The sequence below is a fragment of the Dehalobacter sp. TBBPA1 genome (genome assembly GCF_040931655.1).
Classification (GTDB): Bacteria; Bacillota; Desulfitobacteriia; order Desulfitobacteriales; family Syntrophobotulaceae; genus Dehalobacter; species Dehalobacter restrictus.
The window spans coordinates 1169111-1630483 of sequence record NZ_CP162385.1; the positions used below are offsets into that span (position 1 = coordinate 1169111).

Annotated in this window: 416 protein-coding genes, 5 tRNA genes, 1 other RNA gene, 1 pseudogene and 4 riboswitches (2 of these 427 only partly in view); of the genes and pseudogenes, 309 read left to right on the forward strand and 114 right to left on the reverse strand. The window is 44.3% G+C overall.

Going from position 1 to position 461373, the window contains the following annotated elements; translation table 11 throughout:
* The 3 genes in view from der to AB3489_RS05850 are tightly spaced (at most 36 nt apart) and all read left to right on the forward strand, a layout consistent with a single transcriptional unit that may run on beyond the window.
* Positions 1-228, forward strand: the 3' portion of a protein-coding gene (der, locus tag AB3489_RS05840) for a ribosome biogenesis GTPase Der (protein WP_368294308.1). Its footprint begins 1104 nt before the window's first position; 228 of the gene's 1332 nt are visible here — the last part of the coding sequence; its start codon lies beyond the left edge, outside the window; its stop codon occupies positions 226-228.
* A gap of 36 nt (positions 229-264) precedes the next feature.
* Entirely contained in the window at positions 265-858 is a 594-nt protein-coding gene (gene plsY, locus AB3489_RS05845) for a glycerol-3-phosphate 1-O-acyltransferase PlsY (protein WP_368294309.1), read from the forward strand.
* Positions 859-865: 7 nt separating this feature from the next.
* Complete coding sequence (locus AB3489_RS05850) at positions 866-1876, forward strand: NAD(P)H-dependent glycerol-3-phosphate dehydrogenase (RefSeq protein ID WP_368294310.1); 1011 nt, start codon at positions 866-868, stop codon at positions 1874-1876.
* Positions 1877-1990: 114 nt separating this feature from the next.
* Here AB3489_RS05850 and AB3489_RS05855 read toward each other — a convergent pair whose 3' ends face one another.
* The gene (locus AB3489_RS05855) at positions 1991-2170 is read right to left on the reverse strand and encodes a hypothetical protein (protein ID WP_019226349.1); all 180 of its coding nucleotides are present in this window, start codon (positions 2168-2170) and stop codon (positions 1991-1993) included.
* Positions 2171-2422: 252 nt separating this feature from the next.
* Here AB3489_RS05855 and spoIVA point away from each other — a divergent pair, with 252 nt between their 5' ends.
* The 14 genes from spoIVA (at position 2423) to tatA (ending at position 15185) form a co-directional block, all read left to right on the forward strand.
* On the forward strand, positions 2423-3904 hold the full coding sequence (gene spoIVA / locus AB3489_RS05860) for a stage IV sporulation protein A (protein ID WP_015043050.1): 1482 nt from the start codon (positions 2423-2425) through the stop codon (positions 3902-3904).
* 155 nt (positions 3905-4059) lie between these two features.
* Entirely contained in the window at positions 4060-4506 is a 447-nt protein-coding gene (locus AB3489_RS05865; RefSeq protein ID WP_019226351.1) for an ACT domain-containing protein, read from the forward strand.
* A 97-nt stretch (positions 4507-4603) separates the two neighbouring features.
* Positions 4604-4680 (forward strand) — tRNA-Pro (locus AB3489_RS05870).
* 741 nt (positions 4681-5421) lie between these two features.
* A complete protein-coding gene (locus AB3489_RS05875; protein ID WP_368294311.1) occupies positions 5422-5553 on the forward strand; it encodes a hypothetical protein in 132 nt (43 codons plus the stop codon).
* A gap of 233 nt (positions 5554-5786) precedes the next feature.
* On the forward strand, positions 5787-6137 hold the full coding sequence (locus AB3489_RS05880; protein ID WP_368294312.1) for a toprim domain-containing protein: 351 nt from the start codon (positions 5787-5789) through the stop codon (positions 6135-6137).
* A gap of 340 nt (positions 6138-6477) precedes the next feature.
* Positions 6478-7275 carry an electron transfer flavoprotein subunit beta gene (locus AB3489_RS05885; RefSeq protein ID WP_368294313.1) on the forward strand — a complete coding sequence of 266 codons (798 nt, stop codon included), beginning with the start codon at positions 6478-6480 and terminating at the stop codon, positions 7273-7275.
* Positions 7276-7289: 14 nt separating this feature from the next.
* Entirely contained in the window at positions 7290-8486 is a 1197-nt protein-coding gene (locus AB3489_RS05890) for an FAD-binding protein (protein ID WP_368294314.1), read from the forward strand.
* Between the two features lie 47 nt (positions 8487-8533).
* Positions 8534-10606: a heterodisulfide reductase-related iron-sulfur binding cluster gene (locus tag AB3489_RS05895; RefSeq protein WP_368294315.1), complete on the forward strand. Its 2073-nt coding sequence runs from the start codon at positions 8534-8536 to the stop codon at positions 10604-10606.
* A 201-nt stretch (positions 10607-10807) separates the two neighbouring features.
* Positions 10808-11566 (forward strand): polyprenyl synthetase family protein, encoded by a 759-nt coding sequence (locus tag AB3489_RS05900; RefSeq protein WP_019226357.1) that lies wholly within the window; start codon positions 10808-10810, stop codon positions 11564-11566.
* 196 nt (positions 11567-11762) lie between these two features.
* On the forward strand, positions 11763-12548 hold the full coding sequence (tatC, locus tag AB3489_RS05905; protein WP_019226358.1) for a twin-arginine translocase subunit TatC: 786 nt from the start codon (positions 11763-11765) through the stop codon (positions 12546-12548).
* Complete coding sequence (locus tag AB3489_RS05910; protein ID WP_019226359.1) at positions 12545-12883, forward strand: twin-arginine translocase TatA/TatE family subunit; 339 nt, start codon at positions 12545-12547, stop codon at positions 12881-12883. The genes tatC and AB3489_RS05910 overlap by 4 nt, the downstream gene beginning before the upstream one ends.
* Positions 12884-12886: 3 nt before the next feature.
* Positions 12887-13855: a polyprenyl synthetase family protein gene (locus AB3489_RS05915; protein ID WP_019226360.1), complete on the forward strand. Its 969-nt coding sequence runs from the start codon at positions 12887-12889 to the stop codon at positions 13853-13855.
* Between the two features lie 266 nt (positions 13856-14121).
* Complete coding sequence (locus tag AB3489_RS05920) at positions 14122-14913, forward strand: peptidase (protein WP_368294316.1); 792 nt, start codon at positions 14122-14124, stop codon at positions 14911-14913.
* Positions 14914-14981: 68 nt separating this feature from the next.
* Positions 14982-15185, forward strand: a complete 204-nt coding sequence (gene tatA / locus AB3489_RS05925; RefSeq protein ID WP_019226362.1) for a twin-arginine translocase TatA/TatE family subunit — start codon at positions 14982-14984, stop codon at positions 15183-15185.
* A gap of 101 nt (positions 15186-15286) precedes the next feature.
* Here tatA and AB3489_RS05930 read toward each other — a convergent pair whose 3' ends face one another.
* The 4 genes from AB3489_RS05930 to AB3489_RS05945 form a co-directional block, all read right to left on the reverse strand.
* Positions 15287-15712 carry a CBS domain-containing protein gene (locus AB3489_RS05930; protein ID WP_021315704.1) on the reverse strand — a complete coding sequence of 142 codons (426 nt, stop codon included), beginning with the start codon at positions 15710-15712 and terminating at the stop codon, positions 15287-15289.
* A 210-nt stretch (positions 15713-15922) separates the two neighbouring features.
* On the reverse strand, positions 15923-16060 hold the full coding sequence (locus AB3489_RS05935; RefSeq protein ID WP_019226364.1) for a hypothetical protein: 138 nt from the start codon (positions 16058-16060) through the stop codon (positions 15923-15925).
* Between the two features lie 49 nt (positions 16061-16109).
* Complete coding sequence (locus tag AB3489_RS05940) at positions 16110-16250, reverse strand: hypothetical protein (protein WP_015043034.1); 141 nt, start codon at positions 16248-16250, stop codon at positions 16110-16112.
* A gap of 286 nt (positions 16251-16536) precedes the next feature.
* Complete coding sequence (locus AB3489_RS05945; protein WP_368294317.1) at positions 16537-17073, reverse strand: epoxyqueuosine reductase QueH; 537 nt, start codon at positions 17071-17073, stop codon at positions 16537-16539.
* A 175-nt stretch (positions 17074-17248) separates the two neighbouring features.
* Here AB3489_RS05945 and safA point away from each other — a divergent pair, with 175 nt between their 5' ends.
* Both safA and AB3489_RS05955 read left to right on the forward strand, forming a co-directional pair.
* Positions 17249-17851 (forward strand): SafA/ExsA family spore coat assembly protein, encoded by a 603-nt coding sequence (gene safA, locus AB3489_RS05950; protein ID WP_368294594.1) that lies wholly within the window; start codon positions 17249-17251, stop codon positions 17849-17851.
* A gap of 121 nt (positions 17852-17972) precedes the next feature.
* On the forward strand, positions 17973-19067 hold the full coding sequence (locus tag AB3489_RS05955) for an acyltransferase family protein (protein WP_368294318.1): 1095 nt from the start codon (positions 17973-17975) through the stop codon (positions 19065-19067).
* Between the two features lie 28 nt (positions 19068-19095).
* Here the strand turns inward: AB3489_RS05955 and AB3489_RS05960 are convergent, their stop codons facing one another.
* On the reverse strand, positions 19096-19674 hold the full coding sequence (locus tag AB3489_RS05960) for a flavodoxin family protein (protein ID WP_368294319.1): 579 nt from the start codon (positions 19672-19674) through the stop codon (positions 19096-19098).
* 216 nt (positions 19675-19890) lie between these two features.
* On the opposite strand from AB3489_RS05960, the gene cax reads away from it, so the two are divergent.
* From cax to AB3489_RS05980, 4 genes are all read left to right on the forward strand, one after another.
* Entirely contained in the window at positions 19891-21069 is a 1179-nt protein-coding gene (cax, locus tag AB3489_RS05965) for a calcium/proton exchanger (protein ID WP_368294320.1), read from the forward strand.
* Positions 21070-21528: 459 nt separating this feature from the next.
* Complete coding sequence (locus tag AB3489_RS05970) at positions 21529-22104, forward strand: hypothetical protein (RefSeq protein ID WP_368294321.1); 576 nt, start codon at positions 21529-21531, stop codon at positions 22102-22104.
* Positions 22105-22145: 41 nt separating this feature from the next.
* Positions 22146-23315 carry a glycerate kinase gene (locus AB3489_RS05975; protein ID WP_368294322.1) on the forward strand — a complete coding sequence of 390 codons (1170 nt, stop codon included), beginning with the start codon at positions 22146-22148 and terminating at the stop codon, positions 23313-23315.
* Positions 23316-23342: 27 nt separating this feature from the next.
* Positions 23343-24314, forward strand: a complete 972-nt coding sequence (locus AB3489_RS05980) for a D-2-hydroxyacid dehydrogenase (protein WP_368294323.1) — start codon at positions 23343-23345, stop codon at positions 24312-24314.
* A gap of 553 nt (positions 24315-24867) precedes the next feature.
* On the opposite strand, the gene AB3489_RS05985 is transcribed toward AB3489_RS05980, so the two are convergent.
* Both AB3489_RS05985 and AB3489_RS05990 read right to left on the reverse strand, forming a co-directional pair.
* Positions 24868-24954 (reverse strand) — tRNA-Leu (locus AB3489_RS05985).
* A gap of 478 nt (positions 24955-25432) precedes the next feature.
* Positions 25433-25579: a hypothetical protein gene (locus AB3489_RS05990; RefSeq protein WP_019226506.1), complete on the reverse strand. Its 147-nt coding sequence runs from the start codon at positions 25577-25579 to the stop codon at positions 25433-25435.
* Between the two features lie 673 nt (positions 25580-26252).
* Here AB3489_RS05990 and lepB (AB3489_RS05995) point away from each other — a divergent pair.
* The 3 genes from lepB (AB3489_RS05995) to AB3489_RS06005 all read left to right on the forward strand — a co-directional run bounded on the left by lepB (AB3489_RS05995) (position 26253) and on the right by AB3489_RS06005 (position 29470).
* Positions 26253-26801 carry a signal peptidase I gene (gene lepB / locus AB3489_RS05995; protein WP_368294324.1) on the forward strand — a complete coding sequence of 183 codons (549 nt, stop codon included), beginning with the start codon at positions 26253-26255 and terminating at the stop codon, positions 26799-26801.
* 57 nt (positions 26802-26858) lie between these two features.
* Entirely contained in the window at positions 26859-28205 is a 1347-nt protein-coding gene (locus AB3489_RS06000; protein WP_368294325.1) for a DNA recombination protein RmuC, read from the forward strand.
* Between the two features lie 176 nt (positions 28206-28381).
* Positions 28382-29470, forward strand: a complete 1089-nt coding sequence (locus AB3489_RS06005; protein ID WP_368294326.1) for a hypothetical protein — start codon at positions 28382-28384, stop codon at positions 29468-29470.
* Positions 29471-29568: 98 nt separating this feature from the next.
* Here the strand turns inward: AB3489_RS06005 and AB3489_RS06010 are convergent, their stop codons facing one another.
* Together AB3489_RS06010 and AB3489_RS06015 are read right to left on the reverse strand one after the other, a co-directional pair.
* Positions 29569-30933, reverse strand: coding sequence for a VWA domain-containing protein (locus AB3489_RS06010; protein WP_368294327.1), 1365 nt, complete (start codon positions 30931-30933; stop codon positions 29569-29571).
* The gene (locus AB3489_RS06015) at positions 30914-31792 is read right to left on the reverse strand and encodes an AAA family ATPase (protein ID WP_368294595.1); all 879 of its coding nucleotides are present in this window, start codon (positions 31790-31792) and stop codon (positions 30914-30916) included. The genes AB3489_RS06010 and AB3489_RS06015 overlap by 20 nt, the downstream gene beginning before the upstream one ends.
* 164 nt (positions 31793-31956) lie before the next feature.
* Here AB3489_RS06015 and AB3489_RS06020 point away from each other — a divergent pair, with 164 nt between their 5' ends.
* Positions 31957-32457 (forward strand): DUF1003 domain-containing protein, encoded by a 501-nt coding sequence (locus AB3489_RS06020; protein ID WP_368294328.1) that lies wholly within the window; start codon positions 31957-31959, stop codon positions 32455-32457.
* A 54-nt stretch (positions 32458-32511) separates the two neighbouring features.
* Here AB3489_RS06020 and AB3489_RS06025 read toward each other — a convergent pair whose 3' ends face one another.
* Positions 32512-33408, reverse strand: coding sequence for an RluA family pseudouridine synthase (locus AB3489_RS06025; protein WP_368294329.1), 897 nt, complete (start codon positions 33406-33408; stop codon positions 32512-32514).
* A 212-nt stretch (positions 33409-33620) separates the two neighbouring features.
* Here AB3489_RS06025 and AB3489_RS06030 point away from each other — a divergent pair, with 212 nt between their 5' ends.
* The 4 genes from AB3489_RS06030 (at position 33621) to AB3489_RS06045 (ending at position 38355) form a co-directional block, all read left to right on the forward strand.
* Positions 33621-34736, forward strand: a complete 1116-nt coding sequence (locus AB3489_RS06030; protein WP_368294330.1) for an aminopeptidase — start codon at positions 33621-33623, stop codon at positions 34734-34736.
* Between the two features lie 283 nt (positions 34737-35019).
* A complete protein-coding gene (locus AB3489_RS06035) occupies positions 35020-35958 on the forward strand; it encodes a D-2-hydroxyacid dehydrogenase (protein WP_368294331.1) in 939 nt (312 codons plus the stop codon).
* A 95-nt stretch (positions 35959-36053) separates the two neighbouring features.
* Complete coding sequence (locus AB3489_RS06040) at positions 36054-37637, forward strand: CCA tRNA nucleotidyltransferase (protein ID WP_368294332.1); 1584 nt, start codon at positions 36054-36056, stop codon at positions 37635-37637.
* 55 nt (positions 37638-37692) lie between these two features.
* Positions 37693-38355 carry a flavin reductase gene (locus AB3489_RS06045; RefSeq protein ID WP_368294333.1) on the forward strand — a complete coding sequence of 221 codons (663 nt, stop codon included), beginning with the start codon at positions 37693-37695 and terminating at the stop codon, positions 38353-38355.
* A 535-nt stretch (positions 38356-38890) separates the two neighbouring features.
* Here the strand turns inward: AB3489_RS06045 and AB3489_RS06050 are convergent.
* Together AB3489_RS06050 and AB3489_RS06055 are read right to left on the reverse strand one after the other, a co-directional pair.
* A complete protein-coding gene (locus AB3489_RS06050) occupies positions 38891-40054 on the reverse strand; it encodes an aminotransferase class I/II-fold pyridoxal phosphate-dependent enzyme (RefSeq protein ID WP_019226493.1) in 1164 nt (387 codons plus the stop codon).
* Entirely contained in the window at positions 40051-40548 is a 498-nt protein-coding gene (locus AB3489_RS06055) for an Lrp/AsnC family transcriptional regulator (protein WP_015043009.1), read from the reverse strand. The genes AB3489_RS06050 and AB3489_RS06055 overlap by 4 nt, the downstream gene beginning before the upstream one ends.
* Positions 40549-40840: 292 nt before the next feature.
* On the opposite strand from AB3489_RS06055, the gene AB3489_RS06060 reads away from it, so the two are divergent.
* The 6 genes from AB3489_RS06060 to AB3489_RS06085 all read left to right on the forward strand — a co-directional run bounded on the left by AB3489_RS06060 (position 40841) and on the right by AB3489_RS06085 (position 44070).
* Positions 40841-41278, forward strand: coding sequence for a DUF3788 domain-containing protein (locus AB3489_RS06060; RefSeq protein WP_368294334.1), 438 nt, complete (start codon positions 40841-40843; stop codon positions 41276-41278).
* A gap of 172 nt (positions 41279-41450) precedes the next feature.
* Positions 41451-41651 carry a helix-turn-helix transcriptional regulator gene (locus AB3489_RS06065; RefSeq protein ID WP_019226490.1) on the forward strand — a complete coding sequence of 67 codons (201 nt, stop codon included), beginning with the start codon at positions 41451-41453 and terminating at the stop codon, positions 41649-41651.
* Positions 41652-41653: 2 nt separating this feature from the next.
* Positions 41654-42085, forward strand: coding sequence for a hypothetical protein (locus AB3489_RS06070; RefSeq protein WP_368294335.1), 432 nt, complete (start codon positions 41654-41656; stop codon positions 42083-42085).
* Between the two features lie 76 nt (positions 42086-42161).
* Entirely contained in the window at positions 42162-43103 is a 942-nt protein-coding gene (locus AB3489_RS06075; protein WP_368294336.1) for a ComEC/Rec2 family competence protein, read from the forward strand.
* A 42-nt stretch (positions 43104-43145) separates the two neighbouring features.
* A complete protein-coding gene (locus AB3489_RS06080) occupies positions 43146-43355 on the forward strand; it encodes a DUF3006 domain-containing protein (protein ID WP_368294337.1) in 210 nt (69 codons plus the stop codon).
* Positions 43356-43494: 139 nt separating this feature from the next.
* A complete protein-coding gene (locus AB3489_RS06085) occupies positions 43495-44070 on the forward strand; it encodes an HD domain-containing protein (RefSeq protein ID WP_019226486.1) in 576 nt (191 codons plus the stop codon).
* A gap of 229 nt (positions 44071-44299) precedes the next feature.
* Here AB3489_RS06085 and AB3489_RS06090 read toward each other — a convergent pair whose 3' ends face one another.
* Positions 44300-46222, reverse strand: a complete 1923-nt coding sequence (locus AB3489_RS06090) for an aconitate hydratase (protein ID WP_368294338.1) — start codon at positions 46220-46222, stop codon at positions 44300-44302.
* A gap of 229 nt (positions 46223-46451) precedes the next feature.
* Here AB3489_RS06090 and AB3489_RS06095 point away from each other — a divergent pair, with 229 nt between their 5' ends.
* From AB3489_RS06095 to AB3489_RS06155, 13 genes are all read left to right on the forward strand, one after another.
* Positions 46452-46928: a tRNA (cytidine(34)-2'-O)-methyltransferase gene (locus AB3489_RS06095; RefSeq protein WP_368294596.1), complete on the forward strand. Its 477-nt coding sequence runs from the start codon at positions 46452-46454 to the stop codon at positions 46926-46928.
* A gap of 107 nt (positions 46929-47035) precedes the next feature.
* Entirely contained in the window at positions 47036-48211 is a 1176-nt protein-coding gene (locus AB3489_RS06100) for a glycosyltransferase family 4 protein (RefSeq protein ID WP_368294339.1), read from the forward strand.
* Entirely contained in the window at positions 48208-48903 is a 696-nt protein-coding gene (locus AB3489_RS06105; RefSeq protein ID WP_368294340.1) for a metal-dependent hydrolase, read from the forward strand. The genes AB3489_RS06100 and AB3489_RS06105 overlap by 4 nt, the downstream gene beginning before the upstream one ends.
* Before the next feature lie 190 nt (positions 48904-49093).
* The gene (locus AB3489_RS06110) at positions 49094-49228 is read left to right on the forward strand and encodes a hypothetical protein (protein WP_015042999.1); all 135 of its coding nucleotides are present in this window, start codon (positions 49094-49096) and stop codon (positions 49226-49228) included.
* 16 nt (positions 49229-49244) lie between these two features.
* The gene (locus AB3489_RS06115; protein WP_368294341.1) at positions 49245-49463 is read left to right on the forward strand and encodes a small, acid-soluble spore protein, alpha/beta type; all 219 of its coding nucleotides are present in this window, start codon (positions 49245-49247) and stop codon (positions 49461-49463) included.
* Positions 49464-49543: 80 nt separating this feature from the next.
* The gene (locus AB3489_RS06120; protein ID WP_368294342.1) at positions 49544-50851 is read left to right on the forward strand and encodes a DRTGG domain-containing protein; all 1308 of its coding nucleotides are present in this window, start codon (positions 49544-49546) and stop codon (positions 50849-50851) included.
* Positions 50852-50854: 3 nt separating this feature from the next.
* Positions 50855-54268, forward strand: coding sequence for a DNA polymerase III subunit alpha (locus AB3489_RS06125; RefSeq protein WP_368294343.1), 3414 nt, complete (start codon positions 50855-50857; stop codon positions 54266-54268).
* Between the two features lie 98 nt (positions 54269-54366).
* Positions 54367-54852, forward strand: coding sequence for a pantetheine-phosphate adenylyltransferase (gene coaD, locus AB3489_RS06130; protein ID WP_368294344.1), 486 nt, complete (start codon positions 54367-54369; stop codon positions 54850-54852).
* A 21-nt stretch (positions 54853-54873) separates the two neighbouring features.
* Positions 54874-55071 carry a DUF2007 domain-containing protein gene (locus tag AB3489_RS06135; RefSeq protein ID WP_368294345.1) on the forward strand — a complete coding sequence of 66 codons (198 nt, stop codon included), beginning with the start codon at positions 54874-54876 and terminating at the stop codon, positions 55069-55071.
* Positions 55072-55181: 110 nt separating this feature from the next.
* A tRNA-Leu gene (locus AB3489_RS06140) sits at positions 55182-55268 on the forward strand.
* A gap of 267 nt (positions 55269-55535) precedes the next feature.
* Positions 55536-56606 (forward strand): type I restriction endonuclease, encoded by a 1071-nt coding sequence (locus tag AB3489_RS06145; RefSeq protein WP_368294346.1) that lies wholly within the window; start codon positions 55536-55538, stop codon positions 56604-56606.
* Between the two features lie 308 nt (positions 56607-56914).
* The gene (locus tag AB3489_RS06150; protein WP_368294347.1) at positions 56915-57091 is read left to right on the forward strand and encodes a hypothetical protein; all 177 of its coding nucleotides are present in this window, start codon (positions 56915-56917) and stop codon (positions 57089-57091) included.
* Positions 57092-57388 (forward strand): type II toxin-antitoxin system RelE/ParE family toxin, encoded by a 297-nt coding sequence (locus AB3489_RS06155; RefSeq protein WP_019226474.1) that lies wholly within the window; start codon positions 57092-57094, stop codon positions 57386-57388.
* Between the two features lie 302 nt (positions 57389-57690).
* On the opposite strand, the gene AB3489_RS06160 is transcribed toward AB3489_RS06155, so the two are convergent.
* Entirely contained in the window at positions 57691-57840 is a 150-nt protein-coding gene (locus AB3489_RS06160) for a small, acid-soluble spore protein, alpha/beta type (RefSeq protein WP_368294348.1), read from the reverse strand.
* A 318-nt stretch (positions 57841-58158) separates the two neighbouring features.
* Here AB3489_RS06160 and AB3489_RS06165 point away from each other — a divergent pair, with 318 nt between their 5' ends.
* The 16 genes from AB3489_RS06165 (at position 58159) to AB3489_RS06240 (ending at position 73650) form a co-directional block, all read left to right on the forward strand.
* Entirely contained in the window at positions 58159-58461 is a 303-nt protein-coding gene (locus tag AB3489_RS06165; protein ID WP_019226472.1) for a hypothetical protein, read from the forward strand.
* A 246-nt stretch (positions 58462-58707) separates the two neighbouring features.
* Entirely contained in the window at positions 58708-59133 is a 426-nt protein-coding gene (locus AB3489_RS06170) for a hypothetical protein (RefSeq protein ID WP_368294349.1), read from the forward strand.
* A 131-nt stretch (positions 59134-59264) separates the two neighbouring features.
* On the forward strand, positions 59265-59930 hold the full coding sequence (locus AB3489_RS06175) for a hypothetical protein (protein ID WP_368294350.1): 666 nt from the start codon (positions 59265-59267) through the stop codon (positions 59928-59930).
* Entirely contained in the window at positions 59918-60142 is a 225-nt protein-coding gene (locus AB3489_RS06180; protein ID WP_368294351.1) for a ferredoxin family protein, read from the forward strand. The genes AB3489_RS06175 and AB3489_RS06180 overlap by 13 nt, the downstream gene beginning before the upstream one ends.
* Before the next feature lie 5 nt (positions 60143-60147).
* Complete coding sequence (vorB, locus tag AB3489_RS06185; RefSeq protein ID WP_368294352.1) at positions 60148-61212, forward strand: 3-methyl-2-oxobutanoate dehydrogenase subunit VorB; 1065 nt, start codon at positions 60148-60150, stop codon at positions 61210-61212.
* Positions 61213-61214: 2 nt separating this feature from the next.
* Positions 61215-61958 carry a thiamine pyrophosphate-dependent enzyme gene (locus AB3489_RS06190; RefSeq protein WP_368294353.1) on the forward strand — a complete coding sequence of 248 codons (744 nt, stop codon included), beginning with the start codon at positions 61215-61217 and terminating at the stop codon, positions 61956-61958.
* Positions 61958-62497, forward strand: a complete 540-nt coding sequence (locus AB3489_RS06195) for a 2-oxoacid:acceptor oxidoreductase family protein (protein ID WP_368294354.1) — start codon at positions 61958-61960, stop codon at positions 62495-62497. Before AB3489_RS06190 ends, AB3489_RS06195 begins: the two co-directional genes overlap by 1 nt.
* Before the next feature lie 279 nt (positions 62498-62776).
* The gene (locus AB3489_RS06200) at positions 62777-63328 is read left to right on the forward strand and encodes a helix-turn-helix domain-containing protein (protein ID WP_019226465.1); all 552 of its coding nucleotides are present in this window, start codon (positions 62777-62779) and stop codon (positions 63326-63328) included.
* 14 nt (positions 63329-63342) lie between these two features.
* On the forward strand, positions 63343-65031 hold the full coding sequence (locus AB3489_RS06205; protein ID WP_368294355.1) for an AMP-binding protein: 1689 nt from the start codon (positions 63343-63345) through the stop codon (positions 65029-65031).
* A gap of 242 nt (positions 65032-65273) precedes the next feature.
* Positions 65274-65759, forward strand: a complete 486-nt coding sequence (locus AB3489_RS06210) for a polymer-forming cytoskeletal protein (protein ID WP_368294356.1) — start codon at positions 65274-65276, stop codon at positions 65757-65759.
* A gap of 302 nt (positions 65760-66061) precedes the next feature.
* Positions 66062-68722 carry a DNA polymerase I gene (gene polA, locus AB3489_RS06215; protein WP_368294597.1) on the forward strand — a complete coding sequence of 887 codons (2661 nt, stop codon included), beginning with the start codon at positions 66062-66064 and terminating at the stop codon, positions 68720-68722.
* A 12-nt stretch (positions 68723-68734) separates the two neighbouring features.
* Positions 68735-69556, forward strand: a complete 822-nt coding sequence (gene mutM, locus AB3489_RS06220) for a DNA-formamidopyrimidine glycosylase (protein ID WP_368294357.1) — start codon at positions 68735-68737, stop codon at positions 69554-69556.
* Between the two features lie 74 nt (positions 69557-69630).
* Positions 69631-71505 carry an ABC-F family ATP-binding cassette domain-containing protein gene (locus AB3489_RS06225; RefSeq protein ID WP_368294358.1) on the forward strand — a complete coding sequence of 625 codons (1875 nt, stop codon included), beginning with the start codon at positions 69631-69633 and terminating at the stop codon, positions 71503-71505.
* Between the two features lie 107 nt (positions 71506-71612).
* Positions 71613-72275 (forward strand): sporulation membrane protein YtaF, encoded by a 663-nt coding sequence (ytaF, locus tag AB3489_RS06230; RefSeq protein ID WP_368294359.1) that lies wholly within the window; start codon positions 71613-71615, stop codon positions 72273-72275.
* An 8-nt stretch (positions 72276-72283) separates the two neighbouring features.
* A complete protein-coding gene (coaE, locus tag AB3489_RS06235; RefSeq protein WP_368294360.1) occupies positions 72284-72868 on the forward strand; it encodes a dephospho-CoA kinase in 585 nt (194 codons plus the stop codon).
* Positions 72869-73065: 197 nt separating this feature from the next.
* Positions 73066-73650, forward strand: coding sequence for a lytic transglycosylase domain-containing protein (locus AB3489_RS06240; RefSeq protein ID WP_019226457.1), 585 nt, complete (start codon positions 73066-73068; stop codon positions 73648-73650).
* Here AB3489_RS06240 and AB3489_RS06245 read toward each other — a convergent pair.
* From AB3489_RS06245 to AB3489_RS06255, 3 genes are all read right to left on the reverse strand, one after another.
* On the reverse strand, positions 73622-75172 hold the full coding sequence (locus AB3489_RS06245) for a transcriptional regulator (protein WP_368294361.1): 1551 nt from the start codon (positions 75170-75172) through the stop codon (positions 73622-73624). The two genes, AB3489_RS06240 and AB3489_RS06245, sit on opposite strands and share 29 nt — an antisense overlap.
* Before the next feature lie 251 nt (positions 75173-75423).
* Entirely contained in the window at positions 75424-76323 is a 900-nt protein-coding gene (gene thrB / locus AB3489_RS06250) for a homoserine kinase (protein WP_368294362.1), read from the reverse strand.
* Between the two features lie 265 nt (positions 76324-76588).
* Entirely contained in the window at positions 76589-77884 is a 1296-nt protein-coding gene (locus AB3489_RS06255) for a homoserine dehydrogenase (RefSeq protein WP_368294363.1), read from the reverse strand.
* A gap of 381 nt (positions 77885-78265) precedes the next feature.
* Here AB3489_RS06255 and ilvE point away from each other — a divergent pair, with 381 nt between their 5' ends.
* From ilvE to AB3489_RS06320, 13 genes are all read left to right on the forward strand, one after another.
* Entirely contained in the window at positions 78266-79132 is an 867-nt protein-coding gene (gene ilvE, locus AB3489_RS06260; RefSeq protein WP_368294364.1) for a branched-chain-amino-acid transaminase, read from the forward strand.
* A 137-nt stretch (positions 79133-79269) separates the two neighbouring features.
* Positions 79270-80967, forward strand: a complete 1698-nt coding sequence (ilvD, locus tag AB3489_RS06265) for a dihydroxy-acid dehydratase (protein WP_368294365.1) — start codon at positions 79270-79272, stop codon at positions 80965-80967.
* A gap of 4 nt (positions 80968-80971) precedes the next feature.
* The gene (ilvB, locus tag AB3489_RS06270; protein WP_368294366.1) at positions 80972-82723 is read left to right on the forward strand and encodes a biosynthetic-type acetolactate synthase large subunit; all 1752 of its coding nucleotides are present in this window, start codon (positions 80972-80974) and stop codon (positions 82721-82723) included.
* The gene (gene ilvN, locus AB3489_RS06275) at positions 82723-83202 is read left to right on the forward strand and encodes an acetolactate synthase small subunit (RefSeq protein ID WP_019226843.1); all 480 of its coding nucleotides are present in this window, start codon (positions 82723-82725) and stop codon (positions 83200-83202) included. Before ilvB (AB3489_RS06270) ends, ilvN (AB3489_RS06275) begins: the two co-directional genes overlap by 1 nt.
* 75 nt (positions 83203-83277) lie before the next feature.
* Entirely contained in the window at positions 83278-84273 is a 996-nt protein-coding gene (gene ilvC, locus AB3489_RS06280; protein ID WP_368294367.1) for a ketol-acid reductoisomerase, read from the forward strand.
* A 411-nt stretch (positions 84274-84684) separates the two neighbouring features.
* Positions 84685-86220 carry a 2-isopropylmalate synthase gene (locus tag AB3489_RS06285; RefSeq protein ID WP_368294598.1) on the forward strand — a complete coding sequence of 512 codons (1536 nt, stop codon included), beginning with the start codon at positions 84685-84687 and terminating at the stop codon, positions 86218-86220.
* A 126-nt stretch (positions 86221-86346) separates the two neighbouring features.
* Positions 86347-87621, forward strand: coding sequence for a 3-isopropylmalate dehydratase large subunit (leuC, locus tag AB3489_RS06290; protein WP_368294368.1), 1275 nt, complete (start codon positions 86347-86349; stop codon positions 87619-87621).
* Positions 87614-88102, forward strand: coding sequence for a 3-isopropylmalate dehydratase small subunit (locus AB3489_RS06295; RefSeq protein ID WP_368294369.1), 489 nt, complete (start codon positions 87614-87616; stop codon positions 88100-88102). The genes leuC and AB3489_RS06295 overlap by 8 nt, the downstream gene beginning before the upstream one ends.
* Positions 88095-89153 (forward strand): 3-isopropylmalate dehydrogenase, encoded by a 1059-nt coding sequence (gene leuB, locus AB3489_RS06300; protein WP_368294370.1) that lies wholly within the window; start codon positions 88095-88097, stop codon positions 89151-89153. Before AB3489_RS06295 ends, leuB begins: the two co-directional genes overlap by 8 nt.
* 652 nt (positions 89154-89805) lie before the next feature.
* Positions 89806-90324: an isoprenylcysteine carboxylmethyltransferase family protein gene (locus tag AB3489_RS06305; RefSeq protein WP_368294371.1), complete on the forward strand. Its 519-nt coding sequence runs from the start codon at positions 89806-89808 to the stop codon at positions 90322-90324.
* A 314-nt stretch (positions 90325-90638) separates the two neighbouring features.
* Complete coding sequence (locus AB3489_RS06310; RefSeq protein ID WP_368294372.1) at positions 90639-90839, forward strand: phage integrase N-terminal SAM-like domain-containing protein; 201 nt, start codon at positions 90639-90641, stop codon at positions 90837-90839.
* 192 nt (positions 90840-91031) lie between these two features.
* Positions 91032-91196, forward strand: coding sequence for a hypothetical protein (locus tag AB3489_RS06315; RefSeq protein WP_368294373.1), 165 nt, complete (start codon positions 91032-91034; stop codon positions 91194-91196).
* A 438-nt stretch (positions 91197-91634) separates the two neighbouring features.
* Complete coding sequence (locus AB3489_RS06320) at positions 91635-92222, forward strand: sugar O-acetyltransferase (RefSeq protein WP_368293884.1); 588 nt, start codon at positions 91635-91637, stop codon at positions 92220-92222.
* 604 nt (positions 92223-92826) lie between these two features.
* Here the strand turns inward: AB3489_RS06320 and AB3489_RS06325 are convergent.
* Together AB3489_RS06325 and AB3489_RS06330 are read right to left on the reverse strand one after the other, a co-directional pair.
* Positions 92827-93447 carry an anti-sigma factor gene (locus tag AB3489_RS06325; protein ID WP_368294374.1) on the reverse strand — a complete coding sequence of 207 codons (621 nt, stop codon included), beginning with the start codon at positions 93445-93447 and terminating at the stop codon, positions 92827-92829.
* On the reverse strand, positions 93448-93927 hold the full coding sequence (locus AB3489_RS06330; protein ID WP_368294375.1) for an RNA polymerase sigma factor: 480 nt from the start codon (positions 93925-93927) through the stop codon (positions 93448-93450).
* A gap of 448 nt (positions 93928-94375) precedes the next feature.
* On the opposite strand from AB3489_RS06330, the gene AB3489_RS06335 reads away from it, so the two are divergent.
* The 6 genes from AB3489_RS06335 (at position 94376) to AB3489_RS06360 (ending at position 97879) form a co-directional block, all read left to right on the forward strand.
* Positions 94376-94696 carry a hypothetical protein gene (locus AB3489_RS06335; RefSeq protein WP_368294376.1) on the forward strand — a complete coding sequence of 107 codons (321 nt, stop codon included), beginning with the start codon at positions 94376-94378 and terminating at the stop codon, positions 94694-94696.
* A gap of 584 nt (positions 94697-95280) precedes the next feature.
* Positions 95281-95997 (forward strand): hypothetical protein, encoded by a 717-nt coding sequence (locus tag AB3489_RS06340; RefSeq protein WP_368294377.1) that lies wholly within the window; start codon positions 95281-95283, stop codon positions 95995-95997.
* Positions 95998-96149: 152 nt separating this feature from the next.
* The gene (locus AB3489_RS06345) at positions 96150-96425 is read left to right on the forward strand and encodes an AbrB/MazE/SpoVT family DNA-binding domain-containing protein (RefSeq protein ID WP_019225914.1); all 276 of its coding nucleotides are present in this window, start codon (positions 96150-96152) and stop codon (positions 96423-96425) included.
* A complete protein-coding gene (locus AB3489_RS06350; protein WP_368294378.1) occupies positions 96409-96588 on the forward strand; it encodes a PIN domain-containing protein in 180 nt (59 codons plus the stop codon). Before AB3489_RS06345 ends, AB3489_RS06350 begins: the two co-directional genes overlap by 17 nt.
* Before the next feature lie 92 nt (positions 96589-96680).
* Positions 96681-97004 carry a DUF2867 domain-containing protein gene (locus AB3489_RS06355; RefSeq protein ID WP_368294379.1) on the forward strand — a complete coding sequence of 108 codons (324 nt, stop codon included), beginning with the start codon at positions 96681-96683 and terminating at the stop codon, positions 97002-97004.
* Between the two features lie 155 nt (positions 97005-97159).
* Entirely contained in the window at positions 97160-97879 is a 720-nt protein-coding gene (locus AB3489_RS06360; protein ID WP_368294380.1) for a DUF169 domain-containing protein, read from the forward strand.
* A gap of 139 nt (positions 97880-98018) precedes the next feature.
* Here AB3489_RS06360 and AB3489_RS06365 read toward each other — a convergent pair whose 3' ends face one another.
* On the reverse strand, positions 98019-98582 hold the full coding sequence (locus AB3489_RS06365; RefSeq protein ID WP_019225917.1) for a DUF4352 domain-containing protein: 564 nt from the start codon (positions 98580-98582) through the stop codon (positions 98019-98021).
* Positions 98583-98782: 200 nt separating this feature from the next.
* Between AB3489_RS06365 and AB3489_RS06370 the strand changes: the two genes are divergently transcribed.
* The 42 genes from AB3489_RS06370 to trxA all read left to right on the forward strand — a co-directional run bounded on the left by AB3489_RS06370 (position 98783) and on the right by trxA (position 150078).
* Positions 98783-99187 carry a hypothetical protein gene (locus AB3489_RS06370; protein WP_368294381.1) on the forward strand — a complete coding sequence of 135 codons (405 nt, stop codon included), beginning with the start codon at positions 98783-98785 and terminating at the stop codon, positions 99185-99187.
* A 58-nt stretch (positions 99188-99245) separates the two neighbouring features.
* The gene (arr, locus tag AB3489_RS06375; protein ID WP_368294382.1) at positions 99246-99680 is read left to right on the forward strand and encodes an NAD(+)--rifampin ADP-ribosyltransferase; all 435 of its coding nucleotides are present in this window, start codon (positions 99246-99248) and stop codon (positions 99678-99680) included.
* 780 nt (positions 99681-100460) lie between these two features.
* Complete coding sequence (locus tag AB3489_RS06380) at positions 100461-101312, forward strand: undecaprenyl-diphosphate phosphatase (protein WP_368294383.1); 852 nt, start codon at positions 100461-100463, stop codon at positions 101310-101312.
* A gap of 495 nt (positions 101313-101807) precedes the next feature.
* The gene (gene proC, locus AB3489_RS06385; RefSeq protein WP_368294384.1) at positions 101808-102635 is read left to right on the forward strand and encodes a pyrroline-5-carboxylate reductase; all 828 of its coding nucleotides are present in this window, start codon (positions 101808-101810) and stop codon (positions 102633-102635) included.
* A complete protein-coding gene (proB, locus tag AB3489_RS06390; RefSeq protein ID WP_368294385.1) occupies positions 102636-103751 on the forward strand; it encodes a glutamate 5-kinase in 1116 nt (371 codons plus the stop codon).
* A gap of 135 nt (positions 103752-103886) precedes the next feature.
* Complete coding sequence (locus tag AB3489_RS06395) at positions 103887-105140, forward strand: glutamate-5-semialdehyde dehydrogenase (protein WP_368294386.1); 1254 nt, start codon at positions 103887-103889, stop codon at positions 105138-105140.
* 544 nt (positions 105141-105684) lie between these two features.
* Positions 105685-106194: an NADH-quinone oxidoreductase subunit NuoE gene (gene nuoE / locus AB3489_RS06400; RefSeq protein ID WP_368294387.1), complete on the forward strand. Its 510-nt coding sequence runs from the start codon at positions 105685-105687 to the stop codon at positions 106192-106194.
* A gap of 27 nt (positions 106195-106221) precedes the next feature.
* The gene (gene nuoF / locus AB3489_RS06405) at positions 106222-109308 is read left to right on the forward strand and encodes an NADH-quinone oxidoreductase subunit NuoF (RefSeq protein WP_368294388.1); all 3087 of its coding nucleotides are present in this window, start codon (positions 106222-106224) and stop codon (positions 109306-109308) included.
* Positions 109309-109317: 9 nt separating this feature from the next.
* Positions 109318-111105, forward strand: coding sequence for an NADH-dependent [FeFe] hydrogenase, group A6 (locus tag AB3489_RS06410; protein ID WP_368294389.1), 1788 nt, complete (start codon positions 109318-109320; stop codon positions 111103-111105).
* 233 nt (positions 111106-111338) lie between these two features.
* Positions 111339-112175 (forward strand): ABC transporter permease, encoded by an 837-nt coding sequence (locus AB3489_RS06415; RefSeq protein WP_368294599.1) that lies wholly within the window; start codon positions 111339-111341, stop codon positions 112173-112175.
* Entirely contained in the window at positions 112172-112915 is a 744-nt protein-coding gene (locus AB3489_RS06420) for an ABC transporter ATP-binding protein (protein ID WP_368294390.1), read from the forward strand. Before AB3489_RS06415 ends, AB3489_RS06420 begins: the two co-directional genes overlap by 4 nt.
* A gap of 20 nt (positions 112916-112935) precedes the next feature.
* Positions 112936-113928, forward strand: coding sequence for an ABC transporter substrate-binding protein (locus tag AB3489_RS06425; protein WP_368294391.1), 993 nt, complete (start codon positions 112936-112938; stop codon positions 113926-113928).
* Positions 113929-113990: 62 nt separating this feature from the next.
* Positions 113991-116483, forward strand: coding sequence for a carbamoyltransferase HypF (gene hypF, locus AB3489_RS06430; RefSeq protein ID WP_368294392.1), 2493 nt, complete (start codon positions 113991-113993; stop codon positions 116481-116483).
* Positions 116484-116784: 301 nt separating this feature from the next.
* Complete coding sequence (gene fdnG, locus AB3489_RS06435; protein ID WP_368294393.1) at positions 116785-119832, forward strand: formate dehydrogenase-N subunit alpha; 3048 nt, start codon at positions 116785-116787, stop codon at positions 119830-119832.
* Between the two features lie 2 nt (positions 119833-119834).
* Entirely contained in the window at positions 119835-120650 is an 816-nt protein-coding gene (locus AB3489_RS06440) for a 4Fe-4S dicluster domain-containing protein (protein WP_368294394.1), read from the forward strand.
* Positions 120650-121330, forward strand: a complete 681-nt coding sequence (locus AB3489_RS06445) for a formate dehydrogenase subunit gamma (RefSeq protein WP_368294395.1) — start codon at positions 120650-120652, stop codon at positions 121328-121330. Before AB3489_RS06440 ends, AB3489_RS06445 begins: the two co-directional genes overlap by 1 nt.
* 58 nt (positions 121331-121388) lie before the next feature.
* Entirely contained in the window at positions 121389-122132 is a 744-nt protein-coding gene (gene fdhE, locus AB3489_RS06450; RefSeq protein ID WP_368294396.1) for a formate dehydrogenase accessory protein FdhE, read from the forward strand.
* Between the two features lie 130 nt (positions 122133-122262).
* On the forward strand, positions 122263-123018 hold the full coding sequence (locus tag AB3489_RS06455; protein WP_019225936.1) for a YebC/PmpR family DNA-binding transcriptional regulator: 756 nt from the start codon (positions 122263-122265) through the stop codon (positions 123016-123018).
* Between the two features lie 116 nt (positions 123019-123134).
* Complete coding sequence (ruvC, locus tag AB3489_RS06460) at positions 123135-123632, forward strand: crossover junction endodeoxyribonuclease RuvC (protein WP_368294397.1); 498 nt, start codon at positions 123135-123137, stop codon at positions 123630-123632.
* A complete protein-coding gene (gene ruvA / locus AB3489_RS06465) occupies positions 123629-124228 on the forward strand; it encodes a Holliday junction branch migration protein RuvA (RefSeq protein WP_368294398.1) in 600 nt (199 codons plus the stop codon). The genes ruvC and ruvA overlap by 4 nt, the downstream gene beginning before the upstream one ends.
* Before the next feature lie 482 nt (positions 124229-124710).
* Positions 124711-125742 (forward strand): Holliday junction branch migration DNA helicase RuvB, encoded by a 1032-nt coding sequence (ruvB, locus tag AB3489_RS06470; protein ID WP_368294399.1) that lies wholly within the window; start codon positions 124711-124713, stop codon positions 125740-125742.
* A gap of 149 nt (positions 125743-125891) precedes the next feature.
* Positions 125892-127250, forward strand: a complete 1359-nt coding sequence (locus AB3489_RS06475; protein ID WP_368294400.1) for a SpoIID/LytB domain-containing protein — start codon at positions 125892-125894, stop codon at positions 127248-127250.
* Positions 127251-127256: 6 nt separating this feature from the next.
* The gene (queA, locus tag AB3489_RS06480) at positions 127257-128297 is read left to right on the forward strand and encodes a tRNA preQ1(34) S-adenosylmethionine ribosyltransferase-isomerase QueA (RefSeq protein ID WP_368294401.1); all 1041 of its coding nucleotides are present in this window, start codon (positions 127257-127259) and stop codon (positions 128295-128297) included.
* Between the two features lie 92 nt (positions 128298-128389).
* Complete coding sequence (tgt, locus tag AB3489_RS06485; RefSeq protein ID WP_368294402.1) at positions 128390-129511, forward strand: tRNA guanosine(34) transglycosylase Tgt; 1122 nt, start codon at positions 128390-128392, stop codon at positions 129509-129511.
* Positions 129512-129696: 185 nt separating this feature from the next.
* Positions 129697-130062, forward strand: a complete 366-nt coding sequence (yajC, locus tag AB3489_RS06490; protein ID WP_019225943.1) for a preprotein translocase subunit YajC — start codon at positions 129697-129699, stop codon at positions 130060-130062.
* A gap of 193 nt (positions 130063-130255) precedes the next feature.
* Entirely contained in the window at positions 130256-131497 is a 1242-nt protein-coding gene (gene secD, locus AB3489_RS06495) for a protein translocase subunit SecD (protein WP_019225944.1), read from the forward strand.
* Positions 131498-132496, forward strand: coding sequence for a protein translocase subunit SecF (secF, locus tag AB3489_RS06500; RefSeq protein ID WP_368294403.1), 999 nt, complete (start codon positions 131498-131500; stop codon positions 132494-132496).
* Between the two features lie 293 nt (positions 132497-132789).
* Positions 132790-133521: an MBL fold metallo-hydrolase gene (locus AB3489_RS06505; RefSeq protein ID WP_019225946.1), complete on the forward strand. Its 732-nt coding sequence runs from the start codon at positions 132790-132792 to the stop codon at positions 133519-133521.
* Between the two features lie 150 nt (positions 133522-133671).
* The gene (gene ilvB, locus AB3489_RS06510) at positions 133672-135363 is read left to right on the forward strand and encodes a biosynthetic-type acetolactate synthase large subunit (RefSeq protein ID WP_368294404.1); all 1692 of its coding nucleotides are present in this window, start codon (positions 133672-133674) and stop codon (positions 135361-135363) included.
* Positions 135364-135365: 2 nt separating this feature from the next.
* The gene (gene ilvN / locus AB3489_RS06515) at positions 135366-135863 is read left to right on the forward strand and encodes an acetolactate synthase small subunit (protein WP_019225948.1); all 498 of its coding nucleotides are present in this window, start codon (positions 135366-135368) and stop codon (positions 135861-135863) included.
* Positions 135864-136041: 178 nt separating this feature from the next.
* Positions 136042-137913 (forward strand): DUF4153 domain-containing protein, encoded by a 1872-nt coding sequence (locus AB3489_RS06520; RefSeq protein WP_368294405.1) that lies wholly within the window; start codon positions 136042-136044, stop codon positions 137911-137913.
* A 180-nt stretch (positions 137914-138093) separates the two neighbouring features.
* On the forward strand, positions 138094-138534 hold the full coding sequence (locus AB3489_RS06525) for a hypothetical protein (RefSeq protein WP_019225950.1): 441 nt from the start codon (positions 138094-138096) through the stop codon (positions 138532-138534).
* A 34-nt stretch (positions 138535-138568) separates the two neighbouring features.
* Positions 138569-138916 (forward strand): lipopolysaccharide assembly LapA domain-containing protein, encoded by a 348-nt coding sequence (locus tag AB3489_RS06530; RefSeq protein ID WP_019225951.1) that lies wholly within the window; start codon positions 138569-138571, stop codon positions 138914-138916.
* Between the two features lie 9 nt (positions 138917-138925).
* A complete protein-coding gene (gene recJ / locus AB3489_RS06535; RefSeq protein ID WP_368294406.1) occupies positions 138926-140983 on the forward strand; it encodes a single-stranded-DNA-specific exonuclease RecJ in 2058 nt (685 codons plus the stop codon).
* A 17-nt stretch (positions 140984-141000) separates the two neighbouring features.
* A complete protein-coding gene (locus tag AB3489_RS06540) occupies positions 141001-143169 on the forward strand; it encodes a bifunctional (p)ppGpp synthetase/guanosine-3',5'-bis(diphosphate) 3'-pyrophosphohydrolase (protein WP_368294407.1) in 2169 nt (722 codons plus the stop codon).
* Entirely contained in the window at positions 143169-143618 is a 450-nt protein-coding gene (gene dtd / locus AB3489_RS06545; protein WP_019225954.1) for a D-aminoacyl-tRNA deacylase, read from the forward strand. The genes AB3489_RS06540 and dtd overlap by 1 nt, the downstream gene beginning before the upstream one ends.
* 96 nt (positions 143619-143714) lie before the next feature.
* Entirely contained in the window at positions 143715-144344 is a 630-nt protein-coding gene (locus tag AB3489_RS06550; RefSeq protein WP_019225955.1) for an MBL fold metallo-hydrolase, read from the forward strand.
* On the forward strand, positions 144344-145972 hold the full coding sequence (gene hemZ, locus AB3489_RS06555; protein WP_368294408.1) for a coproporphyrinogen dehydrogenase HemZ: 1629 nt from the start codon (positions 144344-144346) through the stop codon (positions 145970-145972). The genes AB3489_RS06550 and hemZ overlap by 1 nt, the downstream gene beginning before the upstream one ends.
* A 120-nt stretch (positions 145973-146092) precedes the next feature.
* The gene (gene hisS, locus AB3489_RS06560; RefSeq protein WP_368294409.1) at positions 146093-147364 is read left to right on the forward strand and encodes a histidine--tRNA ligase; all 1272 of its coding nucleotides are present in this window, start codon (positions 146093-146095) and stop codon (positions 147362-147364) included.
* 4 nt (positions 147365-147368) lie between these two features.
* Positions 147369-149156 carry an aspartate--tRNA ligase gene (gene aspS / locus AB3489_RS06565; RefSeq protein WP_368294410.1) on the forward strand — a complete coding sequence of 596 codons (1788 nt, stop codon included), beginning with the start codon at positions 147369-147371 and terminating at the stop codon, positions 149154-149156.
* Positions 149157-149413: 257 nt separating this feature from the next.
* Complete coding sequence (locus tag AB3489_RS06570; RefSeq protein WP_019225960.1) at positions 149414-149689, forward strand: metal-sensitive transcriptional regulator; 276 nt, start codon at positions 149414-149416, stop codon at positions 149687-149689.
* Between the two features lie 59 nt (positions 149690-149748).
* On the forward strand, positions 149749-150078 hold the full coding sequence (gene trxA, locus AB3489_RS06575) for a thioredoxin (RefSeq protein WP_368294411.1): 330 nt from the start codon (positions 149749-149751) through the stop codon (positions 150076-150078).
* Between the two features lie 356 nt (positions 150079-150434).
* Here trxA and AB3489_RS06580 read toward each other — a convergent pair whose 3' ends face one another.
* Together AB3489_RS06580 and AB3489_RS06585 are read right to left on the reverse strand one after the other, a co-directional pair.
* The gene (locus AB3489_RS06580) at positions 150435-150947 is read right to left on the reverse strand and encodes a flavin reductase family protein (protein WP_368294412.1); all 513 of its coding nucleotides are present in this window, start codon (positions 150945-150947) and stop codon (positions 150435-150437) included.
* A gap of 249 nt (positions 150948-151196) precedes the next feature.
* On the reverse strand, positions 151197-151478 hold the full coding sequence (locus tag AB3489_RS06585) for a hypothetical protein (RefSeq protein ID WP_368294413.1): 282 nt from the start codon (positions 151476-151478) through the stop codon (positions 151197-151199).
* Between the two features lie 74 nt (positions 151479-151552).
* On the opposite strand from AB3489_RS06585, the gene AB3489_RS06590 reads away from it, so the two are divergent.
* Together AB3489_RS06590 and AB3489_RS06595 are read left to right on the forward strand one after the other, a co-directional pair.
* Entirely contained in the window at positions 151553-152983 is a 1431-nt protein-coding gene (locus AB3489_RS06590) for a hypothetical protein (RefSeq protein WP_368294414.1), read from the forward strand.
* A complete protein-coding gene (locus AB3489_RS06595) occupies positions 152980-153282 on the forward strand; it encodes an EscU/YscU/HrcU family type III secretion system export apparatus switch protein (protein WP_368294415.1) in 303 nt (100 codons plus the stop codon). Before AB3489_RS06590 ends, AB3489_RS06595 begins: the two co-directional genes overlap by 4 nt.
* Here the strand turns inward: AB3489_RS06595 and AB3489_RS06600 are convergent.
* Entirely contained in the window at positions 153279-153593 is a 315-nt protein-coding gene (locus AB3489_RS06600; RefSeq protein WP_019225966.1) for a hypothetical protein, read from the reverse strand. The two genes, AB3489_RS06595 and AB3489_RS06600, sit on opposite strands and share 4 nt — an antisense overlap.
* A gap of 281 nt (positions 153594-153874) precedes the next feature.
* Between AB3489_RS06600 and AB3489_RS06605 the strand changes: the two genes are divergently transcribed.
* The 6 genes from AB3489_RS06605 (at position 153875) to tmk (ending at position 159592) form a co-directional block, all read left to right on the forward strand.
* Entirely contained in the window at positions 153875-156445 is a 2571-nt protein-coding gene (locus tag AB3489_RS06605; RefSeq protein ID WP_368294416.1) for an ATP-dependent DNA helicase, read from the forward strand.
* An 82-nt stretch (positions 156446-156527) separates the two neighbouring features.
* On the forward strand, positions 156528-156881 hold the full coding sequence (locus AB3489_RS06610; protein ID WP_025205794.1) for a hypothetical protein: 354 nt from the start codon (positions 156528-156530) through the stop codon (positions 156879-156881).
* 193 nt (positions 156882-157074) lie between these two features.
* A complete protein-coding gene (locus AB3489_RS06615; protein ID WP_368294417.1) occupies positions 157075-157494 on the forward strand; it encodes a hypothetical protein in 420 nt (139 codons plus the stop codon).
* Positions 157495-157577: 83 nt separating this feature from the next.
* Positions 157578-157766 carry a ferredoxin gene (locus tag AB3489_RS06620; RefSeq protein WP_019225970.1) on the forward strand — a complete coding sequence of 63 codons (189 nt, stop codon included), beginning with the start codon at positions 157578-157580 and terminating at the stop codon, positions 157764-157766.
* A gap of 290 nt (positions 157767-158056) precedes the next feature.
* Complete coding sequence (spo0A, locus tag AB3489_RS06625) at positions 158057-158851, forward strand: sporulation transcription factor Spo0A (protein WP_368294418.1); 795 nt, start codon at positions 158057-158059, stop codon at positions 158849-158851.
* 93 nt (positions 158852-158944) lie between these two features.
* On the forward strand, positions 158945-159592 hold the full coding sequence (tmk, locus tag AB3489_RS06630; protein WP_019225972.1) for a dTMP kinase: 648 nt from the start codon (positions 158945-158947) through the stop codon (positions 159590-159592).
* 106 nt (positions 159593-159698) lie between these two features.
* Here tmk and AB3489_RS06635 read toward each other — a convergent pair whose 3' ends face one another.
* Both AB3489_RS06635 and AB3489_RS06640 read right to left on the reverse strand, forming a co-directional pair.
* Complete coding sequence (locus tag AB3489_RS06635; RefSeq protein ID WP_368294419.1) at positions 159699-160235, reverse strand: hypothetical protein; 537 nt, start codon at positions 160233-160235, stop codon at positions 159699-159701.
* A gap of 132 nt (positions 160236-160367) precedes the next feature.
* Positions 160368-160443: transfer RNA gene (locus tag AB3489_RS06640), tRNA-Arg, on the reverse strand.
* A gap of 131 nt (positions 160444-160574) precedes the next feature.
* On the opposite strand from AB3489_RS06640, the gene AB3489_RS06645 reads away from it, so the two are divergent.
* On the forward strand, positions 160575-161432 hold the full coding sequence (locus AB3489_RS06645) for a YitT family protein (protein ID WP_368294420.1): 858 nt from the start codon (positions 160575-160577) through the stop codon (positions 161430-161432).
* Positions 161433-161706: 274 nt separating this feature from the next.
* On the opposite strand, the gene pdaB is transcribed toward AB3489_RS06645, so the two are convergent.
* Both pdaB and AB3489_RS06655 read right to left on the reverse strand, forming a co-directional pair.
* Positions 161707-162471 carry a polysaccharide deacetylase family sporulation protein PdaB gene (gene pdaB / locus AB3489_RS06650; RefSeq protein ID WP_368294421.1) on the reverse strand — a complete coding sequence of 255 codons (765 nt, stop codon included), beginning with the start codon at positions 162469-162471 and terminating at the stop codon, positions 161707-161709.
* A gap of 141 nt (positions 162472-162612) precedes the next feature.
* Positions 162613-162864 carry a hypothetical protein gene (locus AB3489_RS06655; RefSeq protein WP_019225976.1) on the reverse strand — a complete coding sequence of 84 codons (252 nt, stop codon included), beginning with the start codon at positions 162862-162864 and terminating at the stop codon, positions 162613-162615.
* Between the two features lie 193 nt (positions 162865-163057).
* Between AB3489_RS06655 and AB3489_RS06660 the strand changes: the two genes are divergently transcribed.
* The 6 genes from AB3489_RS06660 to AB3489_RS06685 all read left to right on the forward strand — a co-directional run bounded on the left by AB3489_RS06660 (position 163058) and on the right by AB3489_RS06685 (position 170708).
* Positions 163058-164338 carry a tetratricopeptide repeat protein gene (locus AB3489_RS06660; protein ID WP_368294422.1) on the forward strand — a complete coding sequence of 427 codons (1281 nt, stop codon included), beginning with the start codon at positions 163058-163060 and terminating at the stop codon, positions 164336-164338.
* Between the two features lie 118 nt (positions 164339-164456).
* Positions 164457-164990, forward strand: a complete 534-nt coding sequence (locus AB3489_RS06665; RefSeq protein ID WP_368294423.1) for a hypothetical protein — start codon at positions 164457-164459, stop codon at positions 164988-164990.
* Between the two features lie 78 nt (positions 164991-165068).
* Positions 165069-166397, forward strand: coding sequence for a type I glutamate--ammonia ligase (gene glnA, locus AB3489_RS06670; RefSeq protein ID WP_368294424.1), 1329 nt, complete (start codon positions 165069-165071; stop codon positions 166395-166397).
* Between the two features lie 206 nt (positions 166398-166603).
* Entirely contained in the window at positions 166604-167578 is a 975-nt protein-coding gene (locus AB3489_RS06675; RefSeq protein WP_019225980.1) for a DnaA/Hda family protein, read from the forward strand.
* Positions 167565-168533 carry a 6-phosphofructokinase gene (gene pfkA, locus AB3489_RS06680; RefSeq protein WP_368294425.1) on the forward strand — a complete coding sequence of 323 codons (969 nt, stop codon included), beginning with the start codon at positions 167565-167567 and terminating at the stop codon, positions 168531-168533. The genes AB3489_RS06675 and pfkA overlap by 14 nt, the downstream gene beginning before the upstream one ends.
* Positions 168534-168566: 33 nt before the next feature.
* Positions 168567-170708, forward strand: coding sequence for a cell division FtsA domain-containing protein (locus tag AB3489_RS06685; protein ID WP_368294426.1), 2142 nt, complete (start codon positions 168567-168569; stop codon positions 170706-170708).
* A 182-nt stretch (positions 170709-170890) separates the two neighbouring features.
* Here the strand turns inward: AB3489_RS06685 and AB3489_RS06690 are convergent, their stop codons facing one another.
* Positions 170891-171259, reverse strand: coding sequence for a TIGR04086 family membrane protein (locus tag AB3489_RS06690; RefSeq protein ID WP_368294427.1), 369 nt, complete (start codon positions 171257-171259; stop codon positions 170891-170893).
* Between the two features lie 117 nt (positions 171260-171376).
* Here AB3489_RS06690 and panB point away from each other — a divergent pair, with 117 nt between their 5' ends.
* From panB to AB3489_RS06710, 4 genes are all read left to right on the forward strand, one after another.
* Complete coding sequence (panB, locus tag AB3489_RS06695; RefSeq protein ID WP_368294428.1) at positions 171377-172201, forward strand: 3-methyl-2-oxobutanoate hydroxymethyltransferase; 825 nt, start codon at positions 171377-171379, stop codon at positions 172199-172201.
* Positions 172202-172364: 163 nt separating this feature from the next.
* A complete protein-coding gene (locus tag AB3489_RS06700; protein ID WP_368294429.1) occupies positions 172365-172799 on the forward strand; it encodes a hypothetical protein in 435 nt (144 codons plus the stop codon).
* A 67-nt stretch (positions 172800-172866) separates the two neighbouring features.
* A non-coding RNA gene (gene ssrS, locus AB3489_RS06705) (6S RNA) lies at positions 172867-173034 on the forward strand.
* Between the two features lie 60 nt (positions 173035-173094).
* Entirely contained in the window at positions 173095-175170 is a 2076-nt protein-coding gene (locus AB3489_RS06710) for an LTA synthase family protein (RefSeq protein WP_368294430.1), read from the forward strand.
* Positions 175171-175560: 390 nt separating this feature from the next.
* Here the strand turns inward: AB3489_RS06710 and AB3489_RS06715 are convergent, their stop codons facing one another.
* Positions 175561-176595 carry a phosphatidylserine/phosphatidylglycerophosphate/cardiolipin synthase family protein gene (locus AB3489_RS06715; protein ID WP_368294431.1) on the reverse strand — a complete coding sequence of 345 codons (1035 nt, stop codon included), beginning with the start codon at positions 176593-176595 and terminating at the stop codon, positions 175561-175563.
* Between the two features lie 300 nt (positions 176596-176895).
* On the opposite strand from AB3489_RS06715, the gene AB3489_RS06720 reads away from it, so the two are divergent.
* The 7 genes from AB3489_RS06720 (at position 176896) to AB3489_RS06750 (ending at position 182724) form a co-directional block, all read left to right on the forward strand.
* A complete protein-coding gene (locus AB3489_RS06720) occupies positions 176896-178044 on the forward strand; it encodes a tetratricopeptide repeat protein (RefSeq protein WP_368294432.1) in 1149 nt (382 codons plus the stop codon).
* A 170-nt stretch (positions 178045-178214) separates the two neighbouring features.
* Positions 178215-178988 carry a methyltransferase domain-containing protein gene (locus tag AB3489_RS06725; RefSeq protein WP_368294433.1) on the forward strand — a complete coding sequence of 258 codons (774 nt, stop codon included), beginning with the start codon at positions 178215-178217 and terminating at the stop codon, positions 178986-178988.
* A 233-nt stretch (positions 178989-179221) separates the two neighbouring features.
* Entirely contained in the window at positions 179222-179722 is a 501-nt protein-coding gene (locus AB3489_RS06730; protein WP_015042873.1) for a cation:proton antiporter regulatory subunit, read from the forward strand.
* Positions 179722-180939, forward strand: a complete 1218-nt coding sequence (locus AB3489_RS06735; protein WP_368294434.1) for a cation:proton antiporter — start codon at positions 179722-179724, stop codon at positions 180937-180939. The genes AB3489_RS06730 and AB3489_RS06735 overlap by 1 nt, the downstream gene beginning before the upstream one ends.
* Positions 180940-181092: 153 nt before the next feature.
* On the forward strand, positions 181093-181665 hold the full coding sequence (gene folE, locus AB3489_RS06740) for a GTP cyclohydrolase I FolE (protein WP_019226266.1): 573 nt from the start codon (positions 181093-181095) through the stop codon (positions 181663-181665).
* Positions 181666-181703: 38 nt separating this feature from the next.
* Positions 181704-182459 (forward strand): 5'/3'-nucleotidase SurE, encoded by a 756-nt coding sequence (gene surE / locus AB3489_RS06745; protein WP_368294435.1) that lies wholly within the window; start codon positions 181704-181706, stop codon positions 182457-182459.
* Positions 182460-182472: 13 nt separating this feature from the next.
* Complete coding sequence (locus AB3489_RS06750) at positions 182473-182724, forward strand: hypothetical protein (protein ID WP_015042869.1); 252 nt, start codon at positions 182473-182475, stop codon at positions 182722-182724.
* A gap of 33 nt (positions 182725-182757) precedes the next feature.
* Here the strand turns inward: AB3489_RS06750 and AB3489_RS06755 are convergent, their stop codons facing one another.
* Positions 182758-184311: an oligosaccharide flippase family protein gene (locus AB3489_RS06755; RefSeq protein ID WP_368294436.1), complete on the reverse strand. Its 1554-nt coding sequence runs from the start codon at positions 184309-184311 to the stop codon at positions 182758-182760.
* Positions 184312-184553: 242 nt separating this feature from the next.
* Between AB3489_RS06755 and AB3489_RS06760 the strand changes: the two genes are divergently transcribed.
* From AB3489_RS06760 to AB3489_RS06795, 8 genes are all read left to right on the forward strand, one after another.
* Positions 184554-186533 (forward strand): elongation factor G, encoded by a 1980-nt coding sequence (locus tag AB3489_RS06760; protein WP_368294437.1) that lies wholly within the window; start codon positions 184554-184556, stop codon positions 186531-186533.
* Between the two features lie 229 nt (positions 186534-186762).
* A complete protein-coding gene (locus AB3489_RS06765; protein ID WP_368294438.1) occupies positions 186763-187881 on the forward strand; it encodes a helix-turn-helix domain-containing protein in 1119 nt (372 codons plus the stop codon).
* Entirely contained in the window at positions 187881-188081 is a 201-nt protein-coding gene (locus tag AB3489_RS06770) for a PLDc N-terminal domain-containing protein (RefSeq protein ID WP_020490812.1), read from the forward strand. Before AB3489_RS06765 ends, AB3489_RS06770 begins: the two co-directional genes overlap by 1 nt.
* Positions 188081-188998, forward strand: a complete 918-nt coding sequence (locus AB3489_RS06775; RefSeq protein ID WP_368294439.1) for an ATP-binding cassette domain-containing protein — start codon at positions 188081-188083, stop codon at positions 188996-188998. The genes AB3489_RS06770 and AB3489_RS06775 overlap by 1 nt, the downstream gene beginning before the upstream one ends.
* Entirely contained in the window at positions 188995-189759 is a 765-nt protein-coding gene (locus AB3489_RS06780; protein ID WP_368294440.1) for an ABC transporter permease, read from the forward strand. The genes AB3489_RS06775 and AB3489_RS06780 overlap by 4 nt, the downstream gene beginning before the upstream one ends.
* A gap of 205 nt (positions 189760-189964) precedes the next feature.
* Entirely contained in the window at positions 189965-190678 is a 714-nt protein-coding gene (locus AB3489_RS06785; RefSeq protein WP_368294441.1) for an SDR family NAD(P)-dependent oxidoreductase, read from the forward strand.
* 360 nt (positions 190679-191038) lie between these two features.
* Positions 191039-191950, forward strand: a complete 912-nt coding sequence (locus AB3489_RS06790) for a DUF1566 domain-containing protein (RefSeq protein WP_368294442.1) — start codon at positions 191039-191041, stop codon at positions 191948-191950.
* Between the two features lie 5 nt (positions 191951-191955).
* Positions 191956-192216 (forward strand): hypothetical protein, encoded by a 261-nt coding sequence (locus AB3489_RS06795; protein WP_368294443.1) that lies wholly within the window; start codon positions 191956-191958, stop codon positions 192214-192216.
* Between the two features lie 170 nt (positions 192217-192386).
* Here the strand turns inward: AB3489_RS06795 and AB3489_RS06800 are convergent, their stop codons facing one another.
* Positions 192387-192686, reverse strand: coding sequence for a hypothetical protein (locus AB3489_RS06800; protein ID WP_019226277.1), 300 nt, complete (start codon positions 192684-192686; stop codon positions 192387-192389).
* Complete coding sequence (locus tag AB3489_RS06805; protein ID WP_368294444.1) at positions 192679-192906, reverse strand: helix-turn-helix transcriptional regulator; 228 nt, start codon at positions 192904-192906, stop codon at positions 192679-192681. The genes AB3489_RS06800 and AB3489_RS06805 overlap by 8 nt, the downstream gene beginning before the upstream one ends.
* A gap of 501 nt (positions 192907-193407) precedes the next feature.
* Between AB3489_RS06805 and AB3489_RS06810 the strand changes: the two genes are divergently transcribed.
* The 19 genes from AB3489_RS06810 (at position 193408) to AB3489_RS06900 (ending at position 211586) form a co-directional block, all read left to right on the forward strand.
* Entirely contained in the window at positions 193408-194085 is a 678-nt protein-coding gene (locus AB3489_RS06810; RefSeq protein WP_368294445.1) for a response regulator transcription factor, read from the forward strand.
* Between the two features lies 1 nt (position 194086).
* The gene (locus AB3489_RS06815) at positions 194087-195004 is read left to right on the forward strand and encodes a sensor histidine kinase (RefSeq protein ID WP_368294446.1); all 918 of its coding nucleotides are present in this window, start codon (positions 194087-194089) and stop codon (positions 195002-195004) included.
* Positions 195005-195113: 109 nt separating this feature from the next.
* On the forward strand, positions 195114-195791 hold the full coding sequence (locus AB3489_RS06820) for an ABC transporter ATP-binding protein (RefSeq protein ID WP_015042856.1): 678 nt from the start codon (positions 195114-195116) through the stop codon (positions 195789-195791).
* A complete protein-coding gene (locus AB3489_RS06825; RefSeq protein WP_368294447.1) occupies positions 195788-198328 on the forward strand; it encodes an ABC transporter permease in 2541 nt (846 codons plus the stop codon). The genes AB3489_RS06820 and AB3489_RS06825 overlap by 4 nt, the downstream gene beginning before the upstream one ends.
* 98 nt (positions 198329-198426) lie before the next feature.
* Entirely contained in the window at positions 198427-199596 is a 1170-nt protein-coding gene (locus tag AB3489_RS06830; RefSeq protein ID WP_368294448.1) for a pyridoxal phosphate-dependent aminotransferase, read from the forward strand.
* Between the two features lie 428 nt (positions 199597-200024).
* The gene (locus AB3489_RS06835; RefSeq protein ID WP_368294449.1) at positions 200025-201917 is read left to right on the forward strand and encodes an NADH-quinone oxidoreductase subunit L; all 1893 of its coding nucleotides are present in this window, start codon (positions 200025-200027) and stop codon (positions 201915-201917) included.
* Complete coding sequence (locus AB3489_RS06840; protein ID WP_368294450.1) at positions 201914-202771, forward strand: respiratory chain complex I subunit 1 family protein; 858 nt, start codon at positions 201914-201916, stop codon at positions 202769-202771. The genes AB3489_RS06835 and AB3489_RS06840 overlap by 4 nt, the downstream gene beginning before the upstream one ends.
* Positions 202772-202801: 30 nt before the next feature.
* Positions 202802-203239 (forward strand): NADH-quinone oxidoreductase subunit B family protein, encoded by a 438-nt coding sequence (locus AB3489_RS06845; RefSeq protein ID WP_019226285.1) that lies wholly within the window; start codon positions 202802-202804, stop codon positions 203237-203239.
* Positions 203240-203602, forward strand: a complete 363-nt coding sequence (locus AB3489_RS06850) for an NADH-quinone oxidoreductase subunit C (RefSeq protein ID WP_368294451.1) — start codon at positions 203240-203242, stop codon at positions 203600-203602.
* A gap of 15 nt (positions 203603-203617) precedes the next feature.
* A complete protein-coding gene (locus AB3489_RS06855; protein WP_368294452.1) occupies positions 203618-204697 on the forward strand; it encodes a nickel-dependent hydrogenase large subunit in 1080 nt (359 codons plus the stop codon).
* A gap of 10 nt (positions 204698-204707) precedes the next feature.
* On the forward strand, positions 204708-205130 hold the full coding sequence (locus tag AB3489_RS06860; RefSeq protein WP_368294453.1) for a 4Fe-4S binding protein: 423 nt from the start codon (positions 204708-204710) through the stop codon (positions 205128-205130).
* Positions 205123-205470, forward strand: coding sequence for a hydrogenase maturation nickel metallochaperone HypA (gene hypA / locus AB3489_RS06865; protein ID WP_368294454.1), 348 nt, complete (start codon positions 205123-205125; stop codon positions 205468-205470). The genes AB3489_RS06860 and hypA overlap by 8 nt, the downstream gene beginning before the upstream one ends.
* Positions 205471-205485: 15 nt before the next feature.
* Positions 205486-206136: a hydrogenase nickel incorporation protein HypB gene (hypB, locus tag AB3489_RS06870; protein WP_368294455.1), complete on the forward strand. Its 651-nt coding sequence runs from the start codon at positions 205486-205488 to the stop codon at positions 206134-206136.
* A 140-nt stretch (positions 206137-206276) separates the two neighbouring features.
* Positions 206277-206501 (forward strand): HypC/HybG/HupF family hydrogenase formation chaperone, encoded by a 225-nt coding sequence (locus AB3489_RS06875; RefSeq protein WP_015042845.1) that lies wholly within the window; start codon positions 206277-206279, stop codon positions 206499-206501.
* Positions 206491-207537, forward strand: coding sequence for a hydrogenase formation protein HypD (hypD, locus tag AB3489_RS06880; protein ID WP_368294456.1), 1047 nt, complete (start codon positions 206491-206493; stop codon positions 207535-207537). Before AB3489_RS06875 ends, hypD begins: the two co-directional genes overlap by 11 nt.
* 159 nt (positions 207538-207696) lie before the next feature.
* Complete coding sequence (gene hypE, locus AB3489_RS06885) at positions 207697-208686, forward strand: hydrogenase expression/formation protein HypE (RefSeq protein WP_368294457.1); 990 nt, start codon at positions 207697-207699, stop codon at positions 208684-208686.
* A complete protein-coding gene (locus tag AB3489_RS06890; RefSeq protein WP_368294600.1) occupies positions 208658-210586 on the forward strand; it encodes an LTA synthase family protein in 1929 nt (642 codons plus the stop codon). Before hypE ends, AB3489_RS06890 begins: the two co-directional genes overlap by 29 nt.
* A gap of 96 nt (positions 210587-210682) precedes the next feature.
* On the forward strand, positions 210683-211225 hold the full coding sequence (locus AB3489_RS06895; protein ID WP_368294458.1) for a nitroreductase family protein: 543 nt from the start codon (positions 210683-210685) through the stop codon (positions 211223-211225).
* A 46-nt stretch (positions 211226-211271) separates the two neighbouring features.
* The gene (locus tag AB3489_RS06900) at positions 211272-211586 is read left to right on the forward strand and encodes a zf-TFIIB domain-containing protein (protein ID WP_019226295.1); all 315 of its coding nucleotides are present in this window, start codon (positions 211272-211274) and stop codon (positions 211584-211586) included.
* 723 nt (positions 211587-212309) lie between these two features.
* Here AB3489_RS06900 and AB3489_RS06905 read toward each other — a convergent pair.
* The gene (locus AB3489_RS06905; protein WP_368294459.1) at positions 212310-213683 is read right to left on the reverse strand and encodes a DUF6179 domain-containing protein; all 1374 of its coding nucleotides are present in this window, start codon (positions 213681-213683) and stop codon (positions 212310-212312) included.
* Positions 213677-214171 carry a DUF6323 family protein gene (locus tag AB3489_RS06910; RefSeq protein ID WP_368294460.1) on the reverse strand — a complete coding sequence of 165 codons (495 nt, stop codon included), beginning with the start codon at positions 214169-214171 and terminating at the stop codon, positions 213677-213679. The genes AB3489_RS06905 and AB3489_RS06910 overlap by 7 nt, the downstream gene beginning before the upstream one ends.
* A 176-nt stretch (positions 214172-214347) precedes the next feature.
* On the opposite strand from AB3489_RS06910, the gene AB3489_RS06915 reads away from it, so the two are divergent.
* Positions 214348-214821, forward strand: coding sequence for a methylated DNA-protein cysteine methyltransferase (locus AB3489_RS06915; protein WP_368294461.1), 474 nt, complete (start codon positions 214348-214350; stop codon positions 214819-214821).
* A gap of 77 nt (positions 214822-214898) precedes the next feature.
* Here the strand turns inward: AB3489_RS06915 and AB3489_RS06920 are convergent, their stop codons facing one another.
* Positions 214899-215411: a DoxX family membrane protein gene (locus tag AB3489_RS06920; protein WP_019226299.1), complete on the reverse strand. Its 513-nt coding sequence runs from the start codon at positions 215409-215411 to the stop codon at positions 214899-214901.
* 231 nt (positions 215412-215642) lie between these two features.
* Between AB3489_RS06920 and AB3489_RS06925 the strand changes: the two genes are divergently transcribed.
* Entirely contained in the window at positions 215643-215897 is a 255-nt protein-coding gene (locus AB3489_RS06925; RefSeq protein ID WP_368294601.1) for a hypothetical protein, read from the forward strand.
* A 299-nt stretch (positions 215898-216196) separates the two neighbouring features.
* Here the strand turns inward: AB3489_RS06925 and AB3489_RS06930 are convergent, their stop codons facing one another.
* The 5 genes from AB3489_RS06930 to AB3489_RS06950 form a co-directional block, all read right to left on the reverse strand.
* Positions 216197-216754: a hypothetical protein gene (locus tag AB3489_RS06930; RefSeq protein ID WP_368294462.1), complete on the reverse strand. Its 558-nt coding sequence runs from the start codon at positions 216752-216754 to the stop codon at positions 216197-216199.
* Between the two features lie 23 nt (positions 216755-216777).
* The gene (locus tag AB3489_RS06935) at positions 216778-217620 is read right to left on the reverse strand and encodes a hypothetical protein (protein WP_368294463.1); all 843 of its coding nucleotides are present in this window, start codon (positions 217618-217620) and stop codon (positions 216778-216780) included.
* 234 nt (positions 217621-217854) lie between these two features.
* Entirely contained in the window at positions 217855-218295 is a 441-nt protein-coding gene (locus AB3489_RS06940; protein ID WP_368294464.1) for a hypothetical protein, read from the reverse strand.
* 22 nt (positions 218296-218317) lie between these two features.
* Entirely contained in the window at positions 218318-218605 is a 288-nt protein-coding gene (locus AB3489_RS06945) for a helix-turn-helix transcriptional regulator (RefSeq protein ID WP_368294465.1), read from the reverse strand.
* A gap of 424 nt (positions 218606-219029) precedes the next feature.
* Positions 219030-219103 (reverse strand) — tRNA-Trp (locus AB3489_RS06950).
* A 220-nt stretch (positions 219104-219323) separates the two neighbouring features.
* Between AB3489_RS06950 and AB3489_RS06955 the strand changes: the two genes are divergently transcribed.
* From AB3489_RS06955 to AB3489_RS06970, 4 genes are all read left to right on the forward strand, one after another.
* Complete coding sequence (locus AB3489_RS06955; RefSeq protein WP_368294466.1) at positions 219324-220157, forward strand: PHP domain-containing protein; 834 nt, start codon at positions 219324-219326, stop codon at positions 220155-220157.
* Positions 220158-220194: 37 nt separating this feature from the next.
* Entirely contained in the window at positions 220195-222498 is a 2304-nt protein-coding gene (locus AB3489_RS06960; RefSeq protein WP_368294467.1) for a DNA translocase FtsK, read from the forward strand.
* A gap of 378 nt (positions 222499-222876) precedes the next feature.
* The gene (locus tag AB3489_RS06965; RefSeq protein WP_368294468.1) at positions 222877-231522 is read left to right on the forward strand and encodes a glucoamylase family protein; all 8646 of its coding nucleotides are present in this window, start codon (positions 222877-222879) and stop codon (positions 231520-231522) included.
* Between the two features lie 115 nt (positions 231523-231637).
* Positions 231638-232441 carry a TIGR00266 family protein gene (locus AB3489_RS06970; protein WP_019226304.1) on the forward strand — a complete coding sequence of 268 codons (804 nt, stop codon included), beginning with the start codon at positions 231638-231640 and terminating at the stop codon, positions 232439-232441.
* A gap of 148 nt (positions 232442-232589) precedes the next feature.
* Here AB3489_RS06970 and AB3489_RS06975 read toward each other — a convergent pair whose 3' ends face one another.
* Entirely contained in the window at positions 232590-233432 is an 843-nt protein-coding gene (locus AB3489_RS06975; protein WP_368294469.1) for a prohibitin family protein, read from the reverse strand.
* 233 nt (positions 233433-233665) lie between these two features.
* Between AB3489_RS06975 and AB3489_RS06980 the strand changes: the two genes are divergently transcribed.
* The 7 genes and pseudogenes from AB3489_RS06980 to AB3489_RS07010 all read left to right on the forward strand — a co-directional run bounded on the left by AB3489_RS06980 (position 233666) and on the right by AB3489_RS07010 (position 238957).
* Entirely contained in the window at positions 233666-234652 is a 987-nt protein-coding gene (locus AB3489_RS06980) for a (Fe-S)-binding protein (RefSeq protein WP_368294470.1), read from the forward strand.
* The gene (locus tag AB3489_RS06985; RefSeq protein WP_368294471.1) at positions 234652-235857 is read left to right on the forward strand and encodes an LUD domain-containing protein; all 1206 of its coding nucleotides are present in this window, start codon (positions 234652-234654) and stop codon (positions 235855-235857) included. The genes AB3489_RS06980 and AB3489_RS06985 overlap by 1 nt, the downstream gene beginning before the upstream one ends.
* 363 nt (positions 235858-236220) lie before the next feature.
* The gene (locus AB3489_RS06990; RefSeq protein ID WP_368294472.1) at positions 236221-237105 is read left to right on the forward strand and encodes an ion transporter; all 885 of its coding nucleotides are present in this window, start codon (positions 236221-236223) and stop codon (positions 237103-237105) included.
* Between the two features lie 295 nt (positions 237106-237400).
* Positions 237401-237781 carry a hypothetical protein gene (locus tag AB3489_RS06995; protein ID WP_368294473.1) on the forward strand — a complete coding sequence of 127 codons (381 nt, stop codon included), beginning with the start codon at positions 237401-237403 and terminating at the stop codon, positions 237779-237781.
* Between the two features lie 12 nt (positions 237782-237793).
* Positions 237794-237952, forward strand: a pseudogene (locus AB3489_RS07000) (RHS repeat-associated core domain-containing protein); the annotation flags it as partial.
* A 317-nt stretch (positions 237953-238269) separates the two neighbouring features.
* The gene (locus tag AB3489_RS07005) at positions 238270-238533 is read left to right on the forward strand and encodes an AbrB/MazE/SpoVT family DNA-binding domain-containing protein (RefSeq protein ID WP_368294474.1); all 264 of its coding nucleotides are present in this window, start codon (positions 238270-238272) and stop codon (positions 238531-238533) included.
* Positions 238517-238957 (forward strand): putative toxin-antitoxin system toxin component, PIN family, encoded by a 441-nt coding sequence (locus AB3489_RS07010; protein ID WP_368294475.1) that lies wholly within the window; start codon positions 238517-238519, stop codon positions 238955-238957. The genes AB3489_RS07005 and AB3489_RS07010 overlap by 17 nt, the downstream gene beginning before the upstream one ends.
* Positions 238958-239379: 422 nt before the next feature.
* Here the strand turns inward: AB3489_RS07010 and AB3489_RS07015 are convergent, their stop codons facing one another.
* The 3 genes from AB3489_RS07015 to AB3489_RS07025 form a co-directional block, all read right to left on the reverse strand.
* Positions 239380-240936: an ABC-F family ATP-binding cassette domain-containing protein gene (locus AB3489_RS07015; RefSeq protein WP_368294476.1), complete on the reverse strand. Its 1557-nt coding sequence runs from the start codon at positions 240934-240936 to the stop codon at positions 239380-239382.
* A gap of 261 nt (positions 240937-241197) precedes the next feature.
* On the reverse strand, positions 241198-241977 hold the full coding sequence (locus AB3489_RS07020; protein ID WP_368294478.1) for an ABC transporter permease: 780 nt from the start codon (positions 241975-241977) through the stop codon (positions 241198-241200).
* Between the two features lie 19 nt (positions 241978-241996).
* Complete coding sequence (locus AB3489_RS07025; protein WP_368294479.1) at positions 241997-242983, reverse strand: ABC transporter ATP-binding protein; 987 nt, start codon at positions 242981-242983, stop codon at positions 241997-241999.
* Positions 242984-243134: 151 nt separating this feature from the next.
* A riboswitch (cobalamin riboswitch) is annotated at positions 243135-243311 on the forward strand.
* Positions 243312-243460: 149 nt separating this feature from the next.
* Between AB3489_RS07025 and AB3489_RS07030 the strand changes: the two genes are divergently transcribed.
* The 21 genes from AB3489_RS07030 (at position 243461) to AB3489_RS07130 (ending at position 265800) form a co-directional block, all read left to right on the forward strand.
* Positions 243461-244831 carry a cobyrinate a,c-diamide synthase gene (locus AB3489_RS07030; RefSeq protein ID WP_368294602.1) on the forward strand — a complete coding sequence of 457 codons (1371 nt, stop codon included), beginning with the start codon at positions 243461-243463 and terminating at the stop codon, positions 244829-244831.
* A gap of 106 nt (positions 244832-244937) precedes the next feature.
* Complete coding sequence (locus AB3489_RS07035; RefSeq protein ID WP_368294480.1) at positions 244938-245492, forward strand: bifunctional adenosylcobinamide kinase/adenosylcobinamide-phosphate guanylyltransferase; 555 nt, start codon at positions 244938-244940, stop codon at positions 245490-245492.
* Positions 245476-246249 carry an adenosylcobinamide-GDP ribazoletransferase gene (cobS, locus tag AB3489_RS07040; protein ID WP_368294481.1) on the forward strand — a complete coding sequence of 258 codons (774 nt, stop codon included), beginning with the start codon at positions 245476-245478 and terminating at the stop codon, positions 246247-246249. The genes AB3489_RS07035 and cobS overlap by 17 nt, the downstream gene beginning before the upstream one ends.
* Positions 246246-246641 carry a hypothetical protein gene (locus AB3489_RS07045; protein ID WP_019226061.1) on the forward strand — a complete coding sequence of 132 codons (396 nt, stop codon included), beginning with the start codon at positions 246246-246248 and terminating at the stop codon, positions 246639-246641. The genes cobS and AB3489_RS07045 overlap by 4 nt, the downstream gene beginning before the upstream one ends.
* A complete protein-coding gene (locus AB3489_RS07050; RefSeq protein WP_368294482.1) occupies positions 246634-247236 on the forward strand; it encodes a histidine phosphatase family protein in 603 nt (200 codons plus the stop codon). Before AB3489_RS07045 ends, AB3489_RS07050 begins: the two co-directional genes overlap by 8 nt.
* An 81-nt stretch (positions 247237-247317) precedes the next feature.
* The gene (gene cbiB, locus AB3489_RS07055; protein WP_368294483.1) at positions 247318-248283 is read left to right on the forward strand and encodes an adenosylcobinamide-phosphate synthase CbiB; all 966 of its coding nucleotides are present in this window, start codon (positions 247318-247320) and stop codon (positions 248281-248283) included.
* A 737-nt stretch (positions 248284-249020) separates the two neighbouring features.
* Positions 249021-250106, forward strand: coding sequence for a threonine-phosphate decarboxylase CobD (cobD, locus tag AB3489_RS07060; protein ID WP_368294484.1), 1086 nt, complete (start codon positions 249021-249023; stop codon positions 250104-250106).
* On the forward strand, positions 250081-251202 hold the full coding sequence (locus AB3489_RS07065) for an alkaline phosphatase family protein (protein WP_368294485.1): 1122 nt from the start codon (positions 250081-250083) through the stop codon (positions 251200-251202). The genes cobD and AB3489_RS07065 overlap by 26 nt, the downstream gene beginning before the upstream one ends.
* Before the next feature lie 37 nt (positions 251203-251239).
* Positions 251240-252751 (forward strand): cobyric acid synthase, encoded by a 1512-nt coding sequence (locus AB3489_RS07070; RefSeq protein ID WP_368294486.1) that lies wholly within the window; start codon positions 251240-251242, stop codon positions 252749-252751.
* On the forward strand, positions 252752-253282 hold the full coding sequence (locus tag AB3489_RS07075; RefSeq protein ID WP_368294487.1) for a cob(I)yrinic acid a,c-diamide adenosyltransferase: 531 nt from the start codon (positions 252752-252754) through the stop codon (positions 253280-253282). It begins immediately after the preceding gene.
* Positions 253283-253401: 119 nt separating this feature from the next.
* A complete protein-coding gene (locus AB3489_RS07080; protein ID WP_368294488.1) occupies positions 253402-253689 on the forward strand; it encodes a hypothetical protein in 288 nt (95 codons plus the stop codon).
* A gap of 341 nt (positions 253690-254030) precedes the next feature.
* Positions 254031-254951 (forward strand): ferric reductase-like transmembrane domain-containing protein, encoded by a 921-nt coding sequence (locus AB3489_RS07085; protein WP_368294489.1) that lies wholly within the window; start codon positions 254031-254033, stop codon positions 254949-254951.
* A 259-nt stretch (positions 254952-255210) separates the two neighbouring features.
* Positions 255211-255891 (forward strand): helix-turn-helix domain-containing protein, encoded by a 681-nt coding sequence (locus AB3489_RS07090; RefSeq protein WP_287896137.1) that lies wholly within the window; start codon positions 255211-255213, stop codon positions 255889-255891.
* Positions 255892-255926: 35 nt separating this feature from the next.
* Entirely contained in the window at positions 255927-256778 is an 852-nt protein-coding gene (locus AB3489_RS07095) for an IS3 family transposase (RefSeq protein WP_287896169.1), read from the forward strand.
* A gap of 322 nt (positions 256779-257100) precedes the next feature.
* On the forward strand, positions 257101-257679 hold the full coding sequence (locus tag AB3489_RS07100; RefSeq protein WP_015042807.1) for a TetR/AcrR family transcriptional regulator: 579 nt from the start codon (positions 257101-257103) through the stop codon (positions 257677-257679).
* Positions 257680-257706: 27 nt separating this feature from the next.
* Entirely contained in the window at positions 257707-259800 is a 2094-nt protein-coding gene (locus tag AB3489_RS07105; RefSeq protein ID WP_368294490.1) for an RND family transporter, read from the forward strand.
* Positions 259797-261365 (forward strand): hypothetical protein, encoded by a 1569-nt coding sequence (locus AB3489_RS07110; RefSeq protein WP_368294491.1) that lies wholly within the window; start codon positions 259797-259799, stop codon positions 261363-261365. The genes AB3489_RS07105 and AB3489_RS07110 overlap by 4 nt, the downstream gene beginning before the upstream one ends.
* A gap of 148 nt (positions 261366-261513) precedes the next feature.
* Positions 261514-262392, forward strand: a complete 879-nt coding sequence (gene hslO / locus AB3489_RS07115) for an Hsp33 family molecular chaperone HslO (protein WP_368294492.1) — start codon at positions 261514-261516, stop codon at positions 262390-262392.
* Between the two features lie 18 nt (positions 262393-262410).
* Positions 262411-263163: an SDR family NAD(P)-dependent oxidoreductase gene (locus AB3489_RS07120; protein WP_368294493.1), complete on the forward strand. Its 753-nt coding sequence runs from the start codon at positions 262411-262413 to the stop codon at positions 263161-263163.
* 250 nt (positions 263164-263413) lie between these two features.
* Entirely contained in the window at positions 263414-263839 is a 426-nt protein-coding gene (locus AB3489_RS07125) for a MarR family winged helix-turn-helix transcriptional regulator (RefSeq protein ID WP_287896170.1), read from the forward strand.
* A 35-nt stretch (positions 263840-263874) separates the two neighbouring features.
* Positions 263875-265800 (forward strand): MFS transporter, encoded by a 1926-nt coding sequence (locus AB3489_RS07130; protein WP_368294494.1) that lies wholly within the window; start codon positions 263875-263877, stop codon positions 265798-265800.
* Between the two features lie 571 nt (positions 265801-266371).
* Here the strand turns inward: AB3489_RS07130 and AB3489_RS07135 are convergent.
* Positions 266372-266857 (reverse strand): rubrerythrin family protein, encoded by a 486-nt coding sequence (locus tag AB3489_RS07135; RefSeq protein ID WP_368294495.1) that lies wholly within the window; start codon positions 266855-266857, stop codon positions 266372-266374.
* A 153-nt stretch (positions 266858-267010) separates the two neighbouring features.
* Between AB3489_RS07135 and AB3489_RS07140 the strand changes: the two genes are divergently transcribed.
* Together AB3489_RS07140 and AB3489_RS07145 are read left to right on the forward strand one after the other, a co-directional pair.
* Positions 267011-267775: a MerR family transcriptional regulator gene (locus tag AB3489_RS07140; protein ID WP_368294496.1), complete on the forward strand. Its 765-nt coding sequence runs from the start codon at positions 267011-267013 to the stop codon at positions 267773-267775.
* A 91-nt stretch (positions 267776-267866) separates the two neighbouring features.
* Positions 267867-268982, forward strand: coding sequence for a DUF6765 family protein (locus AB3489_RS07145; protein WP_368294497.1), 1116 nt, complete (start codon positions 267867-267869; stop codon positions 268980-268982).
* Positions 268983-269064: 82 nt separating this feature from the next.
* Here AB3489_RS07145 and AB3489_RS07150 read toward each other — a convergent pair whose 3' ends face one another.
* From AB3489_RS07150 to AB3489_RS07180, 7 genes are all read right to left on the reverse strand, one after another.
* Positions 269065-270036: a DUF4474 domain-containing protein gene (locus AB3489_RS07150; RefSeq protein ID WP_368294498.1), complete on the reverse strand. Its 972-nt coding sequence runs from the start codon at positions 270034-270036 to the stop codon at positions 269065-269067.
* Positions 270037-270157: 121 nt separating this feature from the next.
* Positions 270158-271207, reverse strand: coding sequence for a DUF4474 domain-containing protein (locus tag AB3489_RS07155; RefSeq protein WP_368294499.1), 1050 nt, complete (start codon positions 271205-271207; stop codon positions 270158-270160).
* Between the two features lie 88 nt (positions 271208-271295).
* Positions 271296-271823: a hypothetical protein gene (locus tag AB3489_RS07160; protein ID WP_368294500.1), complete on the reverse strand. Its 528-nt coding sequence runs from the start codon at positions 271821-271823 to the stop codon at positions 271296-271298.
* Between the two features lie 162 nt (positions 271824-271985).
* The gene (locus AB3489_RS07165; RefSeq protein WP_368294501.1) at positions 271986-273743 is read right to left on the reverse strand and encodes an ABC transporter ATP-binding protein; all 1758 of its coding nucleotides are present in this window, start codon (positions 273741-273743) and stop codon (positions 271986-271988) included.
* A 201-nt stretch (positions 273744-273944) separates the two neighbouring features.
* Positions 273945-274424, reverse strand: a complete 480-nt coding sequence (locus tag AB3489_RS07170) for a DUF456 domain-containing protein (protein ID WP_019226085.1) — start codon at positions 274422-274424, stop codon at positions 273945-273947.
* A 221-nt stretch (positions 274425-274645) separates the two neighbouring features.
* Entirely contained in the window at positions 274646-275842 is a 1197-nt protein-coding gene (locus tag AB3489_RS07175; protein ID WP_368294502.1) for a C40 family peptidase, read from the reverse strand.
* Positions 275843-275845: 3 nt separating this feature from the next.
* Positions 275846-275980, reverse strand: a riboswitch (cyclic di-AMP (ydaO/yuaA leader).
* A 203-nt stretch (positions 275981-276183) separates the two neighbouring features.
* Positions 276184-277554, reverse strand: coding sequence for a TrpB-like pyridoxal phosphate-dependent enzyme (locus AB3489_RS07180; protein ID WP_368294603.1), 1371 nt, complete (start codon positions 277552-277554; stop codon positions 276184-276186).
* A 503-nt stretch (positions 277555-278057) separates the two neighbouring features.
* On the opposite strand from AB3489_RS07180, the gene AB3489_RS07185 reads away from it, so the two are divergent.
* From AB3489_RS07185 to AB3489_RS07195, 3 genes are all read left to right on the forward strand, one after another.
* The gene (locus AB3489_RS07185) at positions 278058-279242 is read left to right on the forward strand and encodes a M24 family metallopeptidase (protein WP_368294503.1); all 1185 of its coding nucleotides are present in this window, start codon (positions 278058-278060) and stop codon (positions 279240-279242) included.
* A gap of 22 nt (positions 279243-279264) precedes the next feature.
* Entirely contained in the window at positions 279265-279891 is a 627-nt protein-coding gene (locus AB3489_RS07190) for a carbonic anhydrase (protein ID WP_287896156.1), read from the forward strand.
* A 166-nt stretch (positions 279892-280057) separates the two neighbouring features.
* The gene (locus AB3489_RS07195) at positions 280058-280894 is read left to right on the forward strand and encodes a S1 RNA-binding domain-containing protein (RefSeq protein WP_368294504.1); all 837 of its coding nucleotides are present in this window, start codon (positions 280058-280060) and stop codon (positions 280892-280894) included.
* Here AB3489_RS07195 and AB3489_RS07200 read toward each other — a convergent pair.
* Entirely contained in the window at positions 280863-281576 is a 714-nt protein-coding gene (locus AB3489_RS07200; RefSeq protein WP_368294505.1) for a uracil-DNA glycosylase, read from the reverse strand. The two genes, AB3489_RS07195 and AB3489_RS07200, sit on opposite strands and share 32 nt — an antisense overlap.
* A 208-nt stretch (positions 281577-281784) precedes the next feature.
* Between AB3489_RS07200 and AB3489_RS07205 the strand changes: the two genes are divergently transcribed.
* On the forward strand, positions 281785-282969 hold the full coding sequence (locus AB3489_RS07205) for a PLP-dependent aminotransferase family protein (RefSeq protein WP_368294506.1): 1185 nt from the start codon (positions 281785-281787) through the stop codon (positions 282967-282969).
* 11 nt (positions 282970-282980) lie between these two features.
* Here the strand turns inward: AB3489_RS07205 and AB3489_RS07210 are convergent, their stop codons facing one another.
* From AB3489_RS07210 to AB3489_RS07225, 4 genes are all read right to left on the reverse strand, one after another.
* Positions 282981-284210 (reverse strand): Ger(x)C family spore germination protein, encoded by a 1230-nt coding sequence (locus AB3489_RS07210; protein WP_368294507.1) that lies wholly within the window; start codon positions 284208-284210, stop codon positions 282981-282983.
* Positions 284207-285301 (reverse strand): endospore germination permease, encoded by a 1095-nt coding sequence (locus tag AB3489_RS07215; protein ID WP_368294604.1) that lies wholly within the window; start codon positions 285299-285301, stop codon positions 284207-284209. Before AB3489_RS07215 ends, AB3489_RS07210 begins: the two co-directional genes overlap by 4 nt.
* Positions 285298-286908: a spore germination protein gene (locus AB3489_RS07220; protein ID WP_368294508.1), complete on the reverse strand. Its 1611-nt coding sequence runs from the start codon at positions 286906-286908 to the stop codon at positions 285298-285300. The genes AB3489_RS07215 and AB3489_RS07220 overlap by 4 nt, the downstream gene beginning before the upstream one ends.
* Before the next feature lie 86 nt (positions 286909-286994).
* Positions 286995-288173, reverse strand: coding sequence for a Ger(x)C family spore germination protein (locus AB3489_RS07225; protein WP_368294605.1), 1179 nt, complete (start codon positions 288171-288173; stop codon positions 286995-286997).
* A 207-nt stretch (positions 288174-288380) separates the two neighbouring features.
* Here AB3489_RS07225 and AB3489_RS07230 point away from each other — a divergent pair, with 207 nt between their 5' ends.
* The 18 genes from AB3489_RS07230 to AB3489_RS07315 all read left to right on the forward strand — a co-directional run bounded on the left by AB3489_RS07230 (position 288381) and on the right by AB3489_RS07315 (position 311742).
* Positions 288381-288938, forward strand: coding sequence for a TetR/AcrR family transcriptional regulator (locus AB3489_RS07230; RefSeq protein ID WP_368294509.1), 558 nt, complete (start codon positions 288381-288383; stop codon positions 288936-288938).
* Between the two features lie 33 nt (positions 288939-288971).
* On the forward strand, positions 288972-291023 hold the full coding sequence (locus AB3489_RS07235) for a proton-conducting transporter membrane subunit (RefSeq protein WP_368294510.1): 2052 nt from the start codon (positions 288972-288974) through the stop codon (positions 291021-291023).
* Positions 291024-291063: 40 nt separating this feature from the next.
* Positions 291064-292059, forward strand: coding sequence for a respiratory chain complex I subunit 1 family protein (locus AB3489_RS07240; protein WP_368294511.1), 996 nt, complete (start codon positions 291064-291066; stop codon positions 292057-292059).
* The gene (locus AB3489_RS07245) at positions 292052-292711 is read left to right on the forward strand and encodes an NADH-quinone oxidoreductase subunit K (protein WP_368294512.1); all 660 of its coding nucleotides are present in this window, start codon (positions 292052-292054) and stop codon (positions 292709-292711) included. Before AB3489_RS07240 ends, AB3489_RS07245 begins: the two co-directional genes overlap by 8 nt.
* Positions 292712-292722: 11 nt before the next feature.
* On the forward strand, positions 292723-294207 hold the full coding sequence (locus AB3489_RS07250; protein WP_368294513.1) for a hydrogenase 4 subunit F: 1485 nt from the start codon (positions 292723-292725) through the stop codon (positions 294205-294207).
* Positions 294208-294385: 178 nt separating this feature from the next.
* Positions 294386-296059 (forward strand): NADH-quinone oxidoreductase subunit C, encoded by a 1674-nt coding sequence (locus AB3489_RS07255; protein WP_368294514.1) that lies wholly within the window; start codon positions 294386-294388, stop codon positions 296057-296059.
* A gap of 432 nt (positions 296060-296491) precedes the next feature.
* On the forward strand, positions 296492-297307 hold the full coding sequence (gene nuoB, locus AB3489_RS07260) for an NADH-quinone oxidoreductase subunit NuoB (protein WP_368294515.1): 816 nt from the start codon (positions 296492-296494) through the stop codon (positions 297305-297307).
* A gap of 184 nt (positions 297308-297491) precedes the next feature.
* On the forward strand, positions 297492-298319 hold the full coding sequence (locus AB3489_RS07265) for a carbon-nitrogen hydrolase family protein (protein ID WP_368294516.1): 828 nt from the start codon (positions 297492-297494) through the stop codon (positions 298317-298319).
* Positions 298320-298365: 46 nt separating this feature from the next.
* A complete protein-coding gene (locus tag AB3489_RS07270; protein ID WP_368294517.1) occupies positions 298366-299409 on the forward strand; it encodes a DMT family transporter in 1044 nt (347 codons plus the stop codon).
* Positions 299410-299535: 126 nt separating this feature from the next.
* Positions 299536-300096 (forward strand): PadR family transcriptional regulator, encoded by a 561-nt coding sequence (locus tag AB3489_RS07275; RefSeq protein WP_368294518.1) that lies wholly within the window; start codon positions 299536-299538, stop codon positions 300094-300096.
* 45 nt (positions 300097-300141) lie between these two features.
* A complete protein-coding gene (locus tag AB3489_RS07280; RefSeq protein ID WP_368294519.1) occupies positions 300142-300987 on the forward strand; it encodes an alpha/beta fold hydrolase in 846 nt (281 codons plus the stop codon).
* A 113-nt stretch (positions 300988-301100) separates the two neighbouring features.
* Positions 301101-302981 carry an ABC-F family ATP-binding cassette domain-containing protein gene (locus tag AB3489_RS07285; protein WP_368294520.1) on the forward strand — a complete coding sequence of 627 codons (1881 nt, stop codon included), beginning with the start codon at positions 301101-301103 and terminating at the stop codon, positions 302979-302981.
* Positions 302982-303072: 91 nt separating this feature from the next.
* A complete protein-coding gene (locus AB3489_RS07290) occupies positions 303073-304692 on the forward strand; it encodes an ABC-F family ATP-binding cassette domain-containing protein (RefSeq protein WP_368294522.1) in 1620 nt (539 codons plus the stop codon).
* A gap of 782 nt (positions 304693-305474) precedes the next feature.
* On the forward strand, positions 305475-306005 hold the full coding sequence (locus tag AB3489_RS07295; protein WP_368294523.1) for a sigma-70 family RNA polymerase sigma factor: 531 nt from the start codon (positions 305475-305477) through the stop codon (positions 306003-306005).
* On the forward strand, positions 305980-307362 hold the full coding sequence (locus AB3489_RS07300) for a hypothetical protein (protein ID WP_368294524.1): 1383 nt from the start codon (positions 305980-305982) through the stop codon (positions 307360-307362). Before AB3489_RS07295 ends, AB3489_RS07300 begins: the two co-directional genes overlap by 26 nt.
* 388 nt (positions 307363-307750) lie before the next feature.
* Entirely contained in the window at positions 307751-309733 is a 1983-nt protein-coding gene (locus AB3489_RS07305) for a DUF1430 domain-containing protein (RefSeq protein WP_368294525.1), read from the forward strand.
* The gene (locus tag AB3489_RS07310; protein WP_368294526.1) at positions 309730-310338 is read left to right on the forward strand and encodes an ATP-binding cassette domain-containing protein; all 609 of its coding nucleotides are present in this window, start codon (positions 309730-309732) and stop codon (positions 310336-310338) included. Before AB3489_RS07305 ends, AB3489_RS07310 begins: the two co-directional genes overlap by 4 nt.
* Positions 310339-310674: 336 nt before the next feature.
* On the forward strand, positions 310675-311742 hold the full coding sequence (locus AB3489_RS07315; protein WP_368294527.1) for a hypothetical protein: 1068 nt from the start codon (positions 310675-310677) through the stop codon (positions 311740-311742).
* A gap of 69 nt (positions 311743-311811) precedes the next feature.
* Here AB3489_RS07315 and AB3489_RS07320 read toward each other — a convergent pair whose 3' ends face one another.
* Both AB3489_RS07320 and AB3489_RS07325 read right to left on the reverse strand, forming a co-directional pair.
* Positions 311812-315504 (reverse strand): Ig-like domain-containing protein, encoded by a 3693-nt coding sequence (locus tag AB3489_RS07320; RefSeq protein ID WP_368294528.1) that lies wholly within the window; start codon positions 315502-315504, stop codon positions 311812-311814.
* Between the two features lie 621 nt (positions 315505-316125).
* Positions 316126-316317 (reverse strand): hypothetical protein, encoded by a 192-nt coding sequence (locus AB3489_RS07325; RefSeq protein ID WP_368294529.1) that lies wholly within the window; start codon positions 316315-316317, stop codon positions 316126-316128.
* Between AB3489_RS07325 and AB3489_RS07330 the strand changes: the two genes are divergently transcribed.
* Positions 316317-316541: a sigma factor-like helix-turn-helix DNA-binding protein gene (locus AB3489_RS07330; RefSeq protein WP_368294530.1), complete on the forward strand. Its 225-nt coding sequence runs from the start codon at positions 316317-316319 to the stop codon at positions 316539-316541. The genes AB3489_RS07325 and AB3489_RS07330 overlap by 1 nt on opposite strands.
* A 62-nt stretch (positions 316542-316603) precedes the next feature.
* A complete protein-coding gene (locus AB3489_RS07335; protein WP_368294531.1) occupies positions 316604-316939 on the forward strand; it encodes a holin family protein in 336 nt (111 codons plus the stop codon).
* A gap of 37 nt (positions 316940-316976) precedes the next feature.
* Here the strand turns inward: AB3489_RS07335 and AB3489_RS07340 are convergent, their stop codons facing one another.
* Entirely contained in the window at positions 316977-317186 is a 210-nt protein-coding gene (locus AB3489_RS07340; protein ID WP_368294532.1) for a hypothetical protein, read from the reverse strand.
* A gap of 337 nt (positions 317187-317523) precedes the next feature.
* Here AB3489_RS07340 and AB3489_RS07345 point away from each other — a divergent pair, with 337 nt between their 5' ends.
* The 4 genes from AB3489_RS07345 to AB3489_RS07360 all read left to right on the forward strand — a co-directional run bounded on the left by AB3489_RS07345 (position 317524) and on the right by AB3489_RS07360 (position 320312).
* The gene (locus tag AB3489_RS07345; RefSeq protein ID WP_368294533.1) at positions 317524-317961 is read left to right on the forward strand and encodes a hypothetical protein; all 438 of its coding nucleotides are present in this window, start codon (positions 317524-317526) and stop codon (positions 317959-317961) included.
* 19 nt (positions 317962-317980) lie between these two features.
* The gene (locus tag AB3489_RS07350) at positions 317981-318442 is read left to right on the forward strand and encodes a hypothetical protein (protein ID WP_368294534.1); all 462 of its coding nucleotides are present in this window, start codon (positions 317981-317983) and stop codon (positions 318440-318442) included.
* A gap of 131 nt (positions 318443-318573) precedes the next feature.
* Entirely contained in the window at positions 318574-319290 is a 717-nt protein-coding gene (locus AB3489_RS07355) for a cell wall-binding repeat-containing protein (protein WP_368294535.1), read from the forward strand.
* Positions 319281-320312 carry a DUF5050 domain-containing protein gene (locus tag AB3489_RS07360; protein ID WP_368294536.1) on the forward strand — a complete coding sequence of 344 codons (1032 nt, stop codon included), beginning with the start codon at positions 319281-319283 and terminating at the stop codon, positions 320310-320312. Before AB3489_RS07355 ends, AB3489_RS07360 begins: the two co-directional genes overlap by 10 nt.
* Before the next feature lie 418 nt (positions 320313-320730).
* On the opposite strand, the gene AB3489_RS07365 is transcribed toward AB3489_RS07360, so the two are convergent.
* Together AB3489_RS07365 and AB3489_RS07370 are read right to left on the reverse strand one after the other, a co-directional pair.
* A complete protein-coding gene (locus AB3489_RS07365; protein WP_368294537.1) occupies positions 320731-321198 on the reverse strand; it encodes a hypothetical protein in 468 nt (155 codons plus the stop codon).
* Between the two features lie 82 nt (positions 321199-321280).
* Complete coding sequence (locus AB3489_RS07370) at positions 321281-322717, reverse strand: PepSY domain-containing protein (protein WP_368294538.1); 1437 nt, start codon at positions 322715-322717, stop codon at positions 321281-321283.
* Between the two features lie 1117 nt (positions 322718-323834).
* On the opposite strand from AB3489_RS07370, the gene AB3489_RS07375 reads away from it, so the two are divergent.
* The 9 genes from AB3489_RS07375 to AB3489_RS07415 all read left to right on the forward strand — a co-directional run bounded on the left by AB3489_RS07375 (position 323835) and on the right by AB3489_RS07415 (position 337441).
* Complete coding sequence (locus tag AB3489_RS07375; protein WP_368294539.1) at positions 323835-324389, forward strand: RNA polymerase sigma factor; 555 nt, start codon at positions 323835-323837, stop codon at positions 324387-324389.
* A 1-nt stretch (position 324390) separates the two neighbouring features.
* On the forward strand, positions 324391-324948 hold the full coding sequence (locus tag AB3489_RS07380; RefSeq protein WP_368294540.1) for a hypothetical protein: 558 nt from the start codon (positions 324391-324393) through the stop codon (positions 324946-324948).
* The gene (locus AB3489_RS07385; protein WP_368294541.1) at positions 324945-325154 is read left to right on the forward strand and encodes a DUF4367 domain-containing protein; all 210 of its coding nucleotides are present in this window, start codon (positions 324945-324947) and stop codon (positions 325152-325154) included. The genes AB3489_RS07380 and AB3489_RS07385 overlap by 4 nt, the downstream gene beginning before the upstream one ends.
* A 79-nt stretch (positions 325155-325233) precedes the next feature.
* Entirely contained in the window at positions 325234-325674 is a 441-nt protein-coding gene (locus AB3489_RS07390) for a hypothetical protein (RefSeq protein ID WP_368294542.1), read from the forward strand.
* A gap of 699 nt (positions 325675-326373) precedes the next feature.
* Entirely contained in the window at positions 326374-332394 is a 6021-nt protein-coding gene (locus AB3489_RS07395) for a right-handed parallel beta-helix repeat-containing protein (RefSeq protein ID WP_368294543.1), read from the forward strand.
* A complete protein-coding gene (locus AB3489_RS07400) occupies positions 332391-332651 on the forward strand; it encodes a hypothetical protein (protein WP_368294544.1) in 261 nt (86 codons plus the stop codon). The genes AB3489_RS07395 and AB3489_RS07400 overlap by 4 nt, the downstream gene beginning before the upstream one ends.
* 609 nt (positions 332652-333260) lie before the next feature.
* Entirely contained in the window at positions 333261-336290 is a 3030-nt protein-coding gene (locus AB3489_RS07405; RefSeq protein ID WP_368294545.1) for a metallophosphoesterase, read from the forward strand.
* 282 nt (positions 336291-336572) lie between these two features.
* Positions 336573-336902: a hypothetical protein gene (locus tag AB3489_RS07410; RefSeq protein WP_368294546.1), complete on the forward strand. Its 330-nt coding sequence runs from the start codon at positions 336573-336575 to the stop codon at positions 336900-336902.
* The gene (locus AB3489_RS07415; RefSeq protein WP_368294547.1) at positions 336902-337441 is read left to right on the forward strand and encodes a hypothetical protein; all 540 of its coding nucleotides are present in this window, start codon (positions 336902-336904) and stop codon (positions 337439-337441) included. Before AB3489_RS07410 ends, AB3489_RS07415 begins: the two co-directional genes overlap by 1 nt.
* Positions 337442-337898: 457 nt before the next feature.
* Here AB3489_RS07415 and AB3489_RS07420 read toward each other — a convergent pair whose 3' ends face one another.
* Entirely contained in the window at positions 337899-339143 is a 1245-nt protein-coding gene (locus AB3489_RS07420) for an IS256 family transposase (protein WP_368292328.1), read from the reverse strand.
* Between the two features lie 85 nt (positions 339144-339228).
* The gene (locus AB3489_RS07425; protein ID WP_368292329.1) at positions 339229-340719 is read right to left on the reverse strand and encodes a PucR family transcriptional regulator; all 1491 of its coding nucleotides are present in this window, start codon (positions 340717-340719) and stop codon (positions 339229-339231) included.
* A gap of 291 nt (positions 340720-341010) precedes the next feature.
* Here AB3489_RS07425 and AB3489_RS07430 point away from each other — a divergent pair, with 291 nt between their 5' ends.
* The 6 genes from AB3489_RS07430 to AB3489_RS07455 all read left to right on the forward strand — a co-directional run bounded on the left by AB3489_RS07430 (position 341011) and on the right by AB3489_RS07455 (position 346608).
* Positions 341011-342012, forward strand: coding sequence for a uroporphyrinogen decarboxylase family protein (locus AB3489_RS07430; protein ID WP_368292331.1), 1002 nt, complete (start codon positions 341011-341013; stop codon positions 342010-342012).
* Positions 342013-342074: 62 nt separating this feature from the next.
* Positions 342075-342878: a methyltetrahydrofolate cobalamin methyltransferase gene (locus AB3489_RS07435; protein ID WP_368292332.1), complete on the forward strand. Its 804-nt coding sequence runs from the start codon at positions 342075-342077 to the stop codon at positions 342876-342878.
* Between the two features lie 72 nt (positions 342879-342950).
* Complete coding sequence (locus AB3489_RS07440; RefSeq protein WP_368292333.1) at positions 342951-343586, forward strand: corrinoid protein; 636 nt, start codon at positions 342951-342953, stop codon at positions 343584-343586.
* 512 nt (positions 343587-344098) lie between these two features.
* Positions 344099-344956 carry a SatD family protein gene (locus tag AB3489_RS07445; protein ID WP_368292335.1) on the forward strand — a complete coding sequence of 286 codons (858 nt, stop codon included), beginning with the start codon at positions 344099-344101 and terminating at the stop codon, positions 344954-344956.
* A gap of 3 nt (positions 344957-344959) precedes the next feature.
* Complete coding sequence (locus AB3489_RS07450; protein WP_368292336.1) at positions 344960-345721, forward strand: DUF3307 domain-containing protein; 762 nt, start codon at positions 344960-344962, stop codon at positions 345719-345721.
* A gap of 83 nt (positions 345722-345804) precedes the next feature.
* Entirely contained in the window at positions 345805-346608 is an 804-nt protein-coding gene (locus AB3489_RS07455) for an RNA-binding protein (protein WP_368292338.1), read from the forward strand.
* 29 nt (positions 346609-346637) lie between these two features.
* On the opposite strand, the gene AB3489_RS07460 is transcribed toward AB3489_RS07455, so the two are convergent.
* Both AB3489_RS07460 and AB3489_RS07465 read right to left on the reverse strand, forming a co-directional pair.
* Positions 346638-347297 carry a hypothetical protein gene (locus AB3489_RS07460; RefSeq protein WP_368292340.1) on the reverse strand — a complete coding sequence of 220 codons (660 nt, stop codon included), beginning with the start codon at positions 347295-347297 and terminating at the stop codon, positions 346638-346640.
* A 219-nt stretch (positions 347298-347516) separates the two neighbouring features.
* Positions 347517-348194: a C40 family peptidase gene (locus tag AB3489_RS07465; RefSeq protein WP_368292342.1), complete on the reverse strand. Its 678-nt coding sequence runs from the start codon at positions 348192-348194 to the stop codon at positions 347517-347519.
* Between the two features lie 252 nt (positions 348195-348446).
* Between AB3489_RS07465 and AB3489_RS07470 the strand changes: the two genes are divergently transcribed.
* The 15 genes from AB3489_RS07470 (at position 348447) to AB3489_RS07540 (ending at position 367081) form a co-directional block, all read left to right on the forward strand.
* Positions 348447-349400: a lysophospholipase gene (locus tag AB3489_RS07470; RefSeq protein WP_368292344.1), complete on the forward strand. Its 954-nt coding sequence runs from the start codon at positions 348447-348449 to the stop codon at positions 349398-349400.
* Positions 349401-349482: 82 nt separating this feature from the next.
* Positions 349483-351453 carry a bifunctional UDP-sugar hydrolase/5'-nucleotidase gene (locus AB3489_RS07475; RefSeq protein WP_368292346.1) on the forward strand — a complete coding sequence of 657 codons (1971 nt, stop codon included), beginning with the start codon at positions 349483-349485 and terminating at the stop codon, positions 351451-351453.
* Between the two features lie 260 nt (positions 351454-351713).
* Positions 351714-352868, forward strand: a complete 1155-nt coding sequence (locus AB3489_RS07480) for an exonuclease SbcCD subunit D (RefSeq protein ID WP_368292348.1) — start codon at positions 351714-351716, stop codon at positions 352866-352868.
* On the forward strand, positions 352858-355143 hold the full coding sequence (locus AB3489_RS07485; RefSeq protein ID WP_368292349.1) for a hypothetical protein: 2286 nt from the start codon (positions 352858-352860) through the stop codon (positions 355141-355143). Before AB3489_RS07480 ends, AB3489_RS07485 begins: the two co-directional genes overlap by 11 nt.
* A gap of 93 nt (positions 355144-355236) precedes the next feature.
* The gene (mutY, locus tag AB3489_RS07490; RefSeq protein ID WP_368292350.1) at positions 355237-356337 is read left to right on the forward strand and encodes an A/G-specific adenine glycosylase; all 1101 of its coding nucleotides are present in this window, start codon (positions 355237-355239) and stop codon (positions 356335-356337) included.
* Positions 356338-356479: 142 nt separating this feature from the next.
* On the forward strand, positions 356480-357418 hold the full coding sequence (locus AB3489_RS07495) for an AEC family transporter (RefSeq protein WP_368292352.1): 939 nt from the start codon (positions 356480-356482) through the stop codon (positions 357416-357418).
* 398 nt (positions 357419-357816) lie between these two features.
* Entirely contained in the window at positions 357817-358539 is a 723-nt protein-coding gene (locus tag AB3489_RS07500) for a PilZ domain-containing protein (protein ID WP_368292354.1), read from the forward strand.
* Positions 358532-359080 carry a helix-turn-helix domain-containing protein gene (locus AB3489_RS07505; protein WP_019226736.1) on the forward strand — a complete coding sequence of 183 codons (549 nt, stop codon included), beginning with the start codon at positions 358532-358534 and terminating at the stop codon, positions 359078-359080. Before AB3489_RS07500 ends, AB3489_RS07505 begins: the two co-directional genes overlap by 8 nt.
* A 13-nt stretch (positions 359081-359093) precedes the next feature.
* Complete coding sequence (locus tag AB3489_RS07510) at positions 359094-360776, forward strand: AMP-binding protein (RefSeq protein WP_368292355.1); 1683 nt, start codon at positions 359094-359096, stop codon at positions 360774-360776.
* Positions 360777-360960: 184 nt separating this feature from the next.
* Entirely contained in the window at positions 360961-361992 is a 1032-nt protein-coding gene (locus AB3489_RS07515) for an agmatine/peptidylarginine deiminase (protein WP_368292356.1), read from the forward strand.
* 226 nt (positions 361993-362218) lie between these two features.
* A complete protein-coding gene (gene aguB, locus AB3489_RS07520; protein ID WP_368292358.1) occupies positions 362219-363100 on the forward strand; it encodes an N-carbamoylputrescine amidase in 882 nt (293 codons plus the stop codon).
* A 78-nt stretch (positions 363101-363178) separates the two neighbouring features.
* The gene (locus AB3489_RS07525) at positions 363179-363673 is read left to right on the forward strand and encodes a DUF5668 domain-containing protein (protein ID WP_019226740.1); all 495 of its coding nucleotides are present in this window, start codon (positions 363179-363181) and stop codon (positions 363671-363673) included.
* A 172-nt stretch (positions 363674-363845) separates the two neighbouring features.
* Positions 363846-363931, forward strand: a riboswitch (cyclic di-GMP riboswitch).
* A gap of 60 nt (positions 363932-363991) precedes the next feature.
* Positions 363992-365665, forward strand: coding sequence for a diguanylate cyclase (locus AB3489_RS07530; RefSeq protein WP_019226741.1), 1674 nt, complete (start codon positions 363992-363994; stop codon positions 365663-365665).
* A gap of 102 nt (positions 365666-365767) precedes the next feature.
* Positions 365768-366088: a heavy metal-binding domain-containing protein gene (locus tag AB3489_RS07535; protein ID WP_368292360.1), complete on the forward strand. Its 321-nt coding sequence runs from the start codon at positions 365768-365770 to the stop codon at positions 366086-366088.
* Between the two features lie 312 nt (positions 366089-366400).
* A complete protein-coding gene (locus AB3489_RS07540) occupies positions 366401-367081 on the forward strand; it encodes an alpha/beta hydrolase (protein WP_368292361.1) in 681 nt (226 codons plus the stop codon).
* A 13-nt stretch (positions 367082-367094) separates the two neighbouring features.
* Here the strand turns inward: AB3489_RS07540 and AB3489_RS07545 are convergent, their stop codons facing one another.
* Positions 367095-367547, reverse strand: a complete 453-nt coding sequence (locus AB3489_RS07545) for a hypothetical protein (RefSeq protein WP_368292363.1) — start codon at positions 367545-367547, stop codon at positions 367095-367097.
* A gap of 336 nt (positions 367548-367883) precedes the next feature.
* On the opposite strand from AB3489_RS07545, the gene AB3489_RS07550 reads away from it, so the two are divergent.
* Genes AB3489_RS07550 through AB3489_RS07565 form a run of 4 tightly spaced genes read left to right on the forward strand, consistent with a single transcriptional unit; the run spans position 367884 to position 372061 of the window.
* A complete protein-coding gene (locus AB3489_RS07550) occupies positions 367884-368078 on the forward strand; it encodes a hypothetical protein (protein ID WP_368292365.1) in 195 nt (64 codons plus the stop codon).
* 6 nt (positions 368079-368084) lie between these two features.
* Positions 368085-369032 (forward strand): polyprenyl synthetase family protein, encoded by a 948-nt coding sequence (locus AB3489_RS07555; RefSeq protein ID WP_368292367.1) that lies wholly within the window; start codon positions 368085-368087, stop codon positions 369030-369032.
* Positions 369022-371376, forward strand: coding sequence for an ATP-binding protein (locus AB3489_RS07560; RefSeq protein WP_368292368.1), 2355 nt, complete (start codon positions 369022-369024; stop codon positions 371374-371376). The genes AB3489_RS07555 and AB3489_RS07560 overlap by 11 nt, the downstream gene beginning before the upstream one ends.
* Positions 371377-371410: 34 nt before the next feature.
* Positions 371411-372061, forward strand: coding sequence for a response regulator (locus AB3489_RS07565; RefSeq protein WP_368292370.1), 651 nt, complete (start codon positions 371411-371413; stop codon positions 372059-372061).
* Here AB3489_RS07565 and AB3489_RS07570 read toward each other — a convergent pair.
* Positions 371991-373535, reverse strand: coding sequence for an MBL fold metallo-hydrolase (locus AB3489_RS07570; RefSeq protein ID WP_368292372.1), 1545 nt, complete (start codon positions 373533-373535; stop codon positions 371991-371993). The genes AB3489_RS07565 and AB3489_RS07570 overlap by 71 nt on opposite strands.
* Before the next feature lie 235 nt (positions 373536-373770).
* Here AB3489_RS07570 and AB3489_RS07575 point away from each other — a divergent pair, with 235 nt between their 5' ends.
* The 3 genes from AB3489_RS07575 to AB3489_RS07585 all read left to right on the forward strand — a co-directional run bounded on the left by AB3489_RS07575 (position 373771) and on the right by AB3489_RS07585 (position 378879).
* A complete protein-coding gene (locus tag AB3489_RS07575; RefSeq protein ID WP_368292374.1) occupies positions 373771-374874 on the forward strand; it encodes a PEGA domain-containing protein in 1104 nt (367 codons plus the stop codon).
* Between the two features lie 187 nt (positions 374875-375061).
* A complete protein-coding gene (locus tag AB3489_RS07580; protein WP_368292376.1) occupies positions 375062-377005 on the forward strand; it encodes a cell wall-binding repeat-containing protein in 1944 nt (647 codons plus the stop codon).
* An 80-nt stretch (positions 377006-377085) separates the two neighbouring features.
* Positions 377086-378879, forward strand: a complete 1794-nt coding sequence (locus tag AB3489_RS07585; RefSeq protein ID WP_368292377.1) for an ABC transporter ATP-binding protein — start codon at positions 377086-377088, stop codon at positions 378877-378879.
* A gap of 208 nt (positions 378880-379087) precedes the next feature.
* Here AB3489_RS07585 and AB3489_RS07590 read toward each other — a convergent pair whose 3' ends face one another.
* Entirely contained in the window at positions 379088-379987 is a 900-nt protein-coding gene (locus tag AB3489_RS07590) for a PLP-dependent cysteine synthase family protein (RefSeq protein WP_015042730.1), read from the reverse strand.
* A gap of 305 nt (positions 379988-380292) precedes the next feature.
* Between AB3489_RS07590 and AB3489_RS07595 the strand changes: the two genes are divergently transcribed.
* The 6 genes from AB3489_RS07595 to ade all read left to right on the forward strand — a co-directional run bounded on the left by AB3489_RS07595 (position 380293) and on the right by ade (position 389411).
* Entirely contained in the window at positions 380293-381795 is a 1503-nt protein-coding gene (locus tag AB3489_RS07595) for an IMP dehydrogenase (protein ID WP_368294606.1), read from the forward strand.
* Between the two features lie 231 nt (positions 381796-382026).
* A complete protein-coding gene (iorA, locus tag AB3489_RS07600; RefSeq protein WP_368292379.1) occupies positions 382027-383964 on the forward strand; it encodes an indolepyruvate ferredoxin oxidoreductase subunit alpha in 1938 nt (645 codons plus the stop codon).
* Positions 383961-384557 carry an indolepyruvate oxidoreductase subunit beta gene (locus AB3489_RS07605; protein WP_368292381.1) on the forward strand — a complete coding sequence of 199 codons (597 nt, stop codon included), beginning with the start codon at positions 383961-383963 and terminating at the stop codon, positions 384555-384557. Before iorA ends, AB3489_RS07605 begins: the two co-directional genes overlap by 4 nt.
* Positions 384554-385792 (forward strand): phenylacetate--CoA ligase family protein, encoded by a 1239-nt coding sequence (locus tag AB3489_RS07610; protein WP_368292383.1) that lies wholly within the window; start codon positions 384554-384556, stop codon positions 385790-385792. The genes AB3489_RS07605 and AB3489_RS07610 overlap by 4 nt, the downstream gene beginning before the upstream one ends.
* A gap of 89 nt (positions 385793-385881) precedes the next feature.
* On the forward strand, positions 385882-387522 hold the full coding sequence (locus AB3489_RS07615) for a class I adenylate-forming enzyme family protein (RefSeq protein WP_368292384.1): 1641 nt from the start codon (positions 385882-385884) through the stop codon (positions 387520-387522).
* Between the two features lie 80 nt (positions 387523-387602).
* On the forward strand, positions 387603-389411 hold the full coding sequence (gene ade / locus AB3489_RS07620) for an adenine deaminase (protein WP_368292385.1): 1809 nt from the start codon (positions 387603-387605) through the stop codon (positions 389409-389411).
* On the opposite strand, the gene AB3489_RS07625 is transcribed toward ade, so the two are convergent.
* A complete protein-coding gene (locus AB3489_RS07625) occupies positions 389388-389855 on the reverse strand; it encodes an HDOD domain-containing protein (RefSeq protein WP_368292386.1) in 468 nt (155 codons plus the stop codon). The genes ade and AB3489_RS07625 overlap by 24 nt on opposite strands.
* A 206-nt stretch (positions 389856-390061) precedes the next feature.
* Between AB3489_RS07625 and AB3489_RS07630 the strand changes: the two genes are divergently transcribed.
* The 3 genes from AB3489_RS07630 (at position 390062) to AB3489_RS07640 (ending at position 393135) form a co-directional block, all read left to right on the forward strand.
* The gene (locus tag AB3489_RS07630) at positions 390062-390292 is read left to right on the forward strand and encodes a hypothetical protein (RefSeq protein WP_368292387.1); all 231 of its coding nucleotides are present in this window, start codon (positions 390062-390064) and stop codon (positions 390290-390292) included.
* Positions 390293-390642: 350 nt separating this feature from the next.
* The gene (locus AB3489_RS07635) at positions 390643-392088 is read left to right on the forward strand and encodes a DEAD/DEAH box helicase (protein WP_368292389.1); all 1446 of its coding nucleotides are present in this window, start codon (positions 390643-390645) and stop codon (positions 392086-392088) included.
* 141 nt (positions 392089-392229) lie between these two features.
* Positions 392230-393135, forward strand: coding sequence for a chemotaxis protein (locus AB3489_RS07640; protein ID WP_019225410.1), 906 nt, complete (start codon positions 392230-392232; stop codon positions 393133-393135).
* 134 nt (positions 393136-393269) lie between these two features.
* On the opposite strand, the gene AB3489_RS07645 is transcribed toward AB3489_RS07640, so the two are convergent.
* Together AB3489_RS07645 and AB3489_RS07650 are read right to left on the reverse strand one after the other, a co-directional pair.
* Positions 393270-393635, reverse strand: a complete 366-nt coding sequence (locus AB3489_RS07645; RefSeq protein WP_368292391.1) for a GerW family sporulation protein — start codon at positions 393633-393635, stop codon at positions 393270-393272.
* Complete coding sequence (locus AB3489_RS07650; protein WP_368292393.1) at positions 393625-394401, reverse strand: hypothetical protein; 777 nt, start codon at positions 394399-394401, stop codon at positions 393625-393627. The genes AB3489_RS07645 and AB3489_RS07650 overlap by 11 nt, the downstream gene beginning before the upstream one ends.
* A 195-nt stretch (positions 394402-394596) precedes the next feature.
* On the opposite strand from AB3489_RS07650, the gene AB3489_RS07655 reads away from it, so the two are divergent.
* The 3 genes from AB3489_RS07655 to AB3489_RS07665 all read left to right on the forward strand — a co-directional run bounded on the left by AB3489_RS07655 (position 394597) and on the right by AB3489_RS07665 (position 400012).
* Complete coding sequence (locus AB3489_RS07655; protein WP_368292395.1) at positions 394597-396975, forward strand: DNA topoisomerase 3; 2379 nt, start codon at positions 394597-394599, stop codon at positions 396973-396975.
* 78 nt (positions 396976-397053) lie between these two features.
* Complete coding sequence (locus AB3489_RS07660; RefSeq protein ID WP_368292397.1) at positions 397054-399120, forward strand: DNA topoisomerase III; 2067 nt, start codon at positions 397054-397056, stop codon at positions 399118-399120.
* A gap of 31 nt (positions 399121-399151) precedes the next feature.
* Complete coding sequence (locus AB3489_RS07665; protein WP_368292399.1) at positions 399152-400012, forward strand: NYN domain-containing protein; 861 nt, start codon at positions 399152-399154, stop codon at positions 400010-400012.
* Here AB3489_RS07665 and AB3489_RS07670 read toward each other — a convergent pair.
* The 3 genes from AB3489_RS07670 to motA form a co-directional block, all read right to left on the reverse strand.
* Positions 400009-401559, reverse strand: a complete 1551-nt coding sequence (locus AB3489_RS07670; RefSeq protein ID WP_368294607.1) for a diguanylate cyclase — start codon at positions 401557-401559, stop codon at positions 400009-400011. The two genes, AB3489_RS07665 and AB3489_RS07670, sit on opposite strands and share 4 nt — an antisense overlap.
* A gap of 169 nt (positions 401560-401728) precedes the next feature.
* Positions 401729-402457 carry a flagellar motor protein MotB gene (locus AB3489_RS07675; RefSeq protein ID WP_368292400.1) on the reverse strand — a complete coding sequence of 243 codons (729 nt, stop codon included), beginning with the start codon at positions 402455-402457 and terminating at the stop codon, positions 401729-401731.
* A 2-nt stretch (positions 402458-402459) separates the two neighbouring features.
* Positions 402460-403260, reverse strand: coding sequence for a flagellar motor stator protein MotA (gene motA / locus AB3489_RS07680; RefSeq protein ID WP_025205682.1), 801 nt, complete (start codon positions 403258-403260; stop codon positions 402460-402462).
* Between the two features lie 316 nt (positions 403261-403576).
* Between motA and AB3489_RS07685 the strand changes: the two genes are divergently transcribed.
* Positions 403577-404065 carry a hypothetical protein gene (locus AB3489_RS07685; protein ID WP_368292402.1) on the forward strand — a complete coding sequence of 163 codons (489 nt, stop codon included), beginning with the start codon at positions 403577-403579 and terminating at the stop codon, positions 404063-404065.
* A 221-nt stretch (positions 404066-404286) separates the two neighbouring features.
* The gene (locus AB3489_RS07690) at positions 404287-404739 is read left to right on the forward strand and encodes an accessory gene regulator B family protein (RefSeq protein ID WP_368292404.1); all 453 of its coding nucleotides are present in this window, start codon (positions 404287-404289) and stop codon (positions 404737-404739) included.
* 94 nt (positions 404740-404833) lie between these two features.
* Here the strand turns inward: AB3489_RS07690 and cobT are convergent, their stop codons facing one another.
* Complete coding sequence (gene cobT / locus AB3489_RS07695; protein ID WP_368292406.1) at positions 404834-405952, reverse strand: nicotinate-nucleotide--dimethylbenzimidazole phosphoribosyltransferase; 1119 nt, start codon at positions 405950-405952, stop codon at positions 404834-404836.
* Between the two features lie 103 nt (positions 405953-406055).
* A riboswitch (cobalamin riboswitch) is annotated at positions 406056-406232 on the reverse strand.
* A 161-nt stretch (positions 406233-406393) separates the two neighbouring features.
* Between cobT and AB3489_RS07700 the strand changes: the two genes are divergently transcribed.
* The 3 genes from AB3489_RS07700 to AB3489_RS07710 all read left to right on the forward strand — a co-directional run bounded on the left by AB3489_RS07700 (position 406394) and on the right by AB3489_RS07710 (position 408674).
* Positions 406394-407347: a tetrahydromethanopterin S-methyltransferase subunit H gene (locus tag AB3489_RS07700; RefSeq protein WP_368292408.1), complete on the forward strand. Its 954-nt coding sequence runs from the start codon at positions 406394-406396 to the stop codon at positions 407345-407347.
* Between the two features lie 174 nt (positions 407348-407521).
* Complete coding sequence (locus AB3489_RS07705; protein ID WP_368292410.1) at positions 407522-408484, forward strand: hypothetical protein; 963 nt, start codon at positions 407522-407524, stop codon at positions 408482-408484.
* A gap of 16 nt (positions 408485-408500) precedes the next feature.
* Complete coding sequence (locus AB3489_RS07710; protein WP_368292411.1) at positions 408501-408674, forward strand: hypothetical protein; 174 nt, start codon at positions 408501-408503, stop codon at positions 408672-408674.
* A 5-nt stretch (positions 408675-408679) separates the two neighbouring features.
* On the opposite strand, the gene AB3489_RS07715 is transcribed toward AB3489_RS07710, so the two are convergent.
* A complete protein-coding gene (locus AB3489_RS07715) occupies positions 408680-410170 on the reverse strand; it encodes an FMN-binding glutamate synthase family protein (protein WP_368292412.1) in 1491 nt (496 codons plus the stop codon).
* 358 nt (positions 410171-410528) lie between these two features.
* Between AB3489_RS07715 and AB3489_RS07720 the strand changes: the two genes are divergently transcribed.
* Positions 410529-410834, forward strand: a complete 306-nt coding sequence (locus tag AB3489_RS07720) for a hypothetical protein (RefSeq protein ID WP_368292414.1) — start codon at positions 410529-410531, stop codon at positions 410832-410834.
* A gap of 52 nt (positions 410835-410886) precedes the next feature.
* Here AB3489_RS07720 and AB3489_RS07725 read toward each other — a convergent pair whose 3' ends face one another.
* On the reverse strand, positions 410887-411084 hold the full coding sequence (locus tag AB3489_RS07725; RefSeq protein ID WP_019225393.1) for a cold-shock protein: 198 nt from the start codon (positions 411082-411084) through the stop codon (positions 410887-410889).
* Between the two features lie 111 nt (positions 411085-411195).
* Here AB3489_RS07725 and truA point away from each other — a divergent pair, with 111 nt between their 5' ends.
* The 4 genes from truA to AB3489_RS07745 all read left to right on the forward strand — a co-directional run bounded on the left by truA (position 411196) and on the right by AB3489_RS07745 (position 414957).
* Complete coding sequence (gene truA / locus AB3489_RS07730) at positions 411196-411930, forward strand: tRNA pseudouridine(38-40) synthase TruA (protein ID WP_025205677.1); 735 nt, start codon at positions 411196-411198, stop codon at positions 411928-411930.
* A 295-nt stretch (positions 411931-412225) separates the two neighbouring features.
* Positions 412226-413116, forward strand: a complete 891-nt coding sequence (locus tag AB3489_RS07735; RefSeq protein ID WP_368292416.1) for an efflux RND transporter periplasmic adaptor subunit — start codon at positions 412226-412228, stop codon at positions 413114-413116.
* A complete protein-coding gene (locus AB3489_RS07740) occupies positions 413100-413783 on the forward strand; it encodes an ABC transporter ATP-binding protein (RefSeq protein WP_368292417.1) in 684 nt (227 codons plus the stop codon). The genes AB3489_RS07735 and AB3489_RS07740 overlap by 17 nt, the downstream gene beginning before the upstream one ends.
* Before the next feature lies 1 nt (position 413784).
* The gene (locus AB3489_RS07745) at positions 413785-414957 is read left to right on the forward strand and encodes an ABC transporter permease (protein WP_368292419.1); all 1173 of its coding nucleotides are present in this window, start codon (positions 413785-413787) and stop codon (positions 414955-414957) included.
* Here AB3489_RS07745 and AB3489_RS07750 read toward each other — a convergent pair whose 3' ends face one another.
* On the reverse strand, positions 414958-415890 hold the full coding sequence (locus AB3489_RS07750; RefSeq protein WP_368292421.1) for an arginine deiminase family protein: 933 nt from the start codon (positions 415888-415890) through the stop codon (positions 414958-414960).
* Positions 415891-416063: 173 nt separating this feature from the next.
* Here AB3489_RS07750 and AB3489_RS07755 point away from each other — a divergent pair, with 173 nt between their 5' ends.
* On the forward strand, positions 416064-416921 hold the full coding sequence (locus AB3489_RS07755; RefSeq protein WP_368292423.1) for a DegV family protein: 858 nt from the start codon (positions 416064-416066) through the stop codon (positions 416919-416921).
* A 41-nt stretch (positions 416922-416962) separates the two neighbouring features.
* On the opposite strand, the gene AB3489_RS07760 is transcribed toward AB3489_RS07755, so the two are convergent.
* Positions 416963-417109 (reverse strand): hypothetical protein, encoded by a 147-nt coding sequence (locus AB3489_RS07760; RefSeq protein WP_167539426.1) that lies wholly within the window; start codon positions 417107-417109, stop codon positions 416963-416965.
* A gap of 361 nt (positions 417110-417470) precedes the next feature.
* On the opposite strand from AB3489_RS07760, the gene AB3489_RS07765 reads away from it, so the two are divergent.
* Entirely contained in the window at positions 417471-417611 is a 141-nt protein-coding gene (locus tag AB3489_RS07765; protein WP_368292425.1) for a restriction endonuclease, read from the forward strand.
* Positions 417612-418747: 1136 nt separating this feature from the next.
* On the opposite strand, the gene AB3489_RS07770 is transcribed toward AB3489_RS07765, so the two are convergent.
* Positions 418748-419548, reverse strand: a complete 801-nt coding sequence (locus AB3489_RS07770; RefSeq protein WP_368292427.1) for a M23 family metallopeptidase — start codon at positions 419546-419548, stop codon at positions 418748-418750.
* A gap of 135 nt (positions 419549-419683) precedes the next feature.
* A complete protein-coding gene (locus tag AB3489_RS07775; protein WP_368292428.1) occupies positions 419684-420001 on the reverse strand; it encodes a LysM peptidoglycan-binding domain-containing protein in 318 nt (105 codons plus the stop codon).
* A gap of 173 nt (positions 420002-420174) precedes the next feature.
* On the opposite strand from AB3489_RS07775, the gene lexA reads away from it, so the two are divergent.
* Positions 420175-420801 (forward strand): transcriptional repressor LexA, encoded by a 627-nt coding sequence (lexA, locus tag AB3489_RS07780; protein WP_025205666.1) that lies wholly within the window; start codon positions 420175-420177, stop codon positions 420799-420801.
* A 147-nt stretch (positions 420802-420948) separates the two neighbouring features.
* Here lexA and AB3489_RS07785 read toward each other — a convergent pair whose 3' ends face one another.
* The 16 genes from AB3489_RS07785 to AB3489_RS07860 form a co-directional block, all read right to left on the reverse strand.
* The gene (locus tag AB3489_RS07785) at positions 420949-422043 is read right to left on the reverse strand and encodes a D-alanine--D-alanine ligase family protein (protein ID WP_368292430.1); all 1095 of its coding nucleotides are present in this window, start codon (positions 422041-422043) and stop codon (positions 420949-420951) included.
* A 168-nt stretch (positions 422044-422211) separates the two neighbouring features.
* The gene (gene lepB, locus AB3489_RS07790) at positions 422212-422727 is read right to left on the reverse strand and encodes a signal peptidase I (RefSeq protein WP_368292431.1); all 516 of its coding nucleotides are present in this window, start codon (positions 422725-422727) and stop codon (positions 422212-422214) included.
* A gap of 62 nt (positions 422728-422789) precedes the next feature.
* A complete protein-coding gene (locus AB3489_RS07795) occupies positions 422790-424064 on the reverse strand; it encodes an aminotransferase class I/II-fold pyridoxal phosphate-dependent enzyme (protein ID WP_368292433.1) in 1275 nt (424 codons plus the stop codon).
* Positions 424065-424215: 151 nt separating this feature from the next.
* A complete protein-coding gene (arsB, locus tag AB3489_RS07800) occupies positions 424216-425301 on the reverse strand; it encodes an ACR3 family arsenite efflux transporter (RefSeq protein WP_368292434.1) in 1086 nt (361 codons plus the stop codon).
* Positions 425302-425380: 79 nt separating this feature from the next.
* The gene (locus AB3489_RS07805; RefSeq protein ID WP_368292436.1) at positions 425381-426283 is read right to left on the reverse strand and encodes an AAA family ATPase; all 903 of its coding nucleotides are present in this window, start codon (positions 426281-426283) and stop codon (positions 425381-425383) included.
* Between the two features lie 217 nt (positions 426284-426500).
* Complete coding sequence (gene hfq / locus AB3489_RS07810) at positions 426501-426746, reverse strand: RNA chaperone Hfq (protein ID WP_015045117.1); 246 nt, start codon at positions 426744-426746, stop codon at positions 426501-426503.
* A gap of 47 nt (positions 426747-426793) precedes the next feature.
* Positions 426794-427735, reverse strand: a complete 942-nt coding sequence (miaA, locus tag AB3489_RS07815) for a tRNA (adenosine(37)-N6)-dimethylallyltransferase MiaA (protein ID WP_368292437.1) — start codon at positions 427733-427735, stop codon at positions 426794-426796.
* Complete coding sequence (locus AB3489_RS07820) at positions 427732-428562, reverse strand: class I SAM-dependent methyltransferase (protein WP_368292439.1); 831 nt, start codon at positions 428560-428562, stop codon at positions 427732-427734. The genes miaA and AB3489_RS07820 overlap by 4 nt, the downstream gene beginning before the upstream one ends.
* Positions 428563-428599: 37 nt before the next feature.
* Positions 428600-430645 (reverse strand): DNA mismatch repair endonuclease MutL, encoded by a 2046-nt coding sequence (mutL, locus tag AB3489_RS07825; protein ID WP_368292441.1) that lies wholly within the window; start codon positions 430643-430645, stop codon positions 428600-428602.
* Entirely contained in the window at positions 430635-431966 is a 1332-nt protein-coding gene (locus tag AB3489_RS07830) for a histone deacetylase (RefSeq protein ID WP_368292443.1), read from the reverse strand. Before AB3489_RS07830 ends, mutL begins: the two co-directional genes overlap by 11 nt.
* Complete coding sequence (locus AB3489_RS07835) at positions 431963-433633, reverse strand: hydantoinase/oxoprolinase family protein (protein ID WP_368292445.1); 1671 nt, start codon at positions 433631-433633, stop codon at positions 431963-431965. The genes AB3489_RS07830 and AB3489_RS07835 overlap by 4 nt, the downstream gene beginning before the upstream one ends.
* Positions 433634-433911: 278 nt before the next feature.
* Complete coding sequence (mutS, locus tag AB3489_RS07840) at positions 433912-436431, reverse strand: DNA mismatch repair protein MutS (RefSeq protein WP_368294608.1); 2520 nt, start codon at positions 436429-436431, stop codon at positions 433912-433914.
* Between the two features lie 29 nt (positions 436432-436460).
* The gene (gene miaB / locus AB3489_RS07845; RefSeq protein WP_368292446.1) at positions 436461-437795 is read right to left on the reverse strand and encodes a tRNA (N6-isopentenyl adenosine(37)-C2)-methylthiotransferase MiaB; all 1335 of its coding nucleotides are present in this window, start codon (positions 437793-437795) and stop codon (positions 436461-436463) included.
* A gap of 19 nt (positions 437796-437814) precedes the next feature.
* Positions 437815-438672 (reverse strand): DegV family protein, encoded by an 858-nt coding sequence (locus AB3489_RS07850; protein WP_019225362.1) that lies wholly within the window; start codon positions 438670-438672, stop codon positions 437815-437817.
* Between the two features lie 175 nt (positions 438673-438847).
* Positions 438848-440383 carry a peptidoglycan DD-metalloendopeptidase family protein gene (locus AB3489_RS07855; protein ID WP_368292449.1) on the reverse strand — a complete coding sequence of 512 codons (1536 nt, stop codon included), beginning with the start codon at positions 440381-440383 and terminating at the stop codon, positions 438848-438850.
* A 125-nt stretch (positions 440384-440508) separates the two neighbouring features.
* Positions 440509-441594, reverse strand: a complete 1086-nt coding sequence (locus AB3489_RS07860; protein ID WP_368292451.1) for a MinD/ParA family protein — start codon at positions 441592-441594, stop codon at positions 440509-440511.
* A 181-nt stretch (positions 441595-441775) separates the two neighbouring features.
* Between AB3489_RS07860 and AB3489_RS07865 the strand changes: the two genes are divergently transcribed.
* Positions 441776-442153, forward strand: coding sequence for an HsmA family protein (locus AB3489_RS07865; protein WP_019225359.1), 378 nt, complete (start codon positions 441776-441778; stop codon positions 442151-442153).
* A gap of 12 nt (positions 442154-442165) precedes the next feature.
* On the opposite strand, the gene AB3489_RS07870 is transcribed toward AB3489_RS07865, so the two are convergent.
* From AB3489_RS07870 to trxB, 13 genes are all read right to left on the reverse strand, one after another.
* Positions 442166-442927: a DeoR/GlpR family DNA-binding transcription regulator gene (locus AB3489_RS07870; RefSeq protein WP_019225358.1), complete on the reverse strand. Its 762-nt coding sequence runs from the start codon at positions 442925-442927 to the stop codon at positions 442166-442168.
* 94 nt (positions 442928-443021) lie between these two features.
* Positions 443022-444749, reverse strand: coding sequence for a pyruvate kinase (gene pyk, locus AB3489_RS07875; RefSeq protein WP_368292453.1), 1728 nt, complete (start codon positions 444747-444749; stop codon positions 443022-443024).
* Between the two features lie 205 nt (positions 444750-444954).
* Positions 444955-445965: a type I glyceraldehyde-3-phosphate dehydrogenase gene (gap, locus tag AB3489_RS07880; RefSeq protein ID WP_368292455.1), complete on the reverse strand. Its 1011-nt coding sequence runs from the start codon at positions 445963-445965 to the stop codon at positions 444955-444957.
* 229 nt (positions 445966-446194) lie between these two features.
* Complete coding sequence (locus AB3489_RS07885; RefSeq protein WP_368292456.1) at positions 446195-446728, reverse strand: HD domain-containing protein; 534 nt, start codon at positions 446726-446728, stop codon at positions 446195-446197.
* Positions 446679-447404 carry a putative ABC transporter permease gene (locus AB3489_RS07890; RefSeq protein ID WP_368292457.1) on the reverse strand — a complete coding sequence of 242 codons (726 nt, stop codon included), beginning with the start codon at positions 447402-447404 and terminating at the stop codon, positions 446679-446681. The genes AB3489_RS07885 and AB3489_RS07890 overlap by 50 nt, the downstream gene beginning before the upstream one ends.
* Positions 447405-447483: 79 nt before the next feature.
* Entirely contained in the window at positions 447484-448233 is a 750-nt protein-coding gene (gene larB / locus AB3489_RS07895) for a nickel pincer cofactor biosynthesis protein LarB (RefSeq protein WP_368292459.1), read from the reverse strand.
* 17 nt (positions 448234-448250) lie between these two features.
* Entirely contained in the window at positions 448251-449255 is a 1005-nt protein-coding gene (locus AB3489_RS07900; RefSeq protein WP_368292460.1) for a M42 family metallopeptidase, read from the reverse strand.
* 162 nt (positions 449256-449417) lie between these two features.
* Positions 449418-450473 carry a M42 family metallopeptidase gene (locus AB3489_RS07905; RefSeq protein ID WP_368292462.1) on the reverse strand — a complete coding sequence of 352 codons (1056 nt, stop codon included), beginning with the start codon at positions 450471-450473 and terminating at the stop codon, positions 449418-449420.
* A gap of 1 nt (position 450474) precedes the next feature.
* Positions 450475-451533 carry a M42 family peptidase gene (locus AB3489_RS07910; RefSeq protein ID WP_368292464.1) on the reverse strand — a complete coding sequence of 353 codons (1059 nt, stop codon included), beginning with the start codon at positions 451531-451533 and terminating at the stop codon, positions 450475-450477.
* Between the two features lie 37 nt (positions 451534-451570).
* Entirely contained in the window at positions 451571-453598 is a 2028-nt protein-coding gene (locus AB3489_RS07915; RefSeq protein WP_368292466.1) for a penicillin-binding protein, read from the reverse strand.
* A 178-nt stretch (positions 453599-453776) separates the two neighbouring features.
* Positions 453777-454376 (reverse strand): rhomboid family intramembrane serine protease, encoded by a 600-nt coding sequence (locus tag AB3489_RS07920; RefSeq protein WP_368292467.1) that lies wholly within the window; start codon positions 454374-454376, stop codon positions 453777-453779.
* 165 nt (positions 454377-454541) lie between these two features.
* On the reverse strand, positions 454542-454967 hold the full coding sequence (locus tag AB3489_RS07925) for a LysM peptidoglycan-binding domain-containing protein (RefSeq protein WP_019225348.1): 426 nt from the start codon (positions 454965-454967) through the stop codon (positions 454542-454544).
* A gap of 89 nt (positions 454968-455056) precedes the next feature.
* The gene (gene trxB / locus AB3489_RS07930) at positions 455057-455971 is read right to left on the reverse strand and encodes a thioredoxin-disulfide reductase (protein WP_368292468.1); all 915 of its coding nucleotides are present in this window, start codon (positions 455969-455971) and stop codon (positions 455057-455059) included.
* A gap of 194 nt (positions 455972-456165) precedes the next feature.
* On the opposite strand from trxB, the gene AB3489_RS07935 reads away from it, so the two are divergent.
* Entirely contained in the window at positions 456166-459036 is a 2871-nt protein-coding gene (locus AB3489_RS07935) for a UPF0182 family protein (protein ID WP_368292470.1), read from the forward strand.
* A 28-nt stretch (positions 459037-459064) separates the two neighbouring features.
* Positions 459065-460297, forward strand: coding sequence for a mechanosensitive ion channel family protein (locus tag AB3489_RS07940; RefSeq protein ID WP_368292472.1), 1233 nt, complete (start codon positions 459065-459067; stop codon positions 460295-460297).
* 7 nt (positions 460298-460304) lie between these two features.
* Here AB3489_RS07940 and AB3489_RS07945 read toward each other — a convergent pair whose 3' ends face one another.
* Both AB3489_RS07945 and AB3489_RS07950 read right to left on the reverse strand, forming a co-directional pair.
* Complete coding sequence (locus AB3489_RS07945) at positions 460305-460709, reverse strand: ferritin family protein (protein ID WP_368292473.1); 405 nt, start codon at positions 460707-460709, stop codon at positions 460305-460307.
* A 112-nt stretch (positions 460710-460821) separates the two neighbouring features.
* Positions 460822-461373, reverse strand: the 3' portion of a protein-coding gene (locus tag AB3489_RS07950) for a hypothetical protein (RefSeq protein ID WP_368292475.1). Its footprint extends 147 nt past the window's final position; 552 of the gene's 699 nt are visible here — the last part of the coding sequence; its start codon lies off the right edge, out of view — the gene reads right to left on this strand; the stop codon is at positions 460822-460824.

The following is a 461373-nucleotide window of genomic DNA, read 5'->3' on the forward strand; positions in this document are numbered from 1 at the left end:
TGGGTGCATCTGAATCCACCGCCATCGGATAAAGGCGTACGGCTAAAGATTTTATATGCAACACAAAGCAGTGTTCAGCCCCCGACCTTTATATTCTTTGTGAATGATCCGGAGCTTGTTCACTTTTCGTATAAGCGCTATCTGGAAAATCAGCTGCGTAAGAACTTTGGCTTTGAAGGTTCGCCAATCAGAATGATCATGCGAAAAAGAGACGAAGAAAAACAATAATCTGCAAGTAAGAGAAATGAAGGAGAAAGTTTCATTATGTTTGCGTATCTGATTTTTTTGCTTGCTTATCTTCTGGGAGCACTACCATCTGCTTTTCTGGCAGGCAAGATCAAAAATATAGATGTTCGGAAGCATGGAAGTGGCAATATGGGAGCTACAAACACCTTCCGTGTTCTGGGTCCATTGTGGGGAATCGGCGTACTGGCTGCGGATGCGCTTAAAGGTGGCCTTGCAGCTTACCTTTGCTGGCTGGTCTTCGGCCCCTGGGGCGGCATTGCCGGTGGTCTGCTTGCGATGCTCGGACATAGCTTTAATCCGTATTTTGGCTTTAAACGAACCGGTAAAGGTGCTGCCTGCGGTTTGGGTGTCATTGTTGTTCTGGTGCCCAAGGTAACAATTGTTGCCCTGGTGGTTTTTATTCTGGTTGTGCTCGTAAGCAGGTACGTTTCGCTGGGATCAATCCTAGCCGCAGTTACCGTGATTATCATGGCTTTTGTTTTTCAGGAGCCGCTCGCGTATAAAGTACTGGCCTTGGTAGGCGCCTCAACAGTGATTTTCCTGCATCAGTCCAATATTAAAAGAATCCTTAACGGGACTGAAGCTAAGTTTGGTAAAAATAAAGGGGAGTGAAAACAAAGTGAAAAAAATTGCAGTGTTTGGTTCAGGGAGCTGGGGAACAGCAATTTCTCTTCTGCTGGTCAGGGCAGGACATAAGGTCTCCCTTATCGGGATTTTTTCAGATGAGATAGAGCTGATGAAACGAAAAAAGGAAAATATTCAGTATCTTCCGGGATGCTTTCTGCCGGACGAGATTACCCCGACGACGGACTTAAAAGAGATTGATGCTGAAGCCGTCTTCATCAGCGTACCTTCCCACGCGGTCAGAGAAAGCGCACGTCTGATCAAGCCATACTTAAGACCTGGCTGCATCATGATCAATACGGCCAAAGGACTCGAAGAGAACACAGGGTTAAGGCTTTCCCAGGTACTTGAGGAAGAACTGCCGGGTCATCCGATTGCGGTCTTATCCGGCCCGAGTCATGCGGAGGAAGTCGGCAGAGATGTTGTTACAGCCGTCGCCGTTGCCGCCAAGGATATCAAAGTGGCCGAAGCCGTTCAGGATCTGATCATGACTTCGAAATTCAGAGTGTACACAAATCTTGACATGATCGGTGTTGAGATGGGCGGGTCGCTCAAAAATATTGTTGCGCTTTGTACTGGTATCCTGGATGGGATGAACCCGAAAGACAATACCAAAGCAGCCTTAATGACCAGGGGCCTGGCTGAGATGACCCGACTCGGGGTGGCTATTGGCGGTCAGTCTGAGACTTTTTACGGTCTGGCCGGAATAGGGGATCTTATTGTGACTTGCACAAGCCTGCACAGCCGGAACCTGCGGGCAGGAAGGGCACTGGGCGCCGGTAAGCCGCTAGATGAAGTCCTGAGGGAAGTCGGCATGGTCGTGGAAGGCGTTCGCGCGACAAAAGTCGCCTTTGAGCTGAGTAAAAAATATGGTATTTCTATGCCGATCACCGAACAGGCCTACAAAGTACTATTTGAAGGACTTAGTCCGAGCGAAGCACTTGAGAACCTCATGATGAGAGGCAAAAAACATGAAACAGAGGATATGGGGATATTAGGGCGTTGAGTCTTGGGATATAGTCCTGAGATAAGCTTAGCATGCATTTAGAGTTGACAAGGTACTAGGCTGCTGACAAATTTGTTAGCAGCCTTTTGCTTTGCTTACTTCTTTTAGTTTGATTTAGTTTGCTTTGACGCGCCCTGAGATTTGATGCGGTTCATCCTCCCTGCTGTTCTTCACAATATATATTTCCAATGCCTTGTGACAAAGAAATCCGAGTTTGATACATAATACCAGGAAAAAGATCCCGAGCATAAGCATGATGATGGTTCCAATAATGATTAACAGTGACGAGATCATATTCAGCGCACCTCCGTTTTGTTGTGGATACTGTGTTCTTGCCTATATGTATTGCAAATAGCGGAAGATATTCTTGAGTCCTCAGAAAAAATGGATAAATAATTTAGACATAAATTCGTCATTTCTTCAATATAAATATAATGCTTGAGGTGCTAGTCCTGTTGTTAAGTGTGAGAAGACAAAACAAGCAAAAAAAGTAGATTTCAGGTCCTTGCTGGAAGGACAGCACACTAAAAGGGAGGGAAAAGATCTATGCAAAACTATGATATTTTCAGCGATATTGCTGAAAGGACAGGAGGGGATATTTATTTCGGTGTTGTCGGTCCCGTCAGGACTGGAAAATCTACATTTATTAAACGTTTTATGGAACTCCTGGTCTTGCCGAACATAGTCAATGTATTTGAGCGGGAAAGAGCACGGGATGAGCTTCCGCAAAGCGGCGCGGGCCGCCGAATCACAACGACGGAGCCCAAGTTTATTCCTTCTGAGGCGGTTGAAGTTGTTTTGAAGGATACGATTCACATGAATGTCAGAATGGTGGATTGTGTCGGATACGCTGTGAATGGTGCACTTGGTTATGAGGGGGAAGAAGATGAACCACGAATGGTTCATACCCCCTGGAATGACGAACCGATTCCTTTCGAGGAAGCGGCTGAAATAGGTACCCGCAAAGTGATTACCGACCATTCTACCTTGGGTATCGCCATCACGACAGACGGATCTATATCCGAAATTCCGAGAGAAAACTATCTTGAGGCGGAGCAGCGGGTCGTTTCCGAACTGAAGGAAATAGGCAAACCATTTATTCTACTGCTGAATACGACCAAACCCTACGCGGAAAGCACCATGGAGCTATGCCGCGGCCTGGAGCAGGAATACCAAGTGCCGGTCATTCCGGTAGACTGCATGGAAATGAACTTAAATGACATTTCTCAGATCCTTGAGGAAATTCTGTATGAGTTCCCTGTTGCCGAAGTCAATATTGAGCTCCCCAAATGGGTTGAAGAACTGGACCTTTCCCATCCGATCCGGGCCGAGTTTGAGAACGTCATTCAAAAATCGGTTGGGGATATCAAGCGGATCAGGGATATCGATCATGCCCTGGAGATATTGTCTGAATGTCCGCATTCCAAAGACATTATTCTGAAAGAGACCGATCTCGGAACGGGCCATGCCGAAATCGAGATCACCACCGAAAAAGATCTGTTTAAACAAGTCCTGGAACAGCTGACGGGAATTAATATTGAAGGCGATCATACTCTTTTAAGAATGATTTTGGATTATAGCAAAGCCAAAAAAGAATGGGATAAACTCTCGAAAGCTTTTGAAGAAGTCAAAACAAACGGCTATGGTGTTGTCACGCCGCAACTGGATGAAATGTTTCTGGAAGAGCCAGAACTGGTGAAATCCGGAGGTCATTTTGGAATCAAGCTTAAAGCAAGCGCACCGTCCCTGCATATTCTGAGGGCGGATGTCACGACGGAAATAACGCCGCTGATCGGGACAGAAAAGCAGGCCGAAGAACTGGTCAAGTATCTTCTGGAAGAATTTGAATCTGATCCGAAGAAATTATGGGGGTCCAATATTTTCGGTAAGTCCCTGCATGACTTGGTTAGGGAAGGAATTCAGAACAAGCTTTACAAGATGCCGGACAATGTCCAGATCAAACTGCAGGATACGCTGCAGCGTATCGTAAATGAAGGACACGGCGGTCTGATCTGCATCATTATTTAGAGGCGCATGAACAGATTTTATCTTCGTTTTTTTGAAAGAAAGGGAAAGCCCCACATTAGGCTTTCCCTTTCTTTAACTAATCTGGTTGTCAAAACCGTCAGAAAATGATTATAATAGATGAAAAAGCATGCTAAAAAAGTTGGGAGCTGAATTGTGTGAGCAAACAGAAAAAAGATTTTCTGTTGGTAAGCAAGGAGATTCTTCCTGAGGCGATTACGAAAACAGCTCAGGCTAAAGAACTTTTGGCGAAATTTGATGTGCTGACCGTGAATGAAGCCTGTGAGAGGGTCGAAATAAGCCGGAGCGCATTTTATAAATATAAAGACGGAGTTTTTCCGTTTTATGAAGCAAGTAAAGAGAAGATGATTACGCTGTCTTTGCTGCTGATGGACAAAGCAGGGATTTTGTCAAATGTTTTAAACTATGTAGCCTCCGTCTCCGGAAATATCATTACCATCAATCAGGGGATTCCGCTGCAGGGGATTGCCAATGTCTCCCTTTCAATCGAAACAGAAAAAATGGAAGAAACTGTGGAAAGCCTGGTGTCAAATCTGGGTGAGCTGGATGGTGTACGTAAAATCGAATTGATTGCTAAAAGTTGAAACGTACAATCAATGTCATTTGTTTTTTGCCGGATTTTGCTTGATTTTTTGACCTCGGTATGATAAATTGTATTAGTGTTTCGCAAGGGACAGATGTCGGGGCGTAGCTCAGCTTGGTAGAGCGCTACCTTGGGGTGGTAGAGGCCGCACGTTCAAGTCGTGTCGCTCCGACCAGTAATTCAAAATGAGAATGATATAAATAGCTTGAAGCCGTTGATAAAGACGAGATTGAGAAATACTTAGGAATTTTATAAATTGTAGGCTGAACAACAGCCGTAGTAAGAACCTATAGAAATAGCTAAGTATTTATAAGTAGTCGGTCAAGATTCGGTCAAAGTTAGTCAACAAAATAGTTAGAATGAGTTAAAGACATTTTATGATATAACAGATATTTATTAAACTACACATCAAAAAGGTCTGCCGATTGATATTGAGAGGCTAAAAAACAGGGTAAAAGAGCTTGAAAAGAAAGTATGTAAAAAAATACTTTCTTTTTCTTTTGGTGTAACAAAGAGGTGTCAGCAACACTAATCCTATTAAATTTGCCAGATGTATTGCCGAGTTAGAAAAAACTATGGTATTAAGACCCCAAATACGAATACGTAGTCATATTTGGGACAACCTTGTTGGAAGCTAACCATCAGAAATAGGAAGAGTTCTTGGATTAGTCTCCAAAAACTCTTGGATTTTACGTTTTGAAACTGTTGAAAACAATCCTTAACTTCAAGTTCTCGATACACCAATGTAAAGTTTTGTTCTGGGTTCAAGATAAAAAACAATCTACCAAGCAGAAGTTTGCGAAGAATTATTGTTTAGCCAGTGTCCCAGAAGACTCGGCAATTTGGGCATAGACGGGTTGTAGAAAGGACATACTACTTAGGGAGTGAGTAAAGCAAACGATGAAAGGAAGCAGGCATGGGAAAACATAAAAAAAATGCAAGAGCTAAATCCTCTTTAACGGTAAGCGATCCGCATTTTACAGAGTATGATGTTCAAAAGGAGCGTAATATCCAACAGACGCAAGCCGACAAGCCGAGCCATTGCTGAAACGAAGATATCGATCATAATCCGGGAAAACCCGGATTATTTATGTGTATGATTTATTAAGGACATTTTTTATGATTTCGTTGATTATTATTCATTGATGAGATTGATATATGACTTATAATAAGAGAAAAAGAAACATATAAAGCAGATCAAGAATACCGAATACCGAATACCGAATACCGAATACCGGACCGGATACCGGATAAGGGATAAGGGATAACAGCGAACAAATCTTGGATAAAAGAAGTGATGAAGTGAGTAAAGCCATTATTGTTGAGGGAAAGACGGACCGGAAGCAACTGCTGAAGGTACTGGATGAACCGGTTGAAATCATTTGTACGTATGGGACTATTAATCCGACGAGCCTCGAAATGCTCATTGACGAAGAAAAATATGATGAGATTTATGTGCTGGTCGATGCTGACGAGCCCGGGAATAAGCTCAGGCGGAGCATAAAAAATATTTATCCGAATGCCCGTCATCTGTATACCAGAAGAATGTACAGGGAGGTTGCATCAACTCCATTTGAAGAAATTTATGATATCTTAAAGAATGCTCACTTTAATGTGAAGGAAGTGCCTTAATAGGAAGGATATACCTTAAAGAATACCTTTATAAGAAGAATTCCAGTTTTGCAACAAAAAATATTCAAAATTTTCTTGTATTATTCGTCACTATTTGATATTATAGTGACAAGCTCGTACTTGTATATACCAATATAGTCATTTTAGGGATATTTTGGTTATAATATAAAATCAAAAGGATAAGGTAAAAAACCATTTGTGAATGATTTCACTAACTAAAAGTAAAACTGCTGCCAGACATAATACTGAATGTATGATAGTCAAAAGGGGGACAGGAGCACTATTTATATAAATACTCTCAGTTTTTTTGTATTAATGTAAAAAGCAACGCAAGGGGAGGATGAAGAAAGTGGAAATCGTTGTTTGTATTAAACAAGTACCTGATACTACCGAAGTAAAGATTGATCCGGTTAAAAACACGTTAATCCGTGACGGTGTTCCGAGTATCGTGAATCCGTTTGACGAATATGCGGCTGAAGCTGCTATCAAAATTAAAGAACAATACGGTGGTAAAGTAACCGTCCTAACCATGGGACCACCACAGGCCGTATCTGCGCTGCGCAAATGTCTGGCGATGGGCGCGGATGAAGCAGTGCTGATCAGTGACCGGGCGTTTGCAGGTGCCGACACCTGGGCCACTTCCTATTCGCTGGCCAGAGCCATTGAAAAGATTGGCAAACCGGATATCATTTTTTGCGGGAAAATGGCCATTGACGGAGATACCGCCCAGGTAGGGCCCGGTATTGCCGAGCATTTACATCTTCCCCAAACGACCTATGTTCAAAAAATCAGAGAAGTTCATAAGGATCATCTCGTGGTTGAACGCGCCTTTGAAGGCGGATTTGAAGTGATCAAGGTTCAATTGCCTGCGGTCATCGCAGTCGATAAAGCAATCGGTGAACCAAGGTATCCGAGTGTTAAAGGTTCGATCAAAGCCTCAAGAATGCCGGTATCAATCTGGTCTGCTGCGGATATTGACGCACCTGCCGAAAAGACCGGACTAAACGGCTCCTGCACCCAGGTTATGCAGATCTTCACGCCTGAAGTTAAAATTCAGAGTGAAATGCTTAAAGGTGAAACAGATGAACAATTATGCAATTTGCTGATTAAGAAGCTGCAGGCTGCTGAAATGGTATAAGGAGGAGCAGGAAAATGAGTGTAAAGATCCTAGAAAATCAATGTAATGGCTGCGGCGCTTGTGTTGATAGATGTCCTTTCGGCGCTATAGAGATCATAGATGGCATCGCAAAATTAAAGGATAATTGTACCGGCTGCGGAGCCTGCGGCAAAGCTTGCCCGAACAATGCCATAGAAGTTACCAAAAAAGCCAAAAAAGCTCCTAAAAACAACGATGAATACAAAGGTGTTTGGGTCTTCATCGAACAACGCACCGGCAAGATTGACACTGTAGCACTCGAGCTGCTTAGCGAAGGCCGCAAGTTGGCCGATGAGCTGAAGGTGGAGCTGGCCGGCGTGCTTCTTGGTGAAAATGTTGCCGATTTAGCGAAAGAGTGTTTTGCATACGGCGCTGAAAAAGTCTATCTGGTAGACGGCCCTGTATTTAAGGATTATCGTACCGATTCCTATACGGAAGCGATTGTTGAAATTATTAATCAATATAAACCGGAGATTCTGCTGTTTGGCGCGACCAATAACGGACGAGATTTTGCAGCACGTATTGCAGTCAGGATTACCACCGGCCTTACGGCGGACTGCACCGCTCTTTCCATTGATCCGGAAACGCGGCTTTTAAGACAGACCCGACCTGCATTTGGCGGCAATGTTATGGCGACCATTCTTTGCCCGAATCATCGTCCGCAGATGGCCACGGTCCGTCCGAAGGTCATGAAAATGGATGAGCCCGATTACAGCCGGACAGGTGAAGTTATCCGCTGTGAAAGCTCCGTCAAAGAAGCGGATATGACCACCAAGATTTTAGATATTATCCAAAGCATATCTCATACCGTCAATCTGCAGGATGCTGAGATTATTGTCTCCGGCGGCAGAGGCATAGGCGGTCCGGAAAATTACCGTTTGATTGAGGAACTGGCTGAAGCCCTTGGCGGCGTAGCCGGTGCATCCCGTGCAGCAGTTGACGCAGGATGGGTTCCGCATTACCGTCAGGTAGGACAGACCGGAAAAACAGTTTCCCCGAAACTTTATATTGCCTGTGGTATCTCAGGCGCTATTCAGCATCTTGCCGGAATGAATACCTCCGAAATCGTTGTTGCAATTAACAATGATCCCGAAGCTCCCATTTTCAACATCGCGACCTATGGTCTTGTTGGGGATCTTCATCAAATTGTGCCGATGCTGACCCAAAAGATCAAAACGTTAAAAATGGCGTAATGAACGATCTTTAATGATATGATGATCCGGCTGACGGATAAAATAGGATGAGTAGGAAAAGGAAGGTGTTAGGATTGCTTTCTTTAAAGCTGATTATATTTTTAGTACTGACAGGACTTGCAGTTTATGCATTTGTTCACGCCTTAAGTAAAAAAATCCGTATTTTGACCTTAGGTGCGAAAGAAAACAGGTTTGATAACCCGCGCAAACGTTTGAAGAATTTTATCGTAAACGTTTTATTGCAGGGCAAAATGCTCAAGGAATTTTACGGCTATATTCACTTGTTTATTTTCTGGGGATTCATATTCATTGCCTTAGGAGAAATCCCGTTTATGGTCGAAGGACTGTTCCCCTCAGTCCATGTTCCCTTGCTCGGAACGAGTCCCTACTTCTATCTAATTAAAGATATTCTGTCGACACTTGTATTTGTCGGTTTAATTATCGGTGTGATCAGAAGATGGATCGTTAAGCCCAAACGTCTCTACCGAACGCCGGAAGCCGCGATTATCGTGATTCTGATCTTCCTGGTTATTATCACCGAGTGGCTGACCAGTGGAGCCAAAGTTGTCTTAGATGCAAACTCTGCCTATAACCTGGCCTTCATCTATCATCTGTTTGCCGGACTGTACCAGGGCTACAGCGCTGAAACGCTCAGTGTCATTATTGAGATATGCTGGTGGACCCATGTGCTGATCATTCTCGGCTTCCTGGTCTATATCCCGAACTCCAAGCACATGCATTTGCTGGCCTCACCGTTCAATGGCTATTTTGCTACATTGAAACCTGCCGGCGGTCAGGTTCCGGCAATGGATCTGCTAGACGAAAAGGTTACGGAGTACGGTGTAGGAAGAATTGAAAACTTTACCTGGAAACAGCTGCTGGACTGCTTCTCGTGCGGAGAATGTGGCCGTTGTATGGATAACTGTCCGGCAAATATCTCCGGTAAACCGCTGAATCCGAAAAAACTCTTAAGCAGAGAGCTGAAGGATCATCTTTTGGAAAAAGGCGCTGAGATGACCAAGCTCGGTCTTAAATCCACAGCTCATTTAACAGATGAAGACTTCAGGAAGATTGCCAAGGAGGATCGTGAGTGTGCGGAAATACTTCAAAAGCATTTAATCGGCGATATCTTTACGCGCGATGAACTCTGGTCCTGTACGACCTGTTCAGCCTGCCAGACCTTATGCCCGGTATCGAATGAACATGTCAACAAAATCATTGATATGCGGCGGTATGAGGTGATGAATGAGAACAACTATGCACCTGAGCTGCAGCTCGCTTTCCGTAATGTTGAAAGCAAATACAATCCGTGGGGTGTCAGCTGGAGTGAGCGTGCTGGCTGGGCCAAAGACCTTGATATTCCGGTTATGAAAACGGCAGAAAATCCGGAGTATTTATTCTGGGTCGGCTGTGCCGGTTCTTTCGACAACCGCGCGAAGAAGGTTTCCGTAGCTACTGCCAAAATTCTTAAAGCTGCCGGCGTCAACTTTGCGATCCTTGGCAGAGAAGAGAAATGCTGCGGTGATTTTGCCCGCCGTGCCGGCAACGAATATCTCTTCCAGTTCATGGCCAAAGAAAATGTAGGCATCCTGAATAACTATGGCGTGAAGAAGATTATCACTACCTGTCCGCACTGCTTCAATACCCTGAAAAATGAGTATCCGGAACTTGGCGGCAATTATGAAGTGATTCATCATACCCAGTTCATTAACCAGCTTATCGGAGAAGGCAAGCTGAAACTGAATAAAGACGTTCGGCTGCCGGAACAAAGAATTGTATATCATGACTCCTGTTATCTCGGACGCTACCAGCAGGAATATGATGCACCAAGAGCACTCTTCAATAAGATTCCGGGGGTCCAGCTCGTCGAGATGGACCGCAACCATGACAAGAGCTTTTGTTGCGGTGCAGGTGGAGCCAGAATGTGGATGGAAGAAAATCTGGGTGACCGTATCAACAACCTAAGAGTAGAACAAGCACTATCCAAAGATCCTCAAGCCATTGGCGCCAACTGCCCATACTGCATTACGATGCTGGAAGACGGCGTCAAAGATAAGGCTAAGCCTGAGCGAAATGTTCACGTTGTCGATCCGGCCGAACTCATTGCAAAAATGATCTAACAAAAAAGATAGACCTTTGGCAGTCTCGGGATTGCTAAAGGTCTATTTACTTGATACAATACATACATTATGTATAGAATTATGTCGTTTCTTGAATAATAGACAGAAACGACAGGGCAGGATTTTTATTTTTAATCACGAATAATGTAAAATAACACAGAACTATGAGGAATACTTAGGATTTCTGGAGGGGAATCAAAGGTGATCGAAGTTTATAGCGTTGAATCGGAACTAAAAACAGTTGAAACAGAAATGAATAAAGAAATGCAGTTTAATTCATCAACGCTTGATGATCTGTTGAATCTGCCGATGAATAATCTGGACAGGTATATGAGTCCGGCCTTGGTTTTGTCTGTAAGCTGTATGACCGGAAAAATCAGCAAAACGATTCTTTCCCTTGCAACCGTTTTTCAATATGTTTTCTTGGCGCATCATATTCATAAACTGATTACCGATGAGGATATGTCCGAGCATTCCAGGCAGTTTCCTGTACTGACAGGGGATTTTATGTTTGGACAAACTCTGAAGAAGGTATGTCAGGAAGATATATTTCCATATGCCGGTCAGTTTGTCAAACTAATCAAGACAATCAATGAAGGCATCCTGATGCGCTGGCGGTATAAAAATAAGCGTATCCCTTTCCAGGAATATAACATGATCTTAGGCAATGAAAGAGCTTCTCTGACGGCGCTGGCTGTGAAACTCAGTGCTAAGCTTTCCGGGATTCCCCAAACTTATATCGATAAACTGGAGAACTTTGGGTACTGTATAGGGATGGCTTGGGCAGCTTCGGAAGAGCCAGCCTGTGCTTCAATATTACAGGAAAATCTCAGTAGAGCAGAAGAGAACCTGGCTCAAATCCGCGATTATTTACCGATCAAGCCTTTGCAGGAATTAATGGAATTTCTATACGCGGAAATCGAGCGAAACAAAAAAGCCGGTACAGGGGTCTTACAATAATAAATATCCTGCGTGAAGATCTTGGAGCTCTCAAGCCACTGAGAAACATTTCTACATATCAATCTCAGACCTGAGCTTTTTTTTGTCTGACACGAATAAGAAAGTTTTCTAGAACATAGAAAGTATATTTGGTATTCTTTAAATATCGTGATAGAATAATTAATGGCTCTTATTTAGCTGATGGAGGAGCGAAATAGTGCAACGCAGGAAAAAAAGAAACTTAGAAATGAGCCTTATGGGACATGTTAAAGAATTAAGAAAAGTACTTCTTATTTCTTTGTATGCGATTGCTATCGGAACGGTTATTGGGTATATTTTCAGCGACTATGTATACGGTTTTCTGGCAGAGCCTGTCACTGGGATGGCTGGAGTAAGTTTTATTACCACAACCCCGATGGAGCCGATTATGGTAAAGCTGCAAATATCGGTAGTAACCGGTATCATTATTGCCCTTCCAGTTGTGTTGTGGCAGATCTGGAGCTTTATACTTCCAGGTCTCAAAAAAAATGAACGTAAGTATCTTTACTATATCGTTGCGTCATCGTTTATTCTTTTTATTGCCGGCGCCGCTTTTGCCTACTATCTTGTTTTGCCGGTCTGTTTGAAGTTTCTGTTGCTTGCAGGAGGAGGAGCCGTAGATTCTACGCCTTTTGTGACCAAATCCTCTTATCTGAAATTTATTTTAACGTTTATGGGGACTTTCGGAGCAGTATTCCAACTGCCGGTTGTGCTGCTTTTCCTGATGAGAACCGGACATCTGTCTCCAAAAACGCTTGCCAAATTTCGCAAATGGGCTTTCTTTGCCATTATTATACTTACCGTAGTTGTATCCCCGACACCGGATCTCTTAACTCAGCTACTGATGGCAGGCCCAATATACATGCTTTATGAACTAAGTATATGGTTGGGCTATCTCATTACGAGAAAGAAAAAAGAACTTCAGCCTTCCGAAGCCGAAGAGGGAGGGGGACAGAACCAATGAGTATGACTGAAATTGCGCTGATATTGGTCATCGCTGTCATTCTATTTGGTCCGGATGATTTGCCCGTTGTGGCGAGGACTTTGGGCAAAATGATATTTAAGGTACGGAAATTCACCGATGAAGTCACCAGAGAATTTAAGAGTACACTTAGTGCTCCCAACGGTCTAATTGAAAATGCTCTTAAAGACTATCCTCCTAAAGACCATCCTCCTGAAGATAAACCGGCTCAGTCTAAAAAAATAGCGGAAGATGAAGAGCTTCTTTCCTATCAGGAAATTGAGGAATCGTCTCCCGATAAACAAGTGAATCAGAAAGACATGCAAGCGGGTGAATAATAGTTGAAACGTCAGAAATTATTTAGAGAAATCAATGCAGATCTGAAAAAAGTAGAAAAGGAACTTGATAAATTTCTTAATGTCGATGATCCTATGTTTTCGCAAACTTGTCTTTACCTTCTACAAGCTGGCGGAAAAAGGTTACGTCCGAGTTTTACGCTTCTTGCCGGAAAATTTTTTGACTACCGGTTTGAGAAGCTTCTTCCTGTTACAATGGCCGTGGAACTTATACATATGGCAACATTGATTCACGACGATGTCGTTGATGCATCCCTTACCCGCCGAGGACGTCCAACCCTGACCGCAGGCTGGGGAAATACCGTATCGATGGCAACAGGGGACTATCTGCTTGCGAAGGCCCTAGAACTGATTGTGAAGATCGATAATCCCGCGGTATCCAGCATCTTGGCTGATGTCTGTATTGAGATGTGTCAGGGGGAAATTCAGCAAATTAAGTCTTCCTATGATACAACGCAAACCTTGAAGCAGTATCTCTACCGTATTCAGCGAAAAACAGCACTGCTGATCGGTTTATGCTGCAAATTAGGCGCCAAGGTATCCAATGCCAATCCGAGGCAGATATGGCTGATGAGTAAATACGGCAATTACCTTGGTCTCGCGTTTCAAATTGTTGATGATATTCTTGATATAACTGCAAATCCCAAAGAATTGGGAAAACCGGTCGGAGGAGATATCCGCCAGGGGATCATTACCCTGCCGATGATTTTTGCATTGAAGGATTCTTCACAGAAAGAAAGATTAAAGGATCTTTTGGGGCGGAAGACGAAAACGGATGCTGAAGTAGCCGAGGCAATCCAGCTGATCATCCAGGCAGGCGGAATCGATAAATCAAGAAAAATTGTCGAGCAGTATATCGACAAAGCCAAAGCAAACCTCCAGGAACTTCCTGATGTTCCGGCCAAGGATGCTTTAATCGAGTTGGCTAATTACATGGGTGAGCGAAGTTACTAAGGTACGAAGTTGTGAAAAATCTGCTCACCTTCAGATGATAATTTTAGGACTCACAAGATCCTTAAAAATATCAAATTAAATTATAATAATATAATGATAGAGGCGCTGCAAAACGAAGAAGTTTACTGCAGCTCTTTTTTTGCTTCAAACTACATTAAGAGCCGCCGCAGCGGCTTTGGTTATTTTTTCAAGAGATACAAACACTCATTTGTATGGAAAAAAATACTATATTATACATGAATTACTAAGTGAGGAGCTGTGTATTTTTGAATGACCAAAGAAGGAAAGTGTTATTGGAAGAAATAGAAAAGATACGGCATTCCAAAGTTATTGTCTATTTTTCTTATACACCTCTCGACGATGGAATCCTGGTTCCGTTGTATCAAGAATTGAATAAAATTGGAAAAACCCAAAAAATTGACCTCTTCTTGCACAGCTATGGCGGCGCGGTTGATACACCATATAAGGTTGTCATGCTGATCAGGGAATTTTGTGAAGAGTTTTCAGTCATCGTTCCTTTTTCAGCGAAATCAGCAGCTTCAATGATTGTTCTGGGAGCGGATGAAGTTGTGATGGGCCCAATATCCGAGCTGGGACCGATAGATCCACTGGTCAAGCATCCATTGTATAAGGATTTCTGGATACCGGTGCAGGCCCTGCGCTGCTGCTTCGAATATATTGAAGAACTCATCGAAAACAACTCGAATACGGAGGTCTCTGAGATCATCGTCAATTCGGTTTTGAATAAACTTGATCCGTGGCTGATTGGGGATTATGAGAAAGCCTTAAAGGCTTCCAGACAATATGCCGAATCCCTGCTTTCCAAATATATGCTGAAAAATGATAAGGAAAAGGTGAAAGCGGTCACGCAAAACCTTACAAACGGTTATTTTTCGCACGGTTATCCGATAGGCCGGGCCGAAGCCAAAGAGATGGGCATTTGCGTAACTGAGGCTACAGGAGAACTGTGGGAATTAATCTGGGAATTATATCTTGTCTATCAAGCCATGTTTTCTGGCGAAAATGCTTGTAATTTTTCTCTTTCTACGATAGGATGATGTAGGGTAAAGAAATTGGTTTTTTGTAGAGTTCATGATATAGTAATATGAAAAGGAGGGTGACAGAAGTGCAACCTATTTTTGGAATGATTGCTCCCATGACATTAGTCATCGTTTTAGTCGTTGTGTTGATCATTTTTGGCCCGGGGAAACTTCCTGAATTGGGTAAAGCTATGGGCAAAGGCATTAAAGAGTTTAAGTCTGCGACCGATGATCTGGAAGACAGCGTCAAAGGAACCAAGGATTCGTCTGAAGAGAAGAAAGAAGGATAAGAGTCCATCTAACCATCATATGATCCATATAGAAATGTTTAGGACGTTACCGCGTTGCTATAGCTGGCAAGGAGCGGCAACGTCCTTAAATTATTCCTGAATTATATGATTCTAAGATTATTTTCATTTAGCAGCTTGGCACAATATTCGATAATTTCGCGGCGTCGGACGATCCCAATAAAAATTCCCTGATCGTCAATCACGGGAACAAAATTCTGCTGGATCGCCCTGGAAATAAGATCATTGATCTGAGCATTGATCGAAACGGCTGCATTCTGGGTGCGTTGTTCAATCTCATCAAGGTGTATTTTTTCCGTGTTGCTGAACGTCAGATCAGGGGTATTTTTCAGCTTCCAGAGGAGGTCGCCCTCTGTTACAGTTCCCGCGTAATGCCCTTTGGAATCCACCAAAGGGATTGCTGCATATCCGTGGTACTCCATACGCTCAAGCGCCTGACGCATCGTAGCATTTTTTTTAAGAAAGATAACATCTTTTTTCGGGATAAGAAAGAATGCAACATTCTTCATAGCAAAACCTCTGACACTTTTATTATGATGACCGTTTATTTAAATTATTCCATAGAAACTGCGGAATTCCTTCCCGGTTCCAAAAGCTTTTTGACGGTAGATTAAGTATCGCGGCTTAGGGGAACAAAGGGACGTATTATTTATTTCCAATCAAAAAGGGGGACAAAAGATACGTTCCTTTGTCCCTCTTTTATTAGTTTTGCCAATTTCTTAGAAGATTACACCCAGAGCAATAAGGATAAGAATCGCAATCGCGATAATACCTACACCTGCACCGCCATATATCGGAGCCACCGGGGCAACCGGAGCCACCGGGGCAGTTCTGCAGCAGCATCCATAATTATACATCTATTTTCACCTCTTTTACAGTCAGATCAAATAATAAGATTTTAGATCCTTAGAACAAAATACCCATCGCAATCAAGAGCAGAATAATCACTGTTACAATAGCAATTCCGCAGAAATTAGGCGTACAGCAACAACCACCAACTGCGCCTTCTGTAACAACACCACCGGCAACTGCACCTTCGTAAGCCATAATCGCAAGACACCCCCTGTATAATTGGTATGAATTGGTACTTGATGCAATATATGTAAAGGTACTTGCAATGGTGTATTTTCTAACAGTCAAAAATAATCGAATAAAATAATAGAAGCTCCCGCGTCCGGGAGCTTCTTGCGCAAAGTCCAAAGACAACTGCGGCTAGATTTTATACCTAGACATCAATTATCTAGAGACTCTTCAATAAAAAATTAACATGGAAAAGCTTTAAAGTCAACGATTATAAACAAAAATCTAGTAGTTAAGTTTTGGTTATTTTGATTCAACGAACGGAATAAACACAGCCGCAATATTTTTGCCGGTAGAAATTTTGGGATCGGGCGATCTCCATCGTCTTTTTATAGCCATCCTGTTTCTTGAAATTTCTGGCCAGGAATTTGAGGCAGTTTTCATCAGCAATCTTTTGACCTATCTCCAGAATGTGTTGGCTGCTTTTATGAGAGCTGATGGTCAGAGTGGTTGTAAAGATGCTAATATTATTTCTCGAAGCATACGCGGCCGTTTTTTGAAGTCTCAGAGCAAAACAGCGGTCACAGCGGAGTCCTTTCTCCGGTTCATTCTCCAAACCTTTCACTTGTGCCAGCCACTGCCGGGGGTCATAAGGATCCTCAATAAAAGATATGTTTTGGGCAGCGGCATATTTCTGCAGTTCACTACTCCGGAGCACGTATTCTTCCTCCGGATGAATGTTAGGATTGCAATAGTAGATGACCGGAGTAAAATCCGCAGAAAGCTGCTCCAGGACATAACCTGCACAGGTGGCGCAGCAGGCATGAATCAAGATCTTTTCTTTGGACATCGTTTCAACCTCCCAATCATGATGCTAAAACATATTTCTAGGGGAATAAGTCTTACTGGCAAAATTATAGGCCTGCTGCAGCCTGAATGCAAGATGGGAAAGTTGTTTAAAATAACTGTAGGACAATGAAGGAGGTAAATTTGATGAAAAAAATATAGTCAATCGGAATGTTATCATCCCTGTTCTAGGGTCGTTATTTTTGTTGTGTGGCCCTGGACAAGTCTTTGCTCAATCGACCCAGTATAGCGTTCAGGCCGGAGACAGTATGTGGAAAATTGCAGTACGGTATGAAATTGGATTAAGCGAATTAGCCCAGGCCAACCCGCAAATCCAAAATCTGAGACTGATCTACCCCGGACAGAAGGTTTTTATCCCGAATATTGACAGTATTAAAGCCCTGGAGACGGAAGTAATCCGGCTTGTCAATGTTGAACGGTCTAAAAAAGGATTGCAGCAACTGAAACAAAATTGGGAAGTATGCAGGGTCGCAAGATACAAATCACAAGATATGATCGACAAAGGATACTTTGCCCACGAGTCTCCGACCTACGGGTCTCCTTTTAAAATGATGGAGTCTTTTGGCATCAGATTTTCAGCTGCGGCGGAGAATATCGCTTATGGTCAGCAAACACCGCAGGAAGTCATGAACAGCTGGATGAATTCTGCCGGCCATCGCAGTAATATCCTAAGCCCGTCCTATCTGGAAATAGGTGTTGGAGCTGCGAAGGATAGTGAAGGCAATATTCACTGGACCCAAATGTTTATAAAGCCGCTGTAATAAGCATTGTCGGATATGTACTTTCTTAAAAATGCGGACATGGTAGCCTTTAATAAAATGCTGGTTCATCGTTTAGGACTGTGATAGACTAGTACTGTTGTTAGTCCCAGTTACATATCCGGTGACAAGGGACGATATTCAGCTGAAGGATGATTTGATGACAGTGCAGGGAATTACCGCGGAAAAAAATGATAACCGGATCATTTGGCTGGATGTGATGAAAGGAATCGGAATACTGAGCGTCGTCTGGGGACATGCCGGTCATCCGTATTCTTTTTTGATGTTCTTCTTTCATATGCCTTTGTTTTTCTTTATCAGCGGCTATCTGTATCGATCTGCCGGGGCTGGGACACCATTGCAATATCTCGTCCGGCGGTCAAAACAGCTTCTGGTTCCTTATGTATTCTATATAGTTCTGATTACGGTATTCCTGGCCGTTTTAAGTGCACTTAAAGGCCAATCGGCCGATATCAACTGGACAGCCTTGGTTCTGGGTGGAAGCAAGCTGGAAGGCGCTTACGGAACCTTCTGGTTTGTGACCTGCTTATTCTTTGTCCAGATATTCTTTGACTTCGTCATCCGGAAGATTCGTCCAAGGTGGCTTGTCGTGCTGGTGATTGCAGCATGTTTTGTTTTTGCCTTCTGGGAATCACGCTTTCACCAAGATTTCTTTGTTCCCTGGAATATGGATGTAGCCTTTTTTGGAATCGTTTTCTATGCGCTGGGTTTCCTTTTTAAACAAAAAAAATGGCTGGTAAATACCCAGCTAAACAAAATCATTCTTTTATTATCAGCAGTCTTTCTTGTCCTGTTCTTATACGCCTATTTTCAGGATTACCTGAGGTTTGGTCTGGACTTTAAGCACCGTCAGTATTACTTTTTCGGTACGAACATCCTTGTGCCGATGGCTGCAATTCTGTTGATCTCCGGCCTAAGCAGGAGGCTCGCCAATTGGACGTTTTGCAGAAGGGTATTAAGTTCCCTGGGCCAAAGCTCAATGGCAATCATGTTTCTTCATTTGTTTGTGAATTCAGTAATAGGTGGTTTTATTACGATTAGTCCTTGGCGTTTTCTTATTATCGGAATATTATTCCCTTGGCTGTGGTTTGAATTTGCTTCGCGGATACCTGGTCTGCGCTTTCTGGCCTTGGGAATAAATCCTAAAAGACCGGCCATTGGTATTGGAATCTCAGGCAAATTTGATAGAAGCATCTGAGAAACTGCAATAACATTGTTGTTTATGACTATTCCTGATTGATCTTCTTTAGAAGCCAGGCCATATTTTTGCCAAGTGTCTGAAATGTCCGGATGCCTTCCTCATCCTGCTGGACATCCCCAGGTTTATGGGCAAGTGTCATATTCCAGTAGCTGGAACCTACGGTGATCATTTCGGTGATGCCAAAGAATAGATTGATCGAAGAAAAAACGAAATTTGTACCGGCTCTCCGGGCAGCCACAACGGTGGCACCAACTTTTCTGGTCAATAAACGGCCATTGGCCCCGTTAACGATGCCGCAGCGGTCAATAAAGGCTTTGACTTCGGGGGTCATATTGCTGAAATAGCTTGGGGAACCGATCAGAATGCCGTCAGCTTCAAAGACTCTTTGTAGAATCGGATTCAATTCGTCGTCATGACCCGGGCAGCTCCTGTCTGCGCTTTGAGCGCATTTTCCGCAGACCTTACAGCCGAAAATCGGTTTTCCGCCTAATTGCAGCAGTTCGGTCTGAATGCCCTCCTTTTCTAATTCCTGAAGAACGATTTTAAGACTTTGAGCCGTATTTCCATTGGGTTTTGGGCTCCCATTAAGTGCAACAACCAACATGGCATGTTCCTCCTGATTTTGGGTGTTTTTTTGATTATTCAGATACTTTTTATGTAATATAATTGTAATGAATAATTCAAGATCAACAGTCGTGTTTCCTGCAGCGGATTTTAGAGACGATCAGTACCTGGGGGAAACCCGCTAAAGCTATAATGCTGATGGTAGCGGGGACATTAAGAATCTTTGTCTGACACTACTTTTGTTTAAGAATTGAAAATGTATCTCATTTTGTATATAATGGCAGTTAGCGCTTTGGGTCTTGTACAATCAAAACCGGCTGGAACTTATATTCGCGGAACTGCAGCCCGGAGGGACTATAATATTCTAGCATATTCGAAAGGAACGAAAAAAGTGAAGATTTTACGTTACATGCTCATATTTGTACCGATCACTTTTGTAGGTGAATTTCTGCACTGGACACCAACCCTGATGTTTGTCTTGACAGCACTCGCCATTATCCCTTTGGCTGCGCTGATGGGCGAAGCGACAGAGGAAATTTCCTTCTATTCAGGGCCCAAGATAGGCGGGTTTCTGAATGCAACGTTTGGCAATGCAACAGAACTGATTATTTCTTTCTTTGCGTTAAAAGCAGGCCTTTTTGAGGTTGTCAAAGCATCCATTGCCGGATCGGTCATCGGTAATATTTTACTCGTGCTGGGTGCCAGCATGCTCTTGGGCGGAATCAAATACAAGTCCCAGCATTTTAACCAAAAGGTTATTGACAACAGTGCCAGCATGCTGTTATTTGCAGTTATTGGTTTAACGATTCCGGCTATTTTCATGCATACTCTGGATCCGGCACTCCTGAGTACACGTTATGAGGGACTCAGTGTCATTGTCGCAGTCATCATGATTCTCATCTACATTTTGAGCTTAGTCTTTTCTTTTTACACACACAAAGATATTTATTCGGTCGACCACTCCCAGGAAAGCTCTCCAAAGTGGTCCATCAAAAAAGCAATTGCCGTTTTGGTCGGAGCCACTGTGCTGATCGGACTGGAGAGCGAGTTCCTGGTCAGTGCTGTTGAGCCAATGTCGGAAGCGATCGGGCTAAGCGAATTTTTCGTCGGTATTATCCTTATTCCGATCATTGGTAATGCTGCTGAACACAGCACGGCGATTGTCATGGCACTGAAAAATAAAATGGATGTCGCTGTTGAGATTGCAATCGGGTCAAGCCTGCAGATCATCTTGTTTGTTACGCCTGTATTGATTTTCCTGAGTTTGCTGTTTACACCGATGAGTATTGTTTTTAATGAATTTGAACTTGTAGCCCTTGTCTTTTCGGTTCTGATTGCCAACAGGGTAGCGACAGATGGCGAATCAAACTGGATGGAAGGGGTTCAGCTGCTAGCAGTATATTTGATTATTGCTGTGGCGTTCTTTGTTTTGTAGAATCCAGCTTCTTGATCTTATGGATTTAGTTTGCAGATTCTGTGGGGGTACGTAATGTGCCCTCATTTTTTGTGGGCTTATACTGCTTAAGTGCTTAAGTGCGTGCTAAAAGCCTTTTGGGCTTGTCTGCGTGCCACAATACCACTTTCGGCCGTTGCGTCCTCCTTGACGCAAAAGGCCGTGCTACGCAATCCTTGCTCCGCTTATCGTGGAACTGTGCCACGCAGACTAATTGACAGTTAATTGGGGCTTGTCTGCATGAAGAACTTGTACTCCATATATATTTTCACAATGAAATCTTGTGTCATCGTAAGAATAATTCAAAATTAAAAAATTCAGACATTGACAATAAGCGTTAACGAGTTAAAGGTGATTCGTATATTTCATCCTCGTCTGATATTGTATCAGGGAATAAAATAATGCTATGATAAAGCTGATTCCGGAAGGGGAGGGGTAGCTATGAAACGGTTTGGTTTCTATTTAATAATTTTGACTTTGGGACTGGGAATTTTGACGGCTGGCTGTGCAAACAACGATCAAATGAATGGTACGAATCAGGAAACAAACCAGACAGGTCAGACGAACGGCTCAAACGGATCAAACGAGGCAAACGAAGACAACAATCCGGTGATCTATCGGAACACGGTGTATGGCTTTGATTTTACGTTGCCGGACAGTTGGAAGGGCTACTCAATTGTAACTGAGCAATGGGAAGGTATTGCTGTGGATGGTCCGCAAAGCGGTCAAGTGATTGAAATGGGTCAGCTCATTCGGATTCGTCATCCACTATGGACTTCGGAGCAGCCTCGTCAGGATATTCCGATTATGATATTTACACTGGACCAATGGACAGACTTACTGAATGAAAAATTCAGTGTTGGTGCGGCACCAATGCCGCCAAGCGAGCTTGGCCGAAATTCCAGATATGTATTGGCGCTTCCTGCACGTTACAACTATGCTTTCCCCGAAGGATTTGAAGAAGTGGAGGATATTCTCGCAAACAGTCCTTTGGAAGCAGCTGAAAACTTTAAGTAGGGAATGGCGGATTTCTTGCTTGAATTTTTTGGGAGGGTATCATGAAAATTGTTGTCGCACCTGACTCTTATAAAGGCAGTATGAACGCGCTAAGTGCTGCCAGGGCAATCGAAAGAGGCATTCGGAACGTTGAACGGGATATTGCTGTAAAATTGATCCCGATGGCTGATGGCGGCGAAGGTACCGTAGAGGCGATGATTGCGGCTTTGGGTGGTGAGATCATACCTGCCAGGGTAAAAGGGCCTCTGGGTAAAACGACGGATGCTTTTTTTGGTTTGTTAGAAGACCAAACAACAGCTGTGATTGAACTGGCAGCGGCGGCAGGCTTAAATTTAATTCCTGCAAAGCTTAGAAACCCTCTGCTGACGACATCCTATGGTGTTGGAGAGCTAATAAAGCATGCCTTGGACACTGGAGCTAAAAAGTTAATTCTGGGTATCGGCGGGAGCGGCACGAATGACGGAGGAGCCGGAATGGCCACGGCCTTAGGGGTAAGACTCCTGGACCGGCATGGTCAGGAAATCCGTTTTGGAGGCGGCTATCTGACTGAAATAACGGATATAGATTTTTCTGGCTTTGACCCCAGACTGAACGATATGGAAATAATGGCTGCATGTGACGTGACCAATCCGCTATGCGGACCGCAGGGGGCCTCGGCAGTCTATGGCCCGCAAAAAGGAGCAACACCGAAGATGGTTGCCCTATTGGACAAGAATCTCCGGCATTATGCTGAAATCATTCAGAAAAGCACCGGCCTTCAGGTGCGGGATATGCCCGGTGCCGGAGCTGCAGGAGGCGTTGGAGCGGCTCTGATTGCTTTTCTGAAGGCGGATATGCAACCCGGTGCGCAGCTCATAATGAGGGCGGCAGATATGGACAAAGTTCTGACCGATGCGGATTTAGTCATAACAGGTGAGGGTTTGACCGATTACCAGACGCTCTTCGGCAAAGTGCCGCTGGCCGTAGCTGAAAAAGCTGTAAAACATCAAGTCCCAGTCGTCTGTTTGTCCGGCGGGCTGACGGAAGATGCCCAACAGCTTTACAAACATGGTTTTTCCGGTGTATTTAGCATTGCGGAAGGACCTGTTAGCCTAGCAGACGCAATCCTGAATGCGGAAGCGCTGCTGGAGAGGGCTGCTGAAAGGATCCTGCGTCTCTACCTGGCTGGACGATCATTCCAGCATGGAGGGTCATACTCAAAAGATCATTAACGCTCAAAATCGTATAGGGAGGACACTATGAAGATCGTCGTTTTGGATGGATATACGCTTAATCCCGGAGATATATCATGGAGCGGGCTGGAAAGGCTTGGGGAGCTTACCGTCTATGACCGCACCGCCTATCATGCCGGCAATGAAGATTTGATCATGGAAAGGATCGACAGGGCGGAGATTATCTTTACCAATAAAACACCTTTATCCAGAACAGTGCTGGATAACGCACCTGATTTAAAATTTATCGGGGTTCTCGCAACGGGCTATAATATTGTCGATGTTGAGGCAGCCAAAGAAAGAGGAATTGTCGTAACGAATATTCCGGCCTACGGGACGAATTTTGTCGCTCAGATGGCAATTGCGCTGCTACTTGAAATGTGCTGCCATGTCTGGCCGCACAGCGAATCGGTTCGGAGAGGAGAATGGTCCGGCAATCCGGACTGGTGTTACTGGAACTACCCGCTCATAGAACTGGCGGGAAAGACCATGGGAATCATCGGTCACGGCAGAATTGGCCAGGCAACTGGAAGAATAGCTCAGGCTTTGGGGATGAGGATCCTGGCTGTTGACAGTAATCCCGATCCGTCCTTGGAAAGCGCTGATATGAAATATGCCGATATGGATACACTACTTGCTGAATCCGACGCAATTATGCTGCACTGCCCGTTGTTTGAAAATACCAAAGGAATCATCAACAAGCAGAGTATTGCTAAAATGAAACCCGGTGTGATGATCGTAAACAATGCAAGAGGACCTTTAATCGTTGAGGAAGATTTAGCCGAGGCCCTGAACAGCGGAAAGGTTGCCGGAGCCGCGTTGGATGTTGTGTCGACAGAACCGATTCAAATGGATAATCCGCTGCTTCAGGCCAAAAACTGTATCATTACACCGCATATTTCCTGGGCCTCGCTGGAGGCAAGAATCCGGCTGATGGATCTGGCTGTGCGCAATCTGGAACAGTTTCTGGCAGGGTTTCCCGAAAATGTGGTCAGTTGAACCACATACAATTGAATCGTATAGTAACGATGTAAACTTTTTCTTTTCATTTTTCTGTTCCATTTTAACCCGGCTCTGGTCGGGTTGTTTTTATAACGTTTATAATAAGCAAAAAAGATTTAAAGAAAAAGATTTTACATTTTACTGGAAAATTAATGACAAACTTAATTAATTCCTTTATTATGTAAGATATGTAAAATATTCTATAGTTTAAGGTGGATACATACTTTGTCAACCTTACTTCCGGGCTAAGTAGCATTGAATACTATCCTGCCAGACTCGTATCCAATGTTCATTATTTAATTATCTTTTGGGTAGGCCTAATCTATGTTACAAGAATTATCGGATATGCAGCAAAAATAAATAAGGTACCAACTCCATGGTTTGTTAAAGCATTGAAAGGAATTGGTTCTAATAACGAAAAAGGGAAAAAGGGAAATAAAGAGTTATAATCTTTTTATAAATGGATATTTATTTTTTGGCAAATCAAAAAAACCACTAAAATAGTGGTTTTTTTAGTGCCCGCATGAATAGCGGATTTTTAGACGAATTTTGGTGCGGCCGAGAGGACTTGAACCTCCACGAGCGTAAGCCCACTAGTACCTGAAACTAGCGCGTCTGCCAGTTCCGCCACGGCCGCATCGACAGATTACATTATATTTGATGGTTCTATGCTTTGTCAACACAAAAGCGTAAAATACGTAATTGTTCGTTTTTCTGAAACCATTAGTTATAATTAAATCCCCCTGAGTGACTATTTTGTACTGAAAAGATGATTTAGCTTAATGTTAGTTATATCTTTTTATAGACCGAATAAGTGAATTAAGCATATAATGCATTACATATATTACCAACGGCTTAGAAAGGAGTGTTAAAAAATGTTTTTCTTTCCATTATTTGCTGGATTTGCGCTTGGAAGGTTATGGTCTCGTAACTACTATTGGTAAAATTTCTTATAAAGGGGCTAAGAGGTTAATTCCCTTAGCCATAAACATATAATGAATTAACCGTGAAACTTAATGGAACTTACGGTGCATATGGAGGTAGTTTTGCTATAACCAAAGAAAAGAGGGGCATTCAAACCCCACTTTTCTTATTTTATTAAAATTTTTTAGAATTTAGAAGATAACTCCTAAAGCAATTAAAATTAATATTGCAATGGCAATGATCCCGACTCCAGCTCCACCATAAATAGGAGCTACGGGAGCAACCGGAGCTACAGGTGCCATAGGTCTGCAACAACATCCACCGCCGTATCTAAACATAATATTCTCCTCCTTTCAAAATTGTTTTAAATTAGAAAACAATACCCAAAGCGATTAACAGAAGAATAATTACAACAATGATTGCAATACCACAACCACAACCACCGAGACCTCCTACTGCGCCCCCAACTACTCCATCATAAGCCATTTTTAAATGCCCCCTTTCCTCATAAAGAATAAACAGCTAGAGAATATAGCTCATAAGAATATCATAAGAACTTTATAGGCCAACCGATCTAATTTTATTTAGAGCCATTAACGTGTAAGTTAAATAAGTTATTCTCTAGTGTCCTTACACTATATGAGACACGACTAAGAAATGGTACTATATGGAAAAAAGGATAATAACTGCTAAAATGTTAGGGGCATATACGTTTGGAGTTTTACTAGGATTTTTATTAAGGAACTTAAATAGGCTGAGTAACTGGTATTAGTTTCTTTATCAATAAAAAAATGAATTTTTGATCATAGAAAACATGTGTATCGCGTGATGGGATAAAGCTTTTTTTCGAGCCTTGCTTTTCATTATGGTTTTTGTTATCCTTTTCCATTGGGGGCATTTTGTTTTTTTCAGATAGTAATAGGCAGGAATATATAGATTAATAGAGAAAGTAACTTAGGTTTGGGCTAACCTTTGAAATTTGAGATATTGAAGAAATGTGGAAGGTGATTTATGTTGAAGGGTTTTATGAAATCGTTGTTTGAATGGGTCGTCATCGTTGCAATTGCTTTTGTTCTCTCTTTGGTGATCCGAAATTATTTGATTGATACCCGAATCGTCCCGACCGGCTCGATGCTGCCTACGATTCAGCTTCAGGATCGTTTAATCGTGGATCGGTTCTTTTATAAATGCGGTGATATCAAGCGCGGAGATGTTATTGTTTTTGAAGCTCCCGAGTCTATGATGAAGGATGAGGATCTCGTCAAAAGAGTCATCGGCTTGCCCGGAGAAAAGCTTGAAGTCAAAAATGGAAAAGTCTATATTAATGACAAGGTTCTAGATGAGCCTTATGTTGAATATCCCGCTGATTATGAATATGGGCCTGAAAATGTGCCGGAGGATTCCTATTTCATGATGGGGGATAACCGTCCTGCCAGTTACGATAGCCATCGTTGGGGCGCCTTGCCCAAGGAGAAGATATTGGGAAGGGTCTGGATCAGGTACTGGCCTTTAGACAGTTTGGGACCCCTGACCAAATTGCCTGAAGATTATTTGAAGTAGGATCAAACCGCAAAAACGATAACGCCAATAATAATATGGATATGCGAGGGATGCCCGATGGATCCAGTCTTCCTTTATGTCATCAGCGCAGTCATGGTCGGGATCATTCTCGGATTTGGGACAGGATTCAGTATCCGTGGAGGCCAAGCCAGGGGACTACTGGAAAAAGCCCGGGCGCTTGAACAGGAGAATGAAAGGCTGCATGCGGAACTGAATCAGGAATATGAAAGAAGAATGCAAAATTCCGCTGTTATTTCTGAACTGCGTACCCGGCTTGAGATGGAGCAGACAGCGTATGAAGAGAAATTAACGCTTCTCAGTCATGCAAGGGAGGAGCTCAGTAATGGCTTCAGGGCCTTATCCGCTGAAGCACTTAAAAATAACAATCAGTCCTTTCTCGAATTGGCAAAAGTTGTGCTTGAGAAGACCCAGGTCCAGGCTTCGGCTGATCTGGAAAAAAGGCAGACTTCTATCGATGAACTCGTAAAGCCTTTGCGGGAGTCGCTTGACAAAGTTGATCTGAAGATTAATGAACTGGAACAAAAAAGAGCAGGGGCTTATGAAGGGCTGCTTAAGCAAGTCGAAAATATGGCGTTCGGTCAGGAAAAGCTACAGCGGGAGACCTTGAAGCTGACTTCTGCTTTGAAATCGCCGACTGTCAGAGGCCGCTGGGGAGAAATCCAGCTGCAGCGGGTTGTAGAACTGGCTGGCATGGTGGAGTACTGTGATTTTTACCAGCAGGAGGAAGTCAGCGGGGAGTCCGGCAGGCAGCGCCCGGATATGATTATTAGGCTTCCGGGGAATAAAACGATCGTCGTCGATTCCAAGGCTCCGCTCGCGGATTATCTCGAAGCTGTGGAAGCACTCGATGAAGACCAGAAGAGAACAAAGTTGTCGGGTCATGCCCGGCAGGTAAAAAATCATATTACCAAACTTGCCGCGAAATCTTACTGGAACCAGTTCGATTTTACGCCGGAATTTGTTGTCATGTTTCTGCCGGGTGAAACCTTTTTCAGTGCCGCGCTGCAGTCAGATCCGGAACTCATCGAATACGGCGCCGGGCAAAGGGTTATCCTGGCGACCCCGACAACGCTGATCGCGCTGCTTAAAGCCGTGGCTTACGGCTGGAGCCAGGAACAGATCAACGAAAATGCCCGCCATATCAGCGAGCTCGGTAAACAGCTCTATGACAGGATCAGCGTTTTGACCGAGCATTTGTTGGACATCCGCAAAGGACTCGCTCAGGCCACTCAGGCTTACAATCGGGCCGTTGGCTCCTATGAAAACCGGGTACTCGTGACCGCCAGGAAATTCAAAGAGCTCGGGGTTGCCGGAGATAATGAGATCGGTGAGATGGAGATCCTCGAGACCGGGCTTCGGGAGATTGCGGCAGGAGATAATTAATATTTTAGGAAAGTCTGAATGCCGGACTTCCCAGTCGAATGCTACGTGATTTAAAAAAGATGTATGATTGCATCTTTTTTTTGATTCCAAGCAAAGAAATGTCTTCATGGGTCTTAAGAAAACTAAAAATCTTTACGATAATAATAAGGAAGTCTAATATCCATGGAGGGATGAAGATGAAGGTTTTAAGTTCAGCTGTTGATCTTTATTCGGACTACAAGCTGAAACAGCAAAAGACCGTCAATGAAAGGCTGAAAGCCTGGGTTGACGGACAGGGCACGGATGCAAACGATGAAACAGAGCCAACTGCGGATTCGCTGACACTTTCGGGTGACGCTTTGGCTAAATTACAGGAGAATCCCGCAGTGAGCAGCTCAGAAACAACTGCTGAGTCAGAAGATGAATTTTTTGAACTCAGCCCTAGGGAGAAAGAAATTATCTCCCTGTTAGAAAAATTCCTTTCCAAACTGTCCGGGAAAAAGGTAACGATTGATGTACCGAACAAACTAACTCTTTCAGGTTCGGGTAACAGTGATTTTGGTCACCTAATGGCAGCAAAGAACGACGGCAACAATAATGGGAACGGCAGTCAGAAGGTTGGCTGGGGCGTTAATTACCACTATGAAGAGTCCTATACAGAAAAAGAATCCATGAACTTTTCAGCCCAGGGCACAATTCTTACCGAAGATGGCAGTGAAATAAAATTTAAGCTGAATATCGCTACAAGCCGCGAGTATACAGCCTATCAGCGTATCGATATCAAAGCTGGAGATGCTTTGATCGATCCGTTAGTGATTAATTACGGTGCAGGCGGCGCAAGCCTGTCAGGATTTAAAACGGATTTTGACCTTAATGCCGACGGAACGCAGGACACGATGTCTTTCCTGGCTGAAGGCAGCGGGTTCCTTGCTTTGGATGAGAACAGCGATGGAGTCATCAATGACGGCAGCGAGCTCTTTGGACCGACAAGCGGAGATGGTTTCGGGGAGTTAGCCGCGTATGATAACGATCAAAACGGCTGGATCGATGAAAACGATTCCATCTACAAAGAACTTAGCCTTTGGATTAAGGATGCCACCGGCAACGACCAGCTACTAGCCTTAAGTCAGGTTGGAATTGGCGCAATCTATTTAGGAAATGTCGATTCGCTATTTTCACTGAAAGATACGGATAATCATTTAGACGCTCAGATCAAGGAAACTGGCATATTTCTAAAAGAGAACGGAGAAGCAGGGACGGTCCAGCACGTAGACTTTGCGGTATAGCGAGAGGATAAGCTAATACAAAGGGACGAATTTTTTTATTCCCTCAATTAAATAATGGGGATAAAGATTCGTCCCTTTCATTTCGCGGTTGTCTTAATCTAAAGGGAGTTCAGAAATTGTTCCAGCTCTTCAATATTCGCTACAGAAAATGCACCGGTACAATACTCCTGGTATTTCCTCATCAGACAGTCGCCCTTGTCCCACTGGTCCTTGCTTAGGGGATTCAGCCAGTACAAGGCTGCGGCTTTTTCTTTGATCTGGGCCAGGACGTCGCTGCCGTCCAGCCTGTTCCGGTTGTTTTTGCCGTCCCCTAAAATCAGTACCGTGGTTTTCTTCGGCAGGAAAGGCAGATAGCGGTCGGCAAACTGCAGCAGCACACTACCATAATGGGAGTAGCCTGTGCGGTTATAGCCACTAACTTTGCGCAAATTGCTAAGTGAGCCTGTCCAGTCCTGCTCCTGGAAATAATCTGTCGCTTCCACGAGCTGATCGACGAACAGAAATGAGCGGACGTTGGCATAGCGCTGCTGCGTCGCAAAGACAAACATCAGCATGAAGTAAATAAATTTGCTAACGGAATTGGACATGTCACAGAGCAGCCAGAGGTCGGGTTTCGATTGTTTTCGCTGCATTTTTATCAGGTTCAGCGGGATTCCGCAGGTTTTCAGGGAATGTTTGATGCTACGATTCAGATTGATAGTGCCGCTTGGACCTACTTTGCGGCGCCTTCCTTTGCGGACGGCCAGTTTTCGGCCTATCTTCTGGATTTCCTGCGACATTTGAGTGATCTGCGCGTCGTCGCAGTCCAGAAACGAAACCGTTCGTGGATTTCGTTTTTTCATTTCCTGGATCAAATGCTCCGAACTCATATTTCTAGCCAGCTGGCGTTCAATTTCATCTTTGAGTAAATGGTTCCATTCTTCAAGGGCTGCCCGTGCCGCCTGGTATTCCGCTTCAGATAGTTCATTCTGTTGGTAAGCCTTTTCAATATGGCTGGCTGCTTCATTCCAACCACTCTGGGTCCGGAAAGCAGCCAGGCCTTTTTCGCGATCCTCGATGCTGAGTTCAAGATTCAGGTTCAAGCCCTGCAGGACAGCATAAATCAGATCGATTTCATTGTTCAGCACGGCCCCAATCAAGAGCTCTAGCGGGACAGTTTTGCCGGCACTTCCTCCGTGGCCTTCTTCCTGGGAAAAGCGGCCCCGGCTTTTTAGAATGCCCAGATGGTCCGACGACATTTCCAAATCAGGGCCAAAATATAACTCGATCAGCCATAAAGCATAATCAGGGCCCCAAGGAGATTTGATCAGCGTCGTATTAATGAGGTGATAAAAAGTATATTTATCCATTTTATCAAGATCGAGCATTTTCAGCAGCCGGATGCAGTCAGATATTTCACGTGAATTTACGTTAATGCCGGATTTTCTAAGCAGTCCGGCAATTTTAAGAATGAAGTATTCCATCAAACCAATCCTTTTGGTTCACTTTTTCCAGGACATGCTGGCAGTCATCCTGGTATTTGAAAAGGATGTTCAGCGCGCTGGAAGCGACTTCCGCCGTTAGTTCTTCGATCTGCAGCTGTTCCAGGATGTTGACCCAATCGATCACTTCGCTGATGCTGGGGTGTTTTTTGAGCTTCTCGAGCCGCAATTTGCGGATGAAAGTAACCGCCTGTTTACCAAGGCTCTCCTTTAGATTCGGGAAGTGGATCTGAAGAATCTCAAGTTCTCTCTGCTCGTTCGGGTAATCAAGATGAAGGTACAGACATCTTCTTCTTAGCGCCTGGCTTAAGTTTCGCGTGCTGTTGCTGGTCAGCAGGACAGAAGGGATGCTCACAGCGGAAATCGTTCCAATCTCCGGTATTGAAATTTGCCAGTCCGACAGAATCTCCAGCAGAAAGCTTTCAAATTCCTCGTCACTTTTATCGATTTCATCGATCAACAAAACGGAAGGGGTTTCGCCTGTTATGGCCTTCAACAGAGGCCTTTTCAGCAAAAACTCATTTGTATAAATATTCTCGCTCGTATCAGACCACGCGTTGGTTCCCGGTCCTTTCGTCTGAATATAGAGCAGCTGTTTCTGGTAGTCCCATTCATAAAGAGCTTTGCCTTCATCGATGCCTTCATAGCACTGGAGGCGGATCAATTCTCGATTGAGGTACTGGCACCAGGCCTTGGCAAGCTCAGTTTTTCCGCCTCCGGCCGGACCTTCAATTAACAAGGGTTTATTCAGCAGCAAGGAATATTGCAGGATCATGGCGGTACTGTCATCGGCTATGTAGCCGTGTTGGCGTAATCCTTGCTTGATTTCATCTGCATTCATGGTATCCAGTTCCTTTCTCACTTAATATTATCATTATAATTTGAGTGTGAATTTTAGCAATGACTTTTTTAGCAATGGCTTCGATCATAAAAACTTGTTTTGGCTTTAGAAATTGATTATGATAGGAAAAGAAGATTTACAGTGAACTTAGAGAGGGTGAATTCGTGGAAAACATTGAAAATAAAACCATTGAGGAACTTGCCGAAGCCCGTCATTCAAAAAATACCTTTAAAGTACATGAGGGAGGTCTTTCTTTTGGTGAAAGGCTGGCGGATAAGCTTGCAGACTTCGCAGGCAGCTGGACCTTTATCATTATTTTTATTTCTGTCCTTTTATCCTGGATCGTGCTAAATACCATACTTCTATTCGGTCATGCATTTGACCAGTACCCTTTTATTCTGTTAAATCTTGTGCTATCCTGTATCGCTGCAATGCAAGCGCCGGTTATTATGATGAGTCAAAACAGGCAGGAGAACAGGGACCGACTAAGAGCAGAGCATGATTATGAGGTTAACCTGAAATCGGAGATCCTGATTGAGGAAGTACTGAAACGTTTAGATGTAATTGAAAAAAGACAGGAAGACATACTTCTGATGTTACAGCGGAAGTCGGAAATCACACAAAAAAATCCTGAAAATGTATACGAAATAAATCATCAGATTTAGCTGTTCTTTTGATTCGGGAACGAATACCGCGCTGCCAAATGGCAAGGAGCGGTATTATTTTTTACTTTGGATAAGCATAGCGATATCCGCTGGCACCGGAGCCCGGATTTGAAGAGGCTGCATATTTAAGGGATGCGTGAAACCATAGCTATAACAGTGCAGGGCTTGCCTTTGCATATATTTCATACTGCCGCCATACAAATCATCTCCCAAAAGGGGATGGCCGGCGGCCTGGGCGTGCACTCTGATCTGGTGCGTCCGACCGGTGACCAGGGTGAATTCCATCAGGGTATAGCCCAGGTAATGCTGCAGCGTTCGAAACAGCGTCAGCGCCGACTGTCCGTCCCGATGAACTTCCCGGACAATCTTGCTGCCCGGTTTAAGCCGGATCGGGAGGGGCCATTCACCCTGTTCCAAAGGAAAATTCCCTTCCACAATACCGAGATATTTCTTTTCAACTTTGTTTCTGATAGCAAGGGCGGCCAACTGCTGGTGGGCATAGCGGGATTTGGCGATCAGCACAACGCCGGACGTATTGCGATCGATCCGCGAGACTGGCCGAAAAGGTCTGGTTTCACCTTTGCTTTCCCAGTAACCGACCACCGCATTGGCGAGCGTTCCGGTCCGATACCTCGAGTTGGGGTGGATGACTTGGCCGGGTGGTTTGTTGACCGCGAGGAAGATTTCGTCTTCAAAGAGAATCTCAATAGGCAGCGTTTCTCCGGAGACCGTTGCCGGCTCTTCTTCCAGGATATTCACGACAAGGATCTGTCCTGTTTTGCCGCGGGCAGTCAGATAGGTGAATTTGCCGTCAATCCAGACATTTTCGCCGACTTTCAGCTTTTGCAGCACCTTACGGGAAAAATGGAAGCGCCTTAGAAGTATGTCCTGGTATTTCCTGCCGTCATCTTCGGGCGTTAAAGTGTATGTGAATAATTTATTTGCATTCATGTTCTTCTCCTAATAGAATAAGCATTATCTGATAGACATATATTATGATTTAATAGAATAGTTTAGCAAGATGTTGCGTAAAGAAATAAAAAATATATTATAATAACTATAGTAAAAATTAACCAATATCGGTCAGTTTGATAAATCAAGCGGATTCCCGAGATTTATCCCTGAAGGCAAAACGAACAAGCAGAAAAGAGGTTAACTACAGCATGAATGATCAGAGAATAGACGTATTGGCCAAAAATTTAATCCATTATTCCATTGAGTTAAAGGAAGGCGAGCATATCCTGATTGAGCTATCGGGGCTGGAAATTCCTTTAGCCCGGGCGCTGGTCAGAGAGGCTTATGAAGCCGGCGCGCAGCCTTTTCTTAATATTACGCATCATACCCTGCAGCGTGAAATATTAAAAGGGCTTTCAGTCGAACAGGCTCAAAGCCAAGCAAAGTGGGAAGTCGCCAGAATGAAGGACATGCAGGCTTATATCGGAATACGCTCGGGAGAAAATATTAACGAGCTGGCCGATGTCCCTGCGGATAAAATGCAAATCTACATGAGCCATTACTCGAAACCACTCCATTCCGAGCAAAGAGTCAAGCATACCCGCTGGTGTGTACTTCGCTATCCGAATCCGTCGATGGCGCAGCTTGCTGAGATGAGCACGGAAGCTTTTGAAGATTTTTACTTTAAAGTCTGCAATTTGGATTATTCCAAAATGTCCAGAGCGATGGATCCACTGAAAGAACGGATGGAAAAGACAGACATCGTAAGGATTACAGGTCCCGGAACGGATCTTTCGTTTTCAATCAAGGGGCTGCCAGCGATCAAATGCGACGGTAAGATGAATATCCCCGACGGGGAGCTTTTCACAGCGCCGGTCCGAGATTCGGTCAACGGCATCATCACCTATAACACCCCGGCTGTTTATCAGGGATTTACGTATGAATCCATCGTACTGGAATTCAAAGACGGCAAAATTATCAAGGCTTCAGCCAACGATACCGAAAGAATTAATAAAATTCTCGATACCGATGAAGGTGCGAGGTATATCGGTGAGTTTTCGTTCGGCTTTAACCCGTACATTCAGAAGGCGATGAAAGATACATTGTTTGATGAGAAGATCGATGGAAGTTTTCATTTCACCCCAGGTTCGGCCTATGACGAATGCGACAATGGCAACCAGTCCGCGGTTCATTGGGATCTGGTATGCATCCAGAGACCGGAATACGGCGGCGGAGAGGTCTATTTTGACGGGGAACTGATCAGGAAAGACGGCAGGTTTATGCCAGCGGAGCTGCAGGTCCTGAATCCTGAAAACCTCAGATAATGTATCTAGTACAACATTCTTAAATTCTTTACTCAAGTAATTTCATACAATCCTGATTACCCCATAGTAGGTCTGGGTGCCACAAGCTCCGACATCAAGCGGAGCATGGATGTGAAGCGCGGCTGTTAGACGGCGACGGATGGCCTAATGTCGCGATGCCATGGATGGCAAAGAGCGACTCGCTATGGAGGGTGCTATTTGCCGAAAGCGGAATTGTGGCCCCCAGGCTCCCATTACAAAATACGAACCAACCATACAACAGGAGCAAGAGGAGAGAAAAGCAATGAAGATCCTGAGCAGTATAAAAATATCGGATGATCTTTTGGAAAGACTGCTGGCAATTCGACCGGGTACTCAGATCGTTCAGGTGAGGGACTTTACAGAGGCAGACCCGGAAGCGGATGTACTGCTTACGTATGGCTGGGATATCAAAGAGGATACCATTAATCTGTATCCGAATCTCAAATGGATTCAAACCTTAAGCGCAGGGGTCGATATGCTGCCTCTGAACAGGCTTGTTTCGAGAGGCGTCATGCTGACGAATGTCAAAGGCGCCCATAAGATCCAGATGGCCGAGCACGTCATCTGGAGTATCCTGATGCTCTTAAGACAGGGCAATACATTTGTATCACAGCAGGAACAGAAGATATTCAGCGCAAAACCGAAAATTTCCGAAATGTACGGCAAATCGGTCTGCATCGTGGGGGCAGGTACCATTGGCAAAGAGATTGCCAAGCGGTGCGGGGCTTTTGGGATGACGGTTTATGGCGTATCACTTCATGGCGGTCAGGACCAGGCTTTTGAAAAGATCGTGCCTCTGAAGGAAATGCCCGGGATTCTGGCGGTCAGTGATGTTGTCGTTGTTGTCCTGCCGCTGACACCGGAAACGAAGGAACTTGTCAATGCAGACTTTATCCATCAGATGAAGGACAGAGCATTATTCATCAATGTGGCCAGAGGACAAGTCGTTGACGAGGATGCCCTGATCGAAGCACTTAAAAGTAAAAAGATAGCCGCGGCGGCGCTTGACGTATTCAGGAAAGAGCCGCTGCCGGAAGACAGCCCGTTCTGGGAACTGGATAATGTCTTCCTTACGCCGCATATCGGCGGTAGGACGGTTCAAACCTCTGAACGCATGTGGGAAGTGTTCCAGACAAATCTGGCCAAATATCCTGACTCCGGTCAAATGATCAATATTGTAGACTATAGGGCAGGGTATTAAAAAAACACGTGCTTGTATATAGAACGCTTAACTAAGTAGGAGCTTAGAATATTGAAACGCGAGAAACAGGCATAAAAGAGATCCGGAGGAGTCCTATGAATGACTTCCAGAAAAATGTTATCGAACGATTGTCCCGCCATACCCGCATCTGGATTGTAGGAGGAGCGGTACGTAACCAAGTCCTGGGATTGGAGTCTCCGGACATGGATTTGGTTTGCGAGCTGAGCCCTGAAGAAGTCCAAGATATTCTCCGTGAGCAAGGCTTCTCCGTTCAGATCATTGGCAGGCATTTCTCGACAGCCAGCATTTTTACGGAAGGTTCCAAAGTGGATGTCGTGCAGGCCGAAGAACTAGAGAAAGATGCCCAGCGCCGGGACTTTACCATTAATGCGATTTATCAGGATCCGGTGTCGGGGGAACTTTATGATCCGATGGAAGGCAGAAAGGATCTGGAAGCCAAAATTCTTAGAGCCTGCGGTAAGCCTGATGAACGGTTCCGGGAAGATCCTGTCCGTATTTTAAGGATGGTCAAATTCGCGGTGAAGTTCTCGTTGGAAATCGATCCCGATACCTGGGAGCAGGCAACGGACCATCTTTCTTTTCTGAGCAGCACATCCCGGGAAAGAATTACGGCGGAACTTGCCGGGATTCTTGTTTTGGCCGAGGCTGAAAAGGCCGTGCGGATGTTGGACAGAATCGGCTACTGGGATATGTATTTACCTGAGTTGGCCAGGCTGAAGGGGCTTGAACAGAATCAGTACCATTCCCTGGATGTCTGGGAACATACCATGGCCGTATTTCGGAATACCCCTGAAGATCTTTATCTGCGTCTGGCAGGCCTGTTTCATGATTCCGGCAAGTGGGAAGTAGCTAGCCGGGAATGCCATGTATCCGGGACGCTAAAGTTTGCCGACCAGAACTACTTGCTTGAGGGATTTAAAATCGTCGGGACAAGAGGACCCCGGGAACTGGAATATAAGCTGAAGTCTTTCATTGGAAAAAAGATTCGGATCCTTGGAGCAAGACTGGACCAATACCCGGAAATTGTGCAGTTTAAAAAGGTCATAGACGGTGAACCGGCTAATTTTGGTCTTATCTACGTCGAAAACGGCAAACGACATTTCCTGATGCATGAAGCGGCAAGCGCCAGGCTTCTGGCCGATGTCCTCAAACGCTATACGTTTTCGATGTTTTTTGACGGGGTCGGCAAAAAACAGGAACAAAGGCTTATAAAACTTGTTGAGAATCATATGCAGGCAACACTCGTATTCATGCCGGAGTTCAGAGGAGAAATTGCCAAGCGGCCTTTCAAGAACAGAGTGGCGGAGCTCGTTTGGAAAGTCTGTTGGGACGGCAGAAACTTTGAATTAAAGAACATCCATGATTTCTTGATTTTATGGAAAGCAGATTATCAGGCCGGAAAACTTCATACCACTACTCAGAACAATATTTTTGAAAGAATTTTTGCCGAATTGATTGCGGTGGCTTTGTGGCAGAAAGAAAACCTGATGCAGCTTGACTGGAAACTATTCCGGCAGTATGCGATGCAGCAGGGATTAAGCGGCTCGAGTCTCGGGACCTTTAAGGATCTTGTCCGCAAAAGAGCCATGGAAGAGATGAAGCCGGAATTAAATCATGCTTTTCTAAAAAAAGTATATTGGGAGTTTAAAAATCTGTAAAAGCAAGTTATAATGATTATAAATAAATTATTGTTATAAAAGGGAGCGTGGAGATATGAAATGGCGCTGTGTTGTTTGCGGCTACATACATGAAGGAGATAATCCTCCGGAAACCTGTCCGGTCTGCGGTGTTGATTCCAGCAACTTTGTCAGGGTGGAGGAGGAACCGAAGCAGGACGAAAACAGCAAGGACGATTCCGTCAAGAATGCCGAAGCTGCCATGACGAGTCCTGCTCAGACCGGATTAAGTCCCGAGGAGAAGATTGTTAAAGCGGTACAGTCCATTTCCTACGGTTTGTTTATTATTACGGCGGCCGCTAACGGCAAAGACAACGGGCAGGCAGCCAATACCTGTTTCCAGATTACTTCCGATCCCGTGCAGATTGCGATTGGTATTAATAAGAAAAACTACACGCATGAACTGATCATGCAAAGCGGCAAGTTCGGCATATCCGTTCTGGACCAGAACGGACATGACCTCGTCAGAAGATTTGGCTACAGGTCAGGCAGGGAGTTCGATAAATTTGACGGAATCAAAGCGCACCGCGGATCGTCCGGCATTTTGCTGCTTGATGAAGTGCTGACCACCATGGAGGCAGAAGTCGCGGATTCGATGGATACCGGCACGCATACCTTGTTTTTGGGCAGAGTCACAGCAGCCGAAGTCCGTGGCAGCGGTGAGCCGATGACATATGCTTATTTCAGAAAGACGAAGTAAGGGTGCCGTCAAGCCTTCCGCTGTGATTCTTCGGTATGAGATAATTCCCGGATTCTAAGAAACCTTACACGCGTAAGGTTTCTTTTTGCAGGGAAATAATACTCCTTTAGGGGTGGCTGTTTTTGTAAAAAAAATAAATATCAAATAATTACTTTAAATGATATACAGTGAGACAAGACTATATCAGATTTTGTAAGCCTCCGTAATGGTGTAAGTGGGACTGCACCCCATTTGTTTTCAGTATACCATGCTGTCTAACAAATGGGGTACCAGTGCACAACAAGGGGAGGTTAACGTAAACCATGGAGGCCGGATTGTCAGAGAATTGGCAGAATAGTCTGAGTGTCACCAAAAGGATATCATTAAGGCCGTGTCTGAGGATATGATTAAAAATTGCCGTTTTAGAGATTTGACTACACTAGTGTAATTAATCTTAAAACAGCCGAATTTTTAAACAGAGGCTGAGATTGAAAAGAAACCTTACACGTGTAAGGTTTCTTCGATCAGCGAATCAAATAGGTAATGTCACTCTGGTTCAACTTATTCTTTTCTTAACAAACCGGGCCATTCTGGTTAAGGCTTCTTGCAGCTGCTGCGTTGAATACGCATAGGAACAGCGGACATGTCCTTCGCCGGCCGGGCCGAAAGCCGTACCCGGAACGACGGCGACTTTTTCTTCCTTCAGCAGCTGTTCAGCAAATTCTTCGGAGTTTAATCCGGTAGCTGTGATGTCGGGGAAGACATAGAAAGCGCCTAAGGGTTCAAAGCAGGTAAGGCCCATTTCTCTGAGACCGTGGACCATAATTCGGCGGCGGCGGTCATATTCCATCACCATTTCCTGTTTGGCCGTTTCTCCGGATTTCAGTCCTTCCAGTGCAGCAATCTGCGCCATAATCGGGGCGCACATAATTGTGTACTGATGGATTTTCAGCATGGCCTGGATCAGGTCAGGATGGCCGGCAACATAGCCGATCCGCCAGCCTGTCATCGCATAGGCCTTCGAGAAGCCACTGACATGAAGCGTGCGGTTCCACATGTACGGTAAAGTTGCAAAGGGTGTATGTTCTCCGCCGTAGTTAAGGTCCGAATAAATCTCATCGGAAATGATGATCAGATCGTTTTCAGACGCAAACCGGGCAATCGGCAGCAGCTCTTCTCTGGTCATGACTGCGCCGGTGGGGTTATTTGGATAAGACAGAACCAAAATCTTGCAGTTTGGTGTATAAGCCATCTGAAGGTCTTCAACCTGCAGACGAAAATCGTGTTCTGCGCTTGTTGTAACATAATGAACCTCTGCGCCGCTGATTTCTGCACAGGCGGCATAAGCCACAAAGGAAGGATCCGGAATCAGCACACCGTCGCCCGGCACGATCAAAGCGCGCATCGCCAGATCAATCGCCTCGCTGGCACCGACGGTGATAAGGATTTCCTGATCAGCATTATAATTTAAGCCTTGATGTTTGGCCATATATTTGGATAATTCTCTGCGAAGCTCGACCAGACCCGCGTTGCTGGTATACATAGTCTGACCCTGTTCAAGAGAAAAAATAGCGGCTTCTGTCATGACCCAAGGAGTCGCAAAATCCGGTTCTCCGACACCGAGGGAGATTACGCCTTCCACAGTGGCGGCCAGGTCAAAAAACTTTCGTATTCCTGATGGCTTCAGATTTAAAGCCAGTGGTGATAAGTATTGCTTCATGGCGTTATCATGAGACGCTGCGGTCTCTCTTCCTCTCCGTGAAATTCTATGCCATCCTGCTTATACCTGCGCAGAATAAAGCGAGTCGAAGTTGACTGAATCACATCCAGCGGGGATAGTTTATCGGAAACAAACTGGGCGATTTCATGCATATTATGGCCTTCGATAATTAAACACAGGTCAAAATCTCCCGACATCAGATAGACTGATTTGATCTCATTGAATTTTTGGAACCGCTGGGCAATTTTATCGTAGCCATTGCCGCGCTGGGGCAGGACTTTGACATCGATTAATGCAGTAACCCTGTCTTCTTCCAGCTGGTCGTAATTGATCAGTACACCGTATTTGGCAATGACCTTATCATCTTCCCACTGCTTGATCTTCTTTTTAATATAATCCGCTGTCAGGCCAGTCTGAACCGCTAAGTCTTCCGCAGTCAGACGGCAGTCCTGGGACAGGATATGAAGGAGGCGCCGATCATCTTCGGACAACATTCTCGAAAACTCCTTTCTGCGCTTCTGAATTGATATTATTAGATTATAATAGCATAAGAAGACAGCAGATAACAACCTCATCCTAATGATTTCCTAATTTTCTTACCTCTTTCTTGTAAGATATGTTAAAATATAGCTGTATTCCACGAGACAAATTATAGAGGTTGCACTTCGGACGACAATACACGAAGTTATGGAAGCAGACCAAGGGAATCTTATTGAGGTAGACTCAGCAACAAGAGGGAAAATTTGCCATATATAATTTCTGTCAGAGTTACAGGAGGGACTGCCAATGCAGTGGTGTGATCTGTTTAATGTAAATCACGAACCATCTTTTGAAGATATTAAGCAATTTATTGGTAAAGGTGAACCGCTTTGGTCGGAGCTGCTTTCCTATATTGAAAAAGCCTACCAGGTGAAGCCCAAAATGACTTATAGCAAATGTTCCGCCCAGCCAGGCTGGAATGTTAAATATCAAAAGGGCAGTAAATCGTTATGTACGCTTTATCCGATGGAGGGGTATTTTATTGCGCTAGTCGTAGTTGGAGCCAAAGAGGAAGAAGAGACAGAAATGGCGTTGGGTACATTTACGCCATTCGTGCAAGGCCTGTATCTCAAAACAGCTTTTTCCTGTGGCGGACGTTGGTTAATGATCAAAGTAGATGACAAGTTAGTCCTTGATGATGTAAAGAGCCTAATTGCCATAAGGGTAAAGCCCAAAAGGTGTTAGTGGAAGGGCATTAGGTCATTACCCGGGGTCAAATTGACTATATTATCCCATGTATTAATTTTTAACAGGTTTAGAGCACCTGTTATTTTTATGGAAAGTTAACTTTACATTCTATCGAGAATATGTTATATATATGGAAAGTAAACTTTCCATAAGCGTTAGGAGTGAGTCTATGAATAACAGATTAGAAGAAATACGCAGGCAGCGAGGAATAAAGCAGGAAGAGCTTGCCGCGGCTTTGGAAGTATCTCGACAAACCATAGGTTCACTTGAAAATGGACGGTATAATCCATCCATCATCTTAGCATTCAAAATTGCACGCTTCTTTGGGATGAATGTTGAAGAAATATTTATTTATGAGGGGGAAGAATAAATATGACAAAGAATATGAAAGCAATTGGCTTTTCCATTTTAGGAATATTATTAATCGTAATAGGGTTCGTTTTGATAAAGGCCATTCATGAACCACAAAGAAGTATGCAAGTCTTGCCATACATCTGTGTTGGTATTGGATGCGGACTATTTGGTCACCATTTAGGAAAAATCATTAGCAATATGGCGCTGAAAAATTATCCGGATGAGGTTAGGAAAATAGAAATTGAGCAAAATGATGAAAGAAATCTAACAATTACCAATAAGGCCAAAGCTAAGGCTTATGATAAAATGATCTATGTATATGGCGCGACAATCCTGGCATTTGGTTTAATGCAGATTGATTTGATGGCGATTATCATATTGGTTATTTCATATTTATTTGTAGTATTCTCAGGTATCTATTACAGATCAAAATATGAAAAAGAAATGTGAAACGATCATCATTGTATGAAAAGGGAGCTCAATGAAAAAGCAAAAAAGATTACTTCTAACGATTCTTTGTCTAACCGTGCTAGTTTTACTTGGTTACAGCTCACTGAACGGCAGCTCATCGGCTTTTACGGATCAGTCGCGGCAGACAGTGACTGTGGTCGAAGATCAAAAAGGTACGCTGCCGTCAAATCCGAATTCCTCCAATACCGGCTCAGGTGCGGATATTGCTTCAGTCTCAGGCACCCTTCAAGTCCATTTCATTGATGTCGGGCAGGCGGATTGTATTCTAATCAAAACCCCTTCGGGAAAAACCATGCTGATCGATGCAGGGAATAATGAAGATGCAGAAACGGTTACCTCGTACATAGAAAAACAAAAAATAAGTAAACTGGATATTGTCGTTGGCACCCATCCTCATGAGGACCATATTGGGGGTCTTGATGCCGTAATCGATAACTTTAAAATCGGGCAAGTCATCATGCCGGGCAAAACCCATACGACTAAAACGTTCAAGGATGTACTTAGCGCGGTGAAAAATAAAGGCCTCAAAATAACATCGGCGAAAACAGGTGTTAATCTGGACTTAGGGGACGGTGTGACTGCCGTTGTACTCGCTCCGAACGGTTCAGATTATGAAGATCTGAACAATTACAGCGCTGTGATCAGGATAGCATTCGGCAGCACTTCTTTTTTATTCACCGGTGATGCCGGAGAAGTGTCAGAGTCAGAAATGCTGCGGAATGTGAGCATGTATGCCCTGAAGTCGACAGTCCTAAAAGTTGGGCATCATGGCAGCGGCGATGCGACATCCGAGCCCTTTCTGGATCTGGTAGACCCCGAATATGCAATGATTTGCGTCGGGAAAGAAAATGATTATGATCATCCTGCACAGGAAACACTGGATAAGCTGAAGAATAAGGGAGTCAAGGTATTCAGGACAGACCTGGATGGGACGATTGTTGCGGTATCCGACGGATCAGAAGTGACATTTCATACGCTGGCGATTACATCAAAATAATGAGACTAATGGGTTTGATTATTCCAAAAAGGTGGCATCAAAATGAACGGTGTTATTGATCGTTTCGAAGGCAGCGTCGCCGTGGTGGAGTTTGACGGCAACAACAGAAAGAATATTAACCTCACTGATCTTCCTGCAGGGATTAAGGAAGGCGATGTCGTCGTGTTTAATGATGGTAAATGGCAGCTTGATCAGAATCAAACAGCCAGACTGAAAGCGGAAATTGATATACTGGCCCGTGATGTGTTTTGAGTAGTTGTCTGATCGTTGTCTAATCGTTGTCGGGATAATGGTAAAAAAACAGGAAATCCTACATTCTTGACTGGACAGGATTTCGAAAAAGCGTTAAATTGATAGTTGATTATTTTGGGGTTAACCTTTAGGAGGAAGAATGAACAAAGTATTCGCCGCAATAGACATCGCAGCAAATGCCCATAAGAGTCAGTTCAGGAAAGGGACCAATACGCCCTATATTACACACCCGTATGCAGTTGGGATGATCCTGCAGAAAGAAGGATGTGCGGAAGACATTGTTGTTGCTGGCATCCTGCATGATACCGTTGAGGATACCATCATTAATCTGGAATATCTCCGCAATAAATTTGGCAACAAGGTTGCCCTGATCGTAGAAGGGTGTTCAGAACCGGATAAATCACTGCCGTGGGAAGAACGCAAAGAACATACCATTGAATACCTGAAAACGGCGATACCGGTGATCAAGGCCGTAGCCTGCGCCGACAAGCTGCATAATGTTCTGACGATGCTGGAAGACTATCAAAAAGAAGGCGAGAAGCTTTGGACGCGGTTTAACCGGGGCAGAGAGAAGCAGGAATGGTATTACCGTAATCTCGTGCAAAGCTTTATGCATCCTCCGGTGGATGATGATTTTAAGAAGCTTTATCTTACATTTGCTAAAGCCGTCAGCGATCTTTTCGATCCCAAACCGGACAATATATCTTTTATTTGAACAAGATTAGTTTAAACAAGAAGAGTATCAAGAAAGAGTATTGGATCCAGATAAAAACCCGAAGTTCAAGGAGTTATGATTCCTTGGCCTTCGGGCTTTCTATCGCATGTAATAAGATCACAGTGTCATGGCTAATTTTCCCCCTGCTTTCTCTTCCTGAGCAGCATCTTTTGGCCATTCAAGGATTCAGAGCTCCACAAGCAGGAACACTTTTCTTAGACAAAAAAACTTATTTGCCGGCTTCTTTGGTATAGTTCAGTAAGCCTCCGGCTAGGATGATTCCAATCTGGCGTTCAGTCAGGTTATGGCTGACCCTGATGGAAGCATTTTTTCCGCTTAACAAGATATCAAATTCTTCGGAGTTTGATAGGGCTTCAGTCAGATTTGTAAAGATAAGCTTGCTGTCGTCCTTAATCAGGTCATAGTCACTCTCGTTGACAAAAGTAAGCGGCAGGATGCCAAAATTAATTAAATTAGCTTTATGAATCCGGGCAAAGCTCTTGGCCAGGACAACTCTGACGCCGAGGTACATCGGAACCAATGCGGCATGTTCGCGGCTGGAGCCCTGACCATAGTTCTGTCCGGCCACAATAATGCTTTGACCAAGCTGTCTGGCTCTAGCAGAGAATCCGGCATCAATCTTGCTATAAACATATTCGGAAAGAGCAGGAATATTGGATCTGAGCGGCAGTATTTTGGCGCCTGCAGGCATGATATCGTCTGTAGTAATATTGTCATTCAGCTTGATTACGACGGGAAGTTCCAGATCCGGCGTAAGCTTCGGAGCAATCGGCAGTGCTTTAATATTTGGACCGCGCACGATGGTGGTGTCCGGAGAACCAGGCGGAATAATAAGCGAATCATCGACCCGGAAATTTTCCGGCATGGGAATTTCAGCAGCAGGGCCCAGTGTGCGGGGATCGGTAAAGTAACCTGTCAGCGCACTGGCAGCAGCGACTTCCGGGCTGACCAGATATACGCCAGCGTCCGCAGTTCCGCTGCGCCCTTCAAAGTTGCGGTTAAAGGTCCTTAAGGAGACGGCGCCGGAAGAAGGGGACTGTCCCATGCCGATGCAGGGCCCACAGGCGGATTCCAATATTCTGGCTCCGGAATCAAGAAGATCGGTCAGCGCGCCGTTATTGGCCAGCATGGTCAGAACTTGACGGGAGCCGGGAGCGATCACCAGGCTGACGCTCGGATCGACCACTTTACCTTTTAAGATGGTAGCGGCAGTCATCAGGTCGCGGTAGGAAGAATTTGTACAGCTGCCGATCGCTACCTGGTTGACTTTGATATTCTTTAAAGAGCTTACAGCGGCGACGTTGTCAGGCATATGCGGCTGAGCTGCAAGCGGTTCCAAGGCAGAAAGGTCGATGCAGATTTCCTCATCGTATACCGCATCGGCGTCGGCTTCAAGCGGAATCCAGTCGTTTTCGCGGCCCTGGGCTTTCAGGAAGGTCCGGGTCTGTTCATCGCTCGGGAAGATGGAGGTCGTTGCACCGAGCTCGGCGCCCATGTTGGTGATGGTAGCTCTTTCGGGGACACTTAACGTAGAGACACCAGGACCGGCATATTCAAAGATCTTGCCGACACCGCCTTTGACGGACAGGCGGCGCAGGACTTCCAGAATGACATCTTTGGCGGACACCCACGGAGCTAATTTCCCGGTTAGATTGATTTTGACGACTTTCGGGTCAGGCAGATAGAATTCGCCGCCGCCCATGGCTACAGCAACATCGAGGCCGCCGGCGCCCATGGCCAGCATGCCAATTCCGCCGCCGGTAGGGGTGTGACTGTCCGAACCTAACAGGGTTTTACCAGGTTTTCCGAAACGCTCCAGATGGACCTGGTGGCAGATCCCGTTGCCGGGCCGCGAAAAATAAACACCAAAGCGGGAAGCGCAGCTTTGGAGAAAGGCGTGGTCGTCAGCATTTTCAAAACCGGTCTGCAGGGTGTTGTGATCGATGTAGCTGACGGATAATTCTGTTTTAACTCTTGGAATGCCAACGGCTTCAAACTGAAGATAAGCCATGGTTCCTGTGGCATCCTGAGTTAAAGTCTGATCTATCTTGATGCCGATTTCTCCTCCGGCCCCAAGTTCACCGGAGATGAGATGGGCGGATAATATTTTTTGTGTTAAATTTTGTTTCATATTTCTTACCCCTTTATTTAATTTATGATCCAACTTTATAATATAACAGAATGAGCCTGATTCATCCAGTATAACAAAAAAGTATACATAATATAGCAGATTTTTTTAAGGATATGGGTAGTTTTTTTGCGGTGTGAATATTTCAACGTTCATTTTTCGTTGTTTTCGGGTTATAATATAGCTGTTGTGTTTATTTAATTGGATTTAAGAGCAGTTTTTGGAGAAAATGATGATGACGGACAGCAGGTTAAACATTGTACTAGTTGAACCCGAGATACCTCCCAATACAGGAAATATTGCCAGATTGTGTGCAGCGGTTCAGGCCGACCTGCATTTAGTGAAGCCGCTCGGCTTCAGTATTGACGACAAGCATTTAAGAAGGGCAGGACTCGATTACTGGCATCTCTTAAAGGTACATGTTTATGAAAATTTTAACGAATTTGAAACCCAGAACGCTGAAGGTCAGTTTTTTCTGGCCACGACCAAAGCGTCTAAGTTTTATACAGATGTCGAGTTTCCAGACCGCTGCTATCTGCTTTTTGGACGGGAAACGAAGGGGCTGGCGCCGGAAATCCTACAGCGCTATCCTGACCGGCAGATCCGCCTGCCGATGAGAAAGGATGCGAGGTCCTTAAATCTGTCCAATTCAGTCGCGGTGATTGCGTATGAGGTTCTGCGTCAATGGGGCTTCCCAGGCCAGGTGTGACGGCCACGGATGGCCTAATGTCGCGGTGCCATGGATGGCAAGGAGCGACAAGGCCACGGATGGCCTAATGTCGCGGTGCCATTTAACTCACCATATCCGGAGGTAGTATGCTTTCTTATTTATCAACATTTTTACTGGCAGTCCTATTTGCTTTGATTTTAACACCCATCTCCATTATCCTGGCCAGAGAATGGGGTGTGATGGATTATCCGGGCGAGCGGAGAATACATAAGACCCCGATTCCGCGTCTCGGCGGCGCTGCGATTTATCTGGCTTTTTGGCTGGCTGTTTTTTTGACAGTAGCCGTGAATAAAATGCTGATCGGACTTTTCCTCGGCAGCACAATTATTTTTGTGGTCGGCATCTATGATGATGTAAAAGGAATGAGGCCTCTGGTCAAACTGCTCTGGCAGATCCTGGCCGCGGTGATTCTGATCTTTTTTGGTATGGCAGTCCCGCATATTACACTGCCTCTATATGGAGTCGTCCAACTAGGCTTGATCGGCAATATCTTTGCCGTGCTATGGATTGTCGGCCTGGTCAATGCTGTGAATATATCCGACGGTATGGATGGCCTTGCTTCGGGTATTTGCTTTATTGCGGCGATCACATTGTTCTGGTCAGCAACCATCCGTTCAGCCTATCCGGGGGCCGATCTTCTGATGCTGGCCCTGAGCGGCGTAACACTGGGCTTTTTGTTCTATAACTTTAATCCTGCTAAAATCATTATGGGTGATTCCGGGAGCATGTTTCTCGGCTATATGATCGGATCAGTCTCCATTTGGGGTTTGCTGAAAACCGCTACAGTACTCGGTTTGGTTTTCCCGTTGCTGGTGCTCGGCATGCCTTTGATGGACATGCTGTTTGCGATCATCCGGAGGAAGTGGAAAGGGCATTCGATCGTCCGGGCAGATAGGGGACACCTTCATCACCGTTTGCTCGATACTGGCCTGAACCAGCGCCAGGCAGTGTTTGTTCTATATGGAATCAGCCTTTGTTTCGGGCTGGCGGCAATTTTCTCCGCCTATGGACACTGGTACATCGCGGCGATTCTGGTGGTCATTGACCTCGGCATTATTTTGCGGATTATGTTCAGAAAGTTCCGCCTGCATAACTGGTACACGGTGACAAGACCGGCTTCTGCAGACATGGAAGATAAGAAGGAACTTAAGAAGGATGGCGAGGGAATGCAGCATAAAACGGAAGAGCAGAGTCAGGCAGAAACGCAGAATCCAGAAGGGCAGAATCAAGAAGAAAAGATCAAAATGAGGAATAAAGTATGAATATTATCTTTCACGGCCATGCCTGTTTTGAAATCCAGTCTGACGCAGGTCGGCTGATGATAGATCCATATTTGCGGAAGAATCCGAAAGCAAAGGTTAAGCCGGCTGATTTTAAAGCGCTCGATGCAATTCTGGTCACGCATGGTCATAGCGATCATTTGGGAGACGCAGTCGAACTGGCCAGGCTGACCGGGGCAGTCCTGATCTCTAATTTTGAACTATGCCGGTATGCGGAGACCTTTGGGGTGAGGATTCATCCGATGCATATCGGAGGCAAGCACATCTTTCCATTTGGAACTGTAAAGCTGACTCAGGCCGTTCATGGTTCCGGGATCGAGCAGGCTGATGGAACCTGTCTGTATGGTGGTTTGGCCTGCGGTTTTCTGCTTCAGCTCGAAGGCAAGCGGCTTTACCATGCCGGGGATACCGGTTTGTTCGGGGATATGAAGCTTATTGGCAGCCTGACAGAAATCGATCTGGCTATGCTGCCGATCGGGGATAATTTTGTGATGGGGCCGGAAGATGCGGCCGAAGCAGCTCAGATGCTCCAGGCCAAAGTCGTGATTCCGATGCATTACAATACATTTGAGGAAGAACAGCAGGATGCCAAGGCCTTTCTCGCGCTGCTAAGCAGAAAAGCACCGGAGAGCAAGGGAATGATTCTTGAGCCGGGACAGTATATGAAATTATAGAATCTAAAGGACATTAATGCAGTGCTAAACATATCAAGAAAGCTGGAAGACAAAGCAAATTTATGATATAAAAACCGATATTGATCATAAGATTAGACAAATAGATGTGTTTTAAAGAAAATCCTGTAACCCTTACAGGATATTTTTTGCTTTTCAGGGCAAAAATAGACTGTAAGGAGATGAAAACAGAATGAGAACCAAAGATTGCGCGAAAGAATGCATTTATGCTGTGGACGGCGTCTGCCGTCTGGAAAACAACCATGGGCTGAAAACCCCCGAATGCCCTAACCGGGACGGTTCACTGGCCGCAGTCTCCATACTCTGAATAGGAGCGTTAAAGCATGAGAGAAAACATCACCAAGAAAAACACAGGCAATACGAAAAAAAAGGATAACAGGAAGAAAAGACCAGATTTCATTGAGGAAATGAAAATGGAGATTGCTTCGGAACTTGGCATCATCCAGCAGGTCAAAAACGAGGGCTGGGATTCCCTGTCTCCGAGAATTTCCGGGAAAATAGGCGGAAAGCTGTCTCAGAGATTAAAACGGATTAATAAATAAAAACTACTATATAACAACAATTAGTTCAAAGCCTCACCATGTGATATAATTAATGAAAAAAACAGGTGAGGCGTTTTTATTTGACAAAGACAAAGCATCAGCAGATTCTTAATTTTATTGAGGATCTCGACATAGGGAGCAAGGTATCAGTCCGGTTTATTGCCAAAGAGCTTGATGTCAGCGAAGGGACTGCTTACCGCGCAATTAAAGAAGCGGAGAACAAAGGGTTTGTCCGTTCGATCCCGAAGGTTGGGACGCTGCGGATTGAAGGGGTCAAAGAAAAACAGATTGAAGATCTTACGCTTCAGGAAGTAGCCCAAATCGTGGAAGGGCTTGTTATCTGCGGAGAGAACAGGCTGACGGAATGTCCGAATAAGTTTATTATTGCGGCGATGGAACTGAAAGATTTAGCGCGTTATCTGGAAGAAGGCGCGCTTTGTATCGTCGGCAACAGGACAGATGCCCAGCTCCTTGCCTTGAAAAATAATGTTCCTTTGCTTATTTCCGGAGGCCCGGGACCTACGGAAGAGGTCGTGGCGCTGGCCAAGAGCCTGAATTCGGTGGTGATCATTTCCCCGTATGACACCTTCGTAGTTACGACGATGATCAACCGGGCGCTTTTTGACAGGCTCATCGGCAAGGAACTATTGCTCATTGAAGATATCATGGTCAAGGATGCGAAGGTTCTGGAAGACAGTGCTACGATCGGAGACTGGTATAAGCTTTCGCAAAAGACCGGACACAGCCGCTTCCCGGTCATCGATAACCAGCACAACCTGCTCGGCACTGTGACCGCGGTCGATGTCGCCGGCGAAGGCGTCGAGGTCAAGATCACCAAAGTCATGAACAGAAATCCACTGACCGTCGGAAGAGACGATCCGGTTACCCATATCTCCCGCAAAATGGTCTGGGAGGGCTGGGAGATTGCGCCCGTACTTGAAAACGGCAAGTTGATCGGAATCATAAGCTTGCAGGATGTACTCGAGGCTTTTCAGCAGATCCAAAAGCAGCCTCAGTTCGGCGAGACCGTAGATAATCTGGTTTTAAGCGGCTTTGGTTATGTGGAAGAGTCTGAATACCTGACCATTCGGGGCGAAATCACGCAGTTTATGGTAAATGAATTTGGTTCAGCCAGCTGCGGTGTTCTGGTAACCCTGATGAATACGGCGGGTTACATTGCGCTCCGAAAAAAATACCGCTTGGATGCGATCACGGAAAATTTCAGCTTTTATCAATTCCATCCGGTTCCGGCCGGAACAGTCGTCAGCATTTCGGCCAGACTGTTGCTAGTAACAAAAAAGAACTGCAATATTGAGATTGAAGTTTTCAATGATAACGGAGTCCTGGCTAAAGGGATGATGACAGCCCGGATGGGGGATAAAAGATAGGCTATGTTCACACATCTTCATGTTCATACCGAATACAGTCTTCTGGACGGCGCGGCCAGAATCAATGACCTTGTACATTCTGCTGCTGAGCTGGAAATGCCGGCGCTTGCGATCACCGATCACGGCGTGATGTACGGCGTGCTGGATTTTTATAAAGCCTGTGGCAAACAGGGAATCAAGCCTATCATCGGCTGTGAGATCTATATGGCTCCCGGAAAAAGAACGGAACGGGTCCTCGGCAAAGATGACAAGAACTATCATCTGGTTCTTCTTGCCGAAACGAACGAGGGCTATCAGAACCTGGTGAAAATTGTTTCGCAGGCCAACGTGGACGGTTTTTATTACAAACCTAGGGCCGACAAGGAGCTTTTACAGCAGCACAGTAAAGGTTTAATTGCATTGAGCGCCTGTCTGGGCGGGGAGATCCCGGAGTACCTGATGCAGGACAATCCGGCCAGAGCCAGAGCGGCCGCGATGGAGTATCTTGATATTTTCGGTCCGGAACACTTTTATCTGGAGTTGCAGGATCATGGCATCACCGATCAGAGAAAGGTCAACGCCGGCCTCTGGGACCTGCACCGGGAGACGCGGATTCCGCTGCTTGCGACCAACGATGTCCATTATATTCGGAAAGAAGATGCGTCGGTTCAGGATATCCTGCTGTGCATCCAGACCGGAAAGACGCTGGCTGACAGCTCCAGGATGAGCTTTGAGGGCAGGGAGTATTATCTGAAAAGCAAGCAGGAGATGAATTTGCTTTTTGGGGAGACGCCCGAGGTTTTACGCCAGACGAATGAGATTGCGGAGCGCTGCAACGTCAGCTTTTCGTTTGGCCAGCATTATCTGCCGGTCTACGAGGTTCCGGAAGGCTGCACCCTGGACGAGTACCTGCGGGAATTATGCTGGAAGGCGTTCCCGGTATTTTACTCGGAGGAAACGCCGGAACAGCGCGAGCGTCTGGAATATGAGCTTGGGATTATTACCCAGACTGGTTTTTCCGGGTATTTTTTAATTGTGTCCGATTTCTGCCGGTATGCCCGGGAGCATGATGTTGCGGTCGGTCCGGGGCGTGGTTCAGCAGCTGCGAGTATGGTTGCGTACTTGCTCGGCATCACCTCCGTGGAACCACTGCGCCATGATCTTCTTTTTGAACGTTTTTTAAATCCGGAAAGGATATCCATGCCGGATATTGATATCGACTTTGACCCGGAAGGCCGGGAAAAAGTCATCAAATATGTAACAGAAAAGTATGGGGAAGAGAAGGTTTGCCAGATCATTACGTTTGGTACCATGGGCGCCAAGGGCGTGCTGAGGGATGTCGGAAGAGTCCTGAATATACCGCTCAGCAAAGTCGATAAAGTCGCCAAAGCAGTGCCGTATGAATTGGGCATGACGCTGGAAAGAGCGCTGGCCGTTTCTCCTGAACTGCAGAAAATGGTTAGGGAAGAAGAGGAAATCAAAAAGTTGTATGAGATTTCCAAGTCCCTGGAGGGGATGCCGCGGCATGCTTCCACGCATGCTGCCGGCGTCGTGATTGCCAGGGACGAATTGACCAGTTACCTTCCACTTCAGAAAACCTCCGACGGGCTCTTGATGACGCAGTTTCCGATGAAAACGGTTGAGGAGATTGGACTGCTGAAGATGGATTTCCTGGGCCTGCGGAACCTGACGATCCTGACCAAAGCGCTTGCAAATATTGAACAGGCCCGCGATATCCGGCTTGACCTGAACCATTTGCCGCTCGACGACCAAGCGACGTATCAGCTGCTTTCCGAAGGGAACAGTACAGGTGTATTTCAGCTGGAAAGCGGTGGCATGCGGGCCATCTTAAAAGATTTGAAGCCCAATTGTTTTGAAGATATTATTGCGGTAAACGCGCTGTACCGGCCCGGTCCGATGGAACAGATTCCGGAGTTCGTGCGCCGGAAGCATGGCGGGCTGATCAAAGTCCTGCATTCAAAAATAGAAGAGATTTTAAGACCGACCTACGGGATTATCGTCTACCAGGAACAGGTCATGCAGATAGCTCAGAATCTTGGCGGATACTCTCTTGGACGAGCAGATCTTCTGCGCAGGGCCATGGGGAAAAAAGACAAGAAGATCATGGCCGAAGAAAAGCAGAACTTTATCTACGGCCTGCAAGACAGCGGCGGTGAATGGATTGTGCCGGGAGCGCTCCGTCTGGGTATAGGTGAAAAGGAAGCTGAAGAGATTTTTGATCTGATGGCCAAATTTGCCGAGTACGGATTCAATAAGGGGCATGCCACGGCTTATGCGATGATCTCATATCAGACAGCGTATCTGAAGGCGAATTATCCGCTCGAATACACTGCAGCGCTGCTGAGTTCCGTAATCGGCGCATCAGATAAAGTCACTTTTTACATTCAGGAAGCCAGGAGCAGCGGCATTGAGATTCTGCCGCCCGATGTCCAGTACAGTTACCGGGATTTTACCATAGAACACGGAGCGATACGTTTCGGGCTCGAGGCGATCCGCAATGTCGGGACACAGGTGGTTGACAGGATCATCGCCGAAAGAGCTAACGGCCCGTTTGCGTCGTTTTATGACTTTATTGTACGCATGGATGCTAAAGTTCTAAACAAACGAACCCTTGAAAGTCTGATTAAGGCCGGCGCGTTTCAGTCACTGTGCAGCCGCGCTCAGGCTATGAAAGTCCTGGATCAGGCCCTGGAGCTGGCCCAGAACCGGCAAAAGGACAACGAATCCGGCCAGATGTCTTTGTTTGATCTCGACCAGGACCTCGATGAAGGGTTGCGTATGCCTGAAATACCGGAATTCAGCGAGAGCGAGATCCTAAAGATGGAGAGGGAGTATATCGGTATTTATCTCACAGCCCATCCGCTTTATTCCGTGAATGACCTATTAAGGAAAATCACGAGTTCAGAAATTGCGGCCTGTCTCGAAAGTGCGGAAGAAAAAAAGGTCATTCTGGGTGGGATAATAAATTCTTATCGGCAAACAATAACGAAAAAAGGGGAAATGATGGCTACCTTCTTACTGGAGGATCTGACCGGAACGATTGAGGTTCTGGTATTCCCCAGATTGTTTCCGGAAGTTGTCAGGATGGACAACGACCATATTGTGGTTGTTCACGGTCGTTATTATGTGAATGAAGATGAAAAGAAAATATTTGCTGAAAAAGTTCTGCCGATCGAGGAATGCAGCGTCAAACCGGATAAATTGTTTCTGAAGATTCCAAGCAATCAGGATACGGAACTGACCGATAAGATCCTGGCAATCCTTGGGGCATTTCGCGGAACGCATCCTGTCTATTTCTTTTGCCAGGATAATAAGAAGACCTTTGAGATAAGTCCAAATTATTTTGTCAGGCCATCTGAAGAGCTTGACAGGGCGCTTATTGCGCTTTTGGGAAATGATCAGGTAAGATGGCAATAAAAATTTGTTGGAAGAGGCAGGATATTGTTACTTTGGGGCGAATCCCATAAATAGATTTTATGACGCTGAGATATTTTCTGAACTGAAGGAGATTTTTTGTGCGAACTGCGATATACCCGGGGACATTCGATCCAGTAACCAATGGGCACCTTGATATCCTGCATAGAGCTATTTACCTTTTTGACCGTGTCATTGTGGCGGTAGCTTCCGAAAGTAACAAACAGACGCTTTTTTCATTGGAAGAAAGGCAGAAACTGTTGAGATGCGAAACCAGCGATATGAAAAATGTTGAAGTCAAGTCTTTTGGCGGTCTGACTGTGGATTTTGCGCGTGAATGCGGAGCTGTTGCGCTGATCAGAGGCTTGCGGGCCATGACGGATTTCGAATACGAATTTCAGCTGGCTTTGATGAATAAAAAGCTGGCTCCTGACATCGAGACCGTCTTTTTAATGACAAAAAGCGAGTATTCGTTCATCAGTTCCAGCTCGATCAAATCGGCGGCAAGTCTGAAAGGAGATGTTTCAGGATTAGTTCCGCCAAATGTGGAGAAAGCAATGATTCAGAAGTATAATAAGATGGTCTAAATGCTTATTGGAGGATAGAATATGTGGACAGTCATTTATATAGCACCAAATAAAGCAGTCGCTGAAAAATATCAAAAAGCATTTGCAGACGAAGGTATTTTAGTCCAGCTAAAAGCAGTTGGTTCACAGGAATCCGTCGACGTAAGCGTCGAAATACTCGTGCCGGAGTCGGAGGCTGAGGAAGCCAACGAGATCCTGACCGGTATTATTCGTTCATAATCCAAGTTGTCTTTATGGGAGTAAAAAATAATATGAAAATGGCCGTAAAAAAAGTGGCAATGTACTTGCGTTTTTGACGCTGATATTATAAAATAGCAAAAGTAAGGCGTGCCGAAGTGGCGGAATTGGCAGACGCGTCGGTCTCAAAAACCGATATCTGTGAAGATGTGCCGGTTCGACCCCGGCCTTCGGCACCATGAAATTTAAAGGCTTTTGGGCCTTTTTATTTTTTGCCCAAATGTATTGAAATTTATATTTGTACAGATTTTTTTAGGCAGATAACACAAGAAGAGGGCGATATTATTTCATCCTCTTCTTTGCATTATTATTTGGACTTTTGATCATCCCTATTTAGATGGAAAATCAGTGTAAAAGAAGGATTTTAGTATATGACTGTAAAATATATGCTAAATTAGCAAAAGATTCTTGTTAATGTATAAAACAAGGTATATAGGAGGAAAATCATGGATTTTATTGATGAATTGAAACAGTTTGCTTTAAGAGTGGAAAATTTGAGGGAAAAAATCACCACTGAAGAGGCTACTAAAAATTCACTTATCCTTCCGTTCTTCCAAATGCTTGGATATGACATTTTTGATCCAAGTGAAGTTGTTCCGGAATTCACGGCTGACGTTGGTATCAAAAAAGGTGAAAAAGTTGACTATGCAATATTTCAGAACGGAACACCTATTATATTGGTTGAAGCAAAATGGTGCGGCGAAAAATTAGATAAGCATGGTTCTCAATTGTTTAGGTATTTTGGAACGACGAAAGCAAAATTTGGGATATTGACTAACGGGATCATTTATCAATTCTTCACTGATTTAGAGGAACCAAATAAAATGGATGAAAAGCCTTTTATGGAACTTAATTTATTAGATATCAAAGAAGCATTGGTTCCAGAAGTTAAAAAATTCCATAAATCTGCTTTGAATGTTGAATACGTTTTTAATACTGCATCTGAATTAAAATACACGAGTCTTATTAGGACATTATTATCTAAACAAAGGCAGGATCCAGATGAAAGTTTTGTAACATATATTCTTGGTGAAATATATGAGGGGAAACGAACAAAGGCAACTGTTGATAAATTTAAGGAAATAGTAAAAAAATCATACAACCAATTTCTAAATGAGATAGTTAATGATCGGCTAAAAGCTGCGATGGGTGATTCAGAAAAGGTTGAACAAGAACCACAGGAGGCAGTAACTACTGTACAGAAGGATCAGGAATTAAAAAATAAAATAGAGACAACACAAGAAGAGTTAGAATATTATTATGCAGTAAAAAGTGTTTTAAATCCGGCAGTTAATTCATCAAGGATATTCTTTAGAGATACCGAATCATATTTTGGTATTCTCTTGGATGATAACAAACTAAAGTGGATATGTAGATTAGGCTTAAATGCACAGCAGAAATATTTATACATTCCTGATGAGAATAAACACCCGATTCGAATTCAAATATCGGACGTTAATGATATCTATAACTATCAAACACAGCTGATTGAATCAGTAAAAAGATACCTATCGTAAGAGTATATATAGGAAGAGCATGATCAATCATGCTCAGATTACTGACGAACCCCATGATTAAAAATTAATGGGGTTCGTTTTTGTTTTATTTAAGCATACGAAAGAATATTCTTGTCAGAATAAAGTAAACACATTTAAAAGGCTCAGATTTTATTTCATGAGCCTTTACTATTTGTATAAATTAACATATATCATACATAATAGAATAATGTATTAAAGAAAAGTTTAATTAATTTGCTTGTATATATATGGAAAGTAGGTTAAAATAAATGTACAAGAAATATCGATTAGAACGGAGGGGAAGAGAGGTGGCGAGTGCAAAAACAGCAGTTCTTAATACGACAAAAAGATCTGGAAGATTTGATATTCTACGCGAATCACTATCTTTGTCCCTTGATAGAAAAACTGCAAGAGCTATACACAAGGCAAAGAAAGATGCGCAAAAAGAGGGGAATATGGTTCCTCTGCGCAGTTTGATAAAATAAATGTACGAAGTCGTACTTGTTAAGGATGTAGAAAAGTACCTGAAAAGTTGCCCCAGTAAAATGCGAGAGCGTTTTTTGAGGCAACTTTCTACTTTAGAGGAATCTCCAAGAACTCATGGTGACATGCTGGTTGGTGAATTTCATGGATTATACCGGATGAAACTTTTTTATAATGGGGTTCAGTATCGGGCGATTTATGATATTCAGGAAGAAAAAGTAAGAGTATTAGTGCTTTTTATTGGCAAGCGAGAACAGGTATATGAAAAAGCAAAACGAAAGAAAATTGCTAAAAAATAGTTAATGATATGGATAAAATAATAAATTTCTTGGACAGATTTCTATAGAAAAGCAAAAAAAGAGAGCCATAAACAGCCAAATGACTTTTAAAGAAATACAGCGTTATCAAGGACAACTTGGTAAAATTGCCTTGAACACACTCAAAAACCGATATCTGTGAGGATGTGCCGGTTCGACCCCGGCCTTCGGCACCAAGTAAACGCTTAAAATATAGAAGGCCTATGAACGGCGAAAGATATATGAACATCAAAGCCCCGAGGGAGTAAGATCCTTCGGGGCTTTCGCTGCCAAGACTGGATAATTTAGATTTTACCGTTAATGTATTCAAAGGTTTTCTTAACCATGTTACCTCCAACAGAGCCATTTTGTCTTGCGGAGGTGTCTGGACCTAAGTTAACATTAAGCTCGCTGGCAACGCTTTGTTTGTTAACCGGCAATTTATACTTAGCCATTAGATATTCCTCCTTTTTGTTTATTTATCTGTAGTATCTGCATATAGGAATAAAATACACAGGTAGTTTATTTTAATTCAGTAAGTTTTTAACATTTAGACCAGGGATTGTTCAAGGATTGTTCTCGGTCTGTTGTTTTGTTTTGGTTGCATCCCATGAGCGGGATTGCCAGAAAAGAAGCTTATTATTTTTGCAAGTCGTATATATAATGAATTGTATATACCTGTATAAAATAAGGATTTTAGCCAAATTTTGAGTTTTAGGGCAGGAAATGAAATCTTCATAGCGAAGTAATAAAACCGGAAAGGGGGGATTGAAATGGAAAATCAATTTGCTGAACTGTATCATGACTTTGAGATGTATCAACACTGCCAGCTTATCTTTTCAGAACAGGCTCCGGATGGCGTAAAAATCCAGCAAATCTCTTATGATACGTTTAAACCGATTAAAGATGATAACGGGATATTATACTTCCCAATGAACGAACTCGGTTTCGGGTATTTTATCACCAATAATTTTAATATTGTGAAAATGCCTTCCAAACAAAAAAAAGTAATGTATAGGATTGAAAAAGATGGAGAAGAATACTTTTCCATTTATTTATTTGGTCCAAAGAAGTAATTACGTGCCTTTCCGTAACCCTCACAATTACTTTAAGTTTTTTGAGTTCTATTGCCATAAAGAATTTAGAAAACTGCAAGTAAATTGGCAGGTTTTACATTGTTTCAGTGTAAAACGGTTACATACTAAAAGGTAGAACAAATTTGCAATCGACAATTTACGAATACGGGTGTTTATGATTCGGATCTGAATCACAAACACCCGTATTTGCTGTTCATCGGACAATGATGGATTGAGGGACGATGGATGTATTCAAATGGTTCTTATGGTATTCTTAACATAGATGTCGGTATAAGGTTAGAGAAGAAAGACGAAAAGGTTTCAAGCAGCGAAAGTACTGCCGGAGGTGGGAATTCAGCCGGTCAAAGCGGAAGCGGTTCTCAAATTAATTCTGAAGCGACAAAAGTGTTGCTGCGTACTGTTTACAGCCAGTTAGGGACCGTCTATGCAAATGTAAAAACAGCGCAGGAAAAGCAAATTGTCGGATCCATGATGACGGTTGTCAATAATCTGATCCAAAATCCTTCCTCGCCTTATCGCGATCAAGCCGGCAGGGTCATCGCAGAATACAACAAGCTTACCGCGGAAGAAAAAAGTGATCTAAAGCTTGCGATGCTGACCTATATGGACACCGATATCGCTTTGAAATTAAAGGAGTTATTCGGATTATAAAAAAACAACGATGCAAGCATTAAATAAGCTGGAAATTGAGTATTAAATATGTATTGAAGTTGATATCAAACGTGAATTTGTGGTATTATTAATTTTAATTGTCTTATCATCCTTACTTTAGGAGGTCTCGTGTGCAGAGTGCAAGGGTTACCATTTTTGCCGGTCACTATGGCAGCGGCAAGACGAGTATTGCTGTAAACTACGCCTTGTGGCTGAAAAAAAGTCATCAGAAAGTCACCATTGCCGATCTGGATATTGTTAACCCTTATTTCAGAACGAAAGATAGCGCGCAGATGCTGAAAAGGTCAGGGATTAAGCTGATCTCCTCGGATTATGCGAATTCGAATGTTGATATTCCTGCTGTTCCGGGAGAAATCAATGCGATATTTGACGAACGCGATGCCTATGCGGTGATTGACGTTGGCGGAGACGACAGAGGTGCCTATGCTCTCGGCCGCTATTACGAACAGCTCCACCGTACAGATGCTGCTGCCTACATTGTTGTAAATATGTACCGGCCTTTGAGCCGCGATGCCGAAGCGACGATTAACATTAAATACGAAATTGAAGCGGCAGCGCGAATCAAATTTTCCGGAATTATTAATAATTCCAACCTGGGTAATGCTACTACCGCCTCCGATGTCATGAATTCGCTTCCTTATGCAGAGCAAATCTCTGAAAGGACGGGACTGCCGGTTGTGATGACAACCGTGCAGAGAAGTCTGGCAGCGGAACTGGCAAGTAATATTCAAAATATATTTCCAATAGATTTGGAGGAGTATGAATGGCAAAAGTGACGAAACTAACAATCGAGGCAGACAGATGCAAAGGCTGCTCTCTTTGTGTAAACGCTTGTCCTAAGAAGTTGCTTAGACTTTCGCCCGAAATCCTTAACAGCAAAGGATTTCATGCTGCGGAAATGACCGATCAGCAAGCGTGCACTGCCTGTGGGTTCTGTGCGATTATGTGTCCCGATGTTTGTATTCAGATTGAAAAAGAGGTGAATTAAAGCAAATGGCGGAAAAAGTATTAATGAAGGGAAACGAAGCAATTGCCGAAGCAGCAATTATGGCCGGCTGCCGTCATTTCTTCGGATATCCGATAACGCCTCAGACTGAGGTTGCAGCGTATATGGCCAAACGTATGCCGAAAATCGGAGGAACCTATTTACAGGCGGAAAGTGAAATTGCGGCCATTAACATGGTTTACGGAGCATCCTCAGCGGGAGTCCGTGCGATGACATCTTCATCAAGCCCGGGAATTTCCCTGAAAAGCGAAGGCTTATCCTATATGGCAGGAAGCGATCTGCCTGCAGTGCTGGTCAACATTCAGCGCGGCGGTCCTGGACTTGGCGGAATCCGTCCGTCCCAGTCCGACTATTTCCAGGCAACACGTTCTTCCGGTCACGGAGACTTTCATATGATTGTGCTCGCACCGAATAACGTTCAGGAAATGTTCGACCTGACGGTAGAAGCTTTTGAACTGGCTGACCAGTACCGGATGACTGCAATGATCTTAGGCGACGGGATGCTCGGACAGGTGATGGAGCCTGTGGACATCAGCCGCGGTGAAGCGGCGTCAAACGTTACCAAGGATTGGGCGCTAACTGGAACAAAAGGTCAGAGAAAAAGAAATGTCATTAATTCGCTTTATCTCGAAGCCGAAGAGCTCGAAATGCTTAACCTGAAACGTTTTGAAAAATATGCGGATGTTGAGAAAATTGCCAGAACGGACAATTACCTGACCGAGGATGCGGAAGTAATTATCGTTGCTTATGGTATCTGCGCCAGAATAGCCCGAAATGCGATTAACGAAGCCCGTAAAAAAGGCATAAAAGCAGGGTTGATTCGTCCGGTTACTTTATGGCCGTTCCCGAAAAACCAGCTGAAAACCGCAGCGGAAAAAGCAAAGGCTTTTGTGGTGGTCGAAATGAGTATGGGTCAAATGATTCAGGATGTGGAGCTGAGCATCCGCTGCAGCCGCCCGGTGCATCTCTGCAGCCGTACCGGCGGGATGGTTCCGACTCCAGAAGCTGTCTTGGAAGCCATAGAAAACGCTGCGCAGGCGGAAAGGAGTTAATTATGGAAATCGTTTTTCAAAGACCGAAAGCACTTTCAGATGTATCCAGTCACTATTGCCCCGGCTGTACCCATGGGATTATTCACAGGCTGGTGGCAGAAGTTCTGGACGAACTTGATCTTACCGGAAAAACAGTCGGTGTCGCCCCTGTTGGCTGTGCTGTACTTGCTTATAACTATTTTGAATGTGATATGGCGCAGGCAGCGCACGGCCGGGCTCCGGCAGTTGCAACAGGCCTTAAGCGCGCCAATCCGTCCAATATCGTCTTTACGTACCAGGGTGATGGAGACCTTGCGGCCATTGGGACGGCTGAGACCATTCATGCAGCAGCCCGAGGTGAAAATATTACCATTATCTTCGTCAACAATGCCATTTATGGCATGACCGGCGGACAAATGGCCCCTACGACCATCCCTGGCCAGATCACCCAGACCTCTCCTTACGGGAGGGATCCGAAGTATGCAGGTTTCCCCCTGAAAGTCTGCGAAACGCTTTCCACGATTGACGGGACGGCCTATGCGGAGCGGGTGTCCGTAGACAGTGTAAAAAATGTGATCAACGCCAAGAAGGCGATCAAAAAGGCTTTCGAATATCAAATCGCCGGGAAAGGCTTTACGATCGTCGAGGTTCTGTCGACCTGCTCGACCAACTGGGGGCTAGAGCCTGTTGAAGCGCTCACCTGGCTGCGCGAGAACCTGATTCCTTACTACCCGCTGGGTGTCTATAAGGACAAGGAGGTTTTCTAATGAGCACGACACTTGAACTTATGATTGCAGGGTTTGGCGGACAGGGTGTGCTGTTTGCCGGCAAAATTCTCGTCTATGCCGGGCTGCTCACGGGCAAGGAAGTCAGCTGGCTTCCGTCCTATGGGCCGGAGATGCGCGGCGGCACAGCTAATATTAACGTGATTGTCAGCGATACGCCGATCGGATCACCGATTATCACCTATCCCGGGATGTTGGTTGCGATGAATCAGCCGTCCCTCGAAAAATTCGAAAGTGATGTCCAGCAAAACGGGACAATCATCGTTGATTCCTCCCTGATCCCGATTCAGGTACAGCGTTCCGATGTTCAGACCTTTTATATACCGGCCACGAAGTTGGCTGAAGATGCTGGTCTGAAAGGACTCGCAAATATGGTCATGGTTGGGAAGATTGCCAAAGAAGCCGGCATTTTTGATCTGGAGATGCTGAATAAAGCAGTATCCAAGTCGATTCCGGAGAGGAAGAAAGATCTTCTGGCATCCAATATCAAAGCGATAGAAATCGGGTATAAATTTAACTAAAGTCGTAGCGTCTTAACTTAAGTAGTAGCGTTTTGACTTAAGTATTTTAAAAAAGTCTTGTAAAAGTATTGCCGTATTGTATTACAGCATAGTATTATAATACTATTGAAACATAGTGTTATAGTATAGTAGTATGATTCGGCAATTATTTTAGTATAGCAGGAAGGCTCTAAACGCTTTCTGCTATACATAAGTGCAGCTAAGGCTGTAGCCTTAGCCAAGGCTTGGCTTCAGCCAAGTTTACTTAAAACAGGAAAATTATAAGGAGGTGCCATTAACTTGACTGATCAACTAAAGGATATGGGCGCACGTTTATTGATGCTGCGCGAGTCAACGGGCTTCACGCCGGAAAGGATTGCTGAGATACTCGATGTTCCGGTTGCGGATTATCTTCAATATGAAACAGGGGAAAAAGATTTTTCGTTTAGTTTTCTGTACAATGTTGCAGGTATTTTAGGGGTTGACGTACTGGATATCATCAGCGGTGAGTCACCGAAGCTATCCACCTGCTGCGTGGTCAGAGCCGGCGGCGGCTATGAGATCAACCGCCGAAAAGCTTACGATTACAAGCACCTGGCCTTCACCTTCCGCAATAAGAAAGCTGAACCGTTTATGGTGACAGTAGAACCGAACAATGCAATACCGGAACGTCATTCCCATGACGGGCAAGAATTCAATTACCTGGTTTCAGGATCCATGGACTTTTTTATCGGTGAGATGGTTTACGAACTCGGTGAGGGTGACAGCGTTTACTTCGATTCGTCCGTTCCCCACGCGATGAAGGCCCATGGCGATGCTCCGGCAAAATTCCTGGCCATCGTCATGAAATAAAGGAGGACGCGCACATGATCATGTATGAGAAGTATATTGGCAGGCACCGGGACGATTATGTCACACTGGAAGATTTATATAAGAATTTTAAGGTGACCTGTCCGGATGATTTTAACTTTGCCTACGATGTCCTTGATAAGCTGGCTGAGGAGAAACCCGATCAGCTGGCGATGCTTTGGGTAAGCAATAATGGTGAAGAAAAAAGAATTACGTTTGCTGAAATGAAACGCTGGTCTGATAAGACGGCGAATTATTTTAAGTCACTTGGCATTAAAAAAGGAGATCTTGTCCTACTGGTTTTAAAAAGGAGCTATTTATTCTGGTATGCGATGATGGCCCTGCATAAAATTGGCGCAGTGGCCGTTCAAGCAACGAACCTGCTGACGGCAAAAGATTATATCTATCGTTGCCAGGCGGCAGGTATCAAGATGGCCGTGATTACCGCAGACGGTGATTGTACCCGGCATTTTGACGAGGCTGCTCCAGAATGTAAAACGGTTCAGATGAAAGCGGTGACCAAACATAAGGATGCAGGAGAGGGCTGGCTTGATTTTGAAGCCGGGATTGAAGCTGCGTCTGACAAATGGGAACGCCCTACCGGCGAAGAAGCGACCAAAGCCACGGATATGCTGATTATGGCCTTTTCCTCCGGAACGACCGGCTATCCCAAGATGGTCTCGCATGATCATGCTTATCCCTTAGGACATATTATGACGGGCATTTTTTGGCACAGAGTAGAGCCTGGCGGCCTGCATTTCACAATTTCCGACACTGGCTGGCTGAAATCCCTCTGGGGCAAAATGTATGGCCAGTGGTTAGGTGAATCAGCGGTTTTTACTTATGACTTTGATACATTCAACGGTGCGGATATTTTGCAGAAACTGGAGAAATACCAGATAACCACTTTCTGTGCACCGCCGACCATGTACCGCTTTATGCTGCGGGAAGATGTCAAGAGCTACAATTTGTTGGCGCTGAAACACTGCTGCACCGCAGGAGAGGCCTTAAATCCGGAAGTGTTCAATCAATGGCGGCAGGCTACCGGATTGCGTATCTTTGAAGGCTTTGGGCAGTCGGAGACAACCGTCTGCTGCTCAATCCTGTACCCATGGGTGCAACCGCGACCCGGTTCGATGGGGATGCCTACACCGGGTTATCAGATGGTTGTTGCGGATGAAGACGGCAAAGAGGTTGACCCTGGTGTGACCGGGGAAATCTGCATCAAAGCTCCGGATTACGCGACCAAGACGAAAGGTCTTTTCATGGGCTATTACCGGGACAAAGTGAATACGCAGCGTTCCTGGCATGACGGCCTGTATCATACCGGCGATCTGGCCTACCGTGATGAGCTTGGTTTCCTGTGGTATATCGGCAGGAATGACGACATCATTAAATCATCCGGTTACCGCATTGGGCCTTTTGAAGTCGAGTCGGCGCTCGCAGAGCATCCTGCTGTTCTGGAATCAGCGGTAACAGGTGTTCCGGATCCTATCAGAGGATTTAATGTCAAGGCAACGATCGTACTGAACAAAGGTTACGAACCTTCGGAAGACATGATTAAGGAATTGCAGGATCATGTCAAAAAGGTAACCGCACCCTATAAATATCCGAGGGTAATTGAGTTTGTGACCGAGCTTCCCAAAACCATCAGCGGCAAAATCCGCAGGGTTGAAATCAGGGAAAAGGATTTGCGGTCCGAATAAACGTACAGGATAATTGACATAAGAAAGAGGATTAAGTTTTTGCTGTGTCCTCTTTCTATTTCCACTATGTGCCCGATTCTATATATTTCGGCTGATTATTCTAAGTTATTGTAGACTTACATATCACTGTTTGCAGTTATTGTATAAAAATAGGACTAATGGCCTATATAATATTTGGGTCTGTTGTCATATCCTAAATTTAAATATAATGTTTAATAATGGAAGAGTGAAAGGAAAAGAAGATGGAAGCTGTCGAATTTGGTAAAAAAACAGATAATGACGTGTACGTTGCCAAAGAATGCAAAATAACAGGAAAAATAAACTCCAGAACCAATGTGATAATTGATGGGGAGCTTGAAGGAACAATTGAAACAAAAGCAGATCTGCTTGTGGGTCCGCATGGAAAAGTAGAAGCGGAAATTTTTGCTGTAAACGCCCGGATACAGGGAGAAGTACATGGGAATATTACAGTTGAGAACTTATTGGTAATAGCTTCAACTGCCGTAGTCTATGGCGATATAAAAACAAAAGGGCTTCAGATTGAACAGGGTGCAAGGTTCATAGGGAAGAGTCAGAACCATGACCAAGCAGATGGCATAACTGTACTGGAATCCAACCCTGAGACTGAATATGTGAGCGAACCTTCTGACGATCTTAAATCCATAGAAGAAAAAAAGAAAAAGTCAAAACTTTCCTTTAAACCTATTGTCTATAACAGGATGCCTTAGAGAGGCGGGAACTGTCTGTCCTCGGTCAATGCCAATATCCAGGAGATCCCCGATACTTTTCAGAGAAAAGCATGATGAAGGATCAAAATCAATGATGCAGCGGACAAAGAAGTGTGAATGACTGAAATCAGCGGATATTAAACGGCTTGCAGTAATGCAGCCGTTTATTTTTCTGTGCTGTGTACTTGTTGTACTTGATTCCAGAAAAGGTTATGATATAGAAAGGTATATTCAAAGGAATTGTTTTGACGAATGATTCCGAGGGAGATTCTGAAGAAACGGTTCTTGAAAGGAGTATTACAATGCCCCGGATGCTGATCTTAGACGGTAACAGTCTTATAAATAGAGCTTTCTATGCGCTTCCGCCGCTTACTTCCAACGAAGGGCTTCCGACGAATGCTGTACACGGTTTTTTAACCATGCTGTTCAGGCTACAAAAAGAGCAGAAGCCAGATTATTGGGTCGTAGCTTTTGACAAGACGAAAGCAACGGTCCGCATCGAGCAGTTTGCAGGCTACAAAGCTCACCGGAAAGAGACACCAGAGACTTTGCGGCCGCAGTTTAATTATCTTAAAGAAATTTTGCGGGTGATGGCCGTTCCGATCCTGGAACTGGAAGGTTACGAAGCGGATGATATCATAGCGACAGTAAATGATCTAGCGATTGCCCAGAAAATAGAAGTTTTAATCTTTACCGGAGACAGGGACGCTCTTCAGCTGATTTCACCGCATAGCTCTGTGCTGCTGACAATGAAAGGGATTTCGGAAGTTGAATGTTACAACGAACAACGGCTGGAAGAAAGATATCTGCTGAAGCCTGCTCAGATTATCGATCTGAAAGGCCTGATGGGGGACGTTTCGGACAACATCCCCGGGATTCCCGGTGTGGGGGAAAAGACAGCACTGAAACTGCTTCACGAATACGGGTCCGTCGAAAATGTGCTGCAGAATAAGGATGAAGTCAAAGGCAATAAATTAAAGGAACTGCTGAATCAATACGCTGATCAGGCACTCTTAAGCAAAAAGCTCGCAGCAATGATTCACGATGTGCCGGTTGCGTTTTCTCTTGATGACTTAAGATGGGCGGAGCCGGACAAAGATGCCTGCAAAAAGATCCTTCATGGCTACAGCTTATATAAAGTCGCGTCACTGTTTGAACAGAGCCTCGCTGCGGTAACAGGTCCTGAGCAAATCATCGAAAAAGGCAAGAAGCAAAAAGCATCAGGGGCAGAGATCATTGATACTATCCAGCAAGAAAAGAACATGGACGGAGAAGGCTGGCTGGAGCTGCTGAATACCTGGCTTGAGCAGAAACCGGTCCTCGCACTCAGTTATCGTTTTGAGGGCAGGAATATTCATCAGGGGCTCTGGACTGAAATGGGGATCTGCGATGAACATTATACGTATTCGCTAAACCGGTATGCTGCTGCTCCAAGTGTACTGCGTCTCTGGGAAGAAATCCTGGCTGACGACGGTGTCCGCAAAGTGGTGGCAGACAGCAAGGGGCTATATTCACTGCTTCTGAATGAGAATAAGACATTCGCCGGCGTTGATTTGGATTTAAGCCTGGCCGCTTATCTGTTAAACCCGAACCGGTCCAATTATAGCGCTTCCGAATTGCTGGGGGATTATGTGACGGATCTGTTTTCAAATACGCCGGCCCGTGAGGCCGCGTTGCTGCGGAAACTTGCCGCTTCCTATATGGAAAAACTGGCGGAAGACGATCTTGAAAAGCTCTTGCATGAGGTTGAAGAGCCTTTAAGCCTCATATTGGCTAGGATGGAAAAGACCGGAATTGCCCTGGACAAGGCGAAACTCCAGGAATATGGTCAGGAACTTGAGGTTAAGATCGGCCGATTGGAAAGTGAGATTTACAATCTGGCCGGTGAAAACTTTAATATCAATTCGCCGCAGCAGCTTGGCAGGATTCTATTTGAGAGTTTAGGGCTCCCGCCACTCAAAAAAACCAAAACGGGTTATTCAACGGATGCAGAAACGCTGGAAGAATTGCGGACAGAGCACGCTGTCGTGGAAAAACTACTGGAATACCGGCAGCTGGTCAAACTGAATTCCACCTATGTCAAGGGCCTGCTGGCCCAGTGCTGTGACGGCAAAATCCATACCACGTTTCAGCAGACGGTTACAGCTACAGGCAGACTTTCCAGTACCGAACCGAATCTGCAAAACATTCCAATCCGTCTGGAAGAAGGCCGGAGACTTAGGAAGATTTTCCAGGCAACTCAGGAAGACTGGCTTTTGTTATCCGCAGATTATTCTCAGATCGAATTAAGAATTCTGGCGCATTATTCGAAAGATCCAATACTTTGTGAGTCCTTCCTGGTCGGGGAAGACGTGCACAGACGTACAGCTGCCGAGGTGTTTGGCGTAGCGCTGAACGAAGTCAATTCAGATATGCGGCGCAAGGCCAAAGCAGTTAACTTTGGTTTAATGTATGGTCTGACGGACTTTGGACTGGCCCGCGATCTGACCATTTCGAGAAAAGAAGCAAAATACTATATCAGCCAGTATTTTGAAAGATACAACGGTGTTCACCGGTATCTCGAGGAGGCTGTCACTGAAGCCAAAGAAAAGGGAGAGGTTCGTACGCTGCTGAACCGGCTGCGAAAAATCCCCGAATTGTCTCATCCGAACAGAATGACGCGGCAGTTTGGGGAACGGATTGCCAAGAATACCCCCATCCAGGGAACCGCGGCTGATATTATGAAAATTGCGATGATCAAAGTAGCGGAAGCGATTGAGGGCCTGCAGGCAGAAATTTTGCTTCAGGTTCACGACGAACTGGTAGTCCAGGTCGAACCGTCAGCACTTCCCAAGGTCGCAGCAATTGTCAAGAAAGAGATGGAGCAGGCTTTCCCGATTTCTGTTCCATTGCTGGTAGATTGCAAAGTCGGAAGCAACTGGTATGATATGGTCCCTTATCAGGAGGATGCGCTGTTGTTTTAGGAGGTCGATCTGATGCCTGAACTGCCCGAAGTAGAAAGTATCCGGCTGTCCCTGGCTGCAAGGATTCTGGGAAAGACAATTGAAGATGTCGAAGTCCGATGGCCTCCGGCAGCAGTTTCTCTGGCGGATGAGGATTTCACCGCTTTGGCCAGGAACCGGACGATTGAAAGCCTTAACAGACGCGGCAAGTATCTGCTCATGAACCTGAGTCACGGCCTTACGATGATCATTCATTTCAGGATGACCGGACGTTTGATCTATTATCCTGAGCAGCATGAGCCAAATAAACATACGCATGTTGTGTTTAGGCTCGACCAGGGGGAGCTTCATTACTCCGATATCCGTAAATTCGGCAGAATACAACTGGTATCTTTTCAAATGGCCTTTAAGGCTGCCTGCTTGGCTAAACTTGGTCCGGAACCGCTGGACGAGTCATTTACATTTGACCAGCTCGGGATGCGTCTCGCCAGGAAAAAGAGTACCATCAAGGCTGCGCTGCTGGATCAGACCGTCGTAGCCGGTATCGGAAATATTTATGCGGACGAGGCTCTGTTCCGCGCGGGAATTTTGCCGGATAGGAATACGGCTTCGTTAAAGGTGTCGGAGATTATTCTGCTTTACGATGCGATCTGTGAGGTTCTGCAGGAAGGAATCACGGCTGGCGGAACATCATTTCGTGATTATCGCGATGCAGACGGCAAGAAGGGTGCATTTCAGGAAAATCTGATGGTTTACGGACGCAGCGGTCAGGAGTGTAAATATTGCGGAGGTCAATTGGCTAAAATTAAAGTAGCCGGAAGGACAACGGTGTACTGTCCGAACTGCCAGAAATAGATGAAATTTGTTTTGAAGAAGGAATAACTTTTAATGCAGGAAGAAAGAATCCAGGAGGAGTATTTCACAGAAGGATGAGCATACTTTATTGCAATGGACTTGAAATTGAAGTAGCAGGGAGCACCCTGCTGGATCATATAACGTTGCGTTTGGAAAAGGGTCAAAAAGCCGGCCTGGTCGGAGCCAATGGAGTAGGTAAAACAACACTGATCAGGGCTGTCATGGGAGAGATTGCTCATGAAAGCGGAGATATCAACTGGCAGGGTACTGTCGGTTATCTGCCGCAGACGACTGCATCCACAGCAGAACACGGTACAGTATTTGAACAAATGCTGGCGGAACGTCAGGATATTCTTGATCTGCGGGACAATCTCAGATCCCTGGAAAATAAAATGGCGGAACAGGCCGACGAGAAAACGCTCGAAAGGTACAGTCTGCTTACGGAACAATATGAAAGGGCGGGTGGTTATGCACTCGAAGCCAGGATCCGCAAGATCCTGACCGGACTCGGGATGGACCGGCATCAGACGACTGAAGCTAATCATTTAAGCGGTGGTCAGAAAACCCGTCTGGCGCTTGGTAAGCTTCTGCTGCGTGATCCGGACGTTCTGATTCTTGACGAGCCTACGAACCATCTCGATATTGAGGCACTGGAATGGCTCGAAAATTACCTGGGAGATTATGCTGGAGCTGTGCTTGTCGTTTCCCATGACAGGTACTTCCTGGACAGGGTCGTAGACAGCACCTACCTGATTGAGGATGGGTTCCTGAAAGCTTACAACGGCAATTATTCGGAATTTGAACTGCAGCGGAATATTGAAAGAATATCGCTGACCAGAGAAGCGGAACGGATCAATAAAAAAATTGCGGACCTGGAGGAGTATATCCGGCGTCATGGTGCCGGAATCAAAGCTAAACAAGCCCGGGGCAGGGAATCCATGCTGAAAAGAATTACGCCGGTGAATGCGCCGAAAGATTCAAAAAAACTCAGCCTAAGCCTCCAGGCCAAAACCCGCTCAGGTGACCGGGTTCTCGAGATAGACGATCTGGCCGTTAAGTACGGGCAGAAAACCATATTTGAACATGTAGGTTTGGAATTGCGCCGTGGTGATAAGATTGCCCTGCTCGGCAGAAACGGGGTTGGAAAGACGACGCTGTTAAGAGCTGTTACAGGACAAATCCCGTATAACGGTACGATCCGGACCGGGGCGAATGTCTCCGTCAGCTACTATTCCCAGGAGCATGAGAATATTGGCTTAAGGGAAATTGTCATGGACGAGATCCGTTATTCTTCAACGCTTGACGATCCGGAAATACGCAATGTTTTAGCCCGTTTTGGCTTCCGGGGAGAGGATGTATTCAAACCTGTTGCTGGTTTAAGTGGGGGAGAAAAAAGCAGGCTGGCACTTTGCAAGCTTTTTCTGAATCAGGGGAACCTGCTTTTGCTTGATGAGCCGACCAACCATCTCGATATGGAGACGAGAGAAGTCCTGGAGGAAGTGTTGCAGGATTACAACGGGACAATTTTGACCGTATCCCATGACAGGTACTTTCTGAACCGAATCGTGAATAAGATTGCTTTGCTTACAGTGAATGGTCTGAAGGTATTTGAGGGAGACTACACGGCCTATCGTGAGATGAGCGAGAAGAGTGAAGATGAAGAAAAAGAATCTGCTCAAGCCGCTCAAGATCAGACCTGTAAAAATGAAGAGGTTCAAAAAGCCAGAGATTACAGGGAAGAGTCCAAGAATACCAAACGGATAGAAAAAAAGATCAAGCAAATCGAGGAAAAAATTGCGGAAACAGAATTATTGCTTCAAGAAATTGAGGATAAGCTCGATGCCGCAGCCAGTGATTATGAACTGACATTGTCACTTCACCAGTCGTATGAGAAAGTGCAGATAGAGCTCGATCATCTGATGGAGGAGTGGCTGGCTTACCAGGATTAGTACGAAAAAACTGACAGACCGACGATACAGATGAGCCAGCGCGGTACACCAAAACGAGGTTACAGCCATATATTATCCCGAAGGAAATACTTAAGGGGTAAAAGAATATGGGAATGGCAATGATCCTTGCTTTGGCTTTGAGTCTTGACGGTTTAGGGGTAGGGATGGCCTACGGTCTGAAGAAGATTCGGATCCCGCTCAGTTCCATGATGATCATTGGTTTTTGTACTACACTCGCCATGACGGTTTCCATGTACTGCGGCCATCTGATCACGTCTCAACTTACGGTGATCCATCCCGGTATCTTGGGGGCAGTCGTTCTTATTGCAATCGGCTCGTATCAATTGATTCAGACTTTGAGAGGCAGAGCGGAACTTCCCGAAGCTGTACCGGTGATGACAACTGCAGCCGGACAGATAGATGACAATCCATATCGTACTTTGTTCAGCATTAATTTAAATTTCTTCGGCCTGGTCATTCAGGTTTTGAAGACACCGGATGCGGCAGACATTGACGGCTCCGGCGTCATTACACTGAATGAAAGTCTGCTTCTCGGCGTGGCATTGTCCCTGGATGCGTTTGCTTCGGGCGTAGCCGCTGCGCTGACAGGAATTCTCTGGTATGTCATCGGGATGGTGACATTGATGCAGATTCTGATGATCTTTACTGGTCAGGTATTGACAGGCAGACTTCCGGCGAGCGTGTTGGCGAGAGTCAGGTATCTGCCGGGGATCGTCCTGATACTCATCGGGTCATTAAAAATAATTTGAGGTTAAACATGATCAAAATTGGACTTACAGGAGGAATAGCAAGCGGCAAGACGCGTGTTGCCAGTTGGTTTGCGGAGAAGGGCATCCCAGTTTTTGACGCGGATGACGCAGTTCATAGGTTGTATGACGGGCCGTTGATCCCTTTGATCGGCAAAGAGTTTGGATCTGAATGCGTCCGAGATGGGAAGATTGACCGGGCGGAGCTAGGCAAAATCATATTTGCCGATCCTGAGGCCAGGCAAAGGCTTGAGGAACTTGTTCATCCTTTGATCCGGCAGCAGATGCAGGATCAATGCCTGAAGGCAGAAATCCAAAGTGAAAAGCTGATTATCCTGGATATTCCGCTGCTTCTGGAGACGGGATGGGGAAAATTTGTCGACGAGGTTTGGGTCGTTTATGTCCCTGCTAAAATACAAATCACCAGGCTGATGGAACGAAGTGGCTTGACTAGGGAAGAGGCCGAGCGGCGGCTTGTTGCGCAAATGCCGATGGAGGACAAAAAAAGGAAAGCCGACCGGGTCATCGATAATTCCTGGGACTGGAGAGAGACTGAAAAACAACTTGAGATGATTTGGAAAGAACTGTTTTCCTGAAATCTCCATTCCATAGATTTATCTGTAATTCAAGGTCTCGTCTTGCATTGAATCAGCTTTGTCGTATATAATGTTTCAGAATTAAATCATATCTCCGCGTAGATGAACATACGGATAATCAAAAGATAATAAAAAAATGATGTTATCATTTAAGGGTTAACAAGATATTAGAATATATGAAATAGGATGGGTGCGTTTTGTTTATCGCAAAGAGGAAAATTGTTAAGACCATAGCAATTATTTTTTTATTGTTTATAATTTTGGCTGTATACCAGTCAAATTTTATCGGCAGAATGATGTATCCTTTTCCATACAAGCAGACGGTTGAAAAATATGCCGCCAAGTATGGAACAGATCCTTTGCTAGTGATTGCCGTAATCAGGGAAGAGAGCAGGTTCATCACCAAATCGAAATCATCCAAAGGGGCAGTCGGATTGATGCAGCTGATGCCGGGGACAGCGGAAGAGATAGCTGTCTGGCTCAATGAAGATTACGCAAAGGTTGACTTACTTGATCCGGAAACCAATATTCGTTACGGCACCTGGTACCTTGCTTCTTTGAATAAGGAGTTTTCCGGCAATACGGTTCTTACCCTGGCAGCTTATAACGCCGGGATCGGCAGGGTACAAAGCTGGCTGGATGATTGGCCGAAGGACCCGAATGCGTACCGTATTGAGGAAATTCCAATTACAGAGACCAGGGAATATGTCGAGAAAGTTTACAGAAGTTATGAAAAATATTTGGCCCTTTATGCTACTCAGCATTCTGGAGGGCGAGAATAAATGCTTTTAATTTAGTAATTGTAAGCTGTCTGTCGTTTTTGCTTTTTTGTTTGACTGCAACACTGTGGAGAGAGTCCCAAAAAGCCGAGGTCATATTGCTTTCATTCACTTCAAATACAACAAAAGGCAGAGAGGTCTTCACAATCATTACGCCGACCGCATCTTTGGCATAGATCAAATAGTCCTTCTTTTCTTCCTCGGAAACAAGACGCAGATGATAATTCTCATAATTTTCGAGTAGAAAGATAAGATGCTGGAGATGAGCCGTGTATTCTTCCTGTGTATAGTATAGTTCCTGATCGTGGATGATGAAGGAAGAAAAATTGATGTGTAGTTCACCTTTTTTCATACGGACAGGATCCGGGAGAGCCGCAATCTCATAGTACTGATGTAGGAGAAGGTTCTTCTCAAAAGTTTTGGTCCGGCTTTTATGGTAAGATAGTATGTTTCTTTTTTCCGTGCTGCCGATCCGGGTCAAAATATGTTCGAAGGTTGCAGAAGGCATGGTTACCATGGATAGTGATTCTGTTTTCAGGATTGTATCAGCTTCTGCACTGTCAAAATGAGCCAGCGCCAGTGAATATCTTTTCTGATATTCCTGTTGATTTCCGGGGGTATAGATGTTCATCAGTGGACGACAGATGGACAGATAATCGTTGAATTCATCGGTCAGAGCGCTGACCGCTTTTTTATCTGTCACCAAAAAATTGGCGGCATTCGCTGTCTTGTTGTCTACAGAAGTTGAAGTTAAGGCGGCAGTTTGGGGGGCAATGAACAAAGTCCGTCCGAAAATCCCATCCCGTTTTCTTGGGCAATAATAGGGTTCCACGGCTCCGGTCATATAGATGGGCATCCACTGGGTGATTGCCGAGAGCATTTCATCCAAATTCCTGCTTAGTGTGTGGATGATTTTGATCCTATTTCCAGCCAGAATCGCCTTTCTGAGCAAGGCCGACCATTTCTTCGTAAAGGAATAATCCCCGGTTAACCAGTCTATCCGCTCGTCACTATATAAAAGAAGCGTTTGGGGAATCTTGTCGGACAGCAGCATGGTCAGAAATGTACTCACAGCTTCCCGTTTACCTTCCTCACCAAAGAAGACGGCACCATCCATCTTCAGCTCCATGACAAGTTCCGGTTCCTCGCTGCGTTCCAACAGGGACAGGTTTTTGAACTTAAAATTGGATAGTCCGTTTAAAAATTCGCTGACTGTTTCGGTATCATTGCCGATTTCACCTGAAAGCCACTGATGGACCAGGATTTTAAACTGCTCGATCTGAGATTCTGCGGTTGGCATCATGTTGAGCTGTTCAAATACAGCGGTGATTTGATACGCTTTGGTACAGCGCTGCGCCAAATAGGAAGACATTGTCTTCAGGTAGTTGGCGCTGCGGGAAGGCTGGCGTTCTCCGCGCCGAAAACGGCTGATCAAAGATGCATCTACGGAGATCTGCTGAGCCAGAGCGCTATTGCTTGTTTTCGTAATATTCATTAAAAAATCTAATTTTTCTGCAAAAGTCATTAATAATCCCACCTTAGGATTATTATGAAGTGATTTTAAAGCAATAGCAAGAATTTTGTCATGCTCTTTGACAAAATTCTTATTCTGAAATTATTTGGCAAGGAGCAACTCGCTAAGGAGGTGCAATAGCCGAAGAGCGGTTAGGGTACATGACGTAAACCCCAAGTTAAAAAAATACTGCCAATAGTATCAAACTATTAACAGTATCTTATCGGTTCATTTTACTCTTGTTTAGGGGTTGCTCCAAAAAATCAAAATTCGGTCAGCACGGCTCCCTCAGAATCAATATCCAGGGTCAGGGCTTCAGAAGGTAAACCATTTTCATGGAGTACGCCCTTCATCGTCAGGGCTATCTGATCTTCTTTGCCGTGAGGGCAAAAAGCAATCAAGGTCGGTCCGGAACCGCTTAGCGCTGCGCCGTACGCGCCGGCGAGTACGGCAGATTTTAAGGCTTCGGGCATACCGGGGATCAGAGAAGCCCGCTGATTTTGATGGATCCTGTCCTGAGTGGCAATCGCCAATAAATCGTATTCCTCTTTAATAAACGCATCAACTAAAAGGCCGACGCGGGAAGCGTTAAAGATCACATCAGTTCTGGAAACAGAAGCGGGCAGTATCCCACGCGCTTTTTCAGTTTCAACGAGAATATCCGGGATCACGACGACAGCTTTGAATTTTGGAAACTTCGCCAGCGTCCTCGGAATAAGTTTGTTTTCATCCATGACTGTCAGGGTGATGCCGCCGCAAAGAGCAGGCGAGACATTATCCGGATGGCCTTCGATTTCAGAAGCAATTTCTAGCAATTGAAGCCGGTTTAAAGGGTTCCCGGCTACCGCATTGGCGATGATCAGTCCGCCGACGACGGCGGTGGAGCTGCTTCCAAGCCCGCGGGCAGGCGGAACATGGCTTTCCAGGGTGATTTTTAAGGGTCTCGGCTGGAAATCAATTTTCTGCCACAGCTTGCAGGCGGTTTTCCATAAAAGGTTTTTTTCATTTGCAGGAATGTTATTCGTATAGGTGCCTTTAAGGATAATCTCCAGTTTTTCACTTTCTTCAGCCTGGATATAGTTATATAGCCTTAAAGCCAGTCCCATACAGTCAAAACCTGGTCCGAGATTTGCTGAAGTTGCTGGTACTTTTACTTGGAACATCTTTTCCTCCATTTTTTCGGCAGGTAATCTATGAATATGCCTATTTATTCGAATAAATTCTATAACAATTACTGAGGGAAGTAAACAGTCGGTACAACATTCTTAAACCCATTGCTCAAATAATTTCATTCAAGCCTGAATACCCTATATTAGGTCTGGGTGCCACAAGTTCCAGCGTCAAGCGGAGCATGGATGCGGAGCGCGGCTGTTAGCGCCATGGAGGGCGCTATCTGCCGCAAGCGGAATTGTGACACCCAGACCAACCCTAGATACTTATTCCATTCGTCTCCAACCGAATAACATTATAGATTTTATCCAGCTTGCTGTAGGAGTTCAGGGATTGGATGGCCTGACGGAGCTGTCCTTCCCGGCAGGGGTGGGTCACCAGTGCAATTTCGGCGCTTTTATCCGGCCGCGGTTTCTGGATGATGGAATGAAAGCTGATGCCGGCTTCAGCAAAGAATAACGCCAGTGTTGCAAAGACTTTTGGCTCGTCTTTAACTTTAAGCCGGATGTAATAAGCAGTTGTAAAGTCATCCGTTGAGATGATCGGATAGTTGCGGTAACAGCCGCAATTCAGGAGTCCTTCGGATCCGGCGGACATATTGCGTACAATCTGGATAATGTCGGCTACAACGGAACTGCCTGTCGGCAAGGCTCCGGCGCCTTTCCCGTAAAACATGGTTTCTCCGACAGCATCACCGGTGACATAAATCGCGTTGTACACACCGCCGATATTGGCCAGCGGATGTTTTTTGGAGATCAGGGCGGGATGCACCCTGACTTCAATCCCTTCTTCCTGATTTTTGGCAATGGCCAGCAGCTTAATCACGCAGCCGAGTTCATCGGCATAGTGGATATCTTCCGGAGAAACGTTGGAAATTCCTTCGGCATAAACATCGTTAAACGTCACGCGCGTATTAAAAGCCAGGGAAGAAAGAATCGCAAGTTTGCGGGCGGCATCAAGCCCTTCTACGTCGGAGACCGGATCTGCTTCAGCATAGCCGAGCTCTTGGGCTTCTTTCAGGACATCGGCAAAATTGCGTCCCTGTTCGGTCATAGCAGACAAAATATAATTGGTCGTACCGTTAATAATTCCAAGCAGTGAGGAGATCCGGTTGGCGGTCAGGGATTGCCTTAAGGCAGCGATAATCGGGATACCGCCAGCGACACTGGCTTCAAAATACAAATCTCGACCGTTCTTTTTCGCAGCCTCAAGCAGTTCTTCTCCATTTTGAGCTAAAAGATCTTTATTGGCGGTAACGACATTTTTGCCGTTTGCTATTGCGGTCAGGATAAGCGTGCGGGCTGGCTCGATACCGCCCATTACTTCGACAACAATGTCAATTTCCGGATCATCCGTGATCTCCCTGGGATCGTCTGTCAAAATAATGCCGCGGCAATCCGGCCGAGGTTTATGGATATCATGGACTAAAGCCTTTTTTATAGTTATATCAGCATTGGTACGGGTACTGATGTCATACCGGTTATTTTCCAGTATGGCGGCTGTACCTGATCCGACAGTTCCAAAACCTAGTAAACCAATTACAATTTTCTTCATAAATAGTTCCTCCCTATCCCTTCTGAATGAACAAGTGTTTCTGTACAGTGGACATTATACCAAGCTATCCTGGAATTGGCAAGGATATTTTTGATCGGCCCACTGCAGGATGAAAAGTATACTCCAAATATATTGACACAGTTAACTGTATCATATACACTTAGATAAAATAATTATATGTGCTATAACACATCGTTGACGAGATAATGATGGTTCAGAAAGTCCGTAGAGTTTTTCTCATATATGAATATGCACGTTAGGAAGTGTATCAATTAGACTCCCTGTTTTTTTTTATTAAGGTATATTTTACATGTTGATTGTGTTTCGTTACAATATAGATAGTGTTGAAATCAAAATTGAGTTTCGGAAAGGAGTATTCACATGATTATCTATTGCGATGGTAAATTTGTTGACAGCCAGGAGGCGAAAATTTCTGTATTTGATCATGGCTTTCTTTATGGAGATGGTGTATTTGAAGGGATCCGAGCTTATAATGGCCGGGTATTCAAATTAAAGGAACATATTGACAGACTGTATGAGTCAGCCAATGCAATTCTGTTAAACGTCGAGATAAGCCGTCGGGAAATGATGGATATCGTCGTGGAAACCGTAAGAAAAAATAACCTTACAGATGCTTATATTCGTCTGATCATTTCCAGAGGGGTCGGAGATATGGGCTTAGACCCAAGGAAATGCGCTAAATCGGAGATTATCTGCATTGCAGGCAATATCTCCCTGTACCCGCCAAGCATGTATGAAAACGGGATGGAAATTATTACGGCTGCAACTCGCAGGAACAGTTCGGATGCGTTAAGCCCGAGAATCAAATCCCTGAACTATTTGAACAATATTATGGCCAAGATTGAAGCCAACAGGGCAGGTCTGATGGAAGCATTGATGTTGAATCAGGAAGGGTATGTCAGTGAAGCCACCGGTGACAACATTTTTATTATCAAAGACGGAATTATAACCACACCTCCAGTTTATGCCGGGATTTTAAAAGGCGTCACCCGTGATTCGGTCATCGATTTAGCCCGCCAGGAAGGGATCACCGTTCAAGAAGAGCTGTTTCATCTGATTGATGTCTACAGTGCCGATGAGTGCTTCCTGACCGGTACGGCGGCTGAGCTGATTCCGATTATTATGCTGGATTCCAGAAAGATCGGGGACGGCAAACCAGGACCTGTATTTAAAAAGCTGCTGGCTAAATTCCACGAATATGTCAAAACAGAGGGAGAGCCTATCTAATACTGTACATTCCAGCGCGGACAAGTTACAGCTATAACACTGACAAAGCGTTATTTTTCTTCCTTACGATAGATTAAAGACCAAACGATAGAATAAAGACCAAAGACCGAAAATTTTTCCGGAAAGGAAGCGATCCCATGAACAGTGATGCAGTAAAAGTTGGAATTGACAGGGCACCTCACCGTTCTCTATTTAAAGCTCTCGGACTTACCGACCGGGAAATTCGTAAACCTCTGATCGGTATCGTCAACTCCTTTAATGAATTTGTGCCCGGGCATATGCATCTGCGTCAAATTGCCGAAGCAGTCAAAACCGGAGTCAGAGAAAACGGCGGCACGCCGCTCGAATTTTCGACGATTGGTGTCTGTGACGGCATTGCCATGGGACACGTTGGAATGCATTTTTCTCTGGCGAGCAGAGAGTTGATCACCGACTCCATTGAGATTATGGCCAGAGCGCATGCTGTCGATGCCCTGGTTTTTATTCCGAGCTGTGACAAAATCGTCCCAGGAATGCTGATGGCCGCGATGCGGCTGAATCTGCCGTCCATCGTCGTGAGCGGCGGGCCGATGCTGCCGGGCCGTCACGAGGGAAAAAATGTTGATTTTATTACCGTCTACGAAGGCGTTGGCAAAGTCTATAGCGGCCAGGAAAGCCAGGAGTGGCTTCAGGGCCTCGAACAGAATGCGTGCCCAACCTGTGGTTCCTGTGCCGGAATGTTTACGGCAAACTCTATGAACTGCCTGACAGAGGTCATCGGCATGGCCTTACCCGGCAATGGTACCATACCGGCCGTCTATTCCGAGAGAATACGCTTAGCCAAAGAAACCGGCTATCAGGTTATGAACCTGCTGCGGGACAATATCCGGCCGCGTGATATCGTAACGAGCACTTCAATCAGGAACGGCGTTGCCGCCGATATGGCGTTAGGGTGTTCAACCAATACCATCCTTCATCTGCCTGCGATCGCGTTTGAAGGAGAAATAGAATTTGACCTGGCCGAGATCAATGCGATCAGTGACCGGACCCCTCAGATTTGTAAACTGAGTCCGGCGGTGAACGGGCATTATCTCGTCGAAGTCAATGAAGCAGGCGGGATCAGTGCTGTTTTGAAGAGCTTGCTGGATGCCGGTTTGATTGATGGTTCCGGGATGACAGTTTCCGGCAGTACCATGGCGGAAAGACTAAGCAGCGCGGTTGTCAAAAATCCGAGTGTGATTCGGCCACTAACTGATCCGTACTCTGCCAAAGGCGGACTCTGTGTCCTGTTTGGCAACCTGGCTCCGGAAGGAGCCGTGATCAAAGTAGGTGCGCTGGCGAACAGAGATATTGTCTTCGGGGGCGCGGCCAAGGTCTACGACGGAGAAGACCTGGCGGCAGAAGCGATCCGCAGCGGCGTGATCAAAGAAGGCGATGTCGTGATTATCCGCTATGAAGGACCGAAAGGCGGGCCTGGTATGCGAGAGATGCTCGGACCAACAGCAACCCTAGCGGGAATGGGCCTTGATTCTTCCGTGGCACTGTTGACGGACGGACGTTTTTCCGGAGGCAGCCGCGGACTTTCGATCGGGCACATTTCTCCGGAAGCAGCGCTCGGCGGGGAGATTGCGTTCGTCGAGAACGGCGATATGGTTCGGATTGATTTAGAAAAACGGACCATTGACTGGCTTCTGCCCGAATCTGAAAAAGCAGAAAGAAGAAACAGCTTTGACCCCAAAAAAGGGTTGGAGAAAGTGTATAAAGTAGCAGGCCGGACAGGATATCTGGGACGTTACGTCCAATTCGCCCAGTCAGCCAATAAAGGAGCAGCTTTCCGGACAGTCAAGGAGGAATGAATGAATGGATAAGGCCAAAGAAGACGCCTTAATAGCCAGAGACCCTGAAATTACCTGGGAAGACGAAGAAAGTCTTGCTTTGGATAATTATAATGGGGCCAAAGCGCTGCTCGATGTATTGGACCAGGAAGGGGTAGAACTGATCTTCGGGTATCCCGGCGGGTCTTTGCTCGCACTGTATGATGCGCTTCTGGACAGCTCGATCCGTCATATCCTGCCAAGACATGAGCAGAGTGCTGTTCATGCCGCCGATGCCTATGCACGGGTCAGCGGCAAGGTGGGTGTCTGTCTGGCTACCTCAGGTCCGGGAGCCGCCAATATGGTCACGGGAATTGCAAATGCGTATATGGATTCCATCCCGCTTGTGATCTTAACCGGTCAGGTATCGACCCATCTGTTGGGGACAGATTCTTTTCAGGAAGTTGACATTACGGGGATCACGATGCCGATAACGAAGCATTCCTATCTGGTTAAAGATGCCAGAGATATCCCGCGTATTGTGAAAGAAGCGTTTTATATTGCGAGTACAGGCCGCCCGGGTCCGGTCCTGATCGATCTGCCGAAGAATATTATGGCAGCAGAGGTCAATGAGCCTTATCCGTCCAAAGTGGCGCTGAAAAGCTATAAATTTTTTACCAAGGGAAATCCCGGTCAGATTTCTGAAGCAGCCAGAGCACTGGCCCAAAGCAAAAAACCGGTTGTTTATGCCGGGGGAGGCGTCATAACCTCCGGAGCCGGCAAGATTCTTCAGGAAGTACTCGAAAAAACCAATCTTCCTGTGGTCACGACCCTGATGGGCATTGGCAGTGTCCCATCCAAACATCCGAATCATTTAGGGATGGTCGGAATGCATGGGACCATTACTGCCAATCTTGCCGTAGATGCGTGTGATTTACTGATTGCGATCGGTGTCCGCTTTGACGACAGGGTCACGAGCGGGCTGAAACATCATTTTGCCACGAAGGCGAAAGTTATTCATATTGACATCGATCCTGCCGAGATCGGCAAAGTCATCCGGGCACATATCCCGATTGTCGGAGATGCCAGACTTGTCCTGGAAGAGTTCCTTACCAAAATCAATCCGCTGGCCATTCAGGATTGGTGGAACGAACTCAGGAGCTGGCAAAAGCAATACCCGTTAAGCTATGAGCAGGATGGCCGCCTCAATCCGCAGACGATTTTGGAAGCGATGGGGAAAATCAGCGGGGAAGAAGCGATCGTGGTAACAGATGTCGGACAGCACCAAATGTGGGCGGCTCAATTCTGTCCGATTAATCAAGAAAGACATTTTATTACCAGTGCGGGTCTGGGAACGATGGGTTTTGGTCTTCCGGCTGTAATCGGCGCCCAGTTTGCGAAACCGGACAGTCTGGTCTTTCTGGTGACCGGAGACGGTTCTTTACAAATGAGCATCCATGAACTCGCCACTGCGGTCCAATATCACCTTCCCATAAAAATAGTCCTGATGAATAACGGGGTTTTAGGCATGGTTAGGCAGATGCAAAAAATGCTCTTTAACGAGCGTTTCAGCCAAATCCAGCTGGATGCCAATCCCGATTTTGTAAAGCTTGCCGACGCCTACGGGATCAAAGGGCGCAGAGTCGAGCAGGCCGATCAAGTTGAAGACGCCTTGAAGGAAGCTGTTGCAACGCCCGGACCGTTTTTGCTGGATTTCACGATCTCACCGGATGAAGTTGTACTTCCTTTTGTTCCTGCCGGTCAGGGAATTACCGAGATACTGGAGGGGAAGGAATAATGCTGCATACACTCGCTGTAATGGTTGAAAATGATCCGGGGGTCCTGGCACGGGTATCAGGCCTGTTTTCCCGGCGGGGCTACAATATCTACAGCCTGACGGTATGTCAGACTGAAAATCCTGACCTGTCCATGATGACGATCGTGGTCGAGGGTGACAGCCAGGTCATTGAGCAGGTCACCAAGCAGCTGCATAAACTGGTCGTTGTCCATAAGGTGACCAATCTAAGTCAGGAGTCCGTGGTGAACAGGGAGCTGGCCCTGATCCGGGTCAAGGTTAAATCGGATACCCGGCTCGAAGTACTCCAAACGGTAGACATCTTCAGGGGCAGAGTCGTTGATATGGGAAAAAATAACCTAACGATCGAGCTTACCGGAGATGAAGATAAGATCGATGCGTTTGTCAGAACGATGCGATCTTACGGCATTCTCGAACTTGTCAGAACCGGTAAAATTGTGATTGCCCGATCCGATAATTAATATGGTAAGCGACTGATAGATGCTTTACTAATAAATTTTCACTTAAATAAATAATGAATAAGGAGAGTAAATAACATGGCTAAAATGTATTATGATCAAGATGCTGATATGGGACTGCTGAAAGGAAAAACGATTGCGGTAATGGGTTGGGGAAGCCAGGGTCATGCTCAATCCCAAAACCTTAAAGATTCCGGTTTGAATGTTATTGTGGGCTTGCGCAAAAACAGCGCAAGATGGAAAGAAGCCGAAGAAGCCGGCCTGACTGTGATGACAGTCGCTGAAGCAGCAGCCAAAGCGGACCTGATCCAAATCCTTCTGCCTGATGAGACCCAGAGCAGGATTTACCGGGAAGAAATCGAACCATCGCTCACTGCCGGCAAGGTACTTTGCTTTTCACACGGTTTTAACATTCACTTTGGTCAAATCGTGCCGCCGGCTAATGTCGATGTGATTATGATCGCTCCGAAGAGCCCGGGACATCTGGTGCGCCGGACTTACACTGAGGGCGCAGGAACTCCGGGACTGATCGCCGTCTATCAGGATGCTACCGGTAATGCCAAGCAAATTGGTCTTGCGTATGCCAAAGGTATTGGCTGTACCCGCACCGGACTGATCGAGACCACATTTGAAGAAGAGACCGAAACCGATTTATTTGGCGAACAGGCCGTGCTTTGCGGTGGTGCATCCGAATTGGTCCGCGCCGGTTTTGACACACTTGTAGAAGCCGGTTACCAGCCGGAAATTGCTTACTTTGAGTGTCTGCATGAATTGAAATTAATTGTCGACCTGATGTATGAAGGCGGAATCAGCCGGATGCGCTACTCCGTATCCGACACAGCCCAGTACGGGGACCTGATGGTCGGCAGACGCATCATTACGGAAGAAACTCGCAAGGAAATGAAGAAGGTCCTTTCCGAAATCCAGAATGGGGAGTTTGCCCGCAAATGGCTCTCCGAAAATCAGGTTGGCCGTCCGGTCTTCAATGCCATGACCCGCAGGGATGCCGAACATAAAATTGAAAAAGTCGGCCAGGAGCTTCGTTCCATGATGCCGTGGCTGAAGAAGAAATAAAGCCTGCTAATATCCATTATGTGGGTTGAATCTTGAGCAAAATAATATATTCAAGTAGGTCTGGGGGCCACAGTACCGCTTTCGGCAAATTGAGCCCTCCATGGCTCAAATAGCCGCGCTGCGCAATCCGTGCTTCGCTTGTCGCGGAACTGTGGCCCCCAGACTGATCTTAAGTATGATACAGCAGTTTTTATAAGCTAAACTTTTTGCCAGAATATAGCATTTAGATGTTCGGCTTTTAAAAATTTGTATCTGGAATGTTCTACTTGCATGTCGATTCCAACAATGTATTTCTCAGAATAATATAACTAAAATATAATGGAGACCTACCCGGATAATCAAATTAATTTTATGAACCAATTTAGAAATTAATTTACTGGATATCATAAAGGAGGGCGGGGGGTGGATAGGGTGAGACGGATTGAATTTTTTGATACGACGTTAAGGGACGGGGAACAGTCTCCCGGCGTTGCGCTGAATATGGAGGAGAAGCTGCAGATTGCCCGTCAGCTGGAAAAATTGGGTGTGGATGTTATTGAAGCCGGTTTTCCAGTCACTTCTCCGGGCGATTTTGAGGCCGTATCTTTAATCGCCGAAAAAGTCAGAAATACGACCATTGCTGCGCTTGCCAGAGCTGAAGCTAAGGATATTGAAAGAGCCTGGGAGGCAATTCATATTGCGGAAAACCCGCGAATCCATACATTTATTGCGACATCTCCGATTCATATGCAATACAAGCTCAGAAAAACACCGGATGAGGTGTTGGAACGCGCTGTCTATGGGGTCAAGCTGGCAAAATCCAAAGTTAGTGATGTCGAATTCAGTGCTGAAGATGCGTCCCGCAGCGATGTGGATTTTCTGGCCAAGGTATTCTCACTGGTCATTAAGGCCGGAGCTACTGTGATTAACATTCCGGATACCGTTGGGTATGCGATGCCCGCAGAATTCGCTCAGTTCGTCAAGGCGATCATGGACAAAACCGATGGCATTGAAAAAGTCAAAGTCAGCGTCCACTGCCATAATGATCTCGGATTGGCCGTCGCGAATTCCCTGGCTGCAGTCAAGGCAGGTATTCATCAAATTGAATGTGCGGTCAACGGCCTCGGAGAACGGGCCGGGAATGCTGCGCTGGAAGAATTGGCCATGGCGCTGCACACCCGGAAAGACCTTTATGGGGTCGAGACAGGTATCATCACCCGGGAGATTTCCCGGACCAGCAGTCTGGTCAGCAGACTGTCCGGTATGAGGGTCCAGCCGAATAAAGCGATTGTAGGTAAGAACGCTTTTGCGCACGAATCAGGCATTCATCAGGACGGGGTTCTCAAGGAACGTAGTACGTATGAAATTATGTCCCCGGATGCCATCGGACTTGACATGAATACGATTGTCCTCGGCAAACATTCCGGGAGGCATGCGGTCAAACAGTCTCTGGACGACCTGAGCATTGAAGTCAGTGAAGAACGCTTTGAGAAGCTTTTTGAAGACTTCAAAATCCTTGCTGAGAAGAAAAAGATTATCACGGAAGCTGATCTTTATGCGCTTGCTGAAACGCAGGAGGCAGAGGAAACGCTGGCCTTAAATTACTGGCAGATTCTAAGCGGAAATAACCTGAAGCCTACGGCAACGATTGGCTTAGAGCTGAAAGATGGGAAAGAGCATCATAATGAGCTGGTGAAAGCGGCTTATGGTGACGGCCCTGTAGCGGCTGCCTATAAGGCGATCGACAAAATTGTCGGGATTGAAGGAAAACTGCAGAATTTCTCGTTACAGGCAATTGACGTCGGCGAGGATTCTCAGGGTGAAGTAACCGTAACGGTTTCGTTCGGTGATCACACTGTTGCCGGGCGGGGTGTCAGTCCGGATATTATCGAGGCCAGTGTCAAAGCCTATGTCCAGGCTGTCAACAGGGCACTCAGCAAAGGCTGGATCAGCCTGAAGCAAAGATGATAACTGGATGTAAAACAGGCCGCGATGATGCATGATTGCGGATACTTATTATCTCATCTGCGCGTACGGAATGTTTACGGAGATGAGATAATGTTAAGGAGCACATGAAAAAGGAGGTTGTTGCCCATGGGTATGACGATAAGCGAAAAAATTCTGGCAGCCCATGCCGGAGCAGATAAAGTCGTTCCCGGAGAAATCATCAATGCCAAACTGGATGTGGTCTTATCCAATGATGTCACAGCTCCGGTCGCGATCAAAGAGTTTGAAAAATTAGGAATTGAGAAGGTATTCGACAAAGAAAAAATTGCACTGGTACCTGACCATTTCACCCCGAACAAGGATATTGCCTCCGCGGAACAATGCAAAATCGTTCGCGACTTTGCCCGGAAACATGAGGTTAAACATTACTGGGATACCGGAAGAGTCGGCATCGAACATTGTCTGCTTCCGGAGCAGGGGGTGGTACTTCCCGGTGACCTGATCATTGGCGCCGATTCCCATACCTGCACGTACGGTGCACTCGGTGCGTTTGCGACCGGTGTCGGCAGTACAGACTGCGCGGCCGGGATGGCCACAGGCGAAGCCTGGTTCAGAGTACCCGAAACTTTAAAATTTGTTTTTCACGGCACGAAGTTCCAGCCTTATGTTGGCGGCAAGGATTTGATTCTATATATCATCGGCAAAATCGGCGTTGACGGTGCCCGCTATAAAGCGATGGAATTTACGGGAAACGGCATCAAAGCACTCTCTATGGACAACAGGCTGACGATGTGCAATATGGCGATCGAGGCTGGCGGCAAGGCCGGAATCATTGAACCGGACGAGATTACGCTGGCGTACGTCAAAGCCAGGGCAAAAAGGGATTATAAAGTTTATCATAGCGACCCGGATGCCGTATACGAGAAAGTCTACGAATTTAACACAGAAGATATTCCGCTGCAAATCGCTTTCCCGCATCTTCCGGAGAACACCAAATCGGTGGAGGAAGCAAAGGGTTTGAAAATAGACCAGGTTGTGATCGGCTCGTGTACGAACGGACGTCTTGAGGATCTCGAAATCACGGCTAAGATTCTGAAAGGGAAGAAGATCCATCCGAATATCCGCTGCCTGATTTTCCCGGGCACCCAGGATATCCTGCTTGAAGCGATGAGCCGTGGCTGGATTCAGACCATGATTGAAGCCGGGGCAGCAGTCAGTACGCCGACCTGCGGGCCATGTCTGGGGGGGCATATGGGGATTCTGGCCAAAGGTGAGCGGGCGCTGTCCACCACAAACAGGAACTTTGTAGGCCGGATGGGTCATCCTGAAAGCGAAGTATACCTGTGCAATCCGGCAGTCGCTGCGGCTTCAGCCATATGCGGACAAATCGTTCATCCGAGGGAGGTTGTTGATCATGGGTAAAGCTTGGAAATTTGGCCATGATATTGACACGGATGTCATCATCCCGGCCCGCTATCTGAACCGCTTCGAACCTGAACATCTCGCCGCCCATTGTATGGAAGATGCGGATGCTTCTTTTGCGGCCAACGTGCAACCCGGAGATATGATGATCGGCGGCAAAAACTTTGGCTGCGGATCTTCCAGGGAACATGCTCCGCTGGCGATTAAAGCTGCCGGTGTCAAAGCCATCATCGCAGAATCCTATGCGCGGATATTTTACCGGAATGCGCTGAACATCGGGATGCCGATTCTAGAGTGCCCGGAAGCTGTCAAAGGCATTGAGGCCGGTGACGAAGTCGAGGTCGATCTCCAGAGCAGCACGATCCAAAACATCAGCAAAGGAACAAGTTTTCAGGCTACTCCCTTTCCGCCATTTATGCAGGAACTGATCAAAGCCGGTGGGCTGGTTCCGTACGTAAAGGAGAAAAGAAAGAATGCCTAAAATTGCCGTATTGCCCGGCGACGGGATTGGAAGAGAGATTATTCCTGAAGCGCTGAAAGTGCTTCAGGCAGCATTAGAAGACTGCCCGGTCAAGTTTGAATTCGATCGTTATTTGATCGGCGGAGCCGCAATTGATGAAGTCGGCAAAGCACTGCCTGCCGAAACACTGGATGCCTGTAAGAAGGCCGACGCGGTGCTTTTAGGTGCGATCGGCGGACCGAAATGGGATACACTGCCGGCCAAGGAAAGACCTGAGCTTGGCGCGCTACTGCCTATCCGCAAAGAACTCGGACTGTATGCCAATATCCGTCCGGTCAAGATGATTCCTTCGCTCATTTCGGCTTCCACCTTAAGGGAAGAAGTTGTCAAGAATGTGGATATGGTTGTGATCCGCGAGCTGACCGGCGGAATCTACTTTGGCGAAAAGGGAAGAAACGAAAACCCAAAGGCCGCTTATGATGTTCTGCTTTATCATGAAGAAGAAGTCCGACGGATCATTGAGCTTGGTTTTGAAACTGCCAGAGGTAGACGGAAAAAGCTTTGCTCGGTCGATAAGGCCAATGTGCTCGAGTCTTCTCGTTTCTGGCGGGAGATTGCTGAAGAAGTGGCCAAGGAATATCCGGATGTCGAGCTGACGCATATGTATGTTGACAATGCTGCGATGCAGTTGGTGCGTTATCCGGAACAGTTCGACGTGATTGTCACCGAGAATATGTTCGGGGATATCCTGACCGACCTGGCTTCGATGCTCGGCGGATCGATCGGCATGCTTGCTTCAGCCAGCCTGAGCGGTAAAAAAGGACTATATGAGCCGGCTCATGGCTCTGCGCCGGACATTGCCGGCCAGAATAAGGCAAATCCGCTGGCGACAATCCTTTCGGCGGCGATGATGCTGCGCTATACGTTTGACCTGAATGAAGAAGCCGGTAGAATAGAGAATGCTGTGATAAAAGTTCTGAATCAGGGCTACCGGACAGCCGACCTGGCCAAACCCGGCGATATAGTGCTTGGGACCAAAGAAATGGGTGACGCAGTGGTGGCTGCGCTGTAAACATTACCACTTAAATATAAATTGGCTTTAAGTCAAATGTTGGGATGGGCCCCTAAAAAAGTTACTTTAAAACGATGATGCTGATAATAGTTTTTAGACTGTTATTAGCATTTTTTTTGAACGACATGGTGCTATCCGCTTTTCGGCTCTTGTGAGCGACAGTATGTATTACTAAAGCGAAAGAGTTATTGGGTGACCTGGATCCTGGCGCTCTTTTAAACAAAGAGAATAAGGAAGACTAAATCAAAAGACCGTAACGATGGTTGAGTCGTTACGGTCTTTTGATTTGACCTCTAGTTGAGGTTGAGATGCAATAATACTATAGCAAGCGGGCTTAATTTGTTCTTTTCAATATTTAGAAGGTAAAGAGAATAAATATAAAGGGAATTGAGGGATAATGTGGAATTATCGTTAAGAAATGGGTCTGAGTTCAGTGATATATAATGTCTGTAATGGTAGTCGACTTTTGATGATTGATTACACTTAAAGTAAGTATTCCCGAACCTAGTTCGGAAACACCACCAAAAAAGAGGTATATACGAACTTAGTTCGGGAATACCGTAGTTCTACGACATATCGTGCAACGCCGCGCCATCCTTGGCGCGGATGAAAAAACTTTAGCTATAAATTAAGCTTCAGAAAGTGGGATAAAATGAATGCGTTTTTGACAGTGATACCAATTGTTCTTATTAGGTATGGTCTTTTAAATGTGATAAACAAAGAAGCACTTAAACGTGCAAGTTTCTTTGCTCCATTAATCAGAAGAGAAAAGGTAGCATTCTGGGTTTATCAAATAACAACCGCATTGATCTTGCTATATTTATTACTGCTCAAGATTAAAACTGACTCTGAGTGGTTTTACATAGGTCTGATAATTTATAGTTTAGGACTTATTTTATATGTTGTATCTATAGTGAATTATGCTAACCCTAAAAAGAACGGAATAAATTTAAATGGGTTATATCGAATATCACGCAATCCTATATACGTAGCATATTTTATTTATTTTTTAGGATGTGTATTGTTAACTCGTTCATGGGGATTGCTTTTGTTATTAATAACTTTTCAGATATCAGTACACTGGATTATTCTTTCAGAAGAAAGATGGTGTATTAGGGAATTTGGAGAAGAGTATATAAAATATATGAATAATGTGAGACGTTATCTTTGATTGTTATGACATAACTGAATTATTCAAGCGAAAGATTAGATTATTTATGCCTAGTGGTGCTGAAGTCCAAGGCCGCGCCGTCCATGGCGCTGTCTGAATCTGGGGGCACAATACGTCGTAGAACAGCGTATTGCCGACACTTGGCAAAGATGCATGTGGTTAGGTCGCGTCGGCAATACGCGAAACGTTGAACAAAACCGCTGCGCGGTAGCTTCAGAAATCAGAATTCAAAAAAAGAAATACTTATCTCCCTTGCAGGAAATAATAACCAAAAACTGTAAAGGGTGATAGGAATGTCAGAGTTACGAAACAAAATGAAAATGGACTTAGAACTCAAGGGGTTAAGTCCAAGTACACAGAGAACTTATCTTAGAAACGTAGAACAATTTGCAAATCACTATGCAAAAACACCGTTAAAAATGGGAGAAACAGAAATCAAAGAATATCTTCACCATTTAATCAAAAGGAATGTTAGCAATTCATACGTAAAAAATGTTTACAGTTCCCTGAGATAACTTTGCAAAGAAACTGGAATATTGAGGACGATGTTTTTAGATACAATTATGAGGAAGCCCGCTCAACTTCAGATACAATACTATGTCGTTATACGAAAGACCATGCGAGAGACCGCGCATCCATCCGCGGATTGTAAAAGAAGAATAAATGATTGAATTATTATAAATACGTAGGATAAAGGAAGGGATAATGTGAGGAAGTCTGTTAAAGCTTTGATAGTAACTTTTTTAGTAGGTTTTATTGGTATTTATTTAGGTGCATTTTTGAATCTTGAAGGATATTTAGGAGTCATTTTATCAGTAGCTACTATGGGGTATTTTATTATTTCAGCAATTGAAGATATATGCAATAAATAAGCGTAAACTGACTTAAATATATTACATAATATTCATATGGGTTGGATTAATCATCTTTTTAAATGAATGCAACCTTGTAGATAAATGTGAAACAAAGATAATTTATATAACAGAGAAAGAAGAAAATTATGAGCATTATCTTAAGCGATTTATATGGCATATTTTTCTTATTTTATGTAGTACAGATTCAAGAGGAACGTTGAAGGGACTCCCGTCCGTGATCGTCTCTGAATCTGGCGGCATGGTCCATCGTCTAACAGCGTGTTTTCGACACTTTGTCAATATGAATGTGGTTGGGACGCGTCGCAAACACGTGAGACGTTCTACGAAACCGAACGCAATGGCGCGCCGTCCTGGCGCGGTTAATGGAATAATATCATAGCTATTTTCCAATAGTAAGATTGATAATATCTGATCAAATAGTGGAAGGGAATAGCTATGGATGAGAAAGTAAAAATGATAAATGGAGAGCTATATAAGGCTAATGATGAAGAGCTTTTCAGAGAACGACAAACTGCAAAGAGAGCTCTATACCAATTTAACTCCTTACACCCAGATGAAATCGAAAAGCGAGATGATATTATCAGGAGTTTGTTTGGTAAGGTAAGGGATAATTTTTTTATTGAGCCACCGTTCCACTGTGACTATGGCTATAACATTTACATAGGAGAGAATTTCTACTCGAACTATAATTGTACTATCTTAGATTGTGCCAAGGTTTTAATTGGCGATAATGTTTTGTTCGGACCAAATGTTAACCTTTTTACAGCAGGGCATCCTATAAATTTTGAGGTACGTAACGAAGGTTTTGAATATGCTTTACCGATAGTTATAGGCAATAATGTTTGGATCGGTGGAGGAGCAATCGTTAATCCGGGAGTTACTATTGGTGATAATGTAGTAATAGGTTCTGGAAGCGTAGTAACAAAAAATATTCTATCTAACTCTATTGCGGTTGGTAATCCATGTAAGGTAATACGAATAATTTTAGACACAGATAGATTACATAAAGACAATTGTTATTGAGGGGCCGCCGTCCTGGCGTCCTCAGAATTTGGGGGCGTTCGGCTTCGTATAACAGAGCACTCCCGCAACTTAGACTAGATGAATGTTATAAGACGCTGCGGGAGTGCTCAGGACGTTAGGCGAAACGGTAGAAACGGAGGAGAAAGATATGAAAGTAAACGATATGATTTTAAGCAGGTTGAAGTCTTTACAGAGGTTATGAGAGAGTTTTCGGAATCACAAGAAGGATGAGCATCTGGGAGTAGGTCAAATTCCGCACCAGTGCGTAATTTGGATATGTTAAATTCGTCACTGGTGACGAATTTGGGTGGCAAAGTGTAAGCTTCGATGTGTTTGGGCCTTGAGGTTTTTATTTAAGAAATATGCACGTGTCGGTTTGCTTTGGCAGAATGAATGTTTCGCATTTTGCAAGTCATTCCGACGGGCAGCAGATAACAGTGAATTCCCGAAATCTGAGAAAACATGCGAGAGTAATAACCAGACTTCGGGAATTCACGAACCGTTAAATGAAATTGGTCGCAAAGGCCGCGCCGTCTTGGCGGAAAATTTAAATATGACAGTATTATACTTAGTCTAAAGTACAGATTCTTCCTATAAATGGCGATTACATTATATTTAATTCTTTAGCTATCTCCCTCAAATAGAAAGTTTCTGTTTTGTCCTTAAATTGTAAGATAACGCAATCATCCTCAGCAAATTGTACTTTATTGCCATTATAAGTGGTACAGTGTATGCCATATGAAAACTTGCCAGGATGTTCACCTCTGTCATCCAAGATACTACTGAAACATTCCGTAAACGTAATAGTTTTAACATCAATGTTATCCGCGTCCAGACGACTCCAAGAATTAAGGACTCTGCCATCTGTCAGTTCAAATTCAAATAAAATCTTGTCATCTTTATAAGCATATGCGATGTTTATATCATTGGAGTTTACTCTCCAGCCAAATGCAAAGAAATAGAAATAAGATACTACCGCCAAGGCACAGACTGTCAAGGTGATTAGAACTGCTTTTAAAACTTTTCTATTCAGCTTTTTAAATGGTTTGATTTTTTCTTTGTTGTATTCGGTATGCTCTACCCTGACCTCTGCCTTCATTTGCTCAAAAATTTCCTTGCACTGAGGACAATGATTAAGATGTTCTTTAATTTCCAGATTGCTTTCAGGGCTGGTCAAACCATCAATATAGCTTGGTAACAGGTCTTTTATAATTTCGCATTTCATTTACAATCTTCCTTTCATAATTTTTTGTTTGGCACGGTAAAAAGAGACTCTTGCCCAGTTTTCATTTTTGTTGAATACTTCCCCAATTTCTCTAAAAGAAAATGCGCCTGTGATGCGTAAGAGAACGATTTCCTTGGCAGTTTCATCAAGAATATGTACTGCTTTGATAAGTTGCATTTTGTCTTCTATCAGACATAATTCTGCCTCCGGATTAAATTTGTTGGAAATAATATTGTCATCAAGCATAGATGTTTCTTTGCGGTTTCTTTTATCAATTTCTTGATACCACAGATGTTTGGCAATTTGGCAAAGCCATGTCGAAACTTTACATGTACCGTCATATCGATTAGCTGATTTTATTGCCCGGTAAAAGGTCTCCTGCGTGAGCTCTTCCGCAGTATTCTCATCGTTGCAAAGAATGATCAGAAACTTAAAGACGGTTTCTGCATATTCCTGATAAATGTCATCTATGTCGAACATGCAATATCACCTCCTTCAAAACATATATCCGATAACGCAGTGTTTCGTTACACAATAATTTCAATTTTTAAAAATCTGTCTGTCTAAGCAAACAGCTAAATAAAGGTTATAAATAATCCTGAATGAACAGTTATATTATTAATTATATCTTACCACTACAGTTGCCACGCTGGATTTATATATTATGCAGCAAGAGAGGTGTAACTTTTTCTGGCTATTTATAGGGGCCAACGTCCTGTTGGCCTTTGAACAGGAAGGCGCCATCCATCACATAACACGGGATTTACGCAACTTTGACAATATGAATGTAGCATGACGCTGCGTAAATCCCGGGAACGTTATCTGACATACTCCCTATTTGTTTAGAATTTAAGCATCGTATGAGGTCGAGGTTAGGGAGCCGCTGATTTATATTATTTTTTAAAATTCAATAAAAGGGTGTGGAGTTTTGAAAATCGATCAAACATTGGTAAGTAGTTTTATCAACAAACATATTATTGTTGGTATTGCGTATTTAGATCACGAAGAAAACTTTATTGAGCAGGTTCAATTGCATGGGGATATCTTGAGGATTAATGATTCCGAAGGGATTGTAATTCAATTATCTAATTCAGAAAAAGAATATAAATTGCCGCCGAATATTTCGGCAATTAAGGAAGCACCTCCAGGTGAATATAGATTCAGATCTACAGGCGAAGTTGTAGTCAATCCAGATTTCATGACAACTTGGACAATAAAGAAACCTAATCCAAATAAGACTAGGGATTAGAAATAATATTGCTTGGGTATGATGCGAAAAGAAAAAGAGGAAAAATATCGGTGTTAATTTCGGTGTTAATTAATGTAAATAGTGCTACAATTATAAATAATATATCAGCTTTATAAAAGAAATATCACAAGCTACCCAATTATTTGATTTATTTTCCTCTTTATTGATTGTTAATGGAACAATGATATTATCAATAATGATATTGTTATTAGCTATAAAGTCTTTAATTTTAAATGAATATATAAAGATTAAGAAGTTAATCTTTTTCACATTTACTCCAACAATAATATTGATTATTGGAATAATTATGAGTGTTTCTAAGACCTTTTTTATTAAGTAAAGTACTTGAGTTGTATTAAAGGGGCCGACGTCCTGTCGGCCTCCAAGTCTGGGGGCGCGCGACTTTACATAACACACCGTTCCCAAAACTTTGTCTAGATGAATGTATAAGACGCTTCGGGAACGGTTGAACATTAAATGAATTTGGTCGCAAAGGCCGCGCCGTCCTGGCGCGGGTTGTAAACGCTAATCTTATTGAAAGGATTTTATATAATAATATGTTCATAACTTATGAAGAAGCTCGTATGAACGGATTAGCAGGAAGTGATGTGTTTCAGTATAGTCATCTGGTGTATAAAGATGACTTAAACAGAAATGGCGTGGTTATTAGTCTTAATAGAGAAGCTTACTTTGCATTCCAAGATACAATATTATTGTCACAATATCATGAGTTAAAAATGGAATCACAAAGAAGACAAGAAGACATATTTGCATTATGTCCAACTATTCGTAAACGGTCACAGTATATAAATATTGAAAACTTGAAAATGGGGATAGGATTTGAACTTCACTTAAAAGCACGATTGCTTAAATCGAACTATATTATACATAATATAAATTCGCACGATATTACATTTAAAGGACTATCAAAAGAGCAGAAAAGAAGACCAATACTCAAAGATGAATATTTTAATATTGATGGATATCGTTTTAATGGACAAAGAAATGTTTTGGTAGGATTGATGGAACAAAGCATTAATTTTGATTTATTACTTAATAAAGAAGAATATAATAGATGCCTTAATTTAACTGATGATATGAGGAGCATAATTGATGGTTATCGAAAGTTGCGAAATCGAATACATTTGCCAGGAGACGTAATTGATATGAAAAATCTTAATCGAGATAATCTTATGGAAATATTAGTTGAATTTATTAACAAAGAAATAGTACAAACGACTAATTCTTTAGCATCAGAATGTGGCTTAGAAAAAGTTAGGTTAAAGGAATTAATAATCTAATAAAGTCCTCTCGGCAATGGTAATTACGTTAGTTTGCAAGAATTGGTGGAGTCGCCGTCCTGGCGACTTCTGAATCTGGGGGCGACCAACTTGATAACGCATAATATGTGGTATAATAAGAAGTAAGGAAAGTAAGGAATGGAGTGATTGTAATGGAACTTGCTAGGATAACCTCAAAAGGACAAATTACAATACCAATAGGAATAAGGAAGAAACTCAACTTAAAAGAAGGGGATAAAGTTATCTTCATTGAAGAAGGCGATAAGATAGTCTTTGCTAATTCCTCCATGATAGCATTGAAAGAAATACAAGAAGGAATGCAAGGGGTAGCTGAAAAGCAGGGTATTTATTCTGAAGATGATGTTAATAACTTAGTTAAAGATATAAGAAAAGAGATTTGGGAGAAGAAATATGAGAATCATGATTGATACCAATGTGCTTATTTCGGCTATTCTTTTCCCAAAATCTCAGCTCACTATAGTAATTCAAAGTGTAACGGAAGCTTACACCCTTGTACTCTGTTCACATATTATTGAAGAACTTAATGAGATTTTTAAAAAGAAATTTAGAAGAGAAAAGTCATTTGCTTGATAAGTTTTTGAGTAAGGTTGCATTTGAGCTAGTTTACACACCTGCTGATATTAATTCCGCAAACTATCCTGATATAAGGGATAAGGGGGATTATGCAATTTAGAAATTTTCTTGTAGGGCGGTTCGGCCTAAAAACAGGGAGAAACAAAGATGTTCATATAGCTGATTATTATCCGATTAATTCAAAAGCTATTTTATTTAAAGTAATAGAACGAAATGAGAATGAAATTGTGATGGCTGAAGATGATAAACATTTATTTTTCAAAACAGCAGTGATGAAAAAGGAAATTGAGCAAGGTACAGCCATATTTCTGACGACAATTGTTAGCTACCATAATGTATGGGGAAAAATTTATTTCTTTCCGGTTAAACCATTTCACCGTATTATTGCGAAATCATTGCTAAAGAGGCTTTGATAATGAAATTCCTGGAAGGTGTTTGCATGCAATATTTGCCGTACGACGTATAACACGCCGTTGTCGAAACATAGAATAGATGAATGCTATATTCCATTATATAAACTCCCATGACATGCTGAGAATCAGAGTATAATGAAATTAGGAGTGGTGTTATGAAAAGTAAAATTGCTGATTCAATAAAGTTAAAAACTCAGCCAGTTGCAGTATTCCGTTCAAATGTTAAACCCGAGGATGCAATGCAGTTCCAAGAAGGGAAACGGGGTTGTGTTATTTCCATGTTAAATGCTGCAGCTAAAGGAAGAGTGGCGGTATTTGAAGAAAAGACTACGAATTGTCCTGGTGGTAAAGTTGGACTTGGCTTCAATCGTTTTCAATTAGGTTTTATTGAACATTTCTTATCAACTGGTGTTCCCGGTGGTAGAGAAGGAGAATTTTATAAGAAGAACCCGGAGTTAGCAGCGAAATTCGCAACTGGGTTACCTGAAGTTGTACCCGCAAAGTATATAATTTTTAAACCGTTATCGGAATTGACTGAAGATGAAACACCAGAAATTATTATATTCCTAGCTAATGCAGATCAATTTTCAGCACTGATGTGGTTCGCCAATTACGATAAACCAACTCAAGACAACGTTAAAGTAGACTTTGGTTCTGGCTGTCAGCAGTCTGTACTATATGCACTAGAGCAAGCTGAGAAGGAGGATCCAAAGTGTATTATCGGACTAACGGACCCTTCCGCACGAAATCATATCGACAAAGACATTCTTTCATTCAGCATTCCATATAAACGCTTTTTAGAGTTAGAAGAGCAAGTTGAAGAGAGTTTTTTAACCAAAGAAACATGGCTCAAGATTATGTCAAGGATAGAATAGATTTGAATGATTAGATTTGCCGCACGTATATAACAGCGAATTGCCAACACTTAGTAAAGATGCATCAAGTCGGAATGCGTCGGCAATTCACGGAACGTTAAGCGACAGACCATGCGGAACCGGGCATACTTTTCCAAGCCTATTGACCGAGGTTTATTATCTGGTACTGTCCACCAGACCATCCTAAACCACTTGAAACTTGTAATTTTAAACCTTTTAGGTTTTTAGGAATTTCAAATACAATATATCCACTTTTGCTTGTTCCCGGGTTTACCTGGGCTAGAAAGAAACTATTATCGGCGTTTACATACATGTCTGCTTCAGCCATAGCAGAATATTCTTTGCCTTCAGCATCTTTTAACTTAAATAAACTAGTATCAATGGTACGAGTCTCTTTATCATTGTTTGATACCTTTACTTTTATTAGTAAATATTCATTTTCGGTTGTTTTTTGCAAATATTCATTTTGCCCGATTTTAGTGCTCCTTTTTACCTCGCTTGCAGAATACCCAATATTTCCTGCCTTAACCTCATCATTTAGCTTATATTCCTGGGGAGTGGAAGTTTGAGGGGTAGACGAATTTGGAGCGGGAGTTGGAGCAGGGGTAGACTGACCGCCACTACATGCTTGGACAAGTATGATAATTACTATGATACATAATAGCCAAAACCACCATCGCCTATAGATGGATTTATTTACCATTATATTGCCCCCTAACGTTAATTTGTAATATTTATTATTCCTCAAAACATTCTTTTTGATTCAGAAACAATATATCTTGGTTCCAGCCTAAATAATGCAAAGCATTTTGTAATTATTCTAAATAAGCTGGTTATAGAAAAATATATGAATATTATTAGCTAAGCAGTTTATCTTTGAAAATAATGTTGAGGTACAATACTATGGACAAATATACAAGTGAAGAATTAGAAGAAGCTCTACAAATTGTTTCTTCAGCTATCAGTAGATGTGAAAAAATACAGCCTAAATTTGTTGAGGGTACCTCTCAGTACACACTTCTTAAGAACAGGATAAATGCATTGTGTATTTCAAAATCATTGATAACAGATGACAATGTTATGGACAAATATACAATAGAAGAATTGATAGAAGCACTACGACCTGTATGTTCAATTATCAGCAAATGTGAAAAAGCACAGCTAAAATTTGCAGAGGGTACCTCTCATCACACCCGCTTCAAGAACATGATAAAAGCAATGTATATTTCAAAAACATTCATAACAGATGAAATTAGTAAAAGAGGTTGCAATAACAATCGTGTAAAGTTATTTACCAATGAATTATGATATTCGAGGAGTGGGTAATGGAAACAACCTGTTTCCCACGGGGAGGTAAGGATAGGAAATGAATATGAAGAACGAGCGGACACCGTCTAAAACATTGGATCACGGACCTTTCTACCACGGCACAAAAGCCGACCTGAAGGAGAGAGACATGCTGGAACCTGGCAATAGCTCTAATTATGGCGAGAGAAAGAAGGCCAACTACGTCTATCTGACTGCGACATTGGATGCGGCAACGTGGGGAGCGGAACTGGCAGTGGGCGACGGACCCGGTCGAATCTATCGGGTAGAGCCCACAGGTCCCATCGAGGATGATCCTAATCTGACGGACAAGAAGTTTCCGGGGAATCCAACGAGGTCCTATCGAACCCAACACCCACTACGAGTAATGGGCGAGGTTTTGGACTGGAAGGGGCACTCTACGGAGGAGCTCAAAAACATGCGAGATCACCTTGACAAGCTTAAACGGCTCGGAATCGAGGCAATCAACGATTGACTGCGTGATACTAACCTTTCTTTTTCCTTTCAGAGTAACATAATAAAAAAACGAGCTCCTTAATTTTTAATCAGGAACTCGTTTTCACTCACTTAAGGTTTGGCTATATGAAATTAGCATCATTTTTCATCACGCCCCTTTTTAGGAGATTTTTTTGAGGACATTCTTTGACTCAGAAGCTTTTAAAGATTCAAGCCCAACTGAAGCGAGAATTTCTTCAATTATATTAATTTGTTTCTTGTTCAAATGCACACCCCCTTCATAAAACCTAATGATACCATAGAATATAAAACCTGACAAGATAAATTTATTCGCTAGACAAGTTAAATAAGCGTTAAATGAAATTGATTGCAAGGGCCGCGCCATCCTGGCGCAAAAAAAGTGACCTCCAGCTCCCCAATTTTGGAAGGAGATTTTGATAGGTTATACTCAAGCCTTCACCATCCGAAGCCCGTCTACGTATCCTGTAATTAAAGCTACCAAAAAGGCGAGAATCAAAATGGCAGCTCAAATTCGTCAGCGCTGACGAATTTAACCTACTACCAGGCTCTCCTCCTTCTGTGGATTATATAACCGTCATAAAAACCGGCAAACCAAAAAGTGTGGCCAGACTTGATCCGGCGGTGAAGGAAAAATGCAATAAAGACGCGAGCCGGCTTGCAAAGGTGAGTTAAAGGAGTTTTATAACCTAAGGTTGACAGACAGCCTGTATAAGTGCCAAAATAGACCAGGTAAGAAAAAAGGGAATACATAGATCAAGATCACAGATAAGGAGACCATATGGCAACCATTCAATTTATTCTTCAATCCATTATTTTAGGCATCGTGGAAGGGATCACGGAGTTCCTGCCGGTCTCATCGACAGGCCATTTGATTATTTTTCAAAATTTAATCAACTTTCAGGGTACCAATCCGCATTATGTGGAAATGTATACGTATGTCATTCAGCTTGGAGCGATTTTGGCGGTCATTGTACTCTATTGGAAGAAGATCAAACAGACGTTGGTGGATTTCTTCCCGTCAAGGGTCGGCTACCAGGAATCCGGACTGAAATTCTGGCTGATGATTGTGCTGGCGTGCATTCCGGGCGCCACGATCGGGATTCTGTTTGACAATACCGCGGAAAAATACCTGTTTTCCCCGATTCCCGTGGCGATAACGCTTTTCCTCGGCGCAATCTTAATGATCTACGCCGAGAATAAGCTTAGAACAAAGGCACCGGTTGGACGGGACCGGGACTTGAATGTTTCTCCAAGACAGGCGGTTATGATCGGCTTATTTCAATGTTTGGCCGTTATTCCGGGGATGTCCCGTTCAGCATCGACGATTATCGGCGGGTGGGTAGCCGGGCTGCCGACGGTGGCCGCCACGGAATTTTCATTCTTCCTGGCGATTCCGGTGATGATTGGGATGAGTCTGCTGAAGGTTGTTAAGATTGGCGGTCTCGCTATTCTGACTTCACAGGAAATATTGTCTTTGGCTGTCGGCTTCATTGTATCCTTCCTTGTTGCAGTCATCGTCATCCAGAAATTTATTTCATATTTACAAAGAAAACCGATGCGGATTTTTGCAATCTACAGAATGATATTTGCCGTGTTCGTGCTGGCAGCTGGATTAGCCGGTTTATTCTAAATCAGCTTGTTTTATCCGAAGATCATCCTGAAATCTATCAGACAACCAAATATCCGGCCAGTATTTTGGGGATATTCATCATCGAACATTCAAGTTGTTTCCGGGTATTTTTTGTGCTAGAATAAATAGGAATTGGAAAATTAAAGCTGATGATCAACCCAGTATGTTAATGGGTCATACAGAGAGGGGAACTGCGTACACGTGTGTACAAAGCTGGAAGTTCTCTTGATAGTTAACAGAAACCCAGTTGTGAAGTGAGATGAATAATCCTACGGCTGTCTCACCGTTATCTGAGCTTGAAGCGGCGTATTCGCAATTAAGGTGGTACCGCGGAAGATATACTTCTTTCGTCCTTAGATGGACAAAGAAGTATTTATTTTTTTGCGGAAAGTTTTTTCACTGAACAATAATATTTACGCGTAGACTGATTTGTAATTCCGCTAGAATCAGTTTACTGAAGGATCAGCAAATAGTTGGCAAAATACGATTGAAAAAATGATGAATAGGATGGGGTGTATTAACATGCAGACAATCGGATTTATTGGAACAGGAAATCTGGCTTCGTCCGTGATTAAGGGGTTATCTCAGCAGGACACGGATTTCCGGATCATGGCCTATGATGTATTTCAGGAGAAAGCGGAACTCCTGGCCCAAACGTATGGTGTTGCGAGCGCTTCTTTTGCAGAAACTATTCAGGGATCAGATGTTATATTTCTGGCGGTAAAGCCTAAAGATATCAAAGGTCTTCTTGACCAGCTCGCTCAGTTCAATCTTACAGGAAAGCTTATTATTACGGTAGTAGCAGGAATAGGGCTGTCTGTTTACGAGCAGGCGCTTCCGGGCATTGCCGTGATCAGGGTCATGCCCAACACGTCCAGTGCGGTTCTGCAGGCTGTATCCGGATTGGCCAGAGGACGCTGTGTCACGGACGGACAGGCGAAAACGGCTGAGGCTATCTTTGCTGTTTTGGGAAAATTCCTGTGGATTGACGATAGCAAAATGAATGCATTGACTGCCGTCAGCGGCAGTGGCCCGGCCTATTTCTATTTCTTAACGGAACTGATGGCTCTGGCCGGTGAAAAGCTTGGCCTGACGAGGGACGAAGCTGAATTTCTGGCTGCAGAAACCATGGTTGGCGCAGGGAAAATGCTTGCGGAGAGCGGCAAAACCTCGCTGGAATTAAGAGAAGCTGTTACATCGCCGAACGGAACAACCTACGCGGCGCTGGAGAGCTTCCGGCAAGACGGGCTGGCAGATATCGTCTATCAGGCTATGGAGGCGTGTGCTAAACGGGCTGAGGAGATGGAAGGAGAGTATGTTTGAATGAATACCCTGAAAAGGGCGGTTTTAAAAATAGGCAGCAACAGCTTAAGCCTCGCGGAAGGCGGCATTGATGAAACGGTCATCGATCAACTGGCCGGGGTCATTGCTGAACTGAAAAAGCAGGGAACAGACTGCATCCTGGTTACCTCCGGCGCTGTTGCTGCCGGGATGGCCAAGATGAAGCTGAAGGAACGTCCGAAGGATATTGTCGGCAAGCAGGCCACGGCGGCTGTTGGGCAGGGATTATTGATTGAAAGGTATTCGTACTATTTTGAGAAATATGGCATGAGCTGTGCCCAGGTCCTTCTTTCCCGGATCGACTTGGTTGAAGCCGAACATTACCGGAATGCCAAGAATACCTTGGAAAAACTGCTGAACTTCGGAGTTGTTCCGATCATCAATGAAAATGATACCGTGGTCTTCGAAGAATTATGTTTCGGGGATAATGACAGGTTATCCGCGCTGGTGGCAGGAATGATCAACGCAGATCTATTGGTCCTTCTTACGGACGTCGACGGTTTGTTTACAGCCAATCCAGTGAATAACCGGGAGGCTGTACTGATTCCGAAAGTAGAGAATGTGGCAGAGGCTAAAAATCTGGCCGACGGCACAGGGTCTGCGGTTGGGACCGGAGGCATGGTCACCAAATTAAAGGCTGCTGAAATGGCAACACGGTTCGGGACGCCGACCTTTCTAATGAATGCGTCAAGAATTGCCCAGATCAAAGACATTGTCGAAGGAAACTACCCATTAGGGACCTATTTCCCACCGTTGAAGCATAAGCTTAATGGAAAAAAACGCTGGATGGCTTATGCAGCGTTATCGATGGGCACGGTTATTATTGATGCTGGTGCCGAAAAGGCCCTGCTTCATGACGGCAAGAGCCTGCTCGCTTCCGGAGTAACCGGGATCGAAGGATTTTGGGAGCGCAAAGATCTGATTAAAATTGTGAATAACCGCGGAGAAGAAATTGCCCGTGGTATTACCGAATTCAGCAGTGAAGAAACTGAAAAAGTCAAAGGATTCCACTCCGAGGAGATACGCAGACTGATTCCGGAAATTAAAGCAGAGGAACTGGTTCACAGGGATAACCTGACGATTACGCAGGAATACTGATCAAGAAAGTCAAATGATTCATTGGGCGTCGGCAAAAGAATAATCTTGGATAGCAATGTAATTAAATATATGAGATATTGAATAAAAGAGATATTGAATAGAATGTACGGGAGATTGACAGGAGGTTGTTGAATCATGGATTTTGCTGAAGATCTTATCATGATTGGCCAACGGGCCAAAAATGCGGCACGCAAATTAGCTTTTACGGGTACGGAGACAAAAAATAAAGCACTGTTGGCAATGGCCCAGGCACTTCTTGACAATCAGGACGCAATTCTGGAAGCCAATGTGCTGGATATTACGGCAGCGGAGGAAAAGGGCCTCAAGAAAAGCTTAATCAACCGTCTCCGCCTTACCAGCGCCGGGATTGCAGATATCAGCAATGCGATCAAGGAAGTGGTCGGGCTGCCCGATCCTGTCGGCGGCGGAGAACTGTGGAAAAGGCCAAACGGTCTGGTTATTCAGAAGACGATGGTTCCGCTCGGTGTCGTGGCGATGATTTATGAAGCCCGGCCGAATGTGACGGTGGACGCAGCGGTGCTGTGTTTAAAATCCGGCAATGCCTGCATCTTACGCGGAGGCTCGGAAGCGATTGAAAGCAATAAAGTACTGGCCAGGGTGATCGCTGAAGCCGCTGAACAGAATGGAATTCCGGAAGGTGCGATTCAGCTTATACCGAAGACGGATAGAGCGTATGCCCTACAGCTGATGCGCATGAATAAATATATCGATGTGATCATTCCGCGGGGCGGGGCGGGACTGATCCGGACAGTGGTTGAAAATTCCACCGTTCCGGTGATTGAGACCGGTACAGGGGTCTGTCATGCTTATGTTGATCTCGATGCTGATTATGAAAAGGCAGTATCGGTAGTCTTTAACGCCAAAACCCAGAAACCCGGCGTCTGCAATGCGCTGGAAACCTTGCTCGTTCATGAGGCGGTGGCGGAAGAGTACCTGCCGATGATTGGAAAAAAGTTTAAAGCGTACGGTGTTGAGATCCGCGGCTGTGATAGAGTCAGAAAGATTTTGGATTATGCTGTTCCGGCAACGGAAGAAGATTGGTCGACGGAGTACCTTGATTTGATCATCAGCGTTAAGGTTGTCAACAGTATTGACGAAGCGCTGGATCATATTTATACGTATAGCACGAAGCATTCTGAGACGATCATTACCGAAAACTACACGGCCTCTCAGCGTTTTTTAAATGAAATCGATGCGGCTGCGGTTTATGTCAATGCTTCAACGCGTTTTACCGATGGCGGAAGGTTCGGTTTTGGCGCTGAAATTGGCATTAGCACGCAAAAGCTGCATGCTCGCGGTCCGATGGCTTTGCCGGAACTGACGACCATCAAATATATTGTTTATGGAAACGGCCATATTGTGGAATAGCATCCATGACGCAGACCAAATTTAGGGGAATATATATAGATACTCCAAGTTCTGGTATGAATGCTTATAGGTTTCTTCGTGTATCTTTGTGTTGCGGTCAAATCTAGCGGGTGCTATAATTTTTCAAGGGATATCTTATATTTATTCTGATGGATATTTAGGATTATGAAATAAATATTGACGGTTGTTTTTTACATATTTGTGTTATCGCTGCATACTTTTTACTGTACCGGGACGGCTTTGGGAGATTTCTTTTTACCCGTTTTGATGATCCGTACGTAAAAGGTATGAGACCTTGAACGATTCCATTGGAGGGTCAGCACAGTTTGTGTTATACCATAGATAAGTTTCAATGACAGGGGGGCGATATTTTTTGTTTTTGGGTTTGTGATTGTTGGGACAAAGGCCAAAAAGTAACGAAGTTTTTTGGTATATCAAAAAAGTTTAGTGTTTTTTGATATATTAAGAAATGTAGGGAGGAATTCTTTTTTTTTGGACACTGATTGCGAATTTGAACACGAATAGGTACCTAAGGAGGTAAACAATGAGCAACAAAGTTGAGAATTGTCAATGTTGCTGTAGCGAAGAAGCTGACCAACAAAAATTGGACATGATTGCTGAAGTATTAGAAAAATACAAGAATAGAGAAGGAAGCCTGATTCAAGTTCTTCATATGGCTCAGAATATTTATGGATATTTGCCTCTGAAAATCCAGAGATTTATTGCAGAAAGCATGAACATGCCTTTGTCGGAGGTATCGGGCGTTGTTACTTTTTACTCTTTCTTTTCGACTCAGCCCAGAGGAAAGCACATTATCCGTGTTTGCCTTGGTACGGCTTGCTACGTAAGGGGTGGCAAGAAAATTATCGACCGTCTGGAACAGATCCTGGACATAGAAGTTGGCGGAACAACGAAAGACAGGCTCTTCACTTTTGAGGTAGCCCGTTGTATCGGTGCCTGTGGACTAGCTCCGGCGATGATGATCGACGATGTCGTGTATAAGCAGGTTAACCCGGATAAGCTTGATAGTATCCTGAATAAATATAGAAATTAGGGTAGGGCTGGAGGTGAAATAAAGCGCATGAAAATCAATCGTGTTGCTGATTTGGATCAAATTAAAAAGGAATACAGTGAAAAACTGTCCAAGTATAATTATCAAATCCTTGTATGCGGAGGCGCAGGTTGTGTATCCTCCAACTGTGGTGAAGTATCCGCTGCGCTTGTGAAATATCTGGAAGAATACGAGCTTCAGGACAAGGTTGCAGTTAGTGAGACAGGCTGTATGGGAACTTGTGCTGTCGGTCCTGTCCTTCTTATTCTGCCTGATGAGACTTTTTATACGGATGTTAATCCCGAAAAAATGGCCGAGATCGTAAAATCCCACATTATCAACGGTACGGTGCTGGAAAAGTATACATTCTACGATCAGACGCTTGGCAAACACGTTCCAAATATTAAGGATATTGATTTTTTCAAAGACCAGGTCAAAATTGCGCTCAGAAATTGCGGACAGATCGAATACGCTTCGATTGACGCTTATATAGCCAAAGACGGTTATTATGCGATTGCCAAAGCTGTAGCTGGCATGAAGCAGCAGGATGTTGTCGATGAAGTTAAAAAGTCCGGCATCAGAGGCCGCGGCGGTGCCGGGTTCCCTACAGGCATCAAATGGGAAGCTGGAATGAAATCAACGAGCGATCAAAAATTCATGGTCTGCAATGCTGACGAAGGAGACCCTGGTGCGTTCATGGACAGAAGCGTCATCGAAGGTGACCCGCACAGTGTCATTGAAGGGATGATGCTCGGTGGTTATGCGATTGGTGCAAGCATGGGCTATGTCTATATCCGGGCGGAGTATCCGATTGCCGTTGAACGTCTGGGTGCCGCGATTGAAGAAGCCCGCGAGTGCGGCCTGCTCGGAGCGAAACTGTTTGGTTCGGATTTTGAGTTTAACCTGGAAATCCGGATTGGCGCAGGCGCTTTTGTCTGCGGTGAAGAAACATCCTTGATGGCTTCGATCGAAGGCAAACGCGGAGAACCCAAACAAAAACCACCGTTCCCGTTCGAACGCGGCTTGTTTGGCAAACCGACCATTATCAACAACGTAGAAACCCTTGCCTGCATTCCTCCGATTATTCTGAAGGGTTCGCACTGGTATTCGCAGTTTGGCACTGAAAAGAGCAAAGGCACCAAGGTCTTCGCACTGGCCGGAGATATCGTCAATACCGGTATCGTCGAAGTCCCGATGGGCATGAGCCTTGGCAATATTTTGTTCAATATTGGCGGGGGCATTCCCGGAGGTAAAAACTTCAAGGCTGCCCAAGCCGGCGGCCCTTCAGGCGGCTGTATCACGAAGGAATATCTGAATACGCCGATGGATTATGAAAATATCTGCAAAATCGGTGCCATTATGGGATCCGGCGGACTGGTCGTCATGAATGAGGATACCTGTATGGTCGATACCGCCAGGTACTTCATGGATTTCATCCAGGATGAGTCCTGCGGAAAATGCGTTCCTTGCCGTGTGGGAACCAAGAGAATGCTCGAGATCCTGGAACGCATTACTAAGGGAGAAGGCCAGGAAGGCGATATTGAACTTCTCGAAGAGCTCGGCGCTCAGATCAAAGAAACCGCCATGTGCGGCTTGGGTCAGACGGCTCCCAATCCGGTCTTAAGTACCATCCGGTATTTCCGTGACGAATACGAAGAGCATATCAAGAACAAATACTGCCGCGCCGGCGTATGTTCGGATTTGTTCCTTTCGCCGTGTGAGAATGCCTGTCCGGCAAGCGTCAATGTACCTGGATATATGGGCTTGATCTCGGCAGGAAGATATATCGATGCTTACAACCTTATCAGACAGGAAAATCCGTTTCCGGCTATTTGCGGAAGAATTTGCACGCACCCGTGCGAAAGCAAATGCCGCAGGGCGCAGCTGGACGAAGCGATCTCGATTTCCGATCTGAAACGGTTCGTGGCGGATTATGCGTTCAAGCATGAAGAAGAATCCACGAAAGACATTGTCTTCCCGAAAAACGGCAAGAGCGTCGGCATTATCGGCGCAGGTCCTTCAGGCTTGACTTGCGGCTATTACCTGGCAAGACTCGGCTATGAGGTTGATGTTTATGAAGCAGCGCCTGTGGCCGGAGGCCTACTTGCATTTGGTATTCCGGAATACAGGCTGCCCAAAGACGTGCTCAAGCATGAAATCAAACTGATTGAGCAAGTCGGCGTCAAGATCCATCTGAATACCGAAGTAGGCAATGACGTCAGCTTCGCCGGGCTGCGCAAAAAACATCATTCCATTTATATTGCAACAGGAACCCAGCTGTCCAACAAGATCAATATCCCAGGCGAAGACCTCGAGGGGGTTGTTCACGGCTTGAATTTCCTGCGCAATGTGAACCTCGGACAGGATGTGAAGATCGGTGAAACCGTAGCGATTATCGGCGGCGGCAATACTGCGATTGATGCAGCCAGAACGGCTTTAAGATTAGGCGCTAAGAAGGTCAATGTTTTGTATAGAAGAACTATTCAAGATATGCCTGCTGATGCCAGAGAAATCTGCGATATGATTGAAGAAGGCATTGAAATTATTCCGCTGGTTGCCCCGACCCGTTTTATTGGCAAAGACAAAATCGAAGCAATTGAATGCGTCAGAATGAAGGTGAGCGGCTTTGATTCTGCCGGCAGAAGAAAACCAAAAATTGAAGAAGGATCCAATTTCACCCTGAAGGTCGATATGGTCATCCCGGCGGTCAGCCAGTCTTCGGATCTGCCGTTTGTCGGAATGGATGATGTTGAATTAACAGACTGGGGAACTTTTATTACGGATAAAGACACCTTGATGACCACGATGGATGGCGTATTTGCCGGCGGTGACGTTGCCAGAGGTTCCGATGTCGCGATCACGGCAATTGCGGACGGTAAGAAGGCGGCATCTTCCATTGACCTCTACCTGGGCGGCAAAGGCGTGCTGAATAAAGGCGAAAAGATCGAAATTCCTGCGCCGGCAGATCAGGACGAACTCGTTGAGCATGCCAGATTCCCAATGGAAGTTCTTGACCCTGAAAAGAGAAAAGACTGCTTCTGCGAGGTGGCTCAAGGGTACCACAAGCTCAATGCAATTGCAGAATCTATGCGCTGTTTACGCTGTGACAGGAGGTAGGGTAAAGGCATGGTAAATTTAAGAATTAATAACAAAAGTGTTTCCGCTTTGGAGGGCGCGACTATCCTGGAAGCCGCGAAACAGAACAATATTCATATTCCTAACTTGTGCTATTTGGAAGGCGTTCATAAGTTTGGTTCCTGCAGACTGTGCGTTGTTGAAGTCGAAGGGGCCAAGAGCCTTCAGCCTTCCTGCATGGTTACGGTCAGAGAAGGAATGGTTGTCAAAACCAACACCGAAAAAGTCCGTAAGGCCCGAAAAGTCCTTTATGAACTGATTCTGTCCGACCATCCGAAAGACTGCCTAAACTGCGAACGCAATCAAAGCTGCGAGCTGCAGGAAATGGGTAATATGCTCGGCGTCAGTGAAGCCCGTTTTGAAGGAAAACGTTCAGCCGGCTGCATCGACAAATCCCCTTCCATTACCCGGGATATGTCCAAATGCATTCTTTGCCGCAGATGTATCACTGTCTGCAACGAAATTCAGCAGGTTGGTATTCTGAATGCACAAAACCGCGGATTTAAGACGGTTGTCGGTCCGGCTATGGATCTGCCAATTAATTCCGTAAACTGTGCTTACTGCGGACAGTGTACGGTGGTCTGCCCGGTAGGCGCGCTGAAGGAAACCGATGCGATCCAGGATGTCTGGCAGGCGATCAATGATTCCAATAAACGCGTTGTTGTTCAGGTTGCCCCTGCGATTAGGGCTGCAATCGGTGAAGAGTTCGGGCTGGAACCTGGAACACTCGTTACCGGCAAACTCGCTTCTGCTTTGAGAGAACTTGGCTTCGACGATGTGTTCGACACCAACTTTACGGCTGACCTGACCATTATGGAAGAAGGCACCGAATTCTTGACCAGGGTGAAAAATGCGCTGACCGGCGGCCAGGCTACCCTGCCGATGATTACAAGCTGCAGCCCGGGCTGGATCAAATATGTTGAGCATGCCTATCCGGAAGAACTTGACCATCTCTCGACCTGTAAATCCCCGCATACCATGCTTGGGGCACTGGCGAAGTCCTATTATGCCGACAAGATCGAAGTGGATCCGAAGGACATGTATGTTGTATCGATCATGCCCTGTACGGCCAAGAAGTTCGAAATTTCCAGACCGGAAATGCAGAACAATGGCGTACCGAATGTCGATGCCGTACTGACGACCAGAGAACTTGCCAAGATGATTAAGGAAGCCGGCATTGATTTTGTAAACCTCAAAGACAGCAAATTTGACAATCCGCTGGGTCTTTCCTCCGGTGCTGCCGATATCTTCGGTGTTACCGGCGGTGTTATGGAAGCTGCCCTGCGTACGGTTTACGAAGTGGTTACGGGACGGGAACTGCCGTTTGATAAGCTCCATGTTACTCCGATCGTTGGCCTGGAACAGATTAAGACAGCGGATGTGATCATCGAGAATCCTGTTGAGGCTTATAAGTTCCTCGATGGAGTTACGGTAAAAGTTGCTGTAACCAGTGGTCTGGCAGGAGCGAAGATCCTTCTGGACCAAATTGCCAAAGGTGAATCCCCCTATCACTTTATCGAAGTGATGGGATGCCCCGGCGGCTGCATCAGCGGCGGCGGCCAGCCCAGACCGACCACACCGGAGATTCGTCAGAAACGTCTCCAGGCTATTTATAAGGAAGATGAAGGCAAACAGCTCAGGAAATCTCATGAGAATGAGGATGTCATGAAACTGTATGCCGAGTTCCTGAAAGAACCCAATGGCCATAAGTCGCATGAACTGCTGCACACGTATTATACGCAGCGCGGCAAATTTAACGAATATCTCTGCAAGTCGTAATCTTGCTATCACAACCAGATTTCTCAATATTTTTACTGATTTCTTCAAATTATTGCATTCTTGCACAAAATTATTTCGTGCGAGGATGCAACTTCCCTAGAAAACACCTCGTCAAGAAAGAGCCTAATGCGTAGAATGCTTAGGCTCTTTCTTTTTCTTTCCGAATGTTGTAGTATTAATTCCCAAGGAAACAGTGCAGCTTTAATTCGAGCTAAGGGTAGGTACACCACTTGATGCAAATCAATCAGGAAAAAACGGAAAAAAGGTTTGACCGGCATGGAAATCCACATAACCGGACAAAGCTTCTGAATATACTCAGAGGGGCGGTTTTCCCATCAGCTGTGATTGTAGTTTGGGAATTAGCGGCACGCAGCAGTCTGGTTAATACCTACATCTTGCCTCCGCCAAGTGAGATTTTAAAAACATTTCTGCATATGCTTGCAACCGGGATTTGGGAAGAACATCTGCTGGCAAGTTTGCGGAGATTGGTGTACGGGTTCTTTTTGACGGTTGTTTTTGCAGTTCCGATGGGTATTCTGGTAGGCAAAGTCAGAGGGTTCAGGCATTGGGTGAATCCTACGTTGCATTTTTTGCAGCAGATCCCGCCAATCGCTTGGATCCCGATTTTTATGCTTCTGCTCGGGATTGATGAAGCCTCCAAAGTTGCTGTGATTGTGTATGCCTCATTTTTTCCGGTTTTCCTGAATACGGTGCAGGGCGTCACCAGTGTAGATCCGAAGCTGATTGAAGTTGGCCATGCCTATATGCTTTCTCCGTGGGAAATGGTCAAAAAGGTGTATATTCCTTCGGCGGCTATGTCGATTTTTGTGGGTCTGAGGCTGGGGTTAAGTAATTGCTGGCGGGCATTGGTCGGAGCTGAACTGCTGGGTGCATCCTCAGGGATAGGCTATCTGATTATTGAAGGCAGGCAATTAGCTCAGTCCGATAAGATATTTGTCGCGATGTTTACCATCGGAGCTGCCGGGATGCTGATCGACTTTTTCCTCAGAAAGATTGAAAATAAACTGATGCCGTGGAAAAAGATGTATCAGGCAGGTGAGCGCAAATGAATAAGGTTTTAGTCGAAGTCCGTGATGTCGGTAAGGTTTTCCACAGCGACTGGGGAAGTATTGAAGCCCTGAAAGAAGTCAATTTCCGGTGCAACCAATCAGAATTTGTCAGTATTGTCGGAGCCAGCGGGTGCGGCAAAACTACGTTACTCCGGATTATTGCAGGCTTGGAACCCCCGAGCAGCGGAGAAGTGCTGATTGATGGAGAAAACATTGACGGGCCCGGTTATGGGCGTGCCGTCGTATTTCAGGAACCACGGCTCTTTCCGTGGCTGACCGTTGAAAAAAATACCGCGCTGGGTATCCAAGGAGTAGAGAAACAAGACGAAGTTGAGAAAATTGTCGCCAGCTCGCTTCAGTTAGTAGGGTTAATACAGTTCAGCAAAGCGTATCCTTACGAACTGTCCGGCGGAATGGCCCAAAGGGTGTCTTTGGCGCGAGCGCTTACTTTTAAACCGAAAGTATTCTTGATGGATGAGCCGTTTTCGGCCCTTGATGCCCAGACCAGGGCCAGAATGCAGGAAGAAATCATTGATCTTTGGCAGAAAACCGGAAAAACGGTTATCCTTGTCACCCATGATATCGAAGAAGCACTGACTGTCAGTCAAAAAATCATGATTATGTCGCCGTCTCCCGGTACGATCAAAGAGGTACTGGAAGTACCTTTTACTTATCCAAGAAATCCTGATAGGTTAGAATTTATCAACATGAGGAAAGCTATACTAGAGGCCATTCGCTAAGTATTAGTAGGAGGATTATCATGAAGAAGTATCTTAAAATTTGTATTACTGTATTATTATCATTATTGCTGCTGATTTCGGTGACAGGCTGTCAGCCGAATACGGCCAAACAGCAGGAAAAACCAAAAATTATTAATATATCGTATTCGACGAAGCCTTTGAACGCCCCGGCAATTGTAGCACTGGAGAAAAAGATGTTTGAAGACGAATTTGCGAAGGATGAAATTCAGGTGAAGTGGTACGAGTTGGAAGGTCCGGCAACAACGGAAGCCCTTGCTGGCAAATCGATTGATTTTGCCACATCACTGAATTATGTTTCGGCCATCATTTCGAATGCGAACGGCAACGATATTAAGATTCTTTCAAGCTATTCCAAGTTTCCGAAGGGGATCGGCCTGGTTGCAGCTAAAGGTGGCGAAATTGCATCCGTAGCGGATCTGAAGGGAAAAAAGGTCGCCCTGCAGAAGGGAACGATGCTGCATGAAATGCTGATCAAAGCGCTTGCCGAGGCAGGCATGTCTGCCAATGACGTAGAAATAATCAGCATGGCCTCAGCTGACGCGCTAAACGCGTTGCTGCAAAAACAAGTGGATGCTGCGGTCATCCCCGATCCGCTGCTGACCAAAGGGATTGCTTCCCAAAAAATCACCCTGATTCGGAATGCTGAAGGCCTTATCCTGGGTCAGGCTGTAATCGCCGCGCGAACAGAGTTTATTCAGAAGTACCCTGAAACAACAAAGCGTTTTCTGGAAATTCATCAGCAAATATTGGACTGGATCCAGGAAAATCAGGTTGAGGCTTTGCGAATGACGGCTGACGCCAATGGAATGGAGCTTAAAGCAGTAACTGCTTTATATCCGAAATTTGATTTTACAATGCCGATTGACAGTCAGGACATTGAAAAACTTAAAGAATCGGCTGAATTTCTCAAAGCGAATGGTTTTATCAAGTCCGATGTTGATCCCGACGAGCTGATCAATCATCTGGTTGATACCGGATATCTTCCCAAATAACCTTAGAGAAAAGACCCAATGTAAAAATAAGGATGATATTTCAAACAGAAGAGTGGTAAAACGTGATAAGAGCTGTAAAAATTCTGATCAACGGCATTGTTCAGGGTGTCGGCTTCAGGCCGTTTATTTTTAAACTTGCCCGGGAGCTGGACATTAAAGGCTGGGTAAACAATTTCAGCGGCGGAGTCGAGATTCAGGCTGAAGGGGAACGGGTGGAAGACTTTATTCGCAGAATCAGAGCAGACCAGCCGGATTTGGCTGTGATCGTTTCGCTGGAGATAACAGAGATCCCGGTTCAGCATTACCGGGAGTTCACGATCACAGAAAGCAGGGAGTCCGAAGACAAGGATGTTTTGATCTCCCCGGATGTTGCAGTATGCAGGGATTGCCTGCAGGAGATGTTTCACAGTAAGGACCGGCGCTACCTCTATCCGTTTATTAATTGTACCAATTGCGGTCCGCGCTACACAATTATTAAGGATCGGCCTTATGACCGCGAGAAAACGACCATGGCAGGTTTTCAGATGTGCCCGGAATGCCATCAGGAATATCAGGATCCGCTGGACAGGCGGTTTCATGCTCAGCCGACTGCTTGTGCGGTCTGCGGGCCAGCACTTAAACTACTGGATTGTACAGGCAATGAAATTAGCGGCAACGGGATCGGCATTAACTTGCTGCAGGAAGGCGCGATTCTGGCCGTCAAAGGTCTTGGCGGCTTTCATCTTGTCTGTGATGCCTGCAATGATGAGGCGGTCAGCAGATTGCGCCGGGTCAAAGAGCGCGGAGCAAAACCATTTGCTGTCATGGCCAGGAATATTGAAACCGCCCTCAAAGAGGTGTCCATAACGGAGCTCGAAAGATCGACGCTTGCCGGTCCCTCTGCACCAATTGTCCTGCTGCCGCGAAAGAAGAATAGGAATAGCCGGATTTCTCCGCAAACGGCACCCGGCCTTCAATCACTTGGCATCATGCTACCGTATACACCGGTTCATCATCTGCTCTTTCAGGGGACCTATGATTATCTCGTGATGACCAGCGCAAACCTGAGTGGACAGCCTTTAATCTATGACAATCAGGAAGCGTTGGCAGGACTAAGCGGAATTGCAGATTATTTTCTTCTAAACAACAGAGATATTTATCATCCGTGTGATGACTCAGTCATGCAGATGATCGGGGATCGAATGATCTTTATCCGTAGGGCCAGGGGCTATGTGCCGCTGCCGCTATTTTTAAAACAGGAGATCAAAACAACGATTGTCGGTCTGGGCGGAGAAATGAAAAATGCTTTCTGCCTTGCTTCCGGAAAGATGGCTTTCATGAGCCAGTATATTGGAGATATGCATGGATACGAAAATTTGGAACGATTTGAACAGGAGTTATACTCCTTTCAGAAAGTAACGAGCATCGTTCCGCGAAAAGCTGCTTATGATATGCATCCGGAATATTCGACGACCCGGATTGCCCGGTCGATGGATTGCTCGAAATTTCGCGTTCAGCACCATCATGCCCATCTCGTCAGCGTGATGGCTGAACATGGGATGGATGATCCGATGCTCGGCCTGATTTGCGACGGGACAGGTTATGGCGAGGACGGCAGGATCTGGGGCTTTGAGTATCTTTTCGGAAATCAGGAAGGCTATGAGCGCAAAGCACACCTTGAATACTTGCCCTTGCCCGGCGGCGATGCCGGAGCCAAATATCCGCTCAGGATTGCCTATGCTTACCTGAAGAAACTTATGACGCAAGAAGAATGGCAGCAGACGGAACCGCTTTGGACAAAATTATCTTCTCAGGAAAAGAATATCCTGGATGGCCAGCTTCGAAGCGGATTCCAGCTGTTTGAAACTTCCAGCGCAGGACGCCTCTTTGACGCGGTCAGCGGTATGCTCGGAATTTGTACAGAAGTGACATACGAGGGACAGGCAGCGATCGAACTGGAGAGTGTGGCCGAGAAATGGCTGGAAGACGGAAATACGGGTACACAAAAAAACCGGAACGAATTCCTAGAAATAATGCTGCAAGCTTCAATGAGGGTCAAGGCGTTGGCCGCTCTCTTGGACCAATACGAGAAAACCGGTCAGACAAATGTAGAGGGACGCTTGCGTCTTATTGAGCAATATAACGAAATGGCCGGCAGGACAGATGGAAGTTTCTGTCCGGACTTATATCCGGCTTTATATCCAGCCTGTCTGGAGATTTCAGGTGAACCGCAGCCCGGTGTTCTTCACGTAAAAGTGGGGAGCCTCTTAAAAGAGATCTCCAACGATGTGCTGCTTCAGAAAAATCCTGGGGAAGCTGCGCTTAGATTTCACTATTCTTTAGCGTGTCAGATGCTAGAAACGGCGTTGCTTATTGGTCTTGAAAACAAAAAACTGCCGATTGCAGGCGGTGTTTTTCAAAATAAGCTGTTGACCGAGATTCTACTGTTCTTGGCGGGAGAGATTGGGGTAGAGATCCTTTACCCGCAGAAACTCCCGTCTGGGGACGGCGGTCTTGCCTTCGGTCAGGTGCTGATTGCAAATGAGGCACTTAAGAAGGAACCAGTCAGTAATTAACCCTTATTTTACATCTTAGTCGATATTAGTCGCAAGAAAACGCTTCAAATAGAAATTTGAGGCGTTTTTTTTGCGAACCAAGGAGACTAAAAAGCGGTGACGGCCACAGAGGAACCAAAAATGTTAAGACGTTTGACAAGTATTCGCAAAAAAAGCCCAATTCTGTTAAGTAATTAACAATACTTGATTAATTTCCTATGTCAGTTTAATATTAATGACATTGCAGGTTAGAATATTCAGAAAATTTAAAAACTTGCACAAAGTAAAAATTGTTGTTTAAAAAAAGTAAAGGAGGAGAAAAATGGATTTATCAAGACGTAATTTCCTGAAACTATCAGGAGCTTCCTTGGCTTCGCTGGCGCTTGGCCTTGGTTTTGATCCCGACCTCGCTCAGGCTCAGGGATATGCACTTAAGATTGAAGGTACAAAAAAAATTCCGAGCATTTGTCATTTTTGTTCCGGAGGGTGCGGCTTGCTTCTCTATATCAAGGATGAAAAGCTGGTGTATTTAGCCGGGGATCCCGATCATCCGACCAATAACGGGGCACTTTGTTCTAAGGCAGCCAGCTTGAGAGAAGTTGCTTATTCTGAGGCTCGGATTACGAAACCGATGTATCGTGCTCCGGGGGCAAATGAATGGCAGGAAATATCCTGGGACGAGGCTATCGACAAAGTAGCCAAAAAAGTCAAAGATGTCAGGGAGAAAACCTGGAAGACTGATGCCGATGTCATTAACGCAGCTACAGGGAAGACCGAGAAACTCGCTGTCAACAGGACTGAGGGGATTGCTGTCCTAGGATCGGCTGAAATCGACAATGAAGAATCCTACTTAGTTAAAAAACTATCAATGCTTTTAGGGACGCCCTATAACGAACATCAGGCCCGGATATGACACGCGCCCACGGTGGCAAGTTTGTCACCTTCATTTGGCCGTGGTGCCATGACCAATTCCTGGCCGGATCTGATGAATGCTGAACTATTCTTAATTGCAGGCTCAAATTGTGCCGAAAACCATCCCATTGCTATGCGGTGGATCAATAAGGCCAAGGAGCGCGGAGCAAAAGTGATTGTGGTTGATCCCCGTTTTACACGGACAGCCTCGCAGGCAGATATATTTGCTCAGATTCGCCCGGGTACAGATATTGCCTATCTGGGGGCTATCATCAATTATATATTGGAAAATGAGCTCTATGATCGCGATTATGTCCTTAACTACACAAATGCTCTGTACAAAATAAGCAAGGATTTTCAATTCAAGGATGGACTATTTTCCGGATTTGACCCCGAAAAGAAAAAATACAAAACCGATAGTTGGGGTTATCAGCTAGACGAATCTAACAAACCGGTTAAAGCTCTGGTCCTTAATGATCCTGACAGCGTCTTCAGCAAATTGAAAGAGCATTATTCCCGTTATGATATGAAAACTGCTGAGAATATTACAGGGATACCTGCATCAAAAATTAAGGAAATTGCTGATGCTTTCTGCAGTGCCAAACCCGCGTCCATCCTTTATGCATTAGGGATGACCCATCACACAACGGGTGTGCAAGGTATCCGGTGTTACGGCATTATCCAGCTGTTGATGGGCAATATCGGCAAAGCGGGAGGCGGTATCAACGCTTTGCGCGGCGAGCCGAATGTCCAGGGTTCCACGGATATGGCCAATCTCTATAATAATCTGCCAGGTTATCTTCCGGCCCCCTCCCATTCCGACAAGACACTCAAAGATTATTTGGTACGAAACGGCTCCAACCGGGAAAAACATCTCGTATCGTTATTGAAGGCCTGGTTCGGAGATAAAGCGACCAAGGAAAACGACTATTGTTTCAATTATCTGCCAAAGTATGATTCCAATGTTAATTCAAGTTTGGTTCGAATTTGGGATGCGGTGAATAAAGGCCAATTCCAGATGATGTTGAATATTGGCTCCAATTCATTGGTATCCGTACCAAACCTCGAAGTGGTCCGTCAGGCTTTGCCCAAACTAGAGATGTTGGTTGTCTCTGATCTATTTGAAATTGAGACTGCCCAGTTCTGGCGGGAGCCCGGTGTTGATCCATCTAAAATTATGACGGAAGTAATCTTTTTACCGGCTGCCTTTGTCTATGAAAAAGACGGGACGCTGACGAACTCAGGCCGCTGGGTTCAGTGGAAGGATGCAGCACTCAAGCCCCTTGGCGAATGCAAACCGGATTTGGATATGCTCGATCTGTTGTATAAGCGGGTGAAAAGCTTATATGAAGGCAGTACTGATCCCAAAGACAGACCGATTCTCGATGCGCGCTGGGATTACGGCCATGAGCCGAAAGCGCTTAAGGTTTTGCAGGAATTAAACGGCTATGATGAAACAAGCGGGGAATTATTGCCGACATTAGCCGATTATCTCAAAGCACCGGTCGGGTCAGTATCTACCGGATGCTGGATTTATGCCGGTGTTACCGGGAAAGGCAATTTGGCTGCACGCCGGGGAGATGCAGATCCCTCTGGACTTGGATTGTTCCGCGAATGGAGCTTTGCTTGGCCGGGAAATATCCGTATTTTATACAATCGTGCATCCTGCGATGCCCAGGGACAGCCTGTGGATCCCAAACGCAAATTAATTTGGTGGGATGCGGCCAAAAATGTTTGGGCTGGCAATGACGGTGCTGACGTAGTCGACAAGACCAAAGGGCCTGACACTCCGGAAGGAAAGCTGGCTTTCCGTATGAATCCGGAAGGAGTAGGGCGTTTGTTTGCAGGCAAATATACAAGCGGGATACCAACAACGCCTTCAGCAGACGGCAAACCGGTTGGCGGCGTGAATGTAGGGGGGACCTGCAACGATGGTCCGCTACCAGAGTTTTACGAGCCGGTGGAAAGCCCTGCGGAAAATATCTTCCATCCGAATGTATCAAGCAATCCGATTGTGGCAATGCCCAAAACATTGCCCGATGTTCAGAAGGTTGGTAACCGTAAAGATTATCCCTATGTGCTGACGACTTATGGCGTAAGCGAACACTTCTGTGCCGGCGGTATCACCCGTAACATTCCGATGCTGAACGAACTGATGCCGGAACCATTTGCAGAAATCAGCAAAAACCTTGCAGCGAAGATTGGCGTACAAGATGGGGACCGCGTTGAAATATCCTCGGCACGCGGCAAGGTTGAGATTCGTTGTCTTGTCACAGACCGCATTCAGTCGTATGAGGTACATGGACAGCCGACCGAAACGATCGGTGTACCTTGGAGTTGGGGTTTTGCATCTTTAAATCCTGGATCAAGCATCAATGAAGTAACCATCGGCGTAATTGACCCGACAGCAGGAACACCCGAATATAAATGTTGTCTGGTCAATATAAGGAGGGCTTAGAGATGGCAAAAAAAATGATTTTGGTGGACGGATCCAAATGTACCGGCTGCAAAGCCTGTTCAGCAGCCTGCAAGGAATGGAATGATCTTCCGACTGAAAAAACCTCTCTCGTCAAAAGTTATCAGAGTATGGCCGGTTTTACACCAAACACCTATACGTATGTAACATTTGAGGAAAAGTATGAAAATAATAACATGCACTGGCTGATGCGCAAGGCGCAGTGTTTCCACTGCGAGGATCCCTCTTGCCTGAAAGCGTGTTCTTCAAGTGCCATATCTAAAACAGATTCCGGGTTTGTGGTCATTGATCAAGATAAATGTATTGGATGCGGGTACTGTGCGCAGTTTTGCCCGTTTAATGTGCCAAAGGTTGATAAAACCACAGAGAAGGCTAACAAATGCACCGGCTGCGTAGGCAGAGTGGAAAATGGTCTTGAGCCTGCCTGCGTAAAAATCTGCCAGCCAGGAGCGCTGTCATTCGGTAATTACGATACCATGCTGGGGATTGCCCAAGCACGGTTGGCCGAGGTAAAAAAGAAGTTCCCCAACGCTAATCTTTATGGCCAGAATGGGCAGGCAGGTACAACCTACCGCTATATTTTGCTCGATGCGCCTGCCGCCTATGGACTGCCTGAAAATCCATCGACCGATTTATCACTTTATCTATGGAAAGATATTATCCGGCCTATCGGCAAAATTGCGATGGGAGGCGCTGCTGCGGCAGTTGTTGCTGGAGTAGTGATTAATGCAATCAAGGGGAATTATCAAAAAGAGCCTTTTGAGGATCACCATCAAATGAAGAAGGAGGAGAAAATGTAATGGCTGCTCAAAAACCAAATTTACCTCGAGTTCCCGGCAAAATTCTACGGTTTACTAAAGGGGAAAGATTGAGCCATTGGGTTCATGTCGTAAGCTTTTTTGTTCTCCTCCTTACAGGATGGGGAATATTGTCCGAGTTTTTCCGACCGGCATTAATGATATTTGGTGGCGTCGATGTTTCTCGGATCCTCCACAGGGTTTTTGCCGTGATCTTTGTGGTGGTCATTGTGGCTATGTTTTTTGTCAAAGACCCGAAATATCACTGGGAATGGCTGCGTTCTGCTTTCCGGTTTACGAAAGCGGATATCCAACATATCACGGCTTTCCCTAAGGAGTTTTTTGGAGGACACGCCAACTATCCGGCCCAAGGCAAGTTCAGCGGCGGAGAAAAGATTAACTCTCTGATTACGATCCTGGGTTCCGCATTCATCACCTTGAGCGGATTTATCATGTGGTCCCCTCAGGTTTTTCCTGATCAGTTGGTCCGGATAGCTTATCCGGTTCACGATCTGTCGATGTTTATGATGGTTACAGCATTGATGGGACATCTCTATTTGGCTTTGCTTCATCCTGAATCAAGGGCTGCTCTGCCGGGCATGTTAAAGGGATACGTCTCGGAAAAATTTGCGAAGGCGCATCACGCTGCCTGGTATGAAGAGGTCAAGGACCAAGAGAAATAGTCGAAAGCCAGAACCGGTACGGTAAATCATTTTGACACTGTCTTAACCTTTGGGAGGGATGCACTTGTGTACTGAAAAGATCGATGGAGGACAAGCAACAAGTTTGTCTGCTGTCAAAGAGAACTATTTAAAAATGAGAGCAGAGATCACTGCCTGGCAAAAAGAAAACAACCTGAAGGATTTGAAATTACCGTCGAGATCCGGGCAGTATCCATTATTCACCATCAATGATTTGCCGGAAAACGCCATCATTGATTTATGGGACAGGTTGAACATTGTTGCGGAAGAAAAGATAGACCACTCCAAACTTGCCGTTCTCCAAGATGAGTTCAGCGCAGGTCGTATTCAAGGAAACGAACCTCTTTTCAGCCGTCTGAGCTTAGCAATAGCTGGGGTAGCTCAAGCGGTATATCAGCAACTGCCTATCTCTGCAAGTGTGGATGATCAGCCAATGTGCCCATGTCCGGTTTGTGGTGAAGATAATCTTATGACAACATTGGATGCGTTGAATGGAAAACGCTTTCTACATTGTCTTGTCTGCGGAAACGAGAGGCCAATAAAAATATCGGGCTGCATACACTGCGGCAGTGAAAATTCTTCTCAACAAACGTATCTCAATTCTGCCGAGTTTCCTGGAGTGGAGGTTGTTGTCTGTTTAGATTGCGGCCAATATTTTAAAGAAATCGATTTGCGCGAACGGAGAGTCGAGGATTTAGATTGGGAGAATATACGTACACTGCCCCTTCACTACGCAGCCGAACAATGGATTTTAAAGAACAGACCGATATTGAGCTTAAACTGAATAGGCGGCCACCGCATTCATGACTAGACGAGAAAATCAGGTGATTTGGAAGATCACCTGATTTTTTTTTGCCTGAGCTCCCGCTACATGGTAAAATATATAGGCTATAATGTATCAGGGAGGAATCATTGTGTCAGGTCATTCCAAATGGGCGAATATTAAACATAAAAAAGCTAAAACCGATGCCATCAAAGGCCGCATTTTCACAAAATTAGCCAGAGAGATCATGGTGGCCGCACGTGCGGGCGGTGCAGACCCGAACGGGAACTTTAGGTTAAAAATTGCGATTGATAATGCCAAGGCAGCCAACCTGCCGAATGACAATATTCAGCGCGCGATCCAAAAAGGTGCCGGAGCAGGGGAAGGCGCTAATTATGAAGAACTGCGTTACGAAGGCTATGGTCCCGGCGGAGTAGCGATCATGGTGGAGCTGATGACGGACAACAGGAACCGGACAGCATCAGAGATGCGTCATCTTTTCTCAAAAAACGGCGGCAACCTTGGAGAAACCGGCAGTGTCAGCTGGATGTTCACAGAAAAAGGACAGCTTGATGTACCGAAAGAAGATTTAAAGATGGATGAAGATGAAATCATGCTTCTGGCGCTTGAAGCAGGTGCAGAGGATGTCGCGTCTGAAGATGAGAGCTACGAAATCTTCACCGAGCCGGACAGCATGCAGGAAGTCAGACAGGTGCTGCTGGATAGTAAGATACCGATTGAAAATGTGGCCATCAATCTGATTCCGGTCAACCGCGTCGAGATTGCCGATATTGAACAAGCGAAAAAGATCATTAAGTTGATTGATTCGTTGGAGAGCCATGATGATGTTCAGAAGGTCTATACAAACTTTGATCTTGCCGAATCACTGGAAGATGCTGATCTCTAAACCGTATCTTCCGCCTCGATAGATAAGATTTAGGATTGAACATGGTATGAGTATAGGATGATAAGCTTGACAAGATACTGGAATAATGGAATGCGGATCACAGAAGGAGCAAGAAGATGTTAATTCTTGGCATTGACCCGGGAACCGCCATTATGGGGTATGGATTAATCGAAAAAAATGGCCAAAAGCTTTCCCCGGTCACTTATTCCTGCTGGCGGACTCCGTCTGACTTGCCGATGCCGGATAGGCTCAGAATGCTTTATGAATCTCTGGAGGATTTCTTGGGAGAATATTCACCTGATGTGATGGCTGTCGAAGAATTGTTTTTTAACCGCAACACTACGACGGCGATTACGGTTGGACAGGCCAGGGGAGTCATTCTGCTAAGCGCTGCCCGCCGAAATATTGAAGTATTCGAATATACACCCTTGCAGGTCAAGCAGGCTGTGGTCGGATACGGTAAAGCAGATAAAAAGCAGATACAGTATATGGTCAAGGCAATCCTGTCGCTGCAGGAAACGCCTAAGCCTGATGATACGGCTGATGCATTGGGCATCGCCATATGCCATGCGCACAGCATGGGACGCCGGATAAATGGAGGAATGTTCAAATGATCGGAATGCTGCGGGGGACTGTGTGGACAGCCGAAGCGGACCGCCTGGTACTAGATGTCGGCGGCGTAGGCTATTTACTCCATGTTCCGGTAAGTTCAATGGTAAAGATCAGGCAGGGGGAAGAAACTACCCTGCATACCCATTTAATCATGCGGGAAGATGATTTGTCTTTGTACGGCTTTTTGACCCGGGATGAAAAAGAGCTGTTTCTGCAGCTGCTCAGCGTAACCGGGATTGGTCCAAAGGCAGCACTGAGTATTTTGTCGGCTTTTTCTGTCAGTAAGATCAAGACGGCAATCGTCTGTGAGGACGTTTCTCAATTGACCGAAGTCCCTGGAATCGGTGGCAAAACTGCGAAGAGAATCATTCTGGAACTGAAAGAAAAGATCAAGGATGTTGATATTAAAGCCGGAACGGAAGATCTAGGCTCCTTTATCCCGGCCAACGATACCCTGGAGACACTGCTGGCTTTGGGCTTTTCCCGCTATGAAGCGCGTGACGCCCTGACTAGGGCGGAAAAGAGAGGACTGTCTTCCATGGAGGATCAGCTCAAAGAAGCACTTCGCCTGCTTGCAGGACCGTCCGAGCATATGTGATTTATCCTTTATATTATATTAAAAACGATATCAGGGTAAGTCCGGGGGCCACAATACCGCTTTTCGGCCGTTGTGCCATCCGTGGCACAAAAGGCCGCGCTCTGCATCGTGCTCCGCTCACAGCGGAACTGTGGCCCCCAGACTAATCTTAGGTTTTCAAGCAGGTTGGCATGTTGGAAAGTCAGAATGAAGCGCATTCCTGTTGTAAAATAACATTTGACTACTACAACGATTCAGAAGCATAAACTTTGAAATTAAGCTTTTACTAGCTCCAGACTAAGTCTCCGTAATGGAAGACCGGCGTCAAGCGGAGCATGGATGCGCAGGCGGCTTTTTGACGGCCACGGATGGCCTAATGTCGCGATGCCATGGATGGCAAGGAGCGACTCGTCATGGATGGCGCAATAGCCGAAAGCGGTCTTCCATTACGGAGACTTTACCCGAGCAATTTAAAAAAACATTGATTTAAAGGAGGAGAAAATTTGGAAAGAGTCATCACTTCCCTGGAGTGTCCTGAAGACCGGGAATTTGAAGCCTTAAGACCGGGCAGGCTGATGGAATATATCGGACAGGCAAGTATCAAAGAAAACTTAAGTGTCTTTATCCAGGCGGCCCAGAACAGGGGAGAGGCTCTCGACCATGTCCTTCTCTATGGTCCGCCCGGACTCGGCAAGACCACGCTGGCCAATATCATTGCGGCCGAGATGGGGGTCAATATCCGGACGACTTCCGGACCGGCGATTGAAAGGCCGGGAGATTTGGCGGCACTTTTGACATCACTCGAACCGCGCGATGTGCTGTTTATAGATGAGATCCACCGTCTAAGCAGGACAGCGGAAGAAGTCCTGTATTCCGCGATGGAAGATAACTGTCTGGACATCGTGATCGGTAAAGGGCCAAGCGCCCGTTCCATCAGGCTGTCCCTGTCTCCGTTTACGCTGATCGGTGCGACGACCAGAGCCGGGCAGCTGACGTCTCCTTTGAGGGACAGGTTCGGGGTTATCAGTCGGCTGGAATTTTATACGACGGAGGAACTGCTGCAGATCGTCGTCAGGGCTTCGCGGATTCTGAAAGTGGATTTGTCATCGGACGGAGCGGAGGAGATTGCCAAGCGTTCCAGAGGGACACCACGGGTCGCCAACAGGTTACTTAAAAGGGTAAGGGACTATGCGCAGTTCTGGGGAAGCAGGATTGTTGATTCTCAGACGGCAGCCAAAGCAATGGATAAGCTCGAAGTTGATCCGATGGGCCTGGACAGTCTGGATCAGAAAATTCTGCTGGCCATTATCCGAAATTTTGACGGAGGACCGGTTGGTCTGGAAACGTTGGCTGCTACGGTAGGTGAAGAGGCTGAGACCCTGGAAGATGTTGTGGAACCATTTTTGCTGCAGAGAGGTTTCCTGCAGCGGACACCAAGAGGTAGAATGGTAACGAACCAGGTCTACAGCTATTTTGGATTGGATCTTCCAGCGAATGTACAGACGGGACTTTTTTGTGAATCAGAAAGTAAATAGCTTTCTGATTCATTTAAGGGCAAAATTAAGGCTTTCGCCAGCGTCAAAAGCTTGGCGTAAGCCAAGCTTTCTATAGGAAAATTATTGAATATACTGAACGATAGTTGGGCAATCTGTTTAACAGCCGGATAGTGAAGGAGTCGATTCGAATGTTTTTCCATGGCTACGGTGTTAAACAGAGCGCTTTTTTGTCTAAAGCTTTTTGCCTATTATTTGCTGTAATGCTTTTTTTGATTACCCTGACACCGAATGCAGCGCTTGCAAGGGAGGTAACTGTGAAGCTTGTCTGGCAGTTTCCTGAAACCGGCTGGTTGGAAATTGAAGTCAGACAGGGCAGTTATACCCTCGACTATAATGATGTTAGCGTCAGTTTAACAGCCGGGGACCGCTGCCAGATCGGACAGAGCAGTATGGTAGATTTCCTGGCTGTCGGTGACCAGTTCGTGATTCTGGAGAAAAATAAAGTTAAGTTTACTTCTCAAGATCAGGGCGTTTTTCGGGTCAGAGAACCCGAAAAGGATTGGATCAGCTACCGCGGAAATCTTTCCATTGTGAAAGAAAACGGTTGCTGGAAGCTGTATAATTCACTTGAGCAGGAAGACTACTTGAAAGGCGTCGTTCCGATAGAGATGAGCAATGCCTGGGCCGCAAAAGGTTTCGAAGCCCTGAAAGCGCAGGCGGTCGCCGCAAGGACATATTTGCTGAAAAATATAAATGGTGGCGTTATCACGGATTCACCCAATATCCATCAGGCTTACCTCGGCAGATCAGTGGAAGGGGAAGCCAGCCAGGCGGTGACAGCAACGACGGGAGAGGTCCTGACTGATCAGGATACCGGCAGACCCATTTCAATTTTCTACTCTTCACATAACGGTGGTTATATGGAGGCCCCCCAGAATGTCTGGCAGAATCAGGACGCTCATTATACGTCCACTCCAGATCCGTTTTCCAACGGCATTGGAGGCTATACCGATCACTGGAGGTTTGTAATTGCCGCGGATGTTCTTGGAGAAGCTTTTGATCTCGCCCCGGTAAGACAGGTGAAGCTGGCGAAATATGTATCGGGCCGCGTATACCGTGTCGTGCTTCAAGACTGGTTAGGCAACGAAAAATTGGTATCCGGCGGAGATTTCGTTCGCAAGTTTTATCCTGAAGGACCTCTTTCAAATGATTCTTTCCTTGGAAGACTATTTCAGGTAGAATATATCATGCCTGTACTTCAGAAAAATACCCCGGAGACTCCGGAGATTTCTTTGACTGGGAATTCTTTGGCAGGGACCTCTGCGGAAGAAGGCACTGGTCCGCTGCTCTCCAGGATCAAAAGCTCCAATGACGGTATAGCAGAAAAACCTGGGATATACGGTGTATTTGTTTTCAACGGCAGGGGCTGGGGACACGGCGTCGGGATGTCCCAATGGGGTGCCTATGATATGGCAATGCAAGGTTATTCTTATCAGGATATCCTAAACTATTACTACAAAAATATTGATTTGGTGAAAATGGAGTAGCAGAGAATGAGGTTGGAGGATTTTGATTACGACTTGCCGGAAAGGCTGATTGCCCAAACGCCGGCAGAACCGCGGGATTCATCAAGGCTGATGCTGGTGGATAAAGCCAAAGGTGAAATATTTCATTACTTATTCCAGGATATTGTACAATTCTTCAATGCGGGAGACGTACTTGTCCTGAACAAGACCAGGGTGATTCCGGCCAGATTAATTGGGCAAAAAGAAGGTACCGGAGCAAAAATTGAGGTGCTCCTGCTGAAGAGAATAGACAGGGACCGCTGGGAAGTCCTGGTTAAGCCCGGCAAAAGGTTAAAACAGGGTCAAACCGTTGTTTTCGGGGGAGGACTTTTGTGCGGAGAACTGATCGGAATTCTTGACGACGGAAACAGGATCATTCATTTTACGTATTCCGGCTTGTTTGAGGAAGTCCTGGACAGTCTCGGCGAGATGCCTCTGCCTCCATATATCACAGCAAAATTAAACGATAAAGAGCGGTATCAGACTGTTTATGCCAAAGAAAACGGTTCGGCCGCGGCACCTACTGCAGGCCTGCATTTTACGGAAGAGCTGCTGCAGAGGATTACGGACAACGGAGTCGAGGTTCTTGAAGTCCTGCTGCATGTCGGGCTGGGAACGTTTCGGCCGGTGAAGACGGAAGAAATCACCGAACACCAAATGCACACGGAGTATTTCAGCATAGATTCTGAGACTGCCGCCAGAATCTCTCTGGCCAAAAAAGAAGGCCGCAGGGTGATTGCGGTTGGGACAACCGTAGTCCGGACGTTGGAATCCGCAGCGGGACTTTGTCAGGATGCTTCCGGGAATGTGCTGTCCGAAACTGAAGGATGGACGGATATTTTTATCTACCCCGGATATCAATTCAAAATTGTCGATGCCTTAATCACGAATTTCCACTTTCCGCGCTCGACACTGCTGATGTTGGTTAGTGCATTTGCAGGCCGGGAATTGATTTTGGAAGCGTATCAGACCGCAGTCCGTGAGAAATATCGTTTCTTCAGTTTTGGGGACGCCATGTTTTTAGTTTAACATGGGAAAAATGCACGTATTCTAATTCCGGTTAACACATGGAGAAGGCCATGTTTCCGGGTTAATTTCACAAAAAGAGAGGAAGAAATGTTTTGGCGGCCGTTAAACTGGAAATACTAAAGAAAGACACCCGTACCAAGGCCCGTCTGGGAAGACTTCATACGCCTCATGGCATGATAGAGACGCCTGTGTTTATGCCGGTGGGGACTCAGGCTACCGTAAAATCTGTCAGCCCGGAAGAACTGAAGGCGCTCGGAGCCAACATGATCTTAAGCAATACCTATCATCTGTTTTTGCGTCCGGGTCATGAACTGATTAAACGCGCAGGCGGCCTGCACAAATTTATGAACTGGGATGGCGCGATTTTGACCGACAGCGGGGGGTTTCAGGTTTTCAGTCTCGGTGATTTACGGAAAATTACCGAAGAGGGAGTGGAATTCCGATCCCATCTTGATGGCTCCAAACAATTCTTAAGTCCGGAAAAAGCGACGGAAATTCAAATCGCTCTTGGTTCGGATATTGTGATGGCTTTTGATGAGTGCACGCCTTACCCGGCAAACCGGGAGTACACGAAGAAATCCGCTGAACGGACCTTCCGCTGGCTGGAGCGCTGCAAAAATACGCTGACGACTACAGATAAGCAGGCACTTTTCGGCATTGTTCAAGGCGGGATGTATGAGGATCTCCGCAAACAAAGCGCTCAGGAAATTACCGAACTCGATCTGCCAGGGTACGCGCTGGGAGGCTTGAGCGTCGGCGAACCTAAAGAAATGATGTACGAAGTGCTGGATTATACCGTTCCGCTGCTGCCCGAAGCTAAACCAAGATATCTGATGGGTGTGGGTTCACCTGATGATTTAATCGAGGGTGTCATGCGCGGAATTGATATGTTTGATTGTGTGCTGCCGACGCGTATTGCCCGAAATGGGACAGCAATGACGAGGTTTGGCAAGGTTGTGGTCCGTAATGCCACATATGCCGATGATTTTACGCCGATTGATCCTACCTGCAGCTGTTATGCCTGTCAGAATTATTCCCGGGCGTATATCCGGCACCTGATCAAAGCGGATGAGATTTTCGGACACCGGCTGATGACGATCCATAACTTGCACTTTCTAACCCATTTAATGAAAGAGGTCCGCCAGGCGATTGCCGAAGACCAGCTTCCGGAATACCGGAAACAATTCTTTGCGGACTATGGTTATAAAAAATAAGACAATCATATGAAATATACGTATAGATAATAAGGTCCTGAAAATTAGCTTAGAAATTAAGTTAAAATAAAAAAATTTAAATAGAAAAATTATCTAAATACACGCTGAATTTGCGGAATAAAGATGATATAATGAAATGAGTATGCATATTTAGGTAATTTACAATTAAGGGGGATTCTTTACTTATGGATCAAACCACGACAACGATGATGTATTTTGTACTATTTGTAGTTATGATTATCTTTATGTTTGTTTTGCCGAGCAGAAAGCAGAAACAAGAGCGGCAGAAACTGATGGAGTCCATTAAAATGAAGGCTAAAGTCACAACGATTGGCGGGATATTGGGCACCATTACCAAAATAAAAGAAGATACGCTTGTCATCAAGATCGCCAATAACGTTGAAATTGAAATACTGAAGTCTGCGATCAAAAGTGCTGAAGGCGGCAAAGATACACCTGTCAAGAGTAATAAGAAGAATAAGCCTGAACCTGAAGAAGAGGTTGAAGAGACTGAAGTAATCGATGAAGACAACGATGCTGAGGTTAAATAATAAACTGCGTTAAACAACAGTTCTGATTACGGAAATTTGTTATTGGCGAAGTTTGAAATCTATTGCATAGTATCCAAATATAAGCAAGTGCTGTAACACTTGCTTATAGCTTTGAAATTGACACCTCAAATGCAAAAGGGATATAATGATGCTTGTATGGGCAAGTCCCTTTATTCTATTAGGAGGAAAAAGAATGAAACGGGGAAATACTTTAAAACTTGCAGTAACTGTCATTCTCGTTGCTGTTGTCGTTTTCTTTTCGATTCAGCCGCTGACGAATTCTGAAACCGGGATTCCGTTAGGACTTGATTTACGCGGTGGCGTTCATCTGGTTTTACAGGCTGAACCGGGTAAAGATGGCGCAGCGATTACCAACGACGATATGGATAAAGCAAGGGCTGTCATTGAAGAACGTGTTAACGGGCTCGGAGTATCCGAACCCTATATTCAGACGAACTATGATAAAAAAAGAATTATTATTGAATTGGCCGGAGTCGCTGATCCCGATGAGGCTGTTAAAGTTCTGCAAACAACCGCTAAGCTGACTTTCCGGGATCCGGATGGAAATATCCTGATGGACGGCTCCATGCTGAAGAATGCCCAGGCAGCGGTCGATACTTCCAGAGGTCGCACGGATTATGTCGTGCAAATATCGTTTACTTCTGAGGGTACCTCAAAGTTTGCGGATATCACAACGAAATATCTCGGTCAAAAGATTGGTATCTATATGGATGAGAGGAAGATCCAAGATCCGGAAGTTTCTGTGCCGATTGTGGACGGGCAAGGTCAGATCCAGGGCTATTCGTCGTTGGAAGAAGCAGCCCAGTATGCTGTTATGTTCCGTTCCGGTGCATTGCCGGTCAGCATGAGCATTGTTGAAAAAAACCAGGTGGGTGCGCTTCTAGGTGCGGATTCTTTGAATAAGAGTTTAAATGCGTGCGTCATTGCGCTTATCTTTATTTTCTTATTCATGCTGGTGCTCTATCGTTTACCAGGGTTGGTCGCTGACTTTTCACTTATCGTTTTTTCGGTGATTGTACTCTGGGTCTTATACGGAATCGGGACGGTTCTTACTTTGCCAGGCATAGCAGGATTTGTCCTTTCTATTGGAATGGCCGTCGATTTGAATATTATTGTCTACGAAAGAATCAAGGAAGAACTAAAGCTTGGCAAATCGCTGCGGGCTGCCGTGGATGCCGGATTCAGCCGGGCCTTCATTACGGTGTTTGACTCCAATATTACGACCATTTTTGCTGCCCTGGCATTATTCCTGCTCGGGTCTGCTTCGATCAAAGGTTTTGCAATTACGTTGATCGTCGGTATTGTTGCGAGCCTGTTTACGGCCATCACGTTTACCCGCTGGGTTATGCGCTGGATTGTCGGAATCAACCCGCGGATGAGCAAATGGCTGTTTGGCGTAAAGGAGGTAAAATAAGTGGCTGACAAGTATAAAGACAAAAAAACACCTAAAAATGCGGCCCCGGTCGTTACCCCTGCCGCCAGCGAGGCCAGTTACGATGATGTCAAACATGAACATAGATTATATTTTAATATAGTAAAAAAACGCTATATCTGGTTTGCGCTTTCTTTGCTTCTCTTGATTCCTGGTATTGTTTCTCTTTGTACGCAAGGACTGAATCTCAGCATCGACTATAAAGGCGGTTCGATGTTCAATATTCAGTTTAACGAAAAAGTAACCCAAGCGGATATCAACCAGGCCATGGATTCTGTCGGGCTGACCGGTAGCGTACAGCTGACAAATGGTGACATTTCGGCTATCGTCAGAACGGAAGCTTTGGATCAGACCAAGAGGGACGAGCTTCTGGCGGCAATTCAGAAACAGGCTGGAACGTTCGATATAAAAAATGTTGAAGAACAGCTTGTTCAGCCTGCTATCGGCAACGAACTGAAATCGGGAGCGATGAAGTCGCTGGCTGTTGCGTCTGTTTTGATCCTGATTTATGTTTCGTTCCGTTTCCGTTTTGTTTATGCTGTCTCGAGCGTCATTGCGCTTCTGCATGATATACTTATTACTTTGGGCTTGTTCTCAATATTCCAGTGGGAAATTGATGCAGCGTTCATCGCGGCAATTCTCACCATCTTTGGTTATTCGATTAATGATACCGTCGTCATCTATGACCGTATCAGAGAGAATGAAAGACGCATGAAAAAGAAAGACAGCTTCGAGGATATGGTGGACAAATCTGTCTGGCAGACGATGGGCCGTTCCGTAAAGACTGTCTGCACCGTGCTGATTGCTCTGCTCGCGATCTTCCTCCTGGGCGGAGAATCGACCAGAACCTTCTCCCTGGCAATGATTATCGGCGTATTCTTCGGTGCCTATTCTTCCATTTGCATTGCCAGCCAGCTTGTCGTTGAGATCAAAAAGAGAACAAGCGAAGACAATAAGAAAGATAATCCGGTCGAAAGCTAAATTTACGCTATCATTTGAGGACCCCGGATTTTCCGGGGTCTTTTTGACATTCATGGAGAAGTTAATGCTGCCGGAGCAGTACCAAGGACAGCAAAGAGAAGCGTTATTGCTGATATAATTCATACATAATTACATAATACTAGTCTCCGTAATGTATAGACAGCGTAAGCGGAGCATGGATTGCGCAGCGCGGCTATTTGCGTCATGGAGGACGCAATTTGCCGAAAGCAGCTATACATTATGGAGACCAGCCCAACTAAGATACCACATACGCTTAGAAAGGACGTGGAATAATGAAGCTAACAGTTCTGGGCTGCTGGGGAGCATATCCCGAAGCAGGAGAGGCGACATCAGGGTATCTTCTGCAGACAGGCAGGCATAAGGTCCTGTTGGACTGCGGCAGCGGGGTATTGGCAAATTTATGGAAGCATGTTTCCCACGAGCAGATCGACGCGGTTTTTATCTCCCATTTTCACCATGACCATACGGCAGACCTCGGATGCCTTTTGTATGCGAGTAAATTTGCGTTTGCGTTCAAGAAAAGAACAAAGCCGCTTCCTGTTTATGCAAGTAATCAGCCGGGACGTTTTAAGGAATTAACCTTTGGTGAATATAGCAACGGTATCGAAATAAAGCCGGATGCGGTTCTCAATCTTGACGGCTTGAAAATATCCTTTGCGCCAACCGTTCATGATGCCTACAACCTGGCAATGAAGTTCGAATATGCCGGCAAAGTCCTGGTCTATACCGGTGATCTTGGGCCTGCATCTGATTTAAGCCGGTTTGAGGGCGGAGCAGATTTGTTGATTACTGAATCAAGCCTGTATGCCCATGAAACCGGCTTATTCCAGGGGCATTTGACTTCTGTCGAAGCTGCATCCCTGGCAAAACAACTCGGGGCGAAAGCACTTCTGCTGAGTCATTTTCCGCATATTGGTGAGACGGCCAACCTGGCTGCGGAGGCTTCCCGGTGTTATGCCGGCAAAATCTATCTGGCAAAAACCAATCTTACAGTAGAATTTTAATTGGAGACAGTGTGCGTCCTTCATTTAAGTTAATAAACAACAAGTAAGTTAATAAACAACATGAGCAATGAATAGACTGAACTGATATAGTTCGTGCATTTATTTGTGTTCTGTACTATAATACATACAAGAGAGAGGAGAGATAGCAGAATGAAAATGACCGGAGCACAAGCAATCATCGAATGTCTTAAAAAGGAAGATGTACAAGTCGTTTTTGGCTATCCCGGCGGATCGGTTTTAACTTTGTATGATGCGCTGTATATGTCTGAATTTCCTCATGTTCTGCCAAGGCATGAACAGGGCGCAATCCATGCTGCCGACGGCTACGCCAGGGCAACCGGCAAGGTCGGCGTGTGTATGGCGACTTCCGGCCCCGGGGCCACGAATCTTATCACTGGAATTGCCACAGCTTATATGGATTCTGTCCCGCTGGTGCTGATTACCGGTCAGGTTGCCGTACCTTTTTTAGGGCGGGATTCCTTTCAAGAAGCGGATATACGCGGGATTACAACCCCGATTACCAAACATAATTACCTGGTTAGGGATGTCAGGGATTTGCCGAAGACCGTGAAAGAAGCTTTTTATATTGCACGTACGGGCCGTCCGGGTCCTGTTTTAATTGATATTCCGAAAAATATCTTTGCTGAAGAAATAGATTTTGAGTATCCCGCAGAGGTTAATTTAAGAGGTTATACCCCGGTCTGTGAGGGAGATAGCCAGACGATGAATGCCGTATTTGACGAGCTTAAATTCGCCCAAAAGCCTTTGTTTTTTGTCGGGGGCGGCCTAAATCTGTCGGACACTTCTGAGATCATGCGAAAAATAGTAGCCTATACCGGGGTGCCAACGGTCTCGAGCCTGATGGGGCTGGGCTGCGTCTCGAGCGATGATCCGCATTTTTTTGGCATGATCGGGATGCACGGCACGTATGCCGGGAATATGTCCACAACCGAGACGGATCTGCTGATTGGGATCGGCGTGCGTTTCGATGACCGGGTCACAGGACGGTTGGATCAGTTTGCTTCTAACGCTAAAATCGTGCATTTTGATATTGATCCGGCTGAAATCAATAAAAATGTCCGGACAAATATCCGGGTGATTGGCGATTTGCGTTGGACACTCGAGAAGTTCTATCAAAAACTGCAGGAGAAACCTGCCCAAGAATGGCAGGATCAGTTTAAACCGTGGCTGGAAAAGTTGTCTGGCTGGAAAAAAGAAAAACCGCTCACGTATAAAAAGGATACGGATGAAATACTGCCACAGCCTGTGATTGAAAAGATTTGTGAAATCACAGAAGGAAATGCAGTTATGGTTACGGATGTGGGGCAAAATCAAATGTGGACCGCCCAGTTCTACGGTTTTAAACACCCAAGATCCCTGCTGACTTCCGGAGGACTTGGAACGATGGGTTACGGCCTTCCGGCTTCCATGGGAGCCAAGGTCGGGGAACCAAATAAGAAGGTCATTTGCATATGCGGCGATGGAGGCTTTATGATGAATTGCCAGGAGCTGATGACGATTGCCGACTTAAATTTGCCTGTCAAAGTCATGATCTTAAATAACCAATCTTTGGGGATGGTTGCCCAATGGCAGCGGGAATTTTACAACAGCCATTATGCACATTCCTGTATGAGAACGAAAGCAGACTTCGTCGAAATCGCCAGAGCGATGGGTGTTCCTGCCGTTCGTCTTGATAAGAAAGAAGAAATTGAAGCTGTGCTGAAAAAAGCAATCTTCTCGGAAGGCCCATTCCTGATAGATATCCGTATTCCTGAAGAAGAGGATGTTTTGCCGATGGTTCCGACCGGGGCCGGTTTAAACCAAATGATATTGGGGGGCTGAAAATGAAACATACCTTAGTCGTATTGGTGGAAAATAAACCGGGTGTTTTGACCCATGTTTCCGGGTTGATCAGCCGCAGGAATTTTAATATTGAAAGCATTAACGCCGGCTATACCGAGGAAGCCGACATGTCCAGAATCACTATTGAGGTTGATGCCGATGATGAATATGAATTGGAACAGGTTGTTAATCAGCTCTCCAAGCTAATTGATGTGATCAAAATCATTGATCTTACAGGAAAGGACAGGGTACACAGAGACCTGGCCTTAATCAAGGTGAAGGCTTCGCCGGAAAATAGGGCGGAAATTGTAAACCTCGCCGAAATTTTCCGGGCCCATATTGTCGATGTTAATAAAGAGACTATGATCATCGAGTTGACCGGTGAAGATGTCAAAATTGATGCAATTTGCGAACTGCTTGATGACTACGGAATCATCGAAATCGTCAGGACCGGCAAGATAGCCATCTGCCGGGGCCCAAAAGCCGCCAAAGACGTCTAACCAAACATTGAATTGCAACTGCGGATCCCAGATGGTCCGTAGTTGCTGTCATATTCGTAATAAACGAGGCCCCGGCGATGAAGAAGGGATAAGCGTATGTATGTAGAAAATTTGTTAAGACTAACTCAAAATTGATTTGTTACTTTGAAATGGAATTTTTCGGCAAGGAGGTATACGGATGAATGCTTTTACCCGGTCAATTGTCCAGGTTTTGCGTGGGTCAGCGAAGGCCTTTCAAACTTTTCCAGCTGCAATTGCCTGTGCTTTCGGTTTTGCCGTCGTAACGTTGATCAGGATTCAGCTTGACTGGCCGCAACAAGAACCTTATAACTTTCTGTTTAACTGTCTGCATTGGGCTTTTGCAATGGGTGCGGTATTCAGTCTGACCGCAATTACTGCTGCCCAAAGCCGTATCAATCAGAAAAAGGCTTTTCTGGCTGCTAACCTGCTCGGTGTCGTGACTGTAGCAATGACCTTCCTGGCGCTTTACCTGTTTGGAGGAACAATCCCGGATGAATCCCGCTATGCTATAGTTACAACTCTGGCTGCTACCCGTGTGAGTATGGCAATGCTGGTCAGTTTTCTGGTTTTTATCATCCTGGCCGGATATCCCAAAGACCAGTCTGATTTCTCCAGGTCCTTATTCATGACGCAAAAAGCCTTCTTTATCGCTATCATTTACGGAGCAGTGATTATGGGCGGGGCTTCCGGGGTTGCAGGTGCTGTCCAGGCCTTGCTGTATCACGGCATGAGCAGCAAGGTTTATATGGTTATCGGGACCCTGACCGGCTTTTTGGTTTTTACGATTTTTGTGGGCTATTTTCCGGATTTTCGCAAAGGAAAAGTCGACGAACATCGTGAAGTGGCCCAGAAACAGCCGCGGTTTATTGAAATTCTGTTTGGCAGCATCATGATTCCGATTATCCTGGCGTTGACCGCAGTTCTGCTTCTATGGGCGGGCAAAACGACGATGAGCGGCATAGGTGCATCGTCTTTCGTCCAGCTTTCAGGCATTGCCTCAGCTTATACCATCGGCGGGATTTGGCTCCATATGATGGTCACCAATTACGAATCCGCACTGGCAAAATTCTATCGCCGAATTTATCCGATTGCCGCTCTGGTAATTCTCGCCTTCGAAGCCTGGGCAGTCGTGATCCAGCTGGGTAAGTCAGGACTTAAAACGATTGAATATTCCTTCATACTGATCTGGATTGTGGCCTTAGCAGCGGCTGTCCTGCTGATGATACGAAAGGCCAGATCACATGCTGTAATTGCTGTCCTGACTTGTGTGCTTGCGGTATTCTCCGTATTACCAGTCGTTGGCTATCAGGCACTGCCGGTCACTGCGCAGGTAAACCGACTGGAAAAGATCTTGGTCAGCCAGGGAATACTGCAGGATAACCAGCTGACTCCTTCAGCTGTCCAACCGGAACGCGCAGTACGTGAATCGATTACCGATGCAGTTGACTATTTGGCCAGTGCCAGTGAGGCAAAGCTGCCGTCCTGGTTTGATCGACGTCTTGCCCAGAGCGATGTCTTCAAAGACAAACTAGGTTTTGATAAAACCTGGCCGGAACCTGAGGATATGCCGGGAAAAGACAATTATATCGCAACATCCCTGATGTTACCGGCCGAACCCGTAGATATCAGCGGTTACCGCTGGGCTATTAATATGCAGATGGAATCTGTAAAGCAGATGGGAACTGTAAATGGGAAGGAATATATCACAATTGACGGCGACAAAGGCACCTATAGCATCTATTGGACGTACCCTGCCAATAACAATATCCCGTCTTTGAAAATTATGAAGGATGACCGTGTGATTCTCGAACAGGATATGAACGGTTATCTCGACCAGATTGCTGCAAAGTTCCCGCCGGGTAAGGCGGAAACCTATCAGGCAGCTTTGGATGATATGTGCCTGAAGCTGGAAACACCGGAAGTGAGCGTACTGCTGGTCTTCAGCAACATTGATATTAGCATGGACCCCCGTGAAGATCGGATCAATTATTGGCTTAACCTTGATGAGTTGTACCTGAAAGAGAAGTAAGACATCTAAAATCTAAAGTTTTAAATTGATCTCTAATTGAATGTAGTTCTTGCTCGAATAGTAGCAGGGACTATTTTTTCATCAAGAATTTATAAGATTTGGCCGCAAAGTATAATTATTCCAGCGCGAACGGGGCAATACTATACAAGATTAGACATTGACAAAAAGCAGGGTGACGGATTGTTGTTTTGGAATCTGCTGGGTTTGGAATCAATCCTGATTTGTGCGGCGGGTATAACGCTTCTTGGTAACTACTCCGGTCTCGTGATTGCGGGCCTAATTGTATCTGCAGTCAATTTTGTGGTGAATGAACCAGGAAGTATTCTGTTCTGGGAAATCATCATTCTTGCCTATATATGTTTTGGATTAATTACGGCGTATCTGTTGAATAGGAAAACACACAATTTTCGTGTCCTCAAGGTAGCTGGCGGAAGTGTTACTTCGCTGTTCCTGTTTGGAATGCTACTGCCGTTTATACCGGCGATCCTGATTTGGACTGCTATTATAGGCATCCCGCTCGTTTTCAACTATCGGAGTATTTCCAGAGCGATTGTGCTTCAAGCAATTTTTAAGTTTATTTTTTGCACAGGTTGGCTTATTATAGGAAATATACTATATTAATGATACGAATTAATGATACAAAGGAGGGAAAAGTATGGTCATTTTGTTAGTTTCAATCATTATTGCGCTCATTGTGGTGATTTTTGCGGTTCAAAATGCAGCAGTTGTTCCAATCCATTTCTTATTCTGGACAGCAGATTTGCCGCTGGTTCTCGTTATTTTCTGTTCGGTCTTTGCCGGTGCCTTACTGATGTTCTGCCTTGCACTCCGCCGGGAATTGAAGTGCAGGAAAGAAACCAAAGTCAATAAACGATTTACCAGCAAAAGGGCTCCAGCTTCGGATGCTGATCCGATTGATATACCGCAGAAGGATAGTCAGAACAAAGACAGTCAAACTGTTGCCAAAGAAAATACTGCCGGCGCTTCTGAATATCAGAAATAGGAATGATTTATGGAAAACAACTTGTGGATTTTATCACAAAAAACGTATTCGGGTGAAGCATTTTTAGAAAAAGCGGGACTCTCCCGCAGTACCCTGAGTATTCTTCATAACCGGGGTTATTCTTCGAGAGACAGTGTTTTGGAATTTTTGAAGCCGTCGCTGCTGGACCTGCATTCTCCGTTCTTGTTTAAAGATATGGAGGTCATCCTGCAAAGGCTTGCCAAGGCCAGGACAGATCAGGAAAAGATTTTGATCTACGGGGATTACGATGCCGATGGGGTAACCGGAACAGCCTTGCTGTATAAGGGCCTGATCAGTCTTGGGTATCAGGTCGTTGTCTATATCCCGAGCCGGGAAGAAGGCTACGGCCTGCATTCGGAAGCTATCGAGAAAGCAAGCCAGAACAATATCTCGCTGATTATCACTGTTGACTGCGGAATCTCGGCAGTTCAAGAAACGGCATTTGCCAAAACGCTGGGCATCGATATGATTATCACGGACCACCATGAACCACCGGATGAGCTTCCTTGCGCAGTCGGAATATTAAATCCCAAAATAGTGGATTCAGGTTATCCGTTTCCGCATTTGGCCGGTGTCGGGGTAGCCTTTAAACTCCTGCAGGCCTTATACGCACGTTTAGGTTATTCTGAGGCGACATTTGGCTCGGAGAACGATTATCTTGATTTGGTCGCACTCGGAACGATTGCGGATATTGTCCCACTCGTCGGGGAAAACAGAATCCTTGTCAAAAACGGGCTGACCGTGATGGAAAATACTAGGCACTCCGGGATCAGGGCGATGCTGGAGGAATGCGGCCTTCTCGGCAAGAAGCTTAAGGCAGGTCAAATCTCGTTTATTGTTGCCCCGAGAATTAATGCCGCCGGGAGAATGGATACAGCGAGGCTGGCACTGAACCTACTGCTTGAAGAGAGCTATGATGATGCGTTGGAAATGGCCAGGGAACTTAGCAAGGAAAACAATCAGAGACAGCTTACCGAAAAGGAGCTCCTTTGTGATGCTGAACGCATACTGGCTGAAGGCCCGATACCCAATGTCATTGTCTTGTCCTCACCGAACTGGCATCACGGGGTGATCGGCATTGTCGCTTCACGGCTCGTGGAGCGCTACAAGCGGCCGGTCTTCCTTATTGCCGAGGAAGGAGATACTGGGAAAGGCTCAGCCAGGGGAATCGCGGACTATCATGTTCTCGACGAATTAAAAAAACAGGCGGATACTTTAAGCAAATTTGGCGGTCATAAGCAGGCAGCCGGATTTACGGTTCCTGTTGACCAGATCCCGCAGCTCAGGGAAGGACTTAACAATAGTTTTCTTGAACTTGGGATCATCTTTAAGGAACGTTTTCAGATCGATTCTATTATATCGTGGGATGAATTGAATGTTCAGTTATTGGAAGAGCTGGAACAAATGGCTCCGTTTGGGGCAGGAAATCCAGCACCTGTCTTAAGAACGGATGGCCTTGCCGTCCAAAGCGTTTCTGTTGTCGGTAAAGGCCGGGAACATTTGAAAATGACGCTCGCAGCAGCAAAGCTTAAACGGGAAGCTATGGCGTTTAAAAAGGGACAAGAATTTGATCTGGTCAAAAACATCGATATGATCGATATTATTTATAATCTTGAGCTGAACAGCTACGGTAATGTCGAAACCATCCAGGCCGTTGTCAAGGATTTCCGTCCTTCCGGTGTCGAAGCCGAGCAGGAAATCGCCTGTACGGCTGAGGGATATTCCGAATCGGAGCCAGCCATTAGCGGGAGCCTTCCGGATTTCGAGACTGCCGCTTTCAAAGAAAAGATTTCGGGACCACGTCTTTCCCGAAAGATACTGGCTGATTTCTATCGAAATCTTAAGAGCGTAACGGATGAGCGCGATTTTATTCGGTGGGAACCGTCTGCGGAAAAACCTGAAATGCAGCTCAACATCATGAAAATATTTGAGGAACTTGGCATCATCAGCTGGTATGGCGGAACAGGCCCGTATTTATTTAAATTAAACAATATCGAGAAAACCTACTTGCAGACTTCTTTGCGTTTCAGGGTCTGGAGCGAATAGGAACCCAGAGGTGGCTTATGAATTTTCAACAATTGAAGGAAACATTGATTTCCAATAACGCACAATACAATCTGGAAAAAATTGAAGAGGCCTATGAATATGCGGAACTTGCCCATCGTGGCCAACTTCGCAATTCCGGAGAAAAGTATATCTATCATCCGCTGGAAGTCGCTTCGATTCTTGCCGAATTGGAGATGGACGATTCGACGATCATTGCTGCGCTGCTGCATGATGTCGCTGAAGATACGAACAGGACGCTTGAAGATATCCGTAAGAATTTTGGCGATGAAGTTGCGGGACTCGTCGATGGGGTAACCAAACTCGGTAAAATTTCGTACAAGAGCAAGGTTGAAGTTCAGGTTGAGAACTTAAGGAAAATGTTTCTGGCGATGGCCAAGGATATTCGGGTTATTTTGATCAAGCTGGCCGACCGCCTGCACAATATGCGGACCCTGAAATATCAGTCTGAATCTAAACAAAAGGAAATTGCGCAGGAGACGATCGAGATCTATGCGCCCTTAGCCAATAGGCTCGGGATATTCAGGATCAAGTGGGAGCTGGAAGATCTCGCTTTTCGCTATTTGCATTCGCAGGAATATTACGATTTAGTTGAAGGTATTTCTTTAAAGAGAAAAGAAAGACAGGAACAGATCGATGAGGTGATCGAACAGCTTAAAGTCAGGCTCGATGAAGTCGGAATTGAAGCCGATATTGCCGGCCGTCCGAAGCATTTCTTTAGTATCTATAAAAAGATGCTCGATCAGAACAAAGATCTGAGTGAAATATTCGATTTGACGGCAGTCCGGGTCATTGTCAAAACCGTGAATGACTGCTACGGAGCACTGGGGGTTATTCACACCCTGTGGAAGCCTATTCCCGGAAGGTTTAAAGATTATATTGCGATGCCGAAACCGAATATGTACCAGTCCCTGCATACGACATTAATCGGAAACCACGGGGACCCGTTTGAAATCCAGATCCGGACCTGGGAAATGCACCGGACGGCTGAATACGGGATTGCTGCCCACTGGAAATACAAAGAAGGCAAAAAAATTGAGAGTAATTTCGAACAGAAACTATCCTGGATTCGCCAGCTCCTGGAGGTACAGCATGACTCCAAGGACGATGCTGGCGAATTTATGGAATCGCTGAAAATAGACTTATTTGCGGATACTGTGTTTGTATTTACACCCAAAGGCGATGTCGTTGAATTGCCGGCCGATTCCTGTCCGATCGATTTTGCGTATCGGGTTCATACGGATGTCGGTCATAGCTGTATCGGTGCTAAAATCAACGGAAGAATTGTTCCACTTGACACCAAATTGAAAAACGGGGATATTGTTGAAATTCTGACAACCAAGACGCCCACCGGCCCAAGCAGGGACTGGGTCTGCCTCGTAAAGACCTCTCAGGCCAAAAATAGAATCCGCCAGTGGTTTAAGAAAGAAAAAAGAGAAGAGAATATTATCAGAGGACGTGAAGGCCTCGAGCGTGAAGCCAGGAAGCTTGGTCTTGAACCGTCAACAGCCTTAAAATCAGAAAACATGATCAAATTAGCCAAAAGCTTCAGTTTTAACAACATTGATGATCTATATGCGGCAATGGGTGATGGTGCGATTACTTTTAAAAAGGCCCTGGGCCGTTTGAAGGAAGAAATCCTGAAAGAAGAGCTGAAAACACCGCTTCTTCCGATTCAGGCAGAACACAAGCACCAGGTGAAGCATTCTCAGGGAGTATCGGTCAAGGGGGTAAACAATATCCTGATCCGGTTTTCCCGGTGCTGCAATCCGCTTCCCGGAGATTCGATCATCGGCTATATAACGAGAGGGCGCGGCGTATCAATCCACAGGGCGGACTGCTCGGAGCTCGTTGGCCTTACGGCAGAAGAGCAGGAGCGGATCGTTGAGGTTGAGTGGGAAGCCGCTGTCGAGTCAATCTATCCTGTAGACATCGAGATTATCGGTCTGGATCGCGTGGGTTTGGTCAGCGATATCATGAACGTAATTACCGAAACACGGACCCATATGCTCGGAATGAGTGCCCGGGTAGGCAAAGACCGCGTCTCCCATATCCGTCTGAGAATCGAAGTGAAAAACCTTGACCATTTAAACTTTGTTCTTAACAAGTTCCGTAAAGTCAAAGATGTTACCGTAGTCGAGAGAATTCAGGGTGGAGGAAACACTTGATGCGGGGTGTTGTACAAAGGGTCAAAAGCGCAGCCGTACGGGTTGAGAATCAGACTGTAGGCCAGATTGGGGTAGGACTCATGGTTCTGATCGGGATCGGACAGGAAGACAACAGGGACGATGTCAAGTGGCTTGCTGATAAAATCTTAAATTTAAGAGTATTTGAAGATGATCAGGCTAAAATGAATCTGTCGGTGGCCGATGTCGGCGGAGAACTACTGCTCGTGTCCCAGTTTACTTTGTTCGGTGACTGCCGGAAGGGTAGGAGGCCAAGCTTTTCTGAGGCAGCTCCCCCGGAAACGGCCAGAGCAATGTTTGAAAGCCTGACAGAGTACCTGCAAAAAACCGGGATTAAGGTTGAGACGGGCCTTTTTCAGGCCGACATGGACGTCGAACTGGTTAACCACGGACCAGTTACGCTGTTGCTGGACAGCAAGAAACAGTTTTAACTAGTAGATTGATTCGTAAATACGGTTATCAACTTAGCTTTGCTCGGGTTAGTCAGTATATTGTTAAAGTATATTATTTAGAGGTGGCGATATCGCTTGATTGAAAGAATAGTTATGCCTGTCTTGGGTGTGAACTGCTACGTACTGGCTTGTGACAAGACTAAAAAGGCTGCAATCATCGATCCCGGATCGGGTAGTGCGATGATCAAGGATTTGCTGAGGAGGCATAACCTCGAGGTTGAACGGATCATCTTGACGCACGGACATTATGACCATATCGGGGCAGCTGAAGAATTGAGAAAAACCCTGCATGCTGAAGTCGCCGTCCACAGGGAGGATGCAGGGATGCTGACGGATCCTCAGAAAAACCTTTCCAGAATGTTCAGTAAGGACTATGTGATGTCCCCAGCTGAAATACTGCTGGAAGACGGTCAGGAATTCTTTATTGGTGAAGTTCAAATGAAAGTAATCCATACACCGGGACATACACCGGGCGGCATCTGCCTGCTGACGGACGGTGTACTGTTCAGCGGGGACACGCTCTTTGACTGTTCCATCGGCAGAGCGGATTTTCCAGGGGGGGATTTTCATAAACTACTCAGCAGCATCCATGATAAGTTGATGGTTTTGGATGACCAAATCCTGGTCTATCCCGGACATGAATCCTTTACATCCATTGGCCGGGAAAGGGCCAGAAATCCATATATCAGTGGAGACCTGGCCTGATGGAGGAAAGCATTCTTCTTTGCAGTTCCACAATCGATCCGAAAATGCTGACCAGCTGCTCACAAATCATAGCAGCTTTTTTTCCGGGAAAAAAGTTTAGAACAGGCAGAAATCTCATGGCAGGAGAGTTATCTTCCGACGTACTATCGGATGACATGCGATCAGCCGCCATTCGATCCGATGCTGGAATAATGCGGTCTGCCGCTGATAATGAACGGTCTGATGCTGAAGGTTTTTGCTTGAACATAGAGTCCGTGAATACTGCCTCGGAAAAGGTTTATGAAATCTGCCTATCTGACAGAACTACCGGAAAAAAATATGCGAAGGCAGTGCAGACGGGATCAGCGGATGATTTCTACAGACTGAAGCTTCCCGGCAAAGAACCGCTGTCCCAGATCATTTTAAAGAGAGGATTATGTACATTTTTATCCGAATATACCGGAAAAAAGCTTCCATGGGGAAGTCTGACCGGGATACGGCCTGGTAAAATCATCGGCAAAATGACAGATCTCGGATATGACGAAGGACAAAAGAATAAAATCCTGCGAGAACTTTACCTCGTTGACCAGGAAAAGGTGAGCCTGCTTCACCAGATCGAACAGGTTCAGCAGCCTTTCCGTCAAACGATGAAAGAAGCCGAGCATTTTGCCGGCGTTTATCTTGCGATACCCTTTTGTCCGTCCCGCTGTTTCTACTGCTCGTTTCCGTCCAACTCCCTGGCTGGGAAGCAAAGCGAACAGCTTTGCCGGTATCTGAAAGCTCTGAAGAAGGAAGTCAAACTAACCGGGGAAATGATGCGGGGACTGGGTATGAAGGCCGATAGCCTTTATATCGGCGGTGGTACACCGACGGTGCTAAGCGCTGCCGACCTGCAGATGCTGCTGGAAGCCATCCGTGACGAGATTCCACAGGCTGAGCGGTGTGAATATTCTGTTGAGGCCGGTAGACCAGATACGATTGACTATACCAAACTGACAGTCATGAAGAATTTTGGGGTGAGCCGGATAAGCGTTAACCCTCAGACCATGCAGGAGGCAACCCTGCCCGTGATTGGACGCAGGCATACGGCCGCCGATATCCGGGAATGTTTTCTTCTAGCCAGAGATGTTTCCGACTGGGTGATCAATATGGATTTGATCCTTGGACTGCCGGGTGAAGGATCTGAGGAAGTCCTGGACAGTGTGGAAAAAGTACTGGCTTTGCAACCGGATAACATTACCGTCCATGCCCTGGCGCTGAAACGAGGCTCTGCGGCCTGGGAGAACCATTCGGCTTCAAACCGTGAAGATGCTATAGACTGGCAGGATATTCAGCGCGAAGTCCATCGCAGGATTCAACAGCGCGGATATATTCCGTATTATCTGTACCGACAAAAGTATATTGCCGGTAACCTTGAGAATATCGGCTATGCCCTGCAGGGCAAAGAATGCCGCTATAATATTGCGGTGATCGAAGAACAGCAAAATATCATTGGTCTTGGCGCAGGCAGTGTCAGCAAAATACGGAAGAAGGATTCAGGCCACGAGAATATGTATCATCCGCTGGACCTGCAGTGTTATGAGGACCAACTGATGCAGGTCCACCAAAAAATAAAGCAATCATTAACAGATTTTTTGCCTGTTTTATGAAAAAATACAGGGAATCCTGATGAGACTGAAGGATAATTGTGTTATAATAGATAAGCTTATTTTTTAGATTGGACACGCCGGATGATCTGGTGATCTACCGTTGTGCAGGAGGATATGATCATGTCGATTCAACGGCCGAAAGGTACACAGGATATCATTCCGGGTACCATAGAAAAGTGGCAGTTTCTCGAAGAACAAATCCGGAAGATTTGTTCCGAGTATGGATATAAAGAAATCAGAACACCGGTCTTTGAGGCGACCGAACTTTTTCAGCGCGGCGTCGGAGAGACAACGGATATTGTCAATAAAGAAATGTATACCTTTATGGACAAAGGGCAGAGATCCATCACACTGCGTCCTGAAGGGACGGCTTCCGTCTGCAGGGCGTATACCGAGAACAAGCTTTATGCGCTGCAGCAGCCGGTCAAAATGTATTACCTCGGCCCGATGTTCCGCTATGAGAAGTCCCAGGCCGGACGCTTCCGGCAATTCCACCAGTTCGGAGCAGAGGTGCTCGGTGGAGAGGATCCACTTGTCGATGCTGAAATCATCTGTCTGATCTGGGATTTTTTTGGCAGGATCGGCCTTAAGGGACTCGTGGTTGAGATCAATTCCGTGGGCTGTCCGACGTGCCGGGCTGAGCACAGGATTAGGCTGCAAGAGTTCCTGCAGGAATGCAAGGATGATCTTTGTCCGGATTGCCAGAACCGCTTTACCAAAAATCCGATGCGGATTTTAGACTGTAAGAACAGTTCCTGTCAAAAGCTGACGGAAAATGCTCCGACGACCCTGGATACGCTCTGCGTAGACTGTGCGGAACATTTCGCGAAGACTCAGGAATATCTAAAGATCGCTGGGATTGCCTACCGGATTAATCCCAGAATGGTTCGCGGGCTGGATTATTATCAAAAAACAGCCTTTGAAGTCACGGCTGAAGGTATCGGTGCTCAGAATGCGATTTGTGGTGGCGGGCGTTATGATGGTCTTGTCCAGGAAATTGGTGGTCCGGCCACACCGGGAATTGGTTTTGCCATGGGACTGGAACGTATTCTGAGTGTCATGGAAAAGCAGAGTGTTGAAATGTTGCCTGAGGTTGAAGCGCCGGTCGTGATTGCAGCGTTGGGTGAGGCGGCCAGACAGGAAGGGTTCAGGCTTTTAGGTGATCTGCGGCAGGCTGGGCTGCCGGCAGTTATGGACCTTCTGGGAAAAGGACTTAAAGGTCAGCTTAAATATGCAGACCGGGAACAGGCTCGCTATGTATTAATACTGGGTGACGATGAGCTGTCCCGAAAAATGGTGATTGTCCGCGATATGCGGTTGGGAGAACAGCAGGAAATCCCGCTGGATCAAATCAAAGCTTTTTTGTTGAATCATACGAAATGTGAAATGTAGGAGGATGTCCATGTTAGCAGAAAGAATCGGAGCGGGTACGCTGAACAGGAAAAATGCAGGCGAAAAAGTAAAGTTGTTGGGTTGGGTTCAGACCAGAAGAGACCATGGAGGCGTCATTTTCGTTGATTTGCGCGACAGGTCCGGAATCGTCCAGATTGTCTTCAATCCGGATATGCCTGCAAACGCTTTTAATCAGGCTGAAAAACTCCGCTCGGAGTATGTGATAAAGGCCGAAGGTCTCGTTCGGGTGAGACCTGAAGGTTCAGAAAATCCGAATATGGTTACCGGAGAAATTGAAGTTGTGATTGAAAACCTGGAAATACTCAATAAAGCGAAAACTCCGCCTTTCTATATCCAGGACAATGTGGATGTCGATGAAAGTGTCAGGCTGAAACACCGCTATCTTGATCTCCGCCGGACCGAAATGCAGAACATCTTTAAGATCAGACATCAGGTCACAAAAATCATGCGTGATTTTCTGGACAGTGAGGGGTTTCTGGAAATTGAAACGCCGATTCTGGCTAAGTCAACACCGGAAGGGGCCAGAGATTATCTCGTACCCAGCCGCGTGAATCAGGGAACATTTTATGGGCTTCCCCAATCACCGCAGATCTTTAAACAGTTGTTGATGGTCGCTGGCATGGAAAAATATTTTCAGATCGCCCGCTGTTTCCGCGATGAAGACTTGCGTGCGGATCGCCAGCCGGAATTTACCCAGCTCGATTTGGAGATGTCCTTTATTGAGATTGAAGACCTTCTGCCGATGATGGAGAACCTGATTGCTAAGATATTCAGGGAAGTCAAAGGTATTGAGATTCCACTTCCCATTCCGCGGCTGACCTATCAGGAGGCGATGGAACGCTATGGTTCGGACAAGCCGGATACCCGCTTTACCATGGAACTGATTGATGTGGCTCCGGTTGTCAAAGATTCCGGATTTAAAGTATTTGCCGACGTTGTCGCAAAGGGCGGCAGGGTTAAGGGGATCTGCGCCAAAGGCTGTGCCGGTATGCCGAGGCGGGAAATTGACGCGCTGACCAAATTTGTCAGCATTTACGGTGCAAAAGGGCTTGCCTACATTGTGATGGATCCCGAAGGAATGAAATCACCGATTCTGAAGTTCTTCACCGAACAGGAGATTAACGCACTGTTGGCTGCGATGGGAGCAGAAACCGGAGACATCCTATTTTTCGTTGCCGATAAGGAAGCCGTCGTTCATAATGCGCTTGGAAACTTAAGACTAGAGCTGGCTAAACGAATGGAGCTTATTCGGGAAGATATGATTAACTGTCTTTGGGTTACGGAATTCCCGCTCTTTGAATATGATGAAGAAGAAAAACGCTATGTAGCGATTCACCATATGTTTACCAGTCCGATGAATGAAGATATTGCCCTCCTGGATTCCAATCCGCTGAAGGTAAGAGCAAAGGCTTATGACATGGTCCTGAACGGAATGGAACTCGGCGGAGGAAGCATCCGGATTCACCAAAGGGATGTTCAGGAAAAAATCTTTGACCTGATTGGTTTGAGCAGTGAAGAGGCCAAAGAAAAATTTGGCTATCTGCTTGAAGCGTTCGAATATGGCACACCACCCCATGGGGGAATTGCGTTTGGGCTGGATAGACTTACGATGATTCTTTCCGGACGGGACAATATCCGCGATGTCATCGCATTTCCGAAGACCCAGAGTGCTTCATGTCTGCTGACCCAGGCGCCTTCACCGGTCGTGGACAGCCAACTCAAAGAGCTTCATATTAAACTGGACCTGAAAGCAAAACAGCCTTCTAATTAATCATTCATCAATAATTCCCCATCAATTCAATTTAATTCATCTTATCTCATTAATAGAACTTTCGATAAGGGCTTTGCCGGTTTATTATTCATAAAAAACAGGCATAATATATTTCATATCCGGCAAAGCCTATATAATATCTTTGAATATCCTGAAATGTCCAGAAATATCCTGCAAAGCCTCTTGACAGAATAACCAGACTGACCATATAATAATCTTAGAACATACCCCTATGGGGTATAGAGGCGAGGGGTAAGATGGAACCAAAGAAAAAAAGTGGGCCGGGAAACGATATCATGATCCGATTGAAACGGATTGAGGGACAGGTCAAAGGGTTGCAGCGTATGCTTGATGAAGAAAAATGTTGTTCTGATATTCTGGTTCAGGTTGCGGCAGTCAAAGCAGCAATTAATAAAGTTGGCATTATGATTTTTGAAGAGCACTCCAGAACCTGCTTGAAAGGTGCGCTTGAAGCGGAAAATGATAAAGCCCTGGATGATCTGATTGATATGATGAACCGGTTTGTCCATTAATCATACGGACAAACAAACGAATTTTTCTATGGGGATGTTAAGAAATGGAGGGATTTAAGATGGCAGGTGTTAATGTCAAAACATTTACTACTGAGAATTGGCAGAGTGATGTACTGAGTTCAAACCAGCTGGTACTGGTCGATTTTTGGGCTGCCTGGTGCGGACCTTGCAGAATGATAGCTCCTGTAGTGGAAGAACTGGCAGATGAATATGCCGGAAAAGTAATCATCGGCAAATTAAACGTTGATGAGCAGGGAGAAATCGCTCAGAAATACGGCGTAATGAGTATCCCGACACTGCTGCTGATTAAAAACGGTGAAATCGTTGATAAGATCGTTGGATTTAGAGGAAAACCGGATCTTGTAAAGGCTATTGAAGCGAAATTGTAATTAGAAAGATATACGGCCAGGCCTATCCCAAATTCGCCATCGGTGGCGAGTTTGGGATAGGCCTTTTATGTAAGACATAAAGGAATCCTCGCGTTAAGACATGTCAACGGTTTCAGGCCACGGATGGCCTACTGTCGCGGTGCCATGGATGGCAAGGTGCGATAACTTATTGTAAAGCCCAGAGGTTTTGACATGTTAGCGAGGGTTCTTGTTTGCGAGATGGTGAGTTGTTAAATATTCCACTGGATTGTTTGACAACTGATGTGTGAGTGGCGCATTCTGCGCTGTATGAGGCTACAACACCCAGAAAAAAGATATGACGCCCCTGATAATTGAAGCGCCTCGTTGAGTTAAACTTAATTTTTAGCATAGCACCGAATGATTTCACCAACGTAAACACGGTGATAATCATTCTGCTTATAGTTACTTTCAATTGCCGGATCAAGAAAATGGCTCGGGTCCAAATCCTGATAATAGAGTTTTTTACATTCCATAACCAGTCTAGCTTCCTTAAAATAGACGGATCCAAACGGGCTTTCAACGGGTGTAATCCCTGTAGCGGCTGCTTTGTCCACGTCTCTTCCGGAATTTGCTCCGCAAAAAGATAAAGCCTTCCGATAGTCTTCTTCAAAAAACGAAAGCGTAAAAGTATCGTTTTCTTCCATAAACTGATAGGTATAACGCGAAGGACGGACAAAACAGAAGCATACTTTTTTATTCCACAGTACCCCGAATCCGCCCCAGCTAGCCGTCATCATATTATACTTTTCTATATTTCCCGCTGTGATCAGCATCCAGTCCTTTCCGACCAGTTTAAAGGAGTTATCCGTTAACTGCTCAGGTTCCACTAACTTAAATTCATTATTCATCACAATATCTCCTATTGATATTTATTTTTGTCTTATTATCCAAATAAGACGTTGGTAACCTACAATTAAGACATTCAATATTCTACTACATAAATGAACGGGATATTACATAACAAACGTGCTTTAAGCATGAGATCAGTCTGTGTGCCACAGTTCCGCTGCGAGCGGAGCACGATGCGAAGCGCGGACTTTTTAAGGATTGAGCCATCCATGGCACGCGGGTATTGTGGCATGCAGACTTTCCCCGGCTTATTCAAGATTTCTTAAAGTATCTAACCGTTTATTCCGGAAATAAAGCCCCGTATCAACTGCGATCAGGCAAAAATTCAGGATATATAGTATAATGACATAATCGAACGAATAAATCATCTTGTGCAGGATGCCGGATAAATAGCCGATAAGTAATACAACCAGGAAAAACAGGCTTTTTCCTTTTGCTGTTCCGGCTTTGTAGGACGAGTAGATCGAAAAAGGCCAGGCCGAACCAAAACATAGCAGCATAATCGTTTCAAAAATACTCAACACAATCATTCCTTTAATTCTAGACTACGATCATATTTGTTTATCATTTTATTATGGTAGATTTTTTTGCGAGGGAGTCTCTAATGATCATAAACAATATCCAGAGTATTGGCAAGATCTCTCCTTTGATAGATTTTACACAATTGAAAACCGGACAGCTTCTTCCGGTGGAAATTATCAGCAGAAATGGGAACCAGGAAGGACTGATCTCCATTGCCGGGCAAAAAATTAAAGCCCAGCTGGAACCGCAGTTTCTGGAAGGTGAAAGATTTCTGGCGGTTGTCAAAGAGGTCAATACGGAAGGCGTTGTTTTGAGCCGGGTTAGTCAGAGCACCGGCCAGTTGAGCAGCTTGTCTGCGGAACAACTGTCTTCAATGATAACCAAAGGATTTGGCCTTTCAGCCGATGAAGCGGACTTTCTGGTCAACAGCATGGTCAATCAGAACACGGCAGCAGGCAGCAAGAGTGCTCCGCCTGAAATACTATACCAGGCCGCTGATAAGATGTGGACGATTTTGCGGGAAGGAAAAAACCAGGGTAATTTATTAAGCAAGACAGCTTTTGGAACAGCGCCGCAGGAGACAAATGCCGGCGCAGGACAGGTATCCAGCCAGGCAGCCAGGCAAGCTCTTCGGTTGACCCCGGAGCAGATCACAACGATTCTAAACAGGGGAATTAACCTAACTCCTGAGATCTCTGTCATCTTGGCAAAATATCTGAATCAGCAAAACAGCAGTGTTCTTAAAACGATGCTAACGGATCAAAATTCTTCAAAACAGAGCTCAATAAATCAAAGTTCAACGAGTCAAAGTCCAGTAGATCAGAAATCCCCGCTCAGCACGCTTGCAGACCTGCTTTGGAAGATTATCCCGAAGTGGGAGGATACCAGCGGTGAGCAGTTTGAAAATATCCTGCATTATTTCAAAAGCCTGGGTCTCGACCACGAGAATCAGCTGCTGTTTAAATTAAAAAATAATGCCGGTCAGGAAGCAGAACAAACGGAAAATGTAAAAACAATGCTCTTAAACGCGCTGGCTGAAGATTCTGCCTCTCCTGAAAAAAGCGCGCTGAAGGGCTTTCTGGATGAGATTACCGGACAGCAGATCTGGATCCAGACCGGGAATAAAGAAAATGCCGCATATTTGCTTATGCATATCCCGCTGCAAAATAACAATGAGATATATAATTGTTTGCTTGCCGTGGAGAGTTCCCGCAAAGGCCATAAGATGGATATTGAACACTGCCATCTGGCGCTGCAGGTCGAGACGGAACACCTTGACCAGCTCGGAGCCGACCTTACGCTTTACGACAACAAACTGCATATCTGCCTCTTAAATGATCATCGCGAGGAGCTGAATCCACTCATTGAAGATATCTATGATCAAATCAAGCAGGGCTTCGCGGATATTGGCTTATCTTTAGAAAAAATATCGCTGAAGACCTACGATGAATTTCCCCAGTTTGCGCATTTCCTGGCCGGAAAAAATTTTTCAGGGGTGGATATCAAAGGATGAAAAGGGAAAGTCCAAGTAGTAAAAAACAAAATATGAAAAAAGCTGCTGCTCTGGCCTATGATCATGTTGGTGCTCCGAGGATTGTCGCCAAAGGCGAAGGGTATATGGCCAAAAATATAATCGAATTGGCTGAAGAGCAGGGCATTCCGGTCCAAAATGACGACACCCTTGTAGAAGCCTTGATGCAGGTAGAGATGTCCAAAGAAATACCGCCTGAGCTTTATCAGGCGGTTGCTGAAGTACTGGCTTTTATTTATCGCTTGGACAAAATGAAGGGGACGAAAAAGGATACGCCTTAAACTGATTTTGGCTTAGTCCTTTTATTTAAATGCCTTTGGGCAAATATTTCGGCCACGCGTTCATTGCTGCCCAGCACAAGTCCATGCAGACGCCATTCCCGGAAAGTATGCCAGAATTTTTCTTCGGAGATACTGACCGTATACTTTTCGGATTCCTCGTCATGCGGCCAAAAAACATCGATCCAGAGCTTCCCCTTGTTGGTCAAAAATAGAATAAAGTGATGCAGTTCTGTATTCACTGAGGCAAGATCTCGGATCAGGATGTGAGAGCGGCCGTCGGGGAAATCCGTTCGCAAATAGATTGGCTTCATTTTTTTCCTCCTAAAATTTGTATGATTTGGCACCAGTCAAGTTTTCTTTATGAATCTTCTCTGTATTTAGTTTATTAGGAATGTTATGATTTATTGTTAAGTGCGTATATTTTTTTTGAAGGGAGCTTGGCTGATTGAATCAGACTTGTGTCATCTTATCTCTAATACGTCCGGGAACTCCCTCAGAACGTGGATACTTGGCAGCTCTGCGCTTGGGAAAAGGGGTATTTCCAAAATATCTGTTGTTTTCGTTCCAGAGCGAAGGCGAAGCCCCAGGTAGGATGGAACAGCATAAAAAAAGTCTTGAAGATTTTACCCATGATGCCCTTATATTTGTTTATGAGCAGAAGAAAGTCCTGCCAGATTTAAAAAAATATTTTGAAATTAATCTGAACCAGAACGTGATTGAGGTTCAGGAACTTGCCGCAGTGTTTTTCCCGACAGTCAGCCAGCAAAGCTTAGAGGAAATAACCGATAAACTTAAGACAAAGAAACATCACAGGTTTATATCTACGGCCCAAAAAAAGGTCCGGCTGACCCATGACCTGCTTCTGCAGTGCTGGAAAAAGGGGTTGAAGGCTGATTTGGGCTTCTTGAGCAAGTTGGAAGAATATACAAAGGGTCTTTCCTGTCAGCCTGTGCTAATCGAATTGAAAAAGGAAATCGTGCGAACGTATCCGGACAGGCCCATCCGTATTGCACCTTACCGGGGAGAGACGGTACAAAATCTTTTTAGCCCCGGTTCGGATGATTTGGCTGAAATTCCTGATTCGCCGGCTTGGGCTGTGCAGTGTTTTGGCCAGGACGGCTTACTCGCCAGCAATATTCCAGGGTTTGAAAACAGAGAGATTCAAACCGTCATGGCCGCTGAGATCCTGAAAGGGTTTACCGAAGCGACAGATGTTGTGATTGAAGCCGGTACAGGAACAGGGAAAACGCTTGCATATCTGATTCCGGCACTCTGGTGGTCCAAAAGGCATCAGCAGAAGGTGATTGTTGCGACCCACACCATCACTTTGCAGGAGCAGCTCTTCAGCAAAGACCTTCCGCTGCTGCAGAAAATCCTGCCTTTTCCATTTGAAACAGCACTGCTTAAGGGTAAGAGCAATTATTTATGTCTGAAATGCCTTTATCAGGAATCGCTGTTTACGGATTATACAACCCATGATGAACAACTCCGGCAGGCCGCATTCTTTTCCTGGGCTTCTGAAACGAAAACCGGGGATTTTGGAGAACTGCCGAATAATCAAAGCTTCGTTCCGACTTATCGAAAATTTGGCGCGGATAATCCGGCCTGTCAACCCGGAGAGTGTTCTTTTACTTCACGTTGTTACCTTTATAATGCCAGGAAGAGAGCCGAGGCTGCTGATGTTCTTGTGATTAATCACTCCTTGCTCCTTGCCGATATCAAAACGAATTATAAGATTCTGCCGGAATACAGCAATCTTATCATTGATGAAGCGCATAATATTTACCAGACTGCGCTCAAGCAACTTGGATTTGAAATTTGCCTCGAACAGATGCTGCGGCTGACGGACAGTATCTATGGTGGGAAAGGCAATCTATTCGCTTATCTGAAAAGAAATCATACTGTTTGGGCAGAGGTCTTCCCTGCCTTTAACTGGACCTATTTTAAAAGCAATCTTGAAGAGATTCCGGATCGCTGCAGGGCGGCTGCGGATCAGGCCCAGGAACTTTTCAGCATGCTGCAAAGCGTGCTTGGCCGACAGTTGAGTTTTCGCTTAGACCGTGAAAAGGTCGGCGAAGATATCCTACAGATGATCCTGCTGGCCTCGGAAAATCTGATCATCAGGTTTAAAGGCATTGTGGAGGTGCTGGATAGAATTAATACCTTTCTGGCTCTTGAAAGTGAGCAGTTGGAAGAAACCAGATATGAGATTAGCAGAATAAAAAGTGATATTGCCCAAATCGTTGACGGATTTGGCAAGATCGTTAGTAAAAGTGAGGAAGAACGTGTAACCTATCTCGAAAAAAGCAACACAGTCTATTTAAAAAACACGCTGATCAATGTTGCTCCGTTATTAAATAAAAAAATATTCAGTAAAAATAATTGTACGGTTTTAACTTCTGCCACCTTAAGTGTCGGTGAGGATTTTGCGTATTTGACCAGGGATATCGGAGTAGAACGCTATATCAGCCTGAAGCTGGATTCACCGTTTGATTATGAAAAACAAATGGTTTTCTGTGTCGTCAATGATTTACCTGTAAATCTACCGGAGGATAGGCTCGCAGAAAAGACTGCTTCATTTATTGGGAGAATTGCCAAAGAGATGAATGGAGGTACACTGGTATTATTTACTTCCCACCGGTATTTGCAGCGGGTATACCACTTGTTGGGGAATGAAGAATGCTGCCAGCACCTGAATGTGCTGGCCCAGGGGATTGACGGCACCAGGGAAGACCTTCTGCAGGAGTTTATGCAGAATAACAGCAGTGTCCTGCTTGGAACGAACAGCTTTTGGGAAGGCATCGATCTTCCCGGGGACATGCTGCGCTGTGTTATCATGGTCAGACTGCCGTTTTGGCCGCCGGATACGCCCATTCTGGAAGCGAAGGCCCGCCTGTTGGAAAGTCAGGGACTTGATCCGTTCTATGCGTTAAATTTGCCTGAAGCAATTATCCGCTTCAAGCAGGGCTTTGGACGTTTGATTCGAACGAGAGAGGATAAAGGCGTCGTGATTGTTCTGGATGACCGGATTATTAAAAAAAGGTATGGCCGATATTTTCTGCAGGCCCTGCCGATTACTTCTTTCTATCAGGGAAGTTCGGAGCGCGTCCTCCAAAAGGTTTCATCGGTTCAGGTACCCGTAATCGGCAATTCTAGAGCGTAAAGACGCAGAATATTCAGGAACTAATTTCACCCCTCATCTAACCTGTGCATATAGTAAGGCACAGGTTATTTTTTGAGGAGGAATGGAAATGGCTCAGCCGGTAGATTGGTCCAATGTTGGCGTCAGGATCGTCCAGGGATTTTATACCACCATTGATGCCGTACGGCAGCTCGATACGCAGGAAGCTGCACTTGTCATGAAACTGTTGGGAAAATCCTGTACGAAGATGATGAAAGACGGTGTCGGACATCAATTTGGAATTGCCATGATTGAAACAAGTGAAAAATTGGCGCTCACAGATAAACTGACATTTGAAGATGTTTTGAAAATGCTGACGTCAATCGTAGGAAAACTTTATTTCACGGCAAAAACTGCGGAGGAAATCGAACTAGTCAAACAGCTTGAAGATGCTGTTAAAAATTACCACGTCGTATAAAATCAGGCTGCCGCATAAATTATTCTCAAGACAGCAGTGCTGGAAGGAGGAAAAATCCTATGAAAATGTACTATATCAAGCTGCCTCAGTCCGTACTTAATCTTCTGAAAAAAATCTTCAACAAATAATTACCGGGTGTCATGAATTTCCAATTTCCCTCCTATATTATAGTAAAAGGTCTAGGAGGGAAATTATGTTATTGAACCGTCATTTTTTTATACTTGTCTGCAGTATTTTTTTTATTGGCGTCATTGTCTGGTGGCAGAATCCGAATACTGCAGTTTCAGCAATAGCCAATGGGCAAAGTTATGCAAATCCGAAGGCAGTGATTGAAGATTATTGGGAAAAGCTTGATTACAGGCAATTTGATCTTGCTTCGGCTCTGGCATCAGGACAGGCTGAAGCTACGAATAGCATACTGCAGCAGATGTTTCAGGATAATCCATTTTTAAGTGTTCAAAACGTGGAGATTCAAAACACTTCTGCGCAAAATAGTTATTTGGTTGAAATTACGACGGGGTCATCCATTGATCAAAGAAAAGTACTTACTTACCAGATTATAGTAGAACAACAAGACGATGGTCTGAAAATCGTAGAGATGAGTCACGAATAGAAAATCTGAAAATCTGCATATCTTTAGTCACCTCGGGAACAATACAATCGACGATTGACAAAAAAAAGTTTGGGGTGAACAACATGATTGCCTATGTAGAAAAAGAAGCCTGTATTGGATGCGGAGCATGTCCTGCAATCTGCCCGGACATTTTTGAAATGGATGATGACGGATTGGCTGTGACGCTTCAGGAACAGGTCCCGGAGGTTCTTGAAGAATCAGCGCAGGAAGCAGCCGACGGTTGTCCGACGGAAGCAATTATCATCAGCTGAAACATCATGCAGATACGGTAACTCGTCAGAACAAGACAAAACTTTAATATTTACACTGAAATTCTCTTGAAGTTCGGGACAATATGTAGGACGAAAAATAATTTGGCTTATTTTAACGAAAAAAAATAATTCTCAAATATCGTTTTTTGCAGATGGGACAGGCCTTTGCAATAAATGCCAAAATTAGAAAGTGTTCCTTATTTTTTAAGAATTCGACATCTCCGCTGATTTATAATGATACTACCGGAAAACGAACCGGGAAAAATATGATAAAGCGGGGAAATGTAGAGATGTCAAAAAAGGTAAAGATTATTGTAGCAGAGGATAATCGAAATCTATGTCAGATCCTTCAGGATTACATTTCAAAGGATGATAGCTTTGAGCTTGCTGGCGTAGCCAACAATGGACTTGAAGCTTGGGATTTGATTCAAAAACATGACCCGGATCTCGTCATTATGGATCTTGTTATGCCGAATCTTGATGGTTTGGAAGTCCTGGAAAGAATCAATGCCAGAACATCAGTCAGAAAACCCAAAGTCATATTATTAACGGCTTTCGGGCATGAAACACTGACGCATCAGGCCATGGTCATGGGGGTTGATTATTTTATCCTGAAACCATTTGACCTGGAAATTCTGGGAAAACGCATCAGGACGCTGACGCAGGATCTGGAAATCACAAATCCACCGCTGCTGCAGACTTGTTCCTCTGTTACGTCGGTCGGAAGAGGGGTCAATATCAACGTTGAAGTAACGACAATGATGCACCAACTCGGTATTCCAGCTCATGTCAAAGGATATCAATACATCAGGGATGCAATACTCATGGTAATCGAAGATGTTTCTTTACTCGGGGCTGTAACCAAAGAACTGTACCCGGCAATTGCTAAAAAATACAATACGGCTCCCAGCAGGGTGGAAAGAGGCATCAGACATGCCATTGAGCTGGCCTGGGAACGCGGACATATGGAAACGCTGAAGCGGATCTTCGGATATTCGATGAACATAGAACGTCAGAAGCCTACCAATTCTGAATTCATTGCACTGCTCGCTGATAAGCTTCGGGTGATGAGTAAGGTTGGATAAATGAACGAACGATCAAACGAACAAATGAACACTCAGTATATAAAGATGTCTCAGAGAGGAGGCATCTTTTTATTTGCGCTGAAATAGATTACAATGAATCCTGAAGGAGTTGAAAAGATCGTGCAGGTGAAAGGAAAGTTCATTGTGCTCGAAGGCATCGATGGATCAGGCAAAGGAACGCAGATTGAGCGTCTGAAGGTATATCTTGAAACAGTACGCGGAGTAAAAACCATTCTAACCAGAGAACCAAGCCAGGGCCCGCTCGGGACAACGATCCGCCAGGTGCTTTCAGGCCGGATCAACGGCGTGAATGACAACTGTCTGGCGTTGCTGTTTGCTGCCGACCGGCTTGATCACAACAACAATCTGGTCATTCCTGCTCTGGAGCAGGGAAACTATGTGATCTGTGACAGATATATATGGTCTTCGTTTGCGTATCAGGGAATGAAAAATGATGAGTCCTGGATTGGAGAAATCAACCAATATGCGGTAAAACCGGACCTTACACTTTTCATTAAGGTAAGCCCGGAAACATCGCTCAAGAGAATAGCGGCAGGCAGATTCCAGACTGAAATATTTGAAAACAGTGAGACGCTGCGGCACGTTGCAGATAATTACCAGAAGCTGTACAAACAGTGGCAAAAAAATGGGGAACCGGTTGTTGAAATCAATGGGGAAAAGGAGCCGGAGTTGGTTCAGCAAGACATCATTGCGGCTTTCCAATTATATTTTCCGGAGTAAGTGTTATTAAATTCGAAAAGGACACAAAATATAAGGAATGCCAGTCTCTTTGAGGCTGGCATATTAAATGTATATGGAATACTAAAAAATGAATCTTACGTTGTTGTTAATGAACGATTTTTGCAATTTTGGGAAGCCAGTTTCTTTGGAGCATCAGCTGCTCCAACTGGTAAGCCCAATCAAATCCAATGTTCAGTTCCTTGCGGAGACGATTCCCAATTTCCAGGTGATAGCTTTGATTAATGGCTGTCAATAAGGCCATTTGGCTGGAAGCGCTCATTTCCAGCAGCAGCAGCGCAATTTCCATATCACTGAAGTGCAAGTGGTCTGGGATGTCCTGGTATTCTTCCAGGGACCGTTCGGGAAACTGTATGGTTGGCAGCTTGACATCCTCGGATCGTAAAAAATCTTCACTCATTTTGACAGTTCTTTCTACCAGTGCATCGCGTGCATCTTTAAGCAGTACTCTGAGCTCCGGATCTTCAGCATGATTATACAGGGTGGTAATAATTGAGGCTTGAAAACGACCCATCAAGACAATCTGATACTGCAAACCCGCCTCAATATAATTAATGGGTTCGTGATCAATTATATTTTGAACAATGGAATTGCTCTTGGCGGTCGCTTTTTCTAGAATATTCATCGTTAAATCCTCCTTTTTATATAGTAGGTTTAACGATTTATCTGTTTTTATGCTTGAGAACAATAAAATGCCGTGAAAAATATATGATACTAAAAAAACACTGCAAGAACTTGCAATGTCTATTTTTTCTAATGGTGCGCCCGGTTGGATTCGAACCAACGACCTGCGGCCTCGGAAACCGTCACTCTATCCCCTGAGCTACGAGCGCAATAAAACTGCTTCATTACTTTACTAAATAGAATTCTTTTTGTCAAGAATAATGTTGAAGAGAGTGTTGAAGAGAGCTTAGAGCAAATTGTCGGAGAAAGCTTGGATGACCAGATTAATTTGAGGTAAAACATGAACCTGAAAAAAATACCATGGCATTTTCTCAAAAGATTTTTTGGAATCATTATAGGCGCAGTGATTGTAGCTGTCAGCATTAATACATTGATCCTGCCCAACCAGATTGCTGACGGCGGAGTCACAGGAATTGCGATTCTGCTGCATTATCTGTTTCAATGGAATATAAGCATTCTGGTGGCCCTTCTGAATATTCCGTTATTCATTCTCGGCTACAAGTCAGTCGGCAGACAGCTGTTATATTGGAGTATCCTGGGCGTAGGGACATTATCTGCTGCGCTGAAGTTTACAGATGTTTTGGCTCCGATAACAACAGATACGCTGCTGGCCTCTATTTTCGGGGGTGTTATATCCGGTATCGGAATGGGCATCATCTTTCGCTGTCGCGGCTCATTAGGCGGCACCGATATCCTGGCGATCGTGTTGAATAAAAGAATACAATTCAGTGTCGGGCAGATCATCTTAATCCTCGATGCGGTTGTCTTTATCGGAGCTGCACTGATTTTTAGCCCGGAAATGGCCATGTATGCAATGATTTATATGTTTATCGCTACCAAAGTGATAGATCTCGTCCAGGTCGGGTTGGATTATTCCAAGAGCGTTATGGTCGTCACAGAAAAGCCGGACGAGATTGCTGAGGATATCATCCATCTCGTCGGCAGAGGTGTAACGTATCTTCAAGCTGAAGGGGCTTATTCGCGCTTTCAAAAGAGAGTGGTCTACAGTATCGTAAATAGAGCACAACTGACCCAGGTCAAAGAAATTGTCCACAAATATGACCCGGATGCTTTTGTGGCCATCGGCGATGTTTCAGAGGTCGTCGGCGAAGGGTTCCAAAGTTGGAAAGGGCATTAGTACAGCCATTTGTAAATCCCGTTATCAACACAGAAACGTTTGTTTTGTTCGGGTTAGTCTCCCTAATGGATTGCGCAGCGCGGCCTTTTGACGGCCACGGATGGCCTAATGCCGCGGTGCCATGGATGGCAAGGAGCGGCGTGTCAGGGAGGACACAACGGCCGAAAGCGGTATTGTGGCATGCAGACTAGCCCTAACATACTAGTCTTGTAATGTAAAGAGGATTATGTCGGCAGATTTAGCGAGTAAATTGAGAACGCGATACAAGTGCTCATTACAGGCTTGAACCGGGTGGCCAGCTCTCCTGGGCATTGCTGAGCATCTTGCCAACTGTCACAATTTCATAGTTCTTCTCTTTGAGCATTTTCAAAACAGTGGGGAGTGCCTCGGGCGTATCCGGTGCGGAATCAGAAGCGTGGAAAAGGATAATGTCGCCGGGGGAGGCTCCTTTATTTTTGGAGCGCCCGTTCATCACATAATTGACGATTGCGTCGGCTCCGGGTCTTTTCCAATCCAGGGAATCAACGCTCCATTGGATGACTTTGTAGCCTCTCTCGTTTGCGATCGAGATGACCTGGTTGTCATAGGCCCCGTTCGGAGCGCGCAGCAGGTTGATTTTCTGGCCGCTTAAACGTTCCAGGACTTCTTTGGAAGTATCGAGTTCTTTCATGAGGGCATCAGCTGTCAAGGTGTTCAAATCAACATGACGCCGCCCGTGGGAGCCAATTTCGTGACCGTCCGCGGCAATGCGCTTGACTAGCTCCGGTTTTGTTTCGGCCCACGGAGATGAAAGAAAGAAAGTGGCCTTGATATTTTCTTTTTTTAGGATATCCAAAATCGGCTGCACATTTTCTTCGCCCCAGCTGATATCAAAAGTAAGCGCAACCTGCTTTGTTTCGGTCTTGACGGAGTAAATCGGCTTTGAATTTCCGGTAACAACGGATACAACCTGTTCTTTGTTTACGGCCAAAACCGCAATCAGCATCAGGATCACGGTCCCCACCGCCAGCTTTTTTCTGTTCACCACAAAGACGCTCATTGTTTATCCCCCCCCTAGAACCATGCTTATTCCGGGGAGCCGTAAATCATGTTAAATATAAAAGGAGGTGTCGATAAAGACGCCTCCTTTTATATTTAAAGTTTAAATGTCCGATATTATCCACCGTGTATCGCGGTGGCATTATTTTGGCCAGCGAACCCCAAAAATGATTTCCAGCAGATCGACCTTGAAAATGATTCTGAGGAGCAGGTGTAATACCAATAAAGAAATGAAAATGGCCACGGCAACCTTGATAATCCAAAAGCCGATACTCAGGATGATGCCGAGCAGCGGTTTTAATACCAGGTAGGCCAGATAAATGCAGAGTATGAAAATTAGGACTTTGGCGATGATCCAGAGAATATTTTTTGAAGATGGGCTTTTTGTGCTCATTACAATCCCTCCTGCAGGATGATTTACTTCATTTTTTCAAGAGCAAAAACATTCATAGCATCGATTTGCTCCCTTAGATTTAGTATAGCATATTATAGACCAAATGAAGTTGCCCCAACTCATATATTGTAAAGAAAATTCAGGTATTGTGAAGAAAATTCATATATTTTGATGAAAATTCAGGAGGGATACCATGGAGACCACACTGGAAGTATGGAGGAAGTATCTGGAAAATGGAATCAAATGCTTGGGTGAAGGAAACACTGAAGAAGCTGAAAAAAGTCTGCAGATAAGCCTTCTCGAGGCTGAAGCGCTGGAAATGCCGGTGATTATCGCTTTTTCCCAGCGCTTGCTAGCAACGGTCCAGGTGAAAAATAACAAATTTAATGATGCCGAAGCTGGATTTCGAAGGGCACTGGTCTACTGCAAACAGCTGCATAACAATAAGGGGATTGCTGAAGCCAGGGCCGGACTGGCGAGTGTTTATTTCAGCCAGGGGAAGAATGCCAAAGCCATTTATTTATATAAGCAGGCTATCAGGGACTATCCGGGAGAAGCATCATCCCTGCGTTTAGCGGCCTTGTACTCCGATCTGGGCCAGGTTTATATAAAAATTAAAGAGTGGCAGGCTGCAGAAGAGAATTTTCTGCATGCCGAGAATCTCTGCCGGAAACATGGTTATCTGAGTGGGGAGGCAGAGATCAACCTCTGTTTGGGAGAAATCTATTACAGTCAGGCGCAGAGAATTGCGGCGCAGAAAAGATTTTATCATGCCGCGAAGATCTATGCCAGGTTAGGCGAACAAGTTTCTCTGGCTAATGCGCTGCAATATATCGCCTTCTTGTACTTTGAAAAAGACAGGCTGCCGGAAGCCCTGCTTTTGCAGCAGAGAGTTGTCGCGCTGTATTTGAAAAACGACCGTGATCCTGAAGTCAGTGAAAGTTATTTCATGTTAAGTAATCTTCTTCAATGTTCGAAATTGCTGGATGAAGCAATCAGCAGCCTTGAGTTGTCCATTCAATACCATCAAGGAAGCGAATTCGGCTTTGCTGTGCGCTATTACAGTCTGGCCATCCTGTTGATTATGAAACAGGACTACTCGGAGGCGAAAAAACAGTATCTGGAAGCTCTGAAGTATTTTCAGTTCTTTGGTGACAGCTCCAAGATCGGCGAAATCAGCGAGGAATTAACATATCTTATCCGCTATGAGGATACTTTATTTCAGGAGAATCTGTACAAACTGCTCGGCAAAAGGTTTTATGACGAGCCGGAATTGCCGAAAGGAGAAGCGATGTTAAAGCTTGCCAATCTTTTGATGAAGAAAGGAAAAAATATGGAAGCGCTGCGCTGCGGCTGGATCGCGCTGGTGTACGCCAGGTCGCTGCAGGATGAAACAAAAGAAATTGAACTGCTAATTCAGGATTTATCCCAGACTATCAGATATCACAAAAAGACCTCCCGACTTTATCGGTAAAATTGTTTAGAACTTTCAGAATGTAATTATACTTTCTGATATACCGAAAAAGGACTGTGAAAAAAATTGGGAATAGGTTAGAATAGATTATAAGCCAAAATAAGGTGGAGATGTTCACTTGAATCATCATGATCAGGTTCTGCTTGAAAGCTTTGAACGGATTTATTGTCTTTTAGAAAAAGAAACCCAAAATTTAACGGAGATCAAGTCGGCCTATGCCGAAAAAATTCGCCAGTGGGAGGATGAAATCAAAGCGTATGCGATGATGATAGAGGAAATCTCCTTGCCGGCCAGGTTTATTCTTGAGCATATCCTGTCCCTGAAATTTAAGTCCGGTCAGATGGCGGTGGAAGCTGAGAATATCACCCAGGGTTTCTCCGGAATAGGGGACATCATTGTGGAAAAATTCGGTATTATCAGAATCTCCACAGGAAATTTACAGCTTAGCTGGCGCGATGAACTGTATAATTACTTATTTTATCCTGATAAGGTAGAATTACGGACAAACGATGAAAGGACGACGATTAAACTGTTCTTTTCCCAGCAATTTGACGGGAAAGATATTCAAAGATTTTCTGCGGTTACGGAAAGCCGTCAGTTGTTATATATTCACCCAGCATTGAAAAAGTATTTAGAACCATGTCAACCATAAAATTTAAAATATAAGATTTATGGTTGACATGGTATTGTAGGAGTAAAAATTTTAAACAATTGAAGGGAGCGCTGAGAATTGAATTATACGAAAGAAGATGTCTTGCGAGAGGCGTATGAAAAGGGCGTAAAATTCATGAGACTTCAGTTTACCGATATTTTCGGAGTATTAAAGAATGTCTCTATTCCGGTAGAACAACTTGAGAAAGCCCTGGACGGAGAAATGATGTTTGACGGTTCTTCTATTGAAGGCTTTGTGCGTATTGAGGAGTCGGACATGTACCTGAGACCCGACCCTGACACATTTGTCGTCTTCCCGTGGAGGCCTGCTGAAGGTGGGGTAGCGAGACTCATCTGTGATGTCTATAATCCTGACGGGACGCCATTCAACGGTTGCCCCCGCAATACACTAAAAAAAGTACTGGCAGAAGCCTCAGAAATGGGTTTCAAATGTTACATAGGACCGGAGCTGGAGTTTTTCCTGTTCCATGTCGATACTGAGGGCAGACCGACCCTGATTACCCATGATAAAGCCGGTTATTTTGACATGACACCGGTTGATTTAGGGGAGAGTGCCAGAAGAGATATGGTTCTGGCGCTGGAACAGATGAATTTTGAAATTGAAGCCTCCCATCATGAAGTTGCCCCCGGACAGCATGAGATTGACTTCAAATATGCCGATGCCTTGGAAATGGCTGATAAAATGGTCACCTTCAGATTTGTCGTCCGGACGATTGCCCAGCGGCACGGACTGCATGCGACATTTATGCCGAAACCGATCTTTGGGATCAATGGTTCTGGAATGCATGTCAACCAGTCCTTATTCAAAAATGGCAAAAACGTTTTCTATGATCCGGAAGGACCGATGAACCTTTCGAGCGAAGCGTATCATTATATTGCCGGCATTATGGAGCATGCCAAGGCTTTCACAGCGATCACCAATCCTACGGTCAATTCGTATAAAAGGCTCGTTCCGGGCTATGAAGCACCCTGCTATATTGCCTGGTCGGGCCGCAACCGGAGTCCGCTGATACGTATTCCGGCCAAGAGGGGTTCTTCAACCCGTATTGAATTAAGAAGCCCGGATCCTTCCTGCAATCCTTATCTGGCTTTAGCGGTCCAGATTAAGGCCGGACTGGATGGGGTCAAACGGAAACTTAACCCGCCCGAAGCCGTTGATTTGAATATTTTTGCCATGGATGACAGGCAAAGAAAAGAGATGGGGATTGACTCGCTTCCCGGAGATCTCAAAGAGGCTTTAATGCTATTAAGCAATGATGAAGTCATCAAAGATGCCCTTGGCGAGCACATCTATTCCCGATTTGTTGCAGCAAAGACCGAAGAATATGACAGCTTCCGCATCGCCGTGCATAAATGGGAAATCGACAGATATCTCGAAATATATTAGCCGCAGAGCACGCGTAATGATAGATGGCTAAAATTATCAACCTAGGCAAGGGTTAGGGATATATTCCTTAACCCTTATTCTTCCCTGGTACCGCGTTGCCGAATTATGGTAGCTATCCTGCTCCGCCTAAAGCGGAACTGTGGCCCTCCATGACATTAACATAAAAAATTGGTGAGTAAGTTTTCTCGCAGGGGGTATTCTAAACAGTGTTTATCAGCCAGTTCAACCAATTAGCTTTTCAATACATAGAGAATTATGAAGTACAAAAGGCGCCCCCGGTTACGATAATTGCCGGCCAGGAAGGACTGGGCAAGACTCAGCTACTGAATTGTATCCTGCAAAAGATGAAACCGCAAAAGGTGAAGATTGTCCTGATCGATGCGGATAAATTCTCTAAGAAATTTGCGTTTGCGGCCCAAAATGGCAGCCTTAACAGCTTTCGCCGTTCTGTGCGTTCCAATGACCTTTTCCTGCTTGATAATATTAATGTGCTGCAAGGAAAGAAGAAAACGCTTGAAGAACTGTTCCATACAGTAGATACCATTCTGGCTCAAGGCGGAAAGACGGTCATTACATATCAGGGCAGTACACCCAACTTTGACTTTTTGAACCAGCGGTTTGCATCAAGGCTTAAAAGCGGATTTTTCCTCTATTTAAAGGACCCGGCAGCCGAGGAGCTCGAGCATTTCATCGCATATCGTCTTACCGGAGATTTGTTTCAGGAGATCCGGCCCTGCCAGCCGGCGCTTCTTTCCGGTATAAAAAATATGAAGCAGGCTGTAAAGATCGCTGAACAGCTAAAAAAAGACATTCAGCCGACAAACTTTGCGGAGGAGAAAATCCATGTACCTCAGTCCGAAAAATTATTTCACCTTCCCGGCATCGGAGAACAGGCCAATCTCGTCGTTTCTATCGTTTGTGAATACTGCGGTTTGGAAAAAGACAAAGTCCTGGGAAGTACGAAAAAAGGGGAGATTGTGGAAGCAAGGCAGATGGTGTATCTCCTGCTGCATGAGATATTTCAGTACCCCTATCGCGATATTGCATCCTATTTTCGAAAAAACACCGGCAGTCTGACAAATCAGTCTGAAAAGATACGGGAGAGAAAACAGGTGTTGTTTGAAACTTTATGTAAAAAACTGTATAATGCTGAAAAGGAGAGATCTTATGGGCGCGGATAGCAAGGTTGCAGTTTTAACCAGCGGAGGGGATGCTCCCGGAATGAACACCGCGATACGGGCGATTGTTCGCAAGGGCATTTACCATGATCTCCGGGTATATGGGGTTTTCCATGGTTATGATGGGCTTCTGCGCGGTGAAATAAAAGAAATGGAGCTGGGCTCAGTTGCAGATATTGTGCATCGCGGCGGAACGGTTCTGAAAACTGCCAGATGTGAAGAAATGTTTACGCCTGAAGGCCAACGTCTGGCCGCGGACCAGCTAAAGGCCAAAGGAATCGAAGCACTCGTGGTCATTGGCGGAGACGGTTCTTACCGCGGAGCAAAAAAACTTGCTGAATTGGGTATCAAAGTCATTGGCGTGCCCGGTACGATAGACAATGACATTGCCGGAACAGATTCGACAATTGGCTTTGATACGGCGGTGAACACCGTTGTCGAGGCTGTAAGCAAATTAAGAGACACCGCTTCGTCCCATGAACGGACTTTTCTTGTCGAAGTCATGGGCAGAAACTGCGGGGATATTGCCCTCCACTCAGGACTCGCGATTGGCGCCGAATCGATCCTGACGCCCGAAATCCCTTTTGATCTTCAAGAAATTAGTGAGAAACTGCTGCGGGGATATCGGAGAGGAAAAAATCACAGTATTATTATTTGTGCTGAAGGAGCAGGGGATATCCGTGAAATTGCTTCAGGCTTAAAGAATTATTCCGGATTGGAAAACCGAGTGACGATTCTCGGCCACATTCAACGCGGAGGAGCACCCTCGGCAGCCGATTCTTTGCTCGGAGCAATGATGGGCGGCAAGGCCATTGAGGCACTGATGGAGGGAAAATCTGAGGTGATGATCTCACATTTTCAAAATGAGATTGTGGACAGGCCACTGGAACTTGCTTTTAAGGAAAAGAAAATGTTTAACCGTAAACTCTATGAGCTGGCTAACGAGCTGGCTATTTAACGATATATATAACTTTGCGAGGTGGGAAGAGAAGTGGAGACTGTTTTTGCCCTTGATATCGGCACCAGGGTCGTTATTGGACTTGTGGTGCAAAAGAGTGTATCGGGATATGAAGTCGTAGCCAGTGCGCGAACCGAACATACGCAAAGAGCGATGTATGACGGACAGGTTCACGATGTGAACGAAGTCGCTAAAGCCGTGTCATTTGTCAAGCATGAACTTGAGCATAAACTAAACTGCAAATTGACGAAAGTGGCTGTGGCTGCAGCAGGCAGGGCGCTTTGTACCGAAACAGCGACGGTCACGAGAGAGGAAGTTCTGCCGACACACTGGGAACAGGAAGAAGTCCTGGCCATGGAAATGGAAGCTGTCCAAAAGGCCATGAAGAAAATCTCAGCTGAAGAGACAGATAATATCCTATTCTACTGTGTCGGATACAGTACGGTGAAGCAGCTGCTTGAAGACCAGCAGATTACAACGCTGGTCGGGCAGAGGGGGAAAAAAGCAGAAATCACGGTTATTTCTTCGTTTTTACCGAGAACGGTTGTCGATGGCCTTATTGCAGTTTTAGCAAGGGCGGGGCTTGAGATGGCCAGTTTGACGCTGGAACCGATTGCCGCCGGACTGGCCGCAATTCCCGGAGATATGAGAAGACTTAATCTGGCCCTCGTGGATATCGGGGCAGGGACTGCAGATATTGCGTTTACCAAGGAAGGCACTTTCTTTGCCTATGGAATGGTGCCCATGGCCGGCGATGAGGTCACAGAAGCAATCTGTTCCAATTATCTGGTCGATTTTCAGGAAGGCGAAAGGATTAAAAAACAGCTGAACGGGAACGATCCAAATCCAAACAGCCTGATTGACATCGTCAATTTCTTCGGTGCCAGGTCCTCCGTCACACGTCAGGAAATACTGGATGTCATTAAACCGACCGTTCAGGTGATTGCCGAAAGGATCGGCGGAGAAATCCTGCTACTGAATAACAGCTGTTCACCTCAGGCTGTGATCATGGTCGGGGGAGGTAGTCTTACGCCCTTGATGGGAGATATTTTGTCAAAGGTGATTAATCTTTCCCGGGGCAGGATCGGTATTCAGGTCAGGGAAAGGTTGTCCGCGGTCTCCGGCCAGGAAGAAGATTTGTTTGGTTCGGATGTCATTACGCCGATAGGAATTGCAATTTCCGCGCTGGATAATAAAGGTCTCCATTATTATGCAGTCAATGTGAATAACACGAATATTCCGTTGTTTGAACTGCAGCTTGCTACAGTGGCGGAAGGGCTTCTCGCAGCAGGCATCCAGCCGAAAACGTTTTTTGGACGTCCGGGATCGGCGCTGATCTATAAGCTAAACGGTGAGATTCAGGTTATTAAAGGAGAGTTGGGAAGTCCAGCGGTGATTACAGTCAATGGCCAGTCGGCCAAGCTGGATCAGAGGCTTAGTCAGGGTGACATGGTCACCTTTAGGCCGGGTCATTCCGGAGAAGATGCCAAAGCGCAGGTCAAAGATGTCATTTCCCGGCCCACAGCGAAGAAGATTATCTGGGATGGCAAGGAAGAGGAATTCAATCCGTTCATCTATCTGAACAATAAACCGGCAAATGAAGAAGACTGGCTTGAGGATGGCTGCAGCCTGCTTGTAAAAATGAATGAAACGCTCTATGATTTACTGGCCATGAAAGGCATTAATATCAATAAAATCAACAAAAAGAAAATCAAAGTCAACAACCAGCCCCGGGAACTGGTATCGGATCTGGAGATTATCGTCAATGGTCACGCTGTAACCATTGACTGTGTTATTAATAACAACGACCGTATCGATATTCTTGAAAAAAAAATATTGATCAGGGATTTGGCGCTGGAAGCCGAACCGATGATTTTTACGGTTAACGGAGAAGCGTTCAGTTTACCGCCGTTTGAAGCAAAGATCTACTGCAAAGGAAGGGTCATTCAGGAAGATGAGCCTATTGAAGACGGTATGGAAATCAGAGTGGAAGGTTTTTCGCGCAAGCCCATTTTGTCGGAACTATTTCCGTATATCAATCTTGCTGAAAACTCAATTTCGGGCGGAAAACTGGAAATGCAGGTCAATGGCAGTGAAGCTCATTTTACGACCGAGCTGAATCAGGGAGACCGTATTATCGTCAACTGGATCAACAAATTTGCGCTCGCCAAATAGAACAAAAAAAGAAAACCCCCAGCTGGGGGCGATAGGCCAAGGGCCTAGGTGGAAAGGGTTAAGGAGTATACACCCAGCAGTATAGTGGGAGAAAGCCGTACTTGTCCCATTTTTTCACCCAACAGCATGTTCTGGAGGGTGAATAGTTCAGGAGCGTGGTTTAACGCACTACATGGACCGCGTTATTTCTTTATCACGGCTCCGATACTCCCACCAATCGCACCCGCTATGGGACTAATCAGGACTTTCTCGAGCAGTATTTTCCAAGAAGGATCACCCGCATAGAAAATGTAATAAATCAATAAAGTGACCACAAAAAAACCGATTCCGACAGCCAGTCCGTACAGAAGTCCTCTTGCTCCGGATTGATACGCAATGTAAAAACTGGCGATGAGTACTCCAATTCCGGCAGCGAGCAGTGAGTAAAGGAAAGATTCCTGCACCGAAGTAAAAAAGTAGACCAGACTCAGAACAACGGTCAGCAGAAATGAAATAACAATGGCCAGCGCTATACCTTTGGTAACTAACGACAGCTGAAACGGTTTTGACATACGGCAGCCTCCCTTTTCTCCAATTTCTGTACACCATATGCTTGACCCATATAACTTATGACTTAAAAGCTTAGACAAAGTTTGAAATAAAGAAGGTTTAGGGAGAAGGCGATCACGATGAAAAAAATGATTCCAGATTTTAAAAAGATGAGCGAACAGGAAAATAAGATCACGATGCTGACAGCCTATGATTTTCCAACGGCACGAATCATGGAAAAAGCCGGCGTCGATGTAATCCTTGTGGGTGATTCGCTTGGGATGGTCGTCTTAGGATATGACTCAACCGTTCCAGTGACAATGGAGGATATGCTGCATCATGCCAAAGCTGTCCGCCGGGGTGCTCCAAATACTTTCATGATTGTGGATATGCCTTATCTGACCTATGCGAGGCCTGAAGATGCGTTGCGCAATGCCGGAAGGCTGATGCAGGAGGGCGGAGCTGACGCTGTTAAACTCGAGGGCGGGGAGGAATACCGCGAGATTGTCAGCTTTCTGACCAAAGCCGGGATTCCTGTTGTCGGGCACATTGGTTTAACGCCTCAAACGGCCGGCCTGCTGGGCGGATATAAAGTCCAGGGAACAGAAATACACAGCGCTTCCAAACTTTTGCGTGATGCCGGGATGCTGGCTCAAGCCGGTGTTTTCATGCTGGTCCTGGAAGCAATACCGGCGCTACTCGCGGCAAAGATCACACAGTCGATATCCGTGCCGACCATTGGCATCGGTGCTGGGAATCAATGCGACGGCCAGGTCCTGGTTATTCATGACATGATTGGCGCTTCAGACAAGACTGTACCGACTTTCGTCAAACAATACGCAATGATTGAACCCCTGATCGTTGATGCTGTGCAAAAATATTGCGAGGAAGTCAAAGACACAGCGTTTCCTTCCGACAAACATTCTTTTTCCATGAAGGAAGAGGTCTTAAACAAGCTGACCTAACAGACAAATAATTTATTGATTTTTCGAAATACTTTAGCAGGCTTAATATTATTCTTAAAAAATTAATATATTTTTACAATTTAAGTGAAAATAATCATTAATTTATGATATAATACAATAAACTATTTGGTTGTTTTATTTTTGCTTGGAAGGATGAGTAACATTGAAGCTGAAAGATAAGACGTACAATAAGTTCTTGGAATTTTTCGAGAAGGTGTCCAAAAAACATGAGGAAGATCAGTTTGAGATTGCCTATTCCGAAATACAACGTGAAACAGGAGTAGCAAGTATTACCCTGAAAAAAGCGCTGAAAGTGCTGGAAGACGACAAGGTCATTGAAATTAACCAGGGCAGAAATACCCGATACGGCAAGATCAGGTACTTAAATAAATTGAATTCCAATTCAAAAGATCTCGCTAATAGAACAAGAACGCTTGCTTTAGTGGATGATGGAACGGTGAATCCAGGGACACTGCATCAAATCAAGAATATGTCCAGTCTCGTCGAACAGCTGCGACAGAGGGTGCGTACCCAGGAGATGACCATCTCTGTGATTTTGGACAGACTTGCTGATTTAGAAGATAGAGTGCATCGCTAAAACATATTGGTTTTCCAGTTGTTTCTAGAGGATTTTTTTTCACCCCGGTGTTATAATAGCTGTGATGCTGCTCTGTTTGTATGGACTATCATGGTTTTGATCCTATTTTTTTCTCGGGAACTGAGTAGTGGCAGGTTGTGTACATCATGCTTTGCAAAAAGAAGATGGAAAGATCTGTCCAGGTGCCCACCTGCATGTGCAGGGTCAGAAAACCAGATGTCTAACGGCAAAGCGGGAAGAGGATGTCCAAAGGACATCCTCTTTATAATTTATGAGGAATGCTAAGGAGGAAAAAGTGTCTAATTCTAAATTTCTGGCTATAATTCCGTTAATGGTTTTAATATTGTTTGAGACGGTCTCCCGCGGAAGTCTCGTTGATACACTGGTCTGGGCAGTATGCGAACCGAATCAATTTGTTGCCACGTATGCCATGCTGTTTGGACTGATTAATGCTTTTTATCTTTTGCCCCGGCGTTTGTACCTGTCCATTGCAGTAGTCATCTTAACCGGCCTTTCCTTTATTGCGCTGGTCAGTAGGGAAAAACTACTCCTAAGAGGAGAGCCTTTGCTGCCCTGGGATTTAAACCTTGGGAAGGAAGCTGCGAATATTTCCCAGAGCTTTCAGGATATGCCGATCGCTTTTATGTTGGGACTCGTGATTTTGCTCATCGCTGCGATCATCATGATCATTCGTTACATACCAAGAGAAGAGTACCTTTCGGCTCAAAAAGTCCCCATTGCGGTACTGTCTTTTCTCTTGCTGTTTAATCTGGTTGCCCATACTTCTATGCAAAAGACCTTCAACTGCCGGCTTGTAAACTGGAGCCAGCAGTCCAATTATGAAGAAAATGGCTTGATTATCGGCTTTATGATGAATTATAAAGCCTATTCGGATGATGCTCCGGCTTCTTACCAAAAAGAAAAAATTGAAAAGATTATTGCTCAGACCAAAACTGATTACACGGTTGATCCGGATTTCACCCCCAATGTCATCTATGTGCAAAGTGAAGCTTTCTGGGATCCGACGCTGATGAAAGAAGTAAGCTTCAGCGAAGATCCAATTCCGTATTTTCATTATCTGCAAAAAAATTATTCAGGCGGAAAGATGGTTGTTCCTGTCTTTGCCGGAGGAACGGTGAACACAGAGTTTGAGGTTCTAACAGGGTATTCTTGCCAATTTCTCCCGGCAGGGATCATTCCGTATGTCCAGTACGCAACCAGGGATATGGATGCCCTGCCCGCGATTTACAAAAAGCAGGGCTATGAGGCTACGGCAATTCATACTTACCATAACTGGTTTTACCGCCGCAATATTGTTTTCGAAGAGATGGGATTTGACAAATTTATTAGCAAGGAATTTTTTACAGATCCTGAGAAGAAAGGAACTTATATCCGCGATACGGAGCTTACGAAGAAGATTCTGCAGCAGCTTGGACAGAATGATAAACCCGATTTCATCTATGCGATTTCGATGCAGGCTCATGGACCCTATGCGGAGAAACCTAATGCCGGAAATACGATTCAGGTCCAGGGTAACTTTTCAGCTAAAAGTAAAACCTTGCTGGAGAACTACGTGAATACAATTTCCGATGTCGATCAGTCCCTGAAAGCTTTGATTGAAGGTCTGAAGAAGATTGACGAACCAACAATTGTCGTTTTTTACGGAGATCATTTACCCTTGCTTGGCAATAGCTCGGAAGTATACAAAGAGGCTGACTTTTTTCAGGACCGGAATAATTACAGTGATTATTTAAACAAATATACGGTGCCCTTTATCATCTGGGATAATTTCTCGAGCCCGAAAGATAAAGAAAATATCCGTATTTCCTCGAGCTTTTTGGGGCCTTACATTCTGGAAAAAAGCAAAAAAGAAGGAAATACCCTGACGGATTTCCTTTATTCCTTATATGAAAAAGGGTCGGACGTTATGACCGCTGCGCTTTATCAGCAGAATGAAAAAATCACCGAAACAGAATCTGCAGACTATGAAATGCTGCAATATGATTCACTGATTGGCAATGCGTATGCCTATGAGCTGGAACCACGGGATAAACCAGTTCAGGATGCTTTGTACCTGCTTGGAGAACGTTTTCCCAAGATCGAAAAGGTCCTTCGCCTGAGTGAAGATGTGATTCAGGTTCAAGGAGAAAACTTCCTACCGGATTATCAGATTTATATTGATGATACCCCGGTTAAAACGAAGTATGTAAGTAATACTGTCTTAACAGCCACTTTGCCCAAATCAATCCAGAATGAGACTGAGCCGGTCAAGCTTCTTTTAAAGATGATCGACAGCCTCAATAATGTTATTTCAGAATCAAATACGTATTCATTCTCGCGTGCGGATGGTGCCTCCATCAATAATAAATAAGTATAAGTAGAGCGTATTTTAAATAAATAAGTAAATAATAGTCAGACTAAAGTATTTGGGGCAACTTCGCCTCCTTGCTCCGCTTGACGCTGGAACTATGGCACGCAGACTGGTCAAAAGTTGTTTAAGTAAGTTCAGTATGCCAGATAATAACTACGCAAAATGCTCTGTATTTTAGCATGCAGACCTGCTTGAATAACCCTAAGATCAGTCTGTGGGACACAGTTCCGCTGCGAGCGGAGCAGGATAGCGTAGCGCGGCTTTTTGACGGCCACGGATGGCCTAATGTCGGCGATGCCATGGATGGGCAATCTGCCGAAAAGCGGTATAGTGGCCCACAGACTTGCCCTACATATGGTTTTATATAAGGATAGGAACGAGAAATACTGATTAAGGTGTACTGTTAGCCCATTCTTCATCAAACAGCGCTGTAACTTTTTTGGCGGCAGCAGGGGAAGGGATAGTCAAGGAACTCTCGTGATTAATAACAAAAGAAGGATATGTCCAGGCAGAATTGGAAAAAAACAGCGTTGTCTGATCAAAAATACCGAAATTTGCGCCCATCGCTTTTTTGTCAGGATGATTGTAATAGCGTAATTCGATCTGGGCGTCCTTTAATTCCTGAATGGCATCGGGCGAGGTAATCGCACTGGAAAGGCTGACGATCACTTTCACGTTACAGCCTCTTTTTTTTGCCTCCATCAGGGCATCAATTATATCGTCTTTACTTAGTTGTTCGGTTTCTATTAAGATCTCAGACGTAGCAGCGTTGATTAAATTAAGAAGCTGCTGTTTAACATTGACAGTAACGGCAAAGGTAATATTGTCTTCTGGCAATTTGGAAGTATCCGGTAAATCTAGCGACAGTGTTGTCGTATAGGTCCAGTCTTTGCCGAAGGATTTGTCCATGACACCGACAGAGTCTCCGGATAGCTTTACAGCCATGCTGTGCGCATCGAAGCCTTTGGCGGTCCAGTCCTTTTCATAAAAAACAGCCGTTTTGTGATCAACAACCATATAGCGTACTGTCTGGTACTGTCCTTTTTCAGCAGGATAGTACTGGACCGATATGTTTTCATTTTTTAGTGCTTTGATGGTTGAGGTATTATCTCTCTGCCATTGATCGAGCAGCAGTCTCACTTCGATGCCCAAATGCGCTTTTGTAATCAGCAAATTAATGATTTCCTGATCATTCAGACTGGACAGCTCGATATAAATGGATTGTTTGGCCTGATTAATTACATTCAGAGTTAGCGGACGGATAGCAGCTCCGTCTATGTAAAGCGCACCAGGTGGCAAGTTTGATACTGGATTGGATTCTTCATCAGCGGAAAACGAGAATATTTTGCTGCATCCGGACATTGTCGGTATTGCTATCATGATGATCATTAGGATGATCAAGAAGGGTACTTTTGCTTTGGACAAAATATCAGCCTCTTTATCAATAAATTGAGCTTTGGCAACTCTTCTCTTATTATACATATTTTTAGAAATAAATAACGAAAAAAATAGTTCCAATTGGAAAAATATCTAATTGAGATGTTATTTGAGGAGCGGTTTTTCAGCCAAATAAGAGGTAAATAATGGAAAGAAGAAGAATAACTATCCAGTACCATGTTAACCAAAATCTTAGCTAGCCGGGCGTCATAATTTTTGTAATATGATAATTTTAAGGTTAACAAGGCACTCGTCTTTGACGATAATTTTATATTTAGGGGTGTTGATATGGGAAACCGCTTACATCTCAAGACAAAACTGCAAATTAATTGGCTGCTTTTCATGGGTGAAGAACAGCAGGCCCTGGAAATCCTGTTTGGAATCTTAAACACAGAAAATATCTCCGACGCCCTGTATTTGGCAGAGGTGAAAACACTGATTGATCATAAGGTTTTCAAAGAAGCTCAGGCCTATTTGGAAGCAGCAATCATCTATAGCGAAGAGCCCGGACAGCTGGCTGAAGTACATTTTTTACTGGCCCGCTGCTGTCATGGACAGGGATTTGTCAATGATGCTTTGATTCATCTCGAAAATGCGCTTCAGCTGGAAGCGAACAGTACTTACTGGAATCTGCAGACGGATTGTTACCTCGAACTTGGGGAATGGCAGGAAGCTATTAATTGTCTGGATAAGTCTCTGCGTTCCTCACCTGGAGATGCCGATATCCTTTTTCGACTTGGCAGCATCTATCAGTTCCAGGGGCAATACAGGGAAGCTTTAAACTGTTTCAGCGGCTGCTGTAAAGTGAAGCCGTATCAGCCGGAATACTGGGAAATGAAAGCTGAGATGCAGCTAAAAATGAATCAGACCGAGGATGCGGTCGAATCTTTCCATAAAGCGATTAAATGCGGGGGGCATTTCAGCCTGATGTCCAGGCTGGCCTACTGCTATGCGCAGACCGGTCAGCAGGGCAAAGCCCGGAAGCTGTTCCAGAAAGTATTAAAACATGACCCGGATGATCTTGATGCCCTATGTAATCTGGCCGGCATTTACCACGAGTTTCAGCAGGACGACCAGGCTTACCGATTACTTAGAAAAGCCTATACGCTGAAGAATAACGACACATTGCTGCTGAATAATTTAGGCTTTATCTGTTTTCAGCTCGGAAGAACGCGCAAAGCAATTGAGTATTATCAGAATGCCCTGAAAATTGATCCGGAAGATAAAACGGTGCTCTATAATTTAAGTGTCTGCATGACCGAAAAAGGGCTGTGGGACGACGCTAAAATTATCCTGGAACGACTGGTCTCCATGGACAACAAAAACAGCGCGGCGTGGATCCTGCTTGGGAATACGTATGAAGAAATGTCCGACACTAAGGTGGCAGTTGATTGTTACAATAAATCTTTCGGCTTAACGGTTAAAAAAGCCATTTAAGGTCAGACTTCCCAAAGAGGTTTCATTATCATTTATTTTCTGGTACAATTATAGAAAACTTGGCTGGCGCTAAGCCATTGGTGAAGGCGGCAGCCTTAGCTGACTTAGATATATCAGAAAGTGCTTAGAGTGTTTGATATACCAAAGAAACGTTTTTGGGGGGCATTACCATGGCAGACTGGAATCCAGAGGCATATTTAAGATTTGAGAAAGAAAGATCCAAACCGTCACGCGATTTAGTCAGCCGTATTAAGCTTGAACAGCCTGAAAACATTCTGGATGTAGGCTGCGGCCCGGGTAATAGCACCCGCATTTTAGCGGAGAGATGGAAGAATGCGGCTATCACAGCCATTGATAATTCACATGCCATGCTCGAAATTGCCAAAGCAACAAATCCGTCAGTATGTTGGTTGTTACGAGATGCCGGACGGGACATTTCCGATCTGGGCCAGTTCGACCTCATATTTTCCAATGCGGTCTTTCAATGGATTCCTGATAATGATCTTCTTATCTCCAGACTGTTTGCCATGCTGAAACCCCGCGGCATATTAGCTGTCCAAGTTCCGTTTGTCAATGAAATGCTGATTCATCAGCTGCTTCTAGACCTGGTATCCTCAGCGAAGTGGTCCGGCTATTTTAATCACATTGCGATTCCTTATAAGGTCCATACTCCTGAATATTATTATGATATTCTCTGTGAATTAACACCGGAAATCGAATTATGGGAAACCAGGTATTATCATTTGATGAACAGTTATGACGATATCCTGGATCTGTATCGAAGCACCGGGCTGAGACCCTACTTGGATTGTCTTCATGAAGACAAAAAGCAAAAAGAATTTGAGAGTGATCTGATGCTGGAAATTATGAAGTATTATGCCGGCTCGAAAGACGGTAAAATTTTATTTACTTTCGACCGCGTATTCTTTACAGCAACGCGGTGATCTGATTTACATTGACGTCGATATGGCAAAATGAAGATTTCACATTTCACCACATAAAAGAAGTTAGAAGGACGTATCGGAACTAAAGTTTCGTTACGTCTTTTTTTGTGTCGTAATTAGCTGACCAGGCATAGTCTGAATGGGGAATTCTTATTTTATCCGATGCTGTCGTTTCTTTACTTATATCCGTAGATTTGTTAAAGTTAATTTAAAGGAAAAGGAGGCTTTTTGGCATGAAGTTAGTCAAGGAAAAAGACTTGCCGGGGATCGGGAAAAAGTATCAGCTGGACACCCGGTCTGGAGATAAGCTGGTCGTGATCGTCCATGATGACGGGCGCCGGGAAATGTATCACTATTACCTCGAGGATCCGAATGAATCGATCTCGATGGTAACACTTGATGATGAAGAATCGCGTTGTATTGCCTCAATTCTGGGCGGAATGGCCTATCGCCCTAAAGATCTGGATACTGTTGAGGTAGCCATCGGGGATATGGTACTCGAATGGTACAGGATTGAAACGGGGGCTTATGCGATTGGTAAATCAATCGGTGAGATGCAGGTCCGGAAGCGGACCGGCGGGACGATAATAGCGATGGTGAAAAAAGACCAAAATAAAACGATCAATCCCAATCCCGACATCGTTCTTCAGGAAGGTGCAACGATTGTTATTCTGGGAGAAAAAGAACAGGTGAAAGCTGCTAAAGGACTCCTGTTTCACGGGAGTGTTCATTAATGGAGCATTTGCTACTGGAAGTTGGTCTCGCTCTGGCTTTATCGGCCGTGGCGGGGATGATAGCCGGTAAATTGCGGATTTCCATTGTGCCTATTCTGATTATTGCGGGGATGGTTGTTGGACCTCATGCTCCTCATATCGGGGTATTTGATTTCAGGTTTATTCAGTCAGCCGCGCTCATCGACTTTATGGGAAAGATGGGTGTTTTATTTTTACTATTCTCTCTTGGATTAGAATTCTCAATCAAACAGCTGATGGCATCGGGACCGTCGATTCTCCGCAGCGGCCTCATCTATATGCTCATCAACTTTTCTGTTGCGCTGCTGTACCCATTGCTTTTAGGTTGGCCCGTCAAAGAAATCCTGGTCGTAGCAGGGATGATGACAATTTCGTCAAGCGCTATTGTAGCTAAAGTCATCGTCGAGTTAAAACGAGCTGCGAACGATGAGACAGAAATTATCTTAGGGCTGATGATGTTTCAGGATGTGTTTGTGGCAATTTATTTATCCGTTGTCTCCGGCTTGGTTCTTTCAGGTTCGACTTCGACCGTTACAGTCCTGCTTACAGCAGCTGTTGCACTTGGATTTATCGGGGCATTTCTGTTTTTGGGCCATAAGCTCGTTCCGTGGCTGAACCGCCGGCTGGATATTCCTTCGGACGAGACGTTTTTACTGGTGACTTTTGCGGCGGTGACGTTGGTTGCGGGGATTTCCGAAACCCTGAATATTGCCGAGGCCATCGGAGCAATGCTACTCGGCCTCGTAATGGCGGAGACGGAGCATCGCGAGCGGATTGAACACATTATTGTTCCCTTTCGTGATTTTTTCGGCGCATTATTCTTCTTCAGTTTCGGTCTAAGCATCGATCCTTTTACGCTGGGTGGCGCTGTTTGGCCGGTCCTTGGCGCAGTACTGCTGACGCTTCTTGGTAATACGATTGCTGGGTTTATAGCCGGAAGGAGAGCTCAGCTGTCTCATCGCGCTTCACTCAGGATTGGCTTAACGATCCTGTCACGTGGTGAATTTTCGATTATACTTGCCACACTGGCCCTATCAGGAGGCTTGCTGGGAGTCCTGCAGCCGTTTTCTGCCTTGTATGTACTTATTCTCGCCATATTGGGCCCCATACTGACCAAGGAATCCAGTCTAGTGTATAAGTTAATTGGGCCGATCTTTAAATGGCCGGAGCTGCCTGAGAAACGCAGGTTAAAACTTTAAAGAAGTAAAATTATGATGATAAAATTGTCGAGAGAATTGCGTATCTGCAGAAAAAGTAAAAAAAATTTGGTCAAATCGAAAATAAATGATACAATTCAAGTTGACCTAATTAATAAAATATTCCGCTAATTTACACCATAACAGGAGGCGATCATGATGGCTATAGATCATGCAAAAATTGAACGAGCTGTAAGGGATATTTTAGAAGCAATTGGAGAGGATCCGGAAAGAGAAGGACTTAAGGATACTCCCAAAAGAGTTGCCAGATTTTATGAGGAAGCTTTTGCCGGACTTCATGAAGATCCGAGCAAGAACCTGTCTGTATTGTTTTCGGAAAACCACGAGGAAATGGTACTGGTTAGAGATATTCCGATTTATTCAATGTGTGAGCATCACCTGCTTCCTTTTGTTGGACAGGCCCACATTGCGTATATACCGAGACACGGCAAGGTGACAGGATTGTCAAAGCTGGCCAGAGTTGCCGAAGACTACGCCAGAAGGCCGCAGCTACAGGAAAGATTGACGAGCCAGATTGCGAATACTGTGAATGATATGCTTAATCCACGCGGCGTTATTGTCGTCATTGAAGCTGAGCATATGTGCATGACCGTACGCGGAATTAAAAAACCCGGCGCGCAGACCGTTACATCAGCAGTCAGAGGAATGTTTGAAACCAGCGCTGCCACCAGGGCAGAGGCGTTCTCATTAATTATGGGCAGACACTAATCCAATAATGGCGGCAGAATGACGGAGGCTAGTTTTGCATGAAAATCCTGCTGACAAATGATGATGGTTATTTTGCTGCCGGTCTCAGGACCATGTATGATGCTTTGGCAGCGGACCATCAGCATGAGATCTACGTTGTGGCTCCGGAAGGGCAGCGATCAGCTGTTGGACGGTCTATCACCCTGTTTCAACCAATCTTCGTGACCCATCATTCCTTGCCAGATAATCATATCGGTGTATCTGTCAACGGAACACCGACAGACTGTGTCAAACTGGCAATACAGGGGGATATTCTTCCTGCCAAGCCGGATTTGATCATATCCGGAATTAATCACGGACCGAATCTCGGTTCGGATGTATTCTACTCAGGTACTGTGGCAGCCGCAATGGAGGGTGCCCTGTTAGGGATACGTTCCATTGCGGTATCACTTGCCAATTATGATTACGAAGACTATATGCCAAGCGCTTTGCTCATCAAACGCTTGATTGATACGAACAGCCCCTTGCTTCAGTATCAGAGTGGCCTGCTCAATATCAATGTGCCGCCCTGCGACAGGGAGGAATGGAAGGGAAAAAGAGTCACCAGACTAGGCAGGTCTGTTTACGACAATGCGTTCGAAAACAGAAAATCTCCTTATGGCAGAGAGTATTATTGGATCACCGGAACGCTCGTTTTTGAAGAAGAACAGGATACCGACCTCAGGGCAATTCAGGAAGGGTATGTTTCGGTTACGCCTTTACACTGTGACCTGACCGATTATGAACGGTTAAAGACCATGGGAGATTTACTATAGGGAGGAGAAATGTATGGGCTTTTGGATTTTTTTCTTTTATTTTGCTGTGTTTATTATTATTTTCTGGCTGAGTCGAGAAAAAGGTGGAAAGAATAATCTTAAAAAATTATTTATCATTCCGATTGTTCTTGCTGTCATTATTACGCTGCTGTCCGTGGTGAAAATTTATTTTATTTATAAGATCTTGCTTATTGTGATTGTTTTGGTGGTAGCCCTGCTGACGTATTGGCAGTGGGGAAGCAAGATCCGAAATTTTTGGCGGTGAAAGCATAACGCTAGGTATGCGGTAAATGGGGCACTATTTATTTTTAGGCCAAAACCTCAAAGCCCGCCAGGTCTTCTTTATTTCTTTTATTGAAATGCCTCCCTGAGAAATCAGGATCCCAAAATAAATCACGATTGCGGCAAGAAGGACAGTAAGACTCGGAAGCAGCGTTGTTTGGCCCGGGACCAGCCATAAGATGCTTTTGAGCACAGCTGTCATACCAAGTCCGGCCAGGACCGGCTGCAGGATCATGTATTTCAGATCAGCTTGTAGTCCGATGTGCTTGTTTATGGCATAAAGGTTTAAGAAAGCCATCATGGCAAAACCAAATACATAAGTTAAAGCGGTACCCGCGAGACCAAATTTTGGAATTCCAGTCAGGTAGAAAAGAAGCGGGATCCGGAATACTGCCGTGATGACCGAATGGGCCAGCGGTAAAAAGGTTTTGCCGAGTCCTTGCAGAATTCCTGTGGTCGTCTGTTGAATATAGGCAAACAGCCCGCCCAAGGCTAAGACCTTCAACACTGCAGATACATGGTCACTTTTGAATAGGTGCGTAAGCGGTTCAGCAAAAAAATAAAGTGCAATGACACACGGCAATCCAAGCATAATGGTATAGCGGACCGCATCTATGCTTTTATTCCTGGCAGCCCGGACATCATTTCGGACCATTGCTTCGGAAATAGCCGGGACAAGCGATGTCGCCAGCGCAAATGTAAAGACACTTGGAAACGAGAGCAGCGTAAGTGCAGTCCCGCTGAACTCTCCAAAGAGAGAGGTGGCGTTCCTGGCCGAATAGCCGGCAAGCTGAAGCTGTTTGGGAATAATGACGGTGTCCAAAGAAGACAGCCCTGTAGCCATTAGCCTGCTTCCGGTTACGGGCAAGGACAAACTAATTAGCTCCGGCATGACGGGTTTGGATTGTCCGCCGTTTTGATTTCCATAAGGCAGGTGCTTGCGCTGCACCAGATATTGAATCAGGATCACAAGCAAACCAACGATCTCCCCACAGAGCATTCCTGCTGCAAGACCGGCTGCTGCCCATTCAATGCCTTTCTTTAATAAATATACGGAAAGAGAAAAGCCGATCCCGATCCGGAAGATTTGTTCACAAACCTGGCTGACCGCTGAAGGGATCATATTCTGCAGTCCCTGGAAATATCCCCGGAACGCAGAAGCCACAGATACGATAAAAATTGACGGGATACAGATCTGAAAAACAATTCCAACGCGCTCATCCGCAAAGAAACTGTGAACGATCAGGGATCTGTTCAGGTACAGCGTGATGGTAACCAGCAGACCGGAAATAAATAAAGTCAGGAAAGCTGTCCGGAATACTCTCCGGGCTTCAGCATAGCGGCCAATAGAGACTCTTTCGGCAACCATCTTGGAGACAGCCAGTGGTATTCCCGCTGTGGTTAAGACCAGTGCAGTCATATAGACCGGAAATACCATATAGAACAATCCGTACGCTTCACTGCCGATATAGTGCATAATCAGGTATTGGTAGACAAACCCGAGCAGACGGTTGACCAGATTCGCCCCAAAAAGAATGACTGCACCGAAAATGAGGTTATTTCTGGGCATTTCTTCCTCCCTGGCCGATACTCTGTCAGAGTACATATAGTTGATTTCTATTCAACTTATGCACCGGGAAAGAAGGTCATGCTCCAAGTTTTTTTAGGGATACAGTTTTTTTTAGAGGAATTGTGGAAACCACAGAGAATTAAAGAGAATTAAACATGTTATAATTTAATATTAGTGATGTTATTGCTATAGTCTTGTTTAAGTCAAGTTATTAAAAAGAATAGACAAAGGGGAGATTATTCTTGAAAAGCTATGACACCAAGAGTATTCGTAATATCTGTCTTGTGGGGCACGGAGGTTCAGGTAAAACATCGCTGGCTGAGACCATGCTTTTTAATGCCGGAGTAACGAACCGCATTGGGAAAGTAAACGATGGAAACACCGTATCAGATTACCTTCAAGAGGAAGTACAACGTCACATCTCAATTAGCACTTCATTGATTCCGATCGAGCATAAGGATGTTAAAGTTAATGTTCTCGATACACCTGGTTATTCCGATTTTATCGGTGAAGTCATCAGTACTTTGCGCGTCGTGGATACAAGTGTTTTTGTGATCAGCGGGGTTGATGGTTTAGAAGTTCAGGCTGAGATCATCTGGGATCTGGTCGAAGAAAAGCAACTCCCTAAAGTTATTTTTATCAATAAACTGGACAGAGAAAATTCCAATGCAGAAAAGGTACTGGATCGGTTGAAATTAACTTACCCGAATACCCGTTTCGTTCAAATGCAGATTCCGGTTGGCAAAGAGGCAGCATTCGAAGGTGTGGTTGGTCTGTTCCAACCCGACATACCTGATCAATATATAGATGATATTGCCGTATTGAAAGAAGCACTTGCTGAAGCTGCGGCAGAAGCTGATGATGAACTCCTGATGAAATATCTGGATGGAGAGTCCCTAAACGATGAAGAATTAAAAACGATCACAGCCAAAGGACTCGCTCAGAATATGATTGTTCCGGTTTTATTTGGTTCGGTAGAAAAAAATCTGGGCGTAAAGGAATTCGCACAATTCTTGGCTGACTATGTGCCTGCCCCTGCGCCTATCGACAAAAAGGCTGCGTTGGTCTTTAAAACGCTTGCTGATCCCTATCTCGGCAAAATGACTTTCTTCAAAGTTTATGGTGGAACGTTTACCAGTGAGACAGTTGTCTACAATGCAAACCGGGAAGTCGAGGAGAAACTGGGCCAGCTGTTCTATCTGAGAGGGAAGAACCAGGATAATACGGCCAGCGTCCAGGCCGGTGATATTGCCGTCGTTGCGAAACTGCAGGAGACAAAAACAGGAGATACTTTTACAACGAAAGAGAAAGGTATTCAGCTGGACGGAATTGAATTCCCAAAACCTGCGCTGCCGCTTTCCGTCAAACCGAAGAGCAAGGGCGATGAAGATAAGCTGGGATCCGCACTTGCTAGGTTAGTCGATGAAGATCCGACCATCAGCGTCGGTAAAAATACAGAAACCAAACAAACGATCTTAAGCGGGCTCGGTGAAATGCAGCTCGATATTGTCGGCGAAAAACTGGCTAGAAAATTCGGTGTTGCCGTCGAGACCGAAGTACCGAAAGTTCCTTACAGAGAAACCATCAAAAAATTGGTGCAAGTTGAAGGCAAACACAAGAAACAAAGCGGCGGCCATGGCCAATACGGACACGTCTGGATTAAGATGCAGCCAAACCCGGAAAAAGACTTTGAATTTAACGAAGAAGTTTTCGGTGGAGCGGTTCCGAGAAACTATTTCCCTGCTGTTGAAAAAGGTCTGCGTGAAGCAGTTGCTGATGGTTTTCTAGCCGGATATCCGATGACGAATGTGAAATTCACATTGTATGACGGTTCTTATCACAGCGTAGACTCGTCAGAAATGGCATTTAAACTTGCGGCACATCTTGCTTTCAAGAAAGGTGCTGAAATGGCCAACGCGGTATTGATGGAACCAGTCGTTGAGGCCGAGGTCAAGGTTCCTGAAGCATTCATGGGTGATGTCATCGGAGATTTGAACTCCAAACGCGGCAAGGTCCTTGGCATGGAACCCAACGGCAAATGCCAGGTGATCAAAGCCCATGTGCCCCAATCCGAAATGATGCGCTATTCCATTGACCTCAAAGCTATGACACAGGGGAGAGGTACGTTCACGACCCAGTTCATCGGGTACGAGGAAGTTCCGGCAAGATTATCCGACGCGCTGGTTGCCCAGCTCAAGAAAGAGCACCAGCATCACGAATAACGCTGAATGCACGAATAAAGCTGAATGATTGTAGGTAAGCTAAAGCCGCTGACGAATGATTTTGTCAGCGGTTTTTTGTCGTTTGCCGCGCCAACATGACCTGCAGAAAGTTAACTCATAGTTAACTTTTTTTACAATTGTTAACGACGATTCCGTTGAGTAAAAAAAATAAGCAGACTATAATGAACCTGAAAATCAAAACTTAAGAATTAAAAATGAGGTGGGATCTATGACCAAAATCAACATTGGAAAAATAATTGCAGCCCGGAGAAAAGAAAGAAGGCTCACCCAGGAAGAACTGGCCAAATATCTTGGGGTATCTAAACCGGCGGTTTCCAAGTGGGAGTCAGGACAAAGCTATCCGGATATTATGCTGTTGCCTGTATTGGCAGCCTTCTTCAACGTAAGCGTTGATGAGCTTCTGGGGTATGAAGCTCAAATGACAAAGGAGGATATAAGAAAACTGTACCGCAGATTGGCAAATGCTTTTGCTGTTCAGTCCTTTGACCAGACCTACGCCGAGTGCCTGGCGATTATCAAGAAGTATCATTCGTGCTGGAATCTGGTATATTCCATCGCGCAGCTGCTGGTTAACCACGCACCGCTTGCCGGCGGATCAGACCGGATGAACGACGTTCTGCGGGAAGCCTCGGGATATTTTGAGTGTGTGGAAAAGAACAGCTGCGACGCGGCACTGGCCAGAGAGGCGCTTTCCTTGCGAGCCTACTGTTGCCTGGCCCTGCAGGAGCCTGCCCAAGCTATCGATCTGCTCGAAGGGACCGAGGAAGGACCGGTATCAACGGGAATACTGCTGGCCAAAGCCTATGCAATAAAAGGTGACAGCGACCGCGCCAAGCGTTATCTCCAGCAATTTATTTATACGAATGTAGCCAGTCTTTTCGGGGCTTTTCCCGACCTCATGGCACTTTATGCAGATGCTCCGGAAAAAACGGATGACTGTCTGCAAAAGGTGCTGAGTCTTGGAGAGGTATTTCAGCTCAAAGAGATGCAGCCGTCCCATTATTTCACGGTGTATCTCACGGCAGCTGCGCTTTACTCAGCACAGAACCGTAATGAAAAAGCGCTGGATATGTTGGAAGCATACGCGGATATCATTTTTCAAAAGAATACATTCCCGTTAAAACTAAAAGGAAATTTGTTTTTTGACATGCTGCAGCCGTATTTTGAATCTCTCAATTTGGGAGGAGATGCTCCGCGCAGCGATAAACTCATCCGTAAAGATTTAAAGAGCGTTGTTGTAGATAATCCTGCGTTTCAAAGTCTTAAATCGGAGGAGCGTTATCAGAAACTTTGGCGACGACTTGAATCGATGGAGGAGGAAGCCTGATGGAAGATCTAATGTCTTATTTACCTTTTCTAATTCCGATCATGGTGATTGAACTTGCCCTGGCAGCAGCTGCGCTCGTTCATATTTTCCGGCACAGGACTTACCGCATCGGCAATCAGGTGCTTTGGGTAATTGTCGTCGTCCTGTTCCAGATTATCGGCCCTATCTTGTATTTTACCTTAGGCAAAGGTGACGACTAATGGAAATTCTGAAGCTGGAACATGTCAAGAAAAACTTCGGGGGTCTTCCGGTCATACAGGATTTGAGCTTCTCAGTCTCCGAAAGCTCCGTTTTTGGCCTGATAGGAAAAAACGGAGCAGGGAAGACAACCACCATGAAAATGCTTTTGGGGTTTTTAAAGTCTGACGCCGGAGAAATCAAAGTGTGCGGGGAAAAAGTCGCTTACGGAGACACAAAAACCAACAGGCATGTGGGTTATCTTCCGGATGTGCCGGAGTTTTACAGTTACATGACACCCGTCGAATATTTAAGACTGTGCGGGGAAATCTCCGGGCAGAAGCCCCGCCCAATCCGGAAAAAGACGGAAGAACTGTTGGCCCTTGTAGGGCTGGAGAACAGTAACCGAAAAATAAGAGGTTTTTCCCGAGGAATGAAACAGCGGCTGGGGATTGCGCAGGCTTTGATGAACGAGCCACGGCTCCTGATCTGCGATGAACCGACCTCGGCGCTTGACCCCGTTGGCAGAAAAGAAATATTGGACATTTTGTCCATTGCCGGGAAGCAGACCGCCATTTTAATTTCCACCCATATTTTAGCCGATGTGGAACGGCTCTGTGATCATATTGGGATTCTGGACGATGGCAAGCTTGTTTTACAAGGGAAACTCTCCGATATCAAAAATAGCTATCGCCATAGTTCCCTCCGGATAGCGTTGGCGGATCAAGACAGCGTTGCTGTTCTTGCCGGGAAGCTTGCAAATCTCCCCTTCGTATCTGCAGTGGAGGCCAAAGAAAATTCCCTGACCGTCCGCCTTGAGGACATGGCTACGGAAGGGCTAAAAATTCTGGAACTGCTGCTCAGGGAACAAGTTTTCGTTCTGAAATATGAAGTGCTTGAACCTTCACTGGAAGATGTATTTTTGGAGGTTATTCAATGAACGGTTTAATTGCTTTTACTAAAAAAGAATTTCTGGAGCAAATCCGCAGCTATAAAGCCGTTATCATGGTTTCGGTACTGTTCTTATTCGGTATGATGAGCCCCTTACTGGCCAAGATGATGCCCGATATTTTTGCCCAGCTGACCGTTCAGGGAATATCCATCAGCATGCCGGAGCCGACAGTCCTGGATGCCTATGGCCAATTCTTCAAGAACATGAGCCAAATGGGTTTGATCATCCTGCTGCTTGTCTTCAACGTTATACTCTCCCAGGAAGTGACACGCGGTACGCTGGTCATCCTTCTTGCCAAGGGGTTGTCTCGATCTGCGGTCATCATGTCAAAATATTTGGCGTCTTTGTTTTTGTGGACGGTGAGCTATGTCCTTGCCGCGATCACCGATTACGGATACACTGTTTATCTGTTCGGGAGCTTCTCCTTGCCTCATCTGTTTTTCTCGTTGTTTTGCCTATGGCTGTTCGGTGCTTTTCTCCTGGCAGTCCTTCTGCTGGCCAGCACACTTGCATCGGGGAATTACGGAGGACTTCTTCTGACAGCCGCAATCATGATGCTCCTGCTGATTGCCAATGTGTTTCCGGTGTTTCAAAAATGGAATCCCGTCGCGCTTGCCTCGGATAACATCACGCTACTTACAGATGCGGAAACAATTGGCGACATGTCCGTAACAGCTTGGACGGCGCTGCTGCTGATTGTGTTATGCTTGATTCTCTCACTCCTGGTGTTCAAGAAAAAGAAACTGTAAGGCAAAGCACGATGATGCATTATTCCATGGACTGCTGACAAATTATTTTGGCAGCAGTTTTCAATTTCCCATAAGGATGTTATGGAAAAACAAGGAATATATTTAATTATGTTGAATTATATAAAGTTGTTTCGGGGTTTTCTTTTTTGTGTTTTTAGGTGCGGTTATTTATTAGTTTTAATAAATTAAGGAATGGTGCCTGGCTATGAAGAAAGCTATTGTAATTGGAGCTACATCTGGGATAGGAAGAGAATTGGCAAAGATATTAGCTGAAAATAATTATATAGTCGGGCTTACTGGTAGAAGAATGGAGCTTCTACATGAGCTCCAGAAAGAAATTATTACTGAGTCATATATTAAAAACTTTGATGTTTCTTCTACAGAAGCCATGAAATTATTAGAAGACTTAATTCAGGAAATGAACGAAGTAGAAATAATTATCATCAGCGCAGGCTGTGGATTTATAAATCCTGATCTTGATTTTGATAAAGAGAAAAAAACAATTGATGTCAATGTGTCCGGTTTCGTAGCGATGGTTAATGTGGCTTTTAAATACTTTGTCAAGCGAGGCGTAGGTCATATTGTAGGTATATCATCAATTGCTTCTCTTAGAGGTAATGGAAGTGCCCCAGCATATAATGCTTCAAAATCTTTTGTATCCAACTATCTAGAAGGGTTACGTCAAAAGGCATATAAATTAGGAATACCTATAATTATTACAGACATACAACCTGGTTTTGTTGATACGGCTATGGCTCAGGGTGAGGGTCTCTTTTGGGTAGCCTCACCAGCGAAGGCTGCATTGCAAATATATAAGAAGATTGTGGCGAAGAAAAAGCATGCTTATATCAGTAAGCGTTGGCGGAGTATAGCGTGGTTGTTAAAAATCATGCCAAATTGGCTTTATAACAAACTCTAAGTTTGATATTAGACGTTAAAAACCAAGCGATTTATTTGATGGGCTTGATGAGAGAAGCCCCATCGGCTAACATTAAGGTTTCTGTTTGTATTTGAATATTACATATGTTTTCGGCTACAGCCTACATAGGAAACTCATCTGCCGGACGTGTAGGACCGGACAACAGATGCAAACCTCACTGAAGGGAAAAGCTAAGACAGGTATCTGTCAATTACGAAAGCGAATACTCGTGAGGAGCCCTGTGCGGTGGTAGTTCCGTACACCGGCATCTCTACCGTGACTCTGAAAGAAATAACATTGAAACAATTTGTTTGAGTATCGACATAGATTATAGCGGTGATTTAATTGAGGAGATTGAGGATGGAAAAAAACAAGAAGGTAATTATCGGATGGTTAGGTGTGTCCATAACTGTTATATTGTCAAGTGTATGGGCTTATTGGGGAGCTTTTGAGAATTTCCATGAAGGCTGGTATGCTACTTCCATCGGAGACAACCTCTGTATGTTTTTACTCCAATATATGGTATTTGCTATCATTTTTGTATTATTAGCATTAGTTATATTAAGATGGAAAAGGGTGGGTTTTCTACTACATCTAATTTTTGGTGGCTTTTGTATTTATTTTTTTTCCGGTGCTAGTTTTAATGTGCTAGGATTATTGATTATTATACCTTTTGCTGTTCTTGGGCTACTTTATTATTTTGGGGAGCCTGAGCCTAAGAAATGGGCATATAGGTTAATCATAATTGTTCCTTTAGTTATTACTTTAGCTATTTCAATTCCTCAAGGTATTAAAGTTTCCCAAAGAATTAATGATAATGATTTTGGTATGAGAATAGTAGAAGGGAATGGTGTAACTCTGGCTTGGGCACCAAGGGGGCCTGGCTGGCCGGACAAAGGGACCTCCTGGAAAGAGGCACAAGATATATGCAAGTATTTATCAGAGGATGGTACAACCACTATGAAGGAAGAGCAAAATATTTGGCGCTTGCCAACAGTGGATGAAGCAGTTCGTTCTATGATGCTCCACGACGAAAATGCAGGTGGAGTCTGGTATCCGGAAGAAGAGAAGGACGTCTATGATAGAACACCAGATAAAGAAACACCTTTATGGGATGTACATTCCAAGGTAATCTATTACTGGACTTCAGATACATCAGTAAAGGATGAACAACAGGCATATATCATTGTCTATCATGGAGGTATATTTGATAAAAGGAAGATCGATCAACAAGATTATATGAGTTTTAGAGCTGTCAAAGAGATCAATTAGCTTATGTGGTTTTAAATGATGGAAAACATGAGATAACGGAGGCTGTTGAAACCCTCCCTCTGCAGCCTGTACAAAATTTAACGGATTTCTACGCGGTTGAGGAACTGTTTGAGAAATTACTGCACACCTGGAATGCCAAGCTGCCTGGATATGAGTTTATTTCCAAAACGCTGCTTCAAGAATTATTGATTGCCATTATGCAAAATATAAAAATGCAAAACCCTAATTATGCTGCATCCTTAAGGGTAGAAAAGGGGATCCAATAAAGATAGGAAGTAATTTAAGGGGCCGTCATTCATGGCGCGGACGGAGATTTTTATTGGTATGCTTTCGTCCGCCACTTAGAAAATATGGATGCGGTTGAGACGCGGTGGGAACCTACGAGACGTTATGCGAGACCGTACGTATCGGCCGCGCCTCCATACGCCGGAAAAGTTTAGAATAATTTTCTAACGAATACCATTATAATTGCAATAATAAAGGCAATGATAAATGTAAAAATAAATGTTCTTAGCCAAGTGTTTCCTAAAATTCTTTGTTTGTATTGATATATTGACATAACAACACCACTTATAATAATAATTGCAAGTAGATCCCATGGTGCTTCATTGGAATATAACGATCTATATGCAGTATCAAGAAGTAATGCAAAAGTAATGAAGACATATCCAAATTTATAACTAATATTTTCGATAAATGTCGTTCTTTCATCTCTCTCGACCATTTTACTAATCATTATCTATAACCTCCTCAAAATAGAATAAATCCTCAAACTGTTTATTTAGAACCTTTGATAAAATTAATGCTAATTTTGCTGTTGGACAATATTGACCTGTTTCAATAGAACTAATTGTTTGTCTGGTTACGCCTGCAAGAATTGCAAGCTGTTCCTGTGAAAGATTTTTTTCCGCTCTGGCAACTTTTAATCGGTTTTTTAGCTGAATATTCTCATTCAAACTATCACCTCCACGAATACATAGTAACATATTCAAATGGTGATGTAAAGTATACTTGTCAAAATAATAAGTATACTTGTCTATTGAGCTATCGTAATATGTGTCTAAAGTAGTTAAAGTTAAAGTTTGCCTTAAAGTATGCCTGTAATCCCATTTGTAAGAACCAATCTAATTCAGTAATATACTGAAAGAAAAATAATTTTTTGATCTGCTGAAGCATTTGGAGGCGATCATCGTATGTTTGCCGAATAAATTTAATCACATCTAAGAAAAAAGAGCATTGATTATATCAATAAATACGTGTCTTGGGATAAGAAAACGATTAAATATTTTCATGAAGGCGGTCATTTGATCCTTCTGAGTCCGATGGCGGAACAGGTACTACGATTCGTTGCAGATTTCATACAAGACCAATCAATTAATTTTAGACCGAAAGTATTGATCAAAAGGTAGAACCAATTAACCCTTCGAAGATGCAAGTCGACAGACAGGAGGTGCATGATGAATCACATTTTAATTGTCGAGGATGATACGGCCCTGAGCAATGGTATTGTTCTGGCCCTTAAAGAAGATCATTGCACCTTTGTGCAGGCGTATGACATTGCCGCGGCCAAGAAACAGCTAAAAACCAACTTCTTTCATTTGGTGATACTCGATGTCAATTTACCGGATGGAAACGGTCTTGACCTTCTAGCTGAGATCCGTAAGAAATTGGCTTTGCCTGTAATTGTCCTGACTGCCAATGATTTGGAAACTGATATTGTAACGGGGTTTGAGCTTGGGGCGGATGACTATATCACAAAACCTTTCAGTCTGATGGTACTGCGGGCCAGAGTGGGCGTCCAACTGCGGAAGGGCAGGCATCAGGTTCGCGATACCGTAAAGATTGATGGGTTTTCCTTTTCCTTTGCAAGGATGGAGTTCAAGAGAGGCGGCAAACCCATTGAACTCAGCAAAACTGAGCAGAAACTGCTCCGGGTCTTAATAGAAAACAAGGGAAAAACCATTTCTCGTACAGATTTGGTGGACAGGATTTGGACAGATGGAGCCGAGTATGTTGACGAGAATGCCTTGTCGGTTACGATAAAAAGACTGCGTGATAAATTGGAAGAACTTCCGTCTGCACCGCAATATATCAAAACGGTCTATGGGATTGGCTACACCTGGGCGGTGCAGTGAGATGAATACACTTGATTACACCTGTATCGGGATTGCCATTGCTGCGGTATGCGCGGCCGTGATGGTGATTGTCGTTAACCGTCAAAGAACAAAGAAAACGTTTGAAAAAATTGAAGATATGTTGGACACAGCCATAAACGGTAGCTTTGCCCAAGGTGTTTTTGATGAATCTGCTTTATCCGCGGTGGAAGCTAAGCTTGCACGGTATCTTTCCAAATGTGCGGTATCCTCCAAGAATTTGCTTGCGGAAAAGGATAAAATAAAAGAGCTGATTTCTGATATTTCCCATCAGACCAAAACACCCGTTGCCAATATCCTGCTTTATTCACAGCTGCTCAGTGAACACGAATTGCCGGAAGACTGTAAAGTTTGTGTGCAAGCCTTGTCTGCACAGGCGGAAAAGCTGAATTTCCTCATCAATGCTTTGGTGAAAATATCACGGCTGGAAACGGGTATTATTACTGTTTCACCGAAACAGGAAGCCCTCCAAAGGTTGCTGGATGAAGTTCGGATACAGATCAGGCCAAAGGCGGAGGCCAAGGGCATTTCTGTTGCCATGGAAGATACGGAGAGTTGTGCCCATTTTGATCTGAAATGGACGACAGAAGCCGTATATAATATCATGGATAACGCCGTAAAATATACCACAAGCGGCGGGTGTATTACCATAAAAGCCATACCCTATGAGTTGTTCTGCCGTATTGATATAACCGATAATGGGATGGGTATTTCCGAGGATGAGCAAAGCAAAATATTCACCCGGTTCTACCGCTCGGGAACCGCTGGTAATCAAGAAGGTGTTGGTCTTGGGCTGTTTTTGACCAGAGAGATCATCTCAGCCGAGGGAGGTTATATCAAGGTGTCATCACAGCCGGGCAGTGGTTCTACCTTTTCAGTATTTTTGCCAATAGAAAAGTAAATCTTTCAAGACTGTTAGATTCTAGAAAGATTGTGGAAAGATTGTTGTGATATAGTCAATATTGCAGGCAACTGCGATACTGACTATTTTCTTTGGGGAGGAAAACAAAATGACGATACTTGAAACAACAAAATTAAAAAAATATTACGGCAGCGAAGATACAACGGTTAAAGCGTTAGACGGCATCGACCTCACCGTGGAGAGTGGGGAGTTTGTAGCCATCGTAGGCACATCCGGCAGCGGCAAGTCTACGCTTCTACATATGCTGGGCGGGCTTGACCGCCCCACAAGTGGCACGGTCACTGTCGATGGAAAGGAGATCTTTGCACTGAAAGACGAAGAACTGACGATTTTCCGCCGAAGAAAAATAGGCTTTGTCTTTCAAAATTATAATCTTGTTCCTGTATTGAATGTGTACGAGAATACTGTCCTGCCTATTCAGCTCGACGGGAACGAGCCGGATAAACGCTATGTGGACAGAATCATCGGCACATTGGGGCTTGAAAGCAAACTGAACAATCTGCCCAACAATCTTTCCGGCGGTCAGCAGCAACGGGTGGCAATTGCCAGAGCCTTAGCTGCTAAGCCTGCTATCGTTCTCGCGGATGAGCCGACAGGAAACCTCGACAGTAAAACCAGCCAAGATGTCCTGGGACTGCTCAAGGTCACAAGCGAAAGGTTCAGTCAGACCATTGTCATGATTACCCACAACGAGGAAATTGCCCAGTTGGCAGACCGCATCATCCGAATTGAAGATGGAAAAATTGTGGGTGGTGGAAGTAAATGATCAAAGTAAAAAACAAAAAGGCGATTCGCAATCTGGCCGACAAGAGCTATCGGGCCAATAAAGTCCGCAACTTGATTGCGATCATCGCCATTGCCTTGACAGCGGTGCTTTTCACCACGCTTTTCACCATGGGGATCGGTACGGTGGAGGGTCTTCAGCAGGCCACGATGAGGCAGGCGGGCGGCGACGGCCATGCTGTGCTTAAATATATCACTGACGAGGAATTCAACAACATCAAAGATCATGTACTTATTAAAGAAATTTCCTATAACCGAATGCTATGCGACGGGGTGGAAAACAAGGAATTTCTCAAACGGCGTGCCGAGTTTTGGTATGATGATGATGGCGGGATGAAGCTCGGATTTTGCGAACCAACAAGCGGACACAAACCTGTAGCTGAAAACGAAGTCATTGCAGATACCAAGACCTTGCAGCTGATGGGCGTTCCCCTTGAGGTTGGCGCGCCGCTTACGCTCACACTTGACATCCGGGGCGAAGAAGTACAGCGGGATTTTGTCCTTGCAGGCTGGTGGGAGAGCGACCCCGTTTTTAACGTGGGCCAGATCTTGGCCTCCCGTGCCTATGTAGATGCTCATCCGGCCGAACTGCAAAACAGCTATAAGGTGGACAATTCTCTCACCGGGGTTATCAACGCGTCTATTATGTTCAAAAACAGCATCGATTTGGAGGGGAAGCTGGCAAAGGTCATTACCGACAGTGGCTATTCTCTGGATGAAAAAGCGCCGAATTACTTGGAGCATAATGTGAGTTGGGCATATCTCTCCACGAATTTTGGTATGGACGCAGGTACGCTGATTGCACTGCTTTCGGGCTTGCTATTGATCGTATTCACCGGCTATCTCATTATCTACAACATTTTTCAGATTTCCGTTATTCGGGATATTCGTTTTTATGGACTCTTGAAAACCATTGGAACAACAGGGAGACAGATACGCCGGATTATCCGCAGACAGGCACTGATCCTTTCCACTATAGGAATTCCAATCGGATTGATTTTAGGTTTCTCTATTGGTAAATCCCTTGTTCCTCTCCTCATAAACAATTCCACCTATGCCGGAAGTGCGGTGTCTGTATCGCCAAGCCCATGGATTTTTATTGGTTCGGCGCTGTTTGCTTTGGTCACCGTGCTCATCAGTACCTTCAAACCGGGTAGGATAGCCGCCGCTGTTTCACCGGTGGAGGCAGTGCGGTATACGGATGGAAATACAAAGCAGAACTGCAAACCGAAAAAATCCACTGATGGCGGAAAAATGCCCCGTATGGCCCTGGCTAATTTAGGGCGGAACAAAAGACGTACCGTTTTAGTAGTCATTAGCTTGTCCCTGAGCCTTGTTTTGCTGAACACGGTGTTTACGCTATCTCAGAGCATTGATATGAATAAGTTCCTTTCTAAATTCGTGGATACCGATTTTCTGATTGCCCATGCCGATTACTTTCAAAATGACTACTCCGGTCCCGAAAACCAGACCAGCGAGAGCTTTATTCAGGCGGTGGAAACACAGCCCGGCTTTGAGGCGGGTGGGCGACTGTATGGCGGCAGAGCGGAAGGATTTGCGGCAGAGGACGAAAAGAACACCACCCAGGAATATAACAGGAATCCCTACGGCGATTTGATGGCTGCGGTCTATGGTCTTGAGGGTATGCCTCTTCAGCGACTGGAGCTTATCGACGGTGAGCTTGATGATGCAAAGCTGGCTACTGGTAAGTACATTCTGGAGGGAGTCCCGCTGGACGATAACAGTGTACCGAAAATGGAGAACAAGCATTATGAGATTGGTGACACGGTAATACTTCACAACTATAAAGGAACGTCGGAAACATTTGCTGGCAGGGAGTACACGACGCAGGAGTTTATCATGCTGGGTCATGTGGCCATCAAACATTATTCCAATTCAGACCGTACCGGATGGGACTATAACTTCTATCTCCCAGCGGATGTCTATAAAACAATGGTAGTACAGCCCGCCGTAATGAGCTATGCCTTCAATGTTTCCGAAGATCAAGAGGCGGCAATGGAGCGTTTTTTGCAAAGCTACACCGATTCAGTGGAACCAGTCATGAATTACGTCTCGAAGTTCACCTCTCTCAAGGAGTTTTCCGGTATGCAGAGCACCGTTGTGATGATTGGCGGCGCACTCAGCTTTATCATCGGGTTGATTGGCATTCTCAATTTTGTCAATGCCATTCTCACCAGTATTTTGACCCGACGCAAAGAATTTGCTATGCTGCAAAGTATAGGCATGACACGAAGGCAGCTGCGCCGTATATTAATGTTTGAAGGATTTTATTATACGCTTGGCACTTGCGCACTATCGCTCGTATTTAGCACGTTATTTTCACTTTTAATTGTCAAATCTTTTTGTGGTCTGCTGTGGTTCTTTAGTTATCATTTTATCTTGTGGCCGCTTTTGATCGTACTTCCTTTCCTGTTTATGCTTGGTATGATGATTCCTTTGGTATCGTATGCCATGACGGACAAGCAAAGTATCGTGGAGCGGCTGCGGGAAGCGGAATAGTATTTGTATGATGAGCATACTTTTTTAGGTTGATTTCATCCTGCTTTTTCAGGTAAAATATAATGAAATGATCAACTTGAGGATGGAGATATAGTATTATGCGTATGATATTTGCAGACCGGATGAATAGACTGGGCAGTGAGACGGCTTTTGAAATGCTGGCTAAGGCCAATGTTTTGGAAGCGCAGGGAAGGGAAATTATTCACCTTGAGATTGGTGAACCGGATTTTCCGACGTTGCCCAATATCATAGAAAAAGGAATGGAATGCCTGCGGGCCGGCATGACAAAATACACACCTTCTTCAGGCCTGCTGGAGGCAAGACAGGCGGTTGCGGATTATGCGGGCAAAAAAAGAGGCTATGAAATCGACCCTCAGGAAGTGGTCATGACGGCGGGTGGAAAGCCGATCATGTTTTACGCCATTTTGGCTACGGTTAACCCCGGAGATGAGGTCATTTATCCGAATCCGGGTTTCCCGATTTATGAATCCGTCATTAAGTTCGTTGGCGGGGTACCGGTACCGATCCCGCTGCGTGAAGAGAATGAGTTCAGAATGGATATCCAGGAATTCAAATCCCTCGTGACAGACAAAACCAAAATGGTGATTATCAACTCGCCGCAAAACCCAACCGGCGGGATGCTGACGAAAGAAGACTATCAGGAAATCGCTGATTTTCTGGCCGACCGGAATATTGTGATTCTCTCGGATGAGATTTATGAAAATGTCGTCTATGAAGAGCCGTCATTTTCGATCTCTTCGCTGCCGCATATGAGAGAAAAGACAATCATACTGAACGGATTCTCGAAGACCTATGCGATGACCGGCTGGCGCGCCGGGTATGGCATTATGCCGAAGGAAGCCGCCCAGCAAATTGGCAAGCTCGTTGTGAACAGTACTTCCTGTCTGGCAGGTTTTACACAGATGGCTTGTATTGAGGCCCTGACAGGACCGCAGGATGAAGTTTTGAGAAGAGCAGAGCAGTTCAGAATCAGAAGGGATCGGATCGTTGATGGACTGAATGCCATCAGTGGGGTTGCCTGTCTGAAACCACGCGGTGCCTTTTACGTGTTTCCGAATATCAAAGCTTTTGGAAAAACTAGCAAGGAGATGGCCGAGTACCTGTTAAACGAAGCAGGTGTTGCGACCCTCTGGGGCAGTTCGTTCGGGGAATACGGCGAAGGATATCTGAGGATCTCCTATGCGAATTCCTTGGAAAATCTTGAAAAAGCCGTAAGCCAAATTGATATTGCTCTGAAAAAGTTATAATAGATATTTTAAAACAATCAACGGTGCAGTATGAGGCTGCACCGTTCGTTTGGTTCACCCTGTATTTCGGGTAACTGAAGAGAAGAGCATGAAATAGCATAGTAAAGCATACGGAAGGATCCAGAAGATAGCAGAGAGATTCCAAGGGATATAGTGGAGCACAAAGAGGCAGAAAATTCAGAATAATTTAATATATTCTCAAAAAAGTTTAGAAAATTGTTGCAATATTGTTGAAATTATCGAAGCAAGTCCTTATACTAAATACTAAACTTGGTTTGAAATGAGTATGAAACCATATTTTATATTATTTGGAAAGGGGGACATAATAATTTGCAGAAAGCAGAATAAGAACTGGGCACCTTATTTTGCTATCAAGTTCATGATTGAGGTTAATAAACGATTTAATAATTGAGGGGAAAGAGGACACTATGAACACAGTGCTATTTCTTATTTTGTTTCCAATTGTTGTTGCACTGCTTTTGCTTATCTTGCCGCAGCCGGCTGTCCGGAAAGGCATTGTGGTGCTGTCAACAATCATTCTGACTGTAGCATCAGTCAATCTGGCTGTTCAGTATTTTAATACAGGGGCAGTATTCTTTAATCTGGATAATCAATATATTGATCTTGGAATATTTGCAATTGAGGTCATTCTAGCAGTCATTGTCATTGGGATTTCGCTGAAATACAAACAGTATCTGGCCGGGCTTTTGATGCTAACCAGTGCTGCAATTATGATATGGTTTGAAGGTTCTTATGGGGAAGAGATCCAGACATCGTATAATTTATTTGTTGATAATCTCTCTCTGATCATGACACTGATCATTGGTATCATCAGTAGTTTGATAGCGATATTTGCTGTTGGCTATATGAAGGATTATCATCATCATCACAAGGAAGTTAAAGACAGGACCCCGTTTTTCTTTTTTGTTATCTTCGTCTTTTTAGGAGCGATGTATGGGGTTGTTTTTGCCAACAATCTGATGTGGCTTTATTTCTTTTGGGAAATCACCACATTCAGTTCATTCTTCCTGATCGGCTACAGCCGCGAAGAAATTGCGATTAAGAATGCGTTCAGGGCTTTAAACATGAACCTGCTTGGCGGACTTGGTTTTTCCATCGCCATTGTTTACTTATTTATCAATGCGCATACGATTGAGCTGAACATGCTGCCGGAGCTTGCGTCTACCGTAGTGCTTCTGCCGACAGCGTTACTTGCGTTTGCCGGGTTAACAAAAGCTGCCCAGATGCCGTTTTCTTCCTGGCTGCTTGGAGCGATGGTTGCGCCGACCCCTGTTTCCGCACTGCTCCATTCCAGTACCATGATTAAAGCTGGTGTGTACTTAATCATCAGACTTTCACCGGTTTTTGCTTTTGTTGACGGTGGTTCAATGGTCGGGCTATTTGTCGCGATGGTTGGAGCGGTGACATTTGTCCTGACAGCCTTTATGGCCATCTCCCAGTCGGATGCCAAACGTGTACTCGCATATTCGACGATTTCCAATCTTGGCCTGATTATTGTTTGCGCCGGCATTGGAACCTATCAATTGATGTGGGCTGCGATCATGCTTATGATCTTCCATGCGATTGCCAAGTCTTTGCTCTTCCTGTCTGTTGGTACAGTCGAGCATAACATCGGTGATCGTATCATCGAGTCCATGGACGGACTGATTACCAAAATGCCGAAGATTGCGATTGGTATGGTCATCGGGATTGCGGGAATGTTTCTTGCTCCATTCGGTATGCTGATCAGTAAGTGGGCAGCGCTCGAAGGGCTGGTTACAGCAAATCCGGTACTCACAGTATTTGTGGCCTTTGGAAGTGCCGCAACTTTATTCTTCTGGACAAAGTGGCTCGGTAAGCTTTTGATGGTGAAAGAAAGACCGCTGGAATTCCAGTCAAAGGTCCCAGGGACAGAACGCTTTACGCTGACTACGCTTGCTGTTTTGACAGTTGGGGTTTGTCTGCTTTTCCCGCTCATCTCGAAATATTCTCTGGAGCCGTTTATTGCGTCCATCTATAATCAGACATACCTACTGGATCAGGGAAATGTCATTATTCTGCTGATTATGGTCGGCCTGATGGTCGTTCTGCCTGTGGGTCTGTCGTTCACGCACAAGAATTATCAGTATAAACCGCAATACCTGGCGGGACTCAATACTTCCGAAAAAGAGAAGTTTTATGGTTCTCTGGGTCTTACAAGAGAAATAACGATGAGGAGTTTCTATCTGGAAAATATTTTCGGTGAGAGCAAACTGTTTAAACTTGGTGTTGTGATCAGTATTGTTCTAATCATCATAATGTTTGGGGTGGGGATCATATGAGTGGAAATTATGCATGGTTAATGGTCATTCTCTATATCATTCTGGCCCCGTTCATCGGTGGTTTGATTGCCGGGGTGGACCGCAGAATATCTGCCAGGATGCAGAGCAGATACGGTCCACCGATTCTGCAGCCTTTCTATGATATTTTTAAATTGATGAACAAAAGCAGTATTGCGGTAAATCCGCAGCAGAGGCTGTACATCATCTGTTTCATTGTTTTTGTAATTATCTCGGGAGCGATATTCTTTGGCGGCGGAGACTTGCTGCTGGCGATTTTCGCTTTGACGCTGGCCAGTATCTTCCTGATCATTGCGGCCTACTCTACTTTTTCGCCGTACGCCTATATCGGTGCGGAGAGAGAGATGCTGCAGATCATGGCCTATGAGCCGATGGTCATTTTAACGACTGTAGGAATGTACATGGTGACGAAAAGTTTTAATGTTTGGGACATCGCAATGTATGACCAACCGCTGCTTTACAGTCTGCCAGGTATTTTTCTTGGATTCCTGTTTATCCTAACCATTAAATTCCGTAAATCACCTTTTGATATATCGATGTCTCATCATGCGCACCAGGAGATTGTCCGTGGGATTATCACGGAATTTTCCGGGACGGATCTGGCGCTGATTGAGATTGCCCACTGGTATGAAAATGTCTTCCTGCTGGGTATTGTCTGTCTGTTCTTCGCGTCGAACCCGATCATTGCCTTAATCCTGGCGATCGTCGTCTATTTCCTGGAGATCTGGATCGATAACAACTATTCCCGTCTTAAATGGCAGTCCGTACTCGGAAGCGCCTGGATCGTTGCACTTGTGCTCGGCGTAGGCAACATCGCCTATCTGGCACTCAGATGAAAAACCTTATACTGATTGGAGTGAAATGATTTGTCATACTTGCCGAAGTCTCCTTGGTTGGTCCATTACGACGCCTCCAGCTGCAATGGCTGTGACATCGAAGTACTGGCTTGTCTGACGCCTTTATATGATGTCGAGCGTTTTGGCGTTCTCAATATTGGCAATCCAAAGCATGCCGATATTTTCGTCGTGACAGGATCTGTCAATGAACAAAATAAAGAGGTCATTAAAAATATTTATAACCAGATGGCGGATCCGAAAGTTGTTGTGGCGATCGGAGCCTGTGCCACTTCCGGAGGAATCTTCCGTGAATGCTACAATGTCCAGGGCGGAATCGATAACGTCATTCCGGTAGACGTGTATGTCCCTGGGTGTGCTGCCAGACCTGAAGCAATCATTGACGGTGTCGTTCAGGCTTTGGGAGTTCTTGAGGAAAAATATCAGAACTTGAGGAAGGTGGCGAAATAGATGACGGAACGTATCATTAATCCGGTTACAGCTGAAGAGCTTGTTGATCGTGCGAAGCAGTATCTGCAGAATGGGTATCGCCTGATCCAAATCTGCTGTACAAAAACGCCATCGGAAATGTATTTGCTTTATTCGTTTGAAAAGCTGGACTTGACTTTGGAAAATCTGAGATTGGATGTCCAGTCTGGCGATACTATTCCGAGTATCAGTGATGTGTATTTTGCCGCGTTTCTTTATGAAAACGAGATTCATGATCTCTATGGTATTAATGTCAGTGGAATGGCGGTTGATTTTCAGGGGACATTTTACGAGACGGCAGTTAAACAGCCTTTCAATATAGCTGCCGCAGATAAAAAAGAATAGGAGAGGGATGGTAATATGGGTGAGCGAACAATAATTCCATTTGGCCCTCAGCATCCGGTACTGCCTGAACCGCTCCATCTCGATCTTATTATGGAAGATGAGAAAGTAGTTGGCGCAGTTCCTTCGATCGGGTTTGTGCACAGGGGCTTGGAAAAGCTGGTTGAAAAAAGAGATTTTAATGAAATGATTTATGTCATTGAACGTATCTGCGGGATCTGCAGTTTTATTCACGGACAGTCCTATGCCCAGACGCTGGAAGGCATGATGGGCATGGACATTCCACCCCGTGCCAAATATCTGCGTACCATCTGGGCGGAACTTTCCAGGGTACACAGCCACTTGCTCTGGCTCGGTCTCATGGCCGATGCTTATGGCTTTGAAAGCCTGTTTATGCATTGCTGGCGGATCCGGGAGAAAGTACTCGATATTTTTGAAGAGACCACCGGCGGCAGGGTTATATTTAGTGTATGTAAAATTGGCGGGGTCTGGAAGGATATTGACAACGACACATTGAATAGAATAAAGGTTATTGTCAAAGACATCGGGGAGGAAGCCAAAACGGTGACGGATGTATTTGTACGTGACTATTCCGTTCAGAAGAGAACCAGGGGCATAGGCGTTGTGACTTATCAGGAAGCGATCGATCTGGGTGCCGTTGGTCCAACCCTGAGAGGCAGTGGTGTTGTTCAGGATATGCGTACCTTAGGCTATGCCGCTTACGGTGATCTGAATTTTGAGCCAATCGTCGAAAAAGACGGCGACTGCTACGCCCGCACCGTGGTTCGGGTGCGTGAAGTATACCAGTCTCTGGATCTCATTCGCCAGTGTATTGAGAAAATGCCTGACGGCGAGGTGGATATGAAGGTAAAAGGCAATCCGAGCGGAGAATATATTTCACGTATGGAGCAGCCCCGCGGTCAGACTTTCTACTACGCTAAAGGCAACGGTACAAAATACTTGGAGAGGTTCAGAGTCAGAACACCAACGTTTGCGAATATCCCGACGCTGTTGAAAATACTGCCAGGCGCAGACCTTGCAGATGTTCCGGTGCTGGCATTGACCATCGATCCTTGTATCAGCTGTACGGAAAGGTAGGGAGAGACGCATGGCTTTTAATGTAATTAACAAAACGATTATGAAAAGTTTATTCAGCAAGCCTGCTACAGCGATGTATCCGGTCATCAAAAATGAGTTTTATCCCAATACGCGCGGTAGCATTGAGATGGCTAAGATAGAAAATTGCTCGTTCTGCGGCATTTGTTCTAAAAGATGTCCGGCCACAGCTATTGAGGTCGGCAAATCCGATAAAAAGTGGGAAATCGATCGTACCCGCTGTATTGTTTGCAATTTCTGTGTTCAGGTATGCCCGAAAAACTGCCTGAATACCCAAAGAAGTTACACTGCACCAATGAGAGATAAATCGAGTAAGTTGTTTACTGCATATGGGCCTGTCGTCCAGGAAGTTGCTTCCGGGACAGCAGCTCAGGATAATCCTACACAGGTGGAAATAGTAGAAGAAGATGCATGAATTTCCGATTACTGAACAAATCATAAAAATTGCTTCTGAAAAAGCCAAGGAGAATAATGCGCGTAGTATTACGCGCATTACCTTGGTTGTCGGAGAACAGTCCGGCTTTATTGGCGAATCCATTCAGATGTATTTTGACATTATTTCGAAAGACACGCTCTGCGAGGGGGCTGTTCTCGAAATGGAGAATATTAAAGCCAAGTGGTACTGCCCGGACTGCAATATTCATTATACGCGTCAGCCGTTTTCTTTTGCCTGCCCTGACTGCGGTAATGATGGTATGCCAACAAACATTGGAAAAGAATTCTATGTTAAAGATATAGAAATAGAAACAGAATAAAAAGGGGGGCCTTAAGTGGCTGAAAAAGAAATTCAGGTTGTCCAGAACATTTTTGATGAAAATGACAGGATAGCCTTTGCGACGCAGGAAAAAATGGGCAAAATGGGAGTCTTTGTTGTGAATATCATGGGGGCGCCCGGAGCGGGAAAGACATCGAGCATTATTAATCTAATTCAGCAGCTTTCTGAAAATAAAGTATATGTGATCGAAGGAGATATCGAATCGGATATTGACACGGTCAAGCTCAAAGAGTTAGGTATTGAAGCGATCCAGATCAACACGAATGGAGCATGTCATCTGGATGCGCCTACGATCCAGGGTTCCTTGGACGGATTGTCTTTCGACAAGCCCGGCCTGTTGTTCATTGAAAATATTGGTAATTTGGTCTGCCCGGCAGAATTCCAAATTGGTGAGCATATCAAAATGCTGATTTGTTCAGCAGCCGAGGGCAGCGATAAGCCGTACAAATATCCTCTGGCTTTTGAAAAAGCGGATGTGATTCTGCTTACGAAATGTGATTTAAAAACGTATGTTGATTTTAACGATGAATTCTTCTTTAAAGGTGTCAGAGCGCTGAATAAAACTGCACCGGTCTTTGAAGTCAACGCCAAAACCGGACAAGGTTTTGAAGATGTTGCGGGATGGCTGCTGCAAAGAAAAAGCTAGAAGGTCATTCTTTGCTTTTTTAGGTCAACCGTAATAAAATAATTTTAGTATGATGTCAACCCTAAATCCTGTATATCACAATTTTGAGCTGACAAGGTACTAATAGATACTAGCGGCATTTGAACAGGGTGGTGAACGAAATGTGTGTGGCTGTTCCCGGGAAAGTAGTGGAAGTAAATGATTTTACCGGTAAGGTTGATTTCCAGGGGAATATTATTGATGTTAATATGGCCCTGGTGGATGCCCAAGCAGGTGATTACGTACTGGTTCATGCAGGATGCGCCATTGAAGTTATTCAGAAGGACACTGCCGATGAAATTTTGGAGTTATTTGCAGAATTGGAGTCACTGAAATATGAATCTTGATCATATACTGAAAGAGCTTGCGGGAGATCATCAAGAGCTTAAAATCATGGAAGTATGCGGAACTCATACTTCCTCAATCTTTAAGAACGGTATACGCAGTCTGCTTTCGCCAAAGATCAGGCTTATATCCGGCCCGGGCTGTCCGGTGTGCGTGACTCCGGCTTCCTATATTGATAAAGCCATTGAATGGGCCATGACCCCGAACTGCGTGCTGCTTACCTTTGGCGATATGATGAAAGTGCCGGGCTCGGAGAAATCTTTAAGTGAGGCCAAGGCGGACGGGGCAAGGGTCGAGATCATGTACTCACCGCAGGAAGCGCTTAAAAAGGCCGCAGCTAACCCGGAACTTACGTATGTGATTGCCTGCGTCGGCTTTGAAACCACGATTCCGTCTTATGCACTGGTTATTGAGCAGACGGAGCGTTCCGGTCTGACGAATATTAAGTTTTTGACTGCACTGCGCAGGGTTATGCCGGCTCTTGATTTTATCTGCGCCACGGATAATGAAATATCAGCGTTTATTGCGCCGGGGCATGTCAGCACGATTCTTGGTTCGCAGGCCTATGCAGGTTTGACGAAGCAGTATATGAAGCCTTTTGCCGTAGCCGGCTTTGAAGGGGAACATATCCTGATCGCCATTTACGATTTGGTTAAACAAGTCGAAAATCATAAACACGAAGTGCATAATCTTTATCCTTCCGTGGTTAAGCCCGAAGGGAACGCGGTTGCTTTAGCCTATATCAACAATTATTTTGAGTCTGGACAGGCTTTTTGGCGTGGGATCGGCGTTATTGAGGATTCCGGTTTATATCTGAATCAAAAATACCGGAAATACGATGCCGGTTCGGCCGACCTTGCCGGTGATACTGCTCAAAAAACGACGAACTGCCGCTGCGGCGAGGTTATCCTTGGTAAGATCAACCCTGATGAGTGTCCGATGTTTGGGAAGGTCTGTACACCGGCTAAAGCGCAGGGACCCTGTATGGTATCGTCTGAGGGCACCTGCGGCATTTGGTTTCGGTTTACCAGAAAGTAATCCATTCATAAATTTGTAATCAACGTTTAAATGTTGCGTATGAGAAAATAAGTCGGGAAAATATACTAAGAAGATAGATAAGATAGATACAGTAAGATAGTTTACAGATGGACTCAGGCAGGCTAAGCAGCCTGTAATGAAAAATGAGTAGGTGAGTAAATGAAGATTGTAATGGCGCATGGGAGCGGCGGTAATGCTACCAGGGAGCTTATCAAAGATCTTTTTCATAAATATTTAGCCAACGATTACCTTGATAAAATGGAAGATTCTGCAATCCTTCCTGTTTCCGAATACCCTCTGGCGATGACCACCGATTCTTTTGTGGTCACGCCTCTGGAATTTCCGGGCGGGGATATCGGCAAGCTTGCTGTCTGCGGAACAGTAAACGATCTCTGGATGGCAGGAGCCGAACCTCAGTATCTGACAGCGGGATTTATTCTCGAAGAAGGCCTCGATCTGGATTTGCTTGACCGCGTCGTCGCTTCACTGAGCAGAACGGCTAAGGAAGCAGGCATCAAAATTGTTGCCGGAGATACCAAAGTCGTTCAGGGAAATGGCGGTTTGTATATCAACACAGCCGGTCTTGGTTTCAGAAAAAGCGGCAGGCACATTGGCACAGATGTGATCCGTGAGGGAGATGCGCTCATCGTTAGCGGTGATTTGGGCAACCATCACGCCTGCATCATGTCTCAGCGCATGGAGATTGTCAATTCAATCCAAAGTGACTGTGCAAATCTTGGACCAATGGTTGAAGATTTGCTTCAGGCAGGCATTGAGGTCCGCGCGATGAGGGATATTACCCGGGGGGGCTTGGGCACGGTTCTGAATGAGATTGCCGAAGCTTCGAACCATGCCGTAGAAATCGAGGAGAAAAGCATTCCTGTGGATCCGGAAGTCAAATCCTTCTGTGATATCTTAGGCCTGGATCCGCTCTATATGGCCAATGAAGGAAAGTTTCTCTGTATCACTGCTCAGGAACATGCGGAACGGGCTCTGAATATTCTAAGGCAAAATCCTCTTGGCACCAAGGCGAGGCTGATTGGCAGCGTCACAGAGACCGGAAAACCTCTCGTAACAGTGAAAACAAGACTCGGAGGGAAAAGGGTTATCGATGTCTTATATGGTGAAGGCCTTCCAAGGATCTGTTAGAAGCCCTTTAAGAACCAGGAAACTGTCAGCTAAGGGCTTCCTGATCTGGATTGCAGCTACAGCATTCATCCAGGTCATTGTTGCTGAAATGATCCAACGGGGAGATTTTAAATCAGCTCTTGTATGGATCTATTCCAATCTCCTGGTATTTTTAATGAACGATTTTTTGGCAATTGTACTTCTGTGTTTTTTTCTTTTTCTTACAGGGAATCTGCGGCTTACGGTCATTTCTTCATCGGTCCTGCTGATTTTACTTTCGTTAACAAATATGGTAAAGAAACAGTTTTTAGGGGATCCTTTATTTCCCTGGGATTTTGGGAGATTCGATCAGGTTTATAATCTGTTGCCTAAGATTTCTGGAGAAGTGCTGCCGGTCCTTTTTTTTCTTGGCGTGATGATTATCGTCCTCATTCTGGCCGGGACATTCTTTGTTCCGAAATATCGCCTACGCTTAAGGACCAGGATGGGTGTTCTTGCGGGCGTCGCTATTCTGATACCATTGCTGGTTTTTTACCGGCATACGCCACTACAGACGTTGTTTAAAATGGCCGAAATCGAACATATCTACTGGGTCCAAACCCAAAACAGCTTACAGAACGGTTTTCTTCTGGGTTTCATGATGAACACGGAATATATCATGGTTTTGAAGCCAGCTGGCTACAGTGAAGAAACCATCAGCAAGATCACAGCCGAGGACAAAGCCGGTTCGTCAGCGGCGGCTGCTGGTGTTCAGGACAGCGGAATGAAGCCGGATATTGTTGTCATTCTGGATGAATCTTTCTGGGATCCTACCAGGCTTCCGAAGGTTGCTTTTTCTGAAGATCCGCTGCCGAATTTTCGAGAATTAAGCAACGAGGGCACTTCTGGCGAGATATTATCCCCGGTGTTTGGAGGAAGTACGGCTAATGTGGAATTTGAGTTTTTGACAGGATTATCGACCAATTTCCTGCCACAGGGAGCGATTGCTTACCAGCAGTATGTCACAAAATCTCTGCCTGCTTTGCCGAACTTGCTTCAGCGTTACGGCTACGAGACGACGGCCATTCATCCCTACCACGGCTGGTTCTATGACAGGGACAAGATTTACCCGCTGCTGGGTTTTCAGCACTTTTATAGTCTGGAAGATTTCAACGGGGCCAAAATTGACGGTGAATATATTGCAGATATCGAAGTCAATAAAAGAATTATTCAAGAGCTTCAAACAGCCGATCAGCCGGAATTCATTTTTGCTGTAACGATGCAAAATCACGGTCCTTATCCGGCGGACCGTTACAGTGATCATACGGTCAGTACATCCGGCAGTCTTACATCCGAAGGAAAAGGGATTTTAGACACCTATGCGAAAGGCGTACGGGATGCAGATGCGTCGCTGGCTTATCTGACTGACTATTTGCGGAAATCGGACAGGCCAACAATCGTCGTTTATTTTGGGGACCACCTGCCTTTTTTGGGCAAGGATTATCAGGTCTATAAAGAAACCGGCTATATTACCGGGAATGAAAACGAATGGTCAACGGGGGACACCTTAAAAATGAAATCGGTCCCGCTGATCATCTGGTCAAACGATCAGCAGGGCACTGTTGAAACAAATGCAAATGCAGATACAGATACAAGTTCTGCGGACGCAGCCAAAACGATACGAAGTGCCACAGATTTGGGACTTATCAGTCCGTCGTTTCTAGGGGCCTATTTGTTGAAACAGCTGAATTATCCAGGGAATACTATTTTTGAGTATACCGGTCGGATGGCAGATGTCCTGCCCGTTTATGGCAAATCGGTCTTCGTTGACCAATATGGGCAGACGTACGACGAGCTTCCTTCATCATTTCAGGAAGCAGAAAAAGATTACTGGCTGCTGGAATATGACCTGTTATTTGGGAAGCAATATTCAAAAAAGTAAGGTGAACGTTTGAGACGGGTAAAGTTTTTAGCTAGAGTTGATAGATCGTAGTTTGTGTATTAGAAGCCAATGAATATACAGGAAAGAGGGATAAAAATGCTTGATTTGTTATATGATAGAAGAAGTATCCGTAAATATAGTCCAGCCGCAATAGAAAAAGATAAAATCCAAAATCTGGTCAAGGCTGCTTTGTTGGCCCCTTCCGGTAGAGGGATTCAGCCGCAGCGTTTCATCATTGTGGAAGATCATGACCTACTTCAAAAACTTTCCTTGGCCAGAGAGCACGGCTCAGCTTTCTTAAGCGGAGCCCCTTTAGCCATTGTGGTCCTGGCGGACGGCAGCCTAACCGATGTCTGGACCGAAGATGCATCCATAGCTGCGATCATTATTCAATTGGCCGCAAAATCGATGGGACTAGGCTCCTGCTGGGTTCAGGTCAGAAACAGAAATCAGTCCGAGGGAAAGACCACGGAAGAATATATCCAGGAAGTGCTGAACATACCTCAAGGCTTAAAAGTGGAATGTATGATTGGGCTTGGATATCCTGCTGAACAAAAATTACGCAGGACGGAGCAAGATTTGCAATATCAAAATATATTTGTCAATCAATACGGAACAGAATTTCTAAACAAATATTAAGCATATAAGCTTATCCTATAAATAAATTCTTGTGGAGGTGTTGTTCATGGATTGTCCGGTGTGTCATGTGAAATTGCAGATGACGGAACGCAAAGGAGTAGAAATTGATTACTGCCCACAGTGCCGCGGGATCTGGCTCGATCGCGGCGAATTGGACAAAATTATCGAAAAATCTCAATCCGAGAGCAGTACTCAGGAACGCAGACCTGGATATGTGAATGAATACGGAAATTATGAGCATGAAAACAAACATCATGATCGTGAACATGAGCATGCGTATGATCGGGACCATTACGGCAAAAATTCGAAGCAACGCAGGGGATCTTTTTTAAGTGATCTATTCGATTTTGGCGGTGACTGATCCATGCCTCAACGAAAAAGTGAGGAATTTATTGCCTGGGATAAAAAACAGCAAAAATGCAAATTCTAAGATTGTAAAAGGGTACGTAATGGTTGAGCCAAGACTCTGTTATGCTCTTTCGGGGGTGTAACCGGGTCGGCCAAAGATTATCTGAAGGTCAAAGGCTTTCAAATAGTCGGAGGGAAGATTTTTAACGGTTGGGAAAAGCTTTGAGGCAGTCGATTAATTTTTATTGTTTTAGGGTTCCAACCTATCGTTAAGGGTCGAGCTAAGATTATGCCGGGTGTCGTATATTCTATGAGTTTGTAAGTTCGTTACAAAGTTATAGAATTAATGGTTGGCTGCAGCCGTGAGGTTGCTGTCAGCTGTTAAGATATCTTGCATGGTCGAACAAACCATGATCATAGGTGGCGACCTGCTTGGTTATGGTCGAAAGATCATGGCTAGGTAATCAACCATCTATGGTGGTGCAAGGTAGATCATTGCGTGCTCTTTTCAGACTAAGATACATAACAGAAAAAGAATGATGAAGAATAAAACGAAAAAGCAGAGCAACGACTCTGTTTTTTTGCTGAGTCATTCTATATATTTTTTTTTGCTATTTTCTATTTTCTATAAAGGTTCCTTTCCATAGATAAGTATGGGCCTAGTTTTATGAATAAAAGGCTTAAAAGGCTTAAAATATTTTTTAGGAAGTGGACGGTATCTCAGAGGTACATTTTTTTATATAATCGTCAGATCTTTGACAAGATGAAGCAGGTTAGCTCGTTCAGACGGCACAAGCTGGTCAACAAAGGAAATCAGCCGGATTTGCCACTCTTTCATTTCTTCAGAGGCCGCGTGCCCGGAACGGATAAAAAATGATGGATCGGGAGCCGGGAGTGATTTGATCAGCAGTGCAAGTTCCAGTGAGGTTAAAGAATGATAAACACTGTCATATTCATCTTCCAAAAGACAGGATGCTTCGAGAATATCTGCCAGGTCGGCAGCGCTGTGAATTTCCCTCCGGATGATTGCAAGCTTATCTTCAATATAGCGGCATTGTCGGATTTCTTCGGCAATGTCTCGGAATATGTCATCTGCTAAACCCGGTCCGTCTTCAAAAATGATCGCAGGGCGCTCCGGTTGCGCTTTTAAAGTAATAAAGACTGCTTCCAACCGCCCATTGTTCAAAGCATTTTTGAGTCTGACAGCAAAAGAAACCGTACTTTCTTGAAGCAGTTGAATCTGACTCCTGTCATTAAACGCGAGCTCATCGCTGACTTGGGTCAAAGCATTCTCCAGGATAACATCAAATTCCTGGTCGGGGAGCTTTGATAATTTCTGCTGAAGGTATTCCCGATCCTGTTGACTGATATTCAATTGACGCGCAGGCTTGCCGGCCAGTACTGAGCCAAGTGATTGGGCTAATACCAGCTCAAAAATATTCAGCAGCAAGTCCTCGGAATGATCGTGATACCCATGCAGCAAACATTGGATGTCTTCGCCGGGGAAATTCAGGCAGAAAGTATCCTCGCGGTATAATTGCTGCAAGTAATGATGAATATAGACAATCCCCGTTGAATCCATCTGATCATTGCTAAGCGGGTAATCGATTGAACCGGGTGTTTCGTGCGCGGCGAATTCCGGATCGTAAGCTGTAAAAAATGCCGGAATGCCATTTTCGAGCGTATCGCTATAGGCCTGGTTAGCAAAGGTCAAACCGTCATAATTAATTACAGACAGAAGTGTTTTGGCTTCACTGATGCGAAGATTAATAATGTTTCTGCCTTCCTGAAACAGATCATTGATTTGGTCTTGTTTGAGACAATCCAGACAGAGACTGGGATTAGAAAGGCTCTTCAGATAGATACCGATCGTATACAGGATGGACAGCATGATACTTTGCGCTGTTTCCGACTTTACGGAGCAGCTGTCGCCATGTGTAAACCGTTTCAGTTGTTTTGTCAGGAGTTTAACGATTTGTGTTTGCATATGCTGAAGTTCAACGTCAGTCAGCAGGCCATGCTGAAAAGCCTGTTCCAAAAGTGACTGAAGAACAGCGCTTTCAGGAAGAGACATATTCAATACCGCGTGTTTTCTGAGTATATTCACCATACGTCCACCTCCTCATTGTCCGGATCATCTTCGTTGGGGTGTACATTCCAATAATCCGTCAGGCCATAGCGGATATTACGGGCAAGCGTTTCCAGTTCGCGGTTTTGCAGCAGCTCAAGCGAGCCCTGACAGTTCCCGTCAAAATAAACCTTCATCAGTCCGATCAACTCGTCGTCGCTTATTTCATCAAGCGTCTCATTCTTAAAATAATAAAATGTCTCGATCAGGTCATTTAGGGCAGCAGCATAATTATGACAGGAGAGAAAAGGGGAATCACAAAAGCGGAGAATGAGCTTATTAATCATGCCGCCTGCAAATTCAACCCGTCCGAAGCTGCGAAGAGAATGAGCCCGTGTTTCTACAAGCTCTAAGGCTTCTGATGCTGAAAGCTGTAAACCAAAGCGGGCCGTCTGGTCGTTGCATTCCAGGATCTCATGCACGGCCATCTTGTTGATCATGGCAGGAGGGAGCAGCATAAATGGTTCCATTTCCGACATCCTTTCACTGTTGCATTGATTTGATTAGAGGATGATGCAAGAGGATATTGACAATCAGAAAGATATGTGATATAGTAATGTAGAGAAATTATAATCTAAATAAAATCTAATTAAACTTAAATATACCATTGATCCCTTGAGGAGTCAATGGTTTTTATGAGGAAAAAATGGCTAGAAAAACGTTTAATGAAAAGCTGCATCAGGCAAAAAACTTGCCCAGAATAGAATTTATCGACTATGACGAGAAGATGGCCAAGCGGTTTGGTGCTGGAAATATGTTGATTGCCGCTCCGCTGGAGTATGATGAAGTCATGAAAAGGATACCTCCGGGCAAACTGATTACTTCCGATGAAATCAGAGCTTATCTGGCCAAAAAACATTATGCTGATTTTACCTGTCAGCTGACGGCAGGAATTTTTATTAATATCGCCGCCAACGCTTCGCAAGAAAGACAGGATGCCGGTAATCCAGATATTACCCCGTACTGGCGGACGCTTAAGAAAGGCGGAGAATTGAATGATAAGTTTCCCGGTGGTCTGGATCATCAGAAGTTTTTGCTGGAGTCTGAGGGACATACGGTGATCCCTAAAGGGAAGAAGTATTTTGTTAAAGAATTTGAAAAATCTTTGTTCTTATTATAAAGGGGAAAATATAACGAAAAAAATGTTAAAGACATGGGCTTTCCCCGTGTCTTTAACAAGCATGATATTAAATTTTGTTACGCAATACCCTGCTTGAGTCGTCGTTTTTTCCACTGGGGTATAAGTATCCTGTCCACTCCCCAGTAGTAGGCAGCTGCGCCGGCCCAAAGCAGTAAAGCTTCCCAGAATAATAACATCGGATTGGTGCTGACAGCACCAGCCAGTAGATAACTCATGTTCAGAAAGACTGCCGCAAGTAAAGCGATGGTCGTGAAGCAACCGAGGATCAATCCCAAGCCAACCAGAAGTTCTCCCCAGGCAATCACATAACCAAACACTTTGGCATTCGGAAGAGCAATATTTTGAATAAATGATGCATACCACCAGGATACATCAGGATGTTGGCCACCGGTTTTGGTCAGAGCTCCTTGTAAAAAACCTGTAACGGCCGCTCCCGCATTCGGGCCTACCCAGGCTGCAGCACTTGCTCCAAAAGTTTTGCCGATACCGGCACTCAGCCACTCCCAGCCAATATATACGCGAATGACGGTCCACACAACTTGCATAAATCGCGATTCTCTCCAGCTCATATTAACCCTCCTTTAATTTTAGTATGGGATTACAAAATCTTTTTATACCGTTTCAATCTTGTAGATGTTCCCAAGTGATCAAAAATACAGAAAAATTGCAAATTAAAAGAAACAGGACGATATAAAATTTGAATGTACTTTTGTCCATTCAAATTTCACATAACTGTCACCATTATTTCACATAAATGACATAATCAATTGTTAACATATTACCTACATTTAATGAAAGGAGTGATAGAATTGGATACGGATAAAGGAAATAAAATTGTTAATGTATTGCTTTGTATTGATCTTCTGATCTTGGTGATTACTGCGTTAACAAATGAAATGATTCCCAAGGAAATCTTTGAAAGCGTCCATGTTATTCCAGGTTTCTTATTAGTTGTTTTAGTGCTATTTCATCTTAGACTTAATAGTAAAGGCTTAAAAAAAAACAATAAATCAAGTGATACATACCAAAATGATCTGAAATCAAAAAGATCATAACCTAAAAAAATAAAAATAAGGGAGTCGGATAATTCCGATTCCCTTATTTTTTTCTCCGGTTAAAAAAATCTATCCAAAAGTCTGTAAATGAAGGAAAGAAAGACTGGAATGCTTTGATGTGTAGGAATCCGATCTCAACAGAGTCATTATCCGTAGGAACAGAGATACCGGTTATTACAGTGCCAGTAAGTAATGATGTAGATACAGCGAAGTCCCGGGGGAGTAAGATCCTTCGGGGCTTTTTGCATCTAGAATATTAAATCTTGTGGCATTGTATGCACGGAAGCCATGATTAAAACTTAATTATCAGCTAAGAAGAATAAAAACATATTTGCTGCATTTCTAATTGATAGAAAAACAGAATAGATTACTCCCCATAGCCACAAAGAAACTACAATAAGGAAAATATATATATAAGCAGAAGTCAGAATTTTAGTAAAGAATAGTAAAACTATAGAATATAAGAGAAGCGTTAACTGTAGAACAATCGCCCAAGAAAAATAACAAATGAATTGGGTAAGTTCATTCCAGTTCTTACCTTCTATCGAAGCTTCCTTCATTTTAGTAATGATGGGAGATTGGGAACTTGACAAAATAGACACACTTGCGACGTTAAAACCTGCAAGGACTGAAAGAATAGTTAATATTGTTCCAAATAATGTCTCAAATAGGTTGGTTATATTATCGTAAGACAGATTAGCTAATCTTATAAAGAATAATACTAAACAGGTGATTGCCACAGAAAGTACAATATCAAATCTTTTCTCATGGGCTGTAGAGAGTTTCCAATATATTCGGAAGACTCTAATTGCTTCTTTATGGAATAATTTTGAAAACAATCTTAAAACCTTTTTCAAGATCTCCACCTTAACCTTACAGACTAAATAAGTGAACGGTTATTGATGATTTCTTTCATTTCTTCAAAAATGGAAACATCAGTTATTGATTTAAGATCATACTTTTCTTGAAATCCATCTAAGCTTATTATACTACGATATCCATTTTTTGTCCCTTCGGCTCTCGCTGAAACCAATAGTTTTCTATCTGAAATAAAAGGCTCTAAGAAAGTCTTAACAGCTCTCTTGGCTAAGCCTCCACTTTTCCCTCTTTTACCACTAAGACGTAGGGTAAGGTATTCAGCTTCGGTATCATCAATGCTTCTTTGTAAAGAATCGGTAGATTGTGATTGGCCATCAATTATATTCTTTACTCTTAAGCGAACCTGTAAGGAGGCTATCTTTGGCATTTTCTCGATATGCTCAATGAATCCTGAAGTAATTAGTTTTTCAAATGAAACCTCTCTAACTAAACTTGTTTTTTCGGAAAAGTACATCATAATACGGTTTGATCCAAATTCACAATGTGGAAAATGTTCTATCAAACAATAACCATCTTTTTTTCTTATAACAAAATGAACCTCCTGCTTAACGCCTTCAGTAGGAGTTTTCCACTTGGAGCGTTCTTTTAGCGTTTTTCTGTCCAAAAGATTTCTTGTTTCTCCGTAATAAGCGCCCTTAAATGACCCCCAAATAAATGACTTATCCTCCTTGAACTCATGTATATATAGAAACCATTTGTCATCGGTATTTTCATATATATTTGAAATTCCAATAGAATTTAGCACGTCAAAAAATTTTTGGGCATCCCAACAAATTTTCATTTTGTCGTCTTCGGGGTGAAAGTAAATTTGAATTTGATAGGCTTTAGCGGAATAATTGATCATCATTTTACCTCTTCTCCGTATTTTTACATTAAGTTCTATCCCACGCATACTTTATAATAAGTAGTTGCAGGATAATCCTTTTATATTCTACTATTAGTAAAAGGTCGAAGTAAGGTAAATTTAGTCGCATGGAAAATATTATTTCAATTTTATAAGGATAGAGCAATCTGGATATTAAGTATCTGATTTTTAACGCCTTACATGGCAAATATGAGGGTGGTATTTTTGGCTTATTTAGGCTGGTTTTTCAACTCCAGTGATTTCTTTCTTTTTTGTTCCGATTACAGCCAATATCCCAGCAATAAGAGCGAGGACCATAAAGATAGCAACAATAGTCCCTCCTAAAATTGCACCAGCCAAAGAACATATAATAAGCAATATACCAGGAATTTTACTTTTGGCTCCGATACATATTGCACCTAAGATAATAACTAAAAATGAAAAGATAACTCCGCCCCAACCAAGACCAACAACAGTTCCGGCTCCTTCGGCTTCGAATGCTGAAGCTGCTCCGCCAATAAGCAATGTGATACCCGCGGATATAACTCCAAAAACACCTGCTATTAAAGCAATGATTCCACCAGCTTTTTTCATGTATATTTCCCTCCAAAACATTATTTTTACTATATTTCTATCCAATATTGGAATATCCTGCAAGAAAACAAAATAATCCATCCTACACCAGGTAAGATGGATACTATTCTAAACCTTGGGTTAACCGATTATTTCCTAAGTAAATCAGGATTAAAGAATTCAGGAAAAACATCTTTAATATCTTCGCCAAGGGCCATTGATATTTGGCGGCATTCTTACAGGTAATATCTTCTCTTTTTCCTTTTTCAATAAGAGATATTTCCTGCTGAGATACACCAATAACAAGTCCGAGTTCAAGTTGAGACATATTCTTTTGCTCACGAAACATCTTAACATTATTCATGCTATAAATAGCGCTCGTATAAATTGCAAAAACAACATGAATATTCATGTAATATTCATGTTTCGACCTATTTTCCTTTACTTCGACTAGGACATATTGATATATTAAATACACGATTCTGAAAATTCACTATAAAAAATATAGGGGTATTTGGAGGTAAGGGATGAAGATTAAAATTTCGGTAATTACATACTCGAAGAATGTTTCCAGGTTAGTTTTTTCTGGTGATAAACAGGATCCAGAATTGCTTATCAGTGAAAATTACTTTAATGACGAATTGAGGTTAAAAAATCGTCTTGTAATCAACAAATAGAAAAGAGAATATATTATAAAATTGACCAGCATAATGTTTTAAATATATAGTCTAAAAGCTCCGGGAAATCCCCGGAGCTTTTTAAATCAAATGTTCCACTTTTGTTCCACTTTTTTATTTAAACTTAAATATTAAAACCCTCAAACCGTTGATATTACTTGGCAGGGGATGAAGGAGTTGAACCCTCACTGACGGTTTTGGAGACCGCTGTTCTACCATTAAACTAATCCCCTAGGTGTTTCCTACAGTTGACGACGAAAGCTATTATATCGGAATTACTTGATTGTGTCAACGATAACATTTCAGTTAACATTTCAGTCTGCATTTAAATTGATGGCAGATCATACATATAACAATCATTCAAATTATTTTGAAGGATTTTTGCCGTAAAAAACGAATAAAATAGTATAAAAGAAAACATTATAGCAAATCTTGGCGAGAGGATCGTTACGATTGAAAACTGACCTTCATATTCACACCAATCAGTCTGACGGAAGTCTCAAGGTTGAAGAGATTTTGCAAATTTCTTCTTTAAAAGGGATGGATATTGTCGCCATTACCGATCATGAGACAACATCCGGTGTCACCAAGGCGCAAAACATTGCGCGGGATTACGGAATTCGGATTATACCCGGACTTGAGTTGAATACCTATTACAAGAACCAGGAGATTCACCTGCTGGGCTATTACCGAGACATTAATAATGACTATCTTCATGAAAAGCTTCAGCAAATTCGTAAAGAGAGAACTGCTGTTACAAAATTAATGCTCGGAAAGTTAAAAGATTTGGGACTGGTGCTCGAATGGCAGGAGATTGAAAATACAGCAAGTTTTGAAGGCGTCATCAGCAAGTCTCATATTATTTACGCGATCTGGAATAAGACTGAATGTGATCAAAAACTCACTATTAATTGGGATAATCTTGCGTCCTGTCTCAGACCCGGCGGAACAGCCTATATACCCTATGAAGGCAACCCCTTTCCTGATGCAGTTGATCTGATTCTCGAAACAGGCGGGCTTCCTGTCCTGGCTCATCCGGGACTAATCGATCAGTCCCTAACTGAGGATCTTTTGAGTTACAAGCCGATTGGAATTGAAGTCTATTACGGTTACTGGGCTCAACGCGAAGAGAAGATTACCTATTTTGAAGAACTGTCACGAAAATACAGGACTCTCGCAACAGGTGGCAGCGACTATCATGGCTTTTTCAGTCAGGTCGAAATTGGAGAGGTCTCGGTTCCGGAAAAATGCGTGCTTAATCTTATGGAATATCTGCAGATCGACTGAGATCAATGATATCGATAAATGTTAGGAGTGGTAAACCTTGAGGCTGGTTGGAAGAATACTTATAAAAGCACTTTCGCTGCTGTATTTTTTTATGTTTCTGATTGGGATCCTGGGATATTTCGAGATCCAGGAGTTTTCGACCAACGTTTTTAGTTTCTTTAAAGAACTTCTCGGAAATTACGCGCTTGGTCTGCCGGTAATTTGTTTGATTTTTGCGGTTGTTTGTTGGCTTATGTCCGGAACAAAGCGTGAACAGGAATTTGACGATGATGACGATGATGATGATGATGATGAATATGATAACAGATATGATGAATATAAGCGGAAAAAGAATACAATGAAGGACCGGCCAGTTGACAAGGCCAGATCAACTGAACAAGCGAGATCAGATGAACTGTCGAAAAGGATCAGTACCGCCAGGTCCAGAGAAGTTCAGGCCAATCGGTTGGGGAATAAGGCAGCTTCTGAACCTGAGACAGGCATACCGGTAAGCTTGGCGCGCGAAAATGGCTTTTCATCCTATTTTGCCGAGCGATTGTTTGTGAATGACGAACCGGTTGCAACTAAGGATCACCTGGGACATTTGGGAGCAAATTTCTCTTCGTATTTTGGCGAAGGAAATAAAAGTTTCTATATTTCAGAAAATACGGTCAGTATGAATGGATTTAAAGACTATTTCAAAGAGAGTAAGAAAGATGTCAGGAAAAACAATACATTTCCGCTGGAAAGCGCAGATAAAGAGAAAAAACAGGATACACTGTTTCAGAGAAACAACTATTTTCAGGAAAGGCAGCAAGTAGCTCCCGTAACGCAAGTGACGGCAGCGACTCCTGTGACTGAAGAAAAAATTCACGGAAATTTTTATAAGGCGTATGAATCAAAACCATCAGTAAATGTATCTGCAGATATCCCTGCGGAATACGACTACGACGACATCAAAACGAAAGCCTGGATACTGCCGAGGATCGAATTATTGCGGCGCAGGGAAAACAGTACCGCGGCGGCAGAACGCACAAACCCGGAGCTTCTGGAGGATGTCTTAAGCACATTCGGAGTGACCGCAAAAGTTACCAATATTACCGTCGGCCCGGTCATCACACGTTATGAGCTCTCACCTGCTCCAGGAACGAAAATCAGTAAAATTGTCAATCTGGCAGATGATATTGCTTTGGCCATGGCTTCGAGAGATATCCGAATTGAAGCACCGATCCCGGGCAAAGCGGCTGTAGGGATTGAAGTGCCGCGTCAAATGTCCAGGACCGTCTACTTTAGAGAAGTGATTGGATCTGAATCATTTATGGGTTCTGGCGGTAAGCTGAAAATAGCGCTTGGCAAAGATATTGCGGACCAGCCTGTTATTGGTGAGCTCGCAAAAATGCCGCATTTGCTTGTTGCCGGCGCTACCGGCTCCGGGAAAAGTATTTTTATCAATTGTCTTTTGAATTCGCTGCTGTTTTCCTATACACCGGATCAGATCAAACTGCTTTTGATCGACCCCAAAATGGTTGAACTTAACCAGTATAACGGCATCCCCCATCTGCTTTCACCGGTCGTTACCGATCCGAAGAAAGCATCCAAATACCTTAAATTCATTGTCAGGGAAATGGAAGACCGCTATGAACTGTTTGCCTCCAGTGGCGTTCGTGACATTGATCACTTCAATAGGAATATGGATAAGCCGTTACCTTACATTGTCGTCGTGATTGACGAGCTGGCCGATCTTATGATGGTAGCTGCCAATGAAATCGAAGAGGCTATTTGCCGACTTGCTCAAATGGCGAGAGCGGCAGGGATTCATCTGGTCATCGCCACGCAGCGTCCGTCGGTGAATGTTATTACAGGACTTATTAAAGCGAATATCCCAAGCCGGATTTCTTTTGCCGTTTCCTCGCAAATTGATTCCAGAACGATCCTTGATGGGGGCGGTGCCGAGAAATTATTGGGCAAAGGGGACATGCTGTATTCCCCGATTGGCCTGAATAAACCCCAAAGAGTTCACGGCTGCTTTATCGACGAGCAAGAAACAAAAAATGTCATTGAACATTGGAAAAAACAGGGCAGATCGGCTTATGAGCTCGATGAAAATCTGCTTGAAGAAACCACAACCCCTGAAAAGCCAGATGAAGATCTTGACGAGCGTTTTGCTGAAGCCGGCGAGCTGGTGATTACATCCGGGATTGCTTCGGTATCTTATCTGCAAAGGCGTCTGAGAGTTGGGTATTCCCGGGCAGCCCGCCTGGTGGATATGCTGGAGGACGCCGGCGTCGTTGCCCGCAGTGAGGGCAATAAACCACGGGAGATCCTGATGTCCCTCGAAGATTTTCAAGGTTATTTTTCTTAAGATAACTATTTTCGCCTAATACAACAAACGCTGTAAATTTAAAAAAAGGCCAAAGCTTAGCTCAGCAAGGGGGTGTATCGAAACTTTAGTTTCGATACACCCCTGTCTCTGTTATAAGATGTAATTATTCCTACTTATTTCTCAAAATATTGCGGACTTGCACAAAATACACAAGCGAACTTTTAGTGACAGCAGCGTTCAATAAACAGAAAGCCTAAGCGTTAAGACATTCCAACGGTTGACGGCCATGGATGGCCCAATGTCGTGGTACCATGGATGGCGAAGAGCGGCGATTTGCCCCAGCAGGCTGCAAATTACGAATTATGCCCGCAGAAATGGACATAATGAGTAAAGAAAAAAATATGTTGGGGTTGAAATATGAAGATCTCGGAACTTGCTCAATTCCATAACTGGCTGGGGCTTACCCCTAAAGGTCGGAGCCTGCTGCCGGTTATTAAAAGACAAAGTGCCTATATCCGTGAAGCTTATTCTCCAATCAATGAATATTACTATGAAACGGAAGACGTCATTCCCGCAGCAGAATGGTACCTGGACAACTACTACATTATCAGCGAATTAATCACAGGACTGACCAAGGATATCTCCAAAGAATATGAAAGCAAGCTGCAGTATTTAAAAGGAGGGGATAACGCCGGTTACCCCAGAATTTATCTGATTATAGCTGAATTTTTAAAACAGTGCGAACATGAATTGAATTTTGATCAGTTAAAGGCGTTTATTGCCGGGTATCAAGAAGAGGCGCCGCTTTCATCTGCTGAGATATGGGCTGTTCCAATGATGCTAAAAGTACTGCTGCTGGAAAAAGTCTACTATCAGGTTGAGCGTATTCTTTATATCCAGGCCGAAAGAAGAAAAGCTGATGATTGGTTAAAGACTGTATTTGAGGGATACACGGACGCTGAAATGCCTGCGTCTGAGATGCCTCCTGCATCGGGGCAGGATCCGGAAGACGTGCTCACGGCAATTTTTATGGAAAGAATCGCCAGAAAGCTTAAGGAACATGGCCTAGAAGCTAAAATACTATACAACTGGCTTGATAATGCGGCCAGCAGACAAAATACAACGGTGGAGAAGGCCGTAAATTCAGAACATCATTTTCTGACAGCCCAGGGAGCGGCCATGGGCAAACTTGTCACGGATATTAAACAGATTAACGCTGAGAACTGGTCTGCTTTTTTCGAAAATGTCAGTCTGGTACAGCAAACCCTTCAAAAGGATCCGGCCAAAATATTTGACAAGATGGATTTTGACTCCCGGGACAAATACAGGCATGAAATAGAAGGTCTGGCAGGAAAATATAAAGTTACAGAAATTATTGTGGCCAGAACATTGGAAAAATTAGCTGCCCAGAACCAGTCTGCGCCTTTTAACCACGTTGGTTATTACCTGTTTGGTTCCGGCAAGGTGCGCCTGGAAAAGGAGCTGGCCGACAGTTGGGGCAGGGTAAAAAAGTCCTTTCATGGCATATACTGTTATCTGAAATTAAAACCTGCCTTGTCCTACCTTGGGTTAATATTTCTGGCGACACTGATACCTTTTCTTATTTTTCTCGATCTGACAAAAAACAATTCTGGCAATGTATTATCAGGCAGTATGCTTCTGGGCCTGATTGGAGCGCTGATCCTGATCAATGGCATGGCTGTCTGTCTGATTAATCGTCTGTTCTGCAGGATGCTGTCTCCGAACTTTCTGCCGAAATTGTACCTGGATAACGGGATACCGGAACAATACAAAACAATTGTTGTGATCCCGGCAATTTTCAATCATCCGTCCAAAGTCCGGCAGCAAATGAAACAACTGGAGACACACTATTTAAGCAACCGGGATCAGAACCTGTGTTTTGCCGTTCTCGGTGATTTTGCAGATGCCCCTGCGGCCAAACAGACCGGGGATGATGAAATCATTCAGGCAGGTGTCAAAGCGGCGGCAAGACTGAATGACAAATATGGGGAGGAGCGTTTTTTCTATTTTCACAGAGAAAGAAAATGGAACGAAAAAGATAAGCTTTGGATGGGATGGGAAAGAAAAAGGGGAAAGCTGATTGAATTCAACCGGCTGCTTCTGAATGAAGGAGAGACGAGTTACTTTATCCGGACAGGAAAACTGGAAGCCATGCAAGGAATCCGATATGTTATCACACTGGATGCCGATACAATATTGCCCAGAGATTCTGCACGCAAGCTGATTGGTACAATTGCGCATCCGATGAATGAAGCAAGACTGGCTGACAACGGCAAAAGTATCGCCTATGGCTATGGTATTATTCAGCCGCGGATCGGTCTTACGGCGGCAAGCGCGTTTGCTTCGCCTTTTGCCAGGGTGTTCACCGGAACAGCAGGCATTGATCCCTATACCTGTGCGATTTCAGATATCTATCAGGATCTCTTTGGCGAAGGAATATTCACAGGCAAAGGCATTTATGATCTGAAAGTATTTCACGCCGTGACCCAAAATGCCTTTCCGGATAATAGGATCCTGAGTCACGACTTAATTGAAGGTCTCTATGCGCGTACAGCCTTAGCGACGGATATTGAGTTTTTTGACGGATATCCGACCAAATTCCTGTCGCATACCAAAAGGGCGCATCGTTGGATAAGGGGAGACTGGCAAATTGCGCGTTATATGTTTCAGCAGGACTTTTCCGCTGTATCCCGCTGGAAGATTTTTGACAATCTCAGACGGAGCCTGGAAACGCCTTTTCAGATAATTATTCTTTTTTTAGCCGTTACCGCGTTGCATCAGTTCTTCAGCCAGCTGGCGATTTTAGTCCTGTTGAGTTTAAGTTTACCGCTGCTTCTGAACATTGGCGGACGCCTCATCGACCGCAGTATAACCTTCAGGATCTTTAAGTTTGAGCTAAAACTAGGAATCAGCCAGATCCTGTTCAGCATCGCGGTGCTGCCGTATCAAGCGTATAATCAACTGGATGCCGTATTTAGGAGTCTTGGGAGACAAATCATCACCAAACGCAAGTTACTCGAATGGGAGACGGCTGCAGATTCTGAAACGTATCTTCAGTTAGACCCCTGGACTTTTTATCATAGAATGGTGCGCGGCATCGTGATGAGCCTTTTCTTTCTATTTGGTTATTTTTATGTGAGCTTGCTTACCGGGATAATCCTAACAATCTTGTTGATCAGCTGGCTGGTGTCGCCATGGCTTGCCTACCGAATGAGTCTGCCCTATACCGATTCTATCACAAAGATTTCTTCCGAAGACCGCCGGGTGCTTCGTATGTTCTCTCGGCAGGTCTGGGCTTATTTTGATCTTTTTGTCAATACGGAAAACAATTATCTGCCTCCGGATAATATCCAGATGGAACCGCATAAAGGAGAGGCCTGCAGGACATCACCTACCAACATCGGGCTGGCGCTGTTGGCTAATCTTACAGCCGGAGATCTCGGCTATGTAAGCACGGAAAGAATGCTGAGCCGGATCAGGAATACGCTCCGGACGATCCAAGGAATGCCAAAATGGAATGGGCATATCTATAACTGGTACGATACGCAGACGCTGGAACCGCTTCACCCGATCTATATTTCAACGGTTGACAGCGGAAACATGGCAGGCTATATGATCGCGCTAAAAAACGGCCTGGCCGAAATTTCAGGGAAACCACTGATCGCGCAAAACATGCTGCAGGGGTTCATGGATACTTATCTGCTGAGTCAGGAGAATGCCGGCACGGTTGATCCTGACGTCAGGGAATCTTTTGGCACAGAATTGAAAGCTATCATGGCAAGCGAGCGAGCTGAAAAAGTCGGAGCTTGCGCAGGAATAACAGACCTTCAAACTTGTTATGCATTTGTAGACAAATGGGCAAAACTGACGCGCAATCGTTTCAGGAATTCCGCAGATCAAAACGGAAATACGGCTGAGAAACCCGAAACAGACCTCAGGCTGATCACCAAAGATTTTTGGCCGGAGGCTCTGGCTCGGATGCTTCAAGACCAAAAAAATGCGCTGGAATATTTTTTCCCGTTCCTGACCCTGCCTAACCTGCCTGATTCTTTGCGAAAGCTCGGACAGTACCCGGTCAAATCTCTTATTCGGGAATATCTGGGCTTGCTGAACAATCCAGAAACTACCGGTAAGGAATTACAGCCTTATCTCTATCGCGGGCTTAAACGAGCTGTTTTAACTTTGCTCCGTGCTGGGAAGCTACAGAAAGATCTTCATCATTTAGTGTACAGAATGAACTTCAAGCCCTTGTTTGACGACCAGATCAAGCTGTTTACGATCGGCTACAATTTAACAGAGCGAAAACGGGATAAATCTTATTATGACTTGCTGGCCTCGGAAGCCCGGCAGACCAGTCTGTTGGCAATCGCCAAAGGGGATGTGCCTCAAAGCCACTGGTTTAAGATGGCCCGGCCGCTGACCAGAATAAACGGCAGGCGCTGTCTGGTATCCTGGAGTGGAACCATGTTTGAGTTTTTAATGCCTTCTATTCTGTTTAAGAACTATCGTGGAACGCTCCTTGATGAATCCTATCGCTCTGTGGTAAAGATTCAACAGGCGCATGCGGAAAAGGCCAAAATGCCGTGGGGGATATCCGAATCGGGATTTTTCTGTTTTGATATCCAGAATAATTACCAATATAAAGCTTTTGGCGTTCCGGGCTTAGGCCTGAAAAGAGGATTGTCCAAGGATATGGTCATATCCCCGTATTCGACTTTTATGGCGCTGCCGATTGATTTTAAAGCAAGTATGGAAAACCTCCATTTGATGAAAAATAAAGGTTATAACGGTGTATTCGGACTGTTTGAAGCGATTGACTATACCAAAAGCAGAGTTCCGTATAATGCGGAATCCAGCATCGTCAAGAGCTATATGTCTCACCATCAGGGGATGAGCCTGATTGCCTTAGGGAATGTTCTTGAAGCAAACAGGATGCAGGAGCGCTTCCACCGGGAACCGGTCATTAAATCGATTGAAATGCTGCTGCAGGAGCAGGTTCCGTTGAAAGAATATACGTTTAATCCGATCATCGAAGAAACCGGGGAAAAGGAAGTCCGCGCTATTTCCTGCAAACTCGGAGAGAAACCTGTGGTCTACCTGAGTCCGAATACCCGGGTTCCGCGCTGCAGTTTCATTTCGAACCGGGAATATGCCGTCATGCTTACGCTTTCCGGTACAGGCTACAGTCAATATAATCATCTTTTTCTGACCCGCTGGCGCAAAGATCCCGCCATGGACAGGTACGGAACATTTTTCTATGTCCAAAATCTTAATTCGGGAAATCTTTGGTCGGCTACAGCCAAACCGGTACAGACGCAGCCTGAGGAATACAAGGTAACCTGTTTCCCGAATACGGTCAAGTATATTCGCAAAGACGGAAATATCATCACGCAGACAGATGTATTCGTCGCCCCTGAGGATCCTGTAGAGATCAGGAAAATCACGCTGACCAATCAAAGCAGTTATTCCAGGGATCTCCAGCTGACAAGTTATGTGGAAGTTGCTTTGGATGAAATCTCGGCGGATATGGCTCATCCCGCCTTCAGCAAGCTGTTCATCCAGACAAAGTATGAAAATAATACCCTTGTCGCTTTTCGGCGGCCGCGGCATTTGCACAACGCTGAACATTATATGATGCATACCTTGTTCAGTGAAGGAAATATGTTTGGGGAAACCGAGTATGAGACAGACAGAGTCAAATTTATTGGACGCGGACGAACGTTGGCCGACCCTAGGGTCATGGATATTAACCAGCCTTTGTCCAATTCGGTAGGAGCGGTTCTTGATCCAATCTTAAGTCTGCGGGCCAGGGTGAGAATTGATCCGGGAAGAACGGTATCTGTCTATTTCCTGACCGGATACGGCAATAAGCTGGAATCTGTCCTTCAGCTTGCCCAGAAATACCGCAGTGGCTATGTGATCACGCAAGCCAAGGAATTGGCATGGTCGCAAAATCTGATGGAATTAACGAACCTTCAACTGTCTTTTGGAGAAGCCAATATGATTTCCAGTCTGGCCGGGCAGGTCATCTATGGCTGCCCAATCCAGAAAAGCCCCGCAGCATCTAATCAGCTTGGACAAACCTCTCTCTGGTCTCATGGCATATCAGGAGACCTGCCGGTTGTCATGCTGAAGATTCAGGACAGCAGCCAGCTAAAGCTGGTGGATCAAATCCTGACCATTCATGAATATTGGAAAATCAAAGGCCTCTACATCGACTTGGTTATTTTCAATGAGGACGAAACGGGATACTTCCAGGCGATCCAGGAAGTTATTATGGAAAAAATCAGCATCAGCCATGTTCGGAAACTTGTCAATAAACCCGGAGGCGTATTTCTTCTGAAAAAAGATCAGCTTTCCGCGGAGGATGGCGTTTTGCTTCATACCGTCGCAAGTGTCATATTTTCCGGCGAAAACGGATCTTTAAACCACCAGATCATGAAGTGTCTGCGAGCTGGTGAAAAGATCATAGACGAGCCGGCTGCCAGTGAACAAACTTCTGGCGAAAGAATCACAATAGAACAAATCACAGGCAACCGTATTACCAACGGGCGGTTAGAAAAAGACAGCCTGCTTGTACAGAATGTAAGTAAAACGCACCGCACTGTCTTGGAGAGTAAAAAGACAGAAGGCCTTAAGTTCTTTAACGGCTATGGCGGATTTACGGACAACGGAAAAGAATATGTAATCATCAATGAGGAAAATCAGCCAACCCCGTTGCCCTGGGTCAATGTTATCGCGAATGAAAAATTTGGGACAATCATTTCTGAAGCAGGGGCGAGCTATACCTGGTCCCAAAACAGCAGGGAGTATAAACTATCCCCGTGGTCAAACGATCCGCTGCTCGATGTCAGCGGGGAGGCTGTCTTTATCAAGGATGAAGATTCCCAAGACTACTGGTCACCTCTGCCGCAGCCAGTCAGGGACAGTCAGCCTTATCTTATCAGGCATGGTCAGGGGTACACGGTCTTTGAACATTCCAGCTTCGGAATTAACCAGGAGACGAGGGTCTTTATCCCGCTAGGACAGAATCTGAAAATTACAGCGTTGAGGCTGACCAATAAAAATACGCTGCCGAAACGTCTCTCACTCTATTATTATTTGGAATGGGTGCTGGGGGTAAACAGGGAACAAAACATGCCTTATTTGCTCACCGAGCTGCACGATAAAACCATCTTCTGCCAGAATGTCTACCAGGAAGAGTTTGCCGGAAGAGCAGCCTTTATTACCGGTTTCGGTGCGGATTATCTATCGTCAACATCAGACCGTATTGAATTTCTTGGTGTAGGCGGCAGCCTGACAAAACCGAAAGGGATATTGTCTTGTCTTTCAGGCAAGATGGGTACGAATATTGACCCTTGTGCAGTCCTGCAACTTCAAGTAACCTTGGATCCCGGAGAAGAAAAAACGGTCTATTTTCTGCTTGGGGATGAACAAAATAGAGAAAAGGCACTTTCCCTGGTTCAAGCTTTTCGCAGTCCGGACAGAATCGAAGAGGCATTTCAGGATGTGAGCCACTATTGGGATGATGTTTTGTCACGTATTCAGATCTCAACTCCGGAGCCGTCCTTTGATCTACTGGTAAACCGTTGGCTGCTCTATCAGACCATTGTCTGCAGGATTTGGGCCAGATCAGGATTCTATCAAACAGGCGGGGCTTACGGCTATAGGGATCAGCTTCAGGATGTTATGCCCCTGGCCGTCATCAAACCGGAAATAACCCGCAAGCAGATTATCCTGCACAGCTCCAGACAGTTTCCGGAGGGAGATGTACAGCACTGGTGGCATTCGGAGACCGGCAAAGGAATCAGGACAAAATTCTCAGATGACCTATTGTGGCTGCCTTACGTAACAGCAGACTATCTGGAACATACCGAAGATTTCAGTATTTTAGAAGAGAAAACAAGCTTTCTAAAACTTGAAGCACTTGGGGAAAACGAAGACGAACGTTATGCCGTTCCAGAGACCTCAGAGCAGGGTGGTTCAGTATATGAACACTGTGTACGGGCGATAGACCGCAGCCTGCGATTTGGCGGGCACGGTTTGCCTCTGATCGGGACCGGGGACTGGAATGACGGATTTAGCGCGATTGGCAGGGAAGGAAATGGAGAAAGTGTCTGGCTTGGCTGGTTTATCCTGGCAGTTCTTAAAAGGTTCATCCCGATTTGTGCCAGAAAGGATGATAACGAAAGAGTTGAAAAATATACCGGAATCCTCGATGAGCTGCAGGTAAATATGGAGAAACATGGCTGGGACGGCTCCTGGTACAGGCGCGCTTATTATGATGACGGGTCTCCGGTAGGTTCAATCACAAACTCCGAGTGTCAAATTGATGCGATTGCCCAGTCCTGGTCTATACTGTCCGGCAGTGCCTTAAAGAGCAGAGCAGCAGATGCCATGCTGGCGGTAGAAAGATATCTCTGGGATAAGGAGGCCGCCTTGTTAAAACTATTGACACCACCGTTTGATAAAACAGATAAAAACCCCGGGTATATTAAAGCCTATATTCCCGGAGTCAGAGAGAATGGCGGACAATATACACATGCGGCTGCCTGGGCAATTTTGGCGTTCAGTAAACTTGGTAGCAGGGATAAGGCGATGGAGCTGTTTCAAATGCTGAATCCCGTCAACCATGCCCGTACCGGTATTGAAGTCAGTCAATATAAGGCAGAGCCCTATGTAATTGCTGCCGATGTCTATGCGGTTCAGCCGAATGTCGGAAGAGGCGGATGGACTTGGTACACCGGCGCTGCCGGATGGATGTATCAGGCGGCACTGGAGGGTATTCTCGGGTTGCAGATTGCAGGGGATAAACTGTCGTTAACCCCGTGTGTCCCCTCTAACTGGGAGTCATACTCCCTGACCTACCGGCATAAAAATTCAACGTATCAGATTACAGTAAACTGCCGGCAGCCGGCAGGTGCCGAAACTGGTGAAAGTATGACGTTTACCAAAATTAAAGTCGATGATAAAGTCCAGGATCATTTTCCAATTGCGTTAAGCGACGACGGCAAAAACCATGTCATTGAGATTTCCCTGTAAATCGTCAAGATTTTCTGTTAAAAGAAAAAGTAAGCAGGATTTTAGCAATTTATATGGAAAATAATTTATATGGAAAACAATTGGTAATAGATAAGCAGGGAAGAGAGGAGATAACATGGGGAAAGCTCACGAAATCGAATATAAGATCTACGGGGATGACATGCAGTTTGTTGAGATTGAATTGGACCCGGCTGAAAGTGTGATTGCGGAAGCAGGAGCCTTAATGTTTATGGAACCGGGCATTCAGATGGAAACCATCTTCGGGGACGGATCCGGACAGGGAGAAAATAGGGGACTTACCGGGAAGCTATTTGGAGCAGGGAAAAGGCTGCTAACAGGAGAAAGCCTTTTTATGACCCTATTTACCAACAGTGGGGCAGGCAAAGCGCATGCTTCTTTTGCGGCCCCTTATCCCGGGAAAATCATCCCGGTTGATCTAACTGCGTATAACGGTAAAGTAATCTGCCAAAAGGATGCCTTTTTATGTGCCGCAAAAGGGGTAGCGATCGGCATCGAATTCAACAAAAGACTCGGAACCGGATTCTTTGGCGGTGAAGGATTTATCATGCAGAAACTCGAGGGAGATGGCCTGGCTTTCCTGCATGCCGGCGGAACAATTGTCGAGAAGGAACTTCGGCCGGGAGAAACCCTCAGGGTCGATACCGGCTGTCTCGTCGGAATGACCGGCAGCGTTTGCTATGATATTCAATTTGTCGGAGGCATCAAAACTGCTTTCTTTGGCGGGGAAGGACTATTCTTTGCAACGGTTTCCGGTCCCGGCAAAGTTTGGCTGCAGTCTCTGCCGTTCAGCCGTCTCGCGGACAGAATCATTGCTTCTGCGCCGAGGCTTGGCGGGGCCCAGAAAGGCGAGGGGAGTATCCTTGGAGGACTTGGGAACCTTCTGGATGGAGACAGATAAAAGAAAAATTATTTTATGGAATCAAACGGATTTTCAATAGAAAAACAGCTCGTATTCCTTTGAAAGAATGCGGGCTGTTTCATCCTTACACAATGACATTAAGATCCCTAAATATCTAAAATATACCGAGTTAAATATTCGATCACAATTATTTGTTCAGATTGCTGATATCGATAAACGGAACAGCTCCGCTGCCTGTCACGGTCGGAAGTTTGCCGTCCCATTTCTTGATCGCTTCAAGCTGAGCTTCAATTTTACGCAGTTCTACCAGTTCAGGGGTAATGACATCCTTCTGCAGCTTCAGGGCTTCTGCTTCAGCCTTGGCCTGTTCAATCTGCTGTTGGGCTTCAACTTGGATTCTCTGAAGATCAAGATTTGCTTTTAAGGCTTGCTGTTCAGCAATCTGCTTTTCCTCAATAGCCTGATTGAATTGGTCGCTGAAGTCAAATTCGGTGATATTGATGTCATCCAGTTCCATATAATAGACTACAAGCTTCTTACCAAGCGTCTCTTTGACTTTGGCGCTGACTTCCGAACGTTTAGAGATCAGCTCTTCAGCGGTATACTGAGCGGTCACAGCCTTGAGCGATTCACTAACGGCCGGGTCGACAACTTTTTCTTTGTATTCCAGGCCGACATCCTGGAAGAGCTTGTTGACATTTCCCGGATTAAGCCGGTAATTTACAGCGATCGTTGTATTTACGACCTGAAGGTCCTTGGAAGAGGTAGTTTGGTCAGATTGGTCTTTCTGAAGCCGGACTTCGACTGGAATAACATCCTGGATAAATGGTACAATGATGTGGAACCCTTCGTCTAAAACGTACGGCATAACTTTACCAAGCTGGACGATAACGCCCCGGTGGCCAGGTTCAACGATTATGTAGCCTTTGAAGCCGATCATGGCAGCAATGAGCGCAATAATTATTACAATCGGAATAATTTTTATCCAGAATCCTCTTCTGGGTTTGGCCGGAGTGATGTTTTCTTCCATAGAATTCTCCTCTTTCTGGTTTTGTCTGGAAATTAATTTTATCTTATCATATCATAAGAAGGGAGTGAAGGCCAGAATATGCAGGGTATTATTTCTTCACATGTTTTAAAGTTAGAGATCATTGTATTACCCGAATTATGAATACATAATACATTTTTACTGGGCATTTACTATTATCTTTTTTTTGTATTAAATAATTGATGTACCCATTTCATTAGAAGGGCTGTGAGATTTTGCCTAAGAAGAAAAAACTGCCGCCTGTTTTGGCGTTAATCAGAGATAATATTGTTGAATATCAGAACCCGCTGGCTCTGAAGCCAAAGGAGATAGCTTCCTGGGTAAAAGATTTAAAGCTGCCCCAAAAAGGTGAGATCCTGTTTTACACAGGCAGTGAATATCAGCTTTTGCCGTATATTGATTCACTTGTCAAGACACTGATCTATGTCGATTCGTCCAGCAACCTCTTCTCCTGGCTGATGGGAGCAAGAAAGATTGTGAATAAGACAGGTATTAATGCGGAGAAGATCTATGCTTCTGTCTTGGCCAAAGACAAAGAAAGATTTTATTCTGTAAATTATAAAGCTGCAATCATTTTGCAAAAGCTTGGTTATGATCTTTGTTATGACCCTCGGGCAGATATGTATACCGGTGCTTTGCTGGATGAACTTGGTTTTTGGCAAGAATTAAAATCCTATGCTGCAGTCTTGGCTGAACGCATCAGAAAGACCGAAGCAAAAGTCGTCGTCTGTACTTCGCCGCATGCAGCGGAAATGTTCAAGCTTATTTATCCCAAACTGGTTGACTTTCCGGATATTCAGGTGAAGACTTTTATCGAATTGGTCTGGGAAAAAAGGCATTTGCTTCCTGCTGTTGATGAAAAGGATCCGGTGGTTATCCATGATTCCTGCCGGATGGCCAGGGAACTTGGCATATCCCAGGAGATCAGAGATGTTCTGGATGCAGTCGGTGTAAAATATATTGAGCCGCTGCGCTGCAGAGAGTGGACAACCTGCTGCGGAGGCCCAAGTAAAATGCTGTTTCCCGAGATATCCAAAACAATTTCTAAACGCAGAGTCGTTGAATTGGCGGATACTGGAGCAAAGCGGGCTTTGATATCCTGCCCGTACTGCTTATCTTCACTGGAAAGCGGTGTCGATAAGAATCATCCGATGATCATGGATGATATGGTTGAATTCTTATTTAGGGGGTTTAAGGATTAATGACTGACTTGAATAAAGAAATTGGCGCCTACACCAAGAATTTGAATAAAGCAAGTAAAGATCCTAATATTAACCGGGCGATAACCAGAGCTGTAAAATCCTACAGGGAGACGGTATCTTCAACCATGGATCGCTATCCGCATACGGAAAAGCTTGCCGAGGAAGTCCGGGAAATTAAAGCATATTCGATGCAGCATAACAAAGAGCTTATGGAGCAGGCCATGGAAGCAATTGAAAGAAATCATGGCAAGGCTTTCTTTGCCAAAGACAAGGACGAAGTTTTCCGTATTCTCGATGAGATTGTCGGTACAGGCAAGGTGATCGTGAAAGGCAAGAGTATGCTGGGCGAAGAGCTTAAACTTAGACACGGGCTGGAGAAAGCCGGAAACGAGGTTTGGGAAACCGATCTTGGGGAATTCATTCTTCAGCTGAAGGATGACCGCCCGATGCACATTCTGTCTCCGGCAATCCACGTACCCAGAGAACAGGTTGCAGAGATCTTTTCCGATTTCTTCAAAAAAGAAGTGCCTCCCGATATTGCTCAGGAAGTTGGGGTCGTACGGGAATTCTTAAGAGAGAAATATTTCACTGCTGATATTGGAATCAGCGGTGCCAATGTGGTTGCTTCCGATACCGGTCAGGTTGTCATTATTGAAAATGAAGGAAATGTCCGGCTTTGTACGGGTGCGCCGCCGGTACATATTGTCATTGTGGGCATCGAAAAACTTGTACCGTCTTTCCTTGAGGCTATGATGACAGCTGAGGTAACGTGGAGATACGCCCAGTACGGAGCACCGAGCTATGTCAATATTATCAGCGGCCCGAGCAAGACCGGGGATATCGAGAAGGTTACGACTTACGGCGCTCATGGACCGAAAGAATTTTATGTTATTTTTGTTGATAACGGCCGGAGCAAAATGATGGCGGAGGAACATTTCAGCCAAGCTTCGCACTGCCTGCGCTGCGGTGGCTGCATGTATGAGTGCCCGGTATTCCAGGTCACAGCAGGGCATTATGGCAAGACATACTTAAGCGGCATAGGATCCGTCTGGACGGCCTTCGTTGAAGGCGGAGCCGATGCTGCTGCTCCGATGCTGTACACCTGTTTGCGCTGCGGACGTTGTGTGGAGCGCTGCCCGATGCAGATCGACGTACCGAGCATGGTCGGGGAACTGCGAAGCAAGGTTGTATCATCGGAAGAGTAATGGACAGATTGTTTTTGAATGTAAATACGATTACGAGCGTATTGTAAAAATTAGAATATGGAATAGTTTAAGAGTAAGGCTTAGATAAACCTTACTCTTTTATAGTGGGGATTTATCGCACAATCCAGCGAAATCGGAACTTTGGTAAGCAGTAAAAATTTCCTTGAGTTATATAAAGTAGCTCGCTTATTCGGATAGCGCAGGATTGGCAGAAGTAAACCAAATTCTTTCCTCGATTAATTTTGGACAATAGAGATTCATACAGAGCTACGGAAGACGTATTTTGGAAAATAATATGCTATAATACAAAAAAATTATTCTTTTAAATTATAGGTTAATTTTATCATAACTGGAGAATAAAAAATGGTAAAAGAATCGCATAGAGACAAGACAGAAAAAGTGAAGACTGGGGAAAATAATAAAAATCTTTCGCTCAAAGACAGATTATTTACGATCGTATTCGAGAACGATACCCATGCGGGGAGGTCTTTTGATATTGCGCTGCTCTGGCTGATCCTGCTGAGTATTCTCGTTGTCTGTTTGGAGTCGCTGCCCAATTTGAATCAGGATTACCGCACAATTCTCTCTGGTACGGAATGGGTGATCACGCTTCTCTTTACAATTGAATATATCATCAGAATCTGGGTCGTAAGAAATAAACTAAGATATCTGAAAAGCTTCTTTGGCGTGATCGATTTACTGGCAATCTTGCCAACGTATCTGAGTATCTTTATTGCCGGTAGCCAGTTTGCTTTGATTTTTAGGGTCTTTCGTCTGCTGAGGATCTTTCGGATCTTAAAGCTCGGCCGGTACGTCGGTGAATCATATTCGCTGATCAATGCCCTAAAGGCCAGCCGCTATAAAATTATTGTCTTTCTGCAGGCGGTCCTCGTTGTGGTTGTAATTGTTGGGACAATGATGTATTTAATCGAAGGGGAAACCAGCGGATTTGACAGTATTCCGGCCTCAATCTACTGGGCGATTGTGACCCTTACGACCGTCGGATTTGGCGACATTACACCGGTCACACCTTTGGGAAGGATTGTTGCCTCCATGCTGATGCTTCTTGGTTATGGCATAATTGCCGTACCTACTGGCATTGTCTCAGCAGAGCTAGCAAAAAACAGAAACATAAAAGCATCTACACGAACTTGTCCGAACTGCCGCCTAGTTATTCAGGACGAAGGGGACAACTACTGCAAAAATTGCGGCCTTCAACTAGAAAAAAAAGAAAACAATAAAGTATAAATGTATAGGATACTTTTTTGTTCAAGTTTTTAAACAATCTACCCTTAAAAATAGAGCAAATGAAGCAAAATCTGTCAAAGTTCACGTTCTTAGACGACTTTGGTCCTCCAGTTCTCACAGTAGAAGAATAATAGACATGCCAAACTCTATGAAGGCATTAACTCTATAAAAGCTAGAAGGCGATCTCAAAACAATCACAAAATATGGTTATGACAATAACGGCAATAATACCAGCAAACTAACAGAACAGATAAGGAAAATCGACCCGGTTAACCCGCCAACGCCGCATTTCGGGATGTTCATACCCGGACAAGAGAAAGACGGCGCGACGCAATATGCCGAAGATCTCGTCGGCTTTGCCCAGTACTTTGAGTACGATGTTTTCAACCAAATGATCAAGAGCAACACCGGCAATGCCATGGTTGAGTACACGTACTATGGCGATGGTCTGCGTGCCACCAAGACGACCAATGATCAGACAATCCGGTTCATCTATGAGGGTGACAAGGTTGTCCTTGAACTGGACGGCAAAGGAAACCAATTCGCCAGAAACGTTTATGGAACGAATCTGTTATCCCGGACAGTCGGCGGACAGACACTGAACTATATGTATAACGGTCACGGTGATGTGACATCCCTTCTTGACAATACAGGGACAATTCAGGCAACATATTAGTATGATGCATTTGGCAATATAACTTCGCAGACAGGGACAGTCGATAACCCGTTTACCTATGCCGGCTACTATTATGATAAAGAATCCGGCCTGTACTACCTGAATGACAGAATGTATGACCCTTCAATAGCAAGGTTAGAGTATTGGCTTACCGCCATAGCCATGATTTGAAAAGGCTTGAATTACAGGCAATTATCTTTTTCAAATCATCCCATGCCGAGCGGTAAGCCAATAGGCCCAAGGATTTTTCCTAATGTAAGGCTCTCTCACTAAACTTGTAAGCGATTGTCGTTACCGTCTGGGCCCGATGATTTGAAAAGAGGTAGTTTATTTGCTGCTTTATTTTCAAATCATCAATATCAGACGGTAACGACAAAAATTTTAAGAGAATGAGGAGAAACTTGTAAATTGCACATGTTCCTATTACAGTAGTATAATATAAGTAAAGAAAGTAAAGATGTAAAGAAAAATAGAAAGGCGGTTCTGTTATGGAAATATCAAGAATTAGCTCAAAAGGACAAGTCACGATTCCGAAGCCTATTCGGGAGCTATTAAAATTAAACGAAGGTGATAGAATCGCTTTCCTGGAAGACAACGGTAAAGTTGTAATTACCAAGGCAAGTCTAATTGCCTTACGTGAATTACAAGATGCCCTTAGTACAGAAGCACAAGAGAAAGGCATTACCGAACAAGACCTTCTTAATGAACTGGAAGTAGTCCGGGAGGAAATGTGGAATGAGCGGAAAAAATAATGCCTTACGCGTATTTGTTGATTCAAATATCCTGATATCTGCTGTCTTATCAGAATCATCAATTGCCAGTAAACTTTTAACTCTACTTATTGAACAACACTACTTGATTATTTGTAGTTACTCGATTACGGAAATTTCAGAAGTCATTGAACGCAAATTCCCAAAGATAATCCGTAAATGGGATAAATTTCTTACAACACTTGAATTCGAGATAGCTTATACTCCCTCAGATCTTTCCACGGTAACAGTTCCATATATACGAGATCCAAAAGATTTACCTATTTTAGTTTCTGCTATAGTAGCCCAGCCGGATATCGTAGTTACCGGTGATTTGGATTTTCACACGCCAGAAATTCAGGAGCTTTTTACCATAATGATGCCAATTGATTTCTTGAGGGCTTTCTCTGGTGAATTTAATCATTAATCACATCAACTTAAAACATAGTATATAAGATGCAAGGCTGGCTTTCTATATTAAGAAATATCAGCCTTTTGCTTTTTAACATTATTAGAATACTGGTTTTACATCTAGCCCAGTAATCCGAATAGTTATATTTGGTTAAGCTTCTATGTGGAGGGGGCGGGTCAGACTGCTGTAAAAGCAGGAGAGCATACTGTTTACACCTTGAGTTAAGACAATAGCTGTAGCATATCAGCCTGATTATTTTAAGATTCAGGTCACTTTAAACACTGCTAAGATTAAGCTTTTTAGTTACCCTCTAAATAGATTTGTCCCAAACTCGCCATCGGTGGCGATTTTGGGACAAACTGCCGATTTCTTTACTATCTTACCTGATGACATCAAAAATCTGTAATAATCTGCTTTTTTTCTTAATTCGCCAATATTCAGACGACCTTGGTCGTCCAGTTCTCACAATTCCAAACTTCCGTAACGACATCCTGGTAAAAGTCAGGTTCATGGCAAATGAGAAGCAGGCTGCCTTTATAGGCCTGAAGCGCCCGTTTCAGCTCCTGCTTGGCTTCGACATCGAGATGGTTGGTCGGCTCGTCGAGCAGCAGAAAATTCGTTTCTTTATTAATCAACTTGCAGAGCCGTACTTTGGCCTGCTCACCGCCACTCAAGACCAGGACTTTGCTTTCGATGTGCTTCGTCGTTAAACCGCACTTAGCCAGCGCTGCCCGCACTTCATACTGCGTATAGCCGGGGAAGTCCGACCAGAATTCTTCGATGCAAGTCTTATAATTGGCATCCTTGATTTCCTGTTCAAAGTAGCCGGGGAAGAGATAGTCCCCAAGTTCAGCTTGGCCTGAAAGGGAAGGGATTTCACTGAGGATGCTCTTTAAGAGCGTGGTTTTGCCGATTCCGTTGGCGCCGGTCAAAGCAACCTTCTGGCCGCGTTCCAGGGAAATGTTGATCGGACGGGAGAGCGGTTCGTTATAGCCGATCACCAGATCAGAGGTTTGAAACACGAGCTTGCCGGAAGTTCTGGCTTCTTTAAAGTTGAATACCGGTTTGGGTTTGTCCTTGGCCAGTTCAATCCGGTCCATTTTATCGAGCTTTTTCTGGCGGGACATCGCCATATTCCGAGTAGAGACTCTGGCTTTGTTGCGCGCGACAAAATCCTCCAGGTCGGAGATTTCCTGCTGCTGTTTTTTATAGGCCGCTTCAAGCTGTAATCTTTTCGTTTCGTAGGAATTCTGGAAATTCTGATAGTCTCCGACATAACGGTTCAGTTGCAGGTTGTCCATATGATAAATCAGATTGATGACGCTGTTTAAGAATTCCATGTCGTGTGAGATCAGGATAAAGGCATTTTCATAGGCCAGCAGGTAGCGTTTCAGCCATTCAATGTGCTGTTCGTCGAGATAGTTTGTCGGCTCATCCAAAAGCAGAATATCCGGCTTCTCCAGCAGAAGTTTGGCCAAAAGCACTTTGGTCCTCTGACCGCCGCTTAAGTCATCTACGTTCTTATCGAGACCGATATCCTGCAGGCCCAAGCCGCGGGCGGTCTCCTCGACCTTGGCATCGACAATATAAAAATCATTGTTGTTCAAGGTTTCCTGAATCAAGCCCATATCTTCGAGCAGAACTTCCAGCTCCTCGGATGAAGCGTCGCCCATTTTATCACAAATCGCCAGCATCTCAGCTTCCAGTGCAAAAAGATACTGAAAAGCATCCTTAAGAACATCGCGGATCGTTGCTCCTTTGGCCAGAACCGTGTGCTGGTCAAGATAACCGACTCTGACTCGTTTAGACCATTCAATCTGGCCTTCATCAGGCTCGAGTTGGCGCGTAATGATATTCATAAATGTAGATTTTCCCTCGCCATTCGCCCCGATCAAGCCGATATGCTCGCCCTTCAGCAGGCGGAAAGATACATTTTGAAAAATGGCTCGGTCGCCAAAGCCGTGGCTCAAGTTTTTAACAGTCAGAATACTCATGTTTTCTTATCTTCCTTTTTACATAAATTAGTAAATAAATACGATTAGTCAATCGCAAAACCGCCAGTATTGCTCATTTCTTCACCTTGGCATACAAAGATTTTCCTCAGCGCTTACCATGCATTTTAGAGGTGACAAGGTGATAGTGGTCAATATCTTTATTAGATTATCAAATCTGCCTAAGGAGAGCAAGTCAGAAATATGCCTGTATTTATGGAAAGTTGCAACCGTCTAGATCCCCAAAATCCAAAAAGGGTTCGTTTATTGAATAAGCTTCTTTTTAACCATGACCAGCGGGAAAGGCAGCGTCAGCAGCGTAACGGCTAAGAGCCAGATGATATGGCCGGTGATTGCCGGAGTAACCTGTCCCAGGACCAGTGGACGCACCGTTTCAACGGCATGGTACAGCGGCGTCAGCCACGGAAGAAAACGAATGACGGTGGGCAGGCTTTCAATCGGGAAAAAGATCCCGGCAAACAGGAACATTGGAGAAATCAGCAGCGTGAAGAAATAGCCGAAAGAGTCATAATTGGGAGCGAGACTCGTCCAAATTAAAGAGAGATTGGAAAAAATGACGGACATGAGGATCAGTGGGACAAAGATGAGCAGGGCATACGGGGAGTGGACAATGCCGAACAAAGCGACGACAATAAAGAAAACCGCACCGTAAAGAACGCCTTTGAATGTGCCATACAGGATTTCGCCGAGGACGATGTCGTCCATGCTTACCGGCGTAACAACCATGCTGTGAAATATTTTCTCCTGGGACATCCGGGTATAGCTGTTGTAGGTCATTTCATAAGTCACAGCAAACATCGCTGAAGATGCGATCAGCCCCGGAGCCAGAAAATCAAGGTAGGAAAGCCCGTTGATTTGCGTAATATAAACGCCCAGACCAAAGCCCATGGCCCAGAGATAAAGCAGCGGCTCCAGAAAATTAAACATCAAATTGGCTTTCCAGGTTTTGCCGAAAACCTTCAGATTCCGCAGAAATACCTTGAAAGTCAGTATTGGATTAAGATCAGGTTTAACTATTTTCATCCTCTTATCCTCCATATCATCAGCGCTCTTCATATGATTTCTCAAACCCGCCACGCACACCATGAAGCGTTTCGCCGGTCAGTTTCAGAAAAACATCTTCAAGATTCGTCGGTCTCAGGCGCTGATAGCTGACAGGAAGGTGTTCACCGGCAATTCTTTGATTCAGGTCGTCAGCCATGGCTGGTCCGTTATCAGAATAGAGGACCAGATCATCACCAATTTGTTGAAAAGATTTCAGCCACTCAGAGCTCCAGTGCAGGAGCTTATTTTGCATATCCGGACTTACCCCGAGTTCCAGCGCATATTGCCCGACATGCTTATCAATAAGATCTTCCGGTACACCTTGCTCGAGGATTTTGCCCTGATTGATGATGATCAGTCGGTCGCAGAGATGACTGGCTTCTTCAAGATAGTGTGTTGTCAGCAGCATGGTCGTACCGCTTTCTTTTAACTGCCGCAGACGCTGCCAGACTATATGACGGGCGTACGGATCAAGCCCGGTGGTTGGCTCATCAAGAATCAATAGCTCCGGACGGTTGATCAACGCTCGTCCAATTGTCAGACGTCGTTTCATGCCGCCGGACAGCTCGTCGACGACCGCATTGGCTTTACTTCGAAGATCCATAAAGTCCAGGATTTCAAAAGCCCGTTCCCTGGCTATACTACGCGGCAGACGGTAATAGGAGGCGTAGACCAGCAGGTTTTCCAGAACCGTCAGTTCCGGGTCAAGGTTATCTTCCTGGGCAACAACACCGAGACGTGCTTTAATTTCCCGGGAATGCTCCGAAATATCTTGGCCGAAAACCGTCAGATGGCCCTCAGTTCTCGGGGACAAGCCAAAAACCATTCTAGCCAGGGACGTTTTGCCGGCACCGTTTGGACCAAGAAGTCCAAAACACTCTCCCTGCCGGACGGTAAAAGAGATCGCATTAACGGCAGTGAAATCTCCGAATCGTTTGGTCAGGTTTTCGGCTGAAATAATATTGGCTGGAAGAGAATAAGACATGAAGAGATACCTCCGTGAATTGCTGTTCTTTTTTCCTAGCGTATCAAAAGGAGGGCAGAAGAGCAAGGCCGCGTCTGTGAAAATATCATGCAGGAGGAGAAGGCTATATGCTGTCCCGCAGATTGCGGGTGGACACGTTGTGCGTCATCTGATATAATATAGTCGCTTAGGTTGCATAATTTTGCAATAATAGGGAAACAGGTGAAATGCCTGTACGGTCCCGCCGCCGTAAGGTGGAGCAGATTCAAAGTTGCCACTGTTTACAATGGGAAGGCTGAATTTGCTTTGAAACCGAGTCGGAAGACCTGCCTGAGCCATTTTGCACTGTTTTCACGGAGGATGAAAGGTGTAGCATACGAATCATGCAGAAGTGTTTTGGACTGTTTGCAGATTGTGTAAGTAAAACCTCTTCCAACCGCCGGTTAGAGAGGTTTTTTGATGTCCATGGAGAGCTTCAATAGAAATGGAGAACAAGTCATGAAAGCAGTTATTCCACGTATTATGTTTGCGGCTGCAGGCAGCAGCAGCGGCAAGACCACAATCACTTGTGCGGTATTACAAGCCCTTCTGGAGCAAGGAGTTAATCCTGCTGCGTTTAAATGTGGGCCGGACTATATTGATCCGATGTTTCATACCGAAGTCATTGGGACAAAATCACGGAATCTGGATTTGTTTATGCTATCGGAAGAGGTATGCCGGTATTTGCTGGTCAAGAATTCCGAACAGTCGCAAATCGCTGTTTTAGAAGGAGTAATGGGTTATTATGACGGGCTAGGCATTGGCAGTACCGTGGCAAGTTCTTACCATTTGGCTGCAGTAACGCAAACGCCTGTTATCCTTATTGCCAATTGTGCCGGTTCAGCAATCTCAATTGCAGCCTTGATCCAAGGATTCTGCCATTTTAGACCGGACAACGGGATCAAGGGCGTTATTCTGAATAATCTTACACCTTCCCTATACCCGCAGTATAAGGAAATGATCGAAAAAGAGACGGATATCCAGGTGGTCGGCTACTTTCCGAAGCTCAAAGAATGCGCGCTGGAAAGCAGGCATCTTGGATTAATTACAGCATCCGAAGTGGAAGACCTACAGCAAAAAATGAAATTACTGGCCATACAGGCCAGAGAATCCATTGATCTGAAACAGCTGCTGCGTATTGCGGGAGGGGCCCCGGAAATAGACTATCATGAGGCCGGGATCGAGAGAATCTCTGCTGTTAAAGTCGCCGTAGCCAGAGATAAAGCCTTTTGTTTTTATTACCAGGACAGCCTCGACCTTTTGGAAACATTGGGAGCGGAACTGCAGTATTTTAGTCCGCTTGAGGATCAAGCTGTACCGGAATGTGACGGACTGATTCTCGGCGGCGGTTATCCGGAATTATATACCGGACAGCTGGCCAGCAATACATCGATGCTGGCAAGCATCAGGCATGTTCTCTCCAATAATACTCCCTGTATAGCTGAGTGCGGCGGGTTCATGTATTTATTGGAACGTATTGCTGACAAGGACGGCAAACCTTATCCAATGGCAGGACATTTAGAAGGGGATGCTGTACTGACGGATAAACTGAACCGTTTCGGTTATATTTCACTGACGGCGCAAAAGGACAACTTGCTGTGCGACAAAGGCGGCAAGATCAATGCGCATGAATTTCATTACTCTGATTCGACAGCCAACGGCAGCAGTTTTACGGCAGTAAATTCATCCGGCAGCAAAACGTGGGACTGCATCCATGCCGATGAGAACCTCGTTGCCGGCTATCCCCACCTTCATCTCTGGGGGAATCCGGAGTTTGCCCGTTCGTTTATCCGGAAATGCCGCAGCTTTCGAACCGCTAGGATGGGTTAGTCAGGCGTGTATAAGCTGGAAAAGTTTGAATCGCTTGATGATCGATAGATGATCGATAATAATAGATAAAGGGATATTTTGGTGAAAGGAAAGAGGCGGTGAGTAAATGTTGGCTTTGGTCAGCGGAGGCGTTGCCAGCGGAAAGTCTGAAATAGCAGAAAACTTAGCTGTCAGTTTGAATAAAGGAAAAATGGCCTATATTGCAACAATGGCTGCCTCAGATGAAGAGTGCTGCAACCGGGTGGTCAAGCACCGTCGAATGCGGGACGGCAAAGGATTCGATACCTTTGAGTTTTCTTACGGACTTTTCGATAAGATCCCTGTTCTCAGCGGCTGCCATACCGCTTTACTCGAGTGCATGGGCAACCTGATTGCCAACGAAATGTATCTGCAGGAGCGCAGCCCGCAGGATACCATTGACTGTATCATCAATGATATCCGGTTGCTATCGGTGACCGTACCGAACACGGTTATCGTAACCAGTACGATATTTGAGGATTTCAAAACCTATGATGATTTTACAGCCGGCTATATCCGTGTACTGGCTGAAATAAATTCAGCAATTGCCGCTGCTGCAGATGTAGTGATCGAATCAGTCTGCACGATCCCGCTTATCCATAAAGGAATGAAGGAGCTTTCCGGTTATGAAAATCTTGTTTGAATCGTTTGTTGCCGCCTTTTCGATGTTCTCTAAAATTCCGATGCCTCAAATCGACTGGAACGAGAAGAACATGCGTTATTCTTTTATCTTCTTTCCTGGAGTCGGGGCTGTCATTGCCTTTGTTATCTGTCTCTTGTTTTTATTGTTGCAATATTTCGGGTTCAGTCCCGTCTTTTTTGCTGCTGCAGCTGTATTTATTAACGTCATGATCACTGGCGGAATTCACCTTGACGGTTATTGTGACACGACAGATGCCTTGAATTCCCATAAGGACCAAGAGGAAAAGCTTCGAATCCTTAAGGATCCTAATGTTGGAGCGTTCGCGCTCATCTATACGTCAGTTGTCCTGCTGCTGCAGTTTGCGGCGTGGTATGAGACGTATCTGACACCTGACTTTTTCTTTCTCGTTCTTGTTTCGTTTATCCTGTCACGATCGATGGCCGCTTTGGCAGTCGTCTGCTTTCCGTGTGTCAGAAATACAGGACTTGCTTCAATCTTTGCAGGTTATGCCTCGAAGAAAACGGTAAGAACCATCATTTGCTTGATCGCTTTATTATGTGTTGCGGCAATGCTGTACGTGAGTGTGATTGTCGGAAGCATTGCAGTTTTATTTATTGTGCTGTCTTTTTACTTATTTTACCTGATGGCCCAAAAGTATTTTGGGGGTATAACCGGTGATCTGGCAGGCTTTTATATTGTGGTAAGTGAAACAGGAATACTCCTAATTTCAGTAATAGCAGGAGGCGTTATGCTATGATTTTGGTGATCGGAGGCGGCAGTCAGGGGAAATTGGAATTTGTCAGGAGCAGATGGGATATCGCTTCGGCAAACATTACGGACGGAGGGACTTGCAGCTTCGAAGAGGCTTTTCAGCGTCCGGTGCTTGACCATCTGCATCTGCTGATCAGACGTTTGCAGGGAGCCGACCTTGATGCACGGAAATTTATCGCTGACGGAATCGAGCAGCACCCCGACATGATTCTGATTTGTGATGAATTAAGCTCAGCTGTGGTGCCGGTTTTGAAAGATGACCGGGAAATGCAGGAAACGACCGGGAGGATCCTTTGTGCAGCCGCCCAGAAAGCGGCTAAGGTCTATCGCGTCTTCTGCTCCATTCCTGTTCTGATTAAAGGTGAAGAGCATGAATAAGTTCCTTTACCTGATCCGGCATGCCAAGACTGAGGGCAACTTGAGAAGCAGGTATATCGGAATTACGGATGAGCCTTTATCTGAACAGGGGATCTTCGAACTCCGCGAGCATATTGCTGCCGGCCGCTATACGGCAGTTGAACATGTTTTTGTCAGTCCGATGCTCCGCTGCCTTCAGACCAAGGAGCTGATTTATCCGAATGTCCCTTACAGTATAATTCCTGAACTTGCGGAATGCAGCTTCGGTATATTTGAGAACAAATCGTATGAACAGCTGAAGGACCTTGCCGAGTACCAAAGCTGGATTGACAGCGGCGGGAAACAACAAATCCCAGGGGGAGATCAGCCGGAAATGTTTAAGTCCCGCTGCCTGGAGGGTTTTAGCCGCGTTATTCAGAAAGTAGATGAAGCCGGAATAGAACAGGCCGGACTGATTATTCACGGCGGTACGATCATGATGCTGCTTGAGGCATTTTCTCCGGAAATATTTGATTTTTACCATTGGCAGATAAAGAACGGCGAAGGCTATCAACTGACCATTGATCAGGATCTATGGGCCGAAAACAGAAAGCTGGCGGCGATAGCGAAGATTTAGAGGATAAGGATATAAAGGTCCGAATTTGATCACCCGCTTGTTTTTTGGTGAATGACGAAATGATAAAGAAGTTGGTATTGAATGATTACACTTTATGCTTTAATTACAGGTTATATTTTGGATTTAATTTTTGGTGATCCTTCCTGGCTGCCTCATCCGGTTCGCTGGATCGGTTCGCTGATTGCCGGAGGAGATAAATATCTGCACCGGATTAGTTGCAGGACGGACCGAAGCCAGTATTGGTGCGGGGTACTGCTGACTGCTTTCATTGTCACGATAACATTTCTCGTGCCGTTAGGCCTGCTGTATTTGCTCAAAAGCATCAGTCCGCTGCTAGGGTTTATTGTCGAGGCCTTAATGTGTTATCAGATTCTGGCTACCAAGTCGCTGAAAGCTGAGAGCATGAAGGTATATGATGCTCTGCAGAAGAACGATATTATGGAAGCGCGTTATCAATTATCGTGGATTGTCGGACGGGACACGGAGAACCTGAACAGCTCCCAGGTAGCGAAAGGCGCTGTGGAAACCGTGGCTGAAAATCTTTCCGACGGCGTCATCGCCCCGATGATTTTCATTCTGGTTGGCGGAGCCCCTTTGGGCTTTTTGTATAAAGCAGTCAATACCCTGGACTCGATGATTGGCTATAAAAATGACAAATATCTTTATTTTGGCCGGTTTGCTGCCAAACTGGATGATGTCGTAAATTATCTGCCGGCGAGAATTTCTGCCTATTTGATGCTCCTGGCAGTTTTTCTGACCCGTTATGATTTTAAAAACGCTTTGAGAATCTACCGGCGTGACCGTCATAATCATACCAGTCCGAATTCCGCCCACACTGAAGCCGTCTGTGCCGGAGCCCTGAATATTCAGCTTGCCGGAAGCAATTCTTACTTTGGCAAGCTGGTGGTCAAGCCAACGATCGGTGATCCGATCCGGGAGATCGAGGCTGAAGATATCCGCCGCGCCAACAAGCTGATGGTTGCGACGTCGCTTGTCGGCCTGATTCTTGGGTCCGCTGTCAGAGCGCTTATCGTGCAATTCGGATGATAGTATTTTTGTTTAGCAGGGGTATATGAATGCGACTGCTGTTACGTCAATCTGTAAGCGGTAAAATGTTCTTTGGGGCAGGTCTGTGAGTCACAATACCGCTTTTCGGCTATTGTGCCCTCCGTGGCACGTCGCTCCTTGCCATCCATGGCACCGCGACATTAGGCCATCCGTGGCCGTCAAAAAGCCGCGCTCCGCCTCGTGCTCCGCTTAGCGCGGAACTGTGACTCACAGACTGATCTTCAGGATGGGAGACTTTAGCGGCTCAAGAAGCACTATCAAGTTTAATAAGCAGGTTTACTTTGCCTTCTGTAACTAGCTTCTTTATGACTTGCTCCTTGTACCAGTACCTTCTAAGCATTGTTACTTCTGACGCAACGCTCTACATCGTGCTTCACATGGCGGCAATTAGGATATTAGACTTGTGCTTGCCAATAAAGTGAGGAATACCGGCTGAGACAGTATAAAGGGGCTTAATGTATTTGCTATCTTTCCTGAACTTTCTACAAAACTTCCTACAGATTAGCGTCTATTCGTAACCGACCTGACAAGCGGAACATGGATGTGGAGCGCGGCTATTTGCGCCATGGATGGCGCAATAGCCGAAAAGGCGGTTACGAAGAGGCGCCAACCGCAGAAAAGAATCTATAGATTAGAACCTACATATTCACCCCAAGAATAATCCCAAACTTTAAACATGCTTAGGCTACAAATACTACAGAGACAGGTGAGAGCAGATGTATCAATATATCCACGGCGGAGACATTTATTCGGTAAAAAAACTGACGGGCAGGCAGGAAATTCTTGATTTTTCTTCCAACGTCAATCCACTTGGGCTGCCGGAGTCTGTGAAAGAAGCCGTGATCCGGTCGCTTGATGAATGTACGAACTATCCTGACCCGTTTTGCCGGGATCTTGTTGCGGCTCTGGCTAACTATGAGTATACGGATCCTGAATATATTCTTGCCGCCAATGGGGCTGCAGAGATTATTTTCAGACTTGCGCTGGCTTTGAAACCGAAAAAGGCGCTGATCTTTGCTCCGACGTTTGCAGACTATGAAAAAGCGCTGCATACGGTGGATTGCTCGGTAGAATATTATTTTTTACGGCCAGAGCACGATTTTTCAGCTCGTGAGGACCTGCTGGATCAAATAAGCCCAGGCCTGGACCTCATGATCATCTGTAACCCTAATAATCCTACCGGCCAATTGTGTTCACGTGCATTTTTGCAAAAGGTGCTTGCCAAGAGCCAGGAGATCGGTGCAATTGTGATGATTGATGAATGCTTTATGGACTTCGTCGAAGATAAAGAACAATTTTCTGTGCAAAACTGTATTGAACAGTATAAAAATCTTGTTATTCTGAAAGCTTTTACCAAGATATTTGCGATGCCGGGTTTTAGACTTGGCTACGCTTTGACATCCAACAAAAAATTGCTCGAACAAATGAGGTCCGCCGGTCAGGACTGGAGTGTTTCAACGCCGGCCCAAATGGCTGGCATCGCTGCTTTGAAAGAAACAGTCTATCTGCAGCAAACGAAGCAGCTGATTCAAACAGAAAGAAGATTTCTGATTGATTCGTTATTGGGCCTTGGTCTCCAGATCATCGGCTCCAGAGCAAACTACATATTTTTCCGGACTCAGCGTACAGACCTAACTGAAAAGCTGATCAAGAGAGGGATTATGGTACGTCCATGCTCCAACTATGTCAATTTGAATGATGAATACTTCAGGGTTGCTGTAAAAAGCCGCGAAGATAATTTAAAACTCAGCGCCGCACTCAGGGATGTGATATGTGATGAAAGCAGTCATGGTCATTGTTGACGGACTTGCGGATGAAAAAATTGAAGAATTAGGCTGGCAAACCACGTTTGAGGCTGCCCGTCATCCTGAACTTGACCAAATTGCCGCCGGAGGTTATACCGGCTGGTTTAGTTCCTGCCCGCAGGGTTACCTGCCGGAAAGCATGCCGTGTATCCTCAATCTTTTAGGTATTGAGCCTGCTTATTTTCCACAAAGCAGGGCATCACTTGAACTGCTTGCCAACGGCTACTGCCTGGAACAGGATGAAGTCGTTCTGCGCTGCAATCTTGCCGCCCTTGACAGTCACGGAATACTAAGCTCTTTTAACGGCGGGAACTTGACCGGTCCGGATATGGAGGAAGCAGCGAAGATAGCGGCCGATATCGATCCAAATATCAAGGTGCTGCATTTATCCGGATATAGGAACCTGATCATTGTCAAAAAGCATTACTTTCAAACGCTGGATTGTAAGACTTATCCGCCGCATGAATTTTTGGGCGGTGATTCAGATGCTTTATTAGCGGACATCTGCGCGTCAGCCCCAATACTACAAAAATTTGTTTCTGAGGGAAAAGACAGGTTAAAACACCTAAGCAGCCAAGAACAGCAATTGATGTTTTATCCGTGGGGAATATCCGGGAAAAGCTGTTTACCTGCGTTTGCAGAATTGTATAGCAAAAAGGCAGCGGCAGTCTGCGGTGCAGAAATTGCCAAAGGGATTGCTTTGGCCTTGAAAATGGATGTTCCTGAACTAGAAGAAGCAACTGGAGACACGGATACAGATCTGGCCCTTAAGGCTCAAACAGCCTGCCGCCTGTTGTCCGGTCATGATTTTGTGCTTGTGCATATCAATGGAGCAGATGAAGCCGCTCACCGGCATGATTATCGGGAAAAAATTGAATTTATTGAGAGAATTGACCGGGAGTTTTTTGCCTTTCTGCGTCAGAACCTGGCAAATGAAACCAGGATCCTTGTCTGTGCCGATCATGCTACCAGCCCTGTCAGCGGCAAGCATTCGGCCTTGGACGTTCCGTATATTCTCCGAAAAGCCGGGGAGACCTTTCCGCCGGGGGATTTAGAAGCGAATAAGGCCTTGAAGTATCTGATTTCAGAGTAAATAATAACAGAACAAACAGGAAAGCGGGTGTCACACGATGGCCAAATCAATCATGGTTCAGGGAACAATGTCTAATGCCGGGAAAAGCTTGTTCACGGCAGGTCTGTGCCGTGTTTTTAAACAGGCAGGTTATAAGGTAGCGCCCTTCAAATCCCAGAACATGGCGTTGAACTCCTATATTACCAAAGAAGGGCTGGAGATGGGCAGAGCACAGGTTGTCCAGGCAGAAGCTGCCGGGCAGGAACCCAGTGTCCTGATGAATCCAATCCTTCTGAAACCGACGAATGATCAGGGATCGCAGGTCATTGTCAACGGTGAAGTGTTGGGTAATATGAATGCAGCAGACTATTTTAAATATAAGACCAGGCTCATTCCAAACATTATGAAGTCCTACCAGACGCTTGACCAGAAAAATGACGTTATTGTCATCGAAGGAGCAGGCAGTCCCGCAGAGATTAACTTGCAGGAGGATGATATCGTCAATATGGGGATGGCTAAAATGGCTAAAGCTCCTGTCCTGCTTGTTGCTGACATTGACAGGGGCGGCGTTTTTGCATCTATTTACGGCACGGTGATGCTCTTAAGTGAAGATGAAAGGGAAATGATCAAAGGAATTGTGATCAATAAATTTCGCGGAGATGTAGAAATTCTGAAGCCCGGGCTGCGGATGATCGAAGAAAAAGTCAATATTCCGGTCATCGGTGTCGTTCCATATCTGAATATCGACATTGAAGATGAAGACAGTTTATCCGAAAGAATTGCTGTGGACAAAACAGTGCAAGCAGTAGATATTGCAGTGATCCGGCTGCCAAGGATGTCCAATTTTACTGATTTTAACGTTTTTGAACTGATTCCCGGAGTTTCCCTGCGCTATGTAAAATCCATGGCTGAGCTGAAGAATCCGGATATGATCATCCTGCCAGGGACGAAAAATACGATGGCTGACTTGTTGTGGCTGCGTCAGAGTGGTCTGGAAGCAAAGATTAAAAAGCAGGCTACTGACGGGGAAACAATCGTATTTGGCGTATGCGGAGGCTACCAAATGCTTGGAGAAATGTTGGAAGATCCTTTTAGCGTAGAAGAGGGCGGAAGTCTCACGGGAATGGGTCTGCTGGATATGAAAACAATATTCTCCAAACAGAAGACCAGGACGCAGGTGGAAGGCCGGTTCAGTCAGCTTGATGGTGTTCTTTCCGGATTATCCTCGATCCGTTTTCACGGTTATGAAATTCATATGGGCGTGACAGAAACAGGGGATACCGAGCCTCTGACGCATATCGACATAGAGTCAGGCCTTCAGGTGCAAAAGACGGAAGGCGCCCGAAAGCGGAATGTTATGGGTAGCTATGTTCATGGAATATTTGATGAAGAAGGGGTCTCTATAGCGATTGCCGAATGTCTGTTGAATAAAAAGGGGTTGGATTCAACCAGCCTCAAACGGTTAAGCTATAAACAATATAAAGAGCAGCAGTACGACCGATTAGCTGATGAAATTCGGAAACACGTCGACATGGCTGCAATCATGAATATTTTGGAGGCAGGTGTATAATTGATGAAAAAGGGTCTTATCCATATTTACTGCGGGGACGGCAAAGGAAAGACGACCGCTTCTCTCGGTCTGGCAGTCAGGTGTGCAGGCAGAGGGCGTAGGGTATTAATTGTTCAGTTCTTAAAAAGCCAGGATACAGGAGAACTGCACACCCTGGAGAAAATTCCGGGGATAATGTTTTTGCGCGGCGAAGAGTCCTTCGGTTTCTATAATCAGGAAACAAATGAGCAGAAGGAGCAACGCAGGATCATTTATAATAAGATCCTGCAGCAGGCGATTTCAGCGTGCTGTGAAGGTCAGGTCGATTTGCTGATTCTTGATGAAGCAGTAGCCTCCTATAATTATGACCTTATTGACCGTTCGCTTCTGCTTGAATTTTTGCGTACGAAACCTGAAGGGCTTGAGGTTGTGATGACCGGACGGGGGCCTGCGGAAGAACTGCTTGATCTTGCAGACTATGTCTCTGAGGTCAAGAAAATTAAACATCCTTATGATAAGGGGATCAAAGCGCGCCTCGGCATTGAGCGGTAATATTTTACAGCCTTGATTTCATCTTGACAAAAATCCGGTCCCCCCTTTATACTAAAATCAGAAAATATAATACATGATGGTTAAAAACATACAGTGTTACCTTTTGCTGACAGGTCAGGTTGGAATTCGGGGCACAGGTCAGAGGGATGTATGGGATGTTGCCGGACGGATTCAAAGCCACCTTCAGGGTTGGCTTTATTTATTCAGATCAGTTTCCCGCAAAATTTCTCAGTTTTCCGTTACGATTCGTGTTTGAGGTCCATCGATTTCCAGTTAACGTTCAGGTTCACAAGTATGTTGTTTCGGTAGATCAGTTTGTTACCTTGACCTTAGGTTTTCACCAGGCTCCATTTCTAGACTCCGTTATCCGGGTGATTCTCAAGAAAGGCGTAGAGAAAGTAGCGTAAGTTCCATTTGTGATTCCATGTATTTGGGTTAAAGTAGGTGACTCGAGTAAAATTATCTGTTTGTGTCCATGAGGAATTTTGCGGGTTATACACTTAAGGCCTCTTCGCATTAATGCGAAGAGGCCGTTAATTTGTGTGCCAGTATTATGGCAGTTTTAATTAAATAGCCATTCTGTAAGTACTGTACTCGGCGGTATTATTCCTGTGCAGACGGATTGTTCATAAAATTGTCATCTTTCTGCCATAGAACCAACACAGGAGCCGTATAGAATACATAGCAAGATAAGAAATGATTCGTATTAGAAATTTATACGAATACATAACGGTTAGGTGAGGGTTGAATGAGCAGCAAATTAGTGACAAAGATTGTATTGGATATTGCGATGAGCATACTTTTTGTGTTCCTGTTGGATGCTTTTGGAACTGGATTAACTTTTCATGAGATTGCAGGGTTATTTATTTTTGCTCTTTTTAGTATCCATATTCTGTTAAACTGGTCCTGGGTAAAAAATACAACGTTGAATCTACTGCAAAGCAAGCTTAAAAATCGGACCGCAGTTTCCGTGAAGATGAAATATGCTTTAAACCTTGCAATCTTCATCAGTATTTCGATTATCGTGATTACGGGAGTTCTGATATCGAAGGTTTTGTTTCCTTCGGATACGACTCATGGTGAATGGATCTATCTGGTCCATAAATGGACATCGTACATCTGTCTGGGCTTCTTGATCACGCATCTGGTGATTCATGCCAGCTATTTTGTGAAATCAGTCGGCAGGATCATCATAAACCTGAAAGAGCGTAATGTCAGAAAAACATTGGTTCGCCTTGGTGCGGCGTGCCTACTGGTCGTCATGTTGTATACCCGAGTTCTTTCAACAGTTTCGGCAAGCGATGAGAATCAATTAGGCAAAATTACAGAGACCCAGATTACGACATCACCAAGTACATCCCAAAACAGGACTGACTCCCCAACGGAAAGTCAATATAATGAAAACATAACCTATTCGGAGGGTTCAGTATCTGACAATGATGATTCAGAAGACGCTGATACTATTGTTTCGGCAAATGATGCCGCTACGGATGCAACTGTTGGGGATACCACCGGTCCGGAAGAAAAAATCAGTCTTGATGAATACTTGTCCCAGCTGCACTGTAACGGTTGCCATAAAAACTGCTCTCTTTTGTATCCGCAATGCGATAAGGCTCAAGGTGAAATAAGGGCAGCAGAACAGGACTATCAGGAACTTTACGGGATATAAGCGAACAATAACGCTGTAAGGACGGCAGCAAATGCATAACATTTACCTACGATGCTGAAAACAGCAGATTTTGATAAATTTTACTGGCCATCGTTTAGAAAAGATTATGGAATTTTCCTGGCGTTCTTTTAAACAAAAATAAGGAAGACTAAGCAAAACTAAGTAAAAACGAAACAAAACAACCGAGCTTATGATATGCTCCCTTCGTAGTAGACAGTTAAAATAATAAAACTGTTTCTATGAAGGGAGCATATTTTTTATGGGACGGAAAACAAAAGTTCCAATAGGGGAAAAATTGAGAGCAATCGAAGATTATCTTTCTGGCAAAAGAGGGACATCTCAAATCTGTTACGAATTACAAATTCATAAGAGCTCCTTTCAAGCCTGGCTTCGCAAATATCAAATAGAAGGAAAACAAGGACTACAGACTTTAAGAGCTAATAAATGTTATCCTGATACAATAAAATTGCAGGCAGTTACAGATTATAATAATGGTGAAGGCTCTCTTAACCAGATAAGCAGTAAATATTGTATTTCGAGTCACGGGCTTCTTCTAAGTTGGGTAAATAAGTATAATGGTCATGAAACATTTAAAACTTACAATGCACTGGGAGATAGATTTATGACCAAAGGAAGAAAAACTACTTACGAGGAAAGAACAGAGATTGTTGCCTTCTGTGTTGAAAACAATGACAATTACCAGATTACTTCTGACCGATTTCAAGTTTCCTATCAACAGGTTTATACATGGGTGAAAAAGTACAAAGATCAGGGGTATGAAGCGCTGCTTGACCGCCGTGGCATACGTAAAAACACTGAAGAATTGAGTGAGACAGAAAAGCTCGCTGCACAATTAAAGCTTGTTGAGGCTGAGAATAAACATTTAAAAATGGAGATTGATTTCTTAAAAAAATTGGACGAGGTGGAAAGGAGGCGGTAAGCAACCGAGTACGCCAAGAACACAAATATCTAGCGATAAAAGAACTTCATGAAGAAGAGCAATATACCATAGCAGAATTATGTAATTTTGCTGATATCGCACGCTCTTCATACTATAAATGGATTAATCGGCCGGAAAGTGAAACAGACAGAAGGAATACACTGATACTGGAAGAGATGATTCGGCTATACACAGAAGTTCATGGTATTTACGGATACCGGCGCATGACGATGAATATCAACAGGATCATGAGCCAACAGTACAATCACAAACGCATATATCGATTGATGAAATCTGTCAATATAAAGTCTGTCATTCGCAAGAAGCGGAAGAACTATATCCCAAGTACACCTCAGATAACCGCTGAAAATATACTGAACAGGAACTTCCATGCAGATAAGCCGAATCAAAAATGGTTGACTGATGTCACGGAATTCAAACTCACAAATGGGCTGAAAGCTTATCTGAGTGCGATACTGGATCTGGGAGACAGAAGAATTGTTTCTTATGTCCTCGGGCGTTCCAATAACAATCAGCTCGTCTTTGAAACCTTTGACCTAGCAGTAGCCGCCAATCCAGATGCAAAGCCACTATTCCATAGCGATCGAGGCTTTCAATATACCAATAGACAGTTCAAAAATAAGATTGATAGCGTTTGTGGTACGCAAAGTATGTCCCGTGTCAGTAGATGTATTGATAATGGCCCTATGGAAGGCTTTTGGGGAATCATCAAATCTGAGATGTACTATTTGCAGAAGTTCCATACCTATGAGGAATTAGAACTAGCGATTGATCAATACATTGATTTCTATAACACGAGAAGATTACAGAAAAAACTAAAAGGCCTGACTCCGATAGAGTATCGAAATCAGACCTTAGCAGCATAAAGTTTTTAGTTTTTTTGGGTGTCTACTTGACAGGGGGCAGTTCATTAATCCGGTTGTTTTTTTGTCGTGCGCCATGCATGGAGCGTAACTAAGCGGTGAAAGTCTACTATGGGGGCTGGCAGTTGCCAAATATCAGCCCAGAGCAAGAGTGTCCAATGTGAGGTGGAATCTGAGGGAAGCGTGATGAGCAAACGGATACATATTCGGAATATGGCCGCATAGAATAAGAGTATTGCAGTATAAATGAACTCATGTTTAATATTGACAACTGGATTTCGGCCGCGATATACTGAAAATAAGAATAATGAATGGGTGTTTATTTATGCAAGTACCAAAAGAAGAGATTAAAAAAAGAATTATCGAGGCTGCGGAAGAGGAGTTTCTAGTCTCAGGCTACCGTCATTCCTCAATGCGGAGTATTGCGCAGCAAGCCGGGATTACTGTAGGGAATATTTACTCCTATTTTTCAGGTAAGGATGACCTGCTCGATAATATCCTTCAGTCAACTATAGAGCAGCTACGAAAGCTGGTATTCATTGACATATGCGATAAAAGCAGCCTGTCGATGCAAAGCATCACCTATATCACAGAAGTGATAACCAAGGTGTTTCTGGATAACAGAACGCAGTTTTTAATCCTAATGAAAAGTGTCGAGGGCTCCAAATACGAAAATATAAAGGTGGAACTGATTGAGCTTGTCAAGCAGCGTCTGGAGAACGATTTGTTCCTAAGCAGTTCCAAGCCTGGAAGTGATATGCTGCTTGCCGACTCCTTGGCCTTGGCGCTTATTGAAGGAATCATTAATATTTTTAATAAGTATGGCGGAGATGAAGTGCGTCTTGCCAATCTATTGAACAAATTTCTTTTATTGATTATCGGGGATATCCAAAAGAGACTTTAAAATGAAACGGTAAAGGATGATAAAGATATGCAGCTGTTTATAGAAAAGTTTGTGAAAGGCCTTATTATCCATAAACGGGTCGTTTTACTAATCTATTTGGCAGTCATTATTGCCAGTATTGCGCTTATACCCAGTATTACAGTTAACTATGATTTAGCGGAATATCTGCCGGAACACTCCTTGACCAAGCAGGCGATTACGCTTGTGGATCAGGAGTTTGGTTATCCGGGAACTGCTCAGGTCATGGTGGAAGGCATTTCTATACGGGAAGCCCTTGAAGCCAAGGAAAAAATCAAAGAGGTTCCGGGTGTAAAAAATGTGATTTGGCTGGATGATGTCACAGATGTTACGGTTCCGGAGGCCTTTATTTCCCAAAACGTTCTGGATAGTTACTATAAAGATGGAGCTGCCTTGTTTCAAGTTGAATTTGCTCAGGGGGATTATTCCACTGGAACAGGGGATGCCCTGAAGGCGATCCGGGCTTCGTTAGGCGAAAATGTCAGTATCACGGGAGAAGCTGAAGATTCGAGCCATATGCGGGAAGTGCTTGGCTCGGAAATGTCCAAGATTATGATCATCGTTATTCCGCTCTGTGTCCTCATCCTGATGTTGGCATGTTACTCCTGGATAGAACCGCTGCTGTATTTAAGCGTCATAGGGGTTTCTGTGATTATCAATGCCGGAACGAATGCCTTTTTCCATAACATATCTTTCATCACCAATTCAATTGCTGCGGTGCTGCAATTCGCCATTTCGATGGATTTTTCGTTGTTTCTTTGCCACCGCTATCTTGAGGAAAAGGATGCCGGGGCCGAGGTTTTTTCTGCAATTGCCAAAGCAGTAAAAAATACACTTTCATCTATTTCGGCGAGCGCGCTGACGATTATAGCTGGGTTTTTAGCCCTGCTGTTTATGCAGTACGGGATCGGCAAGGATCTCGGACTGGTATTGGTTAAGGGAATCTGTCTGAGCTATATCAGTGTGATCATTTTGCTGCCGATTATGATTGCGATCTTCCACAAAACGATTGACAAAACCCGGCACAGGCCCCTCGTTCCGCCTTTTATGAAGATAGGCCGGGGCACAATCAAAGTAAGATATCTGTTGTTTGCCCTGGTTGTGATGATTGTTATTCCGTCTTTCCTGGCACAAAAGAATACTGACTTTTTATATGGGAATACTTCCGGAAGTTCCAGTGAGGGAACCATTGTCGAGGAAAGAAATAACATTGAAAGCTGCTTCGGTGTCTATAATCCTGTTGTGATTTTAGTTCCAAATGACGATATTGCTGCTGAAATACAGCTGGCCCAGGAACTGGAGGAACAGAAATATATCCGCGATGTTCAGACTCTGGTCACGCTGGCAGATCCTGCAATCCCACGTTCTTTACTGCCGCAAAGCGTCAGGGATATGTTCCTGTCGGAACATTATACCCGTATGATCGTTCTTATGAACATTGCCGGTGAAACGCCCGAGACTTTTGAAGCCGTTGCAGAACTCGAACAGTCGGTGCAAAAGTATTACCCTGATGAATGGTATGCCGCGGGGAATGCCACCAGTATCGCCGATATCAAAAATACTGTTGAACAGGACACGCGTACAGTTAACCTGTTTTCAATTCTGTCTGTGGGTCTGATTATTCTGCTGACGTTCCGTTCCATATCTGTTCCGGTGCTGCTGATCGCAGTCATTGAGTCTTCTATCTGGATCAATATGGGGATACCCTATTTTCAGGGATCAAGTCTGGTGTTTATCGGTTATTTGGTTGTGAGTTCCATCCAGCTTGGCGCAACGATTGATTATGGGATTCTGATGTCCAACCGTTATCTCGAATTCAGGAAGACACAAAAACCCAGAGACGCAGTACTGTCTGCGTTGAATACTGCCGGGAACACCGTGATGATCTCAGCATTGATTCTTGCCGTGGCGGGTTTTGCGGAAGGAATGCTTTCCCAAATTAAAGCTATCAGTGATATTGGTATTTTGCTGGGCAGGGGTGCGGCACTGTCAGGACTGATGGTCCTTGTTTTACTGCCGGTGCTGCTGATGACGTTTGATAAAGTAATGATGAAAACCACTTTGTCTGCGAAAGAAAGTGGGAGGGAGGAGACAATCCGATGAAAAAACTAATCGCATGCTTTCTGACTGTAATACTGATGATTCCCGTATTATCTTTATCCGCATCTGCTTCAGATACGGAGAGTACGACAAGCAACCAAAATATGACCGTTGTCAAAGATGAGACCGTTTATGCGGACCTGAAAACGGATGGAAGTATTTCCGGTATTACAGTCGTTAATAGGATTGATACGCCTGTGTCCGGCATTTACTTGGACTACGGTGTCTACGATTCGATTACCAACCTTTCCGGCAGTGAAACCCCAGTGCTCACGGACGGCAAGATTTCCTGGCAGCTGCCGGCACGGGATGCGGGTTTCTATTATCAGGGCAAACTGGCTGATGGAGAACTGCCATTTGCGTTTGCTGTTGCTTATCGGCTGAACGGCCAGGAGGTTAAGCCCGAGGACATTGTCGGCAAAGAAGGAAGAATTGAAATTAGGCTGAAGATTCAGCCGAATGCTGAAGCCAAAGCGTATTACCAGGAAAACTATCTTTGTCAGGTCCAGCTGCCGCTGGCTCTGGATGAAAACACGGTCGTTTCTTCATCAGGAGCCTCCACCATGATTTCCGGCAAGACCCTAACACTGGCCTACATGGTGTTGCCCCAGAAAAATGCGCAGTATACGGTGGTTTATGATACTGAAAAATTTCAGATGGCGTCCATGACGATGACCTGCTCCTATTTTGACAGTTCCAATTTCCTGAATCTTAACATGGATACCGGAAGTATAACACATATGTCACGCGGAGCCGGGCAAATCGTTTCCGGTACGGAGAAGCTGAAGGCCGGTTTAATCGAATTGAATAAAGGCATAGCAAGTATTGCTTCGGGCTCTGCCAAACTACAGCAGGGAGCCGGCACGATGCGTCAGGGGATAGAACAATATTCAACCGGAGCATCAAGTCTCGCGGCGCAGTTTAAGCAGATCCGAGGCGGCACTGCCCAACTTTCCCAGCAGGGACAGGAACTTGCAGCTCAGTATACCAACCTTTCCTCCGGTGTAACTGCCATGATGGATCAATTAACGCCATTGCTGAATTCCCTGCCCGCTGAACAAAAACAGGCTTATCTCCAGCAGATCGGCAACATGAAGGCTCAACTATCCCAATATGGCACCGGCCTGTCCAACTATACAACGGGCATAGCCCAGTCTGCGCAAGGTATTACTGAATTTTCAGCAGGTTTGGATCAATTTGCGCAGCAGGGGGCGGAATTAAAAACAGGTGCTGTGGCACTGGCCGACAGTACAGCTGCGATAACGGGCGGCTTAAATCAGCTAGTATCCAGTTCAGCGGTTTTGCCTGATCAGGTTCAAAAACTGATTGACGGGCAAAGACAATTTAAAAATGGTATAGATGAGGCTTCCGGATTGCTGGAGACACTCTCATTTGGCAGCGGGGAAGAGACAAAGCCGGTATCTTTTGTGTCCTCGAAGATTTCCCCGAAAAGTGTTCAGTTTGTTATCCGGACTCCAGATTTGAAAGCTGCAGCAGATGAAAAGAGTGCAGTCACGGAGCCAGAAAGGCTATCTTTCTGGGAGCGTTTTATCAATCTATTTCGTTGATTTTTTTCAGAAGAATATTGAACTTTTGTGCTAATTATGATCTAATAATGACGGTGTTAAAAAAGCATTTTCTAAGGCTGATAACAGATTTCTTCAGCCTTTTGTTTATCCTTGAAGATCAATTTCAGCGATAGATAAGGAGATTGAAATGAACGATTATTTAGTTAAGGCTTTGGGTTATGACGGCAAGGTACGCGCTTACGCAGCTTTGACGACGGAAACCGTCGGTGAAGCCCAGCGCAGGCATCAGACCTGGCCGACAGCATCGGCGGCACTCGGCCGCACACTGACCGCCGGTCTAATGCTCGGAGCAATGCTCAAAGGCGATGAACAACTGACTGTCAAGATTGAAGGCAACGGCCCGTTGGGTATTATCCTGATTGACGCCAATGCGCACGGGGAAGTCAGGGGCTATGTCACCAATCCTCAAACGCATTTGGATCTAAATCGGATCGGGAAATTAGACGTCAGCGGAGCTGTAGGTTCTGCAGGCACATTGTCTGTTGTTAAGGACCTGGGTATGCGGGATTACTTTACCGGGCAGGTTCCGTTATATTCCGGAGAAATCGGGGAAGACTTTACCTATTATCTCGTCAAATCCGAACAGATCCCTTCTTCGGTCGGACTCGGTGTCTTGGTTGCACCGGATCATACAATTCAAGCTTCCGGCGGCTTTATTATCCAGCTATTGCCCGGAACTGCTGAAGAGACCATTTCTGAAATTGAAGAACATCTTAAAACGATTACGCCGGTCTCAACGATGATTCAGCATGGATTTACACCAGAGGAGATGCTGGAAGAAATTTTAGGCAAAAACAATGTTCAGGTACTCGAGAAAATGCCGGTGAAATTTCAATGCCAGTGTTCCAAGGAGCGGATCGGCAACGCGATGATCAGCTTAGGCAAAGAGGAAATCGAAGAGATCATTCAAACCGACGGCCAGGCGGAAGCCCAGTGTCATTTTTGCAACGAGACCTACCTGTTTTCGAGAGAGGAACTAGAGACGCTGAAGGATGCCACAAGGTAGAAAGGAACAGTACAGGATATGAAAGCCTTAATCACCGGGGCCAGTTCAGGTATTGGCCGGGATATTGCCAGAGTGCTGAGCACGAAAGGCTATGATTTAATCTTGGTTGCACGGCGTCTTGACAGGCTGGAAGAATTAAAGAAAGAGCTTTCCTGCAATGTCCAGACGATCAGCCTCGATCTTGCACAGGAGGAATCCTGTTTCCGACTCTATGACCTGGTCAAGAACCAGGAAATTGATATGCTGATCAATAATGCCGGGTTTGCTGTATACGGCGAATTTGATCAGACGGATCTTACCAGAGAATTGGAATTGATTCATACCAATATCAAAGCAGTTCATATCTTAATGAAACTGTTTCTGCAGGACTTCAAGCGGCGTAACCGAGGGTATATATTAAATGTGGCTTCTTCGGCTGCCTTTTTACCCGGGCCTTTGATGGCTGCTTACTATGCTTCGAAGGCCTATGTACTGAGACTGACGGAAGCTGTACATAAGGAGCTGCAAAAAACGAACAGCAAAGTGTATGTAGGCGTACTGTGTCCAGGGCCGGTGCATACCGAGTTTGAACAAAATGCCAAGATCACGTTTGGGGTAAAAGCACTGGACAGCCCTTATGTAGCCAGGTATACGGTTGACCGGATGCTCAAACATAAAAGGATGATTATTCCCGGGATATTGATGAAGGCTGCCTTTGCCCTTACGAAAATCCTGCCGCAAAAAATACTGTTGCATTTTCTCTATAAACTGCAAAAAGAAAAATTTGTTTAGAAATCCTTGCTTCGGGCATATTTACTGATATATTGACTGATGCACCGCCGTTGAAATTGTTTCAACGGATTTTTGTTATTTTGTTATTCTTATGGTTATTCTTTAGATCGTACTTATCCACGCTATCAGATATTTTTATATGGATGGGTTGATGTCGTCTGTTGACAGACATAAAGAAAACGAATAAGATAGTTGTTAGTACAACAGTTGCAAATACAACTATATGTAAAGGGGGTGATTCGTGTTGCTGATGAAAGACCTGTCGGTCATATTTCGGTTTAATCGCATTTATTCAATGAGAAGGTTGAGTAAATATCATTTGGGGCATTCTGAACAAGAAATTCTGATGTTTTTATCTAAAAACGATCAGGTAAATCAAGATATGATTGCTACTTTTTTTGTCATTGACAAGGGAGCGGTTGCCAAAAGCTTAAGCAAGCTCGAAGAAAAAGGGTATGTTAATCGAATGATAAACCCTGAAAACCACCGCGAGAAAATAATAACCCTAACGCCAAGAGGGTTGGAAATCATGGACAACATGCAGGAAATCCTGACTGACTGGCATACAGCCATCTATGAAGGGCTTGACGAAGAAGACATCGCACAGTTCCAAAAAATAATGTCGGTCATTGCCGCCAATAGCATGAAAGCCGTCAATGAATGCGAGAAAATTTAGACCAATCAAAAATCTAAAGATTGGAGTTAAGCAAGTTGAACAAATCAAATACGAAAAAGAGCTTTGTTCTCGTTATGATTCTATATCTGCTCGGTATTTTTATGGGTGCGATTGACACGGGAATTGTCACACCAGCCAGAACAGTTATTCAAAATAATTTGCTGGTCGATGAAAAAACCGGGATCTGGATGATTACGATTTATACACTGGCTTATGCGGCCAGTATTCCGATCATGGGTAAACTTGCTGATATGTTCGGACGCAAGTACATTTATCTTGCCAGTATCTTTCTCTTTGGTCTGGGTTCTTTATTCTGTGGTTTAGCCCAGGAGTTTAACAGCTTTACGGTCCTGCTCGCAGCCAGAATTGTCCAGGCGCTTGGTGGAGGCGGAATCCTTCCGGTTGCGACTGCTGAATTTGGCACGACTTTTCCTCCGGAAAAACGGGGGATGGCCCTGGGACTGGTTGGGGGAGTATACGGGATTGCCAATATTTTCGGTGCTTCGGCAGGCAGTGCAATTCTGGATATCTTTGGCAGCAGTAACTGGCAGTTTATCTTTTATGTGAATCTGCCGATCACGCTGTTTATCCTGATCGCCGGCTTCCTCTGTCTGCCAAACAACAGAAATGACAATGTCAAAAAGATTGATATCGGTGGAATCCTGATTCTGACCGTGATGATTCTAGCTTTAATGTATGGACTTAAAAATATTGACTTCTTTGATTTTAAGTCAACTTTAATCAGTACGAGTGTTTATCCTTTCCTGACCCTGTTTGTGCTTCTTATTCCTTTCTTTATCCTGGCTGAGAAAAAAGCAGAGGATCCGGTGATGAATTTATCGTATTTTACAAACTCGAGGATCATGATCACCTTTATCATTGCCTTTATTACCGGAATTGTGTTAATGGGGATGATTTTTGTACCGCAGTTTGCCGAAAACTCACTGAAAATTGCTTCCGGAAGCGGCGGCTATTTTGTTATCATTCTCGGTTTGTTTGCAGGGGTTGGCGCTCCTTTATCCGGAAAGCTGATCGATCAATACGGACCTAAAATGATTCTAGGTCTAGGTTTTCTGATATCTTTGCTTGGTTCGCTGTTTCTAATCTTTGTCGCAGCTGACCAGCCCAGTATGCTGACGGTAAACATCAGTCTGGTTCTCATGGGTCTTGGTATGGGCTTTACGATGGGCACACCATTAAATTATATGATGCTGGAAAATGCCAAAGATGAAGAGTCCAATTCGGCACTCGCCGCCTTGTCTCTTGTTCGATCGATCGGAACGGCGATTGCGCCGGCAGTCATGGTTGGTTTTCTGGCGCATGCCGGAGTAGCGGTTCAGAATAATGTAATGAACCTGCTGCCCAAAGAAGTCTCCATGCCGAAACTGCCGTATGCACAGGAACTTACAACAGAAATCAATGAGATGAAAAGCAATCCAATGATGAAAAATGTTCTGGCAACCGTCGATATGCCCAACTTTTCCTATCTGGAAAAGATTGAAATCAATATGAACAGCAGCAATGACTATCAAATTCCTGATGAACTGATGGATAAGGTAAAAGCTTCCGATGTAACAACCATCACGGAGAACAGCAAACTGCTTGCAGAAAGCTTCTTTGCAGATAAGACTCCGGATATGGTTGCGAATATACAGGCCGGGATACAGAATGGAATTGATGCGCTTACGTCCGTAGAATCGATGCCTCAGTCAAACGTATCCTTTCAGAATACGATAACAAAAATGACGGTCTTAAAAGATGCCGTCCCGGGAGCTTTTAACACAGCCAAACAAAATTATCTCGCGGAGATTGACCAGAGAAGTACAGCCATTGAATCAGAATTCCAAAAAACCTTAAACAGCGGATTTAAGCAGGTGTATCTGACAGTTACGATTTCTTCTCTGATTGGCTTGATCTTCCTGTGCTTCTATCGAAGAAAACCAGTCAATAAGCAAGGATAGAGCTAAACACAAGCCGCAAATGTATAGAATTAATATTTTGAGTTGCTTCTTTTTATATTCTTGGGTAATTGTAGCCTTACACAGATATTCCGCTCGCACGTTTTCGTGGCTACTCGCACAAATCCTCGCTAACATGCCAAAACCTCTGGGCCTTTTAGAATGTTCACCGTTGGCATGTCTTGACGCTGCGGTTTTTGCTCGCTTAACGCCACTGACACTTAACGCTCGACTCCATATCTGTGTAAGGCTACAATATTTGAAGAATTCAGCAGTATGAAGTGTCTGGCATTGATATAATAAACATTAATTCCATTTTAAAGCATTCAGAACAGCAAATAAGCGACGAGAGACCTTTATATAATGGCTTAATGGACCCGAAATATAACGTCATGTAGTCTATCTGCGGCCAAGCGGAGCACGATGCGGAGCGCGGCTATTTGCGCCATGGATGGCGCAATAGCCGAAGAGCAGTTAGGCTACATGATGTAAACCCAGAGTTTACTATTAAACAATAAAAACGCTGCCGGCAAAATTGTCGGCAGCGTTGTAGCAGTGCTCTTGATTGGGCTTTTTATTGCACATTCTTGAATTTTGAAGAGGGTGCACCACAAACGGGGCATTTTTCCGGTGCTTCGTTTTTATGGATATAGCCGCATACCTGGCAGTAATAATAGTCATTGTCTGCCGTTAAATCTTTAAGTGCGTCTTTGTATAAGGCGGCATGCGATTTCTCAGCCTCGTTGGCTAAATGAAAAACTCTTTGTGCTTCAGAATTGCCTTCGTCTTTTGCTTTCTCCAGAAAACGCGGATACATTTTCGTGAACTCAAAAGTTTCACCATCGATCCCAGCTTTAAGATTTTCTTCTGTTGATTTCAGCATACCCAGCACTTTCATCTGGCTTAACGCATGCAGGGCTTCAGCTTCAGCTGCTGCCCGAAATAGCTTGGCAGCGCCGTTATATCCTTCTTCTTCAGCTTTCTGAGCGAAAGCGGTATATTTTCGGTTAGCCTGAGATTCGCCAGCAAAAGATTCTTTCATATTGTCTTGCGATGTCATATAAATCCCTCCTTATCATTCTCCACTTTCATAATATTACCATAAATAGCCTATAATTGTAATATTATATCCTATTTTGTCCCAAAGTATCGGAAATATTTTTCTTGACATTGACGCGACGTCAAGGTGTATCCTAGTTTTGAGGTGAGTGGTGTGGAATATTCTGTACAGAAACTTAGCCGGTTGGCAGGCATCAGTCCCAGAACAATAAGGTATTATGATCAGATGGGGCTTCTAAAGCCGGCCAGGATTAATTCTTCAGGCTATCGCCTATACGGACAGGCGGAAGTAAACAGGCTGCAGCAGATCTTGCTTTATCGTGAACTGGGTATGGGGCTGGAAACTATTAAGGAAGTGATCAATTCACCGTCTTTTAATGAACTAAAAGCTTTCCGGGAGCACCTTTCACAGCTGCTGGAAAAAAAAGCGCAGCTTGAAAGCCTTATCGTGAATATTGAGAAAACGATTGCGTCTTATGAAGGGAGAATGACCATGTCTGACCAAGAAAAATTTGAAGGACTCAAGAAAAAAATGATTCAAGAAAATGAAACAACTTATGGCGAGGAAATCCGCCAAAAATATGGAGACGATGTTGTCGATCAGTCCAATCAAAAATTTCAGGGCATGAAACCTGAGGAGTATGAAGAAATGACTAGGCTTTCTGCCATGATTACGGAAAAGCTTGAAGCAGCTTTCCAAACAGGTGATCCTGCCTCCGGACTTGCTCAGGAAACCGCAGAGCTGCACCGTAACTGGCTGAGCTATTTTTGGAAGGAATACAGCAAAGAAGCACATGCCGGTCTGGGACAAATGTATGCTGATGACCCGAGGTTTACAGCCTACTATGATAAGAAGCATCCTGGGACAGCAGCCTTTTTACGGGATGCGATCCTTATTTATACCGGGATGAACGAATAGAAAAAGGTTCACTTCCGTTTTGCCATTTCCATATATTATCTTGAAGGTTTGTATAAGATCAAGATGGACATGGCAAAGGAGGAGCCTTCTATTGAAAAGAGATATTCATTATTATGCGCTTTTGGCATTTTGCAGGTCATGTGGGTTCAACAAGGAAAGCTCCAGAAAAATTGCCTATGCTTCGCAGTATGTGGATGATGCCAGAATTAATCTGATGACGATCCAAAATCCGGCACCGGAAGTCAGTGTTGACCGCTCTGATAACCGTGCCGTTTTTTTAAATATGGCAACCTGTCATTCCTATTTTAAAATAAAAACGTTTAATTACGAGGCAATGATCAACAATACTTGCGCCTTTCATTTTGTCCCTGGCTGTAAAGGAGAAAACTTCACGAAGAAACTCCGCTGTAAAGAGGAGTCGCCAGTGGCCCTGGTGCTTTTAAATGAGGCCCTGGACGACAATAATCTGATTAAATTTGGGATTGTTCTGCATGCTTATGCCGATACTTTTTCACATCAGGGTTTCAGCGGCATGCTCAGCAAAGTGAATGATATTAATCATTGCGGAGCGCGCAATGAAGTCTACTTAGGAATACCTGATCTGATTTTGTATTTGTTTAAACAGTTATGCGGAGAAAAATATGACGAAATGTTTGACCGTATTATACCCGCTTATGGCCACGGGCAGGCGTTGACCTTTCCTGATCTGCCTTACCTTGTTTGGTCCTATCGGTATGACAGCAGCGATACCTTCGAGGGCAGATACACCGTTGTGGAGATTGACAATAAAGAAAGGTATCAGCGAGCTTTGGCCAAAATAAAAGGGTACCTTGAGATTTATTTAAAAAAACATCCTGAATTCCGGGATTCAAATTATCAATTCGATAATACCCCTAAACTTATGAGCCAGCTGATTAATAAAGATTCGGATAGAAACAGGGAAGAAAGCTGGATTGCCTTCATGCTTAAATACGGGATGTTTCAGAAAAATGAATGGTCTGGCATTATCTATCAGGAGAGTGAATGGCTGAGAAAAGCTTTTCAAAATTTTAATCCCCAAACCTTTAATAACAGGAGAGTAGAAAATGTGATTCTTGCTGATCATTTTGCAGAATCCGACTGGTACCATTTTTATCAGGCGGTCAAGTGGTATAAAAAAAGATTCTTTGAATGCTGTCATCAAAACAAACTGTTTATTCCTAAATAACGAAGAGAGCAAAGAGGTAGGTTTGGGAGGGGATCGTAAAAAATAGGCAAAAAAAAAGGACCTTTTGTCCCAAAAATTGCTGCTATTCACTGATTCTTTGATGTTCGAAAAGTTCTCTGCTTCTTCTGTAACCAAAAAGACCAACTAAGCCCAGGATCAGAACCTTCATCCACAATTCATAAAATTCCTTGCTCTTTCCAAGTTTTAAGACGGTTTGATATAACTGCGGGGCCAGGCTCTCAATCGCTTTCATTTTATCCTGCATTGTGCTGTAAGGACCCGTGATTTCCTGATATTTGTCACATAACAATTTGTTTTTAGCCTGAATGAGCCGGTCTGTATTGGGTTTTCGCGTTCTTGGCTGGACGGTATGCGGCTTAGCAAAAGTGAAAGATACGTTATTTCCGGAAAAATAAAATTCCTGGTCATTGTATCCGGCATCTCTTAAACCGTTTAGAAAAGCGTCCCGCATTGCTGTATTCGGAAAAGCAAGATCAATATCCATCGTTAATTCCGAAGGATCAGAAAATTCGCCTAATTTAAAACCTGTAAGCCACCAGTGTTTTTCTGATCGGGTAAAGAGCACGCTTCCATTCTTCCTTAACACGAAGGACATCGGCAGCAATTCGTCGTTGTCTGCAGATTTATAAAACATTCCGCTAAAAATTCCTGGAAGCGTAAAATGAAATGCCCCGGTATAAATCCCGATTTCTCCGCCGGTTACCAGATCGTACTGGCCTTTCCAGAAACCAATCATCCATTTCTTGCCGTCATATTCAAAATAAACCGGTTCACAATCAATAATCATACCCGTCGGGGCTGATACCTCATCATAAATTCGGCAATATCCGGCATTTCTTTGCCATGGATTTAAAGTCGCGTAAAAAATATCCTGTTCTGGATCATACCGATAACCGGCATTTTCAATCACCTGATCCAAATCGGGGTCACCGGTACCTTGAGCGGGAACCGCAAGACGTTTCATAATTTCAGGATTGGAGATTCCGGTTTGAATAGGATAGCGAATGAAAGCGTTGGATTTGTGAAATAACATTGGATTCGCCCCTTAACAGATTTATTTTTAGAAATATTTGACAATGATATTTTATGTAAAAAGGACAAACTCTGGAACAGGTTTGTCCGTGACAAATAAAATTTTTAAAATAAATAGAATTTTAGGATTCAACGCTTAAAGGTTGTAACCTGACTGTATTGGCTCTTAAAAAGATGATAATAATCAGAGCTGTCATCAATACTTCCATCCAGGCTTCCAGGGAAGGGGTGCGTTTGCCAATTTTTTTCACTTTCTTGTACATTCTGGGATCTTGTTTTTCCAACAATTTGAGCCGTTCCTGGACGGTACCCTCAGAGCCGGTTATTTCCTGATATTTTTCACATAAGAATTTATTTTTGCGCTGGATCAACTGATCAGTCAATCGTGTGCGGGTCCAGGGCTGGGCCGTCTTGGGGATATCGAACGTGAAGCTTACGCTGTTATCCTCTACGGCTAATTCGTGCTCGTTGTAGCCGACTTTACGCATTCCTGCGAGAAAAGCATTCCTCATATTAACGTCTTTCAACTTGAGGCAGATATCCATCGTCAGCTCATTCGGCTCAGCAAATTCTCCAAGTTTGAAACCAGTCAGCCACCAATGTTTTGCTTTTCTGGAGAAAAGTTTTTTTCCATTTTTCTTGATGGTATACGACATGTCCAGAAGTTCCTTATCGTTGACGGACTGGTAAACAAGACCGTTTGACTTATACAGGCCGATTTCACCGCCGCTGACCAAATCATACTGACCTTTCCAAAGACCAATCATCCACTTCTCGTTGAGGTAATCAAAGGTTATGGGTTCACAGTCGATAATCATGCCAAGCGGTGCGGCAGCCTCATCAAAAAGCCGGCAGTAACCGATATACCTTTGCCAGGGCTTCATATTCGAGATAAAAATATCCTGTCGCGCATCATAGGAATAACCGGCAATTTCAATGATTTCATCAAGATATTCGTCACCGGTACCAACGGAGACAGACCCGGTATGAGATTTATTTTCTTCTGTTGCAAGTGCTGAATCAGCTTCAGTCTTTGTTCTAGTTTCAGTCTCAGTCTCAGTCTCTATTGATGTCGCCGCTGTTGTCCCGGTATCGGTTATTGATTTATCCCAGGTTGATTGCTGCATACTTTGATAATAAGAGTATGAGGCATTTCTGTTAAATAATAACATCTTCCTTCCTCCTTAATAGAATACCAATATATGGATATAATATGTAAAAATACCCAGTATGCAAATACTGGGTATTGATAAATTGAGATTAATGACTCGGTCTGCTCTGTCCCTGCATACCCTGACCCTGAATGCTTTGCCCATACTGAGAAGGAGAAGGCTGCTGGCTTTGGCTTTGCTGGCCCTGCTGGCTGACCATATTTTGACTCTGCTGGCTCATCTGAAGTAACTGGCCCTGAGTCTGATCAATAAGTTGGCCCATCTGTTCCAGTACTTGGTGAGCCTGGATCTGCTGATTGGCCTGTGTCAAAGCGGTCATCGCCGTTTGGATAGCTTGTCGCAGCTGTTGATCTGCCTGCTGTTTCTGCTGCTGGGTCTGGTTGCGGAAGCCCTGAATTTGCTGCTGAAGCTGATTGGCTGCCTGCTGGCTCTGCTGAATGATTTCGTTCTGATTTACTGTACTACCCTGAGAAGAAGAGTTACTGAATGATACTTGTTTCAACTGATTCATGGTGTTTTCCATTGCGGATAACTGGCTTCTCAGATCGCCGATTTCCTCACTAACTTCCATGTCTTTTTTGGCAGAAGCTAAGATGGTCTTGTTTTTTTCATCCATTTATTTTTACCTCCATAAGCAATTATGACCTAACTTATTTTTGTCAAATAACAAAAATATTATTAAGTTAAATTTTTCTGCAAAAAAATTTTCGGTAAAATAATACCGATCATTAGTGCTTATGGACAATAATTACTTTGAATACGTTTACGTTGATCTGCTTTACTCCGGCTGACGTACTTGTGTATCGATTCCCTCAAACTGCATGTTGTAATACCGGGCATAGATCCCGTCAAGATTAATCAACTGGCGGTGAGTGCCTCTTTCTTGAATGCCCTCATCTGTAATGACAATAATTTCGTCAGCATTTTTAATGGTACTCAGACGATGGGCAATAATAACCGTCGTCCGGTTATGCGATAGCTTGGACAGAGACTCCTGAATATAGCGTTCACTTTCATTATCCAGTGCCGAAGTCGCTTCATCCAGGATTAATATCGGCGGGTTCTTCAAAAATACCCTTGCTATCGACAGTCGCTGTTTTTGTCCTCCAGAAAGCCGGACGCCCCGTTCACCGACGAACGTGTCATAACCAAGTTCCAAAGACATGATGAATTCATGAATGTTGGCACTGCGGGCAGCCTCAATGATTTCCTGGTCGGAGGCATTCGCTTTGCCGTAGGCAATATTCTCCTTGATCGTACCGTTGAACATATAGACATCCTGCTGCACGATCCCGATCGCATTTCTTAAGGATTCCAGCGTGATATCCCGGATGTCGTTACCGTCAATCGTAATGGTTCCTTCGGTAACGTCATAGAAACGGGGGAGTAGGGAGCACAGTGTTGTTTTTCCGCCGCCAGAGGGACCCACCAGAGCAACTTTCCTTCCGGTAGGAATTCGGACGCTGACATTTTGGAGGACATCATCATCGAGGTTGTATCGGAAAGAAACATTGGAAAATTCTATTTCACCTTTGACATTTTCCAGAGGCAGGGCGTTTGGTTTTTCCATAATATCAGGTTTTGTCTCCATAATTTCCTCAAAGCGTTTAAACCCGGCAAAACCCTTTTGAAACTGTTCGGTAAAATTAATCAGTACTTCCAATGGTTGAACAAAGATATTGATGTAAAGCAGGTAAATGACAAGTTCCGTAAGTGTTAGTGATCCACCGGCAATGGACAGGCCGCCGGAGATAATGACGACAATATAAAGCAGCCCGGAAAGGAAGGAATTCCAGGCAAAATAACCTCCCATCATTTTATAGCTGCCGGCTTTGGATGCCAGAAAGTCCTGATTGCTTTTCCGGAATTTCATTTTTTCTGCTTCTTCGTTGGCAAAGGACTTGACCACCCGGATTCCAGCCAGACTATCCTGAAGGCTTGTGTTGACTTTGGCAATTTTGACCCGGTTATCTAGGAAGACCGCTTTCATCTTGAGATTACGCTGAATACTGAAAATCACCATGATCGCTGTGACAGCGAGCAGGATAAGAGTCATTGGCACATTCAGCAGCATCAGCAAAACAAATGACCCGATGATTTTCAGGAAGGAAATAAAGATATTCTCCGGTCCGTGATGCGCCAGTTCGGAAATGTCAAAAAGGTCATTGACGAGTCTGGACATCAGCTCACCGGTATTGTTCTGGTCGTAGTAAGAGAAAGACAGACGCTGAAAGTGCGTGAATAAATCTCTGCGCATGTCGGCTTCCATCCGGGCTCCCATGATATGGCCCCAGCAAGTGATAAAATACTGGCAAAAGTAGCGGATTATGTAGAGTGTCAGCAATACTGCGCTGAAAAAGCCGATACTGTGCAGGATCACTTCTCTGCCTTGTGTAAAAACATTTTTGCTTAAGTGATTTAGGATTTGAGGGAAGGACAGATCGACGACGGAGACAATCACTGCACAAAGCATATCCGTATAAAACAACAGGCGGTAAGGCTTATAATAACGAACAAAACGGTTCAGGATATTCATGCTGCCGAGCCACGCTTTCTAAAAATAAAGCCTGCAAATACTTGCAGGAATCTTACTCTTTTCTCGGAACAGTATAGCATATTTCATTAAAATTAAAAAATCAGGCGGATGGGTTCCATTCTATGGAAAAAATGAAATTAATATTTCTGTCAGAAATCAAAGGGGAAATGTGCTTTCTAATAGAATATTTATGCAAAGTCATTAATAGATGCGCACGAAAAAATAGACAATCATAATGATTTCGGCACCGATCTTGACAGCAGTACCGCCAAGGACACCGAGCAGTGTACCTAAACCAATTTGGATTGTCTTCTTTAATTCCGTACCACGGATCAGTTCGGCTGCAATCGCCCCCAAAAACGGACCGAGAATGATACCAAGCGGTCCAAGAACGATCAAACCCAGAATGGTGCCGATCACTGCGCCCCAGGCTGCCTGCTTGCTTCCACCGAAGCGTTTCGTTCCGATAGCCGAGGCAAAATAATCCACAAAGAACAGCAGGATTACGACCAGGGCCTGCAGGATGAAAAAGTAGGCATTTAATGTTGCGAAGCCTGTCATGAAGCCATAGACCAGCATGCCTGCATAGATCAAAATGACGCCGGGCAAAACGGGAAGAACAGTTCCAACAATACCCGCAATAAAGAGAACAACCGCAATGATTAAAGCAATCATATCCATTCTTTCTTCCCTCCATTTTCAGATAGGATCATTCATATGTTCTATGATAATAACCAATGAATTTGCTGCTTACCCGTATAAATATACTGGATTGGAAAGAAAAATTCAATTTTTTAATGCAAACAGCTCGGTTATGTTCAAGTCATTGACATAAAAATGATGCTAAAAGTTAACTATTAGCATCATCCTATTTGTGTTGATAACTCTTGCCAGCAAAGTTGTTAATATCTGCGGGCACCAAGATAACTGGACGAATGCGCGCTTAGATTGGATACGACAACGCCGGTTGAATAATTAAAGGCGTGCACATATTGTCCTCCGCCAATATAAATACCGACGTGTGAGGCGCCCCGGGCATAGGTCGAGAAAAAGACAAGGTCTCCAGGCTGCAGCTCATCCCTGCCAACCGGGGTACCGGAAGCATACTGCGCGAAAGAGGAATGGGGAAGGGAGACACCGGCCGCAGCGTATACATAGCGGGTAAATCCGGAACAGTCAAACCCGCCGGGGCTTATTCCACCATAAACATACGGGCATCCGACATAGCCCAGTGCATAATCAACGACATTTGAATAGCTATTGGATCTGGAAGCAACCAGGATCGGCTTGGCAGTCGGGCCTTCGGCAATCACTTCAGTCACAGCGTCCTGGAGAATCGTTTCCTTGACAACCTGCTTTTCCGAATACTTGCCGTTACTCTGGACATAAGAATAGGTTACGGACTTCGATCCGTCACTGCCTGCCGTAATCACTTCTTTTTTACCAAAGCCGAGCTTATAATCCTTCTTGGTGATGGTATCATATTGGATTTTCTGCGTTTCCGTATATTTTCCCTGACAGATGACCGTAAGGGAGTTATGGTCAATCAGAGATTTCAAAACCTGTTCAGGTGATTGAATTTGAGAAAGCCCGGCCGTTGTTTTGGAGGATATGACGTCTTCGGCGATCTTAACGGAAGTCACGACATTATCTTTCGTGGGTTTCACGTAATACGCCTGAAATTCTTTTAAGACCTGATCAATATCTTCCGCTTCCGGCAAAACGGCAATCACAGTACCATTAATGGTGAACTGATAGGCATCGTAGGGGTGATTAATTTTTTCTTCAACATTGTTTGGCCGCAGCGCAGAACGAAGATAATCGGCATTGCTGACGGTGATATTGGTATAGGCCATCTCGTAAGGTTTTTCTTTGGCTGCAGACGCCATAAGTGTATCTGCGGTATTCTGGTTAAAGACGAGTCCAAGTTGTTTCCCGTTGACTGAGACAGCGACGGCATTCATTGGGGTGGCAAGGTAACAGGCAAACGACCCGATTAATATCATTGTAATAAATAAACCACCGAGCAGGCGCGGTGATTTCCATGATATTTTTTTAAGGCAGGTCAAGGTAACGCAAATGATCTGCTTAAAATGCATCAAATTTTCACCTTTCTTAGCTTACGAGGTTAGTTGACGGATTCGGACCAAAGGTATAGGCCCTACGCAAAATGCGATTCACCCCAGAAAAAGAAGTTCCCCCGCTCCAGGCTGGCCTGGATTCAGCTCTTTATTTAGTTCATATTATAATACGCAATTTTGTAATATTTCGACACATAATTTAAATATCCTGCCTCGGAACGAAAATTTTATAACGCTGTGCAAAGCTACAACGCCCAAGAGATATAAAGGAAGGACGCCTCAATTTATATTTGAAGCGCCCTTCATAGGCTGTGTTTAGATACATTCCCTTATCACGAAGTCTGTTAGGAATGCCGATTCTATAGATCCACTTTTGGCAGCGTAGCAAAGCCTTTTTCCAGATCAGCATCGGTCGGAATATAGTCTGTCATTGTGCCGGCGTTATAGCTCATATAAGCAGCCATATCAAAATATCCGGTGCCAGTCAGGCCAAACAGGATGGTCTTCTTTTGACCGGTTTCCTTGCACTTGAGCGCTTCATCCATTGCAACCCGCAAAGCATGTGCGGATTCCGGAGCAGGCAGGATGCCTTCACAGCGCGCAAAGGCTGTAGCTGCTTCAAATACCTTGGACTGTTCAACTGCCCGGGCTGTCATATAGCCGTCATTGTACAGTTTGGAAACGATTCCGCTCATACCGTGATACCTGAGGCCTCCGGCATGGTTCGGAGAGGGAATGAACCCTGATCCGAGCGTATACATTTTGATCAGGGGCGTCGTTTTTCCTGTATCTCCAAAATCAAACGCATATTTGCCGCGGGTCAGAGAAGGGCAGGAGGCCGGTTCAACACCAATAAACTCGATATTATTTTTGCCGCGGATCTTGTCACCCATGAAGGGTGCAACCAGACCACCAAAGTTTGACCCACCGCCGACACAGCCGATGATCATTTCAGGCTCAATGCCGTACTTGTCACAGGCAAGCTTGGTTTCTTCGCCGATCACGGACTGGTGCAGCAGGACATGGTCGAGTACGCTGCCAAGTACATAACGGCAGTTTTCGGTTTTGACAGATGTTTCAATCGCTTCCGAAATCGCGCAGCCAAGAGAACCGCCTGTGCCGGGGTTTTCAGCCAGAATCTTCCGGCCGATTTCCGTCGTGTCGGAAGGAGATGGAATGACTTTTCCACCATAGGTTTCAATGACGGCTTTCCGGTAAGGCTTTTGTTCTGCAGACACCTTCACCATATAGACCGTTAATGGAATATCATAAAACGCACAGGCCATCGATAAGGCCGTACCCCATTGTCCTGCACCGGTTTCCGTTGTCAGCGAAGATAGACCCTGTTTTTTGGCATAATAAACCTGGGCAGCTGCAGAGTTTAATTTGTGGGAACCTGAAGTATTCGTGCCTTCAAATTTGAAATAGATCTCTGCTGGTGTATCCAGCAGCTTTTCGAGATTATAGGCTCTCACGAGCGGGGAAGGACGGTACATCCTGTAGTATTCACGAACTTCCTCAGGAATTTCGATATATTCGTCCGTGTTGTTCAGTTCCTGTTCAATCAGTTCGTCACAGAAGATCGGCCGCAGATCATCTGCGGTGCAGGGCTTCATCGTGCCCGGATGAATAAAGGGCGGCGGGAGCTCTTTCATAACAGCTTTTACATTATACCAGTACTTGGGCATCTCTTCTTCAGGTAAATAGATTTTGTAAGGTATGCTTGTCATGGTCTTCATTCCTTTCCAGATTATTATTAACTATCTTTTGATTAATCTTCGTTGAATAAACGAAAATCTATTAAAAAAAAGCCTTGTCCAAACTATCGGACAAAGACTTTGATCTCTGCGGTACCACCCAACTTGCGTTTACACGCCGCTTAAAACGTATGACGGACATACGCTCCATTCATAACGGGCGGAGTTCCCGGCCTGCATACGCTTACATCAATCATTCTTTGTAATCTCTGCACGGCCCTCATGAGTCCATTCACATCAGTGCTGTTACCGCTTTTCCACCGACTGCGGCTCTCTTGAAACAGCAAACATCATGTTACTACTCTCATTCTGCGGTTTAACAGTATCAAATATTGCTTAAATCTTAGCTTGAAATTAACTTTTTGTCAAGAAAATGTAAAACTTCAAAGTCAGGGAATTGCACCATTTTGAAAAAACGCAAAGTATGGTAAACTCTAGAGAAGTACGCGATACATTGTCTAACGGAGGAACTGTCTATGACACTTATGATAAACGAACTTGACCGGAGACTGAATCACTTGTGCGACCTCATGGATCAGACCTATCTTGAATGGGATGCTATCCTTATACTTGGTAAAGTGAATCAGTATTATTTTACAGGAACAATGCAGGACGGCATGCTTGTAATTCAAAAAGACCGGACCCGGCACTATTTTGTGCGCCGAAGTTATGATCGCGCCAAAGCTGAATCGCCTCTGACAACGATCTATCCGATGGAAAGTTACCGTGATGCGGCCGGGATGATCGGACCTGGGCTAGGGAATACGTATCTTGAAACAGAGATTGTGCCGCTCGCCATGCTGCAGCGGCTGAAGAAGTACTTCACGATGAGAAGCATTCATTCAGTAGACAAGCTGGTGCTGTCGGTCAGAGCGGTCAAATCGCCGTACGAGCTGGAATGGGTGGAACAAGCAGGAAAAAACCATTGTAAGCTGCTGCATGAACTTGTTCCGCCACTGCTCAGGGAAGGTATGAGCGAGGCCGATTTTGTAGCGGAACTTTATGCCGCCATGATCAAGATTGGACATCATGGTGTCAGCCGTTTTTCCATGTTTCAGACGGAAATGGTTGCCGGACAGATTGGTTTTGGAGAAAGCTCTCTTTACCCAACCAGCTTTGACGGCCCCGGTGGGGCCTATGGTATGTGTCCTGCCGTTCCTTTGTTAGGCAGCCGGGAAAGAAAGCTAAAAAAAGGGGATTTGGTTTTTGTCGATGTCGGTTTTGGCTGCAATGGCTATCATTCCGATAAAACCCAGGTCTATATTTTTGGAGCCAAGCCTGATGCCGATGTTGTGAAGGCGCATCGCGCCTGTATGGAAATTGAGCAGCGTCTGGCAGAAAAACTGATTCCAGGGGCGATACCGTCGGAAATCTATCAATCGGTAATGAGCACGCTCAGTGAAGACTTCAGACGGAACTTTATGGGGTATGGGGAACGGCAAGTTAAGTTTCTCGGACACGGCGTTGGACTTCATGTCGATGAACTGCCTGTGATTACGAATGGTTTCCTAGCGGAACTCACTGAGAATATGGTCATCGCGCTCGAACCGAAAAAGGGTCTGCCCAACATTGGCATGGTGGGAGTGGAAGACACCTATGTGGTAAGTGCTGCCGGCGGCAGATGTCTCACGGGCGGAGGAACGGACATTATCGAGGTATAAATAAGAAGCAAGGATGTAAAATATGGAGAAATTACTTCAGGGCCTTATTCAATTTAAAGAAACGGATTTCCAGGAGCACAGGCAGCTTTTTGAAGAATTAGGGAATTCTCAAAGCCCGCATACGTTATTCATTGGCTGTTCGGATTCGAGACTGGTACCCAATTTAATCACCGGAACTTTACCCGGAGAACTGTTTGTTATCCGGAATATCGCCAACATTGTACCGCCTTACCGTAATATAGAAGAGTATTTGGCCACGACTTCTGCAATTGAATATGCCGTCAATATTCTTGGCATTCAGCATATCGTAGTCTGCGGCCATTCCAATTGCGGAGGGTGCAAATCGCTATATGCCTCGGAGAAAGAAATGCAATCGATTCCGCACACCCGAAAATGGCTGGAATTGGCAGGGAATGTTAAAGAAAAGATTACAGCAATGAATATTCCAGAATCGGAAATGGCGAAAAGGGAATGGATGACTGAACAAATCAACATTGTGGAGCAGCTCAAACATTTGTTAACATACCCGTTTATCAAGGAAAGAGTCCTGAATCAGACGCTGACAATCGAAGGCTGGTACTATATTATTGAAACGGGTGAGGTCTTCCGCTACAATCGGCATAATAGTGAATTTGAACTTGTGAATTGACTGCGAATCAAGACTTGGATATCGTTTGATCCAGGGAGTCAAAGATCGTATGATTTCCTGGATTTTAGTATAAAAATGACCGATAGTAGTACAATCTTCTAAATAAAGATATAATAGGAAATACTAAGATCTGATATCAGATATATGAAATAAAGAGGAAATTTGGATGATTGAATATGGCAAAATGCAGGAACTAAAAGTCGTGAAAACATCTCAAAATTGGTATATCCTGAATGCAAAGAACGATACGCAAAATAGTGTATTATTACCGATAAGCCTGGCTCCAAAGGATATCAGAATAGGTGATAAAATCGAAGTATTTGTGTATAAGGATACGAAAGAAAGGATCATAGCCTCCATAAAAAAACCAAGGCTGGTACTTGGTGAAACGGCTGCTTTAACTGTCGTCGATACGACAGAATTTGGCGCTTTTTTAGACTGGGGTTTGGAGAAAGACTTATTGCTGCCGCTTAAAGAGCAAGTCAGTGAGGTCAAAAAAGGCGGAGCCTACCTGGTGGGATTAGCGCTCAATAACAGCCATCAATTATATGCCACAATGAAAATATATGATTTGCTCAAAATAAACTCTCCTTATAAAGAAAATGACAATGCCCATGGCACTGTCTATAACTTTAATCCTGAGTTTGGTGCGTTTGTCGCCGTGGATAATCAATATCACGGTATGATTCCAAATAAGGAATTGTGTGGCAGCATCGCGATCGGTGATAAGGTCAACATCCGAATCAAGAAGGTAAGACAGGATGGCAAGCTGGAATTAAGTTTAAGACAAGAGATCGCGCAGCAAATAGAGACGGATGCCCGGGTCATTTTAGAGAAGTTAAAAGCAAACGGCGGTGTGCTTAAGCTCAATGACAACAGTTCTCCTGAAAAAATCAAGTCGGAACTGCAAATGAGCAAATCCGCTTTCAAGCGGGCGTTAGGCAGGCTGCTCAAAGAAGGCGCAGTCCAAATCACGGACGATGCGATCCGGCTAATGTGGTAGATGAGGCAGGCAGATTTTCTATTTGCCAGTCAATTGGCTTCTTGCCAATCGAGACCAAAAATTGATTGGCTTTGGAAAACGGTCTGCTGCCGAAGAAACCGGCATAGGCAGACAGCGGACTGGGATGGACGGATTTGATGATACAATGCCTGGATGGATTGAGAATGCTCAGTTTCGACTGGGCATTTTTTCCCCAGAGAATAAAAACAACAGGGTCTTCCCGCTCATTTAAGAGCGCGATGATTTTATCGGTAAACTGGGCCCAGCCGATGCTACTGTGGGAATTGGCCTGACCGGAACGGACGGTCAGCGAAGCATTCAGTAGCAGGACGCCTTGGTCGGCCCATTTCTTTAAATATCCGTTGTTTGGAATATAACATCCCAAATCATCGTGCAGTTCCTTAAAGATATTCATCAGGGACGGCGGGGCCTGGACACCAGGCTGGACAGAAAAGCTTAAACCATGGGCTTGTTGAGGGCCATGATAAGGATCCTGGCCCAGAATGACCACTTTTACATCCTGATACGCCGTATAATGCAAGGCATTGTAGATGTCGAATTTATCCGGGAAGACGATCCGGGATCGGTATTCATCGATTAGAAATCTCCGAAGCTTCTGATAATATTCTTTATCGAATTCGGCATGAAGCAAATCATGCCAGTCGTTTTTAAGGATCTGCATTCTTATCACCTCGCTACTTATTATAACATTTTCTCTCGCAAAATTAACTTACAAAAGCTGGAGGCTGACTTGGGCAAAGCCAAGGTATCGTTGTTGTTAACGGGATTTGCGAATTGAACTACCAGATTAGGACTGGAATCTTCCCATCAAATGTGGGATACTAATAAATATGTGAATTTGTGCGAAAAGGCGGGAAAAAGAGAGCGTCATGGAATACAACTATGCAAAAAGAATCAGTCATTTAAAAGCCTCAGAAATCAGGGAAATACTAAAAGTCACTGAAAACCCGGAAATAATCTCCTTTGCAGGCGGACTCCCGGCACCGGAGCTGTTTCCACTCGACGAAATCAAGGAAGTCAGCAGGATCGTGCTGGAAGAAGAAGGGACGGAGGCTTTACAGTATACGACCACTGAAGGCTATCTTCCTTTGCGGAAATGGATTGCAGCACGCATGAATAACCGGCTGGGCACCAAATTTGAGCCGGATAATATCCTTTTGACCCACGGTTCACAACAGGCCCTGGATCTTTCCGGAAAGGTCTTTCTGGATGAAGGAGATGTCGTACTGTGCGAAAGTCCAACGTATCTTGCTGCTATCAGTGCGTTCAAAGCTTATGGCTGCGAATTCAAAGAAGTGCCGACGGATGAGGAGGGAATGATCCCTGCGGAACTGGACAGGATACTGAACAGTACGCCCAACGTCAAACTCATTTATGTGATTCCTGACTTTCAGAACCCGACAGGCAGAACCTGGACACTGCCCCGCAGGGAACACCTGGTTAAGGCAGCTATGAAACACCAGGTCATGATCATTGAAGATAATCCTTATGGTGAATTGCGTTTTGAGGATGAACCGCTTCCGTCCCTGCAGGCTTTTGACCACGAGGGCTGTGTTTTAAGCCTCGGAACGTTCTCCAAAATATTCTGCCCGGGTTACCGGATCGGCTGGGTTGCCGGTGATCAGAAGGTTGTTGAAAAATATGTTCTTGTCAAACAGGGAACGGATTTGCAGTGTAACACCCTGGCCCAGAGAGAAATTGCCAAATACCTTGAATTGTATAACATTGACAAACATATTGAAAAAATTCGCAAGGTCTACAAAAGACGCCGCAATCTGACGGTAAAACTGATGGAGGATCATTTCCCCGAGGGAGTTACCTTTACCAGACCCAAAGGAGGGCTATTTGCCTGGATTGAGCTTCCGACGGATATCAATGCCAGGGATGTGCTGATCAAAAGCCTGGAACAGAACGTCGCGTTTGTACCCGGCGGTTCATTCTTCCCGAACGGTGGCAGGGAAAATACTTTTCGGATCAATTTTTCGAATATGCCTGACGATAAAATTGAAGAAGGACTGCAAAGCCTTGCCGGTGTCCTGCGCGAATTTGTCTAGCATGATTTTATTCAATCGGTAGGATTGATCTCTAATTTTTCTTTCAGTCTGCCGGTGCTAATGATCTTTGCTTTCACAGTAATTTCAACATTGGCGTTAACAAAAGCTTTCCGCCATTCCGATCCCAAAGCATGAAATGTTTTGGGATCTTTTTTATGCAGCTTTTCGGAGAAACCTAAGAAATCAGCCTGGTAAGTTTTGGCCTGGTTAACCGTTGCAGTGGCTATTTTTTTTAGTCTTTCACTAATGACAGGTTCCAATTGCTCAATATCTTCTTTAGTTAGCCTTAAACCGTTATTTTCATCAATTTCGCCTTTTGTCTGAATTGTAACCTGATAAGATATTTCTTCGTTGGAGACAACTGATTTTACTTTATACGTTGAACCACTTAAAAAATAGTTAAACATGGTTCCGTCCTTTTGAACAGGGATGGAAATAGGGCCTTTGTTGATTTTTTGCGTCAGCAGCAGAAAACCAAGGGTTTGTTCCTGATCAAGCCAGCCTACCAAATGGCCAGCCTGAAAAACACCCAGGCCTTCGATAATGCTTCCTTCAGTTTTGGGATTATCTCCGGATTCTTTGTTATCCGATTCCAAGGGTATAATCTTGATTTGTGGTAAAACGGCATCGCGGTCATTGCTTGTCAGCCAGGATACAAGCTTATAGAAATACATACCATAGGATTTGCCGGTGTTTGTGGCTTTTAAATCGATAAACTGGGATACCTCGTTAGAAAATAACTGGTCCGTCGTGCCTCCCGTCCTAAGTATTTCCTTGGCTTCACCTTTGGTCACCAAAAAGATATCGCGTGGCCGGGTCTGTGGGAAGCGGGAACGATGTTCGATAATCTCAGGTAGCTTTTCTTTGGCAGCCTCTTCCCCAATAATAGAGCCTGTAGTGTAACCATAAAAAGGGACAGTTGACAATTTTGCGGAATAATTTCTAATTGCATCTTGCATTGTTACTCCCTGACCGGTGAAAAGCTGTTCCGTATTGTTGCTTAAACTGGATTTTTTTCCTCCATCCTGTCCCTGACTGCCTTGCGGCTTCAGGATCAGCGTGGCCGCAGTCCAAACATCCTGACCATTAATTTGGGTATAATCATAGCTGCTTAGCGTGACAAAAGCTAGCGTTTCGACTTCCTTATTGCTCCAGCATCCTGAACAGAATAATAAAAGTGAGAGCAAAATACTGAAGGTCCCTATGTATCTAAAAGGGAGCTTTTTAAGTAGTTTTTTCAATGGTAACGCCCCACTTTTTTCTTTTCGATGATCGTAAGTAGCAACAACAGACCAGGAATCAGCAGCTCAAATGTTAAACCGATTGACGGCCATATATTCTTGAGAAAATAACCGACATCAAGAGGACTCTTGAATAACAAATTCGGTGGAATAATATTCAGCAGGGCAAGCCCTAGGAGAACGTATTTCTTGTTTTTAAGAGAAAACATTCGGACTAAGGTCATTGTCTCCAGGTAATACATGACGGCTACTTTGACCACGATACCGGATACCCAGATAAAAATAACAAGGAATTCAAGCCTTTGAATTGTAATGAATTTGATATATTTAGCTAAATAAAGAAAAGCAAAGTACATATCACCCGTATATTCCGGCCCAAAAACAGTAAGGGTGGCAACAGTAATGAAAGTCAGAAGGATACCGGCAGCAATAATTCCGAAGATGCCATTTTTTAAAATATCCTCCGCCTGGTTTACTTTTGGGAATAAAAATAGGAGTACAACAATCTGACCAAACCAGGCTACAGGAACAAGGGAAGCATCCAGAACGGACAGGACACCCTTATCCAGAAAAGGCTGCAGATTGTTTAGATCCATATCTCTGACGGCTAACGCCAGCAAGACCACCAGAGACAGTATAAACAAAGGCAGAATAAACTGGTTGACCCGCACAATTACTTCGATTCCTTTAATAACTGCATAGGCAGCCACAATCATCAAACCTGTTTGAAAAACATAAGGCGGAGTTTCGGGCATAAGGTTCATATTCAAAAAATCAGTAAATTCTCTTATTACCAAGACACTTATGGTCAGAAAGAATAATACATAGCCGAAAGTCACGACTTTTCCGAGGATTTTGCCGAGCAGGATTTCAGCATATCCGGGCAGCGTCAGCTTTGGAAACCGCCGTCCCAGATAATAAATCAGCATAAGGTTAACGATCCCGACAGCAAGCGCAATCAGGACGGAAAGCCAGGCTGATTCTGCGGCCTTTTCCGCTGTTATGCCGGGAATTAACAGGATCGCAGTGGACATGACAATCATAAACATTAAAGAAGCAAGTTGTACACCGGATATCTTTTCTGAATTTATGACCTTTTCCTCCTATCCATTGGTTTCGACGGCCCCTGGTTGTCTTTCTGCCGGACAGGATTCACCGTACGGAACGACTTTGGTCGTTTAGACATAGCCCACCATGGAGCCCGTACCAGGATATCTTTGATTTCGCCAAGACTTAAAGGAGCAAACGGAATTAAATAAGGGACACCGAAAGAACGCAGGCTGCAGAGATGGATCAGGATGATCATCAGGCCGAACATGATACCGACCCCTCCCAGAAAACTGGCCAGTAAAATCAATATAAACCGCAGTATCCTGAGCGCATAGCCGGCATCATAGTTTGGGATCGAAAAAGACGCGATTGCCGTGGTCGCTACGACAATAACGGAGATTGGGGAGACCAGGCCTGCATTGACAGCTGCCTGGCCGATAACTAGACCGCCGACAGTGCTGATAGCCTGACCGATAGTTTTCGGCAGCCGGATACCGGCTTCCCGCAAAAGTTCAAATGTAAACTCGATGACAAGGATCTCCAAAGCAATTGGCAACGGTAAACCCTGCCTCGTTCCTGCCACTGAACTGACGAGATGCGTCGGCAACAATTCCTGGTGAAAGGAGAAGACGGCAACGGTGACGGACGGCAGCAACAAGGCCAAATTTAAGGCAATTAAGCGCAGAATTCTTGTAAATGTCGCAAATACTGCACCGTGATAATAATCCTCGGCTGCCTGCAGCATGGTTACAAATGTCGCCGGAATGAGCAGTGGCATCGGAGAATTATCTACCAGAATCGCGATTCTGCCTTCCAACAGCGAAGCAGTGACCTTATCAGGCCTTTCCGTGTATTGTACCAGCGGAAACAGGGAATATTGCTCATCCATAATCAGTTCTTCGATGTAACTGCCTTCCAGGATACTGTCCGTTTTGATTCTGCCAATCCGCTGCTTCACTTCCTGCAGCAGTTGTTCATTCACGATCCCCTGAATATAGCAGATTGCAATTTTTGTATGGGTCAGCTCACCAACTTCTAAAGTTTCCAGCTTAAGTCTGCTGGTTTTTAAACGTCTTCTGATGAGGCTCATGTTTGTATCAATGGACTCAATGAACCCATCCTTTGGCCCGCGCACACCTGGTTCGGTATCAGACTCAACAATGGACCTATTTTCGCCGCCTCGTACCCCGGCAGCCAGGGCTGAAGACGAATCGTCGATGATTAGAACCGCATTGCCTGCAAACACTTTTCGTTCGACTTCATCCAGATTAGAAACCATGCTGGTTTCGGTAAGATTCAGCAGGCTGTCCTGAATGATCTGCAGCAGGTTTGCGTTGCCGCCCTTCGTCAATTGCTGCAGTTTGCGCGTCTCTTCCAACAGGGTTTTCAGTATAGAATCACTGATCACTTGATTATCCGTGATAGTTGTGGCATAGATAATGAAAGCCCTTACCGGTTCTTCCAAATTAATTTGAAATGGATGGAACTGGACATCCGAACAATTGGCAAAAAGCTGCTGCAGTTTTTTTATGTTATCCTCATAATTTCTGGACAACGGCTGTTTTTTGGGAGGCTCAGGGGCAGCGGTGGGTTCAGGTGCTTTATTTGTCCAGCTTTTTAAGGTTCTTGTCAGTCGATTGATAAACATCTTTTGTTGGCCTCATCCTATCTAAAACAATATTTGTATATTATTTCCCAGACCAGGAAAGTATATGAACTTTTCTAAAAGGAATTTTATTCATTTGGAGGATTCACTTCTAATTTTTCTTTTAGTCTGCCGGTGCTAATGATTTTTGCTTTCACATTAATTTCAACATTAGCGTTCACAAAAGCTTCCCGCCATTCCGATCCCAAAGCATGAAATGTTTTGGGATCTTTATGATGCAGCTTTTCGGAGAACCCCAAAAAATCAGCCTTGTAGGTTTTGGCCTGGTTAACTGTTGCAGTGGCTATTTCTTTTACTTTTTCACTAGCAACAGATTCTAATTGTTCAATATCTTCTTTAGTTAGCCTTAAACCATTATTTTCATCAATTTCTCCTTTCGTCTGAATTGTAACGTGGTAAGATATCTCTCCGTTGGTAACGACTGGTTTTATTTTATACGTTGAACTGCTTAGAAAATAGTTAAACATGGTTCCGTCCTTCTGAACGGGGATTGAAATCGGGCCTTTGTTTATTTTTTGCGTCAGCAGCAGAAAACCAAGCGTTTGTTCCTCATCAAGCCAGCCCACCAAATGGCCAGACTGAAAAACACCCAGGCCTTCGATAATGCTTCCTTCAGTTTTGGGATTAGCTTCGGATTCTTTGTTATCCGATTCCAAGGGCATAATCTTAATTTGTGGTAAAACGGCATCACGGTCAGTGCTTGTCAGCCAGGATACAAACTTATAGAAATACATACCGTAAGATTTGCCGGTGTTTGTGGCTTTTAAATCGATAAACTGGGATGTCTCCTCAGAAAACAACTGGTTCATTGTGCCTCCCGTCTTAAGTATTTCCTTGGCTTCACCTTTGGCCACCAAAATAATATCGCGTGGCCTGGTCTGCGGGAAGCGGGCATAATGTTCGATAATCTCAGGTGCCTTTTCTTTGGCAGCCTCTTCTCCAAGAATAAAGCCTGTAGCGTAACCATAAAAAGGGACAGTTGACAATTTTGCCGAATAATTTCTAATTGCAGCCTGCATTGTTGGTCCCTGACCGGTGATAAGCTGTTCCATATTATTGTTTGAACCGGACTTATTTCCTTGGTCCTGTCCCTGACTGCTTTGAGGCTTCAGGATCAGCGTGGCCGCAGTCCAAACATCCTGACCGTTAATTTGGGTATAATCAAAGCTGCTTAGCGTGACAAAAGCTAGCGTTTCGACTTCCTTATTGCTCCAGCATCCTGAACAGAATAATAAAAGTGAGAGCAAAATACTGAAGGCCCCTATGTTTCTGAAATGGAGTTTTTTCAATGGTGACGCCTCACTTTTTTCTTTTTGATCTAAGTCTATTATTTTCCGGCGCAAGATACTTTATGAACTTTTCTAAAGAGCTTGACAAGTTATTGGGTCAATCCTATAATTTATTGAGGCTACCTAACGTTAGGTAGGCATTTTGTCTTTTGGAGGAACACGACGGTGGAAACGAAGCAAAAGCTGATGGACTCGGCTTTCAGATTGTTTGCAGACAAAGGGACAGAGTTTTCCCTAACCGAAGTTGCCAGTGAAGTTGGCATCCAAAAAGCATCGATATATGCCCACTTTTCCAGTAAAGAAGATTTATTGTATGCAGTCATCAATCGGGAAATTAACCAGTACTTTCTCGAGATCAACGAGCATTGTGATGATCTGAAAAGCATGTTCGTTATGATTTTCGATTACTATGACAAGTCGCTGACCAAACTGTATTTCTGGAAGAGGCTGTTGCTTTTTCCACCTAAAGCTTTCGCTGAAACGCTGATTGCAAAAATCCACTGCTTATCAGAAGAGCGGTTCCAAATGGTTAAAGATATTATTCAAGCCAATATGGATAAAGGGATTATCCGATGCCAGGATCCCGAATCCGTGGCAATATCCTATACGGCCATGACGCACGGGCTGCTGTCAAGCATCCTCATTTATCAACCTGAAGATGTGACTGTCCATTTTGAGGAGATTTGGGAGAATTTCTGGCGGGGGATCTGTTCAAATGGTTAAACGTTGATTTCATATATGGAGGACGAATGTTTCATGGAGCTTTTACTGCATCATTTATATCTAGTCTCAATATTTGGCTATCTGCTCGGAGCTGTTATTTCCCTTGGATATCTCTTCGTCAAAAAACAAAATACCGGCAATGTGATTGTCAATGCACTATGTATCTTGGCTTCCGCCGCCGCAGCGGCAGCTTCAGTCGGAAAGATTTTCTCGGACGTTGAAACGCTGAACATTTTTTCGCTGCAATCCGCGATTCCGTTCATTACCCTAAATATCAGTATTGACAATCTTTCTGCTTTCTTTGTGCTGGCGCTGTCGATCCTGGTCTTTTGTGTTTCGATCTACTCGATTAGCTATATTTCCCATTACAACGGGAAAAGGAACATCGGCCTGTTTAACTTTCTATATGTAATGTTTATTATTTCAATGTTTTTTGTACTAACCTCGGCCAATGCCGTATTTTTCTATATCTCCTGGGAAGCAATGTCTTTGCTGTCTTATTTCCTGGTGGTATTCGAATCGGAAAAAGAAGAAAATCAGCAAGCTGGAACGTTATATATTGTAATGACCCATCTGGCAACGGCTTGTCTTTTAATTGGATTTATGATCATGTATCACTACACACATTCTTTTGACCTGACGATAGCTCAAAATGGCGCAGCGATCCCCGAAGTGGCCAGAAACATTGCCTTCATCTTATTTTTGATTGGCTTTGGCACAAAAGCAGGCGTTATCCCGCTGCATATCTGGCTGCCTTACGCTCACCCGGCTGCCCCGAGCAATGTCTCGGCTCTGATGTCGGGAATCATGATCAAGACGGCCATCTACGGACTGATCCGTTTTGTGCTTTGCTATTTAGGGGTGCAGAATACCTGGTGGGGAATTGTCATTCTTGTTCTGGGCATGCTGTCAGCTGTACTTGGGGTTGCCTATGCTTTGATGGAACATAATATTAAAAGACTGCTAGCCTTTCACAGCGTAGAAAATATCGGGATTATCCTGATTGGCTTAGGGGTCTCGTATATCGCCTTTGCCCAAAACCATTTGCTCATCGGCGGCCTGGCCTTAACAGCAGCGCTGCTGCATACGTTCAACCATACTCTGTTTAAAGGGGGGCTGTTTCTCGGAGCCGGAGCAATTCAATATGCTGTACATACCAAAGATATCGAAAAACTTGGCGGGCTTCTGAAAAAGATGCCCGTTACCGGTTTCATGATCCTATGCTTTTCTTTGGCCATATCGGCCATTGTACCGTTTAATGGCTTTATCAGTGAATGGCTGACATATCAGTCCTTATTTGCCAATATACTGCCCGGACAGTTCGGCTTAAACTTCTTTTCGGCGGTCGCCGTGGCAGCGCTGGCTTTGACCGGAGCTTTGGCTGCAGCCTGTTTTGTGAAGCTGTTCGGGATATCCTTTCTAGGCCTTCCGCGAAGCGAACAAGCCGCGAATGCGCAGGAAGTTCCCAAAACCATGAATATCGGGATGGGCCTTCTTGCGTTTATCTGTCTCGGGATCGGACTTTTTCCGTTAACGATCTTAAAGCTCTTGGATCCGGTCGTTGGCAGTCTCGGCGGTGGCTCAGTCTTCAGTCAGCTTCAGGGAGGCTTTATGCTGGTTTATTATCCGCTGACGGTTTCCCCGGGCATTATATCTCCGATGGCCCTGGTCCTGGCTTTGGCCGGAATCATCCTGTTTACGCTTCTGGTCATCCGGATCGTTGGCGGTAAATATATCGAACAAAAATACGGAACGTGGGACTGCGGCTTTGAAGCGCTGAATGCACGCATGCAGTACAGCGCGACCGGTTTTTCCAAACCGATCAAGATTGTTTTCAGGATCCTGTTCAGACCAACCAGGAAAATTACGACAGAGGGAGACTCCTTGTATTATCCGGAGTCAATCGAATATGCGACGACGGTCGCCTCGATATTTGAAGATTACCTCTATCATCCTGTCATCAAAAGACTTCAAAAGTTTTCCCAAAGAACAAAGTATAAAATTCAAACCGGCAGCATCCATAGTTATTTGATCTATATATTTGCGGCAGTTCTCTTACTGATGCTCTATAACCGTTTGGCTTAAACAATTTGACTGGGGGATTTGCATTCGAGGCAGAAGTTTAATGAAAGACTGTACACCGGGAAGGATAGGAAATGAAGCAATGAACAGCATCACCTATATTTTAATTCAACTGATTGTTACTCTTTTGGCTGCACCGCTTGTGAGCGGCCTGATCAAAAAGGTCAAAGCTTTGACCCAAAAGCGCAAAGGTGCGCCTGTCTTGCAGATGTATTTTGATCTTTATAAACTGCTGCAAAAGACCTCTGTCGTTTCAGAGGTATCTTCGTGGATTTATAAGGTAGCTCCGTATATCGTTTTTGCGACAGCTCTGACTGCCGCGCTACTGGTTCCTGTGTCAACAAAGATTGTACCGGTGCTGATTCCGGGTGATTTTATTATGCTCGTTTCCATCCTGGCACTCGGCAGGTTTTTTATGATGGCTGCAGCCCTGGATACGGGGAGTACCTTCGGTGGGATGGGAAGCAGCAGGGAGGCCATGATTTCTTCACTGATTGAACCATCCATCCTTGTGACCCTGTTTACGGTAGGCCTCCTTTCCGGGTCCACTTCACTGCCTCGCATTATGCAGACCGTACAGGTTACAGGGTTTCCTTTGGCTCATCCGGTTTATATGATGGTGGGGCTGGCGCTGCTGATCGTTATCATTGCGGAGACATCCAGAATTCCGGTCGATGATCCGTCCACCCATCTGGAATTAACGATGGTGCATGAGGCGATGATCCTGGAGTATTCAGGCCGGCACCTAGCTTTGTTGGAATACGGCGCAGCAGTGAAACAGTTGGTTTTTATCACCCTGTTTGTGAATTTATTCATTCCGCATGACCAGCTGATTCCGTTTATGGGCTTCGGCGCTGTTATTTTGTCACTTCTGCTTTATTTGCTCAAAGTGGCCCTTATGGCGCTGGTCATCGCGTTGATTGAAGTCAATACAGTTAAGTTTAAGCTTTTCAGTATCCCGAATCTGGCTGCCTTATCTTTTATTCTCGCTTTTCTGGGAATTTTGCAATTCTTTATCCTGGGAGGTTATCATGTCTGAAAATCTTTTGGAAACCTTATCTGTGCTGATTTTACTTTCTTCTTTTGTGCTTATGGCCAATAAACGAATCAGTTCCTATATCAAGTCTTTCCGGATTCAGTCCATGCTGATTGCTCTGGCTGCCGGGGTCATGGGAGTCAGAAGCCTGTCGGACGAAGGACGCTGGGATATTTTGATTGTCTGTATCCTGATTGTTGTTCTAAAAGTCATCTACATTCCAGATCTTCTGAACAGGACATATGCCTCTGTAAGGTACAAAGTTGAAAAAGACTTTATCTTGAATATTCCAATCCTGGTTTTGGTCTGCTGCGGACTGGTTGTTTTTTCTTACTTCACGCTGGCAACGATTGACGGCAGCAACCAGGGGATGTCCAATATGCAGCTCGTCAACTCGGTTTCCGTGATCTGGATCGGCCTTTTCTTTATGATCAGCCGTAAAAAAGCGCTTGGACAAATCATTGGCTTTCTGGTCATTGAAAACGGTCTGTATATCACGGCCATGCTCGCAACGCAGGGAATGCCTTTCATTGTGGACCTTGGGATATTCATTGACCTGGTGACCTTCGTTCTGATCATGGGTATGCTTACGTTTCGAATTAATGACCAATTCGACTCCATTGATACGGATCAACTCAATAATCTGAAAGGATAAGATACAACGATATGGGCTTTTTACTTCTGGTCATTCCAATCATTGCCTTACTGCTGCTCTTTATACTTAAACCGAAGCGGCTGCTGCACCTCGTCAGCGTTTCATCTGCTGTGCTGCTGCTGATCATCGCAGCTGTCCTGACCTATAAAGTCATACTGTATGGAGCGATTGCTTATTCTTCGCTGGGCGGATTTTTCTATCTCGATGCCCTGAGCATGATGATTCTGGATATTGTCCTGACGATAGGTTTGATGGCGGCCATCTTTTCGATCGGTTATCTTGAGGAAGAAGTCAAACAGGGTAAGCTGCCGGCCAAAAAAATTCGGCTGTACTATATGCTGATGGTGACTTTTATTTTTACGATGGTACTGGCGCTGACAGTCAAAAACATGGGTCTGATGTGGATTGCGATTGAAGCGACAACGCTGGCCTCGGCCTTTTTAGTCGGCTTTTATAACAATCGTTATGCGCTGGAAGCTGCCTGGAAGTATGTGATTATCTGTTCTGTCGGTATTGCAGTTGCCCTACTCGGCATCATTTTACTGCACCTTTCTTCGGCCGGAATATTGGAGAACGGCTCATTTTTGGACTGGACTGCGCTGTACGCCAACGCGGCATCCTTAAAAAGTTCCGTTCTGCGCCTAGCGTTTATCTTTATTTTGGTCGGATTCGGGACGAAAGCCGGCCTTGCTCCGATGCATACCTGGCTGCCTGATGCGCATAGTCAGGCCCCTTCTCCAATTAGTGCCATGCTGTCCGGTGTTCTTTTGAACAGCGCGATGTATGGCATTATCCGGACGACGGCCATTGTGAATCACAATCAGGGGAGCAGCAGCTTTACCGGGAGGCTCCTCATCGGGATCGGGATTTTATCGATTGCTACCGCGGCTGTATTTATTCTGACGCAGAAGGATTATAAACGGCTTCTGGCTTATTCCAGTATTGAACATATGGGAATTATCGCTGTTGCTATCGGGATCTTTACACCGCTGTCTATTTTTGGCGGGTTGCTGCATATGATCAATCACTCGCTGACCAAATCCATGCTGTTTTTATCTGCCGGTAATATCATGCAGAAATATGACACCAAACAGATTTTCAAGATCAAAGGGATTTTGAAAACGCTGCCTATTTCCGGAACGGTCTTTCTGCTAGGTCTATTTGCAATTGCCGGAACACCCCCCTTCAGCGTATTTGCGAGTGAGTTCAGCATTACCGCCGCAATCTTCAACCAATTAAACCTCTGGGTCGGAATTGTGTTCATTCTGCTTCTGGCGGCTGTCTTTGCCGGAATCGCTGTGACGCTGTTTAAAATGTTTTATGGTCAGCCGGACAGTACGGAGGCTGCTGATCCTAGGACAGGAGAAATCAATATCCCCGGAACAGTTTGCCTGGTTGTTTTGCTGGCAGCCGTAACAGCCGGCGGGGTTTATCTGCCAGAAACAGTCCGGGAGCTGATCATCCAGGCCCAGAGCATTGTCCTGGGTACAATCTAAGGAAGGGATTCGTAAATCCTGTTAAAACAAAATGGTTTAAAGACAGCAACATGATTCACGAATCGATCTGTTAGTACAACATTATCTGTAATAAATGCTCAAATATATGATTATGATTGCGTTAAACTTCCCGGTTGGCCTGTGCCCGCCAGACCTCATATAGGCTAATCAAGCTTGGATGAATTATTTGGACAGGGAATTTGAGAACGTTGTACTAGTCAATGAAATATCGCTGAAAATAGAGGTAGAGATGATGAAGGCATCTGAATTAAAACAAATACTAGCAGAAAAGTTCTTCGTTGCAGAGTTGGCCGATATTGGCGGGAGAAACAGGAACAGCCGGGATCATGAGCTTTATCTGAAAACAGCTTCGGAAAGTATTCCCGGAATATGCGCTTACTTAAATAAAGAACTGGGTTATCCGCTCGTTCTGATGTTTGCCAATGATGAGCAAAACCAGAATTCTTGCTTCGGCGTTTATTACGTTTTTGCGGACAGACAGGATACGCTGCTTTTGGTGATGAAAACGTCGGTCAGTCCCGACAAAATGGAAATACCGTCAATCAGTCATGTCATCCAGGCTGCGGCAACGTATGAGCGTGAAATTAAGGATCTATTCGGAATCATCCCAATAGGCCATCCGGATGCCAAAAGACTGGTTTTTCATAGCAACTGGCCGAACGGGGTTTATCCGCTGCACAAAGCTTTTCCAGCCGGATATAGACCAGAGCGGGCTGCAGAACAAATCAGCTTTCGCAAAGTTGAAGGGGAAGGGGTCTATGAAATTCCGGTCGGACCTGTCCATGCCGGAATCATTGAACCGGGCCATTTCCGTTTCAGTGTGGCCGGAGAACCGATCATTAATCTTGAAGCGCAATTGTACTTTGTCCATAAAGGAATAGAGAAACTGGCCGAACAGCAAAGCATTGAGAAATGCCTGTATATTTCAGAACGGATTTCCGGAGATGAGACCTTTGCAAATTCCCTGGCGTACTGTCAAGCCATCGAAAAAATTGCCGGAATCGAGGCTCCGATCAGGGCAGCCTACACCCGGGTCATTTTTGCCGAGCTGGAGAGACTGACCAGCCATTTGGGCGATCTCGGCGGTGTTTGTCTTGACGCTGCTTATGGGTTTGCAACGTTCCAGTTTCGGATGATCAGAGGCTGGGCCTACGCCTTAGCTGATGAACTGTGCGGCATGCGTTTCCTGCGAAGTGTCAATAAGCCGGGCGGGATTAGAAAAGACTTTGTGGCAGGAAAGGAACCCAGTCTGATTGGCCAGCTGAATAAAATCCGCCGCGAGCTTGAGGAAACTGTCGAGATTATCAAAGCCAACAGCTTGTTTATTGACAGGATTGAAAATACCGGTATCCTTACGCTGGAAATTGCGGCCGATCTAAACGCGGTCGGCCCAGGCGGCCGGGCTTCAGGACTGCGCTATGATGTCCGGAAATCTTTCCCGTACGCAGCTTATCCGCAGCTCAATTTTAATATCCCGGAACATTACAACGGCGATATCAACTGCCGGCTGAATACCAAAATTGAGGAATGCTTTGAATCCATTAACCTGATGATCCAAGCAATCAATCAAATGCCTTCAGGGAAAGTACTGGAACTTGTTGAGGCTGTTGAACCGTATCGCTTTGCTTTCGGCTTGACCGAAGCCCCGCGCGGCGAAAACATCCACTGGCTGATGACAGGCGAGAACAATACTGTGTACCGCTATAAAATACGGACGCCGTCTTTCTGCAACTGGCCGGCCCTCTGTCATGCCGTCAAAGGCAATATTGTGCCGGACTTTCCGCTGATCAATAAAAGCTTTAACCTTTCCTACGCAGGGAACGATCTCTAAAGAGCGGTTTACTGCGATCTGGGGCAAGTCTGGGGGCCACAATACCACTTTCCGGCCGTTGTACCATCCATGGCACAAAAGGCCGCGCTGCGCAATCCTGCTCCGCTCACAGTGGAACTGTGGCCCCCAGACTGATCTTATGCACATTCAAGTAAGCTTGCATGTCAGAATTTAGCTCATTTTTTAGATATTTTAAATGTTGTAACAGTACAACTTACTTTAAACGATTATCCATATCAATATCCGGCATACAGAAATTACTAACTAGCTTTTAATCAGTCTGCGTGCCACGGTTCCAGCGTCAAGCGGAGCATGGAGTGCGTAGCGCGGCCTTTTGTGCCATGGAAGGCACAACGGCCGTAAGCGAAACTGTGGCACGCAGACAGGCCCAAAATAAATCTAATTTAAATACCAAGCAAGGAAGACTAAAAAATGTTTAAGACGCTAAAAAAAATCATTCAATATCCAAGGCTTACCCAGGAATATCCCAAAGTACCCGCCAGTGGCGGTCAGTTCCTGGGGCAGACCGAAATCAATCCTGAAAAGTGCAGTTTTTGCGGGGAATGTGTCCTGCGCTGTCCATCTCAGGCAATTGTGATGGCTAAGGAAGCAGGAATCATTGGGATTAACTATGACGCGTGCATCTTCTGTGTGCTGTGTGAAGAAGTCTGTCCGACAGGCGCAGTAACGACCACCAATCAATTTGAGCTGGCAGAAAAGGATAAAGCAATGCTCCACGTGGATAAGAGCGTGGCTGTCAAAAATCAAACGCTGATTATTGATGAAAACAACCTGCCTGACACCTCCTACAAAGCGGTCTGCATGGACCTGGAAGCAAAGATTAAAAAAATGTTCGGCCGGAGCCTGCAGATCAGAGAGGTGGATTCTGGCTCCTGCAACGGCTGTGATTATGAAATCAATGCGCTGAACAATCCTGTCAACGATATTGAAAGGCTCGGGATCAGTTTTGTGGCGTCGCCAAGACATGCCGATATGCTTTTGGTGACTGGCACCGCGACGAGAAATATGCAGCTGGCGCTGGTGAAGACGTATCATGCAGCACCTGATCCAAAACTAGTCGTAGCAGTAGGTGCCTGCGCCTGCAGCGGCGGCATTTTCAAGGATTCCTATGCCACCAGCAACGGCATAGATTCACTTGTACCGGTGGATGTCCATATCCCTGGCTGCCCGCCACGGCCTCAGGCCATCATTTACGGTATCTTGAAAGCGCTGGACCGGATGAAGTAAAGTTAGAGTTGACAAGGTACCAGTTGACTTTTTCCGGACGTGTATGATAATGGATAGTAAGCAGATAAAAATCCTAAATAGAAGTATTTTAGGATTTTTTTCCTGCTATATTATTTTGATGATTGTTTCAGCTTGATAAATTGAGAATGTATAAGAATAAAAAACGTGTAAAGGATGGATCTTCTTGTCTATTGTTCGAGCTGCAGCGCTTCAGTTACAAGTATCTCCAGACAAAATGGAGAACTTCAACCGTCTCCGACAACATTTGGACAGCCTGGCTAAAGGGAATGTCGATCTGGTCATTCTGCCGGAGATGTTTAACTGCCCGTATCAGACGTCTTTATTTCCTGATTATGCAGAGGAAGAGGGCGGGGCATGCTGGCAGAAGCTTTCATCTCTGGCGGCACAGTATAAAATGTACCTCGTTGCAGGTTCGATGCCGGAAAGAGATCCGGAGAACAAGATATATAATACATCGTACGTGTTTGACCGCCAAGGCCGGCAAATAGGCAAACACCGCAAAGTTCACCTCTTTGATATCGAGATTGAGGGCGGACAGCAATTTCGGGAATCGGATACCTTAAGCCCCGGAAACAAGATTACTGTATTTGACACGGAATTCGGAACGATGGGAATCTGTATATGCTATGACTTGCGCTTCCCGGAACTGGCGAGACTTATGGTTGATCAGGGTGCGAAGATCATTATTGTACCGGGAGCCTTTAATATGACGACCGGTCCGGCCCACTGGGAGATCCTTTTTCGTACCCGGTCAGTGGATAATCAGGTTTTTATGGTGGGCGCTGCTCCGGCCCGTGATGCGGAAGCCGGATATACGTCCTGGGGGCACACGATCATGGTCGGACCGTGGGGAAATGTCCTGCAGCAAATGGATGAACGCGAAGGTTGTATCATTCAGGATCTTGACCTGGCTGAAGTGGCTAAAGTCCGCCGTGAATTGCCGTTGCTTGCCCAGAGAAGGTCAGACCTGTACCAATTGACTTCAAAATGATGATCACGTGACGTCGAGATTATGTCAATAAGGCAGGGGGTTTTCGATGCAAAAACAAAAATTTGCAGTATTCCAGGCACTCCTGGCAGCTGCACTTTTCGGTATAAGCACGCCATTGTCCAAATTGTTATTGTCCCATTTATCGCCGATCATGCTCGCTGCACTTCTTTATCTGGGTGCTGGCAGCGGCATGTTCGCGCTGCGATTAATCATTAAAGCAAATAGGCCGTTATCTAAAGAAGCAGGTATTGCCAGGAAGGATCTGCCCTTTACAATTGGAATGGTTCTTTTGGATATGAGTGCGCCTATTCTGCTCTTGGTCGGATTGAGCACGACTGCGGCCGCCAATGTATCTTTATTGGGCAATTTTGAAATTGCAGCAACTGCACTTCTTGCCTTGTGGCTCTTTAAGGAGACAATCGGGCCAAGGCTCTGGACGGCAATCATTCTCATTACAGCTTCCAGCATACTCTTATCACTAAAAGATATTCAAGGACTGTCATTCTCCGCAGGCTCAATATTTGTATTGCTGGCCTGTGTCTGCTGGGGACTGGAGAATAACTTTACGAAAATGCTTTCGCTGAAAGATCCCATGCAGATTGTCGTCATTAAAGGATTGGGATCCGGAGCAGGCTCCTTGCTTATTGCCTTTGTCACCAAACAAATGACAGCCGATTACAGCTATATTCTTTTTACGCTAATATTGGGATTCTTCGCTTATGGCCTCAGTTTCCTTTTCTATGTCAGAGCCCAGAGAGACCTCGGGGCGGCTAGAACAAGCGCCTATTATGCTGTTGCACCGTTTATTGGCGTTGGCTTATCTTTTATTGTCGCCAAAGAACCCATAACAAGTAATTTTATCATTGCAGCCATTCTAATGATATTCGGGGCCTATTATGCGGCTAGGGAGAAACATGACCATCAACATCGTCATGAAGCGTTGTGTCATGACCATCGCCATCATCATGGTGACGGCCATCATAGCCATGTTCACGCTGATTTTACGACAGGGGAGCACAGTCATCCGCACGAACATGAAACCATACAACATGCGCATCATCATGCACCGGATATGCATCACAAGCATTAGGCATTAGACCTGATTTTATATTTAATTTTTTTATAAATGGGATAGCACTTTACAAATACAGTAACATATGTTATTAATAACATACGTTACTGTATTTTTTAGAATGGAAGTGAAGAAGAATAAATGATGTCCATGATGATGTCCATTAATTATGCGATTTTGGGAATTCTCAGTACGCAGTCTCTGACGGGGTATGATCTGAAAAAAATTATTCAGGATTCATCGTTTATGTATTGGTCCGGCAATAACAATCAGATCTATAAAGCCTTGGTTGAACTGCTGAACCTGGGTTTTGTGACCAATGAAGTCCAGATCCAGGAAAGTTCACCTTCCAAAAAAATATATACAATCACGGCAGATGGGATCGTAGAATTGAAAAAATGGGTGCTTTCAACACCAGAAATCCCGGAAACCAAAAAAACATTTCTGATACAGCTTGCCTGGTCGGATCTCTTGGACGATGAGGAATTAAAAAGCTTGCTGTTGGCATATGAAGAGCAAATTAAAATGCAGATCATCCTAGAAAAAGAGAAAAGCCGCAGAGGCAGGTTTTCGCCAGCCAGAAGCAAAAGAGAACTTACTATGTGGGAGCTGATTCAAGAGAATATCATTTCATCCTATGAAAGTGAACTGAGCTGGCTGGAAAAGATCCGGAATAAGCTCGGCAGCGGTTGCAGCGAAAAATAAACGGCAAAAAGAAAATGGCAGATAAATATGAATGGAGGGAAAGCTATGAAAAACAGAATGGCCTTCCGCACTCCGGAAGGGAAAAAGGAAGTTCTCAGGATATATGATGCTTTATTGGAACAATGGTCAGCGCAATATGAGATGATCCATCTGACCACCCGGTATGGCAAAACGTTTGTTTTAGCAGGAGGCGATCCGAGCGCGCCGCCGCTGATTCTTCTCCATGGCAGCGGGATGAATTCCGTGATGTGGCTGGGTGATATGCCGACCTATACGAAGCATTTTCGTGTCTATGCCGTCGATATCCCAGGTGAACCAGGAAAAAGTGCCGAAGAACAGTTACCTTTCGACAGTTCTGCTTATGCGGAGTGGCTTGATGATGTCTTTAAAGCGTTGGCGATCGACAAAGCAAGTTTGATCGGGATTTCTTTAGGTGCCTGGCTCGCGATCAAGTATGCTGTTTTTCGGCCGGAAAAAGTTGAAAAGCTTGTTTTGCTTTGCCCATCAGGCGTCGGACAGCAAAAGGGTTCTTTCCTTTTTTCAGCGATGCTCTATATGTGTTTTGGAGATCGAGGACTAAAAAAACTTTTCTATAAAGTGAATGGTAATCAGCCTATTCCTGACGTCGTGCTGGATTATCAATTGCTGATTGGCAAGAGTTTCAACTTTCGCCGTGAAATGATACCCATTTTTCCCGATCAGGAACTGAAGTCCTTGACGATGCCGGTAGTTTTATTTGTGGGCGGCAAAGATATCATGCTTCATTCGGCGAAGACTGCTCGGCGGATGGAAACATTGGTTCCGCAGGCCAAGATCAATATTCTGCCCGAGGCAGGGCATACACTTACCAATCTAACCACGGAAATCTATGATTTTTTAATTCAGGAATAATGTTATTAGAAATTTTAGGCGTGATATGATATCTTTAACATTGGCTGCCTTTGGAAGGAGTCATTTTACCGTGAGAATGCGAAACTATTTTTAGCCAGTGTGAGGTGCTTCATTTGATTCTATTATCGGCAGAAAAGATTACGAAAAGTTATAGTGAGAAAAAACTCTTAAAAGATATGTCTCTATTCATAAATGAGGGAGATAAAATCGGTGTGATCGGGACTAATGGCACCGGGAAATCAACTTTTTTAAAGATCATCGCCGAGATTGAAACGCCGGATGCCGGTATGGTGACGATGGCTTCTGGCGTCAGGATTAGTTATCTTCCGCAAAACCCCATATTCGGTGAACATCTGACGGTTTTGGAACAGGTGTTTCTGGGAGCCTCATCCGAAGACCAGGACTTGATGGAATATGAAGCAAAGTCGATTTTAACCAGGCTGGGCATTACGGATTTTTCAATGGACGTCAGCTTTTTGTCCGGCGGAGAAAAGAAACGCGTTGCGATTGCGCGTGCTCTGGTCAAACCGAGCGAAATTTTGATTCTGGATGAACCGACCAACCATTTGGACAATGAGATGGTCCTCTGGCTGGAAAATTATCTGCGCAAATACAGCGGAGCGATTGTTATGATCACGCACGACCGCTATTTCCTCGATCGGGTGACCAATCGGATGATTGAGATCAGCCAGGGAAACCTCTATAGCTATCCGGCGAATTATTCCAAGTATTTGGAGCTGAAAGCTCAGCGCGAAGAAATGGAAATCAGCACGGAAAGAAAAAACAGCAGCCTCTACAGAACGGAGCTGGAGTGGATCAGCCGCGGCGCCAGAGCCAGAGGAACGAAAAGCAAAGAACGGATTGAACGCTTCAAACAGTTAAGTGAGAGGGAAAAACCTGCAGCCGGGGAGAAGCTGAACCTCAGCTCGGTGGCGTCACGCCTTGGTAAAAAGACCATTGAAATGAACCATATCGCAAAATCCTATACCGGAAAAATGCTGATCCGGGATTTTGACCATATCATTCTGCGTGACGCCAGAATCGGCATTGTTGGCAAAAATGGCTGCGGCAAATCGACGCTGTTAAAAATGATCATTGGCTTGGTTGAACCGGACAGCGGGACGATTGTTACAGGGGAAACCGTCAGGATCGGTTATTTTTCACAGGAAAGCGAAGAGATGGACCCCTCTCAGCGCGTCATCGCCTATATTCGGGGTATTGCCGAAAACATTGAGACGGTGGACGGAACAGTGACTGCCACGCAAATGCTGGAACGCTTCCTGTTTCCTGCTGATTTGCAGTGGAATACGATTGCCAAGCTTTCCGGCGGCGAACGCAGACGACTTTATCTGCTCAGCGTGCTGATGAAAGCCCCGAACATCCTGCTGCTGGACGAGCCTTCCAATGATCTGGATATAGAGACGCTGACCATTTTGGAAGATTACCTGGAGAACTTCAACGGTGCTGTGGTCGTCGTCTCCCATGACCGTTATTTCCTGGATAAAGTCGTAGACCGGATCTTTGAATTCCAGGAAGACGGGACACTGCGGCAATATGTCGGCGGTTATTCCGACTATCAGGAACAAATTACGGATAAGGGCAGAGAAGAAAAAGATAGTTCTAAAAGAAACAGTCCTTCAAGTGGTTCAAGTACTTCAAATACTTCAAATACTTTAATCACTTCAAGCAACATAGGCATTTCAGACCAATTTAATTGTACTGATCCCCAGGGTGAAACCGCCGAACCCAGGAAAAAATTGAAGTTTACCTACAAGGAAGAACAGGAATACGGAAAGATCGAAGAAGAGATTGCACAGCTCGAAGCAAACTTGCGTACACTGGATGAAACCATTTCGCGGGAGACCAGTAACTATGCCAAATTGCAGGAATTGCTTTCCGAGAAAGAAGCGCTGGAATGTGCCATTGCCGGCAAGATGGAACGCTGGATCTATCTGAACGATCTTGCTGAAAAAATTGCTGCTGCGAAATCATAATCCTTCGACAAACGTTGATTACTTATGTTATAATGACTACTTGATTGTATTATAATGGCGACTTGGTTGCACGAATAAGGATGGTAATAAAATGATCAGTACGACTGGAATATCTCTTCGTTACGGCGGACGTGCATTATTTGAAAACGTCAATATCAAATTCATCCCAGGGAACTGTTACGGTCTCATCGGTGCGAACGGCTCCGGTAAATCGACCTTTTTAAAAATTCTCTCCGGTGAGATAGAAGCCAATAAAGGAGATGTCTCGATTGACCCCGGTGAAAGAATCGCTGTCTTAAAGCAGAACCACTTTGAATTTGACGAAGTTGAGGTCTTAAAAACCGTCATGATGGGCCACAAAAGGCTCTGTGAGGTTATGGATGAAAAAGAAGTTCTCTATGCCAAACCCGATTTTTCCGAAGAAGACGGCATGAAGATCGCCGAACTGGAAGCGGAATTTGCGGAAATGAACGGCTGGGAAGCTGAATCCGAAGCGGCAACCCTCTTAAACGGACTCGGTATTGGCGAAGAGTACCACGATAAAAAGATGAAGGAACTCGACGGCAATGAAAAGATCCGGGTCCTTTTGGCCCAGGCTCTTTTTGGAAGTCCTGATATCCTGTTGCTGGACGAACCCACAAACCACCTCGACATTGCCTCCATTACCTGGCTCGAAAACTTTCTGTATAACTTTGAGAACACCGTAATCGTCGTTTCTCACGACAGGCACTTTTTAAATAAAGTTTGCACGCATATTGCCGATATTGACTTCGGCAAAATTCAGCTTTACGTCGGCAACTATGATTTCTGGTACGAATCGAGCCAGCTGGCGCTGAAGCAGATGCGCGACGCCAATGAAAAGACGGAAGCCAAGAAAAAAGAATTGCAGGAGTTTATCCAGCGGTTCAGTGCCAATGCTTCCAAGTCCAAACAGGCCACCTCCCGTAAAAAGCTTCTCGAGAAGCTAACCCTGGAGGACATCCGGCCGTCATCCCGCAAATATCCATTTGTTGATTTTAAACCGGACAGGGAAGCAGGGAATGACCTGTTGGCCATGAATGGAATCAGCAAAGAAGTAGAAGGGGAGAAGATCCTGAACAATGTCTCATTTATTGTCAGTAAAGGCGATAAGATCGCGTTCGTAGGTCCTAACGGTCTGCCCAAGACATCCCTGTTTAAAATATTAATCGGGGAAACAACTGTAGACAGCGGAGACTTCAAATGGGGCGTTACCACATCCCAATCCTATTTTCCAAAAGACAACGCGGCCTATTTTGACGATGTTCATCTGAGCCTAGTCGACTGGCTCAGACAATATTCCAATGATCAGACAGAGACCTTCGTCCGGGGCTGGCTGGGCAGAATGCTTTTCTCCGGCGAAGAGGCGCTGAAGGAGGCCGCAGTGCTTTCCGGAGGCGAAAAAGTCCGCTGCATGCTGGCTAAAATGATGCTTTCCGGCGCTAACGTCCTGCTGTTTGACGAGCCGACCAACCACCTCGACCTGGAATCGATCACGGCCTTAAATGACGGGCTGATCAATTATAAGGGGACGATTCTGTTTGTGTCACATGACCACCAGTTTGTCCAGACCGTGGCCAACCGGATCATTGAAATCACGCCGAACGGGATCATCGACAAGCAGATCACGTATGACGAATATCTGGAAAGTGAAGATATTCAGGTGCTTCGCAAAAAGATGTACGAGATGTAGGATTAATTTATTTCCTAATATAAAATGTAAAGTGGCAGAAAAAATTGATGCTGTTCATCGTTTATTCAGACGATGGGCAGCATTTTTATTTTTGAGCAATTTGACTTTTTGGGTCGAATGTACTATTTGCTTGTGATAAATTCCCTATTTAAAATGATAATGTGGTAAAATTGGAAACTTCGACGTTAACCATGTGAAGCGGGGTGACAACCCCTGCAAGCCGCAGATCGGCTTCGGCAGCGAGCGAGGCATGTTCACGTACCAGAACAGATTGTCCTTGATGAATCGCAGGGGTGGACGGCGTAGTCGAGAGCCGCGTTCAGCATGCCCATGATGTTCACGAGCATGCTCTTGAATACCCGTGCAGGTATATGTCGTTGGTGAACTCTTGGAGCATCGCAGGGTTGAGCGCCTTCAGGCGGTAGTGTCAGAGCTTAGGCTTGACGTGGTTTTTTATGATAACCTCGTACCCCGTGTAGGTGTTACAGTGAAACTCTCAGCTTGAATATTTAACATCAGAGAAAACAAAGTGATATACGTTTTTCTGCGAAAATTGTTGCAAAAATTGCCACATCAGTCAGGGCACCCTAAATTTTTAGCTTTATTTTTCTTCTAAATGCTGGTAACGTGTGCTTGAAATTCATGAATAAGTTTTTGTATTGCAAACACTTAAGCTTCTTTGAGCAACGTGTTAAATTTCAAATCAAAAAGCTATAAGTAATATAAAATAATGTAAGGTTTTGGCAATAAGATGTGTCTAATAGGTGAAAGGGGGTTAAGCGGTGCCTGTAAATATACCAGATTTAGAAAAAATGATGGATCAATATGGTGATGACATTCTTCGTCTCTGCTGGTTATATCTAAAAGACATTCACCTGGCAGAGGATGCCCTACAGGATACTTTTATCAAAGCATACAGAAAATATGGGACTTATAATAGACAAGCAAGTGAAAGAACTTGGCTCATTAGTATCGCCATGAATGTATGCAAAAATTATCTGCGGACTTCATGGTTTAAAAGAGTCATCACGGTTGACAAAATCGACGAGCATTTAATGAAGAATTGTAATAACAATATTTTAGTCTTGGAAAGAGACAACGGCGAAATTCTGGAACAAATCATGAACTTAAGTCCAAAGCATAAAGAAGTTATTCTTCTGTATTATTATCAGCAATTTAAGATTAATGAGATTGCTGAAATTCTTAAAATGAAAGAATCTACAGTTGCCGTGAGACTAAGCAGGGCCAGAGAAAAATTGAAACAAAGTATGGAAAGGTGGTATTATCATGGACAAGTTCGACAATCTGAATGAAATCATTGAAGATAAACTTAATCACATTGTAGTTACAGATTCCCTTAAAGAAAGGATCAAGACAAAGGCCAGCAAGAGCAAGGCTCCCAAATCTTACTCGTCTGGTTATAAACGAGCTGCCATTTGTACTGTAAGTTTTGCTACAGTAGTAATGTGCATCGTATTTTTATTTCATAGTAATATTTCTGAGGCTTTTGAGCCGCTAAAAAAGTATATACCAGGTTTAAATGCAGTTATTGTGGATAGTAATGATGCTGAAACCTATGCTTTAGTCGATAGCAGTATTATTTTTCAATCTGAAAATGGACAAAAAATTGAAATTCTCTCCTGTTTCACTGACGGCAATGTTGTCAAAGCTGTAATCAGAAGTAATATTCCTGTAGAATGGAAACAAAACGATACTCAATTGGTCACTGACAGCAAAGGCAATAAGGGTAAGCTTACTGAATTTAATGCCATGGGTGACGGGGAGAAAGGATCTTCTGATTATGAGTGGATCGGCTCTGCAAGCTTTCAATTTGGCCGTGTTGTTGATCGTTTTGATTTGTTAATCGGAGGACTAACAGTGCCGGTCATTATGTCGAAGGTCGAGGGGGTTGAGCATTTTGAGGATTTCGGCAATGTATCTTATGAAAATGGTATACGTGTGGCGGCTTTAACACAGTATAAAGATAATTTGCTTGAAGTCAAACTGATAGGATTAAGTGACGATAATAAGAAAATATTAACTTACGGTAATATCTATCTTGTCGACATACAAGGCAAAAAATATCTTCCTGTATCCTCTCAGGATAAAGATGTCCCCCAAAATACATTTTATTTTGAAGCTCGTTTAAAGGATGATTTAGAAGCAGTAATTCCCTATATAATTCTTGCTGATAATGAGAATAAAAAGGTGGATCTAAAGTTGGAAATTCCATCGGAAGGGGATAATACTCCCGTCGATCTGCCGGTTAGTATTGGCACTTACAACGTCAATATTGTTGCTTTGCAGCGGATGGTAAATGAAAATTCCATTGTTGTAAGACGTTCAGATGGGAGTAAAAAAACCGTAGAAAACCCCAGCAAAACTGGACTGCAGATTGTTATTGATAAAAAATTTGACAAGGCAATAAAGAATGGTTTGTCAGGTTTTACATGGTCATGCGATCAGAAATACAATGCCATTCCATTACAGATTGATGGAGAAGCAACATTTGTTGATCCCGGGTATGAGCAAAGCGATAAATACGGTGAACCCCGTTATGAAGTAATCAGTTTGCCTAATTTCCCTGCTGAGCAAACAACACTGGATATTACACTTGAAAATTTCCAATATTATCGTGAGGGAGATTGGAGTATTACTCTGAAAAAGTAATCAAAAAAATATCAGAGATCCAACTGTAGTGACTACTGGAAAATAAATTTCTATGTTGCGTATGCTTATAGTAAGACATGCTGCGAAAATTGTAAATGGAAATAGGGCTCATTATGGAACTTGGGTATGGGCAAATGATACATCGGATCTTGAAGTACAACATTCCGGAAACACAGTGAATTATTATAGTATGGCGTGTTGAGTATTGAGTATTGACCAACAAGCATAGTATTTGAATAATACATGAGCTTTCAATTCAATCAGATTGAAAGCTCATGTACTTTCGATATAATATAAGTGAGTTTGAAGGTTCGGTTACGATATGACGATATGGAGGCATTCTTTAGCTCCATATTTGCACAATTAATAGAGAAGGGTTTTCTGTATTATGAAGAAAATAAAACTGATCGTCATATACTTGTTAATCACCATAGGCTTTATTTTTAACGGGGAATTGTTCATTCTTTATCTGGACGGCTTTCAAGAATCATATTACCAGTCGGGATTTGATTTTGTGAATCGGGAAGCCGCTATTGAAGAAAAAGAAGTCATCCAAGATTTTCTCAATGCAGGAGAGGCGTATGATGTCGATTTCTTCTTTGTGGACAGTACGATTATCTCGGCCTACGCCAAAGAGATCACGGTATTCGGCACGCCCAACGCCTTGGAAACATTACAAGTCAAAGGGATTCTTGAAGGAAAGCATAACAGCCTTTTTATGGGAGAAACACAAGTTAGATATGCGGATTTTAGTAAGATTAAGACGATGGAAAAGTTCAAAGACTGTTATTACATCGGCGATCAATCCCAACTGAAAGCCATGCGCTTATTCAAAGCGAGCCTGGTAGGTAAATATGGAGGCGGACTCCCTAAATTGTTCAGTTCCGATAAAGAGACTTGGCTGAATCTCTTGGCGGTTTGGTCTATCGTTTTTGGCTTGATCTTGCTGCTGACGATTTATGAAATCATCAGCCTGAAGAAGGAGATCATGGTTCGGATAACCCTTGGGGAGGATGTCCGAACTGTTTTCGGCAAAAATGCTTTGGCCGATATCGGTATCCTGGTCAGTGCCTTCCTTTGCTTGCCGTTCATATTAAGCCTATTATCCAATTCTAATGTACTTTTTAAAATTAAAGCCCTTGCCCTATCCTTTCTGGTGTTCATGATTGCCAATACACTGATCAATGCGGCCGTTTTGCGCGTTAACTTTAAAAAAGATATCGCAGCCAGACGCTCAGGCGGCGGACTTCTTACAGCCAACTATATCCTGAAGACCATGACCACCGTACTCACCCTCATTGTCCTATCCAGCAATTTCACCATACTGGCGCAAGGGTATCTAATGTATAAGCAGCATGATTTTTTTTCCGAACATAAGGATTATAGTTACTATCAATTGAATTACAGGGTAAATAATCACTTAGGCAAAACAATTTCAGATGAAAGCATGATGAATCAAGAATTCTATAAACGGTTTCAAAAATATTCCTTGCAATACAATGATTTGACAGCTAATTTCCGCAGCCCGTACCCTGTTATCCTAATAAATCAAAATTCGTTTGCAGAAATCTCAAAAGTGAGCTATGCCTTGGCGGAGGCGGTCCAAAGCACTGACGATGATTATTATCTACTGGTCCCGTCCGGTATATCGGAGGATTCTCAGGAATGTTTTATCGCGAAAGAAATGATCACTGCTTTTTTTGGAGAAAAAATTCTTTCAAGCGTTAAAACCAAAGTATATGACGACGATGTTAGTCTAGTGGGCATTCATAATCAGCCAAACAAGTATGTAAGCCGACCAATGGCAAACCCGATTATAATTTATAATAATACACTTCAACAAATTGATGAATATCAGGCAGATAACGATATGTACTATGCCTATGATACGATGTACAATATCCCCGAGCGGGACTTCAATCAGTTTATCACGGAGTATCAGCTGTCCGATCAAATCAGGGTCAAATCCAATGCCCTGGATGTCTATGAACACAATTGGGCGATTATCTTACGCAATGTGAAATTAGTCGTTATTTTATCGATCTTCTTGCTGGCGCTTGAAATCGCGCTGATCAGTTTTATTATCAAACTGGAGTATCAGTTCAACGCGATGGAACTGGCGCTGAAAAAAGTACTTGGCTACTCGCTTTTTGCCAGAAACAAGAGGTTGATACTTATCACTTTAGTCGTTTTTCTGGTGAGCATCATCCTGGCGTTTTTGCTTAGAGGGCTTTTGGGGATTGCCGAGGGTGCTGATCTCATCTGGGGAGGGCTCATTTTGCTGGCGGTTGAGTTAATATTTATTGCTATGAAGGCAAGTACGATGGAAAAAGCCAATGTACCGGCCATTCTAAAAGGAAGGGTATTATGATTGAAGGAATTAATATCACCAAAAAATTTGATGGTTTGACTCTGTTTCAAGATTATAGTTTTCTGATCAAGGATCAGGAATTTGTTTGCTTTTCCGGCGCCAGCGGAACGGGAAAGACCACCTTGTTGAACATGATTGGATTAATCGAGCCCATTGACGCCGGAAGTTTGAGAATCAACGGAATGGAGTACACGACGAATAAGCAAAAATTGGCATATTTTCGCTCTGTCGTCGGTTTTCTGTTTCAGAATTTTGCACTGATAGAGAATAAAACTGTTGAACAGAACCTTGAGTTGGTCAGGCGGGACAGCCGCACAAATTATACGATTGAAGAAGTGCTGGAAAGGGTTGGTCTAGAAAGTAAACTGAACAGTAAGGTTTATACACTGTCCGGGGGAGAGCAGCAGCGCGTCGCGTTGGCTCGTTTATTTCTTAAAAAATGCGATATCATTTTAGCGGATGAACCAACAGGCTCGCTGGACGCCAAAAACGCTCAAATAATTATGGATATTCTACTTTCGCTGAATGCCGAAGGGAAAACCGTGATTATCGTGACCCATGATCAAAAAATTAAAGATAAGGCACAAAGGGTTATCGACCTATAAATTTCGATTTGAACGTATGCGAATGCAATGTCATTTACAAGTCAATATAAAACAGCAAAATAAAAAACTGGCCGGGACGTGATCAATGAGTGTTGTAGAATGACTACAACGAATTTTAGCTTTTACAGTTCTGCAATATATGAAGGCTTTCCTAATATAATAATAAGCCGGCTTATGAAATCTTTTGCTTGAATTACTGGTGGTGTTTTTTTATAATTGGTAAAAAAAAGAAAGAACATTATAAGTAATCAAGTTTCATTGTTCAGTCTGTTCAAAGTATACTAAAAGTGATTTTAAGTGAGTAATCTTAAGAAGCTAAGAGAGGAAGAAAGGTGAATGAAAAAACAATCTCAATCCCTTATCCAACTAATAATGATCTTAGCGCTTTTAATTCTACTTTTTGCTGCTTGTACCCCAACCACCAACTCCGTTCCTGGTACAATGTCACCGTCAAACTCACCTGCGATATCGGAGTCATCAGAGGAATCTGGACCAACGGTACCAGCAGAATCAGTTGAACCTGTTGAAAAATTCACAGGAGTCTGGCAGTATGCATACGGTGACAGAAACATTGCTCAAATCCAAGTCTATAATGAAACGGAAAACGGGTTTGATTTCCATCTTTTTGTTGCGGAATATGATGAAGATGGAAAAATTACACAAGGCGGATTCAGTACAAACGCCCGGAAGGAACCTGACGGTAAGGCTTTCTATTCCACTGGCGAGAAGGAATCCCCGAATAAGCTTCAACATGTTGAGGGCACACTTGCCATTAGTAACGGATACCTCAGTATTACCTATAATGATCTTCAATTACGTCCCTATGATCAACAAAAGCAAACAGAATTGCCAACATCTTTTAAAAAGGTTCCAGCAGAAAAAATTAAACAGGCAATGTACGAACTGCCGTTCTTTACGAGAGAAATTATCGGTTTTACTTTGGACTTAACGATAGAGAAAGCAGATATACTTTTCGGCCCGGCGGTGGATGTGGAAATGGTACCAGAAACAGATGGACGTATCGATGTGACAATGAAACGTAACTACGCGGATACAGTAGTGTCTTTTTACTATCCTGAAGGTGCAGGTAAGAACGACATCTTTTGCAGCATAGAAACCACTCGGCCTGATTATAGTTTCATTAGGGGTATTAAAGTGGGTGACTCGTTGGAGTCCGCTATCGCAAAATTTCCTGATGAGAGAAGCAAAAGAAAGACCGTGAATAACAATAAAATCCAGACTTTATATGGAAAGGCAGTGTATACTGAAGTTGCCGGGTATATCTGGTATGACGAAAACGGTCTTAAAAACATTTGGTACAGTGACGGAGGGCTAATATTTAAATTGGAGTTTGATACTACAGATCATGTGTCCAAAATGTTACTTACAAGCCCGATCGACTAAGTTATCTTCACTAAGACGCAAAACAAAGAACTGGCGAGTTGCCTCGCCAGTTCTTTGTTTATTTCTTTCTTATGGGTGAAAAGCTTCAATGATTTGACCGTCGGTGCTGACGACCCCAAATGGATCATAAAAACAACATCCGCCGCAACGAGGGAACTTACTCGTATCCCCGCCATAGTAATAGTCGTTGTAGTAGCTTCCGGCAGCTTGTTCAAACTTTAACGGGTGATAGCCGGTGTTTGGATCGGTAGCGCTGCAATAGCCCATTGGATCAGTAGCATAACTGCTCTTAGTATAGGTACAAAGGTGCACGTGAATGGGGACACCTGAATTACTGCCACTTGCAGAACCGCCCATAGTGCCTATTGTCGTACTGGTTGTCACAGAGTCTCCGGCACTAACACTCGTAGAGTTTAAATGTGAGTAAGAGGAATAGAATGTCCGGACTCCAGTTAAATTATGCTCGATGACAACGATTCTCCCGTTCGCAGTTGAATTATCAGCTCGAACAAATGCTACAGTTCCGCCGAATATGGGCTTTACAGGGGTGCCAGTGCTTCCAAGGGCAATATCGTAACCCAGATGTCCTTTGTTATTTGTTTCTTTGTCATTAAATCCTTGAGTTACTGCCCAGCCAGCAAATGGACCGCCGCTTGGTAACGTAGCACCCACTTTATAGGTTTTGTATCCTACAGGGACGCCTCCATTATTAGATACGGTTATCGCCGTTGTTGCTGTGAATCCTCCGCTATTTGTTGTTACGGTAATAGTTACTGATCCAGTTGCCTGTGCAGTTACCAGACCATTACTGTTGACAGTTGCAATACTTGTATTACTAGACGACCAAGTAACCGCCTTGTTAGTCGCATTGGCTGGAACGACGGTAGCTGTTAGCTGTTGGGTATCTCCCGCATCCAAAGTGACAGATGTTGGGCTCATGCTTACACCTGTAACAGGAATAGATGCTGAGGCAACGGTCACCATTGAGTTTGCTGCAAAACTGCCGTCTACAGTCCGAACAGTGATCGTTGCGGTTCCTGAAGCTGCGCCTGCGGTTACTAGGCCAGTACTGTTCACTGTTGCCACATTTGTATTGTTGCTTGACCATATTACTGCCTTATTCGCTGCGTCGGACGGGGACACGGTCGCAGTAAGCTGCTGGGTCTGATTGTAAGCAAGCGTTACTTGGCTGGGAGATACCGTGACGCCCGTGACGGCCACACTTGAAGCGATAGCGTTCAGCATATTGCACGTAGCTGAAACGAATTTCCCGGCAAAATCCCTGTCAATGATATCTTGTGATGAGCTGGGGAAGGGAAGCTCAATTAACGCCGCGCGCATGCCTTTATTTTGTCCCCAAAGACTTACATAGCCTTTGGCGGAACTAGATAATGTGCTAAGACTAAAAGTTGAGCCGAACTGAGTCTGGAAATATTGCCCGATCGTAGTATCCCCGAGAGATTCATTGAGCCAGCCGTGAACATCCAATAAAACCATGGTTTGGGCTTCGCTTTGCCATTGCAGCAAGGCTTGGCTAAGGGCAAGCGATTCAACTGAACCCAGTGCCAATGAGCCGTTAAAATTCCGGCTGTTAGTATAGGGATAAAAGTCATTATTATTAGTATACGGAAAGGAACGGTTAATATCCTTACCTGCGTTGACTGTTGCCCGGCCAGGACCGTTATTTGTCCAACCGTCCAGAATTCCATCCGGATTGGCGCAGGGAATAACGTAGATTGTCCATGCGGAGAGGTTTTCCGCAGCAAGTTCTTCAATCGTCGTTTTAGCGATTTTGACCAGCTCCTCGCCGTCAGCCGCCCAGGCATCTTCAAATCCGTGAACTGCGAATACCGCCGCCAGAACATTGCTGCCGCTGCCAATTTTGTAATAGTTAAGGGAACGATTGTTGCCGCTGGTACCATAACTTCCTTCTACGACATTGGCAACGGAAATAGTTGGCAGGGTCACTGAAGTCGACTGAAGGACTCCTGTCGATACATAGCCGCGCTTGCTTGCCGAACCACCTGTGTTGTACTCGACGTAAGCATAGGCTGATTCTACCGAGGCGCTGCTTAGTATGCTTACTCTTTCGTTATCAAAAATTGTGCCGATTGTTGTAAAATTGGTATTTGGTCCGGTATATACGGTTTGGTTCCCGACAGCTTTTGCTAACCCGGTACCTGTTCGCAATGCCGGAACAGAATTCAGAGAGCCTGCAGCAGTCAGGCAATTTTGACTGACATAGCCTCTTTTCCGTCCTGATGCAGTATTGTATTCGATGTGATACCATTGTGTCGGATAAATAGAAGAAATGTCTCTTTCCAGGATGACGACGAATTCTTCAAGTGAGAGCCCCCCGCTTAAGAAATAGGTTGTATCCGGGCCGCAATAGACAGCGCCGGGAGTGGAAGTGACTTCAGCCAGAACGCCTCTGTTCCTGCCTGCTAATTGCGTTGTATCGACATAACCTCTTTTCGTTCCGGAGGGGGAGCTAAATTCAATATAGGTGAAGCCGTTTTGACTTTCATTAAAGCGGGTGACCCCTTCACCAGAATAGACAGTTCCAGAAGCGGCGTAATTGTTCGACGGTCCGGTATAGACCGTCAGATCCTGGTTGGTTGCATCGGCACAACCCGTAAACGTCCTCTCCGAGACACCTGCGGCAACGGTAGAGGGATCATTCAAACAGTCGTATGGAACATAGCCTCTTTTCTTATTGCTTGATGTGGGGTAATGAATATAGAACCACGATTTTTCCTTGCCAAGAACCAGGACCGGATCATTCTGGCTGACACTTCCTACAGACGCGTAGTTTATGTCACTTGGTCCAAGATAAACAGTGTCTGCGTTTGCAACCGAAACGACAGCTCCAGTGAGAGTCTGAAGACCGCTGGCCGACACATAGCCCCGTTTTTGACCGGAGGAGGTTGTGTACTCGATAAAAGAATAGGCAGACTCCGCAGTAACACCCTCAATCCAAAAGACAGTCTCATCAGCGGATAAAGAGCCAACAGAGGCAAAACCTAAATTTGGTCCGGCATAAACATACACATTCTGTTGGACGGAAGCTGCATTTTGAAATGTTTTCAGTGATCCAAGTCCGCTGGTCGAAGAATATGGCGTAATTAAGTTTTGATCGACGTAACCGCGTTTTCTACCGGAAGTTGAGTTAAATTCAATATAGTACCAGGAAGAAGCGTCTTTTTCCAGGATAACTACGTATTCTCCGGAGTAAACACCTCCCCCGGTTACGTAATTGCTGCGGGGACCGGTATAAATGGTAGCAGATGATGAAACGTTCGCAAGCACCCCCCTGTTCCTGCTTGCAAGTTGACTGGTCAAGGCGTATCCACGTTTGGTGCCAGACGATGTACTGTATTCAATATACGTGTAGCTCCCACTGGTTTCATTAAAACGCGTGAAACCTTCCGTGGCATAGACATTCCCGGGTAATGGATAAGTGGTTGAGGTTCCCGGACCTGTGCATACCGTAATGTTTAGGGTTGAAACATCGGCATAGCCGGTTAAAGACCGGGTCGGGACGCTGGCCGCTACAGTAGCCGGATTCGTGATTGTGTTGTACGGGACATAGCCTCTTTTCCTGGTAGTGGCTCCGGTGTAGTACTCGATATAGAACCAGTTTTTTTCCACGGCGAAGACCTCGACTTGCTCTATGCCAACACTGCCCACAGAGGCATAAATGCTGGAACTTGGTCCATGATATACAGTTGAAGCGCTTGCGGTATTTACTTTTACTGACATAATATCTCTCCTTTGTTTTTAAAAATTTTTTGAACCAGCTGATTAATTAGCAAAGAGAAGAAATATGGATATTCGTAAACTTGCTTGGTAACTTTTTTCTAAGGCCCTAAAATCAAGAAAATAGTTTAGCCGTTCTGTAATATTTCTCCCTTCAGCTTGATTATATTTCCTCAGCAACTTGTTAAACGGCAAAAACTCGGCAAAAACTCGGAAATTTGAAGACAGAAGAAAAGTCTGTAACGGAAGAGAGATCAATCATAGATTGTCTGCTAATTATAATGAAGCGCCATTTACGTTACATTGGGTTGATGTCAACTTGCACTTTTGGAAATGTTGCAACACTATGTCGCTTGTTATGGTTAAATAAAAGAGGAAGACGACCCGAAGGTCGCCTTTTTCACTTTTGGACTTACTAGATGTCTTAACCAAAGTAAACATAGTAACTGCCAGTACTTCCTGAAGCCCAGTTTGTGTTAACGTAACAATTCCTTGCAATGAAGGTACTTCCACTATAATAACCGCTAATATGAACCATAGCGCCGTTATTAAATGCATGCAGTGCGTCAACGTCGTAAGAACCGCCTGCAGCTTTAAGCCTTGCTCCCGCGGGGATATCGGCGCCTACGGTTGAGGTTTTAGATATCCCTCAATTATCCCCGAGCCAACTTTTCCGGCGATTCCTTTGCGGAAAGAACCTGTTGCTACTTTTTCGGTAACAACGGCTTCGCCAACACCCATGTTCATTAGTATGGTCGAACTTGTACTTGCCGAAGCATAAAACGGAGTTGCAACTTTATTATGCTGAAGCTGCATTGGTTACGTTGGACACCCATTTTGAACTGGAATTAACAGGGATAGATCATCTGTTGACGGAATCGGAATTATCTGTTGTTGAAAAGATCTATCTATTGGGCTATACCGTAGCAGAAACCGCAGCTATTAATGAAATCAGCAGACAAGCAGTTAATAAGACAAAAAAACGGGCTCTGAAGAAATTAGCAAAATGGTTTGGACAAGAAGGGCATTGGGGGGATTAATGTGGAATTGCTTTTAAATTATCTCAAAATTATGATTGCACTTAAGCGGGGTTTTCGGATGGTTGCTAGGTGAGCTTGATTCCCTGGTTTATGCGCTGGTCGCATTTGTAGCATTTGATTATGTAACTGGTGTCCTATTGGCGATTTTTGATAAGAAAGTATCGAGTAATATCGGATTTAAAGGTATATGTAAAAAAATATTGATATTTGCCCTAATTGCCTTGGGAAACATTATTGATCAATACATCATCGGTTCAGGAAGTACTCTAAGAACGATGCTGATTATGTTCTATTTGTCTAATGAAGGGATCAGTATACTTGAAAATATTGCTAAAATGGGAGTGCCATTTCCACAAAAGTTAGAGAATGTCTTGCAACAAATGGGAGATACAGGCTAACTCAGACCGTTACAGGTCAAAACCCTGAGAATTATTCTTACTTCAACGTCTCACTCGGAGGATTATCCAAGGTCTTGGTAGATGCTCCTCCTGGCAGATACGCTCTCTTTTTTTTGGATCCCGATGGGTATTCAATAAATTTCCATCCGTATTCCTCCCATAGGACAGTGTAGGGATCGAGTGCATCGAGATATCCCACCACGGCATACGCTTTGTTTCCTGGGCCTCCATAAACATTTGTACTCATTACAGTATCCTCCTTTTTACTCATCGAATTAGCTAATTCAATGTGTAAAAAGAAAAATAGTAAGGGTTTATCAACCATTTCTGAAAATATATTTTAGAACTTAATTCTTTCTTGTCTGCTTCGCATTTTTGATTTATGTCTTAATTTGAGGGGGGGTAGTCGGTTAGCTCCAGTTGAAAATAATATTGATACGAAAAGTGCCAATTGGCGCCGTTGCCGTTTTAGGGACAGTCTCAGGAGTAAAAAAATCCTAAATATGTGTTGCAAAAAGTAATCTATGTTGTCTATTAGTATTGGAAGGAAAAATTTGCCTGTATAAATTAGAAAGGAGTATAATATGATTAGAAAGTTAAGAGTTTCTTTCATACCATTTTTTCTTGGTTTATTTCTCTCTGTTGCGACCATGGCGTATGCCGGTCAAGCATCCAGCCCAGTAACAAACTTTGGTATGAATTATGGAGGGTATATCTATAACGGTTATTGCACAATTACGACATCTCCTAGTTTTGCTTCTGCCAGTGCTATAATGTCCTGCACAAATGGAAGTGCGTCAACAGGTTATATGGGGGTTAGTGCTTATATGTATAATGACGCAGGGACATGTGTTAAGTACAGCCCTTGGGCATACAATAGTTCTCCTCAGGTAATGTTAACTGCTACTTCTCCATATACAAGTGTCAAAGGCACATATTATGCCGGTGGAAGTTTTAGAATGTACAATGGGAGTGGTTATTTAGAAGAACCGTGTGCTTACTCACCAAGACAAAGTAATTAAAGAAGGGGTGTTGAAAAATATGTTAAAAAAATCTGGTATTTTTACTATCGGTATAGCTTTAGCTATAGGTCTTTTAGCAGGCTCTTTGAGTCTTGGAGCAATATCTGCGATAGCAGACTCGGATAATTCTAATGTTGCTCCTAACTACAAAGTAAATGCTCATGGACAAACCTATGGCGCCAACATGGCATCCACATCTGTGCAATTTCCAGATTTGATACAGGCTCAGGGAACTGATGGAACAGTTGGATATATTAAGAAAGCTGATTTAGACAAAGATCAACCTCAGAATCCGCAGGAAGCCGTTGCGTATATGGAGAAAATGAAAAATGCCCCTGCATATTCAGGGATTCCATTATATGCGTCTGATGGCGATACGGTAATAGGAAAATTTGAAGTCTTCAATTCAGCCTCCGATGCAGGTCAAGCAGAATTAGCCAAACAAGAAGCAGCCGCAAAAGCTGCAGCTGTAGGCAAATAAGTTTCAAATTACAGGTGAGTTCTTCCTAACATAAAGAGGGGTTTTATCCCCTCTTTATCTAAAATCTAAAATTACGGGGGATTCTTAAACCGTGAGCACTGAAAAGAAAGTGTGCAATTACGATTTTTCTTATGAAAAATCTATCTCTGTTATCTGTCCTCTGTATTCTAGCGTTGTTATTAAGTCCTTCAGTAAAGTTATATGCCGATTCTCCGTTGCAAAGGGTTGCCGGGAATGACCGTTACCAAACGGCAACCCAGATCTCGCAAAAAGGCTGGCCCGATAAATCTGCATATGTAATCATAGCAACCGGTCAAAACTTTGCTGATGCGCTCTGTGCCGCACCGTTATCGCAAAAATACAATTGCCCGATTTTGTTAAACATCAAAGAGAATTTGCTCAGTAGTACAAAAAAGGAAATTCAAAGACTTGAGGCCAAGAATGCTGTAATTATCGGTGGTACTGGAGCCATCTCGGAAAACGTTGAAAAAGAGCTTAAAGCTACAGGTCTAAGCTGTACGCGTATATCAGGTGAAGACCGGTTTGATACTTCCGCAAAAATTGCAGAGAAGCTCGATTTCAATGGTGAGGTTTGCGTAGCAACAGGACTCAATTTTCCAGATGCTATTTCAATTTCTTCGATCGCAACCCAAAAAGGCATGCCCGTGCTCTTAACCATGACGTACAAATGTCCTCAAAGCGTAAAAGACTACATCAAAAATAAAAACATCACTGCCGCTTATATTGTCGGTAGCGATGATGTTGTCAGCGACGGGGTAGCCGGCAATTTCCCCCATGTCAAACGATTGCAGGGGAATGATATCGCTATGATACCAATTTGGCTGTAATCAGCAATTTTGCCAAAGAGCTTAAGTTAAGTACCGTTTATGTTGCTACCGGTTCAAATTATCCGGATGCTTTGGCTGCTTCCGCGCTGGCCGCTAAAACACATTCTCCTGTTTTTCTGGTTAATGATACTGCCGTGGACAAGACGAAAGAATACTTGCTGCAAAACCAAATTCTCCCGAACATTGTTGCCATAGGTCAAACAGATGTCGTATCCGATGGCGTAGTTAAGGAGCTGCTGCAAAATAGAGGTAATACCAACGGGAACTTGCAGCTTAACAAACCAGGAATTGATGAGAATTATACAGTGCTTCCATATATAACCGATATTAAGCGGGGTAATATTGCAACTCAAGGGGTGTGGGATTATTTCTATTTAAGAGATGTTTCCAGTCAATTCGGGGGACAGCTTTTTAAGATCAGAACCGATGGAAGTCAATGTACTTTACTGGCCGTCGATCGTCCCGCAGATCTCAATACAATGCCAACAATGAATAAAGCAAATGTCAATGTGCTGGGAGAATGGATTTATTACGCTGAAGATTATCCTTCAGAAGCAGAAGGGCCGGGACATACCGTAAAAGGGATATTTAAGCTGAAGACAGACGGCACGCAGAAAAGTCAGTTAAGTACGAATTATATCCGAGATCTGATCGTCCAGGGAAACCTGATATACTTTATTAATGATTCCGATCATGGCCGTCTGTATAAAATGAAAACGGATGGTACGGGAATCACCAAGATTGCGGACGATACTGGATGCAGTAGCCTGAATCTTCAGGATGACCATATCTATTATTTACGGGATATTGACCCCACAGGCATAAAAACTAGACTCAATAAGCTTTACCGAATTAATACAGATGGAACAAATAAAACTGAAATACCTTTTCGATCGACAACTGAACCGATTGAAATAATGATCGTTGATGGGAATTTTATTTACTATTTAATGCCGAGTGGAACAGGGCCTACGACCTCAAGTATCTACAGGATGAATACTGATGGAACAAACAGTTTATAATTATTGGACGGGTTCAATTACCGGGGCAATTATGTCAACGTGGCGAACAATAAAATTTATTACTCTGACGGCAAAAGTCTCAATTATTTGGCAGCAGAAGGGAACTTGCAGAAAATTATTTCTTCATCTGCTTTAAACCTATCAAGTTTCTCGGTAGATAGTCCGTTTTTGCAAACAGATGATAGATTCTATTTTTTGGACTCAGGAAAAAATAACCTTTATCGATTTAATGATGACGGAACCAATTTAAAGCTGGTTGTAAGTCATCTCTTAAAGTAGGATATTAAAAAGAAACAGATGATTTTTTATGAGGTACAAAAGAAAGGGGCTGAACTGCTAACGGATTAAATAATTCGTTAAGTTCAGCCTCAATTTTTTAACTTACGAGTTACGAGCAAATTTTTTGAAGATAATGGATTTATTGTTGGTTAAGAACTTTTATCAATTCATCAGCTGATCCCATAGGAACTAAAGGGCCGGGTGATGTTGGTAAGAAAATAGCCTTGTCATTCCACTCACCAGTCAAGGGAAAAATGATAGAGTTATATTCAAATCTGTAAATAAAATCAGAATTAACATCATATTTCCAATTCGCGGAAACATTTTTTAAATAGACATACTCTATTACATCATTATTTTGCTTCAATGCTTCAATATCTGATTGGGAAAAAGCTAATTTACTAACGTCCTTAACTATTGAAGCGCGATCCTTTGTTATTTTTAAAATGTTATCAAACTTATTATTCTTATCGACAATTGTTTGATTACCCCGATGATAATATATGATTTTATCAGGGATAGTAATAAGATCTGCCGCATTAGCATAAGTAATAGTCTGTTCCTCCTTTTCAGAAATTTTAGAATCAGGCTGTTCTTGACTATCCAAATTAACTGAACTACACCCAAAACTAAATATCAACAAAAGTACTGTAAAGCAAATGGATATTATACATTTCATTTATTATTATTTATACCCTCCCATTATAAGTAGAATCTCCATAAAATCTTATTGGTGTTGATCCTGAAACTTGACTAGCTGCCCATAATGCTGCGTCTTTTACGTTATTTGAATGATTCCCATTTACTACTTCAGGCCAAAAATAGGTGCAAAATTGATAGGCCGGAACTACATCAACGTCTTGATACCATCCCAGAAAAGCTCTGCCGGAATAACCATAAATACTAAATGCGCTTGCCCATGCAGTTGAAGCCCCCGTCGAGCAGGCATCTAAAAATACAAAGTTCCAATTACCGGATACGTTGCTTGTCGATAATGACCAGGTGCTATTATCACCTATCGTAGTTGAAGTACCATGGCAATCAACATAAAAGCCATAGGCAGAACTGCTTCCCCAATAACTTTGAATGCTAGTTCCCATACTGGAACCGCTACCAACCCATGAACTTAATGCGTTATACCCTAGTCCACTCATCCCAGTTCTAGCAAGTGAGGCCGATTCAGATGCATATGCAAATCCAGTCCAGGCAAATGCTTTTCCGTCCTTTTTAGATGCATCTCCGCCCAGATTTTCACCAGTGACTGCGTCAATATAAATTAAATACTCGCCATTATTAACATTGATTACATATGCCAGTTTTACATAGTCTTCAGTTTGATAAGGCCCCCCGTCATTCCAAAAATAGTTAGGTCTTACTGTACTTAGAGACACAGTTTTGTTCGTAACCTTTGAAAACTGATTTATAACTGGTTGTGCGGCAGTCAAAGCTTCTTCTTTGGTTATGACAGCTTTGGCTGTATTTGGAGTCATATTGAACCTGTTGTATACAGCTACAGAGTTATTTTTGCTATTTAATACTACTTTAAGGGAATCGTAAGGGTTTAAGATGTCACTACCAATATCTTTCTCCCAATTTAACTGCCAATAATCATCATCAAATGATTCTGAACTTACTAGCTTGTATCCATTAAGGTTACTATTTTTCTCGACCGTATTAATCATGTCTTGCAAGCTGACAGTTGTAGTTGCTGTATCTGATACGGTATTAAAATCGGAAATAGAAATAATATTGTTATTTACATCAAACCTTACTGAAACGAGATCAGCATATTGTACTTCGGAAAGAATACGATTATTTTTATTATCTCTTAATTCTTTCACACTTACAACATCGCTTTTCGTATTTACTCCATATGATGCAAGAATTTTTTTGTTCTGATCGGTCAATAACTTCGGTAGCATATCATCCCTATTTTCACTAAGTAACGTCTCATTAGGTAAATTCACATCAAGCTTTTTAATATTTTCTAAAGCAGGGAGAGAGGCGTACATCTTCTGTAAGTCATTGTTGTTTCCGGTGTTTTCGGCAGCTATCACTGATCCTGATAATCCGGAGGTAAGGACTATTGCCAAAGAAACTACTAAAGCCATTATCTTTCTATTCAAGAGAATCACTCCTTTTGAATTTTTATTTCCTGTAAATGGGCCTAATAACAATAATTTGGATTTGACATAAAGTCTTTTATGAGGTTGCTGACTTCATTCAGGCTTAATGTCTTCATCTAAAACAAGCAATGGTATAACGTTAGTCAAATCATTTTTGAATCAAACAGACATTATTAAGAAGCGCTCGTCTAACTTTAATTATTGTCAAAATCAATAATACGATGGGCTCTATGAACAAATAATTAAAAGGATAGAACGAGCGCTATCACATTCTTTCTCATAAACCCACCACCTTTAACTACCATAATATGATCATTTCACCATTAATAGACAACTCCAATTGCATTTTGCAACATATAATTAATCAAAAATTTTATTAATTCTAAAATTCGTTGCAATACTATCACCTAGTAAAGAAAGAGTGTACTTTTACATCGTTTCTTCCTTATAGGTTATTCCACGGACTTATATGATTCCAGCAATGGCAATAAATAGAACCGAGAGTTACAACTCAGCAGCTTCTTGTCAAAACACATTCTCACAAGGATTCTCATGAAGACCATAGGGGTGTTTGTCAAGCAGTTTTGCGGCTATACAACGAAGGCTTTATCACAAATCTACGTCATTACGTAAGTCCTTTACAATGGAGCGGTTCATACTCCTATGCAGGCATTAGTTGGCCGTCCGTAGCTACTTTGGGAGCAAGCAAGGAACAACCATCAAGCAATACCAGTATGCTTGGGGCGGCTATACGTCGATATGCAAGCACGAGTACGACTACTCCTGCGGGCACAGGTACAGCCACTTATGGGATCGGCTATTTATCTGTTCAGAGCATTTTTGACCAAGTCTACAATGCCAAATACAGTTATTACCATTTACCACCTACAACTTATTAGTATAAGACTAAGGCAGCGGAACTTTCCGCTGCCTTAAGTAAGCTTAACCAATACAGATAACCTTAAAATATGGTAATAAATTACTTTATTCACAATAAAAAACGATCAAAAAATGTTGCAAAAATACTTCATGATTATCTTTATATATTATATTTCTTTCCTTATCTTTGTCTTTTGATACCCAGAATATGTTATTATTGTTATCAAAGGAGTGTGGTTTGATAATAATGACAGCATTGGCAAATGACAACGATAAGGATTTTATGGTGGACTTATATCGGAACTATTACGGCCTCGTAAAGAAAACCGTTTACAATATCACGCATGATACGAATGTTGTGGAAGACCTGATTGATGACACTTTTCTCAAACTTATCGGTAAGATTCCCTTACTGCGTACATTTGAAAGTTGCAAAACAGCTGCTTATGTTGTCTATACTTCAAGGAGCGTGGCAATTAATTTTATTAAACATCGCGATGTGGAAAAAAAGCATATGTATTATGGGGAGGACACAGACCTGGCCGAAACGGTTATCGACCTTAAAGGCGGTGTGGAGGGTATGATCATTAGTCAGGAAGAGGCATCGGAGATGAAGGAAGCTATTTTAAGGCTTCCCGAGAAAGAGAAAGATTTATTATATTTCAAATATGTCTTAGAAATGGATAATGAAGAACTCGCAGAAGTTTTGGGAATTAAACCGGGTAGTGTCCGGCAGTATTTGACCCGAGCAAGGAGAAAAGTCCAAAAACTGATCCATAAGGAGGTGGTATAACATGTTGAATAATAGTTCACAATCTATGCAGAAGAAACTTTATGAGGAATATGAAGACAGTTTGTTCAGGCTGGTCATGTACGAGACTGCGGAAAAAGAAGGAAAAGCCTTACTGGAAGAAAAAGAAAAGCTGAAAAATGATCCCGCATATATTCCATCGGAGGAAGCTGTTCAAAAGTTCAGCTCTCAATTGGATAATATCTTAAAAAGAAAAAAGGCTTATGCTTTAAGGCAAAAAACTTTCAGGATCTTAAATAGGTCTGCGGTAGCTATGCTGATTGTTATTATTCTATTGTTTACCACTGTAGCCAGCGTAAAAGCGATTAGAGTCAAAGTATTGAACTTTTTCGTGGATATTCAGCCGAAATATACATCTTATCAGGTAAATGAAACTGGTAATGAATCGGGCAACGGAGGGCCGGTTGTCAACTGGACAAAAGCCTATGTTCCAACTTATATACCCGAAGGATACAAAGTCAGTAACACTTCCAATAGTGAAACCTTTAAAAAATTATATTTAGAAATCAGCAGGATATGGTTATTTTATATACGGAATTGACTGAAGGCAGTATAGCCCAATCGGATACAGAAAATGCATCTGTCTTTAGAGAAATCAGTATAAACGGCCATAAGGGGACGCTTACAGAGAAAAACTCGACGGTTACAATCGTTTGGGAAATGGAAGGCCGTATATTTACGGTCAGCGCATCGACGGATCAAGAAACTGCGGTAAAGATTGCTGAAGGAGTAAAATATATTCAGTAAATTTGTAAAAACTTGTTGCAAAAAACCTTCTTTGTTGTCTTTCGTAAATGGAAGATATTACAAAGGAGGTTTTCTATTTATGAAAAAAATTATTTGCATGGGTTTTATTTTACTGATGGCCATTTTTTCTGCCGTTCCGGCTTATGCTGCTATTGATGAGAATAATATCAGCACACAAGGATCAGGAACGATAAGCCCTTTATTTACTTACATTTTACAACTAAATGTAGGTCTTAATATCGATTCATCAGGGAAAGCGGCCTGTATGGGTGATGTTAGCTTATACTCTGGAACCAACCGTGTAGATTTAACGGTACAATTGCAGAAATTTAACGGCAGTAGCTGGAGTGCAATTAAAACCTGGACGTCATCGGGAGTAGGCATGCCTGGCACGACAATATTACAAAACTATTATGTTGTCAGCGGGACCTATCGGGTATCTGCTACTGCTAAGGTTTATAATTCTTCTGGAACTTTGCTGGAGACTGTGACCGCATATTCTCCGACGTCAACATATTAATTTGATATGTAGTAGTATAATTAGAAATGTAACTATTCCAAGTATTCCTTTCGCATCCTTTCGTAGTTAGTCTTTCGAATCAAAAATCAGTGGAAAAGATCAATGTATCTTCCTCTTTTCCACGATACCTATGAACCAATTCTGGTTTTAAGAAATCGGAAATGAGGGCAAGCTCATGGAGTACCATGATAAAAAAACTCAGCAGGTCAGTAGAGCGCGTGTCACAGTGACCATGGAGGTCTACAAAGTCCATTACCACTAAGCAGGGATAGAGAAGCTAAATATTAAATATAATTCAAAGTGGCTGTATCATAACTTAGCCCAAATGAAGGACGTCAATAAAAATGGCGTCTTTTCTTTTGGGGTGTGCAGCCTTACATAGATCCAACGCTCTTCCGTTCTCGCAGCTAAAACTGAAATTCTTGCCAGCAGATATATTGAGGTATTTTGAGTGTCTTTGGTGACATCAAAGGAAATCATTGCTAAAGGGGATGCAACCGAAACATAAAGTTTTCGTTACGCCCCATTTTTATTTTGAGCAGTTAAACTTTTTGGGACGAATGTACTATTTGTTTGTGATAAATTCCCTATTTAACCAAAAAAGATAATATAGTATAATTTGGAAATATAAATATATTTTTACATTTTTTATTGCTTTGTGATTAAATTTAAGAATTTAGTTAACCAAGGAGGAAAAAAGTGAAAACACTATGTTCGAAAATATTATTTCTGCTATTAGCCGGCTGTTTTATTCTTCTGCTTAAATCATCTGCAGCCTATGCGGCGACGATCACCGCGCCATCTTCGATTACTGTGAATACAACCTGGACCAGCGATAATGTCTATGTAGTGTCATACACCACAGTCCAGCCAAACGTGACACTGACTATCGAGCCTGGAACTGTGGTCAAATTGAACGCGGTTAACAGCAAACTTGTGATTAAAGGCACACTGAATGCACTCGGATCAGACACGAATCAAATCACCTTTACTTCGATCAAAGATGATACATATGGCGGAGACACCAATAACGACGGAACAACAACGACCCCGGCCAATGGCAACTGGCTTTGCCTTGAGTCATATTCCGGCGGAAATATAAATTTATCCTATTGCCGTGTTCGTTATGGCGGATATACATATGCTCAGGTATATAGCACAGGAGGAAGCCTGAATATCAGCAATTGTGTTTCGGAACTCAGCAAAAACAGGGGTATTGAAACGAATGGCACAGCCAGTATCACAAATACACAGGTATCAAATTGTACTACCCAGGGCATCTATGTAAAAAATAGTACTCCTACCATATCAGGCAATACAATTAGTAGTTGTTCTAGCGGCATATATTTAGCAGACGGCAATATCCTCATCGCAAATAATAATATTTCAGCGTGTTCATATGGCATTTATGTGCTAAAAGGAACGCATACCCTTTCCGCCAATACAATCACGAACAGCAGCACCTCAGCTATCGCTATTGAAAATGCAATATGTACAATTATGAACAATAGTATTTCCCAGTGTCCAAATGAGGCAATCCGCTATGTAAATTCGACCCAAGTACTGACAGGAAGTATAACCGGAAATACATTTGATAACTGCAAAGATTTCCTGGGGTTTCGGTCAAGCTTAATGGCAAGCTTATTCCCAACATTGACATTGAACAATAACACGCAGACTAACTGTACGTATGATGGCATATATGTTTATGCGACGATAGGATCTCAAACGCTGCCCTTATATCAAGTCCCATATGTTGTCGAAAATTTAGGTATAGCTACTTCAAGTACTGTGGAAATTCAGCCGGGGACAATATTTAAAATCTTACATGATAAAGTCATTAATATAAAGGGAACCGTAAATATTATAGGCAATTCCCAAAACCCTATTGTCTTTACATCCATCAAAGATGATACAAACGGTGGAGATACCAATAACGACGGTACCCAAACTTCAGCAATGGCCGGGGATTGCTGGGGAATATCTATTGGAGAAAATGCACAGTTTATTGCGAAGAATGCAAAGTTCTTGTATGGACAAGAAAATGTATCTGTGTTTAAAGCATCAAAAATTGACATTCGTAATTGTGAAATAGGATACGCGGACTATAGAGGAATTTCCATAAGTCATTGTAATAATGCTGTTGTCACCGACTGCAGCATACATGACGGCGGCATTATTGGCGGAATAGTATTAACGAATTCCAATTCTGTGATTCTAAGAAACAGCTTTTACGACAATGGAAGAGGAATATATTTAACTCCGTCTGCAAATCAGACCCAAATCATGTTTAACAATTTTTACGATAATGGGATGGGTATTTATCAATTTACCCAAGAACCCATCCAGGCAACAATCCAGTTCAATAACTTCAATAATAATACCTATGGGTTCTATAATTTCACCGGAACGGCAGATGTCCAATACAACTGGTGGGGAGATGCTTCCGGTCCAGCACCCACAGGAACCGGCGACGAAGTTTATCACGGTGATGCCGACCCTTGGCTGAAATCAGAATTTATCGTGCCCGAATCAGAATTCTACCTAGGCCAGCAGCACTGGGACTTCCAGTGCAATGACCCTGTAAATGCAGTATCGGGGAATTTTACGTATGAGAAAACAGACATTACGATACCAACCATTGGTGTACCTTTACAATTTACCCGCTACTATAACTCACAGGATACCAGCACTTCAGGCCCTCTTGGGCAGGGCTGGCAGCATAACTATAACTGTACCGTCACCATCAATCAGGACGGTTCGGCAACGGTCTTGTATCCGGACGGCCACCAGGTCAAGTTTGCTTCCAGCAGCGGTATGTTCACCCGGCCTCCGGCCTGTTTTGAAAATCTGACCGAGGTCACCGGCGGTTATGAACTGACCTTTAAGGATCAGACGGTCTATGAATTTGATTCTTCCGGCAAACTTTGTGCAATTAGGGATAAAAACGCCAATAGAACGACCCTGACCTATAACGGCTCCCTTCTGCAAACCGTAACCGAACCAACCGGAAGAACCTTGCAATTTACTTATTATCCGGATAATAAGCTCCAGCAGGTGACCGATCCGGCAGGCCGTACTCTGATCTTTACGTATGATACGTCGGGAAACCTTGAAACAGTGACCGATGTAAACACCGGCGTATGGCAATACGGCTATAGCGGAAGCTATCTCTCGACGATCACCGATCCTGAAAACAATGTGACAGTTAACAACACCTATGATGCTCAGGGACGAGTGGTTTCCCAGCTTGACGGGGAAAACAATCAGACTGTCTTTACTTATGATCCCGTAAACAGACAGAACACCGTCACAGACGCCAAACAAAACAGCGCGATCACTCAATATGATCCCGCCAACCGGATCACTTCAATTATTTATCCGGGAGGGATTACCGAAACCTTCACCTATGACGGCAATAACAACCGAACCAGTGTCACCGACAAGAATGGCAACACTACCGTTTATACGTATGACGATATGGGCAATATGCTGACCAAGACGGATCCCGCACCATTGAGTTATGTCACAACGCTGACTTATGACACAAAAAACAATCCGGTTGCAATCGCTGATGCGTCCGGTTATACCACAGATATGACCTATGATACAAATGGCAACCTGCTGACCGTATCACGTGAGGTTTCCGGTCAAACCGCCGTAACCACGATGACTTATAACCCATACGGACAGGTCATTAGCATCACAAATCCCAACAACGGCGTAACACAATACACCTATGATACGTATGGTAACCGCATTTCCCAGACTGATCAGCTTGGCTATATCACCACGTACACGTATGATATCCTGGGACGCAAACTGACGCAGGTCGATCCGCGCGGCAATGTTCAGGGGGGCAATCCGGCCGACTACCAGTACACCTACACTTATGATCTCGCCGGTAATATGCTGACCATCACTGATCCCTTGGGAGACGTCATTACAAACACCTATGACCTGAACAACAATCTGCTGACGATCACCGATCCGAAAAACAATATAACGACCTACACCTATGATGGTAACAACCGTCTGCTGACCGTTCAGGATGCACTAAACAATGTGACGACCTATACCTATGACGCGAACGGCAATAGGGTCTCCGTTACAAATCCGCTAAATCATACAACAACCTATGGCTATGATCCGCTTGACAGGCTGATATCAGAAACCAATGCGGCAGGGAAGACCGAAAGCTATACCCTGGACGGCAACGGCAACAAGCTGACGGTTACAGACCGAAATAACCATACCACGACTTATGTGTATGACGTCTTAAACCGCAATACCCAGATCACCAATCATTTAAATAAACAGATTACCGTCCAGTATGATCCGCTTGGGAACAAACTGAGTGTCACGGATCAGCGCGGCAACACAACATCCTACACTTATGATCAGAATTCCAAAGTGCTCACGGTGACCGAACCGGGTAATCAGGTAACCACCAACACGTACGATCTGGCTGGAAATATACTAACAACGACCAATCCGTTGAACCAGGTCCGGACCTTTGTTTATGATGCAGACAACCATCTGATCGAAACCATAGATCCGTTGCTTCATTCTACAACCGTTGGATATGATGAAGCCGGGAATGTGATTCTGAAGACCGATGCCAACAACAAGAACATCACGTATACCTATAACGCCTTAAACCAACTCGTGTCAGTGACAAATGCCTTAAACCAAATCACGAGCTACAGCTATGATGAGAACGGCAATTTGACCGCCGTCACGGATGCCAACAACCATACCTCTGCGCTAGGTTATGATGAGCTTAACCGAAAAATCAGCGAGACAGACGCCTTAAACAATACCTATAGCTGGACTTACGACGCAGCGGGGAATGTCATCAGCTGGACCAAACCTGACCAGTCCGCAGTCAGCTACGCGTATAATTACCTGAACCAATTGACTACAGTCACTTATCCGGATCTCAGTCAGGTCACTTATACCTATGATGACGCTGGCAACAGACTGTCAATGACGGATCAGCTTGGAACAACTACCTATACCTATGACGATCTTGACAGACTTGCCTCGATCATGCGGGGAACCAATACCGCAAGCTTTGGCTATGATGATGCAGGCAACCTGGCATCCATCACCTATCCCGGCGGACTGCAGGTGACGTACGGCTATGATGCAAGAAACCTGCTTACTTCCGTCACAGATACGGCCAATACGACCACAATCACGTATGACGCTGCCGGAAATCGGATTGGTGAATCACTGCCGAACGGTGTTACCGTCACATACGAATACGATGATGCAGGAAGACTCACCCTTGTCGAACATGTCCTTGGCGGAACAACGCTCACCAAAGCAGCCTATACGCTGGACAATGTCGGAAAACGGCTTACCGAAACCGATGAACTGAACCAAACCACGACGTATACCTATGATGACCTGTACCAACTGGCCAGCGCCGTCTATCCCGGTGGCCAGACAGTGAATTATACGTACGATCCGGCAGGCAACAGAACGCTAGCCGGGATAATCGCCTATACGTACGATGCGGCCAACAGAATCACTCAAGCAGGGACAGATATCTACACGTATGATGTAAACGGCAACCTGACCGACGTAAACGGCACAAAGCTGTACCAATATGATGCCTTAAACCGGCTGATCTCTTATACAGATGGAACAGACACGATTAATTATACCTACGACGGAGGCAGTAACAGGCTAACTCAGACCGTTACAGGTCAAAACCCTGAGAATTATTCCTACTTTAACGTCCCACTCGGAGGATTATCTCAGGTCCTGGTAGAATTAAGCAGTGGAGAAAACTATATCTACGGCGGCAGAGTATTATACAGAAGTTCTACGATAAGCACCATCTTCTACCATAACGACGGACTTGGCAGCACCCTAAAGGTCACAGACATTTCCGGAAATATCTTAAACAGTTACAAATATGACGTTTTCGGGGATCTCAGAGCATCTGTCGAGACTGTAGACAATGATATTCTTTTTGCCGGTGAATTCCAGGATGCCAATGGTCTGATCTACCTCAGAGCCAGATATTACGATCCGAATGATGGAAGATTTTTGACACAAGACAGCTATCTTGGAGACATAAACAGTCCGGTAACGCTAAACAGGTATGCCTATGGGAACAACAACCCGGTGATTTATATTGATCCAACAGGGCATGTGGCTATATGTCCTTGGGATGTCATTGATATGATGCTGGCATCTTATAGTTGGACACAGCTTATCGAAGATCCAAACCTAGATCATTTTTTAGTAGCGTTAGCGGATACGCTGGGATTGTTCCCGGGGGTTCCATCATATACCTTACTAATGGGAATGAATCAAGCTCTAAAGCATTCGGATAATTTTGCTGAATTTAAGGTAGCTTTGGATAAATTTCTGGTAACGAAGGGGGCGACAAATGCCGGTGTAGAAATAATAACTAAGAATGGTATAAAGATAGAGGGGTTCACCAGTCATGGTGTAGATAGAGCTATCGGTGACGGATTTAAGCGTGCTGGAGTAAGTCCCCAAAGTGTTCTCGATGCATTGAAAGATCCCCTTAAGATAAATAACGTTGTTACAGACAGTTTAGGTCGTCCAAGTCAAAGGCTTATCGGAAGAACTGCTGAGGTTGTCGTTAATCCAGAAACGGGCAAAATAATATCAGTGAATCCAACATCATCTAGTAAGGCAGCAAAATTGCTCAGGGAATTGGGGTTGAGCGAATGATAATATGTTTATTACAATCACAAAAGGAATACTTGATAAATGACGTTCTGAAAGAAAGAGATGATCTAGTAAAGAATCTTAGAATGGGAAAGTTAATCAATAGCAAATGGGAAATTGAGATTAGTAATGATGTTGCGGACGAAATAAGAGATTTGTGCTCTGAAAAATTACAGATAACCGGTTTCGACGAAAAATATAAATTGACTGAAAAAGGAAAGCTTTTAGAGGAGCTCATCGATTTATTTTTTGTAACCTAGAACTTCATCAGCGTGTAAGGAGATGGTTAGCCGTCTCCTTTTTCTTATGCCGACTCAACAAAAAGCAAAAGCAGAACCGGCCCAACCCTAGCCGATTCCGGTCATATTAATAGCTTATGATAAATTGCCTTTACCGTCTGGCCGGGCGATTTGAAATTTTTCAAATCCCCAACATTCAGACGGTAAAGGCAATGGCCCCTTGAATATTTTAAGATGCAGGTCACTTTAACCGCCGCTAAGATTAAAAGAAACCTTATAGTATTGGCTTACCGCTATTGCCGGCGATTTGAAAAGGCTGTATGGCCAGCAGCCATCTTTTTCAAATCGCCCAATGCCAGCGGTAAGCCAATTGCTTGATGTTGACCCATTATTCCAGCTTGTTTAAAAAGTCGTCGCCTCCCCCAAGCCCGAAAAGAAAAACCGTTTTGTAAGTATGGGGCAAATGTCAATACAGCGCGCGTTTACCTTTCTAAAAAATTCCTTCTATATCTATTTAAATATATTTTTAATTCTAAAAACACCACAATAATGACAAAATATGCTAAAATTTAGGAAATTGTATGTTTTTCTTCAATTGGAATGGAGTAAGAAAAAGGATGGGAACTAATAATGAGAATCTTATTTTTACATTTAAGTGATTTACATATTAAGCAAAACGAATATATAGAGATAAAAAAAATTGAAAAATTGGTTGATTCACTTAATATTGTTCAGAATTTTGATGAGTGTGTAGTAATTTGTTCTGGTGATTTGGCTTATTCTGGTGAAGAAAATGAATATAAAAAAGTGAAAATACTATTTGGGTCATTATTTTCAACAATAAGAACAAGACTTAAATTTAACAAATTTATTAGATTTTTATTAGTCCCTGGAAATCACGATGCCTGCTTTAGAAACGTTGATAGAAATGGAGATACTATTCAACAATATTATAAAGAAAATAGTATTGCACAACATATTGATAATGAAATGAGTATGTTAAATAATTTCTATAATTATTCCGAGGCCAATCATTGCTTTAAATACAATAAAATTTGTGATAAAAAAATTATAAGCTTTGAAAATTATAATATTCAAATTAACTTAATAAATACAGCCTTATTCTCGACTCTTGAACCAAATGATAAACAGCTTCACTATTTCCCAAATGAACAATTATCAGTTTTGAGTAAAAATGATAATGTAAATCTTACAATAACAATAATGCATCACAGTACAGAATGGTTTTCTTGGGAATGTAAGAAAAATCTTGAAAGGACTATCTATACGGATTCCTCTATTCTTTTTTTAGGACATGATCATGATCTATCAACGAAAGATTTAAATATAGATAATCATAAAAGTATTTTTATCTCCGCCGGTGGAGAATTTTCTAATAAAGATATCATTGGAAAAAGTGAATTTAATGCAATTTTATTAAATACTGAAACCAATTGCATCGATGCATATGCATTTGAATGGGTTAATGAGGAAAATCATAATATATACAAGCACAACAAGTTATTCTCAAATAAACTCCTTTTACAGAAGTCTAATGAATTAGTACCTAACATATTTTTTGTAAACGAGATAAAACAAGATGAAAAAAGAAAAGTCTCAAAGGATTTCACACAGTACTTTGTTTTCCCAATATTAACCGGAAAAGCCAAAGACAAATATACTGATAAGATTGAAATAAGCAGTCTAGATGAGTTTATGGAAAAAGTTCAAGATAAGAAGTATTTAAATATTGTTGGCGGTGATAACTCTGGAAAAACAGCATTGCTTAAAATACTATTTCTATATTTGATTGATTATAAGATGATACCCCTCTTTCTCAATGCAGAGAATATTAAAGGTAAGCACTTAAATAAAGTTATTAAATATACATTTCAAGAACAATATAGCGAAGACCCATTACAATATGAAAGATTTAGACAACTTAGGAAAGACCAAAAAATTGCAATAATTGATGACTTTGATAATATAAAAGACAATGTGAAAAGTGAATTTATTTTAATTTTAAAAGAACAATTTGATTATATAATTATTGGAACTAAGAATGAACAAGAATACAATATTGTAGAAAATGTCCGTAAAGAAATTGATGAAAAAAACGATTTTTATGTTTTGAAAATTAGTGATTTTTACTTAAATAAAAGACATGACTTAATTAGAAATATTTGTAAAGCTTCTAATTGTATGAACGATGAAGATATTGAAAAAATTATTGAAGCTATAAATGGCTTTGCTAAACATCAATTAGAATTATTCGATTTTGATCCCGATTTTATAATTCAATTTACACAATATTTCTTACAGAGTTCAGATTTGCAAAATTTAAAGAACGAATCAATTTTTAATAAGATCTTTGAAACTAATATTTATAACTCGATAATACAAAATGCGGATAAAGATTTTGTTGAAGAAACTATTACGGCTTTAGAAGAGATTGCATATTATATTCATTTTAACAAGGAAGACCCTCTATCTTTGACCGATTTACAGAGAGTTGTAGAAGAATATAATGAGAAATATTCTCTAAGAATAAACCCAAAAAGAGTTGTAGAAGTAGCTTTAAGAGCGAAAATTTTAAAATATGTAGACAGTAGTTTTTCTTTGAGATTTTGCAATAAAAATCATCTTGCGTTTTTTATAGCAAGATGTTTAAATCGGAAGCTTAATATCGATGGTTCATTCAAAGATATCCAATATGTATTAAATAATATGTGCTTTGGCATTAATGATAATATCATCTTATTTCTTTCCTATTTAACAAGTAATCCCCAGATTATAATGTCAATATATAATGTCGCTGAATCATTAATGGAAGAATGGGAAGAATTCGATATTGATGCAGGGAATATAAATTATTTAACTAGTATAAAAGCGCAATATAAAATAGAAGCACCCAAAAATGGAGAAAAAGGAAAGATATTAGAATTAGAAAATAAAATTGAGGAAGAGCGAAAAAAAGAATTACTTATTGAGTGTAAAAGTTTGTATGATTATGATGAGACCGAAATTAATAGTTATTCTAATAAAATTCTTAGAGCTTTAAAGTATACAGAAATGCTTTCAAAGGCATTGCCCAATTTTTATAACATATTAATAAAAGAAAACAAAGAAAAAATAACCGATGGTATATATAAATTCCCAAATAAGATTTTATTAAAATTATTAAAACCCGTCGATGATGATTTTGATGAATTAATTAAAGACATAACCAGTTTTTCAGAATCAATTGACGCCAAAAATGAGCAGAAAAAACCTCTTAGAGAATCGGATATATTAAATATTTTTCACAGATTAACATTATCTATGGTTTTATCTATATATAATAAGTTTGCCTATCTTTCGACGGATAGAAGAAGTATTGACATTCTTAACAATTATGCGTTAAATAACTCAAATTACAAAATATTTAATTTGATGGTTTCTGAAAACTATGGAGCAACAGAAGAGTTTTCTCAAAAAGCAGGCGATTTATACAATGAAACAAAAGATAGAAATATTAAGCTAATGGTTACCCGCATAGTAAAAAAACACTTAGTTTTTACAGAAAATATTAAATTCAATAAACGCCAACAGCTCATAGATAAATTTTTCGGGCAGGAAGAGAGAAAAACTATCTTACTTGAAGCAAATAAACAAAAATAATTGTAGCAAGTATCATGTTGGTCCTGCCCCAACTGGTCATTTCTATTTCACAGATTATGACCTAACTAGTGAAATAGTGAAATTCATGTCATCTAGCCACGCTGATGATACTCGCTACATTTAGATTATACGCATAAAAATAAATAGGTATACTTAAACAAAAATTTATCTTGCTTCTCCATTTTTTCATCATATGCAATATAGAAGGAATTTTTTAGAAAGGTAAACGCGCGCTGTATTGACATTTGCCCCATACTTACAAAACGGTTTTTCTTTTCGGGCTTGGGGGCGGCTAAGACTGTACCTGAGTTTGGTAACAAACTTGAGTATGTATTTGGTAATGCGACAGGTACAATGCATAATATTGAACGTTCAGTAGGAATGGAAAGGCAATTAAATAGCATTGGGATATTTGATAATGCAGCCGGAAGAAACATTGTCCTTGATAATCTTACAAAAGCTTATAATAATCCATCAAGTATACTTGAAGTTCAACAAAATGGTAGAGTTGTAAGGGAATCGCTCATTGCTGGCCCAAATGGGTTTGTTAAAGCCGAGTCTATTTGGGACGGATCGAAATTAATTACAGTTACATTGTTTGGAGGGAAATAATGAGATTCATTAAGAACAGTGTTGAATTTAAATTATATGAATTAGATTCCGAGTCAGAATTAAGAGAATATATCAGAGCTAATAAAGGGATAACTGTGGGAAATGACGCTCAGGTTAAAAGGAAATTCTATGTAATTGAGAACTTAAATGATAATGTAAAAAAAGTAGTAGGTATTTTGAATGAAGGTCATGGTATCATACCAACTATAGTCAAATTTAAAAATACAGATGCAGTTGTCTTCACATCAGATAAATCAATTTATTTTTTTGACACCAAAAAGAATGAGGTTACAAAGACCTTATTATGTTATTCCTTAATTTTTGATGTGGTGACCAGAGAAAATGAAGGGAAAATGTTTATTATTTGTGAGTTGGGTATTCAATGCTTGACTATTACAGGTGACAAAATTTGGGCTTATGATAGTGAAATTGTAAGTGATTTTGCCTTTTATGACGATTATGTCAAATTAACTGTTGAAGATATCGACTATAAAATCTCTTTGCTAAACGGTGAAATACTACAAAAAATTAGTATTTGAAAGTTTTAGAAATAGTTAATAAAATCCCTAGGTCACACAGTTTCGGCTGCTGTGGACTATTTTTCTTATACCGTATAAAAGGCAAAATCGTAAGCGCTTACGATTTATGGACAGGCTTTATTCCGGAATTCCCAAATCGGTTACCAATCATGATCTTTAAATTGTTTTGTGGGTGTATCCCGAACTCTGTGTAAACTCCAAAATTGATGTAAAATAAGGCGAATATTTTATGGGAGCAATAGCTTGAATAAGTCTATCGCTCCTTTTGTCTGCATTATACAGGAATACTTCGGGTTGTCAATCGACCCCAGATAAGACTTGATATGGGGGCGGCGGATGCTACCCTTAAGAACGGGATGGGGCTTACCCCAAAGGAATACATCCTTTGAGCCGCATCCCGCGACCCATTGAAGCAGCCGCCGCAGGGTCCCATGTCAAGTCTGCCCCAGAGCGGGTTTTAGCTGAATTGCTCCAATCGGTCTTCAAAATAGATTTGCAGTTGGGAATGAATTAGCCCCCAATCCTGCCTCCGGCCAGTCCATTTTTTCGTTATATCCATCATGGCCAGATAAAGCATTTTCAGTAAGCTGTCGTCGGTTGGAAAGACGGATTTGCTTTTGGTGACTTTGCGGAGCTGGCGATTAAAGCCTTCAATAGCGTTTGTGGTGTAAATCAGCTTTCGGACTTCCTGGGGATATTTGAAGTAGGTGGCTAAATTGGCCCAGTGCGTTCGCCAGGATACCGCGATTTTGGGATATTTGCTTCCCCATTTCTCATCAAAGGCATCAAGCTCATAAAGGGCAGTTTGTTCATCAATAGCTGCGTAAATATTCTTCAGATCGGCCATGAGAGCCTTGATGTCTTTGTAGGAAACGAACTTCGTTGTGTTCCGGATCTGGTGGATGATGCACTGCTGAATTTCTGTCTTGGGAAATACGGCTTCAATGGCGTTGGTGAAACCTGTGAGACCGTCTACGCAGGCAATGAGGATATCTTCTACGCCACGATTTTTGATCCCGTTCATCACGGAGAGCCAGAATTTTGCGCTTTCATTCTCGCCGACCCACATGCCCAGTACATCTTTGACTCCGTCCATCTGGATACCGATGGCGATATACACGGCTTTCTTGACGATCTGACCCTCACTGCGCACATGGAAGTGGATGGCGTCCATAAATACGACTGCATAAATACTTTCCAGCGGTCGGCTTTGCCATTCTTTTACTACCGGCAGGATTTTATCGGTGACACGGCTTACGGTACTGTCGGATACTTCAATACCATAAATTTCACGTATATGACTTTCGATATCTCCGGTGGTCATTCCTTTGGCATACATGGATAGAATCTTTTCTTCAATGTCTCCTGAGAGTGTTGTCTGCTGCTTTTTGATGATCTGCGGCTCGAATTCGCCTTTGCGGTCACGGGGGATGGAAATATCCATATCTCCCAGGCTAGTCTTTACGGTCTTTTCGCTATAACCGTTCCGGCTGTTGTCTGTTTCTTTATTCCGGTAGTCGTATCTGCTATAGCCCAGTTCGTCTTCCATCTCTGCTTCCAGGCCGTTTTCCAGGACGGTACTTACCATTTCTTTGAATAGATCCTGTACTCCTGAAACATCGTTGATTCCTGCTGCCTGCAGCATCTCCAGTAACTTTTTACGTTGTTCTCTTCTCTCGGGGGTAATTCTCCTCTTGGCCATAAATAAAAACCTCCATGTGATGCTCTTATCTTACATCACTCTGGAGGTTTACACAAAATCTGAAACGGTCTCTGTTTTGTTCACGCTATATTTCATAGAATTTATATGAAAGCATTAAATATAAACGCACATTCCAATCATTTAGATCCAAGTTGGTCAACTTGGTAATCTGTTCCATTCTGCTTAAAAATGTGCTCCGGGCAATAAAAAGCGCATTTGCAGTAGCTGAAGCATTATATTGATTTTTAATATATTCAAATAGCGTTTCAAAATGCTGCGTATGATTTTTGTTATCATATTCTTTTATTTTCAAAATAACTGTGCTACATATTTGTTCCGGCGAAAAGTCACCTTTTGCGGAATGCAAAAGATAATCAAGGGTATAATCATCAAATTTATATAACCAATAGTTTGGTTTAATTTTTTTGCCGATTTCGAAAGCAATTTTTGTCTGGTTAAATGCTTGATACACATTCTGTAATTCGCGAAATCGTCTGCTGATTGCTGCAATTAGCATGCTGTCACGAATCAATGTCGGAAGCTCTTGAAAGAAATTGACGGTTTCAAATTTTTTGAAAACAGTGATATTTACAAGAATCAGTGTGTAGATTTCATTTTGTATACAGCAAATCCCCTGCCATTTTCGCTCCATTTGCGTTCCGATGTAATTTGCATAAAGATGTGATTCCCCCTTGATATTTGTTGTGAAGTTAATTAAAAAATACTCATCATCCTGGTGATAATGATTTTGAGAAAGTGTCGTTAACAGGGTATAAGCATCAACCCTGACGCCATTAATAAAATTGCGGAAAACTTCCTTTAAAAGTTGGGTACTACCCGCATTCCTTTCAAAAGACCCACTGATGGAATATAGTTCTTCGAGATATTTCGCAAGATAATCTAATAAGTGGGTGTAGTACTTATTTTTATCTTCATCCTCTGAATACCACGTTCCCAAACGTCCAACGTACGAATTATGGAAAAAGATATTTTTATGCAGACAATGTTCGATTTCGTTATATTGAAACACTTCCTTAATCGAATCCAATGTGCTGAAACCCTGTTTCACAATCATCTGCAATGCTTGATCAATATTTAGATCTGGAAACTCAGGAATATATTTTTTTGTATACGATATAAAATGAAACTGAGTATCCGCCAGAAAAACACCTTGATCCACAACCATCTCCAGATTATCAAACATTTTGTCAAATGTAGCAAAGTTGCTTATATTATCGATCATTATTTTTTCCCATTCATTAAATCTTAAAAAAATCTGCATGATCTGGTTAAAAATGATTGTCATCGGCACATTGTCCTCAATAATAATTAAATTGATTGTAGAGTTAAGGATGTTTTTTGCGAAGCGGTTATGGCATACGAAAATAACGTCTTCTTTGTTATGTACAATTTGTATTCTTTCACTACTATCTATTAGTACAATATGACCTGACATATTTAAGCCTTCCTCATAAAACAGCGGGAGATCCACTTCAATATCCTGAGAGAAAACCTTATAAGAACAGGACATTTTCTTGCTCAATTCGTATTTGATAACGGAACCATGCAACAACATAGATGTTCCCCCTCAATTAGTCTTTGTAATACAAATTGTATTGTTTACTAAAACCATTTTCAATATGAATGACGGTGTTTTTTTTAAAAATATTGAATTATCATATGAATCAAACAACGCATTTTTTTGAAAGGTGTGATTTTTATTAAGAAAGAAAAATTTGATCCCATTAAAGAAAGAGAAATTATTGGAATGTATCCCCCAATTGAAAGTATTGAATTAATTGGGATGTACGGATTTCCAGCCACACCAAGAATGCATCGTCCAATTGAACGAAGAGAAAATTTCAAAATGCTATTTAGAGGAGAGACTCCGTATTGGATCCCTGTTTGTGGTTGGGTTGGAGCAGAAACAAATATGTTCCGACCACGTCAACATCCCGATAATTATGCCAATCATCAAGCGTTTGACGGCGGAGAGTGCATCGATTTCCGAAAAGCAGGCAATATCTTGACTGGATGGTTTGGCCTTGAGCTTCAGTGGGAAGAAAATGTTTGTGGCGCAACCATAAAGCCTGGGGCACCGAAAGTACCTGATATCAATCGATGGGAAGATTATATTTCAATGCCGGATCTTGATGAGATGGACTGGGAAGGCATTGTAAACGACAATAAGGAATATTTGGCAGACGACCGTCTTATTCAGTTGGGGATCCAGTTTGGCATGTGGGAACGACTGATGAATCTGATGGGTGCCGCTGAAGCGGCGATGGCTTTAGTCGATGAGGACCAGCAGGAAGGTGTACATCGTTTCTTTGACAAGCTTGCGGATGTCTATGTTGATTATATCCGGCGTATGAAGAAAATTATTAATGTTGAGAGTGTTTTCTTCCATGACGATTGGGGTACAAGCACCGGTCCGTTCTTTTCTTTAGATACTTGCAGAGAAATGATTGTTCCGTATATCAAACGGATAACCGATGTGTGTCATGAATTGGGCATTATTTTTGAGCATCATAGCTGCGGAAAAGCGGAAAGGCTGATACCGGCAATGATCGAAGAAGGTGATGATTATTGGTATCCACAACCATCGCTGAATGATATAGACGCCATGATCGAAACGTATCATGATGCACCAATAACGTTTGCTGTAGCCAGTCCTGTTCTTACCAGTGATATGACAGATGAAGATATACGAGCACTTGCCCAAAAATGGTTCGAAAAATATGGAGATAAGAGAATTCTTCTGACTATGAATGTCGATCCTATTGCGGAAAATGACTTGAGTAAGTTCCCTGTTTTTGCAGATAAGGTCTATGAATTAAGTCGTATTGCCTATCAGAATGTCGAATAATATTACAAATTATTCAACTAAAGTATTAACCATAATAAATTAGATATTCAAGGAGTCATTTTATGATCATTATCGGTGAAAAAATCAATGGCGCTATTCCCTCAGTCGCCAAAGCCATAACGGAGAAGAACGCTGACTTTATACGCAATCTAGCTAAAATCCAGACAGACGCTGGTGCAGATTTTATCGACGTCTGCGCATCTACTGATACCAGCATCGAAATTGAGACCCTGAAATGGCTGATCGACCTGGTCCAGGAAGTGACCGATACCCCGATCTGTATTGACAGCCCGAATGCTCAGGCGATCGTTGCAGCAATTCCGTTCTGCAAAAAGCCGGGACTTATTAACTCTGTATCTGGCGAAGGCGACAAGATCGATGTGATTTTCCCAATTATCTCCGCCACGAAATGGGAATGTGTCGCGCTGCTCAACGATGACAGTGGCATCTCCAAGAGCGCTGAAAAACGCCTCGAAGTCTTCGCCAGCATCATGAAACTTGCGAAAGACTTCAATATTGCCCCGTCCCGCCTGCACATCGACCCGCTGGTTGAAATGCTTTGCACCTCTGAAGACGGTATCAACATGATCGTCGATGTCATGAAAGAAATCAAATGGCAGTATCCGACCATCCATATCACCGGCGGTTGCAGCAACGTCTCCTTCAATCTGCCCGCCCGTAAGCTCGTCAACCAGGCTTTCCTCGTACTGGCAATGAACGCTGGTATGGACAGCGGCATTCTCGATCCAACCAATCAGGACCTTCTCGGTATGATTTTCTCAACTGAAGCGCTTTTAGGCCAGGATGAATACTGCATGGAATACATCAGCGCTTTTCGGGAAGGCAAGTTCGGGCAGAAGAAATAATATCTTATGCAAAACGCAAACTATTCTTGAGCACAAACTCGATTTTCGAATTTTAACTTTGGGAGGATAAAAATGGCAAAAATTAACGAAGTCAAAGCAATGGTAGAAGCAGGTAAAACGAAACTGGTAGCTGGTCTGGTTCAGGAAGCATTGGATGAAGGCAGCGCTGCGAAAGACGTCCTTCAGGGCATGGTGGACTCCATGAGCGTGGTTGGTGACAAATTCTCCACCGGCGAAATCTTTGTACCGGAAATGCTGATGGCAGCTAAAGCAATGGCCAAAGGCGTAGAAGTCTTAAAACCGTTAATGGCTGGCGACAGCTCCAACTCTTTAGGTACCTGCATTATCGGAACCGTCGCCGGCGACCTGCACGATATTGGAAAAAACCTTGTTTCCATGATGATTGAAAGCGCCGGCTTCACCATGGTTGACCTCGGTGTTGATGTCCCGGCAGACAGATGGATCCAAGCGATCAATGAAAATCAGAACGTGACCTTAGTTGCCTGTTCCGGTCTTCTGACCACCACGATGCCTGCACTGAAAGAAGCGGTACAGACGATCAAAAAAGGCAGCGGCCTCACTGGCTTCAAAGTCATCATCGGCGGCGCACCAGTAACCCAGGATTTCGCCACAGAAATCGGTGCTGACGGATTTGCCCCCGATGCCGGCAGCGCGGCTGTTAAAGCCGTTGAACTGGTGAAGGCCTAACAATCCAATAACGATATCAATTGATATTCTAACCTATTAGTCACTTTATATTAAATTAAAGCTTCTTTTGACTAAATTCACAAGTTGAATCTAACAAAAGAAGCTTATTTTATAATCGTCAGCATATTAATTATCAATTTAATCCAGGTCCAGATTCCTTACCTGTTTAAGCCAATTGTTTCATTTACCGAAGAATTTGTAAGCGCATACAAATTCTTCAAATTTAGAAATTTTTTGTATCGAAGATACATTGAAAGGCTTGACAATATATCATACGGGGAAAGGGAAAAAAGTAATGCCTTACGAGTATTCGTTGATTCAAATATCCTGGTATCTGCTGTGTTAAGACAGGGCTAGGAGAGTATTTCGTAAGAAAAGACCCTTTCAGAGGTCCTAGTCGTATACTAAAGGTAAAGAAAGCAAGCAATTAATTTAGGTTGTAAATACTAAAAGCAATCAAAACAGATTGCTTTTAATTTTAATGCTGTTATAATAACACTAGAGGTGGTTCTATGCTCTACACTGCTGTGATTGCCGATCTGGTAAACTCGAAAAAGCTTCCCAAAAGCGACCGTGAACAGATTCAACGATATATGAAGATGTGCCTGAATGTCCTGAACAGCATCTTTCAAAGATCGCAGGAATTTGCCGTCATCTTCAGCGCAGGTGACGAAGTACAAGGACTGTTCAAAACACCGACAGCCGCATTTCTCTATGTTCGTCTTTTAAAAATGCTGCTGGCTCCTCTACCCATTCGCTGCGGATTTGGGGTAGGGGACTGGGATGTCCGGATTCCGGACGGGACTTCAGCGGAACAGGACGGACCAGCTTACCATCTGGCCAGGGAGGCAATTTTAAGGATCCCGGAACGCAGCGGCTATGACTTATTATTCAACGCCAAGCACGAAAACGATCTGGTCATTAATACCTTGCTCAAAACATCCGATCTGCTCGTCAGGAAACAGAGTCTGTATCAAAACAACGTCTTATTGCTGACCGAAGTCATTCAGCCGCTGTTTGACCAAAAGGCAATGGATCTGCCTGCATTCAAGCGGCTGCCAGGTCTTGTTTCGGAAAGGTACCGCCAGAGCTATTATCAAAAAACACGAATCAAAGCGGCTTCAATCGATGACGTATCCTGGATTAACAGCGAGCATATTGAACCTTTCGCCATTTTTACTTCGGAGTCACTTCAAAATAAATTGACCCTGAAAGAGGTCTATAAAAAAGGATTATCAGGAAAAATATCAAATATTACCAATACATCCAGACAGAATGTTGACAACGTGATCAAATCTGCCAACATTCCAGAGATTCGTGAAATTGATATTGTTACCCTGCTGATGATCCATCGAACCTTTGAGAGGTGAGTTATGAATTTTTTGCTGCCGATAATTGCCCATCTGCTTGGAGACTTCATTCTGCAAAGCACGGCAATGGCTACCAAAAAACGTGACCAGATCAAGTACTTTCTCTGGCATTGTCTGATCTATGCCGTCCTTCTGATTCTGGCTCTAATCTGGTTTGGACCTGTTAATAACATGATATTTGCAGTGCTGATCATCGTTCTAAGCCACCTGTCTATCGATTATTCCAGAACCCGTCTGCTTCAATATTATGCAGCCAAACAGCCGGACTTGGCAAAAACAGATTTTTTCCTGTTTGTTGCCGACCAGTTTTTACATATCCTGATTATCCTGGCCTGCGGCTTTTATCTTACAGAAACAAGCGGACTCGGAGAAAGTGTCTTAGGTAGGATTTCGGTGGATTTGACGGGGCCGGAACTATACAACGGTGCCGTGCTCATCTTGTTGTATATCTTGTGCCTGTCGCCTGCCGCTATTTTTATCAAAAAGATCCTGATCTTATTTCATTTTCAGAATCAGGAGGATACCAACGAGTTAATTAAAAGCGGGTATCTGATCGGCGTGCTGGAACGGGTTATTACATTGACACTGTGGCTGAACGGGCAGCTCGGGGCCATTGGCTTTGTGCTCGCAGCAAAAAGTTTAGCGCGTTTCAGTCAGCTAAACGACCGGGATTTCGCCGAAAAATATCTTGTCGGCACGCTGTTGAGCATCGTGATCGCACTCGGCTGTATTACACTCGGCAACGCATTACTGATCATCAGGTGAGCCATCAAACTAATTGAATACGTCGAAATCAGTATAATATTATATAAGAAATAATTGTTTGAAAGTTCTTAAAAGGATACTGCATGATTAATAAAAACGAAATCGTCAAAAAATATGCCCAGGATGAAGAAAGCAGGCTACTGCTTGCCCGGGTCCTTGACAAGCTTGAAGAATCCGAGAAAAAGAATATTCCGGCCTTTACAAGGTTCTGCAATCAGCAGCAGCGGTCTTTGGCCGAAAATATGCTTATTACGGACGGAAGATCCCGGCATTTTTTCTGGGGAGGCTATGAAGGGGCTGAGCGTACCGTATTGGTCTTTTTTCCGGACTACTTGGAGCCCGAACAGGTCATTCAGGATGATGAATATTGCCCATTAGCTTTTATCCGGGCGGAATATCCTGCAGACAGCGGCCTGTCGCATCGGGATTTCCTAGGCAGCTTAATGGGGGCAGGAATCAAACGGGAAACGGTCGGTGACATTCTGGTCACAGAAAAAAGCTGTGATCTGATTGTCCTGAAAGAAATCCTGCCGTTCCTGATAAACAATCTGGAATCAGTTGGCCGTGTCAAAATAAAAACAGCAATCATCTCTGCGGGATTGCTGCAAATACCGGAAGAAAAAGTTCTTCTGCTGAAAGACACCGTAGCCTCATTACGGCTGGACAGTGTGGTCGCGGCAGGTTTTAACTTAAGCCGTACCAAAGCGGGGGAATATGTTGAATCCGGGAAGGTCATGCTGAATTCACTGGAATGTGACAAGACAGATAAGACGGTTGCAGAAGGGGATACGCTATCTCTGCGCGGCTTCGGAAAAATCAAGCTTCAGGAAGTAGGCGGACTTTCTAAAAAAGGCCGCCAGTCCATCGTGATTAAAAAGTATGTCTAGTACAACGCTCTTGAAATAAATACCCAAATTTATTCTCGTGCCAATCGTTCTGCTTCGGCCTTCGCTGCCCGAAAGCAGTCTTTGATTTCTTCAGCGGCCAAGGCGGAACCTTCCTTTTGCTTCCTGAAATATTGCATCAATACTTTGCCGATTGCATAGCAGCTAATAAACACAAGCGAGGCTGTTCCCGGCGTGCTGCTTGAGTCTGCGTCCAAGCCAACCCTGGTCAATCCTTCCAGACCATATTTGGCAGTAAGCGCAAGGCCGGCCTGCCCGGAAAGTTCGCGGAAAAGACGTTGGGCGTCCTCGGGAGCCAGCGTTTGACCGGATTCCTCCGCCAGGCGCAGCGTTAGATATACCTCTGTGATTTGAAGCAGGATGGTATCCTTGTGTTCAGCGGCCGAGGCGGCTGTGCCGGCTGTCAGGACAATCAGCCGGTTCATTCTGTCCCTGATTTTATTTTGAGGGAGCTTATTTACGGCTTCCTCAATTTTATTTAGGTATTCTTCCGGCGTAATGGTTTCCGAACCACTGCAGACCGGACAGGATTCAGCATCATGAACATGAACGGCATGGCCGGTCTTCTGGGAATGGTCATGGCCACAGTTGCAGGATTGCTGATGCTGAGTGGAGTGATTGTGCCGATTAGGTAGATGATGCGGATGTTTTTTCGGATGGTTCGCAGGCATATGATGTCCTTTCTGTCCATAAAGGATAAGCTAGCAGACTGATTTGTGTTTTGTCTTAATATAACACAATCTACGATTTTTTTTAAATACTTTTACTGATAAACGAATAAGCCACAAGGTCAGAAAAAATGAGAATGTCAGATATTATTCGATCCGGACATTCTCAATAAATGAATAAATATATTTCAGCCGACGAAATGAACATGATTCATATAACCACTAAATCACCCGTTTTGCCCCGAGATAGACAGATTTCCAATAGGTTCCGAAACTATAGACAGCAACACCTTTGGAGCTTGAAGCATTGATAAACTGGTTATTGCCAATGTAAATCCCCTCATGATCAACGACACCGTTTTTGGCAATTGAAAAGAAAACGATATCTCCCGGTTGTAAATTAGCGAAACTGACCGCTTTGCCAACCAGGTACTGGTCCCTGGAAATACGCGGCAGGGTAATGCCGTTTTGCGCAAAAACATATTGAACAAATCCAGAACAATCAAATCCAGTCGATGGGGAAGTACCTCCATATTTGTAGGGGACACCAATGTATTTCTGGGCCGTCGCAACAATCGCGCTGGCTTTGACGCCCTGCGCTTTATTCGTATAGGCGGTGTTTATGGCTGAAGCCGTGATCGGCCCAACAATTCCGTCAGCCGATAAATTCTTGGCTTTCTGAAAAGCGATGACACCGGCTTGTGTTTTGAGTCCGAAAATTCCGTCCACTGTGCCGACGCTGTAACCCAGACAGTTAAGTTTGGTTTGTAGTTCTACGACATCCGACCCCGTCGAGCCTGTCTTCAGAAGTGTATTGCCGAGGGCAGCAGACGTTACCTGAGCTAAGCCGAGAATCAGGATTGCAGAAAGAAGCAGCGTAACAACAATTTTTTTCGTCATTAAAATCCTCCACTCCGTAAAATTTTGTCTTCTCAATTCTATAAGGGTCTCGTTCGCTTCTTACCAGTATTTTAACAATTCACTGGAAAAAAGGCATGTCCAAAATTCTGGAAATATTTATAACGTGGGAAAAGGATGATAATTTGTCTTCAAGATGATATATTAGGTGTGATTCATTAAATGAATGTTTTCATTAAACGGATACACACACCTCGGATACCACACCTCTAATTTGCCGTAAGGGGAAATAGCATGAGAGAAAAGCAAAGCTACTGGAATATCCATCCTTCAGATCAAATATTTGCAACCAAATGGGAGCCGGATACGCTCCCCGCCAAAGCAATCATCTTGATTATCCACGGGATATCGGAGCATTCCGGCAGATATGCGCCGTTTGCCAGGGAGTTGACGGAGGCAGGGTACATTGTTTATGCCTACGACCAGAGAGGCCATGGCAAAACAACTGAAACCGCAGGCATGGAAGGATTTGCGGGTCAAGACGGCTGGAACCTTATGGTACATGATGTCTATGATTCTGTTGCCCTGGTCAAAAAAGAAAATCCCGGACTGCCGTTGTTCATTTTTGGTCATAGTATGGGAAGCTTTATTCTTCAGCATTATATGCATCTCTATGGAGATGAGCAGGGAGTACAGGGGTTTATTTTATCCGGCCCGGGCGGAGACACGACGTTTATGCTGTATTTTGGCCGCTTTTTATGTCGGATGATAGCTCTGGTCAAAGGAAAGCTTTACAAAAGCAAATTCATTCACGAGCTGACTTTTAAAAACTTCAATGCCCGGTGCGCAGAAAACAGGACAGAATTTGACTGGCTTACCACCAATCTGCTTGTTGTCGATGAATATATTCAGGATAGTTACTGCGGGGGAACCTGTACTTTAGCGTTCTATCATGATTTTTTTGCCGGAATTTTGCAAGTACAAAAGAAGTCTAACATCAGGAAGATCCCGAAAGACATTCCGATTCTGATCCTCTCCGGCCAAATGGATCCTGTCGGCCACTACGGAGAAATTATCACAGCTCTGCGTCTGCATTACCAACAAGCTGGAATCCGTGATGTTACTGTAAAACAATATGAAAACTGCAGACATGAACTGCACAATGAAACGGACAATTCTCAAGTTCTTCAGGATATAATTCAGTGGCTAAGTTCCAAGATTGGCAAGAATAACATAGCGCATAGATAGACGGATAGACGGATAGATAAATTGATTGATTGACAGATAAGTAGACCGATAGCATAGATATAGAAATGAGGAGGGAAAGATGATGAAAAGAATCCAATTTGCTTTGGTTGCTTTCCTGATTGGCACAATGTTTGTTTTGCCCATTAATTCTCCTATTGCCTCGGCCGAAACTCAGAAGAGTATGACGATTTTGTTTACACATGACATGCATGATCATCTCCTGCCGGTCAAAGACGAACAAAACGGTGTGATAAATCAGTCAGGCGGATTTGCCAGACTCCAGAGCGCCATTGCTGCCGAGAAAGAGGGTGACCCGGATGCATTGCTCCTCGATGCCGGAGATTATTCCATGGGAACGCCATTTCAGACGATTTTTCGGACAGACTCCCCGGAGCTTCGCGTTATGGGGCAGATGGGGTATGATGTTGTAACCCTGGGTAATCACGAATATGACTACAGGGCTTCCGGACTGGCCGACAGCCTTCAGGCAGCTGTTGCTGCGCGGAAAAACGGGGAGATTTTGCCCCGGATCGTTCAGGCCAATATTGCCTTTCCGGCCAAAGAGGACGGCAGCTTAACGCCTTCGCTGGCAGCTCTGCAACAGGCTTATCAGGATTATGGGATCACCGAATACACCGTCATTGAAAAGAATGGGGTAAAGATCGGTATTTTTGGCCTGATTGGAAACGATGCGGCATCCAACGCACCGAAAGCCGAAGTGGAATTCGCCGATCCAGTCGCGAACGCCGAACGGATCGTTTCGGTCCTGAAAAACCAGGAAAAAGTTGATTTAATTATCTGCTTATCCCATTCCGGGACCTGGGAAAAGGCATCCGAATCTGAAGACCAGATCCTGGCAAAAGAAGTTCCCGATATTGATGTGATTATCAGTGGCCATACCCACACCAAACTTGAAGAACCAATCATCGAAGGCAAGACGCTTATTTGTTCCGCCGGAGACAGCTGCAAGTACCTTGGTGTTTTGCAAATTTCTCAAAAATCCGGTTCTTCAGACTGGGGACTTGTTGCTTACCGTCTGCCGGCAATCGATGAAAGACTGCCTGAGGATCCGCAGATTGCCGGTATTGTAAGTCAGTTCAAACAACAGGTTCAGGACAAATTCTTTGCTCCGTTTCAGTTAAATTATGATCAAGTATTGGCAGAATCCCCCTATAACTTCCGGAAGGTCAACGACATATTGAATACGCATCAGGAAGATCCATTGGCCAACCTGATTTCTGATGCCTACGTTTATGCTGTGAAAAAGGCGGAAGGTTCCGGCTATGTTCCGGTGGATGTCGCAGTTGTACCTGCCGGGACGATCAGAGGTACCTTTTTTAAGGGCGCGATCACGGCAGCCGACGCCTTCAGCGTAAGCTCCCTCGGGACCGGTCCGGATAATATTCCGGGGTATCCGCTGGTTTCTGTCTATTTAACCGGCCAGGAATTAAAGACTCTATGCGAAGTAGATGCCTCGATCTCGCCGATGATGGCTGAAGCCCAATTGTTCATGTCAGGTATTGATTTCACGTATAATCCGAACCGGATGATATTCAATAAGGTCACTGACGCCGTGTTGCAGAAGCCGGACGGCTCTATTGAAGAGATTGACGATACCAAATTATACAGGGTGGTTGCCGGTTTGTATTCTGCTCAGATGCTTTCGATCGTCGGCGATAAATCTTACGGTCTATTATCGATTGTGCCGAAAACAGAAGAAGGTATACCGGTTACAGATTTTGAAGCCCAGATCGTCAAAGACACAGCCGGAAATAATGCCGAAGTCAAAGAATGGCAGGCCCTCGCCTTATATCTTCAGTCCTTTGCTAAAGTCGGCGGAGTTCCAACGATCTCTGATGATTACGGCATGATACTTGGAAGAAAAGTGGTAGACAACAGCCATCATCCAATATCCCTACTCGCCAATCCGAACAAAATAACCCTGACGGTCTATACCGTTGTTCTTGTTGTTATGACGCTGATTATTTTTGCGATTTACAGGATCGTTACCCGTCGCAGACGCTTGGCCCGAATCAACCAGAAATCTGTCTGAAATCAGTTTTTCTGTATGAAAACATGCAGAATCTTAGCCGGAAAGATTTCTGGCTTTTATTTTTTATTTTTTATTTTTTTATCGAGCGAAAAAGTAAGTTGCAATTGTAAGCAGGAATTTGCCGGGGTCCCCAAGAACTAACATAACACCATACTTGGGAAATCGTATTGGCAGCAAACATTCTGCTTGCTGTGATGTTTACATGGCTGGTAAGCGACGATCGATTGATGTTTTGGTGTCATCAGGGTGAGGTGTAAAAAATGGCGAGTACCATCCGTTTTGTGCATTGTGCCGGATTTCAATTTGACAGCCGTTCTTGGGAAGGACCGGCTTGCTGGACAGCAATGCGCAATCAGGACTTATGGCATACCTTCGAAGCCGTCCTGACGCTTTGCCAAAAAGAAAAAGTGGATTTTCTGTTCGTGACAGGGGATTTATTCGACCAAGAGAATGCGCGTAAAGAAACGGTCGAGCGTGTTTACAGGTCATTCTCCGGCTTGAAAGACACCCGTGTCTTTATCACTCCTGGGGATCAGGATCCTTTGGTCATCTCTTCGGCCTACCGTTTTGCTGAATGGCCCGGTAATGTTCATATCTTTGCAGGGGGCATCAGTCATATTGAAATTCCGGCCAAAGGAACTGTCATCTATGGCTCGGGATGGACGAATTACCGTCAGGAGCTGATTGATCTGGGGATGATTCAGCCGGTCTTACACAACGCACCTATTCAGGTGATGCTGCTCCATGCAGAGATAGCGTCCCCCAAAAATACGGATAGGTTTATTCCTCTGGAGCCAGAGGTGATTACAGCAAGTGGTTTAACCTATCTGGCGTTAGGGCATCAGCAGAAATTCAGTGGGCTGCATCAGATCGGTGATACTTTCTGGGCAGATTGTGGATCCCCTGAAGCCAGGAGCTTTCAGGACAGCGGGCTGCATGGCGTGCTTTTTGGAGAAACAGACGGGAAATTGACACAGGTTGATTTTGTGGAACTTGGCGGACGGAACTACATTGAAAAGTTCTGGCCGCAGGCGGCTGAACCAAAAGAGATTGCTAGCGGGCTTTTGGCAGATACAACGAAAGAAGAACGGCAAAGAGATTTGTTCCGGATTGTTCTGTCTGGGCCATATCCGGATCCGGAAAGTACAGTCCAGACTTTGCATCAGCTTCTCTCCGAAGACTTCAGCTACTTTGAGGTTTACCATACATCCCAGTCTGGTCCGGCTCTTTGCGCCGATGGCAATGTTATAAGACGCCAAACCAGCGGCTTCCCGGATTTAACCGAAGTATTCGGAAGAGAGATCCAAAAACGCCTTTCTTCAGAAAACCGGCCTGAAGAACAGCGGCGTTGGGAATTGGTCCAGAAAATTGGATTGGCTGCAATCAGTCAGGGACGGGAAGATTATGAGGATTGATAAGATCGGGCTGCAGGGGCATCCGCTGATCGGGGATACGGAGTGGTCCTTGCCCGGGGATTTTACGGTGCTATATTTGGAGGAACCCGAACTGGCAAAAGCTTTGTATCAATTACTGCAGGAATACTATGACGACCGGGTGTCGGCAGTACCGTCAGATAAGCGGAAGAGACAAGGGTTAGCAGAAATCCTGCTTTCCGGGGAACAAACAGATTTGAATATGACTTTTGAGGCAATCCGGCAGGGCGGCTTTATTGTCTGGCCGGATACCAATAAGCATGGTTTGTACCGAAGGGTCTCCAATCTCCAGCAGGTCGGAAATGAAGAGCTCTCCCTGGCACGGGTGCATGACGCCCTGGCCAGAGCAAAGGAACGTGTCGAAGAACAGGCGGATGGAATGGCTCAGGTTAAAGCCGAGTATGATGCGTTAAGAAGAGATTGGGAAGAAGCAAGCCACCGGCAGGAGGAACAGCGCTTTCTGCAAATCGAAATTAAGAACCTGCAGGCTGAACAGCATCTTATGACGGAGAAAATTGCTGAGATGGAAAGAATTCAGCAGCGGCTTGTTATCCTGAGAGAGAACCTTGATTACCGTGAATTGCGCCGTCTGCAGGGTGAACTTGCCAGCCTCGAAGAACTGCGCAGGGATACCGGGATTCGATTGGCGGCCGTTGTTCAGGATAAACAGGTTGACTGGGACATGATTGAAGGTTTGCGGGAAGAGTGTTATGCCTGGGCCTTGATTCAAAAAGAGGCGGAACAAGGTAAAGCTTTGATCACCCGGCAGACTCAGGCCATCAACGAGCTTCAGGATTCACTAAGATCATCCGGCTATCGGCAACTGCCGGAAAATGAGGAGCAGCACTTACGCAGCGCTGAAGAAGAGCTTCGTGCCGCGCAGAAGGAACTTGAAAGCTTTGCCGGTTTAGCTGATACCGTGAAGGAACTGGAAGGGTCCCTTTATGAAGAAAAAGCCAAACTCAAAAAATATGCGCTGATTGCCGGTATGACTGACAAAGACCAACGTTCACTTGCCCGATCATACACACGCTTGAAAAAATGGCAGGACTCTGTACTCGGACGTATGATTGACCGGAGGGTTATCCGGCGGTCAGGGGCAGTCAGCATCGAAGACCGATTGGCTTCGCGTCTGACAAAGCTTCTGCAAAAATATCAAGCTGCAGACTATCAAGAATTCACGCGGCAGATCGAAGCGTACCAGAATCAGAAACAGGCTGCAGACCGGCTCCAGGCGGATTATAACCTGGTCAGGAAACAGGTTAGAAGGGAAAAAGAACTGCGCAGAATCATTCTGTCCCGCAGTCAGCGGCTGCAACAAGCTTTTGCGATGGTCAAGGCTTCCGATTTTTCGTCCTGGAAAAGCGGTTGGGACGAGTACTGGCAGAAAAACAGCCATGGTGCGGAAATGCTTCAGACGCTGCAGGCACAGACAGGGCAACAGCAGGAAACAGAACAGAAACTGCAGGAATATGCATCACAACTGCGCGAAAAATTGCAGAACCGGATCTCGTCTGATGCCGATATCGACGAGGTCTTTGAGGCCGTGCTGCTGATTGCACGTGAACTGCGGATCAAAGAAGAAACTGAAAAAGAATATGATTTACTGAAAGAACAGTATGATATCGCCTTAAATAAGCGGAATCTGGATCAACTATCCAGAACTTTAGAACCCCTTGCCGAACTGGAACGTGAAGCATGTCTGCCAGAAGAAGAAAGGTTGGCCGCCCTGGCGGCTTCCCGCCAGGCGCTTTCAGAAAAAAACAGCCGGCTTCAGAAGATCCGTAAAGACCTTCAGGATAGTCAGGCTGTGAAAATGGATCATGACTTGGAGAAAAAACTCGGGAGCGTAAAACAGCAATGGCAAACCTATCAGGAATTACAGCATACCCTTGATGATACGGCGGAACTGCTTGAAACCTCGCTGCAAAAATGGCAGGCCGAGAACGGCATTGTTTTAAAGATTAAAGCACAGCGGTTTTTGAGGCAGGCATTTTCGTTGAACCTGTCGGATAAAAAAGAAATGATGATGGCCGAAGCCTATCCGTACTATTTTGCTTACCGCCTGGCCATTGCCGAAGCCGCCCTTGAGGACAGCAGCACAGAAATTCCTCTGTTCTTTCTGGCCGGATCAATGAACGGAACCGAGGGATTTTGGAAGAAAGCACTGGCTTATCTGCAGGAACTGTCACACTCGCGTCAGGTTATTTTCTGTACGGCGGATGCCAGACTGCGGAAAATGGCTGACGAGCTCTGAAGCAAAGCCTGATCTTCTTACCAGTAACTTGTTAACTCTAAAATGCATGTAATTAGCAATATCAAACATCGAGGCGAATAACAGGGAGGCAGCTTGAATAAATTAGCGGATCTAGTAGATAAACCAAAAGATATTCAGGAGAAACCGTCAGAGATTGCTGCGTTATTATTGACCTGGTATGACCAAAATAAAAGGGATCTGCCCTGGAGAAGAACGAACGACCCTTATGCGGTCTGGTTATCGGAAATCATGCTTCAGCAAACACGGGTCGATACGGTTATAGATTATTACCTGAGGTTCCTGGAACGGTTCTCGGATATTGGCAGCCTGGCTGACGCGGACGAGGGGGACGTTTTAGCCATATGGAAAGGTCTTGGTTATTACCGTCGGGCCAGGAACCTTCATCAGGCTGCCATCGCGGTCCGTGATAGGTACAACGGGAATTTTCCGCGCACTTATCCGGAAATCCGCGCTTTGCCAGGAATCGGTGACTATACGGCTGGAGCTATTGCAAGCATCGCTTACAATCTGCCTTATCCGGCTGTTGACGGAAATGTACTGCGGGTCGCAACCCGTCTTCTGGGACTTGAAGCTGACATTAGCCAGCAAAAAACGCAAAAGCAAATTGCTGAAATAATTAGAGAAATGATTCCCAAGGAAAGGGCAGGGGATTTTACCCAGGCACTGATGGAACTTGGCGCAATGTGCTGTACACCCGATACTCCCGGTTGCCGGGACTGTCCCTGGCGTACCGTCTGTACCGCCCATCGTACGCACAGGGAGACTATCCTGCCGGTTAAAAAGAAAGCAAAAAAAGCGGCCCGCTTCGATTACTGGACGGCGCTTGTCTGTAACGACGGGGATATTCTAATGGAGTACCGCAGCAATACACAGCTGCTCGGCAACATGTGGGGACTGCCGCTCGTCCAAAAGGAATCTGCTTCTTCTGCGGAAGAACTGTTCCGTCGCGACTGGGAGTTAGATCTCCGACCGATCAAACACTTGGGCAGCATTCAACATGTTTTCACACATCAGATCTGGCAAATGGATGTCATTTTGTTCTCGCTCAAGCCGGACTCGGAGGTAAAATCAGGGCTTGCCTGGATTTCCCGGGAGAAACTGAAGGACCTGCCGATTCCGAAGGCATTTCAAAAAGCCCTTCTGCTTATGCACAGTAAAGGTCATACAACGTAAAAATTCCTGCACATACAGGAATTTTCTTTTTTCGGAAGCAGGAATGCAGATAATGGATTCCATAGCCTATGTCTTTTATGATATAATAATCAGCTGTATAACCTTCATAAAGTATTGAATCTAATATACTGGAGAGAGAAAAGTGGAACTACAAGGCGTCTATAATCAACTGGGGATTTTGTTCTTAACGATTTTACTGGGTTATGTCCTGGCCAAAGTGAAGATTATTCCACCGGCAGCGACTCAGGTTTTTTCTAAATTTGTTCTGACAATTGCACTTCCGGCCCTGATCCTGTCCGGGATGAGAGTTTCTTTTACTACGGAGAGGTTGCATACGGCACTTTTTGTTTTCTTGCTTACGATACCCTGTTACGGTCTTGCCTTTCTCGTCGGGAAACTGACAGCGAAGATCCTGACCAAAGATCGGACCAGAGAAGCCATCTTTAATTTTGGAATTGTTTTTGCAAATACAGGCTTTTTAGGCTTTCCAATATTTCAGGCGCTCTATGGCAAAGAAGCAATATTTTATGCTGCGATCTACAATATTATGTTTAACTTGTTGTTGTATACGCTCGGCATTAAAATTATGAATACGGATAAAACCGGGCATCCTGCAAGGTTAAACCTGAAAAAGGTTATTAATCCGGGCGTGGGTGCGAGTATCATCGGGTTCATTCTGTTTATCACCGCTGTTCCGCTGCCCGAATTCATGACCGGCACGATCGATGCGATCGGAAATACCTGTGTTCCTCTGTCAATGCTGACCATCGGGGCGACCTTAAGTGAACTGCCGCTCCAAAAGATGTTCAGTGATATCGGCATTTATATCCTGTCGGTCGTCAGATTGCTTGTGATGCCGTTATTAACCCTGGTTTTGGTCAAATATATCTTTCAGATTGATCAGATGTGGCTGATTGCCATCCCGGTCATCATGGCCGGCATGCCTATTGCAACCAATACGGTTTTAATGGCGATTGAATACAAAAATGATGCACGTCTGGCATCACAGACGGTGCTGATTTCAACCTTGCTTAGCTGTTTATCAATTCCATTGCTGATACTTGTGCTGTCTCATTTTTAACAGCATCCCTCTTACAATGTATAGAATATCCATAATATGGATAAAATGATCCTATAACATGTGAGGGAGGATCGGTATGGGCGACAAAAATCCAAAGAATATTATGAAACAAAAAAAGAAAAAAACAGAAAAGAAACCCGAAACACTTTATCCGGAAAATAATCTGTAAAACTTGTAACGATAAAACTCAATATTTCTGCATTGTGTTTTTTAGCAATACCAGAGTCTCCAAATCAATGTTTGGACTTTGGTATTTTTTTGTCCGGACTCATCCGTGGCATATTATTCGCAAATTTTTGCGGGTACATTCGTTGTGGTTCTATCCAACATCATGTAAAATGGTATTTATCAGAAAAACGTATTGACATGATTTTCAAACAGTTTCATGAGGTGATTGGATGGAAGACTTTCAGGAAAAGCGGAAGTATTTCCGTGTCGATTTGATCCATGATATTCCAGCCACAGCGAAGATTTCCTCGATTAACAACCGGAAGGTCGAAGTGGAGAAAACATTTCCGATTGCAATCCTGGATTTGAGCACAGGCGGGATATATGCTTTTATCCCAGTGGATATTCCTGTCAATATTGTCATTATCGATATCATGTTTACGTTTGAAAATGAAGAATTTTCATTTAATGCGCTGATTATTCGCAAGACCCCCAAAGATGACGGCTTTGAATACGGGATGAAATTCCTTTTTCATTCCCAGAAAGATGAAAGCCGGATCACCCGATGTCTGAATCAATATAAAATCAAGCATACCCGCTTTATGAAGATTCAGCTTGATTTACGCAAACAAAAATACATCGGATGCTTTGTCAAGGGCTTGGAGCTGATCGAAGAGCCGGCTTATCTGATTACGAGCCGCCGGATCGTTGTTGCCACAAATAAGGCAGCGCAGGACAGCGGTGTCAAACTTGGCGAGCGCTGTTATTCCACGGTCGCCAAACGGCATCATGCCTGCCCATTCTGCCTGCTGGAAGATGCCAAAAAAGCGGATCATCTTCTCGAGACAAATGCCGTTGTGCAGGAACAAAGCTGTAAGGCCCGCTGGCTGTACCTCGAGGATCATTACATGATCCACTATTTCACGCGAAAGGAAGGCTTGAAAGATGAATGAAAAGGTGAGGGATATTGCCGAAAGAATTAAAGGCTTAAGATTACTTACCGGTTGGGCCGAAGAAGAGGCTGCACGTAAAATCGGACTGCCTGTTCAAGAATATCTGAAGTATGAAAAAGGCGAAGATGATATTCCGATCAGTATTCTCTATGAAATTGCCGATTGTTATCAAGTCGATTTAACGGATGTTCTTACCGGTGTCTCGCCCAAACTGCATGATGTCTGCTTCATCAAAAAGGGTAAGGGTCTCAAAGTTGAACGGTATGACCAGTATGATTTCCAGAGTCTGGCTTATCAGTACGTTAACAGAAAAATTGAACCGCTGCTGGTGACCCTGGATGCAGAAAATAGTCCTGAACTTGTTTCCCATCACGGACAGGAATTCAATTTCTGTCTGGAAGGCAAGATGAAAGTCATCATCGGCAGTATGGAATATGTGCTGGACCCGGGAGACTCTCTGTATTTTAATTCTTTGATTCCACATAAAATGCTGGCCCTCGAAAAAAGATCAGCAAAATTTTTAACCGTCATACTTTTATAAAGGATGTGAACAGATGAACCTCGCTTCAAGATATATCGGGAAAACCGATTTTGATTCTTATGAAGATTTTTGTGCGAATTATCAAGTGAAAGTACCTGACAATTTCAATTTTGCGTATGATATCGTCGATGAATATGCCCGTCTGGAACCAGAGCGTCCAGCGCTGGTCTGGTGCGACGACCACGATAATGAACGGATATTTACCTTTGCCGATCTGAAAAAATACTCGAATAAAACGGCGAACATGTTAAGCGAAGCCGGGATTCGTAAAGGCGACAAAGTCATGCTGATCCTGAGAAGGCGTTATGAAGTGTACATAGCGATTCTGGCTCTGGCCAAAATCGGCGCGATCTATATTCCTTCTTCCAATCAGCTTACGCAGAAGGATATTATTTATCGAAATAATGCCGCATCGATTAAAGCGATCATCGCCTATCATGATCCGGTAATTCTCGACCATGTCGAAGCTTCCAGGGAAGAATCATCAACGCTCCAGACGCTGTTTCTGGTCGGTGCTAAGCGTCCCGGCTGGGTTGATTTTGACAGCAGCATGGAGGCTGCTTCCGAAAACTGGGTCCGGCCCACAGGTGCTGACGCGACAACGAATGACGATACAATGATCATCTATTTCACTTCAGGGACCACGAGCATGCCAAAAATGGCCATTCAGAGCTTCACCTATCCGCTTGGTCATATTGTGACGGCTAAATACTGGCAGCGCGTCGTGGACGGCGGGCTGCACCTGACGGTTTCCGATTCCGGCTGGGCTAAATTCGGCTGGGGGAAAATTTACGGCCAGTGGATTTGCGGTGCGGTGCAGTTTGTCTATGATATGGATAAGTTTATCCCTGAAAAGCTTTTGGAAATGATGCAAAAATATAAGCTGTCTACGTTTTGCGCACCGCCGACCATTTATCGTTTCCTGCTTGAACACAATCTCGAAAAATATAACCTGTCCTCGATTGTTCACTGCTCCACAGCCGGAGAACCTTTAAATCCGGATGTCTTTAACCGTTTTAAAAGCATTACCGGCTTAAGCATCTTAAATGGATTTGGCCAGAGCGAGACAACCGTGCTGGTTGCCAACTTTGAATGGCTGGATATCTATCCGGGAGCAATGGGCAAACCGAACCCGGCTTACAAGATCGATGTGGTCGATGAAAACGGAGCTCCATGCCCTCCGGGAGTCGAAGGAGAACTGGTCATCCGCGAGGCTGATTCCAATAAACCTGCCGGATTGTTCTGCGGGTACTACATGGATGAAACTGCTACCCATAAAGTGTGGTATGACGATACATACCACACAGGGGATATGGCCTACTGGGATGAACACGGCTTTTTATGGTTTGTTGGCCGCAATGATGATGTCATCAAGGCTTCCGGCTACAGGATCAGTCCTTTTGAAGTTGAAAGTGCGTTGATCGAACATCCAGCCGTCGTGGAGTGTGCTGTGACCGGCGCGCCGGATGCCGTCAGGGGAACGGTCGTCAAAGCGACCGTTGTGCTGGCCAAAGGCTATACGGCCTCTGAATTGCTAAAAAAAGAGATTCAGGACTATGTCAAAAAGGTGACGGCTCCGTATAAATACCCGAGAATTCTTGAATTTGTCGACGAACTGCCGAAGACGATCGGCGGCAAGATCAAACGCGCCCAGATCCGGCGTGAAGACACGGAAAAGTTTCAAGATAAAGAATAACTTTAACGTATACCCATCAATCATTGAATATTGTCTGATGCACCCCACAATTATCGTGGGGTGATTTTATGCCTTGAAAAGTAGTTGGATTTTCATGTAAAATGAACCATAAATAATCATCATGACAAAAGTAGATTTGAAAGTAATGATGGATATATGTTGTTGCTAAAGAAAGGATAAACTGATGTTTCCGAGCGATTTAAAATATAGAATGCCTGCGGAATGGGCCAGACACGAACGTACCTTTATTTCCTGGCCGGTCGGGGCATCAATGTGCCATCCGGAAAATTACGAGGCTGTTTGCGAGGGCTATACCGACATTATTCGAGCTATCGGGGAATTTGAACCCGTCACCGTATTGGTAAACCCCAAAGAACGATTGCTGCTCGAAGGCCGCTTACGGAACAGGCAGATCGAGCTCCTGCCGTTGGCGCATAATGATGCCTGGCTTCGGGATAACGGGCCGACGTTTATCGTCAATGATCAGGGAGATATAGCCGGCATCAACTGGCACTTCAATGCCTGGGGCGGCAAATATCCGGACTGGGATCTGGACAACCAGGTCGCACCGCAAATATTGAAGCACCTCGGCCTGAAACCATTTGATGCGCCGCTGATTATGGAAGGCGGCTCGCTGCACGTGGATGGAGAAGGTACACTCTTGACAACGGCCGAATGCCTGCTCAATCCGAACCGCAACCCTGATCTTTCCCGGGAGCAGATTACGGAACTATTGAAGAAATATTTGAGTATCCACAAAGTCATCTGGCTGGGAAAAGGCTTATGTGGAGATGAAACAGACGGACATGTCGACAATATCGCCTGTTTTGCTTCGCCTGGCAAAATCCTGATTCAGGTCTGTGATGACCCTTGCGATCCGAATTATGCGATTACCCGGGAAAACCTCGCAGTGTTAAACCGCGAAACGGACGCCAGAGGAAGAACCCTTGAAATCATCCCAATACAACAGCCTCCCGCCGTATTTGCTGACGGTAAACGCCTGACGCTGAGTTATCTGAACTTTTACTTTGTCAACGGCGGAATTATTTTACCTGTATTTGGCGGCCAGGCTGCCGAAACAGATGCCCTGGCTATTCGGACCCTGAGCGGGATCTTTCCAGAAAGACGGATCCGCACCATTAATGGAATGGCAATTATTGGGGAAGGCGGCAATGTTCACTGTACCACCCAGCAGATGCCTGCGGTAAAAGTTTAAGGTGAATGTATGAATTACCCAACAATATATACCAAAGTCTGAAATAAAATATAAACGAAGAGGAGAGCGTAACAGATGCATCTTTTATATGTTGCGCTCTTCTGCGTTGTGGTTTTTTTCTGCATCATGTAAAATAGAAAATGCATACAAATTAACAAAATAGTAGAGACACCTGTAAGATTAGGTTCAGAACATACTGAATAGGCAGTAGGGAAGGGATTTAACGATGAGAAACGTCAAAGTGGCAGCAACCCAGATGCGCTGCACCAGTAACGTTGAAGAAAATATTGCCGGGGCGGAGACACTGGTCAGGGAGGCTGCGGCCCGGGGCGCGCAGATCATCCTATTGCAGGAGTTGTTCGAAACCCCGTATTTTTGTCAGAAAGAAAAATCGGATTTTTACCTTTATGCAGCAGAGCTAGAAGATAATCAAGCAGTCAGACATTTCCGGAAAATTGCCAGAGAGCTGGAGATCGTCCTGCCGATCAGTTTTTATGAGAAGAAAAACTATGCGCGCTATAATACGATTGCTATGATCGATGCGGACGGTGATATCCTCGGCAAATACAGAAAGAGTCATATCCCCGACGGGCCGGGCTATGAGGAAAAATTCTATTTTAACCCCGGTGATACAGGCTTTAAAGTCTGGCAAACGCGCTACGCCAAGATTGGAGTCGGCGTCTGTTGGGATCAATGGTACCCGGAAGCTGCCCGCTGCATGACCCTGATGGGGGCGGAGATCCTGTTATATCCGACAGCCATCGGTTCAGAACCGATGGATCAGGCGATCGATTCCAAAGACCATTGGCAGGCCTGCATGCTCGGCCATGCTGCCGCGAACCTGATCCCTGTGGTCGCATCCAACCGGATTGGTGTCGAGGAAGAGGATGATTCCAAAATCACCTTCTATGGTTCTTCTTTCATTGCCGGACCGCAGGGTAATAAGATAGCGGAGGCTGGACGAAACGAAGAAGCGGTTCTAATCGCGGAATTTGATCTGGACCAGCTCGAGGTTCAGCGGCTGGAGTGGGGGATCTTTAGAGACCGCCGGCCTGATCTATATGGAAGGATTTCTTCCTACGACGGGGAACTTTATTTATCAAAATAATCCATTATCTAACACGAATTTGTAGTTCTTAAATCTCGAGTATCTTATTAACCTTTATAAGGTGAGAGGAGGCTCTATATGAACAAAAGCGGCTTATTTTGGGGAATCATTCTAATCCTTACAGGAGGCTTGCTGCTTATAGATAATCTTGGCAACTGGCAAATCTTCAGTATGGAATTTCTTTGGCCGGTATTGATCCTTATTCTCGGGCTTGCTTTTGAATTCAACTATTTCAGTAAGAAAGAAAGCCCCGGATTGCTAGTTCCCGGTGGTATCCTTACCGTTATTGGTCTGTTGTTCATCTTTGAGACTTTTACACACTGGCAATTTTCCGGATATACCTGGCCGGTCTATCCGCTGGCTGTTGCAGTCGGTCTATTTCAACTCTATTTATTTTCCGGACGCCCGCGCGGTCTGCTGGTGCCTGTTTTTATTCTAACCGCTCTAGCGTGCATATCCTTTACTGGGATGTTTGTAACGTCAATTCAGCGCTATATAGATCTAGGCCTGGTGGTCCCGATCCTGCTGATTCTGGCAGGTCTGATCCTGATCATCCAAAGGAAAAAAACATGAACTAAATTTGGAAACCATGTAAGAAGAATCTGATCTGGATGATAATATCTATTGCATAATATTAATCAATAAATGTATGAATAGTCAGACTCTGAATATTCATACATTTATTGATTATTCATACATTTATTGACAGATTTCGTGTATTTTACTATAATTGAGTTAAAATCATATGATCCATTGGCAAACCTGTTGAAAAGCAGGGACGCAAAGCTACGAGTCTAAGTGCTGAAGCATATTGACAGTCGGGTTGCACACAGAAGATGAAAACCGCGGCTGCTTTGGCCGCGATTTTTTTTTCTGAGGAGGGGATTTAATATGACAGCGGATTCCATCGTTGCAGCCAGTATTTCAATTACCCTGGTCTTGTTGATATCTTACGGATTTTTATATTTTTCCGAGAAGAAACATTATTTCTTAGCATGGAGTCTTTCTGTCTTGATGCTCATGATAACCTATCTTTCCAGAACTGCATTGCTGGAAACCGACAGCCCGTCCGTGGTGCTTCAGATTATCAACTATGCCTCTTCGATCGCAGGGTACTGGCTGATATTCAAGGGTACGCTGTTGTTTTTTAGCAGAAGCTACCCGGTGTTTTGGGATATCGGCACGGGCTTTCTGATCGTTGCTTTTATATGTATTGCTGTTCAGGGAATCTCGGCAACCGCTCTTTTACTTCTATCTGTTGTCTGGATCATTGCATTATTATCCAAAGCTGCTATGACATGCTTAAAAGCAAAAACACCACAAGGCCCGATCCGAATAATACTTGGCTATACCTATATTTTTTGGGCCTTGTCGATTTTACTTTATCCGTTGTGCAAATTAATTAACGTTATTTCACCGTCTGTAGGTTATTTAGTTGCCGGTGTTGTTGGTCTGCTTGCTTATCTTAATATGCAGGCCCTGTATTTTCAAAGCATCCGGGAGGAGCTCGAAAGCAAAGAAGCAAATATCAGAAAACTTGTCATTTATGATAAATTAACGGGGGCCTACAGCCGTACCTATTTTGAAAATGTGCTGGAAGATTTCCTTGATAAAACCCTCATGCCTGCAACATTGGCCATGGGGGATTTTAATGGTCTGAAACTGATCAACGACACCTTTGGTCATGAAAAAGGGGATGAATTGCTTGCTGACGGGATCAGAATCATGCAAGAGACGATCGGCACTGAGAATGTGATTATCCGATGGGGCGGGGACGAATTTATCATTATCATGCCTGGTGTGCCGCTTGATCAGGCCGGCGTGTTTTTAAACAATATTAAAAATAATTTAAAAATCTCCCGCCCGCAAACGGTACCAATAGATATCTCGTTTGGCCTGACGGTTTATGAGAACAGGGAACAACCCCTGGCAAAAATGATCAGCCAGGCTGAGGAAAAAATGTATAGCAACAAATTAAATGAAAGCAAGAAATCCCGCCTTGCCATCATCGAGTTCCTGGAAAAACTGCTCTGGGAAAAAGATTATCAGACGGAAGCCCATGTCATGAGGCTGAAAAGTCTGGTCAGTAAATTCGGCAGTCAGATCGGCCTGTCCCCAAGAGAGATCGTCGAATTGGTCCAAGTTGCAATGCTGCATGATATCGGCAAGATAGGTGTTCCGGGGGAAATCTTAAAAAAACAAGGTGACTTGACCCCGGAAGAATGGAGCATTATGAAAAAACATTCCGAAATCGGCTATCGGATCACGCAGTCGTCCAGGGAATTAGCGCATGTCTCAGAAGCCGTTCTCGGTCATCATGAATGGTGGAATGGAAAAGGTTACCCGCAGGGGCTGAAAGAAGATGAAATCCCGCTGTTCTCGAGGATAGTTTCTATTGTTGATTCCTACGATGTGATCACGCATGAAAGGCCCTATAAACGGGCCATGGACCCCTATAGTGCACTTGTTGAAATCAATAAGTGCGCCGGCAAACAATTTGATCCGTATCTGGTTACTGTTTTTAACAAGATTATGCAGGAAGACCTTGTTGTGAATGATAGGTAGCCGTCAAAAGGCGGAGAGGAATATGAATATAAATAAATACTTGGAATGATATACTTATAGTAACGTTAGCCTTATGAAATAGAGTTATTGGAGGAAACCAACATGATTTTAACAACGACACCGTCCGTAGAAGGACGCAGGATCACCGAATACCACGGGGTGATCACCGGAGAAGCCATAATGGGGGCTAATATTGTCCGTGATATTTTTGCGAGTATAACCGATGTGATCGGTGGTCGTTCTGGGACTTATGAAGGCAAGCTGCAGGAAGCCCGCAATATTGCCCTGCGCGAAATGGAAGACCGGGCGTTCCAGGTGGGCGCCAATGCCGTAGTCGGCATCGACCTGGATTATGAAGTCATCGGAGCGAACGGCAGTATGCTGATGGTCAGCGCTTCCGGAACCGCCGTAAGAGTGGAATAACCCCCAAATATTCAAAAGATACCCGCGGGTTTTGAACCGGCGGGTATCTTTTCTGCAATGCAGAACAATTTTAGCGTCCTGCAATCAACGGAAAAATAATGTAGAGTTCAGATATTGTAGAATTTAGAAAGATTTTGTCTGCAAGCTTATATAAAATTGAAGAGGAACGATCGCTAAAAAAGAGAAATATAAAAAATAATGGTTACTCTGTATCGCTGTGATGATTTTCTTATAATTTTGGAACATAATAAAGATATCGATTTATATCATAAATGTGACAGGTAAAAATAGGGACAATGATAGGTGAGCTCTATGGATAATAAGAAAACGAAATGCCTAATCATTCATGGGTTTGGTGGCGGGGTACACGAAGTAAAGCCTTTGGCCGAATATTTGACTGCTCTTGGTTATGATGTTGTTTGCCCTATATTAAAAGGTCATTCAACAACCAGACATGAAATGAAAAAATCAACTTACATGGACTGGATAGATTCTGCTGAACGTGAACTTTTAAGATTGAAAGAAATTGGGGAAGAAATTCTGCTGATAGGGTTCTCCATGGGAGGGCTGATTACATTTAATCTTGCTTGTAAATATGATATTAAGGGTATTGTGACAATCAATACCCCCATCTTTTATTGGAATATATACCAAGTGTTTCGTAATATTGCGGATGATATGAAGAACAAGAAGCCTAACCATATCAAGAGATATTTACAAGCAAAAAAGATCTCACCGTTTTTGTCTATGATCCAATTTTTATTATTACTACACCAAACAAAGCCAAAATTAAAGGAAATAAATTGTCCAATCCTAATTATTCAGGCTGAAGATGATGATACTGTAAGAAGAAAGAGTGTGGATTATATCAATAAACATGTGTCTTCGGACAGGAAAAAGATTAAGTATTTCCCAAAAGGCGGTCATTTGATCCTTCTAAGTCCGACGGCTGAACAGGTGATGCTATGTATTGAAGATTTTTTGCAAATGTGATTGCAAAATGTTCCTATGATGCGCTTTTCTTATAACCTTTAAATAAATAATAGCGAAACAGTAGTCCTAGCGTAATCCCAAACACAATTGAACCGATCATTTCTGAATAATAATCATTGATAGGTCTATGCGGAATAAAGTTACGCCCTTCAATAAGCCACATGAAAATGACTTCTAATGTTAACCAGTTTAATAAACTAATGCCGATACTTTTGATTATAAAATAGTCATGATCTAAGAATTTAAGTGCGTAATAAAAAACAAGAGATAATACACAACCTAATATGATGGAATATATCGCTCCGAGGATAACATTAGGCCTGTCCAGTGTTATCATAAAGCTAGTGAGCTGATATACACTATACTTGGCAAACCCAAAAGTCATGAGGATTCTTGTCACGATTTCATAGGGAACCGTGGATAAAGCTCCCATAAACATAGCTAAAGTAGGTTTATCGTATTTCATCGCTCGCACTACCTTTTATCATAATGTTCAAGCGTAGTATTCCCAATATAAACATTTTTACAAGTATTTTTTGCAATTCCTATGATGAGTTTTAGGAGGCCCATGCCCACCGCAGTCGGGGCAGGGCTTTTATTTTTTTGAACTGTCATGGGACAAAATGTAAAATTCGACAAAACATCCCAAAATTCGCTAAAGGAATATGGCGCTATTTGAAGAATCTTCCTTATGAATGATCAAGCTGAAGGGAATTCATCAGAATGAATGAAAACTTTGACAAAGACTACTTTCAGTAAGACAAATGGTAAATTTTTTTTATTTACGAAAGGGGTTTTCAGGATGAACTATGAAGGTATTGCCAATTTTGTTCACGAGTGCGTCAAAAATCCCAAGAATTTAATGACCAAGGATGAAAAGTATGGTAAAAATGCTGTAAAACCCAGTGAGCTCTCTGTCATACAAAATGTTTTTTCTCGATGCGAAGTATCCGGGGGTACTGTGGCAATTGAAGTTGGTATCCTTGAGACGTGGTAATAAGCCATGATCCTTCAGCCTGATCAAGTTATTGATGCCGAAATTATAAGAATCTTAAGGTCATCCGGACTGTGTTTGGAAATGGGCCGAATAATCCAAGCTTCGCTAAATGCCGACAGCCCAACGGGTGAGTTGTTTAGGTGGGCTCATTTGACCAGTATGTGTTGTGAGTGTATAGGCGGGGAAACGGAGACTGCGCTGCCAGGGGCCATAAGTATGGAGTTCTTTGCCCTGGCAGCGGATATTTTTGATGATATCCAGGACAGGGATCATGATGATTTGCCCTGGCGTCAGATCCCTGAGGCCAATGCCATTAACTTGGCTAATTGTCTTTTAATGCTGAGTTTTGAGGCTATAGCCGCAATACCGGATGATAGGATTTACAGGGAAGTCAGCACAGCGCTGCAGCGTATGGGAACCACGGCCAGTAACGGGCAGTTCCTGGAGTTTCTCTATACTGACAGCCAGCGGGTATCGCTGGAACAATACTTTGATATGGTAAGGCAAAAGTCCGGCAGTATAACTGCTTGTGCTTGTAAAATTGGGGCCATCCTTGGAAATGCCACGGAAACGCTTGCAGAGTCCATGGCCAAGTTTGGTCTCAACTTCGGGATTATGAACCAAATCCGTAACGATCTCAATGATTTTCTGGATTTTGAAAAAAAGAAAGATTTTGTTAACAATAAGAAAACCCTACCGTATGTGTATTTATGTCATACACTCAAGGGTGAAACAGCCGGACAGTTTAAGCGTTTAACACAATGTTACACCGGAGAATCACAAGCGTTTAGAGATAAAGAAAAACATCTGTTAAAGCAGATAGCTACCGAAGAAGGGGTTGCCCAGTACTGCTCCGTAATGTTTGAAATTTACCGTCAAAAAGCTCGGGAAATTCTAGAGACCATTCCTGTTCCGGAAAAACAGAAGGAGAAGATGATCAATCTTGTGGGATAGATTCATTAACCGGCAAATTTATTATATTGCGAGTATCGTCTTTATTGTGTTGGGGCTGGTTTATTTTGCTGCTTGCCTACAGCAACCTTACATTGGGCTAAATTTAGAGAACGTCAATGATCAATGGCGGATAACATTTTGCGATACTCACGGAGAAGGCTATCGCTCCGGTATTGAGCTGGGGGACCAGATCCTGAAAATTAACGGGGGGGCCCCAGGGGAACACCATATAGTTCAAAAATGGAATCTAATGGAAGGAGCTTCCTCGATTGAATTTTGTAAGCCGGGTGAACTTTCAGTTCTGGAGATTATAATACCCAAACACTTTGATTTACTCACAGTTATGAGCGAAAGCCCTACGTTTCTTTTAGGGTTCATTTTTTGGCTTTTAGGTTTTTTGACCTGGATTAAACGCCCTTTTCTGCGACAGGCCCGTATTTTATTCTGGCTGCTATGGTTGTTTGGCTTGGTGATTCTTCTTACCTACGCTTCCGGCCGTTGTCTGTTTTTCGCCAAAGAATTGGAGTATATAGCGTTTTCGGCAGCACCTGTATTGTTGATTGCTTTTTTTTCCGTTTTTCCTGTTCTTAATAAAAATTGGATCAATACATACGGCTGTAAAATCGCTGTTATTCTATCTACGATTATTCTTATCCTAACTGTCCTACAGTCTTTGGGGTTAGTCCATCTTGCGAGTTTTATCAGAAAACTGGCATTGTCCAATATGCTTATCGGAATTCTTATTTCGGTATGGAACCTGGTCCAAGTCATGAGGCTACACAAAGACCGGCCGGAAAAAAATGAAGCAGGGATTGTCCTAACCGGAATGGTGATTGGTTTCTCGCCGAGCGTAGTATTAATAGCCATTCCAACAATTTTTAATATGCACAAGCTAGGTTACACTGAGATTAGTGTCATCTTTGTTTCTGCCGTGCCAGTCTCTTTATATTATGCGATTGTTAACAAGTATTTGCCGGACAGCCGAAGGTTGTATAAAATAATAATTACCAATTTCCTTACAATAATTTTTATTAGTTTAATTGCCTTGTACGCTCTTTACTTTTGTAAAATTATCAATACTATTAATATCGAATTTTATTTATCTGCGTTTTTCCTATCCTTGCTGTTTTTTGTTTGTCTTTTTTTTATTCGGCTAATTATCAGCAAATTATTGGAAAGGCTTAGCTTTTTCCAAACAAATATCGGCTTGAAACAAAGGGTTGCGGAGTTAAACAAAAGCGTGACCTCCCTTATCTCTGAAGACCATGTTTTTGAAGAAGCTGTCAAAACGTTAGGAATTGACGGGGTGTTCATCATTGTTGAAAATGAACAGACCGGCTGTTTGAGAAAAGCGGTCGGCCGGTTTAGAAAAAACCGTCAAGAACAGTCCGAATTAGAAGCGTATTTTAGTCGAAACCAAAAACAAGATTTGGAAGCAAGATTTCTTTCGGATGATTGTCCCGCTGAGATTTTTGTGCCGTTTGTTTCCCAAAATTCCACTTGCGGCATTTTCTTTGGGCACCGCTATTCCCATATTAAATTTGAAAAGTCCGAATTGCCTTTTCTTACTTTGCTTGCCGGTCAGTTGGCCTACGAAGTGCTAATGCTGCTGATTATCGACAACTTGACCAAGGATATTAATGCCTTGACCCTAACATCCTGGTGCTCGCAGAAAAGAAACCGGGAACTTCAGCATATTACCAATTCCTTAATTCGAATGATTGAACGAGGCAAAGGAAGAGTAGCCAAAGAAATATTGAATGGTCCGGTACAGAGCGCCCTGGATATCAGCCGTTGGCTGAAAATACTCGAAAAGGAAAATCTGGATGATGAGATGTTCCAGCAGGCAATTTCGCGGATGAGGGATCTGATTAATGATCTGAACTATGACCTAAATCAAACGGTTCACAATTTGCTTCCGCCAGTTTTAGTGGATTTGGGTTTAATTCCTGCTATACAATTGCTGTCTCAGGATATTATGCTGAAGGAGCCAAGTTTCATTCTGCTGGAAACAGAAGGAATTGGATTAGACGATCGTTTTCCAGAGGATATCGAAATAGCCGCTTACCGCTTCATACAAAAAGGAATAATCAATTCCCTGCATTATTCCGGTTCAAAGAAGCAGACAGTCCGTGTTGAACTAAGTGGAGATAAATTAGAATTAACGGTGAAGGATAATGGACAAGGTTTCGATCCTGATCAACTTGAAAAAGGATCGTTAGGCGGGGCACATTTCGGTTTAGCAATCATGAAAGAACGTATTGAGGGCTTGGGCGGACAAATGCTGGTCAGTTCCGGCTTTGAGCGTGGGACAACACTCCAAGCAACAATACCGGTATATTAAGATATTAAGATACAATTAAAGTTAGGTGGGTTAAATGAACGTTAAAGTTTTAATTGTTGACAGTCATGGGCCTTTTGCGGAGAATACCAAATTCCTTTTTTCCATGGAGCCGCAAATTGAAATCGCGGGGATTGTAAAAAATGGGGAAGAATGCCTTGATTTTATGCGTCATTCCTCGCCTGATGTCATATTGCTGGATATCCATCTGGACGATAGCAATGGAATCTCTTTAATCGAGCAAATCAAACGAATTGCGCCCACTGTAAAAATCATTATGCTTACGGAGTTTAATCAGGAAGGGTATGTCATTGCAGCAAAGAGTAAAGGGGCCCAAGGGGTAATCTTAAAAGATATGTATATCCGGGAAATGGTTCAAGCCATTCTAAGGGTCATCGACGGCGGTTCTTACTTTTATCAAAGTCCTTTAGCTTTTCCAAAAAAACAAATAGACATCGATGATATGCACTTTCCAGTTAAGCCTGTGGAAATTCTGGAAAAAATACTAACGCCTGAAGAAAAAGAAATCATGAGATTATTGACCAAGAGGTTGTCCAACAAGAAAATTGCTTCTATTTTAGGTGTGTCGGCTCGCGTTCTCAGTGAACGGATTAATATCATCCTTCTGAAATTTGGCGTGAATACCAAGTTAGAGGCTGTTTTAACCTGGCCTTTTGTAGAGCCTTAAACTCCCCGTTTTCCAGTACCGATATGGGTCCATGCCCGCCGCAGACGAGGCAGGACTTTTTATTTTTGTCTTCTAATTCTACCAGCAGCCTCATGATCTGCCTGCGCATCTCGGTTGCTTTTTGCGAGTCAATATTCACACTCCGCATCAGGTAAGGTGCCAGGGAGTTGAACTCGGCTCTTTCCTCGGAGAAGCCGCTGATATTCACGAGATTATCACCGGTGAACACCAGGCCGTATTCTTCGCAGACAAAGATCATCTCGCCGTAAAGATGGCCGCCGCTGCCTTCGAAAACCTGGAATTTCAGATCAGCAACGGTGAATTCTGCGATCGGGATCAGTTCCTGATGTTCTTCGGGTGCCGGGGTCGGAAAGCCGGCGTCAAGTACTTCGAACTGTTCGGGATTTGGCGGGGAATAGCCGGAGATGATCCGGCTGAGTTTGCTGTAGCCCCAGCCAAGATCGCTGTTTTCACGGTAATCGGGGATTCCGGCGGCTTGACACCTTAGACTGTCGGCGCTTTTTTGGTTTAAGCCGATACGTATGCCTTCGAGTTTAGGGAGCAGGCCGCAGTGGTCGACGTCGGCGTGGGTGATAAAAACGCGTTTTTTCAGGGTATCCCAGGCCGGAAAAAGCTCCTTGAATATCTTGAACATTTCTTCGGCATAGATTGCATAGCCGGTATCAATTAAAACGAGTTCTTCAGCTGAAGCAAGCACATAGGTGTTGCTACCGCAGGGCGGCTGGATGCTGTACAGTGTGACCTGTTCGCTGATCCGCACCTGATCGATGTCGGTGCTGAAATGGCTGCCGCGGTATTTGCTGATAAAATATGCAAAACGACGGATATAGCCAAAGACTTTTTTGGGGCTCTCACCGGTCTCCTGCAGCATCTGGAGGATCCGGTTCGATTCGGAGATGAATTCCATGGTTTGTTCTGTACTTAAAGAAAGGATATGCTGCATTTCATTCGCCAGCCGGATATAGAAAATCGTATTGTCCAAATTCTTTTCAAAATCGTCATATTCGATGATATCAATCTGATAAACTACGCTGATATCATCGAGCAACATTTTAATCATATCCGGATTTTCGATCAGCAGGCCCATTTTGAAATCCTGATAGGGTGTGCCGTTGGCACTCGAATTCAAATACGAGATATTAATATTATAGAGGTCCAGAATTTTAAGGACAGGAAGTACGGCACCAGGCCGGTCCGGAATTTTGATATTGACCTCGATGACGCGTGTTTCAGAGAGTTCATTTTTAAGATAACCGACCGTTTCGAGTTCTTTGGCGATTTTCTGATGGTTTTCGGCAGTGGCCTCGACATCCAGAAACAGCATATGCAGGTCAACAGCCTTATTGTAGCTCACGCGGACAATATTGCCACAGTATTTGGCAATGATTTTGGAAGCGAGCAGGAAAGCTCCTGTCTTATCAGGCATGCGGGTAACATAAGATTTTCTGTTCATAACTACCTCAAATCAAATAATTGGTTGTATTTATTATAAAGTTCTGCTCGTTAATTTTCCACAGCATCATACATTCAACCCTATTTTGAAGCCAAGAAAATTTATATTTACATAATGAAAAATAATACGTATTATAAATCATATCGTAACATAATTCACAAATAACTTTATTTTTGTCTAAGTACGGTATGTACAGTGTACGTATTTTTAAAAACGACAGGGGAAAGCTGAGAATATGAAATTAAACGTTACACGATCCCAAGCCGCCGCCGTTGGCATACTTTTGCTGGCAGTTGTTCTAGTGGCTGGAAAGTTATTCATCTCAGTTAATATCATTAAATTCCATACTCCGAATCACTTATTCAGTCAGGACACTATTTTTTATTTCCGTGATTATTTAGAAAAGATAGGCGCTATTGTAACCTTGGATGAAAAAGCCCAAGAAATTACGGTTCAAACGGGCTTGGATAGCTATTATCTTGAAATCAAGACCGATTCGACGCAGGGAATCCCAATCTATGTCAATAACACGTATATTGGCAAAACACCGGTTAAGAAAAGGCTTTCAGCAGGAAAATATGTGGTTGTGGCGAAAAACCCCGGACATGTGAGCTCAATACGCTATTTAACACTTCGACCGGAAACTGCTTCGATTAAACAGATCATATTGCCGGTGGACCAAAAAAACTATGAAGGATTTCTAGATGAAATTATCTTACTTGGCTACAAGCCTATAAGGGTTATGGATTACTATAACCATGTTCCAATTACCAAGAAAACTATCGTTTTAAGGCATGATGTGGATGTATCCGCTGAGGATGCCTTAGCTATGGCGAAGATTGAACATCTCAGAGGCGTCAAAAGTACCTATTATTTTCGTTGGGGCACCGCTGATCCTGAAGTTCTCAAAGAAGTAAGGGCGCTGGGACATGAAGTTGGGCTGCATTACGAGACTTTGGCGGATTATTCCCTGCAATATCATCTCAAATCTGCGCAGGATATAACGCCGGCTGTCAAACAAGAGTTGCGAAGACGGTTAAAGTCGGAAATTGCTCATTTCCGACAGCAATTTGGAAAAGTATATACCATTGTTTCCCACGGGGCAGAAGAGAATGTCAGGCTTGGCGTTACGAATTATCAGGCAATTATGGCCGGGGAAGATCCGCACGATTATGGTATTATCGGTACTGCCTATGGACCCATAATCCAACATTTCACTTATATGAGCGATTCAGGCGGTATCTGGGAGCCATTTCCTTACCCAAAACTCGAAGAAAGTAACGCCGGCCCGTTTTATATCTTGATTCATCCCATCCATTGGGCTTCCGGTTTAAACTGATAACCTTATAGCCGCCGCACAGGCATGCTCTAAAAAATGTCTTTGCATATTTCCTGCTTCAATAAACGAAACTATGGGATCGTTATTTTTTGTAAATAATGGTATGATATAGTATAATCGTTAGATCATTTTCATATAAACGATTTTGTAAGAACCTAATCTGCTGTGGGTTGAAAGGAGATAAAAAGTGAAAAAATACGCAAAACAATGCCTTTCAGTAATGTTAACTTTAATTTTATGTCTGGGTGTATTTGTCCCCGAGGCTTTAGCATCGACGATTTCTACCCACCGTATTTCTGGGGATACACGGTATACCACTGCCGCTAATATCGCCAAAGAAGGCTGGTCCGGAGGTTCACAGTGGGCAATTATCGCGTGTGGAAGTAACTTTCCCGATGCCTTAGCCTCAACCCCTCTGGCGGCCAAGTATAATGCTCCAATCTTACTGACTGAAAAAGACAGCTTGACTGCAGTTACGAAGTCCACGCTGACTGCGCTCGGCACAAAGAATGTCTATATTGTCGGTGGAACAGCTGCCGTTTCTACGGCTGTTGAAGCCCAGCTGAAGTCGATGGGAATCTTAGTTACCCGACTGTCCGGAAGCGACAGATATTATACCTCGGTTGAGATAGCTAAGCGTATCGGTAATACATCCGGAATGCTTGTCGTCGCTCCCGGGGGTGATTATCCGAATGTGCTTTCGATTTCATCCTACGCCGGCAAAAAACAAATTCCAATTATTCTGGTCGACAAGAGTACGGTCAGTGAAAGTCTGAAACAATATGTAGCAAACAACAGTATTCAGCAAACCTATGTGATCGGCAATACTGCTGAGATCAATGATTCAGTCGTCAACGCGCTTCCAAGCCCGACACGCATTCAAGGCATCGACCGCTACGCAACAAATCTAGCGGTTTTGAAAGCTTTTGAGTCCGAATATGCCTTTGGCAATACATTTTTAGCAACTGGTAATAATTTTGCCGATGCTTTGGCAGGCTCATCCTATGCCGCCAAATTGAGCTCACCGATCATCTTGACCGGAAAAACATCGGACAGCCGCATTAATAATTACTTATCAGCCCTAAGCTCCAGTATTACACAGCTGAATATACTTGGTGGGGAAGCTGCAATTTCATCATCCCTGGTCAACGGTTACCTTGGGATTGAAACGGGAGGGACCTTAACCGCCAAAGAGATCTTTGCCAAGGTCAGCCCTTCTATCGTTTACATTGAGACCTATGACAGTAGCGGGAATGCTCTGGGGAGCGGCAGCGGGTTTATTGTTGATTCCAGCGGAAAAGTCGCGACGAACTATCATGTCATTAAAGGTTCGTACAGCGCGAAAGTAAAAACAGCTGCAGGAATAACCTATGATGTCCAAAAGGTCTTAAGCTATAACGAAACAACCGATCTGACCATACTTAAAATAAGTGCGACAGGACTGACAGCAGTCTCCCTCGGTGATTCCAGCCTGATTGAAACCGGGGATAATATCTATGCGATCGGCAACCCGTTTGGATTGGAGGATACCATATCCAACGGTTTAATCAGCACAAAATCCAGAGATATTAACGGAACGACATATATTCAGATTTCTGCTCCGATCAGTTCCGGTTCAAGCGGCGGGGCGCTGGTGGATGATCAGGGGAAAGTTATTGGTATCACTGCTGCTGTGTATTATGGCGGCCAGAACTTAAACTTTGCAGTTCCGATTAACCTGTTAAGACCAATGCTCTCGGAGAATATTAATAAAACGCTGCCGGAAATTCTCCCGGCTATTTACAGTGTCTTTTCCAATATGGCTTCTTATATTCAGGATGCCTACGGCACAAACGTGATTGCAGGCCAAACAATCAAATATGCTGTTGCCGTGACTGCTTATCAGGGCAATACCGATACTTCCCATAACGGAAGCGCATTTATCGTATTTACGGTTACCCCTGAAACAGATGCTGCTGAATCCGACGTGCTGGATAGTCATTACAGTGCTTATCTTGTATGGCTGGAAGCTATGCTGAATGATCTCCAAGCAAGATACGGTTCGAATGCGTTTAGCGGCGGAATGTACTACGGAGATAAATTTTATATTATATTTGATAATTGGGACGGGTCTGTTCAATACTGGTATTAGGAGATTCGTTAAGGGCTTTTCAATCCTGCCAAGTCGTGCTAATCTACCCATAGGGAATTAATCGGAAGGTGGGTGGTTTCATGGGGCTTGGCAGGGTGCGTTTCATCGATGATTCAGTGGAACTGCCGAAGATTACAGGCAAAATGCTGGCCAGAATCTTCCGGTATTTTATTCCGTACTGGAAACAAACTGTTGTGATCATCCTGTCCCTGGTCATTTCAGCGCTGCTTGGACTCGTACCGCCTTTAGCGACCCGGAGTATTTTAGATGAGGCTCTGCCTCAGCATGATATGAAGTACCTGACGATTCTGATGGTGGTGGCCATCGGGGCAGTTGTCTTAAGCGGTTTGTTGATGGTCGGACAGAATTATCTCAAAACCCTGATTGCTCGCAATATTATCTATAAAATGAAAAACCAGATGTTTGACCATATCCAGCATATGTCCTTGCGTTTTTTCTCGACGGTCAAACCGGGTGAAATCATCACGCGGATGAACAGCGATATCAATGGTGTCCAGGAAATGCTGAACAGCACGATCATCAATACGCTTAATAGTACCCTGACGCTTGTCGCCACAGCTGTGGCGCTGATCTCGATGAACTGGAAGCTGGCGATGGTCGGCATCGTGATCATTCCGCTTTTTGTCATACCGACGCGCAAGGTCGGCAAAGTCAGATGGAAGATTGTATCCCAGACCCAGACCAAGGTCGATGAACTGAACCAGATCTTACAGGAGACGTTCAGCATCAGCGGTTCGATCTTGATGAAAATTTTTACAAAAGAAAAAGCGGATTATGCGAAATTCGAAAAAGTCAATCGGGAAGAATCCCGTCTGCGGATGAAAGAGTCTTTAGCCGGGCAATGGTTTACGATGACCATCAGCATTTTTACCTTTATCGGGCCGATGTTCATCTATTTTTTTGGCGGTTACCTCTATATGCAGGGTGAAATCACCGTCGGGGAAATTGTGGCGTTTGTAGCGCTGTTGGCCAGGCTTTATACCCCTGCAGCCCAGCTTTCAAATATCCATATCAGCGTTGTCCGTTCGTTCGCTTTGTTTCAACGGATCTTTGACTATTTTGATCAGCCGATCGAGATTGTGGACCGTGACAAAGCGAAAACCATCGTCTCGGCTGTCGGTCAAGTTGACTTTGAACACGTTTCTTTTTCGTATGACCATAAAATACCCGTTCTTCGGGATATCAACTTTTCCGTTGCGTCCGGAACCATGGTCGCGCTGGTCGGTCCGAGCGGGGCAGGGAAGACAACCATTACCAATCTGATCCCAAGACTGTACGATGTTGTGAACGGCTGTGTCAAAATTGACGGAGAAGATATCAGGGACCTAACACTTCAGTCACTGCGCAGACAAATTGGCATTGTGATGCAGGAGCCTTATTTATTTAATGATACAATTGAAGAAAATCTAAAATACGCCCGGGAAGATGCCACGGTAGATGAAATGATAGAAGCCTGCAGAGCGGCTTATATCCATGATTTTATCATGATGCTGCCGGACAAATACCAAACAGTGGTTGGGAACAGAGGCATCAAGCTGTCAGGAGGGGAGAAGCAGCGGATCTCGATCGCCCGCGTCATCTTAAAAGCCCCCCGGATCATTATCTTTGATGAAGCAACTTCTTCCCTGGATTCGGTGTCGGAGCTGTACATTCAAAAAGCAATGGTTCCGCTGCTGAAAGGGAAGACAAGTTTTATTATTGCCCACAGGCTTTCCACGGTACTGGCGGCCGACCAGATCCTTGTCGTGGAAAAAGGACGGATCGCAGAAGTAGGAAAACATGCGGACTTATTGTTACGGGACGGGATCTATAAAAAGCTGTATGACACGCAGTTTAAGAACCAGACAATATAATATCGGTATTAACCCATAATACTACGTGGCAAGGGATAATACCGTAAAGATGATCATTTTATTTCATTAACCGAAGAAATTGTACACGTATACAATTTCTTTAAATTTAGAAATTCTGTCGTATCGAAGATTCACAATTAATCGCTTGACAATATGTTGATACACTTAGGCATGTGCTGTGTTGATTCAAACATTCTATATCTGCTGCTTATTCAGCTAAATTAAATAGATTCGTACTCAGATATTTTTCCCCGCGATCGGCAAACAGGACCACGATCAATCCTTCCTCAATATCTTTGATGCATTCCAAAGCTGCAATCATTGCGGCTCCGCTGCTCATCCCGACAAAGATGCCTTCCTGGAGAACGATGGCTCTGGCCATGGCAAAAGCGGCCTCAGATTCAATCATGACTGTCCGGTCTATCTTGCTGGGATCATAGATTTCCGGTACAATAGCTTCTTCCATGTTTTTAAGACCCTGAATATAATGGCCCTTTTCAGGGTGGGCTTCAATAATTTGAACCGCAGGATTCTTGTCCTTAAGACCCATGCCAACACCCATGAGCGTCCCTGAGGTACCAAGTGCGGAGACGTAGTGAGTGACTTTTCCGTGGGTCTCCTCCCATATTTCATGCGCAGTCGTATAATAATGGGCGAGCTTATTGTACTCGTTTGAGAATTGGTTCGGCATAAAATATTTCTCTGGATACATCCTGCAGAGCTCGTGTGCTTTGCGGATCGCTCCGTCAGTTCCCTCGGATGGGTCGGTCAGGATTGTCCTGGCGCCAAAAGCTTCAATCATTTTGCGGCGCTCCACAGATACGGCTTCGCTCATCACGATTTCTACCTTATATCCTTTGACGGCACCGATCATGGCGAGGCCAATCCCTGTGTTTCCGGAAGTCGGTTCAATAATGGTCTTGCCGGGGACAAGCGAGCCACACGCTTCGGCTTGCTCGATCATTTTTAAGGCAATGCGGTCTTTGATGCTTCCAGTCGGATTAAAGCCCTCCAGTTTTGCATACAGCGCAACGTGCGGCTTCGGATTTAATCTGTTAATCCGGACCAGCGGAGTATGGCCAATGGTCTCAAGAATATTATCGTACACAGGCGTCATCCTTTCTAAACAATCAATACTATGAATACTATACACTATCTTTGTTGGCAGGGAAATCCTGCTAACCTTTGTTTTTGGCGATGCTTAACATTTAAAATTGTCTGAATTTCTACTGACAGCTTGATTTTTGAAGGGAATGTGATAATATTTAGCGAATAAGAATATTTATGGTTATATCTTCGTTATTGATTTTAAAGAAGACTTAGCTGGCGCCTGATATATAAATGAAGAAGTACAAGCTTTATGCAATAAAAATGTTTTGAATGATTATTATTAATGACAAAGGAGAGATTGATATGGCAACTTATTTTGATGAACCTTCCCATACTTTTGGAGAATATTTATTAGTACCCGGGTATTCTTCGGCAGACTGTACCCCGACAAATGTAAGTCTGAAGACTCCCGTTGTAAAATACAAAAAAGGTGAGGAATCTTCCATCAATACGAATATTCCTCTGGTATCGGCAATCATGCAGTCTGTTTCGGACGATAAAATGGCAATTGCTCTGGCCAGAGAAGGCGGTATTTCGTTTATTTATTGTTCTCAGCCGATTGATGCCCAGGCTCAGATGATTGCGCGGGTCAAAAACTATAAGGCAGGTTTTGTGACCAGCGATTCCAATATAACCCCGGACAGCACACTGGCGAACATCTTGGCGCTGAAAGCCAAAACGGACCATTCCACAGTGGCTGTGACCTCGGACGGTACAGCTACGGGTAAGCTGCTGGGTCTTGTTACGACCAGAGATTACCGTGTCAGCAGAATGTCCAAAGATACGAAAGTCAAAGAATTCATGACAAAGTTTGAGGATCTGATCTGCGGAAGTGATCAGATCACCCTGAGTGAAGCCAACGATATTATTTGGGACCATAAGCTGAATGCTTTACCTTTGATCGATAAAGACCAAAACCTTAAGTATCTGGTCTTCCGCAAAGACTATGATTCCCATAAAGAATACGAAAGGGAACTTCTGGACGCCTCCAAAAGATATATTGTCGGAGCAGGGATTAATACGAGGGACTATGAAGAACGAGTGCCTGCGCTGGTTAATGCCGGATCAGATGTTCTTTGCATTGATTCTTCCGAAGGCTTTTCGGAATGGCAGAAAAGGACGATCGATTTTATCCGCAAAAAATACGGTGAATCCGTAAAGGTTGGCGCCGGGAACGTCGTGGACCGCGAGGGATTCTTATTCCTGGCCGAAGCGGGGGCCGACTTTGTCAAAGTCGGCATTGGCGGCGGGTCGATCTGCATTACCCGCGAACAAAAAGGGATAGGCCGCGGACAGGCTACCGCGTTGATTGAAGTTGCCAATGCGCGCGATGAATATTTTAAGGAAACCGGAATTTATATCCCCGTCTGCTCGGATGGCGGTATCGTCCATGATTACCATATTACACTGGCGCTGGCGATGGGTGCCGATTTTATCATGCTTGGCCGGTATTTTTCACGTTTTGATGAGAGCCCGACGAACAAAGTCAATATCAATGGCAGCTACATGAAGGAATACTGGGGAGAAGGCTCTAACCGTGCCAGGAATTGGCAGCGCTACGATCTCGGCGGTGACGGCAAGCTTTCTTTTGAAGAAGGCGTTGACTCCTATGTGCCGTACGCCGGCAGTTTAAAAGACAACGTAACCTTGAGCCTAAACAAAGTCCGTTCAACCATGAGCAACTGTGGGGTTTTGACGATTCCAGAACTGCACAAAAACGCCAAACTCACGCTCGTATCCGCAACAAGCATCGTGGAAGGCGGCTCACATGACGTCCTTCTGAAGGATAACAGCTATATAAAATAAAGTGTCTTTTGTCAATGGAGCGTAATCAGATCATTACCGAAGCAAATCGATAAAAATTCTTAAAAAATTGCCTTAAAAACAGTAATGTCGTTGACGATCATGCCAAAAAAGAATTATACTTAAATATGTTATTTTGCAATTTCAAAGCTTGTCTTTCTTCAAAGGGCAAGCTTATTGGTTTGTTCGTCAATATTAGTCTATTGGTCTTGATCTGTTTTAGGAGGACGATTCATGGAACAAGTACTCTTAATGGGGAATGAGGCAATTGCCATGGGAGCTATCCGGGCCGGCGTTGCGGTTGTAACCGGCTATCCAGGCACGCCTTCCACTGAAATATTGGAAACAGTCGCCCGGAAGAATCCCGGGAATATTTATGTTGAATGGTCCGTCAATGAAAAATCCGCGCTGGAAGTTGCAGCTGGTGCAGCCTATGCTGGTCTCAGAACGATGGTCACCATGAAACAAGTTGGTCTTAATGTTGCCTCCGATCCATTAATGAGCCTCGCTTATATCGGGGTAGAGGGGGGAATGGTCATCGTTGTTGCCGATGATCCCGGACCTATTTCTTCCCAGACAGAGCAGGATACCCGTCATTTTGCTTCTTTTGCCAAACTGCCTGTCTTTGACCCATCTTCACCGGAAGAAGCTTATCAGATGATTGACGATGCGTTTGCCTATTCGGAAGAATACAAGACCCCGGTCTTATTTCGACCAACCACGCGTGTTTGTCATGGCAGCGCCTCTATCGTACTCGAACCCGCCCAGGCGGCTTCTTCGGCCTGCGCTTTTGTCAAAAATCCGAAATGGACAATTTTTCCTCGCCTTTCTTATGAAAAGCATCTGCAAATTGAAGCCAGACGTCCAATACTGGAAGCGGACTTTTCCTCCTATCTCTGCAATATATTAACCGGCAGCGGTAAAAAAGGTATTGCCACAGGCGGCATCAGTTATGCTTATACGTGTGAAGCGATCCAGGTGCTGAAGGAGTGCCGCCAACGCGAAAACGATGTTCAGAAGAATAGTTCGGATATTGACTATAAACTCTTCAAAGTTTCAACGCCGCATCCTTTTCCGGTAAAACTGGCCCTGGAATTCTTAAGCGGCCTCGATGAAGTACTGGTGATCGAAGAACTGGATCCGGTGATTGAAAAAGAATTGATTTTCCTGTGCGGCCAATACCATTTGCCTGTCAAAGTCTTCGGCAAACTGACCGGTCATACCCCTCAGGCTGGGGAAAACAGCATTGAAATCGCGCGCAAGGCAATCACGAAATTCTTAAAGAAGCCTAATCAGGATGAAGACTGCCGTCTAAATCTCTCCACATTGAATGCTAAACATGAGGATATAAACAATAAAGAAGAATGCATAGCTGAAGAGGATCAACAGACTGTAGAAGTTATACAGCCTGAGCGGCAACCGGCTCTGCCGGTCCGGCCTTCGGTACTCTGTGCCGGCTGTCCGCACCGCGCTTCTTTTTACGCGGTGAAAAAAGCCATGAAAGGTAAGAAAGCGGTTTTTTCCGGTGACATCGGCTGCTACACACTTGGTAATGCAAGTCCGCTGGAGATGGTTGACACCTGCCTCTGCATGGGTGCAGGCATTACGATTGCCCAGGGACTGCACCGCGCTGAACCGAATACGGTTAATTTTGCATTTATCGGTGATTCAACCTTTTTTCATACAGGCATTGCCGGTGTGATTAATGCTGTTTACAATGAAACCGATATCGTATTGATCATTCTCGACAATTCGACAACGGCGATGACAGGTCATCAGCCACACCCGGGTACCGGGAAAACCATGATGGGAAATATCGCTGAAAAAATTAGTATTCCGGCTGTTCTTCAAGCCTTGGGTGTTAAACAGATTACGACATGCAATCCGCTCAACTTAAAACAAGCGGTCGCTGCCGTCCAAGATGCTGCAGTGGTGCGTGGCGTTTCAGCGGTGATCTTTGAATATCCGTGCATTGCAATAGCCAAACCAGGGCCGCAATTCACAGTTGATACCGGAAAATGCAGCGGCTGCAAGCGCTGTATCAAAGAATTGGGCTGTCCGGCCATTACCTGGAAAGTGGATAAGGCTGAAATTGATTCGGCTTTATGCTACGGTTGCTCCCTCTGTACACAGGTCTGTTCCTTTGCTGCGATAGGAGGTGAGCAGGTATGAATATTATCTTAGCTGGGGTAGGCGGTCAGGGAATTGTCCTGGCTTCCAAAGTTATTGCCCAATCCGCGATGCAAAAAGGCTTAAAAGTTCGTACAGCGGAGACGATCGGCATGGCCCAGCGGGGTGGCTGCGTCGTCAGCCATGTAAGGATCGGTGAAAATATTCACGCTCCGCTGATAGCACTGAAGACAGCTGATCTGGTGATAGGCTTTGAACCCGCGGAAGCTGTACGGGCGCTTCCTTTTTTAAAGCCGCAAGGGACCGTCATTGTCAGTCAAAAAGCGATTAAACCGGTCACAGCTTCACTCTCGGCTGAAGGTTATGAGGGGAAGACGATGCTGGACTATCTGCAAAACAGTGTCAGCCGGCTCTATATTGTGGATAGCGATGCAGTCTGTTCTGTCTGCGGCTCACCAAAAGTCTTAAACACTGCCTTACTCGGTGCAGCAGCAGGCAGCGGAGTACTTGGCTTTACACTTACGGACATGGAAACTGCTCTGGAAAGCGTATTGCCGGCCAAACTGCTGGACATGAACATTCAGGCCCTTCGGGCTGGTGCCCAAAACATAGAAGAGGGGAATATTTGTGTATGAAACGGATGAATGAAACCCAGTTTGCAGCGATTAAAAAAAATCTGACCAAACTCTGCAGTCTTGACGGTTTTTACAGCAAGAAATTTGCAGGGTACGAACTACTTCAAAGCATGCAAAGCCAGGAAGATTTTGAAAAGCTACCGTTTACCAATAAAGATAATCTGAGAGAAGCTTATCCGCTTGGCCTGCAGGCTGTTCCCGACAGTGAGATTGTCCGGATTCATTCCTCTTCCGGAACCACCGGCACCCCGGTCATTATTCCGTATACAAGGCAGGATGTCGAAGACTGGGCCATCATGTTTAAACGCTGCTATGAAACAGCCGGTTTGACCAATCTGGACCGGGTCCATATTACGCCGGGCTACGGCTTGTGGACAGCAGGCATCGGCTTTCAGAACGGAGCTGAGCTTTTAGGGGCCATGGTTATTCCGATGGGCCCTGGCAATACCGATAAACAAATTCAAATGATGATTGATTTAAAGAGTACCGTTTTGTGCGCGACTTCATCCTATGCCTTACTCCTGGCTGAAGAGATCTCCAAAAGGGGAGTCAAGGACAAAATCCACCTGCGCAAAGGAGTCATCGGTTCGGAACGCTGGGGCGACAAAATGCGCCGACGCATCGCCGGTGAATTGGGCGTTCAATTATACGATATCTATGGCTTGACTGAGATTTACGGACCGGGTATCGCGATGAGCTGCGATTACGAATGCGGCATGCATTATTGGGATGATTATCTGTACTTTGAGATTATCGACCCGCATACCGGCCAGCAGGTACCGGAAGGCGAAATCGGGGAACTGGTGATCACGACCTTAAAGAAGGAAGGTGCTCCGCTGATTCGCTACCGCACCCATGATTTAACCCGTTTCCTGCCAGGAGAATGTGCTTGTGGTTTGGCTTACCCCAGAATCGATACCATTATTGGCCGTACCGATGATATGGTCAAAGTCAAGGGTGTGAATATTTTCCCGGGTCAGATTGACGAGCTGCTGCGCGAAGTAGAAGGTGCCAGCAGTGAATACCAGGTCATGATTGACCATTTAAGCGGCAAAGATATTATGACGCTGTTCTTTGAGACCGAAAACAATGCAGATAAAAAGCAGCTCGAACAAGACGTCAAACAGCATTGTAAAGCAAAAATTGGGATTTCCGTCGTCCCGAAAGCCGTAGCTATCGGGGAACTTCCCCGGAGCGAAAAGAAATCGACCCGCATCTTTGATAACCGCTATTAATTTTGCATTTTAAATTTACAGTTTTATATAAGTCAATTTGTTTCATCACAAACAAATATTGTCATGGTAGAACGGGAGGAGATTAAACAATGCCCATTACTGAATTGCTGGCACGCAACGCAGCGTTGTACGGCCAGGAGAAATGTCTGACTGAGATTAATCTGGATCTTCAGGAAAGCCATAACATCACCTGGAGAGAGTATGAACTGATCGAAAACAATCCGGCAGGGGAATACCGGCTGGAAATGACCTGGCGGGTTTTTGACGAGAAAGCGAACCGTATGGCGAACCTGCTTCTGAAAAGAGGCATTAAGAAAGGCGATAAAGTCGCCATTCTACTAATGAATTGCCTTGAATGGCTGCCGATTTACTTCGGAATCTTAAAATCCGGCGCCGTTGCAGTCCCTTTAAATTTTCGCTACACGGCTGAAGAAATCAAATACTGCCTTGAATTGTCCGATACAATGACTTTGATCTTCGGACCGGAGTTTATCGGCCGTGTGGAAACGATTTATGATCAGATCCCTAAAGTCAAAACGCTTTTATTTGCGGGTGAAAACCGTCCGTCCTTCGCAGAGAATTACGACCGGCTGGCAGCGAACAGTTCCTCGGAGGTGCCGCAAGTTGTACTGTCTGACGATGATGATGCGGCCGTCTACTTTTCTTCCGGGACGACCGGCTTCCCGAAAGCCATCCTCCATACACACCGGAGCTTAATGTCGGCCTGTTATACGGAACAAAACCATCATGGACAGACCCGTGACGACAATTTCCTGTGCATACCGCCGCTTTATCACACCGGTGCCAAAATGCACTGGTTCGGCAGTCTACTCTCAGGCAGCAAAGCTGTCCTGCTGCGCGGCGTCAAACCGGAGTGGATTCTGAAGACGATCAGCGAGGAAAAGATCACCATCGCCTGGCTTCTCGTTCCGTGGGCCCAGGATATCTTGGATGCGATTGAGAGCGGCAAAGTCAAGCTGGAGGATTATGAGCTCTCCCAATGGCGCCTGATGCATATAGGGGCCCAGCCGGTACCTCCCAGCCTGATTCGCCGCTGGAAAAACTATTTTCCAAATCATCTGTACGATACGAATTACGGCCTGAGTGAGTCCATCGGACCAGGCTGTGTGCATCTTGGCCTAGAGAACATCCATAAAGTGGGCGCGATTGGGGTACCCGGTTATCAGTGGGAAGTTCAAATTACCGATGAAAACGGCTGTCCGGTCCCACAGGGTCAGGTAGGGGAACTGAGAGTCAAAGGTCCCGGTGTGATGAAATGCTACTACAACGACCCTGAAGCCACGGCTGTAGCCCTGAAAGACGGCTGGCTGCTGACTGGTGATGTGGCCAGGATGGATGAGGACGGCTTTATATATTTGGTCGATAGAAAAAAAGATGTGATCATCAGCGGCGGCGAGAATATTTATCCGGTTCAGATTGAAGACTTTTTGCGGGCGCATACGTCGATTAAGGATGTCGCAGTGATTGGTCTGCCTGATCCGCGCCTGGGTGAGATTACCGCAGCAATCATCGAACTCAAACCGGGAAGTATCTGCACAGAAGAAGATATCGGTGTTTTCTGTGCACCAATGCCCCGCTATAAACGTCCACGCCGGATTATTTTCGACAAGGTCCCACGCAATCCAACCGGTAAGATTGAGAAACCGCGTTTAAGGGAAAAATACGGAGCAGCCACCCTGATTGCAGCCCAGACAGAAAACAGTCTATAGTCAATGAGATGAAAAAATCCATTGATAAGAGTAATCATAGCTAAAAGGAATTATCCATGAAATAAAACGAGGGGATTAAAGTGTTGAATGATTGTGTACTCAATTTTCTCGTGAAAGATTTTCAGGAAAAAACAGCCGAACTGGCTCAAACCGCCATGGGTATCCTGAAAGCGGACACAGTGATCCGGGGTGGACGCATCATCAATGTAAATACTTGTGAAATCGAAGAAAACAAGGACGTCGCGATCAAACACGGCCGGATTGTCCTAGTCGGTAATGCCGCGCCTGCTATCGGGGAACAGACGAAGATCATCGATGCCTCAGGCTATACGCTGGCACCGGGTTTTCTGGACGGACATCTGCATGTCGAGAGCAGCATGATCACGCTGAGGGAATTCACCAGAGCTGTCCTGCCGCAGGGAACGACGTGCATTGTGATGGACCCGCATGAGATTGCCAATGTCTTCGGTCTGGAAGGCGTTAAGATGATGGTCAAAGAAGGACAGGCCATGCCACTTAAAGTATTTGCAACAATGCCGTCCTGTGTACCTGCTGCTCCGGGTTTTGAAGATGCCGGAGCGATGATTGGCCCGGCTGAAATCGAAGAAGCCTTACAGGACAGCAGGATCATCGGGCTCGGGGAAATGATGAATTATCCGGCAGTCATCTCTGGTGATGCGCAGGTTCATGCCGAATTAAAGGTAACACTGAACGCCGACAAGCCGGTTACCGGGCATTACGCTTCTGCTGATCTCGAAAAAGGATTGCAGGCTTATGCAGCAGCCGGGATCCTGTCCTGCCATGAAAGTACGACCAGGGAGGATGCCCTGGCCCGGATGCGTCTCGGTATGTATGCCAAACTGCGGGAAGGCTCAGCCTGGCAGGACGTTAAGGAAACCGTCCGGGCCATTACTGAAAACAAAGTAGATTCCCGGTATGCCGTGCTGGTGACGGACGATGTGCATCCGCATACCCTTTTGGCCAAAGGACACCTCAACCATGTGATCCGCCAGGCGATTCGCCAGGGTGTCAATCCGGTTACGGCGATTCAAATGGCAACCATTAATCCTGCTCAGTGTTTCGGGCTTGACCGGCATCTCGGGAGTATCTCGCCTGGCAGATGTGCAGATATTGTTTTTCTGCGTGACCTCGCGGAAGTCACCGTAGAAAAAGTAATGATAGACGGGGAAATCATAGCAGAACGAGGACGGATGCTGGCTGAAATTTCGTCCGTCAGCTATCCGGAGAAGTTCCGCAGTTCCGTTCATCTGTCCAATAAACTGAAATCCGGAGACTTCATCATCAAAGCTCCGGAAGGAAGAACGACGGTCAGGGCACATGTCATCGAGATCAAAGAAGCCCAGGCCGGAACCCTTCATCGCGTGATCGAGATGGGAACAGCGCAAGGGCAGGTATGTCCTGACATTACAGCCGATATTGCCAAGGTTATGGTCCTGGAAAGGCACGGCGGCCCGGGAAATTACGGCCTCGGGTATGTCAAAGGTTTTCAGCTGAATAACGGGGCAGTCGCATCAACAGTGGCTCATGACAGCCATAATCTGATCATCATCGGTGTAAATGACGAGGATATGGCGCTTGCAGGCAACACACTGGCTGACCTTGGCGGCGGGATGGCCGCAGTGAGAGACGGGAAAGTGCTGGCCATACTGCCTCTGCCGATTGCCGGCTTAATGTCGGACAGACCTGTCGAAGAAGTGGGCGGAATGGTAGCTCAGCTTGATGAAGCCTGGAAAGAGCTAGGATGCAGTTTGGCCTCGCCATTTATGACCATGGCGCTCTTAAGTCTGCCTGTTATCCCGGAACTGCGCCTGACGAATCGTGGACTGATTGATTGTCTGAACTTTTCATTCCTGTCTTTGCTCGAATGATACGCTCCAATGATACGACTTTAGTTTTCCTAGGATAAGTGACAATTTGATCAGTTCCGCGTTTTCGATATTTTGCAGATCTTTCAGCATGATGATTGAGCTCCAGCGGTACAGTTCTTTTAAGCCAAGGTGGGCGAGCACCTGTGGGATAGAATTGATTTTATTTTTTGTCCCAAGATATATGGAGTTGGCAAGTTTTAAAATTTTATAGGTCAGGCCGAGATCACTTTGAACAATATTGCCAATCACCGTATAGTTCGGTTCAGGCATTTTGAGTTCCTGAATGATTTTCAATATATTGCTGTTCAGTGATACAATCTCTTTAGAATTAATGATCGAAGGTTTGCTGAAAAAATAACCTTGAAAATAATCATATCCCATTTCATAAGCGCGCTGAAATTCTTCCCGCGTTTCAATTTTCTCAGCGACAAACCTCACTTTCATGTGATATTGCTTTATCAGCTTGCGCTGAAGATCAAGCGTATGATGCCGTAAAAGATTGACACATCATTATTCCTTCTATATAATACCTTTTGGAGTATTTTTACGGATATCAAGATTTCATTTACATCATTGTTTTACTGAATTCTGAAATATTGAAGTAACACTCCCTGAAGTATTGGAGCATGTGAAAAGGAGGTGTTTTTTTTATGCGTTTTAGTAATGAGCTTAAAAAGCTGGCGAAGGCTTTTGAAGCGGATCAATTTGCGGCCGTCAAAAAAGATGTACTCGTCGTCCTCGAAAATATATATGGTGAAACCTCCAGAGAGTATAAAGTTGTCAAACAGACATCTTCCCCTGCAACCATTATCAAGGTTTTGAACCATATCGCTGAAAGATCAGATGATTTGTCCTTTCATGCGCTTGCTGCAAATATGTAATTTAAATCCATGGCATGGACTACGGCCTCCTTTCTGCAAGGGGGTCGTATTTGCTTAGCTCGCTGCTGTGCATTTAACGTTAATAAGGTACTTGAAAGAATAAAGGAATTGATTCCTGATCTGCAGAAATAATACTAAATAGAATAAAAAACAACTTACTAACTCCAGACTAAGTCAACGAAATGGATGGACAGCGTCAAGCGGAGCATGGATTGCGAAGCGCGGGATTTTGTGTCAGGATGACACAATGACCGAAAGCGGCCATCCATTACGTTGACGAGCCCGAGTAAATCTAAAAAATTTATAATATTCCTTTTATACATACTCCTGATAAAGAAAGAGATGACCGCATGCACCAGGTTTCTTTTGACCAATATCCGTTAAGTCCGGAAATATTAAAAGCCCTTCAGCTGCTGAACTATGACAAGCCTACGAACGTCCAGAAACAGGTCATCCCATTGTTTCTGGTGCAAAAAGATGTGATTGTTAAATCTCAGACCGGCAGCGGCAAGACGGCCGCTTTTGCTATTCCGCTTTGCCAGATGGTGGATTGGGAAGAAAATAAACCTCAGGCCCTGATCATCACGCCAACGAGAGAACTGGCCATCCAGGTCAAAGAGGATCTGTTTCATATCGGCCGTTTTAAAAGACTAAAAATTGCTGCAGTATACGGCAAATCTCCTTTCTATTATCAGGAGAAAGAGCTGAAGCAAAAAACGCATATTGTGGTGGGAACGCCTGGCCGGCTGATCGATCATCTTCAGAAAGGGACGCTGGATACTTCTTGTATCAAATACCTGGTTATTGACGAAGCGGATGAACTGATGAATATGGGCTTTCTGGAACAGACGGAAACCATCCTTGGCAGCTTGTCTGCCGACCGCGTAACAGCCCTGCTTTCGGCCACGATGCCTTCTGATGTCAGAACACTGTGTGATCATTATTTGCGCGAGCCAGTCTATGTAGAAACGCAAGAAGAAACATCCGCTGCGGAAAGAATCTCCCAGGAAAGATACCTCATTGCCAGACAGGATAAAATAAAGCTTCTTAAAGATCTTTCAGTCACTGAGAATCCCGATAGCTGTCTGATTTTCTGCAATACCAAACATCAGGTGGATGAGGTCTATGCGGAATTGAAATTGCTCGATTATCCCTGCGCCAAAATTCATGGCGGTATGGAACAAGGGCACCGCCTGAGTGTCATGGATGATTTTAAACGGGGTTATTTTCGGTACCTGATTGCAACAGATGTGGCAGCCCGGGGGATTGACATCGAAGATATTTCACTCGTCATTAATTTTGATCTGCCGCAGGAAAAGGAAAGCTATGTACACCGGATTGGCAGAACAGGGCGTTTGAATAAAAACGGCAAAGCAATCACCTTTGTGACCGAAGAAGATGACAGTTACCTGCAGGATATACAGAAATATATTGGACAGGAGATCCCACTGAAACAAAGACCGTCTCAGGATACTGTCCGCAATGCCGAAGCCGGCTTTCAGGAGAAAATAATCGTTTTGCCGGATAATAAAGCCATGAAAGGCACCCGGATCAATTTGGAAATCATGAAGCTCCAGATCAATGCCGGAAAGAAATCCAAGATCCGGCCGGCGGATATTGTGGGCACATTGACGAACATTGCGGGTATGACTGCGGCTGACATCGGTATTATCAATATTCTGGATGAATTGAGTTATGTGGAAATCCTGAACTTTAAAGGGCCACTTGTGCTTGAAGCCTTGCAAACAACACCGCTCAAAGGTAAACTGCGGAAAGTAAGAAAAGTGAACCGCTAAATGCTCAAATATAACAATAAAACTGTATTTATTGAAATAAACCGAAATAATTAATTGCAGAAAAGACGAATTCTGAAGGATTTTGGAAGTTCTTTAGCGAAAAATACAAGATATAAATACTCCAGGGAAGAGGAGACAGACATGCAGGATGATAAAGGAATTTTGCTGGAATCCGGAACCAATGAGTTTGAAATTATCGAGTTTACCGTAGACGGGAAATTCTATGGGATTAACGTCGCCAAAGTAAGGGAAATTATCAACAATGTCAAGGTGACACACCTGGTAGGTTCACATCCATATATAGAGGGACTATTTACTTTACGGAATAAGATCATTCCGCTTGTTGATCTGACGCGATGCCTAACCGGCGTTAAGCAGGTCACAGATAACCAGCAGATCATTGTTTGTGAAATCAATGGTGAAATGATCAGCTTCAGAGTTGATGAAGTCACGAGGATCTACCGCGTATCCTGGACCCAGATGGAACCTTTGTCGGATATTGCCGGTTCGGACTTTGCAGTCGGTGTCGTTAAGCTGGAAGAAAAAATCATCGTTCTGATCGATTTCGAAAAGATTATTTCTGAGATTGATCCGACCATGAACAAAAGATTATCAACGATACCCGCGGTAGCTGAAGAAATGGACGGCCTCAGAAAGACAAAAACAATATTAATCGCGGAGGATTCCCGCGTTCTTAGGGAACTGCTAATCAGAACACTTAGCGCTGCAGGTTATCATGTGATTCCCAACGATAATGGTCTGGAAGCATGGGATAGTCTGAACAAAATGATTGCTGACGGCAGTTCGATCGAGGATAAAGTGCAGCTGGTCATTACAGACATTGAAATGCCCCAAATGGATGGTCATCATCTGATCAAAAAAATAAAAGAGGATGACAAACTTAAAGAGCTGCCCGTCATTATCTTCTCCTCGATGATCAGTGAAGAGCTAAAAAGGAAAGGGCAGTCGCTCGGCGCCTATGCCCAAATCACGAAGCCAGAAATCGAACAATTGATCGTGTTAGTTGATAAAATACTGCTTTCTTAACAACAAAAGATGCATGTCTACGGAATGATTACATTCCATTAATAGAATGAACACGCATGATTTAAATTAGAAGTGGTGCTTCCTGGTGAACTTTTCATCCGCCGGGAAGCACCACTAAATATTAGACATATGATTTATTCTTCACTGCATTTTTGATCTTTGACTTTATTCACGATCTCGGGAACCATATCGATTAGTTTTTCGAGCCCTCCTGATTTTTCAATCGGCAGCAGTTCGACCTGATCGCCTCTGATAACCAGTACTGCTGTTGGCGAAATACGGCCGCCACTACAGGCACCGCCACCCGAACCCTGGTTGCTTTTCTGTTCAATGCCGTTTCCGCCGCTCGTACCCAGACCAAATGTAAAATCGATGAATGGAACAAGAATGATTTCTCCGACCTGCATAGGTTCGCCGACGACGGTCTTGGTCTTCAGAAAGCTTTCCAGTTTTTCAAAGATGTTGGTGATATTTTCGCCAATGTTAAAACTATCCGACATAGGGGGATCCTCCTTTAAATTTGATTTTTAAGTTCGTTAACATGATATTGCGAATTGGTTTCGTGACCAGAAGCCCGATGATTACAGAGAGCAAATAGGGCAGCCAGATCCTTCCGCCAATGAAAAACCTTCCTTCCAGCATTTCCTGACCAAATACAAGTTCGACAGTGATATCAAATGTGTCATACCAAAGGTATCCCTGAGTCAGCAGTACCGACAGGAAACCGGTATACATTGGATCAGAAAAGCCTATTTTGGCGTTCACGATCAGCTGATCCGGCAGGATATGCCTGGCGATTTTCCTCAGGGATGTCAGGATTTTTTTCAAAACATCGGCCCGCAGGAATTGACAAATATCAAATTTATTTTGACGTCTTTTTTTGGAAGATATTAAGTCTTTCACAGAATCAGCGTGCAGATCTTTTTTGGCATTGTTATTGGACGCTATTCCGGACTTCTGTTGATCTTCTTTCTTAGAGTCTGGCCGTTCCTGGAATTTTTTAGTCAGACCCAGAATCATCAACGTCGTTTCAGCCTTACGTTTAGGATATTTGACAAACTCCATCCTGATTCCGCCAAAGAGCCAGGAAACGGACCCCTTCATTTGAGAATGGCCAATATTCTCCGCAGCAGCCTGATAATGGTAAGGTATAAAGATCATAGCTGCCAGAATCATCACGAGACCCAGCAACATATAGCCAAGGATTGTTAACAAGAACATAGCACCTGACCATCCCTTTTCATATTCACACTTATTAATACACATGAAATAATAAAAAGTTTCAGCTTTCAACAGAAAAGTTGACATTCTTTATCCCAAAGTACCGGTTAATTTTATGCTATACTGATTATGGAAAATTAGCTAAAATTTTTCTCAGTGTTACATGCATTTTAAAGCTAACATGCTACTTGATGTCTGTAAGATTCACATGCAAAGAAAATAATACGGAAAGAAGATCCTATGGAAAGAATACTGATTATTGCTGAAAAACCGGCTCAGGCCCGGGAATATGCTGCAGCCCTGGGGGTAAAAGGCAAAGGACAAGGCTGGCTCGAAAATGACCAGTATGTGATAACCTGGTGTATCGGTCATCTTCTGGAGCTGGAAAGGCCGGAAGGCTATATGGATCTAGAACGAGTGGGGAAGCGCTGGAGTCTGAAACGTCTGCCCGTTCTGCCAGCTGTCGATTCGTTTCGGCGTACAATCAAATCCCAAACGCGCCAACAATTTCAAGTTTTACAAAAATGGCTGAAATCTTCTGAAATCAAACACGTTATTTGCGGAACGGACGCCGATAGGGAAGGGCAGCTTCTCTTTCAGGAAGTCTGGGATTTGGTGGGATGTACAAAACCGCTCTCCCGGCTCTGGATTTCTTCGCTGACGCGAGAGGCTATCTTGGAAGGCATGAATCAGTTAAGACCGGGTCAGGCCGTGGAAGGTCTGTCAGCCGCAGGCAACGGCAGAGCCTTTGCGGACTGGGACTTTGGGATGAATCTGACCGAAGGCTTCACCTCTTTATTTGGCAGCTTCGATACAGTCCGCAAAAAGCCGAATGTGGTTTCCATCGGCAGAGTACAAACCCCGACATTGGCGCTGATTGTCCGCAGAGAGTGGGAAATTGATCAATTTGTTGCTGAAGCCTATTTTGAAATCAGTGCAGCCTTCTCTGCGGAGCAGGGACAATACACCGGACGCTGGTTTGATCCCGTTCAGGAAAACAGACGCCTGACCGACAGGGAGACTGCCGAACACATTGCTGCGAGAACACAGGGGCAGCCAGGGAAAATCATCCGGGCTGAACAAAAAAAGGTTTCCGAAGCTCCGCCCTTGCTTTTCGATTTGACAAGCCTGACTGTCACAGCTTCCAGACGATTCGGATTTAGTGCCGAAAAGGTCCTGGAACTAGCCCAGTCTCTTTATGATAAAAAGGCCATTACCTACCCGCGTACGGATTGTGCTTATTTGCCCACGGATATGATTCCAAAGCTGCCAGCCCACTTGAAAGCCCTGCGTCAGGAGCCTTATCAGGAAAATGTAGATGAAGCAATGACCTATAGTGTGCCTCAAAACAAACGGGTCATCAACACGATTACGGCTCACCATGCGATCATTCCAACGACAGAAACTGTTCATTTGAATAAGCTGCCGGAAGCCGAACGTCAACTTTTTGACCTGATCGCACGGCGTTTTCTGGCTGTCTGGTTTCCTCCTGCCTGGTATCAGCAGACGGAAATCGTTACGGAAGCGGCCCAGGAACATTTTCGCTCCAAAGGCAGGATTCTGCTCAGCTCAGGCTGGAAAATGGTCTACGATTTCGAAGACGCTCAGGATCCTCAGGCTGAAAGCAACGGAACAACAGGAAAGACCAGGAGAAAAAATAAGAATCGCGAGAATCAGCAAGAAGAGAACACAGAACTTCCGGCGGTCAGTCAGGGTGACTCTGTTCAGACGACCGAAGTCCGGATCGACGAAAAGAGTACCAAACCCCCGAAACGTTTTACCCAGGGAGACCTGCTTAAAGCGATGGAGAGTGCGGGCAAACAAATTGAAGACGATGTTCTGCGCCAGCAGCTGAAAGGGAAGGGCCTCGGGACAGTGGCTACCCGGCCTGCGATCATTGAAAATCTGCTTCAGCGTGGCTATATCAGACAGGAGCAAAAAACGCTGCGGCCGACAGAAAAGGGGACCCAGCTGATTTCATTAATTCAAAACAGGCTTCCGCATGCCGCCCTGCTGATCAGCGCTGAAATGACCGGTCAGCTGGAATATGACCTGGCACAGGTTGAAAAAGGTAAACTGGCGCTGGAAAAATACATGTCTGAGGTCGAAGAAGCGGTGATACGAATCATTAATGAACTTCGGGCCTATGAACAAAAATATGGCAAAACGCCGTTGGCCCAGGCTCCGGCCAGGTCAGCCAGATCTGCCGAATCTGCGAAATCTTCCAAGAAAGTTCACACATCTTCGGAAGATCAATCAGATCAAACAGACAAGTCGGCTAAAAAAACAAAGGGTGCCAAAGAAGAAAATGGTTCTTCGGCAGCCCGGGAAAGCGGACCTGAAAAACTGGGGCCCTGTCCGCGGTGCGGGGAAGGTGTCATTGAAGGTAATAAAGGTTACGGCTGCTCCAACTGGAAAAGCGGCTGTGGATTTGTGGTCTGGAAAACACCAATTTGCGGTAAAACACTTAGCCCGGCCCAGATGAAAAGCTTGCTGAAGAAAGGTAAAACACCCTTGATCAAAGGATTCAAATCCAAAAGCGGGAAATCTTTCAACGCCTGTCTGGTCTGGGAAGACGCTGCCAATGGAAAACTTAAATTCGCGTTTAATCATGATTGACAGGCCGTTTCTTTATAAAAAAATCCTTATACAATTATGCTATAATGATACATAGGATCTTAAACCGGAGGAATATGCATGAAATCGTTGGTTCTGGCTGAAAAGCCGAGTGTGGCCCGGGAAATTGCCCGGGTTCTTAAATGCAATATCAAAAACAAGGGTTTTATCGAAGGGCCACAATACGTCGTTACTTGGGCTTTGGGACACCTGGTCACGTTAGCTGAACCGGAGGATTATGACCAGAAATATAAAGAATGGCGAATGGAAGATCTGCCAATGCTTCCGGAACAGTTAAAGCTCAAGGTGATCCGTCAGACTTCCCAGCAATATCAGACGGTAAGCAAACTGATGAAACGAAACGATATCAACGAACTAATTATAGCCACCGATGCCGGACGAGAGGGCGAACTGGTCGCGCGCTGGATTATGAGACTGAGCAACTGGAAGAAACCTTTCAAACGTCTCTGGATTTCTTCCCAGACCGATGCCGCCATCCTGGAAGGCTTCGCGAGATTAAAGCCCGGACCCGAATATAATGATCTTTACGATGCCGCTGTTTGCAGAGCCGAAGCGGATTGGCTGATCGGCCTGAATGTGACCAGGGCTTTAACCTGTAAGTATAATGCCCAGCTGAATTCAGGAAGAGTGCAGACCCCAACACTTGCCATGATCGTTCAGCGGGAGGATGAGATCAGAAAGTTTGTTCCGGTTGATTACTGGACAATCCGAGCGGACTTCGGCGACTTTTTTGCTGACTGGCGTGGCAAAGACGGCAGCCGGATTTATGATTACCGGCAGGTTGAAGCCCTGCTGGGCAAGCTGGAAAAGCAATCTGCAAGAATTATGCAGGTCAAGCGTGAGAGTAAAAGCGAACCAGCCCCACTGGCTTATGACCTTACTGAACTGCAGCGTGATGCGAATCGCAAACTAAGCTTTTCCGCCCAGAAAACTTCCAGTACGCTGCAAAATTTATACGAACGGCATAAACTGGTTACCTACCCGCGTACAGATTCGCGCTATCTCTCCGCCGATATTGTACCGACTCTGCCGTCCAGGCTCAAGGGGCTGGCCGCAGGGCCTTATGCCGAAACAGCCAAAAAGCTGTTGGCACAGCCTTACAAGGCGACGAAACGACTGGTAGACGACAGTAAAGTAACGGATCATCATGCGATTATTCCGACTGAGCAGCCTTTGAAGCTCGGGGATCTGACCCATGATGAAAAATCTTTGTATGACCTGATCGTACGGCGTTTTCTGGCCGTCCTCTCTCCGCCGTACCGCTTTGACCAACTGACGGTTATTGCCGGTATTAATGGCGAAATGTTTTATGCAACGGGAAAAGTGATGAAAGACCAGGGCTGGCGCTCTATCACTTCCCATCAGACGGAATCAGAAGAAAGCAGGGAGGATGCTTTGCCTGAACAAACGCTCGGGAAACTGGAGCAGAGCGAGGAACGGATGCTAAAAAGCCTGAAGCCCCAAAAAGGGAAGACGAAACCACCGGCACGCTATACGGAAGCCACCCTACTCACGGCAATGGAAAATCCGGGGAAATTCATTGAAGATGAGGAGCTCCGGGAAACGATGAAAGGGAGCGGTCTCGGTACTCCGGCTACAAGAGCGGAAATTATTGAAAAACTGCTGCATACCAGTTATATTGAACGCAGCGGGAAAGAATTGGTGCCTACATCCAAAGGCCGTCAGCTGATCAGCCTTGTGGCTCCTGAGCTTCGGAGTCCTGAGCTGACTGCCCAGTGGGAACAAGCTTTAACAGACATTGCTAAAGGGAATGGAAGCAAGACCGAATTCATTAAAGGGATCAGGACTAAAGCCAGTGAACTGGTTCACAGTGTCGCCTCGGACAGCGCCACATACCATGCTGACAATATGACGAAAACCAGGTGTCCGGTCTGCAAAAAATACATGCTGCTGGTCAACGGTAAACGCGGCAAAATGCTGGTTTGTCAGGACCGGGCCTGCGGCCACCGTCAGTCGGAAAAAGAACGGGATACCGGCTTTACCAGTTCCAAGAGAGCAAGCCAGGTTAACCAAAAACTGATTGCCCAATACAGTGACCAGCAAAATATTGGCAGTAATCTTGGCGATTTGCTTAAAGAGGCTCTGAATAAACAGAAAAAAGATTAATAAATAAAAAGGAAAGAATAGGAGAATGCATATGGAAAATGATAAAAAGATTGCCGTGCTAATTGACGCAGACAATGTTTCAGAAAAATATATCAAATACATCTTCGATGAAATTGCGAATCATGGCACCCCAACCTATAAACGGATCTACGGAGACTGGACAAAGCCGAACCTCGCATCCTGGAAAACAGTGCTTCTAAACTATTCGATCACACCGATACAGCAATACAGCTACACAACAGGAAAGAATGCTACCGACGCTGCCTTGATCATTGATGCGATGGACATTTTATATTCCAAAAGCGTTGATGGCTTTTGCATCGTTTCCAGCGACAGTGATTTTACCAAACTAGCCTCCAGACTCAGGGAAGCCGGCATGTATGTAATGGGGATGGGCGAGAAGAAAACGCCGCAGCCGTTTATCGCTGCCTGTGAAAAGTTCAAATACCTTGAGGTTCTAGGTGTCATTCCGGCAAGTCCCTATGAGACAAACGAACAGGTTAAAATGCGGGTGCAGGGGACACCTCAGGAAGGAATGGCCAGCATTGATGAACTTATTGAAGCAATCAAAATTATCGTCACTGAAAGTTCCGATGAAGATGGCTGGGCATTTTTAGGCGAAGTCGGCATCAAGCTGAATAAGCGCTATCCTGATTTTGATACCAGAAACTACGGCCACGTTAAGCTGACACCGTTGATTGCTTCCTTAAAACAATTTGAGATTCAATCCCGCAGAACCAGCAATCCCAACATCAGCCATAAATATATCCGTAACAAAGCTGAGGCTGAAACAGGCAATAAAAAAACACGAACGCCCGAAGCAATCGTGTCTCCTGAAGACTATCGCGTTAAACCGAATGTCCGCTCCCGCATGAAGTCCATCAAACGTTAACTTGAATATTTTTTCTCCCGATACATGCGTAGATCAGCTGTTTTCAAAAGTTCGTCAGGGGTCATTCCATCCTCCGGACATATACTAATCCCAAACGACATTCCAACCCTGCAAATCTTATTGTTTATCATGATGGGTTTTACAAGTTTTTCCTGCATTCTCTGCATAATTCCGTCAAGCTCTGTCTTATCCTGCAATCTGGAAAACAATAGAACAAATTCGTCGCCGCCCAGACGCGCTATCACATCCTGCCGTCTGACCACCCCGGCCAGGAGCGACGAAACCTTCATTAGCATTTGGTCACCGATGTCGTGGCCAAAGGTATCATTAATGACCTTAAACCCATCTAAATCGATAAATACCAACGCAAATTGCTGATCATGCTTATGGTATTTCTCAATGGCCTTCTCCAATTTATTGTAGAACATCCTGCGGTTCGGAAGATTGGTCAGTTTATCGTAATTGGCCATCTTTTCCAGTTCTTTGGACATAGCTTTGTATCCTGTAATATCATGAAGATTGCCAACAACGCCGACAATTCCGTCAAGCTCGGTTTCGGCCACAGAGAATGATGCTATAATGCTGATAACTTTACCCGTCGAATCAACCATATCAAACTCAATATTGCGCAAAAACTTGTTTTTGAACAAAAAATCTGTTCTTTGCAGGTTATACTTTTGGGCTTTAAAAAAATCTGAGAATCTCCGACCGAGCATTTCACTAGCATCATATTTCAGCAGGTCAAATGTAGCCTGGTTGCATTTACGGATAATTCCTTTATTATCAAGCAGAACGATCGGATCCATCACTGTTTCCAAAATAATGTCTGGAGTCACCGCTATATTCACATCCATCAGTTTATACCTTCTGATCATAAAGATGCCGCCAAATCCCCAGAAGATCGAGAAAAAATGAAATAAAGGCGGAATAAACGGAGTGATCAAAGGGAGGATAAAATCAGTGCCGATCCCGATCAGCATCATGACGCCCGCCAGAATCGAAATACTTTTGGCTTGTTTAATGAACCTCGGTCTTTGACTGTTTTTGCCCCATCTTAAGGTGAAAAAAAGTGCAACTCCGATGTAAACGACAAGCATAAGCCAATACAGCCAGAACCAGACTGAGCCCGTATTGAGTTCATACGTCCAGCCCAGGCCACTTGTACTCTGAACAAAGACTTTCGCCACCAGCGATTCATTTGTCAACAGTGTTTTTAACAGTAAAATTGTCGGCAGGCCATACAAGGGGATATACCAGTGGATACCATGAATATTTTTTGTTTTTTCCGATAGAACCAGGAAAAAGTGAGTAGCCAGCGGACAGAACATAACCCAACCAATAGCCGCGATCCGATGCCAGAATAAAGCACTCTCGGGACTTGGGGCTAGATAAAGGAATGAATAAATGAACGACCAGTATGCAAAACAGAAATTCAGAGAGGCTGACAATCTGTTTAAGGTTTCCTTATGATTCAATTTTAAAATGTAGAGACCAAATAAGACAAAAGTATACGCGACAATCATTGATATATAAGACATGGCCATCATAAATCTCACCTGCGCTCTCACCTGGATGTAACGATTCGACTATTTTCAGGATATTTCAACATTATACTGCTGTCAAGTAGATTTTAATTTTCCTGAATATATTAAAAAACACGATTGTCTGAATGCAATCGTGTTTTTTCAATAATCATGTTTTCTTAGACCAAGTTTCTTATTCTGCAACAGGGTACTTACGAAGAAGGAAGATCTCGACGCGCCTGTTTTCTGCCCGGCCTTCCTCAATCGTATTATCGGAAATAGGGGAGTACTGCCCGTAACCCTGGACTGAAAATCTTTCAGGATTCATTTCACCCTGATCAACCAGGAAATTCATGACGTTGATCGCGCGAATCGCGCTTAATTCCCAGTTGGAACGAAACTTCTCAGTATGGATGGGCCGGTCGTCCGTGTGCCCTACGACTTTTATATCATTGTCCATATCATTTAACATTTTCCCGATCTGCAGAAGGAGAGGGGAGAACGCATCAAGGATTTCCGCGTCACCCGACGCAAACAGCATCACATCTTGAATAACGATCTGCAAACCTTCCTTATCCAGATTTACTTTGACGTTATTATAATAACCGCTTTCATAGATTTCCTTTTCGAGCTGTTTCTTTATATCCGCCATCTTATCCTGTTCAAGAGCAGAAGCAGAATCATTCTCAGAACTGGATGGTTCAAGTTCTACCACTTGGTCGCTTTCCTTTTCTAAAAAGCTGGCCCCGCCTGCGAAGATTTCTTTGAAAGACTCGCTCAACTGCTGCAGTTTTACTTTATCAACTTGACTAATGGCAAACATAACGATAAAAAGCGCAAGCAGAAGCGTCAGCAGGTCGGAATAAGGCAGCAGCCAGGATTCATCAACATGTTCTTCATGGTGTTGCTTTTTCTTGGACATCCTTATTCACCGCTGCCTTGTTTATTTTTTTCTTTTTCCTCTAGGATTTTTCTTTCTTTCGGATCGAGCATGCCAGTCAATCTTACTTTAATACTGCTGGGGTTCTCTCCGGCCTGAAGGGCCAGAACTCCTTCAACGATAATGCGCATATTCTTAGTTTCGGCAGCTGATTTTCTTTTTAAGCGGGAAGCGATCGGGTGACAGACAACATAGCCGAGAAAAATACCAAACAATGTCGCAACGAATGCGGCGGCGATCATATGACCAAGTTTTTCCGTATCATTTAAATTGCCGAGCGCTCCGATTAGTCCTACGACTGCGCCTAATACTCCCAACGTCGGAGCATAGCTGCCTGCCGCGGAAAATATCGAGGCATTGGCACGGTGACGATCCTCCATATTATCAATTTCCATTTCCATGATCTCTTGAATATAGTCATGCTCCAATCCGTCAACTACCAGGCTTAGCCCTTTTTGCAAATAACGGTCTTCAATTTCCATAATCGTCTGTTCGAGGGACAATAAACCGTCTTTACGGGCTGTCATCGCCATATCGGTGATAAGTTCAATCAACGACACCGCATCATACGGTTGTTTTTCTCGAAAAAGGGCACCTAATACTTTTGGAATGTTCAAGAATTCTTTTTTTGGAAATGAGTTCATCACGGCTGCAGTTGTCCCGATCAGAATAATAATGGCCGCAGCTGGATTCAATAGCACAGCTACATTGGCTCCTTTGACAATCATGCCTACGACTACGGCAAGAGCACCTACAACGATTCCAATAATTAAAAAAATGTCCATTCTTACACCCTTTATCAAATTTTTATCTACAAATAATCTGCGAAGGATAAAAATATTGTAACATTATGCGGATTCTTTAACCAGATAATTAATTAAAATTTTTAATAAACCCGTCATCAGATCACCACGACAAAATGCGTCTAATTAAAAAATATCCTTAAAAATATGATAGCAAAACTATTTTTCTATTAAAAACAATATATTATGGAGAGAATATATATAAGAATATATGAACGGTGTATGAAGAAATTTATTGTATTTCGCGAAAGGGGATTGAGGTATCCAGGAAATAAATATATGGGAAGGTGTGGGCATCATGTTTATGAGAAGAGGTTTTATTCGTAGTTTATCCGTTATCATCCCTCTCGTTATCCTTGTATCCGTTTGTGCTCATTCCGTTCAACAAGCAGAAGGTAAGTCTGCTGCTGTTCAGGAGATTCCCGCGGGTCAGGGCATCCTGCCGGAAGACCCGCAGGGCGCGATCCGGAATCTTTGTGAGGAAAACAATTTATCGTATGCGTTGGTTTTAGCAGTTTATCAGGCAGAAGGAATTGATAATATCCCAATTGACACCACCGCAAAGTCAGATATTGAAAAATTGGCATACTACAGGAATTACTGGGCTGCTCGGGGCTATGCCGATGAGTTTGTCTTTGATCTGATGCTGATGTCTAATCACTACGGCCTTGAAGGCTGTCAAAAGCAGATGGAGGGCGGCGGCTCAGCTGATCCAGATAGTTTTGTCCAGCGTGTCGCAGATTTCAAATATAATCTTGAGCAAAACCAAGGTGTAAATAATAAATAGCATATATCGAAGATTAACGCCGAGTAAAAAATACGAGGCGTTTTTTATATGCTGCCATCTCATATAGGACTATTATGCAATTTCAATAAACAATTTAGCAGGAAATCCCAAAGATACATAGAATTATATTATGTTTATATGGATATATTTTCTACATTATCCATAGGAAGGTAATTGATCTTATCATTTTCCAAAACACGGACTGGAGGATGGGTGAACAATTGTTCAATTTCGAGGGTGTTGCACATCATTTGACAAATCGTATGGTAAAAGGTGAAGAAATGGACGCTGTCCATAAAGCGAAAATAGAATATGGTTTAGCCTTGCTTCTTGGGGTAATAATCGAATTAATTCTAACCGTAGGGGTATCTGCAATATTCGGTACTATTGTGTATACGCTCGTGATAATGTTTTCCGCTTTGGCTTTACGGGTATTTACCGGCGGTTCTCATTGTTCCAGCTACCGGCGCTGTCTGGTTTTTTCCATGGCTTTCTTTACCGGGTTGTCATTGGCTGCCAGATGGATCGCATCTCAAATTAACGTATATCCATTGATCGAAGTGATCCTTATCCCTGCAAACATCGGAATTTTTTTTCAGGCGTTTATGCAGACAGCTATCGGCAAGAATTTTGTATTAGCAAGTGACAAGCTGATGCAAAAGATTGGGATCTAATTAAACTATCAAGAGTTTCCGTTATCGATGATTATGCAAAAAAGACATGCACGGATTATTTCGCACATGTCTTTTTCATCTTTCTTTGCAGATTTTAGAAGTCTCCAGTGGTAACTGCAGCTTGTTCAAATGTGGCCATTTCATCAGCGATTTTAAGGGCTGCCTCGACCATCGGGAACATCAGAGCAGCACCTGTGCCTTCTCCAAGTCTCATATGGAAGTCAAGTCTGGGTTTGAGCCCAAGCTGATGAAGAGCTAGATGCTGTCCAAGCTCTTCTGAACTATGAGAAGCAATCATATAGGAAGTGGACAGGGGTGCCAGTTTTGCTGCAGTGATTGCTGCAGCAGATGAAATGATACCGTCGAGAATAATTGGTACATGCTGATAGGAAGCTTCGAGGATTGCTCCAACGAGCGCAGCAATTTCGAGTCCGCCGATTTTAGCCAGGGTGTCAATTGGCGCGGCAGGGTCACAGTGATTAATTTCGATTGCGCATTTAATCACGTTTTGCTTATTAATCAGGGCATCGTCTTTTAAGCCAGTTCCGCGGCCGGTAACATCCTCAACAGAGTGACCGGTAAACACAGAGATCAAGGCAGCGCTCGGCGTTGTATTGCCAATACCGACTTCACCTGTTGCTAACAGATTAACACCAGAGTCAATCGCATTGGCCGCAATTCTTGCACCTGTCAGTATTGCAAGCATGGCCTCTTGACGGGTCATTGCCGGTCCTTTCGCCATATTGTCTGTTCCGTTTTTAACCCGGTAGGCCATAAGCTCAGGAGCGTCCAATGGGGTGGCAATGCCGATGTCCGTACTGATAACATCTGCTCCGGCATTCCGGGCGAGGACATTAATGCCTGCACCGCCATTCAGGTAACTATAGAACATTTGTTTCGTGATTTCCTGAGGTGCAGCACTGACGCCTTCGACGACAACACCATGATCTCCGGCCATAAGAAGGACTGCTTTTTTATTGATTTTTGGATGCGTGGTGCCAAATATGCCTGCGAGCTGTTGTGCAATATCCTCTAAGACACCTAAGCTTCCGAGGGGCTTAATTTTCGCATCTACACGGCTTTGCATGCCTGCCAAGGCTTCCTGATCGAGCGCTTTGATTCCGCCCATCAGCTCTTGCAAGGCAATTTCAAGTTCCTGCTCAGTCGCATTTTTTAAATTTTCCAAACCATGAAATTTTGTAAGACTGCTCATTTAAAAACCTCCAATAAAATATTTAAAAATAAATAAAACCCCACCACAAATTTTCTTGTGGTCGGGATTTTGCCGTCATCACCGCCGCTTTCCATTACCCAGGAAAGACTTTTACCTCTTAGGCAGGCCTCCTGACTCAGACTCAAACGTCCTGAACGCACCTTCCCAGCATACGCCAGTGGATCAGCGGGGACTCGTCTATACAGTGGTGGGTCCGTATCGGATTATTACCGATTTTCCTATTCTCCCTTAGTGGGGCACCTAAGATTGTATACATATATTTAACTTCTATTAAGATAACGAAAATCATCAATAAAGTCAAGTCTAATTAATTCAAAATCACTCACTCAATTTGGCAATTGCTGTTAATTAATGGTTGTTTTTAATGATATATGGTATAATACGATTTGCTAAATCATCCAAACAGATATGGGAGAAGAAATGTTTAAATATGACTTAACACCAAAAGTTTGCCGCATCTGTGACATGATTGTCGGTGGCCAAGCTGGAGATAATCCGCCTCTGCTTGTATCCTCAATGTTTCATAATGGAGACCGTATTCTGGAAAGCCGCCGTGACAGGAAATTTGACCGTGAAAAAGCCCGTTCATACATTCTCAGGCAGGAAGAGCTGTCCGATCAGACAGGGATACCTGCCATAGTAGCTTTGACAGCGGTTTCCGTCGATGAAATGAAGGAATATATTGATTTTTACCTTACAATCAGCAACCGCCCCTTTGCTATAGACATTTGGGGAGAAAAAGCGCGTCTTGCCGCGGCAGAATATGCTGCCAGTCTGGGTATTCAGGACAAAATTCTATATAACAGCATTACACCCTGGGACAAGGATATGATCGGCCAGGCCGCAGCATTGAAAGAATTAGGAATCAAACACGTGATCCTGCAGGTCTTCGATGAAACGAACCAGACTGCTTCCGGCAGGGTACAAGCATGCCGTGAGATGCTGAAAGCCATTGGAGCAAAAGATTTTGCTTCGGTCTTGATCGATACGACCGTAATGAATCTTCCGTCCATTTCTTTTTCAGCCCTGGCAGGCAAACAAATCAAAGCGGAAACCGGTTGGCCGGTTGGATCAGCTCCTGCCAATGGGACGTATATGTGGAAAGAAAGCCGGGAGATGTGGGGTGGGGAAGGCTTTTTCGCCATGAATGCTGCAGTGCATGCAGTCTCGGCCGTCCTGTGGAGCGATTTCTTATTTTATGGTCCGATCAAAGCGGCTCCAAGCGTACTGCCTGCTGTAGCAGCAGCTTCGATGATCGTTTCAACTTTGGCTTATGACGAAAGCCAGGAGCTGCCGGCTAATCCTACTCATCCGTTGAATAAATATTTTTGTGATTTTACACGGAAACTGGCAGAATTTGATAAAACGAAATAAAAAACAATTGTCGTAATTTTGTAAGTTATAGGACAAACAGCTCCTTTCTGAAGTGGATCCTGGACGAAGGATACTGCCTGGAAGGAGCTGTTTATATATTTGTATATTTAGAAATTACTTTTTCTATTTCACAAGGAGTTATTTTTGATTATATCTTACCATATATTGGTACTAATGCTGTATCCGGATAAAAGTGAGGGCAATAATTTGATTGCAAAATGCGGAATCTTAATAGGGATAGCTTGTGGTACTATTTTAGGAACCATTTTAGGAGCAGTGATCATAACATTCTTCGGCACATTTGAAACGTTTTTGTCTAAAACACTTTATCAGCTAAAACGGCTAAATGCCAGACAAATATGGGGGATATTCATCGCACTAATCGCAGTATTCATTGGCTTTTATTTCTGTGAGGAGTTATTTCTAAGCAATCCTGTTGGGATAAATATAGATCATTTAGGTGTCTTTGCCCAAATTCTTCAAGCACCCGTATATCAAGGGATAAGAATCGTCTTATATATTTTATTATGGTTATTAATGATTAAGCTGCCGTTTATAAGTTTTAAAACGATTGGCATTAAAACACCTTACGGAGAGCTTAGCGTGGAGGCTATATTGTCTGAGTCTGCCATTATTAAAAATGCCATGCTGAATGAAGTCAGTGTTGCCTTGATGGGGATATTAAGAATCTTAAATAACGCATCCATAATGGAAATGATTGAAGATATTAAAAACATGGGGAAGGAAATTAATGATCCATATTTTATTAAAAGTATAACAAAGGTAATCAATATCCAATTTAAACTATATACTATTAGAAAGACACATTGCGATTATCTGATTGTACCTGAACAGATTGCTTCATATAAAAAGGTACCAATTGTGAATAGAGCCACAATAAAGGAGTTGGCTCAGGAGTCGATTATTAATAAGGACTTTAGGATCAGCGACGATGCATCAATCATGGCTGTTCCCTTATTCTTTAGAAGTGAGGTATGCGCCATTATCTACGTTCAAAGCAAAAAGTATCTGTTTCAGCAAGTCGATGCGATGATCATCGATAGTATCTGGAACAACATCTGTCATAACAACGAAGCCTATGAGGAATTGGTAATTAATCGGGAACGAGATCTTTAAGAGGGGGAGGGAATTGATGAATATGCGAAAATCTTATAAGGTAAAGGAAATTATTGAAACAGCTGAAAAAGAAGACTACGGGTTCCTCAAGATTCTGCCTCAATTGCGTGAAAATAAGGTAACCGTGAAGCCGAATCTACAGCTAAAAAAACAGTTAAAAGAAGAATTCAAGCAAATTCTAGGTTTATAATTAAACTAATATGCTCTTTTTACGCCTGTTAATTCAGCAGAGAACGTATCAAGTGCCACTAAGTCGCTAGGGCTTAGCTCTTTGACTGAAGCTTTCCCCAAGCCACGAATGGCTTGTTCCATTTCGACTGTCATAGAGCGTAAGACATTGGATACTCTTTCAGCGCTTAAGTTTATGTTCAGTTTTTTGTTATATTTTGATGCATAGCTAACAAGGACTGTAGGAGGTTCCCAGGGGATTACTTTTTTATGCTGCTTGTTGGCTAAGGCATATAAGGGGACGGTGCCCAGATAAATAGCATCGGCACCAAGCGCAAGTGCTTTTAAACAGCTTCCGGGATTAAAATAACCGCCAGAGACAATCAGACTTATCTGCTCTCGAACTCCGCGGTTTTGTAAGTAACGGACCGCGCGAACTAACGCATGGAGACTGGGAATTCCAAAGTCATCCTGCATCGTGGGGTTGGAAACAAGAGATCCGCCTTGCGTTCCGTCGACGGCAATGACATCAAACCCTGCATCTACAGCTAAACCTAAATCTTCTTCAATTTTATCTGTGGCCATCAATTTCAGAGCAATAGGTATTCCATTCGCTTTATTACGCAGGTTATTGACCAGTATGGGCCAATCTGCGGCACTTTGTACACCGGGAGGAGCAGGTAGACCCGATATCCCTTGATTGGGGGATAAGCCCATGAGTTTACGTGCTTTGCCTTTAATTTCATCCGGAGCTACATAGAAGACGCCCTTCTGCCCTCCTTGTGAAATATGTACTTCCAGCATGTCCGCAGAGGCAATCTCTTGATCCGTGCGTAATCCCCATGGCCAATTGGCAATTTGCAGAATATATTTATTCGCTTCGTCGCGTTCTTCTTTCAGATAGGGGCCTTCACCGGAGTTTGTAGCTGTCCCTGCTAGTTTTGCTCCTCTGGCTAAAGCTATTTTTGCTGGTTCACTTAGAGCGATTCCATAAGCCATTCCAGAAATAAGAAGAGGTATATTGACCGTAAGAGGCTTGGCTGCCTTAGGGCCCAGTGTCACTTTCATGTCAACTGCGGTATCGCCTGATTTAGAGAGCATCGTCATTTGAGGTGGAACAAACATAAGGTTATCGAACCCGTCAAACCTTTTTGAACTGCCAATTGGCCTGTTAATCGTTGTCCCTTGTGTTGCCCTTAAGTTGTTTTCAACAATGTTTTGAACACCGGCCCGATGAATGGCAGTCCATAGCTCCATAACGTTTTTACCGTATTCATCTGTTGTTAAAATAGTAATTGCTTTTGCTACATTTTTTTGAATTAACTTACGCGTTAGTGGTCCGATAGTTAATAAAGCTAGCGGTAAAGATGCCAGCATTATTTTTCGATTTCTTGCGCGGCGGATTTTTAGGGACTTTTGTTCTTTGTGATGTCCTATGGCGTAACCAGCTGTTAAAATAGCTGCAATAGAGCCGAGAGCCTTAAAAGAAAAACTGAAATCTCGCGAATCTTTATTCATGTAATATCACCTCACGTGTAATGCTTAATTCGAAGAGTTCGAATACCTTTTTATTATTTTTAATGAACAGTATTATTCTTATCCTAAATTTTAAAAAGATACCTTTTATTATTTGTCACCTCTAGATATCCATAATATACCATAACCAAAGGCTGCTTTTATTTCTCTTTTGGTTTCGGTAAGAAATAGATAAATAACATAACATAATAATACCCGTGTCCATGCTAGAATGGTTGATTGATGCAAGCTCGGCTGTTATAGTAAAGAAAACATTTTTATGTTATAATGAGTTTAGATTAATAAAGCAAAACTAAGAGGTTCGATTCCGAACCCTTTTTCTTTTCCCTTATTCAAGAACTTGGATTTTGGACAAAATAACATTAACTTTTTTGTGGAAGTGAAAAAAATGAGACATCAAAAATTAAGACGCAGTAATGCTCAAGGTTATCTTAAAGGTCATCAGGATGCTGAATTTCAACGATGTGAATTCTGTAATGTGCCGATATTCCGTAACGCTTGCAGTGATGAAAGAAGTATTAGTGCTTTTCAAGGTAAAGGAAAAATACTGTGTAACAAATGTGCTGCCATAATTGGAAATATGCCTGAAGAACAAGCACTTCAGGCTTTGAATAACGCATCTGAGACCTACCCCAAAGTACCATAACCGAAAAATAGCACCGAATAAAAACAAACGGTGCTATTATAAAGATATATTTTTAAGAAAGAGTTACATTTGTTGCCTGGAGCCCGCGTTGTCCTTTTTCTACATCAAATTGTACTTTTTGACCTTCATTGAGTGATTTATATCCTTGGGATTTAATAGATGAAAAATGAACAAACACATCCTGTCCGCCATCTCCTTCGATAAATCCAAATCCCTTTTCAGAGTTGAACCACTTAACAGTCCCAAACATGGAACACACCTCCAAATTGTTTTTGTTTCATTATTATTATGTTGATCATTGTAGTAAGTTATTCTAGGGATAATTAAGACATTTAAAAAAATATAGAAAGGCAGACTCTAAATGAGAAATTTAAGAATGACAATCGCCTATGATGGGACCAAATATAAAGGTTGGCAAAAACAAAAAGATACCGATCTGACCATTCAAGGTAAAATTGAAACTGTCTTAGCAAAAATGGCAGAGGAGAAGATTCAGGTTATCGGTTGTGGAAGGACAGATGCCGGGGTACACGCCGAAAATTACATTGCTAATTTCCATACAACATCTACCTTCAAGACCAAGAAGATCTTAGCCTATTTGTATGAATTTTTACCGGAAGATATTGTTGTAAAATCAATGGAAGAAGTATCTGAAAGATTTCATGCCAGATATAACGTCAAAGCAAAAACGTATGTTTATACCATCAATAATAATAAATTCAGGGATGTATTTAACAGAAAATATACCTATCACTTAGCGGATAAGCTGGATCTGGAACAAATGAGGACTGCTGCAGAACTGCTCATTGGAACGCATGATTTTCAGAGCTTTACAAATGAGCGCAGTGCTAAATCCACTGTTAAAACAATCAATTCTATTTTGATTAACGAAAATAAAGGCCTTATTAAAATTGAATTTAACGGCAATAGCTTTCTATGGAATATGCTAAGAATTATCGTTGGAACGCTGCTCGAAGTAGGAAAAGGCACGTTGCAGCCGAACGATGTCAAAAAAATCTTACAGGAAAAGAAACGTTGGGAAGCAGGGCCCTTGGCACAAGCCAAAGGTTTATGCTTAGTCGATGTACAGTACTAACCATTATTATAGCAAAGAGAATAAAATTCAAGATTTACAAATATAACTGAGGAAACAAATATAAACCGAGTAAGCAAAAGGCAAGAATCAACTGTATGGTTCTTGCTTTTTTTATTTGCCTACAGATGGCCTTATACCTCACTGCCATAGATGGTAAGGAGCGGCGATTATGTAATCATAATGAATTAATTGAATTGAACTTTTTCGTTCATACTAAGCGAATGAACAAAAAATATTTAAATATTTGAATACTTCTAAATAAATGGAGGCACTTGCTAAACGGGAGGCACCTAAAATGAAAACAAAAAGAAAATCAAAAATCCGCAAATGGATGATTTATAGCTTGATCACCCTTGTCGTTATTAGTGTTGCGTCGGCTTACCTCTTACGACCAAAACCTTTTTCCTATGATAGTGTAACTGCCCAAAAGGGGGATATCACGACCAATTATACATTTTCCGGAAATATTGAAACCCAAAACCGTCAAACCGTCATGTCAGAAAAAATCATGCAGGTTTCAAAGCTTAATTTTCAAGAAGGGGATACGGTTAAAAAAGGAGATATCTTACTTAAAACAACAACCGGTGAGGCGATAAAAGCCAAAATTAATGGTGAAATAACAAACCTGACCGTGGAAGAGGGGTCCCAGCTCATGGCCGGTACAATGCTCATGGACATCGTTGATTATGACAACCTTCAGATTAGTATCAAAGTCGATGAATATGATCTCCCTGCCATAAAGACAGGCAACGAAGCAAATATTGAAATTGCCGCTATTCAAAAAAAACTGAAGGGTACAATCTGCAGTATTTCCAGAGAAGGTACGGTTGCAGGTGGTGTGACCTACTTTACGGCGGCTGTTGACATTAATAAAGATCCAAGTCTACGCATCGGCATGACGGCAGAAGTAACCATCCAAAATCAAAAAGCAGTCGGAGTGGTTACCCTGCCCATGTCAGCGATCCAGTTTGACGCTAACAACACGCCCTTCGTATTCAAAGAAGGGGAACGCAATACCGTCGTGCATACGGAGATTACTACCGGTGTTAATGACGGCCAAACCGTAGAAATCAAAAAAGGGGTAGCCGTAGGAGAAACCATCTATTATCCCAAAACAACGACAGCAAATAATTTGACCTTTGGCGGCAGAATGCAAGGAGGCCAGATCAATGACGGAAATCCTTAAGATGCAAGATGTTTGTAAAAGCTACTTCATGGGAGAAGAAGAACTTCAAGTTTTGCATCATGTCAATCTTACTGTCCGTTCAGGCGAATCCTTATCCATTCTTGGTCCCTCCGGTTCAGGAAAAACTACGCTGATGAATATCATCGGCTGTTTGGATGTCCCGTCAACCGGCAAATATTTTCTATCCGGCAACGATATCGACGATTTGAATGAGGTTGAATTGGCCAGAGTACGGAACAAAGAGATTGGCTTCGTTTTTCAAAACTTTCAACTTTTGCCGCGCATGACTGCCCAGCAAAATGTCGAGCTTCCACTCATTTATAGCGGTCTATCTCCCTTGGAACGCCTAAAACGCTCCAAGGCCATTCTCACGCGTGTTGGACTTCAAGACAAGCTAGAAAGCCTCCCCAATCAACTTTCAGGCGGACAACAACAACGGGTGGCCATCGCCCGGGCGATCGTTACCGACCCGACTATTCTGCTTGCGGATGAACCAACCGGAGCCTTGGACCAAAAAACCGGCAATCAGGTCATGGATCTTTTCGAAAAATTAAATCATGAAGGCAGAACCATCATTATGATAACCCATGATCAAAATATTGCGCGTCACGCCAAACGCCTTGTTCATATTTTGGATGGAAACTTAACAGAGGGGGAGGGAGCTTGATATGCTGTGGGAAAGTATCAGGATGTCCTGGAAAAACATCGTCACCAATAAACTTCGCTCGTTCTTAACCATGCTGGGTATTATCATTGGTGTGGCCTCAATCATTGCGCTTATAACCATTGTTCAGGGTGCGACCAACAGCATCAGTCAACAAGTGACCTCCCTCGGCGCTAATAAAATTACGGTCAATGCAATGGGTACTCCGCTGAAACAAGGACTAAACGAGGAAGATATGAAAAACATTGCTCATCTTAAAAATATCAAAGGCGTATCACCGACTGTGTTAACCAAAACCAATATTGTTTACCAGGACCAAGTCAAAGAAGATATCAATGTTCAGGGAAAAAATGAGGTGTACTTTCAATCGAATAAAAGCCTGCTCCAATCAGGCAGAGCCATCAATATCCTGGATATTCGGAGTAAAAACCAGGTTGCCGTTATCGGGCAGGAACTTGTAACCACACTCTTTTATGGAGTCGACCCCCTTGAAAAAAACCTGATCATCAACGGAAAAACTTATCAGATCATTGGTACAATGGCTCCATCAAGCGGTTTTAGCGTCACCTCCACAAATGACACGATCGTAATCCCGTATACGACTGCACTTCGCAGTCTGGGTGTAAAAAATATCACTGCTCTTGATGTCTTTTTAGTGGATACAGGCTTAGCCGATGATACGGTATTGGACATTAAAGGGGTTTTAAACGCTGCTTTTAACTATAACGATCAGGCTTACTCTGTGTTTAACATGGGAGATATTATTGCTTCTTTTCAGTCTATGATGGGGATGATGTCACTGCTCTTAGGAGGAATTGCTGCTATTTCCCTGGTTGTAGGCGGGATTGGGATCATGAATATGATGCTGGTATCGATTACCGAGCGCACGACGGAAATCGGTTTGCGCAAAGCCCTGGGAGCCCCCCCCAACAGAATCCAGGTGCAATTTTTAATCGAATCGATCTTTCTCTCCATTTTTGGCGGGCTCATCGGCTTGATTTTGGGAAGTGTCATCGCCTATATTGCTTCCACCCTGATTGGTGTCGGTTACACCATGCAATTATCCACCGTTATCTTAGCGGTAGGGTTTTCAGCTGTCGTCGGAATTATCTTTGGCTATATGCCTGCGAGAAGAGCCAGTAAATTAAATCCGATTGACGCTCTGAGAAGTCTTTAGTTAAAGATTAGAGTCTCGCCAAACGCGCAAAGTCAGGCAGCGGAGACTTCCGCCCCCAGCTAATAAGGCCTCAGGATGGAAGGGAATCATTTCCACCCCTCTGCGGCTCAGCTCATTTTGGGTCCTAAGATTTAAGGCAATATCATAATGGATGAGAATATTGGCATCCACAGAAACAAAACTGCAGCCCCATAACTGCTGTTCCTGGTCGGAAATATCAATAAGTTCCATTTCCCGGCGAGCAAGATAATTCCGTATATTAATTTCCGTGCGCTGCTTTTCGGTAATCAGATATGTTTTCAAAAAAGCCGGCAAATAAGCTAAGGCCAGACTTTCACTGATTCTGCCAAAAATCATATCAGGGTGCATATACCGTCTTTCCTGGGGAATCTCCGCATAGATGATCTGCGAAAAAAGATGGAGTGCTTTATTGAAAAATTCTTCGAGTGTTTTTTGAGCATGCCGCTCGGTATCCGCTAAAAAAAGAATTTCAGGCGAAATTGCCAGACACCCTTCAAATTGATCCTCACCCTCAAAGGCATGAAAGATGGGAATGCCGAGATTCTCCAGAGCTTCTCCGACAACCTTTTCTTCTCCTGCGCGGCTGCCGGGGCACATCTTGGAGAGGATAGCTCCTTGACTTGTAATCAGGCAAGTATCGTTAAGATAGGGTAAATTCGGTAGAGAATCCATGAGCGTTCTATTCTTCTGTACATAATCCTGAAGGTTGAGTACCTCAATTCCTTGAGAGCGCAGAAGGTCAGCATACCGGTCATGTTCCAACTGATATTGAAAAATATCAGGGACAAAACTAAATAAGCATTCCTGATAATTTGCCGGATTGACTAAATTCAAAGACTGTTGGGGCTTATGAAGAATGACTTTACGTAAACGAGCTAATTTTTCCGTACCAAATACTTCAATATGTTTCAAACGGAATTCCCCCTAAAAAAGCAAAATTATCTGGATGTAGTATTCACAATAATAGGCATTTTAGAAGTATATTTTGAACAATAATAGACAAGCAGTGTTTTACATTATATGATAAAAAAGAAAAATAATTGTCGAAATAGAAAATAGGCCGATAAAGAAAGTGAGATAAACAGATGGCAGTACAGGTTCTAACTGACAGTACAAGCTATATAAGTAAGGAAATCAAAGAAGAACTAAATATTAGAATGGTATCTTTGAGCCTTTCATTTGGGAGTGACAGTATACGAGAAGTAGATATCGATAACGATCTGTTTTATAAAAAAATGGCTTCTTATGGAATTCCGACATCTTCACAGCCTTCTATTGGCGAGTTATATAATGAAATGCTTGCGGTAATCGAGAAGGGAGATAGCCTCTGCTGTATTTTCTTATCTTCAGAAATGAGCGGGACCTTTTCAACAGGGCAATTAGTGAAAGAGATGGTATCAGAGAAGCATAAAAATGCCAGGATAGAGATCATTGATTCTAGGTCAAATTCCATGCAGCTAGGGCTAGCGGTCATTATGGCTGCAAGAGAAGCAAAAGCAAATAAGACATTAGAGGAAGTTAAAGAAGCAGCGTTAGAAAATATTCAAAGAAGTAGGTTCTTATTTATTCCTGAAAATCTCAAATACCTAAAAAAAGGCGGCAGAATTGGCGGGGCCAGTGCTTTAATTGGTGACTTATTTGGGATTATTCCGATTCTGACTGTGGAAAACGGCATAACAACCGTTGTAACAAAAGTAAGAACAAAGAAAAAGGCAGTATTAGCGATGATTGATATCATGCTGGATAACATAAGCAAATATGGTTTAGGTGAGGTCATTATTCATCATATCAATTGTCTGGACGAAGCAAAGGAACTTGCACAAATGATTAAAGAAAAGTTGAAAGTTAACATAGATATCATAGCTATCGGACCAGTCATTGGCCTGCATGTTGGTCCAGGTACCATTGGCATTGTTTATTACACGCAAAAAGCATTAAGGTAATAAAAATAGCTAACTAAAGCCAAAAGATTCTTGAAAGAGCATTATTTACTCTTTTCATGTTTGCCATCATGTACACCAATTTTATTGCCGTTAATAATTCCCACATCTGCGTTATCTTTTGGTTTCATTTTTCTTAATTCAGCATTGCTTTTTTCTCTGTCTTTGATTCTATTTTTATTATTATCCATAATAATCCCTTCCTTTTACTGAATGAAACTAAGTCAATTTAATATTTGTATAAAAAAAGTGAATTATTCAAAGGAAAATAACAAGGAATTTGATGAAAAAAATCGAAAGTCTTATATCCCCTTACAGGTGATTCAGGAAGGGGACGTAGTAAAAATACAAATGCTCAAGAATGAAAATGGATAATATGTTATTATGCTGTTGATAGTTAGAGATTAGATATAGACCTGCTGTCTATTATGTGAAGTCAACTTTTATGATAATTAATTACACCTAAAGGAAGTATTCCCGAACTATATTTGGGAAAAAGTAATAAAAGTTTATTTGACTTGAAGCCGGTCGAATGAGTGGCATATTGACGAATTGTATCAAAAGATTGGTTATGACACAAAATGGACTCCACCAACTTGCGACGGTGGAAAAGATATTATCGTAACGATAAAACGGCCTGATGGGATGGAATATGTTTATATTGAATGTGAATTATACAAATGTGAGCTTTAAATACTGACGACACGACCGGTCGGGTCTAAAATAAGAATACCGCTAATTCTTATTAAAAGCTCAAACAATTTGTAAGGATCGATCAAAGAGTCTTGATAGGGCAGGGGCCTTATATTATTTTGTTTTGATAAGCCAGGGAAATATTAATAATTTCATTTTTATACAGATTTGAAAGTAAAAAGACATATCGAAATTTAGAAGTAATATTAAAATAACTTGTGAAATATATCACTTATTAAAAGAGGGGAAACTTAAATCAATGAGATTTCTTAATCAATTAGTAGATATTTTATCTAATTGACCTAATCCTATCGACTGGCGTGTTTAATCGAAAATCCCAGAACTGATTTTCCATTTATATCTATATAATTGAATAATTCTAAATATGGATTAAAATTACTTTATATTTAATCTAACGAAAATTATCAAACTATATCCTAAAGTTTAAGCTTTGCAATTAGACCAGAATCTGGTTACAAATCACAAAAGAACTAAAATTGCCTCGATATTGATTAACTCAATTAAGCGTACATATATTCCAAGGTACAAATACCTTACCCAATACATTTTAACGCCTTACAGGGCAAATCTGGGGCTGCTATTCAGAAGCATTTTTGGGCAAAAAAAAGAACAGCAATTATTCAGATAAAATATAGAAAAAAGACTGATAAAGTAAAACAGGCCAGGCAGACATAGCAGAAATAAATATGAAAAATACAAGGGCTATGAAAAAGATATACGCGTGACAAGAATTGAAGTTATATAATTAAGTAAGCCATAAAATAAACAAAAGCTTAGGTAAAACAAAAGTCCAAGCAAGAGCAAAGAATTAAATGTATGACAAACAATAAATCAAAAACACCGGAACAGTGCGACACAACAGATTTATTGCTGATTACAATACTCAACGCATTATCCTATCTTTGTATTACACTTTAGTTTACATAATATTTATTATCGGACTCTATTTCACAAGACACATGGTGTAGCTGTAAAAAATAGTTTGAATATTTTCATCATGCGTAATTTAACTTTACATTTTACATATACATTGTCGTCAGCAATGTTTGTGGTGAACGGTATTCCTTATTATTAGGACAAAATACGATTACCGATGTTGGCTGCGTGCTGATCGACTAGCTGTTTAAGCGACTATTATATTCCCAAACTTTTAACCAAGAATATGGATTAATCCATTTACCATTCGGCAGTTCGATCCCGAAATGCAAATGATCAGGAGTTGTAATTGCGTCACCTGTGTTCCCCATTGTACCGATCAGTTCTCCTTTGGAAATGCTGTTCCCGACAACCAATGCTTCATTGACCGTGTCCAGATGGGCATAGTAATAATAGTTTCCGTCCTGGCCTCTTACGCCCACCCTCTCTCCACCAAGCCTATTCCATCCAATCCTTTCCAGTGTACCATTGCATACACTGAATATTAGCGTACCCTTTTGATTAAAAATATCTGTACCTTCATGCTTTCGCTGTCCCCCCTCCCTATCGGCACCATAGGTATCTGTATAATGCGAAGGTTCCTGAAGTGGGAACTGATATTCTCCCGGCGTAAAGAACAGATACTGATCAAGTAAATGATGGTAATATTTTACTTGTTTAAATTCTTCGCTATTTAGTCCGGACCAGTCAAGATTATTGAAGTTAATTCCATTATCCAGCTGCTGAACGAGGCGATTTGCTGTTGGATCGCAAACATGAATAATAGCTACATAGTCCTTCCATGAATCCAGTTTTACTTTCTGAAAATGAATAACAACTTCCGAGGATATATGTGAAAGATCATTATAGGCATCTGATTTTGATTCATCATGGATGACTATTTGCTTGACAATAATGGCGGTGATAGCAATCATCACAAAAATGATCAATACGATAGAATCAGGCCATATTGTCTTTTTTAATTGTTTAATGAGTTTCATATAACAATAACCTCCATAGTTGTATATATGGAGGTTATATTAAAATATAGACTAAAATATAGACAATATAGAGACATAATTAAAGTTCGTAAGAATTGAAAGATCGTTACCGTTAATGATAAACTAAATTCTAAATTATGACCGAACCGGAATATAGATCACCTGTCCTGGTTCAATATACGTGCTGCGTAGGTTATTATAGCGCATGGTTTTGTCCACCAGTGCACTGATATCACTGCTGTAGTTGGATTCTGCAGCAAGTTCCCACAACGTATCTCCCTGTTGTATTGTGATCGCCTTATATGATGTAGGGTTGGAATTTTCAGTAGTTAGATAATTTACCACCAGAGACATTAAAAGTGCAGCAATAATTGTTAGGCACAGCCCCAATACAAATACAATTTTAGTTGAATTTCTTCTATAACGCATATAGGATCTGGATACTGCAATCATGATCATCAACCTCCATTAGATCAAACATATGTTCCATTTATGTTTTGATTATAATACGAACAAACGTTCGTGTCAAGAAAAATCACGAACATTTGTTTGCTTTTTTCCAATTTTTATGTTACGATCTAGCTAGACCAAATATTGATTCAAAATAAATAATCAGGAGGGATGTCATGACTTCGGATCTGTCTTCACGTCAGATGCAGATTTTGGATATTATCAAGAAGGAGATTGCCTTAAAAGGTTATCCCCCTTCGGTCCGTGAAATAGGCGAAGCTGTTGGGCTCTCATCAAGTTCGACTGTGCATAATCATCTGAACATTCTCGAAGAAAAAGGATATATCAGACGAGACCCTACGAAGCCAAGGGCCATAGAAGTCCTCGATTCCTTCGGCGAATATAATTCCAGAAAAATCGTTCACGTTCCAGTAGTTGGACATGTTGCCGCTGGTGAACCGATCCTAGCCATAGAAAACATTGAGGATTCCTTCCCTGTTCCGTATGATATGGTAAAATCAGACACGGTCTTTATGCTCAAGGTTCAGGGCGAAAGCATGATCGATGCCGGTATTTTTGACGATGATTTAATTCTGGTCAGACAACAGCAGAATGCCAGCAACGGCGATATTGTTGTTGCTTTAGTCTCAGACGGCCCGGAAGACGGAGCCACAGTCAAGCGTTTCTACAAAGAAAAGAACCAGATCCGGCTCCAGCCGGAGAATCAGTATATGGCGCCGATTTATTCCGATCACGTAACCATTCTCGGCAAAGTGATCGGACTGTTCCGAGATATCCACTGATACATAATACGGGGGAGAAAGCGGGGGCGCAGCAGAAATATTTATCTGCTGCGCCCTTTTTTGGCTGGGTAAGACTTGAAGTATTATAAGAAGAAATTCTTGTTTGCGGTCACCTGATTAAGGATAGACTCACTTTTGGAGATGTGTTCAGGAAAGTCTTCTATCGGCATCATCCTTGAATTTTTCGAATCCAAGTCTGATCAGTTCATCAAGAAGCAGGCTGTAACTTAAGCCGCTGGCTTCCCACAGTTTCGGGTACATCGAAATTTGCGTAAAGCCAGGCATCGTATTGATTTCATTAATAAAGATTTGCTTGTCTTCAGTAACGAAGAAATCAACTCTGCTTAGCCCCGAAGCGCCGACGGCCTCAAAAGCAGTCACTGCATAGGACTGAAGCTGTTCGATCAATTTCTGGCTCAATATGGCTGGAATGATCAGTTCTGAGCAATTATCCAGGTATTTAGCTTCATAATCATAAAAATCTTTGGCCGGTTTAATTTCACCGGGGATGGAGGCTTTGGCACTTTCATTGCCAAGGACGCTCAATTCAACTTCCCTTGCCTTCACACCTTTTTCGATCACAATTTTCCGGTCAAATTTTGCTGCGTAGATCAAAGCTTCCAGCAGTTGCTTATCGTCTTCAGCTTTGGAAATACCGACACTGGAACCGAGATTGGCTGGTTTGATAAAACATGGAAAACCAATGCTGTCTGAGATGTGTTTCACCGCTGCTTTGGGAGCAGCATTGATTTCACTTCGAAGCAAGGTAAGGTGCGGCACTATCGGCAGCCCGGCTTCTTTGAAAACGGCCTTCATCCGGTCTTTGTCCATTCCGAGAGAAGAACCCAGCACACCTGAACCTACATAGGGGAACCCCGCCATTTCGAAAAGCCCCTGAATCGTACCATCTTCCCCTTTGGGGCCATGCATGACCGGAAAAATAATATCACATCTGCCCTGATCCGGCAGTTCGCTTCCGTCTATAGCCTGAAAGTAAGGTTTTTGCGGGTTCAAAACGACTGCGACTTGCTTGGCGCCGTTCGTGATATCGGCTTTAGCTTCCTTCCACGCTTCCGGTCTTGCCCCCCAATACCAGCTTCCGTCCTTGGTGATCCCGATGGTCTGAATCTCATACCGGTCAGCATGTAGCGCTTTGATGACTGACGCTGCAGAAATGACCGAAACTTCATGTTCCCCCGATTGACCGCCAAAGATAACAAGCACTTTCGTTTTGTTGTTCATTTTGATTGTACTCCCTTCACTCATACCGTGTCTAAATTCCCGGTTATTTTTTACGATAAATTACAGGTAAAATTACCCTTAATCATTCTTATTCATATGCTCCGTTCCTTACATCTTGTTAAGTAAAAATAGTACTTTGTCAATCTAAAATGATGGATCGACATGGCTCTACAACAGGATCTGAACACTGCTCAGCGGCCAGTAGCAGAATAGGGCTTTGCCTTCAATGCTCTGAACCGGAACACTGCCGAATGAACGGGAATCATTCTTACTCGCCCGATTGTCATTCAACGTAAAAACATGGTCTTCCGGCACAACAACCGTTGAAAATGTATATGTCTTTGGTGTATTAGCATAAGGTTCGTAAATTGGTTTGCTATTAATATACGTATAACCGTTTTTAATTTCTACTTTCTCACCTGGTAAGCCGATTACCCGTTTGATGCTTTCTACACCGTTATCTGAATAGAGAATGACATCTCCTCTGTCCAAAGCGTCAATGCTGCGGTAAAAATATTTTTCAACCAGCACCTGGCTGTCCAGCGAAAGTGACGGCATCATTTCCGCTCCTTCAAGATGGGCAAATCCGATCAGATAAGTTTTTAGCAGCCAGGACAAGGCAAAAACGATCAGGATAATCTCAATGATTTCCTGAAGGAATTGGCTATACGGATTGTTCATCATATCGCGTCTTATTCTTACCATATTGACTATCCCTGCTTCCGGCGCGTTATTAGCTTAGACCGTTATAACAGATGATTTTGTTCAAGCATTTGCGCAGCTGAAATATTAGCGTTTTTCACATAGATATGAGAAATCGCACCCTGCATATATACGGCATAAGGGGCTCTGATCGGACCATCGGCAGAAAATTCGCTCGTGGCCCCCTGAATGAAAGTTCCTCCGGCCATGATCACTTCGTCCGTATAGCCTGGCATCTCCGAAGGCAGCGGCAGAACATGCGAATCGATCGGCGAACCTTTCTGGAGACCCTGGCAAAAGGCCAGCATCTTTTCTTTGGAATTCAGTTTTACCGCCTGAATGATATCCGTCCGCAGATCCTCCGGACCTGGATGGACTTCAAAACCCAGTCTTGACCAGAAGGCCGAGGAAAAAACTGCAGCTTTGATCGCTTCACTGACCGTCAGCGGGCTGAAATACAATCCCTGGTACATGAGCCGAAGATTATCGAGGGTTGCTCCGACATCGGCATTGATGCCGGGTGCGGTAAACCTGGCCGCGGCTTTCGTGACCAAATCTTCTCTGCCGGCGATGTAGCCGCCTGTCGGGGCCAGCGTGCCTCCGAGATTCTTGATTAGTGATCCTGCCAGCAGGTCTACCCCCACATGTCCGGGTTCCTGATCCTCAACAAGCTCGCCGTAGCAATTATCGACGAAGATATCGATCTCTGGAAAATGCGTTTTGGCATAACCAACAAATTCACTGATCTGGGCAATGGAAACAGAATTTCTCCATTCATAACCCTTGGAACGCTGGATGATAAACAGCTTCGTTTGCGGAGTCACCATCGCAGCCAGCTTTTCCATTTGAATCTGACTATCAGCATCCAAAGGCAGGATATCAAAGGACACTCCCCAGTCAGCCAGGCTGCCGGAAATGTTGTTTTTGATTCCGATCACCTGCTGAAGCGTATCATACGGCATCCCGGTAACAGAAATAAAATGATCTCCAGGCCGGAGAACACCAAAGAGCGCTGAGGCAATCGCATGGGTACCCGATACAAACTGGTGCCTGATGATGGCTTTTTCAGTACCCATGATGGATGCGGTCACCGTATCAAGTTTTTCTCTCCCGGAATCGCCAAGTCCGTAGCCGGTTGTTCCATTCAGATTATAGGCTGAGACTCTGGCCTCCTGGAAAGCTTTGAGGACACGTTGATGGTTCTTCTCAATGATTGGATTTATGATACAGGTTTGTTTTGCCAAAACCTGTTCAGCATAGCACAGCGCGTCTGTAATTTTCGCGGATAAATTCAAATCGGACAAAAAACTATCCTCCATTAAGTAAAGTTCTTCTAAAATACTACATCGAATTGGCTTACTTTTCAATATGCGAAAAAATATAACTTAACGATCAAGACAGAGACACATAAGACTTTATTTAGAAAAATCAAATGTATTAAAGGCTACTTTTATCTTTTCCGGCATTTGGTTAAAGCTCTTCTTTATGCCTACGTGGCCAACCCTGCTGGTCATAAAATTTGTTTTTTAAGGCAAGTGCTGAATTCACTAGGACAATCATGACTGGCACCTCCACCAACGGCCCAATAACGGCTGTAAAAGCTACGTCGGAGGCGATGCCAAATACCGCTACAGCTACCGCAATCGCCAGTTCAAAGTTATTGCTTGCTGCTGTAAAAGCCAGTGTTACCGTCTGGTCATATTGAAAGCCGCCTTTGTAAGACATAAAGAAGCTGACAAAAAACATGACTGCAAAATAGATCAATAAGGGAATGGCTATTCTTGCGACTCCCATTGGATTGGTGACAATCTCCTGCCCTTTGGTCATAAACATAATAACGATTGTATAGAGCAGGGCGATCAAAGCAAACGGTGAAATTTTAGGGATAAATACATTCTCGTACCATTCTCTTGTCTTAACTCGGATCAATCCAAAACGAGTAATAAAACCCGCTGCAAAAGGAATCCCCAAGTAAATCAGAACACTTTTAGCAACATCCCATATCGAAACATCCACGATTTGCCCACCCCAGGAAAGGCCAAGCCATTTCGGAATTAAAGTAACAAAAAGATAGATATAAACTGAATACAAGAGTATTTGGAATATGGAGTTCAGGGCCACGAGAGCGGCACAATACTCATTATCACCCTTCGCGAGCGTATTCCAGACAATGACCATGGCAATACAGCGGGCTAAACCGATCATGATCAAACCAATAGCATAACCTGGCATATCTCTCAAAAACACGATAGCCAGTATGAACATTAAAACCGGTCCGATAATCCAGTTCTGAAGCAGCGAAAAGCTGAAGACTTTTTTATTTTGTACGACTTTGCCGATCTCTTCATATTTTACCTTGGCCAGCGGAGGATACATCATTACAATGAGTCCGATGGCAATCGGCCAGGAAATCGTACCCGTGCTGAACTCACCCAACGATACAGCAAGGTTTGGAAACAGATAACCTCCAAAAACGCCAATAGCCATCGCAATAAAGATCCAAAACGTCAAAAACCGGTCTAAAAATGATAATCCTAATTGATTTGTCTTTCCCATTTTATTCCTCCGGATTTATGCGGTTATAGGCATATTGTATCTTCTTCTCGTTGATATGTAAAAGGGTAAATGCCCCCGATCAAGAAATATCCACTTCTTTGATACACATTAAATCTTCCCTGGACAGATTCGGCTGCCTGTAGAGTCTGACGGCCTGTCTGCGAATCGCTTTTTCCACAAAATTGCGCACCATCCGGGCATTACCGGAATAAGGCTGTATGGCATTCATATTCTGCAGGTTTCTTCGGAACACAATTTTTGCCTGCGGAGAAAATGTATATTGCCTACCTGTCAGCATCTGTTCACCAATAGACATCAGTTCATCTAGAGAGTAGTCCGGGAAATCGATATGGAGCGGAAAGCGCGACCGCAAACCGGGGTTTGTCTTTATGAATGCATCCATTTCAAGCTTATATCCGGCAAGGATAAGGATGAGGTTATCCTTATGGTCTTCCATCGCTTTGACTAAGGCATCAATTGCTTCCTTGCCAAAGTCCTTTTCCCCACCCCTTGCCAAGGAATAGGCTTCATCAATAAACAGGATCCCGCCGAGCGCCTTTTTAACCAATTCTCTGGTCTTATTGGCTGTATGTCCGACATACTCCCCAACAAGATCTGCTCTTTCACATTCGATAATATGTCCTTTCGGCAAAACGCCCATTTCCTTAAACAATTTTCCGATCAGCCTTGCGACTGTGGTTTTTCCTGTACCCGGATTGCCGCTAAAAACGGTATGTAAGACTAAAGGCTCCGTATTCAGCTTCTCTTTTTCCCGTCGTTTGCAGATTTCTACAAAAGCATACAACTCATGAATCAGTTTTTTCACTGACTCTAAGCCAATTAAACTATCGAGTTCCGTAATGATTTCTTCAGTCTTTTTGTTACTGCTGCCGGCATAGTCCGGCAACTCAGGTTCTGATGTCATTGGCTGGGTTTGGAGTACCGGCGGAAGATTTGATCTGAAGGTTATCTTAATGGACATAAAAGAAGCACCCCCCATAAGAACGTCATTATATATATATAGCGAAGCGTGAAAAAGGTGAATCATTAATTTGGGAAAAATATAAATAATAAGAAAAATAAACATCGTGCTATGTAGGGTACACAACACGATGTTCTATTCATTTCTTTTCTTTTCTATGTCTCAGTGATATCTATCAGCTATATGGTCCCAGTCCAATTATGGCCCCAGCAGGAAATTATTCAGTCATTTCCCCGACTAAGGCATTTAAATTGACTTGTCTCATTGGCATTATGGTAGAAATGGCATGTTTATATACCATTTGTTGTTTGCCTTCGTAGTCCAGAACAACCGTAAAATTATCAAAGCCTTTGACTAATCCTTTAAGCTGGAATCCATTGACCAAATAGATCGTAACAGGTATGTTATCCTTACGGATTTGGTTCAAGAAAACATCCTGCAAGTTAATCGGTGATTTATTCATTTTATTTTTTACCTCCATCACCATTTTTCTTATTGTCTAATTTTACCTTAGTTTCCATCACTGCGCAAGTCAAGAGAATCGCAAATTTTGTCAAGAATTTGTTGAGCCGAACATTCTGTGACATCATACCATTTGATTCGAGGATCCCTCCTAAACCAGGTTAATTGTCTTTTGGCAAAGTGCCTGGTATCTCTCTGAAGCAGACGCAGCATTTCTTTTTGAGTGACCAAACCTCTTAAAAAATAAACGACATGACGATAGCCGATGGTTTGAAGAGATTTTAGCCTTGGTGAATAGCCCTCCTGGAGTAAACATAAAGTTTCTCTGATTATACCACAATCTACCATTTTCTGGCAACGTTCATTAATTCGTTCATAAATCACATCTCTTGGAGCCGTCAGCCCTAAATAAATGACTGATTCATCCAATTCAGCGTACATTTTTTCCATGTATGACCTTTGTTCAGATAATGGTTTACCGGTTAATTCAAAGATCTCCAGGGCCCTGACGATTCTTGCCGTATCGTTCACATGAAGTTTTTCGGCAGAAGCCCGATCACATTTCGCGAGTCTTTGATGAAGCTCCTTATTGCCATGCTGGCTGGCATAAGCCAGCCATTTTTGCTTGATTGGGTCCGATCCTTCTTCTGGAAATTCAAATTCATCCAAAATTGAACGAATGTAAAGTCCCGTTCCGCCAACGACAATCGGGATTTTCCCTTTGGCTTGAATATTCTCAATCCACTTTCTAGCCTCAGACTGAAATCCTGCCACTGTAAACGGTTCAGCCGGATCAAGCAGATCGATCAGATGATGCGGCACACCCTTCTGTTCAGCCTTCGATGGTTTTGCTGATCCGATATCAAGCTTCCGGTAAACCTGAACGGAATCTCCGGAAATGATTTCTCCGTTCAGCCTGAGTGCCAGTTCAATGCCAAGAGCACTCTTGCCGACTGCTGTCGGTCCGATAATAACGATCAGGGGCTTCATTGGAAACCCTCCCCCACCCTGGCTAAATCGATGATACCAAAATCCACAGGGCTGTATTTATTCTTCTCTTCAACATAAAAACCAAGCCGGGCAAATTCACTGCTGCCTTTTCGTTCTTTTAGCACAACTCTTTTCCTGGCCACGCGGCATGCTTCCCGGATTGTGCCTTTGTCCAAAGGATTCGGGTCGGACCATTTCTTCAATGGCCGGATCGAGGAAGATTCTTTAACCGTAACACGGAACATTGGGTCAAAATAGACGACATCTACAGATGCATCCGGCAGCCCTTCCAATATCCTGGTATGATCTGCCCAGACCGTTTCAATGCAGGAAGTGGCCTGGCTCAATTCCGCCCAGGCCTGGGCCTTTGCCTGAGATAGTTTCTTGGCAGGTTTAAACTGCTTAACCTGATCCAGACCATCCTGAACCAAAAAATGGATCAGCGGCGAGCTTTCCACAGCAAGTACGCTTCCATTGGAACCGACGGCGTACGCCGAGATCAGTGTATCCGACGCAAGACCCATGGTCGCATCAAGAAAAATGTCCCCGGCTTCAAGATTCACTGCCTGAAGAAAACGATCAGGTACGCCGCGCAGGATATTGATCATCCTTAATAACGCCATACTTGGATGGAAAAAGAGTCTTTCTCCATCATCTTCAAGACAGAGCTTCTGTTTAACGTAACGAAGTATCGGAAGACCATCAGCTTCTGATAAGGCATCCATCGGAACAATTTTTATCCCGGATTGCATACTGAGCTTTTCAAGCTGCAGTTTAAGTTTTTCATCTGACCGTTTATAGGCAATCACATTATCCATTTGATCCATGATCTTATCCGTTCTGCCATTATGTTATTTATTTAACTTATTCCCTCTCAAACTTATGATTGAGTTCTTTCTCGGATATCTGAATGATCGTAGGCCGGCCATGGGGACAGGAGTAAGGATTATCTGCTCTGCCCAATTTCTGTATGATTTCATCCATTTCCTGAACCATTAAGCGCTCTTTGCCTTTGACAGCCGACCTGCAGGCCAGCATCATGATCCACTCTTCCAGAAGTTTCTCCAAGGATGGAGAAAAAGATGTGTTCAGAATTTCATCGATAAAGACCTTGAACATCTTCCCCGGTGATTCCAGGCTATCTAGCAGCGGAATCCCCCGCAGAAAGTACGTCCTGTCTCCGAAGTGTTCAAAAATGAAGCCCATTCCATGCAGCTCGTCAAAATGCGCAAGCAGGATCTGCTCCTCCTGAACTGTAAGTTCTACCGTCTCCGGAATCAAAAGGAGCTGGCTTGCTGTCTCGCGTTGTCTGGCAAGCTGAAGCAGGCTTTCGTATCTGATGCGCTCATGGGCTGCATGCTGATCTATAATATACAGATTCTTATCGTCTGCAGCAAGAATATACATATGAAAAACTTGGCCGACAGCTTTCAATTCAAGGAATTTCGATACGGTTTCCTTATCCTGCTGCAAAGTTTGAGATACTTCAGCAATTTTATCAGGGAGGCTATCCGTAATATTGTCCGTGATGCGCTCAAGATTACGGTTCGGAGCAATCTCTGAATTACGACCAGAAATCATATCAGAAATACGCTCAGGAACCCGATCCGCTATACTTTCTCGTATACCCCCGGATAATCTGCCAGAAATGTATTCCGTCTGGTCTGGCTGCTGTTCAGACAGCTGTCCGTTAATGTATGGGTAATGATGTTCTTTTATCTTCTCTACGTCCCTGAAAGACTGATTTTCTGGGATGATTGGTGTATCAGAATCGTACGTCGGAGAGATTTGATCTGACCTATTCGGTTCCAGCGGCCGGTATAATATCTTAAGTTGTTCCCAGTGAGACGGACTGGATTCAGACGGAGCGGATTCCGATGTCCTTGTTTTTCCCGTAAAGGAATACTTTCGCATTGGAAAACTGTCCAGAAGGCTTTTTCGGATAACCTCCGCAATCTTTCTGCTTAAGTTTTTTTCTTCTTTAAATTTAATTTCCAGTTTGGCTGGATGAACATTGACATCATAATCTGAAGGAGGCAAGTTCAGCGAAATAACGCATACCGGATAGGTATTAGCAGGAATCAGCGTATGATAACCGTCTTTGATGGCCTGATTCATTAACTGGGAACGGATAACCCTGCCGTTAACAAAAAAGGTAAGACCGCTGCGTGACGACCTGACATGCTCCGGCATGCTGACATAACCGGAAATCTCAAGGCTTTCATCCTGGTAGGATATCGGCAGCATCTTACGGGCAGCATCATTGCCACTGACGGCTGCTATAGCCTCGATAAGACTGCCGTTTCCAGGCGTATGCAGTAAGATATTATTCGGGTGACGCAGGGAAAAAGCAACATCAGGTCTAGCCAGGGAAAGCCTGCCGACCATGTCGGAAATCCAGCCAAACTCCGTAACGGCTGAACGCAGGAACTTGTGTCTGGCCGGTGTATTATAAAACAAGTCATTGACAGTTACGACTGTACCCGGCGGGCATCCGATTTCCGTCATGGAAAGGAACGTGCCGCCCTCAACTTTTAATTCCTGTCCTGCGACATCATCCGGTGTCCGCGTCATAATACTCAATTTGGATACCGAAGCGATGCTCGGAAGCGCTTCTCCGCGAAAGCCCAGTGTCCTAAGATCATCGAGGTCTGTAATTGCCGATATTTTACTGGTAGCATGCGGAAGAACTGCCAGACGCAAATCTTCAGCCAGAATTCCGGCGCCGTCGTCTTTCACTCTGATCAGGGCCGTACCTCCGCCCTCTACACTGATATCTATTTTTCGGGCACCGGCATCCAGCGCGTTTTCGACCAGTTCTTTGACTACGGAAAGAGGCCTTTCCACAACCTCGCCGGCTGCAATTTGATTGATGCAATGCTCATCAAGGAGCTTAATTCTAGCCGCCAAATGGATTCACTTCCCTACCATCTGTCCAAAAATGGACTTGATCTCTCCGTTGATTTTGCAGTAGAACGGTTTTTTCTGATTTTTGAAAAGTTTCTGCCAGGTCGTATCCGGCCTGTTCGCAATCGGGACATGCTTCAAACGGAATTCTGACAAGCACCGCTTTTTGAAAAGCCGACGGTTTTTGCGATATCATCAGCACCGTCCCCCCGCAATGCCTGCATTTGCGGATGTATTCCCTGCGGTTCTCTTTAAATCCGTCCGTATCATAATAAATACTTTTCTCGGAATATACCCAGTCACCTGTCGGCAAAAACGGTTCTTTACGGAAAGCCCAGGAAGGCCGGACAGCCTCATTCGTTCTTTTCAGATCGGTCAGAAAAGAGCGGATCGTATCACCGCCAATTTCAGTATTCTGAGGTTTCTGCGACTCCACCACCCCGGAATAATCTTCTCCGGCCAGCGCCAGGAAAATAGCCATATTAATATAGGGCAGTGCGCCTTCAATCGCGTATCCGCCTTCCAGTACTGCAAGATCGGGCTTGATCATTTCAGTGATTTTGCCATAGCCTCTGGCCGTCACATTCATCGAAGCCAACGGATCCGTAAAATGGTTGTCCTGTCCGGCGGAATTGATGATCAGATCCGGTTTAAATGCTTCCACTGCAGGCATAATCCAGTTTTCCAGCGCATAGAGGAAACCTTCATCACCAACTCCCGGCAGAAGCGGGATATTCAGTACCGATCCCCAGGCATTCGGCCCACCTTTCTCTTCCGTAAATCCGGTTCCGGGAAATATGGTTCTGCCGTCCTGATGGATCGATATATAAAAGACATTCGGATCATGATAAAAAATATCCTGCGTCCCGTCACCGTGATGAACATCCGTATCGATGACGGCAATTTTTTTGATGCCGTATTTGGCCCGAAGGACATTAATTAAAATAGCTTCATTATTCAGGGTGCAGAATCCTCTGTTTCCCCAGACTGTCGCCCCGGAATGATGGCCAGGCGGGCGCACCAGCGCAAAGCCGTTCGTAATTTCCTTTTTCATCAGCGCGTTGCCCAGAACCAGCGAACTTCCAACAGCGATCAGATGGGCATCGAGATTATGCTGTTGGAGATCCGGAAAAATCGCCTGGGTTCGTAAGACATCAAAAAGATCCGCCACCCCGGGAGAGTATTGCCTGACCTGGGGAAGGTCCATGATCCCTTCTTCAAAGATCTGTTCCTGGGTGTAAAGCAAGCGTTCTTCCCGCTCCGGATGGAATTCCCCAAGAGACCAGTCAAAAGCCGGAAAGAAGATAATTCCTGTCTTGTTCATGACCGTATCCCCCCAATGACTCCCGGCGGAACATGCATCGCACCTTTGACAATCTGGCCGACCGTATGATAATTCTCAACCAGCGGAAAATAATCAAAGATCTCTTTCTCCAGGTCGTCTGTTTCTATTCCAAGACCGACTGCCTGTTTTTGCGCTAATTCTTTCAAGAAATCTTCTACTTCTCGATGGGGTTTTTTAGGTCCGGTCCAAATGCCCTGCTCCCCGGTTTCCTCTATCCTGTAAATAGAGAACTTCGTATCCAGGTGGAGTGTCCAGGAAAAGGTTGGTTTAGCCATCGCGGCTCCGATGGCATTCGAGACTTCGGAGAATTCAGTCAGAACCGTCCGCAGCTTCATCCGGTTCTCCAGCACTGCTTCAAGCCCCGGTGCTCCTCCTCCGCTGAGCTGGATATAGAATTTAAAATCATCATGATGATGGATGACTTCCCAGACCTTATAGGCTGGCTCGGTTTTCCATTCCTCTAGCAGCTGCTCAATGGCCCGGGCAATTTTTTCAACCATTTTCTCAACGATGATTTGTGCTGTCCGGCGCAGAGCAGATGCTGTTCTTTGGTTCTCGGGCAGGAGCATGCCAAGCGCTTCTTCAGCCCGCTGCAGATCACCGTAATCCGTCAAATTCAGGTAGCGCAGCGCATCCGTAGGTGTCGGGCTGATTCCTCCTATGCAGTAGGCAGGACCTAAGCGGTAGTCGGCCAGCATAACCTCTCCCTGCTCCAGACAGACAGCTGAATCCCCTCCAATAGAGACTGAACGTACAGCCAGCGAGCGGACATTCGTCAAGAAGGGTCCGATCTGCGCGCCGTGGGTGCTGATTAACGGAGATCCGGATAATACCAGTCCTATATCGGTCGTGGTTCCGCCGATATCGACAACGACATAGGATTCCTCCGGATTGCTCTGGGCGAGCGTTCCAAGTACACTTGCCACCGGTCCGGAGTAAATCGACTCAACCGGTCTGATCTTTGCCAGCGGCAAGACCCCGCCATCCGCCTTTAGCACCCGGATCGGCGCCCGACATCCCCTTGCCTCAACCGCCATTTTCAACTGATAAGCGAAGTTCTGAAACAATTCTGTTGCGGCCAGGTTCAGATAAGTCGTCAGACTTCTACGGTAGAAATTGGCCTGCCCGGACTGGCTTCCCAGAGCTGTTATAATTCCAGGTGCCTCTCTATGCAAATAGGCTGCCAGCTGTTCCTCAAAGACATTGTTGCGATGGGAGAATTTGCTGACAATGGCCGTAAGCGGCTTAATGGATTGTTTGTTCAATTTTTCAGCAAGCGTCTGCCACTCTGATTGATCCGCTGGCACAACGACCCTTCCGCGATAATCCAAAACACCGGTTAAAACACTGTAATCCACCGGCCAAGGCAATGAGGAAAGCTTCATGCCGGTCCCCGGAAAAAGGATCAATTTGACCTCGGGCAATCGTTTTTGTAAAATCGCGTTCGTTACAAGCGTCGTACTGACGGTAATCATTTCGATGTTTTTAGCCTCGGAAATTTGGAGATAATCCAGGGCGCTGATAAGTGTATTCAGAATGTCATCCTGATTGGTCGGAATTTTACCCTTGCGCTCGATCACGCCATTTGTGATCATGACAGCATCGGTAAACGTTCCGCCCACATCGATGCCAATAAGGCTGGCCATGTTATCTCCTCCTTTTGTTTTGCTCAGGCTGGTTTGAACAGTCAAATCAATATGTTTAGATCTAATGATTTTTATTATATGGGGTTGGTCTGCGTAATCAGTAACGTTTTCGGCTATTGCGCCACGGAGGGCGCAACGGCCGAAAGCGGTATTGTGGCACCCAGACACGCCCCAAATGAGATTAGTTCTTTCAAAGAAAGCCACAACATAATTACTGATTTATAGAAAGCTGAAAAGCCTCATTAAGATATATCAATCATCATATGCAAAAATGCTGCTTAAATAATCTTCGTCGCCTTAACGCGGCTGACGAGATCATAGAGATAATCCATCGCCTGACGCGGTGCAAGATTATCCAGATCCAGCTCTTCAAGCTCCTTGAATATCGGATGCGTACTCTGGGTGTCAAACAGTGATGGCTGCAGCATATTGGCGTCAACAGCTTTCACTATCTTGCGCTGGGTCGGGGAATTTTCGAGCTCACCGAGAATGATAGCCGCCCTTTTTAAGAGATGAGGCGGAAGGCCGGCAATTTTCGCCACATGAAGGCCATAGCTCCGGTCAGCTTTGCCGGGAAGTATTTTATGCAGGAAAACAACGTCGTCCCCCTGTTCCCTAACAGCCACATGCAGATTAAAAACTTCAGGATAACGTTCTTCCAATTCGGTTAGCTCGTGGTAATGTGTCGCAAATAATGTTTTGGCTTTAATGTCGGGGGTTTCGACCAGGTACTCAGCAATGGCCCAGGCCAGACTGAGACCGTCAAACGTGGCTGTTCCTCTGCCGACTTCGTCCAGAATAATCAGACTGTCCGCCGTGGCATTTTTAAGAATATGAGCGACTTCGTTCATTTCGACCATAAATGTACTTTGCCCTGCTGCCAGGTTATCGGCAGCTCCTACCCGGGTAAAAATACAGTCGGCGATCGAAATGGCGGCCTTCTGAGCCGGCACGAAGCTGCCAATCTGGGCCATTAAAACGATCAGGGCTACCTGGCGCATATAGGTCGATTTCCCGGCCATATTGGGGCCGGTAATCAGTGCAAGGTGTTTATTACGGGTAAGATGCGTATCATTCGGAACAAACGTATCACAGATTCTTTCCACAACCGGATGCCGTCCCTCAACAATATGAATGATCCCATCGGAGCGTATTTCCGGTTTGACATAATTGTTTTGAATGGCGGCTCCGGCCAAGGAGACAAAAACATCGATTTCAGCCAACGACTGGGCAGCGTTAATGATCAGCAGCGAACAAGCCAGAACCTTGTCCCGAAGCACAGAAAACAGCTGATATTCGAGATCACTGAGCCTGTCCTGCGCAGTCAGGACGCGCTGCTCGTATTCTTTTAATTCCGGGGTGATGAATCGCTCGGCATTGACCAGCGTCTGTTTTCGCTGATAATCATCCGGAATCAAATGGGCATTCGCATTGGTGATTTCAATAAAGTACCCAAAGTTCTTATTAAAGCCGATCTTCAACGAACGGATTCTGGTGCGTTCTCTTTCCTGATTTTCCAGGCGGGCAATCCATTCTTTGCCGCCGGACGATATTGCCCGCAAACTGTCAATTTCTACTGAATAGCCGTTCTGAATAATATTTCCGTCCTTCGGAGAGTACGGTGCTTCAGGGTTTATGGCCGCAAGCAGTTCCTGCGCAAGGTCATCAAGTCCTGCCAGGGACGGCAGATATTTAGCTAATTTCTGAGAACCGTTGTCAGTGATGCAATCCCTGACCTTAGGCAGGCAGGATAACGTGCTGCCTAACGCCAGCAGATCCCGGGGACTTGCTTTGCCGAGGGACAGTTTGCCAAGCAGTCTTTCCAGGTCATACACTGTTGTCAAAGCTTTTTGTATATCTTGGCGTAAAAAAGTATTCCGCGTTAACTCTTCGACAGAAGCCAGTCGTTCATTAATGCTTTCAGGATCGCGTAAGGGTTGCTGCACCCAGTTTCTGAGCAGTCTGGCTCCAAAGGCTGTTTTGGTTAAATTCAGGGTGGAAAATAAGGTCCCTTTCTCATCGCTGGTTCGCAGTGATTCGACAAGTTCAAGATTCCTTCTAGTCCATTTGTCGAGAACCATTGCCGTACTGCTTTGGCTCACCGAAATACGCAGGATATGTTCCTGTCCCGAGTTGGGGATATTCTGACTGATATACTGCCAAAGTCCGGCGGCAGCTTTGCAGGCAACCGGCATTTGCTGCAAAAGCTCTGCCTGCTTCTTAAATCTTTCACTAAGTTCAGCCGTCCGCAGGAACAAATTTTTTTCGATCGCTGTCAGATAATAATCCGTAAATAGTTTGGACAGCATCGCAACGTCCTTGGACAGGATAAGTTCGGAAGGTGCAATACGGTTTAATTCTGCCTGCAGGATCTGAATGGAAGGCGTCTCCATGATCCGGAAATCACCCGTTGTGATGTCGAGATAAGCGAGCGCCCACGTTTTCTCCTTATAGACACACGCCAGAAAGTTGTTCTTTGTTTCCGAGCTGATACTGTCCAGCGTACCCGGCGTCACAATCCGGACAATGTCTCTTTTTACAATTCCTTTACTGGCTTGTGGATCTTCCATTTGTTCACAAATGGCAACTTTAAATCCGGCAGCGACCAATTTCAGAAGATAACCGTCCACGGCATGATGCGGAACTCCGCACATGGGTATTTTCTGGCCCTTGCCTGCGTCCCGCGCCGTTAGTACAATTTCCAGAACCGGAGCAGCGGTCTCGGCATCCTGGCCAAACATTTCATAAAAATCGCCAAGCCTGAAAAACAGGATCGTATCCGGTACCCTGTTCTTTATCTCTTGATATTGCTACAGCATGGGTGTATTCATGGTTCACTTAGCTCCCCAAAAAGCGTCCAGGAATTTGCAGATCTGATTGTAACCGAAACAAGTGAACCAACCAAGTCCTCCCTGCTTTCGAATACAACAATCTCATTTCCTCTGGTACGGCCTGTTAAATATTTAGGATCCGACTTACTGGGTCCTTCCACCAGAATTTCATAGCGGTTGCCGATCATTTTCTGGCGCCAGCTCAGACTCTGAGAATTTTGAAGCGCCATCAGTCTCTGCAGCCGGTTTTTCTTGATATCGAGCGGAACCTGATCCTGAAGCAACGCCCCCGCTGTCCCGGACCGTTTGGAAAACATGAAGGTAAAAGCCTGATTGAAAGGCACTGTATTGACAAGATCAAGCGTCAGTTCAAAATCTTCTTCCGTTTCTCCGGGAAACCCAACAATAATATCGGTTGTCAATCGGGCCTCGGGTACAATTTCCAGAATACGCGCAATTCTTTCCAGGTAATATTCCCTGGTGTACCCTCTGTTCATTGTCGTCAGCACTTGATTGCTTCCGGCCTGGAATGGCAGATGGAAGTGTTCACAGATATGCTCGCCGCGGGCTACTGTCTCGATCAGCTTATCACTGAAATCTTTCGGATGAGAGGTCATAAACCGGATCCGGTAAAGCCCTTTAATTTTATCGATTTCAGTCAGCAAATCGGAAAAATCATAGGCAAAACCGTCTTTTTTTCCGTAGGAATTGACATTCTGGCCAAGCAAGGTCACATCACGGCAGCCATTTTCAACAAGTGTCCTGATTTCGTCCAGAATGACGTCCATCGGCCGGCTGCGTTCCCTTCCCCTGACATAAGGAACAATGCAATAGGCACAATAATTGTCACAGCCATACATGATGTTGACATTGGTCTGAAGCTTTCCTTTTTCAGCCAAAGGAACAACCTCAGTGGTTTCACAGGCCGCCTCGGAAACAAGCGAGGCTTTTCCGCCCTGATCCGCTGTTCTCAGCAAATCTTTAAATTGATGATGATCAAAGGTTCCTGTCCAGATATCGACATGAGGGGCTTTTTTTTGGAGTTTTTCCAGCAGGCCGGGCTGTTGGATCATGCATCCGGCAACCGCAATCTTGAGCTGCGTTTTTTTTTCTTTCAGTTTTTTCAATTGACCGATTTTGCCAATAATTTTATTTTCGGCGCTTTCTCTGACACAGCAGGTATTAATGATAATCAAATCGGCCTGTTCAGGGTTCTCGGTACGCGCATACCCGTTTTTTTCCGAAATGGCCGTCAAGGTCTCGGCATCCCGCTCGGACATTTGACAGCCATACGAAATCGTACACACTTTCTTATTGATTTTGTTCGACATGTATTCAATCAATCCTCTATTACATCTTCGGAACGGACTGGTAGTAAAGCGCCAGCGTTCCCGGTCCGACATGGCTGCCTACAACACAGCCAATATCACTAATAATTACGTCTTTGACCGGCAGTGTATTTTTAATTTCTTCAGCCAGGGCTTTAGCTTCTTCCAGACATGCTGAATGAGAAATCCCGATCACTTGCTTTTCTGCTTCAACGATCTCATTTTTCATGATTTCAATAAGCTTGCGGATCGCAGCTTTTCTGGATCTCACTTTGTTAAATACGTCAATTTTTCCTTCCGTATTCATGTGCAGGATCGGTTTGACATCCAAAAGTCCGGCGACGAATCCGGCTGTTTTGCTTAATCTTCCGCCTTTGACAAGGTACTCCAGCGTATCAATGGTAAAAATGTACCGCATTTTATTTTTAATCTCCATGATTTGCGGTTCAATCTCCTGCCAGGTATCGGTATGCTTCAGTATTTCTGACGCAAGTATGGCCTGTAGTCCAAATCCCAAAGATGCACCAAGGCTGTCGATGATATGTATTTTCTCCGAAGCGCTGCACATTTCCCGCACCATCACTGCCGTTTGACAAGTTGAACTTAAGCCGGAAGACAGGTGTATGGCAATGACTTCTTTACCTTCAGCCAATACTTTTTCGTAGGCGTCCTTTAAGAGATTCAAATTAGGCTGCGAAGTCTTCGGGAGTTCTTTATAGTCTTTGAAGTTAGCGTAAAACTTGTCCGGAAAAATATCGATCCCTTCTGCATAGGTAACCCCATCAATATTTACCGGCATCGGGACAACAACAATCCCAAGTTTTTCGGCTAGATCTCTTGGCATATCTGAAGCGCTGTCTACTACGATCTGAAATGGCATGCTATCACTCCATCCAAAAAAAGATATTATAAATAATCCTACCAATTACATCCTATTTGTCAAGTTTTTTAGAAAACTTAGGTTGCACTTCGATCTATCGGAAAATGTACAGCTTTTCGATAACCTAGACAGTTAAAAAAAATAGCGCTTGTCCAAGCGCTATTTTATTCCTGTTTTAGAGATAGTTCAAAGGATTTACAGTACTGCCGTTAATGATTACTTCAAAATGCAAATGTGATCCTGTTGAATTGCCGGTTGAGCCTACATTGCCGATGTTTTGGCCTTTCGATACAGTTTGTCCGACACTGACAAACAGTTTGGATGAGTGACCATACCGGGTAGATACGCCATTACCATGATCGATCATGATGCAGTATCCATATCCGCCATCCCATCCTGCTTCTACAACGGTGCCGGAAGCTGCCGCATAATAGGGCTGGCCGGTAACTCCATCAATGTCGATTCCAGTATGGAAGCTTCCATGACGAGAACCATAGTAGGAGGTAATACTTCCGCTGATGGGCCAGCTTAAACCGGAGATACTGCCGGATCCGCGGGATGTCCCAACATAGACAATTGAGCGGCCAGGTCCTTTAGCAACAATCTGATTTACAGGTTTATTGACGACTTCTTCCTTGACAACCTGCTTTTCGATCATTTTACCATTTTCCTCAACATACGAATATGTAACGGCCTTTTCACCATCTTTACCCGCCTGCTTGATGATACTTTTGCCGTAGCCGAGACTGCTGTCCGTCTTGGAAACCACATCAAACGGAACAACCTCACTGACCACTTTTGTACCTTCACTTCGTACTGTAAGGTAAGGCTTTGTTTGAACAAGCTTGATTTTCTGTCCTGGCTGAATGACTGAGTCTTCAGTAAATCCCGGGTTAGCAGCAATTACTTCGTCTGTCAGCATATTGTTCTTACGGGCAATCAGCCATAAAGAATCATCTTCTTGAATGGTATACGTGGTTTCTGCCACATCGCCTTTAACCAAGATTTCCAAAGCGGCATCAACTGTCTTGACTTCACTCGGGTGAACCTTTGATGCAATTTTGGAGACCGGTTCGACAATTTTAACTGAAGAAACAGTATTATTTTTCGAAGGCTTCGTCTGATAATCCTCATACTTTTTCAACAAAGTATTGATGTCTTGTTCGTTGGCTAAAACAACCACGACTTTGCCATTCACCTGTAGCCCATAGCCATTGACGTACGGCTTGATGGCATTTGCCAAAACATCTTTAGACACCGGCCCGGTATAATCTTCATTCTTTAATCTTAGACTTTTATATTCTATGGTATCGCTGGTCTGAGCAACGGTTCCGGCTGCGTTCCCCTGCTGGGTAAGAATCTCTTGAACCAGTCGTTTAGCCTCAGACTTACTTGCTGCATAACCAATGTTTTTACCGTTTACAACAATACCTACTGCCGGAGTTGTCGAGCTAAAATAAAAACAACCACTGAAAATCACTGCCAAAGCCAGCACGGTGATCCCGATCGTCTTTGGAGATTTCCAGGAAATATTTTTAATCTTTGCTGCCGTCTTCGAAAAAATTTCTTTATATTCGATTTTATTTGCTAAGTTCACGATGCCAAATTTTATTTTTTTCGCTTGCTTAGCCAAAGCCTCTGCAGTATTCACTTTTTTAAATTTTTGTATGATTTTGTCCAGATAATTTTTGTTTATCTTTCTACTAATCATTCTCGCCTCCCTTAGCTTGTCATTCGTACACTGCTATATCATACCATTAATTAAGCCTTAAGAAAATACAGGAATTTTCCAATTCATTGGCTCACACGTTTATTCCTTGAGAAATTCCTTATATTCTAGGCAAAATTTCTTTTAATTTTATTGATAAAGGACAAAATTCCCGTGGACCTTTCATGGGTGACTCTTTTCCCAAGAAGCGTTTTGGCGATGCTGAGGACCTGAACTGCATATTCAGAATTAGGCTGGGATAAAAATAAAGGGTTTTGACTCTTTAAGGATTTTGTGACTTTTTTGTCATCGTAAATCCAGCCAAGCAGTTCCGGCTGCAGCTTGAGATACTTGGACGAAGCTTTCTTAAATGTTTCACAGCACTTTATCGCTTCGGCTTCATCTTCACAGCGATTGATCACCAGGTAAGGACGGATATTCGAATTGCGGTACGCCAGCGCTTTGGTCAGTCCGTATGTATCCATCATCGCGTGCGGTTCTGTGGTGGTAATCAGCAGCAGGTCATCCGCAGCCTCCAAAAATTTAAGTACGACTTCCGAAATACCTGCTCCGGTATCGATCAGAAAGATATCGCATTCACCTTCCAGATCCGCAAATCCGGATATGATACGGTTAAACTGAAGAGGACTGAGATTTGTTAATGATGAAATGCCGCTTGAACCCGGCAGAAGCTTAATTCCTCCCGGGCCGGGAGTCAGAATGTCCTTTAAGGTGCACTCGCCTTTCAGGACATGGGTAAGGTTCAGCGGATTATTCAATTTCAACAATAATTCGACATTGGCCATCCCAATATCGGCATCAAGGATAATGACTCTTTTACCAAGCTGGCTTAAAGCCATACTCAAATTGATAGTGAGTGAAGTTTTACCAACTCCCCCCTTACCGCTGCCGATCGCAATGACTCTGGATTTTTTTTGCTGTCTCTGGACAGTTGGAATCGTAACGCACCAGCTCTGCTGAGCCGGCTGCCGGGAAATCACTTCGGATGTAAGGACGATTTTCGAATCGGAAACCAGCCAGCGTATCACGGTACCAATCGGGATCAGCAGCAGATAACCTTTATGTAAAGTGATTGCCAATTCCAAGCGGTCAGGGAATACATTCTTTATTTCTGCAGTATAGATGTCGTGAAACAATTCGGAGTTAGTCGTAAAATTAAGTTTTTGTCCTGCAAAGAATTGTGGCTGATTCATTAATTTCCTCCTGAATTCTGAACTGCTATATAATTTTCTACAACGAAGGACAAGTTCCCTTCTGCGCAGATAAAAAAAATGATTGCGAGAGATGGGCAATCATTACATATTACCATTTTTACCTCTTTCTGATATGATAGTTACAAAGTAGCATTAACTGGATCATACAGGAGGATTATTAATGAGTACGTATGGTTTAATCGGAATGGTTTTCATTTCTTTGGCTTTACTGATTTACAGCATCGGCGTCTGGAGCGAGCATTTTCAACGCAGACTGAAATGGTGGCATGTCATAACCTTTTATTGCGGCCTGATCTGCGATACCATTGGAACTGGGGCAATGGGACTTATGGTAGGAGGCCTGCTTCAATTCACTTTTCATGGTCTCACCGGTCTCGCGGCGATTATCATTATGTTTTTTCATGCCATTTGGGCAACAGTCGTCTTGATGAAAAACAATGAGCAAATGATTGGTAAATTTCATAAATTCAGTATTCTTGTGTGGGTTATCTGGTTGATCCCGATGATTACCGGTGCAATATTCGGTGCTAGCGTATAAGAAAAGTAATGCTCAGGGAGAAGTAAGCGTGACTTTTACACCATATTGTTCAATTCTTTTTATTTGTTCCGGAGAAGCTCCAGCATCTGTGATAAATTGATTCACTTTTTCCCATTTAGCAAATGTATGGTAGAGAATATGACCAAGTTTCGCACTGTGAGCGACAAGAATAACTTCCCTGGCCGAAGTAATCATGGCCTGTTTGACTTCGGATTCAATCATGCTCGATGTCGAAAGACCTTTTTCCGTGCTGATGCCTGTCGCCGACAGAAACAGTTTATCCGCATAGAAACCATCCAGGTTTTCCCTGGTCATCGGCCCCAGCAGCGAATACGTCGTGCTTTGCACTTCCCCGCCTGTTAAGACGGTTGTGATATCTTCACGCATACTGAGAATTTCGGCAACGGCAAGGGAATTCGTTACAACCGTGCATTTTATGTCAAGGGCGAGCGCAATCGCCAGTGTCGTCGTTCCGGAATCTAGAATTACGGATTCTCCTTCATTAATCAGACCAGCAGCTGCTCGGCCAATGCTAAGTTTTTCACTTTGGGCTTCGCCGATCCGCGTAGTAAAGACGGTATTCTTAATTTGAGGGTTTTGAGGATAAACGGCTTTGCCGTGTTCCCGCTGAATCAAGCCCATCAAAGCAAGCTGTTTAAGATCACGGCGTATGGTCATTTCGGAAACATTAAACTCAGCAGCCAGTTCCGCTACCGTCAAATGCCCGTGTTTTTGGAGCAAATATCTGATTTTTTCCTGTCTGCCCGCTGTCAACTGCCCACCTCCAGCTTTACATATGCATTTCATGCTATTGCCATATTGAAGTTTATTTAAGTATGACAAAGTATTAGATCTGCCAGTTCTTTGTTTATAGTATTGCAACGGAACCCTCATAAACAACGCCGGACAAGGCGTCTACAGTAATTAAAACACCTTCCTGAATCTTCTGTACAGCATCATCCGCTCCGACGATTGCCGGAATCCCATATTCCAAAGCAACGATGGCTGCATGCGAGGTCAGTCCTCCGCGTTCAACCACAACTGCACCGGCTTTCGCCATAACCGGCAGCTGCTCGGCATCGGTAAAAGGTGCTATAAAAATATCCCCTTGGCTGAATTTCTCCGGATCGCTAGCTTTGCTTGCTTTCCCCGAATAAGCTCTTCGTCCGATCCCTGTACCTCTTGCCAGCACATTCCCGACCACCTGGACTTTGATCAGATTGGTCGTGCCAACTTTACCAACCGGGACACCCGCAGTCAGCACAACAACATCGCCGGTTTGAATCAATTTCTGATCCAAAGATCTTGTCACGGCAACGGAAAGCAGTTGGTCCGTTCCTGTACTTTCCGGGACAATGATGGTATGAACACCCCAGCTGAGGGTCAGGCTTCTCGCTACTTCGGGATAAGGCGTTGTTGCGATGATCAACGACTTCGGCCGGTAACGGGAAATCATTCTGGCTGTTTTGCCGGACTGGGTCGGCGTAATGATTGCGGCCGCGTTCAGATCCGCTGCTATAGTATAACTGGCATGACCGATCGCGTCGGCAATATTGCGTCCTTTTTCCAACGGGGCACTGGTCTTAAAAAATATCCCTTCAGCCTTGTGCGCTATTTTATCCATTGTCTGTACCGCTTCGATCGGAAATTCACCGGCTGCAGTCTCACCGGAGAGCATGATCGCGTCCGTGCCGTCTAAAATTGCATTGGCAACATCACTTGCTTCTGCTCTGGTCGGACGCGGCTGGTGCGTCATCGATTCCAGCATCTGCGTCGCTACAATGACTGTTTTGCCCAACGCATTGCATTTGCAAATAATCTCTTTTTGAAAAATTGGGACTTCTTCCACCGGGATCTCCACGCCGAGGTCTCCCCGGGCTACCATAATACCGTCGGCAACTTCCAAAATACTGTCGATATTACGTATGCCTTCATGACTTTCAATCTTGGCGATAATCTTTACCGCAGCGTTCGCTTCCTCGACAACTTTCCGCACTTCCAGAATATCCGAAGCCTTGCGGGTAAAGGAAGCCGCGATAAAATCAATCCCGTTTCGCAGCCCAAACTGAATATCTTCAATATCTTTCAGCGTGAGAGCCGGTAACTGAATGCTGGCGCCGGGAACATTGACCCCTTTTTGGGATTTTAGCAGGCCCCCGTTCCTGACGATCGTCGTGATTTGTCCATTCTCAGCTGAGGTGACTTCCAGATCAAGCAGCCCGTCACTCAGCAGAATATGATTTCCGGGCACAACCTCGCTCCAGAGATCCGGATAGGTCACAAAGACCCGCTCAGCTGAACCGAGGCTTTCATCCTGATCAAGCATAAAGTTGCTTCCGTTTTCCAGATGGACCCCTTGTTCAGGAACCAAGCCTGTACGAATCTCCGGACCTTTGGTATCCAGCAGGATCCCCAGATTAACACCGGTTTGTTCTGCAGCAACCCTGAGGTTCACAATTGTTCTTCCATGCGCCTCATGACTGCCGTGAGAAAAGTTAAGTCTGGCCACATTCATGCCGGACTGAATCAGCTGTCTGATCTTATCCGGATGCTCACTGGCAGGACCGATCGTACAAATGATCTTGGTTCTTCGCATCATATCGCCCTCTCTTACTGAATTCGGCTAACACTGCGATTCTAAATTAACATTTACTTAAGATTCTTCTACTAACCCCAGACTAGGTCTCCGTAATGGATAGCCAGCGCCAAGCGGAGCATGGATTGCGCAGCGCGGCTTTTTGTGCCATGGAAGGCACAATAGCCGAAAGCGGCTATCCATTATGGAGACTAACCCATATTAATTAAAACCCGCGGGCAGCCATCATCTTGATCACATCGATCACCCTGTTCGAATAGCCGGATTCATTGTCATACCAGGCCAGGACTTTGACCATCTTATCACCGATAACCATTGTGGACAGTCCGTCAACGATTGAACTGGCGTTATTGCCGTTATAATCGCTCGAAACAAGGGGCAGTTCGTTATAGGAAAGGATTCCTTTTAGCTCACCTTCTGCAGCCTGTTTAAGCTTGGCATTGACTTCTTCCTTCGTCGTCGCTTTGCTGACATTCACAACAAAATCGACCAAAGACACATTCGGTGTCGGGACTCTTACTGCCAGACCATTCAGCTTTCCTTTGAGCTCTGGCAAAACAAGGGCCACGGCTTTTGCCGCTCCTGTGGTTGTCGGGATCATTGATTGGAATGCAGCTCTGGCTCTGCGCCAGTCAGAATGCTCAAAGTCTAGAATTCTCTGGTCATTGGTTACGGAGTGCGTTGTCGTCATCATTCCCTGCTCGATGCCAAATTCTTTCATAATCACTTTCGCAACAGGAGCCAGGCAGTTGGTGGTACAAGAAGCGTTGGAAATGATATGATGTTTGGCTGGATCATATTTGTCGTCATTGACACCCATCACAATCGTGAGATCTTCATCTTTACCGGGTGCCGAAATAACAACCTTTTTAGCCCCTGCTTTCAGGTGTTTACCTGCGCCTTCCCTGTCCACAAATCTTCCGGTCGATTCAATCACGACATCGACGCCCAGTTCTTTCCAGGGCAGCTCTTCCGGGTTTTTTTCGGCCAAAAGTTTGATGGTGCTTCCTTTGACCTTCATCACACCATCTTCGACGATAACATCGTAAGGCAGTGTACCGTGGGTAGAATCGTATTTCAGCAAATGCGCCAGCATATCTGCTTTGCCAAGATCATTCACTGCAACGACTTCCAAATCCCCTGAAGATTCAAGAAAAGCTCTCATACAAAGCCTTCCAATTCTGCCAAAACCATTGATTGCTACTTTAACGGACATAAATATCATCCTCCAAATGTTTATTTAAACATATATATTCCGTGTAAATGAACATATTCCTGCTTTAAAATGTTAATTCGCACATTTTTGTTTTGGTTTTTGTTTTGGTATTTGCATATGAACATAGCGTCCCCAGAAAAGAACAAATCTTTCAGGAAATTTAAAGGATTACTGCATGAAAAAACCAGGATAACCTAATGAGATACTATCCTGGTTTATCATTTTCTCTCTAATTGTGATTAGTGATCATCAACGTTTTTAAACAATCCTTCCTTGCTATCGCCGATCTTGGAATAATGATTTCAAACAGTGCGCAGTATTTATCTGCGAAGGCGACAACAAACGATTCCGTATAGCGCGGCAGTTTCACAGTTAAGGGCCACATATGCTTGACAATAATGTCCTTTTCTACATCATTCAAAATAAAATACTTTCCGGCATTTTCCAGAGCAGCTGACGGATGGGTAAATCCGTGCAACCCCTTTTCCGGTTTCGTCGTATGCCAGTCATACAGAAAAAAGTCGTGCAGGAGTCCGCCCCGCGCGGCAGACCGGAAGTCGAGCCCCAGTCTACGGCAAAGAATAAAACTGGTGTAGGACACGGAAAAGCTGTGTTCCAGACAGGTAATATGCTTATGATGAATATACTTCTCCATGACATACAGTTTTTCGTTAATGATCAATTCCTGAATACAGTCCCGGTATTCTTCAAAATCACAAGAATCTGTTTTTAAGTTCAATCTTAATTTTGTTAAGCCTTTCATTCAGGATGCTCCTTACATCACGGTTAATGATACCCGCATTCAAAACCATCAGGCGTGGAAAAGCCAGAAAAAACCGTTTGTATTTCAATACATTTTCTCGATATTTGATTACGGGAATGTTGGCATAATTCAAAATGACTTCCATGAGATTCAGCGCATCACCGACAGATTTCACCGCATCTGCAAAGAAGTAGACAACAAACGCAATGACCAGATACGCCTTAACTTCCGCCGGTATCAAGAATACCCTTGACGAAATGACCGGATGAACGTACTGGAGCAGCACAAAGGCCAGCAAGCCCCAGAGTACAGAATATTCGAGACAGATATACCCTCTTAGGTTGGCGGTTTTGTTGCTGTAGTCCCACCACTTGCAGTGGAATATTTTTTCCAGAAGGAACCCTGTCAGATATTCCAATCCGGTAACAAGCATGGTAGCCATCAAAATACTGATCAGCACTGCAGCTGGTGAGCTTCCAAAGACGGAACTCGTCCATTCGGAAGAAAGAAGCACTAAAACAGCGCTGAAACCATAAAGCGGACAAAAGAATCCGGCTAAAAAGCCCCTGTTGATAAATTTTCCATGGACGATGCAGGCAAACCCCGATTCCAGCATCCAGCCTAAAAAAGAATAGATTGTAAAGAATAACAGAATATCCATTCCGCTGCTTCCCATGATTCCCCCTCCTTCCTCCATTTAAGACTAAGATAATTATCGCAATAATTTTACAAATTCTTTTATTTTTTAGGTCTGGTTATATTCCCGCCTGATTAATCAGCGAAGCCAGATACCCGGCTCCAAACCCGTTGTCAATATTAACAACGCCGATTCCTTCCGAGCAGCTGTTCAGCATGGTAAGCAAAGGGGCGAGTCCGCCAAAATTCGCGCCATAACCGACACTTGTTGGGACCGCGATGACCGGACTGGTGGCCAGTCCACCGACAACACTTGGCAGCACGCCGTCCATCCCGGCGACAACAATCAGCACCTTGGCCTGCTGCAGCCGCTCCGACTGGGACAATAGTCGGTGAAGACCTGCTACGCCTGTATCATACATGCGTTCGACCTTATTTCCCATAGCTTCCGCGGTTACAGCTGCCTCTTCGGCAACTGGCAGATCTGAAGTACCTGCACTCACAACGAGGATATTGCCAACAGACCTTTGAACCCCTTTTCTGATCACAATCGTGCGGGAGGTTTCATTGAACTCAGTCGACGGGATCTCCCGGCAGACGGCCTCATAGACTTCCCTGCCGGCCCTTGTTGCGAGTACGTTCTGATCGGAAACCTCATGCAGTTTTTTGGCAATCTGAACAATTTGGTCTGTCGTTTTGCCCGGACAAAAGATTGCTTCCGGAAACCCCTTACGATACTGACGGTGAGTATCCAAACGCGCATAGCCCATGTCACAGCTGTACATCTGCTCAAGCTGCTGCAAGCCTTCATCGATTGAAATCTGACTGTCCTGAATCTGATTCAGGATTTGTTTGATTTTATCTTTCATGTTATTCCTACTCTCTCTTATTCAAGTAAGGCAAGCAACAGCGATATACCGGATCTAATATCGTTTTTAGACGCAATTTCCCCTGGCGTATGCAGATGCCGGACTGGAACAGCCAGGCCCCCGGTAGGGATCCCGCCTTTGGTCAGGTGAACTGGTCCGGAATCGGTACCTCCTTTTGTAATGATTTCCCATTGATAGGGTATCTCGTGCTGTTCGGCGATTTCAGCCATCCAGTTTTTAATTTGGGGAGATACGACGATCGATCTGTCCATCACTTTAATCGCAATACCTTTATTCAGAGAAGTCCGCGGCACCTCGTATTCCCTGGGCATATCAAAACTGAACGTCGTATCGATATTCAAAGCGAGATCCGGTTCCAGCGCGTAGGCGGCTGTTTTTGCTCCGCGCGCGCCTACTTCTTCCTGGGCAGTAAACACAAAGTACAAATCATCCTGGCTGCTGACTCTTTTCAATACTTCCAAGGCGATAAAACAGCCTGCCCGGTTATCCAGCGCTTTGGAGATCATACAGTCTTTGGTCTCATGATAAGCTCCGGAGAATACGGCCATATCGCCTTCCCGAACCATCGTTCTGGCCTCTTGCTCACTGGTTGCTCCAAGATCGAGGAACAGCCGTTCCGGTGAATTTTCATCCGGCTTCTTTTTCTCTTCGCGGCTGACGACACCTACTGCTCCGTTGGCAAAAACAAAGCGCTGCGCGAGCAGAACATGATCTCGTAAACCGCCAACCGGTGCAAAATACAGATAGCCCTGCTTATTGATATGGGTAACCATGATGCCGACTTCATCCATATGGCAGGCAATCATCATTTTCTTTCCCTGGCCTTTTTTTCTGACAATCAGATTACCCAGCGTATCCGTATAAGCGGTATCAGCATCATTTTTTGTCTGGTCTAAAATCAGCGCCGCAACGTTATGTTCTTGGCCTGAAGGACCAAAAGTCTGGGTGAGCTGCTGAAGTAAGGTGAAATCTAAAGAGTCTAAAGGTTTTGTATCTGTCATAAAGAGCCTCCTACTTCTTATCAGGGATTCCATTAGATGTATTTTCTCGGGTAAGTTCGAGGACCGCAATACCGCTTTTCGGCTCTTGTGGCATCCTTGGCGCAAAGAGCCGCGCTCCGCATCCAGCTTCGCTTTTCGCCGAACTATGGCCCTCAGACTATGTTAAGAAATATTTAGATTTAAGAAATCGTGGATGTCATTTAAAATGCATTGAAGAAGCTGTATACAGTGCTGATAGTCTTTTAGGGAAATAATGGAGCTCATCGTATGGATATTTCGGCACGGTACACTGAGTGTAATCGTGGGTATCCCGCTACCGGCCTGATGGATGTTTCCCGCATCATTAGCCGCGGCAGCCCCTTGTCTGAACTGGAGCGGAATATTATTCTTTGCAGCTACAGCCATCACTTTTTGGACGAGTCCAGGTTTATAGATTGTTGCGGAATCCATCAGCGAACAGGCCGGACCGTTTCCCAGCGTGACAATCCAGTTTTCCCGTTCGGATTCAGTAAAATCAGCAGCGCGTGTCGCCTCAACAACCAGGGCCAGATCTACCTGAAGATAATTGCTTACCACTTTCGATCCGCGCAGGCCAACCTCCTCCTGTACTGTGAATACAGCTGTCAGATCACAGGGATAATCCTGTTCTAAGAGCTCTATGACCGCCGCGCAGCCTACCCTGTCATCAAGGGCTTTGCCTTTGTACAGTCCTGAACCAATCTCTTCAAACACTGTTGGGAAGGTGACGTAATCGCCCAGTTTCACAACATTTTCTGCTTCTGCCTTGGAAGATGCCCCGATATCGATGTACAGATCCTCAATATCCGGGATTTTTTTTCTTTCCTCCGTTTTCTGCAAATGAACGGCTTTCAAACCGATGACGCCTTGCAGACCGCTGTCGAATACGACGGTCTTGGCAATCAAAATCCCTGGTTCAATACCGCCGACGGTCTGAAATTTCAGATAGCCATCCGCGGTAATTTCCGTAATCATCAGGCCGATTTCATCCATATGGGCGCAGACCAGGACTTTTGGCAGATTTTCGCTGAACTCTTTGCCGACCCCTTTTCTCTCTATCAGTAGATTTCCGATCTGATCCGTCCTGCAGGAATTCAAATTGTCTTGGAGTCGGTCTTTAAGATGCGCCAGAATAAAGTCCCTGACCGGTTTCTCATTTCCTGATACGCCGTTAAGTTCAGATAATTCTTTTAACAGCATGTTAGAGTTCCCCCAATTCTTCCGGCAACGACGCAATGAAATACGCCAGCAGCTTGCCGCACTCAACAATATCTTGCAGCGAGGCCGTCTCGACGGATGTATGCATATACCGGAGAGGTATGGACACCAATCCGGTCGGTATGCCGTAACCGGCTAGCTGAATTACTCTGGCATCGGTTCCTGTCGCCCCTGGAACCGCCTGCTGCTGACAGGCAATCCTGTTCTGCCGGGCACTGTCGGAGATCCTGGCGTGAACCCAGGGATGGATATTCGGGCCTAGACTGATCACCGGTCCTTTTGCCAGTTCAGCGGAAACCTGACTTTTGGTATCCAGCGTCTGGGCATGCGTCACATCAACGGCAACTGCCAGTGACGGCAGAAGCCGCTCCGAGCTGGTAAGCCCTCCTCTTAAGCCAACCTCTTCCTGAACTGTAGCGACCGCTATCACATCATGCTGATGTTTCATACCCATCAGTTCGTTCAGGCATACCGCCAGTACTGCGACTCCAGCTCTGTCGTCAAGCGCTTTGCCGGATATTCTGTCGTTAAGCAGCTGCAGCGGGCCCCTTTTGATGCTGGCGATATCTCCCGGTTTAACCATTTGAGCTGCCCCTGCATCATTAAAACCGATATCGATCACCAGGTCCTCTATATCGAGGGTCTGCCGCTTCTTGCTGTCCTTGTGGGAAGATCCCAGGCAAACTACGCCACGCAGATCTTCCTTTCCGTGTACCAGGATTTCCTGATAAAGCAAGGTTCTCTGGTCAATTCCGCCGAGCGTGGCAAAGTGTAAAAATCCTCTTTCATCAATATGGGTGATCATCAACCCGATCTCATCGATATGGGCAGCGAGCATTACGGAATGTTTCCCGCTGTGCTCTCCTTTCTTAACCGCATAGAAATTGCCGATAAAATCAGAGAAAGTCTCTGTCGATAGTGGCGCAAAAATATCCTGAAGTGTTGTTTTTAAACCCTGTTCATATCCGGAAACACCTGTCATTTCCGTCAACGAACAGGTAAGTTCCCGCGCGAGCTCGAAGGAATTCCTTAGCACGTGCATCTTCCTTTCCTTAGTACCTGTTATCCCTCAATCGAAGCTACTCACCTGTGCCAAACAGAACTTCGATCGTATCTCCCTTATTGACAACTTTGCCGGCCTCCGGTGACTGCTTATAGGCGAGGCCGCTGCCGCCAAATTCATAGCGCAAATCCAGTTTTCCTAGTAATTCGCCGGCTTGTCTGATGGTCAGTCCTTTCAGATCAGGTACAAGCACTTCGCCTTCCCCGGCCTGTCTGGCAGGAGGACTGTTCTTGTCTGCTTCCGTATTACCATTTTTCGCGGCCGCTTGCTCCGCCAGAACGTCAGGGTCAACCTTGGTAAGATCACTCGGGGTCTCAGCGGAAACCGGCACGCCATAATATTGTAAAGTGCCCTCGATAATATTTTTAACGCGTGGTCCACCGAGTGTTCCCCCCTGGATGACCGGTGCATGCGGTGTATCAATAACGACCAGTACTGCGATCTTTGGATCGTTGGCCGGAGCATAGCCGACAAAAGAGACGATATAATCGGTATCCGAGTACTTCCCGGTTTCAGGATCAATTTTCTGGGCTGTTCCCGTTTTGCCGGCAACTTTGATACCGGGAATTTTAGCCCGGCTTCCGGTACCGCTGTCTACGACACTCACGAGGATATCGCTCATGGTCTTGCTGGTTGTCTTGGAAATAACCTGACGTACAATCTTCGGCTGGGTTTTACTGACGATCTCCCCGTCCTTATTCTTAATGTTTTCTACAATATACGGCTGCATGAGCTGGCCTCCGTTGGCCACCGCACAGATCGCCGTTAAGAGCTGGATCGGGGTGACAAGGTTGGCCTGACCGAACGACATGGTCGCCAGTTCAAGGCTTTTGACCCTGCTCTTGTCAATCAATAGGCCCCTTTCTTCACCGGAAATATCAATATCTGTCAGACTTCCGAAGCCAAAAGACTTTAAGTATGTATAGAATAGGTCTCTGCCTAGTTTTTGTCCGACCTGGGCAAGTACAACGTTGGAAGACAGCTTCATGCCATCGACGAAAGTAATGTTGCCATGCGCCTTTTTGTCGGAATCCCAGTTTGTGATCCTGCGGCCCCCGACAACCCAATAGCCCGGATCTTTGAAGAGTTGGGTCGTATTAATGGCATTTTCTTCGAGTGCTGCCGATCCGGTGATGATTTTAAACGTGGACCCGGGTTCATAAATCATGCTGATGGCCAGGTTTTTCCTTTGATCCGGTTTGGTGGAGGCATAGTTGCTCGGATCATAGGACGGTCTGGAGCCCATACCGAGTATTTTGCCGGTCTTTGGATCCATGGCCAGGATAACCGCTCTCTGTGGCTTGGTTTCTGCGACAATATCATCCAGTTCGTGTTCAATGAGATGCTGAATGGTGGAATCGAGGGTCAGGGTTAAATTGTCCCCTGACTGTACATTATCCTGAATCTCATTGTTTTGATCCGTTTCTACCGGATTCTCTAAATTTGCTTCCCCTTTAAGCTCGGCGTTGTAGGAATACTCCAGACCTTCAACCCCGTCTCCCGCCATATTGACGATGCCAAGTATAGCCGCTCCCATCTCCCCTGCCGGATAGCTTCTTTTATAATTATCACTGAAGCCGATTCCTTGAATATCAAGTTCTTTAATTTTTTCCGCCGTACTGATATCTACCTGCCGTTTCAGGCTGACCCATGCCAAGTCTTTTCGCAGTAGGGTAAGAATATCATTTTTATCTTCCCCCAAAATGGCCGCAATATTTTCAGCGATTTTCTCTTTTTTTTGTAATATTTGTTCGCTTGTCAGCGTTTTATCCTTGGCAATGGATTTATCCAGCATTCTCGGATCGGCATAGACATCCTTCACCGGCACACTTTTCGCCAGCACATTGCCCTGTGCATCCATAATGGTTCCCCGCTCATAAAGCATGGTCTGTCTTATCGCCTGGAAATCCGCACCTCTGGCCTTTAACTCTGCGGAATTGATAACCTGGAGGTAAAACAGTCTTCCTAATATTAAAACGCTCAAACCGATGAGCAGGCCATAGATAACCCACTCCCGGTAAAAATACTGCTTCGTTTTTTTCACGGTGTTGTTCCTTTCCTGTCATGATGCTCTGCTTCTATTTTACCATATGTTTTCAAGTTGATAAGATCCAAAACATCAAAAGCTCACATAATCTTAACTATCGATGGCAATTAAATAAAAACCACCTTGCTAAGATCTGTGAGCTTGAATCTATTCTCCCCCAATTAAACGAAAGCATTCAATGTAAATTTTGTCTTTGGCGCTGCAAGAAGAGGAGAAGCGCACTGCTGACAGCACCGCCAAAAAGTCCTCCTAAATGGGCGAAATTATCGATACCAGAAAAAACAACACCAAAGACCAAGTTGATACCGAGCACGATTGCAAGATTGGTAATCAGACCCGTTTTCCAAAACGCTGGTTTTCTGCAGCCATAAATGATAATTGCCCCCAGCAGGCCGAATATCGCTCCGGAGGCACCTGCCGACAATTCGGGTCCCCAGAGATAACTGATGAGTGACCCGGCCAAACCGCTGAACAGGTAAATCAGCAAAAAGCGGCCATGGCCAAACAATCTCTCGGCTAATTTCCCCAGAACAATCAGTGCGTACACGTTAAACAGCAGGTGGGTAAAACCGATATGTATAAACATACTGGTCAAAAGACGCCAGTATTGCCCTACATCGATCAATGTATTCATTTTAGCCCCGAAAAAGATCAGGACATATGGGTTTTGTGTCCCCCCGGCCAGCTCCATGACAAGAAAAACAACCACATTGATCAGGACAAGCAAATAGGTTACATAAAAAACTTTGAATTCTTCCTTATATGTCGTATTCATTCCATCCACCAATCATCATAATGATTAAAAATGCCCATGTTTATCGGCATTCACTAGAAAATTCATGAGAAAGACGGCAGCCGGAATGTGTGCACCTTAAGAGCCCTGAATGTGTATCCGGCTGCCGGTTTTGTCCTCCGCACCTGACGCGGGAACATGATTCACTTAATATCTGGGAGGAATAAAAAGTCTTTCACCGGGATAGATAAGATCGGGATTGCCTAGATGGTTATACCCAGCAAGTTCACGCCAATCCAGTCCATATCTCTGCGCAATTTTGTAAACGGTATCCCCTTTTTGAACGACATAAACTTCCGGCAGCGGCTTATGAACCTCCATGTGTTCATAATAAGGTGTACAGCCGCATGGATCGCAGGTATACCCTGACTGCGTCTGCTCCGCATACATGCCTTCAGGACCCATCTGTTCATACTGAGACATCATTTCCGGGTTCATCATGCCCATCATATCCTGCTGGTTCATCATACCAGTCATCTCAGGCTGATTCATCATACCGGTCATATCAGGCTGATTCATCATATTTACAGCCGGCGGCTGATTCATATAGCCGGATTTTCTTCCGAAGTACATCTCCATACCTCCTTTTTGTTATAGGATATGGAGAAACACTGCTAAAGTGTCTGTACATGGTAATAATTGTCTGATTATTTTTCATATTTCTATTCCATTTTCGCCAGAAACTTTTCAACCTGAACTGCCGCAAGCGCTCCATCCCCGACTGCGGTTGCAACCTGCCTCAAAGGGGTATTACGAATATCTCCGGCCGCATAGACCCCAGTAATATTTGTTTTCAGCAAAGCATCTGTGATAATATACCCATATTGATCGACTTCAAAGTATTCTGACGTAAACTTGGTATTTGGTTCGGTGCCGATATAAATAAAGACACCGTCAACCTCGATTTCTTCCACAGCCCCAGAACCGACATTCTTAAGAATTATTTTTTGTACTTTATCATTCCCGGCGATCTCCTGAACAACACTGTCCAGGACAAACTTAACTTTCGGATTTTCTTTCGCCCTTTGGGCTGCTATCTGCGAAGCTCTGAATTCTTTTCGGCGATGAACGATATAGACTTCAGATGCAAACTTCGTCAGGTAGACACCTTCCTCAAGCGCGGCGTTTCCACCGCCGATGACAGCGACTTTCTTTCCTTTATAAAACGCCCCATCACAAGTGGCACAATACGATACGCCGCGTCCGTGAAAGGTATCTTCTCCCGCTACGCCCAAAAAACGCGGCTTGGATCCGGCAGCAATGATCATCGCTTTCGCTTCGAGGGTTTGCTGTCCGGTCACAACCGTCTTCATATCTTTCTGAAGATCCAGATGCAGGACCGGTTCGAAAATGAATTCGGCGCCCTGATTCATGGCTTGTGTATAAAAAGCATTCATCAAATCGAAGCCGGTAATCCCTTCCGGAAATCCCGGATAATTTTCGATTTTTTCTGTCGCCGCTGCCTGCCCGCCCGGCATCATGGATTCGACAACTGCTGTTTTTAATCCGCCCCTTGCCGCATAAATGGCTGCTGTAAGCCCTGCAGGGCCGCCTCCGATAATAATCAGATCATACATTGCTGCACCAACCTTTTGTTTTATTCTCAGGTTAATTTCTTGTTTATTAAAAGTATAGCTCAGAAATTTATTTTCAGGAAGCCAATAAGATGAATTTTATGATAAACTATGAATATATTGCCAACAATAAAAAATAAATATGCAGATGTTACATACATTTCTGTGATTTGAACAATTTAACTCAGGAGGGAAATATGCGCGGGAAATCTATTTTAAAACCTGGTCTCAAGGTACTCGTTTTACTCATCATTATTATTGCTGTGCTTTCGGCCTTGAGCGGATTCTACGAAGACTGGCTGTGGTTTACCGACTTAGGGTACGCAACTCTATTCTGGACACCGTTCTTCAGCAAAGTACTTATTCAGGCCATTAACGGAACAATGTTGTTTTTAGTGATTTTCGCAACACTGATGTCGGGAAGACATGCGTTTACAACGTTTTACAATGAAAGATTCCGTAAAAGGATCAGACTGGTCGAAGAAGTCAACCTTCCGCCTGCTGTCAGTCCGCGCAGGGTTACCATTTCCCTGCTTGTTTTATCTGCCGTGATCAGTATTATTGTGAGCTTCATCGTCGGTTTTACCGGCTGGCTTGATTTTCTGTCCTTTGTAAATGCCTCTTCCTTTCATTATTCCGACCCGCTGTTTAATCAGGATCTTGGTTTTTTTGTGTTTAAGCTTCCTTTCTTTGAGACCATTTATAACGCATTTTTCTCTCCAATCCTTATTTTAACCTTGTTTACCGCACTTTTTTATATTATGACGGGGGTCGTCCGCTTCCATTCCATCCGGATCTGGAAGAAAGATGCTGTCGTCATCAGTCCTACGGCCAGAAGACACCTTGGGGTTCTTTTAACCATTCTTTTTGCGCTGAAAGGCTTTGGCTACTATATCAGCGCCTATGAAATCGTTTACTCGCATCGAGGTCACGTCGTCGGCGCCGGATACAGCGACATTTACGCTTCGCTTCCAGTCTTTAAAATCCTCGTCGTTGTGAGCCTGGTTTGTTTCCTGTTTTCCCTTATCGCTTTTTTCCGAAAAGATTCCCGTTTGTTGACCCTGCCGGTCTCGTTTTTGATTGTCTTTTCGTTTTTCACTTCCGGTATCTTTCCTACCATGCTCCAGTCCCTGGTTGTCGTTCCAAACGAGCTGCAAAAAGAAGCGCCGTATATTGCCAGTGAAATCCAAATGACCCGCTATGCCTACGGTCTGGATAAAATCAAGGAACAGGACTACACCGGGGTTGAGACGGTTACTGCACAAGACTTAAAAAACGAACTCGGAACACTGAATAATATCCGCCTGAATGATCCCCGCCCCATGCAGCAGATCTACACGCAAAAACAAGGGATACGCCAATACTATAAATTTAATGATATTGATGTAGACCGCTACAAGATTGGTGATACATATCGCCAGGTTATGCTCTCGGCGAGGGAAATTTCGCTTCAGGACCTCGATCCGAAAGCCTTGACCTTTGTTAACACCCGGTTTAAATACACGCATGGTTTCGGCTTAACCGCTTCTTTCGCCAATGCTGTCACCACCAAAGGGCTTCCTGCTTTTGCAGTAAGCAATGTGCCGCCGCAAACAGACTATACGGAACTGAAGATTACCGAACCGCGAATCTACTTTGGCGAACTGACGAATGACTGGGTCGTCGCCAACACCAAGTCCAAAGAATTTGATTATCCCCTAGGCAATGAAAATGCGGAAAGCAGCTATACCGGCAAGACAGGTATCCCATTTACTGCCTTTAACAAACTGATGCTGTCTCTTCATCAGATGACCCCGCGTTTTTATCTGGCCGGAGAAGTAACTTCGGAAAGCAAGCTTCTTCTGTACCGGAATGTTCTGGAGCGGGCCAAGAAATTGGCGCCATTTCTGACCTATGATAACGATCCTTATACAATCATTGACAACGGCAAGATTAAATGGATCATTGATGCCTATACGACAACGAACAGCATTCCTTACTCCAGCAAATACTCCACCCAGGATTTTAATTATATCCGCAATTCCGTTAAAGTCGTTGTCGATGCTTATGACGGGACCGTTGATTTCTACGCGGTCGACAAAGAAGATCCTATTCTTCAGACCTATCAAAGGATTTTCCCGGGTGTATTTAAAAGTATTTCGGAAATGCCCTATTCTATAAAATCGCACCTGCGCTATCCGGAAACAATGTTCAAAATCCAGTGTGACATGCTGAACACGTTTCATATGACCAACACCAAAGTATTCTATAATAAAGAAGATGCCTGGAACGTTGCAAAGGAAATTTACGGTTCATCGGAACAAAATGTGGAACCCTATTACGTGATCATGAAACTGCCCGGGGAAACGAACGAAGAATTTGTACTGATGCAGCCTTTTACCCCGGCCTCAAGTACTACGAACAGTCGGAATAATCTTGTCGCTTGGCTCGCCGCCAGGATGGACGGCGAGAATTACGGAAAACTCGTCTTATATAAAATGCCTAAAAATATGGAAATTGACGGTCCATTCCAGGTTGAGTCCAGAATCGATCAGGATCCCGTAATTTCCCAACAGTTTGCATTATGGAACCAAAAAGGATCGAGCGTTCTCAGGGGAAATCTCCTAGTATTGCCGATTGGCGGGAATTTCCTGTTTGTGGAGCCCATTTATCTGCAGTCCACGACCAACGGCAGTATTCCTGAGTTGAAACGCGTGGTTATCATCTATGAAGATAAGATTGCGATGACCGAAACGCTTGAAGAAGGACTGAAGGAAATCTTTGGCCGTTATATCCCATCTTTGGATACGCTGCAGGAAACGCCTGTTGATAATGCAGGAAATCCTGATCAGACAAATGCAACAGATACCACGAAAACAGAGCTGCAAAGTGTACTGGACCAGATTAAGCAGATTAGGGAAATGCTTGACGCCTTGGAAAATCAGCTCACAACCATCAATAACAAAGGCCTTACTGTGGACAGCGGATTGGATACCAGCCAGGCGCTTCCAGCGGATGATAATGCTGGTAATGCCTCCGCCGGCTCTGCTAAAGATACAGCTGAAGCTACCGTGAACGCGGGCCGATAGGCACATCCACATTTGAAAGGTAGTGCGTATGATATTCAATCTGGATCAATGGCTGATTTACAAAGGAATTGAAGAAACGGCTGCAGTCCTGATCGCGAATGCCGCAGCGGTGGTTATGGTTCTGCTGGTCAGTATTTTGGCCTTCATCGTTACAAAGCAAGTATTCCTGCGAATCCTTGCTTTCTACATCCATCGCAACAAAATCCTCTGGGATGATAAGCTTCTTGGCAGGAAAGTCTTCAGACGCCTGGCGCATATGATCCCGGCAATTGTAATCTACGCCGTAGCCGGACTGTTCCCGGAATATTCCGGCTTCATTCAAAAAATAGCGATTATTTACATCATTGTGGCCGGCACATTGGCCATGCTCGCTTTGCTTGACGCGATTGACGATATTTATCGGACTTTTGAAGCTTCCCGGTTCAAACCGATCCGCAGCATCGTCCAGGCCCTGAAAATAGTCGTCTGGCTCATCGGCGGCATCTGGATGATTGCTACGATGATTGACCGTTCCCCTCTCCTTCTGCTAAGCGGAATTGGAGCAGTAACGGCAATCATCCTCTTGATCTTCAAGGATTCTCTTCTAGGTCTGGTAGCGGGGATTCAGCTGTCTTCCAATGATATGCTCAGGATCGGTGACTGGATAGAAATGCCCAAGTACGGCGCTGACGGAGACGTTACGGACATTTCCCTGAACACCGTCAAAGTCAGAAACTTTGATAATACGATTACAACAATTCCGTCGTATGCCCTGATCTCCGATTCCTTTAAAAACTGGCGCGGTATGCAGGAATCCGGCGGCAGAAGAATTAAGAGATCTATTTTTATTGACAGTTCCAGCATCCGTTTCTGCACCGATGATATGCTGGCGAAGTTCAAGGAATTCCGATATCTTTCTGAGTATATCGAGAATAAAAAACGGGAGCTTGAGAAATACAACCTGGAACATAACATTGATCCTGCTCAGCTCGTAAACGGCAGAAGACTTACGAACATTGGTACGTTTCGGGCCTACCTTCAGACCTATCTTGAAAACCACCCGGAGATCCACCCGGAAATGACCAGGATGGCACGTCAGCTTCCGGTGACCGAGTACGGGATTCCGATCGAAATCTATGCGTTTACCAAGGATACATCCTGGGAAAGCTATGAAACCGTCCAGGCCGATATTTTTGACCATATCCTGGCCATTGTTCCGGAGTTTGAGCTGCGGATTTATCAAAGCCCCACCGGCTACGATCTGCGGCATATGGGGCTGTGAGCTTTCTTTAGACTTTTAAAAACCACAAGAACCAGACTGCATGGTTTTGCTCATCGGCGGCTGCTCTTTTGAATTGTTCCCTGATAAAAGGATCCTGTGTCTTTTCAGCCACATTATGATAGAAATCAACCGTATGCTGCTCATCCTGAAAGGCAGACTTTAGAGCCGCCCTGTAAGCGGCAGGACATTCTTCAGTCATCTGAGGGTTTGGTTTTGTCCCTGTGATTTCAGTAAATATCTGCGAAAATATGTGATAATGCCGCACCTCGTCCTGGCGGATCTCCAGGATTTGTTTTCTTATTTCCTGATTCGGCGCTTTTTCAGCCAGCTTGGCGTAACAGGCGATCGCGCTATACTCTCCGTTGATAGCCCTGACCAAATCCTGAGTTAATGAGCTTGTGCCCGGAACCATATAAGATACCTCCCCAACATTAATTGTTGGTTTATTCTATCTCATTAATTCACGGATCGTGCCTGGCTATTAATTTCCTGATCAGAAAATTTTAAGTACGCATTGGCCGCGTTCAGGCCAGTCGTTTTACACTTTCCGCCAGGGCACCTATTAGACGGTGAAACCCCAAGGCATTCTGAGCTGGAACACGGTAATGTTTATTGATCTCTATCTGTACTGCCGGAATTCCCAGTTCGTGTGAGACAAAATGGGAGACGGTATTCGCGCCGGAAGCGGCAAAAAAGTCCGTCGAAACTCTGGCTAAGCCGAAATCCCGGAAGTTTTGTTCCAGGATTTCCAAAATATTCGCCTTGCCAAGCAGGTTCTTCTTTTGATTTGTGCCCAGGTCCACATCGAAATCTCTCTCCCGGGCAGCCCCATGAATGTCCAGAACAATCTTTACTTTCTTTTCACGGCAGAAGCTGGCGATCCGGTCTTTATACATGCAGGGATCGTCGGCATTCGGGTCTCCGCCGTAGAGCTTCGTCGCTGCTATGGCATGGCATCCCGTCAATTTGTTTAACAGGAAGACAACGGAGCCTGTGAACTGATCCGACATCAGGATCTTTTTCTGCCTGTAATGCCTGACCGCATGCGGGGCAGACACCAGTACGGGCAGTTCCCC

Coding starts and splice junctions, on each gene's coding strand:
- plsY (WP_368294309.1), top strand. CDS start 265: ATGTTTGCGTATCTGATTTTTTTGCTTGCTTATCTTCTGGGAGCACTA.
- AB3489_RS05855 (WP_019226349.1), bottom strand. CDS start 2,170: ATGATCTCGTCACTGTTAATCATTATTGGAACCATCATCATGCTTATG.
- spoIVA (WP_015043050.1), top strand. CDS start 2,423: ATGCAAAACTATGATATTTTCAGCGATATTGCTGAAAGGACAGGAGGG.
- AB3489_RS05875 (WP_368294311.1), top strand. CDS start 5,422: ATGGGAAAACATAAAAAAAATGCAAGAGCTAAATCCTCTTTAACGGTA.
- AB3489_RS05885 (WP_368294313.1), top strand. CDS start 6,478: ATGAAGAAAGTGGAAATCGTTGTTTGTATTAAACAAGTACCTGATACT.
- AB3489_RS05890 (WP_368294314.1), top strand. CDS start 7,290: ATGAGTGTAAAGATCCTAGAAAATCAATGTAATGGCTGCGGCGCTTGT.
- AB3489_RS05895 (WP_368294315.1), top strand. CDS start 8,534: ATGAGTAGGAAAAGGAAGGTGTTAGGATTGCTTTCTTTAAAGCTGATT.
- AB3489_RS05910 (WP_019226359.1), top strand. CDS start 12,545: ATGAGTATGACTGAAATTGCGCTGATATTGGTCATCGCTGTCATTCTA.
- AB3489_RS05930 (WP_021315704.1), bottom strand. CDS start 15,712: ATGAAGAATGTTGCATTCTTTCTTATCCCGAAAAAAGATGTTATCTTT.
- AB3489_RS05935 (WP_019226364.1), bottom strand. CDS start 16,060: ATGTATAATTATGGATGCTGCTGCAGAACTGCCCCGGTGGCTCCGGTT.
- AB3489_RS05940 (WP_015043034.1), bottom strand. CDS start 16,250: ATGGCTTACGAAGGTGCAGTTGCCGGTGGTGTTGTTACAGAAGGCGCA.
- AB3489_RS05945 (WP_368294317.1), bottom strand. CDS start 17,073: ATGTCCAAAGAAAAGATCTTGATTCATGCCTGCTGCGCCACCTGTGCA.
- AB3489_RS05960 (WP_368294319.1), bottom strand. CDS start 19,674: ATGTTGGTTGTTGCACTTAATGGGAGCCCAAAACCCAATGGAAATACG.
- cax (WP_368294320.1), top strand. CDS start 19,891: ATGTATCTCATTTTGTATATAATGGCAGTTAGCGCTTTGGGTCTTGTA.
- AB3489_RS05970 (WP_368294321.1), top strand. CDS start 21,529: ATGAAACGGTTTGGTTTCTATTTAATAATTTTGACTTTGGGACTGGGA.
- AB3489_RS05975 (WP_368294322.1), top strand. CDS start 22,146: ATGAAAATTGTTGTCGCACCTGACTCTTATAAAGGCAGTATGAACGCG.
- AB3489_RS05980 (WP_368294323.1), top strand. CDS start 23,343: ATGAAGATCGTCGTTTTGGATGGATATACGCTTAATCCCGGAGATATA.
- AB3489_RS05990 (WP_019226506.1), bottom strand. CDS start 25,579: ATGTTTAGATACGGCGGTGGATGTTGTTGCAGACCTATGGCACCTGTA.
- lepB (WP_368294324.1), top strand. CDS start 26,253: ATGTTGAAGGGTTTTATGAAATCGTTGTTTGAATGGGTCGTCATCGTT.
- AB3489_RS06000 (WP_368294325.1), top strand. CDS start 26,859: ATGGATCCAGTCTTCCTTTATGTCATCAGCGCAGTCATGGTCGGGATC.
- AB3489_RS06005 (WP_368294326.1), top strand. CDS start 28,382: ATGAAGGTTTTAAGTTCAGCTGTTGATCTTTATTCGGACTACAAGCTG.
- AB3489_RS06010 (WP_368294327.1), bottom strand. CDS start 30,933: ATGGAATACTTCATTCTTAAAATTGCCGGACTGCTTAGAAAATCCGGC.
- AB3489_RS06015 (WP_368294595.1), bottom strand. CDS start 31,792: ATGAATGCAGATGAAATCAAGCAAGGATTACGCCAACACGGCTACATA.
- AB3489_RS06025 (WP_368294329.1), bottom strand. CDS start 33,408: ATGAATGCAAATAAATTATTCACATACACTTTAACGCCCGAAGATGAC.
- AB3489_RS06030 (WP_368294330.1), top strand. CDS start 33,621: ATGAATGATCAGAGAATAGACGTATTGGCCAAAAATTTAATCCATTAT.
- AB3489_RS06035 (WP_368294331.1), top strand. CDS start 35,020: ATGAAGATCCTGAGCAGTATAAAAATATCGGATGATCTTTTGGAAAGA.
- AB3489_RS06040 (WP_368294332.1), top strand. CDS start 36,054: ATGAATGACTTCCAGAAAAATGTTATCGAACGATTGTCCCGCCATACC.
- AB3489_RS06045 (WP_368294333.1), top strand. CDS start 37,693: ATGAAATGGCGCTGTGTTGTTTGCGGCTACATACATGAAGGAGATAAT.
- AB3489_RS06050 (WP_019226493.1), bottom strand. CDS start 40,054: ATGAAGCAATACTTATCACCACTGGCTTTAAATCTGAAGCCATCAGGA.
- AB3489_RS06055 (WP_015043009.1), bottom strand. CDS start 40,548: ATGTTGTCCGAAGATGATCGGCGCCTCCTTCATATCCTGTCCCAGGAC.
- AB3489_RS06060 (WP_368294334.1), top strand. CDS start 40,841: ATGCAGTGGTGTGATCTGTTTAATGTAAATCACGAACCATCTTTTGAA.
- AB3489_RS06065 (WP_019226490.1), top strand. CDS start 41,451: ATGAATAACAGATTAGAAGAAATACGCAGGCAGCGAGGAATAAAGCAG.
- AB3489_RS06070 (WP_368294335.1), top strand. CDS start 41,654: ATGACAAAGAATATGAAAGCAATTGGCTTTTCCATTTTAGGAATATTA.
- AB3489_RS06080 (WP_368294337.1), top strand. CDS start 43,146: ATGAACGGTGTTATTGATCGTTTCGAAGGCAGCGTCGCCGTGGTGGAG.
- AB3489_RS06085 (WP_019226486.1), top strand. CDS start 43,495: ATGAACAAAGTATTCGCCGCAATAGACATCGCAGCAAATGCCCATAAG.
- AB3489_RS06090 (WP_368294338.1), bottom strand. CDS start 46,222: ATGAAACAAAATTTAACACAAAAAATATTATCCGCCCATCTCATCTCC.
- AB3489_RS06095 (WP_368294596.1), top strand. CDS start 46,452: ATGATGACGGACAGCAGGTTAAACATTGTACTAGTTGAACCCGAGATA.
- AB3489_RS06100 (WP_368294339.1), top strand. CDS start 47,036: ATGCTTTCTTATTTATCAACATTTTTACTGGCAGTCCTATTTGCTTTG.
- AB3489_RS06105 (WP_368294340.1), top strand. CDS start 48,208: ATGAATATTATCTTTCACGGCCATGCCTGTTTTGAAATCCAGTCTGAC.
- AB3489_RS06110 (WP_015042999.1), top strand. CDS start 49,094: ATGAGAACCAAAGATTGCGCGAAAGAATGCATTTATGCTGTGGACGGC.
- AB3489_RS06115 (WP_368294341.1), top strand. CDS start 49,245: ATGAGAGAAAACATCACCAAGAAAAACACAGGCAATACGAAAAAAAAG.
- AB3489_RS06125 (WP_368294343.1), top strand. CDS start 50,855: ATGTTCACACATCTTCATGTTCATACCGAATACAGTCTTCTGGACGGC.
- AB3489_RS06135 (WP_368294345.1), top strand. CDS start 54,874: ATGTGGACAGTCATTTATATAGCACCAAATAAAGCAGTCGCTGAAAAA.
- AB3489_RS06145 (WP_368294346.1), top strand. CDS start 55,536: ATGGATTTTATTGATGAATTGAAACAGTTTGCTTTAAGAGTGGAAAAT.
- AB3489_RS06155 (WP_019226474.1), top strand. CDS start 57,092: ATGTACGAAGTCGTACTTGTTAAGGATGTAGAAAAGTACCTGAAAAGT.
- AB3489_RS06160 (WP_368294348.1), bottom strand. CDS start 57,840: ATGGCTAAGTATAAATTGCCGGTTAACAAACAAAGCGTTGCCAGCGAG.
- AB3489_RS06165 (WP_019226472.1), top strand. CDS start 58,159: ATGGAAAATCAATTTGCTGAACTGTATCATGACTTTGAGATGTATCAA.
- AB3489_RS06170 (WP_368294349.1), top strand. CDS start 58,708: ATGTATTCAAATGGTTCTTATGGTATTCTTAACATAGATGTCGGTATA.
- AB3489_RS06180 (WP_368294351.1), top strand. CDS start 59,918: ATGGCAAAAGTGACGAAACTAACAATCGAGGCAGACAGATGCAAAGGC.
- vorB (WP_368294352.1), top strand. CDS start 60,148: ATGGCGGAAAAAGTATTAATGAAGGGAAACGAAGCAATTGCCGAAGCA.
- AB3489_RS06190 (WP_368294353.1), top strand. CDS start 61,215: ATGGAAATCGTTTTTCAAAGACCGAAAGCACTTTCAGATGTATCCAGT.
- AB3489_RS06195 (WP_368294354.1), top strand. CDS start 61,958: ATGAGCACGACACTTGAACTTATGATTGCAGGGTTTGGCGGACAGGGT.
- AB3489_RS06205 (WP_368294355.1), top strand. CDS start 63,343: ATGATCATGTATGAGAAGTATATTGGCAGGCACCGGGACGATTATGTC.
- AB3489_RS06210 (WP_368294356.1), top strand. CDS start 65,274: ATGGAAGCTGTCGAATTTGGTAAAAAAACAGATAATGACGTGTACGTT.
- polA (WP_368294597.1), top strand. CDS start 66,062: ATGCCCCGGATGCTGATCTTAGACGGTAACAGTCTTATAAATAGAGCT.
- mutM (WP_368294357.1), top strand. CDS start 68,735: ATGCCTGAACTGCCCGAAGTAGAAAGTATCCGGCTGTCCCTGGCTGCA.
- AB3489_RS06225 (WP_368294358.1), top strand. CDS start 69,631: ATGAGCATACTTTATTGCAATGGACTTGAAATTGAAGTAGCAGGGAGC.
- ytaF (WP_368294359.1), top strand. CDS start 71,613: ATGGGAATGGCAATGATCCTTGCTTTGGCTTTGAGTCTTGACGGTTTA.
- coaE (WP_368294360.1), top strand. CDS start 72,284: ATGATCAAAATTGGACTTACAGGAGGAATAGCAAGCGGCAAGACGCGT.
- AB3489_RS06245 (WP_368294361.1), bottom strand. CDS start 75,172: ATGACTTTTGCAGAAAAATTAGATTTTTTAATGAATATTACGAAAACA.
- thrB (WP_368294362.1), bottom strand. CDS start 76,323: ATGTTCCAAGTAAAAGTACCAGCAACTTCAGCAAATCTCGGACCAGGT.
- AB3489_RS06255 (WP_368294363.1), bottom strand. CDS start 77,884: ATGAAGAAAATTGTAATTGGTTTACTAGGTTTTGGAACTGTCGGATCA.
- ilvE (WP_368294364.1), top strand. CDS start 78,266: ATGATTATCTATTGCGATGGTAAATTTGTTGACAGCCAGGAGGCGAAA.
- ilvD (WP_368294365.1), top strand. CDS start 79,270: ATGAACAGTGATGCAGTAAAAGTTGGAATTGACAGGGCACCTCACCGT.
- ilvB (WP_368294366.1), top strand. CDS start 80,972: ATGGATAAGGCCAAAGAAGACGCCTTAATAGCCAGAGACCCTGAAATT.
- ilvN (WP_019226843.1), top strand. CDS start 82,723: ATGCTGCATACACTCGCTGTAATGGTTGAAAATGATCCGGGGGTCCTG.
- ilvC (WP_368294367.1), top strand. CDS start 83,278: ATGGCTAAAATGTATTATGATCAAGATGCTGATATGGGACTGCTGAAA.
- leuC (WP_368294368.1), top strand. CDS start 86,347: ATGGGTATGACGATAAGCGAAAAAATTCTGGCAGCCCATGCCGGAGCA.
- AB3489_RS06295 (WP_368294369.1), top strand. CDS start 87,614: ATGGGTAAAGCTTGGAAATTTGGCCATGATATTGACACGGATGTCATC.
- leuB (WP_368294370.1), top strand. CDS start 88,095: ATGCCTAAAATTGCCGTATTGCCCGGCGACGGGATTGGAAGAGAGATT.
- AB3489_RS06305 (WP_368294371.1), top strand. CDS start 89,806: ATGAATGCGTTTTTGACAGTGATACCAATTGTTCTTATTAGGTATGGT.
- AB3489_RS06310 (WP_368294372.1), top strand. CDS start 90,639: ATGAAAATGGACTTAGAACTCAAGGGGTTAAGTCCAAGTACACAGAGA.
- AB3489_RS06320 (WP_368293884.1), top strand. CDS start 91,635: ATGGATGAGAAAGTAAAAATGATAAATGGAGAGCTATATAAGGCTAAT.
- AB3489_RS06325 (WP_368294374.1), bottom strand. CDS start 93,447: ATGAAATGCGAAATTATAAAAGACCTGTTACCAAGCTATATTGATGGT.
- AB3489_RS06330 (WP_368294375.1), bottom strand. CDS start 93,927: ATGTTCGACATAGATGACATTTATCAGGAATATGCAGAAACCGTCTTT.
- AB3489_RS06340 (WP_368294377.1), top strand. CDS start 95,281: ATGAACGGATTAGCAGGAAGTGATGTGTTTCAGTATAGTCATCTGGTG.
- AB3489_RS06345 (WP_019225914.1), top strand. CDS start 96,150: ATGGAACTTGCTAGGATAACCTCAAAAGGACAAATTACAATACCAATA.
- AB3489_RS06350 (WP_368294378.1), top strand. CDS start 96,409: ATGAGAATCATGATTGATACCAATGTGCTTATTTCGGCTATTCTTTTC.
- AB3489_RS06355 (WP_368294379.1), top strand. CDS start 96,681: ATGCAATTTAGAAATTTTCTTGTAGGGCGGTTCGGCCTAAAAACAGGG.
- AB3489_RS06360 (WP_368294380.1), top strand. CDS start 97,160: ATGAAAAGTAAAATTGCTGATTCAATAAAGTTAAAAACTCAGCCAGTT.
- AB3489_RS06365 (WP_019225917.1), bottom strand. CDS start 98,582: ATGGTAAATAAATCCATCTATAGGCGATGGTGGTTTTGGCTATTATGT.
- AB3489_RS06370 (WP_368294381.1), top strand. CDS start 98,783: ATGGACAAATATACAAGTGAAGAATTAGAAGAAGCTCTACAAATTGTT.
- arr (WP_368294382.1), top strand. CDS start 99,246: ATGAATATGAAGAACGAGCGGACACCGTCTAAAACATTGGATCACGGA.
- AB3489_RS06380 (WP_368294383.1), top strand. CDS start 100,461: ATGGCAACCATTCAATTTATTCTTCAATCCATTATTTTAGGCATCGTG.
- proC (WP_368294384.1), top strand. CDS start 101,808: ATGATGAATAGGATGGGGTGTATTAACATGCAGACAATCGGATTTATT.
- proB (WP_368294385.1), top strand. CDS start 102,636: ATGAATACCCTGAAAAGGGCGGTTTTAAAAATAGGCAGCAACAGCTTA.
- AB3489_RS06395 (WP_368294386.1), top strand. CDS start 103,887: ATGGATTTTGCTGAAGATCTTATCATGATTGGCCAACGGGCCAAAAAT.
- nuoE (WP_368294387.1), top strand. CDS start 105,685: ATGAGCAACAAAGTTGAGAATTGTCAATGTTGCTGTAGCGAAGAAGCT.
- nuoF (WP_368294388.1), top strand. CDS start 106,222: ATGAAAATCAATCGTGTTGCTGATTTGGATCAAATTAAAAAGGAATAC.
- AB3489_RS06410 (WP_368294389.1), top strand. CDS start 109,318: ATGGTAAATTTAAGAATTAATAACAAAAGTGTTTCCGCTTTGGAGGGC.
- AB3489_RS06415 (WP_368294599.1), top strand. CDS start 111,339: ATGCAAATCAATCAGGAAAAAACGGAAAAAAGGTTTGACCGGCATGGA.
- AB3489_RS06420 (WP_368294390.1), top strand. CDS start 112,172: ATGAATAAGGTTTTAGTCGAAGTCCGTGATGTCGGTAAGGTTTTCCAC.
- AB3489_RS06425 (WP_368294391.1), top strand. CDS start 112,936: ATGAAGAAGTATCTTAAAATTTGTATTACTGTATTATTATCATTATTG.
- AB3489_RS06440 (WP_368294394.1), top strand. CDS start 119,835: ATGGCAAAAAAAATGATTTTGGTGGACGGATCCAAATGTACCGGCTGC.
- AB3489_RS06445 (WP_368294395.1), top strand. CDS start 120,650: ATGGCTGCTCAAAAACCAAATTTACCTCGAGTTCCCGGCAAAATTCTA.
- fdhE (WP_368294396.1), top strand. CDS start 121,389: ATGCACTTGTGTACTGAAAAGATCGATGGAGGACAAGCAACAAGTTTG.
- ruvC (WP_368294397.1), top strand. CDS start 123,135: ATGTTAATTCTTGGCATTGACCCGGGAACCGCCATTATGGGGTATGGA.
- ruvA (WP_368294398.1), top strand. CDS start 123,629: ATGATCGGAATGCTGCGGGGGACTGTGTGGACAGCCGAAGCGGACCGC.
- AB3489_RS06475 (WP_368294400.1), top strand. CDS start 125,892: ATGTTTTTCCATGGCTACGGTGTTAAACAGAGCGCTTTTTTGTCTAAA.
- queA (WP_368294401.1), top strand. CDS start 127,257: ATGAGGTTGGAGGATTTTGATTACGACTTGCCGGAAAGGCTGATTGCC.
- yajC (WP_019225943.1), top strand. CDS start 129,697: ATGGATCAAACCACGACAACGATGATGTATTTTGTACTATTTGTAGTT.
- secD (WP_019225944.1), top strand. CDS start 130,256: ATGAAACGGGGAAATACTTTAAAACTTGCAGTAACTGTCATTCTCGTT.
- AB3489_RS06505 (WP_019225946.1), top strand. CDS start 132,790: ATGAAGCTAACAGTTCTGGGCTGCTGGGGAGCATATCCCGAAGCAGGA.
- ilvB (WP_368294404.1), top strand. CDS start 133,672: ATGAAAATGACCGGAGCACAAGCAATCATCGAATGTCTTAAAAAGGAA.
- ilvN (WP_019225948.1), top strand. CDS start 135,366: ATGAAACATACCTTAGTCGTATTGGTGGAAAATAAACCGGGTGTTTTG.
- AB3489_RS06520 (WP_368294405.1), top strand. CDS start 136,042: ATGAATGCTTTTACCCGGTCAATTGTCCAGGTTTTGCGTGGGTCAGCG.
- AB3489_RS06530 (WP_019225951.1), top strand. CDS start 138,569: ATGGTCATTTTGTTAGTTTCAATCATTATTGCGCTCATTGTGGTGATT.
- recJ (WP_368294406.1), top strand. CDS start 138,926: ATGGAAAACAACTTGTGGATTTTATCACAAAAAACGTATTCGGGTGAA.
- AB3489_RS06540 (WP_368294407.1), top strand. CDS start 141,001: ATGAATTTTCAACAATTGAAGGAAACATTGATTTCCAATAACGCACAA.
- dtd (WP_019225954.1), top strand. CDS start 143,169: ATGCGGGGTGTTGTACAAAGGGTCAAAAGCGCAGCCGTACGGGTTGAG.
- hemZ (WP_368294408.1), top strand. CDS start 144,344: ATGGAGGAAAGCATTCTTCTTTGCAGTTCCACAATCGATCCGAAAATG.
- hisS (WP_368294409.1), top strand. CDS start 146,093: ATGTCGATTCAACGGCCGAAAGGTACACAGGATATCATTCCGGGTACC.
- aspS (WP_368294410.1), top strand. CDS start 147,369: ATGTCCATGTTAGCAGAAAGAATCGGAGCGGGTACGCTGAACAGGAAA.
- AB3489_RS06570 (WP_019225960.1), top strand. CDS start 149,414: ATGGAACCAAAGAAAAAAAGTGGGCCGGGAAACGATATCATGATCCGA.
- trxA (WP_368294411.1), top strand. CDS start 149,749: ATGGCAGGTGTTAATGTCAAAACATTTACTACTGAGAATTGGCAGAGT.
- AB3489_RS06580 (WP_368294412.1), bottom strand. CDS start 150,947: ATGAATAATGAATTTAAGTTAGTGGAACCTGAGCAGTTAACGGATAAC.
- AB3489_RS06585 (WP_368294413.1), bottom strand. CDS start 151,478: ATGATTGTGTTGAGTATTTTTGAAACGATTATGCTGCTATGTTTTGGT.
- AB3489_RS06590 (WP_368294414.1), top strand. CDS start 151,553: ATGATCATAAACAATATCCAGAGTATTGGCAAGATCTCTCCTTTGATA.
- AB3489_RS06595 (WP_368294415.1), top strand. CDS start 152,980: ATGAAAAGGGAAAGTCCAAGTAGTAAAAAACAAAATATGAAAAAAGCT.
- AB3489_RS06600 (WP_019225966.1), bottom strand. CDS start 153,593: ATGAAGCCAATCTATTTGCGAACGGATTTCCCCGACGGCCGCTCTCAC.
- AB3489_RS06605 (WP_368294416.1), top strand. CDS start 153,875: ATGGAACAGCATAAAAAAAGTCTTGAAGATTTTACCCATGATGCCCTT.
- AB3489_RS06610 (WP_025205794.1), top strand. CDS start 156,528: ATGGAAATGGCTCAGCCGGTAGATTGGTCCAATGTTGGCGTCAGGATC.
- AB3489_RS06615 (WP_368294417.1), top strand. CDS start 157,075: ATGTTATTGAACCGTCATTTTTTTATACTTGTCTGCAGTATTTTTTTT.
- AB3489_RS06620 (WP_019225970.1), top strand. CDS start 157,578: ATGATTGCCTATGTAGAAAAAGAAGCCTGTATTGGATGCGGAGCATGT.
- spo0A (WP_368294418.1), top strand. CDS start 158,057: ATGTCAAAAAAGGTAAAGATTATTGTAGCAGAGGATAATCGAAATCTA.
- tmk (WP_019225972.1), top strand. CDS start 158,945: ATGAATCCTGAAGGAGTTGAAAAGATCGTGCAGGTGAAAGGAAAGTTC.
- AB3489_RS06635 (WP_368294419.1), bottom strand. CDS start 160,235: ATGAATATTCTAGAAAAAGCGACCGCCAAGAGCAATTCCATTGTTCAA.
- AB3489_RS06645 (WP_368294420.1), top strand. CDS start 160,575: ATGAACCTGAAAAAAATACCATGGCATTTTCTCAAAAGATTTTTTGGA.
- pdaB (WP_368294421.1), bottom strand. CDS start 162,471: ATGAGCGTCTTTGTGGTGAACAGAAAAAAGCTGGCGGTGGGGACCGTG.
- AB3489_RS06655 (WP_019225976.1), bottom strand. CDS start 162,864: ATGAGCACAAAAAGCCCATCTTCAAAAAATATTCTCTGGATCATCGCC.
- AB3489_RS06660 (WP_368294422.1), top strand. CDS start 163,058: ATGGAGACCACACTGGAAGTATGGAGGAAGTATCTGGAAAATGGAATC.
- pfkA (WP_368294425.1), top strand. CDS start 167,565: ATGGGCGCGGATAGCAAGGTTGCAGTTTTAACCAGCGGAGGGGATGCT.
- AB3489_RS06690 (WP_368294427.1), bottom strand. CDS start 171,259: ATGTCAAAACCGTTTCAGCTGTCGTTAGTTACCAAAGGTATAGCGCTG.
- panB (WP_368294428.1), top strand. CDS start 171,377: ATGAAAAAAATGATTCCAGATTTTAAAAAGATGAGCGAACAGGAAAAT.
- AB3489_RS06720 (WP_368294432.1), top strand. CDS start 176,896: ATGGGAAACCGCTTACATCTCAAGACAAAACTGCAAATTAATTGGCTG.
- AB3489_RS06725 (WP_368294433.1), top strand. CDS start 178,215: ATGGCAGACTGGAATCCAGAGGCATATTTAAGATTTGAGAAAGAAAGA.
- AB3489_RS06730 (WP_015042873.1), top strand. CDS start 179,222: ATGAAGTTAGTCAAGGAAAAAGACTTGCCGGGGATCGGGAAAAAGTAT.
- AB3489_RS06735 (WP_368294434.1), top strand. CDS start 179,722: ATGGAGCATTTGCTACTGGAAGTTGGTCTCGCTCTGGCTTTATCGGCC.
- folE (WP_019226266.1), top strand. CDS start 181,093: ATGATGGCTATAGATCATGCAAAAATTGAACGAGCTGTAAGGGATATT.
- surE (WP_368294435.1), top strand. CDS start 181,704: ATGAAAATCCTGCTGACAAATGATGATGGTTATTTTGCTGCCGGTCTC.
- AB3489_RS06750 (WP_015042869.1), top strand. CDS start 182,473: ATGGGCTTTTGGATTTTTTTCTTTTATTTTGCTGTGTTTATTATTATT.
- AB3489_RS06755 (WP_368294436.1), bottom strand. CDS start 184,311: ATGCCCAGAAATAACCTCATTTTCGGTGCAGTCATTCTTTTTGGGGCG.
- AB3489_RS06765 (WP_368294438.1), top strand. CDS start 186,763: ATGACCAAAATCAACATTGGAAAAATAATTGCAGCCCGGAGAAAAGAA.
- AB3489_RS06770 (WP_020490812.1), top strand. CDS start 187,881: ATGGAAGATCTAATGTCTTATTTACCTTTTCTAATTCCGATCATGGTG.
- AB3489_RS06775 (WP_368294439.1), top strand. CDS start 188,081: ATGGAAATTCTGAAGCTGGAACATGTCAAGAAAAACTTCGGGGGTCTT.
- AB3489_RS06780 (WP_368294440.1), top strand. CDS start 188,995: ATGAACGGTTTAATTGCTTTTACTAAAAAAGAATTTCTGGAGCAAATC.
- AB3489_RS06785 (WP_368294441.1), top strand. CDS start 189,965: ATGAAGAAAGCTATTGTAATTGGAGCTACATCTGGGATAGGAAGAGAA.
- AB3489_RS06790 (WP_368294442.1), top strand. CDS start 191,039: ATGGAAAAAAACAAGAAGGTAATTATCGGATGGTTAGGTGTGTCCATA.
- AB3489_RS06800 (WP_019226277.1), bottom strand. CDS start 192,686: ATGATTAGTAAAATGGTCGAGAGAGATGAAAGAACGACATTTATCGAA.
- AB3489_RS06810 (WP_368294445.1), top strand. CDS start 193,408: ATGAATCACATTTTAATTGTCGAGGATGATACGGCCCTGAGCAATGGT.
- AB3489_RS06815 (WP_368294446.1), top strand. CDS start 194,087: ATGAATACACTTGATTACACCTGTATCGGGATTGCCATTGCTGCGGTA.
- AB3489_RS06820 (WP_015042856.1), top strand. CDS start 195,114: ATGACGATACTTGAAACAACAAAATTAAAAAAATATTACGGCAGCGAA.
- AB3489_RS06825 (WP_368294447.1), top strand. CDS start 195,788: ATGATCAAAGTAAAAAACAAAAAGGCGATTCGCAATCTGGCCGACAAG.
- AB3489_RS06830 (WP_368294448.1), top strand. CDS start 198,427: ATGCGTATGATATTTGCAGACCGGATGAATAGACTGGGCAGTGAGACG.
- AB3489_RS06835 (WP_368294449.1), top strand. CDS start 200,025: ATGAACACAGTGCTATTTCTTATTTTGTTTCCAATTGTTGTTGCACTG.
- AB3489_RS06840 (WP_368294450.1), top strand. CDS start 201,914: ATGAGTGGAAATTATGCATGGTTAATGGTCATTCTCTATATCATTCTG.
- AB3489_RS06850 (WP_368294451.1), top strand. CDS start 203,240: ATGACGGAACGTATCATTAATCCGGTTACAGCTGAAGAGCTTGTTGAT.
- AB3489_RS06855 (WP_368294452.1), top strand. CDS start 203,618: ATGGGTGAGCGAACAATAATTCCATTTGGCCCTCAGCATCCGGTACTG.
- AB3489_RS06860 (WP_368294453.1), top strand. CDS start 204,708: ATGGCTTTTAATGTAATTAACAAAACGATTATGAAAAGTTTATTCAGC.
- hypA (WP_368294454.1), top strand. CDS start 205,123: ATGCATGAATTTCCGATTACTGAACAAATCATAAAAATTGCTTCTGAA.
- AB3489_RS06875 (WP_015042845.1), top strand. CDS start 206,277: ATGTGTGTGGCTGTTCCCGGGAAAGTAGTGGAAGTAAATGATTTTACC.
- hypD (WP_368294456.1), top strand. CDS start 206,491: ATGAATCTTGATCATATACTGAAAGAGCTTGCGGGAGATCATCAAGAG.
- hypE (WP_368294457.1), top strand. CDS start 207,697: ATGAAGATTGTAATGGCGCATGGGAGCGGCGGTAATGCTACCAGGGAG.
- AB3489_RS06890 (WP_368294600.1), top strand. CDS start 208,658: ATGGTGAAGGCCTTCCAAGGATCTGTTAGAAGCCCTTTAAGAACCAGG.
- AB3489_RS06895 (WP_368294458.1), top strand. CDS start 210,683: ATGCTTGATTTGTTATATGATAGAAGAAGTATCCGTAAATATAGTCCA.
- AB3489_RS06900 (WP_019226295.1), top strand. CDS start 211,272: ATGGATTGTCCGGTGTGTCATGTGAAATTGCAGATGACGGAACGCAAA.
- AB3489_RS06905 (WP_368294459.1), bottom strand. CDS start 213,683: ATGGTGAATATACTCAGAAAACACGCGGTATTGAATATGTCTCTTCCT.
- AB3489_RS06910 (WP_368294460.1), bottom strand. CDS start 214,171: ATGGAACCATTTATGCTGCTCCCTCCTGCCATGATCAACAAGATGGCC.
- AB3489_RS06915 (WP_368294461.1), top strand. CDS start 214,348: ATGGCTAGAAAAACGTTTAATGAAAAGCTGCATCAGGCAAAAAACTTG.
- AB3489_RS06920 (WP_019226299.1), bottom strand. CDS start 215,411: ATGAGCTGGAGAGAATCGCGATTTATGCAAGTTGTGTGGACCGTCATT.
- AB3489_RS06935 (WP_368294463.1), bottom strand. CDS start 217,620: ATGATCAATTATTCCGCTAAAGCCTATCAAATTCAAATTTACTTTCAC.
- AB3489_RS06940 (WP_368294464.1), bottom strand. CDS start 218,295: ATGGATTATTTTGTTTTCTTGCAGGATATTCCAATATTGGATAGAAAT.
- AB3489_RS06945 (WP_368294465.1), bottom strand. CDS start 218,605: ATGAATATTCATGTTGTTTTTGCAATTTATACGAGCGCTATTTATAGC.
- AB3489_RS06965 (WP_368294468.1), top strand. CDS start 222,877: ATGAAGATCTCGGAACTTGCTCAATTCCATAACTGGCTGGGGCTTACC.
- AB3489_RS06970 (WP_019226304.1), top strand. CDS start 231,638: ATGGGGAAAGCTCACGAAATCGAATATAAGATCTACGGGGATGACATG.
- AB3489_RS06975 (WP_368294469.1), bottom strand. CDS start 233,432: ATGGAAGAAAACATCACTCCGGCCAAACCCAGAAGAGGATTCTGGATA.
- AB3489_RS06985 (WP_368294471.1), top strand. CDS start 234,652: ATGACTGACTTGAATAAAGAAATTGGCGCCTACACCAAGAATTTGAAT.
- AB3489_RS06990 (WP_368294472.1), top strand. CDS start 236,221: ATGGTAAAAGAATCGCATAGAGACAAGACAGAAAAAGTGAAGACTGGG.
- AB3489_RS06995 (WP_368294473.1), top strand. CDS start 237,401: ATGTTCATACCCGGACAAGAGAAAGACGGCGCGACGCAATATGCCGAA.
- AB3489_RS07005 (WP_368294474.1), top strand. CDS start 238,270: ATGGAAATATCAAGAATTAGCTCAAAAGGACAAGTCACGATTCCGAAG.
- AB3489_RS07010 (WP_368294475.1), top strand. CDS start 238,517: ATGAGCGGAAAAAATAATGCCTTACGCGTATTTGTTGATTCAAATATC.
- AB3489_RS07015 (WP_368294476.1), bottom strand. CDS start 240,936: ATGAGTATTCTGACTGTTAAAAACTTGAGCCACGGCTTTGGCGACCGA.
- AB3489_RS07020 (WP_368294478.1), bottom strand. CDS start 241,977: ATGAAAATAGTTAAACCTGATCTTAATCCAATACTGACTTTCAAGGTA.
- AB3489_RS07025 (WP_368294479.1), bottom strand. CDS start 242,983: ATGTCTTATTCTCTTCCAGCCAATATTATTTCAGCCGAAAACCTGACC.
- AB3489_RS07030 (WP_368294602.1), top strand. CDS start 243,461: ATGAAAGCAGTTATTCCACGTATTATGTTTGCGGCTGCAGGCAGCAGC.
- AB3489_RS07035 (WP_368294480.1), top strand. CDS start 244,938: ATGTTGGCTTTGGTCAGCGGAGGCGTTGCCAGCGGAAAGTCTGAAATA.
- cobS (WP_368294481.1), top strand. CDS start 245,476: ATGAAAATCTTGTTTGAATCGTTTGTTGCCGCCTTTTCGATGTTCTCT.
- AB3489_RS07045 (WP_019226061.1), top strand. CDS start 246,246: ATGATTTTGGTGATCGGAGGCGGCAGTCAGGGGAAATTGGAATTTGTC.
- AB3489_RS07050 (WP_368294482.1), top strand. CDS start 246,634: ATGAATAAGTTCCTTTACCTGATCCGGCATGCCAAGACTGAGGGCAAC.
- cbiB (WP_368294483.1), top strand. CDS start 247,318: ATGATTACACTTTATGCTTTAATTACAGGTTATATTTTGGATTTAATT.
- cobD (WP_368294484.1), top strand. CDS start 249,021: ATGTATCAATATATCCACGGCGGAGACATTTATTCGGTAAAAAAACTG.
- AB3489_RS07065 (WP_368294485.1), top strand. CDS start 250,081: ATGAAAGCAGTCATGGTCATTGTTGACGGACTTGCGGATGAAAAAATT.
- AB3489_RS07070 (WP_368294486.1), top strand. CDS start 251,240: ATGGCCAAATCAATCATGGTTCAGGGAACAATGTCTAATGCCGGGAAA.
- AB3489_RS07085 (WP_368294489.1), top strand. CDS start 254,031: ATGAGCAGCAAATTAGTGACAAAGATTGTATTGGATATTGCGATGAGC.
- AB3489_RS07090 (WP_287896137.1), top strand. CDS start 255,211: ATGGGACGGAAAACAAAAGTTCCAATAGGGGAAAAATTGAGAGCAATC.
- AB3489_RS07100 (WP_015042807.1), top strand. CDS start 257,101: ATGCAAGTACCAAAAGAAGAGATTAAAAAAAGAATTATCGAGGCTGCG.
- AB3489_RS07105 (WP_368294490.1), top strand. CDS start 257,707: ATGCAGCTGTTTATAGAAAAGTTTGTGAAAGGCCTTATTATCCATAAA.
- AB3489_RS07110 (WP_368294491.1), top strand. CDS start 259,797: ATGAAAAAACTAATCGCATGCTTTCTGACTGTAATACTGATGATTCCC.
- hslO (WP_368294492.1), top strand. CDS start 261,514: ATGAACGATTATTTAGTTAAGGCTTTGGGTTATGACGGCAAGGTACGC.
- AB3489_RS07120 (WP_368294493.1), top strand. CDS start 262,411: ATGAAAGCCTTAATCACCGGGGCCAGTTCAGGTATTGGCCGGGATATT.
- AB3489_RS07125 (WP_287896170.1), top strand. CDS start 263,414: ATGAAAGACCTGTCGGTCATATTTCGGTTTAATCGCATTTATTCAATG.
- AB3489_RS07135 (WP_368294495.1), bottom strand. CDS start 266,857: ATGACATCGCAAGACAATATGAAAGAATCTTTTGCTGGCGAATCTCAG.
- AB3489_RS07150 (WP_368294498.1), bottom strand. CDS start 270,036: ATGTTATTTCACAAATCCAACGCTTTCATTCGCTATCCTATTCAAACC.
- AB3489_RS07155 (WP_368294499.1), bottom strand. CDS start 271,207: ATGTTATTATTTAACAGAAATGCCTCATACTCTTATTATCAAAGTATG.
- AB3489_RS07160 (WP_368294500.1), bottom strand. CDS start 271,823: ATGGATGAAAAAAACAAGACCATCTTAGCTTCTGCCAAAAAAGACATG.
- AB3489_RS07165 (WP_368294501.1), bottom strand. CDS start 273,743: ATGAATATCCTGAACCGTTTTGTTCGTTATTATAAGCCTTACCGCCTG.
- AB3489_RS07170 (WP_019226085.1), bottom strand. CDS start 274,424: ATGGATATGATTGCTTTAATCATTGCGGTTGTTCTCTTTATTGCGGGT.
- AB3489_RS07175 (WP_368294502.1), bottom strand. CDS start 275,842: ATGCATTTTAAGCAGATCATTTGCGTTACCTTGACCTGCCTTAAAAAA.
- AB3489_RS07180 (WP_368294603.1), bottom strand. CDS start 277,554: ATGACAAGCATACCTTACAAAATCTATTTACCTGAAGAAGAGATGCCC.
- AB3489_RS07185 (WP_368294503.1), top strand. CDS start 278,058: ATGACACTTATGATAAACGAACTTGACCGGAGACTGAATCACTTGTGC.
- AB3489_RS07190 (WP_287896156.1), top strand. CDS start 279,265: ATGGAGAAATTACTTCAGGGCCTTATTCAATTTAAAGAAACGGATTTC.
- AB3489_RS07195 (WP_368294504.1), top strand. CDS start 280,058: ATGATTGAATATGGCAAAATGCAGGAACTAAAAGTCGTGAAAACATCT.
- AB3489_RS07200 (WP_368294505.1), bottom strand. CDS start 281,576: ATGCAGATCCTTAAAAACGACTGGCATGATTTGCTTCATGCCGAATTC.
- AB3489_RS07205 (WP_368294506.1), top strand. CDS start 281,785: ATGGAATACAACTATGCAAAAAGAATCAGTCATTTAAAAGCCTCAGAA.
- AB3489_RS07220 (WP_368294508.1), bottom strand. CDS start 286,908: ATGTTTATCAATCGACTGACAAGAACCTTAAAAAGCTGGACAAATAAA.
- AB3489_RS07235 (WP_368294510.1), top strand. CDS start 288,972: ATGGAGCTTTTACTGCATCATTTATATCTAGTCTCAATATTTGGCTAT.
- AB3489_RS07240 (WP_368294511.1), top strand. CDS start 291,064: ATGAAAGACTGTACACCGGGAAGGATAGGAAATGAAGCAATGAACAGC.
- AB3489_RS07245 (WP_368294512.1), top strand. CDS start 292,052: ATGTCTGAAAATCTTTTGGAAACCTTATCTGTGCTGATTTTACTTTCT.
- AB3489_RS07250 (WP_368294513.1), top strand. CDS start 292,723: ATGGGCTTTTTACTTCTGGTCATTCCAATCATTGCCTTACTGCTGCTC.
- AB3489_RS07255 (WP_368294514.1), top strand. CDS start 294,386: ATGAATTATTTGGACAGGGAATTTGAGAACGTTGTACTAGTCAATGAA.
- nuoB (WP_368294515.1), top strand. CDS start 296,492: ATGTTTAAGACGCTAAAAAAAATCATTCAATATCCAAGGCTTACCCAG.
- AB3489_RS07270 (WP_368294517.1), top strand. CDS start 298,366: ATGCAAAAACAAAAATTTGCAGTATTCCAGGCACTCCTGGCAGCTGCA.
- AB3489_RS07275 (WP_368294518.1), top strand. CDS start 299,536: ATGTCCATGATGATGTCCATTAATTATGCGATTTTGGGAATTCTCAGT.
- AB3489_RS07280 (WP_368294519.1), top strand. CDS start 300,142: ATGAAAAACAGAATGGCCTTCCGCACTCCGGAAGGGAAAAAGGAAGTT.
- AB3489_RS07290 (WP_368294522.1), top strand. CDS start 303,073: ATGATCAGTACGACTGGAATATCTCTTCGTTACGGCGGACGTGCATTA.
- AB3489_RS07300 (WP_368294524.1), top strand. CDS start 305,980: ATGGACAAGTTCGACAATCTGAATGAAATCATTGAAGATAAACTTAAT.
- AB3489_RS07305 (WP_368294525.1), top strand. CDS start 307,751: ATGAAGAAAATAAAACTGATCGTCATATACTTGTTAATCACCATAGGC.
- AB3489_RS07310 (WP_368294526.1), top strand. CDS start 309,730: ATGATTGAAGGAATTAATATCACCAAAAAATTTGATGGTTTGACTCTG.
- AB3489_RS07315 (WP_368294527.1), top strand. CDS start 310,675: ATGAAAAAACAATCTCAATCCCTTATCCAACTAATAATGATCTTAGCG.
- AB3489_RS07320 (WP_368294528.1), bottom strand. CDS start 315,504: ATGTCAGTAAAAGTAAATACCGCAAGCGCTTCAACTGTATATCATGGA.
- AB3489_RS07325 (WP_368294529.1), bottom strand. CDS start 316,317: ATGCAGCTTCAGCATAATAAAGTTGCAACTCCGTTTTATGCTTCGGCA.
- AB3489_RS07340 (WP_368294532.1), bottom strand. CDS start 317,186: ATGAGTACAAATGTTTATGGAGGCCCAGGAAACAAAGCGTATGCCGTG.
- AB3489_RS07345 (WP_368294533.1), top strand. CDS start 317,524: ATGATTAGAAAGTTAAGAGTTTCTTTCATACCATTTTTTCTTGGTTTA.
- AB3489_RS07350 (WP_368294534.1), top strand. CDS start 317,981: ATGTTAAAAAAATCTGGTATTTTTACTATCGGTATAGCTTTAGCTATA.
- AB3489_RS07355 (WP_368294535.1), top strand. CDS start 318,574: ATGAAAAATCTATCTCTGTTATCTGTCCTCTGTATTCTAGCGTTGTTA.
- AB3489_RS07380 (WP_368294540.1), top strand. CDS start 324,391: ATGTTGAATAATAGTTCACAATCTATGCAGAAGAAACTTTATGAGGAA.
- AB3489_RS07390 (WP_368294542.1), top strand. CDS start 325,234: ATGAAAAAAATTATTTGCATGGGTTTTATTTTACTGATGGCCATTTTT.
- AB3489_RS07400 (WP_368294544.1), top strand. CDS start 332,391: ATGATAATATGTTTATTACAATCACAAAAGGAATACTTGATAAATGAC.
- AB3489_RS07405 (WP_368294545.1), top strand. CDS start 333,261: ATGAGAATCTTATTTTTACATTTAAGTGATTTACATATTAAGCAAAAC.
- AB3489_RS07415 (WP_368294547.1), top strand. CDS start 336,902: ATGAGATTCATTAAGAACAGTGTTGAATTTAAATTATATGAATTAGAT.
- AB3489_RS07420 (WP_368292328.1), bottom strand. CDS start 339,143: ATGGCCAAGAGGAGAATTACCCCCGAGAGAAGAGAACAACGTAAAAAG.
- AB3489_RS07425 (WP_368292329.1), bottom strand. CDS start 340,719: ATGTTGTTGCATGGTTCCGTTATCAAATACGAATTGAGCAAGAAAATG.
- AB3489_RS07430 (WP_368292331.1), top strand. CDS start 341,011: ATGCTATTTAGAGGAGAGACTCCGTATTGGATCCCTGTTTGTGGTTGG.
- AB3489_RS07435 (WP_368292332.1), top strand. CDS start 342,075: ATGATCATTATCGGTGAAAAAATCAATGGCGCTATTCCCTCAGTCGCC.
- AB3489_RS07440 (WP_368292333.1), top strand. CDS start 342,951: ATGGCAAAAATTAACGAAGTCAAAGCAATGGTAGAAGCAGGTAAAACG.
- AB3489_RS07445 (WP_368292335.1), top strand. CDS start 344,099: ATGCTCTACACTGCTGTGATTGCCGATCTGGTAAACTCGAAAAAGCTT.
- AB3489_RS07450 (WP_368292336.1), top strand. CDS start 344,960: ATGAATTTTTTGCTGCCGATAATTGCCCATCTGCTTGGAGACTTCATT.
- AB3489_RS07455 (WP_368292338.1), top strand. CDS start 345,805: ATGATTAATAAAAACGAAATCGTCAAAAAATATGCCCAGGATGAAGAA.
- AB3489_RS07460 (WP_368292340.1), bottom strand. CDS start 347,297: ATGCCTGCGAACCATCCGAAAAAACATCCGCATCATCTACCTAATCGG.
- AB3489_RS07465 (WP_368292342.1), bottom strand. CDS start 348,194: ATGACGAAAAAAATTGTTGTTACGCTGCTTCTTTCTGCAATCCTGATT.
- AB3489_RS07470 (WP_368292344.1), top strand. CDS start 348,447: ATGAGAGAAAAGCAAAGCTACTGGAATATCCATCCTTCAGATCAAATA.
- AB3489_RS07475 (WP_368292346.1), top strand. CDS start 349,483: ATGAAAAGAATCCAATTTGCTTTGGTTGCTTTCCTGATTGGCACAATG.
- AB3489_RS07480 (WP_368292348.1), top strand. CDS start 351,714: ATGGCGAGTACCATCCGTTTTGTGCATTGTGCCGGATTTCAATTTGAC.
- AB3489_RS07485 (WP_368292349.1), top strand. CDS start 352,858: ATGAGGATTGATAAGATCGGGCTGCAGGGGCATCCGCTGATCGGGGAT.
- AB3489_RS07500 (WP_368292354.1), top strand. CDS start 357,817: ATGGAAGACTTTCAGGAAAAGCGGAAGTATTTCCGTGTCGATTTGATC.
- AB3489_RS07505 (WP_019226736.1), top strand. CDS start 358,532: ATGAATGAAAAGGTGAGGGATATTGCCGAAAGAATTAAAGGCTTAAGA.
- AB3489_RS07510 (WP_368292355.1), top strand. CDS start 359,094: ATGAACCTCGCTTCAAGATATATCGGGAAAACCGATTTTGATTCTTAT.
- AB3489_RS07515 (WP_368292356.1), top strand. CDS start 360,961: ATGTTTCCGAGCGATTTAAAATATAGAATGCCTGCGGAATGGGCCAGA.
- aguB (WP_368292358.1), top strand. CDS start 362,219: ATGAGAAACGTCAAAGTGGCAGCAACCCAGATGCGCTGCACCAGTAAC.
- AB3489_RS07525 (WP_019226740.1), top strand. CDS start 363,179: ATGAACAAAAGCGGCTTATTTTGGGGAATCATTCTAATCCTTACAGGA.
- AB3489_RS07530 (WP_019226741.1), top strand. CDS start 363,992: ATGACAGCGGATTCCATCGTTGCAGCCAGTATTTCAATTACCCTGGTC.
- AB3489_RS07535 (WP_368292360.1), top strand. CDS start 365,768: ATGATTTTAACAACGACACCGTCCGTAGAAGGACGCAGGATCACCGAA.
- AB3489_RS07540 (WP_368292361.1), top strand. CDS start 366,401: ATGGATAATAAGAAAACGAAATGCCTAATCATTCATGGGTTTGGTGGC.
- AB3489_RS07545 (WP_368292363.1), bottom strand. CDS start 367,547: ATGAAATACGATAAACCTACTTTAGCTATGTTTATGGGAGCTTTATCC.
- AB3489_RS07550 (WP_368292365.1), top strand. CDS start 367,884: ATGAACTATGAAGGTATTGCCAATTTTGTTCACGAGTGCGTCAAAAAT.
- AB3489_RS07555 (WP_368292367.1), top strand. CDS start 368,085: ATGATCCTTCAGCCTGATCAAGTTATTGATGCCGAAATTATAAGAATC.
- AB3489_RS07565 (WP_368292370.1), top strand. CDS start 371,411: ATGAACGTTAAAGTTTTAATTGTTGACAGTCATGGGCCTTTTGCGGAG.
- AB3489_RS07570 (WP_368292372.1), bottom strand. CDS start 373,535: ATGAACAGAAAATCTTATGTTACCCGCATGCCTGATAAGACAGGAGCT.
- AB3489_RS07575 (WP_368292374.1), top strand. CDS start 373,771: ATGAAATTAAACGTTACACGATCCCAAGCCGCCGCCGTTGGCATACTT.
- AB3489_RS07585 (WP_368292377.1), top strand. CDS start 377,086: ATGGGGCTTGGCAGGGTGCGTTTCATCGATGATTCAGTGGAACTGCCG.
- AB3489_RS07595 (WP_368294606.1), top strand. CDS start 380,293: ATGGCAACTTATTTTGATGAACCTTCCCATACTTTTGGAGAATATTTA.
- iorA (WP_368292379.1), top strand. CDS start 382,027: ATGGAACAAGTACTCTTAATGGGGAATGAGGCAATTGCCATGGGAGCT.
- AB3489_RS07605 (WP_368292381.1), top strand. CDS start 383,961: ATGAATATTATCTTAGCTGGGGTAGGCGGTCAGGGAATTGTCCTGGCT.
- AB3489_RS07610 (WP_368292383.1), top strand. CDS start 384,554: ATGAAACGGATGAATGAAACCCAGTTTGCAGCGATTAAAAAAAATCTG.
- AB3489_RS07615 (WP_368292384.1), top strand. CDS start 385,882: ATGCCCATTACTGAATTGCTGGCACGCAACGCAGCGTTGTACGGCCAG.
- AB3489_RS07625 (WP_368292386.1), bottom strand. CDS start 389,855: ATGAAAGTGAGGTTTGTCGCTGAGAAAATTGAAACGCGGGAAGAATTT.
- AB3489_RS07630 (WP_368292387.1), top strand. CDS start 390,062: ATGCGTTTTAGTAATGAGCTTAAAAAGCTGGCGAAGGCTTTTGAAGCG.
- AB3489_RS07635 (WP_368292389.1), top strand. CDS start 390,643: ATGCACCAGGTTTCTTTTGACCAATATCCGTTAAGTCCGGAAATATTA.
- AB3489_RS07640 (WP_019225410.1), top strand. CDS start 392,230: ATGCAGGATGATAAAGGAATTTTGCTGGAATCCGGAACCAATGAGTTT.
- AB3489_RS07645 (WP_368292391.1), bottom strand. CDS start 393,635: ATGTCGGATAGTTTTAACATTGGCGAAAATATCACCAACATCTTTGAA.
- AB3489_RS07650 (WP_368292393.1), bottom strand. CDS start 394,401: ATGTGTATTAATAAGTGTGAATATGAAAAGGGATGGTCAGGTGCTATG.
- AB3489_RS07655 (WP_368292395.1), top strand. CDS start 394,597: ATGGAAAGAATACTGATTATTGCTGAAAAACCGGCTCAGGCCCGGGAA.
- AB3489_RS07660 (WP_368292397.1), top strand. CDS start 397,054: ATGAAATCGTTGGTTCTGGCTGAAAAGCCGAGTGTGGCCCGGGAAATT.
- AB3489_RS07665 (WP_368292399.1), top strand. CDS start 399,152: ATGGAAAATGATAAAAAGATTGCCGTGCTAATTGACGCAGACAATGTT.
- AB3489_RS07670 (WP_368294607.1), bottom strand. CDS start 401,559: ATGATGGCCATGTCTTATATATCAATGATTGTCGCGTATACTTTTGTC.
- AB3489_RS07675 (WP_368292400.1), bottom strand. CDS start 402,457: ATGTCCAAGAAAAAGCAACACCATGAAGAACATGTTGATGAATCCTGG.
- motA (WP_025205682.1), bottom strand. CDS start 403,260: ATGGACATTTTTTTAATTATTGGAATCGTTGTAGGTGCTCTTGCCGTA.
- AB3489_RS07685 (WP_368292402.1), top strand. CDS start 403,577: ATGTTTATGAGAAGAGGTTTTATTCGTAGTTTATCCGTTATCATCCCT.
- cobT (WP_368292406.1), bottom strand. CDS start 405,952: ATGAGCAGTCTTACAAAATTTCATGGTTTGGAAAATTTAAAAAATGCG.
- AB3489_RS07700 (WP_368292408.1), top strand. CDS start 406,394: ATGTTTAAATATGACTTAACACCAAAAGTTTGCCGCATCTGTGACATG.
- AB3489_RS07705 (WP_368292410.1), top strand. CDS start 407,522: ATGCTGTATCCGGATAAAAGTGAGGGCAATAATTTGATTGCAAAATGC.
- AB3489_RS07710 (WP_368292411.1), top strand. CDS start 408,501: ATGAATATGCGAAAATCTTATAAGGTAAAGGAAATTATTGAAACAGCT.
- AB3489_RS07715 (WP_368292412.1), bottom strand. CDS start 410,170: ATGAATAAAGATTCGCGAGATTTCAGTTTTTCTTTTAAGGCTCTCGGC.
- AB3489_RS07725 (WP_019225393.1), bottom strand. CDS start 411,084: ATGTTTGGGACTGTTAAGTGGTTCAACTCTGAAAAGGGATTTGGATTT.
- truA (WP_025205677.1), top strand. CDS start 411,196: ATGAGAAATTTAAGAATGACAATCGCCTATGATGGGACCAAATATAAA.
- AB3489_RS07735 (WP_368292416.1), top strand. CDS start 412,226: ATGAAAACAAAAAGAAAATCAAAAATCCGCAAATGGATGATTTATAGC.
- AB3489_RS07740 (WP_368292417.1), top strand. CDS start 413,100: ATGACGGAAATCCTTAAGATGCAAGATGTTTGTAAAAGCTACTTCATG.
- AB3489_RS07745 (WP_368292419.1), top strand. CDS start 413,785: ATGCTGTGGGAAAGTATCAGGATGTCCTGGAAAAACATCGTCACCAAT.
- AB3489_RS07755 (WP_368292423.1), top strand. CDS start 416,064: ATGGCAGTACAGGTTCTAACTGACAGTACAAGCTATATAAGTAAGGAA.
- AB3489_RS07760 (WP_167539426.1), bottom strand. CDS start 417,109: ATGGATAATAATAAAAATAGAATCAAAGACAGAGAAAAAAGCAATGCT.
- AB3489_RS07770 (WP_368292427.1), bottom strand. CDS start 419,548: ATGAAACTCATTAAACAATTAAAAAAGACAATATGGCCTGATTCTATC.
- AB3489_RS07775 (WP_368292428.1), bottom strand. CDS start 420,001: ATGATTGCAGTATCCAGATCCTATATGCGTTATAGAAGAAATTCAACT.
- lexA (WP_025205666.1), top strand. CDS start 420,175: ATGACTTCGGATCTGTCTTCACGTCAGATGCAGATTTTGGATATTATC.
- AB3489_RS07785 (WP_368292430.1), bottom strand. CDS start 422,043: ATGAACAACAAAACGAAAGTGCTTGTTATCTTTGGCGGTCAATCGGGG.
- lepB (WP_368292431.1), bottom strand. CDS start 422,727: ATGATGAACAATCCGTATAGCCAATTCCTTCAGGAAATCATTGAGATT.
- AB3489_RS07795 (WP_368292433.1), bottom strand. CDS start 424,064: ATGGAGGATAGTTTTTTGTCCGATTTGAATTTATCCGCGAAAATTACA.
- arsB (WP_368292434.1), bottom strand. CDS start 425,301: ATGGGAAAGACAAATCAATTAGGATTATCATTTTTAGACCGGTTTTTG.
- AB3489_RS07805 (WP_368292436.1), bottom strand. CDS start 426,283: ATGTCCATTAAGATAACCTTCAGATCAAATCTTCCGCCGGTACTCCAA.
- hfq (WP_015045117.1), bottom strand. CDS start 426,746: ATGAATAAATCACCGATTAACTTGCAGGATGTTTTCTTGAACCAAATC.
- miaA (WP_368292437.1), bottom strand. CDS start 427,735: ATGAAGCCCCTGATCGTTATTATCGGACCGACAGCAGTCGGCAAGAGT.
- AB3489_RS07820 (WP_368292439.1), bottom strand. CDS start 428,562: ATGGATCAAATGGATAATGTGATTGCCTATAAACGGTCAGATGAAAAA.
- AB3489_RS07830 (WP_368292443.1), bottom strand. CDS start 431,966: ATGAACAAGACAGGAATTATCTTCTTTCCGGCTTTTGACTGGTCTCTT.
- AB3489_RS07835 (WP_368292445.1), bottom strand. CDS start 433,633: ATGGCCAGCCTTATTGGCATCGATGTGGGCGGAACGTTTACCGATGCT.
- miaB (WP_368292446.1), bottom strand. CDS start 437,795: ATGTCGAACAAAATCAATAAGAAAGTGTGTACGATTTCGTATGGCTGT.
- AB3489_RS07850 (WP_019225362.1), bottom strand. CDS start 438,672: ATGCCATTTCAGATCGTAGTAGACAGCGCTTCAGATATGCCAAGAGAT.
- AB3489_RS07855 (WP_368292449.1), bottom strand. CDS start 440,383: ATGATTAGTAGAAAGATAAACAAAAATTATCTGGACAAAATCATACAA.
- AB3489_RS07860 (WP_368292451.1), bottom strand. CDS start 441,594: ATGAATCAGCCACAATTCTTTGCAGGACAAAAACTTAATTTTACGACT.
- AB3489_RS07865 (WP_019225359.1), top strand. CDS start 441,776: ATGAGTACGTATGGTTTAATCGGAATGGTTTTCATTTCTTTGGCTTTA.
- pyk (WP_368292453.1), bottom strand. CDS start 444,749: ATGCGAAGAACCAAGATCATTTGTACGATCGGTCCTGCCAGTGAGCAT.
- gap (WP_368292455.1), bottom strand. CDS start 445,965: ATGTCCGTTAAAGTAGCAATCAATGGTTTTGGCAGAATTGGAAGGCTT.
- AB3489_RS07885 (WP_368292456.1), bottom strand. CDS start 446,728: ATGAAAGGCTTAACAAAATTAAGATTGAACTTAAAAACAGATTCTTGT.
- AB3489_RS07890 (WP_368292457.1), bottom strand. CDS start 447,404: ATGGGAAGCAGCGGAATGGATATTCTGTTATTCTTTACAATCTATTCT.
- larB (WP_368292459.1), bottom strand. CDS start 448,233: ATGAAAGATAAAATCAAACAAATCCTGAATCAGATTCAGGACAGTCAG.
- AB3489_RS07900 (WP_368292460.1), bottom strand. CDS start 449,255: ATGACAGATACAAAACCTTTAGACTCTTTAGATTTCACCTTACTTCAG.
- AB3489_RS07905 (WP_368292462.1), bottom strand. CDS start 450,473: ATGCTGTTAAAAGAATTATCTGAACTTAACGGCGTATCAGGAAATGAG.
- AB3489_RS07910 (WP_368292464.1), bottom strand. CDS start 451,533: ATGCACGTGCTAAGGAATTCCTTCGAGCTCGCGCGGGAACTTACCTGT.
- AB3489_RS07920 (WP_368292467.1), bottom strand. CDS start 454,376: ATGAATACGACATATAAGGAAGAATTCAAAGTTTTTTATGTAACCTAT.
- AB3489_RS07925 (WP_019225348.1), bottom strand. CDS start 454,967: ATGTACTTCGGAAGAAAATCCGGCTATATGAATCAGCCGCCGGCTGTA.
- trxB (WP_368292468.1), bottom strand. CDS start 455,971: ATGTATGATCTGATTATTATCGGAGGCGGCCCTGCAGGGCTTACAGCA.
- AB3489_RS07935 (WP_368292470.1), top strand. CDS start 456,166: ATGCGCGGGAAATCTATTTTAAAACCTGGTCTCAAGGTACTCGTTTTA.
- AB3489_RS07940 (WP_368292472.1), top strand. CDS start 459,065: ATGATATTCAATCTGGATCAATGGCTGATTTACAAAGGAATTGAAGAA.
- AB3489_RS07945 (WP_368292473.1), bottom strand. CDS start 460,709: ATGGTTCCGGGCACAAGCTCATTAACTCAGGATTTGGTCAGGGCTATC.